Genomic DNA, 461,373 nt, shown 5'->3' with positions numbered 1-461,373 from the left:
CCTGATCGGCCGGCGTGTCCACGTACCGGAGCTCCAAGGTGTCCTCGCGGAGCAGCTGCTGGACCAGGTTGTCGAGCCGCCCCCGCAGCCCGGCGGTGAACTCCTCGAAATCGAGGGTCCCGTCCCCGGTCGTGTCCGCGGCCAGGAGCAGCGCCCTCGCCTCGTCGGCCCGCATCCCGAGGCCGGTGAGGTACGGCAGGAGCTCGTCCTCGCTGAGCTTGCGGTTGTTGTCGCGATCGATCTCCTCGAACCGGCGCAAGGCGAAGCGCTCGCTCGTCAGGCCGGCCCGGAAGCCGCGGGAGAGCGCGGCCGAGAGCTCGGCGCCGGAGCACGCGGCGGGGCCGCAGACGACGGGCGCCGGCGCGCCGGGCTGCTCGAGCGCTCGGATCGCCCTGCGGGCCACGTCGGCGGGCGCCACCCAGGGCAACGCGCCGCCGCCGAGCGGCAGCGGCAGCGCGCGACGGAGCCGGATGTCCTCGCGCCACAGGTGGAGCGCGCTGAGCAGCGGTCCGTGCCAGACCGTCGTCACCGCCTGGCCGGAGGCGCGCACGGACGCCTCAGCGTCGCGGATCTGCTGCCCCACCCGGCTCGAGGGAGGGAAGTACGGCGCCACCCAGAGGAGGTGCGACGCGCCCACCTCCTTCGCCGACGCGACGAAGGTCCTCGCGGCCACGAGGGGGTAGGCGAGATCCGCGGTGCTCATCACGAGCGCGACGGCCGGCGCCGCGGGCTCGATCGGCAGCGACTGGAGGAAGGAGGCGAGGTCGTTTCTGGGCTCGGAACAGACGATCTTGAGGAAGCTCATGGTGCTCGGCAAAGGCAGCCGCGGAGGAGCGCAATCGCCCTCGCGACCGCCGGTCGACATCGATGGCTGCGCGCAGGCGCGGAGCGGTCCGCGCCAGGATACGGCGCATCCCCCGGCGAGCCGAAACCCGAAAACGCCCCCCTCGACGCGGCGCACACCGCCGCACCCAAACCACCAAGGTGCGCGCGGTATCGGGAGCCTCCTTATTTTGCCTGGAGGAGATCCGTCCGCGCGTAACAATCTGCCCCATGGGGCACTTTGGTGCGCCGTCAGCGCTCGCGCCCTGTCGGGACACGGCGCCGACGCGGCGGCCGCTCGCCGGCCTGGCCCCGGGTAGCGGCCGAGCGCCGCCGATGGCCGCGCGCGCTCGCCTGATCATCCGGGCGGGCAGCCTCCGCCGGATTCACGAGAAATCGTGCTTGTAGAAGACGGGGCGGACGAGCGTGCAGGCGTCCGCCGCGCGCGCTCGAGCTCCGCCCTGCGCGTGTCCGCACATCTCGTGAGTGTGTACGACTGCGAACCGGACATACGGGCACGATCCTTGAATTCGCCTGCTCAGCGCAGCCATGAAGACCCTTACTTCGGATCGACCCCTGGCGATGAGGAGCGAGCAGACGCGGTCATTGGCCGCGTCCCCCGCGGCATCCACCACGCGTCATCCCGTCCTGCAGGGCGTGACGATGGCGCCCGCGAACGTCTCCGAGGCGCTCGTCGCGCTGGAGACGGTCGCCGCGCGGCTGCGCGAGAGGAACGACCCGCGGGCGGTGTTCCCCGACGTCTACGCCGTGATCACGCGCCGCGTGAAAGAGGCGGTCGTCGATGGCTCGGACGACCGGTTCCTCGAGCCGGCGTGGATCTCACGCCTGGCCGGCATCTTCTGCGAGTACTACCTGACGGCCCTCGCGGCGTCGCTCGACGGGCGGCCGACGGGCATCGAGGCGTGGGACATCGCGTTCCAGTGCACAAGCGCGGGCGGGCCCGCGGCGGCGGTCCACGGCCTGCTCGGCATCAACGCGCACATCAACTACGACCTGGCCCTCGGGCTCTACCGGAACATCGTCCAGCACGGCGCGGCGCAGGACGCCCGGCTTCTCCGCCGCTACCGTCATGACCACGACCTTGTGAATGAAATTCTCGCGGCGGCGATGCCGGAGATCTTCGCGATCCTGCGCGTTCGTTATGGTTGCCCGCTCGCCCGGATCGCGACCTTCACCGGGGACGTCGAGCGCTCCGTCTCGAGCGTCGTGCTCTTCCTGCTGAGGGCCTGGCGCGACAGGGTCTGGACCGACCTGCTCTCCTTGCTCGCGACGCTCGGGCGCAGCGGCGAGGCGGGCAAGCGCGCGGTGCTCGCCCGGATGAACCAGCGTTCGGGGAAGATCGCCCGCACGTTCGCGGCGGGACACGGGGCGCTCCGCGTCGGGGCCCCGCTCGCCCGCGGCGCCGCGCTCACGCTGGCGCTGGCTGCTTGATGCGGGCCATCCCCGCGAGCTGACCGCAGGCGCCGCCGACGTCGCGCCCCCGCGGCCGCCGCACCAGCGTGGTCACGCCGTGGCCGGACAGCCGCGCCACGAAGGCGTCGAGCCGCTCGGCGGTCGGCGGGCGCAGCGCCGGATCCGGGCCTGGATTGCAGGGGATGACGTTCACCCTGCACCGGATCCCGGCGACGTACGCCGCGAGGAGGTCCGCGTCCTCCGGGGCATCGTTGTAGCGATCGAAGAGCACGTACTCGAACAGCACGCGCCGACCCTGCGGCAGCGACCGCGCGAGCGCCTCCTTCAGCGCCGCCATCGAGAAGCGCGCGTTCACCGGCATGATCGCCTGCCTGCGGGCGTCGTCCGGGGCGTTGAGGCTGACGGCGAGCTCCGCCCTCGCCTCGCGGAAGAACGGCTCGATCTTGTCCGCCACCCCGACGGTGCTCACGGTGACGTGCGACGGCGCGAACCGGAAGGCCCGCGGATCGGTGAGCAGCCGGACGGCCTTCAGCACCTCACCGAGGTTATCGAACGGCTCCCCCATCCCCATGAAGACGAGGTTCCTGAGGGGCGCGCCGCCGCGCTCGGCCGCGAGCGCCCGCGCGATCCGGACCTGATCCACGATCTCGCCGGCGGCGAGCTGGCGCGCGAGCCCGAGGCGCCCCGTCTCGCAGAACGAGCAGGCCCTGGCGCAGCCGACCTGGCTCGAGACGCAGAGCGTCGTGCGGGCAGGCCCCGGGATGAGCACCGACTCGATGAGCGCGCCGTCGCGCGCGCGCAGGACGAGCCTCAGCGTGTCGTCCTGCGCCGGCGCCCGCTCGGCGATCTCGAGCGACGGCCCCGGATCGAGCGCGAGGAGCGCCTCGTGCGCCCAGGCCCCGACGCCCAGGGCGGCGAGCGCGCTCGCGTCCCACGCCGGCGCAGGTGTCGGCGCGCCCGGCTCGGCGCCGAAGGCGTGGCGCACCACCTTGCCGGCGACCGCGCGCGCCGCCGACGCCGTGCCGCCGGCCCGGCAGAGCAGCTCCGCGAGCGAGGCCGCGTCGTGGTCGGCGAGCCGGGCGCCGCCCCGCGCGCTCCTCCGGATCAGCGAGCGTCCTGCGGCCTCCGCCGGCGGGTCGCCGGCGCGGAGGGGCGACGCCGTCTCTTCAGGGATCTCCGGAACGCGCATGCGCACCCGCTAGCACGCCGCGCGCGGCGCCGCGCGGCCCAGCGACGCAGCGCCCACGCTCGGCGCGACCGCCTCGCCCGGACGGCCGCCGGAGGCGCCGCTCGCCGCGCGCTCCGGTCGACCTCCGGTGTCCGGATAGCCGCCGGAGGCGCCGCTCGCCGCGCGCTCCGGTCCAGCTCCGGCATCCGCCGCCTCGCCATTCAGGTCGTCGCGGGCTTGTCAATCGCGTGTCGATCGCCACCCGAAAGTCGAGCAAATACTCATGCGGCGCCCGCCATCTGAGACGAAATCTGCGCGTCGCCTGGGGCCATCAGGTGGCCAATCTGTGGACAAGCATGTGGACTGTCAAACGGGGCTCAGGAGCGTGATTTTTGGGTTGCAGATTGGTTCCGAAGGAGGGAGTTTAGCGCCCGGAAGTCGGGAGGCGCGTCGGGCCACGAAGCGCCAGAAATCGCAGAAAAATCGGTGACATCGGTGTGGGCGGCGCGTCCATGCCCGGGCTGGCTTCGGCCGGCGCCGGGGCTTGGAAGGGCTGCCGCCCCGCGAGCAGCGCAGGACCCGGCACCTCGGCGAAGGTGCCAGGGCGTCCTATGGGTATTCCACAAGCTGGGAACAACCTGTGGATTATTTGTCCCTGCTGCGCGCGGCGAGTGGCGGGGGTCGCTGAGCGGGGTTCCCGCACCGGAGCTTTTTGGCGCTCGCGACCACACCGGTGGGCTACGTTGCGGGCCGATGTCCGCGTGCAACGGCCCCCTTTCCCGCGCGCCGCGCGCGTTCCTCGCGATCGCCGCGGGGAGCCTCGCCGGGTGGCTCGTCGCGGGCGCCGCGGCCGCGCAGGCTCCGCCGCGGGATGCACAGGCGGAGGCGGTCCTGAAGGACGCGATGGGGACCGACTACTTCGAGACGCGGTTCGCGCACGCGGAGCGCAAGCTCAGGGCCGCGATCGACGCCTGCGGCGCGTCGGGCTGCTCGCCCGCGGTCAAGGCCAAGCTGCTCGTCGCGCTCGGCACCGTGCTCGCTCAGGGCAGGAAGGGGCTGGAGGACGCGCGCGACGCGTTCGCGGAGGCCCTCCGCGTCGATCCCTCGGCGAGGCTGGACCCGGATCTGACGACCCCGGAGCTCTCGCTCGCGTTCGAGCAGGCGCGCGCGGCCACCGGCGCCGGAGCGCCCGCGGCGGCCGGAGCGCCCGCGGCGGCCGGAGTGCCCGCGGCGGCCGGAGCGCCCGCGGCACCTGAAGCGCAGCTCCAGGTCGCGCCGCTGCCCGAGCAGCGCGTCCGCACGCCTGTCCCGCTCTACGTCGAGGTCCCTGCCGAGCTGCTGCCCAGCGTGAAGCAGGTGATCGTCTGGTACCTGGCGCCCGGCGAGCGCGAGTACCGCTCCCTCGTCATGAAGAAGCTGCGGGGCCAGGGGTTCGGCATCAACGTGCCGTGCGCCGCGGTGGGAAGGAAGGGGAAGCTCCAGGTTCACGTCGCTGCCGTCGACGAGGACGGCGCGATCCTCGCGAGCGCCGGCACGCGCGACGCCCCGCTGGTCACGCAGATCAGGGCGCGCATCACCTCGGCGCCGCCCCGCTGGCCGGGCCACGCTCCGCCGGAGGAGTGCGCAGCCCCGGAGCAGGAGCGGCCGCGGCAGTGCCTCGACGACCGGCAGTGCAACGGCGGGCTCGCCTGCGTCGGCGGCGCGTGTGTCGCGCGGGCCGCGGCGAAGGCTGCGCCGGACGTCCGGAGGAACTGGGTCGCCCTCACCTTCTCCCCCGACGTCGCGCTGCTCTCCGGCCGGGATGTGTGCGCCGTCGCGTCGCAGCAGGGCGACAATTTCGTGTGCCTGCGCGACGACGGGACCCGGTACGACGGCACGCCGACGAAGAACGTCGCGAACGACGTGAACCTCGGCTTCGCGCTCGCGACGTTGCGGGTGACGCTCGCCTACGATCGGCTGGTCCTCGACAACCTCACGGTCGGCGGCCGCGTCGGCTTCGCGACCGGCGGCACGACCGAGGGCGGCGCCTCGTTCCTGCCGCTCCACCTCGAGGCGCGCGCCCAGTATTTCCTCGCCGCGCGGCCGTTCGAGCGCACCGGCGCGCGCCCGTTCGTGCTCGCGGCCGCCGGGGTCGCGCAGGTCGACACCGAGGTCGACGTGGAGGTCCTCGAGGACGCGAGCGCTTGCGGAGCCGACCCTGACGACAACACGAGCCCGTGCACGAGGCCTGGCCGGAGCGGGAGGGTCGAGGCTCGGCAGCAGACGCTCGCCGCTACCCGGCAGGCGGGCCAGGGGTTCGCGTCGGTCGGCGCGGGCGTTGCTTATGCGCCGATCGAAGCCGTCTCGCTGAACCTCGCGCTCCGCGCGAGCCTCACCTTTCCCGTCGTAACCACCGTCCTCTCCCCGGAGGTCGGTCTTTCCCTGGGGTTCTGAATGGCCGACACCTCGGATCTGCGCCGGGGGGCGATTCCCCCGGGCGCGCTGCGCAACCCGAAGATCGATGCGGCGATCGAGCGCGCCGCGCAGCTCGGCGATCCTGCCGAGCTGCTCGCGCTGCTCGATCGCAGCTCCGGCCTGCCCGCCCGGCGCGGCGGGGTGCGCGCGCCCGGCCCCGACCTGGGCCCGAACGCCCCGTTGCCGCGCGTGAACATGGATCTCGCGCGGGCGGTCGGCGCGGCGATCGCGGACCGCGGCGCGCCGGCCGAGCGGCTCGTGCGGGCGCTCTGCTCGACCACCGAGGAGTACGCGCTCATCGTGGCGGCTCAGGCGCTCGCCTCGCTCGCGGTGCAGGGTGCGGCGCGGGCGAGCGGAGCGGGGCGCGCGCCACGCGCGGGCGGCGGGCGGGGTGGGTTCGATCCGCTCGAGGGGCTCGAGGAGCTGGCCGAAGATCCGCGGCGCGTCGTGCGCGACGGGGTCGTGGCGGCGCTCCGCGCCGTCATCGCGGCGCGCGGCGACGCGCTGGTCGGCGAGCTGTCGTCCTGGACCGACGGCTACCTGCAGGCGTACGTCGCGCTCGAGGCGCTCGCCGAGCGCACGCTGCTCGCCGGGCTCTCGGCGGGCGCGGAGCTCGTCGCCCGCCTCGAGGAGGCGTTCGTGCTCTCGGATCGCTCCGCGCGCGCCGACGAGCGGCTGCAGGGGCTGCGCCTCCTCCGGCAGGGCATGCCCGCGCAGATCGCGGCCTTCGCCGGCCGCTTCCCCGAGGTCGTGCGCTGGCTCGAGGAGAAGACGCGGGCGGAGCGCCCCGAGTCGCGCGCCGTCGTGTCAGAGGCGATCGCGGCGCTCCGGAAGGCGTCCTTCTCGATCGCGGAGGTCGACCGCCTGTCCGCGGCGCTCAGCGCGACCGCCCCGCCGGCGCGCGACGCGGCGCGGATCGTCCAGGGGACACGCAAGCGGAGCAAGGGGCGGCGGTAGGCGACGGCGGGCCCCGGCCGCCGTCGCGATGAGCCCCGGATCGCACGAGATCAGGCGGCCTGCTGCGCCCCCTCCGGCGCTCCGGCGCCGCCCTGCTGCTCCCGTTCGGCCTCGGTGAACAGGAACTGCAGCGCCGCCGGCGCGCGCCGGCGCCACGCGTCCTCGCAGTGGGCCCCGTCCTCATCCGGGCAGAACAGCAGGTTGTCCTCCCCGTAGCCCTGCTGGCGAAGGTGCTCCACGAGCCGCGCCGCGTCGCGCAGCACCGAGCCGCCGTCCTCCTGAGCGCCGGCGTCGACGTACAGCCGAGAGCTCGCCGGGGCGGCCCGGGACACGAGGACCTCGAAGATCTTCCGCTCGGCGAACCAGAGCGATGGCGACATGCAGAGCGCGGCCCCGAACACGTCGGGGCGGCGGAAATGGGCATAGAGCGCCGCGAGGCCCCCCATGGATGCGCCGCCGATCGCCGTGCTGGCCGGGTCCCGCCGCACCGGGAAGCGCTCCTGTACGGCCGGCACGATCTCGGAGGTGAGCCAGCCCAGAAAATCGTCGAGCTTTCCTTCGCTGCCGTCGCCCGGAAACGGCGACAGCTCCGTCAGCCGCTCGGCCCCGCCATGATCGATCCCCACGAGCACGGGCGCCTCGAGACCTCGTCCGGCGAGATCACGGACGGCCTCGTGAAGGTGCCACCCTCCGCTGTAGGAGGGGTCGTCGTGAAAGATGTTCTGCCCATCGAACAGGAAGAGCACAGGCGATGGCCCCCGATGCGCCCCCTCGTCGGGCAGGTAGACACGCACGTTGCGCTCCCCGTAGAAGCCAGGAATTCGGTAGGGACCGAGGAGATAGATGATATGTGTTTGCGCGGAGGTCTGCTGTTCCACAGTCCCCGTGTGAAGCAATCACCAGGCCGCCACTCGGCTGCTGCTCTCCCGCTGCGGCGCGCGGCGCGGCGCAGGCCATCTCGGATCCCGGGCCGCGCCGCGCCGCCGTGGCAGAACGCCTCGCGCGTGACACGCTGCTGCGAGCAGGCGGCTGCTGCCGCGCGTGCCGGCGCTAATTGCAGCTCGCCTCGGAGCTGCCGCCGAACACCGTGGTCCAGTAGGACCCGTAGGTCCCGCCCCCGGTCGCCCGCCCGATGCCGATGACCTTGTAGGCAGAGCCGAGCATGTTTTTGTTGTGGCCGTCCGAGTTCTTCCACTGAGTGAACGTCGCCTGCGCCGCCGCATTGCCAGCGGCGATGTTCTCGGCCATGGCGGTGCCCCCGCAGCCGAGCTCGTAGCAGGCGTTGCACATGCGGGTCCACGGCGTCCGGCCATCGAGGCTCGTATGCGAGAAGTAATTCTGATCGCGCATGTCCTCGCTGTGCCCCTGAGCGGCGCGGCTCATCGAGGTGCAGGCCGAGAGCGCGCCGAGGCCGTTCTCCGCGCGATACTGGTTGATGATGGCGAGGAACGCCTGCTCCTCGGTGTCGAGCGGCGTCGTGCTGGGCCCGGCGCCGCTGCACATCTGACAGGCGCCGCAGTCGCTCGAGCAGCTCGAGCAGTCCTCACCCGTGCCGCAAACGCCGTTCCCGCAAACCTCGCCGCTCGTCGAGCCGCCGCTGCCGCCCGCGCCGCCGCTGCCGCCCGCGCCGCCGCTGCCGCCCGCGCCGCCCGTGCCGCCGCTGCCGCCCGCGCCGCCGCTGCCGCCCGTGCCGCCGCTGCCGCCCGCGCCGCCGCTTCCGCCCGCGCCGCTGCCCGGCGTCGCGGGGCCGCACGCCGCCTGCACGTAGAGCCGCTTCGCGTTCCTCCTGCACGGATCGCCGGAGAAGGTCGCGTTGCTCGCCTGCACGGTACAGCTCGCCTTTCCGAGGCACGCGCGCTCCACCACGGCCTTCGACGTCGGCGCGTTGCACGACGTGGCGGCGTAGCCGCCGCAGACCCCGCGCGGCCTGCCGTAGCTCGCGAACTGGATCGCCGTGATGACCTCGCCGGCAGGACAGGAGAGCTCGACGTCCGACCCCTCCGGCGCGGTATCGCACACCGCCCCCACGAGCGGCGCGGACTTCTCCTCCGACAGCTCCGCCGGCGGCTCCTCGTCGACCTCGGTCGAGGCGAGGCAGCCGACAGCAGAACAGCCAGCGAGGAAGGCGAGGACAAGCGTCCTGTGCAAAGCGCTCATATGCATGCTCCTTGTTCTCTAAGCCTGTCTGAGCTCGGCCCGCCGCGACATCGCGGCTCGCGCCAGCACGTACGCCGGGGCACACGGCGCCGGGGCGGGCCACCCCAGTACAGCGTTGTTCAGGGGGCGGAGTAGCGCACGGCGCGATCCCACGCGGCGCAGCGCCTCCCTTCGTTTCGCTCACGACACGGTGTCACCGGACCGCTGGCATGTCCAGGTATGAAACACCCCAGCGCGCATGTTTTGCCGCCGGCTCACTGGATCTTTTCAAGATTCATGAAACCGATCTTCGCGAGCCTCGACGACACGGGATTTGTTCACGCAAAGGCGGTGTGAGATATGGAGCCAGCAGGGCACAACATCTCCCCTGGTCCGAAGGGTGGGTGTCCGTGCCCCGAGCGAAAACGCGCTCATCGGGCATGGCACAGCGACGACACCATTCCAGCCTCCGCCGGCCGGAATCGTGCATCGATGGGCTCCCGGGCGGCGGCAGGCGGCATGTCCGCAGCATGTCAATCGAACGCCCCCACGCTCCCCGCGACTCCCCTGCTCCTCGCACACCGCCACGTCCCATCTCACGTCCCATGGCCCGCCTGAGCGCCCTCGCTCGCTCACGTCCACAGCAGAGCTCGTCCTTGCGCCGCAGCCGCGCCGCGGGGCGTGGCCCTCCCGCAGGCCGCACGCGCAGCCTCACCGGCGCAGCGTGGCGGCTGTCGCGATCGCGAGGAGGCGCGCGTAAGGCGCCGCTAGGTGAGTAAGCCGAGTAAGCCGAGCAAGCCGGGTAAGCCGAGTAAGCCGGGTAGCTGCGCGGCGACCCCGCAGCACGGCCGCTCGACAGCGAACCGCGAGGCCGCACCCGCGGCGGCTCCTGTGCTATGACCGCCCTCCATGCGCCTCAAGGACCGCGTTGTCTTCATCACCGGAGCTTCCCGCGGCATCGGCCGGACCGTCGCCCTCGCCTGCGCGCGAGAAGGCGCGGATATCGTCGTCGCCGCGAAGACGGAGGTCGCCGAGAACCCGCGCCTCCCGGGCACGATCCACGACGTCGCCCGCGAGGTCGAGCAGCTCGGCCGCCGCGCGCTGCCCATCAAGCTCGATGTCCGCGACGACGAGGCCTGCAAGAGCGCCGTCGCCACGGCCGTCGAGCGCCTCGGGCGCATCGACGCGCTCGTCAACAACGCGGGCGCGCTCTGGTGGGCCGACGTCGTGGACACACCCATGAAGAAGTTCGACCTCATCATGGGCATCAACGTGCGCGCGTCGTTCGCCCTCTCGCAGGCCGTCCTCCCCCACATGATCGCGCAAAAATACGGCCACATCATCATGATGTCGCCCCCCGTCGACCCCGCGGCGTGCGCCCACCACGGGGCCTATGCGGTCTCGAAATTCGGCATGACGATGATCGCCGACGCCATCGCCGGCGAGTACGCCGAGCACAACGTCACCGCCCACGCCCTCTGGCCCTCGACCGCGATCGAGAGCTTCGCCACCATCAACTTCGGCCTCGGCGGCCCGGAGCTCTGGCGCAAGGCGGATATCCTCGCCGACGCGACGCTCGCCCTGCTCTCGCGCGAGCCGTCGGCCCGGCGCGGCAAGGCGTGGATCGACGAGGCCCTGCTCCGCGAGGAGGGCGTCACCGATTTCTCGAAGTACCAGTGCGTGCCCGGCGTGGAGCCGCCGCACTTCCCCTTCACCGCGATCCCCAAGGCGACGACCACGAAGCGATGAGGCGCACCCCGTGACCCGCGAGGAAGACAAGAAGGCGCGCCCCGCCGCGCTCGGCGGCATCGATCCCGGGCCGGAGCTCGCCGCGGTCTTCGACGACCTCGAGACGCTGCTCAAGAACGGCGACGTGATCGAGGCGCTCACGTCGCGCGGCATCAACGCGAGCCTCGCCCTGCTCGCCGCCGACGCGCTCCGGGCCTACCTTTCGGGCCGCAAGGCCGACGCGGCGGAGGACTTCGCGACCGCCGCGGAGGAGATCCGCGGCCGGCTCGCCGCGAGCGCAGAGGCGCCGGGGTCGGACGACGGATCGCCGGGGGAGCCGTCACGCTCGAACGGGAGGCGCTGAATGGGCACGGGCTTCGGAGCAGAGCAGACACCCGAGCCGGGCGATGGCGCGCGGCCGGAGCCCCCCTGGGGACCGGCCGCGGCCCTCTCCGGCGCCGACTACTCGGCCGTCGAGCTCGCGCAGGGCGACGACCGCGTGTTCCTCCTCGAGCAGCGCGATCTGCCCGAGCGCGAGCGCTACCTCACCGTGACCGACGCCGCCGGCGTCGCCGAGGCCATCCGGACCATGGTGGTCCGCGGCGCCCCGGCGATCGGCATCGCCGCAGCGTACGGGATGGCGCTCGCCGCGCGCGCCGGCCGCGACGAGGGCGCCTCCAGCTACGTCGCCGCCATGCGCGCGGCGGGGGAGCACCTCGCCGCCGCCCGGCCCACCGCCGTGAACCTCGGGTGGGCGGTGCGGCGCATGATCGCCACGGCCCTGCAGCACGCCGGGCGCCGCGGCGATGAGCGCGCGCGGGAGCTCGCCGAGCTCGCGCGCGAGATCCACCGGGAAGACGTCGCCGCGTGCCACCAGATGGGCCGCGCCGGCGCGGCGCGCCTGCCGGAGTCGGGCACGGTCCTCACCCACTGCAACGCCGGCGCGCTCGCGACGGGCGGCTACGGCACCGCGCTCGGCGTCATCCGCGCCGCCATCGAGGAGGGCAAGGCGCTCCGCGTGCTCGCGTGCGAGACCCGCCCGTACCTCCAGGGCGCCCGCCTCACGGCCTGGGAGCTCCAGCGGGACGGCATCCCCGTCGAGGTGATCTCCGACTCGATGGCCGCGTGGTTCATGCAGAAGGGCGAGATCGGCGCCGTCGTCGTCGGGGCCGACCGCATCGCGCGGAACGGCGACGTCGCGAACAAGATCGGGACCTACGGCCTCGCCTGCCTCGCGCGTCACCATGGCGTCCCGTTCTACGTGGCCGCCCCGTGGAGCACGATCGACCTCGCCACCGAGAGCGGCGCGTCGATCCCGATCGAGGAGCGGAGCCGCGACGAGCTGGCCGTCGTCGGCGGCCTCCGCGTCGTCCCGCCCGGCGTGCCCGTCCGGCACCCGGCCTTCGACGTCACCCCCGCGGAGCTCGTCACGGCCATCTTCACCGAGCGCGGCAAGCTGACGACGCGCGAGATCAGCCGCTCCGTGCCGCCGGCCGGCTGACGCGGGGCGCGAGCGGCTCCGGCGCGCGATCGTCCCGGAGCGCGTCACGGCGCGCGTCACGGAGCGCCGCGGAGCGGGCGCGCGCCCTCCCCCTCGCGCTCCCCCGCCGCATGGGCTAAGGACACCCCTGATGGCGCAGTTCTCCCCCAAACCTGAATGGCTCAAGGTCCGCGCTCCCGGGGGTGATACCTACCACCACCTCAAGGAGACGTTCCGCAAGCTCGATCTCCACACCGTCTGCGAGGAGGCGCGCTGCCCGAACGTCGGCGAGTGCTGGCGCGAGGGGACCGCGACGGTGATGCTCCTCGGCGACGTGTGCACGCGCGGCTGCCGCTTCTGCGCGGTCACGACCGGCGATCCCCGCGGCGCCGTCGACGTGCGCGAGCCGGAGCACGTGGCCCGCGCGATCGCCCGGCTCTCGCTCCAGTACGTCGTGATGACGATGGTCAACCGCGACGACCTGCTCGACGGCGGCGCCGAGCACGTCGCCCGCACGGTGAGCCGCCTGCACGCGCTCCGCCCCGACCTGCTCATCGAGACGCTGGTCGGCGACTTCCAGGGCCACATGAGCGGCGTCGACACGGTCGTCGACGCCGGGCCCGACGTCTTCGCCCACAACGTGGAGGTCGTCCGCCGCATCACGCGCGTCATCCGCGACGTCCGGTCGAGCTACGATCAGTCGCTCGCGGTGCTGCGGCGCGCGAAGGAGCGCCAGCGGCGGCTCGCCGCGGAGGCCGCCGAGGGAGGCGCGCCCCCGCCGCGGCGGCTCACGAAGAGCTCGATCATGGTCGGCATCGGCGAGACCGACGACGAGGTCCTGGAGGCGCTCCGCGACCTGCGCGAGGCCGGGGTCGACATCGTGACGATCGGCCAGTACCTCCGCCCCTCCTCGAAGCACGCGCCCGTGCACCGCTTCGTCGAGCCGGAGACGTTCGCCGCGTTCGAGCGCGCTGCGCTCGAGATGGGCTTCCTCTACGCCGCCAGCGCGCCGCTCGTGCGGTCGAGCTACAAGGCGGCCGAGGTCTTCGTCCGCAGCCTGATGGACCGAGGCGGCGCGGCGCCGCCCGCCGGCGCCGCCGCCCCCGGCGAGGATCCCGCGGGCGCGGCGTCCATCGAGGCGCTCCTCGAGGAGCGCCTCGCCGTGGCGCGCCGCGAGGCCGCCCGCCTCACCGCAGAGCTCGATCCGGACGAGCCCGGTCCGCTCGGCGCCCCGACGACGGCGTCGTCCAGCCCAGCGCGGCTCGTCCCGGCGGCCTCCCTCGTCCGCCGCTAGCGCGGCGCTCATCCGCACAGGAGACGGCCCCAGATCGCCGTTTTCGGCCCGCAAGCGCGCTCCCGTGTGCTGAGCACCGACGCGGCCTCCCTCCCCGGTCCGCCGCCAGAGCGGTGCTCATCCGCACAGGAGACGGGCCCAGATCGGCGTTTTCGGCGCGGAAGCGCACTCCGGTGCGCTGAGCACCGAAAACGCCGAGATGGGCCCGTATCCGAAGCGGATGGGCACCGCTCTTGACGCTTCACGGCGTTTGGCTGAGCGTTGTGCGCGGCAGGAGGGTCCAACACCACGATGTCCGCTCCCATCAACAGGCGCCCCGGCGGCATCGCTCCCGGCGTCCCGCGTCTCGGCTCGGAGAGACCCCGCGTGCGCGTGGCGTCGATCCTCGCCCAGGCGGCGAGGGCCTACAGCGCACGCCCTCCGATCGAAGACATCACGATGCCCACCGGCTTCGATCCCGCCGCGGTGGCGCTCTTCGAGACGATCATCGAGGCCGCGTTCCTCGTCGCGAACGCCGACGACCACTTCGACGACGAGGAGCGCGAGCGCTTCCAGGCGATCGTCGCGGGCGCCTGCCAGAACCTCGTCCACGAGAAGCAGCTCGAGGCGCTCATCGCCGATCTCGGCGAGATGCTGGCCGAGGACGGGCTGGAGAAGCGCATCACCATGGTCTCCCGCACGATCGCGCGGACCGAGCACCAGCGCGAGGTGCTCCGCGTGGCGGCCTCCATGGCGCACGCCTCCGGCGGCGTGAGCGCGCAGGAGCACGCCGTGCTCGAGCAGCTCGCGCGCGGGTTCAAGCTCGACGCGGCCGCCGTCGACGAGGCCCTCGCGCAGGCGGCCGAGCCCGTGAACGTCTAGCGTGGACGTCGGCGCCGCCGCGTACGGCGGGAAACGCGCATCAGGGCGCGCGCCGGTTCGAGCTCGCCGCGGCGAGTCAAACCCCGAGCGCGATCGCTGCGACGAGTCAACGTCACGTCAACGTCACGCGTAAATCGAATGAGCGGACGCCGCGTCTCGGCACTGGTCTCGGGCAGCGCCTTTGGTTAGTGTCCACGCGAGCCGATGAGCACCGCGACGTACTCCACCGACCGCCCGCCGAACGTCTCAGGGGCAAGCCTGGAGCCGCAGGCTGCCGTCGCCCGGCACCCGCTCGACACGTGTGCCGACGACGTGATCAAGGTCCTGCGCGACGACGGCTCGCTCGATCCCGCCAACGATCCGAAGCTCGACCCGTCGGAGGTGATCGCCCTCTACAAGACCATGGTGCGCGTGCGCCAGCTCGACGAGCGCCTCGTGGCGCTGCAGCGCCAAGGGCGCATCGGGTTCCACATCGGCTCGCTCGGCGAGGAGGCTGCGGTCCTCGGCAGCGTCTTCGCGACGCGGCCCCAGGACTGGGTGTTCCCCTGCTACCGCGAGTTCGGGGCGGCGCTCTGGCGAGGGCTGCCGCTCCAGCGGTACATCGACAACATGTTCGGCAACGCGAACGATACGGTGAAGGGGCGGCAGATGCCGGACCACTACACCTACCGCGAGGGGCACTTCGGCTCGGTCAGCTCGCCCATCGGCACGCAGATCACGCAGGCCGTCGGCTTCGCGTGGGCCGCGAAGCTGAAGCGCGACGAGCTGGCGTCGCTCGTCTACTTCGGCGACGGCGCGACGAGCTCGTCCGATTTCCACAGCGGCCTGAACTTCGCGGGCGTGTTCAAGGTGCCGGTCGTCTTCTTCTGCCGGAACAACGGTTGGGCGATCAGCGTGCCGACCGAGCGCCAGACGTCGAGCAACACGTTCGCGGCCAAGGGCGTCGCGTACGGCGTCCCCGGGGTGCGCGTCGACGGCAACGACGTGTTCGCCGTGGTGAAGGTGACGCGCGACGCGATCGCGCGCGCGGCGGCCGGCGAGGGCGCGACGCTCATCGAGGCGATGACGTACCGCCTGTCGGGCCACTCGACGAGCGACGACCCCAAGGCGTACCGCCCCGACGCCTGGCTGGATCCGTGGCGGCGGCTCGATCCGATCGCGCGGCTGCGGCAGCACCTCGAGCGCACCCAGGGCTGGACGGAGGCGCAGGATCGCGAGATCGAGGCGGCGCTCGACGCGGAGGTCAAGGCCTGCATCGCGGCCTCGGAGAAGGTCCCGCCGCCGCCGCTCGACTCGATGTTCGAGGACGTCTATGCGGAGCCGCCCTGGCACCTCGTGGAGCAGCGGGAGCAGCTCAAGGCGGGCCCCAGGCCCAAGGGCCACGGCCACTAGCTGGGACGCGTGGACGGCGGGGCCTGCGTGGCGGCTCGCCGGACGGCGGCGCGGCGGGGGTGGCGCCGCTGCCTGCGATCGGCGGGGACCCCAGGGGAGCCGGGGCGCCGGTGAGGTTGTACCCCCACCTTTAGGCCGAGAGACGGAGACAAAGCGCATGCCTCAGATGAACATGGTCCAAGCGATCAACGACGCCCTACGCCACGAGATGCGGCGGGACTCGCGGGTCGTCGTGCTCGGCGAGGATGTCGGCAAGGTCGGCGGCGTGTTCCGCGTGACCCAGGGCCTGTTCGACGAGTTCGGGGACGACCGGGTGATCGACACGCCGCTCTCGGAGTGCGGGATCGTGGGGACGGCGATCGGGATGGCGCTGTACGGCCTCGTGCCGGTCCCGGAGATCCAGTTCGCCGACTTCATCTACCCCGCGTACGACCAGATCGTGTCCGAGCTGGCGAAGTACCGCTACCGCTCGGGGGGCGAGTACCCGTCGAAGCTGGTCATCAGGACGCCGTTCGGCGGCGGCATCCGCGGCGGGCACTACCACTCGCAGTCGCCCGAGGCGCAGTTCGTCCACGTGGCGGGCCTGAAGGTCGTGTGCCCGTCGAACCCGGCCGACGCGAAGGGCCTCTTGCTCTCGTCGATCCGGGATCCGGATCCGGTGCTGTTCTTCGAGCCGAAGCGCATCTACCGCGCGGCGAAGGGCGACGTCCCCGACGGCGAGTACACGGTCCCGCTCGGCCAGGCGAAGGTGGTCCGGCCGGGCTGGCACGCGACGCTCGTGGTCTGGGGCGCGATGCTCTACGAGGCGCTCGACGCGGCGAACCAGGCGGCCGCGCAGGGCATCGAGTGCGAGGTGATCGACCTGCGCACGCTGTGGCCGCTCGACATCGACACGGTGATCGAGTCGGTGAAGCGGACGGGCCGGTTCATCGTGGTGCACGAGGCGCCGAAGAGCTGCGGCCTCGGGGCGGAGCTCGTCGCGCTGGTCAACGAGAAGGCGTTCCTCCACCTAGAGGCGCCGCCGCTCAGGGTGACGGGCTTCGACACCCCGTTCCCCTACACCCTCGAGAACGAGTACCTCCCGCTGTCGCATCGTATCCTTCCGGCGATCCTGGAGACGGCGAGGTACTGACGCATGGGCAAGTACGAGTTCAGGCTTCCGGACATCGGCGAGGGCGTCACGGAGGGGGAGATCGTGAGCTGGCTGGTGTCGCCGGGCGACGTGGTCGCCGAGGACCAGCCGATGGTCGAGGTGATGACCGACAAGGCGACGGTGACGATCACGTCGCCGCGCTCGGGCCGGATCGTGGAGACGCGGGGCAAGGTGGGCGGGATCGTCCCGGTCCACTCGGTGCTCGTCGTGTTCGACCTCGACGACCGGCCCGCGGCGCCGCCGCCTGCGTCGGGGTCGGGGATGCGCCAGGCGGCCGCGAAGGCCGGCCCCGGTGGGCCCTCGGCGGCCCCGAAGGCCGGCCCTGCGGAGCCCGCGGCGACGGCGGTCGGCGACATCCGGGAGGACCTCCCGGGGATGAACCTGGCGCCGCCGACGCGGTCTGCGTGGGCGAACGGCAGCCTGGGCGCGGGCGCGGCGGCCTACTTCAACGAGAAGCCGCTGGCGACGCCGGCGACGCGCAAGCTGGCGCGCGATCTCGGGGTCGATCTGCGGCGCGTGCCGCCGACCGGCCCGGCGGGCCGCGTGACGAAGGACGACGTGCGGGCGCTCGAGGCGCCCGAGGAGGCGGCGCCTGCGGCGGCCCCTGCGTTGCCCGAGGCGGCGCCGAGGCGGGTGGCGGACGCAGGGGAGCGCGCGGCGGCGAGGCCCGGCCTGCTGGACGAGGCGCGGGGGCACGGGGCGGACCGGCCCGAGGTGGAGCGCGGCCGGGGGTTGCCCTCGGCGCCTCGCGACGAGCGCATCCCGCTGCGCGGCGTGCGCAAGCGGACCTTCGAGGCGATGTCGCGGTCGAAGCACACGGCGGCGCACTTCACCTTCGTCGAGGAGTGCGACGTGTCGGCGCTGAAGGAGCGCCGCGCGCGCCTGCGCCCGCTGGCCGAGAAGGCGGGCGTCAAGCTGACCTTCCTGCCCTTCTTCGTGAAGGCCGTGGTCGCGGCGCTCAAGAAGCACCCGATGTTGAACAGCGCGTTCGACGAGGCCGCGCAGGAGATCGTCGTCAGGAAGAGCTATCATATCGGCATCGCGTCCGCGACCGAGGCCGGGCTCATCGTGCCGGTGGTGCGCGACGCGGATCGCCGGAGCGTGCTGGAGATCGCGCAGGAGATCGCGCGGCTCAGCGAGGACACGAAGTCGGGGCGGGTGAAGCCGGAGGATCTCGGCGGCTCGACGTTCACGATCACGTCGCTCGGCCAGCAAGGGGGGCTGTTCGCGACGCCGATATTGAACTTCCCGGAGGTCGCGATCCTCGGGATCCACCAGATGAAGCAGAAGCCGGTGGTGCGCGACGGGCAGATCGTGATCGGCGAGGTGATGCTGGTGTCGCTGTCGTTCGATCACCGGATCATCGATGGCCACGTGGGGGCGGCGTTCGCTTACGAGATCATCGGGTACCTGGAGGATCCGGATCGGCTGTTCCTGGAGATGAGCTGAGCACAGGCGCCGCGGAGATCGCCCACGCGCGGTCGGCCGCTGCCTCGGTATGTGGAGCACGCGTTTCGCAGATACCCGCGCTACGCCGTCTTCGCGCGCGGCTCTCTCCGGTTCCATCTGGATGAGCGCGATCAGGACCTCCTGGTCGCCCTCTCCCGCAGGGGGCGCGGCCTCCCTGAGCTCTGGTGCGCGGCGCACAGGTAGAGCACGGCGGCGCACCTCGTGCGCCCACCTCGTCGATCGCGTGCTGGCGGCGGCATCCGTGAGACACCGGGTGCTCTCTTTACCATTCGAGATCCGGCGCCTAGAGCACCAATCGCGTTGGAGTCGCGAGGAAATCAACAGAAGGGAAGAGCAACCGCAAGGGCGCGAGGGGCGCAAGGGGAAGGCAAGAAAATATCTCGTCTCTGGTCCCTGGCGCCCCTTGCGCCCTTGCGGTTGCTCTCCTTCCCGCATTCCTTGCCCTTGGAGCTTGCTTCCCGGCAGAACGGTTGGTCATCGCAACTTATTGAATTCATACAACTTTCAACCTGTTCGGCGCTCTGGCTGTGTCTCGCGCGGAGGTCGCGACGGCGATGGGGAGGACATTCGTCGAGGAGATCGCGAGCGTCCAGGACCAAGCGGCGGCGACGAACGGAGCCACGTTCCTGCTCGGGCGCGATCCGATCCTGGACGGCCTCGAGAGGGGGCCTCCGCCCGAGATGGCCCCGCCGAGCGACGCGAGCGTACCCGTTCGGACCGTGAGATTACGCCGCAGCGCTGCTCGTCGCGCCTCCGGCATACCAATCCAACACGGCTCGATGAACATGGTTGTCTTGGGCACGTCGATGCGAGAAATGCGCAGCGGCTGAGGACGCCGCGCACATCGGCACCAGACATCGACGTACTCCGCGGACGGCGCCGTCGGTCGCACCGGGGCACTTCTCCGCCGTCCATGACTTGATACGTGGTCGTGCCCCGACCGCGCCGGACGAGACAGCCGATGTGGTGACCACCGGCGCAGCGACACGGAGGCGCGAGTCACCTCGGCGAATCACGCGCGCCGAGGCTGCCGATCCCCCTGCATGTGTGCGGGACGGGCATTTTCCACCGTTCTCTGAACGCAAAAAGGATCCATGCGGCGGAGGAACCATCTCGATCACCCGCGGCTCCGGCGAGCCAGGGTTAGTTTATGGATTACGCAAAAGTCCCGACTCTGGCGGCTCCAACGAATGCCATCTCGCCAGCAACGCGCTGTTGTATGCGCGCGCGGGTAGCCCTCCAGCGCACAGAGGGGGACCGGCATACGACCTGCTCTACCGGTCATCGAGATGCCTTGAGCCACAGGCGACTGCAAGGCATCAGGGAGGACACATGCGACCGGTTCATAGCACCATGGTAACGATCATGTTCGTGGCGATCGCTCAGACGATGGGTTGCGCCGTCGACACGGGAGGAGACAACGACGGGATGACGGGAGAGGTCGCCCTCGACGAGGTGGACGAGGCGCTGGACCACGAGACGACGGCGAACGTGAGTGACAGCGATACGTCTGAGAGCCGCTCGGGGGTGACGCCGCGTGAGTTCGGCTTTGGCTGGAACGACGGATGGGACCGCAACAGGTTCCCGTGCGATCGCGACGACCGCTTCCACAGGTGTCCGTGCGATCGCGACGACTTCTTCAACAGGCACCCTTGCGATCGCGACGACTTCTTCTGCAGGCACCCTTGCGATCGCGACGACTTCTTCCGCAGGCCCCCCTGTGGCTTTCCCTGCTTCCCCTGCTTCCCCTGCTGTTCGGGGTTCGGCTTCTAGGACGCGGACCACGCGGTGAGCGGCACCGGGCTTCGAGCCTGACACTCACCCGCAGCGCCCCAGCGGCGCTGCGGGCGGCGTGGCGAGAGAGGCGCCTCGTGCGCCGAAGCTCCAGGAGGAGCCCCGTCGGAGCCATCGCAGCCTCGACCGTACGCCCGCAGCGGCGACGTGGAGCCCGGCTGGGTCCCGGGGTTCCTGCGCGTGAGGTTCGGGATTGGAAGACACGCCGAAGCATGTACTGGTGCTGCGGTCGGTGGGTGTCCCCCCCCGACCGCAGCACCAGTGCGACGTTAGACGATCTACCCCATGGCGCTGGACAGCGCTTGGACCTTGCTGCGCAGCGCCGATCCGTGAGACCTTTCGTAGGGGAGGTCACAGAAGGCAACCCTCTAGACAGACCTGCTCCGGCGGCTTCGGTCGACCCATCGATGGATAGTTAGGCGCATTCCATGACGACGATCCTCTTTTGTAGTCAGCCGTTCAGCCCTCGCGAGGTCGACGCCGATTTCGCCGAGGAGCACACCGCGGCCCACGGCGCGGGCTTCTCCACGGCCCTCATCGACCACACCAGGGCGTCGGAAGGCGACGCTCCCGGGGCGGTACGTCATGTGCCGACAGAGCCGTCGACAGCGGTCTACCGGGGCTGGATGATGCGTGTCCAGCAGTACGCAGCGTTCCATGCGGCGCTCGCCGCAAGGGGAACATCCCTGGTGAACGACCCGGACGCGTATCGGTTCTGCCACCACTTGCCGGAGAGCTACCCCGCGCTCGAGGGAGACACGCCGCGGACCACGTGGCTTCCGGTGCAAGGACCGGTGGAGCTCAGCCAAGTGTTCGAGCGGCTGCAGCCTTTCGGCTCGGGTCCGGTCATCGTCAAGGACTTTGTAAAGTCTCAGAAGCACTACTGGAACGAGGCCTGCTTTATCCCGAACGCCGAGGACCGACCCGCCGTCGAGAGGGTGGTCCGGCGGTTCATCGAGCTCCAGGGGGAAGACCTGAACGAGGGCCTCGTCTTCAGGGAGCACGTACCGCTCCGGATCGTCGGTCGTCACCCGCGGAGCGCGATGCCTCTGGCCGCCGAGGTGCGCACGTTCTGGTTCGATGGTGAGCTGCTCCTAACCCACCCCTACTGGGGCGACCTGGCCACGCCACCGGCGCCGCCCCCGAGCGACTGGATGCACCACATGGCGAGCCGCGTCCGGAGCCGCTTCTTCACCATGGATGTCGCCCTCCGCGAGGATGGTCGCTGGACGGTCATCGAGCTCGGCGATGGGCAGGTCGCCGGCCTACCCGCCATCGGCTTAGCAAAGCAGCTTTACGAACGGCTTCGCGGAGCGCTTCCATGAGGGCTGGGTTGCTCGCTCGGTTGTACCCCCGAAGGAGAAGGACATGGTGAGAGGACGAACGCAGCGGACCGCGGCCGTCGGGGTCGCCGAGCACGGAAACTCGGCGGTGCTCGTCACTGTCGCGCCGGACGGCGAGCTCCTCGATCGCCGGCGCATCGACCTCACCCAGCGCGGCATGCCGACGCACCCACATCACCACGAGGGGTCGTGGGCGGTGGGCCGTTACCTGAACACCCCCGGAGCGCGACAACTCTCGCTCGCTGACGCCGTGGCGCTCGTCGAGCGCGTGCGGGCGTCCGCTGCGCGCGGCGCGCGCGAGAGCCTCGAGGCGCTGGCCGCCGCGGTGCCCGTGCCGATCGCGAGCATCGCGATCCGCGTGTGCCCCACGCTTCCACCGACGATCGAGGAGCGGATCGCCGACAACCGCGCGCAGACCGTCGCCGACTCCGTCATGTATCGCGAGGCCCTCGCGACCGCGGCCGAGGCGCGCGGCTGGTCCGTGCATTGGTACGACCGCGAGCGCGTGTTTTGCGACGCTGCAACGGTGCTCGGCCGCGAGGACATAGACGCTTTTCTGCACGCGATGGGTCGATCGATCGGGCCGCCTTGGCAGGCCAAACACAAGCTTGCGGCGGCAGCGGCGCTCGCGGCCGCAGGGCATCCAGCGCGGCGGACAACCGCCGGATGACATGCAGTCCCGTTCCCCTCTCCTCTTGGCGGCCTTGGCGCCGTGGCGGTCGTCCTGCCGAATCGGGGCGGCGCCCCGAGGCGCGGACGCGTGCGCGAGGTGGCGCAGAAGTCAGCCGTGAGGCGCTCCAGCTTATCCTCCGGGCTCCCGTCCCTGGTCGCCGCGCCGTCCTGCGCTCAGTCGAGGACCGCGGTGGCCTCGACCTCGACCAGGTGCTCCGGGTCGGAGAGCGCGCTGATGCCCAGCAGCGTGCCCGGCGGGACCGGGACGACTCCCAGCTTCGCGGACGCCCGAGCGATCCCCTCCAGCAGCAGGGGCATCTTGTCGGGAGTCCAGCCGACGGCGTAGATGGTCAGCTTCGCCACGTCGTTGAAGGAGCCGCCGACCCCGGCCAGGGCGGTGGCGACGTTGAGGTAGCACTGCTCGACCTGAGCGGCGAAGTCGCCCACGCCGACCGTGCGCGCGTCGGCATCCCAGGCGACCTGGCCCGCGATGAACACGAGCTTCGACCCGGTGGCGATCGACACCTGTCGGTACGCCTCGATCTTCGGCAACCCGCTGGGGTTCACCAGGGTGATGGCCATGCTGTCTCCTTGTCGTAAGAGCCCGTGGGCTCGCGTTCCCCAAACAACCCGACCGTCGAGCCCCTCGTGGCGGCCACGCCGGTCAACCCGTCAACCAGCGGTGCTGCACGCAAGCGCCGCCCTGGTAAGCGCACGATCGTCCTCTCCCCGCGCGGGGCGGCGTGCCCCGCCGCGTGCAGCCTAGATGCGCCCGCCCGGCCGCGACCGGTAGGCCCACGGCGCGGAACGGGCCGATGAGCGCTGCTATACAATCGCGCCATGAACCGCGCGACGGACCGCTTCGAGGGTCTGACCGTCTTCCTCACCGTGGCGAGGCACCGGAGCTTCCGCGCCGCCGCCGCGGAGCTCGGCGTGACCACGGGCGCCGTGAGCCAGGCGATCCGCGCGCTCGAACGCCGCGTCGGCCTCCCGCTGTTCTCGCGCACGACCCGCCGTGTGGGGCTCACCGAGGCCGGCGAGCGGCTGCATGAGCGCATCGCGCCGGCGGCCGGTGAGATCGGCGCCGCGCTCGAGGCGCTCGACGAGCTCCGCGGCCGGCCCGCGGGTCTGCTCCGCCTCACGGTCCCTCGGACGGCCGTGCCCTTCGTGATCGAGCCGGTGCTCGCGCGCTTCCGCCGCACTTACCCCGACGTGGCCGTCGAGATCTCGGTGGACGACGCCTTGGTCGATCTCGCCGAGGCCGGCTTCGACGCCGGCGTGCGGCTCGGCGAGGACCTCGCCCAGGACATGACCGCCGTGCGCCTCACGCGGGATCTCCGCTGGCTCGTGGTCGGCGCGCCGGCGTATTTCGCGGCCCACGGCCGCCCGGAGGAACCCGAGGATCTGCTCGCGCACACGTGCATCCGCTACCGATTCCAGACCTCCGCGCTCTATCGCTGGGAGTTCGTGCGCGATCAGCGCGAGATCACCGTGCACGCTCCCGGCACGCTCACGGTGAACGACGCCAATCTGGCGGTGTCCCTCGCGCGCGACGGGCTCGGGCTCGCGTACATGTTCGATCTGGCCGTCGCGGCGGATCTGGCGAGCGGGGCGCTGGCGACAGCGCTCGAGCGCCATGCGCCGACGGGGCCCGGGTTCTTCCTCTACTTTCCCGCCCGCGCGCAGACGCAGGCGAAGCTGCGAGCGTTCATCGACACGGCGCTCACCGTGCTCATGCCGGAGGGCCGGCGAAAGGCGAATGAGGCGCTCGCCGCCTCGTGAGCCTCCTCGCGCTCCTCTTGAGACCCCTCGTCGGTCGACGCGCGCGCTGCCAGACGACGATCCGCGTCGCCGCCTCACGCACCTCCAGAGATCCTTTATCGGTCAACCCGCGCGCTGCCAGGCGACGATCCGCGTCACCGCCTCGTCGACCTGCTCGACCGGGGCCGCGAAGGACAGCCGGACGTACCGCGCGCCGCCTGCGCCGTCGAAGTCGGTGCCCGGCGTGAGCGCCACGCCCGTGTCGGCGAGCAGCCGCTCGCACCACGCGACGGAGTCGTCCGTGCCGACGTCGGCATACAGATAGAAGGCGCCGTCGGGCGGGGCGACCTTCCAGCCGAGCTCGGGCAGCCTCCGCAACAGCAGGTCGCGCGCGGCCGCGTAGCCCTCCACCAGCCGGTCCGCCTCGGCGTACGCCTCCGGGGTCAGGGCCGCGAGCGCCGCGTGCTGCGCCAGGGCGGGCGGGCACAGCGCAAGGTTCCCCGCCAGCGCGTCGACCGTCGGGACGAGATCCGGCGGGAGCACGAGCCACCCCAGGCGCCAGCCCGTCATGGCCCAGTACTTCGAGAAGCTCGAGACGACGATGGCGCCCGCGTCGCCGTAGCGCGCCGCCGTGGCCTGGCGCCCGGCCCACGCGCCGTACGTGAGGCCGTGGTAGATCTCGTCGCTCACAAGCCGGACGCCGTGCTCCGCGCACCAGCGCGCCATCGCGTCGAGCTCCGCGGCGTCGACCATCGTGCCCGTCGGGTTCGCCGGGCTCGCCAGGATCAGGCCGTCGAGCTTTCCGCCGTCGTGCGCGGCCATGAGCTGCGACGTCGTCGGCTGGAACCGGCTCGCCGGGCCGCACGGCAGCTCGACCACCTCCACGCCGAGGGAGCGAAGGATGTTCCGGTACGCCGGGTAGCCCGGGCGAGCGAGCGCCACGCGGTCCCCCGGCTCGAACGCCGCGAGGAACGCCAGCAGGAACCCGCCCGACGACCCGGTGGTGAGGGCGACGCTCGACGGGTCGAGGTCCACGCCGTACCAGCGGCCGTAGTGCTCCGCGAGCGCACGGCGCAGCGCCGGGATGCCGAGCGCCTCTGTGTACCCGAGGTCGCCCTCAGCGAGGAGCGCGGCCGCCCGCTCGCGCACGACGGCGGGCGCCCCTGAGCCCGGCTGGCCCGCGCACAGGCTGATGACCGATTCGCCCGCCGCGCGCCGCGCGTTGGCGGCGGCGAGCACCTCCATGACCGCGAAAGGCGGCACCTGCGAGCGGCGGCTGATCCTCACCCGGCCACCCTCCCCCCGCACCGACCACGTGCCGCGCCACCCCGGCCGGCGCCCGTCGGCACCGGCCCCCGCGCCGCCGGCACCACCACCGCCCCGCGCCGCGTCGCCTCCCCTCGCCCCCACCCACCGGGTCCGGGCCTGCTGGATCGGGTGAAGCTGCGGTGGGCCACGCTCCAGCAGGAAGCTGCACAGAAACTGCTCTTCATCGGGTCGAGCCCATGAGGGTGATTGCGGGAAGGCCCTGGGGACATCGCATCGAATCTCGGGGTGACGAGGTGAAAGCCATCATCCTGAACGGCTCATCGGGCATTTACAACACGGAAGCTTTGCTGTCAGCAGAGGAAATTCGATTGCTGAAACAGGACAAGCGTCGCGCGCGAAGCCCGCGCAGCGGCCGAGGCAGGGCGGTCTCGTGCCGCACGCCGCCGGTGCTCGTGATGAGGGCGCACCGGCCACCGAGGAGCGCCATCGGGCCGCCGGGCACCTTCGGTCCGACGGCGGTGGCGGCGCGCACATCGAGCTGGCGAACGGGCGCGGCGGCGGCGGGGCAGCCGTCGCCTGCCGCCGGGAGCTCGCGGGCCGCTCCCAGCGGGCGGAGCGCCGAGCGCCCGTGAGCGCTGGCCGCGCTGGTAACCGCGGCCACGACCAGCAGCGCCGGCCGATGTGGCAAGGGGCGCGCGCTCCTCAGCGCGGGAGGAAGAGCTGTTCAGGGAGCGCCGTGTTGCAGGGCTCCTGAACGATATGGGCATAGCCCGAGGTGCTGGCGCCCTCGACGCTCAGGCACTTCTCGCTGTTCACGTTCATGATCGACCGATAAGCGCCCACCGGCCGCAGGACGAACTTCTGGTTGGGGTTGCCCGTGCAGGTGTATTGAATGAGCTCGGCGCCGTCCTCGAGGCTAGAGTAATAGATATCGAAGCAGAGCCCGCTGTGCTTCGGCTTGATGAACACGCTCCCGTCCGGGTCTCCCGTCGGGATGAGCTCGAAGCTCTGGTTGGGGTTGCCGGTCGCAGGCCACTGGATGATCGGCGAGAGCGGCGTCGTCTCCGAATAGTAGACGTCCATGTTGAGGCCGCTGTTCTGGTTGGTGAAGGTCACCGCCGGGTTGGTGCTGCTCACGCTCCCGAAGTCCACGGTCGTGTCGAGCTTGGGGGAGACAGAGTAGCCTTGAGGGTGCGCCTGCACATAAAAGAAATTCCAGTCGACATAGATCCCTTGGAGCACCTGGGTATGCACGACGGAGAGCGGCACCTTGCCGTTGAACGCGCTCGGCGCGGAATAGACGGTTTGATACGTCGGCTGGAGGGTCGAGACCGCCAGGAACGGCAGCGTGTGGAGCGTCCCGGTCCACTGGTCGACGAGGTCTACGGGGTTCCAGTACGGATAGCCCTGCGCCGAGGTCATCCGGTAGCTCCAGGCCGACGTCAGCCCCGTGCTCTGATCGATCGCGGTGAAGTCGGACAAGGACACGGTGGCGCTGTCCTGGAAGCTGCACGAGAAGCTGGCGCTTGCCGCGTCGGTGCCCCCCTGCGCGCCGACGCTGCAGCCGACGGAGCGCGTGAACGAGCTTTGCCCGTTCGGGGAGCTCGGCACGTGGGCGTACGGGCTCAGCGCCGTGCTGCCAGGCACGACCCTGACGTCCAGCTGCTGCTGGTAATAGCCCCGATTGAAATTGCTGTTCGTGTTCAGCGGCCCCGGGTTTGCGCCCGCTCCCACGCCGGTGATGACCATGAATTTGTTGTTGGGCGTGGTCGAAGCGACGAGCTCGACCTCGTAGCTCAGATCCAAGGTCGCGACTTGCGAGGTGCCGGGGACGGTCCACCACGCGGAGCCGTTCACGATGAACTGGCGGTAGGTGCCTGGAGGGGCCGCGCTCGCGACGGAGAGGGCGAACGGCTGCACGACGGGCGCGGTCGCGAGCGCGCGGATGCGCGCCGCCACCTGCGCCGCGACGTCCTCGCGTGACGGACCGGCTGTGGGCGTGGCGCCGTCTGCGGCCTGTCCGGCGAGCTCACGGTCCGCCGCGCGCGCCGCCAGCTCCTCGGCGGGCAACGTAGCGGCGTCGTGGCTCACCTTGATCGTGGCGGAGGGGGACTTCACCACCTTCGTCTCGATGTTCCCGTAGAGCTTGATATCGAACTTCGTTCCCCCGCGCGATGGCTCCACGATCACCACGTCGCCCGCGACGCCGTAGCCGAACGCCGCGGCCATGCGCGCCGAGTCGCGGGCATTCTCGAAGACGAACGGGACCCCGGCCTCGCTCGCGGCCTCGACCAGCGACCGGTAGGTCGCGAGATCCGCCTCACCGAGCTCGTCCATGTCGGCGATCACCGCGCCCGTTCGGCGAAGGAGGTCGCTGCGCTCGGCGGCGCCGGCGCGGAGCGAGTCCAGAGCGCTCTGCGCCGACGTCGCCTGGAGCTCACCGGCGAGGTGATGGAGGACCGGGGTCCTGTCCGCGGAGATCGGGGTCATGGCGATGAAGCCGGTACGCGCGGCGGGCGCCACGGACGTCGACGAGCCTTCATCGAGCGGCTCGACGTCGACGCTCCCGCAACCTTGTTGCAAGAACCCGAGGGCGAGCGTCGAGAGCGAGAACACCAGGCCGACTCTGGAACGGATCATGGACTCCTCCCTTGCGGCTTCCTTCGCCCAAGCAGGCGATCGAGCCGTCAGGTCCGGTTACGGAGGACATCGGCATCGGTTTCGCAAATTTGCGCTGGCCAGAGATCACCTACTCGCGGCGGCTGCGGCCGGCCCGCGCCGGATCGGTCGCCGGCAGCTCCCCGAGGAGGTGGTCGACACACGTCCGGACGGCGGCCGTCAGGGCTCGATGCGAGCGATAGAGCAGGCTGACACCTCCGGCCTCGGCCTCGTAGCCCTTGAGGACGCGGACGAGGCGCTTCGCCGCCACGTCCTCGGCGCAGAACACCTCCGGAAGCATCGCGATGCCGACGCCCGCGAGCGTCGCGCGGTAGGCGGCGGAGGACTCGCTCACATAGAAGCGGGGCTCGAAGGTGACGCGTCGCCTCCGGCGCCCCTGCCCGAACGTCCACGTGGCCATTCCGTCCGTCGCGTGGATCGCGATGCAATCGTGATGCGCGAGGTCCTCGATGCGGTGGGGAACGCCCCGCGCCTCGAGGTAGAACGGGCTCGCGTACAGCAGCTTCCGCGTCGCCCGCCAGAGCTCTCGCGCCACGAAGTCGGTGGTGTCTTCCACGTGGCCCGGGACGATCGCAATGTCGAAGCTGCCGGCGAGGAGGTCGACCCGCCGCGAATCAATCTCGAGGTCGACCGACACGCGGGGATGCTTCGCGAGATAGCTGCAGACGACGCTCGCCACCGCGGCGCCGAGGGCGATCGGCGCCACGATCCGCACGCGCCCGCGCGGCTCACTCTGGAGCTCGCGAACCTGATGCGTGCCTCTCGAGAGGTCGTCGATCGCCCGCTCGGCGTGGCCGAAGTACGCGCGCCCGGCCTCGGTCAGCTGAAGCCGCCGCGTGGTCCGCTCGAGGAGCCGGACACCGAGCGCGGACTCGAGCCGCGCGATGCGCCGGCTCACCGTGGAGACCGGCACGCCGCGCTCGCGGGCGGCGGCCGAGAAGCTGCGCGTCCGGACCACACGCACGAGGAGCGCGGCGTCGTTCAGGTCCAGATCGATTCGTGCGTCCACGGCAACAGTTCCTTCCCGCCAGGCACACTAATGCGCTCGGGTGGCCGGCGCTAGGCTCGACGACGTGAAGAAGCCCGTCGTCAGCGGGCCACGCGGAGCACGGCGCGCCGTGTCCGCGCGATCCCTGGGATGATCGCGCAGGGTCGCTGCGCCGAGCGCAGCAGGAGGTTGTCATGATCATCGTCACTGGAGCCAACGGTCACCTCGGCCGAGCCATCATGGAGCGGCTCCTTCAGCGCGTACCCGCCGCCCGGATCGGCGTCAGCGTCCGCGACCCGGAGCAGGCCAGCGCGCTCGCCGAGCGCGGCGTCCGCGTGCGCCGGGGGACCTTCGAGGACGCCGCGAGCCTGCGCCATGCATTCGAGGGCGCCTCGCATGTCCTGATCGTCTCGGTCAACAGCGCAGGCGAGGCCGCTGTGCGCCAGCACGAAGCCGCGATCGAAGCGGCGCGCGCGGCCGGCGCCCGCCGCGTGCTCTACACGAGCCACATGGGCTCGAACCCGGCGTCCCGCTTCGCGCCCATGCGCGACCACGCTGCCACCGAGGCCTCGCTGCAAAGGTCGGGAGTCTCGTTCACCTCGCTTCGCAACGGGTTCTATGCGGCGTCCGCGCTCATGCTCCTCGAGCGGGCGCTCGAGACGGGCAAGCTCGTCGCGCCGGAAGACGGCCCGGTCTCGTGGACAGAGCACGGCGACCTGGCCGACGCGGCGGCGATCGCGCTGGCCGACGAGGCGCGCCTCGACGGGGTGACACCGCCGCTCACCGCCTCCGCGGCCCTCGATCTCACGGAGATCGCCGCGATCGCCTCGGAGCTCGTCGGGCGCTCGATCGCGCGGGTGACCGTCGGCGATCAGGCGTTCAGAGCGGAGATGGTGTCTCACGGCGTCCCCGAACAACGGGCGGACCTCTTCCTGGGCATGTTCACGGCGAGCCGGGAGCGCGAGTTCGCCGCCGTCGATTCGACCCTGGAGCGCCTGCTCGGCCGAGCGCCGGTGTCCATGCGTCACTACCTGACGGCGCGCCTGTCGCGCTGAGGCACGGGGCGCACCTCGAAGAGCAGGTCGTCTCGGGCCTGCTCCGAGCGGTCGTTTCGAGAGACGAGCGCCGCCTCGCGGCGCTGCGCGGGGCCGATTGCGGATGAGGGTCGGGCGCCGGAGCTCAGCGCACCATGGTGAAGAAGTTGAGCTTGTTGCCGTCCAGGTCGCGGAAATACCCTCCGTAGAAGCTCTGTCCGCGCGGCCCCGGCGCGCCCTCGTCCTTGCCGCCGAGCTCCAGGGCCTTCCTGTGGAGCGCGTCCACCTTGGCCGGGCTATCGACGACGAGCGCGACCATCACCCCGTTGCCGACCGTGGCCGGCTGGCGGTCGAAGGGCAGGGTGACGGCGAGCGCAGGCGCGTTCGGCTTCACCGCCCAGATGATCATCCGCTCGAGCTGCCAGAGCCGCGTCGCGCCCAGCTCGCCCAGCAAGGCGTCGTAGAAACGGGCGGCGCGCTCCAGATCGTTCGTGCCCAGCGTGACATATCCGATCATCGATCTCTCCGTTCGTTGAAATGATTCGTCTTCATTGCCTGATCAGGGTCGGGTGCCCCGAGCGCCATGCCGACCTGCCTCGATCGCGCGTGGCGCGCGCGAAATGCGACCCAGGCCTGCGGAGAGCCGTGTAGCATGGCCACTGCCCGCGAGGCGCGGTCCCCGCGCTCCGGCAGGGTGATCGTGTTCTTCCACGAGGTGGGTGCGGGGCGGCGATCGCAGGACTGGACGCGCCATGAGCATGACGACGACCACGACGACGATCCAGTTCCTCGACGATGGCGAGGCGAAGCCGCAATCGGTCGCCTTCATTCGACCTTCAGCTCTGACCACGGCGGCGGCAGGCCGGATGCGCACGGCTCTCTCCTAGAGCCCTCGGCGCGAGCGGTGCCCCAGGCGACATTACGCCGGCGCGGTGAATGAACCGGCGGGCCGAGCTCGGCCAGTCGCGCCGGCGGATCGAGCGTTGAGAGCCCCGTTCCTGCGGGATGGACGCCGTGGCGGGTACACACACCGAGCGCGCGCTCGCACACAGGGATCCATCGCTCCCCCCTGGACGACGGCGATCTTCGCAGGGTGATCTTTTGGTACCGTGGTCGCAGGCGCCTCGCCTGCCTGATGCGCGCTCGCTCGGTCGAGCAGGGCGCGCCGAGCCGGGCTTCGCACGCCTGATGGGGGTCGAGGGAGGGGCATGCGAACAAGGGCTTTCATCGAGAGAGCGATATCTCGTGCTGTCGCGCTGCTGGCGATCCCGGCGCTCGGCGCGTGCGGCGCGGAGACACCGCCGTACGACGACCTCCCGCTGCGCGACGCGCTGAGCGCCGCGCCGGAGGTCCTCGCCGCCTTGCCGGAAGAGATCCTGCGCGACGTGGCGGTGCGGCTGGAGGAGGCGCACGGCGAGCAGGGGGACGAGACGGCGATCGACGGCGCGGAGATCGCGAGCGTCCCCGCGCTGCTCCGCACCGCGGACGCGACGCGGGACGAGACGGGGAAGGACGCGATCGTCCTCGGCGCGCTCGAGCCGTCCGAGGACGGGTTCGTGCTCCGCTCGGTCACGCCCGTCGCGGCGGGGCGCGAGCCCGAGGGGCCGCGCGATCGACCCGCGCCGGCCCTCGCGGGGCCGCCTGCGTCGCCGGAGACCGCTCCGCTGGAGGACGCGGCGCTCGGCGGCCGGGCGGGCGAGATCCTGGCGGAGCTCACGCGGCGGGCGGACGCGCAGGCCCTCGTCCGCGTCACCGGCTTGCCCGCGGGCGTCGTCGCCCAGGATCGCACGCTGTACGTCAACGCCGCGTGGCTCGTCGCGCTGAGCGCCCTCTCGCCCGAGGACGCGCCCGCGCTCCCCACCCCCTCGGGCGGCGCCGCGATCCTCGCGTGGCCCCGGGGCGAGCCGAGATCCGTGCGCTTCAACCCCTATCACCTCCCCGCGTCCGTCGCGGAGTGCGCCGCCGAGGTGCGGGACGTGTGCACCTGCGCCGTGGCCGGACCGTGCGAGCACGACCGCACCGACCCGACGTTCGCGGACGCCCAGGCGGAGTGCTCCTGGGTCAACGCCGGGGCGCTGAACGCCGAGGCGCTCTGCGTCCTCGCGCTGCTGAGCATCGACGGGGTCAAGGAGTGCGTCCTCTCCGCGGGCAGCGGCGCGTGCGGCGCGCTGCCGATCGCGGGGCACGACGGCGCGCTCGCGTTCGCCGGGGACGAGGCCTGCATGGCCGTGCTCGATCGCTGCCTCCAGTACGGCAGCCCGACGGTCCCGGCCGTCACCCCGAGCGCGCCGAGCGGCACGTCGAGCGGTGACGGCTGCGGCAGCTGCGGCGGCTGCGACAGCTGCAACGAGGACGCCGCGGGTTGCAACCAGAACTGCAGCGATTGCAACCAGAACTGCCACGACTGCAACCAGAACTGCCGCGACTGCAACCAGAACTGCAAGGACGGCGATCCGTCCACCGGCAGCACCTCGAGCTGCAGGCTGAGCGCGGGCCGGCGCGAGCCCGGAGGGGGCGGTCCCGGTGCGCCCGTGCCCCTCGGCGCCGCGTTCTGGCTGCTCCTGCCCGCGGGTTACATGCTGCTGCAGATCCGGAGGCGGCCGTGAACCGGGCGGTGATGCTCTGGCTCGAGCGCCACGGCCTGCCGCCGTGGCTCGCGCCGACCTACGCGGTGATGGTCGCCGTCGCGGGGCTCCTCGGGGCGGCGGCGTTCTTCTGGCTCGTGCGCCGGGATCGGGGCGACGTGGCCGTGGAGGGCCGGGCGCTCCTCTCGGGCTACGTCGCGGCGCTCCTTGGCGGCTACGCCTTCGAGGCGCTGCGCGCCGCGCCCGAGGCGCTCGCGGCGGGCTCGTGGGGTCCGGTGCTCCACGCCGGCCGCGCCGCCTACGGGGGTCTCATCGCCGGCGTCGCCGTGGCCGGCCTGGTCCTGCGCCGCCGAGGCGCGGCGGTGCTCCCGTTCCTCGACCGGCTCGTGCCTGGGCTCGGGATCACCTACGCCTGCGTGCGCACCGGGTGTTTCCTTGCGGGGTGCGACTACGGCCGCGTCACCGGCGGCGCGCTGGGCGTCCGGTTCCCCGCCGGCGGCCTCGCGGCGGCGGACCACGCGGCCGCCGGCTGGGTGCCCCTCGGCGCGCCGAGCCTGCCCGTGCACCCCACGCAACTCTACGAGGCGGCGCTCGGGGCGCTGGCGAGCGCGATCGCCGCCTTCTGGCTCGTCCGTGGGCACCGGGACGGGCGAGCGTTCGGAACGTGGCTGGCGCTCTATGCGGTGGGCCGGTTCTCCATCGAGCTCGTCCGCGGGGACGTCGGGCGCGGCGTGTACGGAGGGCTCAGCACCGGCCAGCTCGTCTCGCTGGCGCTCCTGCTCGGGCTCGCGGCGGCCGTCGTGCGCGCGCACCGGGCCCGCGGCGCGCGGCGCGCCGCCACCGTGGCGCCCGCGCTGATGGCGCTCGCATCCCTGAGCCTCGCCGCAGGCGAGGCAACGGCCCAGCCGGCGCCGCCCGCGCCCTACCCCTACCCCTACCCCCCGCCCCCGCCTGGCGGCTACCCCGCGCCCTACCCCTATGCGCCGCCTCCGGCGGGCGGCTACCCCGCGCCCTACCCCTATGCGCCGCCTCCGGCGGGCGGCTACCCCGCGCCCTACCCCTATGCGCCGCCTCCGGCGGGCGGCTACCCCTACCCCCCGCCCCCGGCTGGCGGGTATCCCGCGCCCTCCCCCTATGCGCCGCCTCCGGCGGGCGGCTACCCCGCGCCCTACCCCTATGCGCCGCCCCCGGGCGGCTACCCCGCGTCCGCACCTCCCGCACCCGCGGCTGCCGCACCGCCGTCCAGGCGCGCGCCGGATGCCTCGCCGGAGCCCGCCGCGGAGAAGCCCGCGACGGGTTACCAGGCGGAGGCCAACGCGCGGCGGATGGCGCTCTCGCTCGGGGTCTCCGGCTACTTCGTTCCAGCGCGCTTCGCGGTCAAGGACGGCATGTCCGTGGATCTCGGCGTCGTCGCGCGGCTCCGCATGAGCGAGACGCGCCGCTTCGAGGTCGGCGCCGAGCTCAGGACCGTCTCGACCACCGACGTCGACCAGCTCGCGGCCGGCGTGCCGCTCCGGATCGTGATGGGGGTCGGATCGCACGTCGAGATGTCGGTCGGGATCACGCCGGGCTACTACCGCATCTTCTTCGACTCTCCCTATTTCGAGAGCGTGGGCGCATTCGGCGCTCGCTTCGGGTGGGGGATCCAGCTCCCGATCACCTCGCACCTGTTCATCGGCTTCTCTCCGCTGAGCTTCCTCGTGCTCGGGTCGGACGACGTGGACGCGCTCGTGGCGTACGAACCCGGGCTCTGGGCAGGCGCTGGATTGCTGTAATGGACGTCCCCGTCCGCTAGGCGCGACCGACCTTTGTCGCGAGGATCAGCCCCGACGACCAGCAGAGCTTGGTCAACACGAGATCTTCGCGCTGCTCGAGAGTGGCGATCAGCTCCGCCACCTTGGGGGCATGGCCATCAGGCCAGTTGGGCTGAGGGAGCATGTCGTCGATGACGTAGAGCCCGCCGGGTTCGATCAGGCTCAGCGCCTCGTCGAGCGCGTAGTATTTGCCCGGCCATGTATCCGCAAATACGAGCTCGAATCGCTGCCCCCGGACCGAGCGCAAGAAGGCTTCGCCATCCATGTTCTTGAGTGTGAGGCGCGGGTCGCCTCCGAGGTGCTGGCGCGCCACGGCCTGGACCTTCTCGTCCTGCTCCACGGAGACGAGCGTGGAGCTGGCATTCATGCCATCGAGGATCCAGGACGTCGAGATGCCCGTACCGGTCCCGAGCTCGAGCAAAGCGCCGGACTTGGTCGCCGCGAGCGTACGCAGCATCGAGCCCGTCTGCCTGTCGCTGGCCATGGTAAACCCCATCTCAACCGTGGCCCGCTCGATCTCCTCGAGCACCGCCGGCGGCTTCAAATTCTCAAAATCCTTCATGACCCGATCCTTCTTCACGCGGCCAAACGCGCGCCACTGTACAGCACCGATCTGGCGCCCCCCCGACAAAGAGCCAGCGGGGGAGGGCGTGCTGCGCGGGGGGGCGGCGGGGCAGGCCCCCACAAACCCCGAGCGCCGGCCCGCAGCGCAGCGGTTCGCCCCCCGATCTCGCCTTCCGCATAGGAGGCAATAGCCACCAAAAGGCGCGAGTTTGTGGGACAGCCCCGCCGCCCCCCCGCGCAGCACGCCCTCCCCCGCTGGCTCCGCTGCAGCCGGCTCGCCCTACCGCACCACCGAGATCTCGTCGAACCGCTCCGCCACCCGATGCCGGCTCTCCGGATCCCGCTTCGTCCCTGGCCGGAGCACCTGCACCGTCTCCATCCCTGCCGCCGCCGCCGCGTCGAGCTCGGCCACCACGTCGGACAGGAACAGCACCTCTCCCGGCAGCACCCGGAGCGCCTCCGCGATCCGCTCGTAGGCGCCCGCCTCGCGCTTCGGCCCGGTCGTCGTGTCGAAGAACGCCGCGAAGAGCCCTGTCAGATCCCCTGATGTCGTGTGCCGGAAGAGGAGCTCCTGCGCCTCGACCGACCCGGAGCTGAACACGGCGAGCGTCACCCCGAGGTCTCGCCATCTCCGCAGCGCCGGCTCCACGTCGGCATACACGTGGCTCCGGAGCCCCCCCGACTCGTAGGCGCTGCGCCAGATCTTGCCCTGGAGCGCCTTCAGCGTCGTCTCCTTGCGATCCTCGTCGATCCACGCGAGCAGCGCCGCCGAGAGCTCGCCGTCGCTCACGTCCCGCTCGCTCTCGCCCCGCTCGCGCGCCACCGCGCGCCGCGCTGCCTCGACCTCCGGGCGCCCGGCGTGCGCCGAGACGTACGCCGCCAGATCCCGGCGCGCCACCGAGAACAGCGTCTCGTGGACGAACCGCACGTCGGTCGTGGTCCCCTCGATGTCGACGAGCACCGCGCGCACAGGAAGCACCCCCACGCTCACGCCTCGAGCCGCGGGAAGCGCGACGCGATGTCCGACCCGGTGTGCTCGGCGACCCACCCCTTCGGGTCGGAGAACCACCGGATGCAGGTGAACGAGGGCGCAGGCCCCATGTCGAACCAGTGCCGCGTCCCGGCAGGCACGCTGATGAGATCGCCCTTCTCGACGAGGAACGCGAGCACGCGCTCGGCGTGATGGATGCAGAACAGCCCTCGCCCCTCGACGAACAAGCGCGCCTCGTCCTCGGTGTGGACGTGCTCGTCCAGGAACTTTCGCCGAAGATCGGCGTGGTTGGGGGTGCTCGGCGACACCGACACCACGTCCGCCGTCACGAACCCGCACGCCTCGGAGAGCCGCTTCACCGGCCCCGCGTACGCATCGAGCACCTGCTCCGGCCCCGTCCCCGGCGGCAGCGGGCGCTCCGCGGGCCAGCGCTCGAAGCGGATCTTCGCCTCGGCGGCGACGCGGGCGATGTCCTCGAGCGTCGTGTATTCGTCAGCCTTCGTCGGATCGCTCTCCCGGTAAACCCGCAACAGGCTCATGATAGGCCTCCTTCCAGCAGCGCGCAGTCGAGCATGAACTCGATCGCCTCGATGTGCCGGATCGTGCCGGCGATGTCCGATCCCCACGTGTACAGCCCGTGACCTGCGATGAGATAGCCGTACACGGGCGGGTGCGCCGACATGAACGCATCGACGTCCTCGGCCAGCTTCCGGATGTCCTGCGTGTTGACGAAGACGGGGAGGAGCACCGTGGCGTCGTGCGTCGTCATCCCGGAGAGCGCCTTCGCCACCTCGTAGCCCGAGAGGGTCACGTACCCCTCCTGAGCGCACCGGCGCGACAGCACCGTCGCGGCCCGCGAATGGGTGTGCGCGACCGCGCCTATCTCGCCGGAGTGCCGGTAAAGCTGGCAGTGCAGCGCCGTCTCGGCCGACGGGCGGGCCGCCGACGGCCCGGTCAGGCGGCCTTCCGCATTGACGACCACGATGTCCGACACGCCGAGCGCGCCCTTGGGCCGCCCGGACGCCGTGATCGCGACGGTGCCGTCGCCGAGCCGGGCTGAGAAATTGCCACTCGTGGCCGGCGTCCAGCCGCGCTCGTGGCAAAAGCGGGACAGCTCGATGAGCTCGGCCGCGACCGAGGAGAACGATGCAAACGACGTCCCGCGTGCGCTCACGGCGCAAACATACCAAAGCGAACGCGGGCGATCAACGCGCCGCGCCGCCGTTCGAGCCGCTGAGCCCGGAGAAAACCGCGCCGAGCGCGCTCACGGCGCCGGGAGGCGCTCGGCCTCGCGCCGGACGGCGCCGTCCCTCGCGCCGCGGATCAGGCCGGCCCAGAAGCCGAGCCCGTGCGCGGCGTGCAGCGCGGGAAAGATGGCGCAGAGGAGGGGGAAATCGCCCCGTGAGGCGCGCCGCGCGAGCCGGAGCGACTCCGCGATCACGAGCGCGGCATAGGCGAGCGACGCGAGCGCCAGCGCCGGCCGGACCGCCGGCACGAGCGCGGACGCGAGCGCGAGCAGCGCGAAGGCCGTCACCATGAAGAACGGCAGCGCCGGCCGGAGCGACAGGAACCTCCGGCGGCGCAGCAGCGTCCGCGCGCGCCCCTTGCCATAGGCGAAATACTGCCGCATGAGCGCGGCGAACGACGATCGAGGGTAGTAATAAGCGACGATCTCCCGGGACAGATACACCGCGCCGCCGGCCTCGATGATGCGCTGGTTCAGCTCGGCGTCCTCGTTGGTGATGGCGGCCGGGTCGTAGAGGCCGGCGATCTCGAACGCCTCGCGCCGGAACGCCCCGTTGAACACGGACTCGACGAACCCCTCGCGCGACGGGTCCCGGTACGCCGATCCGCCCACGCCGAGGGGGCTCGAGAGCGCGGCGCAGATCGCCCGCTGAAAGCCGTTCCGGTGGCGCGGCCGCGCCGCGCCGCCCGCGTTGAGCGCGCCGGTCCTCCGGAGCGCCGCGACCGACGCGGCCACGTAGTCGCCGGCGTAGTCGGCGTGGGCGTCCATGCGGACGATCACCTCCCCTCGCGATCGGCGAATGCCGATGTTCATCGCGGCGGCCTGGATCCGCGCGGGGTTGTGGAGGAGCGTCACCCGCGAGTCCTCCGCGGCGACGCCGCCCACGATCTCCCGTGTCCTGTCGGTCGAGCCGCCGTCGACGACGAAGACCTCGAGGAGCTCTGGAGGATACCGCTGCTGGAGGGCGCAGCAGAGGACGTCCTCGATGTAGCGCTCTTCGTTGTAACAGGGAATGACGATGCTGCACCGCGGCTGCTCGGCGAGCGGGCGCAGCGAGAGACGCGGGCCTCGAGGCGCGCTCGCTGTTCGATCCATGGACTCCCCCCGATCGTTCGCGGGTCGAGCCGACCCGCCGCAGGACTGCGAACGCGGCGAATACAATCGCGGGGCCAAGCGCTCTCGCGGCGTCTTCCGGAGCGAACTGCACTCCACGACGCGGCGTGGACAGCGCCGGGGCGGGTCGCTGGGCTCGGGCTGCACACCGGCGGGCTCATGCGAGCGGCGCGCGACGCGACGTGATCCGCCGGGCGCCCGGCCTCGTGCTGGCAGCGCAGCGCCTCGGAGCGCGCCCCCAGCTGGCGCGCGGGAGCCAGGGTTCCCGGATCGGGGGAGCGCGCGGTCCGCGGGGAGCTTATGCTCTCCGCCGCGGCCATGCCCCGCTCCTGCGGAGCTCCCACGATTCCGCAGGGTCCGCGGCAGAGCCTCCCGAGGAGGCGTGCGGATGGAGTTCGATCTCGTCATCTCGCGGGGAACGATCCTCGATGGGAGCGGCCAGCCTCGCTACCTGGCGGATTTGGGGCTCCAGAGGGGCAAGATCGCCGCGATCGCCGGGCCAGGCGCGCTCGCGGGCGGGCGGACGCTCGACGCCGGCGGGCTCGCCGTCGCGCCCGGCTTCATCGACGTTCACTCGCACATCGACTGGCTCCTCGCGCTGCCCGACCACGAGGCCGTCCTCGCGCCGATGGTCGCCCAGGGCATCACGACCGTTGTGGCGGGCAATTGCGGTCACTCCCCTGCCCCGGTCACCGAGGCATCCATTCCGCTGGTGGAGCACTCCGCGGAGATCCTGAAGGACGGAGCGCTCGCCTATCGGTGGCGCTCGATGGGCGAGCTGCTGAGCGCCCTCGAGGCCGGCGGGCTGCTCGTCAATGCGGCGCTGCTTGTCGGGCACGGCACGCTCCGCCAGGCGGTCATGGGCAACAGCGCCGCTCCCCCGGATCCGGAGCAGATGGACGCGCTCTGCGCGCTCGTGCGCGCGTCGCTCCGCGAGGGCGCGTTCGGGCTCTCGGCCGGGCTGGCCTACACGCCCGGGGTCTTCGCGCGCAGGCACGAGCTCCTGACGCTGCTCCGGACGGTGGCCGACGAAGGGGGCGTGTTCACGGTCCACGGCCGGGCCTACACGTGGGTATCGCCGTTTTACAAACCGCTGCTCCTCGGCCCGCCGCACAACCTCCGCTCCGTCCGCGAGCTGCTCGGCCTGGCCGAGGAGAGCCGCGCGAGGATCCAGCTCTCGCACCAGATCTTCATCGGCCGGCGCACGTGGCCCACGGTGCCGTGGGTGCTCCGCGCCATCGATCGGGCCGTGGACAGAGGGGTCGACGCCGCCTTCGACGCGTTCCCCTACACGGTCGGCAACACCACGGTGAACGCCCTCTTCCCCGCCTGGGTGCTCGACGACTTCCGCGCCCGCATCGATGACCCTGCCGTCCTCCGCAGGCTCCGGCGGGAGTTCGCGATGTTCCGGCAGCTCCTTGGGCTCGCGTACGCGGACATCCGGCTTCTCTGGGGCGGAGCGCCGGAGCTCGCGGAGCTCGAGGGGCTCGATTTCGAGGCGATCGCGGGGCGCCTCGGCAAGAGCGAGTTCGACGCTTACGCGCACGTCGCCCGCGTGAGCGACGGCAAGGCGCGCGTCCTCCTGAACACGTACTCCGGCGTCGACGCGCACGACGAGCCGCTCCGGACCGTGCTCTCGCACCCGCTCTGCGCGTTCGAGACCGACGCGATCCTCACCCGGCGCGGCCGGCACAACCCGGCGTCGTTCGGCGCCTTCCCGCGCGTCCTCGGTCACTACAGCCGCGACCTCGGCCTGTTCGGGCTCGAGGAGGCCGTGCGACGGATGACCTCGCTGCCCGCCGAGCGGATCGGGCTCCGCGACGTGGGGCGCATCCTGCCCGGGCGCTGGGCGGATCTCGTCGTCTTCGATCCGGCCACGGTGGCGGACAACACGACGCCGCGGCGATCGGACGCGCCCCCCTCGGGGATCCGCGCCGTCCTGATCACCGGCGAGGTGGTGGCGCAGGACGGCGCGCTGACGAGCAAGACCCGGCAGGGGCGCCTCCTGCGCAGGTAACTCAGGTAGACGGCGCGGCCGTGGCGCGCGACGCGAAGCGCCGCTCCGGCCTGTGCACCCGCGCGCTCCACAGCAGCACCGCCGCGACCGCCGGCGCCGCCACCGCCGTCCCCACGACCGCGACGTCGAACACCCCCCGCGCCCGCGACGCGTTGAACAGCAGCGCCTCCGCCAGCGTCAGCGCCGCGTCGCAGGTCACCAGCGCGGCCAGCGCCAGCGAGAGCCTCTGCCCGTACCGGCGGCTCAGCCGCAGCATGGCGGGCGCGAGGCACACGTCGAACGCCACCCACGCCCACTTCACGGCGGGCGACGGGAACCACCGCGCCGCGGGCGCGAGCGCGAGCAGCGCGGTCCACGGGATGAGCAGCCAGCCGAGCACCTCGAAGATCACGGCTGGCCCGCGCAGCAGCGTCGAGAGCCCGAAGCGCAGGAGCCCCCCGCCTGAGAACGCCGCGAGCGTGTCGTAGATGGCCACGAGGCCGTGGCCGCCCGGCGGAACCACGAGGTAGATCGGCGCCCAGCCGTCGGGCCGCAGCTTCGCCTTGAACGCGTAAAGCCCCTGGAAATCGTACAGGCGAGCCCCGAGCCGCCGCGCCGCGCGCAGCCCGCGCCGCACAGGCCCGGCGAGCGGCGCGAGGCCGAGCGTCACATACAGGCGTTCCTCGGCCGCGGCGGCGCGCATCGCCTGGTCGACGAGCAGCTCCGTGGTGCCGTTCGGCGCGGACGGGTCGCGCAGCAGGTCCTCCAGAAAGAGGCCGCGCCGCGCATACACGGGCACCGCTGCGAGGAAGCCGACAACGGCGCCTCCGGCCTCCGCCACGACATAACGCCGCTCCCCCGCGAACGAGAACGGCTCCAGCTGCACGAGAAAGCCCATGGGCGCCATCGGCCGCGACGAGGCCCAGCGCGCCATGAGGCGCTCCACCTCGCCCCGCAGCGGGCTCCCGGCGTCCTCGAGCTCGCCGCGGCTCACCGAGCGCGCGACCACGCCCTTCGCTCGCGCGCGGCGGAGCTGCTCGCGCAGGCTCCGGCTCGACCGGAGCACGCCGCTCCAGCGCGCCGGCTCCCACACCGGCTGCTCGCCGACGAGCATCGCGCTCCACGAGACCCGCTCGCAGAACCGCGCCTCGGCGCCGAAGAGGCACGCCCGCCGCCCCTCTGCCGCGGCCGCACCCACGAACGCCTGCGCGACCTCGGCCAGCCGCTCGGCCGCCGCGATCGGCGCGCCGGCGGCGACCCACGCGCCGCCTGTATCGACGTAGGCCACGCAGGCGTCGTCGCCGTGGAACCAGTAGCGAAAGTCGGACTCCAGGGTCTGGAACGAGGTCGCGTTCCATCCGTGGCGTTTGAGCAGTGCGAGGACGCGCTCGCGGTCGGAGCGCTGGTTCGGCGGCGGCACGGTCCGGCGGAGCATACCGCGTCCGAGCCCGACGCGATCCTCACCCGGCGCGGCCGGCGCACCCCGGCGCCGTTCGGCACGTCCCCGGGCGTCCTCGGTCACCACAGCCGCGACCTCGGCCCCGCTCTCGCCGATCGCCGCCACCTCCATATCCTACGCATGAGGCGAGAGGAGCTCGTAGAGCCAGGCGCTCTGGGTGCCCTCCTCCAGCGCCACCTGCTCGTCGCCGGCGATCGTCTTGCGGCGTTCCACAAGAGCTTGCCCGTTGCTCTCCAACCGCGCGCGTCCCCACCCGCCGGCCGCTCTCGCTGAGCACCGCGAAGGTCGTGCTGGTGCCATGGAGGACGCCCCTGCGCTGGACTGGCAAGACCCGCAGCTAAGCGCCGATCGGCCCCGTGCCCCTCGACCGGCACGCTCATGAGGCCAGAGCAGCCATGAGGTCGGGCCCCAATGAACGGACAACGATCCTGGCCCCGACGGCGCTCGATGTCACGTGACATGTCACGGTTCCGCCGTGACATGTCACGTGACATCGAGCGTGACATGTCACGGCTGGATCGTGACATGACCATGGCGAGCCCGCGGCGGCTCGCTTCGCGCAGGAAAAGCTCGCGCGACGCAGCGTGCCACTCAGTCCACTCTCCATTGGTGGGCTCGCGCGTGAACGCTCACATTCAGTGTACCCGCAACAGAGCGGCCCTATGAATTTTCGCCCACTTCGCTCATTGGTATTTGCACACAGTCTTCGCCTCGTGCAATGGTTCGCCCCACGCGGAGCGGCGAGGTGGTCCATGCCATTCCGCTGGCAAACAAATGCGTTCTTTTGCCTGGCGCGCGGCCGCTTCGCGCGACTTGAACGCAGGGGATAATGCGACATGAATAAGCACATCATTGGTTTCATGAGTCTGGTAGGAACGCTCGCGGCCGCTGCGCCAGCCAGCGCCGACTTTACGATCCGCAGCCTACTCACGGGAAAGTGCCTCGGCGTGGCGAGCGCGAGCACGGCCGACGGGGCGGACGTAGTCACCTTCACCTGCGACGGCACCCTGAACCAGACATGGGCAGCAGGGTCCTTTTGGCCCTCTCCCGACAACATGTTCACCCACATTCTCAACCGTGTGAATGGCGCTACCAGCACCAACAGGTGCTTGGCGCTGGAAGGGGCGAGCACCGATCAGGCAGACAACGAGTCCTGCAACAACAACTCCAGCGACAGCAACGACAAGGGCTGGTGGGTGGACTACGCTGGATACTTCGATGTTCCTGGCTTGGACGATCCGCAGTATTGCTACAGCTTCAAGAGCAAGGTGAACACGTCGACGGTCCTCACCACCATCAATGGCCAGAACAGCGAACGGCCCACGCGCAGCGCGGTGTCCGGTTCGCTCACCGATGGCCAGATCTGGTGCATCGTCGACATCTAGCGGCTGAGAGCAGGCCTCAAACCTGAGACCTGCGACCCCTCCAACGGTCGGGCGGCGAACACAACCCCGCCAATGCCAGGAGAAACGCCCGCCTCACTCCCGTGGGGCGGGCGTTTTCTGCGTATCCGCTCTGCGACGTCCGTCCCCGAAGAGGCATCCAGACGAGGCCGGCGCGCGGCGGGGCGCGCCCCAGCGTGACGGACGGCGACGCGAGCGCCTACGCCGGCTGCGGCGCGCTGGACGCCGCGTTCAATGGGCTGCTCGCTCTCGCTGTCGTGAATGGGCAGCCGTCCGTCATCGAGAAGTTGGCAGAGAGCCCCCCTCGGCGGCGCGCCCGCCCTGCCGAGCTCGGTCAGATCACAGGCCGAACCATGCTCCATCGAGCGAGGTGAAGCACTGCGCCGCCGACCAGGCGCCCGCCGGCGGGCTGACGAGAACCCTGCCGTTCGGGTAGATGTGCAGGCGCCCCTTCTGCGCACTGCACATGTCGACGGGAATGTACACCTCCGTGGCGGGCGAGTACTCGACCGGCAGCGTGAAGGCCCACGGGTCGGTGCCGCTGGTCTCGATGGCTCCGGCGAGCCGGACGATACCGCCGATGTTCTTCGCGACAGGAATGCTCGGCCCACCAAAGGCCGGTGTCCACCCGTTCTGGGGCCACATGCCGAGGGAGCTTCCGTCATTGTGGAACGACACGCCCTCGAGGGAGGTGATGCACTGCGCGTCCGTGAATGAGCCGAACGCCTGGATGAACACGACGCCGTTCGTTGCAATGATGAGCCGCCCCTTGGTCCCGCCGCAGAGATCGACCGGGATGTACGTCGTCTGCAGCGGCCAGGCCTCTTGGTCCAGGGTGAAGGGATACGGCGATGTCCCGTTCGCTATCGCGCCTCGCAGCCGGACGACGCCGTTCACCACACGGTACGCCGCGGAACGGGTGTTGAGTGGCGCGTTCGTCCAGTTGTTGACGAGCTGGATGGAGTTGAGCGGAGCGTTGTCGAGGACGAAGGACACGCCGTCCAGCGACGTAAAGCATTGCGCGTCGGACCAGCTACCACCGCTTTCGGTCTGGACCGTGACCACTCCCGCCGCCGTGATCCACAACCTGCCCTTCTTGGCGTTGCACAGGCTGGTGGGTACGTAGACGTCCGCCGAGGGCCTGAGGCCGGCGGGCAGCGTGAACGCTACCGGGTTATTGCCGGTCGCTCGGATCGCACCCCGCAGGTGCACGGCGTTCCCGACCGGCGCCGCGCCGGGGTCGTTGGTGCTGATGGGGTGAGCGATCCAGCCGGGTTCCAGGGCGAGCGGTCGGAACGTCGCCGTACTCGCGCCGCTGGGCCGGAGCGGCGCGGCGTCGATGTACTCCTTGAACTGGGTGGTCGAGCTGAAGCTCGCCGAGAGGATCTTGGTGATGGTCGACTTGCAGGTGTCCTTGTCGGTCTGATCCGCGCACACCCAGTCGCCGTACGAAACGATCCCCACCGTCTCACCGCCGAAGATGCAGGGGCCGCCGGAGTCGCCGGGCGCCGTGATCTGTGTGCCGGTGTTTGTCGCGGTCATGACGAGCAGGCCGTCCGAATACGAGCTGATGGCGCGGGTGAGCGATCGCCAGTTGCCACCAGCGGTGAGGCCGTCCGGCGTGTCGTAGGCGGTATAGCCCTGTCCGTAGCAGGTGACGTTCTGCCCGACCAGGGCCGACGGGGACCCAGGATACATCTCGCGCGTCACGTTTGGCCACTCCGAGCCGGGGTTGACCGGCGAGAGCTCGACGACCGTGATGTCCGTGGGCCCCACCCTGTCCGCCGCAACCGCGGAGCGGACCTCGAGGGTGCCGTCCGCTCGCGGTATAGCGAACCAGTTGGCCGTCGGTACCGAGAAGTCCAAACAATGGGTGGCGGTGAGCACCCAGTCGCGTGAGATGAGCGAGGCGGAGCAGCCTGAGGGGATCACGTCGACGAGACCCAGGTTGCGTCTGGTCGCCACGCTCACCGCGCTCCCGCCGATGATCTCCTGTGTCGCCTCGGCGATGTCCTCGTCCTCTGGCTGGTGCTCGCTGCATCCATGGGAAGCGGCGGCGAGGCCGGCGACAAGCAATTTCACGAGCGACCTGCGGGCTAGCAATGTGGATGTCTTCATCGAATAAGCTCCCTTGTTCGGACGAATCGCGGGTCCCCTGGCGTCGTTCACCGGAATCGTCGGGGGCGAGGAAGACCCCCGCTGGGTGTTGCTCCCGAGCGGCGCGACGTGGAACACCGCCGTGGGATCCTTGGCGGACGCTGATCTGCGAGATAGCTGGACTGGCGCGCCGCGGGCGGGTGCGATGCGCCGGAGGCAACAACCGATCCAACTGGCCATGTCCAGAAAATTCGGACGATTTCCGGCGCGGGGTCTACCTCTGGCATTCGATGTCGTGACATGTCACGTGACATGTCACATGACATGTCACGGATCTCGGAGGCACGCTGGATTCGTGAGCATGCCAAAGCGCCGGCGCGCAGCCGCGCCCCGTTCCCGAGTCGCGTGGCGCAGTGTGCTGTTGCAATGGACCCCTCCGCGAGGACTCCGGAAACCCGGGAACCTGCGATGAAGCTCCTCAACACCTATTGCATGGCCGCGTGCTATTCAGCCGATCCCGACGGCGCCGTGCGCCTGCCGATAGATACCGGTACGGGCGCGCTGATCCCGGAGGTCTGGGAGCGCTGGCTGGCCTGGGATCCGGTCCGGATGGCGCCCAGGCACGCGGACGCCCTGCGGCGCCTGAGGGCCATCTACATCGACGCGGGCACGCGCGACGAGCACTACCTCGATCTTGGCGCCGAGGCGTTCCGCCGAGCGCTCGCCGGCACCGGCGTGAACGAGGTGCGCTTCGAGCCGTTCGACGCGACGCACAAGAACATCGAGCACAGGTACCCGCTCGCCCTGGCCTACCTCGCCGAGCGGCTCTCGCCCTGACCCACCGGCCCCGAGATCGCCCGCGCGCAGCGGTCGCGTGCCGAAGCGCCCCGGAGGCGCGGCTTTGGAGCGTTGACAATGGGCAAGGCATGAACTACAAATGTAGTTATTGAGAGGGGGCGTTCCAAGGACCTCTCCTGATGCGGAGATGCGGGAGGGCTCTGTCACGAAGTGTGCGGTGAAAGAGGCGCTCGGCGGCGGCAGTTGCCGCGATCGCCACGCAGCTCTGAGCTCGCCCCGGACGGTTCGACTTAGAAGAGGAGTGCCATGGAGAAGAGCGTGTTCGATTGCAAGTTTCCCTCGACGTTGTTCGGGGGTGCGGCGTTGTTGCTTCTTCTGGTGAGCGCTTGTGCGACGCAACCGTCCCCGGCGCCTGTGTCCGCTGACTCGAAGCTCCCGCTGAACGCGCCGAAGGCGACGCCGGTCGCTCGAACGCAGGAAACCGAGGGCAGCGCGGCTCCAGCGCCGGCGGCCAGCGCCGACCAACTCGCCTCGCCTGCGGCCGGAGCGCCCCCGAACGCGCAAGCTTCGGCGACAACCGCGCCAAGCTCCGCGGTAAGCGCGGCGCGCGCCCAGGAACCGAAGACTGCCCAGGGGATCTCGCGCACGCTGCTCGATCAGTCGGATTTGCGAGATCTTCCCGGGTGGGAGACGCGGATGTACCTCATCGAGTATGCGCCCGGCGTCGCGGCGCCGCCGCACCACCACCCGGCGGCTGGCGTCGGGTACGTAGTGAGCGGCAGCTTCGAATCCGCCTTCGAGGGCGGCGAGACCAGCGAGGTCCGCGAAGGGCAGAGCTTTCGGGACTTGCCGAACGTTCCCCACGTGATGTTCAAGAACACGAGCGCTACGAAGCCGCTCAAGTTCGTCATATCTTACGTGGTCCGCAAGGGCGCTCCAGTGTTGGTCGTCCCGTGACCACGCTTGGCATCATCGACGCAACGGTCGGCTAGAGCACCGAACTGGTTGAAAGTCGCCTGAATTCAATGGGTTGCGACACCCAACCGATCTGCCAGGAAGCAAACTCCAAGGGCAAGGAATGCGGGAAGAAGAGAAACCGCAAGGACGCAAGGGGCGCAAGGGACCAGAGACGAGATATTTTCTTGCCTTCCCTTGCGCCCCATGCGCCCTTGCGGTTTCTCTTCCCTTCTGTTGATTTCCTCAGGATTTCAACGTGATCGGCACTCTAGTCCCCTACAGCAGCGATTTCCGCGAACCGTTGGCGGCGCTCGTGGCCGAGCTGAAGCGGGGCGCTCGTGAAGACCGTCACCGAGCAGCTCGAGCGCGACGCCCCGGACACCACAGACGAGGACAACGACGAGGAGGACGAGTAGACGGGCGCGAGGGACCCCGCGATGGCTTCCGTGGTAACGTCGGGCGCCGCGACCCGCCGCGCTCCACGCGGCGGCACACCGTCAATGGTTCGACCCTTGGGGCACGACCCCTGGGCAGAGAGAGAGACGATGATCGAGATCAGGTATGCCACCTGCGCCGAGCAGATAGAGCATGTCCGCGCGCTGTTTCTCGAGTACCGGGCCTCGCTCGACGTCGATCTCTGCTTCCAGGGGTTCGCCGAAGAGCTCGCTCGCCTGCCCGGCTCCTACGCGCCGCCGTCGGGTCGACTCCTGCTCTGCACGGTCGAGCAGGCCCCGCGTGGCTGCGTCGCGCTACAGGCCATCACCTCCAAGGACTGCGAGATGATGCGGCTGTACGTACAGCTGGGCCAGCGCGGCCTCGGGCTCGGTCGGCGGCTCGTGGCTCGGGTGCTCGATGAGGCTCGCGCGATAGGGTACCGGCGTATCTACCTCGACACGCTCCCGTCGATGGCCCGTGCGGCGGCGATGTACGAGGCGCTCGGCTTCAAGGACGTCCCTCCCTACCGACACAACCCGGTCGCCGGCACCCGCTACATGGCCCTCGCCTTGTGACGGGTTGTGACTGGCGAGAGCCCGCCAGAGCGCCGCCGCCTCATTCGGTGGTGCAGTCGGGCGCCGAGTTCGGGTCGGCCACCCACGCCGCGAGGCGCGCGGTGCCGGCGTCGCCCCACGCCTCGTGCGCGAGCTGATTGAGCCGGCACCACTCGTGGCGCGTCTGCTGGATCGCGAGCGACTTCGCCGCGAGGTGCTGCTCGACGCGATCGGTCAAGGAGGTCTTGTCCTTGCTGAGCTCGTCGTGGGTCATCGCCACCGGGGGCGGACAGTAGTCGCCTGGCTCGTAGTCGACCGTGCCCGAGACAAGGCCATAGGCGGTCGTCCGCCGCTGGCGGAAGGTCACGATCGCGTACTCCGGGTACGGCGCATCGTCGTCGCGAGTCACGGCCGTCCCCCTCGGCTTTTCGCCCTGCACGACGATGAAGCCCGTCGACGGCACCGCGGAGTACGGCGTGAGCGCGGGGAACGCAGTGAGCGACTGGTCCACGAGGACGTCGCCGCCGAGCTCGACCCAGTTCGTGTGTGCGTAGAAGTCCTGCGCCGCGTGGAGCGATCGGGAAAACGCCAGCAATGCCAGCGCATCGCCATCCAGCAGCGCGATGCCCGGGCCCAGCGCCCTCACCGCCTCGGCTTGCTTCTCGGCGATGAAGGCGGCTCCCCCGCTGAAGTTGCAGTCATCGAAGTGGGCAGCATTGCTGAAGTGGAGCTCGGCGTCCGTCGACACATTGCCGATCTTCAGGGCGCTGATCACCGCAGGCTTCAGGAACGACAGCGCGGTGCTGGTGATCTCTTCGTGGTTCGGCTCACCCGGCGCCGTTGAAAACGCATGGGCGCTCTCTCCGAGCGCCTCGGCCGTTCCAGGCTCGCCGGCGCAGCCGAGCGTCAGCGAGATACCCAGGACTCCCACGACGAACGCAGCGTGTGGATGGTTGTCTTGCAGCATGTCTTACATAAATGCAAAGCGCGGTCCAGGCGTGCGGGCTGAGCGTTCGTCGAGAGAAGCGCGCGGAAGGAGCTTGCGTGAACGCGCTTACGCCCGATGAGCGCGCCTCATCGCCTGTCGTTCCCTCCCACGCGCGAACCGCATCCGTGCCTCACCGCGGCATTCCGCCACGCTCTTCCGCGGAGAACGCGCGTTGGCTCAGGCACCTTCTGGGCAGTCTGGGCGGCGCTCCGGCGCCATGGCAAGGGAGATCCCCGGGGCGGGGCTCGGTACAGCGCGTACTCGCGCGCACCCGGGGAGTCGATGTCCGGACCGGTGCTCGATCAGGGCGGAGCGATGGTCACGTCGACGGACGGCCGCGGTTGCGCATGGCCCGAAGGCTCACACCATCGGGCCCTGGTGGGGGCCAGGGCGGGCAGCAGGCCGAGAAATTCGCTCGCGGCGACCTCCGGAATGCCCTGGTAGGGGGCGAGCTTCTCAATGAATCTCCGCCCCTTCACGATCGGAGCGCCGCCGGCGACGATCTGCCTGAATTCGCTCGACGCCGCCGTGGATGCGCGGCACGTTCACCGACGGTCGCTTCGGTCCGTCCTCCGGACCCCATGACCCTGAAAACGAGTGGCCCATGAGGGTGAGAACCGGCGAGCAACAGGCCGTGGACTGCTCGGGCTGCAACTCCGATCACGAGCGACCCGACGTCCCCGAAATCGAAGGAGATCTCATGAAGAGAGCGGCCAGTCGTCCTGCAGCAGGCCTCGGACCGAGCTTGCCGGGGGTGGTCTTGCTGAGCGCCCTCGTCGCAGGGTGCGGTGAGGGCGAGATAAAGCCCAGCGCCTCATCCGTGTCTTCAGGCACCGGAGGCAGCGGCGGGGGAGGCACGAGCGGCGGAAGCGGTGGTGGAGCAGGAGGCGGCGACGCGCCGAGCACCAAGGGCTACCCCGATCGCTTCACCGTCGGCGCACCCGGCGTGGGCACCTACGCCCAATCCGATCCCCAGCTCCCGGTGCCGCCCGGGTACACGGAAGTGTGGCCCAGCGACGACCAGAGCAAAGAGTGGGATCTGTACGATTGCGACGGCACGGTCAATCTGGACCACATGTATTTCCACGCGTTCATCTACATCGGCACCGGCTGCCACGGCACGGTCAACATCACCAACTCGATCATCGCGCCCCCGCCCGGCTCCACGAACCGCAGCATCCTGGTCAACGCCGACGAGTCCGCGCCGCTCACGTTGAACATCAGCGATACCATCATTCGCCCCGAGCCGGTCGGTCTCGGAGGTACGAACGCCGCCCTCACCGAGCATGCCGTGAACGCCTGTGCGACGTGCACCATCCGCCTGACCCGGGTGGACGTGGCCAATACCGGTGGCATGTGCCTCTGCGGCCAAAACACAATCATCGAGCAGAGCTGGTTGCACGACAACTACATTGCGCACTTGCCGGACCCCTCTCTCGCGCATACGGGCGGTGTCTTCCCGTACGGGGGCAGCGGGCCGCTCGAAATCAGCCATAACCGGCTCGAGCCGGGCGTCGACGCCGCCACGGGCAACGAAGTGCCCAATTATTGGCAAGCCATCACGGCCGTGCTCTTCACCCAGAGCGTCGATGGCTCGACGCTGCAGAACTACGATGTCCACGACAACTTCGTCTCGCTCGGCGCCTACGACTTCTACCCCGAGAACGGCGAGGACATGATCCTGCGCAACAACGTCTTCGGTCCGAGCCACTGGGGTTACACGACCTCGTGCGCGACGTGTACGTACGCTGACTGGTCCAACAACGTGGTCGGCGACATCGACGGCAACCCCACGAATGAGGTCGTCCCCCAGCCATGAGGCCGCGCTCCCGGCGGCGCCGAGGGGTCGCTCCAAGATGGCACTTGGACACCGCAGGGCGCTGGGGAGGTGTCACATGTCAACCATCGCGTGCAGCGTGGCTGTACGGTGGGACGGCCGCTTCGAGGAGCTTCGCTTTGAAGGCCTTAGCCATTCACAGCCTCAGGCTGCGACTGGAGCGTTTCGAGCGTAGTCCGCCATTTGGTCGCGCAAGGCCTTCTGGAAGGCCGGCCGCGCCTCACAGCGCTTGACGTAGGCGTCGAGCACGGGAAACCCGGTCACCAGGTCTGTGTGCCGAAGGAACCTCAGCACGGTCGTCATCAGGACGTCCGCCGCGGTGAAGCGACCGACCAGATGGTCGCGCCCGTCGAGCCAAGCGGAGAGCGCGCCCAGCCGAGCTTTCACCGCATCCACAGCCGCGGGACGCCGCAGCTTCGCCCACTGTTCTTCGCTGCGCTGCAGGTCCATCGCGAAGAGGTCCTGGATCGGCGGTTCAACCGTGTTGAGCGCGGCGAACATCCAGGCGACCGTGTTGGCGCGGTCGTGCCGATCGGGGGGCATCAGAGCCTCGGAGTCCGCAGCGATGTGGTGCACGATGGCGCCCGATTCAAACAGCCCCCGCCCCTCCGCCTCGAAGGCCGGCACCATTCCGAAGGGGTGCTTCTGACGGTAGGCGCGCGAGCTCCGCTCCCCGCCATCGATCAGCCTGACCTCATAGGGAAGCCCGGCCTCCTCCAGCGCCCAGCGCACGCGCAAATCGCGAACAAGCCCCTGCGCGAACGGCGGGGCCCAGGGCAATCCCGTGACGGTGATCTTGTCCATTTGAATTCTTTGCCTCTGTGGAGTTGTGTTGCTTGGAGATGGCGCCGATCCTCGGACGACCTTCGGCCATCCTTCGCTCGTGCTCTCGAGCGAATAATCATCCTTCGTCGTGCAGAAACCGGCATGCACCAGGCGAATCCGGGTGCCGTACCCAGGGAGTTCGTGCCGCTCCGCGGAGAGCGCGCCGCGTGCTCACGCGCCGTCCGCGGGCAACGAAAGGTTTAACGCAGGGGCCGCGCCCCTGGGAGCAACAAATCTGTCGCGAATCCGGTGCCGCGCGGGCGGTGAGGCCAGCGCGGGGCCCGCGGGCCGGCGGCAGGAGGGCTAGGCCGGGCGGAGTGCGCCTCCGCTGCGGCCGGGCGAGCGGGGAGCTGCTGCGCCGCCGCCGTGCTCGACCGCTTGCCGTCGATCTGCGTCGGGTACACTGCCGGCGCATCAGCGCCTCCACCCACTTCCCACTTCTTCACAGAAGGCTCGCCCCCATGAAGCACGCGTTCCTCGCGGCGCTCTCGCTGACCCTCAGCGCGTGCGCCGGACCGCTGGCGAAAGGACCGTCGGTCGATCTCCGCCTGCGGCACGTCGTCCTGTACCAGAACGGCCTCGGTTACTTCGAGCGCACCGGCGTCATGCCGGGCGAGCGGCTCACGCTCCGGTTCCGGGAGCGCGAGGTCGACGACGTGCTGAAGAGCATGGTGGTCGTCGAGCAAAACCTCGGGCCGAACGAGACCCCCTCCACCGTGAGCGCGCTCTTGCCGCGCTCCGGGCAGGCCAGCGGGCCCGAGGATCCCACCGAGATAGAGCTCGTCTTCTCGCCGGCCGCGAGGAGGCCCGTGTCGATCGCATACGCGGTGCCGACCGCCGCCTGGAAGGCGACCTACCGCGTGATCCTGCCGGCCAGGGGGCAGAAGGAGAAGCGGGCGCTCCTCCAGGCCTGGGCGCTCATCAGCAACATCGGCGACGAGGACTGGAGCGAGGTCAACGTGACGCTCGCGACGGGCGCGCCGCTCTCCTACGCCTCGAACCTGCGCGCGCCGGCGATGCTCGACAGGCCGGAGCTGAAGGGCGTCTACGACGGCGAGGGCGGCGCGCTCGCCCCGGTGCTCGCGGAGCGCTCGCCGCCCGGGTCCGACGCCGACCGCGATGGCGTGCTCGACCACGAGGACGCCTGCCCGCGCGAGCCCGGCTCGGCGAGCCCGCAACCCGGCCGGCACGGCTGCCCGCTGGCGGTCCGCGCCATCAGCAGCGAGATCCAGATCCTGACCCCCGTGCCCTTCGACAAGGGCTCGGACGTCATCCCGCCGCGCGCGAGGCCGCTCATCGAGGAGATCGCGCGCACGATCAAGAGCGTCCCGCACATCCGCTCGTTCGACGTCGAGGGGCACGCGTCGGCCGACGAGGCCGGCGCGGCGGATCTCGCGGCCCGGCGCGCCGCGGCCGTGCGCGCGGCGCTCCTCCAGCTCGGGGTCACGGCCGAGCTCGTGACGCGCTCGCACGGCGCCGAGGTGCCCCTCGTCGCCAGCGACACCGAGGAAGCCCGGCAGCGCAACCGCCGCGTCTTCCTGCGCGCCGCCGACGTCAGGCAGGCGCAGCCCCCCAGCAAGGAGCGCGAGGCGCCGGCCGTCACGCCCGAGGCGCTCGAGAAGGCGCCGGAGGGCGCGGCGAGCGTGGACGCCGTGGGCGGGGCCTTCCGGTACGCGATCGCGAACCCGGTGACGCTCCCGAAGAAGTCGTCGGCGCTGATCACGCTCATCAACCGCCCGGTCGCGGGCGAGGACGTCCTCCTGTTCCGCCCCGATCCCGCGGCGCCCGCGAGCGCGAGCCACCCCTTCCGCGCAGCGCAGATCGAGAACCGGAGCGCGCTCGGTCTCCAGCCCGGCTCCGTGTCGATCTTCTCCGGCGGGACCTTCGTGGGCGAGGGCGTGCTCACGCGCCTTTTGCCTGGGGAGAGCGCGACGATCCCGTACGCCATCGACAGCTCGACCGAGGTGCGCGCGACGAGCATGACCACGGATGTGCCGGTGCGGGTCGTGTCGCTGTTCCGCGGCGCGCTGCGCGTGGAGGATCGGTACCGGCGCGTGACGGTCTACGACGTGAGGCCCGGCCGGGACGTGCCGGAGACATTGCTCATCCGCCACGCGAGGGCGACGGGGTTCGAGCCGCAGGGCCTCCCGGGGTGCACGGACGCGACGCCGGACGCCTGCCTCGTCGAGAAGAAGCTCGCGCCCGGCGCGCCCCAGAAGGTCGTGGTCGAGGAGACGCGGCTGTCTCAGCGCGAGATCCCGCTCGTCCAGGCCGACAGCGAGCGGCTCTCGCTCTACCTGAAGGGCTCGAGCCTCCCGGCCGAGCTCCGCGCGAGGCTGGACCGCGCGCTCGCGCTCCGGCGCGCGCTCGACGCGGCGAACGACGAGCTCGACCCGCTGCGGCGGAGGCGCGCCGAGCTGATCGACCGCGCCGCCGAGCTGCGCGAGAGCCTGAGGACGATCGAGCGCACGCCCCAGGCCGGCAAGCTCCGCCAGACCTTGCTCGACCGGCTCGCCGAGGTGGCCCGACAGTCGGAGGAGATCGGCGCGAAGATCACCCAGCGCGTCGAGGACGTGGCCATGGCGCGCGCCGAGCTCGACGACACGCTCCGCGATCTGGTCATCGAAGGTCGGTGAGCGCCGGCGGACGATCCGGGCGAAGCGACGGTGTTCGCCAGCTCGGCAAACGCTGCCGGCCGTTCGCAGCGCTCAGGTACCGGATCGCGAGCGCCTACTGGCGCCGACGCCGAAGAACGAGCGCAGAAGCGACAAGCGAGAGAGCGGCGGCGAGCCCGCCGTTCCCGGTGCTCGCGCCCGTCCGGCAAGAGCACGAGCCGCCGGAGTCGTCGCCGGCCGCGTCGTTCTCACCGGAGGATCCGGCGCTGCCGCTGCTGCCCGAGCCAGCGGTGCCGGTCGTTACGCCGGTGCCTCCGGTGACCGAGCCGCCGGTGCCCGAGGTCGTGCCCCCGGTGCTCGCGCTGCCGCCGGTGCCCGAGGTCGTGTCCCCGGTGCCCGCGCTGCCGCCGGTGCCGCCCGCTCCCTGGTCCGAGCCGCCGACACCGCCTCCGCCGCCTCCGTCGCCCCCGTCCGGCATGGTGGGTCCGGTAAACCGCCACCAGTTGAACTTGAAGAGGTCGCCGTTCCCACCGACGAACTTCAGGAACAGGTCGTGTTTCCCGCTGCCCCCGCTGACAGCACAGGTCTTGGTGGTCCAGGACGTCGCGCCCGAGACGTCACACGTCCCGAGCAGCGTGCCGTTCTGACTGTCGAGGTGGAGCTCGATCTTCGCATTGCTGGCTGCGGACGATACCCGAGCCTCGAAGGAGGTCACGCCGTCGAGGAAATCGACGTCCTTCACCTTGATGTAGTCGCCGTTGCTGATGGACGTGACGTTCATGCCGGCGCCCGTGTCGGTGCACACCTCGGTCTTGAGCCCGGACGAGAAGGCGATGGTCTCGGCCTCGACTTGCTTGAACGGATCCAGCGTGGCGACGGCGGACGGTCCGTTCGTGGACATCGTGAGCTTCGGAATGCTGCCGTCGGCGCCGTACGTGAACTCCTCCACGCACACCGAGCGCTTATAGTTATTGCCGCCCGGCAATGCGCTGTTGTGATAGAAGAAGTACGAGTGCCCCTTGTAGTCGACGACGCCGGGGTGATTGGTGAAGGTGCGGCCAGCGTCCATGATGTCGCCGCGGATGTTCCAGGGCCCGGTCGGACTGTTGCTGGTCGCGTAGCTGATCTTCTCGCTCCCGGCGATGGCGGCGTAGACCATGTAGTACAGCGACCCTCGCTTGTGGAGCCACGGCCCCTCGGTGAAGCCGTTCAACGACACGTTGGTGATGTTCCCCGAGGTGCTGATCATGTCCGAGTTCAGCTTCACGTACCGGAGGGTGCCATTCCCCCAGTACATGTACGCCTGTCCATCGTCGTCGACGAACACCGTCGGGTCGATGTTGCCGCTGTCCTTCTGGGCCAGCGCCTTTCCCAGCGGGTCCATGAACGGGCCTGCCACATTGTCCGATACGCCCACGCCGATCTTCGCGCCGGTGTTGTTGTTCAGCGGGACGTACAGATAGTACTTGCCGTTCCTGGCGATCCCCTGCGGCGCCCACGCATCGCCGGTTCCCCAGCTGAAGGTCTTGTAGCCCGCGGGCGTGCCGTGGTCCGTCCAGTTGACCATGTCCGTGGTGGAGTACAACCTCCAGTCGTTCATGGTGTAGAAGTCCTTCACCGTCACGTCTTCATCGTGTGACGTGTAGAGGTACAACCGGCCTTCGTGCACCATGGGAGCGGGGTCGGCCGTGTAGGAGGTCTGCACGATCGGGTTGTCCGCCCGAGCGGGGGAGGGAATCGCGGCGGCGATGGCCAGCGCCATCGCCGACAGGGTCATTCTTCTTGCTCGGTACCACGTTGTGTTCAGGCGCACGTTGAATCCTCTTGCAAGCAAAATTGCCGGCGCCCCGCACCCCTGGTGCTGACTCGACACAGGCGCCATCAGATGAGAGGACAGCCCGCGCAAAGGCGCGCAGGGCGACCCACCCAGGGCAAAGCACAAGTATACCCCTTTCGAAATGTGAACGATCACATATCTGGTGTCAAACCCAATCGACCGGCCTGAGCGGATCCTCGAGCCCGAAGGCAGGACAGCGCTGGCGAGCTCGTCCGGAGCGCCGCGTCACGTGGGGCGGCCGCTGGATCGCGGTGATCGCCGGCCCGATGCGCTCGATGCCGGCCTGCGCACGGACGGCTGGCGCTCGATGCCGCAGGCGGCCGGCGCCCTGGGAATCGCCTCTTGTGCGCGGCGCCTCAGGAGCGCGCTCCGGCCAAGAGCTCGCCCCATCCTCGGCCGATTTGGATTGACGTCGCCATGTGAACGGTCACATGCCGCGCTGCGATGGAGTGGTCGAGCTTACCCTTCACCGGATCACGAGACGCCGGATGCTGAGTACAAGGCGAACCACCGTGACGCCGCCTTCCGAGGCGCGGCGCCCTGCTCTCGCCTTCTCCGCTCCTCGCGCAAGGCGCGCGCTCTCCTTCCAGCCCCTGGCCCTGCCCCTCGGGTCGATTCACGTCGAGCGTGGCAGAGAGGTTCGGTGTCGCGAGCGGCTCCTCATCTGCTCGCCTGTCAACAACGAAAGCTGAACTCGGAGGTGCCGTTCGGAGGTGCGCCGATCGCTAGGAGCTCGTGTGAGGGTCCGTTGCACGACACGCACCGATCGGACTTGCGCTTCTCTGTCGCGCAGACCCGCCGTCGCGACGCTCAGCGGAACGCGGCGAGGTGGTCCGAGACTGCCGAGGCGTCGCCTGCGTCGGAGATCAGCGCGACGTAGCCGTCGGGACGGATGAGCACGAGGGTGCGCTCCTTCGCGCCGTAGGCGTGGGCGAGATGGCCAGCGGTGTCGGCAACGTCGTCGGGGCCCGCGGGCTGTCCGACGACATGGAGCGTCCTCAGGTCGGAGGCCGCGGCGCCGAGCGCGGGCGCGGGCCCGAAGCTCAGCAACGTGAAGCGCCCGCCGCGCGTCAGCTCGAACAGCCGGCGTTCACCTTCCACCGTGGTCAGCTTCGTCGCATCGGGGGCGCGGTCGCCGGCGCGGAGCAGGGCCGCCTCGTCGCGGTCGTCGCGCGCCAGGGAGGAGCCGCGGTAGTGGAGGTCGAGCTGGGTGATGCTGGCATCGCGGCGGGTGGCGGCGTCCTTCCGCTCGAGCGCCTGCTGGAGGCGCGTGTTCGAGAGCGCGAGCACGCCGGCTGCGATCGGTCGCCGCTCGGCCTCGTAGCTGTCGAGCAATGCCGGCGAGGCGCCCTTCGCGACCGCCGAAAGCTTCCAGCCGAGGTTGTGCGCGTCCTGGATGCCTGTGTTCATTCCCTGACCGCCGGCGGGCGAGTGGATGTGCGCAGCGTCGCCGGCGAGGAACACCCGACCCTCGCGATATCTGTCGACGAGGCGGATGTTCGCGCGCCACAGCGACGACCACGTGGGCTCGTGGAGCCGGAGGTCGGTGCGGCCGCTCCGCCGCTCGAGGATCGCCCGCATGTTCGCGAGGCTGAGCTCGGGGTCCTGCCGCGGCGCGACGACGGCGTGATATTGGAAGACGTCTGTCGAGGGCAGCGGGCAGAGGCCGAGGACGCCCTCCTCATGCCACCAGATGCGCCAGGCGTCGCGGTCGAGGCCGTCGACCTCGACGTCGGCGACGATCATCCGCACTTCCTCGCGGGTCTCGCCCTCGAACGCGATGCCGGCCTGCTTGCGGACGACGCTGTGGCCGCCGTCGCAGCCGACGAGCCAACGCGCGGCGACCGCCTCCGTCTCACCGCCCTTGACGACGACCGCCGACACGCCTTCGTCGGACTGCTCGAAGCTCGCGAGCGCAGCACCGAACTCGACCGCGCCGCCGAGCTCCGCCAGCCGCAGCCGCAGCGCCTCCTCGGTGCGCCACTGGGGTGTGATCAGGCTCGCCGGATAGGGGATGTCGGAGCGACCCTTCAACGTCTCGGGGACGGCGCCGCCCAGCGTCACCCGGCCGTCGGGGGCCGTGGAGAGCATCGGCATCGCCATCCGGCCGTGGGCGAGCACGCGATCGACGATGCCGAGATCCTCGAAGACCTCGAGCGTGCGCGGCTGGACGCCCTTGCCGCGCGAGCCGGGCCTCGGGCCCGGGGCGGCCTCGATCAGGCGGAAGGACACGCCGCTGCGGGCGAGCTCGCAGGCCAGCGTGAGCCCGGTCGGGCCGGCCCCGACGATCAGCACTGCGCACCGTTCAGGATCCGCCATCGTCAGCCTCCGGTTGAAGAGAGCGATCCATCTCTTATCATCGACGGAGTTGATAAGAAATGAAAATCTCTCTAAACGATCAGGTCCATGACGACAGGAACGCGAACGCAAGTCCGCCGCAGACGGCGCGGCCAGCAGCTCGAGGCCGATCTGCTCGACGCGACCTGGGAGGAGCTGGTCCAGGTCGGCTTCGCGAACCTGACGATGGAATCGGTCGCCGCGCGCGCTCACACGGGGATCGCGGTCCTGTACCGTCGCTGGGCGAACAAGGACGAGCTCGTGTTCGCCGCCATCCAGCACCACCGGGACGCCAACCCTGTCGCGGCCCCCGACACCGGCGCCCTGCGCAGCGACCTGCTCGCCCACCTGACGGCCCTGAGCGACGCCCTCGCCGGCTTCTTCGCCATCGCCGCAGCCGCAGCCTTCTCGGGGTTACTGGCCGGCACCGGCCTGACCCCCTCGCAGGTGCGCGACAAGGTCATGGACACCCAGAAGCCGCGTGACCGCATCCCCTACCAGCGCGCCCACGACCGCGGTGAGGTCGACCTCGAGCGCATTCCCCCGGCCGTGCTCGCCCTGCCCTACGACCTCGTGCGACACGATCTGCTCATGGATCTCAGGCCGCTGAAGCCCGCGCGCATCCGGTCCATCGTGGACGAGCTCTTCCTGCCCCTCGTAGAGAGCTTTGGAGCGCGCGAAGGCAACCCGGCACGTCGCGCTGGACGTCGATGACGCACCGGTGGACTGGTCCATGAAAGCGCGGCGCGTGGAGGAGGGCCCGCGCAAAGCCATTTCGACCTGTCAAGAATTTCCCGCCGACCCGGCGGTCGACATGAGGTACAAAAAGCACGATCCACTGATCCGCCTACGAAAACCAACAGATCCAACGAGCTCACCCGGCCGTGTAACACTGGCTACACCACGCTGAATCATTCCCGGCCGACGAATACAGGAGAGGCTTGCTGCGATGAGCAAACTGACCATCTGGACCTACGACTGGGTGCCTGAAGGCCCCCGTGGCTTTGTGCGTGATCTGAGGCTGAGGTGGGCGTGTGAGGAAGCTGGTCTCAGCTACACGGTCCAAACGATCCCGTTCGATGATCGCGAGACCAACCACCTCGCGCGCCAGCCATTTGGCCAAGTTCCGTTCCTGAGCGACGGAGATCTGGAGATATTCGAAAGCGGCGCGGGGCTGCTGCACCTGGCCAGGAAGAGCGATGAGCTGATGCCGCGCGATCCGGCTGGAGAAGCGGAGACACTGCAATGGACGATCGCCGCGCTCAACTCGATCGAGATGGTCACCGTACCGTGGTGGTTTTTGAGAATATCCGGCGACAAGAACAACAAACTTACCGGATGGATGGGCAAGCGCCTCGACCAGCTCGAAGAGATACTGAGCGAGCGAGAATGGCTCGCGGCCGACCGCTTCACCGTCGCAGACCTGCTGATGGCGGACGTGCTACGGGTCGGGGAGGTCCGCTCCTTCGGCGATCGGCCGGCGACCGAGGCCTATGTAACCCGCGTAACCGCTCGCCCCTCGTTCAAGAAAGCCCAAGCCGACCAGATTGCTCTTTTCGAGGCGGCCGACGAGAAGAGAACAGGAAGAGGGTCAGGCTGACGAGCGCCCTGGCCTCTATCATTCCCGCTCGTCGTCCCAGGCAACCGCGCTGATCTTCCAGCCGGCGGGCGTCTTGACCAGCTGGATGGACTTCGCGCCCCTCGCCTCGAAGCGATGCCCCGAGAGCAGCCCGGACTTGCGATAACCACAGAAGCGCTGCGCGATGTTCCCGAAGATGTCCGTCCTCCCCCAGACCTCCTCCTCGGAGAAATCGACAAGCTCCCCGCTCGTCAAGAGCTTCTCCCGGGGCTCGATGAACGAGCGCAGGTCGTAGATCGTCGGTGTATCTCCGCAGGTCTTGATGATCACGCCCTCCTCGAGGAAGAGCGCGCGCAGCGCCTCGAGGTCCGGCCTTACCCCACCTTTGTTTCCAAAGGCCTGAAAGAACGCGTGCACGACGGCGTCGATCGCGCGCTCGTCCTCGCTGCGGGTCATGGCAGGCCGGCCTCCATCGAGGGGTCTTCAGAGGAAAAGGAGCCGTATCCTACGGCAGCTCCGCCAGGGGGCCCTTCCTGTACGCGGTGCCGTTGCCGAAGTGCGCGTCTTCCTGGCCGAAGGCGCGCAGGATCGACGTGTAGACGTTGTGCAAGGAGACGTCGGTCTCGTACTCGGACTGCGCGGGATCCGCGCTCGCGCGCTTGTTGTAGTTGACGTGCCGGCCGCCCGACCACCTGCCGCCTGCCTTGCCGGCGAGCAGGACGGGGACGTCGCGAGGCGAGTGTCCCCCGCCGCACCCGAACTCGCTCGTGAAGAGAACGACGCTGTTGTCGAGCATCGTGCCGTCGCCCTCCGGGGTGCTCTTCAGCCCGTCGAGCAGGCGCGCGAGCATCCCCATGCGCCAGGTGCGGTTCGCGACGATGGTCGCGCGCCAGTCCTCGAGCCGGTCGGGCTCCGCGCCGCTCGGACCGACGTCGAGGCCGGCGTGGCCGAGGCTGTGACCGAGATCGGTGGTGTAGGGTTGAGGCAGCCAGCTCGTCAGGACGTCGGCGATCTGGAAGGTGGCGACGTTCGTGAGGCCGCAGCGCAGCGCGTGCAGGAGGATGTCGACGAGGAGGGGAGCGGCCTCCTGGATGCCTGCCCCCGTGTAGGAGCCGTATCCCTGGTACACGGGCGCGCCGCCGACATCCGGCTTCGTGCAAGCCGCCAGGTTGGCGACGCCGTCGAGCTTCTTCTCCAGGCTCCGGATGTGCTCCGCGTGCGCGTCGAGCAGGTGCCTGTCGGCCGCGCTCACGCGCCCCTTCAGCGCCGCGAGGTGCTCGCTCACGCCGTCGAGCACGCTCGCGCGCTGGGCGCGGATGCGGAGCTGCTCGGGCGTCGGACCCGAGGAGGACTCCGCGACGTCCTTGAAGAGCCGGTCGAAGGCGCTCGTCGGGTCCTTCTCGGTGGAGACCTGCTCCCCCGCCGCGTTGTACAGCGGCTCTCCGTAGTTGTGCCCGTCGACCATGAGATCGATCGACGAGAACGGCGTCGGGCGCTCGCCGGCGAGCCGCTGGGCGATCACCTGATCGATCGAGGGGCCGAGCGCCCTGGCGTCGTCGCCTCCCGAGGTCGTGTCGGCGCACGTGAGCACGGTCGCGTTGGAGCAGCCGTGGTGCCCGCCGTAATCTCCCTGGACCATCCCGGCGGCGTCGTCGACGCCGCGAAGCAGGGTGAGGTCGCCCTTGAGGGCTTCGAGCGCGGCCATCTCCTCGCCGAGGACCTCGAGCGACTGGCCCTCGTCGCCGGGAGCCCAGAGGTCGAGCATGCTCCAGGCGCCCGGCTTCCACGGATCCCCCTTGGACCCTGAGTTGTGGCGAGACGTGATCGTGCCGCCGTGGCTGAAGAACACGATGAACCGCCTGGCCCTGCCGTCCGCGGCCCAGACGTCGCCGTGCGTCGCCTCGAGGAACGGAAGCGCGATGCACAGGCCAGTGGCGGTTCGAAGGAAATTCCTTCGGCTGAAAGGGGCGCGGCTCATAAGGTCACTCCTCGGGGTGGCGCAGGTGCAAGAAGGCGTTGCTCGTCGCGAGGGCGAGGATGAGGTCACGCATGCTGCCGCCGCTCTCGGGCGCCGGCGTGGCCGCCTCGATCGACGCGAGATCCTGATCGACAGGGACGCGGCGGAGCGCCGTCCGGAAGAGGTGCTTCGTGAGGCAAGCGCGCGCTGCAGCGCTCGCCGCGAGGGCCGCCGACACCTCGACGCCGCCGTCGACCTCCACGCCCTCCCCGTCCGGGCCGATCGCAGGGAGGCGCCCGCGCGCGTCGATGTCGAGCGTGTACGGGGCCTCCGCGTCTCCGCCCGTCTCCTGCGACTGCCACCGTCCGAGGGCGTCGTAATGCTCGAAGGCGAAGCCGATGGGGTTGATGGTCGCGTGGCAGCTCACGCAGTTGCCGCTGGACGTCTTGGCCTCGACATCCTGGCGGATCGTCCTGCGCACGAGCTCGCCGTTCTCCTCGACGACTCCGCCCTTGACCGGGACGTCGCTCGCGTTGGGAGGCGGCGGGCCGAGAGGGCGACAGAGCACCTCCTCCAGGACGTACGCGCCGCGGCGGATCGGCGATTTGACCTCGATGCTGCCGAACACGCTCAGAAAGGCGGCTCGCGTGAAGATCCCCGCGCGCTGGTCGGCAGGGAGGGAGACCCAGGAGAACGCGTCTTCGTCCGCGGGGCCCTCGACCCCGTAGAGCGCGGCGAGGGGCCCGTTCACGTACGCGTCCGTCGTCGTGAGCAGCGTCTCGAAGCGGCCATCCCCCTCGAAGAGCACGCGCTCCGCGAGGGCCTCGATCTCGGTGCGCATGGCGGCGCGCAACGCGGGTGAATCCTCGGGATAGATCTCGGAGCTCTTCGGCGCGTTCTCGAGCGACGCGTGCTTGTTCGTGCCGTCGAGCTCGATCCAGTCGGTGAAGAAGCGCCTCGCTGTAGGCCGGGCGCGGTCGTCCGAGAGGAGCCGCTCCGCCTGTGCGCGCACGCCCTCGGCCGTGTCGAGCGCGCCGGACTCCGCGGCGTCGAGCAGCGCGTCGTCCGGCGTCGTGTTCCAGAGAAAATACGAGAGGCGCGCCGCCCGCTCCCAGCCCGTCAGCGAACGAACGCCGGAGGCGAGCGCCTCGCCCCCGTCCCCTTCCCGGCCGAGCTCGACGAAGTAGTAGACGTTGGGCGACTGGATCATGGTCTTGAGCACGATGAGGAGGGCGTCGTCGAACGACTGCTCCTTTCGCGCCCGGGTGTACTGGCCTTTGAGCATCGCGACCTCGGCCTCGTCGAGCGTGTGCCGGAAGGCGCGACGACCGAACGTCCGTACGAAGTCGTCCACGCACACTTCATCATCAGGACCGCTCGTGTCGCACGGGAACACCTCTGTCCCCCACGACGGGCGCCGGGCGACGATCGCCTCCGCCGCGGCGTTGAGTTTGTCCACGGCGAGCAGCGAGGTGACCTCTCCCGTGTCCGCGTCCAGGTCGAGATCCAGCGCCGGATCGCCGAACAGATCGCGCATCGAATTCTTGAACTGCTCCGGCGTCATCCGGCGCATTCCCGCCGGAGCGACGTCCACGACGCCGCCCTGGCCCGGCGGCCCGTCGCCGTCGCCGTCGCCGGCGCCGGCGTGGCCGACGCAGCCCGCGGCCGCGCCGGACGCCGCGAGGGAGAGCGCCCCGAGGAGCGCCGTCGCCCGTCGCCCCGACGCGGTGAAGAAGCGGAGTACTTCGAGGGGTTTCACGCTGTTCGGCTCCGTCCGCTCCATGGCTTCAGTCCTCTCGCGGTCACAGGAAGAGCAAGGAGGCCGCTCCTCGCGACCAGCGGGTGATCATGGCTTCGGCCCTCGCGCCGTCGCGGGGAGATCAAGAAAGCCGCACCTCGCCAGCAGAGCAATGAAGCAAAGCAAAGCAAAGCTTCGCTCCTTGTCAATCGATTACATCCTGGGCAAGATAATACACTGTCGCGACGCGCCCGTGCCGTGTGTCGCAAACATCGGGCCCGCCGAAGACCGTTGTCGAGGGATCGCCGAGCCGACGCTGGTCTCCATCGTCGACAGGGTATCAGCTCACCGGTGCGACACCAACGCACAGAAGCCATGGCACTCATGCATCCTGTGCATGTGGCGGCGGGAGGCCGTCTTGGATCGGCGCGAGGATTCTACTCTAGCGTTGTAGGAAGACGAAAGCGCCCTTCTTGTTCGAGATGACGATGTCCGGCCGGCCGTCTCCGTCGCCGTCCGCGACCGTGAGCTGGGTGCCTACCCCCGAATCGTCATCGATGAGAACGGGCTGGAAGTCGATGCGTTCGGCCGCTCGCGCCTGCTCGAACCAGTAGAGCCGGGCCGGCGCGTCGAAGTCCGGCGTGCCGGCAGGCACATGACCCCAGAAGCGCTCGCCGCTCACGAGGTCCTGGAGCCGGTCACCGTCGATGTCGGCGTGAGCGAGCGCGTGCGGCTCGTGCATGAACACGCTCGACGCGGCATCGGGTGGGGTCCCCGGAACGACGCCGTGCTCCACGAACGCGGCGCCGGCCGCGCTCGGAACCTGCTCGAACCAGGAGAGCCCGTAGCCGTGAGCGGCCAGCGTGGTCGCTATGTCGGCGTCCCCGTCGCCGTCCACGTCGATCACCGGCATCTGCCCTCCCCCGGCGCCGAACGGCTGCTCGACGCGCGTGAACGGCAAGCCGTCGGGTGACCCTGGGCTCCGCGTGAAGTAGCCGCTCGCCTCGACCAAGTCGATTGCGCCGTCCCCGTTGACGTCGCCTGCACCGAGGCCGTGCGTGAACGCGCGGTACCCACGATCCTCTGTGAGCGCCCGGAAGACCCACGGCTCGGTCGGGTCCACGCCGGGCGACGACGTCCCGAGCGCGCCACCCGACATGTGCACGAGCTCGGGCACGCCGTCGCCGGTGATGTCGGCGAACAGCGGCGACTCGTTGTCGATCGGCCACGGCAGCGTGTCGTGACGAGCCCAGAGCGCGTCGCCGTCGCGCGGGTTCTGGTACCAGGCCGCGGGCTCACCCGGAAAGCCGACGACGAGGACGTCGGTGAACCCGTCGTGGTCGAAGTCGTAGGGGAACTCGAAAAAGCAATCCGAGTAGCCGTGCGGATCGAAGGCTTCCCTCGGCCACACGGGATGGCTCGTGCCATACCCGGGACCCTCGTACCAATCCGGGCCCGCGATGACATCCGTCACCCCGTCGTGATTGAAGTCCGCAAAGCTCGCCCCCTCGCAGTAGAACTGGCGGTGCAGCGTGATCTTCACGAAGCGTGCGTCGAGGGCGGCCTCACGCGGGAGCGGTGGGGGCGCGGTGACGGTGCCCGCGGGCGGCGCGTCGGCGCCCGCGTCGACGGGCGCGCGCGAGGATTCGGCCGCGCAGGCGACGACAAAGGCGAGCGGTGTGCAGCCCAATAACCCCGTTCTCGAAGCCATCTCCGAGCACTTAGCACGTCGTGGTAGAATCGGTGTCCATGCACCGGCCATCGCGCACGGTCCCGCTCGTCAGCCCCCTGAGCCGCGCCGTCGCCCTCGAGGATGAGGTGGCGGCCCGGGTCGTTCACGAGGCCGAGTGAGCCGGAGCGCGGTCGGCGGCCGGCCGTGAGGCGGGGCCGCCGGACCGCCGCTCACTGCGCCGGGCGATCGTCGCTGGCGAGCAGCGCGGCGGCGTTTCGCTCGATCTCCGCCGGCGTGAGCGCCTTCGCGTAGAGCGCCGCATAGTACAGCGCACCCGAGAAGCTCCGCTCGCCGATCTCGCGGTTGCCAAGGACGAGGTGCCGTCCGTCGGGGAAATCGAGCGTCGTGCCCAGCGGCGGCACGCTCGCGTGCATCGCGCAATAGCCGCTGACCGAGCTGCTCCGCCGGGCCGGAAGGCCGTTGATGTAGAGCCGGACCCGATCCTCCGCGGGCGCCTGGACGGTCGAATCGAACACGCCGTGCACCACGGCGCGCTCCGGGAGCTCGGCGTCCCACGCGCCGCCGCAGTAGTCGCCGTTCCACCAGAGCACGATCTGGCCCGCCGTCTCCGAGCGGAGCGTGAAGCGGCCAGCCTCCGAGCCCGTGCCTATATGAACGATGCGCGAGCCCCCACTGACCACCTCTGCGATGCGGAGCACGGCCTCGATCGTGCCCGCGATGGCGCCCTGGAATGCGCTCTGGACCTTGGTGCCGTCGATCAACGCGGAGGCCCGGCCATCGGCGCCGGCGGCCGTCCAGGAGAGCCCGCTGTGCGCCGCGCCGTCCGCCGCGAAGCTCATCTCCGGCCCGTAGGTCAGCGGGAGCGGCATCGGCGCCTCGGCGGCGTCCTCGACCTGCGCGGGCGCGCTCCCGGTCGTGGCCTCGTCGAGGAAATACCGAGCGATGAGGCCGTCGTCGGTGAGGCAGGACCGGTCGCGCGCGCAATCGACCTCTCCGCCGCCAGCGCCGCCAGCGCCGCCGCCGGCCCCGGCGCCAGCGGTCCCGCCGCCCGCTGCGCTGCTCGGCCCGCCACCGGCCTCCGAGCCGGCGCCGGCGGTCCCGCTGCCCTCTGCCCTGCTACCCCCACCGCCCGATCCAGGACCGGAGCCCGGGAGCTCACCGAGCCGCAACTCGGGGGCACACGCCGCGAGGAGCTGGAGCGAGACAATCAGCGGGGACGCCCTCATGTAGCCGCATCCTACCGCCGCGAGCTCACCGGGAGAAGGCGGCGCGCCCGTTGGCCGAGCCGCCGGCCAGCGGATCGATCCAGACCTCCACGGAGCCGCCCTGCCCACATCGGGTGTGAAGTTGACGGAACGTGGCGGATCCTTCTGATGGTGATCACGCCTGGTCGCCCGCAGGTTGTTCGGCAAGATGGGCGGCCGAATGCCGCGGAGCCGATAGCCGGCCCTGACTCGCCGACGGGTAGAACCTCGCCGGCCTGAAGAACATCCGCCCGAGCGCCCAGGCCCGTGCCCGGCCGGGCGCGAGGCCGCAGGTTCCCTCCGGGCTCGGCGCCACACCAAGGAGAGAGGACCGTGAAGAACGAGATAGCTGGCATCCGCATCCCTGACAGCCACCTGGCCGCGGAAGCGACCGAGCTCGCGCGGGAGATGTCGGCGCCCTTCCTCTTCAACCACGTCATGCGCACGTACATCTTCGGCGCGCTGCTCGCGAAGCGGCGCGGGCTCGATCTCGATCTCGAGCTGTTCTACCTCGGGGCGGCGCTCCATGACCTCGGCCTGGCCGAGAGGTTCCGAGGCCCGGAGCGGTACGAGGTCGAAGGCGCAAACGCGGCGAGCGAGTTCCTGAAGCAGCACGGCGTGCCCGAGGAGGCGATCGGCGTCGTGTGGGACGCAATCGCGCTGCACACCGTGAGGGGGGTCCCGCCCTACAAGCGGCCCGAGGTGGCGCTGCTCCACGTCGGAACCATCATGGACATCACTGGCAAGGACTTGAAGGAGCTCTCTGCGGACGAGGTGGATGAGGTGCTCCAGGCGTACCCGCGTCTCGATTTCAAGCGCGCATTTCCACAGGCAATCGCCGACATGCTCGCCAGCAAGCCGGAGACCGCCTACTACAACTTCACGGCCGATATCGCCGAGCGCCTCGTCCCGGGCTTCCATGCCCCCAATTTCTACGACGTTATCCTGGCGGCGCCGTTCAAGGAGTGACCGGACCCAGCGCGTTGAGATCTGTAGCCAGCCAATCACAGCGATGGCTCGCGAGGCGCGCTTCAGCGATCGGCGAGCGGCAAGGTAAACGAGAAGGTGCTCCCGTCGCCAACCCGGCTCTCCACCCAGATTCGCCCACCGTGCGCCTGGACGATCCCCCGCGCGATCGCCAGACCGAGGCCAGTGCCGCGCTGCCCATTGGTCGGCCGCGTCCAGTACGGGTCGAAGATGCGTGAGAGGTGTTCCGCCGCGATTCCGACACCGGAATCCCGGACGTGGATCCCCACCTCGCCGTCGAGCGCCTCGGCGCGCACGCAGATCGCCCCGCCGTCGGGCGTGAACTTGTGGGCATTCCAGAGCAGGTTGGAGAGGACCTGGACGATCCGGTCGCGATCGGCGAGCACCCGCGGCAGATCCGCTGGAACCTTCACGTGCACCGACAACGAGCGGCCGGTCGCGCCGAAGCGCGCCGTTTCCGTCGCATCCGCCACGAGATCGGAGACCTCGTGGGGAGCGGGCAGGATCGACAATCGGCGAGCGTCGATGCTCGCCACGTCGAGCAGGTCGGCGATAAGGCGGTTGCTGTGGCGCGCTGCGCGCTCGATCGTCCGTACGCCGTCCCGCAACTTCTCCTCGTCGACGCGGGACGCCAGCTCCCGCTTCAGCAGGGCGGCCCGGAGCATGATCGCGCTGAGGGGATTACGAAGATCGTGGGCCACGATGCCGAGCATCTGCTCGCGCTGCCGGACCGCATCCTGTGCCTCGGCACGGGCGCGCATCTCCGACTCGAAGAGGGAATTGCGCTCGACGGCCTGAGCGCACTGATCCGCCATCGTGGCGACCAGCCGGCGCATCGCCGGCTCGAGGCGGCACGGACCCTCGATGACGAATACGAGGCCGCCGAGATCCCGACCGTGGATCCGGAGCGGCAGCGCCACGAGGCGTGGCGAGGCCATCGCCGACATGGTGGGGCTCGGGGCGAAGCGCGTGGCGGCCCCCTCGACCTCGTCGGGGTCCGGCAGCATGACCAGCTCGCCGCGGCACAGGGCCAGGACGATCAGCTGCTCCGGATCGGACGGGATCGCCGGGAAGGGCGACGTCCCGTTGTCGCCGGTCGAGGCCACGAGGCGCAGCCCTCCTGGGTCGTCCGTTCGCAGGTAGGCCCGCGCGCCCTGGGCCCGCAGGATCGTGCCGATCGCGCGGATCGCGACGCAGGCGGACTCTCCGGCGGTGCTCGTGCGGGCGAGCGCGGCCGTGACGCCCTGCAGACGGGCGAGCTGCTCGTGCGCCTCCTCGGCCTGGATCCGGCTCGCCTCCTCGGCCTCGCGGCGGCGACTTTCCCATGACGCCTGCAGCTCGCGCTCAATGGTGTAGGCGATGTGCGCCACCAGCGCGAGCCGCTCGGGGCTGCCGGTCGCGACGGACGTGCTGACGTCGATCGCGCCGACGATCGTACCGTCGGGCGCGTGGATCGGCGCGCCGGTGCACGTGCAATCGTCGAATGCGCTCGCGAAGTGATCCGGCCCGACGATCGCGACCGGGCGATTTGCGGCAATGGCGGTGCCGGCGCCGTTGGTCCCCATCGCCCGCTCCGACCAGTCGAATCCGGGCAGGAGGCCGAATGTCTCCATCATCGGACGAGACGTGCCGACCGAGTGAAGGACGATGCCGTCCCCATCGACGATGTAGACGGCCGGCTCCGACGCCCGTAGCAGCGCGGCGGCCCAGTGCAGGTGAGGGATGGCGGCCCGAACCAGGTCGGCGCTCCGTTCCAGCCTCCTCGCGAGCTCCTCGTCGTCGATCCGCCGGAAGCGCGGACGAACGGGGTCGACCGCCGCCGCCCGACTGCGCTCCCACGAGTCGAGTACGAGACGGCGCAGCGGATCGCCGAGATCCAGCTCGCCGACGAAGTCGTTCCACTTGCGGAACCGTTCTTTCGCGACCGTGGCGCCCGGCGTTCCAGCATCCCCCATGGACATCGACTTCGTAACACGAGAGCTGCGCCAGAGCACGAGCCTGCTGACCCGGCGACTCGCCGTTCACGTCACCAGGCTGGGGAGCGTGGTCGGCGTCGTGCGGCCGCTTGGCCGCATGGTTGTGTTCTCTCGCATGGCTGCGGGGCGCGGGCCTCCACGTCAGGGAAGATGTCGCCTCCTCAGCCCGGCAGTCCGGCCGACAGCAGCGTCGCGTAGACCTCCGGCGGGGGCCGGTCGACTACGCGATACGGCAGGCCTCTTCGAAATCGAGGCGGGGGTTGCGCGGGTAGAGCTTCCCCGGATCGCCATGGCCCAGGTTGATGAGGAGGGTCGATTTCCACGGCACGTCGGCGAAGAACGCGGCGTCGACCTTCTGCCTGTCGAAGCCGCCCATCGGCCCGCAGTCGAGCCCGAGCGCGCGGGCCGCGAGGATCAGGTAGCCGGCCTGGAGCGAGGCGTTCTGGAGGAGAAAGAAGTCGCGCTGCTCCGGCGGCATCCCGGCGAGGGCCTCGCCCATCGTCGGGCGCGCCGGGAAGAGCTTCGGCATCTTCTCGTGAAAGCGCGTGTCGTAGGCGATGATCGCGGTGACGGGCGCGCTCATGGTCTTCTCGACGTTGCCGTCCGCGAGGCAGGGGCGCAGGCGCTCCTTGGCCTCAAGGCTCTTCACGAAGACGATCCGCGCCGGCACGCTGTTGGCGGCGGTCGGGCCGAGGCGCAGGGCCTCGTAGAGGCGGTGCAGGGTCGCGTCGTCGATGGGCTCGGCGAGCCAGCCGTTGTGGGTGCGGGCTTCGAGGAGGACTTGCTGGAGGAGTTGGTCGCTCATGATGTTTGCTCGGTGGTACGTGGGTGAGGTGGGGCGAGTCGTTCGTGAGATCCCGCCTCAGGTCGCGAGCGCGTGCTCGCCGACGCGGGCCTCGGTCTCGGCCTTCGGGGCGCTCGCGAGCCTGCGGCTCTCGGGGCGCAGCGCCCAGGAGGCGGCGGCGATGGCGACGAGGAAGAGGGGAGTGATCACCTTGCCGGCGCCGTCGCCCATGGCGGCGTGGGAGGCGGCGGCGCCGGTGAGATCGAAGAAGATGCCGGCGTACGCCCACTCCTTGAGGCGCGGGAAGCGCGGGGCGAAGAGGGCGACGGCGCCGAGCACCTTCCATACGCCGAGGATGGCGGCGAAGTAGGCCGGGTAGCCGAGGTGCGCCATGCCCTCGAGGACCTGGGGGGAGCCAGAGAGATCGGCGAACCCGCCTGCGGCGAAGGCGAAGCCGAGGAGGCTCGTCGCGATCCAGTAGCCGATGGTGCGTGCCTTGTCGTTCATGAGCGGGCATTCTGCGGCCTGGACACGCCTGTAACAATGCATCAACAGTTGGAAGCACCTGCCAGGATTTGATCCAGATGGCCGAACCCCTCGAGACCTCCGAGCTCCTCGCCTTCTCGAAGACCGTGGAGGCCCGATCCCTGTCCCGCGCCGCCGCCGAGCTCGGCGTCCCTCGCGCCACCATCAGCCGCCGCCTCGCGCGGCTGGAGGAGCGGCTCGGCGTGCGCTTGCTCCGCCGGACGACGCGCAGCCTCGCCCTTACCGACGCGGGCGAGGCGCTCTACCGCCACGCCCGCATCGTGCTCGACGCCGTCCACCACGCCGAGGCGAGCGTGCGCAAGGCCGACGGCGCCGTGCGCGGCGAGCTGCGCGTCTCGGTGCCGCCGATGGTGAACACGAGCTTCAACGCGATGATCTGCGATTTTGCGCGGCGCTACCCCGAGGTCCGCCTCCACGTCCACAGCACGACCCAGCACGTCGACCTCCAGCGCGGCGGCTACGACGTCGCGCTCCGCGCGAGCAGCGCGCTCGAGCCCGGCCTCGTCGCCCGGACGCTGGCGCGCATGCCGCTCCTCGCGGTCGCCTCGCCCGCGTACCTCGAGGCCCGCGGCACGCCGCGCACGCGCCGTGATCTGCGGAGCCACCGCTGCATGATGGGCTTCGCCCGGGGGGAGCTGCCGCAGACGCACTGGCCGTCCTCCGGCGGTAAGTTCCAGGTCGAGGGCGCGCTCTTCACGAACGACGTCCACCTGCTCTGCGACGCCGCGCTCCAGGGCCTCGGCATAGCGCTCTTGCCGCAGCAGGTCGTGCGCCCTCACCTCGAGAGCGGCGCGCTCCTGCACGTGCTGCCAGGCGCGATCCAGGCGGACTCGCACATCGCGGTGGTCTACGCGGAGCGGGAGTTCATGCCGCCGCAGCTCCGCGCCTTCATCGACGCGGTGATGGCGTGGGGAGGGGAGAACCTCCTCCCGCGGGCGGACGCGCCGAAGCCGAAGCAGGCGGCGAAGAGCGGCCTGCGCGCGCGCTCGAGATCGCCCGGCGGCGCCCGGCGCGCCTCCGGATAGCCTCGCCCCGCAGGCTGTGAGGGGAACGCGGTCTTCGATATAGCCCCTCACGACATCCGGGGTGAGCACGGAGCAGACCCCCTGCATGACGCCCCTCCCGACACCCGCCGAAGCTGCGCGGGTTGGCGCTCCTCGAGAGGCTGATGGCGGCCTGAACCGATCGAGCGGGCGGGCGACCCCGCGTCGCCCGTGCGCCGCCCTCCTCGTCGTCACAACGTGGGCGTGGCCCCTCCATCGATGCGAAAGGTCGTGCCCGTCATGAAGTCCATCAGCGGACTCGCGAGGAAGCACACCGCTGCAGCGATGTCGGCCGGCATGCCGAGGCGATCCACCGTCTGATGAACCGCGTTCTTCAACACCCACGCGCGTCCTTCGGCGGGATCGGTCACGCCTTGCTTGGCGGCGACCTCGCGGAACCACCCGTCGAGGCTGGGCGTGTAGATGAGCCCGGGCATGATGCCGTTCGACGTCACGCCGGTCCCGGCCAGGGCCTTCGACAAACTCAGCGTGAAGTTGTTGAGCGCCGCCTTCGATGCGCCGTAGGCACCGAACTGCGCGTGCGGTGAGATCGCGTTGCGCGACGAGATCTGGATGACGCGGCCCCACCGACGCTCCCGCATTCCCGGCACGAACGCCTGCACGAGCCGCACGGCAGGCATCGTGTTGCTCTTGTACTCGTCGAGCCACTCCTCGAGCGGCGCGTCGAACCACGACGCGTGGGCCACGTTCGTCGCGCCGCCCGCGTTGTTGACCAGGATGTCGATGCCGCGACAGGCGCGCTCGGCGGCGTCGATGACGCTGTTCAGACCATCGACGGTCGACAGGTCACCGATCGCGACGGCCGCGCGTCCTCCCGCCGTGGTGATCTCGTTCGCGACCGCCTGTGCGCGCTCGGCGTTGCGGCCGTGCACGACGACCTCGACGCCCTCGCGCGCCATGAGCCGCGCCGTCTCCGCGCCGATGCCCGAGCTCGATCCGGTGACGAGCGCGCGCTTGTCTTTCAGATGAAGTTCCATGGTGTCCTCGCTTTGCGCTCTCGTCAGTTGTGATGCAGCTTCAGCATCGCTCGCCCCACGTCGGTGTCGGCGAAGTCGGGTATGCCGTCGGCGTCGGTGCTCGCGCTGAGGGCCCGGTGGGCATCATCGCTGGCGCCGAGCTCTTGCAGCGTCAGCTTGGCGAGCACGTACGCGTCGCTCCCCAGCAGCAGGCGCCGCGGCTGCCTGTCCATCGACGCAAGCTCGAGCAGCGCCTTCGCGGCCTTCTCGGGCACGCCGCGCGCCGCGCCGGGGTTGCCCCGGAGCCGCTTGTTGGTCGCGCCCACGGTGGCCTCGTAGTCGAGCTGCGACGGGTAGATCGTCATCGAGCTGCCAGCCCAGTCGGTGCCAAAGCCGCCCGGCTCGACGATGGTGACCTGGATGCCGAGCGGCGCGACCTCGTTGAGGACGACCTCGCTGAAGCCCGCGACGGCGAACTTCGCCGCCTGGTACGCGCTCAGACCCGGCGTGCCGCCACGCCGTCCGCCGATGGAGCTGATCTGCAGGATACGCCCGCTGCGCTGCTCGCGCATCACGGGCAGCACCGCGCGCGTGACATGTACGACGCCGTAGAAATTGGCGTCGATCTGCGCGCGGAAATCGTCGAGCGGGATATCTTCAGCCGAGTCGACGTTCGCGTAGCCCGCGTTGTTGACGAGCACGTCGATGCGACCGAAGGCGTCGACCGCTTCCTTGACCGCGCTCACGGCCTGCTCGGGCTGCGTGACGTCGAGCGCCACTGTCTTCACGCGGTCGCCGTGCTGTTTCACGAGGTCATCGAGATCGGCGGGCTTGCGCGCCGAGGCGACGACGCGGTGCCCGGCGGCGAGCACGGCCAGGGCGAGGGCGCGGCCGAGCCCCCGCGAGCTTCCGGTGATGAACCATACTTGCGAGTTGTTCTCCGTCATGCACGAAACATCGTGCGCAAGGCGCCAGCGTTCAAATCCGATCGCGCCACAAATGAATCGAATCGCGCCAGCGGTTCGGGGTCGTCCCCTCCCAGGCTCGGAACGCCCGCGTGAAGGAGTTGACCTCGTCGAAGCCGAGCAGGAAGGCGATCTCGTTGACGTCGACGTCGTCGGTGCGCAGGAGGCGCAGCGCGGCGTGGTGCCGGACCTCGTCGAGCACGCGCTGATAGCTGACCCCCAGCTCGCCCAGGCGCCGCTGTAACGTGCGCGTGCTGAGCGACAGCTCGCGCGCCACCTTCTCGATGCTCGGCCGCTCGCCCGCCATGCGGCGAGCGACCACCGCGCGGACCTGCTCGACGAACGAACCATGCTCGAGGGGCGCGAGCTTCTGGTCGAGGCTGGGGACGAGCACCTGCAACAGGTCGGCGTTGTGCGTGATGAACGGCGTCGTCAGGAGGCGCTCCTCGAGGACGAGCGCGTCGCGCTTCGCGCGGAACCGCAGCGGACAGCCGAAGAAACGCAGCAGCATCGGCTCGTCGCTGCGCGCGCGAGAGAGATCGACGCGCTTCGGCGCGAGCGCGAGCCCGCTGCCTCGCTGCAAGAGCACGAGGAGCGAGGCGAGCGATGCGTCGACCAGACGCGGGGGCATGGGGCCTGGCGCGTGCAGGTAGGTCGTGTGGATCGCCACCTCTCTCCCCGTCGTGTCGATGGCCATGTCCTTCGGCCCGCAAAGCCGCTTGTAGCGGGCGAGCTTGGTCAAGGCGGTGCCGAGGTCGGGAGAGTGCAGCGCCGCGAGCGACGGGATGTCGTACTCGTGCACCTGCGTCTCCATCGCCAGACGAAGCCCGACGTCGTGCGGCGACGACGCGCCGAGCGCTTCCCAGAAGGTGAAAAACTGCGCGGTGCTCAGCTCGCCGCTGGACGGCGCCCGCGCGGCGGCGGTCGCGTGGGGCACGTTCGCGCCGAGGCGCGCGAGCCGAGCGCGCACCGCTGACGAGAGGCGGACGACGTCACCGTTCATCGCGAAGAACCTACCGAGGTCGAGCCGTCACGACCAGTCCGATCGCGCCAACCCGAGGGCGACGGCGCGGCTCAACCTGCCAAAGACATCTTTCATCGGCGACTCGCCGAGCGTCTGCGAGAGCTCGATCGTGCATCTTGATACCTTCGCATAGAAGGCAATTATTCTTTCATCGTGCCATCGAGGTCAAACAGGGAATCGACTTCGGCCTGCTCCTGGCCCCTGGCGTGGGCGAAGGAGACGATTACCAGCTGCGGCCGGATGGATAGAGTCCATCGAAAAGCACGCAAGAGCCCGCTCGGTGGCAAGCCGTCGAAGCAGCGCACCGGCGGCACACCGGTGCGCATCTCGCAAGAATCGACATTTTGCAAGAGCCGAGAACAGTCCACCTGAGCGGTACGCGCAGCGCACGAGCGTTACGAAAAGTAGCACAAAATCAGCTTGAAGACGACCGGCAAAGTGGGGAATAACTTCGGTGGCACTCGCGGGTCGGGCCCTCGTCCGCCATCCTATCGCCCGACCCCAGCGGGTTCCTGTTTCACGACCCCTCACGAGGAGCGCTCAACATGCGTCTGCGCACTGCACGTCCCACGATCTCTTTGGCCCTGTTCGCAGTGCTGCCCTGGATGCTCGCCGCCTGCGGCAGCGACGGCGGCTCGGAGGATCCCAGCGGTTCAGGCGGAAGCCCCGCAGCCAGCACGGGGGGCGTCGGCGGCAGCGGCACCGGAGGGACGCCGACGGGCACTGGTGGAGCGTCCTCTTCTTCGGGCGGTACCCCGACCGGGACGGGCGGCGACGTGACGACGGGTGAAGCCAGCACCGGTGGTGGGGGCCCGGCCGGAACGGGCGGAGCGCCGGGAACCGGTGGTACCGGGGGCGGTGGCGCCGGCGGCGACGCCGAGAGCGCCGAGTGGGGCGAGGTGGAAAACCCTGGAGCCGGGTGCACCGTCGGACCGATGCCGAGCGTCGCTTCGCTCACCGCGAACTCGAAGCTGCCGGACCCCTTCAAGAAGATGGACGGTAGCCGCATCGCGAGCAAGAGCGAGTGGGCCTGCCGGCGCGAAGAGATCCTCCAGCAAGCGTACAAGTTCATCTACGGCGACAAGCCCGTCCCGGCAAAGGCATCCGTGTCCGGTACCGTGAGCACCAGCAGGATCACGGTCGATGTCAAGGATGGCGGCGGCAGCGGCTCATTCAACCTCACCGTGAACATGAACGGGGCGACGGCGCCTGCCCCGGCCATCATCGGCTACGGCGGCCTGAGCGGCATGCCAGTTCCGAGCGGCGTCGCGACGATCACCTTCACCGCGATCGAGTCGACGGGCACCAGCGGCGCGAAGAACGGGCCCTTCTACAGCGTGTACGGCTCGGACCATCCCGCGGGTTACCTCACGGCACAGGCCTGGCAGATCAGCCGCGTCCTCGACGTCTTGGAGCAGAACCCCGGCGTCATCGATCCGCGCCGGGTGGGTGTGACGGGTTGCTCACGCTGGGGCAAGGGTGCCTTCGTCGCCGGCGTGCTCGACAACCGCATCGCCTTGACCATCCCGGTGGAGTCGGGTCTCGGGGGCACGGTCGGCCTGCGCCTCGTCGAGGCGATCGATAGCTACAGCGGCTCCGAATGGCCCTATCACGGCATCAGCTACGTCCGCTGGCTTTCGGAGGTGGCGCTCGGTCAGTTCACCACGGGCAACAACGCCGGGGCCGACAACACGAACAAGCTGCCCGTCGACATGCACGAGATGATGGGCCTCATCGCTCCACGCGGCCTCTACATCGTGGACAACCCGAGCACCATGTACAACGGGCTCGATCGGAACTCGGCGTGGGTCACCGCCAACGTCGGCAAGATGATCTTCGAGGCGCTCGGCGTCGGAGACCACATGGCCTACACGGGCGCAGGTGGGAGCCACTGCCAGTGGCGCTCGCAGTACACTGCATCCCTCAACGCCATGGTCGACAAGTTCCTGAAGGGCAACGACGCTACGGCGACGGGCACTTTCGCTACGGACCTGCCCAACAAGCCCAACCACCTGGACCACATCGACTGGACACCGCCGACGCTCACCGGCGAGCTTTGATCCAGCGCAGAGGTAGCCCATGAAGCACAGCTCGTTCCTCTCTCTCGGGGTCGCCCTGGCCCTGACGCTGGGCGCTTGCGGCCCTGGCCAAGACGGCGACGCCACGGGCGGCACCGGAAGTGGTGGAGCCTCGGGCGGCGCGGTGGGCTCGGGCGGCCAGAGCGCCGCAGGAGGCGCCGGCGGCACGCCGCAAGAGACCGGCGGCGCCTCATCGGGCGGCGGCAGCGGCGGCGGGACGCCGACCGGCGGGGCGGAGCCGAGCGGCGGCACAGCCAGCGGCGGTGGACCCGGAGCAGGCACCGGCGGAGCGCCGGGGTCGGGCGGCGCTCCGGGTGGCGCCTGCACGCGCGAGCTCTTGGATGGCCTCCTGGACGACTACTTCGCCGCTCTCGCCGTCGGGGATCCTTCCAGCCTGCCCCTGGCAGATGGCGTGAAGTTCACCGAAAACGCCGTGCAGGCCGAGATCGGCGCGACGGACTTCTGGAGGAACGCTGGCGAGGTGAAGTACTCGCAGCGCGCCCTGGATACCGAGGCGTGCAGCGCCGGCGCTCAGGCGGTGATTCCGGAAGGCGGGAGGGATCTTCCCGTCGCCCTCCGCATCAAGGTGGAAGGCTCGGAGATGACGGAGATCGAGACGATCGTCGTCCGCCCGGGCGACTACACGGCATCCTTCGCGGTCGCCTCGAATCCCGCCGCGATCATCGCCATCTCGGACGAGATCGGCTGGCACGACGAGGTCCCGGAGGCCGAGCGGGCCACCCGGGAAGAGCTGACGAGCTGGATCGACAAGTACTTTCGCGCGTTCCCCTCCGGCGTCTGCGACGTCACGGGAGCCTGCAAGCGCTTGGAGAACGGGGGCGGCAACTTCTCTTGCCGCACCGGAGCCTCCTGCAGCGCCGGCGATCCTGGGTCCGGCGGCACCTTCATCCCGCGCGTCATCCTGGCCGACGAGGTGCGCGGCATCGCCATCGGCCTCACCATGTTCGACTTCATGACGGACGGGCATCTGGACATGCACATGATCAAGATGTCCGGCGGTGAGGTGCACGCCGTCCACGCCATCCTGCGCGACACGAACGGCGTGTCCGGCTGGGAGTGACGGCGACCTCCCTCGCCGCTCGCGTCGAACCGCCATCGTTCGGGTGGAGGACGCGGAACATGTCCACGAATCCCGGAGGGGCAGGCACCGGCGCGGGTCGATAGGACAAGCAAACGCGTTCCGCAGAGTCATGATTCTCGGAGCCGTTCCTGACTCGTGCCGTCCGACTGTACGAGCTCGTTGACAGAACGGGCCTTACGCCATCAGGCAGGTTTTCCACGCCTGAAACGCCTAAGATTATCGCGACGTAGCACCAAGCGGAAGGCATCCTTCCGTATCGCTGTACCCTGCTGGCTCTACGTGCCCTGCCCCCGTTTTCTGCACACCCCTTGAGTACGCCCGCGCTGCACGGGTTTCAGCGAGCATCGTCCACGGCGGCACGCCGGGGATCCATGCTTGACGTCCGCCGCTCTCCTCCCAATGGACGCGTTGCCGAGCGCTCCCTCAAGGAGGTCCTGTTGAGCTCCACATTCGCGGAGGACGCATACCCTTCACCCGATGAGCGCGCTCGGTTGCGCGAGAGCCTCACACGATCGCTGCCCGAGATCCCGCCCGTCTACTTCTACGACGATCTCGGGAGCGAGCTGTTCGAGCAGATCACCCACCTCGGGGTCTACTACCCGACGCGCACGGAGATCGGCATCCTCGAGCAGCGCGCCGGAGACATCCTGCGCGCCGTCCGGCCGCGGCGCCTCGTCGAGCTGGGCAGCGGCGCGGGCCGCAAGATCCGCATCCTGCTCGACGCCTGGCGGTGGGTGGGCGGCGGCGAGACGTGCACGATGCTGGACGTGAACGGGCTCTTCCTGGAGACGTCGATCAGCCGCCTCCGCACCGACTACCCGGAGTACACGTTCCGCGGCGTGATCGGTGATTTCACCACCGACCTGCCGCGGCTCGGCCGGGGCGGGGGGCGCCTCGTGGTCTTCCTCGCGGGCACCATCGGCAACCTCTACCCCGACGAGCGGCGCGCCTTCTTCCGCGAGGTCGCGCGCGCCATGGAGCCGTCGGACGCGCTCCTCGTCGGCGCCGATCTGGTCAAGGACACGGCCCGGCTGGAGGCCGCGTACGACGATCCGGAGGGCGTGACGGCGGCCTTCAACCGCAACGCGCTCCGCGTGATCAACCGGCGCTTCGGGGCGAATTTCGCGCCCGACGCGTTCGCGCACCGCGCCTTCTACGACGCGGCGCGGGCGTGGATCGAGATGCGCCTCGTGGCCACGCGGCGGATGCGCGTGCAGATCCCGGCGCTCGATCTGCGGCTCGATCTCGAGCGCGGCGCCGAGATCCGCACCGAGGTGAGCTGCAAGTTCACGCGCGACTCGCTCCAGGCCTCGGCCCGGGCCGGAGGGCTCGTGGTGTCTTCGTGGCACACAGATCCCGACCAGCTCTTCGCGCTGGCCCTGCTCCGGCGGAACCACGCGTGACGGAGGCCTCGTTCGAGGCGCTCCTCGCCGCCGCGTGGCGCCGCAGCGACGATCTGTTCGCGCTCGTCCCCGAGGCGTCGATGGGGCGTCGGCCCATCGCGCTGCGACACCCCTTCTCGTTCTACCTGGGGCACCTGCCGGCCTTCGCGTGGAACCAGATCGGCCGAGGCGTCCTCGGGCTCGGGCCCATGCGGAGCGATTTCGACGTGCTGTTCGAGCGCGGGATCGATCCGGCCGACGAGGACGGCGCCCGCGCCGCGTCGAGGGACGCGTGGCCGGCGATCGCCGAGGTGATCGCGTACCGCGACGAGGTCCGCCGCGCCGTGCGGGCGCGCATCCCCGACGTGCTGGCGCGCGCCGAGGACGTGCTCGGCGCGCGGGGGCGGATCCTCCAGCTCGTGATCGAGCACGAGCGGATGCACCACGAGACCCTGATGTACATGCTCCAGGAGCACGGCGCCGCGCGGCGCCCCGACGGCGCGCCCGCGTTCGTGGGCGGCGGGGGGCGCGCCGCCGAGCCCCGGCACGTCCCGGCGGGCCGCGTGGTGATCGGCGCGGACTTCGAGGCGATCCCGTTCGGCTGGGACAACGAGTTCGGGCGCGCGGAGATCGATGTCCCGGGCTTCACCATCGACTCGTTGCCGGTGCGGAACGGCGATTACCTGGCCTTCCTCGAGGCGATGGAGGACGGCGCGCGGGCCGCGCTCACGCCCCGCACGTTCGTGCGCCGCGGAGGCGGGCTGGGGGTGAAGACGATCTTCGGGCCGGTCTCCTTCGAGGTCGCGTCGGGCTGGCCGGCGCAGGTCTCGGGCGAGCAGGCGCGCGCCTATGCAGTCTGGCGCGGCGGGCGCCTGGCGACCGAGGCCGAGCTGCGCCGCGCCGCGTTCGGCGAGCCGAGCGGCGGTGTGCGCGCGCGTCCGTGGGGGCACGCGCCGGGCGAGCCGCGTCATGGCCAATTCGGCTTTCGCGGATGGTCGCCGGTGCCGACGGGCAGCCACCCGGACGGCGCCAGCGCGTTCGGCGTCGAGGAGCTGGTGGGCAATGGCTGGGAGTGGACGTCCACGCCCTTCGCGCCCCTGCCCGGCTTCGTCGCGTACGCCCGCACGTACCCGGGGTACTCGGCGGATTTCTTCGACGGGGAGCACGACATCGTCTTCGGCGCCTCGTGGGCGACCGACGAGGGGTTCCTCCGGCCGAGCTTCCGCAACTGGTATCGCCGGGACTATCCCTATGTCTTTTCGAGCTTCCGGGTCGTACGCGAGGAGCCACGCTCTCGGCGGGGATGATCGAGCTCGATCAGGTGACCAAGCGCTACGATGGAATCGCCGCTGTCGACAGCGTCTCCCTGCGGGTCGAGCCGGGCGAGCTGGTGGTCCTGCTGGGCGGGTCGGGATCGGGGAAGACCACGACGCTGAAGATGACGAACCGGCTCATCGAGCCGAGCTCGGGTCGCATCCGCGTCGAGGGCGAGGACGTGACCACCGTGCCGCCGCACGCGCTCCGGCGCCGCATCGGCTACGTGTTCCAGCGGCTCGGGCTCTTCCCGCACCTGACGGTCGCCGAGAACGTGGGCATCACGCCGGCGCTCCTCGGCTGGGACGCGAGGCGCATCCGTGGTCGGGTGAACACGCTGCTGGAGCTGGTCGAGCTGGATCCAGCCGAGGTCCGCGATCGGCGGCCCGACGCGCTCTCCGGCGGCCAGGCGCAGCGCGTGGCCGTGGCGCGGGCGCTGGCGGCCGAGCCGGGCGTGCTGCTGCTCGACGAGCCGTTCGGCGCGCTCGATCCGATCACGCGCGAGCGCCTCCAGCGATCGTTCGCGCGGGTGCGCCGGAGCCTGGGGTTCTCGGCGATCTTCGTCACGCACGACGTCGTCGAGGCGCTGCTCCTCGGCGATCGCGTGGGCGTCATGCGCCGCGGGCGCCTCCTGCAGCTCGCGCCCGGCCGCGAGCTGGTGCGCGCGCCGGTCGACGACTACGTGGCCGATCTGGTGCGTGGCCCGCTCGAGCAGGCGCGCGCCGTCGAGTCGCTGATCGCGGGCGCGCCCGCGGCTGGAGGCGACGCTTCGTGAAGGAGCAGCTCGCCCTCCTCCCGCGCTACCTCGCCGCCCACCTCGGGCTCACGCTGGTCGCCCTGGCGCTGGGCGTGGCCGTGAGCGTCCCGCTGGGCGTGCTTGTCACGCGATCGCGCCGCCTGGAGGGGCCGGTGCTGGGCGTGGCGAGCGTCGTCCAGACCATCCCGAGCCTGGCGCTCCTGGCCTTCATGGTGCCCGTGCTCGCGGCCCTGGGCGCGCGCAGCATCGGTTACCTGCCGGCGCTGATCGGCCTCTTCCTCTACAGCCTCTTGCCGGTCCTCAGGAACACGGCGGCCGGCCTCTCGGGCCTCGATCCGGCGGTGATCGAGGCCGCGCGCGGCGTGGGGATGACGCCCCGCGAGCAGCTCCGCCGCGTCGAGCTGCCGCTGGCGCTCCCGGTGATCGTGGCCGGCGTGCGCACGGCGGCGGTGCTGACGGTGGGCACCGCCACGCTCGCCACGCCGGTCGGGGCGCCGAGCCTCGGCGACTACATCTTCAGCGGGCTGCAGACGCGCAACTACACGGCCGTGCTGATCGGCTGTGTGGCCTCGGCCGGGCTCGCGCTGGTGCTGGACGGCCTGGTGCGTGGCCTGCTCGCCGGCGTCACGCGCCACAGCCGGCGCCTCGTGCTGCTGTGTCTCGGCGGCTTCGCCGGGCTCGCGGTCTTCGCGGCCACCCCGGTCGTGCGCGCCCTCCTCGCGCGCGATCAGGTGTCCATCACCGTCGGCGCCAAGACCTTCACCGAGCAGTACATCCTCGCCGGCATCGTCGCCGGGAGGATCGAGCGCGCCGCCGGCGTGCCGGCGCGGACGCTGGGATCGCTCGGATCGACGGTGGTGTTCGACGCGCTGAAGAGCGGCGGGATCGACGTCTACGTCGACTACTCGGGCACCCTCTGGGCGAACGTCCTGAGACGGAGCACGGAGAGCGCGGACCGCGCGTCGGTGCTGGCCACGGTGGAGAGGGAGCTGCTCGATCGGTACAACGTCCACGTGGCCGCCGCGCTCGGGTTCGAGAACACCTACGCGCTCGCCATGCGGCGGGCCGAGGCCGAGCGGCTGGGGATCCGGCGCATCAGCGATCTCGGGGCGCGCGCGCGATCGCTGCGGGTGGGGGGCGACTACGAGATCTTCCAGCGGCCAGAGTGGCGCGCCGTCGAGCGCGTGTACGGCCTCGCGTTCCGCGAGGCGCGGAGCATGGATCCGTCGCTGCTCTACGAGGCGCTGCGGGCGGAGCAGGTGGACGTGATCACCGCCTTCTCGACCGACGGGCGGATCAGCGTCGACGATCTGGTGCTGCTGGAGGACGATCGCCGGGCCATCCCGCCGTACGACGCGCTCGTGCTGGTGAGCGATCGGCTCGCGCGCACCCGCCCGGAGGTGCTGGAGGCGCTGCGCGGGCTGTCGGGGACGATCGACGCGCAGAAGATGCGCCAGATGAACGCGGCCGTGGACGAGAAGGAGGGCTCGCCGGCCGCGGTGGCCGCCCGTTTCCTCGATGAACTGCGGCGCTGAATTCTTCTGCGCTGGGCCCCCCGCGGGCCGGCCGTCGGGGCTCGCACGTTTGGCGCGGCGCGATCGGCCTTGACGTGGAACGCGCGTTCCAAGGCCGTCGGCCCATGTCGAAGGGTATCGACGTCGTGGGTTGGCGCGGATGGCCAAGCAGACGGAGCTCGGGGCGGATAGGACGAGCAAACGCGTTCCACAAGGTCAAGATTCTCGGAGCCGAGCCGCAGCAGGACGGCCTGGTGCGGCGCTCGCTCAAGCGCGCCTTCGCTGACGGGACTGTCGCGGTGGAGAATCCCTGCAGCTGCACATCTTGCCAGAACGTCAGATTGGGCCTGTGCTTTGCGACTGCACGGACTCGAGCGTCTTGCGAGATGGCAAAGCCGAGAGCCTCGCGGTGCGCATTGCACTACCGGAGCATTGACCGATGCCTCGTTCCGAAGGAGACTCGCCGCGTGGGACTGCTGATCTTCGCCATGAACGTCACCCTGGACGGCTGCGTCGACCACCAGGAGGGGCTCGTCGACGACGAGACGCACGCCTTCTTCACCCGCCTCATGGACGAGAGCGGCGCGATGCTGTGGGGCCGCGTCACCTACGAGATGATGGAGAGCTACTGGCCGGCGGTCGCCCGCGGCGACGAGGAGGCGCCCCCGGCGATACGCGAGTGGGCGGTCAAGCTGGAGACCAAGCCGAAGTACGTGGTGTCGTCCACGCGCAGGGACTTCCCGTGGACCAACAGCCACCACATCGCCGGCGATCTGCGCATGGGCGTGCAGAAGCTCAAGGACGCGACCCCGGCCGGCGTGCTCCTCGGCAGCGGCAAGCTCGCGACCGAGCTGGATCGGCTGGATCTCATCGACGAGTACGAGTTCCTCGTCCACCCCATGCTCGCCGGCCACGGCCCGACCCTGTACCAGAGCGGGCTGCCCGCCACGCGGCGGCTCGAGCTGGTCTCGGCCAAGCCGCTCCGCTGCGGCGCGGTGGCGATGCACTACCGGCGCGCGCGCTGACTCAGAGGAGCCCTTCACCGCGGGCGACGCGGCGGAAGAGGGCGCCGCGTTGGGTCACACCGGAGCCGCCCTCGGCGGCGAAGCAGGCGGAAACCACGAAAATCGCTGCTGTTTCCAGCGACCACTCGCTATCGACCGGTGTTCCGCCGCTCGCGTGGACGCCGCTGCCGGAGCCTTGCCGCTCGCCAGCGCCCGCGGGCTCTGCTGAGATCGCCCGCGCGCAGTGGCTGCATGCCGATAAGCAGTCACCGGTCGGACTGCTGATCAGAGGCGTACTGCGCAGGCTTGAGCGGCCCAGCCCCGCAGGGCCCGGACTCCCTCGGTCGATCGCGCACGCGCCGGCCCCACCGGCGCGTGCGTTGCCCATGCCCGCTCTCAGACGCGGGCTGCAGAGGCGGCGTCCTGCTGCAAGCGGGCGATCAGCGTCACCAGCACATCGAACGACATCACGGCATTCGAGTGCATGGTGTGGAACACCCAGCCATCCACATCCAGAATCTGCGACCGCTCTGCCCAGAGGTTGGATGCGACGTCGGCAATGCGTTCGATCGCGATGGTCTTCCCCTCGATCGTGAGGTGGCCGCGGGTGAGCTCGATCCTCTGCATCGGATGGTCCATGTTGCGGGAGGCGAACAGGGTTTTGGACAACGCCACGCTGTCGGGCAGAGCCCGGAAGCCGACCGAGCGACCGGCCCGAAGCTCGCGGTAGAGCCGCTCCCCGCGCTGCTCTACATGGCGCATCCGCAACATCTGGCTCAGCTCGGCATAGCGCGAGGTGCGTGCTCCAATGAAGACCCACGGCGCCTGAGGTGTCGCTCGGTAGCCGATACCGCCGAAGTAAAACGTGTAGAGATCCTCGATGTCGGCGTAGAAGTCGGTCCGGGTGCCTCTGCGCTCCCGAGCCTGAATCGCGTTCTGGTGCAGCACGAACACGGGCTGCGAGCCCACGACCCACCACGTGCCAAGCGCGATCACGACGCCCAGCGCGATCGCCCCGTAGCCAGCGCGATACAGCACCGACACATCCCCCTCGAACCGCACCGAGCTGCCCGGCCCTGGTACCAGGGACAGCACCAGGGCGCCCGCACCGGCGAGCAGCGCTGCCAGAAACCATCCGGTAAAAAGAAGCGAACGACTCTTGCCGTAGGTGCCGATCACATCGCCTGGATTGTGCATGCTTCCATCCCTAGGTGTCGACGGTATCACCGTTGCCCCAGTCGCTCCCGAACACGGCGCGCGTGCCACTAGGGCTGGGCACGGTGTGCGGCTCGGCCCCTTCGAGGTGCCCTCCGCAATATCCCATGTCACGAGGAGCCCGATGGCGGCATTGCCGCCGGGACTGGGATCGTGGACAGCCCCGCTCCCTGTGCAGGGCAGGTGTCGTGACCGTTCACCATGCTCAGCGACGCGTGGCCGTACGGCTCCAGGCGCCGCCCGAGCAGAAGTCAAACGTCGTCACGACGTCCTTCGTCCCGGCGCCGACGTGGTAGCGGATGAGGTCCTTGCCGTCAACGTGGAACAGGACATCGGGATCAGATGTGTGCGAGTACACGCCACGCAGTTGGCCGGGGGACGCCGCCTCGTGCGTCCGCCGGAGAGGCGACCGTTGAGGGTTACTGCCGTCCGCGTCCCTCGGCAGGCGGGGTGCCGCGCAGCGCGTAGCCGATGTGGGCCATGTAGTCGGCTTTGCCGATCTGGACACCCTGGTTGCGCAGGATGTCGTAGGCCGTGACCAGGTGGAAATAGAAGTTGGGGAACGCAAAGTCGCGCAGGAACTGCTCGCCTGTGAACTCGACCGACAGGTCGCTCGCCAGCGGAAAGGCGATCGCGCGCGTCTCCGCCCCTCGGTAGCGGTCGGCCGCGACGGACTCGACGTAGGCGATGGTGCGCTCGATCCGGGCCTTGAAGCCGGCGAGGTCGGCGTCGGCGTCGGCCTCGGCCACCGCCGGCGGCTCCTCGCCCACGAGCCGCGCGACGCCGAAGCGGGCCTGGTCGCAGACGAAGCGCACCTGCATCGAGAGCGGCAGCATATCGGGGGCGAGCCGGATCTGGGCGAGCGCAGCACCGTCGTGGCCCTGCGCCGCTGCCTTGTCGAACAGGGCGGAGAGGTTGCGCAGGAAGGGTACGAAGGTCCCGGTCGTCAGGCTGTGCAGGGCGATGGTCATGGGCGTCTCCTTGGGTCTCGGTCGGTCGGCGGCCTCTCGGCCGCGCTCGCGTCGGCGTGCACGCAGGTCGTGAAGCCGAAGCCCGGCGGCGCCCAGAGTACCCTGTCCGGGAGCCCCCGGGGAGTTGCCCCGCCCCCTCCCCTAGGCGCGCTCCCGTCAGCCTTCCGGGTTCATTTCGGCTTCGCGGAGGAGCCCATCTTCCCTCCCACGCCTTCATCCCAGTACGGCGGCTTCCCGAAGGCGGTGACGAGATGGTCGGCGAGCGCGCGGAGCTTGGCCGAGGGGCGCCGCCCCTCCGTGTGCGCGATGAAGATGAACTCGGGCTCGGGCTGGGCGCCGACGTCGATGACGCGCAGCTCACCTGCCCTGAGCGCCGCGCCCACGATGAACATCGGCAGAAGAGCGACGCCGAGGCCGGCGACGGCGGCGTCCCGCATCATGTCGCCGTTGTTGACGCGGAGGCCGACGCGCGCCCTCACGAGCACGGCGCCGTCCGGCCCCGGGAAGCGCCAGTCGGCGATACCGCGGTTCGTGTAGAAGATGCCCCGATGCTTCTCCAGCTCGGCGATGGACGCCGGCACGCCGTGGCGCGCCAGGTAATCCGGCGAAGCGACGAGGACGCGCTGGCTCGGCGCAAGGCGCCAGACCACGAGGCGCGAGTCGACGATGGGCCCGTGCCGCACCACCGCGTCGTGGCCGGCGGCGGCAGCGTCCACGCGGCGGTCATCCAGATCGAGCGTCAGCTCGATCCTCGGGTGCTGCAAAAGGAAGGGGTAGAGCGCCGGGCCGAGGTGCATGCGCCCGAAGGTCACCGGCGCCGACAGCCGGAGGGGGCCCGCCAGGGTGCCGCGCCGCGCGGCGAGATCGGCGGTCGCGTCCTCGACCTCGCGGACGATTCGGACCGCCCGCTCCAGGAACGCCGCCCCATCTTCCGTGAGCGACAGCTTGCGCGTGGTGCGGTGGATGAGGCTCGCGCCCACGCTCTTCTCGAGCTCGGCCAGGCGCTCGCTGACGACGGACTTCGACAGGCGCAGGCGCCGCGCCGCCTCGCTGAGCGATCGCGCCTCGGCGACGGCCACGAACGTCGCGATGCCCTCGAGCTTCATCGTTCGGCGTTTCCGAAATCCAGTTCCACCGACGGGAGCCTACTGCGAACGCGCGCCGCGCTCTACCCTCTCGCCTGTCAGAGGGGCTGACGCGCTGGCTGGTGGCGGCGCCCTCTCCCCTCTTTCGAGCAGCAACGCTGACCGTCTGTCACTCGGCCCCTGGGACGCCGCGCGCCGGACAGGAGAGAAGGATCATGGGACGTTTGCAAGACAAGGTGGCTATCATCACGGGCGCAAGCGCTGGTATCGGCGAGGCCACCGCCAAGCTCTTCGCCGCCGAGGGGGCGAAGGTCATCCTCGGGGCGCGGCGCGAGAGCGAGCTCGCACGCCTGGTGAACGAGATCGAGAAGAGCGGCGGGCGCGCCGCCGCGCTGGCCGGCGACGTGCGCTCGGAAGACTACGCCAAGGCCCTCGTGGCGCGGGCGATAGAGAAGTTCGGCAAGCTCGATATCGCCTTCAACAACGCGGGCGCCCTGGGCGAGGGTGGCCCCAGCACCGGGGTCTCCGAGGCCGGCTTTCGCGACACCCTCGCCGTGAACCTCACCGGCGCGTTCCTCGGCGCCAAGCACCAGATCCCCGCGATGCTGAAGCACGGCGGAGGGTCGGTCATCTTCACCTCGACCTTCGTCGGCTACACCGTCGCGTTCCCGGGCACCGCCGCGTACGCCGCGAGCAAGTCCGGCCTGATCGGCTTGACGCAGGCCCTCGCCGCCGAGTTCGGGCCGCAAGGCGTGCGGGTCAACGCGATCCTACCGGGCGCCGTCGACACCGCGATGTACCACGAGGCGAACAGCACGAAGGAGTCGCAGGCGTTCATCACGAGCCTCCACGCCCTCAAGCGCGTCGCGACCCCGGAGGAGGTGGCCCGCTCCGTGCTCTACTTCGCCTCGGACGACGCCTCCTTCGTCACCGGGACGGCCGCGCTGGTCGACGGCGGTCTCTCCATCACGCGCACCTGACCCGAGGAGGAGAGGGGGAGTCGAGGCGAGGAGGCGAGGAAGGGAGTCGGGGCGAGCCCCGCCGGGCCGACGTGAAGAGAGGCGGCCGCGCGGGCTCCTGCGCGCTTGCGGACACAAGCTCGCGACGTGCACCACCGAGGGCTTCGTCACGGTGCTCTGGTACTACAGCCGCACGTCGGTGAGCGCCGAACGAGCTGGACTCCACCAGTGCGCGGACGAGCCAAGCGTCACGATCGCCCGCCCGCTCATCGAAATCCGCGAAGATTCCGCGACGTGCGGCTGTAGTACTAGGAAGATCGCAAGCCCCTGACTACCGCCGCTTCGGATGGGCATCGCCGGCGCCGCCATCGTAGCTCTTGAAATCGAACGGCAGCGTCAGCGCTCCGAAGTCCGGCATGCTGCCGACGGGGGCGGTCTGCCCCTCGTCGGTCGGTTCGTCAGGCTTTGCGTTCTGGTCCAGCGCGATGTCCTGATTGCGGATCACGTAGGCGCGCAGGGCGTCCTCGTACGCGGCGATGCCACCCACCAGATCATCCTCGTGCATGGCGAGCTCATTGGCCAGAACGTAAGCGCTGACCATCGCGACCGAGGTGGCCTGCCCCGTACCCAGAGAGACGGCGTAGCCAGCATCGCCGACCAGCACGATCCGCCCGCGTGACAAGCTGCTCATGCGGACCTGGCTCAGCGAGTAGAAATGGAAGTCGGTCGCGCGCAGCATGTGCTCCACGATCTGCGGAATGACCCAGACTGCGCCTGCGACGCGGTCGGCGAGCAATCGCTTCTGCGCGTCGATGTCGCGGAAGTCGTGGTCGATCCCCTTCGGCGCGTTGAAGCCGAGATACGTCCTCGCGTGAACATCCTTCCGCAGGCCCATGACCAGCGCGCCGACGGAGTCCGGCTGCCGGTACATGACCTGCCAGCGCTCGAGAGCGAGGAAGTTCGGCATGCCGAACGTCGCGACGTACAGGTCGCCGAAGGCGCGGATGAACTGCTCATCGGGGCCGAAGGCGATCCGCCGCACCCCCGAACCCAATCCGTCGGCGCCGACCACCAGCTCGAAGCGGCGAGGCGCAGCCTTGACGAACGTGACGTCGACGCCCGACTCGTCCTGGGTCAGCGACGTGATGGAATCGGCGAAGAGGTACTCGACCCGGGGGCCCACGGCTTCGTGAAGCACGTGACACAGGTCGTCGCGCAAGATCTCGACGTCGGGGCTGTCGAGCCGGCCGCCCGTCAAGGTGCTCTCCGTGCTCCGAAAGATCTCCTGACCGGCCGAGTCGACCACAGAGATGCCCGTCAGCCTCGTGCTTCGATCGCGAAGCGTGGTGAGGATGCCCATCCGCTCCGCGACCTCCAGGGCCGGCCCCCGAACGTCGAGCGCGTGCCCGCCCGGGCGTAGATGCGGCGCACGCTCGACCACCGTGACCGCGAAGCCGTGGCGGGCGAGCCAATAGGCGACGGTGAGACCGGAGACGCTGGCGCCGGAGACCAGCACCCGTGAGCGTGCTCGCGAAGTCTGAGGGGGTGCGGAGCACGAAGTTTGAGGGACGCGCGGCGTCATGGCCGTCACGGCCTTGGGCATGGCCGGGCCGCGACGCCAGGACGGACACGAGCACGAAGTTTGAGGGGCTTTGAGCGCGAAGATCGAGGGACGCGCGGCGTTATGAGCCGAGCGCGGGCGGGGGCGTCTCAAAACGGGATGTCGTCGCCGGGCCGCTCGTCGCCGAGCGCCCGCGAGTGATCCGCGGGGAGGAAGGCGCGGTAGCCGTCGAGCGCGGCGTGGAGCTCGCGGACGGCCTCGAAGATGCGGCGGGCCGCGCGCAGGCCCGGAGTGCGGGGCGCGGGCTCCTCGGGGGGCGCGAGTAGATCGGGGTGCTGCGCGAGCAGGACCTGGATGAGGAAAAGCAACGTGGCGTCGAGCAGCGCGAGGGGCTCGGGGATCGGCAGCGTGACGTTGGCGGTGCGTGGCATGGGCGCCTCCTGGTTCACCGTTTGCGGTTCGCGGACTTGGGCTTCGGGGCCGCGCCGAAGATCTCGAGAAAGAGCTTCTCGTCGAGCCGCGGCAGCTCGCGCTCGGCGGCGGCGGCGAGAAGCTCGTCGGCGAGGTTCATGAGCACGCGGTAGTTTCCGGCGGAGTGGTCGGCGAGCGTGGCCTTGAGCTCCGCGGTCATCAAGGAGGGGTTGCCGGCGGCGGCGAGCACGTGGTCGAGACACGCGAGCAGCTCGTCGCGAGAGGCGTAGTCGAGGACGAGCCGGCGGCGGATGCGCGAGCCGAGCGGCAAGAGCTCGGCAGTGCGGAGACGCTGGGGGAGGCGGGAGTCGCCGGCGAAGACCACGCAGAGCAGTTGCCTCGAATCGAAGTCCTTGCTGGAGAGGATGCGCAGCTCGTTGAGCACGGGCGTGCTCGCCTCCTGCGCCTCATCGAGGATCAGCACGGGTCGCCGAAGTGTCGTGGCGAAGTGCTCGGCCCAGCGCGAGCGAAGCGCCTTGAAGCCTGCCCAGCGGTTGCTGGACGAGAGCGGGACCCCGAAGAGATCACCGAGCTCGCGGTAGAAGTCGCCGGCCCTGCTCTGAGGATGCTCGATGGTGCCGACCACCACGTCGGTCAGGGCGCCGAGCCGCGCAGCGAGCAGGCGTAACGCGATGCTCTTGCCTGTTCCGGGATCGCCGGTGAGCATGGCGAAGCCGCCGTGGGCCAAACCGAGCTCGACGCGACGAAGGAAGGCGTCGACGGGCGGCGAGACGTAGAGGGCCTCCGCGGGCACATCGGCGCGGAAGGGAATGTACTTCAAACTGTAGAGAGACAGGAGTCGACTCATCATGGTCAATCGTCCTCCGTGTTCTTGGGCAGGTAGGCGGGCGGCAGGCCCGTGGCCGCGTACTCGGCCATCAGCTGGCGCAGGAGCGGCGCGATTCCGGGGGGCTTCCTCGACGGAGCCAGCGGCGCGGTGATCTCGGTGAGCGCGCGACGCGCCCGGTCCGCGTTCCGCTCCTTGTCGAGCGGAAAGAGCGTTGCAAGGTGCTCGCCCGAGCGCGGGTCGACGAGCTCTGCGCTGGAGAGATCCCAGCGCGCGACACGAATCCGGGGACGTTCGAGCACTCGGTAGGCCGAGGGGACCTCGAAGCGCACGCCCTCGATCGTGACCGTCCCGTCGCTCCGACGCTGGTGGCGCGAGATCTCCATGCGGAAGGCCCGGCGCAGCGCATCGGAGTCGGGGCTCGGGCGGCTCACGTCGGGGCCTTCGAGGTAGCGATCGAGCGGAGTCTTTTTGAGCTCGCTGTGGACGGTGCGGTGATACTCCTGCTCGACCCACGCCTGGGTCGCGGTGTTGAGCAAGTCGAGCGTGAGGTTCGGTTCGCCCTCGAGCATCGGCATGAGCCGCCCCTCGACGAGCGTCCAGAAGTGCTCTTGCTTGCCGTTCTGATGCGGGCTGTTCGGCAGCGTGAGATATTGCGCGATGCCGAGCCGCTCGAGCCCCTCCCGCATCTCGGCGGCCTTCATGGCACCTCCACGATCGCTGTAGGCGCCGCGCGGCAGCCCCCGCTTCTGGATCCCCTGGCTGAAGCCGTGCACGAGGTTCTCGGTGTTCTCGCAGTCGAGGTACCACTGCGCGTGGCAGCACACCCGCGAGCAGTCGTCGAGCAGGCCGAAGAGATAGGGTGTCTTCAGCTCCCCGCTGGCCGTGACGACCTTTCGCTTGCCCTCGTGGAAGTCGTAGTGCCAGAGCGCGTTGACATAGGCCAGCTCGTACGAGCGCGTCTCGCGCGGCACGAGCTCCGATTCGACCGCCCTGCCTTGGCGCCTCCTCTGGATGCGATACATGCCGTGGGCCTTCATGAAGCGGCGCACTGTGGTGTAGCTGGGCACCGGGTCGAGCGCGGGGGTTGTCTTTGCGAGCGCGACGAGGTTGTCGTGGTGGAGCTGCCAGGTCCAGCGCGGGTGATCGCGGTACTGACTCTCGATCGCGGACGCGACCGCTGTCGTGATTCTCGGCTGCGAGCCGGCGTGCTTCGGGACCTTGCGCGCGAGCACGCTGACCGGGTCATCCGCGCTGCGTGCCGCGTAGTACATGCGCTCGATGGTCTTGGGCGAGAGCCGGATCACCGAGCCCTTGGTCGGGTGTCGCCAGGACTTCGCGGCGAGCTCGGCGATCCGACTCGCGAGCTCGCCGGGCTCCGGCGGAGAGGCGAGCAGGTGGCTGATGATGGAGAAGCGCATCCGCGCCCAGCGCAGGCGCATGGGCGCCTGGTCGTCGTGGCTCATCGATTCCTCCTCCGGATCGAAAGGCGCAGACGGGCCCTTGGCGGGCGCGCGCGCGTCCGGTGCTCGTGGCTCATGAGGTCTCCTGCGCGGTCGGCGAACGGACCTACCGGGCGGGGAAACCCTATCTCACCGCGGAATCCACGCCGAATGACATCTTCTGCGTGGCGCCGTGGTCATGCGATGTCCCTCAGAAAACGTGATCCATCGAGGACCGAGCCCGTCGTGAGCGGCGCGAGCAGGTGGAGCATCGTGCGCATCTGCTCGTCGGCCGTGCCGGGGAGCCGCTCGATGATTGACCTTGGGATCCCGCCGACATCGACGCCGACGAGACGGACGCGGATCGCGAGCAGGACCTCCTTCGCGAGGAAGGGGCCACGCAACCAGGTGAGCCATCGGCGCGTCGTCCTCCGCGGAACGCCGGTCGGCTGCGCGCTGGCGGCGCCGAGCGCCTGCGCGACAAGGCTCGCCACGATCACGACGACGCCGAGGTACACGCGCCGGCCGAGGAATCGAAGCGACGGGGGCGTCGCGCGCCGGCGGCACCCCTCGCGGCCGCAGCAGAAGCTGAAGCGGACGAGGAACGCCTCGCCCTCCGGCGCGATGAGCGCGCCTCGCGGCTTGCGGGGGTAGTTGCCCGCGTGCAGCAGGCCCCCGCACGCCGGGCACCGGCTCGCCCCCACCCGCCGTGCGATCGCCCGGTCCAGGGCCTCCAACGTCGCGAAGAACTCGCCCTTGAGCGTGAACTGGTCGAACATGGGCTCCTCCGTTTCTGGCAACTCGGAGGCGAGCCCCCTCGGAGGACTTCGACAAGTTTTCTGAGGGGGCTTCGTTTGTCGCCCCTCAAAGAACGCGCTCAGGATGGCGCCCGGGGGCCGCCATCTTCCTGGCGCTGCTCACCCGGGAGGCGGCCTCCCCGACGCTGGGTCCGCGCCGTGGCTGCCCGTTCCGATGGCCTGGGCTTCCTCCTGCTCGATGCCCGGCTCGGAGGCGGGCGGGCTCGGATCCGCGCCGTACCGGTGGGTGCCCTCCGTCCGCGGCGTGCTCCCTTCCGTGCTCCTCCTTGTCCTGGCAATCTCGCTCCCGGAGATCCACCGCGGCCACTCTTTGCCGGCAAGGTCTTGCCCGCCGGCAAGGAGTTGCTGACCTATCGGGCGCGTGCACACGATCCCGGTGGGGTGAACTGCGCCAGCGCCCCGAGAGGCCCCTGGCACGATCGCTGCGATGGCTGCCCCGCGTCGCATCGATGAAATCGCTCGCCGATCCTGCCGGAGAGCGGGCCCTGCAACGTTGGGTAAACACGCAGGAGCGCTGGAGATTCACATGAAGATCGTTCGTTTTGCCTTCCTCGCGTCCGTGATGGCCTCCGCCGTGGCTTGCGCCGCTTCGACCGACAGCTCGGGCTCCCTCGAGGAGAGCGTGGGCGTGGACGATGTGGACAGCGAGCGCGAGGTGGCCGAAGCGTCGTTCGCGCTCGGCGTGGCCACCAGGGTCGTCGGCGATACCGCCTGTCCCACCGGCTATAGCCTGGCCACGGCGGCCGAGGCGCTCGCGAATCAGGCGGCCGTCTGCAGCAAGCTGGGCACCTGGGACATCGCGCGGCTCTCGGGCGGAGGGTCGATGGATGGCCCCGGCTACGGCTGCGGGATCCGCAGCACCGATACCCGCAGCCTCGGCCACTCGGTCTGCAAGAAGGCCGTGCAGTCCACGAGGGGGATCGGCGACGGCGTTTGCCCGAGCGGCTACACGGTCGCAAACTCGATGGTGGCGCGGGCGAATCAGTCGTCCATCTGCAGCACGCTGGGCACGTGGGACATCGCGCGGCTCGCGGGCGGAGGGTCGATGGATGGCCCCGGCTACGGCTGCGGGATCCGCGACGTCGACAGCCGCTCTCTCGGGAACACGGTCTGCGTGCAGCTCGATTTCGTGAGGCCAGTCGGCGACAAGCCGTGCCCGGCGGGCTCGGCCCTCATCTCGCCGAAGGAGGCGCGGGCGCGGCAGGCGGAGCTGTGCGGCAAGCTCGGCACGTGGGACATCGCGCGTCTGGACGGCGGCGGCTCGATGGACGGCCCCGGCTATGGCTGCGGGATCCGCGACTCGGATACGCGGACCCTGGGCAACGCGCTGTGCGGCGCCCTCTGAAAGGATCTCCGTTGTCCCAGCCGTCGCCGGCGCGGCTCGGGCCCGGTCTCAGACCTCCAGCGCCCTCGCGATCACGCGATGCACGAGGCCGTACGCCTGGGCCTCGCGCGCCGTCATCCACAGGTTGCGCTCTGTCTCCTGCGCGATCTTCGCGGGCTCCTGCCCGGTCGCCTCGGCGAAGAGGCGGTTGAGCCGCTCGCGCGTGGCCATGATCTGGGTCGCCTCGATCTCGATGTCCGATGCGGGGCCGCGCATGCCGCCGAGCGGCTGGTGCGAGAGAAAGCGCGTGTTCGGGAGCGCGAACCGGTTCTCCCTCCTCGCGGCGGCGAAGATCAACGCGCCGGCGCTGGCGACCCATCCGGTGCCGATCATCTTGACCTCGGGTCGGATGAAGCGAATCACATCGTGAATCGTGTCACCCGACTCGACGTGCCCTCCCGGGGAGTGGCTCAAGATCCGGATCGGCTGCTCGCCCTCGCTCGCGAGGGCGAGGAGCTCTGCAGCATCGGCTATATCTGCGTATTCGAAGTCCTAAACCCCGCGGCGCCGACCCTCGTCACGAAGAGCAACGTCATCGGGAACGTCGCGGGGAGTCAGTCCTCGAGCTCCGTGTTCGGGCTCGAGGGCCAGATCCTCTACGTGCCCTCGTACGGCAAGCTCTACGTCGTGGATTTCCAGAACCCCACGGCGCCCACCACGCTCGCGACGCTGACGGTGCCTGGGAGCTCAGGGACGGTCCTCATCGATGTCGCCGCGAGCAGGGTCCATCTCGCGAAGCCGTGCCTGACGGGGCAGGCGTGCTTCTACGTGGTCGACGTGTCAACGCCCGCTTCACCGAGCATCGTCGGCAACGCCTCGCACACGATCCACTTCCTGAAGGATCTCTACCCGGTTCTGAGCTCGAGCGCGCCGATCGACACGCTGCGCGTCATCCGGCGCGAGGCGCAGCTGGGGCGGAGGGCGCCCCGCTCGGCCACACCGGAGCCACCCTCAGCGTCAAAACAGGCGGAAACATAAAATCGCTGCTGTTTCCGGCGGCCGCTCGCTATCGCTCGGTTTCTCTGGCGGATCCCCTGGGATCTCGGAGGGGCATGAGTTCCCATCGAGCTGCTCCGTGAATGATAACGAGGGTTGTCGGCATGTCCCCGGCCGGAGGCGACCAAGGCGCCGGGGACATTTCGACACACAGGCCGGCGTTCGGTTCCGTCGATTCCGAGAGATCGCCGGCGCGCGTCCAGGCGAGCGGCGCGCTCCGCCGCGCCACCCCGACGACGGCCTCGGAGGGTAGCCGCGGGGGGCGGAGCGTGCGTGGTGTGGCGCGCGGCGCCCCGGCCGCGGCTGCTTGACTGCGCGACCGAGGTTCGAAAGAATCTCAACAGGTATGTATTCAGCCCTCTTTCGGAACGTGCTCCTCGAACCGCCCGGGCCAGACCCGCACGCCGGGTGGTGTGGCAGGGGACGCGAGGGATCGCCTCGGGCCCCTGTGCCGATTCTGGGGTCCCTTCGATCGGCGGGTTTGGAGGATCAATATGGCTGACGATCGAGCTCTCGCGTCATTCTTAGACACTTCTCCTGCGCCCGTGGCCGAGCCAGAGCCGAGCGAGGCCCTGCGCGGCGCGCTCACGTTCGGCACCTACCGAGTCAGCGGCGAGACGGCCGCGCGCTTGGTGACGAGCGCGCTCGAAGCGGGGGTGCGCAGCGTCGACACGGCCCACCTGTACAAGAACGAGCCGGCCGTATTCGCTGCGGTGCGCGCCTTCGAAGCCGCGCATCCCGAGCTGCCGCAGATTCGTGTTTGTACGAAGATCTTCAAGCATCTGCTGTTCGATCAAACGTTGCGGGCGGTCGAAGGCTCTGTCGTGCGGCTCGGTCGCGCGCTCGATCTGGTGCTGCTGCATCGCCCGCTGCCCGCCGCGATGTGGCGCGCGCTCGATGCCGCGGTCGCGCGCGGATTGGTGAATGAAATCGGGGTTTCGAACTATTCCGCTGCGCGTTTGAAGGAGCTGCTGATGCTCTGCGACGGCGTGACAGGCGAGCCTTGCCGTCGCCCCGCGGTGAATCAAGTGGAGCTCCACCCCTTTGTCGGACCCGTGCAGCCACTCTTGGCGCTGTGCCGCGCGGAGGGGATCCGCGTGCAAGGACACACGGTGCTTGCGCGCGGGCAATTCCTCGAGTTTCCGCCGCTCGTGCGCCTCGCGCGGTCGCTCGGGGTTTCGACCGCGGTGGTCATGCTGCGTTGGGCACAACAGCTCGGTGCCGAAGTCGTGTTTCACACGACCCAGGCGCAACATCTGCGTGAGGTGATCGACGCGACGCGCGCCGCCGAGCCGGTGCTCAGCGCGCTTCAGCTGGCCGAGATCAGCGGCTACTATGGTTTCGAAACGCGGCGCTTCTTTCCGGAGGCGGCCACACCCTCGCTCGACGCCGAGCTCGGCGAGGTGACCGACACCGGGACCTACGTCGAACGGGTGGCTACGCGCCTGGCCGAAGATCGCCGTGCCCTCGAAGCCGGGCTGCCCGTGTCCGACCTGGCGCTGAACCTGCCCGCGAACTCCAATCGCCAGCTCTCAACGGACCCCGTGGCCAACCAGCTCGCGCTGCGTCTCTTCCCAGTCGAGGGCGACAAGACCGCGGTATCCAGCTATGGGCGTTTTCGCGATCTCGTGCGCAAGCTGCGTTCGCGCGCGCAAGCACAAAAAGAAGCACAACTCAAAAGCAGGACACCGAGCTGCTCGCTCAAGCCGGGTCACCCGGCACTTCGTCCGCTGCGTTTCGTCGACGGCGAGCCGGTGTCCATGGCCGTGGCCTATCCCGAAGCCATGCCGGTAGAGGTCGCGCCCGCGCACGAGCTCGCTCCCTTCTTCGACTTTCTGCGGGATCCGGAGCGCCTCGGCTCCTCGCCGCCGGATCTCGGCGAGGCACCGCTCATCTTCCAGCGCGGCGCTTACTACGCGGACGAACGCATGGACCTGTGCAAGCAGGTCGTGGGGCCCGCTCACATCGCCGCGCTGTGCGAAGCCGTGGAGCGACCGTTCAGCGCGGCGCACGCGCCGCGCTGGGGCCGGGTGCGGCACTTCCTGCTCGGAAATAACATCGCGTGCCAGGGCGCGGGCGATGAAGGGGCGCGTGCGTTCGCGCGTCTGATGTCCAATCCCGAGGTGACGATCGAGACCTGGTACCTCGCAGGCAATCGCATCGACGCGGAGGACATGAGCATCATTGCCCAAGCGCTCGAAGACAATCGCCATGCGCGCGCGTTGTGGTTGAAGCGCAATCCGCTCGGCGCGGGAGGCGCAGCGCATCTCGGCCGTTTGTTGGCCAAGAACAGCACCCTGTCGCTCCTCGACGTGCACAACACGGGTCTATTCGACGAGGGCATCGAAGCCTTGGCGGACGCCTTCGAAGCCGCAGGTGGCGTTCTGCATCTCCGCCACCTGTACGCTGCTGCCAATGCGTTCTCACCGCGCAGCATCGCCGCGCTGCGCCGTCTGTTCACCAGACAGCTGCCAGAACCGAGCTCGCTCGTGTCGCTGTCATTGTCGCTCAATCGCTTGGGCAACCCGGGCTGCGATGCGTTCGTCGACCTGCTCGAGACCGGTGCGCTCGCCCGCCTCGAACGCCTGGATCTCGGCTCGATCGGCCTCGATCGACCGGATTTGACGCGGCTCGTGGACGGACTCATCGCCCACTGTCCGAAGCTTCGCAGCCTGAACCTGGGCACGTACCTGAGCACGCGCGACCTGGGCGAAAAGACCAATCTGCTTCGGCCGGAGGTCAGCGCGCTCGTTCGCTTGCTTCGCGAGCACGCGGCGCTCGAGCTGCTCGACGTTTCGATCTGCGGCTTACCCCAGGCCTCCATCGACGAGCTCGTCGCTGCCTGCGGCGCTCACCAATCGCTCCACGGCGTTGGCGGCCATGCGCTTCATCATACGGAGCTCGAACGGCGCTTCTTGAAGCACCCCGAGCGCGTGCTGCACATCGACTCGATCTATCGGGGACGGGCGTAAACCTGGCGGCCGCGGCGGTGCGCGTCGCGGGATCCACGAGCCACGGGCGCCTCGTGCTACGATCCCCTCGTGACGAAGGAGGCGGCTCCACGTGCTTCGGAACTCGTGCCACGCCGGAGGCGTGCGGAGCTGCCGGCCGGGCGGTGCCAGGGCGCGGTGGTGTCGTACCCGTGACGGTAGAAGACGTCGCTCACGGATCCCGCGCGCACCGGACCCCGATGCCGGCTGCGCGGTTCGTCGGAACCCGATGGTCGCGGGTGGAGAGGAGCAGCGCCTCCGGGACGCTGCGCCAGCCGCCGCCGCGCATCACCCGCTCCGTCCCGCCCGTCGTGACGGAGCAGTCCACGCAGTCGGGCGTATAATCCGCGTGCCAGTCCAGCGCCCACTCCCACACGCCCCCCGCCAGATCCGCTTGCTTGAACAGCCCGTCTCCCTGCGGTGACCTCGATCCGACCGGAAGGACGTCCTCGATCACGCACCCCGCCGCATCGCTACCATTGCAGGCATACACGGCGTGGTCCGGATCGATGGCCACATCGTCCGGCGAGGCGGACCACGGATATGGACGCTGCTCGGCGCCGCCGGCCGCCGCGTAGCCCAGCTCCGCGTCTGTCGGCAGCCGGCCGCCGTCCCACGCGCAGAACGCAAACGCCAGGTGCCAGCTCACGCAGTTCATCGCCAGGCGCTCGTTCGCGCCGGGCTCATCCGTCCACACCCACGCCGTGCCCTCCGAATCGCAGAGCAGCCCTTCCAGGAGCTTCGCTCTGTCCGCCGGCAGATGTTCGTCCCACGTCGCGTACCACCCGCTGCCCGCGATCCTCGGGTGAGCGCCCGCGTCCACGGCTGGCCGGCTCCCGGGATACGCGTCCACGAACGCGCGGAACCGCCCCAGCGTGACCTCGAACCGATCCAGCAGGAAGTCGCTCACGGTGGCCGGGAAAGCCGGGTCGTTGCTCCGGTTGAACGTGCCGCCGGTCACCAGCTCGCTCGCGCAGCAGCTCTCGTCTTCCGCCGGCCCGCACGTCGCAGGCAGCCCGACGCAGCGACTGCCGGTTTCCACGCTGCCGCCACCACCACCACGGCCGCCGCCGCCGTCGGCGCCGCCGCCACCGCCACCGCTGCCGCTGCCGCCGTGCTCCTCTACTGGATGGTAGGGCTTGTCCAGCCCGACGACCGTCGTGCACCCGACGCCCGGCAGGCACAGCGCCACCCAGGACCACCGCGCAGATCGCTTCCTCATGCTCGTATCTCTGTTATCGAGGCGAGAGCCAGGAATCAATAGAGCGCTGCTGGATGGTCGGAGGAGGGGCATCCTCGTGTGACGCGCGCGGGCGCGGCTCGGCCGCAGGACGCGCGAGGTGGATCAAGGGCCGACATCCACGGCCTCGAGGTCGTAGCGCCCGAATGAGCAGAGCGCGCGGTCGCCGGAGAGATGCCCTGAGGGGTGTTCCACGAACGAGTTGACGATACGCGCCGAGGACCGTAGCTTTCGCCGCCCAAATGGCACCAAGCGGTTATCTCGAGCGAATCCTGCGCGCCCGCGTCTACGACGTGGCCCAGGAAAGCCCCCTGGAGGATGCGCCGCGGCTCTCCGCGCGCCTGGGCAACCGCGTGCTGATCAAGCGCGAGGACCCGCAGCCCGTCTTCTCCTTCAAGCTGCGCGGCGCTTACAACAAGATCTCCTCGCTGAGCGCGGCCGAGAAGGCGCGCGGCGTGATCGCCGCCTCGGCGGGCAACCACGCGCAGGGGGTGGCCCTCGCCGCCCAGCGGCTCGGCATCCGCGCCTGCATTGTGATGCCGACCACGACTCCCCGGATCAAGGTCGACGCCGTGCGCGCGCTCGGCGCGGAGATCGAGCTGATCGGGGATTCTTACGATGAAGCCTACGCCCATGCCAAGACGCTCGAAGCGAGCGAGGGGCTGACCTTCGTGCACCCGTACGACGACCCGGACGTGATCGCGGGTCAGGGCACCATCGCCCTGGAGATCATGCGCCAGCATCGCGGGTCGCTGGACGCCATCTTCGTGCCCGTGGGCGGCGGCGGGCTGATCGCCGGTATCGGCGCGTATATCAAGCATCTGTACCCCGAGATCAAGCTCATCGGCGTGGAGCCGGACGACGCCGCGTGTCTGCGCGCGGCGCTCGACGCGGGCGAGCGCGTACGGCTGAGTCAGGTCGGGCTGTTCGCCGACGGCGTGGCGGTCCGTCAGGTGGGCGAGGAGCCGTTTCGCATCGCCCAGCGGTGCGTGGATGACGTGATCGTGGTGGACACCGACGCCATCTGTGCCGCCATCAAGGATATCTTCGACGACACGCGCTCGATCGCCGAGCCGTCAGGCGCGCTGGCGGTCGCGGGCCTCAAAGCGTACGTCGAACGCGAGGGCCTGGGCGGAAAGACGCTGGTGGCGATCCTCAGCGGTGCGAACATGAACTTCGACCGCCTGCGGCACGTGGTCGAGCGGGCAGAGCTCGGCGAACAGCGCGAGGCGCTGTTCGCGGTCACCATTCCGGAGCGACCGGGCGCGTTCCGCGAGTTCTGCCAGCTTCTCGGGCGCGCGACCATCACGGAGTTCAATTATCGTTTTGGGCGTGTGGACGAGGCGCAGATCTTCGTCGGCGTGGGCCTGTCCCACGGGCGCAAGCAGCGCGACGAAATTCTGGAGCGCCTCCACGACGCCAGGCTGCCGGTCATCGACCTCAGCATGGACGAGATGGCCAAGTTGCACGTGCGCTACATGGTCGGCGGGCGCGCCCCGACAGCGAACGAGCGGCTCCTACGTTTCGAGTTCCCGGAGCGCCCCGGGGCGCTGATGCAGTTCCTCACGCACATCGGCGGGCGCTGGAACATCAGCCTGTTCCACTACCGCAACCACGGCGCCGCGTTCGGGCGAGTCCTCGCCGCCTTGCAGGTCCCGGAGCCGGAATACGACGAGTTCGACCGTTTTCTCACCGACCTCGGTTATCCATTCATCGAAGAGACGAAGAATGCGGCCTATCATCTCTTCTTGAGATGATGAAACACCAGCACTCGCCGGTGGGGATGTACGTCACGTCCGTCACCCAGACTTGGTTGGGCGCTTGGTGGGCGTGCTCAGGTGAGCGTCGACTCTTGCCCGCGCGGACTCCGAGCGCTTGACCCACGCGTGCGCGTGTCGGAGATCCTGTCGGACGCTCCGAGGGCATGTGGCGGCGCCATGGCGGAGCGGCGGGCCGGGGGCCGGCGGCCGCGACGCTCGCTGCCGCGGCGGCGGAGGCGCTCGCCGAGCCCCCGGCTCACGCTCGATATGTCGGCGCGCGAGAACGCAGAGCGCGAGCGCGCAGCGTTGCAGGAGGAGATCATCCGGGTGCAGCAGAGTCGGCTAGCGGAGCTGTCCACACCCCGCCGGTGCCACCGGCAGCCCGAGCAGCTGACCGAGCGCCTCGTGCACGACCCGGGCTGCCTCCTCATCGCCGAGGGCGACGGCACGGCTTAGGGTGCCGGCGAGCGACGCAACCACGGCGGCTCGAGGCGATGGATCGACCGTCGCGAGCTCTCCGGACCCGAGTCCCCTCGGTTGGGCCGGGGTTGGGTCCATGCCGTCCGAGGGTCTGCGATCGGTCGTCGCTCCCCCCCGAAATCCCGCAAGAAGTAACGAACCGCGACGGTTCGCCACCGCGGCGGAATCCTGGCGGGACGATTCCGCGGGGGCGAACCGTCGCGATCCGTCGCATCCCCGGGCAATTAGGGAGTGCGTGACGACGGATCGCAGCCGCTCGGAAGGCGTGGGCCCAACCCGGGCCCAAGCGTCAAGCCTCAGGCCTGGGGAGCTCGCCGTGACCGATCTGTCGCCTCGGGCGGCCGTGGTCGCCTCGCTCGCCAGCACCCTGAGCCGCGCCGTCGCCCTCGGGGACGAGGTGGCGGCCCGGGTCGTTCACGAGACGATCGGTCGGCTGCTCGGGCTGCCGGTGGCACCGGAGGGGTGAGCAAGCTTGGGCCGAACGTCGAGCTCGCCGCTCGCGTCGACTCGCTGCCGGAGCCTTGCCGCTCGCCAGTGCCCGCAGGCTCTACTGGGATCGCCCGCGCGCTGCGGTTGCGCGGTTGCGTGCCGAAGCGCCCCGGAGGCAGCACCGTTCTGCGCCGCAAGGCGCCCGGTGACGCCGTATAGCGTCTCGCGACACGCCTCCCGGGCCAGACCAACGCCCGGACGGACACGTCTGCCCACGGCACGCCGATGCGCCCCGTAGCGCGCTCGGCGCCGCCCGGACCACGCTCTTTCGACCCAGGACCGAGCCATCACGACGCTCGCGGTCCCACCCTTTCGGCTTGCTGCGCTACACTTCTTCGCGCTGAGATCCGGCATCTGATGCCTGTGTGTTCGCGCTGGGCTGCGGAGCGCCGCTCGAGAACGATGTGGAGTCGGACGACGAGCTCATCTTCGACTCCGAAGCGGAGGCGTTGCGCTCCACGGAGCAATGCAACACGATCGCCGCGCACCGGACGACGACGGGGGAGCCCGGCTCGTTCACGACGCCCGGCAGCTACGATCCGGCGGGGTGCACCAGGGCCTATCTGATCGATGCCTTCGACTAGGAGGGAACCATCCCCCACGGAGCGCACAACTTCTGCCACGCGGTCACGCCGACCACCGCAGCCGCGTGTCAGAAGCAGCGCATGATGGCGTACGTCTGGAGGAAGAACTCCAATGGGACGACCACGTACCTCGGCTCATCGTCGATCTGGGGCACCTGGAACGCGGGGAACAGCTCGTGTTACAACTTGATCCAGACGCCGACCGTGTTCGGGATCAGTGGAGTCGGCGCTACCACCGACTATCGGTTCGCCCTGTCGGCGCGGACGTACACCACCGCCGGCAACTCGAGCAGCTCCTACACGGTGAATGCCATAAAGTCCGAGTGGCAGAGCCAGTGGTCGCCGCCGACACCTGGCGCGATGTGGAGCTCGTGCGTGACCGCTGGTGACCGCCAGAGCGTGGATACGCACGATGGATCGTCCGAGTCTCGAGGAACTCGAGTCTTCCTGCCATCCGCCGGTCCGTTTGCTTTTCCAGCCCCCCGAGGGTAGGATGAGCGCTATGCGGACAAGCGCCATCGTCGTCGCAGCCTTCCTGGGCCTCGCCTTCTCGCCGCAGCTCGTGACCGACGCCTGCGCGGACGGCGAGGTTCAGCCGAAGCCGAAGTCGAAGGCGACGAAGGCGTCGGTCCTCGCAGCGAAGCAGAAGCTGGAGAAGGCTCGGGACGCGATGCGCGCCCTGGCCGCGACGGCGGCGCCCGAGGGGCTGACCCCGGCGCAGAAGAAGGCGTTCGCGGCCGAGATGACGAAGCTCGCCGAGGACGCGGAGGCGGCCCATGCGGTCGTCAAGAAGATCGACGCGTCGCTCGATCAGGTGAAGGCCGATCTCGACGCGATGAGCGAGATGGGGGAGATGGAGTCCCTGCGGCTCCAGATGGCGATGGACCGCCTGTCCAAAATGATGTCGACGCTCAGCAACCTGCTGAAGAAGATCTCGGACACGGCGAACCAGATCACGCAGAACCTGAAGTAGCGACACGGCTCTGCGGGCGTCGAGGCGAGCGCGGCGATCGTCCTGCGGTCGACCTCCGACGGGCCCTATTGGATGTTGGGCGTGTGCCCGCGGGAGCTCACGGTCTCCCGATCGGCCACGTCAGCATTCCTCGAACTGCGGCAGAGCGTCCGTGATTGTGTACCAGGGCGCCTTGGAGCCGACGAACTGGTGGAACTTCGGCTCGATCCCCAGATCGCTTTCCAGGTTGCCGGCATGGAGTGGACGCGCTGGCGGGGATGGTTCGATGTGGGCTACGCTTCGCCATCGACCGATGGAGAGGCGAAACCTGTGCGGGGCATGCGTGTCGCGCGTTGGAGCCGTGCTGTGCGTCGCGGCCTCGGTGTGCGTGTCGTCCTGCCGTTGCCAGGGAATAGAAGGCGCTCCCGCGCAGGCGAGCAGCCGGGCGGCCGCGACCAGCTCGGGTCCGGCTGCGTCCAAGGAAGCCGAGGTCGCGCGTTCGGGGTGTGTCGAGCTGCCCGAGGGCAGCGTGACGCGGCCAACCCCGCCTGTGATGGGCGTAAGCTTCGAGCCTGACGGCGCGACGATTCGTGTGACGGAGAGCGGTCGCCTCGTGTTCTACGCCGCGACGTCGCTCGAGGAACGCCGCTCGCTCAGGTTTCCGGCAGGTTCTCGCTTCGTCGATCATGGCGAGACGTTTCTCGTCGGCGAGGACCGTCGCTATTGGATCGGGCATGTCGCCTCGGGCACGTTTTCCGATCCGATCGAGGCCACCAGCGCTGGGCAGATCCAGATGTCACCGAGCGGAGCGTGGCTGGCTGTCCGTCACGAGTCCGACGACAACCTCGAGCTGTCCGTCTACGAAGTGAAGACGCGGCGCTGGCGCCGCATCTCCGCCGCTGCGCCGGCCCTCGGCCCCATGAACTTCTGCGGGCTGTCCGAGCGCCAGGCGAGCTGGTGTCCCGTTCACGCTCCCGGCACCTTGTTCCAAGACCTGGTTTCGGGAGCGCTGACGGCGCCGGAGAGGTCGAGTGTCCCCGTCACCGCGTGGAGCGCGGTGCTTCTGCGCGGCACCGCGCGGGACGGCGGTCGGAGCAGGACGGCCGAGCTGGGGAAGAGCGAGATCCAGATCGTGGGGCCCGGGCCAGCACGTCGGGTGGACGACGCGGGGAATGGACCTGCGTCGATGGTGCTGACCTGTCAGGCAGCGAACCGCGCGCTGGTGCTCCGCGACACCACGCGGCAGATCGAGATGCGCACGCTGCCCGACTGGCGCCCGCTACGCGTCTGGTCGGGCGCGGCAGAGCTTGCGGCCTGCTCCGCGGATGGCAAGCGCGTGGCGTGGGTAACGTCGTGTGACGGGCAGTCGATGCTCGTCTCCGCTCGCGTTCCATGAGCGAAGCGTAGTCGTCGGAGCGTTGGTCGATGACGCCGGATCGCAAGGCGAGGAAGTGTGTTCGGCGTGCTGACCCGCATCTTCGTCGAGAGCGTGGAGCGGTTCTACGAAGAGCGCGCCGCGCGCCGAGGCGCGTGCGGCGCGGTCAAGAGCGGCGCGGTGACCGTCGTGCAACGCACGTCCGGCGACGTGCGGCTCACTCCGCATCTGCACGTGGTCTTGCTCGACGGGGCTTATCACGAAGATGGCACCGAGCTCGTGTGGAACGAGCTCGGCTCGATGGCTTCACCTTGCACGCAGCGACGCGCGCGGGTGCGCTCTCGTGCACGTACCAGCAGGAGTGCGGCACCGGGCGCTCGTGCACGTTCCGCTTCGACGAGGCCGCCTCCGACGCCGGCCGGTACGAGTTCCTGTGCGACGGCGACCGCGGCACGAAGGAGGCCGGCGAGCTCCTGTCCGACGGCGGCTCGGCGGCGGAGTGCAAGACGGCGAACGTGATCTGCCAGGGCGGCTCGTGCAGCGACGCGACGCTGCCCCGCAACTGCACGTGGCTGTGCCGGAACGACGGCGACTGCACGGCGGCGGCGCCGCACTGCCTCCCGCAGACGTTGGGCGCGACGACGATGAACGTGTGCAGGCGCTGAGGTTTCAGGCGCGCACGAGCAGCGCGTAGCCGAGCATCGTGCGCAAGGCCTCTTGCGCGCGGCGCGGCAGCAGCGCCTGGATCGGGCGGAACCAGATCGGCCACGGGACCTGGCGCCCGATGTTCTCGCCCTCGACGACGAGGTGGCGGGGCTCGGTCCAGCGCCAGCCGTGGGCCGCGTAGAACGCGGCGGGGTCCCGCGCGCCGTCGCGCATCGGCGCGTTCTTGAACTTCACGCCGCGCGCGCGCACGGCGCGGTTCAGGAACGGCGCGCTGAAGTCGACGATCCACGACTCGATCGCGGCCTGCGCGTGGACGTCGTCGGCGAGCTTCGCGACGTCCTCGAGCGGCAGGTACGTCAACACGCCCTCGGTGAGGACGATCGCGCGCCGCGCCCGGGCGACGCACTCCGCGAGCGCCGCGCGCCGCGCGTCGTCGACGGACAGGTCGGCGGCGATGCGCGCGAGGCGGCAGCGCGGCGTCTCGCCCGCGAGGCGGTCCTCCTTCAGCGCGACGATCTTCGGCATGTCGACCTCGACCCACGAGAGCGACGCCGGCAGCGTCATCCGGTACGGGCGCGTGTCGAGGCCCGCGCCGAGGTTCACGACGGTGTCCACCTCGCGCGCGATCGCCTCCTGCAGGTAGCGGTCGATCACGACGGTGCGCACTACCGTCATCCACTCGAACTGCTCGGCGCCCGTCATCTTCCGCGCGAGCTCGCGCCCGCGGTCGCCGGCGAGCCGGCCGGCGAGCGGGTCCTGGAAGAGCGCGCCGGCGCGCTCGGTCTCGCGCGCGCGGTAGGCGGCGATCCACAGCGCGGTGTCGGAGACGTCGGCGATCCCGGGATCCATGCGCGCAGGGTACGGCGTCAGCCGTTCACGGAGAAGCGCACGTCGACGACGTTCTCGAAGCCCCTGACCTTGCGCAGACGGCGCAAGAGCTCTTGCTTGCGCAGCGCGACCTCCTGCATCTCCGACGAGGACTTCACCAGTGACGAAAGTCCCTTCGGCGGCCCGTTGGGGTTCTCGATCGGCTCGCCGTCGCGCCCGCCGACCACGCCGTGAAGCGACGCCGGCAGGGTCGCGGCGTCGTTCACCACGAGGAGATCTCCCGGGCGGACGCCGCCGGGGCCCTCCAGAGCCGGCCCGCTCGAGCTGCAGGCGGCAGCGAGCAGACCAAGAACAATGGTGCGCGACAATGAAGGTCGAATGGGCATGATCGTCCCCATCAAGAGCAAATCGTGAGTGCGGGGCCGTGGGAAGAGGAGAGCGCGGTGCCGAGGATGCTGGTGGCGATGAAGGCCGCCAGTCGGCGGAGCGACGTTCTTTGCACGCGAATTTCAACCATGAAGCGCGAGCGGTGGCGCTGGAATTTGACGTTATTGTATGAGAAGCTCCCACTGTGACAGCTTCGTGCTGCGGGGCGGGGCAGCCTTGACATGGCGGATGGCGCGAACTCCTTCTGTGCGCATGGCAACTCATCGCAAAGACGGGATCGCGGGCGGCGCCGGGCGTCGAGGGGCTCCGGCGCACAGGTACCAGGGCCGCGCGGCCCGCATCGGGAGATCAGGCTGGTCCGGGCTGCTGAGGTGCATGGTCATGGCCGGCGCCCTGGCCGAGAGCGCGTGCAGCTCGGATCCGGACCCCGGGGGGGCCGGAGGAACCGGCGGCATGGCCTCGTCCAGCGGGAGCGCGGGAGGCGAGGGCGCAACCACGGCGACCGGCGCGGGGGGAACGGGGGGTGGAGGCGAGATCACGCCGGTCATGCCCGATATCCACCCCGAGGTGTTCGGCACGTTCGACACGTCGGAGCTGACGGTGTTCGCGTTCAGCCAGGTCGAGGTGAACGAGGCGGATCCCCAGGTGATCGAGCTCGCCCCGGACATGGTGCCGAGAGCGTGGCAGCGCTGGCGCGATACCGGGATCCAGGCCGACGACTATGACGCCGAGTACCTGGCGAGCTGCCACGAGCGCGGCACCCGCTTTGTCGCGGGCAGCACCGCATCCATCGTTTTCGAAGACGAGGTCGACAGCGAGGAGCAGTTCCAGGAGCAGACCACGCGCAACGCCGCGGGCGAGCTCGTCGCCCACGACCAGATCGTGCCAGGCGCCCACCGGTCGAGCATGGCGTCCCCGAGCTACCGGGCGCGGCTCATCGAGATCGGCAAGCTCCAGATCGACCTCGGCGTCGACGGGCTGAACTTCGACGAGATCAACGGCGGTTACGGGGGCGCGGAGTACGACGGCAACGAGGGGTTCGACGACCACCATGTCGCGGACTTCGGCAACTACCTCTGTCGCAAGCACGGCGGCCGTCCGGACGGCTGGCAGCAGGGGTTCGATCTCCTCCCGGAGGACGGGCTCGACTGCGCAGGAGCGCCCGAGACCGCCGGGAGAGGCTTCGATTTTCGCGGCTACCTCCAGCGCGTGAACGCCACGGCGAAGCCCTTCGACAGCGGGAACAAGCTGCTCGTCGAGGAGTGGGGTCGGACCGTGGGAAACCGTCCAGACCCGCAGCTCGGGACCTTCGTCGAGGTCTATCCGGCGCTCGTCTACTGGCAGGAGGTGGTGCTCGAGCTTCGCCGCTATGCGCGCGAGCAGCACGGCCGCGAGATCTTCATCTCGTCGAACGGCATCGTGCCGTTCGTCGACCTGCAGAGCGTGGGCCTGTACGACTGGAACATCGACGGCGATGGCCCGCGCGGCATGAACTGGGTGCCTGTCGTGGAGGGACACCTCGACGGGACCGTGTCGTTCCAGACAGCCCTGCGGGGGCTCAAGGCGCGCTCGAAGCGCGTTCAAGAGCTCGTCGGCGGCAAGGAGGTCCCCCTGATGCTGTTCCTGGACTGGCCCAATGACATGATGAACCGCTACTACGGGCTCTCGCTGGAGGAGCGGAAGGACTACTTCCGCGTCTTCGCCGCCGAGGCCTACGCGAACGGCCTGTACTTCGCCCTACCGCTGCACACGACAACGGACGAGAACACGGCGACCGCGCTCGAGATGATGGAGTTCTTCGCGCGCTTCCGCGACTTCTACAAGTCCCACGAGGAGCTGTACCACGGAGCGACCGACCTCCCAGGGCCTGCGACCCTCTCCTTCGAGGAGTGCGCGTCCGCCGAGCAGCCCGAGGCGTGCGCGGGCGAGAAGAAGATGAGCCACAACCTCGTGCGGCTCGCGGACGGCCGCACGGTGCTCCACGTGATCAACCACGAGTACAGCGCAGGCGTGGTGGAGCAAGAGGGGCTGACGGTGAGCTTCCCCATGGACGCGAGCCCGACGCAGGTCACTGTCGCGTCGATCGACTTCGAGGAAGATCGCGTGGTGCCCTTCTCGTACGAGGACGGCGTGGTCACGGCGGAGATCGGGGCGCTCCCGGCCTCCGTCGCGATCGTCGCCGAGTGAGCGGGGCAGCGCGTCGTCGGGAGCCTCCTCGCCGCGCAGCACCGCGGCGACGTTCGGGGTGATCGCGCCGCGGATGGCGCGGCCGGCGAGCGCGGCGTACAGGATCGGCGGGTCGCCGGCGAATGGCGAACCAGCCGCGCGGCGCGCGGCGCACCTCGGCGGGCACCACGAAGGCCGGCTCGGGACAGAGCGCGAGGGCGCGCAGCCGGGCGGTGAGCCGCTCGTCCTGCCGCACCGCCGGGTTGCCCAGGCCGACGTACTCGCAGAAGCGGTAGAACGCCTCCTCGAGGCACAGGCCGGCGCCGTGCTCGCGCCAGTCGAGGGCGGCGGGCGACTCGAGGAAACAGGCGGCCAGCGGCCTTCGGCCGCATCCAGACCCTAGCGTTCAGATCCGATAAGGTCGATTCCATGACCAAGGAGCCGCTCTGCGGATCCTCTCCGAGCTTGAGCTTGACGGCGTGTGCCAGGCGATCGAAGCCCTGGCGCATGTCGAGCGGCTCGGTGCACACGAAGATGCGAACGCCAGCCGCGATCATGAGGCCTCCAGAACGTCGAGCAGGCGCCGCAGGCCGTCGGCATCGAATGACGCTGGCACTCGGAGACAGCGGCCCCGGCCGAGCTCCAGCTCGAACCGCGCGTCCGCTGGCGCGGACTGGATCTCGATCAAGCCGGCGCGATCCCCAGCCACCGGCACCGCGGCAGCCAGCTGGGCCTGCTTCGACGCGCGCGCCCGCTTCGGCGACTGTCTGCGCTCGAGCGCAGGCGCAGAGGCCTTGTCGTCGCGCGCCAGCAGCCACTTCCAGTACATCAGCGTGCGTGGGTTGATGCCGAGCTCGCCGGCGAATTCGGCCGCCGTCAGCCCGCTGTCACGCCGACCCCGATCGGTGATGCCGCGGGCCCTTATCGGCGGGCGATGCGGCGGAAGAGGACGCCGCGTTGGGCCACACCGGAGCCGCCCTCGGCGGCGAAGCAGGCGGAAACTACGAAAATCGCTGCTGTTTCCAGCGACCACTCGCTATCGACCGGTTTCTCTGGCGGGACGATTTCGCGGGGGCGAACCGTCGCGATCCGTCGCATCCCCGGGGATTGGGGGAGGGCGTGACGACGGATCGCAGCCCGTCGGAAGGCGTGGGCCCAACCCGGGCCCAAGCGTCAAGCCTCGGGCCTGGGGAGCTCGCCGTGACCGAACCGTCGCGTCGGGCCGCGGTGGTCGCCTCGCTCGCCAGCACCCTGAGCCGCGCCGTCTCCCTTGGGGATGAGGTGGCGGCCCGGGTCGTTCACGAGGCGATCGGTCGCCTGCTCGGGCTGCCGGTGGCACCGAAGCGGTGAGCAAGCTTGGACGAACGTGGAGGTCGCCGCTCGCGTCGGCTCGCTACCGGAGCCTTACCGCTCGCCATCGCCCACGGGCTCTGCTGAGATCGCCCGCGTGCAGTGGTCGCAGCCGATAAGCAGTCACCGGTCGGACGGGCTGATCCGAGGGCGGCGGTGGCAGGCGCCGATCACTTTGCCGGTCTCGAGGTCGCGCGCAGCGAACAGCGACGTCTCTCCGTGGCGTTCATAGTCGTGGGTGCGCTGCTTTTACGTGCCCGGAGCGCATAGGAAGCAGCTCGAGCGCGCGCCCCGGGCACGCATCGAAAGATGCACTGTTCGCGCTCGTCTATCCAGGGATTGCGAATCCTAGGTTCGTGGCACGTCTGCCCAGCCTCGACGCGGAGCTCCCGAGCCACATGACCGACGAGGCCGCCAAGGCGTGGATCGCCAAGCTAAGGCAACAGATCACGTGGCTCACGGCGGACGACCTGGCGAGCACCATCGCCTTCACGGTCGGCCTCCTGCGGCACGTCAACCTGCCGCACATCACCATCATGCCGCCCCAGCAGGTGTGGCCGGCGCCGCCCGCGCGTTGCCCGTGCTCGCGGAGGCGGCCTCGTCCTCGATGCTGTTGCCCAGCGCGATGGCATGCCGCGCGCCATGCGGAACGCTCTCGAGCAGGCCGGGTGGCGAGATCCGCCCGCGAACCGCTCCCCGTGGTCGCGGTACACACGAGCCTCTTCTCACGATCCGGCGTGAGTTCGTGCAGGTCACCGCGCCCTGGCCAGCTTCAGCTCCTTGTTCTTGAGGGCGACCTGCGCGAGCAGAACCGGCCGTAGTACAGCTCCCAGACGTCATCGGCCGCTCTCCTCGCGCCCAAGGGCGACGGCGCGGCCGAGGGGGCCGGCGAGCGAGGCAACCGTGGCGGCCCGCAGTGACGGGGCCATCGGCGCCAGCTCTCCGGGTCCCCGGGGCTCGCCGGCTGGGCTGAGATCCTTGCCTCCTGGAGCCCTCGCTGAGATCATTCCGCCATGGCGCGCACGGCTCCTGTACCGAATATCCCTGCCATTCCAGGAATGAACCCCGGCGTGTTCGTCATGGGCGGCGGCGCGGGCGGCGGAGGAAGCGGGGGGAAGGGCGGTGGCGGGAAGGGCGGCGATCAGGGAGCCGGCGGCGGCAATGGGGGCAAGGGCGCCGGCGGCGGCGGAAAGGGCGCCCCGGACTACGAAAAGCACCCCGAATGCGGGTACGCATCGCATCCAGTCGACGTTGTCACCGGACGGGCGTTCACCTACCCGACCGTGGACGTGCATCTGCCAGGGCCCCTGCCGCTTCTCTTCCGGCGAATGTACTCCACGACCATGGCGGCGCGGGACACGGGCCTTGGCTTCGGCTGGGGTCACACCATCGGCTGGGAGGTCGAAGTGCGCCGGCGGAGCCTCGTCGTTTGGAACGAACAAGGCATGCCCGTCGAGTTCCCCATGATCCGGCCGGGAGACGAGGTCGTAGGCCCCTTTGGCTGGGCGCTCCGCCGAGAGGCCTGGGGGTTCGTGGTCGATGCAAATGACGACGTGTACCGCACTTTCTCCGAGCGCGACGAGCCCGGTCTCCGATATCGCCTCAGCGCGATCGAGGACCGGAACAAAAAATCGAATCACGATCACATATCAACAGGGCAAGATCGCGTCGATCATCGATAGCGCCGGGCGGAGCCTGCATGTCCGCACGACCCCTGAAGGGCGCATCGCCTCGATCGAGACGAAGAACGCCGTGTCCGGAGGCGCATGGCTCACCTTCGCGACATATCGGTATGACGGGTACGGGAACCTCGTGGAATGCAGGGATGCGGACGGCTTCTCCTCACATTACGAATACGACGAAGATCACTTGCTCACGAAGGACACGGATCGCGCCGGCCTGACGTTTTATTTCGTGTATGACGGGCACCGGCGCTGTATCGAGTCATGGGGCGAGTACCCCGGCCAGCGCGATCTGAGCCTGGCGGAGGGCCTGCCGCGGATGCTGGCGGACGGCCGGACACGGGTCAAGGGCATCAGTCATTGCAAGATGGAGTACCTCGACGACGGGTACAGCGAGGTCGCAGACTCGGCGCGCGTTCGACGGTTCTTCGGTAATGAGCACGGCCTACTCGACAAACGCGTAGAAGGGCCAGGCGTGATCAGTTGCACGTACAACGCCGCCGGTCACCTGACCAGCCGTAGGGACGAGCTCGGAGGAACGACGGTTTACGAGGTGGATGCCCGCGGTCGGCTCACGCGGCTCACGGATCCGAAGGCGCGCAGCACCTGCATCGTGCGCGGCGCTTACGGCCTGCCTGTCGAGATCGTTGATCCTGCGGGCGGCATCACGCGGATCGAGCGGGATCAGCGGGGCAACCCTGAGTTCGTCGTGGACCCCACGGGCGCGACGACGTCGTACCGTTACGACGAGCGTGGACTTATTAAGGAGATCATCAATTCACACGGACACTCCACGCGCTTCGACTACGACGCGCACGGCAACATGACTGCGGTCTTCGAGTCGAGCGGCGCAGTCACCCGGTTCGGCTACGACGCGCTGGGGCGCAGGACGTCGGTGATCGATCCGCTCGGCGCGGTCGTCCGCTTCGCCTATTCAGGCCGGGGCGATCATGTCGCGACCTACGACGAGCTGGGCGGTGTGACGCAATACGCCTACGATGGTGAAGCCAAGATGACGCAGGTCACTTGGCCCAGCGGGCGCGTCCGCTCGTGCCGGTGGGGAGGGTACAACAAACTCTGTGAGATCGTGGATGAGGCAGGCGGAGTCACGCGCATGCTCTACGATCTCGACGGGCTCGCGGTGGCGCTCGTCAATCCGAAGGGAGAGACGCACCACTACGAGCACGACGCGAGCGGCCGGCTCGTCGCGGAGGTAACCTTCGATGGCGTGCGGAGGAGGTATCGCCGCGATCTCGCGGGGCGGCTCGTCGCCGTCATCGGCGGGACGGGGGAGATCATGGAGTTCGTCCGCGATGCCTCCGGCATGGTCGTTGAGCGGCGCTACGCCGACGGTACGACAGAAGCGCTCGAGTACGATGAGTGCGGAGATCTCGTTCGGGCCGTCGGCGCGGACGTGGAGGTTCAGTTTCAGAGGGACGCCGCGGGGAGGATCCTGCGCGAAACGCAGCTGGTGCGCGGAGAGCCGCTCACGGTCGCGCGCGGGCGAGAAGGTCACGCGCACGTAACGATGACATCGCTCGGTCACGCGATCGCGATGACGGAAGGGCCAAATGCCTTTGTGCGCCGCTACCGCCTGGGTGAGGCACACGAGGTCGAGAGCCGCTCGGACGTTTACGGGCGCGAGGTAGAGCGGGTTTTACCCGGAGGGGGACGGCTGGAGAGCGTGTTTGACACGATGGGCCGCCTCGCAGAGCGGCGAGCGCGTAGCCCCTTCACGACCCCCGCCGTCGGGCCAGGCCACCCGGAGTGGGTCGGCTCGCGGGATGGTGGGCTCTCCGTGCGCCGAGTCCACCACTACGCGCTCGATGGCCACATGGGGGCGGACTGGGATCTGCGCCACGGGCAGACCCGGTACGAGGTGGATGCGCTCGGACAGCTCCTCTGCGCCGCTCGCGAGGGAGGCCGAGAGGATCGTTACGCGTACGATGCCACGGGCAACATCGTCCGCGCCGGGAGCTCGAACTCGGTTTTCGAGCGAGGCAACCGCCTCGTCGAGCACGGCAGGACACACTACCAGTACGACGACGTAGGTCAGCTGATCGAGAGGTCCGTCGTCGGCGATGACGGCGCGAAGCGGGCCTATCGATATACCTGGAACCCCGCCGGCCGTCTGAGCAGCGTCACCTGTCCGGATGGAGTGGTGGTGCAGTTCCTTTATGACCCCCTCGGCCGTCGCCTCGAGAAGCGTGTGTTCGAGGCACCGCCGCCGGGAGCGAGGGGCGCGTGCCGCTCGACCACCAGGTTCCTGTGGGATGGCGCGGCGGTCATACAGGAAATCAAGCGCTCGGCCGACGATCTGGGCAACCCAGTCGTCGACGATCGGAGGTACTGGGTAGCGGGAGATGGCCCCGTCGTGCTCGCTCACCGCGATGTGCGCTGGGACGCCCGCGGCGTGGCCGCTGGCGAGTGGGTGCACTACGTGAACGATCCGAACGGAGCGCCGACCCACCTCGTGGACGCTCGCGGCGCCGTCGTGGGTGAGCTCTCGCGATCCGCGCTGGGCAGGACGGTGCCCGCCCCCGGTTCCAAGGTACGCACAGCTGTTCGCTTCGCGGGTCAGTACGAGGACGAGGAGACGGGCCTCCACTACAATCATTTTCGCTATTACGATCCAGACACGGGCCGGTACCTGTCGCACGACCCCATCTCGCTGCGCGGCGGACACAACGTGTACCGCTATGTGCGAGATCCCAACACGATGACGGACCCGCACGGCCTCGTTCCCTGTCAGTGTGTCATGATAACCAAGAACGGGCCCCCCGAGCGGCTCGTGGGGCAGGACGCCAACGGCAGCAACCTGTACGCGTGGAGGCGCAACTCTGGCGGCAGCCCGCAGAACGTTCACCCGGACATCTCGAACCACATTCCCCCCGCGGGCCAGCTGCCCCAGGGCTCGACGGCGAGCCCTGATCAGCGAGGGAAATGCGCGGAGCCGGCAGCGCTCACCGATTATCGCAATTGGCTCGCGAAGCAGCCGAACCCCGGCAATGCGACGATGTTGAGCCGGGTCCAACAGGGGGTCGTCGCCGTTGTACCCATGAACAAGGGCGGCCCGACCTCGGGGAGCTACAAGGCACCGTGCGACTTCTGCGGTCCGACCCTGAACAACATGGGATTGTCGAACCAGGTCACGACGCCGCAGGCCGCCGCGCAGGCCATGCCCCAAATCGCCCCAATGTTCACAGTCCAGAACGTGCCCGTGTTCCGCTGACAGGCCACCTATGCAACCTTCCCTGCCCCTGCACCTGTTTTCCCCTCGCGCTCAGCAATTCCTCCTCTCCGCGGAGCGCGACGACAGCGGGCGCGATCCCGAGAGCGTCGCCCGCCGACTGGCCGAGTGCCATCGACCGCTGTTCGCTGCGGCTATCGACTTCGAGCACCTCTACGGCGGGCTGTCGTGGGGCGAGGACACGCTCGGGATCACCTATGACGAACCGATGCGCGACGAGAACGATCCGCTTGACCTCGATGGCACGATGGTGCCGATCGGCAGCGAGGGGGTCTGCGGCCTGTTCATGAACGAGGCGGGAGAGGTGATCACCCAGCCTAACGTCAAGAGCGCCTCGATTGAGAAGTTCATCGAGCAGCGCGCGTTGCTCTCGGCCGCGGAAGCGCATCGCGCATACCGGGTCAAGGTCCGCCCCGCAACGGGCGACGCCCTCGCGGCGTCGCTCGGTCTCACCGTCGTGTCCGAAGCGACCGACGCGTATCAGGCCTACTTCGCTTCTGGCGGCGTGCTCCTGCGCCACTACCTGCAGCCGGAGGTGTACGAGGCGCGTGCGGATCTCGTGTTCGCCCCCTCGCTCGAGCACGTCGCGGCGATCCTGGAGTCGGCTGCCCACGTGGTCGGATCGCCCCGCGTGAGCGTCCACCGCGTGGGGGCGAGGGTGGTTCCCGTGTCCGCCGATGAGGCGTCGAGCATCCCTCCTACGGGCTCGTGGAGCGCCGCCCCAGATTCCATCCGTTTTGATTACGGCGACGAGGACGACCACCACGATGGTACCGTCTGGCTTATCGGCGCGCGCGGCTCGCGACGGATCGAGCAGTACCAGATGACCGCCGAAGGACGGCTGCTCAGCTGGACCACCTACGAGGATGGGAAGGCGACCTTGCGGCTCCCGTCTGGGTCGCCGTGATCCCACCTCGGCTCGCGGCGGCCGAGCGGAAACCGTCACGGTTCCGCGCCCACCAATCCCGTCCCGTCGCGAGCCCTCCGGCCCCGCCACCCCGCGGCGTCTTCCACGGATCGTCCTAGTAGAGGGTTTTCGGATTCAGGAGCCGGTCCTGCATATCGGTAGAGGGCACCGCCATGCTCGACCCCGACATGGGTGGCACGATCTAGCTCCAGTCCGCGTAGACGGGCCGCTGGCGCTGCCGCCGCAGACTGTGGAGTGAACGCGACGCCTTTGACGACGCGGCGGCGGAGGGCGCCCCGTTGGGCCACACCGGAGCCGCCCTCGGCGGCGAAACAAGCGGAAGCTATCAAAATCGCTACTATTTCCGGCGACCGCTCGTCATCCACCGGTTTTTCTGGCGGGATTTCTGACCCCGGAACCTAGCGCCCCCGGCGCACGACCCGCGCGATCTTGCGAGACAGCGCGTCCGGCGCGACCGGATAACGCGCCACGTCCGCGGCGCCCGCCGCGACGAGCGCGTTCATCCGGTCCGAGGAGAGCCCCGCCGCGCACACGACGGCGCGCACGACGGGCGCCGCGCGGCCGAGCTCCTCGAGCAGCGCACACGCGGCGTCCACGTCGGCGCCGGCGTCGATCACCGCCACGCCGAGCCCCGCCTCGACAAGCGCGGCGGCGTCCGGCACCTCGGCGAGGTGGATCCCCTGCGCGTCGAGCCCGATCTCGCACGCCTCGCTGAGCCCCTGGCCCGCCGGCGCGAGCCGGAGCAGCGCGACGGCGCGCTCCGGCACGGGCGCGAGCTGCGCGGTCTCGCCGTCCGGCCAGGCCTGCGCGCGCTCCGTCCGGTCGCCGAGCGGCGCGTCCGCCTTGCGCGCGGGCAGCCGCCGAGCCTCGGCCTCCCGCGACATCGCCTCGTCGAGCCGCGATCGCGCCGCCGCGGCGCTCTCCGGGCGCTTCTCCGGCAGCTTCGCCAGGAGATCCAGCCGGAGCCGCTCCAGGAGCGGCGGGACCGGCGGAGCCCCCGGCGGCCGGAGGAGCGGCGGCGGGATCGAGAACATGTGCATCGCCATGAGCTCCACCGCGGGGAGACCGACGAACGGCGGCGTTCCCTGCAACAGCGCCGTGAGAATGCAGCCGCACGCGTACAGGTCGGTGCTCGGGCCCACCGCGAGCGAGCGGCACTGCTCGGGGCTCATGTACTCCGGCGTGCCCGCGACCATGTCCTTCGAGGTGAGCGTCGGCCCTGCGTCGAGCGGGTCGTCGAGGTGCGCCAGGCCGAAGTCGACGACCTTGGCGACGCGCTCCCCGTCCTGCTCGGTGAGCAGCACGTTCTCCGGCTTGAGGTCGCGGTGGACGACGCCGCACGCGTGCGCGGCGCCCACGCCGTCGAGGATGTCCGCGAAGAGGGCCGCCACCTCCGCGAGCGGCAGGAGCTCGCGCGACGCCCGGAGCCGCGCGCCGAGCGACTGGCCCTTGAGCAGCTCCATCACGAGGTAGATCAGCCCCTCGCCGCCTTCCTCGTCGCCCCCGAGGTCGAGCACCTTGACGACGTTCCGGTGCACGAGCCGCGACGCGGCGCGCGCCTCGCGAAAGAACCTCCGCCGGCTCTCCGGCAGGATCGCGATGTGCGGGTGCATCGTCTTCACCGCGACCGGAACGCCGAGGAGCACGTGCTCTGCCTCGTAGACCTCCCCCATCCCGCCCGCGCCGAGCAGCCGCACGAGGTTGTATTTCCCGCCAAGGACGCGCCCGACGCCCGTCCGCTGCGACGAGCCGGCGCCAGGCTCATCCGAGGGCATCGTCTCCGCGGCCACGAAGCGGTCGGCGGGCACGCGAGCAGCGGGCGCGGGTGCGTGTGCGTGTCGATCGCGCGCCCGCTCGCCCTTCATCACGGTGCGATCGGGGTCCCCGCCCGGCGGCCGGCCCTCGTCGTCGCCCGCGCTCACGGCGGCGCCTCGCGGAAGCCCAGCGCGACCTGCGCCGTCACCTGCCCTTCGCCCGCGTCGCGCCACGGGCTCACCCGCACCGACAGCGCCCCGAAGAGCGCGCCGCCCGCCTCCGCGCCCGCCGACAGCGCGCCGAGCACCTCGTCGGCCCTGCTCTCCCGGTGGACGAGGTGCAGATCCAGCGCGCCGTGCAGCCGGAGCCACGGCACCGGGTCCGCCGTCGCCCCCGCCAGCAGGAAGCCCTGCACCGCCGGCGTGGCCGGCTCACCGCCGCCCGCCGCGCCGCTGCCCGCGCCGTCGCCCCCCGCGGCCCCGTCGCCGCTGCCCGCGCCATCGCCCGAGAGCCGGATGCGGGCCCCGGTATCGACCACCCACGTGAGCCGGCCCACGGCGCCGCCGAGCGCGACCCCGGGCTCGACGCGGACGGGCGGGCTCCCGTCGGCCATGGGCACGCCCAGGCGGAGCGTGGGGCCGAGCTCGAGCTCCGAGCGCCCGAGCCGCAGGGCGCGCAGGCGCGCGCCGAACCAACCGGTGCTGCCCACGCCCACGCCATCGCCGGCCGGGTTCGATCGGAGCGCGACGTCGAGGCCCAGCGGGCCGACCGCGCCGCTCGCGCGCACCTGCCCCGCGGCGACCCAGCCGCCCCCGGAGCGCGTCGCGGCCGCGCCCACGGCGGCGACCGAGGGCGGCGTCGGCGCGAGCCAGAGCACGTCGGCCACGCCGGACATCGGGAGGAGCGGGAGGTACGCGCCCAGCACGGGCGCGGCCGGGGGCGCAGGCCGCGACGCCGCTGCGTGCGCCGCCGGCGCGGCGGGCAGCTCGGCGTCGCTCGTGCCCAGCACGCCGCCGCGGCTGTCGGCGACGTCGAGCCGGACGCGCAGCGGCTCGCCGGGGCGCACCGCCTCCCGGGGCAGCGGGATCCGCGCCGTCAGGGCGCCGCCGCCCTCGACGCCGGCGAGCTCGACCGCGCGCACCCCCCCCGGCAGGTGGGCGAAGAGCCGCGGCGCCACACGCCGCGCCACGTCGACCCCGGCGAGCCCTTCCAGCTCGACCCGGGCCTGGATCGCCAGCCCGCTCGGCGTCGCCGCACCCGCGGCCCGGATCGCGGCGCCCACCTTCGTGTACCGGACCGGGAGCGACGTCACCGCCTCGGGCGCGGCGCTGCCCCGCTCGCGCAGCCGGAGCGCGCGCGGGGCGCGCTGGAGCAGATCGATGCGCTCGGGGACGGGGCCGAACGGGCCGTCGTCGAGCGAGAGCTCGAGCGCGGCAGACGGCGTGAGCTCCACGATCCCGTACGGGTTCGCGGTGATCTCCTGCGCCGCCGGCACGACGCCCCCGGCGGCCCGCGCGGCGACGAGGTGAAACGTGCGCACCGCGCCCACCCCCAGGTACTCCTCGCGATCGATGACCCGGACCCGGAGGAAATAAGCGCCGGCCGGCATCTTCTCCGCGCGGAACGACACGATGTCCGGCTTCACCTCCTCGCGGGCGATGAGGTCGTTGAACTCCGCGTCTCGCGCGACCTCGACCCGGTAGCCGGCCGCGCCCGGCGCCGGCTTCCACGACGCCGACAGGAGGCCGAGCCCCTCCGGGGCGAGCGCGATCCGCGCGGCGTCCGCGGTCGCCCACTCGGGCGGCGGCGGCAGCGGGCGCGGGCGCGCGGGCGGCGACTTGCCCACGAACCGGGTGCCGTGGTCCTTCGGGACAACGACGGAGAGGCCGCCCGAGGTGACGCCCGCCTTGCCGTCGAACACAGCGACCGTCGTCCGCTCCCCGCGCCGCTGCACCACCGTGTCCCGCGACGCCGCGCTCACGCGGCCGCCCCCGCTCGTCTCGACCTCGACCGACTGGCCCCGCAGCGCGGCCAGCGCGGCCTTCACCTCGCCGTCCGCGAGCTCGACGGCCGCGGGCGGCGTCTTCGACACCCGCGCTCGGCTCGCCGTGCCGTAGATGACGACGAGCGTATTCGGCGCGAGGAGCACCCGAGTCCGATCCACAAACTCGATATCTGCCCGCCCCTCATCCAGCGTGTTGACGCTCGAGTTCGTGAGGAGGGGCATCCCCGGCGCCGCGGGCGACCAGGCGCCGCCGGACGGGCGCGCGCGCACGTCCGGGCGCATCGACCGGATCTTCGCGTCGGGGATCGACGTCACCTCGGCCGGGAGGACCAGCGTGAGCCCCTCGGCGAGCGTCGTGCCCGGGCCGCACGCGACGCGGTTGTACCGCTGGATCAGCGCTGCGTGCTTGGGCGAGCCGTAGACGACCGCCGCGATGTCGTCGCAGGTCTCTCCGCGCTGCACGCCCCATTGAATGACCGCCTCCGGATATCCGGGCGTCGGCTCTCTGGCGCTCGACACGCCGACGTATCCAACGTGGATCGCAACGTGGCTGGCACAGCCGAGGAGCACCGCGATAGCGACGGACTGGCCATTTGACGATGCCACGCCAGCGGCACGCTACCGGATCGAGATCGGCGTTGCAAGGGACCAGGCAATGGGATACGAGCAGACCGATGGCGTATTGGTCGGCGCGCGGCATCGCGCCCCTCCTGGCCTCCCCGCTGCTCGTCGCCGCGGTCCTGGCTTCCATGCCCGCCGCGGCGCAGGAGGCGACAGCGCTCGACAGGCTCGCTCCCGCGCCGGCAGGCGACGGGCTATCCACTGTCCCTTCTGCCGGCGTATCGGGGGAGCTCAGGACGGCGGTCGGACTTCTGCTCTCCTATTCTCATCAACCGCTCAGCTTGCGCGGGACAGCGCCTGCCGGATCGGTGACGTGGGTGGGCCGGCAGGCGATCCTCCACGCGCTCGCGAGCGTCGAGCTCGTGCGCCGGATCAAGCTCGATCTCGACGCGCCGTTCGTGCTGGATCAAGGCGGCGCGTCCGGCTCGCTCGGGGGCATCCGCGTCACGGCGCCGAGCGGCGGCGCCAAGATGGCCGATCTTCAAGCGGGAGGAAGGGTGACGCTCCTGCCCCAGGAGGGGCTCCGGCCGGCGGCGGCGCTCGGGCTCTCCGTCTGGCTGCCGACCGGCGACGACGCCGCGTTCGCCGGCGCGGGGGGCGTGCGTTATGCGCCGCGGGTGATCGTGGGGGCCGAGCAGCCGGGCTTCCTCTGGTCGGCCTCGGCGGGAGGCCGGTTCCAGGAGGCCTCGGCGGAGAGCCTGACGGGCAGCGAGGTCCTCATCACCGCGGGCGCGGCCGTCCGCAGGGGCCCGCTTCAGTTCGGGTCGGAGCTGTCCGTCTGGGCCGCCGCCGGCGAGGCGTCGGCGCTTGAGGTCCCGGGCCGCGCGGGGGCCGAGCTCCTGCTCACCGGGCGCTGGTCGCTCGGCCCGCTCACGCTCGACGCGGGCGCGGGCCCCGGCTTCGGGCGGCTGCCCGGCACGCCGAAGGCGCGCATCTTCGCGGCGCTCGGCGTCGCCGCGGACGTCGTTCCGTCGGCGCGTCCCGCCGCCCCCTCGGCCGTCGTCGGCGCGTCCACAAAGACGGAGGGCGGCCGCGGCGTCGCGCGGGCTGCGCCCCCGGCCGTCGCCGACTTCGACGGGGACTCGGTCCCCGACGCGGAGGACCTGTGCCCCCGGGTCATCGGCGAGGCGCGCCGCCCGGTCGCGGCAGCGGGCGCCCGGCCGGCGTTCCGGCGCGGCTGCCCGCCCGACCGCGACGACGACGGGATCTACGACGTCGACGATCGCTGCCCGGACGTGCCGGGGATCAGCAGCGCGGCCGCCGACGAGGGACCTGGGAACGCGGCGTCCCGCCCCTCGTCGGCAGCACCAGCGAACGCGGCGTCCCAACCCACGTCGAAACACGGGTGCCCCGCGGACACGGACGGCGACGGCATCCCCAACGCCGCGGACGCCTGCCCCTACGAGCGCGGCAAGCCGAGCGAGGATCGAGCGACGCACGGCTGCCCGTTCGCGGTGCGCATCGAGGGCTCGCAGATCGTCATCCTGCAGCAGGTCCAGTTCCCGACGGGCAGGGCCGAGATCGAGCCGGAGAGCTTCGAGCTGCTCACCGAGGTCGCGGCCGTCCTCGAGGAGCACCCCGAGATCGCCCGGGTCGCGGTCGACGGCCACACGGACAACCAGGGCTCCGCCCAGGCGAACCTGAGCCTCTCGCAGCGCCGCGCGCTCGCCGTCGTCGCGTGGCTGACCGCGCACGGCATCGACGCTCGCCGCCTCGAAGCGCGCGGCTTCGGCGCGCGTCGCCCCCTCGCCGACAACCGCACAAGCGACGGCCGGGCCAGGAACCGCCGGGTGGAGTTCCAGATCCGCAGGCGCACCGACGAGGGCGCGGCCGGCTGGAGGGACGGGCCCCTTGAGTGACGCATCGCGCGCAGAGGCCTCCGCGTGAGGGCGTTCTCGCTCAAGACGAAGGCGATCGCGCTCTTCGCGGCGATCGCGCTCGTCCCCGTGGCCGTCGCCGTGCCGCTCCTCGCCGACGTGAACCGGCGCGCCGTGCGGACCTCCGAGGAGATGTTGCAGGCGGCGATCCTCTCCGAGGTGGCCTCGGCCTCGATCCAGCTCGTCCGGGATGTCGAGAGCGATGCCGTCGCGGCGGCGGCCATCTTCGGCCACGCCGCGGGCGGCGCCATCCGGGACGAGGACGCGGTCGCGTCGGTGCGCGCCCTCATCGCGACGCGCGCGCTCATCGACGCGGTGCGGCTCGAGGTGCCCGACGCGGGGATCAGCACCGTGATCCGCAAGGCGTCGACCAGCGCGGATGTCCCCGCCGCGCCGGCCGCGCTGCGCCGTCTCGCCGACGAGCGCGGCGTCGGCTTCGGCGTGATCGGGCCGGCCCGGGGCCTCCTCGTGGCCCGCGTGCGTCCCGCCGGCGGCGCTGGCGCCGCGCCGGGCGCCGACGCTGGCGCCGCGCCGGGCGCCGACGCTGGCGCCGCGCCGGGCGCGGACGCCGGCGCCGCGCCGCCGCCTCCGCCGGGCGGCCCTGCCGGCTACGTGGTCGCCGAGGTGGCGCTCGACATGCTCGGGCGCGACCTCGAGGAGATCGCCGGGCGCCGCTTCGGCGGCCGCGTTGTGCGCCTGCTCATCGCGGGCCACGACCGCCAGGCGATCGCGGCGTTCGGGGTGCCGGGCGTCGCGCCGGGCGGCGACGTCTCGTCCTTGCCCATCTGGCGCAACCTCCCCCCGGGCGCGGGGTTGAACGACAGGATCAGCGTGCTCGCCCCGCACGACGACGGCGGCCAGCGGATGATCGGCGCCATCGAGACGGTGCCCGACCTCGGCTGGGCGGTCGCGATCTGGCGCCCGGAGCCGGAGGCCTTCGCCGCGCTCGACGAGATGCGGCGCCGCGGCCTCGCCGTCGCCGCGGGCGCGCTCGTCCTCGCGCTCGCCCTCGCGCTCGTCACCGCCCGCCACGTGACGCGCCCGATCCTCCACCTCGTCGCGCAGGCGCGCCTCATCGGCGCCCGGCGCTGGCGCGAGATCGCGCTCGGCGACGCGCTGCGCGGGCGGCGCGACGAGATCGGCGAGCTCACGACCTCGCTCGGCCGCATGGCCCAGGATCTCGAGCAGGGCGAGGCCGACATCGCCCGGGAGGCGAAGCTCCGCGGCGATCTCGGCCGGTTCATGGACAAGGCCGTCGTCGACGCGATCGTGCGGGGCGAGCACCCGCTCGCCCTCGGCGGCAAGCGGGCGACCGTATCGGTGCTCTTCGCCGACGTCGTCGGCTTCACGCCGCTCGCCGAGTCGCGCGACGCCGAGCGGATGGTCGCGCTCCTCAACGAGCTCTTCTCGATGCTCACCGAGATCGTGTTCCGGCACGGGGGCACGGTCGACAAGTTCATCGGCGACTGCGTCATGGCCGTCTGGGGCGCCCCGATCGCGCAGGAGGATCACGCGCGCCGCGCGCTCGCGGCCGCGGAGGACATGATGCGCTTCCTCGAGACGGCGAACGAGGAGTGGCGAGAGCGGTACGACATCGAGATCCGCCTCGGCGTGGGCGTGAACTCCGGCGAGGCGATCGTCGGCAACATCGGCTCCGACAAGCGGATGGAGTACACGGTGATCGGCGACGTGGTGAACGTGGCCTCGCGGCTCGAGGCGATCGCGGCGCCGAACCAGGTGCTGGTCTCCGAGGCGACCCGGGACCTCGCCGGCGACGCCTTCCCGCTGCGCGCGCTGGGCGAGCGCAACCTCACGGGGCGCAAGACGACAACGGCCGTGTACGCGCTCGATCCGGACTGAAGGGGGCACGGCGCGCCAACCCGGGGGTGGCAGGGAATTCCCCTGCCCTGCCGGAACGACGGAACCGCCGAGGCGCCAAGATCCTTGTGTTTTTATGGCGCCCTCGGCGCCTTGGCGGCTCCAACGTCGGCCCGGTACACGCCCCCATTTCCCCAGTGCATGTAGGCGCGGCCGTCGTCGACGAGGACCGTCGGGTCGAGGTTTCGCCATGAATGGTCTGCCGGACCGTCGGTATCGGCCATGTAGATGAGCGAGATCCCCCGTGCCTCCTTGAACGGCCCTTCCGGCTTCTCCGCGACCGCGACACCGATCGAGATCCCATCACCGGACTGGCCGCCCTCCACCAGCGTGTAGAAGTAGAACTATCGACGCCGCGCGGCAGACGCACCTCGCGCAATCGCGGTGGCCGGCGCCCGCCCTCTTGACGCGGCGCTCCGGAGGAGCTCGCCAGCCCTGTCCTCCCCCGGCCTGGCGGAGTTGCGCGGACCGGTCGATTGGGGTTGATCTCGGCCATGTGATCGTTCACATTTGGCTCAGGGGCCATCCTTCTGCTTCGCGCATGGGCGGGTCGCCCCGCGCGCTGCGGCCTTCGTCGTTCGATCGATTTTCGCCGATTCTTGCGCCGGCTTCATTCGCTCGCCCCCCCGCGGAAGCGATGGTTGAGCGATGGTGCTTGGCGTTCTTACCGAGGGTGAGCCACCAGAGGACACCACAGACCTCGCCGGTTCCATCGCCGTCGAGAAATTCTGGGGACGGTCCGTCGGCTCACCCCGTTGCCTCATCGGAGAGCAGAATGAAGAAGCCATCCTGGCACGAGCTCCGTTCCTCAAGAGAAGTCGCCGCCGTTTGCGCGCTCGCGTTCGTGGCCGCGTGTACTGGCGCGCTGGGTGATTCGACGGAGGGCGCTGGGTCATCCTCTGCCGGGGAAGGAGATGGGTCATCCTCTGCCGGGGGAGGAGATGAAACGCCGACGGGCTCGGACCCGCCGCCGTTCCAGCCCGCGGCCGGGATGCTGCGCCGTTTGACGAAAACGCAGTTCCGCAACGCCGTGCGCGACGTGTTCGGCGTCGAGGTCGACCTCCATGAGCTCGACGACGACAGCTGGAATGGAAACTTTGCGACCATCGGCGCCGCGACCGTCGTGACCTCGGAGCGAGGCGTCGAGCAGTACCACACGGCCATCGAGAGCGCCGTCGACGCGGTGTTCGCGGATTCCGCGAGGCGAGACCGGTTCATCGGCTGCACGCCCAGCGGCGCGGAGGGCGACGCTTGTGTGCGCGGCTTCCTCCAGGCGCTGGGGCTTCGAGCGTGGCGCCGTCCGCTCGAGGCCGCCGAGCTCGACCGGCTCGCGGCCGTCGCCACGAAGGCCGCGACCGAGCTCGAGAGCCCCGTCGAGGGGGCCCGCTGGGCGACGGTGGCCCTCTTCACGTCTCCGAACTTCCTGTATCGCCCCGAGCTCGGAGCCCCGAGCGCCGACGGGTCGCTTCGCTTGACGGGCTACGAGATGGCGTCCCGGCTGGCGTTCCTTGTGTGGAACAGCCTGCCAGACCAGGAGCTGCTCGATCAGGCCGCAAGCGGGGAGCTCGGGACGGTGGACGGGATCCGCGCCGCGGCGACGCGGCTGCTCGACGCGCCCGCCGGGCGCGAGGCGGTCGGCGCCTTCGCCGAGGAGTACATGCGGCTCGATCGGATCAGCACGCAGGCGAAGGACTCGAAGCTCTTTCCGGAGTACAGCCCCGCGCTGCAAGCGGCGATGGTCCGCGACATGCGAGGCACCTGGGAGGTGCTCGCGTTCGACGATCGAGCGAGCGCGCTCGACCTGTTCTCGACAACGAAGGCCGTCGTCAACAGCGACCTCGCCAAGCTCTACGGCCTCGACGCGGCCGGCCTCGGCTCGGGCGCCTTCGAGGTCCGCTCGTTGCCCGCGGACGGCCCGCGCATCGGGATCCTCAGCAAAGCGGGCTTCCTCTCGCAGTTCGCGAACCAGAAGGAGGGCTCTCCCACCTTGCGCGGCAAGTTCATGCGTGACGCCCTCATGTGCACGCCCATCCCGCCGCCCCCCGGCGACGTCGCGCTAGAGCTCCCGGAGCCGCCCGCGGACAAGCCCCTGACGAAACGCCAGCGGCTCGAGATCCACCGGACCGAGCCCGCCTGCGCCGGCTGCCATGGATACATGGATCCGCTGGGCCTACCGCTCGAGACCTTCGACGCGATCGGCCGCTTCCGCACGACAGACCACGGCCTGCCGATCGACCCGAGCGGCGAGTTCGACGGGCAGCCGGTCGCCGACGCGCGCGCGCTCGGCGTGACCCTCAGCGCGGACGCCTCGGTCGCGGAGTGCCTCGTCCGCAAGTACTACACGTACGCAGCGGGCCACGAGGAGAGAAAGGTGGATGAGCGCGTGGTGAACGCGCTGACCGCTGCGTTCGAAGGGTCGGGGTACAAGCTGCGCGAGCTGGTCCTCGACGTCGTGACGAACGACGCCTTCTCGTCCGTCGCCCCCCAACCCTGATCGCAGGTACCCCCAATGACGAACAAAGCTTTGAATCGACGAACTGTTCTCCGGGGCATGCTCGCGACGGGCGCCGCCGTCACCATCCCGCTCCCCTTGCTGGAGATCATGCTGAACGAGAGCGGCACGGCGCTCGCTCAGACGAAGTCCCCGGTCTCGCCGCTCTTCGTCACGTGGTTCTTCGGGAACGGCACGCTGCCCGGCCGCTGGAAGCCGTCGCGCACGGGCTCCGGTCAGGCCTGGGACCTCAGCCCCCAGCTCCAGCCGCTCGCGGACCTCAAGTCGTACCTCACGGTGATCAGCGGCCTCGAGAACAAGCTCGTTGTGTCCGGCGTCGAGCACCCCACGGGGTCGGCGGGGGCCACGACCGGCGCGCCGCTCAGCGGGAACGCCGTGCGGACCGCATCCATCGACCAGGTCGTCGCGAACGCCATCTCGGAGGGGGCGCCGTACCGCTCTCTCGAGCTGGGGGTGACGCCGGCGACGCCGAACGGCCCTCAGGACTCGCTGCACACCGTCTCGCACAGGGGGCCGAACTCGCGCAACAACCCGGAGTTCGATCCGAAGGCCGTGTTCAATCGACTGTTCATGAGCGGCTTGCCCGAGCCCAGCGACGACGGCGCGGCTCAGGCCGCGAAGCTCGCGAACGTCCGGAAGAGCGTGCTCGACTCCATCCAGCAGGACGGCGCGAGCCTGCAGCAGCGGCTCGGTGCGGCCGACAGGCAGCGCGTGGAGCAGCACCTCGAGTCGATCCGCGCCATCGAGCGTCGCCTCGAGACGACGGCCTCCGGCGGCGATCCGACGGCGGCGTGCAAGAGCCCGGCGGCGCCCACCGCCGGCAAGGATGCGCGGAGCGAAGCGCCCCCCGACGTGAACGCCGCCATGGTCGAGCTCTCGGCGCTCGCGCTCGCCTGCGAGCGGACCCGCGTGCTCTCGTTCATGTTCTCGCTGCCCGCCGCGCACGTCTACTACCGGCACCTCGCGCAGGACATGAACGACGACTTCCACGACACCATCTGTCACGGGGATGCCGGAGATCAATCGAGTCAGCCCCGCGTCGACAAGGGCGTGATCTACACGATGCGCTGCCTAAGCGAGTTCCTGACGAAGCTCAAGAACACGCCTCACGGCAGCTCGAACCTGCTCGACAGCTCGCTCGTGTACGTCACGTCCGACACCGCCTGGGGCAAGGTGCACACGAGGACGGAATGGCCGGTGCTCTTCGCGGGGAAAGCCGGAGGGCGGCTGCGCGGGGACGAGCACCACAACTTCCCTGGCGACAACCTGAGCAAGGCGCTTTTGACGGCCGCCCAGATCATGGGCTTGCCCGTGACGGAGATCGGCGCCGACGCGGGGCGGGTCACCTCGCCGCTCGCGGGCGTCCAGGTCTGAGCGCGCCAGCGCGCGCCGCGATCCCTCCGAGAATGAGTATCATGCACCACATGCTCTCTCGACACGCTCCCTTCCTGCACGCCACGCTGATCCTCCTCGCTTCTGCCGCCTTCCTCGCCTGCGGCGACGACCCCGAGAGCTCCTCGGCTGGCAGCGGCGGCACCGGCGCTTCCGGCGGCGGCACCGGCGCTTCCGGCGGCGGCACCGGCGCTTCCGGCGGCACCAGCACGGCCAGCAGCGGCGCCGGCGCTTCTGGCGGCGGCGCCGGCACGGCCAGCAGCGGTCAGGGCGGGTCCGGCGGCCATCCTCCCTCGAACCTCGTCGAGCCCGGCGATCCCGGGCCGGGGGACGTCACCTTCACCGTACGCGCCGATCGGGATGTGCGCCCCATCAGCCGGCTCATCTATGGCGCCAACTGGGCCGAAGACCTGGACGGCGAGCAGCGCGGCACCACCGTCGTGCGCATGGGCGGCAACCGCATGACCGCGTACAACTGGGAGAACAACGCCTCCAACGCCGGCTCGGACTACATGCACCAGAACGACGCGTACCTCGTCGGGAACAGCCAGAAAGGCGATGTCCCCGGGGAGGCGGTGCGCATGCACGCAGAGGGCGCGCTGGCGCACGGCGCCGCCTTCATCGCGACCGTCCCCATCTGCGGGTATGTCGCGGCGGACAAGGCCCCCGGCGGCGACGTCGCCCAGACCCAGAATTACCTCAAGACCCGCTTTCGCCCGACGATCGCGCGCAAGGGCGCGCCCTTCTCCTCGTCGCCCAACCTCGGCGACAACGCCGTGTACCAGGACGAGTTCGTCGCCTGGATGAAGCAGGCCTTCCCCCGCGCCTTCGAGGGCGACGTCGCGAGCGTCCTGTTCTCGCTCGACAACGAGCCCGACCTCTGGAATCACAGCCACGAGCGCATCCACCCGGAGCCGGTGCGCTACGCCGAGCTCGTCGACAAGAACATCGAGTTCGCGTCCGCGATCAAGGACGTCGCGCCCAACGCGCTCGTCACCGGCTTCGTCTCCTACGGGTATTCGGGCTATGTAAGCCTCCAGGACGCGCCCGACGCGGACGGCAACTTCATCGAGCACTGGCTCGACGCCATGAAGGCCGCCGAGATGAGCGAGGGGCGCCGCCTCGTCGACGTGCTCGACCTGCACTGGTACACCGAGATCTACGCGAACGGCGAGCGCATCATCGGCGCCGATGCGTCCCCCGCGTCGGTCGAGGCCCGCGTCCAGGCGCCGCGCTCGCTCTGGGATCCCTCCTTCGTCGAGGACAGCTGGATCGCGAAGGACGTCCTAAAAGGCCCGATCAAGCTCATCCCCTGGCTCCAGGGCCTCATCGACGCCCATTACCCGGGCACCCTCCTCGGCATCACCGAGTACAACTACGGGGGCGGCAACCACATCTCCGGCGCGATCGCGCAGGCCGACGCCCTGGGCGTCTTCGGCCGCGAGGGCGTGTTCCTCGCGACGATCTGGGATCCCGGCGAAGAGGTCTCGATGCTCCGGGCCGGCGTGCGCGCCTTCACGAGCTACGACGGGCAGGGCGCGCGCTTCGGCGACACGTCCGTCCAGGCCGAGACGAGCGACGTCGCCAAGGCCACCGTGTACGCGAGCATCGACGAGGCCGATCCGGGCCGCATGGTCCTCGTCGCCATCAACAAGACAACGGCCCCGCTCACGGCCGCGGTGACCCTCGCCGCCTACGAGAGCTACACGGCCATCGACGCGTGGCAACTCACGTCCGCCAAGGCCGATCTCGTGCCTGCGGCTCCTGTCGCTCCGGGCGCCACGAACGCCTTCACCTACGCCATGCCGGCCCTCAGCGTGTCGGTGCTGGTCCCCCGATAACCGCGTCCCCCACGTCCGGAGCGCCGTCGTGATGAGCCCCGTCGAGACACGCCGGGACGAGCGCGCCGCGGCGGTCCATCGGTCGCGGCGCCACGAAGCATAGAGTTTCCATCGACTTGCGCGCTGCGACACGGCCCGTGACGGGCCCTGCGGCTATCGTGATAGCCTCGCCGGATGGTGGAAGCGAATCGCTCCGAGCCTCCTGCAGAGCTCCCATCGACGCCGCAGCGCGGGGACACGGGGGACGCGGCGGCTCCGGAGAAGCGCGATATCTATCCCGCTGGCCCGGACGGGGCGCTGCCGTCGGTCCAGGCCACGCACGAGTACAGGCTGCGCGTCGTCCTGGTGCTCGTCTCGCTGCTCTCGTTCGTGGCGCTCTACCTGGCGCTGCTCGCCGCCTCGGGCTACCTCGTCTACCTCACCCTCGTCGAGATGAGGTGGCTGCCCGGCAAAGGGGTGATCCTCAATCTCGGCGCCATCGCCGGCAGCGGGATGCTGTTCCTCTTCCTGCTGAAGGGGCTCTTTCACAGCCGCCCGTTCTCGTCGAAGGGCCTCGTCGAGGTCACGGAGCACGACCAGCCGCGGCTCTTCGCCTTCCTGCGCCGGCTCTGCGAGGACGCGGGCAGCCGCCTCCCCGGCAAGGTCTACCTGTCGCACGACGTGAACGCGGCGGTCTCCTACCCTCAGTCGCTCCTCAGCCTGTTCTGGCCTGTCCGCAAGAACCTCGTCGTCGGGCTCGGCCTTGTGTCGGCCCTCGATCTCTCGGAGCTCAAGGCCGTGCTCGCCCACGAGTTCGGGCACTTCTCGCAGGCGAGCATGAAGCTCGGCCAGTATGTCTATATCGCGAACGGCGTCGTCGCGGACATCGTGTTCGGCCGCGACGCGTGGGACCGCGCGATTCAACAATGGCGGCGCGCGGACATCCGGCTGAGCTTCCCTGCCTGGATCCTGAGCGGCGTCGTGTGGGTCCTGCGCAAGCTGCTCGAGCTCGTCTTCCGGGCGATCAACCTCGCGAACCTGTCGCTCGCGCGGCAGATGGAGTTCAACGCCGATCTCCACGCCGTGCGCCTCGCGGGCAGCGACGCGATCGTCTCCGGGCTCTGGAAGGCCGAGCGCGCGGCGCTCGCCTACCGCGACGCGGTGGGCGGGCTCGCGAGCGTGGCCGAGCACGGCAAGTTCTCCGAGGACGTCTTCGTCCACGTGGAGCGATCGCTCACCCAGCTCGACACGCGGCTCGGCAAGGCGCCCGACGCCCGCGACCGCTTCGGGCCGATCCTTGCGCGGTACGAGCGGGGACCCGCGCTGCACTTCACGAGCCCGGCGGAGCGGGTGAGCTCCCTCTGGGCGAGCCACCCGCCGAACCACGAGCGGGAGGCGAACGCGAAGCGCGTGTACGTCGCCGCGCCGACGGACGGGCGGCCGGCGTTCGAGCTCTTCGTGAAGCGCAAGGCGCTGCGCAAGCGGATGTCGCGCGTCGTCTACGAGGCGCTCGGGTACGAGTCGCTCGGGCGGAAGGCCCGCGAGCTGCTCCCGGCCGAGGAGGTCGCCGCGCTCGTCGAGGAGGAGCGCGGCGAGATGCGCCAGGCGGAGCACTACCACGGCCTCTACGAGAACCGCGTGCTGGATCCGGGCGACATCGACGCCGGGGCGGCCGCGCTCGACGCCGACGCGGCGAGCGGCGCGCTCGATCGCGGCGCGCTGCGGGCCGCCGTGCTGCCGTTCACCGGCGAGGCGCTGAAGGAGCGCATGGCGCGCCTCGACAAGCTCCGCGGCGAGCGCGAGCTCATCGAGGCGCTGACGGACGATCGCGTCCGGCTGAAGGGCAAGACCGCCGACTTCCGGGGCGAGGCGCGCTCCCGGGACGGGATCGTCGCGCTCGCCGCGGAGGTCCAGCGCGAGCTCAAGGCGGAGCTGACCGCGCTCGCGGAGACCGATCAGGCGTTCTTCCGCCACTTCTACGCCTGCTCGGCGGACGACCCGGCGGCGCGGGCGGAGCTCCTCGAGCGCACCAGGTTCCTCGTCACGATCCAGAAGCTCGTCGTCCGCCACAACGCGCTGGAGGAGGCGCTCGAGAGCGTGTGCAGGCGGCTCGGGCACGGCGCCGAGCTGAACGAGCACGAGTTCCGCCGCCTCACCGGCGTCCTCGACGCGGCGCGGTCGGCGCTCGTGGAGACGGTCGACGCGCTGAAGCCGATCTCTCCGCCGAAGCTCGCGCTGCTCAAGCGCGGGACGCTCCTCCACCGCTTCGTGGTGCCCGATCGGGTCGTCGATCCGCTCCCGGAGGGCGGCATCTCGGGCGCGTGGATCAACGAGCTCCTCCAGCAGCACGCGGGCGCCCTCGGCCGGCTGAGGAAGCTGCACTTCAAGAACCTGGGGCAGCTCCTCGCGCTCACGGAGCGGCTCGATCCGGCGCTGTTCCCCGCGCAGGAGCCGCGCGAGGGGGGCATGGGCGCGGGGAACGGCAGCATTGAGACATCCTCGCCAACCAACGGGACAGACCCCGACGAAATCTAGAAAAATGGATCAGGTTTCTGGGTAAACGCAGGCTACATCCAGAGATTCATCTCTCCGATCCAGCTCATCACGGCCTACATCCAGAGAATCGATTCAAAAAAACTAGCCCAAATAACCCTGAATCCAGAAAAACAACGCAAAAATTGAGCTAATCCGGCTGGCGCTCACCCAAGGGTACCGACGAGAGGTTGCTTCGCTCGACCAGGCGCGAGCCACAGATGAGCCTCGCTCAAGGGGGGGCACGGTCCTCCCCCCCGGGTGCTGCAAGCAATAGCTGACCACGCACGTACTCTAACGAATGGACTCGGAGTCGCACGAGTTGATGTCGCAGACGCTGCGCTGATCGTTGAGGCAGCCCATGTACTCGTCGAACCGGCTCACGCATTCAGCCGCCTCGTTCTTTGCCTCCTATCTTCGCACAGGCTCGCGCAATCCTCGCTCGTCACTTGCCCCTGATCGGGGTCGAGCTGCTCTCGCTTCGCCCACTGTCGTCGTCATGGGTGCGCTCCTCGACGCTGCGGGGAACGAAGAGGAAGTCGACGAAGGAGCGGGGCGCTCCGTCGAGACCAAGGAAGCGCGCTGCGCGCCGGCGACTTCATTAGATAGACTAACGAAGGGGGCGTGGTACGAGCGCGCCCCGCCATCGCACCGAGCGCTCGTCCGGCGATGTGCGGCGCGCCGATCATCAGCGGCATCGCGCCCGACCGGCCGCGCAGGACGTCGATACCATCGTTCCGGACAACGGCCGCTCGATCAACGTTGGCACAGGCGCGCCCCTGCTCTACGAACGGACGTTCGCCTGGCTCGCCGAGCGAGAAATCCCACGCCGGTATGCTGACACCCGTCGAGCACAGATGGATACGGCGCCAACGTGACCAGGCCCGTACAGCGAGCAGCGCTTTCGCTTGCACGGTGTCTGCTCCCACATATACTCGCTTTCTAGTTAATGTCAGGCCGTCGTCATCCGCCATCCACGCCGACAACATAAGCGACGCGAACGACAGGGCATCTCGCATCCACGCCTCGTATACCGTGCGCTCTATCCTGGGTTGAGGCGGCCAGGCCCGGCGCTCCTTCGCGCCGGAACCAGCGTCGGGGCGGCGCTCGTCGCTCGTGTTGTCGGTGTCCAGAACGGGATCGAGGGCGGCGGCGGCAGGTTGCCGGCGGGCTCGACCCCGCCGTGAGATGCCGGGCGGCCGGGGCGCCCACGACGCGCGATCGCCGTCGCGACCGAGGTGCGCGCAGGACATCCGCGCTCGGCGTCGAGCGCTCTGTTGACTCTGGGGGGGTATCAGATGCCGTATCAGACACGAATCCTGTGCAGGAAGGCGGAGCTCGCCGATCTCGCGGACGACTGGGAGCGCTGCCGTCGCCGACGGGCGCAGCGCCACCTGTCTCATCGACTGGAGCACATCGCCATCGAGGCGGAGGAGATGGCCCGGACACGCTCGCCGGCGTGGACGGGGGATGAGGGCATGATGGTCGCGGCCCTCTTCGACCGAGATCACGGGACCCTCGTCGGCGCGGCGCCATTCCTGATCCAGGACTGGACCTGGCGCTGTCGCCTCGGTTACGCGTCCGTGGGCGCGTTCGCCGTCCGGCGGGCGCTGCTCTGCGGGACGGACTGGATCGCGCCGGACGCCCCGGCGCAGCAGGAGGCGCTCCTCCGGGCGGTCCTGTCCGCGGAGGTCCCCTACCATATGATCTCCATCGAGGGAGTACCGGTCGACTCGGATCTCCTGCGCCTCGTCCGGAGCTCCCCGTGGGTGCGCCGGGAGTTCTGGGTCGACACGCTGGCCGCGGTGACGCCGCGCCGCCTCGTCGACCTGCCGGGGAGCTTCGACGCCTACCTCGCGAAGTTCAGCGGCCGCACGCGCCGGACGTTGAAGTACAAGGCGAAGCGCCTCAAGGGCGCCATGACCCATGGCATGCAGTTCCAGCGCATCACGCGGAAGGAAGAGGTGCAGAGCTTCCTCGACCAGGCGGAGCTCATCTCGGCGCGCAGCTGGCAGGGCAGGTGTCTCGGGCAATCGGTCAATGGGGAGGCCACGCGGCGCAAGCTGGAGGCGTTCGCTGAGCGCGGCTGGCTGCGCTGCTACCTCCTGCTGGACGGCGACGCTCCTGTCGCCTTCGTGATCGGGAAGCTGGACGAGGGCACGTATTATTACGAGCTCCCGGGTTATGATCCCGCGTGGGCCTCATATCATCCCGGCAGCGTCCTGCTCCTCATGCTCCTCGAGGACCTGTGCGCGGACGGGGTCCCGAGGACGCTCGACTTCGGCTACGGAGAGAACGAGTACAAGCGGCTGTACGGCACGCGCTCCTACGATGAGGTGACCGTCCGGCTGGTCCGCAAGTCCGCCGCCATGGTCGTCCCGTACGTCACGCACGCCGCCTGCTGGTCCGGCTCTGCGCTCATCCGGAAGGGGCTCGATCGCTTCGCGCTGAGGGAGAAAGTGCGGCGGCTCCTGCGCGGGGAGCCGGCCCCGGGGGTTCAGGTCGAGACGCCGAGCGCAGCGGGCGACGAAGCGGAGGTCGCGCCCGGCAAGGCCGAGAGCTTCGCTCGCGCGGCGGCCCCATAGCGCTCGAACCTGCGACCCCGCGACAGGGCCGCCGGAGCTGCTGCGCCCGATCGAACGGCGGCTCTGCGCGCCCCGTCCCTCCGAGGCCGGGGCGGCGCACAGACAAGGCCAGCCGGATCGCCGCGCGACGCCCAGCCTCCCGGCCGCGGGCGGCCGTCGACCAGGTGTTGGTCGACGGGTTGAAGAGCGCGGTAAGCACCCAGCCGTTGAACCTGCACCCTGCTATCGCCGCTCGGGCGGCCGGTGTCTCAGGCGCGCTGGCACGGAGGAAGCAGCGCCCCTCCGTGCTCGCGGAGCTCCCGCGGAGCCACGCAGGTCATCATGGCGCCTGTCCCCCGCCCCGAGCTGCGATCAAAACACGATCGTCCAGCCAGGATTGCTCGCTTGCTTCTTCGTATAGGACACGCCGTCGACCTTCAGCCCGTCCGCGTTGAGCAGCGTGATGAGCCCGCCCTGGTTGGAGAGGACCAGCGGAGCCTGGACGACGAACGTCGTCACCCCACCAGGCTGAAGCTCTCCGGTGAGCGCCATCCTCGATTTGGCCTTGTCGAGCAGCGACCAGCCAGCGAGATCGATCTTCCGGTTCGACGCATTCAACAATGTAACCGTCTCCCGTTCGGGTGTACGCGTGTCGTTCACGAGCGCGGCGACGATCCGCACGATCCCGTCAGGCTGCTCTACCGTGGGGAGGCCACCGCCTCCGCCGGCCACGTCGGACGGCGGTCCGGACACCGGCACGTCGATCGTGTGCCCTGTCCGGTCATCCGTGTGCCACGCCTGCGTGTGAAACTTCAGGAAGATCGCGGCCCACTGGTCCTCACGCGGGAAGTGGATGAGGAGGCCGCCGTCCTGCCAGACGCCATCGTCGTCCTTGAAGCGGGCGTCGTTGCCCTGGTTCATGTGGATGTCGTGGACGCCGTTTCCGGGCAAGAAGCCGAAGATCTTGTCCTTTTTCCCGTCCTCCGGGCCCCAGCGCTCCCCGAAGGCGTACAGGAGCGCCTCCTCGTCGGACATCGCCCGCTGCACGTAGTGATCGAGCTTCTCGTTGAGGTCGTTGTCAGGGCCCGGGGCGGAGAACGGCAGCGGGACGAACTCGGTCCGATCCGCGACGTTCCCCCGGATATAGTCGAGCCCGAGCCCGCCCGGCTTCCTCTCCAGCGGGTGAAAGCCGCGCGTCAGCTCGCGGAGCTCTTGGAGCAGCGGGTGCGCGAACCGTGACTTGACGACGTATTCGACCTTGGAGCCGTCCTGCGACTGCACGTTCACCGCGATGCGATAGTCGATCGTGTCGTCCACGACGTGGATCTGATAGTGCGGGTTCGCCCCCGACGCAAAGCGTCGATCGATCACCGAGCCCTTCAATACTCCATAGCTCTTCAGCGGCATGTTTCCTCCCGTATCCATCGGCCGAGCACGGCCGGTGCTCGCCCGTGGAATCGCGTCAAGCTCCCATTTCAGCCATTCGAACGGCGACGGTTCATCCGGAACGCATCGGAGGCGGTCGCCATCAGGCTCCCTGCCGGAGGATCAATAGAAGAGCAGAAAACCGCAAGGACGCAAGGGGCGCAAGGGGAAGACAGAAAACTATCTCTCATCTCTCATCTCTCATCTCCCATCTCTCATCCCTTGCGCCCCTTGCGTCCTTGCGGTTTTTCTCTTTCCCGGATTCCCTCGGAGCTCGCTCCCCGGCGCACCGCTGGGTCTCTCAACCCATTGAATTCATAAAACTTTCAACGTGTCAGCATGCTAGGGTGGGCTCTGCCGGTGTTGGATGGCGTGCTCGGCCTCCATCGTGTACCGGCGGCTCTCGGCCTCGTCGGGTTCGAGCCCCAGCTCCCCATAGAGATACGCGATCGCCAGCGCCTGGAGCGCCGCGGGGTGCTCCCGCTCGCCAGCGCTCTCGTAGAGCTCCACGGCTCTCCTGTCGTTCCTTGGCACGCCCGCGCCCGTGCGATACGCGTTGGCGAGCAGGAACATCGCGTCCGGCGACCCTCCGCGCGCCGCGAGCTCGAACCAGCGCGCGGCCTCCGCGGGGTCCGCCCTCACTCCCTCGCCGTTCTGGCTCATCACACCGAGGAAATAGGCGGCGCTCGGGTGGTGCGAGGGGGCGGCTCGCAGCAGCCAGGCGCGGGCGCGCGCCGCGTCCCTCGGGACGGACGGAAGCCCCTTCAGGTAGATCCTTCCGAGCGAGATCTGCGCCTCGACGTCTCCCTGCTCGGCCGCCCGCGCGAGCGAATCCATCCCGGCGAGGACCTCCCCGGGATCCGCGAGCGTGAGCAGGCGAAAGCCGAGCGCCCGCGCGTCCGCGCCGCTCGGGGGCGGAGCCCCGGGTCGCGACGGCGGCGAGGGCGCGGCGGCGGCCGTGGGGCGACCCGCCTCGGGACGATCGCCCTCGCGCAGCCCTCCAAGGCAAAGGGCGCCGACGCCGCCGAGCACGAGGGCGCCGCCGATCAGCGCGGCGAGCCGCACGGGAGGCGGGACGCTCACCGGCTCAGGTCGATGGAGTAAACAGAGAGCATCTTGCCGCTCCCGTCATCCTGCGCGACGAGCGAGATGTTGTTCAGCCCGGCGGCCTCCGCCTTCGGGAGCGCGCTCTGCGCGGAGGTGAAGGTCACGGGGCCCATCGTCGTGACCCGGGTGAAGCGCCAGCTGCGGGCAGAGCCGTTCTCGGCCCGCGTGAGGCTCTCGAGCTCCTTGATGTACGCGATGAGCACGTCGCGGTTCGTGTCCGGCGCGGCGTAGATCGTCTTCGAGCCGTCGAGGCCAGGGAAGCCGCCGCCGCCGCTCGCGCGGTAGTTGTTCGTCGCAACGATGAACTCCGCGGCTGGATCCATGGGCTCCCCGTTCCACTGGAGGTTCCTGATCCGGCCGCTGGCCTTCATCCCCGTGGGCGGGAGCGGCTGCGTCACGTCGATCTCGTACGAGATCCTGCTGTCCGTGAACATGTCGAAGTTGTATCCGGGCATCGCGACGTTGATGAGCGGCTGCGGCTCCGTCACGCTCGGATCGATCCGATTGAAGCGCGTCGCGGCCCTCTCCAGCCAGTCGAGGATGTCCGCGCCGGTGACCTTCACGGCCTGGACCGTGTTCGCGTACAGGTAGAGATCGGCCGCGTTGTTGATCGCGATGCTCCCCGCGGGCACGTCGGTGTAGTCGTTGCCGCCCTGAAAGCCGGACTTGAACGGCGCGCTCACCGAGAGCACGGGGAGCGACGCGTACTGCGGCAGGTTCTCCTGGATGTAGCGGGCGACGTAGTCCGCCTGGGCCTGGTTGACGATCTGGATCGCGCTGGCGTCGCCCACGTCCGCGAACAGCGACGACATCTCGAAATCGGTCGTGCCGATGGGCGTCTTGACGTAGGCGATCGTCGCCTGGTGCTCGGCGTCGATGAGCGGTGCGATGGAAGCGTCGGCCGCGACGAGGACCTTCGTCTTGTCCGGCTGCGCGTCGCAGAGGGTCGCGAACGCGCAGGGCGCCCCCGTGCGCCAGCGCTCCGTCGCGTCGCACGCCTCGGGGAGCCCATTCTTGCAGGTCGTGACGATCGGCCGGGCCTCGACGATCGTCTTCGCCTTGTCGACCGTCCAGCCCTCGCCGTCGTGGGTGAGCCCCAGCATGATGACACCGAGGTGCTGGCCCCAGAAATTCCCCATGACCGCGGGGACGCCGTCGACCGTGCCCGCGTCCTTGTCGACCTTCGGCAGGCTGAACTGCGTCACGGTGCTGCTCGGGTTGGGGAAGATCTGGTGCGAGTGGCCCATGAGCATCGCGTCGATTCCGGGCACCTGGGCGAGGTGCCACGCCTGGTTCTCGAGGGTGGGTGAATAGGGCGAGTCGTCGAGGCCGCCGTGGACGATGGCGACGACAAGCTCGGCCCCCCTGGAGCGGAGATCGTCCACCAGCGGGGCGGCGACCTCCTTCACCCCCTTCGTGAAGACCTTGCCGTCGAGCCACTTCTTGTCCCAGCTCAGGATCGTCGGGGGCGTGACGTCGATGAAGCCGACCTTGACCGTGCTCTCGATGGCGCCGCCGCCCGGCGCCGTCGCCGAGAGGGTCTTCTCGACGACGACGGAGCTCGGGAAGAGCGTCTCGTTCGTCTTCAGGCTGAAGACGTTGGAGTTCACCAGCGGGAACCGAGGGCCCTCGCAGCCCGCCGATCCAGCGAGATCGAGCCCCTCGACGTCGAACGGGGTGCGGGTCACCTGCGAGAGGAAGGCGAGGCCGAAGTTGAACTCGTGATTGCCGATCCCGCCGACGTCGAACCCCAGGTGGTTCATCACCTTGTACATGGCCAGCGTCTCGCCGCACGGGATCGGCTCGACGAGCGCCTGATGGTCGGCGAGCACGGTGCCCTGGAGGGTGTCGCCGTTGTCGATCAGGAGGTTGTTCGAGAACTCGGCTCGCGCCTGCTTGACGAGGGTCGCGGTGCGCTCGAGGCCAATCGACGGCTCGGCGACCAGCTTGAAGTAATCGAAGCCGAGGATGTTTGTATGGAGATCGGTGGTCTCGAGCAGCGCGAGCTCGGCCGTGGCTCCCCTCGGCGTCGCGGGCGCTCCTCCCGCGCCGCCATCTCCCGCGCCGCCGCCGCCCTTGCCGCCGCCCCCCTCGCCGATTCCCCCTTCGCCGCCTCCCCCCGCGCTGCCGCCCCCCTTGCCGCCTCCTCCCTCGCCGCCTGAGCCGGAGGAGCTGGAGGTCGATGCGCCTGCGCCGTCCTGGTCATCGCCGCACGCGGTCAGCGCGATCATGGCCAGAATCACAGAGGAAACCGACGCTATCCGTCCGACTCGACAGATCATCGTGAGCACCTTTCCGAGCGCCGCTTCGGCCGATGCCTCTTCGCGCCCGTACAGCCATAATGAATCGTGGCGATCGAGTTTTCGCACCTATGCACGCCCAGATCAAGGGGCTCGATGAGCTGCCCGGCGTGTCGACAGCACCGGAGAGGCGAGACGGCAGAAGCACGCTTGATTGGCGCGCCCTTCGCTCGCCGCTGCGTCCGTCCGATGGACTTCCGGTGACAGCCTCGTCACCGCTCGCCGCTCGCGAAGGACCGCGCGGCACGGCGCCCTCTCGCGGCCTGTCGAGCGGAGGCGGCCCTTCGATCGATAGGCGCCTGGACCGGTCGAGCGCTCGCCGAGCGCCGAGCGAGGGGGCCCCCGTGTCAGAGGTACTTTGGCCGCCGGTGGGGTCATTCGAACCGCCAAGCACGCCAGGGACGCCCCCAACAATCTTGGCGTCTTAGGGTGTCATGGCGGTTCCATCATTCCGGCAGGGTGGCGTAGGTACACAACCACCTTCGCCCGAGCTCACCGCTGGGTGGTGTGGACCTCGCAAGGCAAGGAGACGCGATGACGGCGCCAGCTCGCAGCGCGGGAGAAGCCGCGCCTCGCGAGCTGAGCCCCGGGGTCTTGGGAGTCACGAGATGAGGGTGGGAAATCTACGGATCGGGGCGGCTATCACCCCGCAGCGCGCAGCTCGCCGGCAGCCAATTCGGAATCGGCTATTTAGCAGTGGTCCTCGTGGCCCGCCGGCTCCGCGTGACAGTAGCCCGGGCAGTTCTGAATGAGCTGCCCAGTACCGTTGTAGCAGTAGTAGAGCGCGTAAGGGCTCCCAGGAAATCCCCGGTTGCCGCCGCACCACACCCCGTTCCAGAATCCGGCGCAGGAGAACGTAAAGCCGGGGCCTGGAGGCGGAGGGGCATAGTACTGCCGGCCCCGGCTGTCGCCGTTCGCCAGCTCATCCATGTAGTCGCCGGAATACAGCTGGTCTGCGGCCGTGGAGCGCTCGACCGACTGCCCCTCATCTTCGTTCACGGCCAGCGTCTCTTGACCCACGCCGACGGCAGGCTCGATCTTTGCATCGTCTCCCATGTCCACAGGGTTGTCCTGCGACACACAGCTTACGCCGAGCAGCGCCGTCATGGCCGAGACGCTCAGCGTTGATGTGAGGATTCGCAACGAGCTCATATCTATCGCTCCTTCCAGGGCCCGCGCCAGGCCGCGGCGGACATCCACCGAGATTTGTGCGCCAGGCCCCTCTGTTCATTAAATGGTGGACCAAAGGCGAACGTCAACTCCACGACTCGAGCCCTCACACGCATGGCGAGAGATTGACTGTCACCTCCTCCGCGTTCGTCGCCTCATCGCAGTTTCACGAGCGATCGTCAGAACGGTACAAGCGCGTCGCGACCGCCGGGGGGCAACGTGGAGCGCCTGGATCGGATTCATGCAGCCCCCGAGCCGCCCAGGGAAGCGGGACAAGCAAGGCGCTTCGACGATATCGAGGGCGAATAGCACGCTCGACGCGAGCAAGGAGTTCAGAAGCGTTTCTACCGAACTTCGCTTACCTCCAGCTCTCGCTCCTTCGCCTTCTTCCCCGCTCGGCCTCTCTCCAGGACCAGCGTCCCGCCCTCGTTCTCCGCGAAGACCGTTACCCGTACCCGCGCCGAGGGGTGGGCCGGCGCGACCCCGCGCCCGGCATCGTCGACGCCGGCGAGAGCCGCAAGGCGCCGTGCCCACGGCGAGGGCCGGGTGGTTGCTCCGCGCCGAGAGCCGGGAGAAGCTGCGCCTCGCGAGCTGAAGCGCATCCCGCGCGCCTCGCGCCGCGCGCCTCGCGCCTCCAGCGAGCGTCTCCGAGGTCGCCGTTGATTCCTTGTCCTCGCCAGCCGCGGCCATCTAGGCTCGCCTGATGTCCGAATCGTCGTCCAAGAGCGAGAGCCAGGAGTTGACGGGCGCCGTCAGACCGGCAGCCATCATCGTCATATCGCTCTATATCGCGGCCCAGCTCATCAGCCAGATCGCAAGCCTCAAGATCGGCGTCGTCTTCTCGTTGGCCGTGGACATGGGGACGTTCATCTATCCCCTCACCTTCACCTTGCGGGACATGGTCCACAAGACCATCGGCAAGCGCGGCGCCCAGACGCTGATCTTCTGCGCCGGCGGGGTCAATCTCCTGATGGCCCTCTATCTCCTCTGGGCCGCACGAGTGCCTTCAGACCCGTCCTGGGGCCTCGGCGAACAATACTCGGCGATCCTGAGCCCGGTGTGGCGAATCGTGTTCGCGAGCATCGTCGCGGAGGTCGTGAGCGAGCTGCTGGACACCGAGATCTTCCACCGGGTCCGCGAGGCCTATCTGAGAAAGTCCGGACCCAGGCGCCAGTGGCTGGCGGTCCTTGCGAGCAACGCGGTCAGCGTCCCGATCGACAACCTGGTGTTCTGCCTCGGCGCCTTTGCCTTTGTACTGCCGTTCGAGGTCATCCGGCAGATCTTCGCCATCAACCTCGCGACCAAATTCGCCCTGACCCTGATCAGCCTGCCGGGCATCTATCTCGTGCCCGACAAGAGCAGCGAGAACGCCCCGGCACCGCAGGCGTAGCTCCGCCCTCGGCGCGCCACAGCCTCCTTCCCCACGAAGACATGTACATTGTCCGGGCAGAGCTCGCGCCCCGGGGAGGTCGCGCCGCGTGCGCCGAGACCGGCTGTGATCGCGGGCGCGGCCTGAGTCAACCCGGGCGGCGCTTCAGACCTCCCTGCTGTGCGCCGCCTCGGCAGCGAACGGCAGCGTGAAGCGGAACGCCGTCGTCGCGCCGGGGGAGCTCTCGACGGAGATCATGCCTCCGTGGGCCTCGACCAGACCCTTCGTGATGTAGAGCCCGAGGCCGACCCCGCGCACGCGGCGCGCCTCGCCCTCGGGCGTGCGCGTGAAGCGCTTGAACAAAAGCGGCAGCGACGCCGGCGGGATGCCCGGCCCCCAGTTTTTCACCTCGATCTGCGCCGCCCCCTCGGAGGCCCAGGCGGCGACGACGATCTCTCGCCCGCGCTCCCCGTATTTCGCGGCGTTCGAGAGCAGGTTCATGACGATCTGCTCGAGGCGGCCCGCGTCCGCCCACACGGGCAGGAGCTCGTCCTTGATCTCCACGCGCACGGCGTGGCCAGCCGTCATGCCGGCCGCCTTCTCGACGATCTCCACGAGCTGCGCGCGCAGAGCCACGGCGCGAGGCTCCAGCTTGAGCGCCCGCACCTCGATGCGCGACGCGTCCAGCAGATCCTCGGCCATCCGGTTCATGCGGTCGATGGACATCGCGATCCTCGCGAGTTGCTTCTCGCTTTCGGGGGGGACCTTACCGCCCATCCGGACGCGCAGCAGCTCGCTCGCCGTCGCGATGCTCTGGATGGGCTGGCGAAGGTCGTGCGCGATCACACCGGTCCACTCCTCACGCAGCCGCTGCATCTCCTTGAGCGACGTGATGTCCTGGAAGACGGCGACGGCGCCCTGGATCTCGCCGTCGTCCGACCGCACCGGTGCCGCGTTGACGAGCACCGGGACGAGCGCGCCATCGGCGCGCCGGAGCAGCGCCTCGACGCTCCTCACGATCTCGCCGCGGTGCTGGGCCCGGACGAGCGGCAGCTTGTCCCACGGCACCGGCTCGCCCGACGGACTCCGCACGTCGAGCGGAGCCCGGCAGCCGCGGGGGTCGAGCACCTCGGTCGACTCACAGTTGTAGTCAACTGCGAGCCGGTTGAGCATGGCGATCTGCGCCTTGGCGTCGGCCAGGATCACCGCCTCGGGCATCTGCTCGAGGACGGCCTGGAGCCGCCGCCGCTCGCTCGCCTCGGCGTTCCGGCGGCGCTGCTCCGCTTCATGAGCGCTCGCGAGCTCGGCCTCCATCGCCTTGCGCCGCGCGATGTCACGGCAAATCCTCGAGAAGCCGACGAGCCGATCCGCCTCGTCGAAAATCGAGGAGATCGTCATTTCGAGCTCGAGCCGCCTCCCGTCCTTGGCCCGGCCCACCGTCTCGAAATGCTCGCCGCGCTCGCCACGGCGGAGACGCGTGACGATCTCCTCCGCCTCGCCGGCTCGCTCGGGGGGTGAGAGCATCGCCACAGGCCGCCCGATCACCTCCTCGGCAGTATATCCATAGAGGCGCTCCGCGGCCGGGTTCCAGCTCTGAATCATCCCGTCAGGGCCGCCACCGATGATGGCGTCGGCCGAGGAGTGGGTGAGCGTCGCGAGGAAGGCGCGCGCCGCCTCTGCCCGACACCGCGCCGCGTCGAGCAGGTTCAGGCGCACCGCGCTCATCCAGACCACGGTCCCGAGGAGCAGCGTCGTGACGACCGAGACGAGCGAGAACGCCGCCGCCAGCGTGTAGGCACCCGTCGCCATGCCCGTCAGGAAGAGACGGCCGAGGACGAGGGGGAGGACGAGCACGCACGGCAGCAGGCGCCGCAACAGGATGCTGCCCGGCGCGCTCGACCTGAGCGTGGCCATCGCCCCGCGATCGGGCCGCGCCGCAAGGATCCCGGCGCACAGCGCGAGCATGGCGATCGCCCCGTGGAGCGCCATGCCCGTGAACGGAAACAGGAGCGGCAGCCCGTAATAATAGCCGTCGCCGAACAGGTACGCGGTCAGCGCGCTCAGCACGAGGGCCGCGGCCGGCAGCACGCACAGCTCAGGGATCGACCGGCCACGTCGCGTATCGGCGCGGAGCATCAAGAGTCCCGCGCTGATCAGGATGAAGCAGAGAAGGGTGTTCGGCGGGGGTCTCCCGGGAAACGGGACCGGGAAATCAACGGTGTTCGGGAAGAGCAGCGTGTCGATGCCGAGGTCCCAGCCGAAGGCGTACTCCGCGAGGACGCCGACGCAGAACGCGATGACAGCGGCGGCGCAGAGCTGACCTAACCGGCGCAGCAGCGCCGGACGCCCCTCCCCGCCTAGGATCCAGAGGGCGGCGCCGGAGAGGATGAAGGCGACCGCGGAATTCGGCACCATGCTCGGCAGACCTTCCCCGACCGAGACAAGCGGGGTCACGTGCATCGACCACCCCAGCAGAGCCGCGGAGCCGACCCCGACCGCGCAGGCGGCTGTCACGGTCACGCCGCGCGGCGCACCATGCCAGAGCTCCACCGCCGAGCGGTACCTCATCAGATTCTCCTATCACAGCGTCGCGCAGAGTCCGATGGTTCGCCTCGGATGACGCTGCTTCTGGCGAACCCACGACCCGTGTTGAGCTCGACTGCCCCGTCGCGTACCGGGGACGCACATCCCGGACGGCGATGCAGGGCTCGGACCGAGGGCCACGCGCGGCGGCGGATCTTGCGCAAGTCCGGCGAGGGGTCCCCCGGCGCGCTCACGCTTTGCGTCCGAAGTTGGCCGCGTTCGTCATGAGCACGTGCGCGTGGTGCGCTCGGAGGCGCGCGCGGCTGCTCCTCGAGCCGTTCGTCGACCGGAGCGGCGCGTGCGCTCAGCCGCGCACCGCGTTGATGATGCCGTCGAAGAACTCGGCGCAACCGATGCTGTCGAGCATACGCGCCCAGCCGCGCTCATCGAACGGCTGCGGCAGGCCGTGGTTGGTCAGGAGGACGCCGATGATCTCGAGATCCGGATCAACCCACATGAACGTTCCCGCCCCGCCTGCCTTGCCGTAGGCGCGCGGCGACAGGCGCATGCCGCCGTTCGAGAAGCACCGCGTCGACAACTCCCACCCGAGGCCCTTCGGGGTGAAGAGCAGGTTGCAGATGGGCGAGGTGTCGGTCGCCGCCGCCGTCACCTGGGGCGTGTTGTTCTTCTTCATCTGCCGGACCAGATCGGGCCGCAGGACCTCGGCGCGGCCGTACGCGCCGCCGTTCAAGATCATCTGGCAGAAGACGGCGACGTCGAGCGCCGTGGAGAACACGCCGTCACAGCCGGTGACACCGCCCAGCGCGAAGTCCTGCTCGTCCTGCACCTCGCCCCGCACAAGGCAGCCCCGGCGGGAGGAGTACCCGGTGGCCGCGACGCGCTCGATGAGCTCCGGGGGCGGGTTGTACATCGTGTCGTTCATGCCGAGAGGACGCCAGATGCGCTCTGTCGCGACGGCGTGCAGATCCTCCCCCGCGGCGGCCTCGATCATGCGGCCGAGGAGGCGGTACGTGAGGTCGCTGTAGAGCACCGAGCTGCCCGGCTGATACTCGAGCGGCGTCTCGGCCATGGTGCACCACGCGGTCTCGACGTCCTCGTCCAGGCACTGGTTGTCTATCGGCAGACCGGACGAATAACGGAGCATGTCGTAGACGGTGACCGCCCCCTTTCCGTTGGCGGCGAACTCGGGCAGGTACCTGGCGACCGGCGCGTCCAGCCGGATCACGCCCTGTTGAACCAGCGCGAGCGCCGCCGCCGCCGTCGAGATCACCTTGCTCATCGACTGGATGTCGAAGATCGTGTCGAGCGTCACGGGCTCGTCGGCGGCGCCGGCGACCTTGCTGCCGAAGGCCCGATGACCCACGATGACCCCGTGCCGCGCCACGAGCGCCGTGGCGCCGGGAAACAGGGCGTCGTTCACGCGGCGCTGGAGCCGCGCAAAGACGTGCTCCAGCCGCTCCGAGCTCATGCTCACGTCCTCGGGCCGCCCCGTGGTGAGCGTGGTCGAGCAGGCGCCTCTCCATGGGTCCGAAGCGAGCGCAGGCGCCGCGGCGGCCACCGCGGCGAGCTGAGTCATCCCTTGCAAGAACTGCCTGCGGTTGGCCGCTCGTCGTTGATCGATCATGACTCTTCCCAACCTTGTTTTCATGAAGAACGAACCATTCCACGCTGCTCGCCCCCGAAGGGTCGGTGGCGCATTCAGCGTGGGCGTCTGGCGTGAAGGCTCGCAATTTGTACGCCAGCGCGACCTGCCGTCTCCCCCTCGAGCTGCACCGCCAACAAACGCTGCGAACTGACCGCTGGTTTCAGCCGAGGGGTTCGGCGCGTCCCCTTCCATGGAGTTGGCACGACTGGAATCGAAGCGCAATCGATTGCGGGATGACGCAAGCAGATGCCATCCTGGACGACCGTGGACGACCGTGGACGAATGAACGCGCTGTTCGCGTTCCGCGCCGTTCCGTTCCGTTGCGCTCTGTTGCGCTCCGTTCCGACCTCGTTTGGGTGCGAGATCACCGATCACGGCCGCCGCGGGACCGACGCAGCCGGCTGTGGTGTCCTATCGACGCCAGAGCGACGATGCCTTATCGCGCGACGAGAGCGGCCATGGCCTCTGCGTGGCTCGACGTCTCCCTCGCTGCCATCCGTCGTGTTCCCCGCTGCCGCTCTCGTCGCCTCTCCGGTCGTCGCTCGCGCTCTCGCGCCCTCGCACGCCGGCGGACGTTACGGGGAGCCTTCCGCTCAGCGCCGAGCTCGGCAGACGGCACGCGACGCCGCCGGGATCAACGCGGCTCGCCCTGGTCGATCGTCACATCGCTGCCGACGCGTCGAGTCGATCGAAGGCCTGGATCCGCCGCGGGACCGATCGCTCACCGCTGGTATCGATCCTGCCTGCCGATCGGCAGCGCAGGCGCCTCGAGCGCCACCGCGCCCCGGAAATGTGTGCCGCCCAGCGCCAGAGCCATGCAGACAGCGACAGAATACCTCGCCGAAGCCGTGCTGGACGAAGGGCCGGATTTCGCGCTCTACCGGGCGCGCGAGCTGGGGGGACGCAGCGTCCTCGTCAAAGCCGTGAAGGCCGCTCACCCCTCGACGGTCGAGTACGAGGCGCTGCGGCGCGAGCTGGAGGCGACCCGGCTGGTCGGCGGCGACGTGGCCATGGAGGCGGTGCGGGTCTGCACGTTCCATGGCCACCCGGCGCTCGTGATCCAGGACGACGGAGCGACGCCGCTCGCTCGCCTCACGGGCTGCCCCATGGATCTCGGCCGGTTCCTGAAGCTCGCCATCCGCATCGCCGAGGCGCTGACGACGATTCACGGGCGGCAGATCGTCCACCTCGGCCTCACCCCCCATTGCGTGATGGTCATGCCCGGCGGCGGCATCAAGCTGACAGGGTTCGGGCCCCCCTCCCTCGCCCCGGGCCGGTGCTGCCCCCGATCAGGCCGGCCACCCCCCGGCATGTGGCCGTATCTGTCGCTCGAGCAGGGCGGGCGCCTCGGCGCGGCGATCGATCACCGGTCGGACCTGTACTCCCTCGGCGTGATCCTGTTCGAGCTCCTCACCGGGCGGCTGCCGTTCGCGGCGAGCGATCTGCTGGGCTGGATCTACTGCCACGCCGCGGTCGTTCCCCCGTCGCCGCTCGCGTCCGTGCCCGCGCTGCCCTCGCCCGTCGCCGAGCTCGTCCTGAAGCTCCTCGCGAAGCTCCCGGAGAACAGGTACCAGAGCGCCTCCGGCCTCCAGCACGATCTCGTGCGGTGCCGCGAGGCGCTCCGGGCCGAGGGGCGGATCGCGCCGTTCCAGCCGGGCCTCGCCGACGTGCCGCCCCCGCTGCGGCTGACCCCCGGGCTCTACGGCCGCGCCGGCGAGATGGCGCGGCTGGAGAGCGCGGTGGCGCGGGTCGGGAGCGATGGCCGGACGGAGCTCGTCCTGCTCTCCGGCCTGCCTGGCGTCGGCAAGACACGGCTGGTCCATCGCCTGGGCGAGTCCGTCGGCGCGCCCGCGGCGCGGTTCACGGCCGGCAGGTGCGAGGCGGCCCCGCGCCATGCCCCCTGCGAGGCGCTGCTCGAGGCGCTGGACGGCGCGCTCGTCCAGGCGCTCGAGCAGGGCGAGGCGTCGCGCGCGGAGATGCAGCGCAGCCTCGCGGAGGCCCTCGGCGCGAACGCGCCGCTGCTGGCCGGCATGCTCCCGGTGCTCGCCAGGATCCTCGGCCCGCAGAGCCCGCCGCCCGAGATCCCGCCCCCCGAAGCCGAGGCCCGGTTCCTGCTCGCGCTCAGCCAGCTCCTCGGCGCTCTCGCGCGGCCGGGGCGGCCGCTCATCGTCTTCCTCGACGATCTCCAGTGGGCGGACGTCGAGACGCTGACGGTCCTGGAGCGCTGGGCGACCGACGCCAACGTCCGCGACACGCTCCTCCTCGGCGCGTACCGGAGCAACGAGGTCTCCGATTCCCACGCGGTGCGCCAGATGATCCGCCGGCTCCGCGAGGACGACGTCGCGGTGACCGAGATCGCGGTCGCCCCGCTGTCCGCCGACGCCGTGACCTCGTGGGTGGCCGACTCGCTGCGCGCGCCCCGGGAGGAGGTCGCCCCGCTCGCCGTGAGCCTCCACGAAAAGACAGGGGGAAATCCGCTGTTCGTCGCGCAGCTCGCGAGCACGCTCTACCAGGAAGGGCGGATCCGCTTCTCGACCGCCGCCCGAGCATTCCGGTGGGACCTCGAGAAAATCCGGGCGAAGCGGTGCTCGGACGACGTCGCGGAGATCATCGCCGCGAACCTCCGCGGGCTCGACGCGGACACGCAGGACGCCCTGCGGCGGTTCGCCCTGTTCGGCGACGCCGCGGATCTGGCGACGCTGGCGATCCTCCTCGGCTGCCCCGAGGGCGCCGTCATCGAGCGCCTGCGAGCGGCCTTCGCCCTGCGCCTCATCGCCCGGATCGACGCCGAGATCCGCTTCCTGCACGACCGCATCCATCAGGTCGCCTACGAGCTGACCCCCGCCGAGCAGCGGCCCGACGCGCACCTCGCCGCGGCGCGCGCCCTTCTCGACGGCCTCCCTCCCGAGCGCATCGAGGCGCAGCTCTTCGAGATCGTGCGCCAGATCGCCCGCGGCGCGCCGCGGATCACGTGCTCGGAGGAGCGGACGCGGGCCGCCGAGCTCAACCTCCGGGCGGGCCGGAAGGCCCAGGCGGCGACCCACCACGCCACGGCGATCGGGTTCTTCCTGCTGGGCGCCGAGCTGCTCGGGGGCGAGCGCGCGGGCTCGCGCGCCGAGCTCGCGTTCGAGCTCGACTTCGCGCTGGCCCAGTGCCGGTTCGCGACCGGCGAGCTCGCGGCCGCGGAGGGCCTCTGCGCGTCGCTGTGCGAGCGCGCCCTCGGGCGGTGCGCGGCCGCGGCCGTGTACGCCCTGCTCGCCGAGATCCAGGTCGCGCAAGGCGCGATGGACGCCGCCGTCCAGAGCTGCGTCGCGGGCTTCGGCCACTGCGGGCTCCCCCTGCCGTGGCCCCCGGAGGCCGCCGCGGTGGACGCCGCCGTCGCGGCGGTCCTGCGTCGCCTGGAGGGCCGCGCCCTCGGCATCTCCGCCCTCCCGGATCTGCCGCCCATGAGCGACCCGCGCGCCCGGGCCGCCTGCGATCTCGCCGCCACGCTGTACCTGCCTGCCTACCACGCGAGCTGGGACCTCATGGCGCTCGCCGCCAGCGCCGCCGTGGAGCTCTCGCTGACGCACGGGAACACGAGCAGCTCCGCGGCCGCCTACGCGACCTTCGGGCTCGTCCTTGCCGAGCGCTGCGGGCGCGCCGCGGACGCGTTCGCCTTCGGCGAGGCGGGCTATCGCCTCGCCCAGCGCGAGGCGAACTCGCCCTACAGGCCCAGGGCGAGCTTCACGTTCGTCGCCTTGCTGGGCTACCTGAAGATGCCGGTCCGGCGCTGCATGGAGCTCATGCAGCGCGAGCTGGACGCGGCGATCGCCGCCGGCAACCACCCCTTCTCGTGCTACTTCGGCCATCAGCTCATCACATTCCGGTTATTCGCCGGCGACTCCCTCGACGACATCGCCGAGGAGGCGTCGCGGCGCCTCGCGTTCGCCGAGCGAACCAGCGGCCAGCTGGACCAGCAGCTCTTCCGCGACGCGCTGCAGCTGCTCGCGCGGCTGCGCGACCCCTCCGCGCCCGATCGCCCAGCGGACGGCTCCGCGGAGGAGATCGCGCTGAGATCGCCGATCAGGGGCTTCTATGGCCACCTCCTCCAGCTGCGAGCGCGCCTGCTCCTCGGCGATCTGGACGGGGCCGCCGGAGCGGCGGAGGGCGCTGGCGCCTTGCTGCGCAGCGCGCGCCGCTTCCTCGGGGCCGCGCAGTACCACTTCTACGCGGCGGTCGCGCGCTCCGCCAGCCACGCCCGCGCGCCCCCGCCAGCCTGCCTCGACGCCGTGCGCGCGCACCTCGCCCACCTGACGGCGCTGGCGGAGGCGTCGCCTGCGAACTTCGCACACCAGGTGGCCCTGGTCTCGGCCGAACTCGCGCGCCTCTCGGGCGATGAGCTCGCCGCGGAGCGCGCGTACGAGCAGGCCCTCAAGGCCGCGCGCTCCGGCGGGTTCATCGAGGTCGAGGGGCTCGCCAGCGAGCTCTGCGCGCGCTTCTACGCCCGGCGGGAGCTCGATACGGCGGCGAGCGCCTACCTCGCGCGCGCCCGCGACAGCTTCGAGTCCTGGGGCGCGCGGGCGAAGGTCCGCGCCCTGATCGAGCAGCACCCGGAGCTCGCGAGGCGGCCCGCGCCCGGGGTCGGCGACGGCCAATACCTCGATATGCTTGGCATTTTGAAGGCCTCGCAGGAGATCTCGAGCGCGCTCGTCCTGCCCCAGCTGCACGCTCGGCTCCTGGTCGTGGCCATGGAGCACGTGGGCGCGCAGCGCGGCTGCCTGCTCCTCTCGTCGCCGGAGGGCCTCGTCCTGGCGGAGGCGAGCGGCGACGGCGAGCGCGCCTTCGGCCTCACAGGCCGCCTCGCGGCGCCGTCGCAGGTGCCCCTGTCGCTCTGCGCGGCCGTCGTCCGCGCCCGCAAGCCCGTCGCGATCGCCGACGCGGCCGCGCCCCACCGGTTCGCCACGGATCCGTATTTCGACGGCGCGCCGTGCCCTCGGCGCTCGGTCCTCGGCGTGCCCATCGTGCGACAGGACGAGGCGGTGGGCCTGCTCTACCTGGAGAACAACCTGGTCCCGGGCGCCTTCTCGACGGCGGAGCTGGGCGTCCTCGATGTCCTCGCGTCGCAGGCGGCCATCTCGCTCGAGAACGCGCGGCTCTACGGAGAGCTCCAGCAGGAGAACGCGCAGCGGCGGCGCGCGGAGGCGTCCCTGCACGAGAGCAACGCGCTCCTGCAGGCCATCCTCGACAACACGACCGCCATCGTGTTCGTCAAGGCCGCGGACGGGCGTTATCTGCTGGTCAACCGCCGTTACGCCGAGGTCGTCCACGTGGACTGCAAGGACATCCTCGGCAAGACCGACCACCAGCTGTTCCCGGCCGACATCGCCGATGCGGTCCGCGCCAACGACATCGCCGCGCTGCGGGAGGACCACCCCATCGAGCGCGACGAGTACGTCCCGCTGCCCGACGGCATGCACGTGTTCATCTCCCTCAAGTTCCCGCTGCGCCATCCGGACGGGAGGTCGTATGCGCTGTGCGGGATCGCGACGGACGTCACCGAGCGCAAGCGCGCCGAGGAGCTGCTGCGCCACTCGCACGCGCTGCTCGAGGCCACGCTCGACTCGACGGCGGACGGCATCCTGGTCGTCGACGACGCGGGCCGCCCCGTGCGGCACAACCGCAGGTTCAGGGAGATGTGGGGGATCCCCGAGCACGAGCTCCTCTCGAAGGACGACCACCTGGCGCTCTGCCTCGATCAGCTCGCGGACTCGGAGCAACTCCTGCGAGAAACGGAGACGATAACGACGGCGACGGCGACGGGGAGCGCCCACGATCCTCGCGAGGCGAGCGGCATCGACACGCTGACGTTCGACGACGGCAGGGTCTTCGAGCGAACCTCGCAGCCTCAGCGCGTGAGCGGGCGCATCGTCGGGCGGGTCTGGAGCTTCCGCGACGTCACCACGCGCGTGCAGGCCGAGCAGCAGCGGGACCGCCTGCTGGCCGACGAGCAACGGGCGCGCGCCCGCGCGGAGGAGGCCGTCCGCGCGCGGGACGAGTTCCTCTCCGTCGCCTCGCACGAGCTCCGGACGCCGCTCACAAGCCTGCAGCTCGCCGTCCACTCGATGGAGAAGAAGCTCTCGCGCGGCGCGGACGGCCTCGAGCGGGCGCGCGCCTCGGTCGACCTCTCGCAGCGGCAGATCAAGCGCCTCGTCGCCCTCGTCGACATGCTCCTCGACGTCTCCCGCATCCAGGCGGGGCGCCTCGAGCTCGATCCGATCGAGATCGATCTCCGCGCGATCGTGGGAGAGGTCACCACGTACCTGGACGACCAGCTCGCGCGGGCGGGCTGCGCGCTCGAGGTGCGCGCCGCCGGGCCGGTCGTCGGCCGCTGGGACGCGCAGCGCATCGAGCAGGTCGTGACCAACCTGCTGAGCAATGCCATCAAGTTCGGCGGGGGCAAGCCGCTCGATCTCACCATCGCGTCGGACGGAGAGACGGCCCGGCTCTCGGTCACCGATCATGGCATCGGCATCCCCGCCGACGTGCAAGAGCAGGTATTCGAGCGGTATCGCCGGGGCGTCTCGTCGCGTCATTACGGCGGGCTGGGGCTGGGCCTCTACATCACGCGCACAATCGTCGAGGCCCACGGAGGGCGGGTGAGCGTGTCGAGCGAGATCGGCAAGGGCTCGACCTTCTCCGTCGAGCTGCCGCTCTCCCACGACGTCACGGTGCGCCGGTGAGCGTGAGCGGCCGGGGCCCGCCGCGGCGGCGCACGGAGGGAGTAGCGAGCAGCGACGAGCGCGGGCCGCCCGTCCTCATGGCTTGACAGCCGGGGCGCTGGCGCTACCCTGGGCACACCGGTCAGGAACAGGATCCGTCATTCCACCGACCGACGAGTCATGACGGGCCGCGCTTGCGCCAGGCGACGATGGACCTGAGAGTGTCCCTGATCCCCACATGGGATCTCGGGTGATGAGGTCGCGCCATGCGAAAGGCGGAGATTGAGGCCCTGGTGCGCGCGCACCGGGGCCGTGCCCGTCCCGTCGCGTTCTTTCACGTGCTCCGTCAGCCGTCGCTGGAGCCGGACGATCATGCCTTCTTGTCCGAGCACATCGACGAGCTCGGGACATCCGATCTCCTGCGCTGGCGAGCGCGCTGCGAGAGGGGCTTCAGCGGGCCGGTGATTCGGCAGCTCGCGCGGCTCGCGATAAGCGATCCTGCGCATTTCCAGCACGAGGTGCTGAGCGTGCCGCGCCTCGTGCTCGACGAGGAGGAGTGGATCGAGCTCTCGGATCTCGTGCGCGGGAAGGTCCCGGCCGCGATCTACGAGCGCGTGCTCGCGCGTTGCCGGCGCGAGCCTGTCCAGTGGGCCGGGGAGTTCGTCCTCGCGCCCAAGGTCCACAAGGGGCTGCCGCCGCTGCTCGACGGGGACGAGCTCGACGGCCTCGGCGCGGAGCGCCCCGCGCTGCGCGATCTGCCGGTCCCGAAGATCCTCGCGGCGAGGCGGGCCGGGGCGATCTCGCTCGACGACGCCGCGCTGGCCGCGCTGGCGATGGAGCGCGCGCGCCTCTCGGACGAGGACTGGAGCGTCGACATCCCCCGTTTCCCCGAGGTGCTGAGGGACGCGATCCTCGAGAAGGCGCGCCGGACGCCGCGGGGCGGGGAGCGGGCGAACCTGCTCGGCTGGCTCGAGGCGCACGGCGTGGCGCGGGCCGCGCTGATGGATATCGCGCTCGGGGCGATCCGGGCGGGCGGCGACGCGTATCCCCTGCTCTCCTGGCTCGCGCGCCAGCTGACAACGCGGGCGGCCTGGGACAAGCACGGCCTGGAGACGCTCTCCACGCTGATGTCGACGCGCGCCTTCTCGGAGATAGGCGAGCTCGTGACGCTCGCGTGGAGCGAGGCCAGCCAGGGCGGCAAGGACGTCTCCCGCGGCTTCCTGGAGGCGATCCAGGTCGCCTTCGCGCTTGTGCTCCTCGCGATGGCGCGGGAGGCGCTCGCGGCGGGCCGGGAGGCAGGCGCGACGGCGGCGCTGTCGGCGCTCGCGTGCCTCGACCCGCCGTCGCGCGTGAGCCGCGCGGTGCACGAGCTCCGGCGGGTCCCGGGCGCGAGCCCGGACGTGGCGGAGCTCATCGCGGTGAACGAGCGGCTGGTGAAGCACAGCGACGCGCGCGACGCCTCCCTGGAGGGCTTCGTGGCCGCCCTCCACGCGATCGCCGACGCGTCCTCGTGATCGCCGCCGGCGCGGCGGCGGCAGCGGCGACGCAGCTCGCCGCCGGCCGCGCGTGACGTAGCGCGGGGACCGCGGGGCAAGGCGCGCCGCGCGCCGCGCCGGGGCGAGCCGGGCGCGCGCCAGCACCGCGCGCGGCGCGGGGACTCGTGGGGGAGCGGCCGTCGCCTCCCCTCTCAGCGCGGGGTCGATCGCGACGACCGCTCCCAGCGCGGGAGAGGGGGTCGCCTTCGTTTCCAACGCGTCGGACGGGCGTTGCCATCGCTTTCGATGCGATGTCCCCCGTTCGGCTTCTTTTTCAATGCGGGGACCGGCCTTGCCTCCCCTCGAACGTCGACTCTGGAGGAGCACGCCGATGGCGTTCATCAACTATGCTAGCCGGGAGATCTACTGCAAGATCGTCTATTACGGCCCCGGTCTCTGCGGCAAGACGACGAACCTTCAGTACGTGTACGATCGGACGGTCCCGAGCGCCAAGGGGCGGCTCATCTCGCTCAAGACCGAGAGCGATCGCACGCTGTTCTTCGACTTCCTGCCGCTCGATCTCGGGGGCCTGTCGGGCTTCCGGACGCGGCTCCAGCTCTACACGGTGCCGGGTCAGATCTTCTACAGGGCGAGCCGGAAGCTGATCCTGAAGGGGCTGGATGGCGTCGTGTTCGTGGCGGACTCGCAGCGCGCGCGGCTCGACGCGAACGTCGAGTCGATGGCCGATCTCTGGGACAACCTCGCCGAGGAGGGCCGCTCGCCCGGTCGGCTGCCGCTCGTCATCCAGTACAACAAGCGGGATCTCGACGGGATCGCCGACGTCGCCGAGCTCCGCGGGCTCCTCAACCCGGGCGGAGCGCCCGAGTTCGAGGCCGCGGCGGCGAGCGGCCGCGGCGTGTTCGACACCCTGAGGTCGATCTCGAAGCTCGCCCTCAAGGAGGTGCAGCGCCACTACCGGTAGGCCTTCGCGAGCGCCGGCTCCTTGCGGCGCGCGCGCGCCGAGCTCACCCTGCCGGAGGGAGGACACGCCATGACACAGAGGCTCAGATACCACGTCATGCCGGACCCCGACGGCTGGGGCTGGGTGGTCGCGGCCGAGGGGTACGTCACCCGCTCGCTCCCGTACGGCACGGTCCAGGAAGCGATCGAGTCCACGGAGGAGCTCGTCCGCCAGCACCCGGGCAGCACGCTCGTCATCGACGAGCACCCGCCGCCGCTCACGCCGATCGAGATCGAGCACCGGCTGGCGGCCTGACCGAGGCCAGCGCCGCCCCGGAGGCACGGCCCGTGAGGGCGAGGCCGGCGCGCCCGGGCGGCGCCCCCGCGGCGGCGCAAAAAAGAAATGCTCCCCCGTGTCGATCCTGCGCCCCCTCGTTCGTCGCCCTGCTGAGCGCCGGGGTTCCTCCCGGTGACGACCCCGCAGGGAGAGCGTACAAGCAGAACAGCGTCAGGACCGGAGCGAGGGCACGAACGAGCAGGGCCGCAGCGCGAGCACGCCGGCGCGTGATGGCCACCGCTCCGGGAGACATCGAGAAGAGCGTCGCGCCGGACGACGGCAGCTCGTGAGCTCCCTGTCGGCCGATACGAAGGAGAATGTGGACATGCGTTTCATGATCATGCACAGGACCGACGCACAAACCGAAGCCGGCGCGATGCCGAGCCCCGAGTTCATCGAGCGTGTGGGGCAGATGATGGGGGACCTGGTGAAGACGGGGGTGCTGCGCGGCGGCGAAGGGCTCCGCCCCAGCTCCGAGGGCGTTCGCCTCCAGTTCGCCGGCGGCCGGCGCACCGTCACCCGAGGGCCCTTCGGCGGAGCGAAGGCGGTGCCCGGCGGCTTCGCGATCCTCCGCGTCACGTCGCTCGACGAGGCGATCGGCTGGGTGTCGCGGTTCGCGGCCCTGATCGGCGACGTCGACATCGACATCCGGCCTGTGACGGAGATGTGGGATCTCGGCGTGGCGCCGAAGCCCGAGGGGCTCACGACGACGCGGTACATGGCGGTCCACTGTCACGACGAGGCGGGAGGCGACGCGCCGCCCGCGCCGGAGCTGATGGCGGCGATGGGTCGCCTCATCGAGGAGATGACCCGGGCCGGCGTGCTGCTCGCGACCGAGGGAATGCAGCCGAGCGCGAAGGGCGCTCGTATCGTGTCGACCGGCGGTAAGCACAAGGTGACCGACGGGCCGTTCGCCGAAGCCAAGGAGCTGATCGGCGGGTACGTCATCGTCGATGTGCCGTCTCTGGAGGACGCCAAGGACATCGCGCTCCGCTACGCGGACGTCATGGGCGACATCACGATGGATATCCGCGCGCTGTCCTGACGTAGGTCGGTACCGGAATGGCGGCGCCCCCCAGGCCGGACATTTACGTGAAGTGACGTCGACGCCCTGAAGCAGCGCCTCGAATTCTTCGAGAGAAAAAATTAAACAGGGAGGCGGGGAGACGGGGAGACGGGGAGACGGGGAGACGGGGGGAGATTGATGGAATCTCACTCCCCGTTTCCCTGTCTCCTTGTTCGATTTCCCGCTAAAGATGCCAAGAAAAATGAGGGGATTTCGTCGGCCCCGTCACTTCCGGTACCGCGCGAGCGGCAGGCCGGCGTCCTCGGTGCCCTCGGCCACGAGGCCCGCCATGACGCGGGCGCCGGTCTCGTTGAAATGGGTGCCGTCGACCGACTTGTCCGCCCGGATGAGGAAGAAGTCCTCGCCCGACGCCACGCACCCGATCGAGTTCAGGTAGGCGAGCGTCTTCGCGTTGAGATCGATGACGGCCACGTTGAGCTCGTCCCCGAGCTCCCGCATCGCCTTCGCATAGGCGCTCAAGCCGTTGCCGAAATTGTGGCTGTCATCGGAGCACGATCGCCGCGGGGGCGGGGTGACAAGCACCGGCGTCGCGTCGCGCGCCTGCGCGCCCTCGATGTACCGCTCGAGGTACGATTTGAAGTCCGTCGCGGGGTCGAGGTAATAGGGGATGGTGTTGCCCTCGTGCTCGTACGTCGCGGTCTTGTTGCTGTCGTTCGTGCCGAACTGCACAAGGAAGTAATCCCCGCTCTGGATGTCCCCGAGGACGTCGTCGAGGCGGCCTTCGTCGATGTACCGGCGCGCGGTCCGGCCGCCGATGGCGCGGTTCTCGACGCGCACCCGCTCGTCGAAGAAATCGCCCAGAAACTGCCCCCAGCCCGCCTGGTGAATGGCGCTGTTCACGTAGGTCTGAACGGTCGAGTCGCCGGCGATGTACACCGTGACGTTCGGCAGCTCGGCGCTCCCGCTCCCGCCACCGCCTTCCGATCCGCCTGCAGCGCTCGTCGCCCCCCCGGCCGCGCCGCCACCGCCGCCGCTACCGCCACCCCCCTCTCCCGCGCCGCCGCCCCCCGTGGCGCTCGGGCCGGAAGCGCTGCTCGCGCCGCCCACGCCGCTGCTGCTGGCGCTGCCGCCGCCGCCGCCGCTGCCTGTGGCCTGCGCGGCGGGCTGTTCGTCAGGGTCTCCTGAGCTGCAACCACCTGACGCGAAGCCGATGCCGGCAACGAAAGAATGAAGCACGACGGACATGAAGATGGGCCGAATTCGCATGACGAGCTCCTGCGGGAAGACATTGCACGGTGAGCACGCGTCGGGTGCGCGCCCGGAAGGACCTACGTGGCAAGCGTGGGTGAAGAGAGCGCGAAGCGACGACATGGCACCGCTCTGTTCTCCCCCACGTGCGCCGAGGCGACCGCGATCAATCACCCGTCGTTCGATTTTCTCGCGGGTGCCCGGACCGTCGCGCCAACATGTAAATTTTCAATAAGCGACCGCGATTCGGCGCGCTCGCCGCCAGTCCGGCCCGATGCGGCGCCGTCAGAGCTCGACGCCGAGGAGCACGCCAGGCCGGAGACGGTACCGTGCGAGGACGGTCTCGGCCCCGTCCTCGAGCGCGAGATCGTAGCGGACGCGCGCGGGATCGAGCTCGACGAAGAGCTCCGTGAACAGCCGGACATCGCGGCTCAGCGGCAGCTTGGCGACGGCGCCGGCCACGAGCACGAGGGCGTTCGAGGCGCTCGCCCCGGCCGGGACGAACGACGGCGCGGCAGCGCTGCCTGGCCGCGGCGCCGCCTCCACATGATCGAGGCCCGCGCCGAGCCGCGCGCCGAGCTCGAGGGGCGCCGCCCCTGGCGTCAGGGCGTAGAGCCAGGAGGCGCCCGCGCGGAGCGCGATCGTGCTGAGATCGAGGCCGATGCGCGGCTCCTCGTAGCGGCGCTCGAACTGGTACTGGAAGCGCGCGTCGAGGGCGAGCCGCTGCCGCCCCGAGCTCTCGCCGAGCGCGACGCGCACGCCGGGGCCGTGCGTCCAGCCGACCTCGGCCGAATGCGCCGTGACGCCGTAGAAGGCCCCGAGCTCCAGCGCGCGGCGCGGGGCCGGCGCGCCGGCCGATGGCGCCGCCTGGCCCGGCGCGCCGGCCGATGGCGCCGCGTGGCCCGAGGCGCCGGCCGATGGGGCCTCATGGCCCGGCGCACCGCCAGACGTCGCCGCCTGGCCTGGCACGCCGGCAGGCCGCGCCGCCTGCCGGAGGACGAGCGCGCGCGCCTGCTCCCGATCGAGCGACGCGCGCGCGCCCCCGCGCAGCGACCGGAGCGAGAGCTCCACGACCTGGGCAACGGACTCGCGATCGAGCTCGTCGAAGCCGCCCGAGAGCTCGATCGAGCGCACAAGGAAGCGATCGGCCACGGGATCCGTGAAGTAGAGCGCGGCGCGGCGCGGGTCGCTCACGTCGATCCAGCAGGAGAGGGCCACGCCGGAGGAGGCCCGCACCGCGAAGAGCGCCGCGGCGTCGAACGCCGGCGCGACCCGGAAGCGGAGGGTGAACGCGGAGAGCGCCTGAGATGCGAGCGCCGCCCGGATCGCGCCGAGGTTCGAGGCGGGGCCCGTCAGCACGATCTCCACGACCGGCGCGCCGGGCGCCTCGGACACCTCGACCGACCCCTCCTCCATCGCCGGGGCGCGCGCCGCGGAGAGCGCGATCGCCGCGACGAACGCGAGCCAGATCGGCGCGCGCTCCGTGATCACCCTCCGAGCTCGGCGAGGCGGCGGCGGGCGTGATCGACGTACGGCGAGCCCGGGTGCTCCCGGAGCAGGCGCCGCCAGGTCTGCGCCTCGTCGCCGGTGCGCCCGAGCGCCCGCAAGGCGCGCCCGCGGCCGTAGAGCGCCTCGACCGCGAGCGGGCGCGCGCCGGCCGTGCCGAGGTACAGGTCGAACTGAGCGAGCGCCCCGGCTGCCGAGCCGGCGTTCAGGAGCAAGCCGCCCAGCGACACGAGGGAGAGCGTGGCCTCGGGCGACGTCGCGAAGCCCTTCTGAAGGGCGCGATAGAGCTCGATGGCGCGCCGGGAGCTGCCGGCGCGCCGCGCGTCGTTGGCCTCCCGGAAGAGCTGCTCCGCCGTCGACGCGGCGAGAGAGGGCGCAGCCGTCGAGACGGCGGGAGAGGACGCCGGCGCGCTCGGCCCGCGCTGGGCCTCGCGCGGCTTCGGCGCAGCCGACGCGAGCTCCCGCGCTGACGCTTCGGTGGGCGCCGGTGCGCCCCCGCCCTCGGACGGCGCGCCCCCAGGCAGCGCGCCCCCGCCCTCGGACGGCGCGCCCCCAGGCAGCGCGCGCGCGCCCGAGCGGGACACCGCCGCGCGCAGCGAGGGCTCGAGCAAGTGGGCGCGCGGCCCTACCTCCGCCGCCGGGTGCGGCTGGACGAGCGCCGTGGCCGCGGCCGCCGCCCCGGCGACGAGGACGGCCGCAGCGGCGCAGATCCTGGTGCTCCGCGTCCATCCAGCCCATCGCCGCCGCGCGACGACGGTCCCCGGTCGCGCATCGTCGTCTCCGCACCGGACGTCGTTGTCGGGCCGCACGGGCGCGCTCGCGAGCCACACGGAGGCGCCATCACCTCGCACGGGTGCGCCCCGCACGGGCGCTTCCTGGCCGCGCGCAAGCACCTCCTGGCCCCGCACAGATGCTTCCTGGCCTCGCGCCGGCGCCTCCTGGCCCCGCATAGGTGCTTCCTGGCCTCGCGCAAGCGCCTCCCGGCCCCGCACGGACGCGCCCTCGCGCTGCAGATCGATCACGGTCCCGCCGATCGCGGCGCTCGCGATGCGCGCGAGGAGCGCCGCGTCCCCGGGCTCCGCCGCGCCCGCGGCGTCGAAGTCCTGCGCAAGCACCCAGCTGATCCGGCACGACGCGCACGAGCCGAGGTGGGCGTCGAAGGCGAGCCGGTCCGGCTCGGTCGCCACGCCGCGGCGCACCCGCGTGAGGAGCTCGCTCCGGCAGTCGGTCGTCATGTGTCCCTCCCCCGGAAGAGCTCGGCCAGCTTCGCGTTGTTGGCGAGCGCGCGCCGCAGCGCCTCCTTGCCGAGCCGGAGACGGCTCCAGACCGTGTTCGGAGAGACGCCCGCGAGCGCCGCGATCTCGTCGACCGTGTAGCCGAGCACGAAATGGAGCGCGAGCGCCTCCGCCGTCGCCTCGGGCATCCTGTCGAGCACCTCGAGCACCATCTCACGCCGCCGGTTCGAGACCGCCTCGGCGAATGGCGACGCGCCGCTCTCGTCCGAGGCCACGTCGATCGGCGCGTCCGGCTCGTCGAAGCGCTCGCGCACGCGGAGGCGCCGGCGCGTGCCGAGCGCGGTCATCACGGCGATGCGGCTCGCGAAATGGAGCACTGTGCACTCCGCGCGGAAGGACGGCAGCGCCTGGAGCAACGCGAGCACGGCTTCCTGGGTCGCGTCCTCGACGTCGGGGTGATGAGGGCCGAGCACCTTCCTCACGCTCCGCAACATGGCGCCGCCGAGCTCCGTGACGAGCGTGCGGATCGCCGCCGGATCGCGCGCTGCGGCGGCCCGAGCGAGCCCGAGCAGATCGTCCGCCCGCGGCGGCGCTGCCTCCGGCGCGTGGAGCTCGGTCGCGGGCTTTCGCATGGTGGCGACGATGCACGAGGCCAGAAGTCCCGGTCAAGGCGCGCCTCCCGGAGCACGGCCGCGCGACTACGGCCCTCCGGAGCGCGGAAAGCCGTCGTTGTCCCACACAAGATCGGAGATCCGGAGCGTGGGGGCGCCGTTCGAGTCCGCGTCGTAGGCGTGATAGATGTTGTAGGCGCGATCGCCTGCGAACAACACGGCGTTGTGCCCAGGTCCTCGCCACCGGGAGCCACCTTCCACGAGGATGGTGCCGCCGCCGGACATCATCGGCGTTCCCTCCTCGTCGACGTACGGGCCGGTGATGCTCGTCGAACGACCGACGGCGATCTTGTAGGTGCTGTCCGCCCCACGGCAGCAGGCGTCGAATGAGACGAACAGGTAATAGAAGCCGCAGCGCCGCACGATGAACGGCGCCTCGAGCGCCCCGCGGGCATCGGGGCGCGCGGCGAGGGCGTGGAGCTCCTTGTCGGCCCGCTCCCCCGACGGGGTGAGCTTCACCATCTTGATACCGCTCCAGAAGCTCCCGAACACGAGCCATGGCGTGCCCTCCTCATCCATCGCGACGTTGGGATCGATCGCGTTCCAGTCGTCCCGCGCCGCGCCGTCGTTCGAGCAGATGGCGGCGCCGCGGTCGGTCCACGGACCTGCCGAGTCGAGCGAGGCCTTCGTCGCATGCCCGATGCACGAGCGGTTGCTGCCGAACGTCGAGGCGGAGTAGTAAAGATGATAGGTGTCCCCGAAGCGCGAGATATCGGGCGCCCACAGATCGCTCACGCCCGGGACCTTCTCCGCCAGCCAGGCCGGCTTCGCGTCGAACACCCGACCGGCGGCCTGCCACGCAAGGAGGTCCGAGGAGACCTTCATCGGGATCCTGTCCCCCGTATGAAACAGGTAATAGCGGTCGCCGGCCTGGATGACGGACGGGTCGTGGGTCCCGAGGTTCCCGGACAGGCGCAGCGCCTCGGGCGGGCTCGCCGGGTCGTAGAGGGCATCGGCGCACCTGTCGGCGCCCCCTCCGGCGCCGCCGCCCCCTCCGGCGCCGCCGCTTCCTCCCGCGCCGCCGCTCCCTCCGACGCCCTCGGCGCCGCCCCCTCCGGTCGTCGTGCCCGGGTGGCCTCCCGCGCCGCTGCTCGCCGTGGTGGCAGAAGCGGTGGTCGTGGCGCCAGCGCCGGTGGCGCCGCTGTCCTGCCCCCCTGAGCCGGAGCCCGGCGCCGAGCCCTCCGTGCTGCAATTCGCGAGCGTTGCGACGACGCCGATCAGGAGGCCCCATGTACGCGTAGACCCACATCGTCGCCACGGCCGGCAAAGCAAAGGATGCATCGAATCTCCTGGAGCTCTCTTGGTCCCGTTTTCCCAGGTGGACCGGAGCGCCCGCGATCAATCACGGGTCGCTCCAAGTTCCCGTGAAGTCAGGAGTTTTCGCGCCCAGTAAGACTTTTACACCAACACAGGATGCCGCAGATCCACGCGTCGTGAGCTTGCAGGAGGTGTCTTGTCGCCGCCTCGTCCGGCGCCGCGAGCGGGATCTGCGTCGCTCTCCGCGCCGCGCGAGATCAGGAGTCCGATCAAGGCGCAGCGCGGCGGGCCTCGTAGAGGTCGGCGACGCTGGTCCGCGTCGACGCGAAATACAGGACGGAGCCGTCCGGTGAGAGGTGCGGATCGGTGTCGCGCTCCCCGGGGAGGTTCACCGGCTCCTCGAGCGGCGCTGCCTCCTCGAACGCCGCTTCGGCGCTTGCCCGCCATGCCCAGAACAGGTCTCCCCCTCCCGCGCGGCTCGCTCGGAACAGGATCTGCTTGCCGTCGTCGAAAAGGAACGGGCCGCCCTCGTCGCCTGGGCCGTCCAGCCCGGCGAGGGGGGTGAGCGCGCTCCAGTCGTCCTCCGGGCGTTCGCGCGATGCGATCGCGAGGTACGTCTCCGCGTCCGCGGGCGTGACGCCGGCCACGACGTGGAGCCCCGGGGGATCGACGTGAGCGCCCATCACCGTGGCGCCCTCGACGGCGAGGGCGTCCACGTGCGCTGGCGTTCCCCACGGGTCGTCCCGGCTGGCGCGCTCGGCCAGCCAGGTGCCCTCCGGCTCGCGCGTGCTGTAGAACCAGATCCGGAGCCCATCCCCGGAGACGCAGGGGGTATCCTCGATGCTCTCGGCCAGGTTGATGTTCTCCACGGCGTGCGGCGGGTCCCAGGGCGAGCCCACCGCTGCCCGCCGCGACGTCCAGATGTCCCGGTTCCCCTCGCGATCGGACATGAAATAGATCTCGAGCAGATCGTCCGTGAGGGTCGGGTCCTCTTCCCTTTCGCTGCTGTTGAGCTCCGTCATCGCCGTCGGCGCCTCGAACCTCGGCCGCTCCGGCGCGCCCCCTCCCCCGCCCTGCCCGGGCGCGAGCAGGCCGATGACGAAGCGCTGGTCCTCGCACCCCGCCCCCCCGAGCGCGAGCCAGAGCGCCCACGCCGCCGTGATCCCCAGGGACCGCCGCCTCATCCACCCTGTTCCTACGCGCCAACGTGCGCTGGATCGAGCCCCGTCGCCGTCGACGCGGGCGGGGCGCCTCACCCGACGCCGGCCTCGCTCGGCGGCGCGACGGCCGCGTCTTCCCCGGCGGGCTGGAGCGGAAGGCGGGGGAACCACAGCGCCGCGATGAAGCCGGTGATCCCCATGGCAGCGATGATCCAGAACACCGTGGTGAGGCCGGACGTGAGCGCCTCCCCGAGGTGCTGGAGGATCGACGGATCGAGGCCGCGCGCCCCCTCCGCCGTCAGGAGCCGGCTCGCTGCGTCCGCGGGGATCGACGGATCCTTTGCGAGCTCGGCCGTCAGGACGCCGCCCATGATGCCCACCGCCACGACCCCGCCGAGCAGCCGGGAGAACATCGTGCTCGCGGTGGCGATCCCGCGCTGCTCCCACGCGACGCTGCTCTGCACCGCGATGAGCAGCGCGACGTTGGACAGCCCCATGCCCACGCCGAAGACCAGCGTCGTCGCTCGGAGCATCAGCGGCGTGTCGTGCGCCCCGCCGAGCGCGAGCGCGAGCCCCGCCGCCGCCGTGACGCCGAGGCCGATCCAGATGAGCGGGCGGAACCCGACCCGAGGGATGAGCCGACCGCCGATCGCGCTCGCGATCGGCCAGCCGATCAGCATCGGCGCGATGGCGCTGCCGGCGTCCGTGGGGGTGCCGCGCAGGACGCCCTGCACAAAGAGCGGCACGAACGTGATCGTCCCCATCATCGCGCCGCCGAGGATCGCGCCGGCCACGTTGGAGATGAACATCACCGGCCGCCGGAAGAGCGGCAGCGGGATCATCGGCTCGGGGGCCCGCCGCTCGACCGCGAAGAACACGGCGAACAGGGCCGCCGACGCGACCGCCGCGAACAGCGTCGTCCCCCCGCCCAGCCTCCCCGTGGCGAGCAGCAGCGCGACCACGCCGGCGGACAAGAGCCCCGCGCCGAGGAAGTCGAGCTCGTGAGGCCGCCTCTCGATGCGCTCGTGGAACGAGGTCGCCACGAGCGCGACGGACGCCACGCCGAACGGGATGTTGATGTAGAAGACCCAGCGCCAGGAGAAGTAGTGCACGATCAGCCCGCCCACCATCGGGCCGATGATGCCGAAAAGCCCCCAGGCGGCCCCGAAGACGCCCTGGATCCGCGCGCGCTCCTTCAGATCGAAGATGTCGCCCGAGATGGTCATCGCCATCGGCTGCATCGCCCCGGCGCCGGCCCCCTGGAGGGCGCGAAAGGCGATGAGCTGCGGCATCGATCGCGCCGCGCCGCTCGCGATCGAGCCGAGCAGGAAGACGGCGATGCCGAAGAGCATGATCGGCTTGCGACCGTAGATGTCCGACAGCTTGCCGCAGATGGGCACCAGCACCGACGAGGTGAGCAGGTAGGCGGTGGTGACCCAGGCGTACTGATGAATCCCGCCGAGATCGCCGATCACGGTGGGCATGGCGGTGGCCACGACGGTCGATTCAAGGGCGGCCATGGCGAGGGCCAGGATCAGCCCGGCGACGGTGAGGGCGCGGTGGGTCGTGCGTTCTGAGGCCATGCAGGTCGTGGGGATGTGGTGTGGATGAGCGCGCGCGGCAAGCGGGACGCCGCGCCACGGCAGCCTCGGAGGAGGGCGCTCGGCGACAAACCGCGGCCGTACGCGCCCAGGTTCGCCGTGCCGAACGACATCGACGCCGACCAGAAGGGCTGGCCGACCGCCTACCTTTCGACGTCGTCGCCGAGCTGCGGTGCGAGCACGTCTCCGGCGCGCGCGAACCTGCGCCGGGGTTGCGCCTCGACGCGCAGGCGGGCTACTGACCGCGAGATGCGATCCCACGTTGCGACTGCGGCCTTGGGGCTGGCGCTCCTCACAGCGGGCTTTTCCTTGAACGGCTGCTCGGACGACGAGCCGAACGACGCAGGCTCGGGCGGCGGAGGCTCGGGCGGTGGAGGCAACACCGTCGCTCAGGATCGGCTGCCCGAGCTGCGGGCGGAGGCGCCGCCTCCCTGCCGCCTCTGGTGCGACGAGCGCGTCGCGCGCTGCGGGAAGGACGAGGCGAGCTGCCTGTCCACGTGCACCTGGTCGTTCGATGAGATCCCGGAGAGCTGCGGGCCATCCGCGTCGAAGCTCATGGAGTGCGAGGCGGAGATCGACCCGTGCGGCGAGGGTGGGGAGGAGACATGCTTGACGGAGGCCGCGATTCACTCGGTGTGCCTCGAGACGGGCGACCCGTCGGGCTGCGGCCGCACGCCGCAGTACGATGAGCGCTGCATCGAGCTCGAGCAGCTTCCGCGGATGATCCGGTGCACGGCCGCCGTCGATCCGCCGTCCGGCTGCGTCCAGCCAGAGCTCACCATGCGCGTTGACGACGATGACCCGCGGACGCTCCTGTATTACTGCTGTCCTGAGCCGTGACGCTCACGGGGCGACCGCGCAGCCGCGGCCGCGCGCGTGCGGCCTGACCGCGCAGGCGAGCAGGGAGCGCGCCGCCGGACGGGCGAGGGCGTGCCCGGCTCACGGGCGGAGTGAGCTCGACGATGCGCCGCGAGCGGCCTATACCTGCACGGGCGTGCGCTGCCCCGCGCGGGAGCGACATCCAGCGCCGCACAGGTCTACCGATCGGGCGACAGATTCGTCATGAACGACGATATCCACCGTCCATCGCCGGCTCACGCTGCCGTGGCCGAGCGCGCGGCGTCGTGCCCATCGGGGGAGAGAAAGCAGCATGTCCGGAAAGGAAGCCTCCTCCAGGGAAGGTAGGCTGATGGCAACTCTCGGGCGCTTGCTCGAGTTGCCCGCGGCCGACCTGAGGCATTCGCTCAACCAGGCGAGTGATCTCCTCATCAGCGCTCTCGGCGCCGACAAGATCGACATCTTCCTCTTCGATCCCGACAGGAACACCCTGCACGCCCTGGGAACGAGCAGGACGCCCATGGGCCGGCTCCAGCGGTCGCTCGGCCTCGACATCCACCCGGTCGCCAACGGCGGCTCGATCTCCCGCGTCTTCACGAACGGCGATCCGTACATCACCGGGCGCTCGGACCAGGTGCCCGACGAGCTGCCCGGCCTGGTCCACGACCTCGGCGTGCGGTCCCACATCGCGGCCCGGCTCGTCGTCGACGGCGAGCGGCGCGGGGTCGTCTCTGCCCACTCCGCCACGCCGGACTTCTTTTCCGACGAGGATCTCCGCTTCCTCTGCACGGTCACGCACTGGATCGGCGCCCTGACGCACCGGGCGGAGCTCGTCGAGAAGGTCACCTCCGCTGCGCTCGCGCAAGGCAGGCGCCAGGCCGCCGAGGAGCTGATCACCGTGCTGGCGCACGATCTGCGAAACTACCTGACCCCGCTCATGAGCCGCCTTGGCCTGCTCCAGCTGCGCGCGGAGCGCGACGGCCGGGTCGACGATGTGCGCGACGCCGAACGGGCGACCGACTCGGTCTCCCGGCTCGGCCAGCTCATCTCGGATCTGCTGGACGTGGGGCGCATCGAGCAGGGGCTCTTCGACATCATGCCTGCGCCGATGGACCTTGTCTCGCTGGCGCGCGACATCGCCGATTCGCTCGGGACGCCCAGGGTCGAGATCCGCATCGAGGGCCCGCGGGAGCTCGTCGTCGCGGCGGACAGGGATCGCCTCCGCCAGGCCCTGGAGAACCTCGTCAGCAACGCGATCAAGCACTCGCCCGCGGGGGAGTGGGTCCTCATCCGGCTCAGCAGCGAGCTGATAGAGGGGTCAGAGTACGCTCACGTCGATGTGGTCGACCGCGGATCCGGCGTGCCGCCGGAGCTCCTTCCCCGCATCTTCGACCGCTTCGTCACCGACGGCCATGCGTCGGGGATCGGCCTCGGGCTGTACCTGGCGAGCAGGATCGCCGCCGCCCACGGCGCCATGCTGGCCGTGAGCTCCCATCCCGGCAGCGGCGCGACGTTCCGGCTGAGCTTACCTGCGAGTGGACCGCCCGTTCGTCGGGACGCGCTGTGATCACGCTCCTTGCGCGTCGGCGGGCGCCGCCGGCCCGGCTACACCGCGAGGGTGCTCCGCCGGCACCGCGTCGTGCGGCTCGAGGCGGCGGGCGATGACGCCTCGCCCTGTGCCGCCGGCAGGGCCACCTCTGGACGGCCACAAGCTCACGCGTAAGATGGCGCGCATGCCGCGCCCCCCCGCCACGCCCGACGACCCCGGCCCGCCGAGCCTCGCGGCCTCCACGGAGCCCCGCATGGCGAAGGGCGAGGTGCTCGCGGTGCCCCGGATCGAGCTCTGCGTCGAGCGCGAGGCGGGCAGGCCGGCGAGCCGGATCATGGTGCTCGACGGCGACTTCATCCGCATCGGCTCCCACCAGAGCAACGATCTCGTGCTCGCCGACCGCGCCGTGTCCCGCTTCCACTGCATCCTCGAGCGCGTGAAATCCACGTTCCGGCTGACGGACGTCGGCTCGCTCAACGGGACGACCATCGCCGGCGTCCGCGTGCGGGACGCCGACGCCATCCTGCCGGAGTGCCGCATCGAGCTCGGCGAGTCGGTCGTGCGCATCCGCGACGCCGACGCCGTCGCCGAGACCGAGCTCGCGCGCGCGGTCAGCTTCGGGGCGCTCCAGGGCGTGTCGGTCCCCATGCGGCGCCTCTTCCCCGTCCTCGAGCGCGTGGCGAAGAGCGCGCCCGACGTGCTCATCGAGGGCGAGAACGGCACGGGCAAGGAGGTCATCGCCACCGAGCTCGTCCAGCGCGGCGCCCGCGCCGACAAGCCGCTCGTCATCGTCGATTGCGGCGCCATCTCGCCGAGCCTCATCGAGAGCGAGCTGTTCGGCCACGTGCGCGGCTCCTTCACGGGCGCCACGCGCGACCGCGCCGGAGCCTTCGAGGAGGCCGACGGCGGCACCGTCTTCCTCGACGAGATCGGCGAGCTGCCGCTGGAGATGCAGCCGAAGCTCCTCCGCGCCCTCGCCTCACGCGAGGTGCGCAGGCTCGGCGAGAGCCGGGTGCGCAAGGTCGATATCCGGGTGATCGCCGCCACGAACCGGCGCCTCGAGCGCGAGGTGAACAGCGGCAGGTTCCGCGAGGACCTCTATTACCGCCTCTCGGTGCTCACCGTGCGCGTCCCGCCGCTCCGGGAGCGCAAGGAGGACATCGGCCTGCTCGTCCACTGCTTCCTGAACGAGCTCGGCGCCGTCGACAAGGTGCACCTCTTCTCCCCCGAGGTCATCGAGGACATGAAGCGTTACGACTGGCCCGGCAACGTGCGAGAGCTGAGGAACTATGTCGAGCGCCGCGTCGTGCTCGGCGAGGGCGCCGCCATGGGGGCGACGGCTGCGCCCGAGCGGGGCTCCGCGCCGCCCCCGGGCGCCGCGCCCGCCGGCGCCGCGCTCGACGAGCCCGCCGCGAACATCGAGATGCCCTTCAAGGAGGCGAAGGACGCCATCATCGACAGGTTCGAGCGGCGCTACCTCGCCGCCCTGCTCGAGTGGTCGAACGGCAACGTGAGCCGCGCCGCGCGCAAAGCAGGGCTCGACCGGATGTACCTCCACCGGCTCCTCCAGCGCCACGGGCTGCGCCGCGCCGCCGCGCTGGACTGAGCGCGCACATCGGCCGCGCCGGCCGCATCGGGCCCGCCCGAGGCAGCGACCCCTGCGATGAAACAGGGCGCCGCCGTGCTGTACATGTCACAGTCGCATCGCAATGGCGCGTCCTGTCCGTGTGCGCAACCTCGCAAAATCTCTGAATATTTCAGAAACCGATCTGCTCGTCTGGCTCGCGGAGCATGCGCCAGCGACGGAGCTCCGGCACCCCGCGGACTTCCTCCCGGCGGAGATCGCGGGGCAGGCGCAGCAGGCGCTCGGCCGGCCGCCGCCGCCGGCGCGGGCGGAGGAGCGGGTCGAGCGCCGCTGCGCCGAGTGCGCGAAGCTCCCCGCGAAGGCCGGGCTCCGCGTGGTCGAGGTCGGCACCGACGCCGTCTGCGACCTGTGCGGCAGCTCGGCGAACAAACGCGCAGCGCTCGCGATGATCGGGGCGTTCCACGCGCGCGGCCTGCGGAGGCTGCTCGTGGTCGGCGGGGGGCCAGGCACGTCCGAGGACCTGCGCCAGCTGCTCGCGGGCGAGGTCGACATCCGCATCGTGGACGGAGAGGGTCACCGCAACGCGACGAAGGCCGACGCCGATCTCCGCTGGGCCGACGTTGTCGCGGTCTGGAGCTCGACGATCCTCTCGCACAAGGTGTCGAAGCTGTACACCGACCAGCGCGCTTCGTTCCGCGACAAGCTCGTGACCGTGCCGAGGCGCGGCGTGGCCGCGCTCTGCATGGCCGTCACCGAGAAGGTGAGCACGCCGGCGGGATAGCCGGCCGCCGGCCCCCCTGCCCGCCTTCCGCGGGGCCGCGCCTTGCGGCGGCGCGGCCCGGGAAGGTCGATGGGCGAGCGGTCACGCGGGGCGGCTGCTCAGCCTGACGCGGCGGAAGGTGCGCCGCGCGTGGGGCACCCAGCCGTGGAAGTGCCAGCGCGCGGCCATGACCAGCCCGCGGACCCACTCGTCGGCGGCGTATGCGACCCAGACGCCCGCGAGCCCCCAGCCGAGGCGGACGCCGAGCAGCCAGGACAGCCCGACGGCCACGGCGAACATCGAGAAGACGCCGAAGCCGACAGGGAAGCGCGCGTCGCCGGTGGCGCGGAGCCCGTTGATGACGACGAGGTTGAGCGTGCGGCCCGGCTCGACGAGGAGGGTCAGCCAGAGCAGCCGCGAGCCGGTGGCGATCACCTCGGGATCGCGCGTGAACAGGCCGAGCAGGCGGGGGCCGAGCAGCGCGGTGGCGAGCACCAGGGTCACGCACACGCAGAACCCGATCGCCAGGCCGCCGCGCACCTGGCGATCGGCGCCCTGCAGATCGCCCGCTCCGATGCGGTGCCCGACCACGATCTCGGTCCCGAAGCCGACCGCCATGCCGAACAGGAGCAGGAAGTGAACGATCTGCATCGTGTACGTATGGGTGGTGAGCGCCATCTGCCCCATGTTGGCGACCATCGCGAGGATGATCATGAAGCTGATGCGATAGACCACGTTCTCGCCCGCCCCCGGCAGGCCGATGTGGAGCATCTCGCGGAGTCGATCGGGGCGAATGCGCCAGAAATCCTCGAAGGTCGAGCGGATCTTGAGGCGCGTGATCCACAGCTGCCGGTGCATCCAGAAGGACAACACCCGACCGACCACCGCGGCCAGCGCGAGCCCGTTCATGCCGAGCCCCGGGAGCCCGGCGATACCGAACATGAGCGGCAGGCTGAGCGCGAGCTGCACGACGTACATGACGACGATGAGGCGCAGCGTGTCGCGGGTGTAGGTGTGGGCGCGCAGCACCGAGCCCATCGAGAAGTTCACCGCGTCGAACGCCAGCATCACGCCGACCGCGATGAGATAAGGCTCCGCGATCGGGAACAGGGAGGGTGGCAGGCGCATCAGCTCGAGCAGCGGCCTCGCGCCGATCGCGATGACGGCGAAGCTGAAGACGCCGAGCCAGAGATTGGCCGCGAGCGACGCCCGCGCGACCTGCTCGGCGCCGGCGCGATCCCGCGCGCCGAGATACTGAGTGACCACAACGCTCGCGCCGACGCTGACGAAGCGAAAGGTGATCATGAAGGTCAACATGATCTGGTTGGCCAGCCCGTACGCGGCGGCGGCCTCGTCCGAGAGGCGGCTGACCAGCCATACGCCGAACACGCCGACGAGCATGTGCAGCAGGTTTTCGCTGAAGATGGGCCAGGTGATCTCCAGCAAACGCGGGCGAGGGAGAGACGGAGCAGGTAGGACCGATTGCAAAGCGCCGCATCCTACTCTGCCGAGGGCCACCTCGCCACGAGGGAGCACGGCCCTGCGAGCTCCGTCGCCGTGTTCCGCCGTGTTCCGCCGTGTTCCGCCGTGTTCCGCCGTGTTCCGCCGCATTTCGCGATGTTTCGCGATGTTTCGCGATGTTTCACGCTGGCCGCGCGGCGCGGCGGTCCGCGCGACGGTGGCTGGGGCCGCTGTCGCCTATCTCCTCACGGCCCGCCCGGGCGCGCGGCGACGTGGCGTGACCGCGCGTGACCGCGCGCAACCGTGCATAACCGAGCATGACGGAGCGGAACCGCGCGGGAGGTGCCGGACGGCTCCACGCCGCCCTCTACCGAGCAGACGGCGAGGCGGGCTGGCGACAACGCGCGCAAAGCGTATTCTTGCTCTCTTCGCTGCATGGTTGTCCCTTCCCGGATCCCGTCGTATCGATTACCCTCGGAATGGGCGGATCAGGGCAGCCTCGCCTCTCCGCGCCTGGAGGATCCAATGGGGAGAGTGCACAGCAGCGCCCGATGGCTCCTGGCCGCGGCGGCCATGACGCCAGCTGTCGCCGCCGGATGCTCCTGCGGCGATGCCAGCGGGACGCTCGGCGCCACGTCCGGCGGCGGCGCCCACTCCGGCGGCGGCGGCGCCCGCTCCGGCGGCGGCGCCGACCAAGGCGAGGGGAGCGGCTTCGGGGGAATCCCCTTCCTGGCGGGGAGCGGCGGATCGGGGGTCGGGAGCGGCGCTTGCGAGGGGCTCGAGTGCCAGCAGGTCACCTGTCCAGGCGGTGGCACGACCACCGTGAGCGGCACGGTCTACGAGCCCGCGGGCAAACTGCCGCTGTTCAACGTCACGGTGTACGTCCCGAACAGGAAGCTTGAGCCCATCACCGACGGGGCGACCTGCGACCGGTGCGACGTGAGGCTCTCCGGCGATCCGATCGCGACCGCGCTGACGGACACGAACGGGCGCTTCGTGCTGGAGAACGTGCCGGTGGGCGAGGACATCCCGCTGGTCGTCCAGCTCGGCAAATGGCGGCGCCAGATCACGCTGCCGAAGGTCGAGGGGTGCGTCGACAACCCGACCGTCGACAAGACGGTCCGTCTGCCGCGCAACAAGGCGGAGGGCGATATCCCGAAGATCGCGCTGACGACCGGCGGCTCGGACGTGCTCGAGTGCCTCCTGTACAAGATGGGAATCGACGCGTCGGAGTTCACGCCGGAGGCGGGCGACGGGCGGGTGAACCTGTTCGCCGGGCGCGCGATCGAGGGAGACGGCGCGACGAGCAGGTACCGAGACGGCCTGAACGGCGGCGCGGTGTTCTCCCCTGCGCGGGATTTCTGGCGCTCGCTCGACAACCTGCAGCGGTACGACATGGTGATCCTGTCGTGTGAAGGATCCGAGTTCGTGGGAGACAAGCCGAAGGCCGCGCTGAAGGCGATGTTCGACTACGCCTCTGCAGGAGGCCGCGTGTTCGCCTCGCACTGGCACAACACCTGGCTCCGGCTCGGGCCGGAGCGGTTCCCGGAGACGGCCACCTGGGACGAGGAGAGCGACCCCGACGACGGGCTCCCCGTGATGGTCGACACCACGTTCCCGAAGGGCCTTGCGCTCCGGGACTGGCTCGTCAACGTGGGGGCGTCCACCGTTCCCGGGCAGATCGAGATCAACGATCCGCAGCACTGGGTCGACTCGGTGAACGAAGAGATCGCCACGCGGTGGCTCTTCAACGAGGCGACCCCGGATTTCGATGCGCCCGCGGGGGTCAAATACTTCACGTTCAACACGCCCATCGGCGCGCCGGAAGAGGAGCAGTGCGGCCGGTTCGTGTACACGGACATCCACGTGGCGGCGAGCGACGTCGCCGGGGCGCCGTTCCCGAGCGGCTGTGAAGGCCGCGACGGGACGCTGCACGAGCTGACCGCCCAGGAGAAGGCGCTGCTCTTCATGCTGTTCGACCTGTCGGCCTGCATCACGCCGGACGACGAGCCGCCGCCGGTGCCCGTGCCGAGGTGACGGGCCTCGCGACGGCGGAAGTGGCCTGAGGCGGCCTTGGTGGTCCTCGGCGCAAAGGCACCGGCCGCCGGGCAGGCCGGACGAGGACGGCACACGCCGACACGAACCGGCGAGGCGCTCGATGCTTGACAGCGCGACGCCCCGCCGGCGCTCGCTCGCAATTTCCTGAGCGATATTGACGTCCTGCACATGGATACGCGGTTGACCAGGGTGGTCACCCGACCACCAAGGGAAGCGCCGTAGCCTGCGCCGCCCCACGCGACACAGACCCACACGCCGACCACAGACGCAGCGCAGCAGCGTCCGCCTCGCGGCCCCCGCCAACTGGCATATTTCTTGCGGAAATTTCAGTTGCCTGCACACCACAGCTCAATTCTATCGGCGCCCGTGAAGGCTTCGCCTCACGCTCCCGCTGGAGCCCACCGCCCCTGGTTGGGATCTGCACGCACTAGCACTGTATTCTGACACACAAAATCAGCGCGGAGTTCGTCTCTTCATATCCGGGCGCGCACAGGGCTTGCCATGGCGCTGAGCTGCCCTTTAAATGCCGCGCCATCCGGATACTTTCCTTGGAGGACATGATGAAAAGCGTTTCGCTTCGTGGTGTGCTTGGCAGGTCGAAGTGGTCATTCGGCCTCGTCGTGGTTGGGTTGCAAGCAAGCGTGCTGATCGGCTGCGGTGACGCGTCGACGAACGACGGCGCGGGCGGCGCGGGCGGCGCGGGCGGCGGCGGGGTGACGACGGGCACCTCGGAGACCTCGTCGACCTCGGAGGGCTCCGCGGCCTCGACGACCTCGAGCGCCTCGACGACCTCCGCGGCCTCGACGACCTCCGCGGCCTCGACGACCGCAGCGACGACGGGGGCCTCGTCCACGACGAGCGCGAGCACCGGGGGGGTGGTGCCCACGGACGGCACGCCGGTCGAGCGTCACGGCCAGCTCCGGGTCAACAACGGCAACATCGTCGGTGAGCACGGGTCCCCGGTCCAGCTCAAAGGCATGAGCCTGTTCTGGAGCCAGTGGAGCAACTACTACAACGCCAATGTCGTCAACTCGATCGCGGACAACTGGGAGGCGACCGTCGTCCGCGCCGCCATGGGCATCGAGGGCGAAGACGGGTATCTCCAGGACGCGGGCGCCCAGAAGGCCAAGGCGAAGACGATCGCCGACGCCGCGATCGCGAAGGGCATCTACGTCATCCTCGACTGGCACGATCACAACGCGCACAACCACCTGGACCAGGCGAGGAGCTACTTCCGCGAGGTGGCGCAGGCCTACAAGAACGTGCCCAACGTCATCTTCGAGGTCTTCAACGAGCCGCTCAACACAAACACCTGGCCCGCGGTGAAGAGCTACGCCGAGGCGGTGATCTCCGAGATCCGCGGCCAGGGCGCGAACAACCTGGTCATCGTCGGCTCGCCGAACTGGTCTCAGGACGTCGACATCGCCGCGGACAATCCCCTCAGCGATAAGAACGTGGCGTACACCCTCCACTTCTACGCCAACACGCACAAGGCGTCGCTCCGCGAGAAGGCCCAGAAAGCCATCGACAAGAAGCTGGCGCTCTTCGTGACCGAGTGGGGGACCTGCTCCGCCGACGGCAACGGCCAGCTCAACCTCGGCGAGTCGCAGACCTGGCTCGACTTCCTGGACGCCCACAACATCAGCTGGGCCAACTGGTCGCTGGGCGACAAGGCCGAGGCGTGCTCCGCGCTCAGGCCCAACGCAAACCCGATGGGCAACTGGACGGATGACAACCTCACCGAGTCCGGCAAGTGGGTGAAGTCGAAGATGCCGGAGTGATCCACGCGCGGGTCGCCGGCCGCTCGCGCCGGTGACCCGGCCCCGATCAAGCCACCCGGGGTTTGCTCTCCACGGACAGGGGCCGCCCGGCACAGAAGGGACACTGGTCGTCCGAGCTCCAGTCGTCGTCCTCGAGGCCGAGCGCCCGGAGCTGCTCCAGCTCCCACGCGCGCGCCTCGGGCGAAAGCGGGGCGGGACAGGTCGACTTGTGGTCTCTCGGACTGCTCAACATGGACGGTCCCGTTCGGTTGTGCTCCGGAGAGCGATTCCGGGATCTATCGCGCACAGCCCTGCAGCGCTCGCGAAATCGGCCGAACCGCAGCGCATCTGTCCATCGTTGAGACGAACGGAAAACACCGCTGGGGGACGGTCCCCCGGCAACCCAGCAGTTCCCCCCTCACCGCGCTGCACCGCGTCCCACCGCAGGCCCCCGTGGAGGGAGCTCGTCGCGCGGCGCGGGGACGGGCAGTTGTCTGAGCGCAATTGACGTCCTGTGTCCGGCGTGCTCCGCACGACGGGCACAGGACGTCTCCCGCGAGCTCTGCCCGTCCCCGCGCCGCGCGACGAGCTCCCTCCACGGGGGCCGGGCCTCAGCGAAGCGCCCCCGCGCGCAGCCGCTCGCCAACCTCTCGCCGCCGCAGCTTGCCGCTCGTCGTCTTGGGCAGCTCCCCCGGCGGGACAAGGACGACCTGATCGACGGTGACGCCGTTCGCCCGCAGCGCCTCCCGCACGCGCTCCGCGAGGCCCGCGTGCTCCGAGGCATCGGCGCGCGTCTCGGCCACCACGTAGACCGACTCGGTCTGACGCTCCTCGACGAACAGCCCGACCGCGACCACACACCCGGCCCGGATGCCGTCGACCCGGGACGCAATCTCCTCGATCACGGCAGGGATCATCGTGTGACCGCCCTTGATGATCACCTCCTTCTTCCTGCCGGTGACGAACAGCGTCCCGCGATCGATGAACCCGAGATCCCCCGTGCGCAGCCACCCGTCCACGAGCGCCTCGGCCGTCGCTTCGGGCTCGTTGAAATAGCCCTCCATCACCGTCTCCGAACGCACCTCGATCTCCCCCACCGTGCGCTCCGGGACAGGGCTGCGCAGGGCGTCCACGATCCGGATCTCCGTGTGCGGGATCGGCCTGCCGACGCCGGCGAGCTCCAGCGAGAGCGGACCTGGCGCGGCCTCCTCGACGCGGCCTTCGCGCTCGAGCAGGCCGCGATCCACCGTGATGGCGCGCGGCTCGGCGTAGAGGTCGGGGAAGGTCACGGCCACCGTCGCCTCGGCCAGCCCGTAGACGGGGAAGAACGCCTCGATGCGGAAGCCGCAGGGCGCGAACGCGTCGGCGAAGCGGCGGAGCAGGCCGGGGGAGATCGGCTCGGCGCCGATCATCGCGCACCGCCACGCGCCGAGATCGAGGCCCGCCTCGACGGCGCGGCGCGCGAGCCCGATGCAGATGGAATAGGCGCTCGGCGGCCCGAGCGAGATGGCGCCCCGGATGCTCGACATCTCCGCGAGCCACGAGAACGGACGCGTCCGGAACTCGAGCGGCGAGAGCATGTGAACGGGGAAGTCGTTGAACAGCGGGAAGAGCAGCCCGCCGACGAGCCCCATGTCGTGGTGGAGCGGCAGCCACGACACACCCCCCGCGCCCTCGCCGCGGATCGGGAGCCGCTGGCTCATCGCGTCGAGGTGCAACATCAGCCGCTCGTGCGGGATCACCACGCCGCGCGGGTGCCCGGTGCTGCCGCTCGTGAGCTGGATGAGCGCGGGCCCGGGCGCGCGCTCCGGATCGGGCAGCGCGCCCGCAACGGGCGCGTCGAGCAGCGGCTCGGCGGCGAGCTGGAGGAGGTCGTCCGCCCCCTCCTCGCCCTGCGCGAAGCCGAGCAGCGCGGACGAGACCACGAGCGCGCGCGCGCCGACGCGGGCGGCCGTCCGCCGGAGCTCGCCGAGGAACGCCGCCACGTCCGTGAGCCGGTACGGCACCCCGACCTGGATCGGCACCGCCCCGAGCACCCAGACGCCGAAGAGGCACGGCACTGCCACCTCCACGTCCGTCACGAGCAGCAGCACGCGGTCGCCCGGACGGACGCCCGCCGCGAGCAGGCCCGAGGCCGCGGCGCACGCGCATCGCCAGTATTCCGCCCACGACCAGCCGACGAACTCGCCCTGCTGCTTGTGGTAGAACCCGAACCGCTCCGGCGTCGCCTCGGCGCGCGCCCTGAGCAGGCCCGCGACCGTCCGCGCAGAGAGCCCGCGGCTCACGGCGCGCGCCTCGGCTCGGGCGAGGGCGCCACGCCGAGGCGCTCGCGGCCGCCGCCCTTCGTCGCCACGATCATGTACTCCAGCGCGGTGCGGCGCGCGAAGGAGAGCCGGCCCACGGTCATGTACGTCTGGAGCAGCCGCGAAAAGCCGGGCGCGCGGGCGTCGATCTGGGCGCGGTTCGCGCGCACGTTGTCGATCCACCGGGCGACCGTGTGCACGTACGAGCTCGTGAGATCCTCGACGCGCCGGATATCGAGGCCAGCCTGCTCGATCATCCCGAGCTCCTCGGCCAGCGAGATGAGACGGCAATAACCGAGCGCCTCGACGAAGATGTATTGCGTGGCGGAGCTCTCGCGGTCGCCGCGGGAGCGCGCCGGGAAATAGCAGTCGGAGATGAGCAGCCTGCCGCCCGGGCGCAGCGCAGCGGCGATCTTCTGGTGGATCCGCTCGCGGTTGTGCATGTGCACGATGCTGCCCACGAAGAGCACGGCGTCGAGCGACTCGGGCGCGAGGTCGATGTCCTCGATATGAGCCAGATCGATGCGGACCCGCGAGGCGACCCCTGCCCGGTCGGCGCGGCGGAGCGCCTCCTGCCGCTGCTTGTCGCTCAGCGTGACGCCCTGGAACGTCCCGCCGGTGTGCTGGGCGAGATAGATGAGGTTCGAGCCCCAGCCGCACCCCACGTCGAGGACGCGCTCTCCGGGCTGGATGTCGAGCTCGCGGCGGACCCAATCGTACTTCCGCTCTTGCGCCGTCTCGAGGCTCTCGGCGGGATCGAGGAAGATGCCCGTCGCGTAGGCCAGGCGGCTGTCGAGGACCATGGAGAAGATCTCCGGGTCGTTCTGGTAATGGGCGGCGACCTCCCGTCGCTCGTGCTCCCGCTGCTCCTCGGGTGTCCGGACGGCGGCCTCGCGCTCGGCGCGCGTGCGCGGGGCGGTCAAGGCGCCCCTCCCCGGCCGCCCCGCGCCGCGATCTGCGCCTCGACGAAGGCGATGACGTCGCCGACCGTGCTGATCTGCGCCTGATCGGGCGCCGCGAAATCGGGCGCCACGATCTGGAATCGCTCCTCGAGTGCGACGTTGACCTCGATGAGCGCCAGTGAGTCCACGCCGAGGCCGCTCTCGAGCGACAGGTCGGGAGTCACGGCATCGACGCTCATCCCACATCGCTCTGCAATGATGGTGCGGACCTGACGGGCGATCTCCGGATCTCCCCCGCCCGCCACCTGCGGCTGCTTCTGAAGCGCCGCCTCGCTCTTGTTCATCGCGCTCTCCAGTCCAGGGTTCGGCGCGCGCGACCTTCAGCACGCCAGCGCGAGAGATGCTCCGTGCCGGCGCCGGTCACGGCCGTAGCGCGACGTACCATGATCGCCAGTCGTCGTCCATGGCCGGACGAGCCCGCTCGCCCGCGAGGCCCCGGCGCGGCGCCTCGCCGCGAAACGGCGCTCAGACGCGGCGGGCCGCGCGCGCCTCTGCCAGCGCGAGCGGCTCAATCGCCGAAATCGCCGTCGAACCCGCCGCCGTCATCAAACCCGTCGCCGTCATCGAGCCCGCCGCCGTCATCGGCGCCGTCGCCTTCATCGCCCCACGGATCGCCGTCATCGGCCCCGTCCCCCTCATCGCCCGACGAAAGCTCGCCGCCGCCGCGATCGGCGTCGTTCAACAGCTCAGGGTTCTCCGCGACCTCCGGCGCCGTACCGAGCATCGTGCCCGCCGGGTTCACGAAGAGGACGTGTGGAGGCGTGAGCATGTGCATGAACGATGTGATGAGCATCACGTCCAGCATCATCCCGAGCGGGCTGGGTGGGTAATAGACGACGAACGGATCATAGGCGGGGTGCGTGGGGTTCACGGGAGGCTGCTCGGCGCCCGCGCCGTCGCCCGCTGTCGTGTGCACGACGCGCGCGTCGGCGTGCTGCTGCACCACGCGCGCCTCGGGAATCGAGGCCTTGAGGGCGTCCTCGAGCCGCCCGACGAACGACTCGAACTGCAGCCGCGCCGCCTCGAACAGCGCCGGGTCCTTCGCGAGGGGCTCGACGCGGCGGCGGTAGTCCTCCGCGGACTCGCCGGCTCGCGGCTCCAGATCGCGCAGGCGCCCGCCGATGGAGACGATCCCCGCCGGCTCGTCGTCGGCGTGCTCTGTGCGCGCCCGCGTCTCGATGACGAGGTGCAGCCCCGCCTCCTCGTGCTCGGCGGCGAACCTGAGCTCGCTGAAGCCGCGCCCGAACACGGCGGAATGCTCGGACAGCGCGAGCACGAGATCGGGAAGATCGTCCGGCTTCCCGTCGGTGTCCTGGAAGATGACGGTGTCGTCGATCACGAGCGAGAGGGCGTTCGTGACCCCGAGCTGGACGAGCGCCCGCCGCACCTGATCGACGACGGCGGTGGCCTCGAGCTCGATGCGCACGCGATCCGTGTCGAGATCCACCGTGGCGCCGAAGCTGCGCTTCAGCTTCTCCCACATGGTGGGGTTGCGCTGGATGATGCTGCCCTTGAGCGAAACGTGGATCTGTCCGATGAGCCGCATACGCGCTACTTAGCACCGCTGCGGCGCCGCAGGCCCCGCGAGCGACGAGGGCGGCGGAGGCGCTGGCGCGCGCCGGACAGTGAACGACCGGGCGCGCGGCGGCGCAGGAGCCCGGCCGCCCCTGCCCGACGGCGCTAGCCGAAGGTGAACCGCTGCGCCACGCGCTTGTACGCCTGCTCGACGACGCGGCGGGCGTGGTGGATCGGGTTGGAGTGAGGGAACTGCAGCGAGGGCGCCGCGCCCTCATCGACGCCGCGCGCGCCGTGCGTGGAAGACGCCGCGTCCGAGAGCCGGCGCGCGAGGGCGCCCACGGTGTCGACCTCGAAATCCTTCGAGTTCTCGTCGAGGAAGCGGCAGAGCCCGCGGAGCCGCTCGACGTTGAGCCGGTTCGGGTACCCGCGGCGCGCCTCCGCCGAGTCGAGGAAGTAGAACTCGAACGAGTGGGTCACCAGCGTGACCTCCTTGACCCCGAGGGCCCGGTAGCGAAGCAGGCAGTGCTTGATCTCGTCCAGCGTCACCGCCGTGATCTGAAGGTGCCTGAAGCGCTTCGTGGGCTCGATGAAGTTCGTGACCGGGAGCTCGTACACGCCCGGTTCGGGCGTCTCGAAGAGACCGAGCCGCGCGCCCGGATACTGCATCTTGCAGTTCTTGGTGAAGTAGCAGGGGTTGTAGTTGCTGCTCAGCACGAGCCCCGCCCGCTTCATCGCCTGCCAGGTGTCGTTGTTCGCGCCGAAGTTGCCGGCGCGGTAGCCGAGCAGCTCGCTCGCCGGGATGCCCGCGCGCACGAGCAGGTCGCGCCCCTCGAGGAGGAGGCGCGTCTGCTCCTCGACCGGGTAGTCGGCGATGTCATCCGAGACGCGGGGCTCACCCCGGGTGTGCCAGTCCGCGCGCCGCTGCACGGGGTGGACGTGCAGCTGCACGTCGTGGCCGCGGCTGTGGAGCGCCTGGCACACGCTCGTCAGTCCGTCCATCCCGAAGCTGTACGAGCCGATCGCCTCGACGAAGAACGTGCCGCGCTGACCGTACGCCTCGAGCTCGCGCATGATGAGCTCGATGCCGAGGGGCTCGCGCTGGTTGACGAAGCGGCCCCAGATCCGGAGATCGTAGCCCATCGCGGGAGACTTGATATCGCCCATGATGCGCTCCTCGGCGCACTCTACGTCCACGGTGATGTAGACCCGCGTCCTCCCGTCAGCCATCGCCTGCTCCTCCCTCACCACGCTTCTGCAGAACCATCGTGATCGTCGGGGACAAGAAGCCCACGTGCATCCCGAGCGGGCCGAGCAGCCGATTCGCCGCCGAGAAGGCCATGAGCCGCGGCCCGGACAGGCCCATCTTGGCCTTCAGGTCGACGATCAGCCGGCCCCGATCCTGCTGCGAGATGTCCGCATAGTCGCCGAACCCGCGCCGGAGCTGCCAGGGAAATACGCTGTAGATCGACCTGCCCGGGAACAGCGGGCGCAGCGCCTGAGGTACGTAGTTGATCAGCGCGCGGCCGCTGTGGAGCTCGACCGGCCAGAGGCGGTTGCTCGTGCCCAGGATGACGATGAACCCCCACGGCGCGAGCACCCGGTCGATCTCGCGCTGGACGGCCGGCAAGCGCTCCGGCGGGATGTACTCGAGCACGCTGTTGCAGGAGACGAGCTCGAACTCCCCGTCGGCGAACGGCATCGCGGTGGTGTCGGGGACGTGATGAACGTGGATCCTGTCCGACAGCCCGTGGCGCTCGGCGTTCAGCTGCGCCAGCTCGACGTACATGGGGTCGACATCGAGCGCGGTCACGTGGGCGCCCAGGGCCGCGAGCACGATCGACGTCCCGCCGAAGTGGCAGCCGAACTCGAGCACCCGCTTGCCTCGGACCGACGTGAACAGGTCGTCGTAAGCGTGGCGGGCGCGCCGCCACTCCCACTCGACATAGCCCCCGACCCACGGGTCGTCGGGATCCCAGCCGTGGCGCCGCGCGCACTCGCGGAAGCGGCGATCGGCGTCCATGTCGCGGACAGCCGGCGGGGTGACGGCGCTCTGGCTCGGCTCGTTCATCGGGGACAGCATCAAGCGTCGGGTGCCCCCGCGGGCGGCAGCAGGGGCTTCCTGTAGATGGCGAACAGGAAGGGCGAGAACCAGGGGTTCGTATCGCCAGGGACGACCCGGCGCGCGACCGCCTTGAGGGGCCCGACGACCTTCCGGACGACACGCCGCGCCAGGAGCGGCGCCTCGTCGTCCAGCCAGAAATCGAAATGGCCGCCCGTGTAACGGGCCTGGACGATCTCGGCGCCGTTGCGGCGCGCGGCCGCCTCGAGGAACGGCAGGTTCATGATGCGGGTGTTGTGGCCGTTCAGGTTCTTGCGATCGAGCAGCCAGTGGAGCGCCTTCTGTCCGCCGGCGAAGTTCGGCATGCCGACCACCACGGTGCCGCCCGGCTTCGCCATCTCGAAGTGCCGATCCATCACCGCCGCCGCGTCATCGAAGTGCTCGATGAACCCGAAGGAGGCTACGACATCGAACTTCTGCTGCGGCTTCCAGCTGAAGAAGTCTCCCTTCTCGATCTTGCCGACCTTGATGCCGCGCTTCCGGAGCTCCTCCTCGACGACCTCCGGGTCGCACGCGTAGTCGAGGCCGTACGCGGTGAACCCCAAGCGCCCGCAGAAGTCGACGAGGATGCGACCTGGCGCACAGCCGATCTCGAAGAACGACAGCCCCTTCCCGCGCGGCAGGAAGGGAGCGACGTCGTCGTAGATCTCGCAGCCGCCACCCAGATCGTCGGTGCCGACGTAGCCCTTCCAGTGGTTCTCCCAGTACTCCTGTGACGTGAGCTTCAACGTCTCCTCCTCGATGCCATCGCGAAAAGGGCGGCTCCGCGAGGAGCCCCCCGGAGAACCGCATTCGACCACGCGGGGTGCGGGCGTTCGAATGCTGCCCGAGATTCGTCCAGGTTGACGAATCCTAGAAGACCGAGAGGCTCCCATGCAAGCCGGCCCTCCGCCTTCTTCCCGCACCTCCGTTCCTCACCACGGAACCACGGACGCACGCAGACATCCGCAGGCGCGCCTGCGGGGCGCGGCGGCGGCGCGCGACGCGCCCGGGCCCGGCCCCCGGGGGCTTCGCCGCGCGCGCCACGCGCCGAGCGCCGCCAGCGCTAGGAGGCGACCCCCTTCTGGAGGCGCTCGCGGAGCAGGACCTCGAGCGAGGCGAGCGCCTTCGCGAAGCCGTCGATGCCCTCGCTGAGCTTGTCGCTCGCCATGCGGTCGGCGGTGTGCATCGCGCGGAACGCCGCCTCGTTCATCGGGATCTTCTCGATCTGCATGGCGCGCGCCGCGTCGGGATCGAGCTTCCTCGGCAGCTCGCCGGGCGCGGAGGCCAGCTCCGAGAGCAGCTTCGGCGAGATCGTCAGGAGGTCGCAGCCGGCGAGCTCCTTGATCTCGTCGATGTTGCGGAAGCTCGCGCCCATCACCTCGGTCCTGTAGCCGTGCTTCTTGTAGTAGTTGTAGATCCTCGTGACCGAGACGACGCCCGGGTCCTCGGCCGGCGCGTAGCTCGTGCGGCCGGTGTCCTTCAGGTACCAGTCGAGGATGCGCCCGACGAACGGCGAGATGAGCGTCACGCCCGCCTCGGCGCACGCGATCGCCTGGTGCAGCCCGAAGAGCAGCGTGAGGTTGCAGTGGATGCCCTCCTTCTCGAGGACCTCCGCCGCGCGGATGCCCTCCCACGTCGAGGCGATCTTGATGAGGACGCGCTCGCGCGAGACGCCGGCCTCCTCGTAGAGGCGCACGATGCTCCGGCCCTTCTCGATGGTGCTCTCGGTGTCGTAGGAGAGGCGCGCGTCGACCTCGGTCGAGACGCGGCCGGGGATGATCTTCAGGATGCGCAGGCCGAAGTCGACGGCGAGCCTGTCGAACGCGAGGCCCACGACGTCGCCCGGCCCCTTGCCCCGGCCCGCCTCCTTCTGGCCCCAGGCGAGCGCGCCGCTCACGATGTCGGCGTACTCGGGCATCTGGGCCGCCGCGGTGATGAGCGACGGGTTCGTCGTCGCGTCCTGGGGGCGAAATTTCTCGATCGAGTTGATGTCGCCGGTGTCCGCGACGACGACGGTGTACGCCTTGAGGCGCTCCAGCAGGTTCTGGTCCATGGCGCCATTGTACGAGCAGCCAGGCAGGACGCTTCAAAGCTTTCGTGGTCTTCGTGTGAGGACCCCCCCTCAGGCTGGATGCACGGCCGGCGGTGGCCTATGGAGAGGGCCCCGTGGAGCCGCCCCCCAACGCCGTCGCGCAGCGCGTCCTGTCCGCCTACGATGACCGCCTGTCGGTCCTGCGCGCCGAGGCCAGCGTGCTCGATCGCCGGTCGAGGACGTTCTCGCTGCTGCGCGGGCTCTCGTTCGCGGCCGCGGCCGTGGCCGGGGGGTACGCGCTCTTCGGCCACGTGCCGCGGTGGGTCACGTACGCGGCCGTGTCGGTGACCTTGGTGTTCCTCGGTCTGCTCGTGGCTCACGCGCGCCTCGTCACCCGGATGACGGAGCTCGAGCAGCGCATCGGCCTCTACGTGCGCGGCAAGCGGCGCGTCGCCGGCGATTTCGCCGATTTCCCTGAGCGGGGCGATCGCTTCGCCGCGCCGGACCACGATTACGCGGGCGATCTCGACGTGTTCGGGCAGGCGTCGCTGTTCCAGCTGCTCAGCGTGGCCCAGACGGGCGAGGGCGAGGCCACGCTCGCGGCCTTCCTCGCGGAGCCCGCCCCGGCCTCCGTCGTGGCGGCGCGGCAGGAGGCGGTGCGCGAGCTCGCCGACCTCGGGGCGTTCCGGGAGGATCTCGCGGTGGTGGGCATGCAGGCGGGGGCGCGCGGGCGCGAGGCCGGCCCGCTCATCGCGTGGGCCGAGGCGCCCCCGTCGCTGCTCGGCGCGGACGCGCGCGCCAGCGGCCTGCCGGTGAGCGCGCTCCTGACCGCGGCGAAGGTGCTCGTGCCGCTGACGCTGGCGCTGCTCGCGGCGCCGCGGTTCGTCCCCGCGGAGCAGCTCGGGCTCCTCCGGCACGCCTTCCTCCTGCCGCTGGCCGCCCAGATCCTCGTGCTGGTCCTGCTGAAGCCCGCGATCGAGCCGATCCTCGCCGCGGCCTCGTCGCGCGAGGCGCCGTTCGCCCGGTACCGGCCGATCCTCGCCCGCATCGAGGATCAGGCGTTCTCGTCGGCGCTGCTCCGCGAGCTCAAGGCCGAGCTCGCGGGGCCCTCGGGCGTGCTCGCCTCGCGGGAGATGACGGCGCTGGAGACCCGGGTCGGCTACTCGGACCTGCGCCACAGCGGGCTCGTCCATATCGTCGCCGACCTCTTCCTGCTCTGGGACGTGTGGTGCGCGCTCGCCCTGGAGCGGTGGAAGCTGCGCGCGGGCCGGCACGTGAAGGCGTGGATGCGGACGCTCGGGCAGGTCGAGGCGCTCGCGAGCCTCGCGACGTTCGCGCACGAGAACCCGGACTACGCGTACCCCGAGGTGAAGGACGGCGAGCCGCGCTTCACGGCGGCGGAGCTCGGCCACCCGCTCCTCCCGCGCGGGCGGCGGGTGGCGAACGACGTCTCGCTGGAGGGCGCGGGCGCCGCGCTGCTCGTGACGGGCTCGAACATGTCGGGCAAGAGCACGCTGCTGCGCGCCGTCGGGGTGAACGCCGTCCTCGCCCTCGCGGGCGCGCCGGCCTGCGCGTCGTCGCTGTCGCTGTCGCCGGTCCGCGTGCGGACGAGCATGCGGATCAAGGACTCGCTCGAGCACGGCGTCTCGCACTTCTACGCGGAGCTCACCCGCCTGAAGCGCGTCGTCGACGGCGCGAACGGCGGCGAGCGGGTCCTGTTCCTGCTCGACGAGATCCTCCACGGCACGAACGCGCGGGAGCGCCAGATCGGGGCGAGGGCGGTCGTGCGGCACCTCGTCGCGCAGGGGGCCATCGGCGCGGTGTCGTCCCACGACATGGGGATCGCCGTGCTGGAGCAGGAGACCTCGGGCCGAGTGCGCAACATGCACTTCGAGGAGCTCGTTGTCGATGACAGGATGACCTTCGACTACAAGCTGAAGCCCGGCGTGGTGACGAGCGCGAACGCGCTGCGGCTCATGAAGATCGTCGGGATCGACGTCGACTTCTCGGAGGGCGAGCGGACGGCGACGGCAGCGGCGGCGACGACGACCGCGGAGGCGCGGGAATGAGCGCGGCACACGGCGGCGTTGAGGGCGCCATGACTTCTCCGCTCCCGCTGTGCCTCCCGCGGCGTGCCCTCACCTCGGCGCGTCCCCTGCTCTCCTGCGCGCTCCTCGCGATCTTCACGGCAGCGAGCGCCTGCGCCACGGCGCCGCCGCCACCGCCGGCGCCGTCGCCACCTCCCCCGCCGGCGAGCGGCGGATCGACCCCGCCGGCCGCGGAGCAGGGCGCAGGCGCGCCGGCCGCGGCGCCGGGCGCGCCGGCCGCGGCGCCGGGCGCGCCGGCCGCGGCGCGGACCGAGATCGACGAGGGCGGGGCCGCGCTCCTCCGCGCGGAGGGCCTCGACGGCGCGTTCGTCCTGTTCGACGCCGCGCGGGGCGTCACCCACGTCGTGAACCCCGACCGCGCGGCGGCGCGGTACGTGCCCGCCTCGACCTTCAAGATCCCGAACACGATCATCGGCCTGGAGACGGGGGTCATCCCGGACGAGCGCTTCACGCTGCGGTGGGACGGGGTGAAGCGCAGCGTGCCCGACTGGAACCGTGATCACGACCTCGCGTCGGCGATGAAGCACTCGGTCGTCTGGTTCTACCAGGAGGTCGCGCGCCGGATCGGGCCCGAGCGCATGCAGGCGCACCTCGACGCGCTCGGCTACGGCAACCGCGACATCTCGGGGGGCATCGACAGGTTCTGGCTGACCGGGGGGCTGCGCATCTCCCCGCACGAGCAGATCGATTTCCTGCGGCGGCTCCACGCCGGCGCGCTGCCCTGCTCTGCGCGGAGCCTGGACATCGTGAAGCGGATCCTCGTGCTGGAGCAGACGCCTGCCTTCACGCTGCGCGGCAAGACGGGGCTGGAGATCGACGAGCGATCGACCACCGGCTGGCTGGTCGGCTACGTCGAGCGCGGGGCGGACACCTACTTCTTCGCGACCGTGCTCCTCGGCAACGGCAGCGACGGCAAGCGCATCATGCCGCTGCGCAAAAGCCTGACCCGCGCCCTGCTCAAGCGGCACGGCGCGCTCCCCGAGGACGCCTAAGAGGACGCCTGACGCGGGCGCCTCACCCGACGCCGGGCGGCGAAGCGCCGGCGCCCGCACCTCGCCCAGCTACGCCGGCGCTGCTCCCGGTGACCCCGGCGCCACGCTCGATGAGGGTGGCGTCGCGCTCGATGAGGGAGGTGCCGCCCCCGGTGACGGCGGTGCCGCCGCCGGGGATGCCGTCGCGCGCGCCGCCCACGCGAACGCGGCGATCCGCTCGGCGAAGCGGCGCGGGTCGTCGACCTGCGGGCAGTGCCCGATCCCTTCGGGCTCCTCGATCTCCGCGTGCGGAGGCAGGTGCCGCCGGTAGTACTCGAGGTTGGCGCTCGGCATCAGGCGGTCCGAGCGGCCCCAGATCAGCAGGATCGGCATCGAGAGGGCGCCCAGCTGCTCGGGCGTGAACGCGTGGTCGCACCGGGCCGAGCGCGTGAAGGAGAGGATGGTCTCGCGCGAGAACGTCCGCACGACGTCGCCGGCGATGAGGGGGGTGAACCACGGGACGCGGTGGTAGAGGCGCGCGAAGAACGCGTGCGCGTCGGCGCGCGACCGCAGGTTGAACACCGAGAGCAGCTGGGCGAGCTCGGCCTGCTCCATGCCGGCGCCGGCCGGCGACGCGAGCACCAGCGCGCGCACGCGGTCCGGGGAGCTCAGGGCGTAGCTCACCGCGACCGCGCCGCCGAGGGAGTTGCCGACGACGATCGCCGGCTCGTCGAGCTCGCGGTCGAGCAGCTCGTGCATGGCGGTGGCGAGGCACTCGGGCGTGAACGCCGACGCCGGCGCCGCGCTCCACCCGTGCCCCGGCGACTCCGCGGCGATGACGCGGCGGGCGCGCCGCCGTAGGCGTTGCAGCACCGGCGCGTACGGGAGCGCCGAGGAGCCGATGCCGTGGAGCAGGACCACCGTCGGGAGCGGGCCCGTGCCCGGAGCATCGTAGAGGTGCAGCCGGCAGACCGACGTGTCGACCCAGCGGCTCTGCACCCCGGACCTGTTCAGCGCCCCCTTGGCGAGGCGCTCTGCGAGCGGGAGGATGCCCATGCGCCGGGCATAGCAGATGGAGCGGCGTCCCGCGGGGGCGGAAGCGCAGGCGGCCAGCGCGCGCGGCGTGCGATCCGCGCTACGCGGGCCGCGGACGAGGCCGTGGGCGCGCCCGATTTCCGTTGAGCTCCATGGAGATCCGCGCAACATCTCCGGCCGTGCGATCGCCCCTCCTCGCCGCCGCCGTCACCCTGGTCGCGTGCTCGCGCCCCGAGCCGCCGACGCTCAAGCCCGAGCTCGCGACGGTGACCGCCGTCACCGTCCAGGGCATCGATCTGCGGGTCCAGATCCAGGCGTACAACCCGAACAGCATCGATCTCTCGACGCGCTCGATGAAGGCGAGCGTGGTGCTCGACGGCAAGTACGACGTCGGCACGGTCACCGCGCTCACGCCGCTCGAGCTGCCCGCGAAGAAGTGGACCCGGATCGAGGCGCCGCTCTCGGTGAAGTGGCAGGACCTCACGAGCATCGCCGCGCTGGCGACGCAGAGCCGCGGTATCCCGTACCAGGTGAGCGGCACCGTCGCGATCGGCGGGGAGACGCTCAACGTGGATGTGCCGTTCCGCCTCGCGGGGACGATCACGCACGAGCAGCTCGTCACGGCGATCGGCAACTCGCTGCCGGGCCTGCCCCTCCCCGGCCTGCGCTGAGGAGGCTTACCGCTGCTTCCCCGGGGGAGGCCTCGCGTGACCGCCGAAGCCGCCCGATCGAACCGACCTCGTGTGAGTGGACCTCACGTGAGCGGTCCGAAGCGCTTCTCGTAAGCTGCAAGCTTCTCCGCGAGCGCCTGGGACCGCTCCTCCGCCGCTCGGGCCTGCTCCTCCGCCGCTCGGGCCTGCTCCTCCGCCGTCGGAAGCACGCGTCCCTCGGCGTCGAGCCACCGGAGCCATCTCCCTTTGCTGCCCAGGTACAAGCCATCCCGCACACCGAGGCGCACACCGAGCTGCTGGCTTGTCAGCTCACCATCCGCGTTCGAGGCCATCGGCTCGTAGGCGCGAGAGGCGATGTCGAGCAGATACCCTTCCAGGATGTTCTTTATCGGATCGAACAGAAAGTACTCCGGCACGCGCAGCACCTTCGCATAGATGCGCATCTTCTCGCCGCGATCGACCGACTCCGTGCTCTCCGAGAGGAGCTCGATGACCACATCCGGCGTCCTGCCGTTCTCTTGCCATACGACCCAGGACTTCCTGTCTCGGCGTACCGTGTCGAGCACCACGAAGACGTCCGGCCCACGGAAGTCGTTCTTCATGGTCTGGAGCTCGCTGAAATAAATCGCCATGTTGCCGCTGACGTAAACGTCGTCGCGTTCCTTCCAGAAGAGGTCCAGCGACTCGATCAGCAGCAGCATTTGCTTGCGGTGGCGATCGCTCTCCATGGGCTCACCGTCGTCGTGGGGGAGTTCGTCCTCTCCGGGCGGCGGGATCGGGACGAGCGAGGTCTCGCTGGCGTACGGCATGGGCTTCCTCGAGGCGATCTTACCAGGTTCCCGCGAGGCCGCAGCCGTGAAGGCGGACAGCGCGCTCGCGCGCGGCGGGCCGCAGCAGAGGGGAGCGCTCGGCTTACGCGGCTCGCTCGGCTTGCGTGGGACGACGCGCCGCCGTGCCGGAGATCGTGACGAGGGCCCGGCGCGCCCTGCGGTCTCCAGCGTTGTGTCGAGCCCACAAAGCTTGCAGAATCGCGGCGGAGGAGACGTCCGTGCCCGTCCACGAGGAGCCCCCCGTTCGCGCGCGTCGGCGGTCGTCGATGCGCCCGTCTCCCCCGCCGGAGGGCGCAGCCCGATGTCCGGCGGCCTGATCTTCCACGACGGCGGCGGCGGGGCCGTCGCTCGCTGCGCGCGCTGCGGCGCCGAGGCGGCGGGGCCGTGCGCGCGCTGCCGCGCCCCCGTGTGCGGCGACTGCTGCGTGCTCACCGAGGGCGGCGCGCGCGTCTGGGCGATCTGCCTCGGGTGCGAGGATCGCGGCGGCCGCTCCCTCCGCCGCGGCTGGACGACCGTCCTCGGGTGGATCGCGCTGCCCATCGCGGCGCTCGCGCTGGTCGTCGGGCTGCTCGAGTGGTTGCATGGATGAAGGAGAGACCGGAGGCGTCATGTTCAGCGTGAAGCAAATCGAAGGCGCGATCCCCACGGTGGAGCTCATCGATGGCGGCTCCGCGAGCCGCGCCGTGGTGGCGCCGGCGCGCGGCGGCATCATGACGGAGCTCGCCCTCGGCGGGCGCGAGCTGCTCTACCTCGATCGCGCCACCTTCGAGGATCGCAGCGCCAACGTGCGCGGCGGCAACCCCGTGCTCTTCCCCTCTCCCGGCAAGCTCGCCGGCGACGCCTGGTCCGCCTCCGGCGCAGCCGGGCAGATGCGGCAGCACGGCTTCGCCCGCGCCCTGCCCTGGTCGCTCGACGATCACGGGGCCGCCGCGCCGGGGGGCGCCTACGCGCGGCTCACGCTGCGATCGAGCGAGGCGACGCGCGCGCAGTACCCGTGGGATTTCCGCGCCGAGCTCACCTACACGCTCCTCGGCAGGGCGCTCCGGATCGATCTCCGCGTGACAAACGAGACCGGCGGAGGCGCCCCGCCGATGCCCTTCGGGGCCGGCTTTCACCCGTATTTCGCCGTCTCCCAGGCGGACAAGGCCCGCGCCTCGATCGAGACGCGGGCGACGCGCGCGTTCGACAACACCACGAAGCGGGAAGCACCCTTCGACGGCTTCGACCTGACCCGGCCCGAGGTCGACCTCCACCTGCTCGACCACGGCTCGACCGAGAGCTCGCTCTCGATCGAGGGCGCCCGCATCGCCGTCCGCGGCTCGCCCGAGTTCACGCACTGGGTCGTGTGGACCTTGCAAGGCAAGGACTTCGTCTGCCTCGAGCCCTGGACCTGCCCGGGGAACGCCCTCAACACCGGAGAGCGCCTCATCCACCTGCCGTCGCGCGAGACTCGGGCGCTGTGGATCGAGATCTCCGCCTGAAGCGATGGCGGCCGCGCGCTCCCGCGCGGAGCGCTGAAGAGCGCGCTGGAGAACGCGCTGAAGAAACAGAGATGCCGCACCGCGCCGCCGGAGAGGCGCGGCTTCTCGGTTGACTGCGGGCGGGAAAACGCGTCGAATCCCGCCATGACTTCTACAGATCTCCTTACCGCACATCGATCCCTGCTCGCCCGCAGCCGAACGCTCCTCGGGCGGCGACCTCGCCTCTCGCTCTTCGCCCTGGCGGCCGCCGCGCTGGCGACGACCGTCACCGCGGGCGCCTCCGCGGCGCCGGCCTGGACGGGAGACTTCGAGACCGGAAATCTGAACCAGTGGAACACGACCCTGAACGGCGAGCACATCTCCGTGGTGACGTCGCCTGTCCTTCAGGGCACGAAGGCCGGGAAGATCCAGCTCACCAACGACGCGAGGTGGTCGAACGGCATCAAGCGCGTCGAGCTGAACCACAAGCCGGCCGCCGGGCGCACGGCCGAGGGCGCCGAGCTCTACTTCGCCTGGAGCTTCTATCTCCCCGAGGCGCTCGCGGCGGACCCGCCGACGCAGATCGGATACTGGGAGTCCGACCAGACCTACAACCAGATGATGTCGTTCGAGGTCGTGGGACAGCACATCAGCTTCGCCACCCGCAAGCCCAACAACAAGGTGCACTGGGAGGCGGACGGCGCGGTGACGCCCGGCGTGTGGCACCGCATCGCGCTGCACATCCGGTGGTCGACGAACCCGAGCCAGGGCTCCGTCGACGTGTGGTTCGACGGCAAGCAGGTCGTCACCAAGGGCATGGCGCAGACGCTCGCCGACAACAACCCGCTCTTCACGCAGCTCGGCCTGCTGCGCAACCCGGCCGAATTCACGGACAGCCCCGTCATCATCATCGATGACGCCGTGGAGGGGAACACGCTCGAGGACGTCCGCCCCGCGCTGCCCTCTTCCGGGGAAGGGGGCGCTGGCGGGGCTGGCGGGACTGGCGGGGCCGAGAACGCCGGGGGCGCGGGCGGCGACGCCGCAGGCGGCAGCGACGCCGCGGGCGGCAGCGACGCCGCGGGCGGCAGCGACGGAGCGGGCGGCGATGCAGCGCCCGGCCCCAGCGCGTCGAGCTCCTCCTCCGGCGCTTCCGGCGGCGGCTCCCCCGGCTCGGGGACCGGCGGCACGGACGAGGTCGAGGTCGGCGAGGGCGACGACGGCGGCTGCAGCTGCAGCACCGCCGGCTCGCCCGCGGCCCCGGCGCCCATGGCCCTCGCTGGCCTGGGCCTCGCCGCAGCGCTCGCGTTCGCACGGCGGCGCGAGCGGCGCTGAGCCGCCGCGCGCGGCGCGAGCCGCAGCGCCCAGGCACGAGCGAGGCCGCCCTGAACCCATGACGAGGGCGGCCCTTCAACAAAATTGATTTTCAGATCAATTTTTATCAGCCCAACATTGACAAACTTGGCACCGGCGACGATATTTCGTTCATCCCGTGGCAAGATTTGTCGTTCGATGCCCCAGCTGTGACGGGGAGCTGCGCGCGACGCGGCTCGGCTGCCAGAGCTGCGGAACCCACCTCGACGGTCAGTTCGAGATCCCCGCGCTGCTCCAGCTGTCGCCGGACGATCTCGCCTTCGTGACCGCGTTCGTGCGCTCGTCGGGGAGCCTGAAGGCGATGGCTCAGCTCCTTCAGATCAGCTACCCGACGGTGCGAAACCGGCTCGACGAGATCATCGGCCGGCTCGATGCGATCGAGAAGGGGGCAGAGCGGCGGCGGCACGAGATCCTGGATGCGCTCGAGAAGGGGCGGCTCTCCGCGAAGGAGGCCGAGGAGGCTCTGCGCAAGGTGGGACTATGGTGATGACCACGCCCGACGAGAGAGTGCGCGCGCTCGTGCGCGACAACGTCATCAAGCCCGCGGAAGGCGAGCGGCTGCTCGCCACGATGTCGCCGCGGCCCCCCCGGCGCGGGTGGCGGCTCGCGCTGAATCCATTCGAGCGCTTCGGCGGGGGGACCGCCGCCGCGGCAGGGCTCGCCGTCGCCGCGCTGAGCGTCGCCGTCACGAGGCTCGGCGTTCGCTTCGACGGCTTCCTCGACCTGCACGTGGCGCCTGCCGTCATCCCGTACAGGACGGCGCTCCTCGAGCAGATCGTCGTGTGGCCGTTGCCCGCCCTGCTCTTCTGGGCCTACGCGCGGCTCCTGGGGCGCCGCGTCCGGATCATCGATTTTCTCGGCGTGATCGGGCTGTCGCGCGCGCCGCTCGCGCTCGCGGCCATCGCGCTCGGCCTGCTCGCCCCGCCGCTGCCGCCGGGCATACCCACGCTCACGCCCGAGCTGGCGGTCATCGCCGTCCTCGCGGCGCTGGGTCTCGTGTGGTCCTTGACGCTCCTCGTTCAGGGCATCAAGAACGCCTCCGGTCTGCGCGGCGCTCCTCTGATCGCAGGGCTCATCGGACTCGTGCTCGCCTCGGAGATCCTCTCGAAGGTCGCGCTCGCGTACCTCGGCTGAGGCGTCGATTTCCCGGTTCCCGGCGCGCCGCCGGCTTGCGCGGCGCGCGCTGCGGTGCCCGCACGGCCGCGAGGGCGCGCCTGCGCGCCCCGGGCGGAGCTGCACTTATCTCTCATCCTCGGAGGGCTCGTCATGTCATTGCGATCGTGTCTCGTGGTCCCGGCGCGCCGCCGCGCGCTCGCCGTCTCGTGTGCCGCCGCGCTCGCGGTGTCGCCCCTCGGCGCGGGTTGCCGCTCCGGAGAGCCCGCGTCGTCCGCCGGCGGGAACGGCGCTCCCCCGGGCGACACGGAGGTGCCTGACGCGGAGGTGCCTCCACCGCCGGACGCGCCGGCGTGTCCGGAGGCGGCCAGCGCCGAGATCACTGTCGAGAACGCGCGCGGCGCGCTGTCTGGCACGCTCGAGGTGCCGGCCGGGTGCGGGCCGTTCCCTGCAGTCGTGATCATCCCCGGGTCGGGGCCGACGGACCGGGACGGCAATCAGGCCGCCGCGGGCATCCGCGCGGACACGTACAAGCTCCTCGCGGAAGGGCTCCGTGACAGGGGCGTCGCGTCGATTCGCTACGACAAGGCCGGCATCGGCGCGAGCGTCTCCGCGGCACCCCGGTCGGAGCAGGAGCTGCGCTTCGAGATGGGCGCCGACGACGCCGGCCTGTGGGTGAAGAAGCTCCGCGACGATGGGCGCTTCGCGACGGTCACGGTGGTGGGCCACAGCGAGGGCTCGCTGCTCGGTATGCTGGTCGCCCAGGAGACCGAGATCGACGGCTATGTCTCGATCGCCGGCGCGGGCCGGCCCATCGGCGACGTGCTGCGCGAGCAGCTCGCCAGCCTCCCGGCCGAGGATCGCGAGAGGGCTTACGCGATCCTCGGCCAGCTCGAGGCCGGGGAGCTCGTCGCGGACGTCCCGCAAACACAGCTGTTCATGAGCATGTTTCGGCCGAGCGTGCAGCCGTACATCATCTCCTGGATGAAGCACGATCCCGCGGTGGAGATAGCGGCCGTCACGGCGCCCACCCTCCTCCTGCAGGGGACGACAGACATCCAGACCAAGGTCGAGGACGCGGAGCGGCTCGCCGGCGCGCGGCCGGACGCGGCGCTCGTCATCATCGAAGGGATGAACCACACGCTGAAGGAGGCGACGCTGTCGAACGCATCGCAGAACGCCGCGTACGCCGATCCGAGCCTGCCTGTCGTGCCGCGCGTCTTCGAGGCGATCGAGGCGTTGATTCGGCAGGAGTGACGCACGGGCTTCTCCATGGCCTCGTTCCAGGTGTACCCTCCTCGAGGACCATGGGATCGTGCAAGGGCTGCGGGTGGATGCTTCGCGCCGCCGAACGCGTGTGCCCCGCCTGCGCCTGGTCGCGCGCTGGTGCGCGCGCTCGCTCCGCACGTCTCTGACGCCGCCGCCGCGCTGGCGGCGCAGTGCGGCCACCTGCCGCTCACGCTCTGCGTGGCCGCGGGCGCGCTCGCCGCGGAGGAGGGCCTGGATCCGGCCGACTACCCAGCGCACGCGACCACGCCCGCGCGCGCCGCAAGGCCGATGAGCGCAGGCGGCGAGGCGGATAGCGCGTCTCCGTATCCACGGCAGGGGTCCTTTCTAGCGCCAGACCATGCGGCGACGGAGAGCGCGACGACGGATCGCACCCCTTCGGGAGGCATGGCCCCAACCCGGGCTCAACGAATAGGCGTTTGCGGGACTTGCGTGCCGAAGCGCCCCGGAGGCCTCCGGCAAAGTGCTGTCGGCAAGCAGCAGGCCTGTGCCGGGGAGGCAAGCGAAGAAGACGGCTTCATTTACAGGAAGAACTCGATCCTCCCCCACCGCGCCGAGGTCACGATGACGACGACGTTGCCGCCGCCCGACTTCAGCGTGCGTGCTTTCGCGGTCGTGCCGAGCTCGATGGGGGTGGGCTTCGTCGACGGGGCGCTGCTCGGCGTGTGGGGCCACGGGTTCTCGACGTTGGTCACGTTGATGTGCGCCTGCCGCTTCGTGACCGGGGTCTTGCTGTCGGGCGCGGTGACCCTCTTGGAGAGCTGCGCCATCGCCTCGTTCAGGGCCTTGTCCACGTCACCCTGCTTCTCGGTGGTGATGTTCTTCGTCTCGATGGCGATGGTCGAGTGCGGCGTGAAGAGGCTCACGTCGGGGTGGCGCTTCGTGTCGTGGCCCAGTTCGGCGGAGATCTTACCCATCCCGAACAGGACGGGGTTGATGGCCTTCTTCAGCTCCAAGAAGGACGCATGGCACTTGTTCCAGTGGTTGTAGGCCCATGCGCGCAGCCCCTCGGCTTGAGGTGAGTCGGGCGCCAGGCTGGAGGTATACCGCGCGAGCTCCTCGCCACACGCGTGCGTCTCCTCAAGGACTTGCGTCCAGTATTGGCCCGCCACGTCCAGCTTTGAGGGCGCTGCGACGGCGGCGGATCGCTGCACGATCCGCTCCGAGTCCGCGCGGGGAGATGGCGTCCGGGACACGCGCTGCGGGGCGACCGCTGCGGGGTGAGGCGCGGGCCCCCGCGGGAGCATCGCCGGGTGTGCGGGCCTCTGCTGCACGATCATGGCCTCGTGCGGCACGCGCGGGCGCGCCACGGTGGCCGGATGGGGAGGCCGCTTGAGCTGGGTCATGGCTCCGGCACCATCGGGCATCGGATTGAGCCAGGCCAACTAATCGGCTCGGGAGCTTCGGCCCGCCACAATCGATCTTCGTCTTCAGACCTAGCCCCAGGTGCCTTTCCGAGGGCGCGGCGGAAGCGAGCCGGCGGCGCCGCGTCGCGCCTGTGTTACACGGCGCGGTCGTCTCGTGGGGAGGCGGCCCGATATCAACCCTGTCCGTTCACAGCTTCGGCTTGTCAGGTCCTTTGACCATCGTATTGTCATAAGGACGAGCGGTCGGCTGAACCAGCGGTGTCAACGCGCGAAAGGCGCTGCTCGCTCGTGCAGGCCAGCGCGGGCGTGTCGATCGGTTTGGAGACGTATCCGTCGCAGCCGGCCGCGCGGCCTCCCAGCCAAAACCGTCGTCCCGGTCCCCCTTGTCGTACGCACCCCAGGAGAAATCGATCCACGGCTGCGTGCACCAGAACCTGGTCATCGCCCCGGGATCGGTCCCCCTCACCGTCGCCGTGTCCTCCGGCGCGTCCTTCTCGGCGATGCCCAGGCACCTGCTGGAATGCTACGGGCGCGACCGGAGGCCATGCCCTGAAGGGGCCAGCCTCCCTGTGTGGAGGCCATGCCCCTCCGGAACGGCGCGCCCACTGCGCCGCCCGCGATCACGGGCCCGCCCGCAACCCGCCATTTCGGCCCTCCCGCCGCCGAGGCGTGCTAGAAGGCGACGCACATGAGCAGGGTCTCCGAACGCGCGTTTGCCGAGATGGTCGAGGCGGGGTGTCCCGCATGTGGTGGACGGCGGCTCAACCTGCGCTCGTATGTCGACGGGCTCGTGCCGCTCATGGAGGGTGAGCCCGTCGGGCCGATCAAGTGGGTTTACAAGGGCGAGATGTTCGTCGACGGGCTGTACGAGATCGCGTGCGGCGCGTGCCAGCACCTCCTGTTCACGGACGACCGCTGCCCGCGGTGCCACGCCGAGGGCGGCCTCGAGCGCGGGCTCACGACCACCAACACGTACGCCGCGCCGGAGCGGTGCTCGCGGTGCGAGCACATCGAGGTGCGCTTCATCGCGTTCGTGCCAATCCGCGTGAAGTACGAAGGAAAGCGCGCGGACAGGGCGCAGACGAGCGTCGAGCTGCTCGACCCCGGCTTTCACGGCTATCGCGTCGACTGCAAGGACTGCGGCAAGATCGCCGAGCGCGCGGACGCGTGCCCGATCTGCGAGAGCCCGGCGCCGATCCGGGCACGCTTCAGCAGCTGATCGAGCGGCCGCGGGAGGCCCGCTGCGTCAGGCGTGGCTCGCGATGAAGCTGGCCGTCGCCTCGGGCGACGAGAGGATCGCCCACTGGCGATCCGGGTACGAGAAGTTCCTGGCGAACGCGTCGGCCACCGGCTGGCTGCGCGAGGCCGCCGCGAGGAGCGCCAGCGCGTGATCCGGCGGCGGCAGGAGGAAGGCGTTCGTCCACTCCGTGGCCGGCCGGAGCGCGTCCCAGAGGCGCTCCTCGAGGTCCGCGCAGAACGCCTCGTCGAACGCGGCGCCGGCGGACGCCTGCCCGGTGATCCGCTCGGCGGCGAGCCACGCCGCCAGCGTGGCCATGTTCGCGCCCTGGCCCGTGATCGGATCGTGGGTGATGTGGAGATCGCCCAGCGCGAGCGCGAACCTGCCGCCGCCGAGGGGCGCGTACGCGCGCCGCACCACCGGCGTCACGGCGCCGATCAGGTAGTCGCGCGGGCCGGCCAGGCCGAAGCTCGCCCGATCGACGCGCTCGGCCGTGAGCGGCGCGTGCGTGAGCACCGCGTCGAGCAGCGCCGCGTCGAACCGCGCCGGATCGTCCTCGTAACGCATCCGCGTGATCGGCTCGAGCGCGCCGCCGGGGATCGCCTCGATGAGCAGCGAGGGCACGACGCCGCCGAGCGTGAGGTACTGGTTCTCGAAGATCTCGCCGTGCCCCGGGGAGAGCTGGAACATGAACTTCAACGGTGGCCCGGGGGGCATGCGGAGCCCGCGGACGATGCCCGCGAAGAGCCGCCGCTGGGGCGCGGCGTGCGGGCTTCGCTCGGCGACCCTCGGGAAGAGGTCCGTGAGGCCCGCCCGGCCCGTGGCGACGACCACGAGGTCGTGCTCGGCGGCGAGGCCGCGGACGCCGGCCGCGTCGATCGAGGCCTTCACCACGCGGCCGCCCCGCGCGGCGAAGTCCTCGAACAGCCGGGGGAGATAGACGCGCATGTCGATGAAGAGCGCTTGATCCGCGAGGTGGCCGACGAAGCCGAGCGGCGGCTCCGTCGCCACGCGGATCTGGAAGGTGCTTGTGGCAACCTCGGGCCCCTCCCAGTGCGCGACGCCGAGCGCCCGCTGGCGCGCGCGGGTCGGCGCGGAGAGCCCGACGGTGCTGGGCAGGCGCCCCGCCCGGATCTCGTCCGGCGTGCGCTCCTCGTAGAGGCTCACGTCGAGGCCCTCCTTCTGGAGGTGCAGCGCGAGGTGCAGGCCGGCCATGCCGGCGCCGACGATTGCAATGGTGGGCATCCTTGTCCTCCTCGTTTCTTCTCACCTGTGCGTGCGAGCTTCACGACGAGGTCCGCCAGGCGCTCGCCGCCCCCGGCGGCGGCGACGCCGCGGGAGCGGATCGCTGCGGCGAACACCCCTCGCGCGGCGGCGCTGTCCCGGCGGATCCCTCGTCGCAACCATCACCCTGCGTGGCTCTGGCCAACGTAGAGGAAGTACGAGGACGAGTCGCGGCTTCGAGCGCGGCACCGTGACCGGCCTCACTGCGGCGCCGACGGCCTTCATCCCGTCCAGATCTTCACGACCAAACCGCCCCGGCGCGCGGCAGGCCGGAGAACTCCCCTTGTACCCATCGGTTCCGGTGTAGGGAGCGTCGGCGTAAACGATGAAGCTCTCGCACCCTGGCTCCCGGCGAGAGCCTCTCCGGGTGGTTCAAGGCGGGGCGCGATTTTTCCGATGCGCGTTGACTCGAGGGGAAGTGCGTGGAGCGAGCGAGCCATGTAGAAGAGAAGGAGCGTGAGAAAGTCATTCACACATTCCTGGAGCTGGACCGGTCCGCTCGCGATGTCCGCTGCGCTGCTCGCCGCCTGCGGCGACGCCGCGGAGGATCCCCGGCCGGACGGCAGCAGCGTGGGCAGCTCAGGCACTGGCGGCAACGGCGGCTCCGGCGGCAACGGTGGCAACGGTGGCGACGCAAGCGCCGCCGGCTCCGGCGGCCTGGGCGGCGCGGGCGGGGGGGCGCCGCTGCCCCCCGATCCCGCAGCGCCGCTCTTCGCCGGAACGAGCATCCCGCGGTTCGAGATCACGCTGTCGCAGGCGTCGATTGAAGAGCTCAACGCCACGCCCGACGAGTACGTCCCCGGGGAGCTCACGGTGACGCTGGACGGCGAGGTGATCGAGCTCGCCGACGTCGGCGTGCGGCTCAAGGGCGTCCACGGCTCGTTCCGTACCCTGGACGCCAAGGCCGCGTTCTTGCTCAAATTCGACGAGTTCACCGACGACCAGACCCTGCTCGGGGTGGAGAAGCTCGCGCTCAACAACATGGTCCAGGACCAGAGCATGATCCACGAGCCCCTGGCCTACGCGCTGTTCCGCGCGATGGACGTGCCCGCGGCGCGCTCGGCCCACGCGACGGTATGGCTGAACGGCTCGCCCTACGGCCTGTATGCCACCGTCGAGGCAGCGGACAACCCTCGCTTGCTGGATCGATGGCTCGGCGGCCACGAGGGCAGCCTGTACGAGGGGGCTTACGGGAGCGATCTCGAGCGCTCGAGCATCGAGACCTTCGACCAGGACAACGGCGATGACGTCGCGTTCGCCGATCTGGCGGATCTCGTGGACGCGCTCGACGGCATGACGAGCCCGGACACGTTCCTCGCCGAGGCGTCGCAGTACATCGACATGGATCGCTACCTCGCGTTCGCGGCCACGGAGACCTTCATCGGCCACTGGGACGGTTATGCCTGGTATCGCAACAACTACTTCATCGCGCGGCGCCCGGACGACGGCCGCTGGACCTTCCTCCCGTGGGGCCTCGACCAGACCTTCTCGGACGATCTCTATCCCTTCGGCGGCGAGGCCCGCCTCCAGCAGATGTGCACCGCCTCGCCGCCCTGCCTGCAGGCGCTCGCAGCGGCGTTCGAGCGCGTCCTCGAGCGCGCGTCGGAGCTCGACCTGGCGAGCGACGCCGAGGCCGCGCGCTCCCTGATCTGGGACGACGTGCTCGAGGACCCGCGCCGGGAAGCGAGCTCCGATGTCGTCGACGCGGAGATCGACGCCACCATCGCTTTCCTGAACGACCGTCCTGCGGGCGTGCGGGCGGGCCTCGCCTGCGCGGACCCCTCGGGGCTCGACGCGGACGGCGACGGATCGTCCGGCTGCGGCGAAGACTGCGACGACGGCGATGCCTCGGTGTACCCGGGCGCGCCCGAGCTGTGCGACCTGACCGACAACGACTGCGACGGGCTCGTGGACAACGATCCATCGTGCCCGCACTGCGCCCCGCACCCGCTTCCGGAGGGCGGCTCTCTGGCGCTCTGCTTCGCGCCCGCGACGTGGGCGGACGCGGAGCTCGACTGCATCGCGCAGGGCGGGCACCTCGTGTCCATCCACGACACGGAGACGCAGGATCTCGTGGTCTCGAGCGCCGACGAGGTCCAGCCGGGCGATTGGTGGATCGGGCTCACCGACGCGGCGTCCGAGGGGGACTTCGCGTGGACCGACGGCACGCCGTACGACGCCGAGCGCTGGGCGGGCGGCGAGCCGAACAACGCCGGCGACGGAGAGAATTGCGTGGAGCTGGCGAGCTGGGCCAACGGGCAGTGGAACGACATGCCCTGCGACGCCGAGATGCCCTACGTGTGCAGGCTGCCTTGATGAGCCCACGCCCGGGAGCTTCGACGCGCCTGTGACATGTCACGTGACATGTCACGCATGTCCCGTGACATGTCACGCATGCACCGTGACATGTCACGATGCGTAGATACGGTAAACATACACAACCATTCCAGCCGGACGGCACCGGGGTCTTCCACGGTGCGTACGTCGTCGTTGCATTCTGTATGTCTCCGCGCTACGGGAGCCGGGCTCGGTGCTTCTACAGGTGCATGAGTGTGAGGGGGGACTGAACTGGTATGCCTGCTGCATCATAGCGGAGCGCAGGTTCGTGTAATCCGGGCCTGGTCGTTTGAGAAGGCGAGTGAGGCGTACGATATTACGCCGCGGCGAGCCGAACGACGCGGCCGTGCCCGTAGCGCACGAAGATGCGTCCCGCCGAGGCAGCAAACCGCAGATTTCGAGCCGCCAAAGACGCCGAGACGATGCTCCGCGCTTGGCGCCTTGGCGGCCCATTTCCACGTTCGATCAACGTGATTGGCTGCTCGCCCGAGTCTCTCCGCCGGGATCCACATCAGGGCAAGAGAGCGAACCGGCAACGCCGAGCGTTTCTCCGCTCGATGACACCGTAAGGCGCGACCGCAGCGAGGGAGGGGCACGCCGTCTATCGAGCCTGGCGAGCGAGTCCATCTCCAATGTCCGAACCATGAAAGACAAAAGAAGAATGAAGACCGATTCCATCGTGACCGCTTCGACCCTCCGTCGCCTCGCCTGCGCCACCTCCGCGTTGCTCCTGGGCGCTCTCTCGACCGGATGCATCGCCGGTCCGGGGAGCGACGCAGGGGACGAGGAGACGGTGGGCTACGCCGCAGACGCGCTGAGCGGCTACTACCAATGGATACGACGGACCACGACCAACACGGCTGGTTACGACATGGGGTTGACGTCGGCTGGCACCTGCGTCCTCAGCGGTGTCGCAGGGAAGCTCGACATGGGTTTTCAATGGTACACGAGCGACAGGGAGTCGCGGGCCGCCGTGGAGCGAAGCGGAGGGCATAACTGGCTCTTCGCCTACGGGGGCGCCTACCACTCCAACTCCGCGCCGTACCATCTCTACAACCCTGTCCTGGCGCAAGCCACGTGCTTCCCCGACACCACGAACGTGCAGCTCGGGACCTGGGAGGCCTCGACCAGCAGCACGACCCTGGCAGCCCCCGTCAAGATCGCCGATCTGGATCCCAACCACCTCCGGCAATGCTTCCTCAGCGAGATCCGCAGCGTCCAGGAGGCATTCGACCAGATCACGGAGTTTGGGCGCGTGAAGGAGTACACGACGACGGACACCTGGCACCCGACGACTGGATGGTATCTGGAAGGCAGTCTCTACGCGAGCAGCTGGGACTCATCGACCCCGAACCTCGGGGCCACGTGCATCGACTTCCCTTCAGGGTCGGTGATCACCACCGGCTACGTTGGCACCCTCGGGGACACGGTCACCGAGACGATCACCTCGGGCACGGGGATCAAGGCGTGCGGGCTCACCCACGTCGGCGGCACGTTCACAGACTACGACTGGGACGATGGTGTGTTCATCGACATGCCCGCCACGCTGGATGGCCAGTGGACGATGACCGTCATGACCGGCAAGGGCGGCCATTGGGCTTGCGTGAAGTGACCCTCGGGTCGTGATTCGCCCGGCCGATGCTCGGCGAGCGGCGGATCCAGGGACGGACCCCGGGAACGCCGTACCGGGCTATATCCGCGCCGTCTCCTCGAGCTCCTTGCCCCGCGTCTCCGGCAAGAGCCACAGGATGAGCGCGAGCGCGACCAGCGGGAAGAGCGCCGTCGCGGACACCGCCGGTCCCCAGCCGATCTCCTCCGCGGCGAAGCCCACCGCGATCGGAGAGAGCATGTAGCCGATCCGGCCGAGCAGGTTGTTCGACCAGGCGATCGCGTCGCTCCGGAGGTGCGTCGGGAAGAGCTCGGTCATGTAGGCGTTCAGCACGGGGAGCACCCCGCTCGCGCCGAAGATGGCGAACACCAGCGCGGCCGTGAGCCCGCCCCGGGAGCCCAGGGAGTACGCGCCGAGCACGCCGGCCGACGCCAGCACATAGATGATCACCGCGCCCAAGCGGCGGCCCACCACGTCGATCAGCTTGCCCGAGGCGAAGATGAGCGGCATCGAGACCAGCGCGGCGAACGTGATGCTGCCGCCCACCTCGCCGTCGCTGAGCCCGCGCTCCCGGAGCGCGAACGTCTTCCAGAACGTCACCGCGTTCTGGGTGCAAACGTACGTGAGCCCCCAGATCAAGGCGAGCTGCAGCATCCGCCCGCGGTACGGCGTGCGCAGGATGCGCGTGAGCGGCGGCGCCGCCTCCCCCTCCCGCTCGGCCGCCGCCCGCTCGAACCGCGCCGTCTCGCGCAGGCCGCGCCGCGCCACGGCGATGAGCACGAGCGGGATCCCGCCGACGAGGTACACGCTGCGCCACCCGTACGGCGTCGCGAGGAGCAGCGGCACGACCCCGGCGCACACGATGGATCCCAGGCTCGAGAACGCCTGGATGACGCCGATCACCATCCCGCGCCGATCGCTCGGGTACTCCTCGGCCGCGTACACCATGCTGACCGCCCACTCGCCGAGGAGGAAGATGCGCGCGAGGAGCTGCAAGACGGCAAACACGTAGACGTTCGGCGAGAACGCCGTCAGCACGGAGAAGATCGTATACCCCGCGATGGTGACCGATAGCACCCGGCGCCGGCCCCACTGGTCCGCCTTGCGCACGAGCAGGTACGCGATCATCGTCCCCGAGTTGATGACCCCGACGAGGAGCCCCTCGTGGCGGGCCGAGAGGCCCATCTGCGCGCCGAAGTTCGGCAATATCTGCGTGAGCGCCAGGAAGTCGTAGCCCTCGAAGAACGAGGCCACGCTCAGGAACCAGAACAGCCGCCGCTGGTACGGCGTGAACGGCGTCTTCTCTTGCGGGGCGGCTGTCGTCATATCACCTGTTCCCTCCGAGCGGGCGCTCATAGACGCGATAACGCCGGTACGGCACGCACCCGGCCGACTCCACGATATGGCGCATCGCCGCGTTGTCCTCGTGGATCAAGGAGGCCTCGAGCCGCTCGTACCCCGCCGCGAAGAGGCCGTCGATCACGTGCCGCACGAGGAGCGCGTGGAGGCCTGTCGACCGGAACGCCGGCACGACGCCGATCAGCTTGAAGCTCGCCGTCCGGACGCGGCGGAGCGCCCCGAGGACGCGCGCCCAGCCGAGCGGCAAGAGCCGACCGCGCGCCGCCGCGAACGCCTCGTTCAGCTCGGGGAAGCACGCCGCGAACGCCGCGGGCTCGCCGCGCACCGTCGCGATCTGCAAGAGGCGCGGGCTCGCCAGCGCGACGAACGCGCGCCCCAGGTTCACGAACTCCGCGCGCGACATCGGGACGACCTCGGGCACGCCGCGGTAGGCCTCGGTGAAGACCGCGTGGGCGATCTCCATGTCGCGCGAGACGCGGTGAACCGCGACGCGCCGCACCTCGAGGCCGGGGAGGCTCACGGCGTCGGCCTTCCGGCGCAGCGCCTCGGGGAGCTCGCGGCGGCGCCCCGCCGCGTCGACGAGCGGCGTGTCGTAGGCGAGCATGTCGTACCGCTTCGAGAACCCCTCGGCCTCGACGAGCTCGCGGTAATACGGAGGGTGATGGCCCGCGAGCATCGGCGGCCGCGAGCCGTACCCCTCGACCAAAAGCCCGATGTCCTCCACCCGCGTCACGTTGCGCGGGCCCCGCAGCGACGTGGCGCCCTGCGCCCGCGCGCGCTCGCTCACCGCGCCGAAGAGCGCCCGCGCCGCCTCCGGATCGCGCTCGCACTCGAAGAAGCCGAAGAACGCCGTGCGCTCGCCGCTGTGGCGATCGTGGCGCCCGTCGAGGAGGAGCGAGATCGTGCCGACCGTCTCGCGCCCGCGCCGCGCCCGGAACAGGCGCAGGCGCGCGTCACGGAAGAAGGGGTTTCGCGGGTCGAGCCGCCGCAGGACGAGCGGGCGGAGCGGCGCCACGTAGCCAGGATCGGCGGCGTGGAGGCGCAGCGGCAGGTCGAGGATCTCGGTGAGATCCGCGCCGGCCTTCGCCTCCTCGACGGTGATCGACATCGAGGCGCTCAGTATCCTGCGAGCCGCTTCAGCCGGAAATACAGCGGCGTGGGGCTGCCCTCGTGCTTCTCTTTGCGCGGTCCGCTCATGAGCGGGAGGTACATGACGCGCCGCTGGCTCGCGTCGCCCGTGGCCGTGGCCTGCGCGACGCGGTGCCAGATGCGGCCGTCGTGGATCGTGAGATCCCCCGCCGAGGCCTCGAGCGCGTACTCGTCCGGGTCGGGCCGGTGGTCGAGGAAATAGGCCTTTCGCGTCATCATCTCGAAGAGGCCTTGTCGGTGCGACGACGGGATCAGCCTTACGCCGCCCTTCGACAGGGGGGAGTCGTCGAGATAGAAGCCGACGTTGAGGTAACGGCGCGGCTTCTCGAGATAGAAGATGTCGCGCAGGCTGTCGGTGTGCCAGCCGAGGCGCTGGTACGTCGACCCCTCCTCGTGACGGTAATGGTTGACCACGAGCCCGTCGCGCTCCCGCTCGGCGATCCGGTAGCCGGGCCCGGCCACATCGAGGATGGCGCCGAGGCGAGGGTCGCGCAGGAAGGCGCTGAGGCGCTCGCCGAAGAGCGACGCGAACACCATACGCTGGATGTAACGCGAGCCGTCCTTCCGCGTGCCGAGGAGGAGCGGGACGCCGTTGATGTGCGTCCTGCCCTCCCCGACGAGCCGGCGGTCCACGGCCTCGACCTCCTCGACGAGCGCGCGCACGGCGCCGCGATCGGCAAACCCGCGGAAGCGGATGAAGCCGTGGGCGTCGAGGAAGTCCCGCTGCTCGGCCGTGAGCGCGCCGCCGAGCTCGAAATCCGGCAGCCGGATACGGTGGTTCGCCGGAGGCGGCCCGGCGCTCGCGGGCGGGGCGGCGGCTGGCTGCGTGTCGCGCGGGGCGTTCACGTGACGTCTCCTGGCAAGCTTCTACCGCATACGGGCCACGGCGGGAACAGCCGCCGCGGGGAGCGCCCTCCAGCGCGGAATCTGCACCGCCGCGCACGCCTTGCGGCCCCGTGCGCCTCCCCGCCGCAGCGCCCCGCGTCCGGGCCTCCCCGCGGGTCGGGCCGCCCCGCCGCCGAAGCGTCGATCACCGCGCTCGCCGAGGCGAAGTGGCACCTGCCTTGCACAGCGCGCCGGACGCGCAGTAGACGCGAGTAGCGATTGGGGAACCGGTGCAGCGAGCGCTGACAGACGAGCAAGATCCCATGACGGAAGGGCAACGGCGAGGTGAACCGCCGGAGCCCCCGGCGCGCGAGCGAGCGCGCGGCGGGCGCGGCGCCACATGGGGATTGCTCCTCGCGCTCTGCGTCGCGCTCGGCGTGGCCGTCGGGCTCGGCGGGTACACCTTCGTCTATGCAAAGGGCGCCTCGTACCTGACAAATGATCCGGCGGCGTGCGCCAACTGCCACATCATGAACGAGCAGTTCGCCGGGTGGCAGCGCTCCAGCCACCGGGCCGTGGCCGGGTGCAACGACTGTCACGCGCCACACACGTTCCTGGGGAAATATGCCACGAAGGCGTCGAATGGGTTCTGGCACTCCTTCGCCTTCACCTCGGGCCGCTTCCCGGACCCGATCCGGATCAAGCCCAGCAATCTACGCATCACGGAGGAGGCCTGTCGCGGGTGTCACGGCGACGTCGTGGACGCGATCGACAGCGAGCACCACGGCGCGCCCCGGCTCTCGTGCGTGCGCTGCCATGAATCGGTGGGCCACCTGCACTGAGGGGCGCCCGCCGCGCGAGGGATGGAACCGATGACGGAGCCGAAGGACGAACGATCCACGACCACGAGCGCGCGCCCCCGCAGACCGCCGGCGCGCCGGCGCTACCTGCCGCTCGCGGCGCTCGCCGCCGCGGCGGCGACCGCGGGGATCGCCGCGCTGCTCGTGAACATCTTCGAGCACAAGCAGGAGGCGAAGAGCCCGTTCTATCGCGTTGTCGAGCTTGACGACACGATAGACGACCCGGCGGTCTGGGGGAAGAACTTCCCCCTCCAGTACGACGGCTACCGGCGCACGGTCGACCAGAAGCGCACGCGCTTCGGCGGGAGCGAGGCGGTGCCGCGCACGCCGACGGCGGCCGATCCGCGCAGCGTGGTCGCGCAATCGAAGCTCGAGGAGGACGGGCGTCTGAAGACGATGTGGGCTGGATACGCCTTCGCGCGCGATTTCCGGGAGGAGCGCGGGCACGCCCACATGCTCGAGGATCAGGTGTACACCGAGCGGCAGATCGCGACGAAGCAGCCGGGCACGTGCCTCCACTGCCACGCGTCCGTGTACGTACCGTACAAGAAGCTCGGCGGCGGCGACCTGATGCGCGGGTGGGAGGCGATGAACCAGATGCCCTTCTCCGAGGCGCGCAAGCTCGTGACGCACCCGGTCTCGTGCATCGATTGCCACGACCCGGAGTCGATGCAGCTCCGGGTGACGCGGCCCGGGTTCATCGAGGGGATCCGCGCGCTCAAGGCGTCGATGGGCGAGGCCGATTACGACGTCAACACGAAGGCGACCCGCCAGGAGATGCGCTCGTACGTCTGCGGCCAGTGCCACGTGGAGTATTACTTCAAGGGCCCGGAGAAGCGGCTCGTGTACCCGTGGGCGAAGGGCATCAAGGTCGACGAGATCTACGCCTACTACGAGGAGAACGGCCACTCGGACTGGACGCACGCGGAGTCGGGCGCGAAGGTGCTGAAGGCGCAGCACCCCGAGTTCGAGATGTGGAATCAGGGCGTCCACGCCCGCTCCGGCGTGGCCTGCGCGGACTGCCACATGCCGTACCAGCGGGTGGGCGCGACGAAGATCAGCGATCACCACGTGCAGAGCCCGCTCCTCAACGTGAACCGCGCGTGCCAGACGTGCCACAAGTGGCCCGAGGACGAGCTCCGGCAGCGCGTGGAGACGATCCAGGAGCGCCATTTCGAGGCGCGCAACCGCGCGATGGACGCCGTGACGGCGCTCATCGGCGACATCCGCCGGGCGAAGGAGGCCGGGATGTCCGACGAGGCGCTCGCGGGCCCGCGCGCGGCGCAGCGGAAGTGCCAGTTCTTCGTCGACTTCGCCGAGGCCGAGAACTCGTCGGGGTTCCACGCGCCCCAGGAGGCGATGCGCATCCTCGCGTCCGCCATCGACACCTGCCGTCGCGGCCAGCTCTCGCTCCGCGACGGCACCCCGCCCGAGCAGTGACTCCGTCTCTCCCCCGGCCCCGCGCGACCGTCGTTCACTCCCGCTCTCCTGGGCGAGCCGACGCGCCCCCTCATTTGTTGGCATTTTAGAGGAGATTGAGCAGGGAGGCGAGGAGACAGGGAGATGGGTGAGATTTCACTCCCCTTCTCCCCGCCTCCCTGTGAATCTTCCCGGAGTTTACCTGGCCTGCTGGCCGGGATCGTGCCGCCCGCGCGAACAGGCCAAGCGGCCTCGTCCTCGACGCCTGCACGACCTGACGAGCTGGACCGTGACTCCATAGCTCCGGCGGAGCGCCACTGTGTCCCTCATTGCATTTGACGCGATTCATCCGGATCTGGGCTCATCGCGAGATAGTTCTTGGATAATTCGTTTGAGATCCGTACGGTGTCGCCGAAAGGGGAAGACGCCATGGCAATCTGCCGCAATCGTTCGAGCGCTGTCGCCGCGCTGTGTGCCGCCTTTGCGCTGGTCTCGACGTCGTGCGCGTCCGGAGATCCGGGCGCGCCGGCGGCCGAAGAAATCCACGTCTCGCACGTGGGCAAGGACACGGTCAGCGCGTTCCTGAACCGCCTCGCGACAGAGACTGGCCAGGTCGTCGTGACCCGCGCCAGCATCGATGACGCCTGGCAGAGCGTCACCCTGAAAGAAGAGCGCGGGGCCTCGCTCTACCTCGTGGAGGGGCCGCTGCCCAGCGCGGCGCTCCCGGGCGAGCGAGCGCGCGTCGGCGGGATCGCGGTCGTCGCCGTCCCGGCGGGCCGCGACGCCCATGACTGGCTCGGATCGGTCCGCCATCACGCGGAGCCGATCGGAGAGCGCGAGCTCTTCGTGTCACGCGCGCCCGGACGGCAGGGGACCCGCGCTCCGGCCGGGGAGCGCGCGCGGTTCGACGGCGACGCCGCCGAGATCCCCGCTATCCACATCGACGCCGAGTTCCTCGAGGCGCGGCTCAAGGAGCTCTCCGGCGCCGCGCCCGTCACCATCGACGGCCGCAGGGCGGTCATCCGCGAGCGCGGCTCCGATAACGGGCGCTCCCTGGCCCGCGCCTGGATGCGCCAGCAATACGAGGCGCTCGGGTTCACCGTCGAGGAGCACGCCTATCAAAGCGGCTGGAGCCAGGGCGTCAACCTGACGGCTGACAAGGCCGGCGCCGATCCGTCGCGCGTCCTCATCCTCTCGGCGCACTACGACTCGATGAGCAACGCCGGCGCCGACGACGACGGCTCCGGCATCGTGTCGTCGCTCGCCATCGCCCGCGCGCTGAAGGACGCGAAGCTGAGCATCGGGCTCCGCGTCGTCGCCTTCGATCAAGAAGAGGACGGCCTCCTCGGCTCGCGGGCCTACGCGAGCCAGCTCTCCCGGAGCGGGCAGCTGGATCAGGTGGTCGGCGTCCTGGATCTCGAGATGACGGGCTACGACTCCAACGACGACGGGCAGTATCACGTCATCCACTGCAACGAGAACACGTCGTCCGATCTGGCCGCCTTGGTCGAGGGGGCCGCGGCGAGCGGCAAGCTCGGGCTGACCCGGGTGGACGCCTGCACGAACCGCAGCGATCACTCGGCGTTCTGGCGCTATGGAACGCCGGCCGTGGCCGTATCGCAGAACTTCTTCGGCGACGACGGCAACCCCTGTTACCACCAGAGCTGCGACCGGGTCGATCAGCTCAACTGGGACTACATGCGGCGGCTGACCGAGGCCGTCGCGCGCGCGGCGGCCAAGCTCCTGACCGAATAATCGACAGGGGCTCGGCGCGCCCGGCCGCGCTACTCTGCCCGCCTCGACTTCGTCTTCTTCTCTGGCCTGGTCAGCTCGCTGATGGCGGCGGCCAGCGACTGGAAGATGGATATGCCGTGCAGCTCGATCCCGAGGCCGACCATGCCCTGCGCCATCCTGGGGCCGACGCCGACGAGGCACACACGCGCGCCGAGCAGCCGGGTCGCCTGCGCCGTCTGCACGAGCGCCGCCGCGATCGCCTCGTCGACGAACGGCACGCCGGTGACGTCGAGCAGCACCCACCGGGCCCCCTCCCGCGCGACGCCCGTGAGCGCGGCCGCCGTGATCTGCTGCGCCCGCGCGGCGTCGATCGCGCCGATCAGCGAGATGAGCAGCACCCCGGGCAGCAGCGGGATGACGGGACAGCCGAGCTCCCGCACCGTGCTCGCCAGCGCGCGCTCGCGCTCGTAGGCGGCGGCCAGCATGTCGCGCTCCGCCTGCAGCGCGACCGCCATCTCATGCTGCTCGAACGCGGCGATCAGGAGCGACACCCACATGGACAGCGGGTGGAGGTTGTCCGCGAAGCTCTCCGTGTGCAGCCCTCCCATCACCAGGGTCCCCCAGTCGCGCTGCGAGCCCACGATCGGGACAATCACGAGAAAGCCGCTCGGCTCGTCCGGCAACGCGGCCGCGCGCAGGGCGGGCGGCGGAAAGAGGCCGGCCGGATACCGTCGCCCCACGAGCGCGGCCACGTCCGGATCGCAGGTGTGCACGCTCTCGATGACGGCCTCCGGCCCGTCCGCGCCCGGATCGTCCGCCCAGCGCGCGACGCACGCGACGCGCACGGTGGTGTGCGCCAGCCACGCCAGGCGCTCGTCGGTCCATACCTGCTTCGAGACAAGGAGCCTGCTCATGTTCACGTTGGCGCGAACCAGCCGCTCGAGGCTCCTCACGCTATATCGCTCCGCCGCCACGAGGGCCCGCTGCTGCGAGAGGCGCACGCGGTCGAGGAACTTCTCCAGCCGGCGCCCGGCGTCCGGATCCGAGGCGCCGGCGAGCTGCCGCGCGGCGGTCTCCTCGATATGCTTCACCACCGCGAGGAGGACGTCGATCCTGTTGTTGCGCGCGACCGCTGCGCCGAAGGCGCGATCGAGCGTCTCCACGTCCGGCAGCTCCGCCCCGCTGAGCGCCGCGCCGAGGCCCCGCACGATGACCTCGGCCTCGGGCCAGGCGAGGGGCGCCTCGGCGGGCTGCGAGCACCTCGGCCCCTCGATGAGGCCGCTCAGCTGCCGGGGCAGCTCGCGCTCCCAGTCGCAGAGCGGCGCGTCGAGCTCCGGCGCGAACGGCTCCGCTTCCCACGCAGCGCTGCCGCACGAGCGCCGCACCACGAGCTCGGCGGGGACGCGGGTCACGAGCGGCGGAGGGGGGCGGCCGTCGAGGAGATCGATGAGGCGCTCGACAGCCGTGCTCCCGAGGAGCACCGGGTCCTGCCGTATCGTGGTGAGCGGCGGCTCGCAGTGCTGAGCGGCGCTGATGTCGTCGAACCCCACCACGGCGATGTCCTCGGGCACGCGGTATCCGCGCGCCCGGAACGCGTTGATGGCGCCTATGGCCATCTCGTCGTTGCCTGCCACGAGCGCGGTGCAGAACTTGCCGTCGCGCTCGATGAGCGCCCGCACGCGCTGCTCGGTGTACAGGATGTTGCACTCCTGGAACTCGGAGAGCAGGTTGAGGCCGGTCTCGAGGCCGCGCGCGCGCAGCGCCTCATCGAACGCGCTGGCCCGCTCGATGAAGTCGTCCGACGTCGCCTTGCCGATGTAGGCGATCCGGCGATGACCGAGGCGGGCGAGGTGGTCGACGAGCTGGCGAATCGTACCGTGGTTCTCCGCGCGAACGACCGGGCAGCGCGCGCCGAGCGCGGGCGCGCAGAAGATCACGCCGGGCTTCCCATCGGAGAGCAGCTCCTCCAGGCCGTCGATGGTGTACATCGTTATCCAGCCGGCCACGTGGTGAAGCGCCATCCCGCGAGCGAGGACGTCCCGAGGCGTCGCGCGGATCAGGAGGAGCTCGTAGCCGCGCGCGCGCGCCGCGCGGTGCATGCCGCCAAAGGCCGCGGCGTTGAAGGAGTTGTCCAGGAAGACCGCCGCGACGCCGATCACCTTCGACGTGCGCAGTTCGACAGGCCCACTCTTCATCCCGGTCGCGTCCTCCCCCGCGTCGCACAGGCGAGCCTATCACCGTCCTCGACGAAACAACTGGAGAACTTCCGAGCAACCGGCTGGTCATCGATGCGGAGCGCGCTTCGGGTGCGCGCATGTAATCAATCCTGCACGGCCGGGCCGCAGCGACCGCTTCTACAGCAGCTTTCGCGCGGCGCGGGCCGAGCGGGCCAGCCGTGAATCGATGTTGTGGGGAGCCATACGCAGGAGGCGAGGGCGGAGATGGGGGGCGCTTCAGGGCGCGGCGGGCTCGCCCTGCTGCGCGCGCGGGGCGGCCGCGCGAGCACCTTTCTCAGGGCGGATGACCGCGGGCGCGGTCACTTGCCTTGAGCGCGCCCGACGGGGAGCTCCGGGCCGACGCAGCCGCAGCCGCACTCGTCGGAGAATTGCGCCTCTCCCGGCGCGCAGATGAAGTCGACGAGGTGGCAGTACTCCGGATCGTGAGAGACGTAGCGCACGTCCGGATCGGCGGCGTCAGGGCAGGTCTCCGGCGCGGGGCCGAGGCAGCCGCAGCCGCACTCGTTGGAGAAGAGCTTCTCGGGCGGCGAGCAATCGAAGTCGATGAGGGCGCACTCCGCCGGCTCGTAAGAGACGTAGCGGACGCCCGGATCGCCCGGGTCCGGGCACGCGGGCTCCTCGTCGATGCAGCCGCAGCCGCACCCGGGCTCGGTCATCAGCCGCTGTCCCTCGGCGCAGACGAAGTCGATGAGCGCGCACTCGTCCGGATCTTGAGAGACGTAGTGGACGCCCGGATCGCCCGGATCCGGGCACGCGGGGGGAGGCGACTCCTCGTCGATGCAGCCGCAGCCGCACCCGGGCTCGGTCATCAGCCTCTGGCCCTCGGCGCAGACGAAGTCGATGAGCGCGCACTCGTCCGGATCTTGAGAGACGTAGTGGACGCCCGGATCGCTCGGATCCGGGCACGCCCCGCCGCCGCCCGTGGGAGGGTCGCAGCCGAGCAGTCCTACGATCGAAGAGGCCGCAAGAAGCAATAAGGCACAGGTTCGCATGTTGGTCTCGTATCTTTCTCGTGTGGGTTGGGAGATGCACCTCCCCCGGAGGCCCGCCTCGAGCCTCCCGGAGGAGCGGAGAGCTGGAATCGGCTCAGGGCGCGCCGGTCACGAAGAGCGTCACCGCCCGCCGGAAGACCTCCGGAGACGACACCTCGATCAGCGCCACTTCCTCGCGGGTGGCGGCCTCGGCCGGCCGGTACACAACGCGGAGCTCCGCGACGCTGCCGGCGTCGAGGACCACGGGCGCCGCCGTCCCCTCGAGGCTGTACTCGGGCGCCGGGGCGCGCAGCGCGATGCTGTCGATCGCGAGCGGCGCGCCGCAGGTGTGCACCAGCGCGAGGGTGCCGATGGACATCGCGCCGACGTCCGTCTCGGGCAAGGCGAGCTCCTGCTCGACCCGGAAGCAGCCGGCGAGCGGGCGTGGCGACGGCTCGAGGACGCCGGCCCCCGCGAGGAGATCCATCGGCGCGGAGCGCCGCGCGCCGCGCCGCGCTTGGAGGCGCAGCTCGTTCCCCCGGACGCCGTCGATCTGGAGCGCGAAGCTCCCGTCGTCCGCGACCGGCGCGACCACCGGCGGCGCGGTCCCGTCGAGGTTCACCGCCCAGACAACGTCGGCGTCCGTCACGCTCCCGGGCCCGCCGGCGAGCTCCAGCGGGGCGCCGTCGCACTCGTCGCACACGGCGCCGACGACGTCGCCGGCGAGCGCCGGCGGCCGCTCGAAGGGCGGCTCGGGGATGGGGTTCACCCCGCACCCGGCGGCGCAAGCGACGAGAAGGACCGCAAGCCAGCGCATCACGCCTCCCTTCTTTTCAAGAGTCGCGCCAGCGCGATGGGCGGCGTTCCGCGGAAATCGTGGCCTGTTGTTGTACCATTATGTACCATATTGTACCGATGGTACACCACGGCATTGCGCCAGGGTCCGTGGTCGACGGCCGTTACGAGGTCGTGCGCGCGCTCGGGCGCGGCGGGCTCGCCTCGGTCTACGAGGCGCGCGACCGGCTCTTCGATCGCGACGTCGCGCTGAAATCGCTGAGCTTCGGCTCCGCGGGCGCGGTCGAGGCGTTCCGGCGGGAGTTCTCGCTGCTCTCGGCCTGCGCTCACCCGCGCCTCCCGCGCGCGTACGATTTCGCGCGGACGACGTCCGGCGGCTCGCGGGGCCAGCCGCTCACGTACGCCACGACGGAGCTCATCCGGGGTCGGACGCTGGCCGAGCACGCGCGGGGGCGCGCCTTCCGCGCGACCCTGCCCGTCCTGCTCGACGCGCTCGACGCGCTCGGGTGGCTCCACGGCGCCGGCATCGTCCACGGCGACTTCAAGCCCGAGAACGTCCTCGTGCGGGACGACGGCGCGGGTGTGCTCATCGACCTCAGCGCGGCGCGGAGGATGCGCGCGGAGGCGGGGGACCTCTCGGGCACGGCGCGGTTCTTCGCGCCAGAGCTGCTCCGGGGGGCCCCGCCGAGCGCGCGCTCGGATCTCTTCGCGGTGGGGCGGACGCTCGAGGCCCTGTTCACGCTCCTCGCCGGGGCGCCGCCCGCCGCCCTGCGCCGCCTCGCCGAGCGGCTCACCGCGGAGGATCCGGCCGGCCGCCCCTCCGGGGTCGAGGAGGTCCTCGAGGCCCTCTCCGCCGGCGGCGCGCCGCGGCGCGCGCCCGCCGTCGTGAGCGAGCCGGGCGAGATCGTCGGCCGGGAGCGCGAGGTCGAGGCGTTCGGCGCGGCGCTCGAGGCGCTGCTCCGGGGCGAGCGCGGGCCGCGCGTGCTGATCCTCACGGGCGAGGAAGGCGCCGGCAAATCGCGGCTGTTCCGCGAGCTCAAGTGGCGCGCGCAGCTCAGCGCGCAGGTCGTCGAGGGCGCGCCCCGCGGCGACGATCCGCTGCGGGCGCTGCTGGTCCGGGCGCTGGGCGGCGCGTCGCTCCCGGCCGGCGTGGACGCGCTGCTCGGGGCGCGCGGCGAGCTCGCGGGGGCGCGCGGGCGCGCGGGCGACGCGGCGCACGGCTCGGGCGAGCCGCGCGGAGCAGACGGATCCCGCGGATCACAAGGGTTGCCCGCTCCGCACCGGCCGCGCGTGCTCGCGATCGACGATGCCCACAGGCTGGGCGCGCACGACCGGGCGCTGCTCGAGGCGCTCGTGCGGTCGGCCGAGCCGACCGACGCCCTCCTCTGGCTGATCGCCTCCGCGGAGCGGCTCGACGTGGGCGGCGGCGCGGTCGTCGAGCTCCCGCTGGGCCCGCTGGGGGAGGACGCGGTCCGGGTGTGGACGGCGCCCCTGGCCACGGCGGCGCGCCCGTCGGAGCTCTTGCGCGCGAGCGGCGGCCGCCCGCGCGCGCTCAAGGAGCTCTGCGCCGCGCTGGCGCAGCGCAGCCTGAGCGAGGCGGAGCTCGACAGGTTCGTCCACACGACGGGCACCCCGGCGCTGTGGCGCCGGCGCGTGGCCGCGCTCGCCCGCGGCGAGGCGCGCGCCCTCGCCGCGCTCGCGGTCGCGGACCCGCTCGGGCCCGAGGCCGCCGCCGCGCTCGGCGTGGGGCGCGCGGCGCTCGACGCGCTCGAGGCCGCGGGGCTCGCGCGGCTCGACGGCGAGGGGTTCCGCCTCGGCCAGCCCGGCCAAGCGAGGGCGCTCCTGCCGTGGCTCGACGCGGGCGTCGTGCGCGAGGTCGCGGCCGCGATGGCGGCCCACCTCGCCGGCGCCGACGAGGCGGCCCTCGCCCCGTCGATCCGCAGCCAGCGCGCGGCGGACCGGGCGAGGGCGCTCGTGCTCGCGGGCGACCACGAGGCGGCGCGGCGGGCGCTCGCCGCGTCCGAGCCGATGCTCGAGTGGGCGCCGCGCGCCTGGGTGCGCGCGGCGGACGCCGCCTGCGAGGTCCTGCCGGCGCCGCGGACGCTCGTGGCCGCGGCGTCCGCGCTCGAGGCGGCCGGCGATCCGCGGCGCGCGCTCTCGCTGCTCGCGCGGGCGAGGCGCGCGGGGCCGCCCGCCGACGTCGGCGCGGAGCTCTCGTACCGGGCGGCGCGCTGCTACGAGAAGCTCGGCAAGGTCGAGCGGGCGCTCTCCCAGCTCGGGCGCGCGCGGGCCCTCTCGCCCGGGCCCTGGGGCGGGCGGCTCGCGAGCCTCTCCGCGCGCTGCCTGCTGCGCCTCGGCCGCTACGACGAGGCCCGGCGCGAGGCGGAGGGCGCGCTCGCGGCGCTCGCGGCGTCCGGATGGCGCGAGGCCGATGGCGCGCTCGCGAACGGCGAGGCGCGCGAGATCGATGGCGCGCTCGCGAGCGGCGAGGCGCGCGAGGCCGCCGCGGAGCTCGCCGAGACGCTGGGCCTCGCGCTCGGGTACCTGAGCGACCAGGCCGGGGCGCTCCGGAGCCTCGCGCGCGCCGTCGCGCTGCGGCCGGCGTCGGGCTCGCCCCGCGCCCGCGCCCGCACGCTCAGCTACCACGCGCTCCACGCCTACCGCGCCGGCGATGCGGCCCTCGCGGCGCGCGGCTTCGAGGAGGCGCTCGACCTGGCCGAGGCCGAGGGCCTCGGCGACCTGCTCGCGACGGCCGCGCTCAACCTGGGGACGGCGAGGCACCAGCTCGGCGACTGGGGCGCGGCGCTGCGCTGCTACGAGCGCGGGCTCCGGGCGGCGATCGCCTTCGCCAAGGAGCGGACCGAGGCGACCCTGCGCTTCAACCTCGCCAAGATCCACGCGGACGTCGGCCTCCTCGAGCGCGCCGAGCTCGCCGTCGCGCGGATGCGAGCGCCCGAGGGCCCGAGGGCCCCCGAGGAGATCGCCGTCGCGGCGCTCGGGCTCGCCGCGGAGATCGCCGCCGCGCGCGGCGCGCTCGGCGAGGCGGCGCGGCTGCTCGAGGAGGCCCGCGCGGGCCACGCGGCGCGCGGCTCGAAGCGCGAGGCGTGCGAGGCGGTGATCCACGCAGCGGAGGTCGCGCTGGCGGCGCGGGACAGGGCCGCGGCGGGCGCGCGGCTGGTCGAGGCGGCGGCGCTGCTGCGGGAGACCGACGCGGCGGACCTCGCGCTGCGCCACGCGACGGCGGGCGCGGAGCTCGCGCTGGCCCGCGGCGACGCGGACGCGGCGCTCGCTTCGGTGCAGCGGGGCGCGGAGCTCGTGGCGAGGGTCGCGCAGCTCGAGCTCCACGCGAAGCACGAGGAGGTGTCGGCCGAGGTGCTCCGCCTCCGGTCGGCGACGGCGCTGGCGGAGCGGCACCGCACGGCCGCGCTCGAGTGCTGGGAGCGCATCGGGAGCACGCTCCCGGCCGAGCTCGCCGAGGTGTTCTGGCGGCACCCCCGGCGGGCCGCGCTCCGCGGCGGGCCCGCGCCGCCGGGGGCCCGCATGGAGCTCGTGCTGAAGCTGCTCGAGGTGAACCGGCGCCTGAGCTCGACGCTCGACGCGGAGGAGGTGCTCCGCCTCGCCATGGACGCGGCCATCGAGCTGACGGGCGCCGAGCGGGGGTTCGTGATCCTGACGTCGCCGGAGGGGCAGGCGAAGGGCAGGCTCGAGGTCGCGGTCGCGCGGAACCTCGATCGCGAGCGCGTCGGCAAGAGCCAGCTCAAGTTCAGCCACGGGATCGCGAAGCGGGTGGTCGAGCGCGGGGAGGCGGTGCTCACGGTCGACGCGCTGGCCGACGCGCGGTTCCACGGGAACGCGTCCGTGCACGGCCTTCGGCTGCGGTCGATCGTGTGCGTGCCGATCCGCGCGCACGGCGCGGTGCTCGGGGCCGTCTACCTCGACAACCGGTTCCAGCGCGGCAAGTTCGCGGAGGGCGACGCGGATCTGCTCGGCGCGTTCGCGGACCAGATCGCGGTCGCGCTGCACAACGGCAGGCTGATGTCCGAGCTCAGGGACCGCACGCGGGCCCTGGAGGAGGAGCAGCGGCGGGTCGCGGAGCTCATGCGCTCGCAGGCCGACGAGATCGAGCGGCTCTCGCACGAGCTCGAGCGGACCCGGGCGGACGCGCGCCGCGACTTCCCGGAGATCGCGGGCAGGAGCGCGCCGATGCGCGCCGTGCTCGCGCTCTGCGAGCGCGTCGCGGAGAGCGACGTGACGGTGACGGTGACCGGCGAGAGCGGCACGGGCAAGGAGCTCGTCGCGCGCGCGATCCACGCGGGCGGGCCGCGGCGGGACGGGCCGTTCGTGGCGGTCAACTGCGCGGCGCTGCCCGAGGCGCTGCTCGAGTCGGAGCTCTTCGGCCACGTGAAGGGCGCGTTCACCGGCGCGGTCCGCGATCACGGCGGGCTGTTCGTCTCGGCGCGGGGCGGGACGCTGTTCCTCGACGAGCTCGGGGAGGTGCCGCTCGGCGTGCAGGCGAAGCTGCTCCGCGCGCTCCAGGAGCGCTCGATCCGCCCGGTGGGGTCGGACCGGAGCGTCTCGGTGGCCGACGCGCGGGTCGTCTGCGCGACGAACCGGGATCTGCGGGAGGAGGTCGCCCGGGGGCGCTTCCGGGAGGATCTCTACTACCGGGTCAGCGTCATCGAGATCCGCTTGCCGCCGCTGCGCGACCGGCCGGACGACATCCCGGCGATCGCGCAGGCGATCGTCGAGAAGCTCGCGGCGCGCCAGGGCCGCCCGGCGTTCCGGCTGTCCCGGGGCGCGCTCCGGCGGCTCTCGTCGTACGGCTGGCCGGGCAACGTGAGGCAGCTCGAGAACGTGCTCGCGCGCGCGTGCGTGCTCTCGCCGGGCCCGGAGATCGGCCCCGCCGACATCCAGCTGCCGGCGGCCGCGCCCGCGCCGCGGGGCCGGTCGCGCGCCGAGTACCAGGGCGCCGAGGAGGAGCGGATCCGCGCCGCGCTCGAGCTCTCCCGCTGGAACGTGTGCGAGGTGTCGAGGAGCCTCGGGATCCCGAGGATGACGCTCTACCGGAAGCTCGCCCGCTACGGGCTCGTGCGGAAGGAGTGAGGGTCAGGCCAGCGTGAGCGGGGCGCCCTCGACCCTCCGCCCCACGCCGAGCGATGGGGCTAATCCCAGACGCGCACGACCATGAGCCCCAGGTTCGACCGCTTCCCCACGGCCACGATGCGGCCGTCGCGCTGGACGGCGACGGCATAGAGGTAGTTCTGGTCCGGATGGTCGTCGAGCACGACGGCGCCGGAGGCGCCGAACCCGGCGTCCATGGTGCCGTCCGGCAGGAGCCGGAGGATCGAGGCCGTGATGCCCGAGGCCCCGGTGCCCCCCGCGACCGCGCCGAGGATCTTGCCATCGGCCTGGAGGGCGACGCCATAGCCCCGCACATAGGGCTTCTCCTCGCCGCTAGCGTTCACCATGCCGGTCCCGCCGAACGTCGTGTCCGCCGAGCCGTCCGCGTTGAAGCGCGCAAACGCATAGTGGTTCACGCCGTCGAGCGCGTATCCCACGAGGACCGGCTTGCCGTCGCTCCCGAGGGCGAGGTCGTTGTCGTTGTAGGGCGTCTGCGAGAGGTAGGCGATGCCGCCCGCTCCGAAGCCGGGATCGGGCACCCCATCGCGATCGAGCCGCACCGCGAGGAAGGTGGGGCCCGCGTCCCGCTCGGTCCCTCCGGCGACGATGTGGTCGTCCTCGCCGAGCGCGACGGAGTGCAGCGGCCGCTCGTCCAACGAGAAGAGGCCCGAGCCGCCGAAGGCGCGATCGAGGTCGCCCGCGGAGGAGAACCGCACGACGATGCCGCGGGTGCCCGGCTTCCCGGTGCCAGCGGCGATGATCCCGCCGCCGCTCTGGATGGCGACGCCGTAGCCCGCCGAGCCGCTGATCGAGGCCGGATCGAGCCTCGCGACGCCGCTCGCCCCGAAGGCCTGATCGATCCCGCCGTTCGGGTTGAACCGGACGACCGCGAGTTGTTCGTTCCGCGTCCCCACCGCCAGGATGCGGCCGTCCGGCTGGAGGGCCAGCGACTCGACCGATCCCGCCTGACCGACGACGAGGCCCCCTGCGCCGAACTCCGGATCGAGCGCGCCGCTCGGCAGGAAGCGCGCGATCCCCCAGGTATCTCCGTCGACGCCGGCGACGAGGATCCTGCCGTCCTCCTGGACGACGATGGCGCGCGCCTCGTGGGGCGTGCCGCTGGTCGCGATCCCATCGCCATCGAACGACTGATCGAGCGTCCCCGGCGGGTCGGCGACGAGCAGCGAGATCGGCAGCACCCGGTCCTCCAGCGCGGGCGCGCTGGCCACGAGCGAGGGGGCTGCGCCGCCGACCGCCGCGAGCGGCGCCGCGGTCAGCGTGAGCACGCCGGTGGCCTCGTCGCCCGGGACCACGACCGGGGTCGCCGAGACGCCGCTCGGCAGGCCCGACAGCGAGAGCTCGACGTCGCCCGCGAAGCCGTCCGAGCGGGTGACGGCGACCGTGAGCGCCGCCGAGCCGCCGCGCACCACGCGCGCCGCCGCCGGGTCGAGCGCGATCGAGAAGCCCGCCTGGGGCGCCCCTCCCCCGCTGCCTTGCGCGGACGCGTCGCCGCCGCCGCCTCCGCCCGACGCGGCGGCGCCGTCGTCGCCGCCGTCACCGCCAGCGCCGTCGCGCGAGACGTCGTGAATGCCGAGGATGCCCTGGCAGCCGAGCGCGAGGCAGGCCGCGGCCGCCCCGGCGAGGCAGGCCGCGCGCGCGAGCCGGACACCGCGGGCTGATCGTATCCTCTGCGCGAGCGGCGCGAGCGGGAGGATCATGACTGCAGGCTACCACGTCGGCCCCCCGACGGACGCAGCGCCACGACGGCGCCGGGGTCACGCGCTCGGAGACGAGGCGCTCTCCACCTGCTGCGCGAGCTCGTTCCAGTCGGGGTACGCAAACCGATACGGCTCGACGGAGAGGCCCTTCAGGAACCGGAGAACCGACCGCGCCACTACGTCCACCCCGTGGCGCGGCGCCATCGGGTGAGAGCGCCATGCACGGAACCGCTCGACCACCTCCCGAGGCTCGAAGGGAAGACACCGCGAGTTCGGGCTTGGATCGGGATCCGGATAGGAGCTCAGCGTCTCGATCTCCTGCCGCAGGAGGTCGAGCGCCCCGCGCGGATCGGCCTGCTCCAGGAGGCGCGCGACCTCCCGGTACGGGGTGTGGTGCGACGGGCTCAGCCGCAGCGCCCTCTCGTAGTAGAACCGCGCCCGATCCGGATTGCCCAGCCGATCGCGGTACAGGTTCCCGAGCCTGCCGTACGCCTCGACCGTCCCTGGATAGAACCGCTTTGTATCGTAGTAGTCCGGGTGGCAGGCGTACGAGTTCCTCGGGGAGAAATCGGGCTCGAGCTCGGCGAAGCGCGCGTAGTGCTGCGCGGCCTGCTCATGAGCGCCCCGGCGCTCGTAGAGCTCTCCCAGGTAGAAATGATTGACCGTGTAGAGGCGCGGATCGTGGTAGGCCCGCGAGACGTTGTCCAGATACCGCTCCTTCAGGGGCGCGCGCGGCATGACGGGCGCCGCTCCGCCCCGCCCCCTCGTCACGAGCGTCTCCGCCAGGTGGAGGGAGCGGAGGAGATGGCGCTCCGCCTGATCCCATCCGTGATAATGCCATAGGAACTGGCTGCTGATGATATAGGCCCCCAGCGGGTGGATGCTGTCCCCGTCCATGAACGGATCCGAGTGTTCATAGGGGGCCTCGGACTGGAACGAAGGCGCGATCTCGTCCCACCAGCGCTCGAGCTTCTGCAGCGACGCGAGCGCGCGCTCCAGCGACATGTTCAGGCTCCGCTCGGAGTACCAATGGTAGATATCGTACGGCATGCGCAGGAAGTCGACGGCTTGCTCGAGCGACGTGAGCTCCTCGCCGGACAGCGCTCGCCGCCTGGTCACGTCGTACTCGACGCGAGCGAGCCCCGGGTGCGCCCACCGGATCCGCTCCTCTTCCTCGTCCCGGAGCTCGGTCTGCAGAAGGTCGATCACGACGTCGATGTTCTCTCGGTTCGACTCGTCGTCCTCGGCCTCTCGGGCCGCCTGCAGGACCTTAATGAACCGGGCCCAGCAAGCTCTGGTCTCGTACACACACCAGGCCGCATGAAACCTGACCAGCGAACACGGAGACCGCAGCGCGCGCTCGTAGAGCGACGCGATCCGGTCGTCGAGCGCGGCTTCGTGGCGCGACGCCTCCGCGAGGAACACGAGCGGGTCCGCCGTTCGGGCCAGCTCGCGGTCAGCCAGATCGATCAGCTCGTCGCGGGTATACTGTGAGAGCGCCTCCCGGCCGAGCCGCGTGACCGCATCCTGAGCCATGAGCCATGGATTCAACCACAGAGGACACGGCGGACACAGGCGCTTCCCCCGTCCGCCATGCCCGGGCGCCCGCCAATCCCGGACGGCGCACCCCGCCTCGAGCACCAGGAACAACTGTACATCCGTTCAATGATCTGCTAGCCGACGGGCATGCGCTCCCGCAAGGCCGCCGCCGTCGTCGTCGAAGAGCTGCCGCCCGCCGAGGAACCCATCGACGCGATCCCGCCGGACGACGCCGCGGCGGACGAGCCGAGCTCCGCCGTCCGGGAGCCGCTCGCGCTCGAGCGGATCTGCATCGACTGCGGCAGCAGCGGCGCCGCCCACGACGGCTGCGCGCACCGCGAGCGCGCTCGCTTCCATGCGCCCCCGCGGGCGGCGCTCGAGCTGGTCGCGCGCCTGCGCCGGGCCGCCGCCGAGCACCGCGCCGCCGCCCGCGCCCTCCGCTCCCTTGTCACCGCCGAGCACGCGCGCGGTCGCGCCGAGATCGAGCGGGCCGATCCGGTCGAGCCATCGCAGCCCGAGGCGGCGCCGGAGCCGCCCCGGCCCGCCGCAGCGCCGGCGCCCGAGGAGCCGACGCCGGCCGCCTGCCCGCGCTGCGCCGAGCGGGCCGAGGTCGAGCCGGCCGATGCGGGGACGCCAGCGCGCCGGCCGAAGCGCAAGGGGCGGGTGGCCCTCGAGCAGCAGGCGCTCCCCTTTTCGAGCGATTCCGAGCAGCGCTCGCCGCACGGGGCGTGAGCCTCGGCCGAGGCGCTGCGGAAGGAATCGGGGCGACGGGATCGGCGTTACGCTGCGCCGATGTCGCCGAGCCCACCCCGAGCCTCCCGGCTGCGCGCCGGAGGCGGCGCCCTGGGCGCCGCGCTGCTATGGCAACTCGCCTGCACGGGTGGCGCTCCGCCGACGAGCGGCGCTCCACCCATCACCGGAAGCGGAGCGCGCCGGTCGCTCGCGCCGACACCGCAGGAAGGCCCAGCACCGCCGCGCCCATTGCCCGCAGAGCGCCAGGGGACGCCTTCACCGCAGCCAGGGCCATCCCCGGGCGAGGCGCCGCCTCCGCCCGATGTGGCAGCCGTGGTGCAGGCGCTCGCCGCGCTCGACACAAGCGCTGGAGGCATCGGGCTGAGCGCGCCCCCGGCGGGAGCCCCCGCGCTGCTCCGCGCCTTGAAGGCCGAGCTCCGGGGCGTCGTCGGGCGCGCGCTCGATGCGGCCCCGGGCGCGCCGGCCGCCGCACGCTCGAGCGCGATGGCGGAGCTGGAGCGGCTCGGCGTCCGCCCCGCCGGCGAGGAAGGGCGGTGGGGCAGCCTGATCGACCTCCGCATCGAGCAGCCCGCGGCGCACCCCGAGCTCCGGGTCGCGCTCGTCACGCTCGCGGTCCCGTGCGGCGAGGACGCGTCTCTCTACGTCTTCGAGCGGGGCCCGGCGGGCTTTCGCCTCGCGCTCGCCCACGAGAGCGATCTGTCCGAGCGGACGTCGGAGGGAAACCAGCTGTCTTACGGCTTCCTGCCAGGCCGACCGAAGGGGCGCTGGGCGCTGGCCGTCTCGAGCGCGGAGTCGTCCTGTGTCTCGCTCTGGAGGACGCTGACCACGAGGGTGCTGCTGGAGGGAACAGACCCGCTGCGCCCGCGTGCGGCCTTTGCGAGCAGCCTCCGATTCCACATGCCGGCGGGCTATACGCTGGCTGTGTCGGCCAAGGGCTTCACGCTGCGCTGGACAGGCGACCCGAGCTTCCTCCCCTGGTACCCGCGCTGGGACGCCCTCGCCGCACACTACGCGGTCGAAGGCGACAGCGCGCGTCGAGCGCCGCCCCTCGCCCCTGACGCAGAGTCGTTCGCGCTCGCCTGGCTCGGGCTCGAGTGGGAAGACGCCGAGCGATGGCTCTGTCGAGGGGTGTCGCCGTACGCAGGCGAGCGCTGGCACCGGGAGCTGCGCGCAGCGCTGCCAGGGCTCGGGGCGAGCCCGCAGCTCGACGCGTGCACGGGCCCTGACGGCAAGGAGCGCAAGCAGTGCGAGGACCTGGAGCTGATGCTGACACGCCCTGGACTCCCCCGGACAATCGCAACCACCCATGTCCTCCTGGCACGGCGGGGCGCGGACCGCTGTGTCGAGAGCGTGGCGTCGAGGGCGCAGCGATGAGCGATCCCGGCAGCGCCTCGGCCGACGGCGCGGCGCGCGCGGGAGCGTCCGCGCGGCCGTCGAGGCGGGGCCTCGGCCGCCTGGCCTCCTCTTGCGTGGCTTGCCTGCCGCTCGCGCTCACGGCGTGCGCGGCGCCCGCGCCCGCGGCGAGACCGCCGGTGGCGGCGCGGCCGGCGGCGCCGCCCTTGAAGCAGAGCGCGCCCCCAGCCCCTCCCGCAGACGACGCCACGGATCTCGTGAGAGACGCGCTCGCGCCGTTCTTCGCCGCACCGCGATCGGGCGCGATCGGCGATCAGGACCTGTGGCTGACGCCGCGGGTGAGCGTGGAGGCGCTGCCGGCAGACTGCTGGGAGCTGACGCCCGAGCCAGACGCAGCCGGGCTGGCGATCGTCGCGCTGCACCGGCGAGAGCGCGGCCCCATCCATTGCGCTCCGTTCGGCGAGCGCGGCGCGCCGCTCGCCACGTTCGCCCTCGACCGGCGCGCTGGCACGGTGCGCTGGTGGGACAGGGCCGTTCCCCGGCCGATGCGCGAGTTCTTCGCCGCACGCGAGGAGTCGCCGAGAGCAGCCGTCTCCGCGCTGGAGGAGCGCTTCATCGACGACGCCATCGACTGGGGAGGTGCCGTCGAGCTGCGCGTCGACGGCGAGACGGCCACGCACCTCCACGTGTCCGTGCTCTCGTCCGATGGCCGTAAACGGCTCGCGCGCTTCCGCGTCGACGGGCGCACGCACGAGCCCTCATGGGACGACGACGGCGAGGTCCGCGAGTACGGGGCGTTCCAGGCGAGCTGGTACAGGGACCATCACCCGGCGGTCACCGCGCTCCGCCAGGTGCTCGAGTGGAAATGGGGCGGCGTCGACGCGCTCGCGCTGGAGGCCCCCCACGGCCACGTCTTCGATCTCATCGCGCGAGCCGACGAGACATGCTCCCGGGCGAGCACCCTGTGCGCCACGGAGCGATTCCGCGTCGATATGCGGCGCGGCGCGGCGATGTGGCACGACGGCAAGTCCTACGTACCCATCGAGCGCTTTCTCCAGGACCTCGAGCAGAAGGCGCAGAGAGCCGTCCTCCTGGCCAGGGCCTGGGCGCTGAAGCAACGAGGGCCCGCCGGTGCTTCCTGTATCGCCTTCCGGCCCGAGAGCGTCGACAGGGCGAGCGCGCACGTCCGGATGCACATCGCCCCGCCGTGCAACACCTCCCCGATGCTGATGACGCTCGCCTGGTACTTCGTGGATCTGCGCACAGGCGAGGTCTGCTCGTTCGAGGACGAGAAGTGCGCGCCGGAGGCCGGAACCGGAACCGGAACCGGAACCGGAACCGGAACCGGAACCGGAACCGGAACCGGAACCGTAAAGGAGAGGCCATGACATCGCCCAGCCGGGCTCCGGCCCTGTGAGGGCGCCTGCCGAGGTGCCCTCACCGCCCGACGAACGGTGCTGACAAGCGAAGCCATCCGTCCGATACTCGCGCCGCTTGCCGCACAGCACCGCTATCAGCAAACGACCGGGGACCGGACGTGAGGGCGCGGTAACGCGGGAGACGACGAGGGCGCGCTCCCGCCGCGAGCGCGCCGCGTGGCGGCATGGCCGCACGTGGGCCCCGTGCTACCCATCTCCGCTTGTGATCGCGGCACGACGGAACGCTGGAGCTGAGGACCACCGAGGATGCTGCCACCATGTCGCTCGATAGAGCCATCGGCATCATGTGCCCCGACATCTGGGGTAGATATGTCTGCGAGCTTCTCGGCGGTATCCAGTCGGCCGCACGACGCGCCGGATATCGGGTGCTCGCCATCAGGGCCTCCCCGCGAGACGTGTACAGGCTGCGGCTCGCGCGAGACCAGGTCGACGGGTGGATCGCGCTCATCGACGCGACGGAACTCGAGCCCTTCCTCGACGACGGACGGCCGGTCGTGACCCTCAGCGCGCGCGCGAACGACGACGCGCGCTGCCCCTACGTCCTGCCCGACAACCACGGTGGCGCCCTCTCGGCCATACGCCACCTGATCGAGCACGGCCACAAGCAGATCGTCTTCGCGGGTCACATGGCGCACGAGGACATCCGGCAGCGCTTCCAGGCCTACCGGGACGCGCTCGACGAGCGCGGCATCCCGTTCGATCCCAGCCTCGTCTTCGATCTCCCGAACAACGAGAGGGTGAGCGGGCGGCTCGCCGTGCAACGCCTCCTGGAAGGGGACATCTCCTGCACCGCGATGTTCATGGCGGCCGATCAGGTGGCGCTCGGGGCCCTCGACGCGTTCGCCGAGGCGGGCATCCGCGTCCCCGAGGACCTCGCGCTCGTCGGGTTCGACGACATCGAGGCGGCCCGGTACGCCTCGCCGCCGCTGACGACGGTCCGCCAGCGGTTCGACTGGCTCGGCAGCAAGGCCGCAGAGCTGCTCCTCGACCTCCTCGCCCGACGGGAGCTCCCCTGCGCGGGGCACATCGCGCCGACGACCCTCGTCCTGCGCCGCTCCTGCGGCTGCTCGCCCGCCGCCCCGGCGCAGCGCGACGCGCCCCTCTCCGCCCGCAGCGCCGCTGCGCCGGCCCACGCGCTCGCTCGGGAGCTCGCCGCGCTCGCGACCTCCCAGGCGGCCCTCGAGCCGAGCCCGCCGCCGGAGGTGGCCTGGTCCGGGGTGATGGATGTGGTCCTCGGGCTCGAGGCGGCCGCCCATGGCAGGCCCGGCCCCGCCGCCGCCTCGCTGGAGAGGGCCTGGCGAGAGGCCGCGGAGCAGATGCCCGACATCGACCGGCTCCTCGAGATGGTCGACCGGCTGGAGCGAGCGGGCCAGACGATCCTCCGCGGCGCCGGGGACGCCGCAGCCGAGCGGCGCGTCGCGGCGTACATCCGGGCGGCCCGGCGCGCCATGATGGAGGGTCGGGTGGCGATCGAGGCAGCCCGCGCCGAGTACCTGAACGGCCTGCTCGACATCAACCTCGTCATCCGGGAGACGCTCCTGACCGACGCGGGCGGCGGCGGGAGCAAGCTGAGCTGGCTCTCCGCGGTGCAGATGAGCTGGGGCTGCCTCGCCGCGTGGGAAGCGCCCGGGGACACAGGCCCCCTGCTGCGGATCGTCGAGAGCTGCTCCCCCGACGCGGCGGCCGCCTCGCCGGAGGCGGGCGCGCGCGTCGCGCCCGAGGCGTTCCCGCGCGGCGATTGGTTACCTGCCGGCGCCCGGCGCGACGACCACGTCCTCCGGCTCATCCCGCTCCGCAGCGAGGGCGAGGAGCGCGGCGTCCTGGCCGTCTGCGCCCCTGTGAGCAGCCCGCTCGGGCTGGATCACCGGGACATGGAGATGTGGGTGGCGATGCTCACCGCGGCGTTCGAGCGCGCGTCGCTGATCGAGTCGCTGATCGAGCAGGAGCAGCAGGCGCGCGCCGCCTACGAGCGCGAGCGCGCCCTCGCCGACGCCGTGCGCCGGCTCGGGTGCCCGGTCATCCCGCTCGAGCAGGGCGTGCTGCTCGTGCCGCTCGTCGGCGCCATCGACGTGGAGCGCGCGCACCACGTGCTCGAGGTGGTGCTCGCGGAGCTCAGCCAGAAGGAAGCCGAGGTGCTGCTGATGGATATCACCGGCGTGCCCTCCGCCGACATGCAGGTCGCGGCGTCGCTGATGAAGACGACGCGCGCCGCCCTCCTGCTCGGCGCCGAGGTCATCGTCGTCGGGATGCGGCCGCAGGTCGCGCACGGGTTCACCCGCCTCGGCGTCGACCTCCAGGGGATGACGCTCCACCAGACCCTCGGCAGCGCGCTCTCGGCGCTGCGCCGCAAGCGGCAGCCGCTCGACGCGCCGCGGAGCCCCCGCGCCTGAGCCGCGGCCCGCGGGGCCGGCGCGCACCAGGCCGCCCCGCTGCACCGCGGCGCGCGCCGCGCGACGGCTCCGCTATTCCGCTGCGTCTCGCCCCGCCGCGGCGGCCCCGCGGGCCCGGCGGCCGCGCTCGCCTTCGCCCGGCGCGCTCCGCGCAGCGCGCGGCTTGCCCTTGTTGACGCCGACCCGACGCACGAACGACAGGAACTGCCCGAGCGTCGGCGAGGCGTCGTCGGCGCGCCACGCGACGAGGAGGTCCGTCGACGGCGCGCCCACGATCGGCCGCAGCGCGAGCCCCTTGCGCCCGACATTCTTGATGGATTCCGGCAGGATAGAGACGCCGAAGCCCGCCGCCACGAGGCTCAGGATGTCGAGGTGCAGCGCCTCCTGCGCGATGCGCGGGGAGAAGCCCGCCTCGCGGCAGAGCCCCATCACCAGGTCGAAGAAGGCCGACCCGCGCTGGCGCGGGAACACGACGAACGGCTCGCGCGACAGGAGCTCGAGCGGGATGCGCTTCCGCGCGGCGAGCGGGTGGTCGGCCGGCAGGGCGACGAGGAGCGGCTCGCGCCGGACGCACTCGGACGCGAGCCGGGCGTCGTGCAGCGGCGCCCTCACGAAGCCGACGTCGATGCGCCCGTCCTTGAGCGCCTCGATCTGCTCCTGCGGCGGCATCTCGCGCAGCGCGAGCTCCACCGCGGGCAGCTCCCCGCGAAAGGTGCGGACAAGCTCGGTGATGCCGCTGTAGGCGAGCGACGAGAGGTACCCGACCACGAGGCGCCCCGTCTCGCCCACGCTCGCGCGCCGGGCCTCGTGCACCGCGAGATCGAGCGCGTCGAAGACCCGCCGGACGTGGGCGAGGAGGACCGCCCCCGCGGGCGTCAGCTCCACGCGCCGCCGCGAGCGATCGAAGAGCGAGAAGCCGAGCTCGGACTCGAGATCCTGGATCTGCCGGCTCAGCGGCGGCTGGGCGATGCCGAGCCGCTGCGCCGCGCGGCCGAAGTGCCGCTCCTCGGCGACGGCCGTGAAGTACCGGAGGTGACGCAGATCCATACCTTGAAGGTATCGTGTGATACGAAAGAATAGATTGGACGAACGTCAAGGGCACCCTAAATGCGGAGCCTGCCCTCGGGCGCCGCCCCTGGCCGGGGTGCTCCAGAGGGGGACGGGAATTGGCCCATGTGGCTCGTCCGGATCGCGCTTCAACGCACGTACACGTTCATCGTGATGTCGATGCTGATCGTCATCCTGGGCGTGTTCACCGTCGCCCGGATGCCGACGGACATCTTCCCGGACATCGACATCCCGGTCCTGTCCGTCATTTTCAACTACGGCGGCCTCCCTCCCGAGGAGATGGAGAAGCGCATCGTCAACAACTACGAGCGCTTCCTCACCACGACCGTCAACGACATCGATCACATCGAGAGCCAGTCGCTCACCGGCATCGCGATCATCAAGATCTTCCTTCAGCCCGGCGCCAGCATCGAGGCCGCCACCGCGCAGGTCACGGCGATCTCGCAGACCGCCATCCGCCAGATGCCGCAAGGCATCAGCCCGCCGCTCATCATCCGTTACAGCGCCTCGAACGTGCCGATCCTCCAGGCCGCGCTGGAGAGCGAGTCGCTGAGCGAGCAGCAGCTCTTCGACTACGCGGTCAACTTCATCCGCGCCGACATCGCGACGATCCGGGGCACGCAGATCCCGTACCCTTACGGCGGCAAGCAGCGCCAGATCATGGTCGACATCGACCCGCAGCGCCTCTTCGCCTGGGGGCTGTCGCCGCGCGACGTGAACGCCGCGCTCGGGCTGCAGAACGTCATCCTGCCCTCCGGCACGGCGAAGATGGGGGAGAACGAGTACCCCGTCATCCTGAACAGCAGCCCCGCGGCCTTCGAGGAGCTCGGCAAGCTGCCGCTCAAGACCGTCAACGGCAGGACCATTACCCTCCGCGACGTCGCCAGCGTGCGCGACGGCAACGCGCCGCAGACGAACATGGTGCACGTCGAGGGCAAGCGCAGCGTGCTCCTGAGCATCCTCAAGAACGGGAGCGCGAGCACGCTCGACGTCGCCTCGCGCATCCACGCCATGCTGCCGGCCACGCTGGAGAAGCTCCCGAAGGAGCTCAAGGTCTCGCTGCTCTTCGATCAGTCGGTGTTCGTCCGCGCCGCGGTCTCCGGCGTCGTGCACGAGGCGCTGATCGCCGCGGGCCTCACGGCGCTCATGATCGTGCTGTTCCTCGGGAGCTGGCGCAGCACGCTCATCGTCGTCACCAGCATCCCGCTCTCGATCCTCGTCTCGATCATCGCCCTGAACGCCCTCGGCCACACGCTCAACGTGATGACGCTCGGCGGGATGGCGCTCGCGGTCGGCATCCTCGTCGACGACGCGACCGTGGCCATCGAGAACATCCACAGGAACCTCGGGCAGCGGAAGCCGTTCGTCCGCGCCATCGTCGACGGGGCGCAGGAGATCGCCGTCCCGGCGCTCGTCTCCACGCTCTGCATCTGCATCGTCTTCGTGCCGGTCGCCTTCATCACCGGCGCCGCGCGGTCGCTCTTCGTGCCGATGGCCATGGCGGTCGTCTTCGCCATGCTCACGTCGTACTTCCTGTCGCGGACGCTCGTCCCGACCCTCGTGCGCCTGCTCCTCGAGCGCGAGGCGGCGGAGCACGCCCACGGCCATGCCGCTCCGGCGAGCCTCTTCGGGCGCGTCTTCGCGTCGTTCAACCGCGCCTTCGACCGGCTGCGGGCGGCGTACGGCGGGTGGCTCGCGTGGGCGCTCGCGCACCGCGCCCTGTTCGTCGGAGCTTTCCTTGCGCTCGTCGCCGCCTCGGTCGCGCTGATCCCGCTCCTCGGCCGCGACTTCTTCCCGACCGTCGACGCGGGGCTCATCAAGCTCCACGTGCGCGGCCCGCCGGGCACGCGCCTCGAGGAGAGCGAGCGGCACTTCGCCCGGATCGAGGAGACCATCCGCGGGGTGATCCCGCCGGGCGAGATCCGCACGATGCTCGACAGCATCGGGATCCCGGCGAGCGGCATCAACCTGTCGCTCAGCGAGGGCGCCCAGATCTCGTCGGCCGACGGCCAGATCTTCATCGCGCTCGCCGAGCACCACCGCCCGACCGCCGACCATGTCCGGCTGCTCCGCGCGAAGCTCAACGCGGCGTACCCCGACACGACGTTCTTCTTCCTCGCCCCCGACATCTCGACGCAGGTGCTGAACTTCGGCCTCGCGGCGCCCATCAACGTCCAGGTCGTCGGCCCGATCGGCAAGGAGGACGAGACCTACGCCGTCGCGCTGAAGATCGCCGATCGCATGGAGAGGATCCCCGGCGCGGTGGACGTCCACCTCGCGCAGGTGCCGGCGAGGCCGCAGCTCCGCATCGACGTCGACCGCACCATGGCCGACCAGATGGGGCTCAGCCAGCGCGACGTGGCGAGCGACGTGCTTGTCTCGCTCTCGTCGAGCGGGCAGACGTCGCCGACCTACTGGCTGGACAAGCGCGGCGTGCAGTACCTCGTCGCCGTGCAGACGCCCCAGTACGCGATGGGGTCCATCGACGACGTGAACGCCACGCCGCTGTCGACCGGCGACGGCCGCCCCCAGCTCCTGTCCAACGTCGCGTCGATGTCGCGCACGACCGGGCCGGCGAACATCACCCATTACAACGTCGCGAGGACGTTCGACGTCCAGGCGAACGTTGACGGCGCCGATCTCGGCTCGGTCGCGGGCGCCGTCTCGCGCGTGGTCGACGAGCTCAGGCCCGAGCTGCCGCGCGGGACGAAGGTGACCATCAAGGGGCAGGCCGAGAGCATGGACACCTCGTTCACGGGGCTCGGCTACGGGCTCCTCTTCGCGGTCGTGCTCGTCTACCTGCTGATGGTCGTGAACTTCCAGTCGTGGCTCGACCCGCTCATCATCCTGATGGCGCTCCCGGGCGCGGTCGCGGGCATCGCGTGGGTGCTCTTCGTGACGCACACGACGCTGAGCGTGCCCGCGCTCATGGGATCGATCATGTGCGTCGGCGTCGCCACGGCGAACAGCATCCTCGTCGTGACGTTCGCGAACGACCAGCGCAAGCTGGGCCGCGACGCGGGCACCGCGGCCCTCGCCGCGGGCATGACGCGCCTCAGGCCGGTGCTCATGACCGCGCTCGCGATGATCTTCGGCATGCTGCCCATGTCGCTCGGCCTGGGCGAGGGCGGCGAGCAGAACGCCCCGCTGGGGCGCGCGGTCATCGGCGGCCTGCTCGTCGCGACGCTGAGCACGCTCTTCTTCGTGCCCGTGATGTACAGCCTGCTCCGGAACAAGGCCCCGGCCAGAGACCCGCTCGCAGAGGACCTATGAGCTCCACCGCCCCTCGCTCCCCTGCCTCCCCTGCCCCTTCTTCCCCTCCTCCGTCTACGGGTGCGGGCCGCCCGGCCAACGATCTCGGGTTCGATCTGCCGCCGCCCGCCGTGCTGACGAGGACCCGCGGCCTCGCCCTCGGCGTGGGCCTCGTCGTCGCGCTCGGGGCGGCGTTCGCCACGGCCTACCTGCCCCGCCGGAACGCCCGCGCCGCGCTCGAGCAGGGCGTGCGGGCCGCCGAGGGCGCGGCCCCGCGCGTGGGGGTCGTCGCGCCGCAGCCGGTGTCGAGCGACCGGGCGCTCGTCCTGCCGGGGAGCATCCAGCCCCTCGAGGAGACGGTCGTCTACCCGCGCGTGAGCGGCTACGTGCGGAAGTGGACGGCGGACATCGGCGACAAGGTGGCGGAGGGGCAGATCCTCGCCGAGATCGACACGCCCGAGCTCGATCAGGAGCTCGCGCAGGCCCGCGCGCAGCTCGTGCAGGCGAGCGCCGGCCTGGTGCAGGCCGAGGCCAACCGCGACCTGTCGAGGTCGAGCGTGAAGCGCTACGAGCAGCTCGTCCCCGCGGGCGTGGCGCCGCAGGAGGAGCTCGAGCAGCGGCAGGGGCAGGCGCACGTCGCCGAGGCGAGCGTCACCGTGGCGCGGGCGGCGATCGCCGCGCAGCAGGCGAACGTCCAGCGCATCCTGGACCAGAAGAAGTTCGCGAAGGTCGCCGCGCCGTTCGCGGGGACGGTCACCGCGCGCGCGATCGAGCGCGGGGCGCTGGTCACGGCCGGCAACGGGACGCCGCTCTTCACCATCTCGGCGACCGACCCCGCGCGCGTCTTCGTGGGCGTCCCGCAGGACGTCGCGCCCAGCGTGCGCGTCGACGCGCCCGCGAAGGTCACGGTGCGCGAGTTCGCGGGGCAGCCGTTCCAGGGCACGATCGCGCGCACGGCCGGCGCGCTCGACGCGGCGACGCGGACGATGAACACCGAGGTGCGGGTGCCGAACCCCGACGGGCGCCTGCTCGCGGGCATGTACGCCGAGGTCGCGCTGACCTTGCCCACGCCGCACCGCGTGCTCGAGATCCCGGCGACGGCGCTCTACAACGACGCCAAGGGGCTGCGCGTGGCCGTCGTCGACGCCGGGGGCAAGCTCCGCTTCGCGCCGATCACCGTCGAGCGCGACACGGGCGCGACGATCCATGTGTCGACCGGGCTCGACGGGAGCGAGCGGATCGTGAAGCTCGCGAGCGCGGAGCTGAATGAGGGGATGGCGGTCGAGGTCATTCCGTGACGGGCCGCCGAGCGGCGTTCGACGGGCTCACGTCGGATGTCACGGTGTCACGGTGTCACGATGTCACGATGTCACGATGTTACGCCTCCGCGGGCGTGCCTTCGTGCGGCGCTGCAGCGCGCTGAGCCTCTCCCCTCCCCCCCGTGACCGGCGCGGGCGTCGCAAGCTCGCAAGTCCTTGAACCACAAAGCATTTCCGCGCCCCGAGGCGGCGCCGCGACCGTGGACTAGGGGCGCCCGGCCGCCGCCACCGTGACGGCGAGGCGCGCACCGCGCGGGGTGCGCTGCTCGCCGGAATCCTGCTCGGTCCGCTGGCACGAAGGGTGGATATGCCCCAGACGGCCCGCGGGCCAGGACGCGCTCCGAGACCGCAGCCGATGACCCCGACGCCCCTCGCGCCGCTCGGCGGCGCGCGGAGGCTGCAACACCTTTCAAGGAAGGAATCGCGAACATGAGAGCCAGTAGCTTGATCTTCTGTGGAGCCGTGACCGCCGCCCTCGTCGGCATGGCGCCGTCGGCTCACGCCCAGCACACGTACCCTGTGTCGGGGACATCGTACTCCCTCAGCACTGACACACCGGCATCGGTGAGTCTGTCCAGCCTCATCCTCGGCCAGGCGGTCGACGAGCTGGAGGAAGCGGTCGACGACGGGGATATCAAGGGCGCGGTCCTCCTTGTCGCCCGCCGGGGCCGGATCGTGCTCCACACCGCCGTGGGGACGAGAGATGGCCTGAACGAGGACAATCCGAGCATGGCATCGGTGCCGATGCCGCTCGACGGGATCTTCGATCTCGAGTCCATGACCAAGCCGTTCACCGTCTTTCTCGCGATGAAAATGCAAGAGTCCGGGAATTACCCGGGGTTCAGCGTCTACAACACGGTCGCGACGTATTTCTCGGAGTTCGCCGTCTCCTCGGTCAACAACAAGAGCTCCGTCACGATCAGGGAGCTGATGAACTATATATCGGGGGAGGATCTCGACTACTTCGACGACAGCAACCCGAACGGCATCTTCGACGACGCCGACCCCTGGCACACCCTGCTCGACGCGCCGCTGGCCCACCAGCGGGCGACGAAGGCCGTCTACAGCGATCTCGGCTTCCGGATCCTGGGCCACGTGCTGGAGACGGTCGGCGGCGACTCGCTCCAGAACCTGATGAAGACCTACATCTTCGACCCGCTGCAGATGACGGACACGGGCTTTCAGCCGTGGCTCAACATGCCGGGGAAGCAGGACCGCTTCGTCGGCACGGCGTGGTCCGCGACGCGCGGGCGTTATCTCCGGGGCGAGGTGCAGGACGAGACCGACCACTTCCTCGCAGGGGAGGGCCCGGACCCGGCCGAGCACCTCACGGGGTGCGACGGCCTGTTCTCGACCGCGAGCGATCTGGCGAAGTTCTCCCAGATGATGTTGAACCGGGGCAAGCGCGTCTACAGTTGCAACTCCCCCCCTTTCAACACCTGCGTAAACACCCTGCTCCCTGAGCAGACCGTGCACGACATGACCACGATCCAGACAGGCTCGCTCCATCTCCTCAGGCCGGCCTGGTCGTACGACGAGAACCTGTTCTACTCGCGCAAGGGGTACGGCTGGGAGATGTGGGACGGAGGCATGTGGCCTGGCGGGGAGTCTGCCTCGAGCGTCGCGTACAGCAAGACGGGCGGCGCCGGGACGCTCATGGTGCTCGATCCTGAGCCGAACCGCGAGATGTTCGCGATCCTGCTGACGAACCACGGGCTGCCGAAGTACGACAACTTCACCGTCGACACGATGACGGGCAAGATGTCCTGGCCGGAGTTCAACTGGATGATCAATGACATCCGGGCCCTCGAGGTCATGAACAAGGTCTTCGGCTCCATCCAATGGTGACCCGGCCCGCGGAGGCGACGCGCAGGCCGAGCCGCGCCCCGGCGCGCATAGCCTAGGCCGACGTCCTCGCGCGGCGCCGCGCGAGGGCGGGCGCCGTCACTGCGCCTGGGTCGCCGCGAACGGGTTGAGCTCGTTCGTGAACAGGTCCTCGGCCTTGAGCTGCCCCGGCTTGAGCTCGCCGTCCTTCACCAGCCAGTCGATCCAGATCTGGTATTCCCCCGCCGACAGGAGCCCCCCTTTGCCGGCGACGCCCATGCTGGTCCAGTACTTCACAACCGACGCGTCCTCGTTGCGCCCCCGCCGCTCGATGATGCGCTGAAGGCGGGCCACCACCTCCTCGCGCGGGGCGCCCCGGGCCCACTCGATGGCGCGCGCCAGGGCCTCGACGAACTTGCGGGCGCTGTTCGGGCTCTCCTTCAAGAATCGCTTGCTCAGCACGTAGCTGCCGGCGGTGAGCTTGCCGAACAGCTCGTGATCCGAGAACAGCGCCCGGACGCCGCCGCGCTCCAGCGCCTTGTCGCGCAGGATGTCGCCGAGGACCGCGACGTCGACCTGCCCCTGCCGGAGCGCCTGCTCCGCGCTCACCGGCGGCAGCACCACCAGCGTGACCTGCGCGATCTCGGCGCTCGTGAGCCCCTGGCGCGACAGGTACTCCTTCAGCATGAGCTCGTGGTGCGCGCCCAGCGTGTTCATCGCGACCTTCTTGCCGAGCAGGTCCCGCGCCGCCTTGATGGGGCTGTCCTCGGTCACGTAGAAGCCGCTCCACCGCTTCTCGTCGATCCCGTAGCCGCCCACCACCGCCCGGAGCGGCGCCCCCGCGGCGATCAGCTTGATCACCGCGCCGTTGAACGCCTGCCCGAAATCGGTGTCTCCGGTGACAACGGTCTGGATGTCCTGCGGCCCGCTGATCGTGTTGCCGACGTAGCTCAGCTTGATCGGGGCGAGGTACCCCAGGTCCTCCGCCAGCTCGGGCACGGAGACCACGCCCGAGAACCCCTGATAGCGCAGCTCCAGCACCTCGTAGTCGCCGGCGGCGCCCTCGCCGTTGCCGGGGCCGCCGCCGGGGTCGGCCTTCGAGCAGGCCGCGAGCGCGAGCGCGGCAATGAGGGCCGCCGCGAGCCTCCGGCGGGTGGTGGTGAGCGGAGATGGCTTGTCGAGCACTCGCATGGTGAACGTCTCTCCTCGGCCGCTACTCGGCGGCCGCGGGCTCGGCGGGCGCGGGGCTCGCGGCCGCCACCGCGCTCGACGTCCTGCGCGCCACGGCGAGGAGCAGGCCGAAGAGCACGGACAGGACGAGGAACATCGACTGGAGCCCGAGGCTCCGACCCAGGAGCCCGCCCACGGCGCTGCCGAACAGGCCACCTGATGGCCCCACGAGCGCCTGCAGGCCGGCGACCTTGCCCCGCCCCGCCCGCGCGCCGATCCGGGCGAGCCGGGTGAGGTTCGCGATCTGCAAGACCCCGAGCCCGAGGCCGAGCAGCAGGCCGCCGGCCCGCAGCGGGAGCAGGTCGCGCGAGAGGCCGAGCACGAGGAGCGCGCTCGGGACGAGGACGAAGCTCGCGAGGTAGACGCGCTCGTGCCCCACCCGACCCACGAGTCCTCCCAGCGAGAACAGCGCGAAGATGAAGGTCACGCCCTGCCAGGCCAGGAGCCCCGAGGCCTCTGCCGCCGTCAGGTGCGCGACCGTCACGCCGATCGGAATGATGAAGAACATGAAGAACGAGTTGATCGACTGGGCCGCGAACTCGATCAGGCACACGCTCCGCAGCTCGACGTCCTGCGCGAGCAAGGCAAGGTCGGACCGGACGCCGGAGAGGCGGAGCGCGCGAGGGGGCGCGGACCGCGCCGTAGTGCGGCCAAAGACGATCGGCGACATGAGCACGGTGATCAGGAACGAGAGCCCGATGAGCCGGTACGTGCCCGAGAACCCCAGCGCCTTCGTGAGGCTGGCCGCGAGCACGGGGCCGAGCAGGAACATGCCGACCATATGCGTGCCGCGGTACCAGCCGGCCTTGCCCTCGCCCACCGTCTCGAGCTGCTGCATGAACACGGTGCTCAGCGAGACGAAGCGCATCGGCATGAAGAAGCTGATCGCCGTCGTGAAGGCCAGCAGGAACACCGGCGACGGGACCGCCGGCAACGCCATGTAGAGGGACCCTGCCACGAGGCTCCCCAGCACGAACAGCCGCGAGGGCCCGAGGTGATCGACGAGGAGCCCGATGGGGATGCTCATGAGCAGCACCCCGACGCTCTGCGATCCGGAGATCAGCCCGAGCAGCGCCTCGTTCGCCCCGAGCTCCAGCGCGTAAAGCGTCGTGCTCACCTTGGCCACGCCGACGCTGAGGCCCATCACCGAGGACAGCGCCGCGAACATCAGCAGAAAGCGGTTCTTGTCGATGAAGGAGCGCAGTTGGACCTCGGGGCGCGGCGTGGATCAGGCCTGTTGATCCGCGCCGGCGAACACCCGCCATCAGCAACCCTCGTGCCGCGCCATGGCGGGCGGGAACGCGAGGCCGCCCGCTTCCGCGCTGCTGCCCTGGAAGCAGCGGGTGATGATCCGCTGCTCCGGCGCGAGCAGGCGCGCACCGCGCGTGCGACCTCGCGACCGCGCAGCGGTACGGCCGCGCGCCCACGCGCCCACGCGCCCACGCGCCCACGCAACCGCGCGCCCCCCAACGCTGCGCCCGCGCGCCGCCCGTAGCAGGTTTTACGCGGAGGCGCCCGCGCTTTGTTGTTGCCCTCGTCATTTACAGGGTGGTACTGGTGCAAGGCATGAAATCCTCTGCAATTCATGCACTGATCGCCGCGTGCGCGCTCTGTTCCACGGCCGCGTGCTCGTGGCAGCCGTATGGCGAGGTTCGCGTCGTGAGGCGGACGAAGGTCGGCGGTGAGCTCGCGATCCTCGGCGATCGCGACGTGGCCATGCAGAAGGCGAGCCAGACGATGGCCACGACCTGCGGCGGCCCCCAGAGCTACGAGATCGTCGAAGAGGGCGAGACCGTGGTCGGGGAAGAGTCCGTGTCCGAGTCCGACGAGCGCCGCGAGAAGGACTTCTTCGGGCCGAAGAAGCGGAAGCAGGAGAGCACGCAGACGGTGCAGAAGACCGAGTGGCGCGTGAAGTACGAGTGCAAGAAGGACGATCCGGCGGCCGCCGCGGAGGGGCCGCCCGCGGGCGACGCCGCGCCGGCGGAGGCCACCGAGGGCAAGACCGAGGGGCGCCGCATCCACGAGGTGATCATCCGGTTCTGAAGCGCGTCCCCGCGGGCGCCGCGCGCGCGGCGCGGGGCGCGGCGCTCCATCCGCTGGTGCGCTGTCGAGCCGAGCCCAGGATGCCTCTCCGTCGCGCCGGCTTCGCCATCGTGCTCGTGGCCCGTCCACGGTAACATCCAGAGCAGCATGGACGTTCTCCAGTTGATCGAGCGCGCGGCGGCCGCGCCCTCGTTGCTGCTTGCGACGGATTTCGACGGGACCATCTCGGAGATCACCTCGGTCGCGGGCGGGGCGGTGGCGGCGCCGGCCGCCCTCGAGGCGCTGAAGGCGCTCTCGCGGGCGCCCGGCACGACCGTGGCGATCGTCACGGGCAGGACGCTCCGCGACATCGCGGCGCGCACGGCGGCGCTCGGCGCGGTGTGGCGGGTGGGCGAGCACGGGGCGGAGATCGCGGCGCCGAGCGGAGAGCTCGTGTACCGGGCGGCGGCGCCGGCCGAGGCGCTCGACGCGCTGGAGCGCGAGGCGGACGAGGTGGTGCGGCGGATCCCCGCGCTGTGGGTCGAGCGCAAGCGTTGCTCGCTCGCGCTCCACTGGCGGCTCGTCCCGCCGGGGGATCGGCCGGCGGCGTTCGACGCGCTCGGGGGGTGGGCGGACGCGGCGTCGCGGCGGGGACTCGTGGTCATGCGGGGACGCAGCATCCACGAGGCCCGGGACGCCGCGCACGACAAGGGCCGCGCCCTCGCGTTCCTGCTGGCGCGGCTGCCGCCGGGAACGCTGGTTGTCTATGCGGGCGACGACACGACGGACGAGCCGGCGATCGCCCATGCCCGTGCGAGCAGCGGAGTGGGCGTCTACATCGCCTCGTCCGAGAGGCCGGACACCGCGGTCGAGCCCGACCTGACGCTCGGCGGACCCGAGGCGTGGATCGCGGTGCTCGAGGAGCTCGCGGCGCGGCGCGGCCGCCTGACCGGCGAGGCGCTGCGCCCGGCGTGAGGGCCCCGTAGCGGGGTGCAGCGTCGTGCGCTACGCGCTCGGCCGCCAGGCCAGCGAGTGAGGCGCACGAAAGAACGCCGCAGCGAGCTTCACCCTGCGGATGAGCCCGTAGCGCACGAAGATGCGCCCCGCTCTAATCAAGTTCTCCTGCCTTGTGCATCAGGGAGAAAGATCAGGAGAGCAGGGCAGTGTGCACGAAGCCCGGGGCAGCTTTTTCGCGTATCAGAGAGAAAGATCGGCAAAAGCAGGGCAGTGTGCACGAAGCGCGCGACACGGGTGCGCGGCGGGCAGATGCGATGGGGTGGTGAGCCGGACGGCGGTGGCTCGCCTGGAACGGAGCTTGAGCGACCTGCGCTATCCGCCGCCGGTAAATCGAGCGCGCCGTTCGTCCATGGTCACTCGAAAGGCGAAAGCTGATTAGCGGGTGAGCTGGGCCGACAGTAAAGTTCGGTGCATGTGGACATTTCACATCTCAGCGTTTCCGATCCCCTGCACGAGCCGGGTGCAAGCGACGTCTGTGCCTCTGTGCCTCGTCGTCGCGCTGGCGGGCTGTTCGCCGAAGGCCCGCAGCTTCCAGGGCGCAGGCGCCGGCAGCGACGGCGATCACGGGGTCGGGGCGTTTGAGCCCGGCGCTGGCTGGGACGGAGAGACCCCTGCGTGCGCGGCCGAGACGCAAGCCATCGACTGCGATGATGACAATCCATGCACCGCGGACGCGTGCGCCACAGGCGCGTGCGTCAACGTCCCGCTCGACGGCATACCGGCCCCCCCGTCCGTGCAGATCGCGGGCGACTGCCAGGTCCTCACCTGTGCTGCAGGGCGACTGTCGGCTGCGCCGGACGACGCCGACGCCGACGACGATGGCGACCCGTGCACGAGCGACGCGTGTCGGGGCGGAGTCACAACGCACGTCGTGACCGCAGGTTCGACGTGCGGGCAGGACGGCGTCTGCGACGCCACGGGCGCGTGCAGGGCCGCGGACGGTCAGGCGTGCGCTGCCCCGGAGGACTGCGCCAGCGGGAGCTGCGCCGACGGGGTCTGCTGCGACACCGCCTGCGACGAGACCTGCATGGCCTGCAACGTCGAGCGGTCGGTCGGCGCGTGCTCGCCCCTCGGCCCCGGAGCCGAGGATGCGCCGGACTGCGCGCAGGAGGACAAGGTCTGCGACGGCACGGGCGCCTGCAAGCTGGCGCCCGGCCGGCGGTGCCATCGAGACGAGAACTGCGCGAGCGGCGTCTGCCGCGGAAACCGCCGGTGCGGCGAGTTTGGCGCGGAATGAGCTGCCTCGGCGCGGGGGGCGAGGCGACGGGGGCTCCCAGGGGGAACGCCGTCGGCCGCGATCGATCGCTCGCTGCGCAGGTTTCGCGTGGGTGAGGTACCACGAGCGACGTGGAGGAGCGGCAGGGAGAAGGGCCCGGCCGTGCCGCCCCCCTCGACGCGCCCGAGCACGGCACGGATGCTCGGCGTCATGGGCAAGGGCCCCTGTCGGCCCTCCGTCGCTCGGCCTCCGGAGCTCGCGTCCGGCTTCTGCGGATCCACATGGCCCGCTACACCTACCTCACCCGCACCTACCCCACGAGATTGGATAGGGACGAATATTGGCCTTCCAGGAGCCGCAGATCCCTGTAGAATTATCCCATGGGGGCAGATCAGGGGGTCCGGCCGTGGCGCGCAGGCAGGCTGGGCGTCAGGCAGATCAGCTACGGTGGTGGTAAGCAGGCTGCCCTTCCGGGGGAACAGACTTCGATCGAGCGGGCTCGCCAGGGCACTTCGTCGGCGGTCACGCGCCGACCGCTCCCGCCTCGAAGCGGCACCGTAGGCGCGAACTCCACGCCATCCGCGCCAGCCCGTAAGCCACCCCCCGCGAGGACGCTTCTGCGCTCGAAGTTTGTGTAACGAATCCAACAGCAAGGAACGAGCTTGATGTGCGCGAGACGACCACATGAATCTCGACCTTCGGCGTCACGCCGATGGGGTCGAGTCCTTCTGATGGCAAGTGCCTTTATCTCTCCGTTCATTGGTTGCGTCTACGATGGCGATCAGCCCTGTGGACCTGGCCAAACGCTGAGGGCCGATTCCGAGTACTTCGAGTCCTGCGTCTGCGCCGAGGGCTATGCTGCAACGAAGACGGGCTGCGTGCGCTGCGGCGAGAACGAAGAGGTCGGGGCGAGCGGCTGCGCCTGCAAAGCCGGGTACGGCCGCGCTGACGCCACGTCACCGTGCGAGGCCTGCGGCGAGAACGAGGTGACCGGGGCGACGGGGGCGTGCGAGTGCGCGGCCGGGTTCAGCAGGGCGTCCGCCGAGGCGCCGTGCACGGCCACCCCCGCCGGCCTGAATACGGCGTGCGACACCGCGACGATGCCTTGTTCCAACGCCACGTACAGTCACTGTCACGCCATCTCGGGGACGACCGGCTACTGCACCAATCAAGGGTGCGGCAGCTCCGCCGACTGCGCGGATGGATACATGTGCGATCTCACGGTCACCCCATCCTACTGTCGCCGACCGCCGGTCGGCGCGGGGAAAACCTGCGCCAGCGACGCGGACTGTGCAGGAACCGAGGCCACGTACTGCAATATCTTCGACACGCAGAAGTGTCAAGTTCAAGGCTGCACGCTCTCGCCGGACAATTGCTTCACCGGCACCGTATGCTGCGATTTTACTGACTATGGAGTCGCACAGTACCAGTGCGTCGCGGAAGGGAGCTGCACCAATTGAGAACGGGATCCGTTGCATTCCCCGGCGTGCCCATTCACGTTGTCTCAGCCATATCCTCCGCGCTGCTGCTCGGGTCGTCGTTCGCGGCGGCACAGCCAGCTCCGACCCCCGCGGAGGCCGCTGGTTCAGCGGCCCCCTCCGAGCCGGCTCCGGCTCCGGCGCCGGGCGCCTCGGGCGCGATCGTCCCCTCGGAGCCGGCCTCTCCGGCTCAACCTGGCGCGGGCGCGCAGCCGGGTGCAGCAGACGCACCTCCGCAGGCGGCCAGCCCGGCCTCGAGCGCCGCGGCACCTCAACCACACGCAGGGGCTACCGGCAACGTCGACGCCAGCGCGACACCGGCAGCCGGCGGAGAAGTAGACGTCGACGCGCTGGCCGGCACGGCGCTCGCGGAGGAGCTCACCTCCGAGGCGACGAAGATCAGCGTCTACGGCTTCGCTGATTTTACCTTCTCCGCGCTGCTCAGTGACAAGAAGACAGGGGGGGCCTCGACCGGGGTGGGCCCGAACCCCACTTTCTACGTCGGGAATCTGAACGTCTATCTCGACTCGAACCTGGGCAAGAATTTCAGATCCTTGATCGAGCTCCGATTCACTTACCTGCCCGACGGGGCGATCACGACCGATCCGACGACGTTCCAGAACACCCGCGTCAGCGCCGCCTATCAAGACTACACCGACTTCTCTCGGCCGAAGAAGGTGGGAGGGGTGATCATCGAGCGGGCGTGGCTCGAATACGCTGCGCATCCTCTCTTCAACATCCGGCTCGGACAGTGGCTCACCCCGTATGGGATCTGGAACGTGGACCACGGATCCCCCGTCATCCTGAGCAACACGCGCCCCTACATCATCGGCTCCGAGTGGTTTCCGCAGCGACAAACCGGCATCGAGGTGCATGGCAGCCATGGCATCGGCGACACGCAGGTGGGCTACCACCTCACGCTGTCCAATGGCCGCGGCCCGGTCGATAGCTACATGGATCTGGACAAGAACAAGGCGGTCGGCTGGCGTCTCTGGCTACAGCAGGACACTCCATTCGGCAACTTCGCCGTCGGCACATCGGGCTACAAGGGCCGCTACACCGACGCCGGGCAGGTCGCAGCGCTGGAAAACGGCTCGCTCGTCACCAATTTCCCGGTCACCGCGAGCTACGACGAGCTCAGCCTGGCCGCGGATCTCAAGTACACCTGGGGCGAGTTCTTGTTCCAGGCCGAGTACGTCATGCACGACGTAGGCTTCGACGACAAATATCGTCCTGCTGGGTTCACGCCTGGAACATGGGTTCCTGACAACCGCGCCTGGGGAGCCTACTTTCAGACGGGTTACCGATTGCCCTGGTACGGCATCATGCCCTGGTTCGGCTTCGAATACGACCGCTTCGGCAAATCCAGCTTCTTGTACGAAGGGTGCGATATCGTCGGCGGCCTGAACATACGCCCCACGGAGAACGTCGTGTTCAAGCTCGTCGGTGTGCACGTGTGGATGCCGTACCTGAAAGAGAAGAGCTACGACATGGATCAATTTGTCACGCAAGTCGCGTGGAGCTTCTAGGATGATCCCTCGAAGAACGCTCTTGACATCGTGCGTGTTTCTACTCGGGGCTGTTACCGCGGTAACGCCGGATGAGTCGTACGGCGCGGGAGGCGTGGGACCTCTGGTGCTCGTCGTCTCGAAGAGCTTCCCCGCGGACGGGATCTCCTTTGGAGATCTGAAGCGCGCCTACATGGGCAGCCGAGTCACGACGAACGGAAAGCAGCTGATCCCGGTTACCTATCCCAAGGGTTCTCCGGAGCGCATCGCGTTCGACGAGGCGGTCCTCGGCATGGGACCCGAGCAAGTTGGTCTCTACTGGATCGATCGCAAAATTCGTGGACAGTCCGGCCCGCCGAAAGACGTCCCGAATGCGGCCACGGTCGTTTGGATCGTGGGCAAGGTGGACGGGGCCATCGGTTTCGTCCGCGCCTCTGCAGTTGGAGATGACGTCAAAGTTCTTCGCGTCGACGGCAAGCTGCCAAGCGATCCGGGGTATCGTCTCTAGCACCGCGTCGCCTGAGTTTGTCGCTGGTTGCGGGCGAGACGAGAGGCTTCGACGAGCTGCCCGCCCCCTCCCCGAGGGCCTGCGAGGATCCCGGAGCCAGGGACGAGCTCAGGCGATGCGGCCGCGCGCGCCGGCGCTGGCTCAGAGCGTCGTCCCGAGCTTCTCCAGCAGCTTGGGCCACCCGGGCTTCATGCCTTCGAACGCGGACTTGCCGCTCGCCGAGTCGAGGTTGAAGCCCTCCTGCGTGAACGTGAGGAGCGTGCCCGTCCCTTCGGGCGTGAGCCGCCAGGTGATGACGGTGTCGAGCGTGCCGATGGCGAAGCGGTACGAGAAGAGCCGCTCCGCTTCGACGGCGAGCACCTCGCAAGCCTGCTTGCCCCAGGGCCCCATATCGAGCTCGAACCTGTGTCCGACGACGGCTTTGACGTCGCCACGGGCCCACCAGCGCGCGTGCCATTCCGGATCCGTGAGCGCCCGCCAGACGGAGGACGGAGGCGCTGCGTAACGATGTTCGAGGTGGATGGCTGCGGTGTTCATTTTTTCCCTTCTTCGTTGAGGAGATCTTCGAGCGCGGCGAGGCGCTGCTTCCAGTACTGAGTGAACGTGCTGAGCCACTCGTCGACCTCGCTCAGCGGGCGCGGATCCAGGTGGTAGTAGCGCTCGCGTCCGCGCGGCTCCTCGCGCACGAGCCGCGCTTTGCGGAGCACCTGCAGGTGCTCGGACACCGCGGGGCGGCCCACGCCGAAGCCGCTCGCGAGGTCGTTCACGGCGCGAGGCCCCTTGCGGAGCTGCATCAGGATCTCGCGCCGCACCGGGTTCGCCAGCGCCGAGAAGACGTCGACTTCGGTCATGCCCTCAATATGTCGGAATTCTCCGACGCGTCAACAAAATCCGACGCGTCGGCCGCGCGGCTCGCGCCAGGCGACGACGGCGGGGCCGTGGGCCACCGGCGAAGACGCGCGCTCAGCGCCCGCCGGTCAGGAAGGCTCGGTAGAAGTGGGCGCTGTCCTTCGGCGTGCGCGCGAGCGTGGCGCAGTCGGCGTGCATCAGGCCATAACGTACGTCGGAGGAAAGGCCGGTGTCGCGGATCGACCGCGTTCGGAGCGTGCCGCCGTCGGCGTCGTCTGCGAGACCAACAGGTGATGCGCAGCGCGGAGCGCTCCGGCAAAGTCGGTGTGACCCGGCGCGAACGGCCCGGTCTCGTAGCCGAGGAACGCCTGGCACCACGGCTCGTTGTGCGTGAGCCAGAGCGCCACACGATCGCCGAAGCGCGCTCCGACGTGCGAAGCGTAATCTGCGAAGGCGTCCACCGTGTCGCGCGAGAGCCAACCGCCGGGCAACGCGTCTGGCAGGTCCCTGGTTACAGCGACAAACGGGTTGAAACAACGAGGAAAAGCAGGAGTTTCACAGGGAGGCGGGGAGGCGGGGAGCGAGAGACGGCAAGAGGGAAAAACTCATTTTCTTTCTTCCTCCCCGCCTCCCCGCCTCCCTGTGAAAATTACTTCATCCAGCGGCCGGGGCGGGGCAACGCGGCGGCTCGGCGGGCGCGTCTGCCGCTGCCCGAGCCGCCGCGTCGGCGGGGCGCGAGGTCAGAATTGCGTGAAGAAGTTCCAGATGGCCGAACCCGCGAAGCTCGGCGTCTGGTGGTCACCGGCGAACTCGCAGCGGTGCACCGGGTATCCCTCCCGGCACCCTTGATAGGCGACGCACGAGTTGGGGGCCACGGGGCTCGTCTCGGTGCTGCAGCCGTTCTTGCGCACGAAGACGTCGAGCGCCGCCCTGCCGTCCGAGATGGAGACGACGCTGTCGGACAGGCCGTGCGACATCCAGACGGCGACGGGCTGGATGTTGGATTTGTTGCAGCCGCTGTAGAGGGCGCCGGACATCGGCGCGATGGCTCGGAAGATGTCGGGCGCATCACAGCCGAGCGCGTTCGACATCATCCCTCCGTAGCTCCACCCGGTCGAGAAGACCCGGCTCGTGTCGACGCACAGGTTGGCTTTGAGGGAGTCGACCATGGCGCGGGCGAAGGCGACGTCGCGCCCGCCCGTGTTGGCCCAGCCGTTGTCGATGCCGTTCGGCGAGACGAAGATGGCGCTGTCGTTCGCCAGCGCCTTGAGCCCATAGTACCCGTTCCTCACGACGTCGTTGGCCGTTCCGCCGCGCCAGTGCCAGCCGAACACCAGCCGATAAGCCCTGTTCGGGTCGTAGTTCGCCGGAATGTCAAGCACGTACTGGCGCGTGGTGCCGTTGACGTTGATGGTGCGGTTACCGCTGGTGAGGGAGGTGGGAATGCCGCAGCCGGCGCTGCGCGTGCCGCCGGTGCCGCCACCGGAGCCGCCGGTGCCGCCACCGGAGCCGCCGGTGCCGCCACCGGAGCCGCCGGTGCCGCCACCGGAGCCGCCGGTGCCGCCGGTGCCGCCGGTGCCGCCGGTGCCGCCGGTGCCGCCCCCGCTGCCGGTGCCGCCGGTTCCCGAGCCCGCGGGCGTGAGTCGGAATTGCTGATTGGTGCCGCCGTTCGACGCCCATTGAATCACGGCGGTGCCGTCCGCGGTGCCGCGGCCGTAGACGTCCAGCGACTTGCCGCTGTGGCGCGCGGTGAGGCGCACGACGCCGCCGGCGACGTCCGTGAACGACCACTGCTGGTTTGCCCCGGTCCAGCAGGAATATTGCTGGATGGCGGCGCCGTCGCTGGTGGAGGCGCCCGCGACGTCCATGCAACGGTTGCTGTTGACGTTGCGGATGCGATAGTAGCCGCCGCCTGCAGATTCGATGCGGAACTGTTGCCGCGTCGAGCCGTTGCAGCTGGCGATCTGCATGGCCGCTCCATCCGCGGTGCTGCCTCCAGCCACCTGCACGCATTTTCCACTCTGGACGCCGACGATCGTGTAGACCGCGCTCGTGTCGATCGTGATGGCGCCCTCCAGCGAGCCTTTCTCCTCGAGCTCGGCGTCGTACGCGTCCTCGGGGCCGATGACGCACGACACGGCGAGGATGCCCGTCGCCGCCGCTAGCAAGCTCTGCTTCGTTCCGAATCTCATCTTGTCCTCCTCGTCCTGTCAAGTAAGTGAAACTGCTATCTTCTCACTGCTCAACGCTGCCCTTGCGTAGGTCGGGGTCGCTCGCCGCGCGCTGAAGGCTCCCGAGCGGGCCGCCGTGCCGGCCAACTCCGCGGCGGGTGATCGTCGAGATGCGCACAGGGTGGATAGGTTCGCCCTGCGTGCGCCAGGGTCGGTCAAACCGCCCTGCTCCTCGGAGCAAGGCGGTTTGAGAGCGAGCCACCCTAGGGCAGATTGGCAGAAGAGACCTGCCAGGTTCTGTCGGTGCAGAAGCGGCAGCTCGGGCCGACGAGCATGCCCTTGCCGGTGGCCGATTCGTCGCCCTTGAGCCACCAGTTGAGCCACGCCAGGTTGACCTGAGTGAACTCGCCGCCGTTCCGGGCCCACAGATCGCCCCCATGATCCGCGCCGACCTTGGCGAACATCATGACCGGAATATCACCCAAGGCCACGATGTTCGCGAAGTCTCTCGCGCCGTTCGCGTTCGCACCCAGGCTATCCGCGGTGCCGGTGACGATCAATACGGGTGTGTGAATCGAGTTGTAGAAGGCTGGATTCGCTGAGAAAGAGCCGCTGCTCGTGTGTCCCCAGGTCGTCATTCTGGGATCTGCGGCAGTTCCCGCCGCCATCAAGCCGCCGCAGGAGAAGCCGTTCGCGGCGACCTTCGTGGTTTCGATGCGATGGTAGTAAGCGCTGCAAGGCTTCTCGTTCTGGGCGATCACCCAGTCGACGTAGGCGAGCAGCACGCCGCCTCCGCCCCCGATGTCGCGGTTCGGCGCGCTGTTTACCGGCGTCCCGTCCGCCACCACGAAGTAGCCGTGCGACGCAATTTCGGCCATGGCCGCCTGATTCGCGAGCCCGTCTCGCGAGCACCCGCCCTGCCCCCAGACGAAGATCGGATACTTGGCATCTCCACCGAGATCCGCCGGACGAAAGATAGTGCCCTGGTTGATGCCCGGGTCCGAATTCGTCTCGACTACCACCCTATGAGGGCCGCTCCCCGACACGTTTCGACCAGTCGGTTGTGACGCGGTGCACGTGCCGCCGGTGCCGCCGGTGCCGCCGGTGCCGCCGGTGCCGCCGGTGCCGCCGGTGCCGCCGGTGCCGCCAGTGCCGCCCCCGCCGCCGGTGCCGCCGGTTCCCGAGCCCCCGGGCGTCAGTCGGAATTGCTGGTTGGTGCCGCCGTTCGACGCCCATTGAATCACGGCGGTGCCGTCCGCGGTGCCGCGGCCGTAGACGTCCAGGGACTTGCCGCTGTGCCGCGCGGTGAGGCGCACGACACCGCCGGCGACGTCCGTGAACGACCACTGCTGGTTTTGCCCGGTCCAGCAGGAATATTGCTGGACGGCGGCGCCGTCGCTGGTGGAGGCGCCCGCGACGTCCATGCAACGGTTGCTGTTGACGTTGCGGATGCGATAGTACCCGCCGCCTGCAGATTCGATGCGGAACTGTTGCCGCGTCGAGCCGTTGCAGCCGGCGATCTGCATGGCCGCTCCATCAGCGGTGCTGCCTCCAGCCACCTGCACGCATTTTCCACTCTGGACGCCCACGATCGTGTAGACCGCGCTCGTATCGATCGTGATGGCGCCCTCCAGCGAGCCTTTCTCCTCGAGCTCGGCGTCGTACGCGTCCTCGGGGCCGATGACGCACGACACGGCGAGGATGCCCGTCGCCGCCGCAAGCAGGCTCTGCTTCGTTCCGAATCTCATCTTGTTCTCCCCGTCATATTAAGTAAGTAAAACTGGAGTCTTCCCGCTGCTCAACGCTGCCCTTGCGCAGGTCGGGGCCGCTCGCAGCGCGCTCGAGGCTCCCGAGCGCGCCGCCGCGCTGGCCATTGCCGCTTCGGACGAGTGTCGAGGTGCGCGCAGAGTGGATAAGTTTATTCGCGCACGTCAGGCAGCGCGATGAGGGTATCTATTGTTCCGGGCTGGCAGGTCCGTCAAGCCGATTGCGCATCGCGAGCGGACCTGATCCTCATGAAGGTGGGATAAGCTCAGATGCGGAGTCACGATGGTGACTTGACGCCGACATGGGGTCGAGCCCTCTACGGGCGCGATCACCCGGCGCGCCGGGCGCGCGAATCTCGCCGAAAACCGCCTGCGACCAGCGGGCCGCGCTCGGCATGCGAGCGCGCTCGAGAAGCTCGATTGAGATGGACGAGGTGCCGGGGGCCAGGAGATCCAAACGCGGAAATCAAGCCCCTCGTGGCGGCCGTCCCATCGTACAGCCATGCTGCACGTTGGTCGGCATATAGAACCTTATTCGATCCACCTCACTCCTGGAAAAGTGATGCTGTATCAAATTGATTTATGCATCGAACGGGCCCCCTTCACGCCACAGCCTGCAGGCTTTGACTGGGACAATGAAGCGCATGAGCAGTAGCCACCCCATCATCGAGCGGCTGGCGTTGCCGTACAACACAACCAGAATGTTCATCGTGCAGCCCCCCGGAGAGGCCTGCTGCTGGGATACGTCGGGTCGCTTCCAGGGTTCCCGCCGCCGCCAGCTGCACCGGGGTCCCACCGCCGCCGGGATCGTTGCTGCAGCCACGGTCGCCGCTGGCCAGGACCTCGATCCCGGCCGCGAGCAACATGACCAATCGCTACTTCATGACCGTCTCCTGGATGCGCATGAAGGCCCATCCGGAGGAAGCAAAAGCATGACGAGCGGTCGACAGTGTGAGCGTTCACATGTCCGGTGTCAACTTCGATCGACCAGCCTGCCGCTCGGCGAGCGAGGTGCGCGCTGCTGTGGGCATTCATAATTTCACCCAGCCAGCGCGCTCGCGTGCTGAGCCGCGGCACGCCATTCAGCTCGCCCCTGCTTACGCGCTCAGCGTGGGCCCGAGCCACTGGGGACGACCCCTAGCGCGACAAGGGACGACCTTGGGCGCCGCAGCGCTACGGCTCTCCGCCGCCAGCGCTCTCCCGGCCCTGCCGGACCGCCCGCGCCCGCCGCTCGCGGTTCCTCGCCACGCGCGCCGCCCGGCTCGCCAGGAGCTCCAGCTGTCTGGCTCGAAGACCGCGACGACAGATGCTGGAAGAGCAGACGACCTCTGCTGGAAGAGCAGACGACCTCATCGACGCTGATCTCCGGACCGAGCTGCTCGGGAATTTGCCTACGCTCGGATGCCCGCTCGCCGGGCGCGATCGGCGCCCCGCCGGCGGGGATCGGGGCGTCGCGCGTCACTCCGACGACGGCGGGGCGGGATCGTGTACGCTCGCGGGCATGCCGATCACGCGACTCACAAAGCCTGACTCGAAGTTTCGCCTCGATGATGTCTCGACCGATCCGCCCCGCGACGCGGCGAAGCAGCAGGCCGCGGAGCGGCTCAAGGAGCTCGGCGACGAGCTGCTCGAGCTGCAGGAGCTCATGTGGGGCGCGAGGACACACAGCGTGCTCATCGTCCTCCAGGGCCGCGACGCGGCCGGCAAGGACGGGGCGATCAAGAACGTCGTCGGCGCGCTGAACCCGCGCGGCGTCGCGGTCAGCTCCTTTGGCGTGCCCACCAAGGAGGAGCGGGAGCACGACTTCTTGTGGCGCATCCACCGGCAGGCGCCGCGCGCAGGGGAGTTCGCCATCTTCAACCGCTCTCACTACGAGGACGTGCTCGTCGTGCGCGTTCACGACCTCGCGCCCAAGTCGCTGTGGGGCGAGCGCTACGATCACATCAACGACTTCGAAGAGCTGCTCGCCGAGCACGGGACCATCGTGATCAAGTTCTTCCTGCACATCAGCAAGAAGGAGCAGGAGGAGCGGCTGCTGGAGCGCGAGGAGAACCCGTCGACCGCGTGGAAGCTCAACGTGAACGACTGGCGGGAGCGGGAGCTCTGGGACGAGTACACCGAGGCCTACGACGAGGTCTTCCGGCGCTGCGCGTCCAAGCACGCGCCCTGGTGCATCGTGCCGGCGGACGCGAAATGGTACCGCAACCTCGTCGTCGCCGAGACCGTGGCCGAGACGATGCGGGAATACCGCGACGGCTGGCTGAAGACGCTCGAGCGGAACGGGAAGGCGGGCCGCGAGGAGCTCGACGAGTACCGGCGATCGAGGGGCGGGCGGAACAAGGGATGAGCGGGCGGGCGATGCGATGATAACGCGGTGCCGTCGCACGGCCCCTTGATGAATCCCCCGCCCTCGCCGCGCGCGGCACGCCCTGCAGAGGGCACGTCGTCGCGTACGACGCCTCCGTCTCCCGTTGTGCCATGGCCCTCCTGGCAGCAGCGGCCGCGCTCGACGCTCGCGCGGTCGGGTTCGGCTGACGCACGCATGCGCGCGTCTCCCTGATCACGACGGCGGCCACGCACAGCAGGCCTTCCTGAGCAAGGCTTTGCCTTCCTCCAGAGGGGCTTTGCCTTCTTCCGCAAGATGTTGCGCTCCTCAGCAAGGCTCGAATGGGCTCGAACGAGCGAGCGGGTCGCAGCGGCCCCGTCGCACCGGCCCCGCCGCCCGTCATGCGAAGTCAACCGGTGAAACCAGCGGATCCAAGCCGTTCCCCGGCCATTTCACCGCCACACCGCCGCGCGTGAGCCACCGAGCAGGGCGGCACCTCCGCGGCTCTGCATGCACGCCCGGTAGGCCGATCGCGGGAGCGGCACGACTCCTGCGATGGCTCCTGTGCGGACGGAACGTTGGTGGGTGCACCGCGGCGGGCTTCACCGCACGAGGCGCATGCCGACATGTCCCTGACCGAGCAGACCCACCTGCCTCGGATGAAGGAGAAATAGCATGAGTACCGAGAAGAGCGAGTTCGATTTCGAGATGATCACCCCTGAGGACCCCACCGAGCTGGAGGTGAGGGAGGTCGCGCTGCATTGTCATTGCTGCGGATGCGGCTGCGTGAACGACGAGTGACATAGTCGGCGGGGGGGCGCGCCCCCTGCCGCAGGCGCCCAGGCAGCGCTCGCTGCGCTGCCTGGGCGCCTCTTCTTACCCGCGCGCAAGGAGCTGCTCATGTGTGTGAAGCCGAGGTTCGATCTGCCGCGCATCGGCGTTGGGCTCGCCTACCGGCCCTGGTTCGTGCGCGGGATCGAACAACACCGCGATCGTATCGACTGCATCGAGATCTGCGCGGATCATTACATCTACCGGACGGAGGGGCGGCTCGGGCGTGCCGTCGAGCTGAGCCAGCGTCTGCCCGTAGCGCCTCACGGTCTCGAGCTGTCCATCGGCACCGACGCGCCGCTCGACATGAATTATTGCCGTGATATCGCGCGCCTCGCGAAGGCGGTCCGCGCCCCCTGGTACAGCGATCACCTCTGCTTCACGCAGGTCTCCCAGATCGAGCTCGGCCAGCTCACCCCGATCGCGTTCACCGAGCATACCGCGTCGCGCTGCGCGGCCAAGGCCCGGCAGTTCCAGGACATGCTGGGGATCCCGCTGCTCCTCGAGAACATCGCCTATTACCTGGCGATCCCCGGAGGCACCATGACAGAAGCGGATTTCATCAGCAAGGTCGTCAACGACGCCGACTGCGGCATCTTGCTCGATCTCACGAACCTGTACGTCAACGCCCAGAATCTCCGCTATGATCCGTATGAATTCATCGACCGCATCCCGCTCGAACGCGTCGTACAGGTCCACCTTGCGGGCGGAGCTTACGAGAACGAGATGTGGATCGACACGCACGACCACCCGATCGACGGGCATCCCGAGGTCTGGGACCTGCTCGACCATCTCTGCAAGAGAGCGCCCGTGCGCGGCATCCTCATCGAGCGCGACGAGAATCCGCCGGACGACTTCGGCGAGATGCTGAAAGAGGTCGAGCACGCGAGGGCTATCTGGGCGTAAGGCGTTCTTCGCGCAGCCGCAGGCTGGAGGATGGAACGTGTCATGAGTCTCATAGCAAAAGGGCGGACGATGGATAGCGCAGCGGAGGGGCGGACGATGGGTACGGATACGTCAGCGTTTCAGACGGCGTTCGCGCGGCTGCTCACCGATCCTCAGGCGTTCGAGCGCTTTTACGACGACCCGGCGCGCTTCGCCGAGGAGAACGCGCTGACCGCCGGACAGATGTCCGCGCTCCGGTCCCTCGACAAGGACCGGCTGCGCTGGATCTCGGGCTCGCTGAGCGTCAAGCGCTTCTACCTCGTCGAGACGTACTTCCCCGCCACGTTCGCGCTGCTCCGGCGCCACAAGACGCTGTCGAAGGTGGGGCGGAGCTTCATCGCGACATACCGCCCCATCAAGTCCGAACGCCTGATCCGCGCGTTTCGCGACGCCCACTGGTTCGCCGAGCTCATCGAGCGGCATGTCGACCAAGGGGCGCTCGACGTCCCCTGCCTCATCGACGTGATGCGCTGTGAGCGCACCGAGTTCATGTTGTGGTCCGACGCCGCGAGCATCGAGAGCGCGGACGATTTCAAGTCGCGGAACGCGTCGAGGCCGAGCGTCACCGAGGAGGAGCTGCTCGACGGCGCCGTGCGCGCCGGCCGGCACGTCGCGCTGCACGAGTTCTCGTGGGATGTCTTGTCCTTCATCCAGGCGCTCGTCGACGGCGAGGCGCCGCTCGATCCGGAGCCCGCACCGACGCTGATCTTGTTCGGAAGGATCGCGGTGACCGATCGCGTCCAGAAGGCGCGCGTGGGGCGAATGATAAGGTCGTTCCTTACCCGCGCCGACGGCGGAAAGCCTGCCCGGGAGATCCTCGCGGAGATGCTCGGACCGCAGACCGAGCGCGCCGCGCGGGACGCCGCCGAACGAGATTGCGGCCGAGTGCTGCAGAAGCTCTACGCGCTGAACCTCGTGACGATCGACGAAGGCATCGGGTCGAGCGCGCGCGGCGAGGGCGCGGGGCCGCGGAGGGCGGCATGAGGGGGGCTGCGCGATGTCTTCCTGTCGCCCCTGCAGCCATGTCCGCTCGCTCGAAGGACCCAGTGAACGGAGCCTCTCCGTCCTCCGCCCGGATCAGCTCGGCCTTCGGGCACCTCGCGGCGGCGCTGGGCGACGGCGCGGTCCTCGGCCCGGGCTCGGATCTGTCGGCGTACGAGGACCCTTATGCGTTCCACGGCGCCGCGGATTTCCGGTGCTCGGGGGCGGTGCTGCCGAGGTCGGTAGAGGAGGTGCAGGCTGTCCTGGCGGTCGCCAATCAATACGGCATTCCGCTCTGGACCGTATCCACCGGGCGGAACCTTGGGTACGGGGGCGCGGCGCCGCGGGTGAACGGAGCCATCGTGCTGGACATGCAGCGGATGAACCGGATCCTGGAGGTCGACGAGGAGCACGGGTACGCGCTGGTCGAGCCCGGGGTGAGGTTCGTGGACCTCTACGGGTACCTCCGCGAGCATCGGCTGAAGCTGTGGATGTCCGCGCCATCGCTGGGCTGGGGCAGCGTCCTCGGCAATGCCCTGGAGCGGGGCATCGGTTACACCCCTTACGGGGATCACGCCGCTCAGATCTGCGGGCTGGAGGTGGTCCTGGCGAACGGCGACGTCGTGCGCACCGGCATGGGTGCGTTGCCGGGCGCCAACACCTGGCAGATGTACAAGGGCGGGTATGGCCCGTCGCTGGACGGGTTGTTCCTGCAGTCGAACTTCGGGATCGTGACCAAGCTGGGGCTCTGGTTGATGCCCCAGCCGGACGGAATGATGTCGTGCACGGTGCACTTTCAGAGGGAGTCCGACCTGGAGGCGGCCATCGATGTGCTCGCTTCGCTGCGCCGCCGGGAGATCATCCAGAGCAATGCCCAGCTGGGCAATGTCGTGCGCGAGGTGGCGCACCGATATCCGCGCTCGCGCTGGTACGACGGCCCCGGCGCCATGCCCGATGAGGTGATCGAGAAGATCCGCCAGGATTTGGGCATCGGATGGTGGTGGATCCTGCGCTTCGGCCTCTATGGCGACAAGGAATTGCTGGAGGCTCGTTTCAGGATCGTCCAGCGAGCATTCTCAACGATCCCCGGCGCCGAGATCACGGGCCGCGAGCACCTCGCCTCGGGCTCGGACGGCCTCTACGCGTGCGAGGTCGAGGGGCCGGTCGGCCGCCTGGCGGGCGTCCCGGGGTTCTTCGCGTTGAATGCGCTGAAGTTCCGCGGCGACGACTGTGGACACCTCGACTTTTCGCCGATCGTAGCGTCCAGCGGGCGCGATGCGGTGAGGGTTTACGACCACGTGAAGGCGCGGGCCCGCGAGCACGGGATCGACTACTTGGCCGGCTTCACGGCCAGCGAGCGCCACCTGAACCACGTCTTCCCGATCCTCTACGAGAAGCGCGACGCGGAGCAGACGAGCAACGCCGCGGCGCTGCTCGACACCTTGATCAGGGAGCTGGGGAAGCAAGGGATCGGCGAGTGCCGGGCGCACCTGGCTTTCATGGACCTGATCGGCGATCAGTACGGCTTCAACCAGCACGCGCTCCGTCGCCTGAACGAGACGCTGAAGGATGCGCTCGACCCGAACGGTGTCCTGTCGCCAGGCAAGCAGGGCATCTGGCCCGCGGCGTCGCGAAGGCAGCGCGCAGGAACGCGGTGATCTGCGCGTCCACGTCACCGCACGATGCTCGAAGCGCTCGGCAGATTACGGCATCGTGCGCTCCGCCGTCTCGGCGCGCGTCGCGACGCGATCCACGGCGCACTTGAGTTCACAGGGACTCTCGTCCTTACAGCGGATCGTGGCGCCCGCACCCAGGAAGAACTTGCAAGCTCGTCCTGCACATCCTAGAGAAGGAGCAGGAGGAGCGGCTGCTGGAGCGCGAGCAGAGCCCGTCGACCGCATGCAAGCTCGACGTATACCATTGCTGAGCGGCGCGCGCTGGCGCGCAGGTGGGCTTGTCGGCGCGGCCGCTCTCGTGGCATCGCAGCTCCTCGCCTGTCGGTCCTCGCCCGAGCGGGACCGCGTCACCGCAGAGCCGGCGCCGTCCGCTTCAGCGGTTGCGTCGCTCGCCTCGTCCGCCCGCGCCCCCGCGCCGTCCGGGCCCCTCGCCTCGGCGCTGCCGAAGATCGAGGCGCCTGCCGCCCCGAGCGCCGAGCCCGGGACCACGCCACAGAGGCGCGGAGCGAGCATTGGCGGCGACGGCCGCATCGAGATCGAGCAGGGCGGGAGCGTGCGCCGACTCGAGGGTCCGTGCCAGTACACCTACGAGTTGGCTGATCCCATGCCAGGCCCCTACGCGGAGGTCCTCGATCCCGACGCGAAGGCGCCGCGGTTCATCGTCGACTCTTGCGGCGCAGGAGGCACGCACTTCGACATCGTCGCCACCGGCCTCAAGCTGCCGGGAGAGCTCGAGGTCATCCGGGTGCGCTTCCTGGATCCGAAGACAGGGTCGGAGTGGACCTCGGATACCGCGAAGCTCAGGGTCACCGAGTTCACGAGCGTCGGAGCGCCCGTGAAGGGCACCTTCGAGGCCACCATGAGCGCGCGCCTGAACCGCCCGACCGAGCGGATCCGCGGCACCTTCTCGCTCCCCCGCGCGCCCGACCGATATCCACCCTAGAGCCCGACGCCACGAGGCGCTGGCCCGGAGCGCGGCTCCTGGGATCCGGCCCATCAAAACGGCGAAGGGGATCGATGTGCCAGGGGACGACGGCGCCATGGCACACTCGGGTGCTGCGCGTGGGGCGAGCGCCGCGTGATGAGGAGAGCCCGGCGCGGGAGATGACGAGCGCTCCGACGCCGAAGGTACATCGCCGTGCGAGGCCTGGAGACCCGCCGTCGCATGAGCGTCGAGGCGCAGCGCGCGAGGCGCGCCTGAGTGCCGACGCATTCGTCCCGGCAGCCGATGTGGACACCCGTTCCTATCGCGTCTACACTCGTCCATATGTCGACCCCTCACGATCCGCGGTCCATGCGCGAGCGGATGCTCGCTGGCGACCTCTACATCGCCGACGATCCCGAGATCGCCGAGCAGAGCGCCGCGGCGCTCGATCTCATGGCGGCCTACAACGCGACGTCGCCACGGCAGCGCCCGCTGCGCCGCCGCTTGCTGGAGCAGCTGCTCGGCGCGATCGGCGAGGGCACCGAGATCCGCCCGCCGTTCCATGTGGACTACGGCTCGCGCATCACCATCGGGGCGCGCTGCTTCGCGAACTTCGGGCTTGTCGCGCTCGACGTCGCGCCGATCACGATCGGCGATGACGTGCAGATCGGCCCGAACGTGCAGCTGCTCACGCCGACGCACCCGGTGGAGCCCGAGCCCCGGCGGCAGAAATGGGAGGCCGCGAAGCCCATCACGATCGGGAACAACGTGTGGCTCGGGGGCGGCGCCATCGTGCTTCCTGGGGTGACGATCGGCGACAACACCGTGGTCGGCGCGGGCTCCGTCGTGACGCGCGACCTGCCGGCCAACGTTGTCGCGGTCGGTAACCCCGCCCGCGTGCTCCGCGCCCTCGACGCCGGGGCCGCCGCGCCGGCGCCGGGCGAGGCGCGAGGGTGACGGAGGCGCGATGAGCGCTGCCAGGGCGAGGCGCGCCGCCCCCGCGCGGCGGGCCCGCCGCCACGACCCAGGGCGCCGGGAGCGGCTCCTGGCGACCGCGCTCGACGTGATCGCCGAGCACGGGGTCGCCGGCGCGTCCCACCGCTCGATCGCCCGGGCGGCCGACGTGCCGCTCGGCTCGACCACGTACCACTTCGCCTCGATCGACGCGCTGCTCGCCGCGGCGTTCACCCGGCACGCCGACGACGTGGCGGCCCGCTTCGAGGCGCAGATGCGCGCCGCGTGCGACCGCGAGGCCGCGGTCGAGCTCCTCGTCGAGCACCTCACCACGGCCCTGCTCGGCTCGGAGCGCGACCTGGTGCTCAGCGTCGAGCTCTACGTCGCCGCCGCCCGGAGGCCAGCGCTGCGGGCCGTCACCCAGGCGTGGATGCTGCGGAGCCGGCGCGCGCTGGAGATCCACTTCGACCCGGTGACCGCGCGGGAGCTCGACGCGCTGATCGAAGGCCTCGTGCTGCACAGCGCGCTATCGACGGATCCCATGGCGGCCGAGCAGATCCGGCACGCCATCCGCCGCTTCACCCGCTGAGCTCCCGAAGGGGATCGCTCCTCAGCAGTCCTTGCCGACGGCGTTGTCGGCCTCGTCATGCAGAGCGTCGCGTCACGTCCCCTCGGCCGCCTGCCGCACAGCGCCACGAGCAGCGACGAGCGCCCGCTCGTCACCGAAGCACGACGCGGATGAGGGCGAACTCCGATCCGAACCAGCCGCTCGTCGGCCGCGAGTACGTGATGTACTGCACCCGGCCGCCGTCCTCCTCGTACTCCGCGTGATGGACCGCGTCGTACGGCGCGTGCTCCTCGGGGGCCGTATACAGGGTGGCCTCGTCCGACCAAGGGCCGCTGGGGGCCGGGGCGGTGCGCGCCACGATCCGGTGGTCGAACGGGGGCGCGTAGACCACGAGCCACGCCCCGAGGTGCTCGCAGTACGACACGGACATGATGGGCGCGCCGTCGAACAGCTCGGCGGCATCCGAGGCGTCGCCGCTCCAGCCGTCGCCGTCGAAGTAGCGGAAGGCGCCTCGGTCGAGGGGCGTCTCGAGCGGCACGCGCGCGAGGCGGCACGGCTTGGACAGGCCGCCGTCGCACGCGAAGGTGTAGAGGTCGTCGCCGTGGGTGAACACCGCGGCACCCCAGCCTGGCTCGCCTTCCCGGAAGAGCAGGTCGGGGTGCTCCGTGCTCGCGTCCACGATCGGCCGCACCGGCGCCTCGTCGAGGCCCTCCCAGATCGCGAACGACTGGCCCACGCCGCGGAAGTTGAAATCGCCCGGCTCCGCGTAGATGAGGCCATAAGGGATCAAGGCCCGGTCGCGCGCCGCATCGAACACCGGCGCCCCGGGCCACACCGCCCAGCGCGCGCCGCACGGCGCCTCGGCGCAGTCCTCGCCGGCGTGAGCGTCGTTGAACGCCTGCTCCGCCGCGGTGGGCGTGATGAGATACCCAGGCGCCCCGACGCCGTCGGCCGGCGATGAGAAGCCCCCGATCCCGTCGGACGCGTCGAGGTCGTCCGAGATGCCAAACGAGTTGTGGTGCCAGTTGGTCCCTGCCTCGTCGGCCTGCGTGAGGACGGTATCGCCGTAGACCCAGACCGACTTGCCCCACGCGACAGCGCTGTCCCCGCCATCGCGCCCGTCGATCCACGAGCTCTTCTCGACGACGCCGAGCTCCTCGGCAGACTCGACGCCTGGGCCCGGCTCCCCGCCACACGCCGCAATGACAAGGTGGGCGAAGACGATGGGGACAGAACGGGAGAGCTTGATCCATCGGCGCGCGGAGCTCATGACGCCATCATCTCACGACAGCGGACGGCGCAGCTCGTCGGAGCAAATTTCTGCCTTCGAGGGCTCGACTTGCCTCGTGCGCCCGAGAGCCCTCTCGTGGTGCCCCGCGCGCTGTCTGAATAGGCCTCTTCAAGGGATCGACGGCTTGTAGTGATGTGGCCTCAGCATCGACGGCGGCTCCACGTGCTCGATGGGCAGCTCGACGACGAAGGTCGAGCCCATGGCGAGCGCGCTCTCGACCCGGATCGAGCCGCCGTGGGCCTCGACGATCTGCCTGGCGACGAAGAGACCGATGCCCACCCCGGCGTAGTCGCGCGACGAGACGGCGCGCTCGAACCGCTCGAAGATCCGCGCCGTGTTCTCGGGGGCGATGCCGATTCCATGATCGCGCACCGCGATCACGGCCGTGTCTCCGCGCCGCCGTACGCTGATCTCGACGGGGGCATTCGCGCCATACTTCAGCGCATTGGACACGAGGTTCGTCACGACCTGCTCGATCCGCAGCGCATCCCAGTTACCGAGGATCTCCCGCTCGGCGCGCAGAGACAGCGAGCAGCCCGCCTGCGCCAGCACCACCCGGAGGGGCTCGACCGCCTGACGCACCACCTCGACGAGGTTGACCCTCTCAGGGTCGAGCTTGAGACGACCCGCCTTGATGCGCGACAGATCGAGCAGCTGATCGACCAGCCGAGTGAGCCGCGCGACCTGGTGAAGGCTCCCCTCCAGCGCTCGGGCGGCGCGGTCGTGCCCGAGGGTCGCCGCCTCGCCGCCGCCGAGCTTGCGCTGCAGCGCCTGCAGCGTGAGCTGGAGCGCGGCGATCGGCGTCCGGAGCTCATGGGACGCGATGGAGAGGAACTCGTCTCGCTCTCGGACGGCAGCCTGGGCGGCCTCCTCACGGAGCGCCAGTCGGCTGCGATCTTCTACGGCCCTGCCCCGATCGCGGTCGACGCACTCCAACACGGCAGCGCTCTTCCAAATGTGGCGCACCATGAAGACGATGCCGCCGACGATGAGGAGCGACGACTCGAACGCCGAATCGTAGAGGCCGAGCTTCCGACCCTCTACGATCACCCAGCCGAGGATGAACGGCGCGCCGAACGCGGCGACGAGCACGCGGCGCGCCATCACGCCGCCGGCGCCCGCGCTCATCAACAGCTCCACGCCGCTCAGCTCGGGTCGCGCGCACAGAACGCCGGCAGACATCACCAGGAAGAGCAGCGCCGTATGCACCGCCATCTCGGTCGTCGCTCCGATGCCATAAAGATACCCGACCCCGAGCACATATCCGAGCACCGCCAGCTGCCCGAACAACGCGATCAGCACGACCAGCGCGAGGAACAGCCGGCGCACGCGCCGCGTCTTCGCGTCGAGGAGCCACAGGGCCGAGCCGACGAGGACCAAGCAGATGGCCGTCGTGATAGCCATTCTTCCGAGGTGAGGGGTGCCGACGGCGCCCGGCCCTTCCCGAAAGAGAATTTGATCGATAGGGAGCGGCCGATTCAGCGCGTATTCCAGGAGCGTGAGCAACCCGATGACAGCGACTCCGCCGGCGCACGCCCGCGAGAGGCGGCGCGCCCACGAGCTCGATCCCGCGCGGCAGGAGAGCCACAGCGACGCGCCGGCGGCGAGGAAGGCCAGCGCCGTGTTCGCCTTCATGGTCACGAATGTCGGGTGAACACTCTTGAGGATCTGAACATCGAGCCACCAGCCCACCAGGACGGCCGCGGCGGTCACGACGGTGATGGCGCCAGCGACTCGTGGGATGATCCCAATCCAGCCGAGCGGCGGTGAACCACGTTGTTCGCGCGGGCAGCCAAGCCCGTCCAGTGCGCTCCCGCGCCCGCCCGCTTTCGACGTCATCGCTCAGGGTAGAGTGGCTCCGAACACCGGGATGCGCAACGTGGGCAACGTGGGCAACGTGGGCAACGTGGGCAACGTGGGCAACGTGGGCAAATAGAGGCGCGAGGCCCTCTCGTCACGCCTCCCAGCGCCGCGCTCTACGGGTTTTTTGGCATCTTCGGGTCTTCGATCTGTACACAGGGGTAGCCTCAGGCCATCCGCCGGACCATCCTCGTGTGCGGGATCCCCGCCTCGTCGAAGATCGGCCCCTCCTCGACGAAGCCGAGCTTGCGATAGAACGCCGCGGCGGTGACCTGGGCGTTCAGGACCAGCGCGCGCGCGCCCTCCGCTCCGGCGACGCGGATCGCCTCCTCCATCAGCCGTCGCCCCAGGCCCGCGCCGCGAAGGTCCTTCCTGACGGCCACACGGCCCACCTTGAGCGCGCCGTCGTACGGCACGATCCGCATCGTCGCGACGACCTCGCCGCCATCGAGGACCACGAAGTGCTGCGCGATGGCGTCGAGCTCGTCGACCTCGACGTCCTCGGGCACCGCCTGCTCGACGACGAAGACCTCGTGCCGGAGGCGGAGCGCGCCGGCGTAGAGCGGCGAATCGCTGCGGATCGGGAGCACCTCGCCGGCCATTCCCGCTTCGTGCTCCGCCTCGGGCGCCGCGTCCACCGGATTCGGGGCGACGTTTGCGCGGTTCGAGCGCCGCCTCGGGCGTCGCGTCCACCGGATTCGACGCGCCGATTGGATGCTTCGCGCGGCCCACCCGGCCTCGGACGAGCTAGCCTGATCGGACCGTGAAGATCATGACCTTCAACATCCTCTTCGGCGGCGAGGATCGGTTCGAGGCGATCCTCGCGATCGTCGCCGCCGCGCGCCCGGACCTGCTCGTCCTCCAGGAGTGCGTGGGCTGGGAGGACGGGCTCCGGCTCCGGGCCGTCGCGGAGGCGATCGGCGCGCCCGCCGGCGAGCGGCACGCCGTCCTGGGCAACGCCAACCCGCGGCCGAACGGGCGGCGCAACCACGTCGCCGTCGTCAGCAGGGCGCCGCTCGCCGGCGCGCGCGTGCACGCGCCCGAGGCGCTCGCCCACTGCCTCGTCGAGGTCGAGCTCTCCCTCGACGGCGAGCCGCTCGTGGTGCTCGGCACCCACCTCAACGCCGGCAGCGAGGACCGCCGGCTCACCGAGGCCCGCTGGCTGCTCTCCCTCGTGCCGCCCGCGCGGTTCGCCGCGGGCCTCTGGGCGCTCGCCGGCGACCTCAACGCGCTGTCGCGCCGCGACCCCTACCCCGCCGACCTCGGCGCGCGCCTCGCCGCGGCCGGCATCGAGAAGTACGGCAGCCCGCCGCGGTTCGACACGATGGATTCGATCGAGGCGTTCGGCTGGGCCGACGCCCTGCTCCAGAAGCCGCGCTCCTCGCGCTGGTTCACCGCGCTTCGCGGGCGCAACGGCGCGCAGGTGGAGACGCGGACCGACTACGTGCTCCTGTCGCCGCGGCTCGCCGCCCGGCTCGCGCTCGCGGACGTCATCGACGTCGGCGCCGCGTCCGACCACCACGCCGTCGTCGCCGAGCTCTCCTGACGCCCGCGGATCATCGCGCCCACGTCCGCCCCGCCAGCAACAGCGAAGCACGGTTCGAGCAGCCCCGCGCGCAGCGACGCTCGATTACCGATCAGCAAACCGGGCACCGATGCGACCAGGTCAAATCATGACGACACCACTGGAACGACGCGGCTCGCTCGGTATCTTCGGTTCGCCAGCGGCGCCCGAAATGCTTGAATCGTGTTGACCGCGCAGGACGCGCGCGGCGAGCTCCGGTCAGCGAAGCGCTTTGGCCCGCGCCATGGATTCACATTACGGTCTGCAAGCTGGCAGCATCATCGGCGGTGACTTCGAGGTCGTGCGCCCGCTCGGCTCGGGCGGCATGGGCAGCGTCTATCTCTGCCGTCAGCACAGCACCGCACGCCAGCGCGCCGTGAAGGTCATGCACCCGGTGCGCGCCGACGACCCCGACGGTCGCCGGCGCTTCGAGCGAGAGGCGCGCGCCCCTGGGCTCATCGGATCGCCGCACATCGTCGAGGTGCTGATCGCCGGCATCGACGGCGCGTCGGGCCTGCCCTACCTCGCGATGGAGCTCCTCCATGGCGAGACCCTCTCGGCCTGCGTCGAGCGGACAGGCCCGCTCCCGCTCGCGGCGGCGCGCCGCGTCCTCGGGCAGCTCGCGCGCGCGCTCGAGGACGCGCACGGCGCGGGCATCGTCCACCGCGATCTCAAGCCCGAGAACGTGTTCCTGGAGGAAGCCGGCGGCGGCGCCGCGCCGCGGGTCAAGCTGCTCGATTTCGGCATCGCCAAGATCATCGCCGACGCGCGCGCCTCGATGACGGCCGCCGTCGGCACACCCCTCTGGATGGCCCCCGAGCAAGCGCAGGAGAGCCAGGGAGCGCTCCCCCAGAGCGACGTCTGGGCCTATGGGCTCCTCGCGTTCTTCGTCCTCACGGGCAAGCCCTTCTGGCATGGCCGAGAGCTCCCTGTGCTGCTCCGGGAGATCCTGTTCGACCCCATTCCCATCGCGAGCCGGCGCGCGGGCGAGCTCGGGCTGCCGCCCTTCTTTGCCGGGTTCGACGCCTGGTTCTCTCGCTGCGTCGAGCGCGACCCCTCCGCCCGCTTCACCAGCGCGTCCACCATGTGGCCAGCCCTGGAGCGCCTCCTCGACGCCGCCGCGCTTCCGGCGCCGGCCGGCCCGGCGTCCCCGGGCGCCGCGGCGGCGCGTCGCCGCAGCTCGCTCCCGCCCCCCGAGCCGTCCCCCGGCGCCGCGGCGGCGCGTCGCCGCAGCTCGCTCCCGCCAGCCGAGCCGCCCCCCGGCGCCGCGGCGGCGCGCCTCCGCAGCTCGCTCCCGCCGCCCGAGCCGCCCCTCGCCGCCACGGACACGATGAGCGCGCCCGCGCCGGTCGTCGCCTACTGCAGCGCCACGATCACGGCCCCGCCCCTCCGCGACCACGACGATCCCGCGCCGCCCGCGAGCCGCGCGCTGCCGGACGGCCAGGCGGGAGGCGAGGCGACAGGGCCCCTCATCCACACGATCGATGAAGATCACTGCGTCGCTACCTGGAAGGGCATCCTCTTCCAGATTTGGAGCCGGACCACCACGGGAGCGGCGGTGGGCGGGGTCCGGAGCGTCCTGCGCGAGCACGGCAGCGAGCTCCAGGCGACGCTGGTCATCCTCGAGGAGAACGCCGTCCCGGCGAGGAAGGAAGTCCGGAGCTCGCTGGCGGAGCTCTCCAGGGAGCTCGCGGCCAACGGGATGTGCGCCGCGCTCGTGTTCGAGGGCCACGGCTTCGAGGCGTCGCTCGTGCGCAACGTGGCCATCGAGTTCATCCTGCTGAGCCGCTCGCGGCTTCGTTACGACGTGTTCAGCACCATGAACGACGCCGTCGCCTGGCTGATGCGCAACCGCCCGAAGCGGGACTGGCTGAGGGAGCTGCCAGGGGTCGCGGAGGCCCTCCGCCGCGAGGCGGCGGCGCGCGCGGCGCGGACGGCGCCCACGTCCCCGCGATGAGCCGAGCGCGCCGGCCGGGGCGAGCGCGGCAGCTCGCCGGGCGCGCTCCGCGGCCCTGAAGGCGCCGCCTTTCGGCTACGCTCGCCGTGAGACGCCTCGCGAGAGCGCGACGTCTCGCAGGAGGAGAAGAGAGCTTGGTGGATCTGCCGATGATGGACCGTGCGCCCGAGGACGACGCGGCGGCTCGACGCGACCGCCTGCTCGCCGCCCTGCTCCGCGGGCCGGACGGCCTCGTGCTGCTCCGCTGCGACGCGGGCCTGGCGATCCTCGTCGGCAAGGCGGCGCCCCTCCAGATCGCGCTCGTCACGGCCCCCGGCGCCCCCTCGGCCGACGAGATCCGCGCCCGGATCGAGCCGCTCGTGAAGGCGGTGCAGCCCGGCGGGCCGCCCACGCACTTCGTGCTGGTGGGCGGCGCCGCTGCCGACGGCGAGGCCGCGCTCGCCAAGGTCGCGCCGTTCGTGCAGCCCGTGCCGATGGGCTTCCACCACCTCGACGCGGCGGGCGAGCTCGCGCGCGTGAAGGGGCAGGCGCTGCCGGCCCTCGATCGGGCCTTCGAGCGCCTCGCCGAGGTGGGCCCGATCGAGCCCGCCGCGATCGCCGAGGCGCTCGCGGAGGGGGAGGCGCTGGCGCGGCAGGAGCGCGCGATCGTCGACCGGCTGAGGGGAAGCCGCCGCGTCACGGTGACGCTCGTGATCGCGTGCGCCGTGCTCCTCGCCGTGAGCTACGCGTTCGGCTCGGGCACCCACGAGGCGGCGCTGTGGCGCATGGGCGCCAACAGCGGCGAGGCGGTGCGCAGCGGGGAGCTCTACCGGCTCCTCGCCTCGGCGTTCCTGCACGCCGATCCGGTCCACCTCTTCGTCAACATGCTGGCGCTCTGGTCGTTCGGCCCGATGCTCGAGGCGCTCCTCGGCCCGCGGCGCTTTATCCTGCTCTACGGGGCCTCGGCGCTGGGCGGGGCGCTCGCGAGCACGATGCTGGAGGACCGGTGGAGCGTCGGCGCGTCGGGCGCGATCTGGGGCCTCATGACGGCCGGCATCGGCGTCGCGCTCCGGCCGCACGGGCTCCTGCCCCCCGCGATGATCGCGCAGATGCGCAGCCGCGCGTGGCTGCCGCTCGGGCTCAACCTCGTCTACAGCTTTCAGCCTGGCGTCGATCTGCTCGCGCACCTGGGCGGCGGCGTCGTCGGCTTCGCGCTCGTCGTCACGGTCCTCCCCCGGGGCCTCACGCCCGTGGAGCAGCGCAGGAGCGCGGCGGACGCCGAGCCGAGGCCGCGCCCCCTCCTCACCGCGGCGGCCGCCCTCACGGCCGCGGCGATGGCGCTGTCCGTGGCGGCGGCGCTCGCCGCCGGCCGCCCGTGGGAGCTCCTCGCGCCGCCGGCGCTCACGCGCACCGCGGTCGCGGACACGGGCCTCACCCTGGACCTGCCGGAGGCGCTCGCGAGCACCGCGTCCGTGGAGGACATCGCCGGCGTCCGCTTCCACACGTACGGGCAGCGGCCCCGGACGCCCGTCGTGTTCCAGGTCGCCGTCTTCCCGCTCGAGGGCGAGGTGCCGCCCGATCAGCTGGACGCTTTCGTCGAGCAGGAACGCAGGGTGCTCGACGAGCAACGGCCGGCGAGCACCGTCACGAAGGGCCCGGCGACGCGCGTCACGCTGGGCGGGCGGCCGGCGGCGAGCGTCAGGAACGGGCTCAAGAACGGGGTGCAGATGGTGAGCTACGTCGTCGTGCTCGGGAACCGGGAGGTGATGCTCCAGGCCTACTCGACGGCGGATCGGCCGGCGACCTGGGAGGGGATCGAGGAGAAGGTGGCGGCGTCGATCCGGGCGCAGTAACACGCGGCGGGCGGCGCCCGCGGCCGGCGCCGCGCGCGAACGATCTTGCGGAGCTCGCGATCCCATGGAGCACATGAATCCTCTGATGCAGCCGATCGGCCACCCCCTCCCCGGCTGGACGCCGCGGCCGCTGCCGCCGCGCGAGATCCTGCTCGGGCGCACGTGCCGACTCGAGCCGCTCGACCCCGAGAGACACGCGGCGGATCTCCATGCGGCCAACCTCGCGGACGCGGAGGGGCGAGGCTGGACCTACCTGCCCTATGGGCCCTTCGCGACCCTCTCGGACTACCGCGCCTGGATGGACGCCACGTGCCTTGGCGGCGATCCGCTGTTCCATGCGATCGTCGACGCGGCGACCGGGCGGGCGATGGGCGTCGCGGCCTACCTGCGGATCGACCCCAAGAGCGGCGTCATCGAGGTCGGGCACCTCAAGTACTCGCCGCTCCTTCAGAGGACGCCGGCGGCGACGGAGGCGATGTACCTGATGATGCGGCGGGCGTTCGACGAGCTCGGCTACCGGCGCTACGAGTGGAAGTGCGACGCGCTCAACGCGGCGTCGCGGGCGGCGGCGGCGAGGCTCGGGTTCCGCTTCGAAGGCGTGTTCCGGCAGGCCACCGTGGTCAAGGGGCGCAACCGCGACACCGCGTGGCACGCGATCATCGACAAGGAGTGGCCGGCGGCGAAGGCGGCCTTCGAGCGCTGGCTCGATCCATCGAACTTCGACGGCGCGGGCCGCCAGCGGCAGAGCCTCTCCGCGCTGATGGGCGCCGAGGTGCGGGGATAGCCGAACGACGGCGCGCGGAAGCCGAGCGACGGCGAGGCGGCGCCGAACGCGCCTGGCCGGAGGCGCCGCGCGGCCCTACCCTGACCGCCATGAAAAAGCTCCGTGTCGATGTCTGGTCCGACATCGCGTGCCCGTGGTGCTACGTCGGCAAGCGCCGGCTCGAGGCCGCGCTCGCCAGGTTCCCGCACCGGGACGCCGTCGAGGTCGTCTGGCGCGCGTTCGAGCTCGACCCCTCGGCGAAGCGCGTCCTCGACACCGACGTCTCGCAGGCCGAGCGCCTCGCGAGGAAGTACGGCATGCCCGTCGCCAAGGCCGAGGCGATGATCCGGCAGATGACCGAGCTGGCCGCGGCGGACGGCCTCGATCTCCGCTTCGACAAGGTCCGGTCCGGCAACACCTTCGACGCGCACCGCGTGCTCCACCTCGCGGCCGAGCGCGGCGTGCAGGACGCGGTGAAGGAGCGGCTGCTCCGCGGCTACATGACCGACGGCGAGGCGATCGGCGAGCCGGAGGTGCTCGCGCGCCTCGCCGGCGAGGCGGGGCTCGACCCGGAGGAGGTCCGCGCCGCGCTCGCGGGCGACGCCTACGCGCGCGAGGTGCGGGCCGACGAGGCCGAGGCGCGCGCGATCGGCATCACGGGCGTCCCCTTCTTCGCGTTCGGCGGGCGGTACGGCGTCTCCGGCGCGCAGCCGGCGGAGGCCCTCCTCGGCGTGCTCCAGAAGGCATGGGACGAGGCGGCCGACGCGCCTGAGCAGGCGTTCGCCGAGGGGGCGGCCTGCGGCCCGGACGGGTGCGCATGAGCCGCCGGGCGTGATAGGGGTTCGCGGCGGATGTCGATTCAATGGTACCCAGGCCACATGACAAAGGCTCGGCGCACGATCGCCGAGTCGATGCCGTCGCAGGACGTCGTCATCGAGGTGCTCGACGCCCGCATGCCGCTGGCCAGCGAGAACCCCGTCCTGGCCGAGCTGCGCGGTCAGAAGCCGTGCATCAAGGTGCTGAACAAGAGCGATCTGGCGGACCCGGCCGTCACGACGGCGTGGCTCCGCCACTTCGAGGCGGAGCGCGCTGCCCCTCCTGACGAGGCGCAGCGCGACGCCTCGCCGGGGGGCAAGGTGCTCGCGATCGCGATCTCCGCGAGCCAGTCGTCCGAGGCGCGGCGCCGCATCCCGGAGCTCTGCAAGCGCCTCGCGCCCCCCAAGGCCGGCCCCGGCAAGGTGGTGCGGGCCATGATCGTGGGGATCCCCAACGTCGGCAAATCCACGCTCATCAACGCGCTCATGGAGCGCAAGGTGGCCAAGGTCGGCGATGAGCCCGCGGTCACGAAGAGCCAGCAGCTCGTCACCTTGAAGACCGGCATGGCCATCTCCGACAACCCGGGGATCCTGTGGCCCAAGATCGACGATGAGGCGGCCTCGTTCCGCCTGGCCGTGGGCGGGGCGATCCCCGACACGGCCATCGACTACCAGAGCGTGGCCCTGTTCGCGGCGGGGTACTTCCTGCGGCGCTACCCCGAGCTCCTCGTCGCCCGCTACAAGCTGAAGGAGCTGCCGGAGACGGCCGCCGCGCTCATCGAGGAGATCGGCCGCCGCCGCGGCTGCCTGCGCAGCGGCGGGTCGGTGGACCTGCACAAGGCGTCGGACATCCTGGTCCACGACTTCCGCGCCGGGAGGCTCGGGCGCATCAGCCTGGAAGAGCCGCCGGGGCTGGAGTCACCGTCGGGGATCGAAGAGAGCGCCTGACCCGCGCCGCGGCGGGCCAGCGTCGACGGGCGTCGACGACCCGGCCGGCCGATCGACGCGGCCATCCAGGATCTTCGACCCGTCCGCCGCCGACGCCCGCTACCATGCCCGCAGCGACGGCTGCCCGCACGGCGCCGCCCGCGACGTTCACCAGGCGACACTCGCCACTCGCCCCCCCATTCACCCGACGAGGACCTCACTCCATGGCCGGAAGCAGCCTGCTCGCCCTGATCGACGACATCGCCACCGTGCTGGACGACGTTGCCGTGCTGACCAAGGTGGCCGCGAAGAAGACCGCCGGCGTGCTGGGCGACGATCTGGCGCTGAACGCCCAGCAGGTGACGGGCGTCAACGCCGATCGCGAGCTGCCGGTCGTGCTGGCCGTGGCCAAGGGCTCGCTGATCAACAAGGCCATCCTGGTGCCGGCGGCGCTCGCGATCAGCGCCCTCGCGCCCTGGGCCGTCACCCCGCTGCTCATGGTCGGCGGCGCCTTCCTCTGTTACGAGGGCTTCGAGAAGGTCGCCCACAAGGTGCTGCACAGCGAGCACGACGACGAGGCCCGCCGCGCCGAGCGCGTGCAGGCGCTCTCCGACCCGAAGATCGACCTCGTCGAGTTCGAGAGGGCGAAGATCAAGGGCGCGGTGCGCACCGACTTCATCCTGTCGGCGGAGATCATCGCGATCACGCTGGGCACCGTGGCGATGTCGCCGTTCGCCACGCAGGTCGCCGTGCTGAGCGGCATCGCCGTGCTGATGACGGTGGGCGTCTACGGCCTCGTCGCCGGAATCGTGAAGCTCGACGACGCCGGCCTCTACCTGAGCCGCCAGAGCAGCGATCTGCAGCGGTCGCTGGGCGCCAACATCCTGAAGGCGGCGCCCTGGCTGATGAAGGGCCTGTCGGTCGCCGGCACGGCGGCGATGTTCCTGGTCGGCGGCGGCATCCTCACGCACGGCGTGCCGTGGCTGCACCACCACATCGAGGACATCACCCAGGGCGCCGGCCCCGTGCTCGGCGCGGTGGTGCCGTCGCTCGCCAACATGGTCGTCGGCGTCGCGGCCGGCGCGGTGGTGCTGGGCGTCGTGACCGCGCTGAAGCAGGCGATAGCGCAAGCGAAGGACGGCGGCTGACCCGGAGCCGCGGGCTCGCGCCGCGCCGATCAGCCCTGTCCGGACCGCCCTGGCCTCACCAGCGTCGCGAGCAGCCGGTCGAGCGCCGCGGCCGGGTCGGCGCCGAGGCCCGCGTGGACGCGCGAGGGCTGGACGACGGTGCTGGCCGGGGACACGACCCAGCCGAAGCGCTCGGCCTGAGGGAGCTCGGCGACGTACCCGCACGCCCGATCGCCGGCGCACACGCGGCGGACGAAATCGAGGTGGTCACGGACCGCCTCGAGGTCGAGGTCGGGCCAGAGGGCGAGCAGGCGCCGCTCGTCGGGCTCGAAGCGCGCGTCGAGGAAGCCCCGGGCGCGGCAGAAGAGGACCACCCCGACGTTGACGCGCTCGCCGCGCTCCACGCGCGGGACCACGCGCAGCACGGCGTAATCGAACGGGTCGGCCGCCGCGGGCGAGCGCGGAGGGCTACCGCCGGGCGCGGGCTGCATCGAGCGCCTCCTCGACGAAGCCCCGCGGGGACGCGAGGCGATGGCTCAGGTAGGCGGCATACGCCGCGCGCCGCGCCGCGATCGGCGCGGCGTCCGGCGGAGGCGCCTCTGCCGCGTCGGGCGAGAACGCAGACCGCCGCTCGCCCGACGGCCGGGCCCGGGCATCCTGGTCGGCCAACCACGCGTCCGGGATCGCGGCGACGATCTCCGCGATGCGCTCGGGGGTGAGCCGGGCGCTCAGCGCGGCGTCGGCCGCGGCGAGATCGCCCGCGAACGGGAGCAGGACATGGCTTTTGACGAGCGGGAAGCGGTCGTCGGCGTCGGCGCGCGGATCGGTCGCGTCGGTCCACGCGTGGTGGACGTAGAGCGCCGCGCCGTGGTCGATCAGCCAGAGGCGGCGGTGCCACAGGAGCAGGTTGGGGTTCTTGGGCGTCCGGTCCACGTTGCTCACGAAGGCGTCGAACCAGACGACGGCCGCCGCAAGCCCGGGGTCGATGGCCGGGCCGGCGAGCGGCTGGAAGGCGAGCGACCCGGGCAGGTAGTCGAGGGCGAGGTTCAGGCCGGCGCTCGCCGAGAGCAGATCGGAGAGCTCCGGGTCCGGCTCGGCGCGCCCGAAGGCAGGGTCGAGATCCATGAAGACGATCTCGGGCACCGGCAGCCCGAGCGCGCGCCCGATCTCCCCAGCGACGAGCTCCGCGATGAGCGCCTTGGGCCCCTGGCCGGCGCCGCGGAGCTTGAGCACATAGAGCCCGTCGTCGTCGGCCTCGACGAGGGCCGGCAGCGACCCGCCCTCGCGGAGCGGGGTGACGTAGCGGGTCGTGCGGACGGTCCGGATCATGCCGCAGCCACCTCGGTCCACTCTGGGACGCTGTCGATCTTGAGGCATACGAACCGGCCGACGTTCGCCGAGCTCCGTTCCGCGCCGTGGTGCACGAACACCTTCACACCACCGGAGGAGCCAGCGCAGGTCGTCACACGAACCGTGAGGGTGGCTCGACCGAACCGCCCTTTTGCGAGGCGAGGCGAGGCGGGCCGGGCGCTCGCTCCGCGCAGCCGCGCGGGAGCGAGCGCCGCAGGCCTTCCTTGTTCACTCGCCGAGGTGATCCAGCCGCGAGCCTGGCACGGTCTGGTAGTCGCCGAGCAGGAACTTCTGCAGCCCGTCCGTGAACTCGAACGGGCCGACCACGTGGGTCACCTCGCCGCTCGCGCCGCCGGCGCCGCCCTCGCCGCCGGCGCCACCCTCGCCGCCGCTCGCGCCGCCGGCGCCGCCCTCGCCGCCGGCGCCACCCTCGCCGCCGCTCGTGCCGCCGGCGCCGCCCTCGCCGCCGCTCATGCCGCCGGCGCCGCCCTCACCGCCGGCGCCGCCCTCGCCGCCGCTCATGCCGCCGGCGCCGCCCTCGCCGCCGCTCATGCCGCCCGCGCCGCCCTCGCCGCCCGCACCGCTCGTCGTGCTGCTGCTGGGCCTCGTGACGGTGATGGAGTCGATATAGACGATGGTCGGGTTGGCCCAGGGCCCCTCGGCACCTGCGTCGATCTTGACGCCGATACGCCTCACCTTGGTCGCCTCGAAATTCCCGTTAGCAGCGGCATCGGCCGCATCAGCGGCATCGACGTCGATGGTGAGGTCGGTCCACTCTTTCAGGTCGCCGAAGCTCGTCCGCGCCCAGGGGACGCCCGACCAGTTCTGGTCCTGTCCGTTCTGCACGAAGACCTGCAGAGCACCGCCGGTGGCGGCCTGAGCCTTCACGCGGAACGTGACGGTGGCGCCGGTCAGGTCGACCAGCGGCGAGAAGTCGAACTGGAACAGCGTCCCCGTGCCGGCCTCGGTGAGCGGCACAGCCAGGCGGGCGCAACCCGTGCAGCTCTCTTCCGGACCGGGACCGATGTCGGGGGCGCTGCCTCCGCCACCTTCGGCCGCGCCGCCCGCGCCGCCCGCGCCGCCTTCGCCCGCGCCGCCTTCTCCCGCGCCGCCGCCGCCGTCTTCGCCCCCGCCCGCGCCGCCAGTGCCAGCGCTGGTCGAGTTGCTTGTGGTGCTCGACGACGTGGTGGTGGAGGTCGTCCCCTCCCCGCCCGCCCCGCCGCTGCCGGTGGAGTCGTCGTCACCGCAACCCGTCATGGCGAACGCGCCAACAAGCATCCCGCACATCGCCAAAGAAAGAACTGATCTCATCCTGACCTTCTCCTGCTATGCACCACGAGGCTGCGCAGCCGTGGCCGCCGCTCGCCGTGGCGGTTTCCACCGCACCCGGGCTCCTCCGAGCCAGCCGCGTGCGGCAAGCTAGCCTGGGCAGAAATTTTTCTCAACAGGCCAAAACCGTAAGCCTGGCAACCAGCTCAGCCTCGCCGAGGAGCGGCGCTTGGCGCTCGCCCGACGACGGCGCCGCGGCGGGCTGGAGCGGCGCGTTATCGCCGCGGGCGGCCCCTCACGCCGCGCCCGCGCGCTTCACGTCGTACCGGAGGAGCGAGACGCCGTTCGCGTACGACGTCGCGCTGAGGAGCGCCAGCTCGACCTTCCTGGTGCTGTCGCCGAAGAGCCGGATCCCGTGTCCGAAGACGATGGGATTGACCTTGAGGACGAGCCGATCGACGAGATCGTGCTCGAGCAGGAAGCCGGCGAAGGCGCCGCCCCCGCAGAGATAGATGTCCGGCCCCTCGCCCTCCTTCAGCCGCTGGAGGACGGCGATTTCGTCACCGCCCACGACCTCTACCTCGGCGCCTTCGCCGAAGCGGAGGGTCTTCGAGAAGATATAGTGCGCCATGTGCGGATAGGCTCGCTTCCCGGGGACGAGCCCGAAGGGATAGCCCCACTCGTACGTCTTTCGCCCCATCACGACGGCCCCGTAGCCCTTCAGGCGCTCGGCGTAATCGGCGACGTGCTCTCCCTGCATCAAGAAGCCGTCCACCGAGCCGTCCTCGTGCGAGATGAAGCCGTCGACGGTCACCGCGACGTCATAGACGACCTTCCTCATTCGAACCCTCCCTGAAGCGCTGTCCTGAGCTCGCCGCGGGTCGGTCGCTGGAGAGCGCCCAACCATGCCGCGTCGCGGCCATTCTTATCGAGCAGCTCGCGCCGGTGCAACCAGAGAAGGCCGAACGGCGTTCTCGGACGAAGCTACCCCAAGCCTCCGGGTTGAGCTGCAGCTCTCCCGGGAGGCTCTCGATACCCTCCAGCTTGAGATGAATCTCTCCCGGGAGGCTCTCGACACCCTCCCGCTTGAGCTGCAGCTCTCCCGGGAAGCTCTCGACACCCTCCCGCTTGAGATGTATCTCTCCCGGGAGGCTCTCGACACCCTCCCGCTTGAGCTGCAGCTCTCCCGGGAAGCTCTCGACACCCTCCCGCTTGAGATGAATCTCTCCCGGGAGGCTCTCGGCACCCTCCGGCTTGAGCTGCAGCTCTCCCGGGAGGCTCTCGACACCCTCCGGCTGGGGTTGTCACGAGATCAGGCTATTCGATGCTCTGGCGCGCCTCGCGCGCTCCGCTGGGTGAGGGGCTGCGTGCTCCGCCGCTGGTCCGGGCTCACTCGGCGATGTGGGTCACCGCCGAGCCGGCCACCGGCTGGTAGTTGTTGACCACCATCGGCGCCACGCCGGTCGTGAACTCGTACGGACCGACCACGTGGATCACCTCTCCGCTGGAGCCGCCGCCTTCGCCACCCGCGCCGCCGACCCCGGCCGAGCCGCCTTCGCCGCCAGCGCCACCGTCGCCGCTCGTGCCACCGGCGCCGCCCACGCCGCTCTCACCGCCGGCGCCGCCGTCACCGCTCGTGCCGCCAGCGCCGCCGTCACCGCTCGTGCCGCCCGCGCCGCCCTCACCGCCGGCGCCGCCGTCACCGCTCGTGCCGCCAGCGCCGCCCACGCCGCTCTCGCCGCCGGCGCCGCCATCGCCGCTCATGCCGCCGGCGCCGCCCTCACCGCCGGCGCCGCCTTCGCCGCGCTCGCTGCTCGGGCCTCCGCTTCGCGCGGCGCTCGGACTGCCGGGTTTCGTGACGGTGATGGAGTCGACGTAGACCACGGTCGGGTTGGCCCAGGGGCCGGTGCCGCCCGCCGTGAGCTGAAGTCCGATCATCTTCACCCGCGTGCGTTGGAAGCTGGGTTTCGACGGGGCCAAGGCGTCGACATCCACCGTGATCTCCTTCCAGTCTCCCAGGCCGGAGATCGGAGTCCACGAATAACCGATGTTCGCATAGCCCAGCTCCCCCCCGTTTTGCACGAACGGCTGCACGCCGCCGCTCGTGCCGGCGTGGGTCCTCACGCGGTACGTGACCGTGCTCCCCGTCAGGTCGACGGGCGCGGCGAACTCGATGAGGAACTGAGTCGCTGTATTCGCGGTCGTGAACGGCACCGACAGCCGCGCACAACCGGAGCAACGCTCCTCCGGGCCCGAGCTGCCGCCACCGTCTCCAGAGCTGCCGCCTCCATCGCCCGAGCTGCCGCCGCCGTCTCCGGAGCTACCACCGCCGTCGCTCGAACCGCCGCCGTCGCTCGAACCGCCGCCGTCGCTCGAACCGCCGCCGTCGCTCGAAGCGCCGCCGTCGCTCGAACCGCCGCCCTCGGCGTTCGAACCTCCATCACTCGAGCCGCCGTCGCCGCCAGAGCTCGCGCTGGTCGAGCTCGACGATGGGCCGGAGCTCGATGAGCTCCCACCCCCCGCACCGCCCGCCCCGCCGCTGCCGGTGGAGTCGTCGTCACCGCAACCCGTCATGGCGAACGCGCCAACCAGCAACCCGTACACCGCAAAAGAAAGAACCGATCTCATCGTGACCCCTCCTGCATAAATCCCCGCGAGGCTGCGCGGCCGAAGCCGCCGTTCGCCGGAGCGGCTCCCTTTGCGCTCGATCTCTGCCGAGCCAGCCCCGCACGCAGCGACATTATCCTGGACAGATGACTTTCTCAACAGTCCGGACATGCGAATCCGTCACCACAGGTCAACGCGCTTGACGTGATTCGGCACACACGCCGCTGCATGCGCAGCAGCCACATGAGACCACCTATGGAGTCGAGCCGAGCGCGGCGCGGCAGCCACATGAGACCACCTGCGGAGTCGAGCCCGAGCGCGCCGCAGCATCCCGAGAGAGCAAATCAGCGCTCTCCGATATACAGATCGCTCCACCAGCGATCGCTGCCGCGACGACGCCACCGACAGCGCACCTCGTTCATCGAAGGCATCTCCGGACGCGGGAGCGATCTCGGCTCGTCGGGCGCGCCGCGCCCCTCGCCGTCACGTCCAGAATCGTCGTCAGATCAGTGCGGATTGATGCTTCAGCGCGTCTCGTGGACCACCCTGCCGGGGTACAGCGGGCGCCGCGGGCTGGCCACGGATCACTGGGCGACGTGCGTCACCGTCGAGCCTTCCACGGGCTGGTAAGTGTTGACCACCATCGGCTCCTCGCTCGTCGTGAACTCGTACGGACCCATCACATGAATCACATCGACGCTGGAGCCGCCGCCTTCGCCGCCTCCGCCACCTTCGCCGCCTCCGCCGCCCGTGCTGCTGCTGCTGCTCGCGCTGGTGCTGCTCGCGCTGGTGCTGCTCGCGCTGGTGCTGCTCGCGCTGGTGCTGCTCGCGCTGGTGCTGCTCGCGCTGGTGCTGCTCGCGCTGGTGCTGCTCGCGCTGGTGCTGCTCACGCTGCCGCCGCCTTCGCCGCCCGCGCCTCCTGCACCGCCCGCGCCTCCTGCACCGCTCATACCCCCGGCGCCGCCATCGCCGCTGGTGCCGCCCGCGCCTCCTGCGCCTCCCTGACCCCCGGCGCCGCCATCGCCCCCGGCGCCGCCATCGCCGCGCTCCCCGCTAGGGCCAAAGGAGAAGCGCTGGCTGCTCGGAGCCCCTGCGCCCGTGCCGGGTCTCGTGACCGTGACGTAGTCGACGTCGACGACGGTCGGATTGGCCCAGGGCCCCGTGTTGCCCGCCGTGAGCTGAATCCCGATCATCTCCACCAGGGTGCGGTCGAAAATTGTATTTGACGCAGCCAGCGCATCGACATCGATCTTGAGCTCCGTCCACTCTCTCAGGTCGGCAAGCGCATTCCATGAGTAGCCGATGTTCACATAGCCAAGAGCTTGCCCGTTCTGCACGAACGGCTGCACGCCGCCGCTGGTGCCGGCGCGGGTCCTCACGCGGAACGTGACGGTCGCGCCGGTCAGGTCGACCTTCTCGTTGAAGAAGATCATGAACTGCGTCGCCTGCGTCGCCCTCATGAACGGTACGGAGAGCCGCGCGCAGCCAGGGCAGTGGTCGCCCGGATCGACGCCACTTCCACCCACGCCGCCACCACCGTTACCACCTGCGCCGCCATCGCCGGTCGATCCTGAGCTGTTCGTGCTGCCGTTCGCGCCCGTCCAGCCTGTCGACGTGCTCGGGGGAAAGGGGAAGTCCCCGCCAGTGCCGCCCTTGATCTCCCGGTTGTCCGTGCAACCCATCACCGCGAACGCGCCGACCAGCAACCCACACCCCGCCGTAGAACGAACTGTTCTCATCCTAGCCCCTCCTGAATCCGCCCCGCGAGGCCCCGCGGCAGATGCCGCCGTTCGCCTTCAGCGGCGCCCACCGCGCCAGAGCTCCTCCGAGCCACACCGCACCGGGCGAGATTATCCTGGACAGAGCGACTTCACAACAAGCGGGACGTGAGGATCCGTCATTACAGTGCAACGGATTTGGCACTCATCGATGCTGGCGCCAATGCGAGCAAAGAAGCGACATCAGCCCACCTGCGTCAGTCCCGAGCGCGGGCGCCTCAGGGCTCAACGCCCGCCCAACGACGGCACTGCGGTGGGGGCGAGTAGCATCATGGCAATGGCGATCACATAAAACGAGAGGCCCGCCAGCAGAAACGCGATGGCGACACGGTAGATCGTGGTCTTGCGATCACGGTAAGCGAGCGAGGCGAGCAGCCAGCCGCGCAGGTCGTCGCCCGGTTGCTGGGTGAGCCAGCGGATGTGCTGCACCCCCCAGACGATCAGGGTCGCAGCGAGCAGGACGGTCGCCACGCCGGCGATGATCAGCTCCTGCGCGTAGCGGCTGGTGCCGGCGATGAGGCGGCCCGAGAACCCGGTCGTGGTGATGACGATGCCGCACAGGCCGATGAGCACCTGGGCGCGGTTGTGGAGGACGGCGAACTGCCGCTCCAGGATCCCGTGCACGGCGTCCCAGGACCCGGCGCTGACGAGGTCGATGAGCCGGTCCACTTCTTTCTCTCTCGGGATCTTTTTCATGGTAGGCGGCCTAGCACTCCGGCGCCGGCGCCTCATCGCGTCGCGCGGTGCGCGCGAGGAACAGGCCGTACGCCGCGATCGTCAGCGCCACGAGGAGCGCGCCCGAGGCCCACAGCACGGGGCGGTGCCCGTAGCGATCGACGCCGATCCCCACGACGGGCCCGAGCAGCACGAAGGCGAAGCGGAAGAGGAAGCTGCGGAGCGAGACGCAGCTCGCGCGATCGCCGTCGGGCGCGAGCCGCTGCTCCTCGTGGTGGAGCAGCGGCATGTGCAGCCCGCGCACGAGCGTGAGCAGGAAATAGAACGCGACCCCGAGCACGTGGCGCGAGAGCGCGAGGCCGACGTACCCGGCCGCCACCAGGGCGACGCACGCGAGCAGCGTCCCCGTCATGCCGAGGCGGCGACCGGCGCCCTCGCTCAGCATCGAGCCGAGCGCCGTGGTGAAGCTCGCGACAGCCCACATGGGGCCTATCCACGCGACCGGGACGCCGGCCTCGGTCGCGTACAGCGCGATGAGCCACGTCGGCAGGTACGAGGCGAGCGCGAGCACGACGCCGAGCAGCAGCACCGCGCGGAAGTCGGCGCGCTCGAACAGCGCGTCGCGCACGATCGCGCGCATGCGGCCAAGGTGATCCTCGACCTTCGGCTCGGCGCGGCGGGTCTCGCCGAACCGGAGGGCGATCCCCGCCGCGAGCACCCAGGCGGCGGCCTCCATCGCGAACGGCAGGCGAGACCAGCGCGCGTACAGGAAGCCGGCGGCGAGCGCGCCGCCCCCCGAGGCGATCTGCGCGATCGAGCGCATGCGGCCGTACCATCGGGCGAACTCGTGCTCTCTGCCCTGCTCGCGCAGCGAGTCGAAGAGGAGCGCGGAGTCCGCCCCCGAGACGAGCGAGAAGCCGACGCCGAGCACGAGCTCCGCGAGCAGCACCGACGAGAGCCCGCGCGCGAGCGCATAGAGGATCCAGCCGAGCAGGACGCAGAAGGAGGCGATCACGAGCGCGCGGCGGTGGCCCAGGCGATCGGCGACGTAGCCGGACGGGAACTCGAAGAGGGCGATGCTCAGGCTGAACGCGCCCTGCACGCTCATCATGGTGGCCACGCTCATGCCGATGTCCTGTGTCCAGAACAGCGGGAAGATGGCCGCAGGGAACATCAGCGATTGAGCGCCGTGGTAGGCGCAGATGAGCCAGGGGTTCTGCTGGACGGAGGACATGGCAGGGGATCCGGGAGCTCACGCGGGCGCGGGCGCGCCGGACGCCTAGAACTCGGTCCCGATCATGTACCTGAGCTGCCCCGTCTTCAGCGAGAACACGTAGAGCGCCGTCCAGCTGGCGAAGAAGACGTCGTTCGACGAGATCGTGATCCCGGACGAGACCTGCGACTTCTTGTGGACCTGCACGTCCCACAGCCGCTTGCCGGTGCCAGCTTCGAAGCAGGCGAGGCGCGTGCCGTCCTTGTGATCCTTCATGTCATAAGGGATGACCAGGAACCCGCCTTCATAGGCCCCCGCCTCCACCCCCGTTGTCCTCGTGGTGAGCGGGTCGACGCCGGGCACCACCGTCGTCCAGAGGACCTTCTTCTTGTCCACCGCGGCCACCATGCCGACCTGGGTGCCCTTGCTGCGGCGGCCGAGCATGAACCGCGGCCCAGGCCCGCTCGGGACCAGCGCGCGGTCCACCGACATGCCCTCCACTTCATGCGACCCGGGAAGCCCGAATTCGTCGAACTCGTGCCAGTGGGCGAGCCGATAGCCGGGCGCCTCCTCCTGGTTCGAGCTCGGCACCGGCTTGCAGGCCGCGCCCTTCGCGAGCTCGCGCCGCTTCCCGGTCGCGGGGTCGAGCCCGTGCTTCGCGTCGTCGACCGTCTCCACGACGATCACGCCGTCGCCCTGGCACACCCGGCGCGCCTTCTCGCCGAGCAACGTCGACCACGACGGCGTCCCGGTGCGCAGATCATAGGCCTGCGCCTTGCCCAGCGCGTCGATCGAGATCACCCGGTCGAGGGCGACCGCGCGCCGCGCCTCGTGGTTGGCCGCGTCCTTGGTGAGCGCCGCCGTCTTCCAGATCGGCTTCCCGTCGCGCCCGTCGTAGGCCGCGATCCACTCCTCGCGGCCGGGGAAGTTGCTCTTGCCGATCACGTCCGGCGCGCCGTCGCCGTTCACGTCGGCGAGCATCGGCCGATCGCTGAAGTACATGTTCGGCCCGACGCCGAGGATCGGCTTCGACCCGCTGCTGGACGGCCCCGACGCGCGCATCACGAAGGCGCCGGCGGCCCCGCCGACCACGACCATGGCCACGACGACCGACATCACGATGATCCCCGCCGCGCTGCTGGACGGCGGGGCGACCCGGACGACGTGCATGCCCTGCGGGATCGGCGCGGTGGTCGGCTTCCTGCCGCGATCGACGAGCGATCGCGCGCCGCAGTACTGGCAGGTGACTGCATCCAGCCCCGGCTGAATCGGCAGCGGGGCGCCGCAGCGCGGGCACCTGGTATCGACGATCCGTGCCATCGTCCCACTCTACACGAGCTCGCGACCGTCTATTTCTTCTTATCGCGCTCGCTCGGGACGGCGCGCGACGTCGCGCGGCCCGAGGGCGCGGGTTCCAGCAGCGCCGCGCGGGTGAGCCCCTTGCCGCCGAAGCGCTCGGCCACCTCCGCCACGACGCCCTCGAGGCGACGGCGTCGCTCGGAGGCGACCGGGAACAGGCTCAGCGTCGGGCCGGCGCTCTGGCTCGTGAGGTCGCCGGCGGCGACGCCGACGAGCCGCACCGGTCGCGAGAGATCGAAGCGCGGGAGCAGCCCCTTCGCGCAGGCATAGATCGAGTCGGTGTCGCAGACCGGATCGGACAGCCTCGTCTGGCGCGTCCGCAGCGTGAAGTCCGAGTACTTGAGCTTCACCGAGACCGCGCGGCAGGACAGGCCCGCCTTGAGCAGGCGCCGCGCGACGCGGCCCGACAGCTCGAGCAGCCAGCGCTCGATCGGCTCCCTGCCCCGGAGGTCCTCCTCCACGGTCTCCTCCGCGCCGATCGACTCCGCCGCGCGGCCCGGGACGACCGCGCGCTCGTCGACGCCCGCGGAGAGGAGCCGCACGTGCTCGCCCCACGCGGGGCCGAGCAAGTCGTGGAGGCGCGGCGCGGGGCAGCGCGCGAGATCGCCGATGGTCGCGAGCCCCGCCCCGCGGAGGCGCTCGGCCGCGCGCGGGCCCACGCCCCACATGCGCTCGAGCGGCAGCGGCGCGAGGAACGCGGCGACGTCGTCGGGGACCACGACGAGGCCGTCGGGCTTCCGCAGATCGCTCGCGATCTTCGCGGCGAACTTGCAGGGCGCGACGCCGGCAGAGGCGGTGAGCCCGATCTCGTCGCGGATCGCGCGCTTGATCTGCGCCGCGATCGCCTCGCCGTCGCCGAAGAGCGCGCGGCTCGCGGTCACGTCGAGGAACGCCTCGTCGAGCGACAGCCCCTCCACGAGCGGCGTGAAGCGGCGGAAGATCGCGAAGACCTGCGCGCTCACCTCGGCGTAGCGGGCGTGCCGCACCGGCACGACGATCGCCTGCGGGCAGCGGCGGATCGCCTCGGCCATCGGCATCGCCGAGCGGGCGCCCGAGGCGCGCGCCTCGTACGACGCGGCCGCGACGACGCCCCGCCGCGAGGCGCCGCCGACCAGGACGGGGCGGCCTCGCAGCGACGCGTCGTCGAGCTGCTCGACCGACGCGAAGAACGCGTCCATGTCGACGTGGAGGATCTGGCGCATCGGTACGTTCTCTCCCACCCACCTCACCGGCGCCAGAGGCTCGCCGCGCTCGACGGCCCGCCATCGCTCACCTGCTGCCGCCGGCCGCCCGGGTCGGGTCAGTCGCCGGGGGGGCCCAGGATCACCGGCCCTGGCGAGAGGATGTGGGTGCCGTTCATCAACCACACGGCCATCTGGCTCGTCCCCACGCGCTGCCAGATGAGATCCGACATCAGATCACCGTTGACGTCGCCGGCGGCGGCCGCTCTCCAGCCACCGCCGATCGGCCCGGGGATCACCGGCCCCGCGTCGAGGAGCTCGACGCCATTCATCAGCCACACGGCTGCGAGGCCCTTCTTCTCGTTGGCCCAGAGGACGTCCGCCATGCCGTCAGCGTTGAAATCGCTCGCCCAGAGGACGTCCCATCCCTCGCCGGCCGGCCCGGGGATCACCGGCCCCCGCGCGAGGACCTCGGTGTTGCTCATCAGCCACACCGTCATCAGGTTGTGCACGTCGTCGTTCCAGATCACGTCCGCGATGCGATCGAAGTTGAAGTCGGGCACGGGGCCGATATCCCAGTCGCCGCCCGGCCCCGGGATGAACGGGCCCGGCGCGAGCAGCTGGCCGCCATCCAGCAGCCACACGGTCATCAGGTTCTTATCCTCGTTGTAAAAGAGCACATCCGAGGCGACGTTGCGGTTGAAGTCGTTCGGCCGGATCACCCAGCCTCTGCCGCGCGGCCCGGGGAGCGGCGGTTCCTGCGCGAACGGCCGGCCTCCGTCCATGAACCAGATGTTGATCAGGTTCCGGTCATCGTGACGCCAGATCACGTCCGACATGCCGTCGAAGTTGAAGTCGTGCCCGATGGCGATCCAGCCGTCGCCGGCCGGCCCACGAAGGATCGGGCCCGGCGCGAGCAGCTGGGCTCCGTCCATGAACCAGACGGCCATGCGGCTGCGAGCGGGGTCGACCCAGAGCACATCCTGCCTTCCGTCGAAATTGAAGTCGATCGCCTCGATGATCTTCCAACCGTAGGTGCTGGACCGCTGTTCCGCGACCCCGAGGCTGGGTGTCGCAGGATCCATGGGTCCCCCCTCGTCGAGCGGATCGGCGCCGTCCGCGCAGCCGATCACGAAGTGGATCGCAGCGACGGCACACAGATACTTCATCACGACCACAGGACTCGTCACGCTCGCCTCTCTCGCGCAGCGCGCGCGGCGGGCCGCCGATCCTGGGGGGATGCACGACCTCGCCCGTGGGCACGCCGCTCACGCGCCTGTCGGCGCGGCAAGCGTCAGTCCATCCGAGACCGGTATTCGCGCCGGGGGCTTCGCGCTCTGGACGCCTCGGCGTCGCGCGGAGGAGCGCGCTCCACTCCACGCTTCTTGCATGCAGCGTCGTCCCGTAGAACTTCTATGCTCATCGAGTTGGTCTCATCGAGGACTCCCGAGCTCATAACGTTCAGGGGCTGGCTGCGGGACGCAGGCCGCCGCCCTCTCGGGGTCGGAAGAGGAGGCCTCCCGGTAGACCGGGACACGGAGGGCGACGATCGGCCCCTCGGCGCTCTCCGCGCCTGAGCGGCTCTGTCTCTTCGCTGCTTTGATGGCAACCCAGGGGAGTGCACATGTTTGTTCCTGACGTGAAGCTCATGCTCGGCACGGCGATGATGCTGGTTCCATCCGTCACGTGCGTGGGACCACGCGAGGCGCCCGAGCTGCCCGAGCGGGCGGGCGGCGGCGTACGAGCCGAGGTTGGCGAGGCCCGGCAGACCTTGTGTTCTGGCCTGACGATCACGAATGTGCTCGTTCTACCGGAGACGTTCCACTGGGAGGATGCCGCCCACCTGCTCCGTGTCGCGGAGGGGTTCGGCCCGCGGACGCTCAGCGTCTCCGTATCGACGAGCGTCACGCCGGCGGTGCGCCTGGTGACCACCGCCACGCCCATCCAGCCCGCGGCGAGCGCGACGGGCAGCCGCGCCCTCAACAACTTCTGGCCCTTCCCGGCGATACCGGCTGACGACACGTTCGGGGATTTCCGGCCCTCGCCGGGCATGCCGGGCAGCGGCTCTCCCTGGGGTTCCCAGCCCCCCTCGGGCATGCCGGGCAGCGGCTCTCCCTGGGGTTCCCAGCCCCCCTCGGGCATGCCGGGCAGCGGCTCTCCCTGGGGCTCCCAGCCCTCCTCGGGCATGCCGGGCAGCGGCTCTCCCTGGGGCTCCCAGCCCTCCTCGGGCATGCCGGGCAGCGGCTCTCCCTGGGGCTCCCAGCCCTCCTCGGGCATGCCGGGCAGCGGCTCTCCCTGGGGCTCCCAGCCCTCCTCGGGCATGGGGGGCGACAACACGGCCCCAGGCGCCCAACCCGCATCGGGCCCGCTGAACGACTGCGTGCCCTCGAACGAGCAAATCACCAAGGCGGTCGGGTTCGACGTGAGCGCGACCGTCGGGCTCGATGCGAACACGGTCTTCTTCGTCCCCACGGCCGCGCTCGCTCGGGTCTCGGCCTATCCGGTGTACCAGCAATACACCTGGGATATCGTCAGCACCGTCGGCTGGAGCTGGGACAACAACGCGGCAGAGACCGCCGTCGTGGGCTCCGGCATCGCCTACAGACCGATCGGTGTCTATTTCGATACCGACCTCATCTATGATCTGGCGGCCATCGGCGGCGGCCTCATCGACCCGGGCCCGTACGTGGACCCCGGCAGCGGCGGGGGCGGCGCGGGCAATGGATCCACCCCCGGCGCCGACGGGGGCGGCGGCGCGGGCGGCAACACAGGCGGCGGCGGCGCCGGTGCGACCGGCGGCGCGGGCGGCGCCAGCGCTGGTACCACCGGCAGCGGCGCTGGCGGCGCGGATGACACCGGCGGCACAGGCGGCGCGGGCGGTCCCTGGATCATCGATCCGTAGACCGACCCGCTGGCGGCGTCGGCGCTTCCGGCGCCGGTGGCCAGCGAGGCCCTCGATCCAGAGACATGCGCCGCTCCGGCGACCACAGCGATTGCCGGAGGGCTCGCCGGCCGGATGTCCCGTGACATCTCACGCGATGTCCCGTGACATCTCACGCGATGTCCCGTGACATCCGGCCGGTGCACCGCGACACTCGCCCGGTCCACCGTGATGATGCGCCGGCTCCTCGCTGGCTTGCGCTCCGACACCGCCGGAGGCCCCGCGCCAGCCGCGGCACGGCTGTTGCCTTCTGGAGCCACTGAAGCCAAGCCGGGTTGAATGGAGACTATCCACCATGCGAGGCACCGTCCGCCGGCGCCGGTTCCTCGTTCGTGCCACGACGGCTCGCTCCCCGGTCTCCATGGGCCAGCCGCTCGTCGCGCCGTGCTCGCCGAGCAGCCTCGATCGCGCCAGGCGCAGGCCGTGGAGCGCCTGCGCCCGCGTCGGGGGGATCCACGAAGCGATCGCGCGGCGTCGATCCGACGACCCTTCTCCAGACCTCTTCTCGCTCGTTCACCTTGCGGTATCCAGATGAACCTTATCAAAGGACGAAAGAACGCATGCTCTCCACCCAACGGATCGTGAAGACCTCGACAGGGGCCGTGCTCGCGCTCGTATTCGCCCCGGCCACGGCCAGCGCCTCGTGGGGTTATGAACCTCCCACGAGCGAGAGCAGCGACTTCACCGCTCTCTGCGGCTCCGAGGGCCCCGATGCGCCCTACACCGAACCGCCCTATACGGCGAGCTCCACCGACCTGGACGCTTGCCCCACGTCGATAGCGCCGTCGACCTGCACGGGACCTTTTTGCGTCAGCGGCCACTGCGCGGGGATCAACCCGCTGCACGAGGCTCTGAACAGCTGCACGGGGAGCGCCTGCTGCTTGTCGGGGTCCGTCGTCGACGGCGTTGTCGATGTCTCGCCCTACCTGAACAGGCCGTCGGGATGGGCGCTCTCCGCCGACACCTCCGTCGACGGGAGCACCAATGTCGACGACAGCCCTGGTATCGCGCAGGCCATCGAGTGCGCAGCATCGCTGACGACCACCCGGCGCACCGTGGCCTTCCCCGCCGGGCGTTACGTGATGCGCACGCCGCTCAGACCTCATTACGACGACCTGACCCTGGAGGGGCCGGAGGTATATCCGGATACCGAGCCTGGTGATCCCGACACCGCGACCCTGGTGGCGCTCCCCTGCAACCCGGAGCAGTATCCCGGGGTGATCCAGGTCAGCAGGCCGGACGAGAGCGTGGTCCCCGCGATCGATGGGCTCTGGATCCGCAATTTTCAGATCGAGCTCACGGACGGGCCACGGGCGACGGCCAACGGTGGCATCCAGCTCAACCACTGCGAGAACTGCGAGGTGGAGAACGTCATCCTGCGGTACGCGCCCCCCTCGTCCCAGGTGCCAGCGTGCAAGCCTTCCAACCTGGAAGGGATCACCTTCGCCGTCGGAGCCTGGGGCACGATCCGGAACGTGATCGTGGACGGCACGCCGAAGGGCGGTATCTACCTCGCCACGGTCCCCGAGCTCAATCCCACGCTCGGCGCCACCGTCGTGGAGAACTGCGAGATCAAGAACATCACCGGCCCGGTCGGAGCCGCCGGGATCAAGATCCTCACCGCCAACGTCGTCGTGCGGAACTGCGAGGTCCACCATAACCTCCTCCATGGCTCGACAGCGTATGGCGGGCACGGTCTGTGGATCGCCGGCCAGGCCTCCGATGGGCCCGGTTACACCGGCGCTGTGCCCGAGAACGTCGTGATCGAGGACAGCTACTTTCACCACAACGGCGGCTCTGGCGTCATGCTGGTGAGCAACCTCGCGTCGCTCCGCCCGTCGGACATCTCGCTCGTGGGCGTCAAGTCCGCGTACAACGGGAACTACGGGGTGCACGTCCAGGCCGGCACCGACGTGACCTTCCAGGACCTCTGGTCCTGGGGCAACGGATATTACGGGGTGTACCTGCAGTCGCGGACGACCTCGTTTCCCTCGACCGCGCTCCGGGTCGACAACGTGACCCTGGAGAACCCGGTCGTCTTCAACAACCTGCTGCGCCTCACGTCGGGCTCCTATCCCGGTATCTTGATCGAGGCCAGCGACATCACGATCGACGGCGGCGCGTTCGCGCGGTGCGGCACCGACAGCTCGCGCGGGAGGCAATACAAATCCATTCAGCAGAAGTGCTGGAAGTCGGGCCTGACGGGCGCGGAGGTGCTGTTCTATCCCGAGGACAACGTCATCTCGGGCGTGAGCACGTCTGGCAACACCGCGCCGGAGGTGGCGACGTGCACCCTGTGAAGGAGCGACGCCCGTCCGCGCCGATGTGAAGCTCACGCCGGCCCGGAGCGCGCCCCTGTGGACGGCCCCGGGGGGGCACCTCGGCGGCGCGCGTCGTCTACGAGGCAGACGCCGCGCATCCGCAGGACGAGGCGGATGAGGTCCGCGCTCCGGGACCTCGATCTGCTCGATGAGGGCCGCGTCGTGTCCTCGATCACGGTCGGTAGAGCTCGAGGTACCACTGCTGCCGGATCATCAGCGGAAAGTGGTGGTCCAGAACGTCATAAGAGAGCGCTTTGAACGCCTGGCGCCGATAGAAGAGCTTCCTCAGGGCGGTTCGCCAGGCCGTCGCGACGGCGCGGCCGTCTCCCGCACGGATTGCCGCTCGGATCGCCTTCACGTGGTGGCTGACGAGATCGGACACATGGTCTCCGTAGTCCGTCACGAGCGCGGGGCGATCGAGCTTGAGGACCTGGATCGTCCTCTTGCCCCTGCGGCTCCCGCCGCGAGCCACGGGGATCCACTTCTCTTTCTTCCCAGCCTGGCGGAATGGCACGAACTGGATGTGTTCGATCGGATCGTCCTCGCCTGAAGGATCGATGAGGACGGCTCGCTCGGGCCCCGGTGGACCGTGACCCACCGGTAGGAGGCGGCTCCCTCGGGCGAGGGGAAATTTGTTCTTCTTGTGCCTTCGATTGCAGCTGGGACAGGCGAAGAGGAGATTCTCCCATGTCCACGCCAGCCACCAGTAGCCGTGCGTGGGACGTCCCCGGCCGCGGTAGGCGCGGGTCTTGGGCCGGAAGTGCTCGACATCGTTGTAGAGGCGGTCGATGCGGCGCTCGCAGTAGCAGCACGTCCGCCCCTGCACTTTCCAGAGATCGCGGCGGACGATGTTGTATTTGGTGCCGAAGTCCGTCGCCTTCGGTGGCGCCTCCCGTACAAGGGTCGCGAGCCGCTTCACCTCCACCTTTCGGACGCCCTCCAGCCCTTCCGGCTTCGGGCCTCGGTCCACGCGGATCACCGGCTTCGCGCCTTCTTCGCTGGCCGCTCCTCGCTCGTCCTGGTGCGGGGCACGGGCTCCCACTCGGGCTCGACCTCGGCGGCGCGGAGCTTCTTCCGCAACGCGACCATCTCCTGCTCCTCTGCGTCCGAGCGACCGGGATCGTTCGCGAGCAGGCCGTAGCGCTGCGCGGCCTCGCCGAGATCGGTCGGAAAGAGGCGATCGATCCCGAAGAACTCCTCGTACAGCTCGCTGCCGGTCATGAGCGCAGGCGACTCGCCGGTCTTCCGGGCGATCACGTCGCCGTCCCGGTTCCGGCCGAGCCGGACGATCTCGTCCTTCGCGAAGCCGGGGAGGACCAGGGGCGAGTGGGTGGTCACCACGAACTGCATCCGTGGGAACACCTTCCTCAGCTTCGGCACAAGCTCGGCTTGCCAGCTCGGGTGCAGGTGGAGGTCGATCTCGTCGATGAGCACGAGACCGCTCATCTCCGCGGGATCCACCAGGGCGGTGGACATCGATGTGTCGGCCAGGATCTGACCGATGAGGTCCGCAACCCAGGAGATCAGCCCCTGGTAGCCATGGGATAGCCACGTCGCGGGCAGCTTGAACGTGGAAGATCCCGAGCGCAGCTCGAAGCGGTGCGCTTCCACGAGATCGGCGGCGCTCTTCACCCCGCCGCGGCCCCGGAGCTCCAGCCCGCGCACGCGCGGGAGGAGGCGGGAGCGGCGAAAGAGGGCGTCGGACAGCATCTCGGCGTAGCGGGCCGGGTCGATGCCGAGGTCCTGGAGGATGTCGGCGAACCCGGTGCCGAGGATGGGGGCGCCGTCGAAGAGGGAATCGAGCCGGCTCAGCGTCGGGTCGTCCGGGCGCGCGGCGCCGTGTGGCTTGGGCAGGCGCCGGTTGACGCCGTACCCGGCCACGAACCACCACGGCGCACCGACGGCGCGGGCTTCGCGCAGCGGACCCGGGTCGGCGCTACGCGCCGGATCGAGGTGTTCCTGAGGGTGCGCCGGGGAATCCTCGTAGTCGGACGAGCCCACGAAGACCTTCCAGCCGGGCGAAAGGCCCAGCCGGCTCTGCAAGGACCTCGGCGGCTGGGCCGGCTTGCCGCCCCAGCGCGGATACGAGCGCGAGCGCCCCTCGGGCAAGGGGCCGAACGCGAAGCCGGCCGCGATGTCGAGCGGCTCGTCCGGGTGCCGCCGGTCCGGCATCGACGGGATATCGGCGAGCTGGTTGGCCCGGTCGGGGCCGCTGGCCGCGAGGGCGATCGCTTGCAGGATCGAGGTCTTGCAGAGGCCGTTCTCGCCGACGATCGCGGTCCACATCCGCGGCTCGCCGGAGGAGGTGGTGAACGACAGCCGCAGATCGCGGAGCAGCTTGAGGTTCCGGATGTGGATCTCGCGGAGGTACACGGCGGCATCCTAGCGCAACGGGAGCGGGGGTAGAGAAAGTCACGTTCACACGATCCATCGGGATACATCATTGCGATATGTCGCTGAACACAAAACTCTCGAGTGACATGAACCAGGACAGGAGGACCATGAGCACGGGCTCGTCCGCAGCCGCACTGGGGCTAGGCATACCGCCGGCGGGAGAGCAGCATCACCGCCGACGGAGGCCTCGGGCCCACGTTCCGCAACCATGAGCCGCTGGAAATCCAGCACGACCGCCACACGGGCTCATCGTCGCTCAGCGCCTCACCGCGCCTCCCGCGCGATCTCGTCGGCCGCCCGCGCCCTCTCCTCCGCCGCCTTCGCGAGCGGCCCCGTCAGCAGCGCCTGCGCCTCGCGGAAGCGCGCCGCCACGTCGGACCAGTAGCTCGCCTCCGCGCCGTGCGGGGCGGCGAGCTGCTTGATGAGGGCCGCGTCGTACGCCGCGATGCCCGCGTACGCCGAGGCGGGCTTCGCGCGGGCCACCCAGTCGAGCGCGGCGATATCACCCAGGCCGAGCGCCGTGAGCGGCGCGCGCCGCATCATGAGCGCCGCGTCCTCGGGGCCGTTGCGCAGGCCGAGCGCGATCGCGAGCAGCGCCGTCGCCTCGGCGGGGCGCGGGGTCTCCTTGGGCCACGCCGCGAGCAGCGCGGTCGCCTGATCGAAGTCCACGGCCCGCCAGTACAGCCGGCCGAGATCGAGCCGCGCCCTCGCGTAGAGGAGCCTCGACTCGGGCGAGAGCTGCGCGGTGCGCAGCGCCGCGCGGTGCTGGAGCGGGACGCCCCGGCCGAGCAGGGCGCGCAGGAGCTCGGGCCGCGCCGCCGCCTCGGGCGCGATCAGCCGGCCCGCGTAGTACGTCGGCAGCCTGGCCGCGAGCCGCTCGCCGATCGACGCTGGAGGGGTGACCGCCGGGAGCGGCGGCAGCTCGAGCGCGTCCAGCGCGTCGACGCGCCGGCCGCCGTAGAGGCGGGAGAGCATGTCGCGCGCGCTGTCGACGCGGGCGTCGTGGAGCACGCCGACCGCCGCGAGCTCGCGCAGGCCGACGAGCGCGGCGTCACGGCCGCGGGCCTTCCAGGGATCGAGCAGCTGATCGAGCTCGCCGTAGTAGACGTTGGCGAGCTCCGCGTCCTTCCGCATGGCGTCCGGCAGCGGCGCGGCGCGGAACGCCTCGACGAGCCGCATGTCGGCCCGCCCCGCCTCCACGGCGACGATGCCCTTCGCGTAGAACGGGAGCTCGACGCCGAGCCGCCCGAGATCCTCGATCGCCCGGGCCTGCTCCGTCACCCACGCGAAGAGCGGCCCCTTGGTGAACGCGAGGACGCGCTGGACATCGTAGGGCGGCCGCAGCGCGGGCGGCTCGGTCGCGGTGCGCGCGAGCCGGGCGGAGAGCGTAAGGCCGAGCAGCACCTGGTAGATGTCGCCCCGGAGCGCTGCGGGCGGCGCTTCGAGGAGCGGCGCGGCGATGGCGTCGCCGCAGGCGATGGGCGCGAGCTCGGCCCGGAGCGCGCGCGTGAGGCCCGCCTCCAGGCCCGCGCACGCCTCGACGCCCGCGAGCCGCGCGTCGCGCTTCGCGGCGTCGTCCTCCGCGAGCGCGGCGTCGAGCGCCGCGAGCGCGCCCTGCGCGTCGCCGCAGGGCTGCGCGGGCGCGACGGCCGCGCGCCGCGCGAACGCCTCGCAGGCGCGCGGCGCGGCGGGCACGCCGGCCGGCGCCGGGGGGACGAGCGCGGCCTTCGGGTCGAACGGGGCCGGCTTCAGTATCGGGAGCCACTCGTCCTTGAGCGTGCCGTGGACGGCGAAGGCCTCTTCCTCCGGGAGCGGCGCCGGCGGCCGGGGCGCCGGGCGGCCGTCGCCCGACGCAACCGGCGCGTTCGGCGCGGGCGGAGGCGCCACGGCGCAGGCCGCCAGGGAGAGCCCCATCGCGGCGGCGAGGGCGTTGAAGGCGAAGATCGAGCGAGCGTTCGAGGGCATCACGTCTCCTTGGACACGGGCGGTCCGCAAAGGTTTCGCCGATGAGCGCCGGCGTCCATCAAGATCCGAGCGAGGGGACGCGACCTAGGCGCCGGCCACGACACGACCCCGCGGCCATCGCCCGACCTGGGGTCCATCTCTCCCGGTCACGCTCCCACGCAGCCCGACAGCCGCGTTGAACGGACACCGATCGCTGAAAGCAAAGAGCGAACCCGGTGGTGCGCATTGCACCCATGACCCTTGACAGCTCCGTCCTCAATGCGATGTCATCATCGCGAAGGACAATCATGTACCCTGGGATGCCTACCGTTCTGGACTGCCTCCGTCGAGCGGGCATGTGGCTCGGCGCTCGCGGTCGACGCATGCGCTGTATGGAGACCGGGCTGCTTGTGGGACTCGCGTCCCTGCTCTCGGCGTCATGTTCATCGACGGCGCCCGATGACCCCGAGAATGCCATCACCATCGGGGCTCTCCTCCCCTTCTCCGGGAGCGAGTCCGCCATCGGCCGCAACCTCGAGCAGGCCATGCTGCTCGCGATCGAGGACGTGAACGCGGCGGGCGGGCTCGGCGGGAGGCCGTTCGACCTCGTGAGCCGAGACAGCAATTCGGGCTCGGAGCGCGGGCTCGACCAGCTGCTCTCGCTGATCTACACGGATGACGTCCGCTACCTGGTAGGGCCCGAAGAGAACGATCTCGCCCGCACCATCGCGATCGAGGTGAAGAAGGAGGACATCCTCCACATGCTGCCGGGCTATGCCGCGCCCTCCATCGCGCGCCGTGAGGACGTGGGCGGAAGGATACGGCTCGCCCCTTCCCCGTTCGCCATCGGCTGCGCGCTCGCGAGATATGCCACTGGCGCGGGCGTCACCACCGCAAATAGCCTCTCGGCGCGGGACGACTACAACTCCGGCGTCAGCACCGAGTTCACGACCCATTTCGCGGCGCTCAATGGCAGGATCCTCCCCTCGGTGACGTTCGCGTCCGGCCAGCTCACGTACACGAGCAAGATCGAGTCCGCCTTCAAACCGGATGCCGGCCGCACGCTGCTGGCCGCCTATCCCGCGGCTGCCTCGACCATCGTGACCGAATGGACCGTCCGCGGACGCCCGGGCACATGGCTCCTCGGCCCTGCGTTGCACACAGAGGTGTTCCTCGCCAACATCCCTCAGGGCGCCCTCGATGGATCCTACGGGGTATCGCCCTCGCTCAGCCTGCGAAGCGAGTGCGAGCAGGTCGATGAAACCGGGGAGAAGCTCCGGTGCACGAACTGGAACTCCATCGGCTTCAACCGTCACTTCTCCAACCGGTGGAGCGGCGATACGCCGTTCCCCGCGGCACACTTCTATTACGACGGGATCGTCCTCATCGCGATGGGCCTCGTGTACGGCCAAGCGAAGAACGAGGGAAGGATCATCACGTCCGGACATGAGCTGCGGGAGATGATCCTCGAGCTCAACAACAAGGAGAATGATGTGGCCGTGTGGTGGGATCTGAAAGGGGCCATGGAGAAGCTCCGCAAGGGGATCCCTCTCCGGTACATCGGGGCAGCCACCGAATATGAATTCGATGGATACGGGGCGAGCCAGAATCACATCATGCAGATGTGGACCATCGCCGGCGACCGCTTCGACGATGGCGATCACTTCGACGCCAAATGTGTGGTCCAGCAATGATCCCGCGCCGAGCTCGTCCTCGACGGGCTCGGCGCAGCTCAGTAGCGGTGCCGTAGCTCGAGGTAGATCTCCCGCGGCGAGAGCGGGTACTCGAACCCCGAGAACCCGGGATCCGGGCCGGTAGAGCCGAGGATGTTCTTGGCGCGAACGGCCACGGTCGTCTCGTGCCCCGGGATGATCCACAGGTTGCGCGCGACCAGGCTGGCGTTCCACTTGAGGTACGTGGGCAGGCGGAAAGCCGAGCCGGCCTCCAGGGTGCTCGCCTCCGCGGACAGCCGGGGCCCGACGAGGATCCCTTGCGTCGAGAGCTCCAGCGGCAAGAAGCTCGGCGACGGCAGCTTTACATAGGCGCCACCTCGGACGATCCAGCTCGGGTAGGCGACCATCGATGAACCGACCAGATCCGCCTGGTACCCCACCTGGCCGGACTCCCGGGCGGAGCGCACGGTCTCGAACGATCCGTAACCCCCGACGGCATCGCCGCGATGCACGTCGGCGCGTACCGTCCAGATCAAGGACTCCTGGCTGGCCACGTTCTGGGCCGTCTGGTTGATGCCACGCGGGACGAACTCCGCCTTGTCGTTCAGGCGGCTGTACGACAACCCCGTGGTCGCCGAGACCCAGGCAGCAGGCCTCAGCGTCAGCTCCGCGTCCACGGTGTGGATGAGCTGAGGCGAGAGGAACTCGTTCCCGATCACGTCGCCCGGCACGAGGGGCTGGGCATAGAGCAAATAGGGGGACGGCGCCTTGAAGGCGCTCCCGTAGAGCAGCTTGGCCACGACCGATTTGCCCAGGTGCGAGGTCGCCCCGAATCGACCGGTCAGCTGATTGCCGTATTTGCTGTGGTGATCGTAGCGGAGCCCCCCCGTGAGCTTCAGCCAAGGGTCGAGCACCTTGAGGTTGGCGCTAAGGAGCGCCCCGAGGTCGACCAGCTCGGCCGATTCCTGCTCCCGCTCCGGCGAGCCGAAGGACTGCCCCGTCAGCTTGCTGACCCGACGGAAGGAGGGCATGTCTTCCTTGTCGTAGACGGATTCCAGATTCAATATCACATTGAACCTGTCCCACGGCATCCACCGGGCCTCGACGCTCGCGTCCACGCCGCGATACGCCATCCGCCGCTCGATGTAGTACCAGCCGCCGGCGACATCCACGCGGTCGTCCGGCAGGACGCCGCCCTGGAAGTACATCCCCTGCACCGCGAACGCGAGCTCCCGGTTGAGCTGGAAGAGCCCATCGACCGCCACGCGACGCTGCTGAAGGCTGACCACGGTGCCGGCCTCACGCCCGAAGGAGTCCGTCCCGCCGGTGAGCTGCGCCCATTGCGCGAAATCGCCGCCGCGCCGGATGCCCGACCAGTAGGCGCTGACGACGAGGTGGTGCCCCCGCTCCGGATGACGGAAGCCAAGACGCGCCCCGACGACCCCCGACCGGCGCTCGAGGTTCTGGGCCAGGCGTCCCGAGTGATACGGCGGGATGCGGGGAGCGGGCGACTCGTCAGGCAGCTTCAGGCCGCTTCGATCATCGAGCTCGCCCGCGGCCGTGAGCATCATCTCGAAGCGGTCGGTGAACATGCCTCCGACCACGTCGACGCGGCCGCTCGGGTGGTCCTGCGTCACGCCGACCTGCACCGTGCCGTCGGCGAACGGAATGTCCTCCGGGTCCAGCGTGATGATATTGACGACGCCGAGGAACGCGTCCGCGCCATAGAGCGCCGACGCGGGGCCGCGGACGACCTCGATCTGCTTGATGACCGACAGCGGGATCAGCTCCGTGCCCAGCCAGTTGCCGCTGGTGGTCCTGAACGCCGCCGAGCGCCCGTTGATCATCACCTTGATCACGCCGCTCTCGGCGCCCAGCCCGCCCGTCATCCCCTGCACGCCGGCGTTCGGCAGGATGTGGTCGTCGATTAGGTAGAACCCGACGACGTGCTCCAGCACCTCGCCGACGCTCTGGTACCCCCAGCGCCGGATCTCGTCCGCGGTGATCGCCGTCATGATGGCGGGCGCGTCATCCAGCGTCTCCAGCGTCTTTGTGGCAGTGGACACCTCGACGTCGAGCAACCTCAGCAGGTCGACGTCCTCGAGGGCGTCGTTGCGCCGCTCACTCCCCGCGGCCTTCGGCGCTCCCGGCGCCGTCGCGGTCGTCGGCTGGGCCCATGCGAGACCGGGGATCGAGGCGATCACCAGCGCAGCCATCCACCTGGTTTCGAGCGAGGGAAGCTTCATGCGGGTACAGTGGGCTCCAGACCTTCGTCCATGGTCGATTCGGCGCGATCGTCACGTCGCCTTGGCGGTCGCGGCGAGCTCCTCCTTCAAGGCAATGCTGACGGAGTCGAACTCGTCACGTATCCGCGCGAGGTCGCTCGTATCCGGCAGCTCGCCCTGAGCGGCGGCGTGCTGCATCTTCTCCGCGAGCTCCGCGACGCGTGAGGCGCCGATCGAGAGCATACTGCCCTTCAGCTTGTGAGCGCTCGCCTTGATCTCGGCGGCCACGGCGCTCCTGATGACCCCCTCCAGGCCATCGAGCTGCACCGGGACGTTCTTGAGCACGAGCTCGATCAGCTTCCGCGAGCGCGGGACCTCCGGGTCGAGCACGGGCCCGGACGAGGGCGCCATGTCGGCGCCGCGGCGCGAAGGGGCCGACCCGGGCTCCTCCCGGTTCAGGACGACGTGCCGCCACAAGGTCTTCTGCAGAGATTGAGGGCGCACCGGCTTGGCCAGATAGTCATCCATCCCCGCGGCGAGCACCCGGTCGCGCTCGCCGACGAGCGCGTGCGCCGTCAGCGCGATGATCACCGTGTGGCGATTCCTCGATCGCTCCCAGGCGCGGATCTCCTGGGTGGCGGTGTACCCGTCCATCACGGGCATCTGGCAATCCATGAGCACGGCGACATACTGCTTTCGCTTGACGCACTCGAGAGCCTCCTGGCCGTTGCACGCGGTCTCCACGCGCAGCCCCAGCTGCTCCACCTGCTCCATCGCCACGTAGCGGTTGATCTCGTTGTCGTCGACGACCAGCACGGGGAGCTTGCTCGCGATCTTGCCCGGCTCCGCGCCGGGCTTGCTGGGCGGCGGGGTCGAGGCGCCCGTGAGCGCGCTCTGCAGCGTGTTGTACAGCTCGGAGACGCGGAGCGGCTTGGGGAGCTGCGTGACCATGCTGGAGTCCATCCCGCTCAGCGTCACGCTCGATCCCATGTGGTAGAGCGCCACGATCGGCAGCGTCTGCAACGCCGGGACCGACTGGATGGTCCTGAGGAACTCCTCGAGGCCGAGATCGTCCATCTGGACACCGACAACGGCGGCGCTGAACGGCCGCTTCTCCAGGATCGCGAGCTCCAGCCGGTTGATGGCGTCTCTCCCGGAAGTCGCGGACTCGGCGTCGAAGCCCCAGGCCACGAGGTGCTCCACCACGACGTCTCGCCAGCTCCTGCTGTGCTCCACCACGAGCGCGCGGCGCCCGCCCGCCCACTCGGCGGACCGGATCTGCTCGCCTCCGGCCGTGACGCCGACCCTGATCGTGAACCAGAACCGGCTGCCCTGCCCCGGCGTGCTGTCGAGGCCGACCTCGCCGCCCATGACCTCGACGAGGCGCTTGCTGATCGCGAGCCCCAGCCCGGTGCCGCCGTGCTTGCGCACAAGCGAGCCGTCCACCTGCGAGAAGGCCGCGAACAGCTTCTTCTGGTCGTCGGGCGCGATGCCGGGGCCGGTGTCCACCACCGCGATCTTGATGAGCGCCGAGGTCTTGTCCTGCTGCGACGCCGCGGCGTCGATCAGCACCTCCCCGCGCTCGGTGAACTTGATCGCGTTGCCGACAAGGTTGGTGAGCACCTGGCGGAACCGGTCGGGGTCGCCCACGACGCCGGTGGGGACGCGGCGCTCCACGCGGTACACGAGCTCGAGCCCCTTCTCGTGCGCCTGGCTCGCCATCAGCTCCGCGACCTCCTGGATGACGAGCCGCAGATCGTAGGAGACGTGCTGCGCCACGTACTTGCCGGCCTCGAGCTTCGAGAAATCGAGGACGTCGTTGATGATCGACATCAACGTGTTCGCGGAGGCGTCGACGGTCTCCACGTAGCGCCGCATCTTGCCGTCGAGCGACTGGTTCTGCATGAGCCGGATGACCCCGAGGATCCCGTTCATGGGCGTCCGGATCTCGTGGCTCATGTTGGCGAGGAACTCGCTCTTCATCCGGGACGCCTCGAGGGCCTGCTCGGTCTTCACGCGCAGCTCCTCGAACGCCTGCTCGTTCGCCTCGACCATGCTGTTGAACGCCGCGCCGAGCAGCTCGAGCTCGTCGCCGCTCGTGATCTGCACGCGCTCCCACTTCTTCCGATCGGCGACGGGCGATTCGGTCGGCGGCGCGCTCGAGCGGAGCCCGGAGGCGATGGCGCCCGCCGCCGTGCGCAGCGCGAGCAGCGGCTCCGTGATGTGGACGGTGAGCCGCTTGACGAGGAAATAGCTCGCCGCCCCGCTGCCGAGGATGAGCACCACGATCAGGCCGAGCGTGGTCACGAGCCGGCTCGAGGCGAGGTCCCGCGCCTGGACCATGTGATCGACGACGCCCTGCGTGCTGATGCCGTAAATCACGGTCCCGGCATGGGTGCCCTCCGAGACGACGGGCGCCGCCACCTCGAGGACGTCATCGCCGCCCAGGGGGTTCTGGCGCCGCCTCAGCACGAGCCCGCCCTGGTGCGCGGTGCTGATCCCGAGGGCCTCCAGGTCCGTCGCGGTGAAGTTGGGCGGCGCCACGCCAGGCGCCTGCTTCGCGGCGTTCGCCCGGGTCAGGCCGCTCGCCGCCCAGACCCGGTTCTCCGCGTCGAAGAACACCCCGTAGGCGATGTCGTTGTTCTCCGAGACGGTCTGGTGGATGAGCGCCTTGACGTCCCCGAAGAGGTTGTCCGCCACCAGGCTGCGCAGCGCCAGCGCCTGATTGAAGCCGAGCAGGCGAGCCTTCTCTTCCAGGCCGTTCAGGAGCTCCTGCTCACGCTTGGCCTGGACGGCGCGATCCGTCGAATAGATGAGCGCGCCGCTCGCGAACAGCGTGGTGCCCCCGAGCAACAACAGAGCGCCCAGAATCAGGCGGAGCAGCTTGATGCGGAGCGATCCGTGGGTGTTCGGGGTAGCCATGCACTCTACTTTGGGCGCCTGATCGATGACGGCGGGTTGGAGGAGGAAGGCGGCACGGAGGAAGTCGCACCGGCCTTCCCGGCGCGCGAGGCCACCGCGCGCTCGACCGCCGGCGCCAGGGCGACGTGCAGCTTCGATTTCGAGACGATGCCGTCGGCGCCGACCTTGTCGCCGATCGCGCTGAGCTTGTCGATATCACAACTGGAGACGAGGACGATGCCCAGGTTCGAGAGCTGGGCGTTGTCCCGGAGCAGCTTTGCCAGCTTGTCGCCGTTGATGGTCGGCATGTTGATGTCGAGCGCGACCACGGCGATCTTGTCTCGCTTGATGACGGCCGTCGCGCCGATGGGCGTGGCCAGCTCGAACACGTCGAAGCCAGCCCTGACCAGGATGGCGCGCATCGCCTCGCGAGCGATGTCGTCGTCATCGATCACGAGCACCCGGATCATGGCGACGTGCTCCAGGGACGGCAGCCAGGTGTGCGACGCTCACGGCGCGGCGAGCAGAGGGCACGCGAGCCCGGGAGCTCCATGGATCGAGCTGGGCCGTCGCTTCGTGACCATGTGCCCGGTTGGAAAGGTACTCGCACGGCGCCTCCATTCCCCCCGATAAGCCCTCACCGACCGATGAGAAAGTCAACCTGGCCGAACTGACTGGAATTGAGACCGAAGCGTCGCGCGAGCCTCACGTCGACCAGGCGCTTCACAGAGATCGGCAGGCGGACGCCCGACGAGCGGAGCTTCCAGTCGGCGTCCGAGAGCTCGTAGAGGAGATCGGCCGCCTGCACCGCGAGCGCCTGGGTGTCGGGGATGGCCGCGAACGTCCCGAACTCCGCGTGCTCGTTCACGAGCGAACGCACCGCGACGACGACCGGCGCGCCGAGCCGGTCCACATAAGGCAACCAGACGTTGGTCAAGAACCTCGGGCTCAGGAGGCCGTTGTCGTTCGGCAGCCAGAGCGCGTCGACCTTCTCCCGCTGGAGGTTCACGAGCGCGGCGCGGAGGTCCTGCACGCGTGGCTTGTTCGAGAGCTCTTGCTTGACGAAGGTCAGCTTCTCGACCTGCATGAGCGCTTCTTGCCGCGCGATGTGATCGGCGAAGCCCTGGCGGTACACGACGCCGACCCGATGAGCGTCGAGGCCCAGCGTGCGCAGCCCTACCATGGCCGTGACCGCCGGGATCTCGTAGGAGATCGCGACCGAGTTGGGGACGGTGCGCTGGAGCTCCTCGGCGAAGGACGCCATCAGGATCAGCGACACCGGCGGGGACGGGACGGAGCGCGCCCAGTCGCGATACAGGAGCACGGTCGAGTTGTTGACCAGGACCACCGCCTGAGGGCGATCGCGCGCCACGATCCGCGCCACCTGATCGGGGCTCGAGTCCTCGCTGCGCAGCAGCGAAATGGTGACGTTGTGCTCCTCGGACAGCTCGACGCGGAGCGATTTCAGCATGTCGGCGAGCTGCGGATCCGACGGAGCGATGACGGAGATGACCGGCTTCGCGTCCGGCGGCGACACCTTGAGCGGCGGCCCCGGATCGCTGGCGACCTGCGGAGCCGGGCCCGACGAGCAGCTCAACGACAGCGCGAGCGCCGAGAGCGCCGTGAGCGCGGAGGCTCGCAAGAGCGAGCGCCGAAATCGGGGATGTGTCGACCTTACTTCCATTCGTCCACTCCCAGATCGGCCAGCACGTGTTTCGGGAGCCTTCGGATCGCGCTCTCCACAGGTTGACGATCGCTCAGGAAGGTGACCGCCACCAGCCCGACCTTCGCCGTCGAGAGGCTGAGGATCGTGAACGACATCTTGCTTCTGGACTCGAAATCGGAGCGAAACCGCTCCGGCAGGAGCACTGCGTCAGCCGTCTGGAACTGGAGCAGCTGCAGCAGATCTTCGATCTTCGTGACGCGCTGAACCTCCGGCGCAGTGCTCACACCGAGGAGACCAGCGACGAACTTAGGGAGCGATTTTCGTTCGACCAGATCGACGATCCCGTACTTGAGACCCGACAGCATCTCCTTCGTCAGCCCCCTCGTCGAGACCAGTAGGTATTGCTCCGCGTCGCTCCCCGCCTTCAGGCCCTGGATGTCGGCGGTCCGGTTGAGCGAAGCCAGGACCGGCTTCGGCGAGAGCGCCGCGTCGGGCGGCGTCGACTCGATCGCCGCCTTGAAATCGCTCAATTTTCCGAACACGGTGACATCGACGCCGGGCATCGCCTCCTCGATTTTCTGCTCGAGGGCGCGAGCGCGAAGCGGTGTCACCGCATACACGTAGAGCGTAGCCACGGGCCCAGCCGTGATCGGCGGGCTGAGCAGCAACAGACAGCACCCGAGGAGCAGAGCCACCCCGAGCAGGACCACAGGCGCGCGCGTGGACCGGAGCCCCCGGCGAGGCGGGTATCCGGTCCTGTCGGGCCATGCGCGCTCGACGAGAGTCCTGAGGATGGAGCGAAATACCTCGTGCCGGACAGGAGGAACCTTGCGGTTATTTCGTGACAAGCACGATAACACCCAGCGGGATGCGACTCGCGCTCGATATGCGAGGTTCCCCGCGGCCCGCTCGACCGCTGACCGCCGTGCCCGCGTGAAGCGCCTGCAGCTCGTTTCCACCCCGCTCACGTCCTCCCAGTCATCATGGGTAGCAGCGTAGCCGATAGTTAACCCTCGTTGTCAAGCGCCCCTTGGAGGCGCCCCTGCGTTCTCACCGAGCTTGGCGAAATGAGGACGTCGGAAAGGGCGACGCCCCCCGACGGCCGCGGCTCCACCGCCAGCAGGCCAGCATGGCCGCGCCGGTGCTGCCGCATACGCCGAGCGCCGGTGCGAGCGCTCGACATGCTCGTCATGCACCTCCGTCTCAGGGCCCGATCTGAAGCCCCGAGGGCGCCGCGCCCCGCGCCCAGCAGAAGAAGGAGATGGGGACCCGGACTCCCGCGACACATCATGCCTCGTCGACCTACATGTAGAGCGATGGTGCATCGTTATGCCCGGTAATCTGGCTTTATCATGCACAAGCAGCGGAATCATGGATGCACCTGTGCTCCCTGCCACGAAGCTCGAATCCTCGAGCCTCGCGCTCGCTCTACCGCTTGGCGCTCGCTCTACCGCTTGGCGCTCGCTCTACCGCTTGGCGCTCGCTCTACCGCTGGGTCCGGATGATCGCGGCGTTGGCTCTCCGATGCGGCATCCCGCCAGTGATCGCTCCGACGACCGATTGTAGTCCATTCGGTCGCCGTACAGCAACCCTCGCGCGACCGCCACCGCAGGGCTGGGGTGTCGCCGATCACAGCGGATGCTGCGTCACAGAGGCGCTGACGCCGCCGCGCTGCGGTGAAGTGAGACCGAGCGTCCCTTGCGCCCCTGCATGGTTGCGGAGCACCCGGTCACCTGGAGGACAAAGGTTCCATTCAATGTGGTACAGCGAGCGACCGGGCGAGCTGCTGCCGGCGCTCGACGCCTACGCGAGGGGTCGTTCGCCGCACGACACGACGCGGCGCGCTGAAATGCGCCGCGATGTCAATACCACTCGCTGCCGAGGCCGAGCGTGAAGGTGAACGTCGGCCCCTCCGGCAGGAACACCGGGTGGAGATCCGCGCTGATGGCGAAACCGCTCCGCCGCGGGCCGCTCCCGGCAAGGCCGCCGAGGATCAGGGCGCCGCGCGCGTGAGCGCCTAAGTACCAGGCCGACGTGCTCTCGCAGCCGGCGCTCGGGAGCGGGATGCCGCCCTCCGGGACCTCCGCGCCACAGCTCGCGACGGCCACGTAATCCATGGAGGGCCCCGCGGCGAGATCGAGGAAGTGGAACAGCGTGAAGCCCAGGAGCAGTGAGTTGTAGTCGATGAACCCCGCCTCGAATCCAGCGCTGTTCTCGGTGCTCTCGGGGGTGAGCGTCACCATCGGTGTGTTCTGGTAGTATATCCCGAAGAGGTGGTTGACCTGGACACCGAGCCGGCCCGAAAGCGCGAAGACCGCCCCCGCGCCCGTGGGTGACTCGATAATCCCGCCGCCGAGGGTGGTACCGAAACGAAAGCGCATCCCGTCCTGCTCGCCCTCCTCGGGCTCCTTCGGTTTCTCCTCGGAAGCGGGCGGGGTCGGCGCAGGCGCAGGAGTGGACCGCTGTGCTGTCGGCGGCGCAGGCGCGGGCTCCGCGAGCGCGGGCCGCGACGCGGGCGCGGGCGGCGCGGGCCGCGGCGCGGGCGTGGGCTGCACCGGCGCGGGCGCGGGCGGCACCGGCGCGGGCGCGGGCCGCGGCGCGGGCGCGGGCGCGGGCGGCACCGGCGCGGGCGCCGGCCGCGGCGCGGGCGCGGGCTGCACCGGCGCGGGCGCGGGCCGCGGCGCGGGCGCAGGCGGCACCGGTGTGGGAGATGGCGGCGGAAACGGCGCAGGTGCAGGTGCAGGTGCGGGCTGCACCGGTGTGGGCGCGGGCGCAGGTGCGGGTGCGGGTGCGGGCTGCACCGGTGTGGGCGCGGGCGCGGGCTGCACCGGCGCGGGCGCAGGCGCAGGTGTGGGTTGCACCGGCGTGGGCGCAGGGGACGGCGGCGGTGCCGGAGACGGCGGTGGGGGCGCTGGCGCTGGCGGCGGCGCTGGTTGCACGGAGGCAGACGGGAGCGGCTCCGGAGGAGGAGGCGGCGGGAGGGGAGCGTCGTCCTGGGCCAGGGCCGTCGCCGAGACCGCAAATGGAACGGTGAGCGCCGCAAGCGCGGCGAGCCAGCGAGGGGGTGTCATCCGATCTTCCTCGGTGCGCTCCTCGCGGCCGTCAAGCGCGCGGAAGTGCGCGCTGTCGGCCACGGTGCGCCGCAGCGGATGATCCGCCGTCGAGCCATGGAGCGCCAGCCCCTCGACGACCGCCCGCTGAAGGCCTCATCGCCATCCTTCACTTTTCGTCACGGAACGAGGCGGCTCCGGTCACCAGCCCCTCGATCCATGCGTCGAGCTCCCCAAGCCCTTCTCTGCGGCATCGGCCTCCTGCTCGGGATCCTCTCCTCGGCCGCCTGCGGGGAGGGAAATCTTCACCCAGGCACGACTGGAGGCGGCGACGCTGGAAATGTCCAGAGTACATCCGGTGGAGGTGATGGCGGCGCCGGCCTCGTGGGCCAAGGCAGCACCGGGGGCGAGGCGGGGCACAGCACGGGCGTCGGGGCCGGCAGCAGCGCTGCTGCCGGTGGCAGCGCTGGCAACGGCGGCGGCGCTGCTGCTGGCGGCGGCGCTGGCGACGGCGGCGGCGCTGCTGCTGGCGGCGGCGCCGGCGACGGCGGCAGCGCTGGCGACGGCGGTGGAGCAGCCGCGGGGCGCGCGTGCAAGCGCGGTGTCGCGTACGGCTACCACTCTGTCGCCGATCTCTCGGCCCTCTCGGCCAGCGTCGGCTGGTGGTACAACTGGGCGAGCCTGCCCGACGAGCAGCTCCGGGGAGGCGACTACGTCGATCTGGGCGTCGAGTTCGTACCGATGGTCTGGGGCGGCCGCTTCGACGCCGACAAGATCAAGGCGGAGATCCCGGACGGGGCGAGGTACCTGCTCGCGTTCAACGAGCCGAACTTCTTCTCTCAAGCCAACCTCTCCGCCGCAGAGGCGGCGGCGCTGTGGCCGCGCATCGAGGAGATCGCGGACGAGAAGGGGCTCCAGCTCGTGTCGCCGGCCGTGAACTTCTGCGGCGGCGGCTGCCACGAGGCCGATCCGTTCGCGTACCTCGACGCCTTCTTCACGGCATGCGAAGGCTGCCGCGTCGATTTCATCGCGGCGCACTGGTACGCTTGCGACAGGCCGGCGCTCGAGTGGTACCTCGGCGAGCTCAAGCGCTACGGGCGCCCCATCTGGCTGACCGAGTTCTCGTGCGGCGACGGCGCGGATCGGTCGCTCGAAGCGCAGGCAGCGTACATGCGAGAAGCGGTGCCCCTCCTCGAATCGGACCCCGACGTCTTCCGGTACGCCTGGTTCTCGGGGCGCACGGACGCGATCCCCAACGTGGACCTGCTCGGCGCGAGCGGAGAGCTCACCGAGCTCGGCGAGCTCTACGTCTCGCTGCCCCACGCGGAGGGGTGCAGCCCGTGACCGCGCGCGCGGCGGTCGCTCCGTCGACACCTCCGCCTGCCGGCGCGGTCCCCGCCGTCCCCGCGACCGGCGTGCAGGCCGCGCCGCTCGACTTCTCCGAGGTGTACGAGCAGATGTTCCCCTTCGTCTGGCGGACCGTGCGCCGGCTCGGCGTCGACGCCTCGGCGCACGAGGACGTGTGCCAGGAGGTGTTCGTCGTCGTGCACCGGCGGCTGCCGGAGTTCCGGGGCCGCTCGTCGCTGAAGACGTGGGTCTTCGGCATCGTCGTCAACGTCGTGCAGGCGCACCGGAGATCGCTGCGCCGCAAGAGCCCCGCCCACCGCGGGACCGGAGAGATCGTGGATCCCGAGCTGCTGGCGGGGCCGAGCAACCTCAGCCCCTACGAGGCCATGACGAGGGCGGAGGCCGCGCGCGTGGCGCACGAGCTGCTCTCGTCGCTCGACGAGGAGAAGCGCGTGGTGCTCCTCCTCGCCGAGCTGGAAGAGATGCCGGCGGCGGAGATCGCGCGGGGCATCGGGGTGAACGTCAACACCGTGTATGCGCGGCTGAGGGCCGCTCGACAGGCGTTTTCCGACGCGGTGCACCGCCACCACGCCAGGATCCGAGGAGGCCGCAATGGATGAGCTGGGGGCCGGGGAGCGAGCGCTCCTGAACGCCCTTCGTGAAGAGGACGAGCCGACCGACGACGACAGGCGGCGGATGCGCGCGGCGGTGTGGGCGAGGCTCGGCCTCGCCGGGACAGCGGCCGCGGCCGTGAGCGCGAGCGCCGAGAGCGCCGCAGGAGCCGGGACCGTCGGCTCCGCGAGCGCCGGGGCCGCTGCGCACGCGGTCGGTCCCGCCGCCGCGAGCGTGGCCGCGAGCGCGAGCGCCACGGTCGCAAAAGGAGCGGCCATCACGCTGCTCGGCGCGCCGATGAAGATCGGGCTCGCGGCGCTGGTCGTGGGCCTCGCGACGGGGGCCGCGCTCTACTTGCCGACATCACCGACGCCGGGCGAGGCGCCCGAGGCGCAACGCGCGCTGGAAGCAGCGACAGGCGAGGCCCCGGCGCCCCGAGCGGCGCACGCCGCCGCGCCCTCCAGCGCTTCGGGCGACGGGACGCCTGCGCCCGCCGAGGCGAGCGTCTCCGCGAAGGCCGACGACCCCGGGGAGGCCAGCGCCCCCGCCGAGGCCAGCGCCACGCCCGCGGCGGCCCCTGCAGCGCGCGCGAGCGCGCCGCGCACCCCCCGGACGGCGACCGCCGCGAGGCAGGGCTCCGAGGGGCTCGACGCGGAGATCGCGCTGCTCCGCGACGCGCAGCAGGCGCTGCAGGCGGGCCAGTTCGCGCAGGCGCTCTCGAAGCTCGACGAGCACGCCAGCCTGTACCCGAGGGGCGTGCTCTCGACCGAGCGCGAGGCGTCGCGCGCGATCGCGCTCTGCCGCTCCGGCCGCGCGGCGTCCGGCAGGGCGATCGCGGCGAGGCTGCTCGCGAAGAGCCCGGGCTCGCCGCTCGCGACGCGCGTGCGCGCCGCGTGCGGGCAGGAGGAGTAGAGTGCGCGGGTGCACGTCTCAAGGTGGGCGGTTGCCCCATCGATCCTGCAGGCGCTGATCGTCGCGGCAGGGCTCCTGCCCGCGCGCGCGCTCGCGGCGCCCGCCGAGCCGCGCACCATCGATCTCCGCTGGAAAGCGCCGGATGGGTGCCCGCCGATCGACGAGGTCCGGAGCGAGATCGCACGGCTGCTGGGAACGTCGGAGCAGCGCCAGCCGATCGAGGTCGAGATCACGATCGCTCGCGAACGCGACAGGCGCTACCGGCTCGACCTGCACATCCGCGCGCCGGCGCCGGGCGAGCGGGTGATCCACGGCGACGACTGCGCGTCCATGTCGAGGGCGGCGGCGCTGATCGTCGCGATGTCGATCGATCCCGACGCGGTCGCGCGGAACGTCGCCGCGCAGCCCGCGCCACCCCAGGCGGTCGCCGCCTCCGCCGCCAGCGCGCCGCGCCCGCCGCCTCCCGCGCGGGATCGCCCGCCGCGCCGCGCACCTCCCGCGGCAGCGCGGCCGTCCGCCGCGAACGAGCGCGATGTGCAGGGAGCGCTCTGGGTGAGCGCGCAGATCGAGCAGGCGCTCGTCCCGACGATCGGCGTCGGGCTCGCCGCAGGCGGCGGGATCCGCAGCGGCTGGTTCCGCGCGGACGGGGCGGCCGGCGTGGTGCCTTCGAGCTCGAGCCACATCGCGGGGCTCGATGCAGGCGCCGAGTTCCGGCTCTGGTTCCTCGAGCTCGATGCGTGCGCGCGCCCTCTCGCGCGCCCCATCGGCGTGTACGTCTGCGCGCTCGGCCGCCAGCACTGGCTCCTCGCCACGGGGCGAGAGGTCGATGAAGCCTTCACCCACACGACGCCGATCTTCGCGGCGGGCCTCGGTGCGCTGCTCGAATGGCGCATCGCCGCTCCCGTGAGCGTCGAGGGCGCGCTGCACGCCATCGTCCCGCTGAGGCGGCCCCGCTTCATCGTCGAGAACCTCGACGGGACCGTCTACCGCCCTCCGGCGGTAGGCCTCAGCGCCCGCCTCGGCCTCGCGCTGGCCTTCTGAGCCAGCTTCAGGGCCGATCCGGGCCGGCGCGCCACGCGGCCTCGATCGCGCAGCCGGCCAGCGCCTCGTGATAGAGGCGCAGCTCGTCGTAACGCCCTCCGAAGTACGGGTCCTGATCGAAATGGGATCGCCCGAGCCAGTTGTTCGCGTCCTGGATCGCCGAGAGCGGAAAGCCGACCGGCGTGCTGCCGAGGAGCGCACCATCCAGATAAAGGGCCAGGGTCGCCGCTGCGCCGTCGAAGACCACGGCGATCATATGGATCTCGGCGTCATCGAGCGTGGGCTCGGTGGTGACCTGCACCTGCCCCGCGGCGCCGCTGTCGCTCGCGAGCGCAGCGATCCCCGGCGGGTCGAAGCCCGTCGAGGGGGTGATGACCAGGTAGGACCGCCCCACGCTCGCGTCGCCTTCGACGGGATTCTCCCCTGTGCTGCCGATGCCGAAGTCGACGACGCGCAGGTACGCCCCCCCGCCGTTGCGGGCGACCCAGACGATCACGGTGACATCGCGCAACCCCGCGAGGAGACCCGCGGGCAGATCGACGTAGTCGTCCTCTCCGTCGAGGGTGAGCGCGCCTCCGCCGTCGAGGCTCGCGCCGCCGAAGATCTCGCCATCGGCACCTCCGATGGTATCGGCGATGACGGCCCCCACCCCGTCGAACGAGTACTGATGAGCCGGCGACGGCAGCACATCGCAGGGGGCCGCGCCGCTGCCCCCATCCCCGCCGCTGCCCCCCTCCCCGCCGCTCCCCGCTTCACCGCCGCTCAGCGCCCCACCACCGCCGAGCGCCCCGCCGCCACGACCACCTTCCCCGCCGCCGCCCACAACCGACGTCGGCGTCATCCGACCTACCGCGATCTCCACATCTGCCCCACATCCGGATAGCCCGAGGAGCAGCGCCATCATCGTAGTCTTCCGCGCGCACGACACGGACCGATCCTAGCGCGGCCGTGCGGTCGATTGGATCACGAAAGCCGCGCGCACCGGTCACGAGGGGGTGAATGCTGATTCCACACGCGGGAGCCGACCATGATGCGCCGACTTGACCGAGTGTTCTTGAGTCCCTGGCTCGCCGCCGGGGGATGTCTCCTGAGCATTTCATGCACTGGCATCCTCGGAGGTGATGACGCTCCGGGAAGGGAACCGGGGGAGGGAGAGGAAGCCGCCGCGCAAGGCGGGATGCCTTTGCACCACATGACAGCATCGGAGTACAACAACACGGTCGCCCACCTCCTGGGCACGCGCCTGCGGCCGGCGGACGGATTCCCGGCCTCCGGCGCGAAGGGCTTCGACGCGAACGTCAGCGCGCTCTCGAGCCTCTCGCAGGTGCTCGTCCAGGGGTATTACGACGCCGCCAAGACGCTGGCCGCGGATGCGTTCTCGAACGAGGCGCAGCGCGCCCAGATCCTCGTGTGCGACCCGGCAGAGGGCGCGGGCGACGGGTGCGCGCGCGAGATCATCGAGCGCTTCGGGCTGCGCGCGTTCCGGCGCCCGCTCGAGGCGACGGAGGTCGACCGGTACGCGGCGCAGTACGAAGACGCGCGGACCACCCTGGGGATGTCCCCCGTCGAAGCGGTGCAGCACGTCGTCCGGACCCTGCTCACGTCGCCGAACTTCCTTCTGCGGATCGAGGTCGGCCCCGACTCGAAGCGATCGCCGGGCGCCCTCGGCGGCCACGAGATCGCGTCGCGCCTCTCGTACCTCCTCTGGAGCTCGCTCCCGGACGAGGAGCTCTTCGACGCTGCCGAGCGCGACGAGCTGGCCACCGAGGACGAGCTCCGGCAGCAGGTGGACCGCATGCTGGACGACCCGAAGAGCGCCGCGTTCTTCCAGAACTTCTTCGGGCAGTGGCTCGGGACCCGCACGCTCCCGAGCCACAGCGTCGACGCGGCGCTGTTCCCGGGCTGGAACGACGAGGTGAAGGGGGCGATGATCGATCAGGCGAACGCCTATTTCACCGGCTTCACGACCGGCGAGCGACCGTGGTCCGAGTTCCTCACGGCGCCCCACCCGGAGAATCCGGTGCTCGCGCCGCTCTACGCGAAAGACCCCGAGGGCGGGCGCGGCGGGTTCCTCACGCTCCCCGCGTTCCTCACGCTGTCTTCGCGCGCCGATCGGACGTCTCCCACGTCCCGCGCGAAGACGATCCTCGCGCAGCTCTTCTGCGCCGACTTGGCCCCTCCCGCCGGCGTGGATATCCCGGAGCTCGAGGCCGCGGGAGGCGACTCGGGCCCCGTCGACAACGTCCGCAAGAAGCTCGAGAAGCACCGCGAGTCGCCCGACTGCGCGGGGTGCCACGACGTCCTCGACCCCATCGGGCTGAGCCTGGAGAACTTCGACGCGATAGGCGCCTACCGGACCGAGTACTCGAACGGCGACGCGGTCGACGCGACAGGCGAATATGGGGACGCGGAGTTCCAGGACATCACGGGCCTCGTCCCGGAGCTCCAGAAGGACCCCCAGCTCGGCATCTGCCCCTCCGAGCAGCTCTTCACCTATGCGTTGCGCCGGCGCCCGATCGGCGACGACAGGGACACGCTCAAGGCGATCGCCGCGCGCTGGGAGAGCGGGACGATCGCGGACCTGGTGAAGCAGGTGGTGACCAGCGAGGCGTTCCGCCTCCGCGCAGCGAAGGTCGGGGCGAAGTGAAGCCGCAAGCGTTGTTTCCACACAGGACCAGGCACGAAGGAGCGATGCGCACATGAAACGCGGGATGACACGCAGGAACCTGTTGCGCGGCGCGGGCGTCTGTCTGGCGCTGCCGTTTCTCGAGAGCCTCGCGCCGCGCAGGGCGCGCGCGGGGGAGCCGGGCACGCCGAAGCGCTTCTTGCTCTGCACCTTCCCGAACGGGGCGCCCCACCACTGGTGGGAGACGGCGCCCGCGTTCGGCAAGACGCTGAAGGGCGCCGACTTCAAGCTGCCTAGGGTGCTCGAGCACTTCGCGCCGGTGAAGTCGAAGATGCTCATGATAAGCCGCCTCGGCAACTACACGTGGAGCAAGGAGCAGAACGCGTTCCTCGAGCCGTCCCACTCGCGCTGCACCGCCGCGCTGTCGACCTGCGTCGACGCCGATGAGCTGGGGAGGGCCGCGGGGCAGGATCTCGGCGAGTGGGTGGGCAACGGCGTCTCGGTCGACCAGCTCATCGTCCAGAAGGCAGGGCCGGAGCAGGCGACCCGCATCCCGTCGCTGCAGACGGGGCTCGGTGTGAAGCCCGGCTTCTTCGACGGGCGCAGCTACGCCTACAATCAGGCCGTCTCCTGGAAGAGCCCGCGCGAGCCGCTGAAGCGCTCGGTCAACCCGAAGGCGGTGTTCGACGCGCTCATCAACGCGGGCGCGGCGAGCGCGCCCCCGGTGCCGGGGCAGACCGACGAGCAGGCCAGGATCGAGGCGGAACGCCGCGCGGCGACCGAGAAGAGCGTCATCGACGCGGTGCTCGCGGACGCGAACTCGCTCATGGGCCGGGTCGGCTCCGACGATCGCAAGATCGTCCAGCAGTACCTCGACGCCCTGCGAGAGACCGAGAAGAACGTGACCCGCGTCCAGTCGACGATGACGCCGTCGAGCCTTGGCTGCAGCCCGATCGGCGTGCCCGGAGCCGTCCCCGAGCCGCCGGGACAGCAGGAGGGGCTCAACGAGAACGACAGCACGGAAGCGGGCGAGTACAAACACGACGATCACGCGAACGTCATGATCGACCTCATCGTCATGGCCATTCAATGCGACGTGACGCGCGTGATCACCCACATGCTCGACGACGCGCGCTCCGAGTTCGAGTACCGGTGCATCCCGGCCGACGTCCGCGCGAAGGTGGGCCTCGAGTACAGGGAAGGCAGCAGCCTTCATTATCACGCCTGCCAGCACGGCCCCGGCAACCTGGGCACCACGGACGAGGGCGGCCGGTATGCAATCGTCGAGGAGAGCAACCTCGATTTCGCCGCGATCAACTGCTGGCTCGGCCAGAAGACAGCGCAGCTCGCGCAGCGGCTCGACGCGATCCCCGAGGGCGACGGGACGGTGCTCGATCACTCCGTGATGGTCTACATGAGCGAGATGCGCACGCACGACCACGACGCGTACGATCTGCCCATCGTCCTCCTGGGCGGCGACGGCGTGTTCCTGAACGACGCGCACGTCGCCTACGGCGCCCTCGGCGACGATCGCCAGCTCCGCGATCTGTGGTTCACCATCATGAACCAGTACTACGGCCTCGGCGTCGCGTCGTTCGGCGAAGATCGCCGCGGCATACCGAACGCGCTGCTCGAGGAGATCCTGCGGTAGCTCGGCGGATCACGGTCTCGATGGATGGGCTCACACCGGAGGTCGAAACACGATGTTCGTAAGCCGCTCACGTCGGTTGGTGTCCGGGGGTCTCCATGTCGCGCTCGGGCTGCTCGTGACCTGCGCAGCAGAGCTCGGGTGCTCGAGCGAGCCGTCGCCTGCGTCTCTCCCGCCGGGGTCGACCCCGCCGGAGTCCCCCCCGCCGGGCGACGGGGGCGGTCCCCCGGGCGCGCCGCCCTGCGGGGAGACGAGCGATGGGCCGGCGCTGCCTCAGGCGTTCGCGCTGAACTGCGGCGGGTGCCATAGCGCCCACGGCAAGCCGAGCGGAGGGTTTCCCGATCTGTTCGCCTTCGACGGCACCCTGGAGCAGTTCACGGCGCAGGTGCGCACGGGGAAGGCGCGCATGCCGGCCTTCGGCGAGCAGCAGATCGCGACGGGCGACATCGAGGCGATCTACGCTTATTTCTCTGCGGGAGCGCCGCCCGCGCCGGCCTGCGACGGAGGAGAGGTCTCTCCCGGCGCGTGCTCGGGCGTGGACGGCGACATCTCCCCCCTGTTCCCCTCGGCCACCGAGGGCAGGCCGATCACCACGACGGCCGCGGACGGGACGATCACGCTCGAGGCGGCAGGGCGCGTGCGCGGCCGCCACGAGAAAGAGAGAGAGTTCAGCCCGTACCAGCCGCGCTATTTCGAGAACCGAAGCTACAAGTTCATCGTCGAGGACACGATCCCGGCGGGCGGCAGCACCGTCAAGTTCACCTGGCTCCCGGTCGCGAGCGCGTCGAACGACCAGACCATCAACTTTCGCTGCTGGTACTCGGGCGAAGGCAACGTGTTCGACTCGAACAACGGCATGGACCGCATCACGAACACCCACTGGGAGTTCGTCGTGGATCGCAACGCGAGGGAAGGCAGGGAGATCCGCGAGGGCGATCTGCTCGAGTTCGAGTTCGGGGTGTTCCTCGACGCAGGGACCGTGGAGGGGAGGACCAGCTATTACAGCGACACGTTCCGCTACCGGGTCGGCGGCGGCGAGCTGACGCCGTTCAACGAGCCGAACGAGGTTGCCCTGTCGGGCGGCGACGGGACGATACCGTACATCTACGAGGAGCCTCACCTCTATTACGAGCAGATGGCGCTCAACATCCAGGAGAGCTCCATCCAGCCCTTCCTCGAGGGGCGCCGCCTGTTCCATACGGACTTTGCCACCGGCGAGCACAGCGAGGGCGGCAACCCCGTCTTCGACGAGCACGCCGGCAAGGCGGGGCCGCTCTCGAACCAGGCAGCGTGCGTGGGCTGCCACATCAACAACGGTCGCGGCGCCCCGCCCGAGCCGGGCGAGGCGATGGAGACGGCCGTCGTGAAGCTGTTCGGCGCCGGAGCGAGAGCGGACGGCGGGCCCACGGCAGACCCGAGCTACGGCCGGCAGCTCCAGGACAAGGCGCAGGGCGGGAGCGCCGGCGAGGGCACGGCCACCGTGGACTACATGGAGGAGCCCGGGGAGTTCCCCGATGGCACACCGTATGTCCTGCGCAAACCTACGTTCCGCTTCAGCGGGCTCTCCGCGGGGCCGATCACGAGCTACTCGGTCCGTGTCGCCCGCCCGATCGTTGGCATGGGCCTCATCGAGGCGATCGCAGAGGAGGCGGTGCTCGAGCGCGCAGACGGGCTGGACTGCAACAAGGATGGGATCTCGGGCCGTCCTAACCTGATCCCGGATCCGGCCTCGGGGGCGCTGCGGATAGGGCGCTTCGGCTGGAAGGCGAGCAAGGTGAGCGTGCCCCACCAGGTCGCCGACGCGCTGGTGGCGGACATGGGCGTGACGACGAGCCTGTTCCCGGTCGAGGAGTGCGGTGAGGCGCAGTCGGGCTGCCAGGCCGGCACGCGCGGAGATCCGGAGCTCTCCGACGAGGATCTCGACAGGCTCTCGGCCTACATGCGCATGCTCGGCGTGCCGCCGCGCCGCGATACGGCGGACCCGGCCGTCCAGCGCGGCGAGGCGCTGTTCAGCCAGGCGGGGTGCGCGAGCTGCCATGTCCCCTCGATGAAGACGGGGAGCCGCCACCCGCTCGTCGAGCTGCGGGATCAGCTCATCCAGCCCTTCAGCGATCTGCTCCTGCACGACATGGGAGAAGAGCTCGCGGACACGTCGTCGAGCGAGCACCTCGCGGGGCCGCGCGAGTGGCGGACGCCGCCGCTGTGGGGCATCGGGCTGCTCGAGGCCGTGAACGGCCACACCCAGCTGCTGCACGACGGCCGCGCGCGGGACGTCGTCGAGGCGATCCTGTGGCACGGCGGCGAGGCGGACGCCGCGAAGCAGCGCTTCATGGCGCTCCCCGCGGGAGATCGCGACGCGGTTGTCGCCTTCCTGCGCTCGCTCTGAGCGCCCACCTCGCGGAGCTCGCTCCGAGCGCCCTCTCCCCGACCCCGTCTTCCCTCCGGCTTGCTCGGGAGCTCGACCCGCTGGGCGTCCCCGGCGCGGAATGGCGCGCGTCGCTCAGAACCCCGAGCGGCGCGCCATCCGCTTCGAGATCCAGCGCATGGGGCCAGGCGCCACGCGGGCGGCGAGGCTCGCGGTCTTCACGAACAGGCTCGTCTCCAGGACGTCGCGGTCCGCCTCGACGGCGCGCACGATCATCTCGGCGACCTCGTCCGGGCTCTGCTTCTTGTGGCCCGGCGGGCGGTAGCCGACGTTGTCGTCGGTCACCACGGCGTGCGCATGGAACGGGGTCTCGACAGGCCCTGGCCGCACGACGAGCACGCGCACGCCGCGCGACGAGAGCTCCGCGCGGAGCGACATCGCGAGCGCCTCCAGCGCGAACTTCGATGAGGCGTACGGGCCCATCCGCGGGGCGGCGACGAGCCCCGCGATGGAGGAGACCATGACGATGGTGCCCTTCGCGGCCGCGAGGGGCTCGATCGCGAGCTGCGCGAGGCGCACGGGGGCGACGACGTTCAGCCGGTAGATCGCCTCGAGCTCGGCGGGGTCGACCTCGATCGAAGGCGCGTAGTAGCCGCGCCCCGCGTTGTTCACCAGCACGTCCAGCCGGCCATACGCGCCGAGCGCCCGCTCGCAGAGCGCCTTGCGATCCTCCTCGACGGTCACGTCGCCGGCCACGGCGAGGGCGTCGCCCCCCGCCGCGCGCACCTCCGAGGCGACGCGCTCCAGCTCGTCTCGCCCGCGCGCGCTCAGCACCACGCGCGCGCCGCGCTTCGCCCAGGAGAAAGCGAGCGATCGACCAATTCCGCTGGATGCACCGGTGATGACGACGACGGGAGCCATGTCGGCGAGAGTACACGCTCCGCGGGTGAGCCGAGGGAAATACGCTGTTCGCGCCCAGCCGACGAGCGGCAGCCCGGGCGCGCCAGGCACCGAGAGATGGCCGCAGAGGCCGGGTCGGAATCTTGCCTGGCTGCGCGTTCGAGCTGCTTTCGACCGGCCGCGCGCCTACGATGCGGGTCTTGCTTCGCTGTGCGCAGCGGCGACGCGACACCGCTCGATTCACGCCGCTCGTCGATTCCTCGTCTCCCGGTGAACATGAAGAAGCTTGTCGGAACGCTGTTGATAAGCTCCCTCCTGGCGGCCGCCGCCTGCGGGGACGGCGGGCCGTCCGAGCCGCCCTCGGGCGCCGTCGGTGGCGGCAGCTCGGGAGACGGCGGGAGCGGCGGTTCCGGCAACGGCGGCGCGCCAGGGAGCGTCCGTTGCCCAGGCTCGGACATCGTGTGTCCCCGAGGCGCGCGGTGCCAGATCGGCGCCGAGGGAGAGCCGTCGGGCTGCACCGACGCGTGCGACGAGGCGCGCGCCTGCGGCGACACGGCGTGCTGCAGCCCCGGCGCCACGTGTTTGCACGGCGGCTGCGAGGCGGCGGACCTCGTGCTCGGGCTCCCGGAGCGAGGAGAGCCCGTCACGTTCGCGACGGTCCGCGTCGGCGAGGACGCGTGCGAGCTGCTGCACGGCTGCGTCGGCGCGAGCGGCCGGCGGGCGCTCATGCGGTTCCACGTCTCGCTCGAGAACGCCGGCGACGCGCCGCTCGACCTCGGCACGCCCTCCGAAAGCGACGTCTTCGAGCCGAATTTCTGCGAGGACAGCTACGTCGTCCCGCGCTTCTTCCGCGCGCGCCTCCAGCAGGGCGGCGCGGTGGTCGCCGAGGCCGAGCTCGACGCGCGCTGCGTCGCGATGCCAGGCGGCCAGTACGGCTGCGACGCCCAGGGCCTCGGCCCAGGAGAGCGCGTCGAGCAGCCCGGCACCGTGGCGTGCGACGCCCTCGACGTGACCGGCGTCCCGGCCGGGTCCTACGAGCTCGAGATCACCGTGAACCCGAACAGGACCGTCGCCGAGGCGCGCTTCGACAACAACACGATCGTCCTCCCGGTCGACTACACCGCCTGCGACGGCACGATCTGCGGCGGCGCGTGCTGTCCGAGCGGCCACGCGTGCAACGACGGCGTCTGCATCGTGCCCGACCTGCGCCCGGACGAGCAGCGCATCGTCGACACGATCCGGTTCTCGTACCAGACGTTCCCCAGAGACGCCTGCGAGCTCATGGAAAGGTGCATCGGAGGCCCCGGCCGGCGGCACCTCCTCGAGTTCGAAGGGCGCATCGAGAACGCAGGGCCCGGCCACCTCGACCCCGGCCCCGAGTTCAACAGCCCGCTCTTCGAGTACGCGCAGTGCCACCAGCACTTCCATTTCCTGGACTTCACCGATTACCGGCTCGTGGGCGCGGACGGCGAGGTCGTCTCCCAGGGGCACAAGCAGGCGTTTTGCCTTGTCGACATGGAGCCTCTCGATCCGGCGTCTCCCGCGCCGCGGGGCTACCCGACCTCGGGAGGCATGGGGTGCAACTTCCTGAGCGCGGGGTGGGCCGACACCTACGACGTCGGCACGCCGTGCCAGTGGGTCGACGTGACGGACGTGCCCGAGGGGGATTACACCCTCCGCGTCACCGTCAACCCGATCGGCGCGATCGCCGAGCAATCGATCGAGAACAACGTGGTCGAGGTGCCCGTCCACGTCCCGGCGTTCACGCCCTGCGTGCCCGAGCCGGAGATCTGCGGGGACCGGGTGGACCAGGACTGTGATGGGCTCCCCGACGACGGCTGCGAGGGCGAGGGGTGCGCCTCCCCGGTGCCGGAGGTGTGCGGCAACGCGGTCGACGAGAACTGCAACGGCGTCCCGGACGACGGCTGCACGCCGATCCCGGGCGCCGACCGCTGCGAGACGCCGGGAGAGCTGACGAGCTCGATGGATTACGCGGCGGAGATCACGGCAGAGAACACCTCCGATGTCCGGCTGCCGTGCGGCGGCGACGGCGGCGAGGTGTTCTTCCGGTTCACGCTCCCGTCCGACGAGGTCGTGTACCTCGGCACCCTGGCGTCGGACGTCGACACGGCGCTCGCGGTGCTCGAGGGCGACGGGTGCAGCGGCGCCCCCGTCGGCTGCGCGGCCCACAGCTGCGGCGACCTCGTGCCGGGCGCGCACTTCGCGGCGAGGCTCCGCGCCGGGACCTACACCGTGGTGGTCAAGGCCGCGCACCCGGAGGCGGTCGGCACGGTTCGCCTCAGGTTCCAGCGCGCGTCGTGCCTCGGCGAGAGGGCCGAGGTCATCACGGGCCGCGGGCTCGTCAGCGGCGACACCACCGGGGCGCCGATCCCGCCGAGATCCGTGTGCGGCGCGAGCAGCCCTGAGCAGGCGTTCTATGTCCCCGTTTGCCCGGAGATGTCCACCGTCGTGTCCTCGTGTGGGCTGACCGACTTCCCGATGACGATCAAGACCACGGACGACGCGTGCAATCCGATCGACGTCGAGTGCTTCGGCCCGCTCAGCGCGTGCGCGGGCGAGGTGGAGGGCGTGAACTCCCGGATATACGGGGCACGACCGGGAGGGAGCCTCGGCGCCATCACCGTGAAGGGACGTACTCCAGTGGATTTCGGGCCGTACCAGCTCTTCGTCACGCAATTCCAGTGAGAGAGCGCCGCCTGGCGTGGACCGCGCGGCGCCGCGCCTCTCCCCACGAGCGAAGTTTGCGCTCGACCTCGGGCGATCTGCGCTAAAACCGCGCCCATGCGAGCCCACCATCGGTCCGAACGGACGCGCCTCCTGGCGCTCTCGTCCCTTTCCAGCGCGCTCGTCGCCGCGCTCGGCCTGACGTTGCCCGCCTACGCCGCGCCCCCGGCCGCAGCGCCGACGCAGCCTGCTGCGGCTCGACCTGCGGCGCAGCCCGCGACGACGGCGCAGCCCGCGACGACGGCGCAGCCTGCTGCTGCGGCGCAGCCTGCTGCTGCGGCGACCAGCGTGGGCGTCGCGATCCCGATCGAGAAGTACACGCTCGAGAACGGGCTCGAGGTGATCCTGCACGAGGATCACCGCACGCCCGTCGTCGCGGTCAACGTCTGGTATCACGTCGGGTCCAAGGACGAGCCTCGGGGGAAGAACGGCTTCGCGCACCTGTTCGAGCACGTCATGTTCCAGGGCTCGAAGCACGTGGGCGAGGACATGTTCTTCAAGTACCTGGAGCGGGCCGGCGCGAGCGACCGCAACGGGACGACGAACACCGACCGCACGAACTACTTCGAGACCGTCCCTGCCAACGAGCTCGCGCTGGTGCTCTGGCTGGAGAGCGACCGGATGGGGTGGCTGCTCAACCACGCGAACGAAGAGACGTTCACGAGCCAGCGCAACGTCGTGAAGAACGAGCGCCGCCAGAACTACGAGAACGCGCCCCACGGCCTCGTGCCGCAGTTCCTCCGCGCAGCCAGCTTCCCGGAGAATCACCCCTACCGCCTGCTGACCATCGGTACGCCCGAGGACCTCGACGCCGCGCAGATGGACGATGTGAGGGCCTTCTTCCGGACGTTCTACGTGCCCAACAACGCGACCCTCGTCGTGGCGGGCGACATCGAGCGGAGCAGGGCGAAGGAGCTCATCCAGAAGTACTTCGGCCCCATCACGAAGGGCGCCCCGCCGCCCGTCGCGACGAAGCCCGATCCGGGCGACCTCGCGACCGAGAAGCGCCTCGAGATCGAGGCGGACGTGGAGCTGCCCCGCGTGACGATCAGCTGGGTGACGCCGCCGAGCTTCGCGCCCGGCGACGCCGAGCTCGACCTCGTCGCCAACGTGCTCACCTCGGGCAAGACGAGCCGGCTCTACAAGAAGCTCGTGTACGATCTCCAGATCGCGCAGGACGTCTTCGCGGTCCAGCAATCGAGCCAGCTCGCCAGCACCTTCCAGATCACCGCTACCCTGAAGAAGGGCAAGTCCCCCGAACAGGCGCTGAAGCTCATCGATGCGGAGCTCGATCGGCTGCGCAAGGCGCCGCCGACGCGGGACGAGCACGACCGGGCCCAGGCCAAGCTGCTCTCGGATCTGGTCTTCAGCATGGAGGAGGTGACGGCCCGCGCGAACGCCATCAACAACTACAACCAGCTCACCGGGGATCCAGGGTACTTCCCGAAAGACGTGGCCAGGTACGAGAGGGCCACGGCCGCCGACCTGCAGAAGGTGACGGCGGATTTCCTGCCCCAAGGCAAGCGAGTGATCGCCCTCGTCACGCCGAAGCCAGGCGCTCCGAAGGCCGGGCGCCTCGTGAAGCAGACCGAGACGGCGGCGCCCGCGGCCGTGGCGAGCGCGAAGCCCGCGGCCACGGCGGCAGGCGCGAAGCCCGCCGCCGCGGCGCCCGCAACGGCAGCAGACGCGAAGCCCGCCGCCGCGGCGCCCGCGGCGGTACCGGCAGCGCCGGCAGCCGACGAACCGGCGACCGCGCCGGCCATCATGAAGCCCGCTGGCACGAAGCCCGCGGTCGACAGGCCTGCGGCCGGCCCGGCCGCGCCGAAGGGGGGTTGAGCCATGCGCATGAAACGAACCGTCTCCGCCTCGCTCGCAGCCATGGCGCTCGCCGCCTGCGCTCCGGTCACGTCAACGCCTCCCCCCGCGCCTCCCAGCGCGCAGCCCCCCGCCGCGGCGCCGCCCGCCGCCGCGGCGGTGGATGACTTCCGCAAATCGCCGCCTGCCCCGGGGCCGGAGGTGGTCTTCCAGCCGCCGCGGATCGAGGAGGCGAAGCTCGCGAACGGGATCCGCGTCCTCGTCGTCGAGCGGCACGAGCTGCCGATCGTGGCCGTGAACGTGACCACTGTCCGCGGCGCCGACCAGGCCGAGCCGGCCGTGGGCGCGTTCGCCGGCGCGATGCTCATGCAGGGCACAAGGACCCGCAGCGCGCTTTCGCTCAGCGACGCGCTCGGCAAGCTCGGCGCGAGCGCCTCGTCTGTCGTCCACTTCGACTACGGCGGCGTGGAGGGCCAGAGCGTGACGCCGAGGTTCGGCGAGATGCTCACGCTGCTCGGCGACGCGTACATGAACCCGGCCTTCGCGCCGGCAGAGATCGAGCGCGAGCGGTCGCGCCGCATCACCCAGCTCGCCGAGATGAACGATCGCCCCGCGTCGCTCCTCACCATCGCCCAGGGCCAGGTCCTCTACCCTAAGGGCCACCCGTACAGCGCGCCGCTCATCGGCACCGAGGCGGCGCTGAAGAAGATCACGGCGGGCGCCCTGGCGAAGTTCCACGCCGCGCAGTTCCGGCCGGAGCTGACGACCGTCGCCATCGCCGGGGACATCACCAAGGCCGACGCGGTGAAGGAGGTCGAGCGGGTCTTCGGGGCCTGGAAGGGCGCCGCCTCCGCGCCGCCCGTCGCGAAGGCGGAGGTCCCCGCCGATCCGCCGGCGGTCGCGGCGGGCACGCCGCGCATCGTGGTCGTCGACCGGCCAGGGCTCACGCAGTCGACCGTGACGGTGACGATGCCGGGCGTGCCGCGCGCGACGAAGGACTACGACGCGCTGCTCGTGATGAACACCCTCCTCGGCGGGCAGTTCTCGAGCCGGCTCAACCTGAACCTGCGCGAGAAGCACGCCTACACCTACGGCGCGCGCTCCAGCTTCGAGATGCGCCACGGAGCGGGCCCGTTCTCCGCGGGCGGCGCCATCGTGCGCGAGAACACGGGCCCCGCCGTGCGGGAGATCTTCGCGGAGATCGACCGGATGCGGAGGGAGCCCGTCACCAACGAGGAGCTCGCTGACGCCAAGGCGAACCTCATCCGCCAGCTGCCGGCGCGCTTCGAGACGGCGGACGCGACCGCATCGACGATGGCGGGCCTCGCGATCTACGATCTGCCGCTCGACGAGTACGCGACGCGACCGGCGAGGCTCCAGCGGATCACGCCCGCGGACGTGCAGCGGGTCGCGCAGACGTACCTCGTGCCCGAGCAGCTCCGGGTCATCCTGGTGGGCGACGCCAGCGCCATCGGAGAGCAGCTCTCGGCGTTGCAGCTCGGTGAGGTCATCGTGCAGAAGGCGAAAGGCGTGACGCTCGATCCGCCGGCGGCCAGCAAGCCGGTGGCGGCCACGGCGCCCCTGGCCGCAAAGCCGGCGGCGCCCGTTCAGCCCGCGGCGCCCGGAGCGACGCCCGCCGCAGCGAAGAAGCCGTGAGGTACGCCGCGCCGCTCGCCTGCGTGTGCGCGCTGGCGTGGAGCGCGCCCGCCGCCGCGCAGGCGGGGCCGGCGGCCCCGGACTGGGCGTTCGGTGCGCCGGGCGGCGAGGCGGCCCTCGCCGCGGCGTGCACCGCCTCGCTCGCGACGTACCTGCTCCCGCAGCGCCGCTCGGGATGGGGCGCCGCCTCCAGCGAGGAGCGCAACGACGCGATCGGCCTCGCCAGCGACATCACCGGCGCCGCGGTGGGCACGCTGCTCCTCCTCGGCAGCGGGTACGCCCTCGAGGGCAGCTACCTCGGGGGCGCCGGCGTCCCCCGCCCCTTCTCGCGGGCGCTCAGGACGTCGCTCATCGAGGTCGAGGCGGCGGCGCTGTCGACCGGCCTCTCGAACGTGATCAAGCGCCTGTCGGGCCGGTGCCGGCCGCGCTCGTGGCGGACCGATCGGTGCGGCGAGACCGACCTCGATTTCGACGCCTTCCCCTCGGGTCACACGACCCCGGTCGCGGCCATCGCGGGCGCGCGCCTGAACCTCGCGCTGCGCACGACCGGCGACGCCGCGCCGCGCCTCGGCGCGCTCGCCCTCGCCGAGGCGGCCACGGTGGTGACGATGGCGCTGCGGATCGGCGCCGGCGCGCACTCGTGGCAGGACGTCGGCGCCGGCATGATCGTGGGCCACGTGACGGGCTTCGCGATCGCGGCCATCCATCCCATCGAGCCGAGCGAGGCGCGGTACGCGGCCGGCGCGCTGCCCGATCCGCCCTCGGAGCCCGCCGCGGTCACCTGGTCGTGGACGTTCTGAGCGTGCCGGCGAGGGGCCGCCGGGGCTCGGCGGCCGTGCGCGCGCATCCTCACCCTTCCCTGGCCGATCGGCCAGGAGCGGTGGCAGGGCGCGCGTGTGCTTCTCGAAGAGGGGCGGGGCGCGATCCATGCTCGCGCATGCCCATCTTCGAGAAGCGCACGCGCATCGCCGCGCCCCCCGAGCGGGTCTTCGCCTTCCATGAGGAGCCGGACGCGCTCGAGCGCCTCACGCCCCCCTGGGAGCGCATGCGCGTCGTGGAGAAGACCGGCGGCATCCTCGTCGGCGCGCGCGTGGTCGTGGAGACGCGCGTCGGCCCCGTCCCGCTGCGCTGGGTCGCGGAGCACACGCAGTACGAGCGGGGCCGGATGTTCCAGGACACGCAGCGCAGCGGGCCGTTCAAGCGCTGGGTCCACACCCACCGCACGGACCCCGACGGCTCGGGCGGCTGCTACCTCACCGATCACGTGGAGTACGAGCTCCCTCTCGGCGCGCTCGGTCGGCTCGGCGGCGGTCGCTTCGTTCGGCGCAAGCTGGAGCGGATGTTCGACTACCGCCACGAGGTGACGCGACGAGCCTGCGAAGCCCCGCCGCGGTAGCCCGCTGGGCCGAGCGCGTGGCGTGCGTGCAGACGCGCCTCGGGACCGTGCTCCAGCTCAAGCCGGTCGTGCTCCACCTCGGCCATGCCGAGGGTCAGGCGTTGCTCGACGAGCGCCACCCTGAGCTCGCGCTCTTCGCGGCCTGGGCCATGCAGCACCGCCATGGCCCTGGAGCGCGCGCCCTCGTCGAGCGGGCGTTCGAGTTGACCGAGCGGCTACCGCGCGCGTTGCGACGGGCCCAGCAGCGTGCGATCCTCTCGGTGCTCAGCGAGCGGATGCTGGAGCTCCTTAGGGAGGCCTCGATGAACCCCGACAAGATCCCGGAGACACCCGCTGCCCGGAAGCTCCGCCTCTTCCTCGAAGCGCAGGGGCGGAAGAAGGGCCGGGCCGAGGGCGAGGCCAAGGGCCGGGCCGAAGGCGAGGCCAAGGGCCGGGCCGAGGGCGAGGCCAAGGGCCGGGCCGAGGGCGAGGCCCGAGGCCGTCAAGACGCGCTGCTCACGCTGCTGCGGGCGCGCGGGCTCCCTCCCTCGCAGGACGACGAGGCGCGCATCCGGGCCTGCGCCGACGCAGCGAAGCTCGATCGGTGGATCGCGAAGGCGGCCACGGCCACGACGGTGCGGGAGGCCCTCGGGACGAGGACACCGCGCGCGAGGGCCCGCCCCCGCACGCCGGGCCGCTCCCGGCCGGCCTCCCCGTCGCGCCCCTAGCCGGCCTCGCCGCGCCGGCGCCCCCCGCACAGCCGAGCTGACGCGCTCAGGTCGTCCCCGGGGCGCGCGGCGCGGAGCTCGCCTCCCCTCGCCCGAACGCCGTGGCCGCCGCGCCGCCGCGCGACGCGCGATAGCGCGCCAGCTCCCCGAACTGCGCGAGGCGCGCGCGCACGATGTTCCTGCTGATGCCGAGCAGCCTCGCCGTCTGGAGCTGGTTGCGATCGCAATAGCGGTACGCCGTCCGGATGATCGTCTCCTCGATCTGCTCGTGCAGGTTCGGCAGGTTCTGCTCGAACAGCGCCAGCAGCGCGCCCTCCAGCGCCGTCGCCTGCGGCGTCGGCCTGACCTGCGACACGACGTCCGTCGCGCCCTGCTCCGGCGGAGGAACGCTCGCCCCCGCCTTCGGCTGGAGCGCCGTGAGGCGCAGATCCCCCGGGGTGACCTCCTGCCCTTTGCAGACAAGGAGGGCGTGGTGCATCGCGTTCTCGAGCTCCCGGATGTTCCCGGGCCACGGGTGCCCGAGGAGCCGCGCCGTCGCCTCCGCCGTGAGCACCGCCGGCCCCGAGCCGAGCCGGTGCGCATAGAGCTCGAGGAAGTAGCGCGCCAGCGGGAGGATGTCGCCCGGCCGCTCGCGCAGCGGCGGGAGCGCCAGCGTCGCCACGTTGAGCCGGTAGAAGAGATCCTCGCGGAACTTCCGCGCGATCACGGCCTCCTCCAGGTTCACGTTGGTCGCCGCGATGAGCCGCACGTCGATCGGGATCGGCTGGCGCGAGCCGAGCCGCACCACCTCGCGCTCCTGCAGCACGCGCAGCAGCTTCACCTGGAGCGGCAGCGACAGATCCCCGATCTCGTCGAGGAACAGCGTGCCGCCGTCCGCGGCCTCGAACCAGCCGGCCTTCGAGGTCGTCGCCCCTGTAAAGGCGCCCTTCTCGTGGCCGAACAGCTCGCTCTCGACAAGCGACTCCGACCAGGCGCCGCAATTGACCGCCACGAAGGGCCGCCCCCGCCGGTGGCTGAGCGCGTGGATGTGACGGGCTACAATCTCTTTGCCCGTGCCGGTCTCCCCCGTCACGAGCAACGTCGCGTCGCTCGGCGAGAGCTGCCGGATCCGGTCGAGGATCGCCTGCGATCGCGGATCCTCGAACACAAGCGCCTTGGCGCGCACAGAAAGGGCCAGCGAGCTCGTATTGGGAAGCGTGAGCAAGGGCATTGTCATCGGGCTTTACTCACCATGATAACGGATGGTTCGTCCATTATAACGGATGACCCTGGCGTGCGCCAGCGATCTTTCTCTGGCGCGGCCCCACCGGTTGCCCCGGATGGCTTCGGGCCTTCCGTCACGCTGCGCCTCGATCGGTCACGTCACGCCTCGAGGAGGTAGCCGCGCACCTCGTCGACGAGGGCCTTGATGTCGTGATCGGTGCGGGACCGCGGGCGCGGCGCCCCGACGGGGACGATGTGCTTGATCCTCCCGGGCCGCGGCTCGAGCACGACGACGCGGTCGCCGAGGAACACGGCCTCTTCGACGTCGTGCGTGACAAGGATCATGGTGATCCGCTCCTCCTGCCAGATGCGCTGGAGCTCCTGCTGCAGCTTCGCGCGGGTCAGCGCGTCGAGCGCGCCGAACGGCTCGTCCAGCAGCAGGATGCCCGGCCGGTTGACCAGCCCGCGCGCGATCGCCGCCCGCTGGGCCATCCCGCCGGAGAGCTGGTGCGGGTAGGCCCGCTTGAACCCCGACAGCCCCACGAGCTCGAGGTGCTCGTCCACCGCGCGGGCCTTCTCGGCCTGCGTCCACGTCGAGCTCTCGAGCCCGAGCGCGACGTTCTGCTCGATGGTCAGCCAGGGGAAGAGCCGGTGCTCCTGGAAGACGATGCCCCGATCGAGGCTCGTCCCCTCGACGCGCGCGCCGCCGACGAGGATGTCGCCCTCGTAGTCGCCGTCCAGCCCGACCAGGAGCCGGAGGAGCGTCGACTTGCCGCAACCGCTCGTGCCCACGACGCTGATGAACTCGCCGGGGTGGATGGTCAGGCCGATCCCCCGGAGGACCTCCAGGGACTCGTCCTTGACCACGTACTTCTTGCTGACATCGCGAATGTTGATGACTCCAGGCGAGCTCATGACTTCCTCCTCGAAGCAGACGAAAGCGGACGAAGCAGACGGAAGCAGACGGAAGCAGACGTTGACGACGTTCACACGCCGCGGACGCGCCATCGCAGCAGGCGGTCTTCCGCGGCCTTGGCCAGCGCGTTCAGGCCGAAGCCCACGAGGCCGGACACGATCAGCCCGACCAGCACGACATCCATCGCGAAGCGCTCGCGCCCGTCCACCATCAGGCTGCCGATGCCGGGGGCGGGCTCGAGCAGGTACTCGGCCCCGAGCGTGCCGAGCCACGCGTAGATGAGCCCCTGGTGCACGCCCGCGAAGAGCGAAGGCGCGGCGGACGGCAGGATGGCCTTGCGGAGCACCTTCCACCGCGAGAAGCGGAGCACCCGCGCCACCTCGATGTGCTCGACACCGACGCTCCGCACGCCTTCATAGGTGTTCACGACGACCGGGTAGAAGGCGGAGAGCGCGATGAAGGCGACCTTGGCCTGCTCGCCCACCCCGAGCCACACCGACATGAGCGGGATCCACGCGAACAGCGCGACCTGCTTCGCGGCGTGGAAGCTCGGCGACAGCAGCCTGTCGGCGGTGCGAGAGACGGCGAGCAGGCCGCCGACGGCGCCGCCTGCCAGGACACCGAGCGAGAGCCCAAGGAGATCCCGGACGAGGCTGGCGCGCAGGTGGCCCCAGAGCTCGCCGCTCTCGTGCAGCGCTGTCGCGGCCTTCCAGACCGCGAGCGGCGGGACCAGGATGCGGGTGTTGGTGAGCTCGTAACGGCAGACCACGAGCCACGCGACGAACAGCAGGACGGGCAGGACCAGGCCGCGCCGCAGCCGCGGCTGGATCAGAGCATGGGTGATGGCGCTCATCGTTCGATTCCAGGTGAGGAGTTACAGCGCGGCGCGCCGCCAGCGGAGGAGGCGGGCTTCGATCGCCTCGAGCCCCTTGTCGAGCAGGAGCCCGACGATCCCCACGACGAGGATCGCCGCGAGCACCACGTCGAGCTGGAACAGCTGCCGTCCCCAGACGATCAGGAACCCGACGCCCTCGGAGGAGGCCAGGAGCTCGACCGTGACGAGCGACAGCCACGCTTGCGTAAGGCCGTACCGAATGCCGACGGCGATGGACGGCACGGCGGAGGGGAGCACGACCTTCCGGAGCAGCTGAGCATGGCTGAACCGGAAGACCCGGGCCACCTCGATGTACGATCTCGGCACGTTCTTGATGCCCTGGAACGTATTGAGCGCCACCGGGATGAGGCTCGCCTGCGCGATGAGGATCAGCTTGAGCGGCTCGCCGATGCCCGCCACCATCATCACCAGCGGCAGCCACGCGAGCACGGGGACCTGCGCGAGCGCCTTGAAGAGCGGGTGGACGTGCTCCTCGATCCGTCGCGAGAGCCCCATGGCGATGCCGAGCGCGAGGCCCGCCGCGCCGCCCGCGGCGAAGCCGCCGAGCACGCGCCCGAGGCTGATGGCGATGTTCGTGTGCAGATCGCCCGAGCTCGCGAGCTCGGTGAGCGTCTGCACGACGAGCCCCGGGGCCGGCAGGATCTGCGCCGGGATCAGCTCCCGCTGCGAGGCGTAGCTCCACGCGAGGAGGAGCGCCGCCGGGAAGACGAGCCCCACGGCGACGTTGCCCACCCGCCGCGACAGGAGCCTGGAGGCGCCGCCCGCGGGCAGCGCCACGGCGGGCGCCGCGAGCTTGTAGGCGGCCTGGGTCTGGCTTTCTTGAATTCCCTGCTGCGTCATCTTTGTTGCCTTTCTCTCGTAGCCTTCCGCCCTGCCCTGCGCTGGGCCCCTTCGCCGCGCGCTGCTCTCATTGCCTCCCGGGGTGTTTGATCTTCCCGTTGGCGTCGAACTCGGGCCAGTAGCCCTCGAGGTTCAGCTCCTTCAGCGCCGCGTTCAGGAACCGCAGATCGATCCAGGAGTCGACGTCGAAGGTGCTCCTGATCAGGCCGAACCGCTTCGCGTCGGCGACGGCCGCCTTGTAGCGGGAGATCAGGTATTCATCGAACAGGGGGCTCGCGCGCACCTTGAGCGAGTCGCCCGTCTGGTCCGCCTTGAAGTTCGAGTACGGCACCCCGGACTTGGACCAGAGCTGGTAGATCGGCGCCGGGTTGGCCTCGCTCTGCGCGATCCAGTGGGCGGCCTGCACGACGACCTTGACGACGCGCTTCGTGATGTCGGGGTACTTGCTCGCGAAATCCTCGGTGACGATCAGGTGGGCGTGCCGCAGGTAGGCCGGCGAGTCGTTCTTCGTCGAGTAGACGATCTTGGCGACCCCTTGGTCCTGGAGCGTGAGGAGGTCATATCCGCCGAACGCCGCGTCGATGTCCCTCGTGGCGAGCGCCGCCTTGGCGGTCGCCCCATCCATGTTGAGGATCCGGAGATCCCGCTCCGACAGCCCGCTCCCCGCGAGGATCTTCGCGACAGCCAGCTGGAGGTTCGTCCCCTTGAAGAGGGCGACCTTCTTCCCCTTGAGATCCGCGAGCGACGAGATCGACGAGTCCGCCGGGACGGCCAGGTAGGTGTGCTGCCTCGTCGACACCCCCGCGAGGAGCTTCGTCTTGAGCCCTCCTGCCCGACCGATGCTCGACGGCAGGTCTCCCTGAAGCGCGAAATCGAGGAGGCGGTTCGCGTACGCCTCGTTCACCGCGGGCCCGGCGCCCTTGAAGAAGGACCACTCGATCTTGATATTGTCCTTCTTGAACTCCTCCTCCAGGAGCCCGCGCGCATGCACCACGCTGAGGCTGCTACCGCCCACAAAGGGTCGATTGCCGATCCCCACCCCCGCGAACGCGATGCGAATCACGCTAGGCGCCTCCGCCCGCGCCACATGCGCAGAAAACGTCAGGAGCGCCGCGACCAGTATCTGCACCAAAATCAACACTCGTCTCATGAACCTCTTCTCCCAATTCGCTGCATAAGTCGTCCCACCGCCGCCCGAGCGATGCTCACCCGCACAGGAGACGGGCCCAGATCGGCGTTTTCGGCGCGCAGGCGTACTCCAGTACGCCGAGCACCGAAAACGTCGAGATGGGCCCGTATCCGCAGCGGGTGAGCATCGCTCAGAAGCCGCCTTGGAGTTGGGCTAGGACCTCGTGCTTGGCCCCCTCCGTGCTCGTGCGGTCGTCTCGGCGGTTGATGTTGAGCTGGAACTTCGTCGTCTCCGCGAAGAAGACGTTGAAGCCGAGCGTGTAGACGTCGACCCGGTTCTCTTTCACCTCGGTGCTGGGGTCGAAGAGATCGACGCGGATGAACGGCTGGTAGGTCTTCGGCCACCAGTCGTCGTAGCGGCCCTGGTTGCGGTAGCCCCTCAGGAACTGCTCGCCCCAGTTGTAGAAGAAGGTCGCCACGTGCGACAGGCTGGTTTGCCTCGTCTTCCGAGGGTCCTCCGCCGTCGTCCCGAGCGTCACGTCGTCCTGGCCGTAGATGAACTCGTAGGTGACGCCGATCGGATAGTGGTTGTAGTAGATATCGCCGCCGAAGCGGCGCTTGGCGCCCTTCCCGGACAGCGTCTTCTTCTCGTCCTTGAGGAACGTGTTCTGCCAGCCGATGTACGCGCTCCCGCCGAGCGTGATCTGGCGGAGGAGGGAGTTGTAGTCGGACGGCACGGTGAACGCGAGGCGGCCGATGATGTCCTTCTCGCTGTTGTCGTCGGGCGTGTTCGGCCCGCTCCCGTTGACGATGCCAATCGCGTAGGCGAGGATGGGCGCCCGGTAGTTGTAGCCGTAGTCGACCTGCGGCAGGATGTCGCCGCGGACGATGAGCCCGAGGTCGCGCCGGTTCAGCCCGAGCTTCGTCGTGAACTGCGCGTTGGTGATCACCGGCTTCAGCTCCTCGCTCGCGGGGACCTCCAGCCCGAAGGGCAGGAGCTGCTGACCCAGGGTGACCTGCAGGACCCAGTCCTCGGGGGCGAGGGTCGGGAGCACGGAGTACGCCAGCTGGGCGTCCAGCAGGTTGAGGAAGCTGTTGTTGCTCGCCTGCTGGGGCGAGGCGCCGAAGCGCACCGAGTAGGTCAGGTTGCGGCCTTCCTCGTAGTCCTTGTAGAGGATGCCATTGAACGTGAGGTTCGCGGCGCCCGTGTCGAACGTCACCTTGCGATCGTTCGAGGTCGCCGTGTTCACCGGCTGCTCCGTCCAGCCGATGCGCGCCTGGACGACGCCGCCGACGAGGAGGGATCGGGTCGAGAGGGCAGTGTGGAGATCGCGCTCTCGCTGCCACTGGAACTTGAAGTTCTCGAGGTCGGTGACCAGCCCTTGCAGATCGTCGCGCGTGACGGCGTTGGGATCGGGCTCGACGAAGGTCTCCGCGGCGGCGTCGCCGGCGGGCGGGGCGCCGGGTGCGACCGGGGCGGCGGCAGCAGCGCCCGGCGCGGCGGGGGCCGCGCCAGCGGGCGCCACAGCCGCGCCAGCAGGCGCAGCAGCCGCGCCAGCGGGCGTCGGGGCCGCGCCGGCAGGCGCAGGGGCCGCAGGGGCCGCGCCAGCAGGCGCAGGGGCCGCGGGGGCCGCACCGGGAGGCGTACGGGCCGCGCCAGCAGGCGCAGGGGCCGCACCGGCAGGCGCAGGCGTGGGGCGCTCACCCTGCGGTCTGGCGGGCGGGTTCTGCGCGCTCGCCTGCGTCACGCAAAGGACGAGGGTCGTCGCGAGGGTCGTTGAAATAACTGTTCTTGAGCGGTCGAGCAAACGCATGAATGGATCCAGAAAGGTTCGTTGATTCACAGCTACCGCCGGGCGGGGCCGCTTCCGTCGCCCCGCCCGGCGTTCGTCGATCAGGCCGCCTTGCTCTTCCGCAGCTTCTGTTCGACCGCGGTCCCGGCGAAGAAGCCGGGGTTCTTGCCGGCAAAGAAGTTGTACGGATGGGTGAACACGAGATCGCGGAAGTTCGCCTCCGTGAGCGCCCCGCGCTCCACGAGGCTCCAGGTGTCCGCGAGGACCTCGGTCAGATCGGGCACGTCCCAGTGGCCGCTGTCCGACGCCCAGAAGGCGTTGAGCTGCACGCCGAGCGGGTTGACCTTCGTGTTGAACGCGTACGCGATCGTCGGGTCGTCCGCCTCCGAGCCGAAGTAGAAGTTCGGCACGTACCGGTCGCGGATGTCCTCGATCCGCTCGATGCCCGCAACCGCGAAGTCGTCGAGCGCCGCCGGGTCCTGAGGCTGCCTGCGCGAGTTGTTCGACACGCCGAGCGCCCCGCCGAGGACGGCGTGGATGTCGCCGAGCCGCGCCTCGACCTCTTTTCCGCCGTACTGCTGGTACAGCGCGTAGAGCAGCTTCGCGTCGATGAGATCGGGGTTGTAGTTCTGGACCGCCGTGCCGTTGCGCTTCTCCCAGTGCCCCACCAGATCGGCGAACAGCGTCGCGCCCCAGGCCGCCCCTCCCTCGAGGAAGCCGACGCGGAGATCGGGGAACCGGCGGGTCACGCCGCTGAAGAAGAGCGACTTCGCGAGCGCCTCGGAGGCGGAGGCGAAGTGGCCGATGTGGTTGTACATGTAGCTCGAGACCGAGCTGCGGCTCGTCCACCCCATCCCGGCGGAGTGGGTGGTCAGCACCGTCCTGAGGTCGACCGCCTTGGCCCAGAACGGGTCGTAGTTGTATTCGCTATCGACGCCGAACGTATCGAGCCAGTTCGCGTGCCGCGCGACGTCCGGGTGGTGCCGCGACGGGTACTTCTCGGCCACCGCGCGGATCGGCCGCCGCAGGTTGCCCGGGATGAGCGCGACCTTGAGGCCGAGCTCGCGCACGGCGAACTCGAGCTCTTCCACGCCCTCTTGCGGCGTGTGCAGCGGGATGGCGGCGACCGGCGTGAGTCGGTCGGCGTACGGCCGGTACACGTCGGCGTGATACGCGTTGACCGCGCGGATGAGCACCCGGCGCAGATCCTCCTTGCCGACGTGGGTGGCGAACGTGGAGACGTTCGGGAACAGGACCGCGTAATCCGTCCCCGACTCGCCGAGGCGCTCGTGCAGCAGGCTGGGTAGCGACACCGTGGCGAGATCGAGGGTGTTCTTCGTCGGCAGCGCCCACCACGGCGGGCGGACGGAGCGCTGCGCCGCGCGCTGCTCGGGCGTGAGCTCGTACCACTCGTTGCTCAGGTAGCCGAAGCCCCGGTTGATCGCGTCGCGGAACTCGTCGACGGACTTCGCGCCGCCGTACTTCGCGATGTAGTCCTCGAGGATCGGTGCGAACTCGATCGTGTGCAGATCTGTGTCGATGACCGGGTAATCGAGCTTGTCGCGCACGAGCCGCGAGCGTGAGGTCTTCTTGCCGTCTTTCAGCGAGAGGTGAGATGATGAGATGCTCATGACGATGTCTCCATGGTGCGATCGCGCGGTCGCGCGGCGGCCATCGGCGCCGGGCAGCCGCGCCCTGGGCGCACGAGGCAGCGCGCCGACGAGGCGCCCGCTCCTGTGCTGAGAACGTGAGAGGCCTTCGAGCTAGAGCGCCGCGAGCGCGGCGCTCGTACAGCGCGTGGCGGTCCACCGCGCAACGTCGGCGCCGAGCCGGCGGGGCGCGCGCCGGGGAAGAGCTGCAGAGCGCGCCTGCGCGCAGAGCGCAAGGGTCGCCGCGACGCGGCGCCGCACGACGGCCGGCGCGCCCAGGAGGGCGTTCGTCACGGTCGTGCTCGCGAGGATGGATGAGATCGCGCCGAGCGCGATCACGGGATCTTTCATGGTTGTCTTCAGGTCAACTATCGCCCTGACGCATTGCACTGCGCGGACCAAGCCTTTGCCATGGCCAGCAGGGCAGGCCGGGCGGAAGCACCGCAGATGCGCTCGGCTTCGTGACCGCGTCCGCTCTCTCCAGCGCGACATCCCGGGGGAGAAGTCGGAAGGGACTCGAAGGCCCCGACACCTCCCGGAGGCGAAGGAAACTCAGCCGCGGCGACACACGTCGCGCACTCTGTCAGGAAAGCCAATCGGCGATCGTTGCGCCGCTGCGGCTTACGTTGTGCATGGGGCGTACCAGGCTTATGTCCGCTCCAAAAGACACGGATCCGTTATATCGGACGACCCCGTGCTGCTGGAGCAGCAGGCGCGTGCTGCGACGGTGCTGCTACAGCAGCAGCCGTCGAGCAGGGTGCGTCACGGCTGGGGCCGCGGCGCTGGTGCCAGGCTCATCCCGGTCGCGAACGAGATGGCGCTCTGCAGATCGCGGCGGGTCACGATGCCGGCGAGGTCGATGTCGAGGCTGACGATGGCCTGGGACACCTCTGGCCGGATGCCCGTCAGGACGACCTGCGCCCCGAGCAGCCGGACCGCCCGCGCCACCTGCAGGAGGGCGCTCGCAGAGGCCGTGTCGATGTTCGGCACGCCGGTGACGTCGATGATCGCCACCCGCGCCTGCCGCTCGACCACCTTGCTCAGCAGGTTCTCCATCATCTGCTGCGCCCGCGCCGCGTCCAGCACGCCCACCAGCGGCAACACGAGGACCCCTTGGCTGATGGGCACGATGGGCGTCGACAGCTCCAGGAGCGTCTTCGCCTGCAGCCGGAGCGTATCCTCGAGCCGCTTCCGGTCGGTGATCACCTCCGTGAACAGCATGATCCCGCCGATCTCACCGGCCGACTTGTACCATGGGAAGATCTTCCAGCGCACCCAGTCGACGCTCCCGTCGGCCCGCGGGAAGGCCTCCTCATCATTCGATTCTATGGCTCCTGCGAGGCAGCGCCGGTGGATCGCCCTCCAGTGCTCGGGGATCTCGGGGAAGAGGTCGTAATGGCACCGGCCGATGATGTCCGCCTCCTTCATGCCGAAATCTTCCCGCCAGCGATGGCTGACCATGAGGTAGCGCATGTCGTTATCGAACATGGCCACCGCGGCCGGGCTGTAGGTGACAAAGACGCGCGCGTTCTCCTCGCTCTGGCGCAGCGCCGCCTGGAGGCGATCCCGTGCCTCCTCGGCTTGCTCCAACTCCCGGATGCGCTGCCTCAGCTGCTGGTTCTCCGCAACGACAGCCGTGTAGTCCGCTTCACAGTTCATCCGTTCCCCTCGGTTCCGTCCGGGTCTATATATCAAAGAAGCGCGGAGCGTGGCGCTCGACCGGCACAGCGCGCGCGCCCCTGAGGAGCGGAGGAGCGGGACAAGGTTGCAGGCGTCGAGGCCGACGGCTCGGGTTCGCGCGGGAGGATCAGCAGGCGCCCGCAGCGGCGCGCCCTGCGCCGGCGTTCGGCGCGCTTCGTGTGCGGCCTTGAGACCGGCGCCGTTCAGCTTCAGCGTCTTCAGCACCGCCTCGGAGACGCGGCGCGCCTTCTGGGGGTCGGGATCAGTCGGCAGGTCGCCGAGCACGGCCGGCACGATCTGCCAGGACACGCCGCACCTACGGCGTGATCTCGTGGACCTAGGCGGTCGCCTTGCGCTCCTCTCCCATCGAGTCGAAGAGGACGGCGAACCCGCCCCAGATCATGCGCTTGGGGTCGAACGGCATGTCCTCCGTCATCTGCATGCGCGGGTCGTCCTTCGCCTTCACGCTCGCCTCGTCGCGCACCTCCTTCGATGGCCACACGATCCAGGAGAACACGATGGTCTCGCCTGCCTCGGCCTTCACCGCGCCCTTGAAGTCGGTGATCTTGCCGTCGGGGACGTCGTCGCCCCAACACTCGACGACGCGCGTCGCACCATACTCCTGGAAGACCTGCGCGGCCTTCGCGCAGAGCTCGCGATAAACTTCCTTTTTGCCCGTAGGCACCGGAGTGACAAATCCGTCGATGTAGCTCATAGCGCGATTATGAGGACCTGCCGCTCACGACGTCAAGCGCGGCTCCTCCACAAATGGCAAGCTCTGCCATCGGCGCGAATCCCGTCGGCCCCTGGGCAGGCTCAGCAAATCGCGGCAAACAGGCCCCGGCGCAGGCAATGACTCGGAGAGAGAGAAATCGAGATGCGGACTGTACGGCTGTCGTGCTGCACAGGTACCGGTCGCGTCCCAACTGGCAACGTCACGCTGCCCGTCGAGCTCGCCGGGGCAGCATCGAGGCGGGTCGCGCTCGTCGTCGGCGGCTCACGCCCCATGCCTTCAGCGTGACGTCATGGCCAGCCGCGCAGGACGTCGAGCGCTCGGGCTTCCTGTCGCGCCTCGCGCAGGAGGGCCGCGGCGACGCCGCCGGGGTGCGTGCGCTCCGGCGCGGCGCCGAACGCGGCGAGGACCTCCGCGAGCGAGCGGGACGCGTCGTCTTCAGGAGGCGGCCCGCCGAGGCGCGCTGCCCCGAAGAAGAAGCTGGCCGCGTAGAAGGCGAGGGCGATGGCGCGCCCGAGGCGCGCCCGCGCGCGCTCGTCGTCGTTCGCGGGCCTCCCGAGGTACGCCTCGAGCAGCGCCTCGCGCTGCTCGGGCCGCGGATACGCAAAGACACCGAGCTGCCCGAGATCGACGAACGGATCTCCCGCGCCTGCGGTGGTCCAGTCGACGAAGTACACGCGGTCGGCCGTCACGAGCACGTTGTTCGGGTTGAGGTCGCGATGGCACGCGGCCGAGTGCGCGTGCGGCGCGCTCACCCGCTCGAGCTCGGCGACGGCGCGCGCGAGCTCGTCTGGCAGGCCCACGCCTGCGAGCGCCGCGCACTGGGCGTCGAGGAAGCGCAGGAAGTCCATGCGCGACGGGCCGCGTGGAAACGGCGGACCGTCGTGGAGCCGCCGCAGCGCCGTCGCGACCCGCTCGAGCTGCGTCGGATCGCTCGTCGGGCGGAGCGGCGTCCCCGCGATGCGGTCCATGATCGTCACGCCCGTCCGCGCGTCCGCGTGGCGAAGGCGCGGCGCGACGCCGCGCTCGGACGCGATGCGCATGCACGCGATCTCGCGGGCGGCGCGCTCCGGATCGCTCGGATCGACCGCGAAGCGCTTCGCGACGTACGGCGCGCCGTCGACGACGAACGCGATCAGCGCCGCGCCGGAGAACCCGCCGGAGAGCGAGATCACGTCCTCTACCGGGCGCCCGGGGAACCCAGCCTCGAGCGCGGCGGTGAGGTCCGGGTGCATCTCCGGGGCGCTCATGCCAGCCCCCGCGTCGCGGCGAGCCGCTTTGCGTAGAGGCGGCTCCGCGCGGCGAGATCGGCAGGACGTGCCCAGTCCCACCCGATCGCCTGCCAGTCCGGATCGTCGGGATCGAGCCCGAGCGACGCGATGAACGCGCGATCGGCGATGAAGAAATGGAGGTTGTACGCGAGGAGATAGCCGCGCGACGCCTCCGGCAGCGCCTCGACGTGGGCGCGCGCCTCATCGTAGGTCGCGAACCAGTGGTGCAGCACGCCGCCATCCCGCCCGTAGAGCAGCGTCCCGAGCTCGGGCGCGCCGGGCTCTCCCGCGAGGGCGAGGCGCGCGCGCTCCCAGCTCGAGAAGCCGCACTCGCGCGCGACCACCGCGAGGCAGTGCTTCCGGCGGATGCCGGAAGCGGCCGCGGCGAGCGCGGCCTCGTCGGCGCGGGAGAGCTCGGGCAGCGCGCGCAGGCGCAAGAGCGCCTCGGCGTCGTTCGACGCGAGCTGCTTGTGCAGCAGCTCGGCGCGGATCTTCAGCTCGCGAACGGGATCCATCATGGACGTCTCCTCTCGAATCGGCCGCTACCCGCTCCCTCGGCCCGAGGATGTCGACGTGGTCATGACGGTGCGAGGTGAATCGCGATCGTCGCGTCGCAGGGTGAAAGGCTTCTTTCCGGCGGGAAGGGCGCCCCTGCGCACCCTGGCCAGACGCTAGCGCTTCGCGTCGGGGCGCGCCAGGCCGAATCCAGGAGCGTACGGGCGCTGAACGCGCGAACGGGCGTCGGCGCTCCACCTTCTCCGCCTCATCCGAGCCGAAGGTGTGAGCGCGCCACCGCGGCCTCACGCGGGCCCGCACCAGGACTCGAGCGCGCTCCTCAGATCGGCGAGGCGCGTCGCCCGCCGGGCGGCTTCGCTCGCCCACGCGACGTGCCCGTCCGGCCTCACCAGGACCGCATCGACGGCGGCGAGATCGCTCTCCGGGGCGGCTGTCGCGCGGACGACGTCGACGCGATCGCCCCACGCCGCGCCTGCCTCCCGGAGCGGAAGCCCCTTCCGACTCGGGTGCACCGTGAGCGCGCGCGACTGCTCGGTGCGCGTCCGCCGCTGCTCCAGCACACGGACTCGAACCTTCGGGTGTTCGCGGGGACCTACGTCGCGCAGGACAACACGCTGCGGGTCTCGGAGGTGCTGCTCGGCACGCTGAGCGACGCCGGTCTCTCCCCGCGCGCCGCGGCGTGGGGGTGCTGGTCGATCGTGTATTACGTGATCGGCTTCACCCTCGAGGAGCAGGCCCTGGTGGTCCGCCCGGGAGCGGACCCCGGCAAGGCCGATCCAGCGCGCTTCCGCGAGGCGGTGGAACGAGGGGCCTACCCGCACCTCGCGGCGGCGCTCCCGCACCTCCTGAGCACCGACACGGAGGCGCGGTTCCGGTATGGACTGGGGCTCATCCTCAAGGGACTTGAAGCGGAGCTCGAAGGGGCGCCGCGACCGAGGGAGTCCAGGAGCTCGCCGCACGTCGGAGCCAAGAAGCGGGCGCCCCGCCGGAGCGGCTGACCGCCGGCGCGTCGAGCAAAGCATCCTCGACCCTGCTCGGGCCGATCTCGCGGGCTCGCTCGATGATCGAGCGACCTTCTTCGGCCGTCACGTCGCCCCTCCGCTAGCATGCCGCCAAGCCGCCCCAGAGCCGAGGCGACTCTTCACTCCGACAAAGAGAACCTATCCTCGGATCGGTCGTATGGCGAAGAATAGCGCATCACGCAATCGCACTGCAATTCTACATACTATCCTGCTCGTGTCAGCTACGGGCAACGCGCTCGCCCAGCCTGCGAACGCGCCCGCGCCTCCCCCCGATCCTGACTCGCCCACGCCCGTCCCTCCTGCTGCCGTCGAGGACCAATCCAGCGCGAGAGCCGAGGCGGAGGCACGTTTCTATAGAGGAAAGAAGCTCGCCGACGACGGCGCATGGAACGCGGCGCTCGCGGAATTCCTCGCATCCAGAGAGCTCTACCCTGGCAGCAGCGCGACGATCGGGGCCGCTGTGTGCTTGAAGCACCTCCAGCGGTTCGACGAGGCGCTCGATCTCTTCGAGATTCTGCTGCGCGACTTCTCGGACAGCCTGTCGGCCGATGTCAAAGCCAGTGCTCAGCGTGAGGCCGCCGAGCTGAGAAGCCTTATCGGCACGATCGTCATCCAGCGCGTCGCGCGTGGCGCAGCGATCACGCTCAACGGCCGGAGCCGTGGCGTCCATCCCTCGAACTCCTCGTTCCGCGTCCCGGCGGGCAGTCATATCTTACGCGTTGACAAGGAGGGCTTCGAGCCATTCGAGACCCGCGTCACCGTCGCCGGCGGGCAGACGGTGCGCGTCGACGTGCTCCTGACACCGCTCGCGATTCGGCTGCGCCGTCAGCAGGACGAAGACGACGCGGAGCTCGCCGCTCCCCATCGCCCCGCAGCAACTGCTCCAGGCGAGAAGGCCGGAACGTTCTCGGTGGAAGCGGCCGCCGGCTACGCCTTCGCCTCGTCGCTCGAGAGCGACGCCGAGCGGAGCTGCGGCAGCTTCAGCTGCTCGGGCATCTCGCGCCCGTCCGGCGTCCTCGCCGGCGTGCGCGGCAGCTACGAGTTCCCGATCGGCGCCGCCATCGAGCTCACGGCCGGGTATCTGAGGCTCCACACGTCGCTCGATCGTTCCCTCGATGCGACATACGCCGCTCCGGACGGAAGCGACGAAAGGCTCCCTATCCGGTACAGCTTTCACGACGACATCCTCATGGCCGGCGTGACGGTGATCGTCGGCGGCAGCTATCATTATGGGCTGTCATCATGGCTCGACGTCGGCGGCGCGCTCGGGCTCGGCGTGGTGCTGGCCGAGACGCGCGACGAGGTGACCGGCACGGCGTCCGACGCGCAGAGGACCGTCAGCGTGGCGGTGCAGAGCGCGGGCGTGGCCGTGCGCTCCGCCGCCGCATTCGCGATACCCGAGCTGAGGCTCCGGCTGAGGCTCGGGCACTTCAGCGCCAGCGCGGGCCTCGGCGTCGGCTTCTTCCTTGTCGACGGCCCGCCGCTCCAGACGGGCAACACCTACGTGGTCGGGGCCGAGTGCGACGAGGCGCACCCCACGGTCGACTGCGCGCCGGGCAAGAAGGTCGTGTTTCAGGAGCTGGCCCACGGCTCGTTCACGATGTTCTTGCCGAACGTCACCGCAGGATACCGATTCTGACGACGGTTCTCGGTTTCCGAGGCGCACACCGGCGCTGCGAAGACGCATGGCGAGGGCTGGCGAGAGCGCTTCAGACGGGCCGATCGAGCAGCGCCGCGCTGGCCTCCTCGTCGCTCCCCGCCCTCCTCTCCGGGTTGCTCTCCTGCACGCGACGTCAGGATGGTGCGCCGGCGCGAGGCCGGTGCAAGAATCAGCGCACGCGGCCCGCACCATGGCCGGCCAGGAGGGGCTCGATGCGAACGTTGATCTCGATGGTTATCCTGCTCGCCGCGCTCTCGGCGGGCTGCGCGGCGGAGCAGGCCGCAGCGCGGAGCGACACGCCCGGAGGCGCGGGCGCAAGCGACATCCGCCTGCCCGTGGGCGCGCGGCTCGTCGACCTGACCTATCCCTTCGACGACAAGACCATTTACTGGCCCACGGCGACGACCGGATTCACCCACGAGACGGTGCACTACGGCAAGACCGAGGGCGGCTACTTCTACTCGGCGTACACGCTCTGCGCGCCGGAGCACGGCGGCACGCACCTCGACGCGCCCATCCACTTCGCCGAGGGCAAATCGACCGCGGACGCCGTGCCCCTGTCGCGCCTCGTGGGCTCCGCGGTGGTGGTGGACGTGTCGGCCGCCGCGTCCAGGGACAGCGACTACCTCGTGACCCGGGCGGACATCGAGGCGTTCGAGCGGGCGCACGGCGCCATCGAGCCTCTCACCATCGTGATATTCCGGACGGGCTGGGGCGCGCGCTGGCCTGACAAGAAGCGCTATCTCGGCGACGATCGACCTGGCCACGCCGAGGCGCTGCATTTCCCTGGCATCGGCGAGGACGCCGCGCGGGCGCTCGTCGCGCGGAGCGTGGGGGCGGTGGGCATCGACACGGCGAGCATCGATCACGGCCCGTCGAAGAGTTTCATCGCGCACCAGGTGCTGCTCGGGGCGGATATTCCGGCGTTCGAGAACGTCGCCTCGCTCGAGTCGCTGCCCCCGCGAGGCGCGCTCGTCATCGCGCTCCCGATGAAGATTCGCGCCGGTTCCGGCGGGCCGCTGCGCATCGTGGCCGCGCTGCCGCGCTGACCGTCGCCTCCGAGCGGGCTCGGCGGCATTCCCTTGCCCCTCGCCTCCTCGCAGACGCGCAAGACCACAACATCGCCGCGGTCGCCCGAGGCGACCGACGCTAGAGGTTGACCTTGTAGTTCAGCTTGACCTCGTCGCCGTGCATCCCGCGGAACCCCCAGTCGTGGGGCGGCGACTCCGAGATACAGATCTCGATGTCCTGGTGCTCGATCCCCACCTCGTCCCGGATCTTGTCGAACAGGAGCCGCACGAGCTTCTTCTTCGTCTCGACGCTGCGCCCGGTCATCATCATGATCTCGATGATCGTGTAGGCGTCGGTCCGCACCCCCGGCGCCAGCATGTCCTCGCGATCCATCGGGAAGAAGCGGTGCGCCCGCTTGTCCTGCGGCATCTGCAGCGCCTCCATGACGCAGGCGTGGATCACCCTCGACAGGGCCTCCTTCACCGGGTTGAGCTTCTCCTTGATTCCGTAGACCTTCACTTGAGCCATCGGGGGTTCTCCTGGAACAGCGTCAATTCGTTCAACCGAACTGCTCTCGTCTCTCGTACGGGCTCCGGGCTCGGTCCGCCCGCGCTCTGACGCCCCGCTCGGCGAGGCGAGGCGACCCCGGGCCGCAGCCGCGCCCCGCGGCGACGCCACCTCGTCTGCACGCGCTGTCTTCAGTCGTCCGCGTCCTCGCCGTCGCCCTTCGGCCGGGACTGCCCTGCGGCCTCTTCGCCCTCCTCCTCGGAGAGCCCCGCGTCCGCCGCGCCCGGCGCCTCGGCGGCGAGCGCCATCCGCTCGGCCAAGGGCCGCTCGGGCAGCGTGAGCAGCGGGCCGTCGCCGAGCTCGCCGATCATGTTGAGGTACGCGTTCATCGCGTGGCACACCGAGTCGGTGCGCACGTAGCGATCCCTGACGCTCCAGAACACCCCGCCGGCGGCCGCCTTCGGGTTCTTCACCACGAACGAGCTGTCCGGCCCGTAAGTGTATTGCAAGAGCAACCGGATCGCGGCGACCACCGCGTCCTTGTACCGATCGCAGCCCGCCGTGCCCTTCTTCCGGCAGTGGTGGTACACCTCCGACATCACCTCTGCGAGCCACCCGGTCCCGCTGCTCGACAGCGACCGCTGCCAGCGGCCGTAGCGATAGGCGTCCTCGGGCCTGCGCCACTGCCGCTTCACGAGGTCGTCGGCGCAGCGGAAGACGGTCTGCTCGACGCGCTGGTCGCCGCCGGCCTTCGCGAAGTCGAGCAGCGACTGCACCGCCCACGAGCTCGAGATGGGGTTGGGCTTCCTGTAATCGTCGCCGAGGAAACACCCCTTCTCCGCGATCCTGGCGAGCAGGAAGTCCGCCGTCCTGGCCGCGGCGTCGAGGTACTTCTTGTTGTTCGTGGCCCGGTAGGTGCGCGACAGCGCGGAGAGGACCTGCCCCGTGTAGAGCGTCGACTCCTTGCCCTGGACCTTCCACGTGCCGCCCTCCTGCCCGATCAGGGCCGAGCGCACGCTTCCGTCGGGCCGCTGCATCGAGATCAGCCAGTCGGCCGCGAGCACCGCCGATTCGAGGTATTTCTTGTCCTTGGTGACGCCGTAGAGCTCGATGAGCGTGAAAATCGACTTCGACGCCGTACCGACGACGAGCCGGCGCTCGGGCCGCTCGCGCTCCAGGTCGAACGCATAGAAGAAGCCGCCGGCCGTGCGATCGCGCGCCTCGCGGCTCTGCATCCCGATCATGAAGCCGGCGGCCTCCGTCGCCAGGCGGAGCAGCCGCTCGTCGGGCTTGTAGGCGTGCAGCTTCAGCAGCGTCAGCGCCGTGGACGCGGTGTAGATCGTGTGCAGCTCGCGCTCGAACCGGTCGGCGGGAGCGTGGTAGTACTTGTGAACCCCCTTGTGCCGCGGATCGATGACGCGCAAGAGATAGCCCTTGCCGTCCTCGATGCGGCGCGTGAGGAGGGCCTTGTCGAGGGCCCGGACGGGCACGAGCCCCTCGACGAGCTCGACGCCCTTCCCCGGGCGCTCGGCGCTCTCGACCATCGACTCGCGATGATCCGGCAGCTCCACGACCAGCCGCGCGCCCGCGAGCGCGCTCGTCATCGCCGCCGCGCCGCCCGCCGCGGCCACGGCCCGGCGCGCGGCGTCCTTCAGCGCGACGCAGAGCCCCGCGTCCGACGCCTCCCCGCGGGCGATCTGCTTCCCTTCCTGAAAGCCGATCACCACGGCGCGGAAGGGGCGTTTGGACGAGAGGGCGAGATCACACGTCACCTTGTCACCGCCCGCTGCCACCTGGCGGACGAAGGCGATGGCGCGATCACGGAAGGCGCCATTGTCGAGCTCGGCGCCCGCGCCGCCGCCCTCCGGAGCCTGGATCACCGGGTCGGGCACCCGAGGCAGGTTCGCCGCGATCTGGGCGGCGAAGCGGTCGTCGCCCGGAGGCGGGGCGCGCATCCGACCTTCCGCATCTGCCGGGGCGCTGGCGGTCGCGGCCGGTGCGGCGGAGGGCTTCGCGGCCGCCGGGTCCTCGCTCGGCTTGCGGCCGTCGCAACCGCTCGTGAGCGCCGACGACAGGGCGGCGAGGGCCGCCAGGGTTGCGATGGAGAGCGCGCGAGCAGACGGCATGAACAAGGACCCAGGAAGCAGCGATTTCGACGCGTACCAAGAACCCCGTGGTCCCGCAAGGCCGAACGGAGCAGCAGCGCGCGGCTCGCTCGCCCGCGCCGCGGGCGATTCACCCGCACGCGCCGCGAGCGATTCACCCGCACGCGCCGCGCGCTATTCTGCCCGCATGGGACCCGCGCAGATCCAAGGCAAGAACGTCGACATCAAGCTGTGGACCCGGCCGGACGAGGTCGAGGCGATCGCGCTGGAGCAGCTGCGGAACATCAGCGCCCTGCCCTGGGTGTTTCACCACGTCGCCGCCATGCCCGACGTCCACTTCGGAAAGGGCGCGACCGTCGGCTCGGTCATCGCGATGCGGGACGCGGTCGCGCCTGCCGCCGTCGGCGTCGACATCGGCTGCGGGATGGGCGCGCTCCGCACGAACCTCACCGCGGCCGATCTGCCCGACGATCTCCGGCGGATCCGCGGCGACATCGAGCGGGCGATCCCCGTCGGGTTCGCCGCGCACGACGCCCCGCCGAAGGGGTTCGAGCGCCTCTCGCTCTGGGACGAGTTCGCGAGCCTGAGCCCGAAGGTCCAGGGGCTGTTCACGCGGGCGCGCTGCCAGCTCGGCACGCTGGGGGGCGGCAACCACTTCATCGAGCTCTGCCTCGACACGGACGGCGGCGTGTGGCTGATGCTCCACTCCGGCTCTCGCAACATCGGCAAGGAGCTCGCCGAGATCCACATCGCCACGGCGAAGAAGCTCGCCCACAACCGCGATCTGCCCGATCGCGATCTCGCGGTGTTCCTCGCCGGCACCCCGGAGATGAAGGCCTACCGGCACGACCTCTTCTGGGCTCAGCGGTATGCGCGCGCGAACCGCGAGGCCATGTTCCACCTCGCCGAGGGCGTCCTCCGCCGGCACTTCCCCGAGCTCGCGATCCAGGAAGCCATCTATTGCCACCACAATTACGTGGCAGAAGAGTGTCATTTCGGCGAAGAGGTGCTGGTGACGCGCAAGGGCGCGATCCGCGCTGGCAAGGGCGAGCTCGGCATCATCCCCGGCTCGATGGGCACGCGCTCGTACATCGTCCGCGGCCTCGGCAACCCCGAGGCGTTCGAGAGCGCCTCGCACGGCGCGGGGCGAAAGATGAGCCGCGGCGAGGCGAAGCGGCGCTTCACGGTCGACGACCTGGCCGCGCAGACGGCCGGCGTCGAGTGCCGCAAGGACGGCGGCGTCCTCGACGAGATCCCCTCGGCGTACAAACCGATCGAGCGCGTCATGGAGGACCAGCGCGATCTCGTGGAGATCGTCGCCGAGCTCCGGCAGGTCCTGTGCGTGAAGGGGTGAGCCGCCGGCGCGGGCGCGGATCCGGGGCTTTTCGCGGCGCGCCCCGGATTCGCGGCCCCTCCCCGCCCCGCTCTCGGCTACGATGCGCGTCGCTTTCACAGCGCGCGCCGCCTGCCTGCCGCGGCGCGCGCGGCCGCGCGGAGACGCCATGAAGTCGGACTGGATCGATCTGGGCCCCCTCTCCGAGTTTCCGGCGGAGGAGCCCGTGCTGCGCAAGGACGACGCGGGGCGTCGCTTCGCGTGCGTGCTCCGGGGCGGCGAGGTCCACGCGCTCGACGATCGCTGCCCGCACCAGGGCTACCCGCTCTCGCAGGGCACGCTGCGCGGCGGCGTGCTGACCTGCGCGTGGCACAACTGGAAGTTCGAGCTCGCCTCGGGCGCCTGCTCGTTCGGCGGCGAGCCCGTGCGGCGCTACGCCACCCGCGTCGACGGCGGGCGCGTGCTGCTCAACCGGGCCGTCGACACCGCGGCCGAGGTGCGGCGCCTCGTGGCCGGCCTGCGCGAGGCGATCCTGCGCGACGAGCCGGCGCGCGCCCTGCGCGAGGGCCTCCGGCTGGGCGCGCTCGGGCTCCACCGGGGGGAGACCGGCCTCGGCAGCCTGCACCTCGCGTTCGAGGTGCTCGCCAAGGACGGCGCGGAGCGCGCCGAGTACGGCTTCGATCACGGCCTCGCCCTGCTCGCCGACCTCTGCTCGTGGGTCGAGCGCGGCTGGGTCCCCGCCGAGGAGGCGTTCGTCGTCGCCGCCCACGCGATCGGCGAGGCGTCGGCCCGGCTCGGCCCCCGCGGCAAGGGCGCCGGCAAGGTGGGCGCCGGCTCGCCGCTCGCGCGCATCGCCGACTTCGAGCTCGACGAGCCGGCGAAGGTGAGCGAGGCGCTCGCGGCGGAGCGCCGCGACGAGGCCGAGGCGCGGATGCGCGAGCTCGTCGAGATCCGCGGCGCGGCCGGCGCGCGCCGCGCGCTCCTGCCCTTCGTCTCGCAACACCTGTACGACTACGGGCACGGCGCCATCTTCCTCTCGAAGGCGCTCGAGCTGGCCGCGCGGTTCTCCTCCGCCGCCGACGAGGTCCTCGCCGCCTCCACGGTGCAGCTCGCCTGGGCCACCGCCGACACGAGCCTGCCCCCCTTCGCCGCCACGCGCGCCGCGCTCGCGCGCCTCGCCGACGTGCCCCTGCCCGTCCCCGACGGCGCCGGGGGGGCCGCGCGCTCGGACGCCGCGGGGCCACGGGAGGCGGGGCCCGGCGCCGCGGGCGCTCCGCCGCTCGATCGCGCGGAGCGCGCCGCCTTCGAGGCGGACGTGCTCGCAGGAGAGCAGCCGGCCGTCGAGGCGACCGTGCGCTGGCTCGCGCGCGGCGCCGGTCCGCTCGCGCTGCTCGGCGCGATCGGCCACGCCGCGGCCGTCCGCCTCGCGCGCTTCGACTCGGCCTGGGAAGCGCGCCTCGACGCCGAGGTCGGGGTGCTCGACGTCACCCACGCCGTCACCTTCGCGGAGGCGGCGGCGGCGCTCGGACGCGAGGCCCTCCCGCGCGAGGCCGCGCAGCTCGCCGTGCTCGCGGCCGGCTTCGTCGGCAAGCTCCGCAAGGCGGACGCCGCGGCGCCGCGACCGCCGCAACCACCGCAACCACCCAGAGAGCGCGCGCCCGGCGGCGGGCTGCTCCAGGCGGTGGAGGCGCGCAACCTCGGCGCGGCGCTCGCGATCGCGCGGGAGCTCGACGCCGCGGGTCGCCGGCGCGCGTTCGCCGAGCTCGCCCCCTTCGCCGCGTTCGACGCCGCGGTGAGGCCCATCTTCACGGCGCACGCCGTGAAGACGCTCGAGGCCCTGGAGCGGCTCGAGTCGTCCGATCCTCAGCCCGACGGCGCGTACCTCGCGGCGCTGCTCACCCACGTCGTCCCCGTCCGGCGGGAGGTCTCTGCGCGCCGGATCGCGGCTGTGGCGAGGAAGTTCATGTCCGATGGGCGGCCACCCGAGGGGCTGTATTGAGCCGCGCGGCGTGCAGGTCCGAGCCTTGCCCCCACGCCCGAGGCGCGGCGCCGGCCGGTCGCTGGGCGGCGCGCGCGGCGCGCGACGAGCGCCGCGGGGGAGCGGGCTTACGCGCCTACGTCGGTGTCAAATCAATGTCACCCGAGCGCTCCGCCGCCCGGCTGCTCGTCAGGTGGCCAGAAGAGAGACGTGCACTGGAACGAGCATCCTTCATACTGACCGTCTATGCGGCTTGAGCCTGGATCCCACGTAGCGCCGCACCTGACGCTCGACACCCTGCTCCGGATGGGGGGCGTCGGCAGCATCTGGACGGCGCATCACCGCGGGCTCGGCAAGGACGTCGCCGTCAAGTTCATCTCAGCGTCGCTCGCGACCGATCCGACCGCGGTCGCCCGGTTCCACCGGGAGGGCGCGCTGATGACGAGGATCAAGAGCCCTCACGTGGCCGAGGTGTACGAGCACGGCGTCGCCGACAACGGACTCTCGTACATCGTGATGGAGCTGCTGCGGGGCGAAGAGCTGTCCGACCGGCTCGCGCGCGCCGGGCGCCTCCCCCTGCCGGAGGCGGTCGCCCTCGTCACGCAGCTCTGCACGGGGCTCACCGCGGCCCACAAGCTCGGCATCATTCACCGGGACATCACGCCGGAGCACGTCTTCCTCGCCGACATCGGCGGAGGCACCTGCGTCAAGCTGCTCGATTTCGGGGTGGCCAGGGGGGATGTCGACCCTGACGGGACCACGCTGACGAACACGGGCGCGGTGGTCGGAAGCCTCGTCTATATGAGCCCGGAGCAGTTCTTCAACCCGAAGCTCGTCGACGGCCGCTCGGATCTCTGGTCCGTGGCCGTCATGGCGTACCACACGCTCACCGGCGCACCGCCGTTCGAGCAGAAGGGGATAGAGGCCCTCCTCGGCGCCATCCGGATCGGCACGTTCTCGCCTCCGAGCCAGCGTTGCGCCGAGATCACGCCTCCCCTCGACACGTGGTTCGTCAAGGCGCTTGCCCGTGATCCGTCCGGCCGCTTCGGCTCGGCCGAGGAGATGTCCGAGGCGCTGCGCCGGGCGGTCGACGGGCCGCCCGGGCCGCCGGGTCCCGGGAGCGCGCCTCCCGAGGCGGGTTGACCGGCATGGCGCGCACCCGCACCCCGAGCCGTTCCAACCATGAGCTCGTGTTTCGCAGCGCCCGCAAGGGCGAGGAGGGCACCCTCGCGACGGTCGCCTACCGCGCGTTCCAGGCGGGTGATCCGGAGGCGTGGCTGCGGTATTTCACCGAGCACGCGCACCTCGCCCTCGACAACGTGATCGTCGCGGAGACCGACGGCCAGCTCGTCGGATACGTCGCCTCGCTCGACCTGACGATGAGCTTCGCGGGCGCGGACGTGCCGTTCCAGGGCCTCTCGTCCGTCGCGGTGCTCCCGGAGTTCCGCCGCCGGGGCATCGCGGATCGGCTCGTGCGCGAGAGCCTCCGCCGCATGCGCCGCCGCGGCGAGGCGCTCGCCCTGCTCCACCCGTTCCGACTCTCGTTCTACCGCAGGTTCGGCTTCGGCGTCTGCGAGCTCCGGGACGTCGTGCGCACCTCTCCCGATCGGCTCCCGGACTCGGTGCTGCGCCGCCACGTGAGGGCCTTCTCCCGCCCGCGGGACGAGCCGCTCATCAAGCAGGCCTACGACGCCGCGCGGGCCGACACGACCGGGCAGCTGAAGCGGAGCGACTACTGGTGGGACGTGCGCGTCTTCAAGCGCTCCCCGAGCGGCGCGGTCTACGTGGATCCTGGCTCCAAGGCGATCGCCGGCTACCTGTTCTTCGACGTCCCGGAGGGCGGCGCGTACGGCGCCCAGCAGCTGATCGTCCGGGAGCTCCGCGCGCCTACGCCGGGCGCGCACCGCGGGCTCATCGGCTTCCTCGGCGCGCTCGGCGACCAGTACGAGATCGTGGAGCTGACGCTCCCGCGCGGCCACGGCGCGCCGCTGCTCGACGAGCCCGGCATCCGCGAGGAGCCGATCGTGTACGAGACGGCGGCCCGGCACCCCGGCCTGTGCCCGCCCGCGCACGCGGCGCACCGCCGCAGCGTCCTCGGCCTGACGGCGGCCGGCGCGATGGGGCGCATCGTCGACGTCGCCGCCGCGCTCGCGCTGCACCCGTCGCCGCGGAAACACGCCGTCCGCGGCGCCATCGGGGTCGACGTGGAGGACCCCGTGTTCACGGACGCGCCGCGCGCCTTCGACGTCACCTTCGCGGCGCGCGGCGTCCAGACGACGCCCGGCAGCACGGCGGGAGACCGCCTCTCGCTCTCCATCGAGCGGCTCACGCAGATCTATTTCGGCGCCGCCTCGGCGCGCGATCTCCTCAGCCAGGGCTTCGTGGTGGGCAGCGCCAAGGCGGCCGCGCTCCTCGACGCCGCGTTCGCCGGCCCCCCGCTCTTCCTCGGCGCCTTCAACGGGTTCTGAGCGCCCCGCTCCACCGCGGTCTCCGCCCACCTCTGCTACATGCGCCGGCTACGGAGGAAGAGCTTGAGCGAGCGCGACGTCAGCGCCGTCTCTTCCCCGCCCTTCCGCGCCTCGACGGCGGCGTCGTCCTGGGTGTCGATGAGGAGCTGCCACGGCCTGGGATCGTCGGCGAAGGGGAGGAGGAAGCCCAGGTCGCACGGCGACGCGTTCAGCAGCAGGACGAAGTCGTCGTCGACCAGCCGATCGCCCTCCTCGTCCACGTCGTCGAGCCCCTCTCCCGACAGGAACACGCCGAGGCACTGCGTGAACGGGTTCGACCAGTCCTCGTCGGTCATGAGCTCCCCGTCCGGGCGATACCACTGGATATCGTAGGTCTTGCCGCCGCGGATCGGGCGCCCCTTGAAGAAGATCGAGCGCCTGAGCGCGGGGTGCTCGTGGCGGATGCGGATGCATTTGCGCGTGAACTCCAGGAGCGCCCGCGACGGCTCGTCCCAGCTCCACGGCTGCCACGTGAGCGGGCTGTCCTGGCAGTACCCGTTGTTGTTCCCCTCCTGCGTGCGCCCCCGCTCGTCCCCGTGGAGGATCATCGGCGTCCCCTGCGAGAACAGGAGAGACGCCATGATGTTCCGCACCTGCCGCGACCGCAGCTTCAGGATCTCGGGATCGTCGGTCGGCCCCTCGACGCCGCAGTTCCATGAGCGGTTGTCGTCGGCGCCGTCGCAGCCGCCCTCCCCGTTCGCCTCGTTGTGCTTCTCGTTGTACGAGACGAGATCCGCCAGGGTGAAGCCGTCGTGGGCCGTGACGAAGTTGATGCTCGTGTACGGCTTGCGCCCGCTGTTCTCGTAGAGATCGCTGCTCCCCGTGAGCCGGAACCCGAGATCGGACGCGATGCCGCCGGAGCCGCGCCAGAAGTCGCGCAGCGTGTCCCGATAACGGCCGTTCCATTCGGCCCAGCGCACCGGAAAATTGCCCACCTGGTAGCCGCCCGGGCCCACGTCCCAGGGCTCGGCGATGAGCTTCACCTGGCTGAGCACCGGGTCCTGGTGGATGATCGTGAAGAAGCTCGAGAGCTGGTCGACGTCGTGGAGGCCGCGCGCCAGCGCCGCCGCGAGGTCGAAGCGGAACCCGTCCACGTGCATGTCGAGCACCCAGTACCGCAGGGAGTCCATGATCAGCTGGAGCGTCTGCGGATGACGCACGTTGAGGGTGTTCCCGGTACCCGTATAATCGAAATAGTAGCGCTCGTTGCCGGGGACGAGCCGGTAGTACGTCGGGTTGTCGATGCCGCGGAGGCTCAGCGTCGGGCCCAGGTGGTTGCCCTCCGCCGTGTGGTTGTAGACGACATCGAGGATGACCTCGATCCCGGCGGCGTGGAGCGCCTTCACCATCTCCTTGAACTGCCGCACCTCCGACGCCACCTCGGCGCCGGCGCGGTACCCGACGTCCGGCGCGAAGAAGCCTATCGAGTGGTATCCCCAGTAGTTCCGGAGCCCCTTGTCGAGCAGGAATTTCTCGTGCACGAAGGCGTGCACGGGCAGGAGCTCGATGGCCGTGATGCCGAGATACCGCAGGTATCCGATGATGGCCGGGTGGGCGATGCCAAGGTACGTCCCGCGGAGGTGCTCAGGGACCTCGGGGTGCAGCATCGTCAGGCCGCGGACGTGCGCCTCGTAGATGACGCTTCGGTGGAACGGCACATACGGGCGCCGGTCTCCGCTCCAGTCGAAGGACGGGTCGATGACGACGCCGAGCGGGGCGCCGAGCGCCTCGCCCTCGGCCATGGCGAGATCGCCGTCGGGCTCGCCGCTCCGGTGGGCGAACGCGCCCGCGTCCCACTGGACCCGCGAGGCGAGCGCCTTCGCGTACGGATCGAGCAGGCGCACCCGAGGGTTGAAGCGCAACCCCCGCTCCGGAGCCCACGGGCCGTGCACGCGATAGGCGTATTTCTGCCCCGGCCCTACCTCCGGCACGTAGACGTGCCACACGAGGGAGGTGCGGTGACGCATCGGCAGGCGTTGCTCGTTCCCCTCGTCGTCGACGAGGCACAGATCCACAGCCTCGGCGTTCTCGGAGAAGAGCGCGAACTGCGTTCCGATGCCGTCCCATGTCGCGCCGAGCGGGTACGGATCCCCAGGTCGCAATCCTTTGCGCTTGTGATTCATGATGGTCTCGGTCTGGAGCTCTACGCCTGGGGCGCGGCCCCCCCTCGCTGACGCTGCCGCCCCGGTCGGCGCGCTCGCACGGCTAGGCGACGTGGGCGCGCCGGCTGCGCAGGACGTCGGTCACGACATCCGCGACGTTGCGTGCCATCCCCTCTGCGAGGCGGAGCGCCTGGGCCTGATCGCCCTCCGGGGCGCACATCCTGAGGTGCTCGATCACGTCGACGAGCCGCCGGGCTAGCTCGCACGCCTCCGTCATGGAAGCTGGTGACTCAAACGGGGTCCTCCGCGGCGGGAGGGAGCCCATCTCTTCGCTCGACGTCCTCGTGCTTGAAATCATGCCTGGCTCCTTGAATCGGTGATGGCTGCGGTCCGCACCCCCAGAGCAGGCCTCGTGCCAGCACGGCTCCCCGTGCGGGTGCTCACCGCAGACACAACGGTAGGTGGCGGGAAGACAGGATGGGCGGCACAAATCGCCACATGTGGGGCGATTTGTCCCCCCACAGGCACCGTCCTCGGTACGTCAGGGCGGCACGCACCGGACAGCCAGACGCAAAAATTGAAAGCACGATGCGCACCGCAAGGCAGCGCACGATGAAGGCTGTCCGGGACGGCCGCACAGGCTCTGCTGGAGTGTGCGCGAGTTTCCATGGCTGCTGTGCGCTCCTCGGTGCGGGGTGGGCGGGCGTGCCGCGCGCGCTCGCGGCTTGCGTGGGCGAAGACGGTGTCGCGCGCGCGTCGCGGGCGGGATGACGAACGTGGCGAGCGACATCGCGGCGCGGGCCCTGCGTCGCGCGCGCCTTTCGGGGCAGGCGGCCTCGCGCCGCGCGTGGTGGTCTCGATCGCAGCGCGGCCCCGAGGCGGCTATGGCAGCGCCCGGGGGGGCCAGGTTAGTATCCGGTCGGCCGCGGCGGCCGCCGGTCCAACGCGTCGCGGTCGAGAGAGCTCATGATCGGAACACTCCAGGCGAAGATCCAGTATCTCAAGAGCAAGAACCTTCACAACTGGCTCGGCGGCTACGCCCGGCAGAGGATCGAGAACGCCCGTGCTCCGCGCCCGCTCGGCCCGCGGCACGTGCTCTTCGCGGTCTGCGACCACTGGGAGCCAGGGTGGGAGAACGCCACACCGGAGGTCGGCGACGCGCGGGTGAGGACGTGGTCGGAGCGGTATCCCGAGATGGCCGGCGCCTACCGCGACGCGGACGGGCGGCACCCGCGCCACAGCTTCTTCTTTCCCGGGGAGCAGTACACGCCCGGGTGGCTCGACGCCCTGGCGGACCTCACCCGCCGCGGCTTCGGCGAGGTGGAGCTGCACTTGCACCACCACAACGACACGGAGGAGAACCTGCGCGCGGACATCCTCAGGTACCTGGACATCCTGGGGAAGCACGGGCATTTCTCGCGCGACCCGGACGGGCGCATGCGTTACGGGTTCATCCACGGCAACTGGTGTCTGGCGAACTCCGGGCGGGACTCGCGGAACTGCGGAGTCGACGCGGAGCTCCCGCTCCTCTTCGAGACGGGCTGCTATGCCGACTACACGTTCCCGTCGGCCCCCGACGAATCGCAGCACTCCATCGTGAACCAGATCTACTGGCCGACAGGCAACCTGGCGCGCCGGAAGGCCCACGCCGTGGGGGCGCGGGCCAAGGTCGGCGAGGTGCTGGAGGACCGGATCCTGATGATCGAGGGCCCGCTCGCGCTCGCGGTGACGCGCCGGGGAAACCGGGTGCGGATGCGGATGGAGTACGGCGCGCTCCAGGCGATCGACCCGCCGACGCCGGACCGGGTGAAGACGTGGGTGGATCAGAACATCCACGTCGCCGGGAGGCCCGAGTGGGTGTTCGTCAAGGTCTACACGCACGGCGCGCCCGAGGACCAGGCGGAGTCGCTGCTCGGCGCCGGGGGCCACGCGCTGCACCGGGAGCTCACCACCCGGTACAACGATGGCAAGGAGTGGGTGCTCCACTACGTGACCGCGCGGGAGATGTACAACATCGCGATCGCCGCGCTCGAGGGGAAGGCGGGCAATCCAGGTGACTACAGGGATTACCGCCTGAAGCCTCCGCCCTGCGCGAGCTGACCGTTCATCCCTGAGACATCCCCTCGAATTCTTCGGGGAATTCACAGGGAAGCGGGGAGACGGGGAGTGAGATTTTCGGAATACTCCCTGTCTCCCGCCTCCCTGCTCAATTTCCCCGCTGAATCAGCCCGCCGCGCTGCCCCGCCGCTCGCCGAGGACCTCCTCCAGGAGGGCGTGATAACGCGCCCCCACGACGTCCCAGGACAGCGCCCCCACGCTGCCCCGCAGCGCCTCCGGATCCCACCCCATGTCCAGCGCCCGCGTCAGCGCGGCCCCGAGCGCCCCGGGATCGCCCGCGGGGACGAGGAGGCCGTTGCCCCCGTGACCTTCGCGGACGAGCTCCGGCACGCCGCCGACCCGGGTCCCCACGACGGGGCGGCCGGAGGCGAGCGCCTCCAGGACGACGTTCGGGCAGCCCTCGCGGCGGCTCGGCAGGCAGAACACGTCGCACGCGGCCATGTAGTCCGGGATCTCGGCGGGCAGCGCCCAGCCGAACAGCCGCACGCGGTCGCCCAGGCCGAGCGCGCTCACCTTCGCGCGCAGCGGCTCGAGCAGCTCGCCGCCGCCCACCATCATCAGGTGCACGTCGCGGCGGCCCGCCTGGTCGAGGCGCGCCATCGCGTCCACGAGGACGTCCACGCCCTTCTCGGGCACATGATAACCAGCGTAGAGCACGACCTTCGCGTCCGCCGGGACGCCGAAGCGCCGCCGCGGCTCGGCCCGGTCCCGGATCGCGAACCGCGCGCCGTCGACCGCGTTGAGCTGCACGACGACGCGCTCCCGCGGCACCCCGAGCTCCACAAGGCGCTCCCCGAGCGCCCCGCTCACCGCCACCACCCGGGCGCAGCGCTGGAGCGCCGGCGCGATCTGCACCCGCAGCGCGGCGTTCCTCGGCTGCTCGTTGATGTCGCTGCCGAGCACCGTCGTGACGACCGGCACCCCCGCCGCCCGCGCGAACGCCTCCGCGGCGACCGTGTCGGGATAGGCCCACGCGGCCAGGATCGCGTCGTACGGGAACTCGCGCCGCAGCTCCGCCATCGTGCCCCGCAGCGACGCGTGGAGCGCCCGCGCGTGCAGGCTCGGCAGCCCCGGGATCGACCAGTAGGTGGGGAACAGCGCGTCGATGCCGGTGTGCGCCTCGCGCGCGCCGCCGAGGAGCTCCCGGGGCGCGCTCCGCGCGCGCGTCCACCAGGGCGTCGGGGCCACGAGCCGCAGCTCGCAGCGGCGCGCGAGCGCCCTGTACGTGTGATAGCTGTACGGCGCCATCGTGGGCAGCCGCGTGGAAGGGTAATGATGGGTGAAGACGAGTACCTTCATCGCGCGCTCGCCTGTCACGTGAGGCTGAAATAGAGCTGCTCGTATTTGCGCGTCATCTTCTCGAAAGAGAAGTCGTCTCGCACCCGCACGTGCCCCGCCTCGCCGAGCCGCCGCCCCAGCGCCGGATCGCGCGCGAGCCGCTCGATCGCGTCCGCGAGCGCGTCGTGGCCGTCCACCGGGACGAGCAGGCCGTGCTCCTCGTTCCGCACCACCTCCGGGACCCCGCCGACCGGCGTCACGACGACAGGCAGGCTGCGCGCCATGGCCTCGAGGACGGCGAGCGGCAGCCCCTCGTCGCGCGAGGGCAGCACGAAGAAATCGGCGGCGACGAGCAGATCGGGCACGTCCTTGCGAAAGCCGAGGAAGCGGGCCTCGGCGCCGTGGACCCCGAGCTCCCGCGCGAGCCCGTGGATCCGGTCGCGCTCGTCGCCGTCGCCGACGACGAGCACCGTGACCGCGACGCCCCGCTCCCGGAGCCGCGCGAGCGCCCGGAGCAGCACGTCGTGCGCCTTCACCGGATGGAACGCGGCGGGCATGATCCCGACGAACACGCCCGCGTCGAGGCCCAGCTCGGCGCGCACCTCGTCGCGCGTCCGCCGCGCCGGGGTGATGTCGACCCCGTTGTGGATGACAGAGACGTTGCTGGCCACGCCCACGGCGCCGCTCTTGTTGGCCGTGTCCTGCGAACAGCCGACGACCGCGTCCGTCTCACGCCACTCGAAGCGCGACGGAACGCGGATGATCCCGCGCGTCTGGGCGTGATCGGTGAAGACGAGCCGCGCCCGCGTAAGGAGCTTGCCGATCGTGGCGTAGTGGAGCGCGGTGGGGTTGTGCGCATGGACGACGTGCGGCCGGGAACGCGCGAAGGAGAGGGCCGCGTGCGCGAGCCGCGCGGGGAGGCGCCCGCCGAGCACCGTGGTGGGCAGCGCCCGCTGCCGCGCCAGCTCCGAGAGCGGCCCGCCGCGCAGCGCGAGGATGGAGGCGTCGTGGCCGTGCCGCCGCTGTGCCTCGGCGAGGCGCAGCACGAAGTGCTCCATACCTCCGCCGTTCAGGCTGCTCACGACATGGACGATCCGCAGCGTCGAAGTCCCCATGAATGCTTGTGCTACCCGAATCGGGTCCCCTGTTGAAGCGCAAACCGCACCCCGCGGTCCCAGCGCCTCCCCCGCACGCCGGCGATCGTGGCGTTTGATGGACGCCCACGCATGTTGGCGCGTGTCGACCGTCGTCGACGTTCGTCGACGTTGGGTGGCGCTCGCACCCAAGGTCGCTGGATCAGCGTACCACCTCGCCTCGCCGTCACCTCACCTTTTGATTTGCCGGACGGAAGCGGCTACTAGACGGGCATGAATCCTGAGCTTCGGCGCGCCCTGGACGAAGGCATGCGCCGCGTGCCCGGCATGGATGCCGCGACGAGGCTGCTCGCCGTGCGGCTCGAGACGGTGAGGGCGCTCCTTGCGCGCCGGCTCGCCGAGAATCCGCTCCCCGTGCCCGACGCCGTGACCCCGAGCGAGATCCCGTCGGTCGCCGAGCTCGGCCCGGGGGACAGGGTGCTCGCGGAGCTCGATCAAGACGGATTTGCCTTCGCGCTCCACCCGGCCGACGTCGCATTCTTCAACCGGCGGAGCGAGAAGATGCCGCGCCTGCGCTACAGCCTGCACATCGTGCTGCGCGGCGGCTACGTGTGCGTCCGCAAGCGCTTCGTCGGCCAGCCGCGGAACGCGCCCATCGAGGCGCACGTCTTCGCCCTGCTCGGCCTCTTCTTCTACAACGAAGCGGCCGCGCTCTTCCGCCTGCGCGACCTCCCGAGCGTCCCGAGGATCCGCGATATCAACCTTGTCACGCGCACCCTTTACCTCGACTACGTGCGCGGACAGACGCTGCAACATCAGGTCGCCGAGCGCGGGCAGAAGGTCCTCGACATCGACCTCGCGCCGCTCGGGCAGCTGTTCGATCCGGAGCGCGACAAGCGGGAGATCGAGGCGTTCACGAGCGGCGGCGGCGAGACCTACCGCGGCCGGATCGAGGAGATCGTCCGGGCGATGAACACGCGCGGCGTCGCGCCGCTCGACGTCAAGCTCGGCAACGTGCTCATCGGCGAGAAGACGGGCGCCCTGTACTGGATCGATTTCGAGCGGGCCGCGCTCGAAGGCACCCCCCGCTACCGCGATCGCCTCGAGGAGCACCATGACCTGGTGAACCGGTGGTTCGGGCTCGCGCTCCCCGGCGACGGCGGGGCGTGAGGCGCGCGCCGCGGCGATCGACGAGCGGCTCCGGCGATCGAGGGTACGATCGATGACGAGAGATGAAGGCGCGGCGCCGCGAGGCGCCATCGAGCGGATCGGGGAAAAGACGGGGCGATCGTGGCCGAACATCGAGGCGGCCGCTCGGCTCTCGGCGGAGACCCGGGCGCGGCTCGCGGCGCTGCTCCGCGAGCAGATCCCGTGCGACACGAGCGTCGTGGTCTTCGGCTCGCTGGCGCGGGGCGAATACACGACCGGGAGCGATCTCGACTGGACGCTGCTCATCGACGGTCAGGCCGACGAGGGGCACTTCAGCCAGGTCCAGGCCATCACCAAGATCCTGAGGGAGGCGAAGTTCCATGAGCCGGGGCCGACGGGCGTGTTCGGCAACGTGGCCTTCAGCCACCCGATCCTCCACCAGATCGGCGGGCAGGAGGACACGAACAAGAACACGACCCAGCGCATCCTGCTGCTCCTCGAGTCGCTCGCCATCGGCAAGCCGGACGCCCACGAGCGGGTGATCAGGCTCGTGCTCTCGCGCTACGTGGAGGACGACCGCGGGCTGCGCTACGGCAGCAAGCGCGAGATCCTCCCGATGTTCCTCTTGAACGACATCGTCCGGTACTGGCGCACGGTCGCGGTCGATTTCGTCTACAAGCAGCGGGAGCGCAGCTCGGGCTGGGCGCTCCGCAACGCGAAGCTCAGGATGTCGCGGAAGCTCATCTTCGTGAGCGGGCTCATCACCTGCTTCGGCTTCGAGCTGTTCTGCAAGGACCGGACGACGTTGACCGACGACGGCGAGCGGCTCTCGACGCCGGCGCTCGTGCGCTTCTTGCGGGAGCGCATCCGGATGACGCCCCTGGAGAGCCTGGCGGAGGTGCTGCTCCGGCCCTCGATCTCCGCGGAGACGGCGCGCACGCTGTTCGACAGCTACGACGCGTTCCTGGAGCTCCTGTCGAACGAGGACGAGCGCGGCCGGCTGAAGCAGCTGCCGCTCGACGACCAGCTGGGCAGCGACCCGACCTTCAAGCGGGTGCGGGACATCGGGCGAGAGTTCCAGGGCGGGCTCAACCGGCTTTTCTTCAAGGAAGACGAGGAGCTCTGCAAGCTCATCCAGACCTACGGGGTGTTCTGATGCGACCGGTGGGCTACTCGACAGGGGCGCTCGCCCTCAGCGACGTCGAGCGGGCGCTCTCGATGCTCGAAGGGAGCTCGGCGACCGCCGTGGAGCTCTCCGCGCTGCGGATCTCGGAGCTCAGGCCGCTGCTCCGGCTCCTCGGCTCGCTCGATCTGTCGCGGTACCGCTACGTCTCGTTCCACGCCCCGAGCCGCTTCGACGCGGCGGAGGAGCGCGCCGTCGCCGACGCCATGGCAGAGGTGGCCGCGCTTGGATGGCTGATCGTCCTCCACCCCGACACCCTCCATGATCTCGGCGCCTTCCGGCAGCTCGGCGGCCTCCTCGCGCTCGAGAACATGGATAAGCGAAAGCGGACGGGGCGCACCGTGGAGGAGCTCGGCTCCTTCTTCGACGCGCTGCCGGACGCGTCGTTCTGCTTCGATATCGGCCATGCGCACCAGGTCGATCGCACGATGACCGAGGCCCATTTCCTCGTGCGGGAGCACAGGACACGGCTGAAGCAGCTCCACGTGAGCGAGGTGAACGCGGGGAGCCGCCACGGCGCCCTCAGCCGCAGCGCGGCGCACGCGTTCCAGCGGATCGCCGCCCACGTCCCCGAGGACGCGGCGCTGATCCTGGAGACCCCCGCGTCGCCCGAGGATCTCGAGCGGCAGATGACCATCGCGCGGGCGGCGCTGTCGATCCCGGAGGGGCTGGAGAAGGCGCACGCCTGAGGGCGCGCGCGGCGCCGCATCGCTCCGGCTGCGCCCGAGCTCGGCGGCGTCGCTGGACCGATCCGGGAACTCTGGATCGCCCAGCGGGCGGGCCGCGCGCGCTCGAGGCGCTACGCTTCCGCTCGTTCCCGGCGCGACCTGAGCCGGAACCGGGGGACGACGATGAAGCTGAAGACGCTCGCGGCGGCGAGCACCGCGTGGCTCGCCGCCCTCGCGCTGCTGACGGCGAGCGGGTTCACGCTCAGCACCACGTACATCAGCCGAGAGGTCGGGGGCCTCTTCAACATCGTTCGAGAGGTGCGGTCGATCACGCAGCTGGAAATCCACCTCCTCTCCCACGAGCGTGAGAGCGCCCGCATCGCGCTGACCCACCTCCCCGAGCACGTCCGCGCGCGAGACGCCGCCAGGCGCGAGCTCTCCCGATGGCTCGAGGACGCCCGCGAGCGGCCGGCCACCGCGGACAGCGCCGGCGTCTTCGAGGAAGCCGAGCGGGAGATCGAGCGCTACCTCGCCACGCACACGGAGACGCACGAGCACCGGCAGGGCGGGGCGGACGCGATGGTGTCCCACGATGAAGTCGACCGGACGTTCGCCGCGCTCGAGCGGCTGCTCGCCGGAAGGCTCGCCGAGGCGCGGATCGCCCGGGGGCGCGTCGACGAGGTGAACAGGCTCTCGGAGATGGTGAGCGTCGGAGCCGCCGGGATGCTGCTCGCCGGCGTCCTGCTCGCGCTCTGGCAGCTGCGCAGGTGCGTCTATCGCCCGCTCCTCTCGATCCGCGCCGCGATCGACCGCTACGGGGCCGGCTCGCACGACGCCCGCGCGCCGCAGGGCGGGCTCGACGAGCTGCGCGAGATCGCCGTCGCGTTCAACGAGATGGCCGCCGCGCTGGCCGAGCAGCGCAAGAGGCAGCTCGGGATCCTCGCGAGCGTCGCGCACGATCTGCGCAACCCGCTCGCCGCGCTGAAGCTCACCGTCGACCGCCTCCGGCCGGATCGGCCCCTCCCTCGCGAGGAGCAGCTCCGGCCGATGCTCGCCCGCATCGGGAACGAGGCGGCGCGCTGCGATCGGATGCTCACGGATCTCATGGAGATCGCGCGGATCGAGGGCGGCGAGATCGAGCTTCGCCTCGAGACCCGGGACGCGTGCGAGCTCGCCCGCGACGTCGTGGAGCTCTACCGCCCTGCCGCGACCGCGCACGAGCTCGAGCTGTCGCTCCCCGACGAGCCCGTGCCGCTGTGCTGCGACCCGATCCGGATCGAGCAGGTGCTCAACAACCTGGTCGCGAACGCCATCAAGTACTCGCCGAAGGGCGGCGCCGTGCAGGTGACCGTCGCGAGCGTGGGCGCCGAGGTCGCCATCGCGGTCTCGGACCGCGGGGTGGGGATCGCGACCGACGATCAGCGACGGCTGTTCGAGCGCTACTTCCGCGCGCCGTCGTCGAGCCGCGTGGCCCCGGGCGTCGGCCTCGGCCTGTGGGCCGCGCGCCGCATCGCCGAGGCGCACGGCGGGCGCATCGAGGTGACGAGCGCCGCGGGCAAGGGCTCGACCTTCACCCTGCGCCTGCCGTCCGCGTCGGGCGCGCCGCGCGCGTAGGACCTCGTCGCCCGAGGTCTCCCTGGAATGAGCGAGAGGTCTCTCCGGGCTCCCGGGGGGGCCTCCGCGGGCACACAACCCGGACGCGCGCAACAAGAAACGGACCTGGACGCCGGTGATGCCTCATCGCTGAGCGAGCGCGAGGTCGACCGCTCTGGCAAAGGCGGTCTCCGGCGGGCCCGGCGGGCTGATCTTGCTCGCGGCCTTCCGGGCAGTGTCCCGGCCGTGCGCCATCGCGACAGAGAAGCCCGCCCAGGCGAGGAGCTCAGCGTCGTTGTTGCCGTCTCCGAACGCGATGATGTCCCGGCGCTCGACCCGGAGCTTGCTCGCGAGGCTCTCCGCCGCGAGGGCTTTGTTCGCGCTCGGCGAGGCGAACTCGAGATACTCCGGATCGGTCACGACGACGTAGAGACGTCCGCCGTAGGCGCCCTTCATCTCCGGGAAGAGCTCCGCGATCTTGCCGGCGGACTCGCAGAGGATCAACTTCTGCACGCCGGAGGCGGCCAGTCCAGAGAGATCCGCGGTCTCGGGGCTCCAGCCCGTCCTGCTGGCGTACAGGCGAGTCCACTCGGATTCCGCCTCCATGAAGACCCCATCGCGGTGATAGACGAGCAGGGTGAGCCCCGCGCGGCGACCGAGCTCGTAGAGGGCCAGCGCCTCTGCTTCCGGCACGGTGAACTCTTGCAGGAGCTCGTTCGTCCCGGCGTGGCGCACGACGGCTCCCTGCGAGGAGATCGTCCAGCTCATCGCTCCGACATGATCTTTGAAGCGCAGGATGTTCTTGTGATGCCTTCCGGAGGCGATGACGATATCAAACCCGGAAGCGCGCAGCCGCTCGAGCGCCTCCTTGTTGTCGGGGCTGATCTGCTTGTCCGGGCCGAGCAGGGTGTCGTCCAGATCGATGATGGCCAATCGCGTGTTCATCAGACTGCGGTCTCCTTGATGCGGCGCGGGCGGCGGCCCGCATGGCCGCCGCTCTAGGGCTCGATCTCCCAGCCGAAGAGCCCCGGGGTGCGCGCGCGGTGCCCGCCGAGCGCGTCGCCGGGCAGCCAGGGGCCGTCGGCGGCCCAGCGGGCGGCGAAGGCGTCCCGCAGCACGAGCTCCGCGAGCTTGCCCCTCGGCGAGAAGCCCCACTCGGCCTCCTGCGAGACGTCGTCCGGATCGGCGTAGAGCCGCCAGACGAAGAAGCCGGCGCACGTGCGCGCGTCGAGGAACGGCGCGATCACCGCGGCGTAGGCCTCGGCCTGCGAGCGCTGATCGACCACCACGTCCTTCATGCGGTCGGGCCACTCCCACGGGCGCACGGCGGGATCGCGCCGCGTGGTGTAGCCGATCTCCGTGAGCAGGACCGGCTTGCCCCACGCGCGCGCCACGGTGTCCACCCCGGCCGCCACCTTGCGCCCCCCGCGCAGCAGCTCCTCGAACGACGCGCCCTCGCGCTCCGCGAGCGGGTAGAACGCGTTGATGCCGATGAGGTCCAGCGCGTCGAAGATCAGCGTGTCCTCGACGTCGTCCCAGTTCGCCGAGTAGGTGAGCAGCCCCGGATACACGCGGCGCACCTCCTCGATGATCGGCAGGAAGCTCGCCGCCCGCGGCGTCGTCACCCAGCTCCGCAGCTCGACGCCCACGCTGAGCATCTCGGCGCCGCCCTCGCGCGCGACCGCGGCCCACGTGAGCAGGAACCGGCGGTACGACTCGGCCCAGCGCGCCCAGCCGGCGTCGTCCCCGGGATCGATCAGGGCCCGCCACTCGCCGCTCTCGACCCAGAGGTGCGGGACGAGCAGCACCTTGAGCCCGCGCGCGTGCGCCTGCGCGATCGCCGCGAGCACGTTGCGCCGGTTCTCCTCGAACGGCGCCTCGAAGACGAGATCGACGCCCGTGCCCTTGCCGTCCCACACGCGGCCGAACGGCGTCAGGCTGACCCACGTCGCGCCCATGGCCGCCGCCTCGTCCATCGCCCGCCCGCTCGCCGCGGTGCCGTAGCCGCGGCCCGGGTGCCGCAGGTTCTCGATCGGCCCGATCGTCACGCCGCGCACGCCGCCCCAGCCCGACACGGCCCACCCCGCCGCGCCGTACGGCAGGCGCTCCGGCGCGATCCGCGGCGCCTGCGGCGCGATCCGCGGCGCGGCGCTCGCGGGACGCGCAGGAGCACCGACAGCCGCCACCGACACGGCGAGCACGGCGCCCGCTGCGCGGGCGAGCGCGCAACCTCCTCGACTCATCCCTGGCACGGGCCGCCTTATACCAGGCAGGCGACCCACGGGGCCGCGGACGTCACCCGCCGTCGCTCGCCGGGGGCCGCTGCGCGCCGTCGCCCTCCCCGGGCTGCTGCGGCTCGCGCGCGCCCTGCTCGGGCTGCGACGGCTCGCGCGCGCCCTGCTCGGGCCGCGACGGCTGGCGCCGAGATGCGTCGCGCTCCTGCCGCGCGCGGGTGGTCTCCTCGCGCCATGCCCGCTCGCGCTCGAGCTTCTCGCGCCGCCGCCGCCGCTCGCGCTCGACCTCCTCGTAGATCACCTCGGGGCGCCGCGCGTCCACCCGGGCCCTCCCCGACTGAGCCACCCGCGGCGCCTCGCCCTCGGAGCTCGCGGCGCTCTCGGGAGCCGGCTCGGCCGCCGGGAGCTCGGCTGCCAGGGGCTCCGGCGAAGGCTCGGGCGCCGCAGGAGCGGCCGCGCTCTGTCGCACCGCCGCCACCGACGAGCGCGCCTGGTCCGCGCGCTTCGCCAGCGCCTTCGCCGCGGGCGCGGTGCTGCCGCCGCCGTCGAGCGAGCGCATCTGCACGAGCCACACGCCGCCGAGGCCCGCGAGCATCCCGAAGAGCGCAAGCGCGATCGCGAGCCGCCGCGGCCACGGCGACGGACCCCGGCGCACCACCGTGAGCCGCTCCGCGTCGTCCTCCCCCGGAGCGCGCGCCTCGAGCGCCGGCGTGACGCGAGGCGCCGCGCCCGCGCTGACGCGGTGCACGACCTTGCGGCCGAGCGGAACGGGCGTGTCCTCGGCTGTGGGCGGCCGTCCTGGCACGCTCGCCCACGGCTCGGCGGAGCGCTCCGGCGGGCTCACCATCACGACCGGCGGGGGCGGAGTCCGGCTCGCCCGGAGCTGCTCGCCGCCGTCCCACGACGCGCCCGCGTGGGACACCAGCGTGATGTCGGACAGAGCGCCGCCTCCAGGGGCATTCCACTTGGCCGTCTTCTCGAGGTCGCTCATGAGATCGTCGGGCGACATCCTCGGCAGGTCGGCCAGCGTGTCGGCCTCCCACTCGTCCGCGACGGGCCCGGGAGCGGGCGTCGCCATGCGGACGGTCTCGTCCGCCCGGAGCGCCTCCCACACGCGCTCGGCCGCGTCCTCCGCGCCCTCGCCCCCGAAGCGCGCGAGCGCGAACGCGAGCTTCGCGACGTCCGGAGGGCGCGCCTGCGGGTCCTTGTCGAGGCAGCGGAGCAGGAGCGCCCGGAGCTCCGGGGGCTCGACCCACGCCGGGAAGGGCGCGGGCGGCTCGGTCAGGACCTTTGTGCAGATCTCGAGCTCGGTCGGCGCGTCGAACGGGCTCGCCCCGCAGAGCAGCGCGTAGGCGATCGCGCCGATCGACCAGATGTCGGCGCGCTCGTCGATGCCGCCCGCCGACCTCATCTGCTCCGGCGCCATGAAGAGCAGCGATGTCCGCATGGCGCCCGACGCGGCGTTCGGCCCCTCGCTCTCGACGCCGCACGCGACGGCCGACACACCGAAGTCGAGGACCTTCACGCTCGGGGCGCCGTCGCCGAAGCTGAGAAAGAGGTTCTCGGGCTTGATGTCCCGGTGGAGGATCCCGATGCCGTGGGCCTCCACGACCGCCTCGCAGATCTGCAGGAGGTACTTCACCGCCTCCCTGACCCGGAGCGCCCCGCGGCGCCGCAGATAGCTCGTGAGATCGGAGCCTTCCAGGTACTCGCTGACCACGAACGGCGCGCCGCCCTCGACCCCGACGTCGAGGATCCGCGCGACGTACCTGCCCTTGATCGCCTGCGCGGCGCGGGCGCCCCGGAGCAGCCGCTCGACGGCGTGCCTGTTCTCGGCGATCCTCGGATCGACGCGCTTGAGCGCGACGCGCTGGCCCGACGCGCGATCGGTCGCGAGCTGGACGACGCCCAGGCCGCCGGCGCCGATCCGGGTCTCCACCGCGTACCTGCCGGCGACGATCTCTTGCCTCCGCGGGCCGCCCTCGGCCGCCCACGGCGCATGTTCAGCGTCGGTCCGCTCCCGTGCGGCCGCGCGATCCTCTCTTCTGGGCTTCAGCGACGTCAACGCACTGCCTCGGTGTGTGTCCGCGAGCGCCGCGGACAGAGTCAAAGCCTGTGCCATGAATAGCAGCTTCAAAGTGCTGCTATCGCGTCCATGACGTGTCGTCTAGTGACTCTCTGATACGAAAATGTCCGTTCTGCGCGCATTTGGGCGCAGTTGCTGGCCGGCCAGCTGGCCGGCCGGCCGGCCTGCAGCCCTCTCATGAGCGGCTGCGGTGATGCGCCATCGGCCATCCGCCATCGACGCGCTGTCCAGGTGCTGTCCACGCACCACCCACGCGCCACGCGCGTTACGGGGGCAGCCCCAATGCGAGCGCCACCAGAGAATCGACGCCGCTCAGGATCAGGACGAGCGCTGCGGCGGACCCGGCGCCGAGCCCGAGCGCTTTCAAGGCGCGGAATCGTGCTGTTCCGCGTGTTCCGCGCGACCCCGGCCGCCCGTGCTGGACGCCGCGCGTGACCCAGCACCACCCGAGCATGGACAGCGGGCCGAACGCATAGAGCGCCGCGCCCCAGGTCGCTCCGTTCCAGCAAGCGCGGCGCTGCTCGGGCGTGAGCCGCCGTTTGTCCCAGCGCTGCAGCGCGAACGGCAGCGCGATACCGAGGACCATCTGGAGCACGAGGCGGAGAGTGCTCATGTCGCGCGCCGACATCCAGGACGAGCGCGCCACTCAGGCAGCGCCGGACAAGCGCTGATCGCCAGCGCACGCCGCAGCGCGTCGCGGCAGAGCTCGGGTGAGCGACTCGCCACGCGGCTCCGCCGACCTCCTGCGTCGAGGAAAGTGCGGCAAAAATCGCGTACCGGCCTTCTCGATCTCGACGGGGATTGGTACGAACGAGGAATGACAACGACTGAGGCAGGGGACATCAGGAACGTTGCAATCATCGGGCACAAGGGGGCTGGGAAGACATCGCTTGCCGAGGCCATGCTGTACGTCGCCAAGGCGACGGCCAAGCTCGGCAAGGTGGACGACAAGTCGAGTATCCTCGACGATACCGCCGAGGAAAAAGAGCACGTTTGCTCGTTCGAGGCGAGCGTCGCGCACCTCTCCTGGGGAGGGAAGAAAGTGAACCTCGTCGACACGCCGGGCGAGGGGAGCTTCCTCGCCGAGACGCGGCTCGCCCTCGCGGCGGTCGACGCGGCCATCCTCGTCGTGAGCGGCAAGGACGGCGTGCAGCCGATCACCGAGCGCGTCTTCGGCTGGGTGAGGGAGGCGAAGCTGCCGTGCATGATCGTCGTCACGAAGGTCGACGCCGAGAACGCCCGGCCCGACGAGGTGCTCGCCGAGGTCCGCGCGCGCCTCAAGGCGCCGCTCGCGGTGATGGAAGAGCGCGTCGGCGAGGGGCTCCAGCACCGGGGGGTCGTCGCGATCCGGACGAAGAAGGCCTGGCTCGACAAGCCCGAGGCGCCCGCCACGGCCGCGGGCTCTCCCGTGCCGGCCGACGCCGCGGGCGCCGTCGAGAAGGCCCGGGGCAAGCTCGTCGATGACGTCGCCGGCAGCGACGACGAGCTCACCGAGCGGTACCTGACCGAGGGCGATCTCACGCAGGAGGAGCTCGATCAGGGGCTCCGCGCCGCGGTCGGCCGGGGGGCGCTGATCCCGGTCTATTTCGCCTCCGGGGTCCGCCCGAGCGGCGTCGCCGCGCTGCTCGACGGCATCGTCGAGCTCGTCCCGCCGCCGACCGAGCGCTCGGCCTGGAGCGGCGTCGTCCCGAGCGGCAAGCCCGGCGCCGCGCCCCAGGCCGCGGAGCGGCCGTCGTCGGCGGAGGCTCCCCCGGCGGCATTCGTCTTCAAGACCTCGATCGATCCGCACGCCGGCCGCACCTCGTTCGTGCGCGTGCTCTCCGGCGTGCTCCGGCCCGACGCCACGATGCTCAACGCGAGCACCGGCGGCGCGGAGCGCCTCGGCAAGATCCACAGCGTCGTCGGCAAGGATCACAAGCAGGTGGACGAGGCGCGCGCCGGGGACATCGTGGCGCTGCACAAGCTCAAGGCCACGCTGAGCGGGCACACGCTCTCCGACGAGAAGCACCCCTTCCTGTTCAGCGCGCCGGAGCTGCCGCCGGCCCTCTTCTCGCGCGGCGTGCGGTTCGACGCGAAGGGCGGCGAGGACAAGGTGGGCAACGCGCTCTACCGGCTGACCGAGGAGGACCCTGGGCTCAGCGTGCACCAGGACGCGGCGACCCGCGAGCTCGTCGTCTCGGGCCTCGGCGCCCTGCACCTGGAGATCACGGTGGAGCGCATCCGCCGGCGCGTCGGGGTCGACTGCCGGCTCGGCCCGCCGCACATCGCCTACAAGGAGACGATCTCGAAGAAGGCCACGAACGTCGAGGGCAAGCACAAGAAGCAGACCGGCGGACATGGCCAGTTCGGCGTCTGTTACATCGACATGGAGCCATTGCCGCGCGGCGGCGGCTTCGTCTTCGAGGACGCGGTCGTGGGCGGCGCCGTTCCGCGGCAGTTCATCCCCTCGGTCGAGAAGGGCATCGTCAAGTCGATGTCGAAGGGCGTCCTGGCGGGCTTCCCGATGATCGACGTCAAGGTGCGGCTCTTCGACGGCAAGTACCACGACGTCGACTCGTCGGACGCGGCCTTCCAGATGGCGGGCAGCAAGGCGTTCAAGGCCGCCGCCGCGCAGTGCGCGCCGGTGCTGCTCGAGCCCATCGTGCGGCTCTCGGTGACGGTGCCGAGCGTCGCGATGGGCGACATCATCGGCGACATCAACAGCCGCCGCGGGAGGATCATCGGCACCGACTCGGTCGAGAGCCAGACGATCGTGAACGCGTTCGTCCCGCTCTCCGAGGTGCTCGAGTACGAGTCGAAGCTGAAGAGCATGACCCAGGGCAAAGGCACGTTCACGATGAACGTCGAGCACCTGGAGGTCTGCCCGCCGATGGTGCAGGACAAGGTGATCAAGGAGAGCGGCTTCAAGGCCGAAGCCGACGAGGACTGACCGCGCCCCCCGAGCCCCTTCACTACCGTAGGCCCTGGGGGAGGGAGCTCGCCGCGTGGCGCTGTGCGGGGGACGGGCCGATGTCCGAGCCCGCCTAGGGATGGATGTGGACGATGGTCCCTTCCCCCGTGGCCTTCCCCGTGCTGACCCCGTGCCACCCCTCGGGCACCGGCGGATCGGTCCAGAGGAACACCAGGCGCGCGTCGATCGGCGACAGGTTGATGCAGCCGTGGCTCCGCGGCTTGCCGTAGTCGTCGTGCCACGGCGCCGCGTGGATCGCGTAGCCGGCCTCGAAGTACTGCACCCACGGCACGTCGCGGAGCTCGAACTTGTTGTCGACCTCGTGCGCGTCCATGGTCGTCGTGACGTGTTTGTCGCGGATCCGGAACGTCCCGCGCACGGTCGAGAAGGTCTTCTTGGGGTCGCCGAGCCCGTCACGGCCCGTCGCCGCCGCGGTGGCGAAGACGGGCTTCCTGCCCTCGTAGAGGATGAGCGTCTGGCTCAGGATCGAGATGTCGATCCACTTCACGGTCCCCTGCGCGAACGACGGCAGCTCCGAGGGCTTCACCGCGATGGCGACGTCGGAGTCGCGCACCCACGTCCCGTCCTTCGCCTCGACGAGGCGGGCGCCGCCGACCTTCTTCGAGCGCCCCGTGAGCTGCACGGCGGAGTGCCACGGCAGCTCGCCCGCCTTCTCCATCTCGCCGCCGGAGATGTCGTAGCGCCTCGCGTCCTGCCGGTGCACGAACGCGAGGGGCAGCTCCCATCCCTTGGTCATGTCCACGCCGTGGAACGTCGAGCCGCGGGCCGGCTTGAGCTTCGAGGTCGGCACGAGCCGCGCGTCGGTGGTCATGGCGAAGCGCCGCCCGCCGTCGCCCATGAAGGTGTCGATGAGGGCGAGCCCTGCCTTGCGGGCGATCCGGTTGGTGATGATCGCGTAGCCCGGGACCTTGAACGACGAGATGTTCGGGAGCTGCCGTCCGCCCTTGAAGAACCAGGGGATCTCGTCGCTGCCGTTGCCGCCGAAGAGCTCGCTGTCGCCGAGCTCGGGCGGATCCGCGGGCGGGTCGCCGACGACGTTGCCCGCCGCGTCGAGCGGCACGTCGTTGGCGCCGACCTTGATCTCGTCCCACTTCTTCTTGAGCTTCTTGTAGCTGCGGAGGTGCCGCTCCAGGCTCATCTCGTACTGGAGCTGCTCCTTCGTGGACGGCATCCGGTAGTAGTTCGGCGCGATGGCCCGGACGAAGGCGTACGGGTACGGCATCGGCTTGGACAGGTCGGGCCGCCGCGTGAGCGCCCGGAGGATCGGGTGCTGCATGTCGATCGTGGCGTCCCCGTCCGCGCACATGTACCCGGCGGGCAGCACGCGGTAGTAGCCGCCCTGGCAGTCGTCGAACGCCGCGGGCTTCTCCCCGCGGGGCGCCGTCCCGCCCGCGCGGAGGTAGCCGAGCTTGGCGGAGCGGCGGTCCGCCTTCTCGTAGATGGGCGCGACCATCTGCACGGCGCCGATGCGAGGCCCGTCCGGGCGCGGGAGGGTGGCGGGGTCGTTCTCGGCCGTCTTCTGGGCCGCGCCAGCGGAGAGGCTGATGATGCCCTCCGGCGTGGCGTTCTCTCCGCCCTTGCAGGCCGGCGCGACCGGCAAGGCGAGGGCGGCGACGGCCAGGGCGAGCGGGAGGGGTCCGCGCGCGGGGGCCGGGATCGCGGAGCTTCGCTGTCGGGCATCCATGCCCCGGGAATGCCGGACAGACGGGCCGGTGGCCAAATTTTGGCCAGAGGCGCGCCGCCCTCGCGGGCGGGCGGCGGCGGCGCCACGGCCGGCGCGGGCCCTCGGCGAGCGGCGGGTGACGGGACGGGCGGGATCGCGGCGGCGCGCAAAAGGTGCAGGAAAGGGGTTGCGCGGGAGCCAGGTCTTGGGTAGGTTCCGGGCCCTCGCGAAACCCGCGAGAGTGCGCCACTAGCTCAGCTGGATAGAGCGTCGGCCTCCGGAGCCGAAGGCCAGTGGTTCGAATCCACTGTGGCGCGCCAGCGGAATCATTGACTAATTCGTCGAGGGCAACTTCGGCCGAGATAGGCCTGGCGCATGTTGAAAGGCCAGGATGACCGGCCTTGATGTTACCTCACGGTCATCGCCGTGCATGCCTGGCTAGAGGTGCGCACTCCGCTGTGTCATACGGAGAACCTCGTTGCCGAGGGCTTTCCTGTCCTCTTCGATGCCTCACGCGCGACCTTGCGCTCCGGCGAGGAGTGACGGCGGGCAGTCGTGGCGGCTCGAGTGCCGGTGGACGGCGCATCCGTCGTGGCGTACCACGAGGTCGGCTATCCCGCCGATCTTGAGATGTCGCTTCGCGTCCTTCTTGGTTGGCTTGCTCCATCGATGCGGCCGCTTGCCGTTGCGGCGCCTGGTTGGCCACGAACCAACTGGATCCGGTCGCGTCCATCCTTCTCGACGCGCCACTTCACAAGGATGACGAGCCACTCCATGGCCGCTTCCACCGCGGTCCCGGACAGCTACGCGTGCCGCGTCATGCCGCTCTTCGGCGGCTCCCCGGGCTCACTCCAGCGCACCAAGGCGTAAGGTGCTCCTCGCCCTTGCTGTGGACGCCGCGCGGAAGGCGATGGCGAGGAGAAGCAGGAACGGAAGACAAAGCGGCCAAGAAAGAAGGGCGGAGAGGGGCAGGAGGCTCTCTTTGGGCAGGCGGCCGGCGTAAGGATCTGCGCTGCTCAATCGTGAGCGCGGCAACGCCGACCGTTTGACGCACGCAGCGCAGCCCGCGACAATACGAGGAGAGACGAACGATGCAGGGAAGACCACAGCTCATCGAGCAAGTCGTCGGAGCTGTCCACGCACGTAAGCCGGACGTCCCCGTCCGCCGGCTGCTGCGCGTGGCGCCGGGGGGCGAAGGGAGATGGTTCGTCCAGATGCTCACGGCCGCGTTGGAGAACGTCGGACGCCGGGTGATCCCGTTCGACCTGCCTGCGTACGACATCGACGCAATGGAGCACGTCCTCGGTCAGCTCTGCCAGGCGCTCGGCCTCGAGAGGCTACCCGTGCGCACCTGGAGCCGACATCTCACCATTCACGAACGCGTGGCAAGCGTGATGGGTGAGCTTGCCCAGCGCGGGCAGGACGCCCCAATGATTGTCCTGTACATCCCGCGAAGCTGGTTCCGGCACCCCGAAGATCCAAGGCGTACCTTGCCGGACAACCCGAAATCAGTGCTGAAGGCGCTCCTCAAAGAGAGCCTGGATGCCATTGTAGCTTCCGCTCATACGCCCCCATGGCTCCAGCAGCAGGCATGCGCGGTTGCTGAGGATCTCCCGATGCCCGAAGCCGGCGAGGATTACCTCTTCGATGGGAGCAAATGGGACTGGCTGGGATGGGGCGATATGCGAAGCGAGGCCAAGCGGCTCGCGGGCATCGGTGGCTCCGGGGCCGTCGGGCGGCCTCCGCTCGTGCTGCGCCTTGGCGTGGCTTGCCTTTCGGTCGGCCATTCCGAGCAGGCGATCCATCAGGTCTTCCAAAAGCCCGACCCCTACTCCGATCTCGTCCTGATGCTTCAGGAAACATTGAAGGCTCATCGCGAATGGAGGCACGCGCTGAGCCGGCTCTCGCTTCCTAGGTTCCCTGTTCCAGGGGCGGTCCTCCACGAGATCGCCGGCGACATGGTCGATGCACAACGCGCACTGGCGACATGCCTGCTCCGAGACGAGGAGCTTGGGGCCAGGGCGGACGAGGCGCTCCGTGACATCATCGGCGGGGCACGATCGCCAGCTCCCCTGGAGAACGAGCGGCTAATGAGGCACTACCGCGAGTCAGATGGGGCATCGACGCCGAGGGAAGCGGTCAAGAAAGGGACCATGCGCTCGTGGCTGGAAGTCCTACATCACGGCGCTCACCTGGGTCCAGAAGCGCCGCTCGACACGGAACCGCTCTCGCGCCTTATTCATTACGAGCGCGCATGGTCACTGAGCGTCGACTTCAAGGAGTACGAGGCGGCCGCTTCGGTATATCGCTCCATTCTGGAAGACGATCCCCAAGACGCCTACAGCCATCACTACCTGGCCTGGAACCTAGATCAGGCGGGAAAGGATGGCCGTACCGCGCGGGACGAATACCAGCAGGCGATCGCCCGCGACGACGACAATCCATGGTACAATAGCCGATATATCACGTTTTTGCGGGCCAACGGCTTCAGGCGTGACGCGCACGAGGCATGGGAGCGCGCAGCTGCCCGCGTGCTCTCAGGCAAATGGGCCACGCGGGTAAAGCTCCCCGCCCATTTCCATTACTGGATCGCGCGCACTGCCCTCGATGTCGGTGATCTGGAGCTATCGCGAAAAGTGATGAACACGTTGACGCCACAGGATTTCAAGGACTACCCGAAGCTCGGAAAGTTGCGCGAGGAGCTCGCGCAATACGACGAGATCGAGCGCTTGGGTGAGCCGATATATCCTTCGAGCGTCGCCGTCGCGAAGCGCTGGAACGAGCCGCTGCTCTTGCCGCCATTGATCATGGTGGAAGCGCCTCGTGGCAGGGCGTCGCAGCTTCGCGAGGCTCGGCTGCTCGATTGGTATCCAGGGCGCGTGGAGTCAATCGAGGATGGCAAGGTCACCCTGATCCTCGCAGAGCCGAACAATCGGACGCTATTCACGGTCGAGGTGGACGAGCAGAGACTCGTGGGCATGGCAAGCGGAGAGCCCCCGCAGATCGGGCGCTTCCTCGAGTACGGCGGCTACGAAGGACAGGTGGCACGCGTGCGCTACCATGCACCGCGGCGTCCACTGACAGAGGCCGAGCGCGAGGAGATCGAGCACGGGCTGCGCTATCTGCGCGATGAGACGACAGCGAGAGGCGCTTGATGCTCCCCGGACGCGACGCTCTGGATCGCACGAGGCTCAACTTCTTCATCGCCGGCCCCGGTCCGGGGGAGGGCCTGGCGATCGCGCTGCCCCGCCCGGCGGGGGGATGGATTTTCGTCGACGGCTGCAAGGCCGGCACTGGGCGGTACCCGCTGCACGAGATATGGAAGCGCTACCGGATCGACGACGAGCCCGCCGAGGGCATCGTGCTCACGCACCCGCACAAGGATCACTACGAAGGCATGGTCGAGCTCATCGACCTTACCTCACCTCGCTGGCTCGCCTGCGTTGCCACCCATCATCGAAGCGAGGTAAAAGCGCTGCGCGATGATCCGATCGTCGAGGACTATCCGGGCCTGCTCGCGGGGCCCGTGAAGGATGTGCTGTCCCGCATTCAACATGAGTGGGACTGGAACGGGACCGGGCGGGTCGAGCTACGCGCCGGCGAGCGGCTCCCGCTCGCACGTACCGACCTGACGATCGACGTCGTCGCCCCGGATCGGGATGGTTCGCGCGCGTTCTTCCGACCCGCCGGACTCGCCAAGCGACTCTGCACGCGCGCGAACGAGCTCTCCGCCGTGCTCCACGTGCGCTACGGGAGCACACGCCTCGTGCTGGGCGGCGATCTTCCCGAGCACGATCACGGCGTCGGCCCGCGCACTGGCTGGACGAAGGTCCTTCAATCGTACCCAGAACTGCCTGGGAGCCTGATCTTGAAGATCCCGCATCACGGCTCGGACGGCGCCAGGCACGACCAGATGGTCGGTCCCTCCGTGGCACCGAAAGGCGCCCGCTGGACGTTGACTCCCTTCCAGGGAGGACCAAGACGCCCGCTGCCAAGGCTTGACAGAGGCGAGGGGGTCGAGGCGCTTCTCGAGGGCATCGACCAGGTTCACCTGACCTCGTTGCCAACAGGATGGAACACAACGGCGCCGCTGACCTCACCGGTGGCGCTGGATGCGATCGTGCCACCGAGCCCGACCCCGGTGACGGGGGCCAACTTCAAGGCGCGCGTCGGTCTCGCTCCGTGCGACGTGCTCGACGCCGTGTGGCTCATGTCGGTCGATGACGCGAGCAATTGCGTCGCGGAGTATCGCGGTGATCGGGCGCTCGTGATTACCCCTCGGCGTGCAGCAACGCCGCGCCCTCGGCGGCGCGCGCCGACAGCGACGACGACGCGGCGGCGGTGAGGCACGGCATCTTGGCGTCCGCCCATGCGCGCCCGCTTCCACATGCCGGTCGCGGCATGGCGCCCCCTCTAAGCAGTAGAAGACTGCGCCTCGCTGCAAGCGAGCGCGCCGCGCCCGTGGCAAGTCTCGAGTACGTCTGCAGTACAGAGATCGCTGTCCTCGTCGCTGAAGCGTCCGCCCGCACGGTCACCCCCTGACGAGCTGCATCTCCGTCGACGTGAACGGCCGCGGCGGCAGCTTCGCGCGGTCGCGGAACCCGAACCGCGCGTAGAACGCGTGCGCGTCCTGCGTGCCGAGGTGGACGTGGCTCGCGCCGCGGACCGCCGGGTGCCCGAGCAGCAGCCGCACCACCGCCTCGCCCACCCCGCGGCCCCGCAGCGAGGGCGCGACCATCACGTCGTAGATCCACGCGCGCCTGCTCCCGTCGCTGATCGCCCGCGCCGTCGCCACGAGCCGCCCCGATGCGTCGCGCGCGCCCACCCACGCCGACGAGCCGAGCTGCGCCCGCGCGATGGCCTCGCGCGTCACGCCCTGGTTCCAGTAGCCGCCCTCCAGCAGATCGACGGCCGCTTCCGCGTCGCGCGGGCCCAGCGCGCACGCGAGCACGCAGCCCGCCGGCGCCCGCAGGAGCTCGGGCACCGGCGTGTCCGGGCACGCGCCGCGCAGGAGCTCGATCGCCGCAGGATCGCCCGGCGCCCCCCGCTCCCAGAGCTTCGTGAGGATCCGCGCCCGCTCCTCGGGCGTGCGGTTCTGCGCGAGCTTCGCCTTGCCGTCGAGCCGCGAGAGCGGGACCGCGAGCACGAGGATGCCCGCGATCGCCTTGCGATAGAGCGGGCTCGACGCGTCGAGCGGCGCGTACCCGCCCTCGGGCTGGTACTTCTGCATCAGCGCCTCCAGCACCTCGGCCTTGTGGTCCGGATCGTCCACGCGCTCGATCACCCCGTGCGCCTGCGCGCTCCGGTAGAGCGTCGTCGCCGGGCACGCCCGCTCCGGATCGGTGAAGTAGCTCGGGATCGACGCGACGACCTGCTCGCACGACACCACCGCGGGCCGGCCGACGGCCTCGGTCTTCTCGCCCGCGGGTGCGCCGTGGAACGCGATCGCACCGCGGACCACGACGCCGTGCACCGCCCGCAGCAACGGCTCGCCCTCGGCCGTCGTCGACGCCACGTGAACCACCTTCGCGAGCCCGAGGAGCGCCTCGGCCTCCGCCCGTTCCATGCGGAATATCTCCCTGCGCATGCGCTGACACTGGCGCGCACCTGGTACTCCCGAAAGATCCGGTTCGCCGATTTCTGCTAGACCAGTCCGCATGCCCTGGGAGCTCGCCCTCGCCGTCGATCCCGCCGCGCCGCAGCCGATCTTCCTGCAGATCGCCCGCGCCATCGCCGACGACATCCGCCGCGGCCGGCTCCGCGCCGGCGCCGAGCTGCCGGGCAGCCGCGCGCTCGCGCACTCCCTGTCGGTCCATCGCAACACCGTCCTCGCCGCGTACCGCGAGCTCACCGCCGAGGGCTGGATCGAGGCCAGCGCCGCGCGCGGCACCTTCGTCTCGGCGGAGCTTCCGGCGCCGGCGCCCCGCGGCTTCGCCCGGCGCGCCGCCGCGCGGACGGAGGTGCCGGCGCGGCTCGGCTTCGACCTCGGCGCGACCCCGCTCCGGCACGTGCCCCTCATCCCGCCCGGCACGCTCCGCATGAGCGGCGGCCTCCCCGACATGCGCCTCGTCCCGACCGCGGCGCTCGCGCGCGCCTACCGCCGCGCGCTGCACACCGGATCGAAGCGGCTGCTCGACTACGCCGATCCGCGCGGCGACGAGCGCCTCCGCGCCGCCCTCGCCGCGATGCTCTCGACGGTGCGCGGCCTCGCCGCCGGGCCGGAGTCGGTCCTCGTCACGCGCGGCAGCCAGATGGCGCTCGACCTCGCCGCGCGCGCGCTGATCGCGCCGGGCGACGCGGTCGCCGTCGAGTCGTACGGCTACCGCCCCGCGTGGGAGGCGCTGCGCCTCGCCGGCGCGCGGCTCGTCCCGCTGCCGGTCGACGCAGCGGGCCTCTCGATCGAGGCGCTCTCGGAGCTCGCCGATCGCGAGCGCGTTCGCGCCGTCTACGTCACCCCGCACCACCAGTACCCCACGACCGCGGTGCTCGCGCCCGGCAGGCGCATCGCGCTCCTCGAGCTCTGCCGGGCCCGCCGGATCGCGATCCTCGAGGACGACTACGATCACGAGTTCCACTACGACGGCCGCCCGGTGCTGCCGCTCGCCAGCGCGGACACGGCCGGCGTCGTCGTCTACATCGGCACCCTGTCGAAGATCCTCGCGCCCGGGATCCGGATCGGCTTCGTCGTCGCCCCCGAGCCGCTCATCGAGCGGCTCTCCCTCCACCGCACCTTCGTCGACCGGCAGGGCGATCACGCCGTGGAGCGCGCCGTCGCCGAGCTCCTCGAGGACGGCGAGGTGCAGCGCCACGCGCAGCGGGCGCGCCGCGTCTACCTGGCGCGGCGCGATCTGCTCGTCGCGTCGCTGCGCGCGCGGCTGCCCGACGCGCTCGACTTCGCCGTGCCAGCCGGCGGGATGGCCCTGTGGGCCAAGGTGGACGCCGCGATCGACGCGGACGCGTGGGCCGAGCGCGCGCTCGCGCGGAAGGTGGCGTTCTCGGCGGGGCGACGGTTCGCGTTCGACGGCAAGAAGCGCCCCTTCCTGCGGCTCGGCTTCGCGGCGCTGGACGAGCGGGAGATCAGCGATGCGGTGGAGAGGATGGTCGAGGCGCTGTGAGCGCCCAGGCAGGCGGACCAGCTGAGCGCCGCGATCTCCTTTCTTCCTCAGGTGCTGCGCACCCTGCGCACGCGCGACACACGGTCGATCTCCGTCGGCATGTACGCGGCGTTCGTCACCGGCGTGGGCTTGTGGCTCATTTACGGCCTGCTCACGCAGGACGTGCCCATCGTCATCGCGAACGCGATCACCTTGGTGCTCTCAGGCACGGTGTTCCTCCTCAAGCTCCGATACGGCTGAACTCTCCTCCTCCCACGCGGGCGCTGTCTCCGACAGACCGCGGTCGTCCCGCGGCCCCGCCGCCATCGAAGCGCGCTGCGCCCGCGGTGGATGAAGGAATGGATCCGACGCGGCAAAAGCCCCGCTGGCTTGACCTCGCCCGCGCCCCCTCTCACGATGCGACGTAAGGGGGAATACAATGAATGGCGCGGTGCTCTACGACCTCGCGATGCGGCTGCCGCTCGCCGTCCTCATGCTCTATAACGCCCTGTTCGTCGGGCGCGATATCTATGCTCACCTGTTTCTCTGGAGTGGCCCCAGGGGGCTCACGTACGGGACGACGGTGGCCTCGCTCGTGGCCACCGAGGCCTACCTGCTGCTCGTCGCGGCGCTCACGCTCGTTCGCCTCCGCCCTGTACGCAAGCTGAGCGGCATCGTACCTCGCATCACCGCGCTCGCCGCCGGCCTGCTGCCGGCGAGCATCGCATGGCTGCCCAAGGTCCCGCCGATGCCCGGCCGCCAGGTGGTGGGCACATTGCTCGTCGTCGCTGGGTTGGCGCTCGCCGTGGTCAGCATCGGGTGGCTGGGCAAGTCGTTCAGCATCATGCCCGAGGCGCGGCGCCTCATCACCGGCGGCCCATACAGGCTCGTGCGCCACCCGGTCTATCTCGCCACCCTGATCCAGGGGACGGGCATCATCTTGCTCTATCCGTCCATCGCCGCGCTCCTGATCTACACCGTCGAGACGGTCCTGCAGATCATCCGCATGGGATACGAGGAGCGCGTGCTGCGCGACACCTTCCCGGAATACGACGACTACGCGCGCAGGACGTCCGCGCGGCTCGTCCCTCGCCTCTACTGACGAGGGCTCGCGCGGCGCGCGTCGCGCCAGGGACGCGGCGCCATGGGACAGGATGCCACACCTGTCGCATGGCGCCTCGCGCTCCCCGGGCCCGGCGCTCTTACCTGGATGGGTCGGCCACGCGGCCGATGAACAAGATCGCGCTGGTCGCGTGATCCCGGATGAAGAAGAGGAACGGGCGGTCGAAGCGGATGGTGGCGGGCTCAGGAGCCGACGTCTCGCCGATGACCACTGCAGTCGCCGCCGCCGCCTCGGTGCCCGCCTCGTTCACGGAGACGAACGCCTTCTGGAGCACGTCCGTAATGAACAGGCCGCCCTGCCCGTTGATCCCCGAAAAATCCGCGCGATCGGAGAAGGCGATGGGCATGCCCAGATCCTCGAGCGGCGGGACGAGGGGCAGCGTCGAGGCGAACTTGAACCTCGGCAGCGTCATCGTGACGCTCCGCGACCCGAGGGAGGCGAGGACGCCATCGAGCCGCGCGGCGTCGAGCCCCGCCTCGAAGCCCCCGAGCTCCGACGGGAGCACGAGCACCATCGACAGCTCGCCGCCGTCGTAGGGCATCTCCAGCGCCTCGTAGCCGTCGCCCTCGCCATAGCGGATCTGCGCGTGGTTCGTCATCATCGGCACCGAGACCGTGGAGCCGTCCGCCAGCGTGAAGTCGCCCGGAGCCGTCTCTCCCTCCTTGAACGGAAACTGCCATGCTGCATTGAAGTAGATGGCGTTGGTCAGCACGAGCCGGGTCGAGGGCCCGAGGGCGCCTTCAGGCAGGAGGTCCTTGATTCGGTCTTCGGTGCGCTCGGCCACCCAGCCGTTGATGATCCCCCGCGCCTCGTCCGGCGCCTGGACGAAGTCGACGACGTGCAGCCCGGCCCCGTAGCTCTCCGCCAGCACGTCGAGGAACGACGGCACGAACGAGGAGCCGACCTGCCCCCAGATCGCGTTGGCCACGTGGAGCCGGAACCCCCCGCCGTCCTGCCCCTCCGCGCCCTCTCCGCGGCGCGCGAGCGCCAGATCGAGCGCGTTGAACGCCGGGTGGAGCCGCGCTTGCGGCAGCGTGAAGCGCAGCGCGCGCGCCATCTGGTCCGCCGTTTCCCCGCGCGCGCCCGCGTACGTCATCGCCAGCGCGCTCGACGCGCTGTACGGCGAGCAGAAGAGGTTGCCCGGCGCGGCGCCGATCCGGCGGTAGAGCTCGAGCGCGAACGCCGTGTTGCCGGCGGCGAGCTCCCTGGCGTCGGCCTCCGGCACCCGAGGCGCGCGGACCCGCTGCTTCTCCGAGGCGATCACGCAGCCCGCGGTGCCCGGATCGGTGCACCCGGACGGCGCGGGCTGTGGCCCCGGCTCTGCGCCGCCAGCGGAGCAGCCGGCGCAGAGGAGGAAAAATGGCAACAGGACCACGGGGATCGGAGACCTACGCATGCGCCCGGCGCAGCAGGGGGCGTGCCGAACCGACCATGATAGGATGGATCCCACCATGCGGAGAGCGCGAGAGACAGCCCTCGGAGAGGAGCAACGCCCGTGATCGTGCTCCTGATGGGCGTGAGCGGCGCCGGGAAGACGACGGTCGGGGCGCTCCTTGCGCGCGAGCTCGGATGGGAGCTCGTCGACGCCGACGACCTCCACCCCGCCGCCAACATCGAGAAGATGCGCTCCGGCAAGCCGCTCGACGATCGGGATCGCGCGCCGTGGATCGCCGCGATCGCGGCGCGCACCCGCCGGCTCCTCGACGAGGGGCGCGGCGCCGTGATCGCCTGCTCGGCGCTCAAGGCGGCGTACCGCGCGCAGCTTCTCGTCGACCCCGCGCGGATGCGCCTCGTGCACCTGACCGGCGATCCCGCGCTGATCGCCGCGCGCCTCTCGGCGCGCAAGGATCACTTCATGCCCGCCGGCCTCCTCTCGACGCAGCTCGCCGCGCTGGAGCCGCCCGAAGACGCGATCCGCGTCGACATCGGTGGCACCCCCGAGGAGATCGTCGCCGCCATCCGCCGCGCGCTCGGCGTGTGAACCGGCGCCGCGCCGGCCGGCCCGAAGCCAGGTGAGCCGGCGCCACACCGGCCGGCCCGAAGCCAGGCTCGTTCAGTCGATCTTCCGGGAGGACCGGGGCGCCTGCACGGTCAGCCCGGGTCCGACAGGCGAGTCAGGAAGAGCGCGCCCTGCTCGCTGGAGAGGCGGCCGCGCCCGAGCGCCGTCGTGCCCTGGAAGGACCCGGCCAGCATCGGGTGCTCCCACGGATCCATCTCCAGCCCGGAGACGTGAACGTCCGAGCCGATGCGCCGGGTCCACTGCTCCTCTCCACTGGAGCTGAGCCCGGTCGCCCACGCGCCGCACGACGCGGGCTTGTCCGCCGCCTCGCACGGCGCATCGCCGGCCAGCACCACGCTCTCGCCGCTCGCCGTGACCCGCAGGGGGCTCCGCGCGTCGAAGCGCTTGACCCAGATCACGCGGCCGTCCGGGCCGATCTTGGCGACGAACGGCCGCGGGCCGCCCGGCAGCTCGGGCTCGCCGAAGACGCCGCTGCCGGAGAGCAGCGCGGCGCCTTCCGGATCCACGGCGAGGTCGTACGCCGCCTCGAGCTGCTCCGAAGAGCCGCGGAACCGCTTGTGCCACACGAGCGCTCCGTTCCGGTCCAGCTTGGTCACGAACGTGGCCGTGCCCCGCGCGTCCTGGCTCGCGAGGATCGCGTTCCCTTCGCGGTCGACCTCGATGCCGATCTCCTCGCTGTCGGAGCCGCTCGGCGGCAGGCTGACCCATGCGAAGCGACCCGCGGCGTCGAGCCGGGCGACGAAGGCGCCGATCGCCCGCCGCTCGATCCGCGCGCCGGCGATCTTCGCGGCCCCCTCGAGCGTGCCGAGCACGAGCGCGCCGCCACGGCCGTCGGCCGCGAGCGCCGTGCCGCTCAGGATGGAGTCCTTCTCCGCGGAGATCTGCGCCGCCCAGCTCACAGCGCCGCTCGGGCCGAGCTTCGAGACGAACAGATCCGCGCCCGAGGGCGACGCCGCCTCGAGCCGCCGTGCGCCAAAGAGGACCGTGCCGGAGAAATCGCCGAGCACGAGCGAGTCGCCCCCGCTGCCCGCGGCCACATCGATGGCGCTCTGCGCCGCGCCGTCGCCGAACCGCTCGCTCCAGACGGGAGCGCCGCACGCATCGAGCTTGGCCACGAAGACGTCCGCCGCGCCCGCGCTCCGCAGCCGGGTGCTGCCGAAGGTCAGCTCCCCTTCGAACGAGCCGACGAGCAGCGCGCGGCCGGCGCTGTCGATCGTGAAGCCGCGCAGGGTCGCGCCCTTGCTGGGATACTGCCGGCTAAACGAGCTCCGCCGGCACGCTGGCTCGGCCCGCTCGCCGCTGGCAAGCCCGGCCGCGCCGGCTCGTCCCCTGCTCGCTGCGACCGCGGCGCCCGGACACACGCCCCCGGAGCCGACTGCCCCCGTCCCGCACATCCCGGGAGGCGCGCCGTGCTCCGCGTTCGCCTCCTCCGCACCGCCGCTGTCGACCCCCGGCTCCCCCTCCGCCACGGCGTCCACAGCCTCGGAGAACGTACACCCGGCTCCACAGCAGATGACGCCACAGACAGCGCTCAGTGCTCTCAAGACAGACCACATACGGCATCTCCTCTCCCGCCTCGACGCGGGCACATTGGAGACATTGCAGGATGCGGACCATGGCCCGCGCCTTTCAAGCTTCTCGCGAAGTTGAAAAATCCAAATTTTTCTCGATGATGCGGGCTCATCCGGGGCAAGACAGCGCGCTCACACAGCGTCGACTCATGCCCTCTTCACACTGCCGTTCGGCGGCGAGCCGACGGCGCGGCCCCGGCCGCGCGACCGTTCGAGTCACGCACTCGCCAGCTCGCACCGACAGAGGTCAACAGCTCATTCCATAGAAGTCGACAGCTCATCCCCACCCCGGACATCGCTTGTTCCGAATCCGGATCATCGATGTACGCTATCTGGCCGAGCGGCTCGTCCCTGCCGTCGAGGCGCGGGCGACTGGCATCTTCAACGCCGCCGGCCCCGGCGAGCCGCGGTCGGATGGGCGGGCCGGCTCGACGCGCAAGGTCGTGCCGCCGGCGCGGCCGGCGGAGCCGGGGGCCGCCGGCGGGCCCCCCGCCCGAACGTCAGGCCGCTCTCCTCTGCGCGCCGAGGGCGCCTCGCGGCGCGCGGAGACCGAAGAGACGGGAGCCTGCCACTGTAGCGCACCCGCGCCCACTTAAGGTAGGATGCTCTCACACGACTCCGGCGGACGTATCGCCGCTGGTGGAGCCCGCTGCCGCGGGCGACGGCCCCTCCATGACCCCCCACCCATCTACGATCACGACGGCGCTCCCCGCGAGCGAAGGCGCCACGGCGCGGCCCCCCGCGCTGGCCCCGCCCTCGCCGCCGGCGCCCCCGCGATCGCCTCGGAGATGGCGATGAAGCTGCTCTGCGAGCCCGCTGACGAGCGCACCCCACGTGCGCAGGTGCTGAAGGTCGACGTCGAGGCCTACGCCGCGCTCCCTGACGCGGAGCGCCGCGCGGTTCACCTGCGCCTCGGGCGCATGGCCGAGGCGCGATCGCAGCGCGAGCGCTCGGACGAGGCGCTCTTCGAGGCCGCGCACCACCTGAACCTCGGCGCGCCCTTGATCGTCGAGCCGCGCGAGCGGGCAGCGCTCGCCGCGATGAACCTCGCTGCAGGCCGCAAGGCGAGGGAGCGGGGCGCGACCCCCGCGGCCGCCGATCTCTTCGAGGCAGGGATCGCGGCGCTGCCGGACGGGAGCTTCAAGTGGAACCACGAGATCGCCTTCTCCCTGCACGCTGAGGCAGCGGAGTGCGCGCACCTCGGCGGCCGGCTCGATCGGGCGGAGTCGCTGCTCGACGTGCTCGCGGCGGAGGCGCGCTCGGACCTCGAGCGCGCCAGGGCGCACGAGCTGCGCATCGCCGTGTACACCACCCAGGGCCGGCTCGACGAGGCGCTGGCGCTCGGAAACAGGGCCCTCGCGATGCTCGGCGTCCCCCTCCCCGAGGAGGGGCCGGCGCGGAAGACGGCCGCGGACGCCGAGCTCGCGGCCGCGCGCACCGCGCTAGGCACGCGCCGGCTCAAGGATCTGCTCGACGAGCCCGAGGCGTCGGACGCCCGGACCCGCGCGGCGCTCCGGCTCCTCATGGCCCTCATGGTGCCCTCCGCGATGGTCAGCCCGTCGCTCTGCACGTTCATCGCGGCCAGGCAGGTCAACCTGTCGCTGGAGCACGGCAACGGCGGGGTTTCCCCGTACGGCTACGCGGCCTACGCCTGGATCGCCGCGCGGGTGCTCCGCCGCTACGACGAGGCCTACGAGCTCGGCCATCTCGCGCTCGAGATGAACGAGAGGTCCGGACAGCACGAGCTCTCCTGCCGGCTGCGCGTCGTGCTCGGAGCCCACGTCAGCATCTTCACCGATCACCTCCTCTCGAGCCTCGATCTCTTCCAGGCCGCCCTCGAGGCGGGGCTCAGGACGGGCGATCTCACCTACCTGTCCCAGGCGTGCGTCCACACCGCCCTCGTTCGATTCGGGCTAGGCGACGAGTGCGAGGCGGTGCGGGCCGAGGTCGACGGGTTCCTCTCGCTCGTGCGGCGCGCCAGGGAAGAGCTCGCCGTCCTCGCGCTGACCGGGGTGCGCCGCGCGCTCGACGACCTGATGGACACGACGCGCGCCGGCGCATCGCGCGCGCCCGATCGCGGCGACCTCGACGACGCGGGCCACGGCGGGAAGATCTCGGCGCCCGCGTACAGCGCCGTCGCGCGCGTCCACTACGCGCTGCGGCAGCAGCTCTGCTTTCTGAACGAGGACTACGAGGGGGCGCTGCGGATGGGCTCGCTGGCCGAGGCGAGGATGCAGGGCGGCGTCGACGATCACCTCGCGACCGAGGTGTTCTTCTACACCTGCCTCACGCTGCTCTCGCCCGCGCTGGCGCGCGGCCGGCAGCTGACCACCGTCTCGGTGCCCAGCTACCGTGACCGCTTCTCGGAGTGGGCCGAGCGGTGCCCGGACAATTACCGTCACAAGCACCTCCTCCTCCGCGCGGAGTGCGCGCGCGCCGCCGGCGAGGAGCTCGCGGCGATGAAGCTCTACGATCAGGCGATCGAGTCGGCGAAGGTGAACGGGTTCGTCCGGGACGAGGCGCTCGCCAGCGAGCTCTGCGCAAAGTTCCACCTGGCGAGCGGCAGGGAGCGGATCGCCCACGTCTACATGGCCGACGCCCACGAGGGCTACCTGCGGTGGGGCGCGACGGCCAAAGCGCGACAGCTGTCGCGAAAGTACCCGCACCTCGTGGCGCGCGCCTCGCTCCTCGGATCGCAGAGCCGTCCGCCGGAGTCCGCGCTCCCGGCGAGCACGGAGCGCCCCACGTCGTTCGACGCGTTCGCCCTCCTCCGCGCCTCGCGCGCGATGTGCGGGGAGCTCGTCCTGGAGCGGCTCTTCGAGCGGCTCCTCCGGACCCTGATCGAGAGCTCGGGCGCGCAGCGCGCCGTGTTGATCCTGGCGCGCGACGGCGCGCTGACCGTCGAGGCCGAGCTCGACGGCGACCGCGGAGGGGTCCGCGTCGGGCCTTCGACGCCGCTCGAGTCCGCCACCGAGCTCGCCGGGAGCGTCGTTCACCACGTCGCCCAGACGCAGCAGCCGATCGCCCTCGCCAGCACGGCCATGGACGAGCGGTTCGCGGACGACCCTTACCTGCTGGAGGGCGGCCTGCGACCGATCTTGTGTCTCGCCATGACGCACCAGGGCCGCCTCACGGGCGTGCTCTATGCGGAGAACGGCGCGACCGCTGGAGCGTTCCGCGCTTGCCAGGTCGAGCTCTGCGGTCTCCTCGCATCGCAGGCGGCCGTGGCCGTGCACAACGCGCTGCGCTACCGCGACGCGCAGAGCACCTCGCGCGAGCTCCGTCGCTGCAACGAGGCCCTCGTCGAAGAGGTCGCCCGCCTCACCGTGGAGCTCCGCGCCTGCAACCGCGACGCGAGCCCCGCGAGCGAGATGCGGCGCTGCAACGACGCGCGCTAGTCCCCGCTGCAGCGGGGTACAGGCTCGTGCGATACGGGCTCAGCGGCCTTTTGCCAAGCGCTGTGGGCGGATGCTGTCACCGCGGCTCGAACATCCCCTCTGGAAAATCCATGACGCCGGCATCAGAGCGGCCGCAAATCATGCATAGCGCGGCCGAGGTCGCGCCAGAGCTCCGCCCGAGATGCGCGGGAGCGCGAAGGGGGAGCGCAGCCGTGCGAACGAGCCACGCTACAGCGCAAAACGCGTGTGGCAGCGAGGTAGAGGCGCGCGACAGCAGCGCAGAGTCCGTCCGGCGCACAGCCTTCCTGCCCCGGGGGTGAAGCGGTGCCGATAGGCACATGCTCCGAATGAAAAGCTCGGGATCTCACGGGGAGAAGGGGAGACGCAAAGCATCTTCCGTCTTCACTCCTCCCGTGATTCCCGAGCCTAGAGCGATGAACAAAACCGGACCGAGCCATGCAGCCGCGCGGGCGCATGGCGACGGAGGTGATGAGTGGCGCTCTAACAGCCTATCCCCCGCCCACCGTACCGCGGGCTCGGCGAGGGATGGGCTCTATCGTCGCGCTCGTCTCAGGCGCCGCCCGCGCCGCCCTCGCCCGCGCCGCCGGTGCCGCCACCCGCGCCGCCCTCGCCCGCGCCGCCGGTGCCGCCACCCGCGCCGCCCTCGCCCGCGCCGCCGGTGCCGCCACCCGCGCCGCCCTCGCCCGCGCCGCCGGTGCCGCCACCCTCGCCGCCGGTGCCGGTCGTCGCCGCGCTCGTCGTCGTCGAGGAGGAGGTGGTGGTGGTCTCTTCGTCATCGCCGCATCCGGCGCCGATCATCATCATGGTCGCGCCAAGCAGCAGCGCGCTTGCAAAGATGCTCTTCGAAGCGTTCATGGTTCGTTCTCTCCGTTGGGTTGTCCCCCCCAAAGAATGACTCGATGGAATCCCGCACCGATCACCGCTCCACACCGCCAGGCGACTCAAATCGCGCGAAGAATCACGCAAAACAAAACGCGCCCGAAGGCGCCATGAGCACGCCGCGTGCGATGGCCCGGTGTCGACTCCGTGGTGATTCCGTTATGATGGACGATAGGCCACCATACTGGATTACGCAAGCTTTTTGTCTCAGTGCATCATCGTTGCATGTGGGTGGCCCACCGTGAGCGCCCACCGGTCAAGCACATTCGCCTACGCGGGCGGGGGCGAACGTGGCGCGTGAAGAACGACTGCGCCTGACAAAACATCCGCCATAACGGATTAACCTCCAGAGGTGAGAGCCCCATGAGCCAAAGCCTGCTCGCGTGAGCGGCCTGGAGGAGCAGCGCCGGCGCCGCGCGGCGCGCGACGGAGCCCGAGTGCAGCGCGGACGCGCCTCGTCGGGCCCCCGATGGGGGGTCGGCTCCCGGTCTGGTCATGAGGACACGTTGCGCGGCATGAGCTGCAAGTCCCAGGCCCAAAGCTCGTCGGCCTCGGCCCTCGTGCCTGCTCATGAGCGCAGGCGTCCGAAGGAGACACCCGATATCGCGAGCGGGCCGGTCGCGGGCGAGCTCTGGTGTGATGTGCGAGCGAGAGAGAAGGCGAGCGCGCTCCCGGCGAAGAGAGCTCAAAGACGCTCGTTCACCGGACTGGCCCTCGTCTCCGCGCGATCCTCACGGGTTGAGCTCCTCGCTCGATCCTCGATCCCGGGCGCAGGGGAGCTCGCCGGCGCGGGCCCGGGCCGCGAGGCTGGCCACGGCGGCCACGAGGGCGGCGGGCTCGATCGGCTTCGTGGCGTGCATGTGGAAGCCGGCCTCCAGCGCGCGCTTCTGGTCCTCTTTGCGCGCATAGGCCGTCAGCGCCAGCGCGGGCAGATCGCCGCCGGCCTGCGGCGGGCGCTGCCGGATGGCGCGGATGAGCTCATAGCCGTCCTCGCCGGGCATGGCGATATCGCTCACGAGCACGTGCGGGCTCGCAGCGCAGAACGCCGCGAGCGCCTCGTGGGCCGAGGCCACGGCCGTCACCTCGGCGTGGTGCTGCGACAGCACCTCCTGAAGGAGCTCCCTGGCGTCCGCGTCGTCCTCGACGAGCAGGACACGGAGCCCGCCGAGGTTGGACGCAGGCTCCGAGCACGCGAGCGAGCGCGACCGGCCTTCCCGCGGCAGGGGCGGCCGCGAGCTGCGCTCGACCCCGAGGAGCGGGAGCCGGACCACGAACGTCGACCCCTTCTGCAACCCAGGGCTCTCGGCCACGACCGAGCCGCCGTGGATCTCGACGATGTGGCGCACAAGGGACAGCCCGATGCCGAGGCCCGCGTGCGTCCTGCGGCTCGTGCTGTCGGCCTGGCGGAAACGCTCGAAGACGAGCGGGAGGAACTCGGGCGAGATCCCCTCCCCCGTGTCGCGCACCGTGAGCTCCGCTGTCGCGCCGGCCCGCCGGAGGGAGACGAGGATATGGTCTCCGGGACGCGTGAACTTGAGCGCGTTGGAGGTGAGGTTCGAGACCACCTGCTGCAGCCGATCCGCGTCGCCGTTCACCTCGATGTCGGGATCGAGCGAGACGTCGATCGTGAGCCCCTTCGCCTCGGCGGCCGGGCGGATCGCGTCGACGGCGATCTCCACGACGGGCGCGAGCGCCATCGGCGCGGCGCTGATGCTCAGCTTGCCCGTCGTGACCCGCGAGACGTCGAGGAGATCCTCGATGAGCTTCGTCTGAGCGGCCACGTTGCGCTCGATCACCTCGAGGCCATGGGACACCCGCTGCACGTCGAACGGCTCGGAGCGCAGGAGGTGCGTCCAGCCGAGGATCGCGTTGAGCGGGCTGCGCAGCTCGTGGGAGAGCGTGGCGAGGAACTCGTCCTTCAGGCGGTTCGCCTCGCGCGCCTCGGCGTGCACGCAGTTCTGGATGGCGATGGAAGCGAGCTGCGCCAGCTGCACAAGGACGGTCTCGTCGTCGTCGGAGAACTCGCCGTCGTGCCGATCCGAGAGCTGGATGGTCCCGATGTTCTGGCCGTCGGCCGCGGAGAGGGGCACCGCGAGGTACCCCCGCGGCGGCGGCTTTTGCCCGCGGTCGTCCAGCCACTCCGGGTGCAGCGAGAGCTCTCGCTGCGTCATCCGGAGCGGCCGGTTCATTTCGCACACGAGGGCGCACAGCTTGCCGGCGATGGGGAGAGGCGCCTCTTTTTGAAACGTCGTGTACCGCTCCGAGAGCGACACCGCGGTCCGCGCCCGCTCGCCGGGCCGCTCCAGCTTCACGAGCGTCATCGCCTGGTGGGCGCCGCCGACGTCGCGGGCCGCGTCCGTGATCGCCGCGACCATGGCGTCGAGCGACAGGGCCGAGTTGATCGCGAGCGCGGCGCGGTTGAGCCGCTGGAGCTGCTCCGCGTGCACGCGCAGCGACTCCGCCTGGAGCTTGATCTTCTGTGTCTTCTTGAATAGGTCGACGAAGACTGACACCTTGGTGCGGAGGACTTCCGGCGCGAAGGGGGTCATGATGTAATCGACCGCCCCGAGCGAATAACTGCGCTCGACATACACGCGCTCGGTGTGCGCGGTCAGGAAGATGATCGGCGTGTGCAGCGTGCTCCTCCGCTTGCGGATGAGCGTCGCCGTCTCGAACCCATCAATCTCCGGCATCTTGATGTCGAGGAGGATGACCGCGAACTCCTCCTGAAGGAGGTGGCGAAGCGCTTCCCTCCCGGACGCCGCCTTGACGATGTTTTCGCCGAGCGGCGCGAGGACTGCCTCCAGGGAGAGGAGCTGCTCAGGCCTGTCGTCAACGATCAGGATGTTGACTCTGCCCACTTCTGCCCTCATCCCGCGTCTCCTTGCCCGTCGTCAGCGCCGCGGCCAGCCTCGCAGCATCCTCAGGAATGGGGCTGTGTCCACCGCTTTCGGGTAGCGCCTGCCGCGTCCGCTCGGGTCCGCTTCAACATTCCGCGCGAGGAGGCGCGGGGCGCCGCGGTCACCGGGCGAGCGCAGCGCGCACCCGCGACGAAGGGTGCGCCCGCCCGCCCGCCCGCCGGGACGGCTTCCAGGGCGCCGGAGGGCGTCTCCATGGGCGGTCTTCCGCGCGGGCGCCGCGGGCGCCGACGCGCAGACCTCATCATACCGGCCTCGCCCAAACCCGGAACGCTCGGCCCTCTGAGCATGGCCGCTCCGCTGATCCATTCCAGCCCTCCCTGCGCTGCGCCGACGAGCCCGTATCGTAGTCGAGGCGCTCTCTTACCTGCGACCCAGGGCTCGCCTGCAGTATCCACAAGGGGGTCCCTGACCCCGCTGCATGATCCCCGCACGCAAACCCTACACCGGAGCACGCCGGGGTGGAAAGAGGATTCATGGCGCGATCGGGCGCCGCCTCTCGGAACGGCCGTGAGAGATCGCGAGAATCATAGAGAGCGCGAAGAAAGCCGAGGCGAGAGGAGGAGAGCGACGTAATGACACGCTCCTGACGCGCAGTCGACTCGCACACGCACACGCACACGCACACACGCACGCCTGCGCGCTCGACGCTCTCCGCGTGCCTCGTGTTCCCCTGGCGAGGGATCGCTCGCGGCGCGCGCGGTCCGGACGCTAGACGGCGGAGCGCCGCTCCTGGAGGGAGCGCGAGTGCCGGAGGATCACCTCGAAGACCTCGGCGACGCCGTCGGGATCGAGCCCGAGCTCGACGGCGCAGCGGCGGCGCGACTCCATCAGCCGCGCCTCGCGCACCGGATCCCGGACCGCCGCGCCGATCGTGGCCTTGGCGCGCCCGGCGCGCTGGACGAGCTCGGCCCTCCTCGCGAGCAGGCCGACGAGCTCCAGATCCAGGTCGTCGATGAGCTCCCGCGTCTCGCGGAGCTCGGGGGAGAGCGCGCCGAGATCGGGGATCGCGAGCGCGGCGAGGTCCTCGGGCGCGGCGTCCTTGGCCGGGACGTCGAGGCTCCGATCGACGGCGACGAGCGCGTCGATGAGGCGGCGGCGCGCCTCGCCGGCGAAGGGGTTCTCGCGGTGCAGCGCGGCGAACAGGTGCCCCGCGTCCACGCGCACCGTCTCGATCGTGTGCGCGATGCCCTGGAACGAGGGCGGCGCGTAGGGCGCGCCGGCGGGCACGCCCGCGTCCATCATGCCCTTCGCGATGAAGAACGCGAGCGCGTGCGTGAAGGCCATGACGCGGTCGTGCTCCTCCGGGGCCTGCTCCAGCACCTGACAGCCGATCCGCTCGAACAGCGCGACGACGCGGCGCACCGCGTCGGGGTGCGCAGGGTTCGGGCAGACGACGGCGCGCAGCGGGCGCTCGCCGCGGGCGAGGCTCGCCGGACCGAACAGCGGGTGCGTCGCCACCCAGGGCCGGCCTTCGCCGAGCACCTCGGCCATGGCGCTCGCCGGCACGGTCTTCACGCTGCCCACGTCGGCCACGATCTGCCCCTGCGCCAGGTGCGGCCGCAGCGACAGCAGGGCCTCGCGCACCGCCGGCACCGGGACGGCGACGATGACGAGGTCCGCGCCGTCCACGAGCTCCGGGAGCGAAGCGGCCCGCACGGCGCCGCGGATCTCCGCGGAAGGGTCGAACGCGCGCACCGCGATCCCCGCGTCGCGGAGCAGCGACCCGAGCGCCGCGCCGAAGCGGCCGTACCCGAGGAATGCGACCTTGCCGATGCGCGCGGGCGGAGCGAGAGGGCCCCCGGAATGTGGGAGAGAATGCGGCATGCGGCGGATACTACGACAGCCGGTCTACGCCGATGTCACGTTTTCTCGGCACAACCACGAGGAGCTGCGCGCGCGTCCGCAGCAGACAGGGCGGCTCTCCGGCTTCTCCAAGCCCGCCTCGCTCACGGCGACGATGTACCTTCGCCGAGGCCGGACACGGCGCCGCTGCCCCGGGGGCGGCTCGAGCGGCGCCGGCTCACCTGAGCTGCGCCGCGGCCACGCAGAGGATCGCGAGCAGCGACGCGACGGCCGCGATCAGCGCGAGGCGCGCCTTGTTGCGCCCCGTGTCCTGCGCGCCGCGCCGCAAGGTCGCCGGGCCCGCCTGCGACGCCGGGCCTGCCTGCGAGCTCGGCTCCGCGCTGTCGAGCGGGCGCGGCCGCACGCTGAGCCCGAGCCCGATCGTCGGCAGCGAGTCGCGGGGGCGCGGAGGGAGCGTCGCGCCGAGGAGGCGGGCGGCCCGCTCCACGTGATCCTGGCCGGCCGCCGACGCGTGGGGGGCGAGCGCGATCGCCAGCTCGACCACGCTCGTGGGCCGCCGCGCCGGGTCCTTCTCGAGACAGCAGAGGAGCATGCGCTCCACGGCCGGGGGGATATCGGGCTGCAGCGCGCTCGGCAGCGCCGGCGCCGCGTTCTCGACGCGCAGCGCGAGATCGGCGAGCGAGCTCGCCTCGAACGGCGGCCGCCCGGTCAGGAGCCGGTACAGGATCGCGCCGAGCGACCAGACGTCGGCGCGGGCGTCGACCGCGACCGACGACCGCATCCGCTCCGGCGACATGTAGAGCGGCGCGCCGAGCGCCTCCCGCGTCTGCGCCGCCGCGCTGCCGTCGCTCGTGCCGGACGGCTCCCTGGACGCGCCGAAGCCGAGCACCTTGAGGAGCGTCGCGCCGCCGGGGGTCGTCGCGAGGAACAGGCGCGCCGGCTCGAGGCCGCGGTGCACGATCCCCGCGGCGTGCGCCTCGGCCACCGCCACGCAGGCCTGAAGCATCCAATCGATGGCCTCCGAGAGCTCGAGCCGGCCGCGGCCGCGCAGCAGCTCGGCGAGATCCTGCCCGTCGAGGTGCTCGGTGACGATGTACAGGACACCCGAGTCGAGCTGGCCCACGTCGAGCACCCGCGCGATGTGCTCCCCCTTGAGCCCCACCGCCGCGCGTGCCTCCCGGAGCGAGCGCTCCACGAGCTGCGGGCTGCCGTCGCCGAGCAGGAGCTCGATCGCGACCCTCTGCGGAAGGACGACGTGGCTCGCGAAGGCCACCGTCCCCACCCCGCCGCTGCCCGAGATCCGGTCGACCCGGTACTTCTCGGCGATCACGTCCCCTGCGACGACAGGTGCGTTCATCGAAGCTCCCCGCAGCGCGCACCGGCGCAGGGGCGGCCGCCCCCCCGTACATGCGCTGATTCATCCTAGCACCTTCGCTCACCGGATTGGCGGCCGTCGCGGGCCCTCGCGCAGATCGAGGGCGGCGCCTGGCCGCCTTTCGCCTTGCCCGCGCGGCCGGGCGCGCGGGCAAGGGACGGCTGGACGAGCGCCTCGCGATGGAGGGAGGTCGCGCAGCGCACAGATCGTCGCGCCGATGAATGAGGCGCCGACGTCGCGCAATCGCACGAAGCGCACAACCCGACGTCTCTCCCATATCACGAGACCCAGGACTTCCCGGCTCGCACCTACACTCATCCTGCTTTATATTCTCCCGGCATCGCGCGAGGGGGGACGCGTATGACTCGGGCGGAAGCGACTGAGGTCCACCGCTGCGGCCGATTTCTGCTCCGCAGAATCGGGCTCTCCGGAAGGATCGTGGTGCAGAAGACCTTGCGGGGGCGTCATCCAGCCCCGGGCGCGGCAGCTCTCCTGTGGCGCGAGCACGCCTTCCTGCGCCGGCTGGACGTTCCGGGGGTCGTGCGGCCGCTCGCGCTCGAGGGCCCGGAGAGCACGCCGGCGCTGCTCCTCGAGGACGCGGGCCCCGAGGACCTCGAGCGGCGGCTCGCCCGGGGGCCGCTCGCGCTGGACGAGTTCTTCGACATCGCCATCGCGCTCGCCGACACGTGCGCGCGCATCCACGGGCGCGGCGTCGTCCACCGCGCCATCGCCCCGGGCCGCGTGGTCCTCGGCGAGAACGGGCAGGTCACCCTTGTCCATTTCTCGGACGCGGCCGAGCTGACAAGCGTGCCCCGAGCCGTGGAGCACGAGAAGTTCGACGCGCTCCCCTTCCTGTCCCCCGAGCAGCTCGGGCGCACCTGCTGGTTCATCGACGCGCGCTCGGACCTGTACGCGCTGGGAGCGACCTTCTACGCCATGCTCACCGGCGCGCCGCCCTTCAAGGACCTCGATCCGCTCGCGCTCGTGCACGCCCACGTGGCGAGGAGCCCCGTGCCCGCGCACGTCGTGAACCCCAATGTCCCGGCGGCGCTCTCCGAGCTCGTGCAGCGGCTCCTCGCCAAGATGCCGGACCTGCGATACCAGAGCGCCGAGTGCCTCGCCCAGGACCTCCACGAGGCGAGGAGGCGGTGGCGCTCCGGAGGCACCGTCCCGCGGTTCGAGCTCGGCCGCATGGACCTTGCGCGGCGGCTCCCGCTGCCCGATCGCCTGATCGACCGCGAGCACGAGCTCGCCGCGCTGTGCGGCGCGCTCGCCCGCGTGTCGAACGGCGCGACGGAGCTCGTGATGGTGACCGGGGAAGCAGGCGTCGGGAAGACCGCCCTCGTCGAGGCGCTGCAGGCCGCCGTCGCCGAGCGGGGCGGGCGGTTCATCGAAGGCAAGTTCGACCTGCGCGCGGCGAACGTGCCCTATGCGTCCCTGGCAGAGGCGCTCCGCGCCCTCGCCGCCGCGCTCCGCGCCGAGCCGGAGGAGAGCCGCGCGCAGCTCAGGGAGGCGGTCAGCGAGCGGTGCCGCGCCCTCGGCGAGCTCTGCCCGGAGCTCATCGAGCTCCTCGGGGACGAGCCCGCGCTGCCGGCCGCGGATCCGGTGCGCGCGGAGAACTGCTTCCTGCTCGCGATCCAGGACCTCGTGCGCGCGGTGGCCAGCCAGCGGCCGCCGCTCGCGATCTTCCTCGACGACCTCCAGTGGACGGACGCCGCGTCGCTCCGCGTCCTCCGCGCCCTCGCCGCGGATCCGGGCAGCAAGCACGTGCTCCTGCTCGGCGCGTACCGATCGAGGGAAGTCGGCGCCACACACCCGCTCCACCAGACCTTCGAGGAGCTCCGGCGCGCGCAGGTCGCCCCGATCACGCACCTCTCGCTCGGCCCGCTCGGCGTCGAGCCGGTCGTCACGCTGCTCGCCGAGGCGCTCCGATGCGAGCCGGAGCGGGCGCGCCCGCTCGCCACGCTCCTCCTTACCAAGACGGCGGGCAACCCCTTCTTCATCCGCCAGCTCCTCCGGTCGCTCCAGGAGAAAGGCCTGCTCTGCTTCGACGCGATCCGCTCGACATGGACGTGGGATCTCGGCCGGCTCGAGCGGGTCGGGGTCACCGACAACGTGGTCCAGCTGATGTCGGAGTCCGTCCGGAGGCTGCCCGAAGCGGCGCAGGAGCTCCTGCAGGTCGCCGCGTGCATCGGCAGGCGCGCGGAGCTCCGGCTCATCGCGGCGGTGCTCGGCCGATCCGTCGACGAGACGACCGCATCGCTCGTCCAGCCGCTCCGTGAGGGGCTCGTCGTGCCCGACGGCACGTGCGAGCGCGAGGCGGGGCTCGCGATCCGGTTCGTCCACGATCGGGTCCAGCAGACGGCCTACGAGCTCGGACCGGAGCAGCTGCGGATGCAGCTGCACCTGGAGATCGGCCGCTTCCTCGAGGCCACCTGCACCAACGGGACGGACGCCGCGCTGTTCGACGCCGCGGACCAGATGAACCTCGGCGCCGCGTTGCTCGACGCGGAGCAGCGGGAGCACCTCGCGCAGCTCAACCACCGCGCCGGCGTCAAGGCGCGCCGCGCCGCGGCCTTCGGCCCCGCGCTCGCCTACTTCCGCAGCGGTCTCCGCCTGCTGCCGGAAGGCGCCTTCCGCTCGCGCTACGAGCTCTGGTTCTCCCTCCACCGCGACGCGGCGGAGTGCGCCGCGCTGACCGATCAGCACGCGGCGGCCCGCGCGCTCGTGGAGGAGGGGCTCCGCCACGCGGCGTCGATCCCGGAGAAGGTCGACCTGGAGGCGCTCCGCATCATGAGCGCGACGATCACCGGCGATCACGATCTGGCGCTCGCCTGGGGGCGCGACGCGCTGCGCGCGCACTTCGGGGTCGAGCTGTCGGCGGCGGACCTCGACGCGGAGATGGCGACGCAGCGGCGGGCCATCGCCAGCCACCTCGCGGCGCGCTCGCCCGAGTCGCTCGTCGATCTCCCCCGCTTGACCAGCCCAGAAGAGCGGGCCCGCATGAGGCTCCTCGCCGAGATGGTGGCCCCCGCCTGGTTCGCGGACCGGAAGCAGCTGATGCTCCTCACCTCCCTCGGCGTCCGCTTCGCGCTGGAGCACGGCAACTCGAGCGAGTCGATCCTCTCCTACGCAGGGCACGCGATGCTCCTGGCGGCCGAGGGCGAGCTCTCGGCCGCCCAGGGCTTCGGCCGGCTCGCGGTGGAGCTCGCGCGGAGGTTCGAGGATCGCGCCCAGGAGACGATCGCCCGGTACATGTACGCCGAGTTCGTTCACCCGTGGGTCGCGCCGCTCGCCTCGGGCGGGGCGTCGTTCCGCGAGATCGTGGCCCTGGGCGTATCGTCCGGCGAGCTCCGCTTCTCCTCGTACGCGCGCACGGGGCTCGTGGGACACGCGTTCGCCGCAGGGGTGGAGCTCGATCGCGTGCTTGTCGATCTGAACGACGGGTTCGCGTTCAGCCAGCAGACCGGCAACAAGTCGACGCGCCTCTACCAGCTCTCCTACCGGCAGATGATCCGGTGCCTCAAGGGGCTGACGAGGGGCCGGAACGTGCCTGACGACGCCGATTTCGACGAGCGGGCCTTCCTCGAGGCGGCGCAGGGGGAGGCGCCGGCGAGGTGCGTGTATCACATCCTGCGCCTCCAGTGCTCGTACCTGTTCCGGGACATGGCCCAGGCCATCGCGCACGCCGACGCGGCGCTCTCGGGCATTCACTTCCTCGGCGGCTACATCCCCGAGTGCGGGTGCGCGCTGTACACCGCGCTCACGCTGCTGTGGCGGTGCGATGAGGCCGACGAGCAGGAGAGGGCCGCGCTGCTCGCGCGCGTGGACGATCTGCGGCGCTCGCTGCGGAGGTGGGACGCGGGCTGCGCGGAGAACTTCGGCCCGCGGCGCCTCCTCGTCGAGGCGGAGCTCGCCCGCGTAGAGCGCAGGTTCGAGCTCGCCAGCGCGCGGTACGACGAGGCCATCGAGGCTTCGACGCGCGGGGGGTTCCTCCACATCGCGGCGATCGGCAACGAGCTGGCCGGGCGCTTCTACCACGGGCTAGGGCGGGCGCGGATCGCGGCCATGTACCTGCGCGCCGCGCGGCAGGGGTTCGCCCGCTGGGGGGCGTCGGAGAAGGCCCGCGCGCTCGCTGAGGAGTTCGGGCTCGGCGGGTCCGGCGACGAGCCGGAGCTCGCCGAGGAGCGGCTGCCGACGGCCGCGCTCGACGCGCTCAGCCTGCTCAAGGCCGCGGAGACCCTCTCGGGCGAGATCGTGCTCGATCGGCTGCTCGAGAAGCTCCTGGGCGTCTGCCTGGAGGCCGCCGGCGCGCAGCGCGGGGCGCTCGTGCTCGAGGAAGAGGGGGAGCTCTTCGTGCGGGCCCAGGGGTCCGTCGCCACCCCGGTCTCCATCGAGCGCACGCCGCTCTCCCGGTCGCGCGATGTCCCGCGGCGGATCGTCGAGCACGCGCACGGCGCGCGGGAGATCGTCGTGCTCGGCGACGCGGCCAGCGAGCTGGAGCGCAAGCGCGATCCTCGCTTCGCCGAGGGCGGCTCGCGGTCGGTCCTGGTCCTGCCCATCCAGCGGAAGGAGGCGCGGCTCGGGGTGGTCTACCTCGAGAACAACCTCACCACGTACGCCTTCACGCGCGATCGCGTCCACGTGCTGGAGCTCCTCTCCGGCCAGATCGCGATCGCCCTCGAGAACGCCCGCCTCTACCGCGAGGCGCAGCACGCGGTGCGCGTCCGCGACGAGTTCCTCAGCGTCGCGTCGCACGAGCTCAGGACGCCCGTCACCTCCCTGCGCCTCGGCCTCCAGGCGCTGCTCCGCCGGGGCGACCACGCGTCCGACGAGCGCCTCGCGCGCGCCCTGCAAAGGATGGATCGGCAGGTGCACCGGCTCGTCCGGCTGATCGACGACCTGCTCGACGTATCGCAGCTCCACACCGGCCGGCTGGAGCTGCACGTCGAGCCGGTCGATCTCGCGGAGGTCGTGGACGACGTCCTGGAGCGGCTCACCGAGCGCATCGCGCAGTCCGGCTCCTCCGTGAGCGTGCGCGCCGAGCCGTCCGTCGTGGGGTCGTGGGACAGGAGCAGGCTGGAGCAGGTGGTCTCGAACCTGCTCGACAACGCCCTGAAGTTCGGCGGGGGCAAGCCGATCGACATCTCCGTCGCCCGGAACGACGACACGGCGGAGCTCGTGGTGCAGGATCAGGGCATCGGGATCCCGGCCGCGCGGCTCCCGCACGTGTTCGACCGGTTCGAGCGCGCGGTGTCGAGCCGCCATTTCGGCGGGCTGGGGCTCGGGCTCCACGTCGTGAAGAGCATCGTCGAGGCGCTCGGCGGCGCGGTGCGCGTGGTCAGCCGCCCAGACGAGGGAGCGCGGTTCACGGTGGAGCTGCCCTGCGAGCGGCCGGCGGCGAGCCACGCGGCGTCGGCGACGCTCGGCGGCCTGCACGCCTGACGGGAGCGGGAGCCGACGCGAGCCGACCGCTACTTTTTCCTGCTCTCAGGCTGCTGGGGGACCATGAGGATGTACGGCGTCGTGGGCTCCTCGCCGGCCGGCACCGCCTCGGGCGCGCGGACGCCCTTCTCTCCGAGGCTCCGGATGAAGCGGTACATCGCTACGAGGTCGCGATCGTGCAGGGTCGTGTAGTTGAGCCATGGCATCGGCGGGCGGCCGGCGGCCGCGCGGAACATCCGCACCCAGGCGTCCTCGCCGAGGTTCTGGACGGAGTTCCGGAGGTTCGCCGCATAACTCGTCCCCCACGGGCCTCGGTAGCCGACGTCGCTGCCCGTCAGCCACTCCGAGGTCGGAAGCCTGCCGCTCGATCTGTCCCAGCCGGGCGTATGGCAATCGTTGCACCCGCCCACGAGGATCAGGTACCGGCCGGCCTCCTCGGGGCTCCCCGCCGTGATGTGCGGCGACACAGGCGACCGGGCGACGGCTGCACAGCCGATCAACGCCAGAAGCGCCGCACCCGGCAACCACTGCACGGTCCGGCGCGCCGCGCGCGCCCGGTCCGCGGCGGACGATCTCGATCCGGTGCGCGTTTCGCGCTGCATTCCAACCATTCCATCCCTCGTGCAGCGCGCGTGCCGGGCTGCGGCGCGGCGCGCGGACGAGCGCTCTACGAGCCGCCGGCGCGGGCCTTCTTGCGCGGCGCCGCCATGAGCGGACGGAGTCCGTTCACGCAGGCGAGGACCGCGGAGCCGTTGTTCATGAGCGTCGCCGCGACCGGGTTGAGGAGCCCGGGGATCGACAGCGCGTACGCGACCGCGTTCACGGCGAGGATCATCGAGAAGTTCTGGTGGATGAGGCGCATCGCGGCGCGCGAGACGTCGATCGCCTCGATGAGCTTCGACAGATCGTCCTCCACGAGGACGACGCCGGCCGTCTCCCGGGCGATCTCCGCGCCCGCGGACACGCTGATGCCGATGTCGGCGTACGACAGCGCCGGGGAGTCGTTGATGCCGTCCCCGACGACCGCGACCGTGCGGCCCTCCTGCGTCAGCCGGCGCGTGATCTCCGCCTTGTCCTCGGGCAGCATCTCCGCGAAATACCGGGTGATGCCGAGCTCGAGCGCGACCTGCCGGGCCACCTCGCGGCTGTCGCCGGTCAACATGACGATATCGTCGATCCCGCGCGCGCGCAGGCTGCGGATCGTCGCGCGGCTCTCGGCCCGGATCGCGTCCCGGCACGCGAGCGTGGCGACGTGCCGCCCGTCGACGGCGAGGAAGAGGAGCGATTTCGCCGCCGCCTCGAGCGCCCTCCTCGCGCCGGCGTCGGCGCGGCAGGTGATGCCGAGCTCGTCGAGGAAGCGGGGGCTGCCGAGCTGCACGACATTGCCGAAGACCTTGGCCTGCACGCCCCGGCCGACGAGGTAGCGGGACTCTTCCCGGTCCGGGATCGAGAGCCGCCACGCCTCCGCGAGCCGGAGCACGGCCTGCGACACGGGGTGCGTCTGCCGCGCGGACACCGAGGCGGCGAGCGTCGCCGCCTCGCGCTCGGACAGGGCGTCGTGGACGAGGACGTCCGTCACCTCGGGCGTGCCGGAGGTCAGCGTGCCCGTCTTGTCGAACACCACGGTCGACACCTTCGCGAGCTTCTCGATGTAGGCGCCGCCCTTGATGAGGATCCCGCGCCGCGCCGCGGCGTTCATCGAGGCGAGCACCGTCGTCGGGGCCGAGACGCGCGGACCGGTGCCGAAGTCGATCGTCAGGATGGCGGACACGCGGCCGAGATCCCTCGTCGCCGCGAGCACGGCCGCCGAGCAGGCGAGCGCCGGCGGGACGAGCCGGTTCGCCACGAGCTCCGCGTAGTTCTGCGCGCGCGTCTCCAGCGCGGGCGCGCTCTCGATGAGCCGCGCCGTGCTCGCGGCGGTCGTGTCGCCGCCGACCCGCTCGGCGCGGATGTACAGCTTGCCGTCCTTGATGACGGTCGCCGCGAAGCAGCGGTCGCCGGGGCTCTTGAGCACGGGCATCGACTCGCCGGTCAGCGTCTGCTGATCGACGAGCCCCTCGCCGTCCGTGACCGTCCCGTCGACCGGGATCACCGATCCGGTGTAGACGACAAGGAGATCTCCCACGGCGAGCTCGGCCACCGGGATCTGCACCTTCGCATCGCCGCGGACCACCCACGCGAGGTCCTGCTGGTACTCGAGGAGGCCGTGGATCGCGCGCCGGGCGCGCGCCTGGGTGAGATCGCGGATGTGGTCGCCGAGCGTGACCAGCCAGATGATGCCGGCCGCGTTGATGGCGTCTCCGGTCGCCACGGCCGAGGCGATCGCCAGGCTGTCGAGCAGATCGACGTTGAGCTTGCGGTCCCGCACCACCGAGTCCCACGCCCTCTTGAAGATGGGCGCGGACGTCGCGGCGATGAACGGGTACGCGAGCAGCGGCGAGACGAAGCCGCCGAGCGAGAGGATCATGCCGGCGCTCGACAGGTAGAGCGGGCGCTTCGCGAGGGCGGCCGCGCGGCGCGCCTTCCGGGCGGCGCGCGCCGTGCGCAGCGCCCCCCGCGGGGCCGGCGCGGCGGAGGCCGAGGCGGCTGCGCGCACGATCGCGTCGACGTCGACCTGCCGCGGATCGTGCTCGACGACGGCGCTCGACGCGCCCTCGGCGATGCGCACGGACACGACCCCCGGCACGGCGGTGAGCCCCGCCTCGAGCAGCGGGCCGAAGGCCGCGTCCCTCCCGAGGCGCGGGAGCCGCAGGCGGACCCTGCCCGGGATCGCGTGGACCACCGAGACCGGCTCGGTCCCGATCGACAGGAGCGATGCCATCTTCACCCTGCCTCGCCGCCGGCGGGTGCGCCCACGCCCGCGCTCGCCAAGAAGCCCTGGATGCGGCCGTGGTTCAGCACCACGAAGAAGTCGATCCCGTACTTGATGAGCGTGATCCAGTGGGGCATGCCCGGGGAGCGCCGCGTCAGCACCTGGAGCGCCCCGGTGCCGACAAGGAGCGCAGGGATCAGGAGCTTGAGGTCGACGTGCGGCGGCGGGACGCCCTGCGACGCCGCGTTCAGCCGGTCCGCGGCCTGGACCACGAGGCGCACCGTCCGGCCAGGGCTCGGCGGCTCGGCGGGCGCCGCGCAGGGCGACGGCGCGGGACCCGCGATCGGGCGACAGGCGCAGCCCGAGAGCTCGGGGATCTGCGCGAGCTCGGAGAAGACGTCCTCCAGCGGGACATCGGGCTCGTGCTCGACCGTGAGGCTCCCGGCCCACGCGCTCGCCCGCGCGTCGACGACGCTCGGGCAGGCGCGCGCCGTCTCCGCGATCTCCTCCGCCCTCGCGCGGTCCCTTCGCAGCGCGGGGACGGCGAGGCGCACGCGCCCTGGGACCCAGTGGATGATGACGACCCCTCGATCGCTCGGCATGGCTCACCTCCCGGCCTGCGAGGCCGGGTCACCGGAACACCCCTCTTGTCAGCTCCCGGGCGGATCCATCTCGGCGCGCCGCCACCCCTCAGCGCCGTCCGAGCCGGCGCGCTGCTCCTGGCGAGCCATCTCCTCCCTCACCTCGGCGACGAGGTCGGCGAGCCTCTCCCTGCCTTCGCCGAGCGCACCTCGAATCGCGTCGACGGCGACGAAGCCGAGCGTCATGGCCCTCTTGACGGTCGGACGGGTGATCCTCGTCAAGCTGGCGAGCCCCATACCGATGATGATGCCGAGCCCGAGGCGTTCCATCCCCACTCCTCTCTCGAAATCCATGCCCCCGACGAGCGAAGGCGCGACGGATGAAAACAGCGCGCAAAAGCGCGCCGGATGTAAAGACCGAGAATCTGGATCACATGGGCGCTGGGCGCGCGGAGAGGTGGATAGCGACAGAGGATGTCAGCTGTCCCTCCGTGCTCCCATGGCCGATTTCACCGGGCGCGAGCCGTTCCGGGTGCTCTCGCCGCGCGGCGCCGCGCGGCCACGACCTGGACGGGCGTCGCCGCGGGGGCGTCGGCGCCGAGCCCGGGGATGCGAGAGGGCAGACTCGAACGAAAGCCCTTATGTCTCCGGCTTCCGCGAGACCACCCACACGTGTTTTGTAACACCCTAGTCGCGCGCTCGCCATGTGCTTTTCATGTCCGTTCGACACCTGACTCGCGTGCTGGAGGGGCGTTCCGCGCGGGCGTCCGATGCGCGCGGAGCGCACGTCTCCAAGGCGCGCCGGCGCGGGCCGCCCACGGGAGAGCGCGGCCCGCGCCGGCGCGCGGGCGCCGGTGTATCCGTCGCTTCCAGCCGGCGAGCGATCGTGGTAAATTCCGGACATGCAAGCGGGGCAGCAAGAAGAGCCGGTGATGGGGAGCAATGGCTCTCTCCTCGCGGAGCTCCTGGCGGAGACGGGGGTCGCCCCGACCAACGGCGCCTACCAGGACGTGAAGCGGGGCGTGGAGGCCGTGGTCGGCAAGGTGGCCGGCCGTCCGGAGGCCGGCGCGGGGCTGGACAGCGCCCTCATCGACCTGTGGATCGCGGAGATCGACCAGCGGCTGGCGCGGCAGATCGACGAGATCCTGCACCACCCCGTGTTCCAGCGGCTCGAGGCCGCGTGGCGCGGCCTCAAGTTCGCCATCGATCACATCGACTTCCGCGAGAACATCCGGGTCGAGATCCTCAACTGCTCGAAGGACGACCTGCTCGCGGATTTCGAGGACTCGGTCGAGGTCGTGAAGAGCGGTCTCTACAAGATCGCCTATTCGTCGGAGTTCGGCAATTTCGGCGGCAAGCCGTTCGGCGCCGTCATCTCGAACTACGAGTTTGGCCCCGTGCCCCAGGACATCGCGCTCCTCCAGAAGTGCGCGGCGGTGGCGACGATGGCGCACGCGCCCTTCCTGGCCGTCGCGGGCCCGCAGTTCTTCGGGCTCACGGACTACAGCAAGGTGCCGCACCTCGGCGACATCAAGGCGCTCTTCGAGGGGCCGCAGTACGTGAAGTACACCGCGTTCCGCGAGTCCGAGGACGCGCGCTACGTCGGCCTGCTCCTCCCCCGCTTCCTCCTACGCCCGCCCTACGGGGCGAGCACCTCCCCCGTCAGGGCGTTCTCCTACGAGGAGGACGTCGTGGGCAACCACGCGGCGTACTGCTGGGGAGCCCCGACCTACGCGATGGCGACCCGGCTCGCCGAGAGCTTCGCGCGCCACCGGTGGTGTCTTCACATCATCGGGCCGCAGTCAGGCGGCACGGTCGAGGGGCTCACGCTCCACGAGTACGAGGCGCTGGGCGCCATCCAGACGAAGATACCGACCGAGATCATGCTGACCGAGCGCCGCGAGTTCGAGCTCAGCGAGGAGGGCTTCATCGGGCTCACCTTCCGCAAGGACACGGACAACGCCTGCTTCTTCTCCGCGAACTCGGCGCAAAAGCCCAAATATTTCGGCCAGAGCGACGAGGGGCGCGCCGCCGAGATCAACTATCGGCTCGGCACGCAGCTGCCGTACGTCTTCCTCGTCAGCCGGCTCGCCCACTACCTCAAGGTGATGCAGCGCGAGCAGATCGGCACCTGGAAGGAGCGCGGCGACCTCGAGCGCGAGCTGAACAGCTGGCTCAGCCAGTATGTCGCGGACATGGATGTCGTGTCGCCCGCCGTGCGCTCGCGCAGGCCGCTCCGCAAGGCGCGGAGCACGGTGACCGAGGTCGAGGGGAGCGCGGGCTGGTACCGGGTCCACCTCGAGATACGCCCGCACCTCAAGTACATGGGCGCCTACTTCACCCTGAGCCTGATGGGCAAGCTCGACCGGGAGTGACGGGAGTGAGGCCGGCCCGCTCCGGGCGGACGCCGGCGCGACCGCGCGGGATCCCGTGATGGGCGGTCCGCGCCGGCGCAGCGGCCGGTCTGTGGTAGAGCGCAGCATGCGCACGCACCGACAGCCTGTCGCTCCCCTCGCGCTCCTCCTGGCCCTCTCCGCGCTTCCGGCCTGCGGCCCCGCTGCGGGCCCGCCGCCGGCGCCCCCGCCCCCCGCCGCGCTGGTGCCGCCGGCGCCGCAGGGCCTCCCCGTCGTCGAGACGAAGCTCGAGATCGTCGGGCTCGACGAGTCGGCGCTCGATCGCTCGGCGAACCCCTGCGAGGACTTCTACCAGTTCGCGTGCGGCGGATGGCTGGCGAAGACCGAGATCCCGGGCGACGAGTCCTACTGGATGCGGAGCTTCAACGAGATCGACAAGCGCAACGAGGCGGAGCTCCGGCGCATCCTCGAGGACGCCGCGAGCGCCGGCGACCGAGATCCGGTGACAAAGAAGATCGGCGCCTATTACGGGTCTTGCATGGATGAGGCCGCGGTCGAGGCCGCTTCCGTGAAGCCGATCGCGGACCTCCTCGCGAAGACGCGGCGGGTGCGCGATCCGAAGGGCCTCGGGGCGCTCGTCACCGAGCTCCATGGCCGCCGCGTCTGGGCGCTGTTCGACATCACCTCCGCGCAGGACATGAAGGACGCGACGCGCGTCATCGCGCAGCTCGACCAGAGCGGGCTCGGCCTGCCGGACCGCGACTACTACCTCAACGAGGACGACAAATCGAAGGCGCTCCGCAAGACCTACGAGGAGCACGTCGCGCGGATGATGCGGCTCGCCGGGGCGCAGGAGGCGGCGGCGAAGGCGGCGGCGCTCGACGTGCTGCAGATCGAGACCGAGCTCGCGAAGATCTCGAAGACGCGGGTCGAGCGGCGGGACCCGACGGGCCTTTACAACAAGCTCGACCGATCGGCGCTCGCGAAGGCCGCGCCGGCCTTCCCGTGGGACGCGTATTTCCAGGGGCTCGGCCTCCAGGACGTCAAGGAGGTGAACGTGACCTCCGTGCGGTTCTTCGAGGGGCTCTCCCGGCTGCTCGCGTCGGTGAAGCCCGCGGCGTGGCAGAACTACCTGGCGTGGCACGTGGTGCGCTCCATGGCGCCCGCGCTGCCCAAGGCGTTCGTCGACGAGAGCTTCACGCTGCAGGCGGCGCTCACCGGGCAAACGGAGGTGCGGCCGCGCTGGAAGCGCTGCGTGGACGCGACCGACAACGCGCTCGGCGAGCTGCTCGGGCAGCCGTTCGTCAAGACGAGCTTCCCCGGCGAGAGCAAGCCCGCGGCCGAGGCGATGGTGCACCAGATCAGCGACGCGTTCGCGCGCAATGTCCGCGCGCTCGACTGGATGGATGAGGGCACGCGGCAGCGCGCGCTCGCCAAGCTCGCCGCGATGGCGTACCTCATCGGATATCCCGACAAGTGGAGGACCTACGACTTCGAGGTCGATCCCAAATCGTACGGGAAGAACGCGCTCGCGGCGCGCGCCTTCCAGACGCGGTGGGACCTCGGGAAGATCGACAAGCCGCTCAATCGGGACGAGTGGCAGATGAGCCCGCCCACCGTGAACGCCTATTACGATCCGCAGCGCAACCACATGGTCTTCCCGGCCGGCATCCTGCAGCCGCCGTTCTACAGCGTGAGCTCGGCCGCGGCGGTGAACCTCGGCGGCATCGGCATGGTGGTCGGGCACGAGCTCACGCACGGGTTCGACGACGAGGGCTCGCAGTTCGACCAGAAGGGCAACCTGGAGGACTGGTGGTCGAAGGAGGTCGGGGCGGCGTTCAAGGCGAAGACAGCGTGCGTCGAGGCGCAGTACTCGGCCTTCGAGGCGCTGCCGGGGCTGAAGCTGAACGGCAAGCTGACGCTGGGCGAGAACATCGCGGATCTCGGGGGCGTGAAGCTCGCGTTCATGGCGTACCGCGCGATGCGCAAGGGCGCGGCGGAGCAGACGGTCGCGGGCGGCTTCACGGAAGATCAGCAGTTCTTCCTCGCGCACGGGCAGTCCTGGTGCGGCAAGCTGCGCGAAGAGGCGCTCCGGCTCATGGTCCAGGTGAACCCGCACTCCCCGCCGCGGTTCCGCGTGAACGGGCCGCTCGCGAACCTCCCGGAGTTCGGCGAGGCCTTCAAGTGCGCGCCGGGCACGCCGATGCGGCCGACAAAGACGTGCACGGTCTGGTAGCCGCGCGCGGCGCGCTCGGTTGAACGAGCCGCCACGATCCTGATTGGCCCTCGGCCGGTGCTCGAGCGGCAGTTGATCTCCCGCGTCGCGATCCTTGCGCCTTCCAGACATCGAACTCGCCGAATAGAATTCGAGCAGAGTTGAGTCTGATCTCGACGATGGCGTGCTCCCCGCCGCCCCGATCGGTCAGCTCACTGCCCTTGGTGCCGCCAGGGGAGCGACCCTTCAGATTATTTTGCGTGGCCTCCCGGACCCGTTCGCCTGCCTGCCCCCCTCGGCGACCCCGGGGACCAAGGTAAGATTCAGACAGCTTGGCGCGGCGGCGGTCCGGCACGGGCTGCCGCGGCGTCTGCGTGTCATGCTGGCCCAGACACCGCGCCAAGGCGCGCTCCCACTTGCCGGTCGTGCCCTGGCCCACGCTGCCGCGAAAGGAGCTGCGAACCCTACCTCGCTTGACGACGTGCTGTTCCAGCCGCCGCGTCGCGCGACGACACCGCCGCGGTGGCTCGCTTCCATCCTACCAAGGAGCGTTCGTGCAACTGTCATTATCTTCGGCACATTGCGTCCTCGCCTTGGTCACCGGGCTCACGGGCATGCTCGGGTGTTCGGACGACCCTGGTCCCGGCAGCAGCGCGCCCGACGCGGGCGCGCCCAGCGATCCCGACGCGGGCGCGCTCGACGGCAGCCCGCCCTCCTCCCCGACGTTCGGTCCACTCGGCGATCGGCCGGATTTGCCCGTTGACGGGCGGCTCACCATCGACGGCCTGCTCTCTGCCGTCGATGTCGTCCAGGACAGGGACGGTAGGCCCCATATCTATGCGGAAAACATCGTGGACGCGATGCGCGTCGAAGGGTATCTGACGGCGCGCGACCGCGCGCTTCAGCTCGAGATCTTGCGGCGCACCGCCCAGGGGAGGCTCGCAGAGCTCTTCGGCGACCTCGATCCCACCACCATCGATCAGGACATCGCTCTCCGCCATGTCGGGCTCGGTCGGATCGCCAGGGCCCAGTACGACGCGCTCCCCGCGGGGGAGCTCCGCCAGATGCTCGACGCGTACGCGGACGGGGTGACCCAGGTGTTCAGGAAGATCCGCTCCGGGGACATCCTCCTCCCCGAAGGCGCGACGGGGATAGCCGCCAAGGCGTTCACCGACTGGAGCGGCGTCGACTCGCTCGTGATCAGCCGCTTCCAGAGCTACCTCCTGTCGTTCGACGCCGAGCTGGACATCACCACGCAGCAGCTCCTCGACGCCGCCCGGACGACGTTCGCGTCGAGCAGCGCCGATCCGCTCGCGCAGAAGCGCGCCGGCTTCGAGCGGGACTTCCTGAGGTTCGCCCCCTCCGAGCCCGCGGTGACCAGCAGCGGCTATCCGGCATCCCCGGCGCGGGAGAAGGCGCAGAAGGCGGAGGACAAGGCGGCGAAGAGAGCGTCTCGCGCGCGACGACCGGGCCGCGCCGCGCCGGGCCGCGCGAAGCTCATTTCGTCGCTGACCGGCTACCTGAGCGCGGTCCAGCGCGCCAGGAGCAAGGTCGCCCCGGAGGGCTTCGGCTCGAACAACTGGGCCATCCACGCGAGCCGGAGCGCGACGGGGCACGCGCTCGTGGCCAGCGATCCCCACCTGTCGCTGAGCGCGCCGGCCGTCTGGTATGCCGTCTCGATCCATGTCACCGCGCCCGAGGGCAAGGACGCGAGCCGCGATGTTCACGCCGGGGGCGTCACCTTCCCCGGGATTCCGGGGATCATCCTGGGCCACAACGAGCACGTCGGGTGGGGAGCGACGGTCGCGATGTACGATGTCACCGATGTCTATGCCGAGAAGCTCACGCCCGACGGCAAGGCGGTGCTCTTCAAGGGCAATCCAGTGCCCCTCCAGACGGTCGAGGAGGTCATCGCGATCGCTGGCAGGGAGCCCTATACCTACCGTGTCCCGATCGTGCCCCATCACGGCCCGCTCCTGCCGACCATCGTCGACCACGCGGTGGTGGATCCGGACCCGGCCGTGGGGGCGCTCAGCGTCCGCTGGACGGGGCTGGAGCCGACGAAGGAGCTGGAGGCCATCCTCGGCCTGCTGCGCGCTCGCTCGGTCGATGATGCGCAGGAGTCGCTCTCGAAATTCAGCGTCGGCGCGCAGAACTGGGTGATGGGCGACGCCGCTGGCGACATCCTCTGGACGACGCACGCGGCGATCCCGACGCGGTCTCCTGAGGCGTTCGCCTGGGACGCGGCCACCTATACGGGCGTCCTCCCCTGCATGGTGCTCCCCGGCGACGGGACCGCGGAGTGGACCGGGACGCTCCCCGAGCACCTCATCCCCCGGGCGAAGAACCCGCCGGCGGGATACATCGCCACGGCGAACAACGACCCCATCGGAGACTCCCTGGACAACGATCCATCGAACGGCGCGCTCCCCGACGGCACCCCCATGTACCTGGGTTGCAGCTTCGACATCGGGTTTCGCGAGGGTCGCATCCAGGAGCGGATCGATGCCCACGAGGGACCTCTGTCGCCGGAGGATTGTGCGGCGATCCAGGGCGACATCAAGTCGGCGCTCGGCGCGAGGCTCGTGCCTCACCTCCTCCGCGCCATGGACCGCGCCGCCGAGGAGCGCTCGACGCCCGGTACTCACCCCGATCTGAGCGCGATCGTCGCGGACGCCGCATACGACCCGCAGCGCCTCGCCGCCCTGCGGGCGCTCCTCGACGGCTGGGGCAAGGAGGCGGACTACAAGGCGGCCGCCGGCATCGATCTCGATACCGCCATGCCACTCGCGGACGAGGGCGATGGCCCCGGCGCGATCGACGCCCGCGCCTCGGAGGCGACCTTGGTCTTCAACCTCTGGCTCGTCCGGGTGGTGCGCCGGGTGCTGGGCGACGAGCTCGGCCAGATGGGCTTCTCGTCGTTCTCCCGGGAGCTGTCGGCGAAGGCGCTCCTCCACCTGTTCTCCGCCGATCGGGAGCAACTCGCCACCTTCGATCCGGCCGTGCAGGACAGCACGCTGTGGGACGACATGGGCACGCCAGCGGTCGAGTCCAGGGACGAGCGCGTGCTGCGCGCCCTGCTCGACGCCCTCGCCTGGCTCGATCAACAGGGCGGCGCCGGGGCTGCGGCGCCCCGCTGGGGCGCCTTTCACACGGTCACCTTCGACGCGCTCGTCCCCCTCTTCAGCAGCCTCAGCATCCCTCCGCCGAGCGATCCCCTCTGGAGCGGCGGCTTTCCGCGGGGCGGCGACGAGTTCGCGGTGGACTCCTCGGATTACCGCCTCTCGTGGGCGCTCGACGAGTCACCGGATTTCCGGTACGTCCACGGCCCGTCGCAACGGCTCGTCGTGGAGCTCGACCCGGCGGGACCGAAGGCGTGGAACGCCATTCCCGGAGGCAATGGCTGGGACGCCGAGAGCCCACATTTCCGCGATCAGGCGGAGCTCTGGCGAAAGAACCAGACGCACCTGGTGCCGTTCCTGCTCCCCGACGTGATCCAGGCGAAGGAGTCGCGCACGGTGGTCGAGGCGCCGTAGCCGGCGCGTCCTCCGAGGCCCACCCCGGGCCGGCATCTGTCACGTTTATCTCGCGCTCTCGCACGAGGTCCTCTGGGTCCGGGTTTACGGCTTTACGACCGAAGGCGCTCCGGACGCCTCCTTCATGCTTTGCGCCTGCTGCTCGATCGACTGGCGATCTGAGGGGTGAGCATCTCCAGCGCTGTCACCAGGGTGGTTCCTCGCGACGCTCGTCCTTGCGGCGTCGCGCAGGCTTGCCGCGACAAACGACACCGGTTACCATTGATGAAATGAGCTTGGCAGCCTCCCTGTTGCAGGTCGATCCCCGAGATGATGTGGCTGTCGCCGTCCGCGGCCTGGCCGCCGGCGATTCGGTTGCCGACGCGATCACCGCCCGCGTCGAAATCCCGGCCGGACACAAGGTGGCGCTGCGCGCGATGGCCGCTGGCGAGCTGGTGCGGAAGTACGGCTGGCCGATCGGGCGGGCGACCATAAACATCCAGCCGGGCGACCACGTTCACACGCACAACCTGGCCACCGCGCTCTCCGGCCTCGACACCTACGCTTACGAGCCCACGACCCCGGAGCCCCTCCCCGCCATCGAAGACCGCACCTTCATGGGCTACCGGCGGAAGAACGGGCGGGTGGGCACCCGCAACGAGATCTGGATCCTATCGACGGTGGGCTGCGTCGCGCGCACCGCCCAGAAGGTGGCCACCGAGGCGGACAAACGCTTCAAGGGCCGGGTGGACGGGGTCTACGCCCTTACCCACCCCTTCGGCTGCTCCCAGCTGGGGGGCGACCTCGAGGCCACCCGCCGCATGACCGTGGCCCTGGCCGGTCACCCGAACGCGGGCGGCGTGCTGATCATCGGCCTGGGCTGCGAGAACAACCAGCTCGGCCGGCTCCTCGAGAGCGCCCTGCACCTCGACCCTGATCGCCTGCGGTCCTTCACCGCCCAGACGGCCGAGGACGAGCTCGAGGCGGGCCTCGAGGCCGTCGAGGAGCTGGTGAGGATCGCCGAGCGGGACCGTCGCGAGCCCTGCCCCGTCTCCGACCTGGTGATCGGCCTCAAGTGCGGCGGCTCGGACGGCTTCTCGGGGCTGACCGCGAACCCGCTGGTGGGCCGCATCGCTGATAAGGTCTGCGCCGCCGGTGGCTCGGCCATCCTGACCGAGATCCCGGAGATCTTCGGCGCCGAGCGCCTGCTCATGACCCGCGCCGAGAGCGAGGCGGTCTATGAGGACATCGTCGGTGTCGTGAACAACTTCAAGAGCTACTTCATCGCCCACGGCGAGCCGGTGTCGGAGAACCCCTCGCCCGGCAACATCGCCGGCGGCATCACGACGCTGGAGGAGAAGTCCCTGGGCGCCGTGCAGAAGGCCGGCCGCGCCCCGGTGACCGAGGTGGTCCACTACGGCGGGCAGATCCGCGGCACGCCGGGCGTGGCTCTGCTGGAGGCTCCCGGCAACGACGCGGTCTCGTCCACAGCGCTCGCAGCCGCCGGCGCGACGGTCATCCTCTTCACCACCGGCCGGGGCACGCCCCTCGGTTTCCCCGCGCCGACCCTCAAGCTCGCCACCAACTCCAGCCTGGCTCAGCGCAAGCAGCGCTGGATCGACTTCGACGCCGGCCGCATCGCTTCGGGCGAATCCATGGACGCGGCCGCCGACGCCCTGATGGACCTGGTGTTGGCCACCGCCTCCGGCCATCCGACCCGCGCCGAGGAGAACGGCGAGCGCGAGATCGCGCTCTGGAAGCGGGGCGTCACCCTTTGAGCCGAAAGCGCCTGTCGGAGGCCACGCTCGGCCTCGTTCCGCCGCACGTCGAACGGCCCGCCTAGCCTCCTCCGGTTACCGAGCCGGATGGACGGCCTCATGTCGCGCTATTAGGCGAACTATCTCCGTCGATATCCAGGCTGGGGTGCCTCCCGTCGATCGGCGCCGACCTGACCTGGAGCGGCTCGATCTTGCCGACGATGACGAGGTAGCTGAATGCGCCGAGCAGGCAGAAGCCGCCCGCCACGACGAGCGGGATCGTGAACGATCCTTTGGTCAGCGAGAGCATCACGCCGGTGAACGTCGTGATGACGATGCCGGCCAGATTCGACGCAAAGTTCTGGATGCCGCTGATCGAAGCCACATGGCGCGGCGTGGGCGCGACGTCGCCGGGAAGGGACCAGACGCTCGCGCCGGCGAACGCGAGGCTCGCGTAGGATATGCCGAAGAAGGCGAGCATCAGATAGATGTTGGACGTCAATGCCGACAGCGTGATCGCCGACGATACCAGCATGCCGCCGACCATGCAGGTCTTGCGCGCGGCGGTGAGGCTCCAGCCGCGGCGATAGAGCGCGTCGGAGACGAAGCCGCCGATCCAGCCGCCCGGGATCGCCATCAGCGCGGGGATCATGCCGAGCGTGCCGAGCGACTTGAGCGAGAAGCCGCGCGTTTGCACGAGGTAGCTCGGGAACCACGTGATGAAGAAGTAGTTGGTGAAGTTGAGGCAGAAGAAGCCGAGCATCATGCCCCAGAGCGTGCGGTGGCGGAAGAGCGACGCCCACGTGACGTTGTTTTGCGCGCCCTCGGCGGGCGCTGCGTGGACGACGTCCTGCGCGCCCGTCATGTCGCCGTGCGCGGGGCTGCGGTAGATGACGACCCAGCCGAGGATCCACACCGCGCCGAACAGGCCCGTGATGATGAAGGCCGCCTTCCATCCGAACGAGTCGATGATGAGCGCGACGAGGGGGATCGACAGCGCCGAGCCGACGCGCGCACCGCTATCGAAGATGCCCGTCGCGAGCGCGCGCTCGCGCGGCTTGAACCATTGGCTCACAAGCTTGGCGCAGGCCGGGTAGGCGCCGGCCTCCCCTACGCCGAGCAGCAATCGACAGCCGAACATGGCCGCGACGCTCGACACGCCGGCGGTCGCCGCGGTGAAGAGCGACCACCAGCCGACGGCGATCGGCAGCGCGATGCGCGCACCCACACGGTCGACGAACCAGCCGAACGGCATCTGCATGAGCGCGTAGGTCCAGAAAAAGCCGCTCATGATGAACCCCATCTGGGCGGGGCCGATCCCGAGCTCCTTCTCGATCTGGGGCGCCGCGACCGCCAGATTGGCGCGATCGATGTAGTTGACGGCGACGGCGAGAAAGCACAGGAAGAGCACGACCCAACGCATCTTTCTCATCTGCATCCCTCCTTTGGGCAGCCTCACAGGCTCATGCGGGCACGGCCGTGCGGAGCGCCGCGTGCAGCCGGGGCTGATCGAGGTTCAGGCCGAGCTCGCGCGCGAGCTCGATCACGGGCCCGAAGCGGCGCCGCTTCTTTTCACCATGGTTGCGCGCGATGTCGGAGAGCCGGTGATCGAGGAACGGGTTCTGGAAGCGCTGGCGCACCTCGTCGAGGTAGGCGCGCGCGGCAGAACCCTTGCCGAGCGCGTCGAATACGGGCACCACCTCGTCGCGCCAGAGCGCTTCGAGATCGGCGCGCAAGGCCGGATCGTGCATCGCGTGCAGCGTGTTCTCGTCGGCGGGGCGCCCGTCGAGCTGCCAGCGCTCGGCGAGGTAGGTGTGCCCGAGGTTCAGCAGCAGCAGCTTCAAGCGTTCGTAATGGAGCAGGTCGTCCGTCACGATCATCGCTTCATGCTGGCACGGCAGCACCATTCCCTCGCGCCGCTCGATCGCCCAGAGCGCGTAGGGCTCGGCGATCGCGCCGATCGGGCGGATCGGCTCGGAGACGATCCGGTCGACGAGCGAGTTCACCCAGATGCACGTGTGCTCGATGTAGCGCAGGAAGGCGGCATCGGCGCCCCACTGGCGCGCGACGCCGGCGACGAGCGCACGCAGCGTGTCACCGTTGTTCGAGACGAGCTCGCAAGGCAGCAGCGTGAGCGGCGCGGCGCCCGCCTCGAAGCGCGCGCGCAGCAGCACGACGAGCTTCGCGGCGAACCCGCGCGGCACGCCCGCGCCGGGCGCGAGCAATGTCGCCGTGTCCTCGGGCAAGCAGACGTATCCGCTGTCGCTCGTGTTCGAGATCACGACGCGGGCATCGTTCGCGAAGCGCTCGCGCACGAGCGACCAGTCGGTGTTCGCGTCGAGCGCTTCCGTGATCGACGTGCATTCGATCGTCGTATCGACGACCTCTCCGCGGCGCAGCCCGCGAATCCGCACGGGGTAACGCCCCTGCGCGCGCAGCGCGTCGATGCGCGCGCGGCTCTCTGGGTTCGACGTGGTCTGCACCACGGTGATGGTCCCGAGCGCGCGGCCTGCGCCAAGCGCTTCCGAGACGAAAAAGTCCGCGTGAGCCTGCAGGAAACGGCTCGTGCCGAACTGAAGAATCGGATTGCCCATGTCAGTGCTCCGGCGGTTCAGCAGGCGCGTGCCCACGCGAGGCTCGTGTGCGCGAGGCTCCGGGTCGCGCTCGGCAACACGATCGACCCGGGGTCATGCTTTGAGAGCGGGTTCTTCATCCGCAGAAACTGATGGTTCGTCTTCATCCGAGATCCGTTCAATGAAGGCGCCGAATCGCGCGCGCTCACGACATGCCCACCATGATCTTGGACGTTCGGCCGGGGTGGGCAGCCCAGTCGGCGAGCGCCTCGGGCACGCCTTCGATGGGGATCGATCTCGAAATCAGGATGTTCGGATCGAACGTGCGTCGCTCGAAGAAGGCGATCACGTCCGAGAACTCGCTCAGGCAGTTGCGCGAGCCGAGGATGTCGAGCTCCTTCATCACGAACAGCTTGGTCTCGTAGCTCACGGGCTCTTTGCCGTACCCGATGTACACGACTCGGCCGCAAAACTTCACCCACTCCACGGCGTTGCGGTACGTCGCGGTCGCGCCCACGGCTTCGATCACGACATCCGGCCCGTCGCCGTTCGTCAGGTCCATCACGCGTTGGCGTGCATCGGCGTTCGCGAGCACCGCCTCCCGGGCGCCGAGCGCCTTGGCGAGCGCGAGCTTTTCGTCCTGCGTGTCGAGCGCGATCACGCGCGCGCCGCGGCTCACTGCGCCGGCGATGGCTCCGAGCCCCACGCCGCCGCAGCCCATCACCAGCACGGTCTCCTCGGCCTCGACGCGCCCTCGCGCCGCCGCGTGAAAGCCTACCGAGAACGGCTCGACGAGCGCGAGCTCCGTGAGGTTCAACTTCCGTGACGTGAAGAGCTTCTGGTACGGCACGGCCACGAGCTCGGTCAGCGCGCCGTCGCGCTGTACGCCCATGGTCTTGTTGTCGCGGCAGGCGTTGCGCCGCCCCGCGCGGCACGAGGGACACCCGCCGCACGCCGTGTACGGCGTGAACGTGACGTCGGTATCGACGCGCCAGTCCGCCTCGACGCCGGAGCCGAGCTCCACGATCGTGCCGGCCACCTCGTGCCCCAGCACCCGAGGGTACGTCACCATCGGGTTCTTGCCCAAGAACGTGTTCAAGTCGGAGCCGCACAAACCGACCCGTCGCACGCGGATCAACACCTCATCGTGCGCCGGTTTGGGCTCGTTGATCTGGCTCACCTGCGCAACCGACGGACCCGTGATCGTCAGGGCTTTCATGCTGTCATTGCCTCGCTGAGCGACTTCGTTCACTCGCGGCTTTCACGGCGCGCTCCGCAGCCGGGGCCGCTTCGTTCTGCCAAAGAACACGGCGCCATGTCGATTGGCCGGAGCCGAAGCGACGTGGCGTTGCTTTACGATCCGTGAGCGGGGCGGCGGGCGCCGCCTTCGCCGTGGCGCTCGGGACGCCGCTGTTCAGGGGTGACGCGCGTAGAATTTCTGCGCGTTCTTGTACATGACCTTGTCCCGTGCTTCCTGACCAAACTCCTTGAGGTAGCGCTCGGCGATCTCGATCTCCGAAGCGAGGCTGCCACCCATGTCGACAACGGGCCAGTTGCTGCCCCAGATCAGCCGGTCTTCGCCGAAGGCCTTCATCAGCACGTCGAAATGCGCTCTGTACGCGGCGAGGTCGGTCGGCGCCTTCCAGGGATCGTCCTCGGTGGCGGCCGGGTTGTACATGTCGAAGAACGACGAGAACTTGACGTAGATGTTCGGGTGCTTGGCCAGCCGCTGCACCGCGTCGACCCAAGCCGGATCCGGCGTCGGCCCTTTCGCGCCCGCCAGGTGGTCGATGATGATACGGAGCTTGGGCACCGCGGTCGCGAGCGCCTCGACCTTATCCTTCGGGTTCAGGGCGCCGCGGCTGATGATGTCGAGCGTCATGCCCTTGGCCGCGAGCTCCTCCAGCGAGGCGAGCTGCTTGGCGTCGAGCGTCAGCTTCGGGCTCCAGAGGAAGCCGCGAATGCCGACCACGCGCGGGTCCGCCGCGAGGCGCGCCAGATCGGCGCTGAAGCTCGGCGAGCCGATCTCGAGCTGCGCGACGAGGAACTTGAAGAAGCCGTTGCCCTTCGTCATCTCGAGGACCTTGTGGTTGTCGTCGACGACGGGGCTGGCTTCGACGATGCCGGTGCCGATGATGCCATTCTGCTTCGCGATGGCTTCATACTCCGGGGGCAACACGTCGCGGTAAATCGGCTTCTGCTTGGCTTCCGGCCAAACGACGCCGCCCGGACGTGTGACCTCGTAGAGATGGATGTGCGTGTCGAGGATCGGACCACGCTGCTCCGCCGGCACGGCCAGCGGGGCCGCCGCTTTGCTCGTGTCGCCCGCCGTCCCGGGTGGCGCCCCGGTGGTCGCGGAAGACGACGCACACGCCGCGAGCGGCGAGAGCGTCATCATCAGGCACAACTTGGCGAAAGCCCTCGGAATACTCGTGAGTATTTTCATGGTGGAGTTTTCTGGAGTCGGTGCCGAGCTCGCTCCCGATAACGAAGGTGTCGCTGCGCGTGACGACCCCCTCAGGGCGCAGCCGAACAACGACAATGTGAACGTTCACATTCTCGATGTCAACACCAATCCGGTCATGCGGCCAAGCGCGGATTCGGGTGGCGGGCAAGCCTCGTTCGGAGCGGCGCGGCAAGAGAGGCGGGCACCGGGCCGCGGTCATGTTTGATGTGGATTCCATTTTCCAATCCGCTCGCCCCCGGCCAAGGGCGCCGAACAGAACCGGACCGAGCCAGGCGACCGAGGGTGGGTGCAGCGCCAGGCGCAACGAGGAGCCCTACTGATGTAGGGCGACGAGGAGCAACGTCGCGACGCGCCCGCCCTCGGTCGCCTGGCGACCGGAGGTCTTGAGAGGCGCGCTAGGGCCTGTCCCAGCAGAAAGCATCTGGGATCTGGGGAGACGTACATCGCTCTGCGGACGGGCTGCCAATGAGGAGCGCTCGATGCGTCCGGCCTCTGCAGCCGCTCCGCAGCGATCTGCGTCATGGGCGCCGCGACCGGCCGCCGCTCCGCACCCATCGGGATCGAGGATAGCCTCGCGCCGATCCATTTTGGTTGACACCCGTTATGTGAACGCTCACAATTCGTCCCTGGGATCGGGCTCGATCTCTGCACCGACTCCGTTCGCCCGGTTGTCGTGGGCGCGAGCAACGGCGCGGTCGCGGGGGCATTGCCCGCGCTGGGTGCGAAGTCTCACTTGCGACCCGCAAGCACGTGCTCGAGCAAGGGTCGGGCAAGATCGTCAACATCGCCTCGCCGCTCTCGTTCCAGGGCGGGATCCTGGCGTCGCCCTACGGGCGAAGTCAGCGACGTCGCGGGAGCAGCGCTCTTCCTGTGCGCAGAGGCGAGCAAGTACATCCACGGCCAGTTGCTGGCCGTCGACGGCGGCTGGATGAGCCGTCGAGGAGAAGAAGATGCAGATTCGCAGCGCAAAAGGTTGCCAGTGGGACCAGGTGAGCCTCGGCGAGGTGATGCTGCGCCTCGACCCGGGTGAGCGCCGCGTCCACACGGCGCGGACGTTCGACGTCGGGGAGGGCGGGGGCGAGTACAACGTGGCTCGGGGGCTCCGGCGCTGCTTCGGGCTCCGCACCGCCATCGTCACGGCGCTCGCCGACAACACCGTCGGGCGGCTCATCGAGGACCTGATGCTCCAGGGCGGGGTCGACACATCCTTCCTGCGCTGGGTCGACTACGACGGCGTGGGCCGGGACGTGCGCAACGGCCTCAACTTCACCGAGCGCGGCTTCGGGCCCCGCGCCGCCGCCGGCTGCTCGGACCGCGGCCACAGCGCGACGTCCAAGCTCAGGCCCGGCGATCTGCCGTGGGAGACCATCTTCGGCGAGCGCGGCGCGCGCTGGTTCCATACCGGCGGCATCTTCTGCGCTCTGTCGGAGACCACGGCCGGCGTGGCGCACGAGGCCATGGAGGTCGCGCGCGCGCATGACGTGCGGATCTCCTACGACCTCAACTACCGGCCCTCGCTGTGGAAGAACTTCGGCGGCGAGCCGCGGGCGCGCGAGGTCAATCGCGCCCTCATGCCGTACGTCGACTGCGTGTTCGGCAACGAGGAGGATTTCGTCGCGAGCCTCGGCTTCGAGGTGTCCGGCGTGGACAGCAGCTACAGCCAGCTCGACACGCGCGGCTTCCGCCGGATGATCTCCGAGGTCGTCGCGGCGTACCCCAACATCTCGGTCGTCGCCACGAGCCTCCGGACGGCCAAGACTGCCAGCGTGAACGGCTGGGGCGGCATCCTGTACTACAAGGGCGAGTTCCACGAGGTCCCGCAGCGAGACATCGAGATCCTGGACCGCGTGGGCGGCGGCGACTCCTTCGCTTCGGGGATCATCTATGGCCTCTTGACCGGGCAGAGCCCGCAGTGGGCGCTCGAGTGCGGCGTCGCGCACGGCGCGCTGGCGATGTCGACTCCGGGGGACACCTCGATGGCGTCGCTCGCCGAGGTGCGGAGGGCCATGAGCGGAGCCGGCGCGAGGATCGAGCGATGAATCAGGCGATGGACCGCGAGCAAGTCGTCCGCCGCATCGAGGAGATCGGCGTCGTCCCCGTCGTGCGCGCGCCGAGCGGTGAGCTCGCCGTGCGGGCCGCTCGCGCGCTGTGCGCGGGCGGCATCGAGGTCGTCGAGATCACGATGACCGTCCCCGACGCCCTGTCCGTCATGCGCGAGATCGCCTCGCGGATGGGGGACCGCGTCGTCGTCGGCGCGGGCACCGTGCTCACCGCGGACGCGGCCCGCAGGTGCATCGATGCCGGCGCCGAGTTCATCGTGAGCCCGGGGCTCGACCTGGAGGTCATCCGCGCGGCGCACGATCTCGGGAAGGCGGTCTTCCCGGGGGCGCTCACGCCGACCGAGGTGATCGCCGCGTGGAGCGCCGGCGCCGACACGGTGAAGCTGTTCCCGTGCTCCGCGATGGGGGGCGCGAAGTACCTGCGCGCCCTGCGCGCGCCGCTCCCGGACGTGAAGATGATGCCGACCGGCGGGGTCAACCTGACGACGGCCAGGGATTTCATCGAGGCCGGCGCCGTGGCGCTCGGGGTCGGCGGCGAGCTCGTGGACGCCGCGGCGCTCGCGGCGGGCAAGGATGAGGTCCTCACGGAGCGCGCGCGTGAGTTCATGTCCGTGGTCAGCGCCGCGCGCGCAGAGCTCAAGGTGTGCACGGTCTGGTAGCCGCCCGCGGCAGGCTCGGTTAGACGAGGAGCCATGATCCTGATTGGCCAGTACGACTCTCCCTTCGTGCGCCGCGTCGCCGTGGCGCTCCAGCAGTACGGGCTCGCGTACGAGCACCGCCCGTGGTCGGTGTGGGCCGACGCGGACTCCATCGCGAGGTACAACCCGCTCCGGCGCGTTCCGGTGCTCGTGACGGACGACGGGGAGCCGCTCGTGGAGAGCGCGGCGATCCTCGACGCCCTCGACGACCAGGTGGGGCCGGAGCGCGCGCTCCTGCCGCGCTCCGGCGAGGCGCGCCGCGCCGGGCTGCGGGTCTGCGCGCTCGCCACGGGGCTCGCGGACAAGGCCGTGAGCCTGCTCTACGAGCACGTGCTGCGCACGGGCGACCGCCAGAGCCCTGTCTGGGTGGAGCGCTGCACCGCGCAGATCGGCGAGACGCTCGATCTGCTGGAGCGGGAGCGCGCCGCGCGGCGCGGCGACGGCTGGTGGCTGGGCGCCTTCAGCCACGCCGACATCGCGGTCGGCTGCGCGCTCCGCTTCGTCGGCGAGGCGCACCCGGCCCTCGTCGACGCCGCGAGGCGGCCGGCGCTGGCCGCGCACGCGGCGCGCTGCGAGGCGCTCCCGGTCTTCGCGGCGGTGGTGCAGCCCCTCCACGTGGCCGTGTAGCTCACGTGTCGGCGGCATGGACTATGCCGCCCGAGCGTTTACGCAAGGAAAGGAGAGCATCAGCCAATGGAGCGTACACGCGCGGCTCGCCGCCCACTCCGAAGATGGCCAGGGGCCCTCGCGATCATGACCGTGATGCTGGTGGGTTGCTCGGGCGCGCCGCCCGTGACGGCGCCTCCGCCGCCGGCGGCTGCGTCCCAGGGAGCCCGGCCGTCGGCGCCACAGGCGACCGCGCCGGCGGCTCCTGCGGCGCGGGGCGAATCCGCCGCCGCCCCGGAGGAGCCGCCGCGCGCAGCGGCGCACGTCGCCGCGCAGCTCACCGTCGACAAGGCGATCGTCATCGGCAAGTGGCCTGAAGGGGTCGCGGTGGTCGGCGACACGGCGTGGGTCGCCGAGAGCGGCAACCGGCGGGTCGCGCGCGTCGACCTGAAGCGCGGAGAGGTGACGGCGCGCGTGACGGTTGGCCGGCTCCCGGTGCAGGTGGTCGCGTCACCCGCGGGGGCGGTCTACACGCTGACCCACACCGATCAGACGGTCTGGGCCATCGACGGGCAGACGGCGCGTGCCCGCGCGCTGGCGCGCTTGCCCGATTCTCCCGAGGACATGGTGTATGCGGACGGAGCGCTCTGGGTGCTGCTCTGGAGCAAGGGGAGCTCGACGGGCTCCTCGGTCGTGCGGATCGATCCCGCCACAGGAGATCAACGCCGCTCGCCCGAGCTCGGCCGGGACGCGTTCGCGCTCGCCGTCGGGCACGGCCGGGTCTGGGTGGCGCACGGCGATGGAGACGTGAGCGTCGTTGACCAGAGATCGCTGAAGCCGCTCGACGATCTCCACATCGGCGACTCCCACCGACGCATCGCCGCTGGCCCGGGCGCGGTGTTCACGGACGTTCGATCCGGGGTCATCCGCCTGGATCCGGTGAGCGGCAGAGCCACGCACGAGGTCGCGCTCGGCGAGCTCGTCGCTGTGCTCCGGCAGATGGGCGACGAGGTCATCGCCGTGGGCCAATCGGGCCGCACATGGCTGCTCGATCCGGACGACCTGACCATCCGCGCGATCCTCGCCCCGCCCGACGGGGTGAGGACGCCGCACGGCGCCTGGCGCTACGGAGAGGCGCTGCTCCTCACCGAGTTCGACGACGCTGGCGCAGCCGGGAAGGACGACGGCCGCCTGCTCATCCTGCGATCTTCGCCTCGCTGACGCGGAGCCATGCCCCACGCGAGCCTCCCGAGCTCCTGAGCCGCCGGCCGCATTCGTTGCCCGTGGAGCTTGCTTCCCGGAAGCTTGGACGCCGGCCAGGTCCGGCCGGTGTCGCGGCAATCCCCGAGCTCGAAGCGCTGATCCCTAGTTGCCTCGGGGCGGGGTGTAATCTTCGTCATCGTCTCGTTGGAAGCCGATGTCCTCGGCTTCGAGCACGATGAGGTCACTGGGCTGGATTCGGTGTCGGACGACCAAGGCGCCTCGGTCGTCGTCGCGATCCCGTCGTTCGCGGAAGCGCGGATCGCGCCGTATAGCGAAGACGATGGGAAGGTCCAGCGGCCCTTGGGCGCTGTCCTCGAGCACCCGGTAGTAGAAGCGCGCGAGGCCCACGTTGTTCGAGTAGTGAACGACGTTCCGCGAGTTGTCGATGAACTGCTGCTCTCCGACTGCCTCGCTCGCGCCGCCCCGTCCTCCGCGCAACGGGTCGAGGCCCCCCGCCAGGATGCTCAGGAAGTGACGGATGCGGGTGACGTGAAAGCGCAACTTCTTCCGTTCCCGCGCCTTCTTGATGTGCTTGAGATCGAAGGGCGGTGGTCGCGGCGGCTTCTTGCCCCCGCCTCCACCTCCCACACGGGGCCCCGAGGGACCGCCCCTGGCAACGAGCGAGGGCTGAAGGACGGCGCGCGCGTGCCAGCGCTCCTCGGCGACGCGAATCAGCGCATGGGGTTCGAGGTGCGGGAGCGCCTTGCTCGCCGGGAGCGCGGCCGACGTTGCGAGGGCGGCAGCGGGCCCGCTGCTCCCGCCAGCCGCCTCCCGCGCGGTGACGGGCTCGGAGGAAAGGCTTGTCGCCGCGCGTGCGGTCGCCGCCTGCGCCGGCCGGGTCTGCGCGGCGGTTGCCGGGTGCGCAGGTCGCGCGGGCGCGACAGCGGCGGCGTGCGCTGGCCGCTGCTGGACGACCGTTGCCGGGTGCGCAGGTCGCGCAGGCGCGACGGTGGCGGCGTGCGCTGGCCGCTGCTGGACGACCGTCGCCGGGTGCGCAGGTCGCGCGGGCGCGACAGCGGCGGCGTGCGCCGGCCGCGGCTGGACGACCGTTGCGGGGTGCGCGGGGCGGGCCTGCGCGACGTTCGCCGGGTGTGCGGGTAGCCGTGCCTGAGGAGGATCTCCATCGCGGAATTCCAGCTTCGAGCTCGCCATGGTTGCATCCTCGAACGGGAGCGTGTGCTCGGCCAAATTTAGGTTTCGGCAACCGGTCAAGGCTCGCCGGCCGAGCGCGAATCAGGACGCGGCTACATCGACGGGTTCGCCGCCATCGGCCTGCCCGTGTACGTCACCGAGTACGCTATCGACCTCGCGGACGACGACGCGCAGCGCGGGGTGATGGAGGGCAGTTTACGAGGCTCTACAATCACAGCGAGAGCAGCGGATGCGCTCACGGTCCGCGAGACGCCTCTCGCGGTTGCTCGCCAGCTGCAAGCACCAGTCAGGCCGGCTCCCCTGCGGCCGCGTCACCCATGCGCTTCCACGCGAGGTCGGTGAAGACAGAGCGGTCGAGGTGCGCGATCGACAACTCGGCGAACGTCCGTATTCCGGCGATGTAGGGCGAAACGCGACCGACGCGGCCATCCATCGATCGGAGGACGAACCAGTTCATGCCAGCGTTGTAGTCGACAGCTTTGATTTCGTCCCACGCAAACCGGAACGGCCGGTGAAAGACGCTGCGGCAAGTAATTCCGGCGAGGTCGACGCTGTGGCGAACAAGGAAGGCATCAAGAAACACGAAGATCATCGAGCACCCGATCGGGCCGGAGAACAGCAAGAGGAGCAGCGGATGCGGGCCGAAGGACGGCGACCCTCGAGGACGCAGAACCACAGGCCAGATCAACATGAAGGCTCCCAAGGCAAGCCCAAGAACGCCGAGCACCTTCATGGGGACACCATACCGGAGCTCCACGGAAGTCCGACCAGGCACGTGATCCGACACAGCGCTCCGGCTCAGCGCGCGCATGGCGATGGGCACGACGATCGGAACGAGAAGCGCGGTGAGCAGGGGCCCGAGGTTCTTCATCGTCGTCCGACCCAACGCCTGAATAAGCCGTGCCGCGACCTCCCCCCGCGGAGAGTCTCATGGATCGGCTCTGCGCCGCAAGGCCCCGATGCTGTCCGCACAACTGGGGTATCCGGCTCGACGGGGGCGCCGCGGCTCCGGAAGAAATAGATCGCCGCCTTGAACGATCCTCCCGCCGCCGGGCACTCCTTCGGAGCTCGCCCCAACCGGATGGAGCACGAGCGCCATCCGATGAAGGTGCAGACCATGGACGCGAACAGGAGGAAGGTCCACATGGATACGATCCACGGCAACGCGGCGATGAGAACACGTCGCCGCCGAGCCAGTGCTGCTCTTTGGCCTACGATGATGGCGCTCCTCTTGTCGGCGGCCGCCTGCAGCGACGAGGCAAACGACCCGGAGGACAGCGGCGATCTCGGCGAGGTCCCGGCCACGCTGACGCCGGCGTTCCTGAGCCAGGACGAGGCACGTGAGGAAATCGGCCGCCGGGACGAGTTCGTCTCGGCCATGAGCACGTTCGATCTGGAGAGCAGGACGGGCGCTCCGCGGCCCGTCGCGGTCGAGGACTACCTGCGCGTCGTGCGGGAGCATGCCCTCGCGTTCTCCGAGGACGAGAAGGAGAACGTCGGAGAACAGGTGAACACCGTCCTCGACCGGATGGCGGAGCGCGGCCTGCGTCCTCCGGCGGATCCCCCGGAGGTCCGCTTCGTCCGCACGGATGGCGAGGAAGAAGGAGGGCCGGCTGCCTACACACGGAGCGGAACGGTATTCCTCTGCGATCTGTTCTTCGACCTGGATCCCGCCTTGCAGATCCATACCGTGGCGCACGAGCTGTTTCATATCTGGAGCCGCGCGAACCCCGACGTCGTCCGCTGGCCGGCGCATGAGGCGCTCGGCTTCTCCCGCGTCCAGGACCTGACCCTCCCGCCGGGCCTGGCGGACAGGAAAATCACGAACCCTGATGATCCGCTCCTCGAGGAGGTCATCCGCGTCTCATTCGATGGCGCGCCGGTCGACGTGGCGCTCGCCACCATCGCGCGCTCGGACTACGAAGGTGGATCGTTCTTCGACTATCTGGACCTGTGGCTGGTGGAGCCCGAGAGCGGCGCGCTCCACTCCATCGAGTCCGCGGAGGGTCTGTTCGAGCAGCTCGGCACGACGACCGAGTACATCCTGTCCGCCGAAGAGATCTCCGCGGAGCACTTCGCCCTCGGTCTCCTTCAGGACGCAGAGATCCGTGATCCTGAGCTCATCGAGGCGGTCCTTCTGCCGTTCGAGCCGTGATGTGGGAGCTCGTTCGGCGGAGCGCCCTGGTTCGCCTGATTCTCGAGGTTGCCTAGAACACCGACCACATTACAGTCTCGGGGAAATCAAGAGAAGAGAAGCAAAACCGCAAGGGCGCGAGGGGCGCAAGGGGAAGACTGGAAACTATCTCATCTCTCATCTGTTGCGCCCCTTGCGTCCTTGCGGTTTTGCTCATTCCCTTGTCCTTGGAGCTTGCTCTCCGGGGGATCGTCAGGTTTGGCAACCCATTGAATTTATACGAATTGCAACCTGTTCGTCGCTCTAGGCAGGCGAGTGAGGCGTACGAAAGTACGCCGCAGCGAGCCGAACGACGCGAGTGGGCCCGTAGCGCACGAACCTGCTCCCCGCTATAGGACGGGTTCACCTCATCGGCGCAGATCGGCGCCTGGTCCGCGGCTCGCCGTCGGGCCCCGGGAAGGTCGAAGGTGCACATTGCAACGACCGTACCGGCGTTCGCGGCCGAGCGGACCGCTGGGATGTCGAGCCGGTCCTTGCCACAAGCCGGCAATCGAGGTAGTGGTTCGACAGGTCATGAGCGCCAGCGCGTAGCCCCGGCTCGCTGGCCGACAACCCTCCGAGCCGCGGCGGGGTGTCCCGGGTGACGACCTGGCCTGCCGCATGTGCGGCCGGCAAGCGCGGACTCTGGTCGCCCGGAGTCCCCTGGACTCGCGAGGTGGTATGTCGATCCCTTCCATCGTCGATTCGCGCCCTGACGCGGGCGCGCCGGCGCCGTGCGCCTTCAGCGCGCTCCCTTTGCCCGTCGTCGGGGCGGACCTCTCCGTGCCGCTCGTCACCGGCGAGCACGTGGGCTACGTGAACCTCGATTACGCGGCCAGCGCCCCGTGCCTGCGCTCGGTGCTCGACGCGGTCGCGGCGCTGTTGCCCTGGTACAGCAGCGTGCACCGCGGCGCGGGGTTCGCGTCCACGGTGACGACGGAGCTCTATGCCGCCGCTCGCCAGCAGGTGGGCGACTTCGTCGGAGCGCGCGCCGAGGACACGGTTGTGTTCACCAGGAACACCACCGACGCGCTCAACCTGCTCGCCTCGGCGCTGCCCGAGGACACGGCGGTGGTGACGTTCGCCTCGGAGCACCACGCGAACCAGCTGCCGTGGCGGCGCGGTCGGTCCGTCGTCCTCCCGGTGCCCGCGAGCGCGGAGGAGGCGATCGCGCGGGCCGACGACGCGCTGCGCGGCGTGTCCTCGCGCCATCGGCTGCTCGCCGTGACGGGGGCGAGCAACGTCACCGGCGAGCTGTGGCCGCTCCCGGAGCTCGCCGCGGTCGCCCATCGCCGCGGCGCGCGGCTCGCCGTGGACGCGGCCCAGCTCGCGCCCCACCGCGCGATCGATATCGCGGGGATCGGGGCCGATTACGTCGCGCTGTCCGGTCACAAGCTGTATGCCCCCTTCGGCGGTGGCGTGCTCGTCGGCCGCGGCGACTGGCTCGACGCCGCGCGCCCCTACCTCGCCGGCGGAGGCGCCGTCCGGCGCGTCACGCGCGACGGCGTCGAATGGGCGAGCGGGGCGCACCGCCACGAGGCCGGCACGCCCAACGTGGTCGGCGCGGTGTCGCTCGCGGCGGCGTGCCGCGCGCTGTCCGAGGTGGGCATGTCCGCCGTGGCGGCGCACGAGGCGAGCCTGCTCGACCGCGTCACACGCGGCCTCTGCGCCCTGCCCGGGGTCGAGCGCCTCGCGATGTGGGGCCCGCAGAGCCCGCGGATCGGCGTCGTGACGTTCAATGTGCGGGGCCTCCATCCCGGCGCGCTCGCCGCGGCCCTGAGCGCCGAGCACGGCATCGGCGTCCGGGACGGCTCGTTCTGCGCGCACCCGCTCATGACGGCGCTCGCCGGGGATCGCGCGCAGGACGCGGACGACGGCGCGGCGGTGCCCCTCGCGGTGCGGGTGAGCTTCGGCGTCGGCACCAGCGCGGCGGACATCGACAGATTCCTCCTCGCGATCGCCGATCTCGTCGCCCGGGGGCCCCGCTGGCGTTATCGCCTCGACGGAGGGCGGTACGTCCCCGATCCGGATCCTCGCCCCCGCCCTGCGCTGGCCGGCCTCCCCGCCGGAGGCGCGGCCGGCGCGGCGCTCGGGCCCCTGGCGAGCCAGCTCGCGCCCTGCCAGGCGCCGCACTGAGGCGGATCAGCCCTCGGGCGCGCGGCCCAGGGCGAGCGCGCGCCGCGCGAGCGCGCTCAGGTCGGCGAGCGTCGCCCCCTCCAGCGGCGAGGCCTCGGCGTCGAGGGGCGCCTCGCCCCTGCCGAGCGCATCGAGGAGCCAGCGCGCCGTGAGGACGTCGCCGCCGACCCAGACGCGCCCTGGCGCGTCGCCGAGCGCCGCGGCCTCGATCCACCCGATGGGCACACGCGCCAGCGCCGCGGCGGAGGCGCCCGGCGGCGCCGGGTCGCCGGGCGCCGTGATCGGCCGGAAGCGCTCGGCCGCGAGCTCCGGCGCCTCGCCGCCGTCGATCAGCGGGAGCGCGGCGCGCGTGGCGACCCCCTCGACGACGGTGCGCGCGAGCGCCTCGAGCGAGAGGCGCGCCGGGAGGACGTCGGAGAGCGCGGCCGGGGCCTTGCCCAGCCAGCGGTCGATGACGCGCTCGTCGGGCGCCGCGAGTTCCGGGGGGATCGCGAGCGCCGCGTCGTGGCCCGCGAAGACCTCGATGAGGACCGCGCCGTCCGGCGCGGCGTCGAGGCCGAGCAGCGCGGCGGGGCGGTGCTGCAGCGAGATCCACTCGCGCCCGAAGTAATGGGCGGGCGCGCCGGCGCGGGAGAAGCCCTTGAGAAAGCCCCGTACGTTGCGGTTGAGGAGGGTCCGGGCCGTGGCGTCGGGCGCGAGCGAGGCGACGTGCGGCAATGCGAGCGTCCACACGACGCCGCGCCCGCCGAGGAAGGCGGCGGTGCCGGTCGTGGCGCGCCGCAGGACCTTCGCGCCGCGCGCGGCGCAGGCCGCCAGATCGACGACGCGCGCCGCGCGCTGCGCCGCGCCCAGCACCACGGCGGGCCCCTCGACGAGGCTGGCGGCGAGCCACGGCGCCGCCTCTGCCGAGCGGGCGCGCGCGAGCAACGCAGGGCCGAGCGCGAGCGCGTCCTCGAGAGGGCGATGAGCCGGCGGGAGCGAGTGGATGGCGGGCATCGAGGGAGTCTCCTTGGCGCGAAGCGCGGCGCGCGGCGATGCGGCGGTCGCTAGGATGAGCGCGGTCCTCGCGAGACGAGGCCCCGCGCGAAGGCGCCGGTGGTAACATCGCTCCATGGTGACCGAAGAGGAGCTGGCAGAGCAGCGCGTCGGCACGCGGATCGGCCCATGGGCGGTGGAGCGCGTCCTCGGGGTCGGCGGTATGGCGAGCGTCTTCTTTTGCCGCCGGGCCGACGGGTGCGTGGCGGCGGTCAAGGTCCTTCACGCCGAGCTCGCGGAGATCGAGGCGGTGCGAAAGCGGTTCCTGCGCGAGGGGCCGATCGGGAGCGCGCTGGCGGCCGTGGCGCCGCTCTGCGAGGGGCTCCCCCAGGTGCTCGAGGCCGCGGCCACGGACGACGGCCTCGTCTACATGGCCATGGAGGTGCTCGAGGGAGAGACCGTGTTCGACCGCATGGCCCGGCACGGGACGCTCCCTGTCGGCCAGGTGATCGCGCTCGCCGAGCGGGTCCTCGACGTGCTGATCGTGGCGCACGAGCACGGCGTCGTTCACCGCGATCTCAAGCCCGAGAACCTCCACATCGGCAACGACGGGCACGTGCGGGTGCTCGATTTCGGCCTCGCGCGCGTCCTCGACCCGCTGCTCGAGGACGTCGCGGGGGTGCCGGAGATGACGAAGACCGCGACGGGCGTGTCGATCGGCACCGACGATTACATGGCACCCGAGCAGGCCCTGGGCCTCATCCGCGATATCGACGGCCGGACCGACATCTTCGGCCTCGGAGCGACGATGTTCCGGCTGCTCGCGGGCCGCACGATCCACGGCAACCTGGAGGAAGCGCGCCTGCTCATCGCGGTCGCCACGGAGAAGGCGCCGCCCCTCGCGCACTACGCCCCGACGGCGCCGCCCGGCCTGTGCGCCGTCGTCGACCGCGCCCTCGCCTTCCTCAAGCAAGAGCGCTACCCCGACGCGAGGACGATGCGCACCGATCTCGGCTTCGTGCGCGCCGGCCGCGAGCCGCCTTATGCGACGGCCGCCGCGCGGGGGCGCGCGTAGGAGCCGCTGCGGCGAGGTCGCCCGAGGCGACGGGGGCGTGGGGACCTGGGGCAGGCAGCGCTCCAAGTGGACCAGACGACGGGAAGGCCGGAAGAAAGATCAAGGATCTCCGCATCTTCGCGGAGACCCTCTCCGGGCCGAAGGTGAGCACTGCCCGGCGGCATCGAGGCGTGCCCGCCAGCAAACGGGACAAATCGTCGACAGATCCAGAAACAAAGCTCAAAAATCAAGGTAAACACAGGCAAGATCCAGAAAATAATCTCTCGGATTCGGCTAATCAGAGCCAACATCGAGAGAATCATCTCTAACAGCCGGCTAATCAGAGCCAACATTGAGAGAATCATCTCTAACAGCCGGCTAAAATCACCCTGGATCCAGAAAAATCGTTCAGAGCTCAAGCGAACCGGGCCGTTCCCAGCCACGGATCCCGGGAGAGCGTTCAACGCAAAGGCGCAGCCGCTGGCACCGGGGGATGCGCAAGGTTTGGGCCGGACGTCGAGCGCGCCGCTCGCGTGGACTCGCTGCTGGACGCTTGCCGGCGCCCGCGGGCTCGGCGAGATCGCCTGCGCGCGGCGATGTCGATGGGCGCCGCCGCGTCCCCACGACGAAACGGACAGGAGATCACGATGAAATTCCGCGTGCTCGCACTCCCCCTCTTCATGTTCACGAGCGCCGCTTTGGCCGACACCCCGCCTCCGAATTTCTCGCAGCAGGTCTATCTGTGCAACAGCCATCTACAAGCGAAGGTCGACATCACCTTCGGCCGGACCACCAGCACCGCGACCGTCCAGACCCAGTCCGGGCAGGTCAAGGACAATCCGTTCGTGCCAGGCAACGAAACCGGGATGCAGTACGCCGTGTTCGCCGCCTCCTCGGTCAAGCCCAGCTCGACCGCGTCCTGGTCGACGCTGAGCACGCAGCAGGAGGGCCTGGTCGGCACGCCGCAGTCCCCCATCGCCACCGGCAACAGCACGTTCGTGAATTCGTCATCGTGCCAGATCAAGGGCACGGTGATCCTTTCGACCGGCTGCCCCAGCGCCAGCGGAATGACCCAGGACTACAAGACCATCGAGCGCACCTGGGTCGGCTGCGGCCAGTGATCGCAGGGGCTCGACGCGATTTCTTACGGCCGCGGCGTTCTATCGCTGGTGGTCGCGCATGCCCTGGAGCCACCCCAGGATCTCCGGGTCAAAGATCGTATAGATGGCGCCGAAGGCGCACCTGGGCTCGGAGTCGCTGAGGTTGATGGCGCCGGACAGGACGCCATAAACGGAGAGCCCGCTGTCCGTCCGCCTGAGGAGAGGGCTGCCCGAGTCGCCCTTGCAGGGCTGCGCGCCGTCATCCCCGCCGCTCAACCACGCCTGATGGCCCGCGAGCAGCGTCTCTTTGCAGACGTGATCCTTCGCCCCCACTTCCCCGTCGATGATTTCTCTTGCCACGGCGCCGGGCATCCACGATTGATGGCGCAGCTCTCGAGTGAGCATCGACCAGTCCTGGTTCTCGAATGCGGCAATGCACCTATCGGGCGTAGGGAACGCCTCCTCGAGGAACCGGCCCTCGAGAGCGCGGAGCTCGAGCTCGGCAACCTTGAGCGTGTCGTCCCGGGTCGCTCCGTTCCCCTGGAAGTCGTACCCAGCGGCAGTGAAGGACTCGCCTATCGCGATCTCGTCCTCGTCGAGACCGCGGACGTCGAGAGAGGTGACGCGCTCATCGGCGTCGTCCTTGAGCACCATGACGGCGACATCGCTGCCCACGCCCATGTACCCGCCCGTAGGACGAAACTCGTAGCTGTCAGACCCGGCAACCGCGATGGGAGAGCCCAAGTCTCCCTCGATGGGGCCCGGACGGAACCGAACCTCGCTGCCTTCGCTCTCTTCCACACAATGAAACGCGGTGAGCACCGTCCTGGTGCTGATGAGCGCGCCAGTGCAGAACGGCTTCCACGCCGCAGCGCCTTTTTTTTGTTCGAGGATGCCCACGGCGGAGAGGTTTCGAGCGTCAACGGGGCTCGGCGGGGGTGGCTCAGGGCAATCGGTCGTCAGCGGCTCGCACCGCTGCTGCTGCCCCTTGTCGGCGCCCGAGCACCCGGAGAGCCCCGCAAAGGCCGCCGCGGACAGGGCCACGGCGGCGATGGTTCGATGGTGCACCTTGAAATCAGGTCGAGAGGTCATGGTCCATCTCCAGTCGTTGAATCGACGAATCGATCTGCGCCCGGCGCTCCGGCCTATCGTGGGCAGCAACGGTCGCCGCGACACCCGCACGCGCGCCCGTCCCGCAGGCCCGGAGCGCCGATCGGGCTGCTACCCCGTCCCCTGTCATGCCGCTCGCTCCGCGCCGCAGCGTCGCCCGCGGAGGGTCAACCCGTCACTCGGCCTGCTCGCTCGACGAATTGAAGAGGAGCGCCGTACCGGGAGGCACCAGCGCCTGGGCCTCTTCCGGAGATCCGCACATCGGGATCCTGTCGCGGCATGCTCGTTTCAAGAGCTTCGGCCAGCGCGGATGATGCATGCAGACCGCGCCATCCTGCGTCCAGGCAGCCTCGAAGCGCCGTCCGTCCTGCGGATCGCGCTCCTCCACATGCGCGCTGTCCCAGACGTCGACACGCGTGCCGTCCTGGGTCGCCGAATCGCCGTCTCCGCAGTAGTCTGCGATCACCATCCTCGTGCAGGCACCGTACAGCGCCGGGATGTCCGGGTTCTGTTCGGCGTAGCCCGGGTTGTATTTCATCGCTCCCGCGCATTTTGCCGCGGCGGTGTCAGGGCATGCGAAGCTGAATAGACCATTCTCGTTCCTCTGGCGCCCCTGCTTGTCCCAGGCGCCAGGTACCACGAGGGCCGGCTTGCCACCCTTACAGAGCGGGACGAAGGCTGGCTTCGCGCCCGGCTCCCTCGGCTCCGGCTCCTGGATCTCCACCTGATACTCCCACGCGCCGCGGAGCTCCTCGTGGGCCGTCGCGGAGACGATCCGCGCGGAGACGTCGAACGTCATCTCCGTGTCCCGCGTGCAGCCGTCGAAGACCCCGTGCAGCTTGACGCCTGCCCAGCTCCCCCCTTGGAGATACGTGCCATCTCGGCCCTGGAACGCCGGAGACGCCGCGCCGCGGACGAGCGCACCACGCTCGATCCTCGCGTCCTCGATCGGACGATCGTCCGCGTCGAACACCGAGCTCAGGGAAAAGTGCACATGGTTGGCGATCTTGCGCCCTTGCCGGTGCACGCCGAGCAGATCGGCGAACGGGACGTTCGCTGGGACGCATCGATGCCAGCGCGACGTCGTCGCGTCTTCCGGCTGCGACAGCCGATCCGCCTCAGGGTGCTGCAGGGTCGCCGGCGCTGACTCGGAACACGCAGACGCACAAACGAGGAGCGCAGACAGGAAGGCGAGCCTCGCGAGCGAAAGCGCCTTCATCGGCCGGAAAAGCTCACCCGCATCGACGCAGGTGCGCGAGGTGGATGGCAGCGATCGGTGACGATGAGTCAACTTGCGATGAGTCATGGTGAGTCCTCCGCTGTATCGCGCGCGCGTGAGCGCATCTCATGGCGATCGCGGCGTGGCGCAGATGCGGATGCCGGTGAACACGTCCCGACGCTCCCGCGTGTCGAGCGACCGGTTCTCCGACCTCATGCTGATGCCCTGCATGAAGAAGCACCCGCCGCGCGCGACGGGTACGCCTGCGCCCTCCGCTGCCGAGGTCCACTCCCAGGCATTGCCAGCCAGGTCGTGGACTCCGAACACGCTGTCGGAAGCAGGGTATGTGCCAACCTCATCAGGGCCGAAGCCGAAGAGGTTCCGGCCATAGGTCAGGTCGTGATTCGCCAGGTCGGCCTCCAGGCGCTCGCCCCAGGGGAACGGGCGGCCATCGGCGCCGCGCGCAGCGCGCTCCCATTCCCGCTCGTCACAAAGGCGCGCGCCGGGAACCCGGCCCGACCGGTCAAGCCAGGAGGCATAGGCGAGCGCATCGTCGAACGAGGCGCCGAGCACAGGGACGCGCAGCCACTCCTGGGTGGGCCGACGGTCGCGGCCCGGATACCGGATCGGCTCTCCGCTCGGAGCGACGATCGGGCGCGCCTCCGGCCCGAAGGCGAGCTGGTAGCCGCCGTCTGGCAGCTCCGATAGCGAGACGGTCATCCCGCCGCCGCGCGCCTCCGGCAACCGCTTTCGCCGCTCTTCCGGCGGCAGGGCGCGCAGGAAATCGATCCACTCGCCGAACGTGGTCTCGTTCTGCGCGATGAGGTAGGCGCCCGTCTCGACCGGGTGCCGCGGCTGGCTGAGGTAAAAGTCCCGCTGATCGACGCTGCCGTAAAGGAAGCGGCCCGGCGGCACGTAGGCGAAGCCGCGCGGAATGGCCGCCTCGGCCGGCAGGTCGAGCGCCACCCGCTGCACCTCGCCGCGACCGAGCACCATCGGCAGCCGGACCCGGGCCCGGCCAGGCGCCGCGAACGTGAAGACGACCGAGCCCGGGGCGATCCTCCGATCGGCGATCGGCGCCGCCCCCATCCGCTCGCCCCCGCCCGGCGCGTCGCGCCGCGCGCCATCGAGCACGGCGCGCTCCAGCGAGACCTCGGCGCCCGGCGGCGACGTCTCGATCGAGACCTGCGCAGGAGCATCCCAGCAGCCCTCGCGCCGGCGCTCATGGAGCCTGATCTGCCGCACGAGCTCGTCCCGCTCGACGATGCGCCCATCCTGGTCGGCCAGCGCGGCGCGCTCGCAGAGGGCGTCGGCGAGCAGGTCGCGCGCGTCCCTCCGGTCGCCGTCCTGCAGCACCACGAGCTCGAGGCGCCCCGAGGCGTCCGCGTAGGAGCGCTCCACCGCCGCGCCGCGGCGGCGCGCCTGCTCCCACGCCTGCTCCGCAGGTTCGCTCTGGCCGGCGTCGAATCGCGCGAACGCGCTGCGCCTCGCGGCGTCGAGCTCCGCGCGGGCTGCGCGCGCCTGCTCCAGCGAGCGCCGCGCCTCGTCGACGTGCCGGGTGAGATCGCGCTGCGCGGTGAGCCGCACGCCGAGGAACGTGAGCCCGATGAATGCCGGCAGGGCGAGCGCCGCTCCCCAGCGGGCGAGGCGCCGGCGCCGATCCGCCCGGCGCGACGCGGCCAGAAACGCCGCTTCGCGCCCCGGGAGCGAGGCCTCCTCGACCCCGGCCGCCGCCGAGAGAAGCCGCTCGCTCCAGAGGACGTCCGCGGCCCGCCCCGCCCGCTCCCACTCGGCGGCGGCGCGCTCGAGCTGCTGACGCAGCGCTCGCCCCTCGATGTCGCGCCCGATCCAGCCGCGCAGCGTGTCCCAGCCGGAGAGCAGCGCCTCGTGCGCGATGCCGTAGACCGAGCCCGCGCCCTCCTCGGCCTCGCGGGCGACGAGGAGCCGCCCCCGCACCAGGGCCGAGAGCGCCGCGCGCGCTCCCGGTGAAGCGCCGGCGGCGGAGAGCAGCTCCGCCTCGACGCGCCAGGCCCGCGCCCCCTCCGCCGTGACGAGCGCGAGGAGCATCGCCTGCGCGGCCGCGCGCTCGGGTGACGGCAGGCGCGCGAGCACCCCGTCCGCGTGCCGCGCGAGCGCGCCGCTCACGCCGCCGATGGCGTCGAGCACCGAGGCCGGGATCACCCCCCGCGCCTGGTCGCGGGCCTCCCAGAGCTCTCCCAGGGCGAACTGGAGCAGCGGCAGCCCGCCCTCGGCGTGCAGCGCCGCCTGCACCAGCGCCTCGACCACCGCCTCGGACTCGAAGGAGACGCCGTTCGCGGCGGCGGGGCCCGTCACGGCCTCTCGAAGTCGCTCGGCGGTGAGCGGGCGGAGCAGGTACAGCGCCCGCGAGATCGCCTCGCTGAGCCCAGGCAGCGCGGACAGCCGCGTGAGGAAGTCGCTGCGCGCCGTGGCCAGCACGCGCAGGCCGCCCGCCCCGTCGGCGAGCGCGCCGAGCGCCTCGGCCGTCGCCGCGGCCTCGCCCGGCGGCGCGTACGTGCAGAGCTCCTCGAGCTGGTCGATGAACAGCAGCACCTCGCCGTGGCGCCGCTGGAGCGCGCGCGCGAGCGCTCCCGGCTCGGCGCGGAGTCGCGCCGCGAGCGTGCCCACGTCCGTGATCGCGTCGCCCTCGAGCAGCGGCAGGAGCGCGGCGGCGAGGCTGTCGAGCGGATGCCGGCCCGGGGTCGCGGTGACGGCGGCGACGCGGGGCCCAAGCGCGCCATCGGCGATCGCGGGCAGCACGCCGGCGCGACAGAGCGACGACTTGCCCGTCCCCGAGTCGCCGGCGACGAGGAGGAAGGGCTCGGCCCGCAGCCGGTCGAGGATGGCGCGGACCTCGGCGCCGCGGCCGAAGAACAGGCGCCGGTGCGCGGCCTCGAACGCGAGGAGGCCGCGGTAGGGGTTGCCCTCGGGGAGGGGCGCCGGGCCGGCCTCGAGGGCGGCGAGCTGCTCGAGCGCCTCGCGGAGCGCGTCGCCGTCGGCGAAGCGCCGGGCAGGGTCTCGCGCGAGGCATCGATCCACGATGGCGGCGAGCCGGGGATCGACGCCGGGCGCGGCCTGCGCGAGCGGCGGAGCGTCGTTCTGGAGCGTCGCGCGGACGAGCGCGTGCGTCTCCAGGATCCCGTGAGGCGCCGCGCCGGCGCAGAGCTCGTAGATCACGATGCCCAGCGCGTAGACGTCGGCGCGCGGCGTCGGGACCTCGCCGCGCCAGATCTCGGGGGCCATGTAGAGCGGCGTCCCGACGATGTGCCGGCGGGGGGCGCCGAAATCCGTCGCCGTGCGCGTCGCGGTCGGGGGGCCGATGGCCGCCGGCGCTTCGACGGTGGCCGCTTGCGTCTTTGCGTGCGACAGCGGCGCGTCGGCGGTCGACCCCAGCGCGCCGCCACGGGCGCGCGGAGGCGGAGAGGGCGCGCCGCCGTCCGCCGTGGCCCCCGGGTCGGCGCTCGGGGCTCCGGGGCGCGCCGCGGCCCCCTCCGCCTCGGGCCCTGGCACGCCGGCAGGAGGGGGATCGTCCTCGGGCAGGAGCTCTGCCAGCCCGAAGTCGAGCACCTTCACCATGCCCTCTTCGGAGATCACCGCGTTGGCCGGCTTGATGTCGCGATGGAGCACGCCCCGGCGGTGCGCGGCCGCGACCCCGCGGGCGAGGTCGATCGCGATCGCCAGCGCTCGGCGAGGCGGCACCGGCTTCTCGATCGTGTCGAGGCTCTCCCCGCGGACGTACTCGGAGACAAGGAACGGCTGCCGCTGCACCTCGCTGACGCGGTGGATCGCGACGACGTTGGGGTGCGACAGCCGCGCGACGGCCCGCGCCTCGACGAAGAAGCGCGCGCGCGCCTCCACCGAGGGCGACTCCGCCGCGATGAACTTGATGGCCACGAGGCGGGTGAGCAGGCGATCTTCGGCGAGGTACACCTGGCCCATCGCGCCCTGCCCGAGGCGGCGGATGAGCCGGTATTCTTCGAACGCCTCCGGTGGTGACCACTCCCCGGAGCGCCGCTTCACGGCTGGCCCTTCACCCTGCGCGGGTCGATGCCGTACTGCTTGAGCTTCGAGGAGAAGGTCCGGATCGGCATGCTGATGAGGTCCGCCGCGCGCGTCTGCACCCCGCCGGCGGCGTCGAGCGCCTCCTGGATCCGCTGGCGCTCCAGGTCCTTGACCTCGTCGGCGAGCGGCCGGAACCGCGGGAGCGCGGCGGACGGCGGCACGGCGGCGGGCGGCGGGGCGCCCCCGGAGATCGGCGGCGGGGCCGACGCCCTCTCCGTCACGCGCTCTGGCAGGTCCCTCGGCTCGACCGCGTCGGTCTCCGCGGTGACGCTCGCGTATTCCATGGCGTTCTTGAGCTCGCGCACGTTGCCCGGGAACGGGTAGGCGACGAGCGTGCGCAGCGCGGCGTCGGAGAGGTGCAGCGGACGCCGCCCGGCCCGGGCGCACGCCTGATCGAGGAACAGGCGGGCCAGGATGGGGATCTCGCGCGGGCGGTGCCGGAGCGGCGGCAGCCGGACGACGCCCGCGCTCAGGCGGAAGAGCAGGTCCTGGCGAAAGCGGGCCGCGGCGCTCTCGGCCTCGAGATCGCGGTTTGTCGCGGCGACGATCCGCAGGTCGACCTCGCGCTCGCGCACGTCGCCGAGGCGCGTGAACCGCCGCGCCTCGATGGCGCGCAGCAGCTTGGCCTGCACCGCGAGCGGGAGCTCGCCCACCTCGTCGAGGAACAGCGTGCCGCCGTCGGCCCGCTCGAGCAGGCCGGGCTTGGCCGCCTTGGCGTCCGAGAAGGCGCCCTTCTCGTAGCCGAACAGCTCGCTCTCGACGAGCGACTCGGGGACGGCCGCGCAGTTCAGCGTGACGAGCGGCTTGCCCGCCCGCGCGGACCAGTAGTGGAGCGCGGCCGCGGCGTTCTCCTTGCCGGCGCCCGTCTCCCCGAGGACGAGCACGCTCAGATCGCTCGCCGCGAGGCGGCGGATCAGCTCGAACAGGCGGTTCATCGCGGGATCGGCGACGACGATGCGGGCGCTGCCGACGCTGTGCTCGATGGCGCTCTCGGCGGCGAGGGCGATCGCGCCGGGGCCTGCGATCGTGGCGGAGGCGCGCGCACCGCAGAGGAGCGTGTCGGCGTCGCACCCGTCCGCCGGATAGGCGGCGAGCCCCCCGCGCACGTCGCCCGCCACCGGCGCGAGCGCCGCGACGAGCTCGAGCGCCGCCGCGCGCGCCGCCTCGCCGCCGAGCTCGGGGAGCACGGCGACGAGCGCCGCGTCGCCGTTCCATGCGAAGACGTCGATGAGCCGGAGCGCCGCCGCGGCCTTGGCCTCGACGATCGAGCGACCGGGGATGGGGCCCAGCGCCACGACCAGCACGGCGAGAGGGCGCCCGTAGTCGCTGGCGCGCTGGAGCTCCTCGCCGAGCCGCTGACGGAGCCGGCCCGGCTCGACGGCGGCGTTGCTGACGGCGTGGGGCTCGCGCCAGAGCGTGAGGATGGTCTCGCCCACCATCACCACGTCGCCGGAGCAGAGCACGCGCGAGCCAGCGAGGCGGTCGCCGTTGACGAGCGTCCCATTGTGGCTGTTCTGGTCGGCGATGTGGACCTCGCCGTTCGAGACGACGATCCGCGCGTGCAGCCGGGAGACGCCGCGCGTTTCGATGCGGATGTCCGCCTCGGGCGAGCGGCCCACGAGCAGGACGCCGTCGCGCGGCAGATCGAGCCGGCGCGACGAGGCGCTGTCGATGACCAGCAGGTAGCGGGGAGCGCTGTCGTCGCCGCCAGCCTGATGTTCGATGATATCGACGGTCGTCGTACTCGCGGGCTTCGCGGTCGGTGGGCTCACGGCGGAGCTCCATCATAGAGCGTCGTGAGCTGCAAGAGCATCCAAGGCGGGCGCGCCGCGCCGGGAGGGTCGTCAGGGGGAGATCGGCGAATGGATTGGCAAAAGCGAGCGGGGCCGCCACGCGTCGGCGGCGGACGCGCGGCCATCGATGGCCACGACGCACCGGGAAGCGCGCCTTCGAGGATCCACGGCCTGCGGCCTGGCCATGTCGGCCGAGTCAGCGGTCTCTGCCGCGAGCGTGGCCGAGCTGGCCGGCAACTTCTGCCGCGACGCTGCTCCCGCCGGTCGGCGCAACGAGGGCGGCCCCCTTCGGTGTACAGATGATCGGTCGCGCAGTGTTGTTTTCGCACGAGGACGGAACGCAAGGGCGCGATTCGACAACGAGCGCGCGCAGCTTGCGGATCCCGTCGGAGCTCTCTGGTCCCTCGAAGCTCGGGGTCGGATGGAGGGGAGCCGTGTGATTCGAGGAGCCCTCCCGGCAGACGACCGATGCGTCGACCCACGATGTCCCGTGGCAGGCTGAAGATCTCGAGGGACGTGTCCTGACGATATCGACGCCGATGTAAAAAAACTCACAGTGCTCAATCGCTGGCTGCGTTCGGAGCTGGCGATCGGGCCTGCCTGAATGCGTTGAGCATGCGGGTGTCCCGGACGCGGAGGCTGCTGAGCGTGTTGACGTAGCCGGTTGCGCGGCCGGGAGGTGGCACCTGGGGCAGGCTGGACGACGGTTGCGCCCGGCAGCCCGCCTCCTTTACGCTGTCCGGCCCTGGGTCGAGCCGGATCCAGCCTCGCTGGAGCTCGCGCCGGAGAAACCCCGCGACGTGCCGCCTGCCGAACCGAAGGGGCCGCCACGCCCAAAGACGTCGATAGGTGAGAAGGGGCCGCCGCGCCTGAAGGCAGCAGGAGCGCCAAGCGCGACTGCGCAGCCGCCCCCGCCAAAGACCGACCCTCCGCACGACACAACCCTCTTTGAGTGGATCAAGTAAGCGCGCTCGGGCACGCGCGGTGCGCTGAAGCCTGCCTGGGCGCATCGAGTTGGCGGGGCCCCCGACGCGGAGGCTGCAGGACGAGTTGACGTCGCTGGTAGCGCGGCCAGGAGGTGGTACCTGTGGGGCAGGCCGGATGGCGGTTGCGTCCAGTCGCTCGTCTCCTTTACGCTATCGACACCTTGGTTGGAGAGCATTTCGGTCAAAAATACCGGGTTGTCCGCTTGCTCGGACAAGGGGGGATGGGCGCGGTCTACGAGGCCGAGCACGTCGAGACCGGGGAGCGCGTCGCGCTGAAGTGCATCGACGGAACCCTCGTCGTTCCGGGCAAGAACGGCCTCCAGCGCTTCCAGCGCGAGGTGAAGGCGATGAGCGCGATCGACACCGAGCACATGGTGCAGGTGCTCGACGCCGGGATGGATCCGGAGCGCAAGATCCCGTACATGGCGATGGAGCTCCTGGAGGGAGAGGACCTGCAGCACCTGCTCGATCGGGTCGAGTACCTCGAGCCCGACACCGCCCTTCGGATCGCGGCGCAGGTCTGTCTCGGCCTCGAGAAGGCGCACGAGGCGCGCATCGTTCACCGCGACATCAAGCCCGCCAACCTGTTCCTCAGCCGGCGCGGAGACGGCGAGATCGTCGTCAAGATCCTGGATTTCGGCATCGCCAAGATCAAGCCGGAGCCGAGCCAGGGCGGCCCGACCACGGGCCTCACGCGCACCGGAGGCATTCTCGGCTCGCCGCTTTACATGTCGCCCGAGCAGGCGCGGGGCCTCAGCGACATCGACTACCGCACCGACATCTGGTCGCTCGGCATGGTGCTCTATGCCGCGCTCGCGGGGGCGCTCCCGCATGGGCACATCGCCGCCTTCGGCGACCTGATCATGGCGATCTGCACGCAGGCGCCGCGCTCGGTCCAGGTGTTCGCGCCCTGGGTAGAGCCTCAGGTGGCCGCCGTGGTGCACCGCGCTCTGGGGCTCGACGCCAGCGATCGGTTCCCCACCGCCGCGGCGATGCTCGACGCGATCCGCCCGCTGCTGCCCGGCGGCTTTGCCCTGCGGGACGAGCTCCTCGTCCCCGCCAGCCCGGAGACCCGCGGCAGGGTCGCGGCGAGGCTATCGCTGATGCACGCTGCGGACGACGCGCACCGGCGGATCGCGCGCATCGTCGTGCAAGGAGGGATCGGCAGCGGGGACGACACGGTGACCGTGGAGGCCCCTGGGTCCGAGAGAGTCCCCGGGGCGGCGCGCGGGCCGGCCGACCGTGCGATGAACACGACGACGGCGGAGGCGAACACCAGCACGAGCACCACCGGTGACGGCGAGGCGAGCCCGCAGGCGCGGGACACGAGCGCTCCTGCAGCGCGCAGGTCACGGAAGGCGTCCACGGCGGTGGGGCTCGTGGCGGCCGCCGGAATCGCCGCCTTCGTGCTGGGCAGGTCGTGGCGCCAGGAGGAGAGCGCGCGCCTCAGCGATCTTGAGAAGAGCGCGGTCGGTGCGGTCGCGCCCGCGCCGCAGGCGCCGCCCGCGAGCGCACCGCCGCCGGCCGTCCAGCGGGGGAAGCTGCGCGTCGTACCAGCCGATGTGTCGGTCGAGATCGACAGGAGGCCGGCGGAGGTCCACGGCGGAGAGGTGGTGGTGGAGGGCGCGCCCGGGAGCAGGCTCCATATCCGGCTTGTCAAGGGGAAGGACGAGCTCACGGAAGAGGTGATCATGACGGATACCGGCCCAGCTCCCGCCTCGCTGCAGCTCGCGCCGGAGAAGCCGGGCCCCGCGGCGCCTCTGAGCACGAAGGCGCCCCCGCGCGCGAAGGCAGCGGGAGCGCCGAGAGCGACGGAGCGGCCGGCGCCCCCGACGACGGCCGCTCCGGAAGACACGTTGATCCCTGACAAGTTCAAATAGACCGCTCAGACACGCGGCCCGGAACGTGCAATGACCGTCGCGAGGAAGCCCCACGATGCGCGTTAGCAGGGCAGCAACGCTGGCGATGCTGATCGTTCCGGTGCTCCTCTCGCGGGCGATCGCGCTCGCCCAGCCTGTGCCGACTGCCAGCGAGAGCGCAGAGGACAGGAAGAGCGAGGCGGAGGCTCGCTTCTACAAGGCCAGAGAGCTCTACGCCGAGGGTGCCTTCAGCGCGGCGCTCGCGGAGTTCAAGGCATCGAGGGCGCTCCACCCCGGCGAGAGCGCCACGATGGGCGCGGCCACGTGCCTCAAGCGTCTCCATCGCTTCGACGAGGCGCTCGACCTGTTCGAGGCCGCGCTGCGCGACTTTTCAGACACCATGGAGGCCAAGACCAGGGCCGCTGTCCAGCGCGAGGTGGTCGAGCTGCGCGGCCTCGTCGGCACCGTCGACATCGAGGGCGCCGAGCCCGGCGCAGCGATCACCGTCGATGGGCAAAGCCGGGGTGAGTTCCCGCTGCTCGCGCCGCTCCGGGTCGCGGCGGGCAGCCACGGCGTGCGCGTTTACAAGGAGGGCTTCGAGCCGTTCGAGGCGCGCGTCGATGTCGCCGGCGGGCAGACCGCGCGCGTCTCGGCGCGCCTGCGCCGGCTGCGGCAGACGGGGACGCTCCAGGTCACCGAGGCGCACGGCTGGGAGCTGGAGGTGGTGGTCGACGGGATCGGCGTGGGCAACACCTCCGCGGCGCCGCTATCGCTACAGCTCGCGCACGGCAGGCACGTGGTGCTCCTGCGCGGCAAGGGGCGCCTGGGCACCGCGCCGGCGAACGTGATCGTTCGGCTGAACGAGGTCGAACCCCTGCGGCTCGAGGCCGAGGAGCTCGACGCTGAGCTGCGCATCGCGCCCGTGCCCGTGGACGCGCTGGTGTCGCTCGATGGCGTGGCCCTCGGCCGGGGCGCGTGGGAAGGCCAGATCCGCGCGGGCACGCACACCGTCGAGGTCGAGGCCGAGGGGTTCCTGCCCGAGCGGCGCGAGGTTTCGCTCGGGTTCTACGAGCGCGAAGTGCTGTCCGTGCTGCTCTCGAGCGACCCGGAGTCGCCCCTCTCGCCCTTCTGGCGCAAGCCGCCGCCGCCGCCGCCGCCGCAGCAGCAGCAGCAGCAGCAGCAGCAGCAGCCTTTCCTCGTGGAGATGGGCACGGCGGCGCTGATCGTGGAGAGCTTCGGGAGCGACTGCTATGGGACGTGCCGCCGTGGCGTCGGCGCCGGATGGTACGGCGCGCTGCGCGGCGGGTACGAGCGGAGCTCCGGACTGAGCTTCGGCATCTCGATCGGCGCGCTCTCGGCGACGCAGAAGATCAGCAACCGGAGCACCCCGCTGAACTTTGTCGGCGTACCTTCAAGAGACATCGATGCCGACGACGTGCTCATGCTCGATGGTCTCTTCCTGGGCACGTGGATCGGCTATGCGGTCGACGCGGGTCTTCCGATCCGCTTCCGGCTCGGCGCCGGCGGCCTGTTCGGGTCGATGTCGGATGAGCGGCGAGGCGACTTCTCCGCGAGCAATGGGGAGCGCTACGGGATAGGCACCTATGCGCAGACCCAGCCTGCCCGCTTCGTCTTCGTCACGCCCGAGCTGCGCGTGGGCCTGCCGCTCAGCCGGCACGTCGAGCTGAACGCCGGTCTGGAGCTGCCCGTGTTCTTCGCCGTGGCGCGGCCGAGGTGGCGTGAGGCGGAATGGGTCCACGCCGGGTCCGACGGCTATGGGCGGTTCAACGCCGATCCGCTGGTGAGCGGCGTTTTCGTCACCGTGGCGCCGACGGTGGGCGTTCGCTTCGAGCTCGGATGTTTGTAGGGAGGGATCATGCATTCACGGTGCTTGTCGAGGGAGGTGATGCTCGTCTCGTTCGTGCTGCTGCTGCTCGGCGCGCTTGCCGGATGCAGCGCCTGGGGCGAGTCGGCGCCGGGTTCGAGCGAGGCGCTGCGCGCTCGCTTCCCCGAGCAGGTGGCGCAGGTGCTCGAGGTGGGGGCGGGGTTCGTCGCCACCGGCGATGGGTTTGTCGGCCAGTCGCGGGGGGCGTTCGGCGGTTTCCGGCCCGCTAGCGAGCGGATCGAGGCGGTGCTGCCCGCGAAAGGCGAGGAGGGGCTGCGCTTCCGGGGGCCGAGGGGGTTTGAGATCACGGTGCGCGAGCTCGGCGCGGCGGGCGATGGGGCGATCGTGGGCGGCGCGCTGACGTACGCGCGGGCGGGAGGCGGGTCGTAACTGGACGGCGAACGCGGGCGGGGGCGCCGAGGAGTGATTGCTGCTGGAGGCGGGGGCGGTGTCGAGCGATGGGCCCGTCACCGTGTGGGAGGCGCAAGGGGCAGCGTTGCGGCAGCAGAGCGAGGCGGTGGAGGTGGTCGACCCATCCGGCAGGGCACGGCTCCGCGTGACCGCGCCACGGGCCTATGCAGAAGGGGGACGGCCCATGGCAATCCCCCGGAGCGAGCCCATGGGGACCTTGCTCGCAGATGGGACTGCGCTCGTGCTCGGCGGCCTCTGAGAAGGCGACATTCCCCTCGAGACCGCCGAGCGGTTCGAGCTCCTCGACAACGGCACGCTGTGCAGCCACGCGGCCGACTGCCAGAGCGGCTTCTGCGTCGACGGCGTCTGCTGCGACACAGCCTGCGACGCCGGCCCCTGCGATGTCTGCTCGGTCCGCACGGACATCACCTTCCCCTTCGGCGCCGAACAGCCCGGTAGGTGCGAGCTCTTGACGGGTCCGACGTGCGATGACGGCAATGCGTGCACCCGGACGGACTCCTGCCTGGCAGGGGTCTGCACCGGCGAGAACCCGGTCGTATGCCCTGCGGGGGACGCGTGCCGGGAAGCGAGCCAGTGCGATCAGCTCAGCGGGAACTGCCTTGCCAGAACGAACAAGGTAGACACCACCTCATGCGACGATGGCAATGACTGCACCGAGGAGGACTCCTGCACGGCGGGTGTCTGCGCGGGAGAGAAGGAGGTCAACTGCGCTTATCCTGAGTGCGCGCCTTACGTCTGCTTTGGGGCCTCGACGTCCTGCAGGACGACATGCGACTCGGTCAACGACTGCGCATCCGGGTACGTCTGCAATCGGGACCACGCCTGCGTCGATCCGCCTCCCGACTCGTACAACCTGGACAACACCGATTGCGCCCTCGCCTCACCCGGTGGCTCGGGAGGCTCGCCCTGGCCTCCTGCGGGGCTCTCGCTGCTCGCCCTTGGCGCGCTCGGCATCCGGCGCCGCAGCTCGCGGCCCCGCGCTCGCCGGAGCGTAGCGCGGACGAAGATCGAGCACGTCGCTGCAAAATCGGCCGCCTGACCGCCACACACGACAGCCCCCCGCCCCAGCCCATGGGCCTCCGGCCCCCGCCGACCGAGACGCCCCCCAAAACCCGCTCCCGCTTCAGCCCGCGCGAGCGCCCCGCCCCGGAAGCCCCACCTCGACAACCTGGCTCTCAGGCTCCCTTGCCTCGCCCTCCAGCTCCGCGGCCGCCGCCTCGCCGGCGCCCTCTTCACCCTCGCCCATGCGCCCCTCGTCCTCGGGCAGCTCGGCCCACGGCTGCGTGACCTGCGCTGGCCGCACCAGCGGCACCCACGGCCTCGGCCCCGCCGCCGCCATGCGCCCTTCCTCGGCCGCGATCTCCATCAGGCTCTCGCGGCTGATGCTCACCAGCTCGAGGCGCACCGCCTCCGGCATCGATCCCGCCCGCGCCGGCTCCGGCATCTCCGCCCCGATCGCCGCCAGGCTGTCCTCCCCCTCCCCCGCCGACCCCGCCCCCGCCCGGATCTCCGGCACCGACGGCACCGCCCCGCCGAGCTCTCGCCCGATGGCGTCGAGGCTCTCGCGCCCGAGCGTCGCCTCGCCGATCCGGATGTCCGGCAGGGACCCCGCAGGCCGCGCCGAGGCCACAGGCAACGGCGGCGCCTCACGCAGCAGCACCGGGTCCACCGGGCGCGCGAGCGACCGGGGCGGCCCCCCATTGGCGAGGAGGACCAGCCCCGCGACCGCGCTCCGCTTGCGGCCCGGCTGCGCCGGCGGCGGCGGGCGCCTCGAGGCCAGCGCCGGCGCCTCGCACACGACCGTGGCCCCGCCGATGGCCGCCGACACCTCGCGCACCTCGGCGACCGGCCGGCGCGCCGACAGAGGCGCCGCCTCCCCGCGCGGGCGCGACCGGGTGCGCCGCGGCGCGGCCCGGACCTGCCGCGACGCCGCCGGGGTCCCCTCGTCGATCTCGCGCAGGCCGCGCTCGATCGCGGACGCTACGTCCCGCCGGTCCGCCCACGTGGGCATCACCACGCAGAGGATCGACTCGGCGGCGACGCCGAAGTACACGTCGACGGGCGCCGCGCCCCCGTACGGCACCAGATCCTCGCGCCGCAGCTCCACGCACCCGAGCCGGCCCTGCTCCCCGAGGCCCAGCGCCGCCTCGACGATCTGGCTGCGGCCCTCCCTGGGCATGTCGTGCGGCACGCGCCGGGTCATGACCCGCCCCCGCCGGGTGATCACGAACGCGAAGTCCGCCCCCGCAGCCACGTAGGTTCGGTCCGAGATCGCATCGAGATCTACCACGCTCCCATCCTACCCGATCCAGGGCGCGATCGTCTCGGGATCATGCCTGTCCGCGCCTCGCCGCCCCCTCTCCGCCGCGGCGGAGGTGTTGTGTTGTGCGAGAGATCGACAGAGCCTCTGTTATTATACAGCGCTGCTATCAACCCAACCCGCGCGTCGCAAGCCCCCGCGTCCTGCTTCGTTCGCGCGCTTCGCCGCCTTCCCCGCGCGGCCGCCTCTCACGGCACGACGTGCAGCATCCCCATCATGCCCGCGTCGGCGTGATCGAGGATGTGGCAGTGGAACATCCACATCCCAGGCCGGTTGTCGTAACGCACCGCGAAGCGCGCCGCGCCGTCGACAGGCACGTTCACCGTGTCCTTCCACGCGAGCGGCCTCACCGGCCGACCATCGGCGCCGAGCACCTGGAAGAAGAAGCCGTGCAGGTGGAACGGGTGATCGAACTCCATCGTGTTCTCGACCGTCCACACCGCGGTCTCGCCCACCGCCGCCACGAGCGGCTCCGCCTCCCAGGAGGGCACGCCGTTGATGCCCATCACGAGGTCGCCCGGGCCGTCCTCCCGCGTGAGCTGCAGATCCACGCGCCTCGCCCCCGCCGTGTCGAGCGCCTCGATGCTCCGCCCGATCTCGGGGAGCGGAACGCCCTCGGCCAGGGGCTCGTCCGCGAGGCGCAGCCGGAAGGCCTCGACCTCGGGCCTCCCGAACGTCGCGCCATAGCCGCGATCGTAAGGCACCCAGCGCACCGACAGCGCCGATCCCGGCGCGCCGCGCGGCGTCACGAGCACGTCGGCGCGCTCGCCGGGGGTGAGCAGGATCCTGTCCTCCTCGACCGGGTGCTCCAGGAGCCCGCCGTCGCCGCCGATGCGGGTGAAGTGGTGATCCGTGATCAGGAGCTGGTAATAGCGGGACTTGGCCGCGTTGACGATGCGCCACCGCTGCCGGAGCCCGGCGCGCGCCCCGATCACCGGGTCGACGCGCCCGTTCACGAGCAGGATGTCGCCCTCACGCCCGAACAGCGTGCCGAGATTGCCGCCCGACTCCGGATCCTCGAGCGAGCCGTCGTCGCGCAGGCTGATGTCGCTCAGCACGAGGACGAGCTCGTCGCCGAGATCCGCGGGCTCGTCCGGATCCTCGACGAGCAGCGGACCGTAGAGGCCATTGCCCTCCTGCACCGCGGAGTCGACGTGCGGGTGGTACCAGTAGAGCCCCGCGTCCGGCACCACGAAGTCGTACGTGAAGCCGCCGCCCGGCGGCGTCTCGGGCTGGCTGTGCCCGGGCGCGCCATCCATCTCCGCCGGCAAGCGCACGCCGTGCCAGTGGACCGTCGTGGGCGCCGCCAGCTCGTTGCGGAGGTGCACGATCACGCGATCTCCCACCCGGGCGCGGATCAGCGGGCCGGGGAGACCGCCGTTGTACGTCCAGGTGGGCGTCTTCTTGCCGGCCACGATCTCCACGTCCTCGACGCGCGCCGTCAGATCGACCTCGACCACCCCCGGCCTCGCGTCGAGATCGCGCGCCGGCATCAGCGCCACCGCGCTGTCCCACCCCTCGGGCTGTGACGGAGGCTCGGCCGCACACCCGATCACGGCGACGGCGAGCCAGAGGCTCACGAAAGGACAAGCAGAGCGCTCGAGCGGCATATCGCGGGAGCGGATCTTACCACCGTCCAGCGGAGAAACCCCGTGCTTTCGCGGGCTTCGCGGCAGGTCAGCGAGATCAGCTCACGCGCGGCGCGGCCTCGGGCGGGTCCTCGATGGCGGGCGCCGCCGCCTCCTCGCGGCGCAGGTGGCTCTCGCCGCGGCGCGCGGCGAACGCCGCGGAGAAGACCTCGTCGACCTCCGGGCGCTCGGGCGCGTCGTACAGGAACCACGCGCCCTGCACGCGCTCCGGCGTCACGTCGAGGACCGCGTACCCGCGGCGCCACAGGTCGACGTACTTGACGTGCGGGTTCGCGAGGAACAGCGGCTCGGCCGTCCGAGCCTGCTCCTCGGTGAGCAACGGCGAGGTGATCCCCGGCACCGCGATCTCGACCGCCAGCGCGCCCCTGCCCGTCGCGGCGTCGTACCGCGCCGGATCGAGCGGCGCCGGCGCGAGATCGATCGCCCACGACGCGTGTGTATCGCCGCTGAGCACGACGACGTCGCACACGCGCTCCTCGGCGAGGAGATCGAAGAAGCGCTGGCGCGCCGCCGGGTAGCCGTCCCACGCGTCCGTGTTCAGGTCCTGCGGGAGCTGGGCCATCAGGACCTGCTGACCGATGATCTTCCACGCCGCCGTCGACCCCGCGAGCTCCGCGCGCAGCCACGCCTCCTGATCGCGCCCGAGGATCGTCCGCGCCGGCGCCTCGATCGCCCCGCGGTCGCTCGGGTCGGCCTGCAGGTCGCGCCCCCAGCAGCGCGTGTCGAGCAGGAACAGGTCGACGAGATCGCCGTAGCGCAGCGCGCGCCAGATCCGCCCGGCGTCGCCCGGGTGCTCCCGGATCGGCATCCACTCCGCGTAGGCGCGCTGCGCGACCGCCCTGCGCTCCTCCCACGCCCCCTCGATGGCCGGCGTGTGGTTTACGGCGCCGCCCTTCCAGGTGTTGTTCGCCAGCTCATGGTCGTCCCAGACCGTGATGAACGGGTGCTGCTGGTGAGCCGCCTGGAGATCCCCGTCGCGCCGGTACTGGGCATAACGCGCGCGGTAGTCGGCCAGCGTCACGATCTCGTGCGCGGGCTCGCAATGCCGCGCGCTCCCGTACTGGCCATCACCGAATTCGTAGATGTAATCGCCGAGGTGGATCACCGCGTCGAGATCGAGGCGCGCGGCGATGTGCCGGTACCCGTGGAACAGCCCGTGCGCGTAGCTCGAGCACGACGCGACGGCGAAGCGCAGCCGCCCCGCGCGGCCGCGCGGGGCCGTCCTCGTGCGCCCGACAGGCGACGATCCGCCGAGGGCGATGAACCGGTAATAATAGGTCTTCCCCGCGTCGAGCCCGCCGGCGTCGACCTTGACCGTGTAATCGCGCTCCTCGTCCGTCAGGAGCGCTCCGGAGCCCACGATCCGGGTGAAGGCGGCGTCGAGCGCGATCTGCCATGTCACCGCCGCCGCCCCCGCCGCCGCGGGCGTCACGCGCGTCCAGAGGATGACGGCGTCCGGCAGCGGATCCCCGCTCGCCACGCCATGACGGAATACCGCCTTCGACAGCTCGCTGGCGGGCGACGGGACATCCCCCGACGCCGGCAGCGGTCCGTCGCCGTCCGGCGCGGCGCCCCAGCCGCCCGACAGCCCGGGGAGCGCGGCGAGGCTGAACATGGAGACGCTGCAAAGGAGTTTTCGCCGGGCCATCGACATGCTCTCGCCCCCTGTCGACCGCGTGCAGTGTGCTGCGTATGACGCACGCACCGCACGCCCGGCAAGCGGAAACGAGCGCTGTAACGCGGGCGTCGCGCCGCGCCCTCAGCGACGTTCGTTTCGGGCGGCCCGGCGCCGACTCAGATGTTGCGCCCGACCACGTCGAGCAACGCGACGAGATCGACAGGCTTCTTCAAGATGTCGACAGATCCGAGCTCGGTGACCCGCGGCGCCGCCCCCGCCGTCAGCACGACAACGGGGACGTCGGAGATCTCGGGCGTGCGCAGCTGCTCTGCGCGGAACGCGTATCCGTCCATCCCCGGCATCATCAGATCGAGCACGATGACCGCCGGCGTCGGCACCTCGCGGAGCCTGGCCAGCGCTTCCGCGCCGTCCGCGGACGTCATCACCTCGTATCCCTCGTCGCGCAGGACGGTCACGAGCGCGTCGCAGACGCCTGGGTCGTCCTCGATGATGAAGACCGTCTTCCGTCGCGCGGGGACCTGCTCCGCCAGCCTCCGCCCCATCGCGCCCGGAGGCGTGCTCGGCGGATCGCCCCGCTCGGCGCCGCTCCCCGCCACGGGAGCGCACGGGACGTCGACGCCATCGCCCCCGCGCAATCCGCTCCGGCCCATCAAGGAACCCATAAAACGTGGAGCCGCGGCGCGCAATTTGAATCGCGCCGCGCGCCATGCGTCGGCGTCGGCGTCATTGATGATTGCAGAGCCTGCCAGCGCGTTGGACAGGCCCTTCTTGGCGATGCCTCGACGGTGCGCACGGCGAGCTCGTCCGGCACGCGCGCCATGTGGAGGAGCGTTCCGGCCGTGATCACGGCGGTATGAGGGCTGCATGCGTGCTCAGCATGAAGGTTGCCGTGATCTTCTATTCTCTCTATGGCGGCACCGCCGCGCTCGCGGCCGCGGTCGCGCAGGGCGCCGAGCAGGCCGGGGCGCTCGTGCGGCTCCGGCGCGTCGCCGATCTGGGGGCGACCGAGGATCGGTGGAGGGCGGCGAATGAGCGGATCCGTGCCGCCCGGGAACACCTCACCTCCGTCCCGCTGGCCCAGAAAGACGACCTCTTCTGGGCGGACCGCATCGCCATCGGCTCGCCCGCGCGTTATGGCGCGATGTGCGCGGAGATCCGGCGCTTCCTCGACGGATCGAGGCAGCCCGCGGGAGATCTCGCCGGCAAGGTGGTCTCCGTGTTCTGCTCGCCGTCGGCGGTCCATGGAGCGCAGCGCGCGGCGCTCCAGGCAACGCTCGCCTCCCTCGTCGGCCATGGAGTCCTGGTCCAGGCCCCGGCCTGCATGGATCTGGCGCAGGCGAGCAAGACGGCGCGGCGCGACGGCCCGCCTCGGGCGAGCCCGGACGACGCGCCGGCGGAGCTCGATCTCGGGCCGGCGCGCGCCCTCGGCCGCAGGCTCGCGCTGTTCGAGAGCAGGACCCACGGGTAGGCGCGGAGAGCCGGCCGCACCGTCGGGCTGTGCCGTTGACAGCGCCGGCGCGGCCGGCCCTGGAGTCCCGGACAACCGCGCAGCAAATCAGCAAACGTCAGCCTCTACTTCGGCGCTCGCGTACAGCGCGTCCGCGATCGGCTGTTACACCTGCGGTGATACCTCGCTACTGGTCATCACCGATGGATCGTCAGGCAGGGCCCGAGCCGGGTCGCCGACGGCCACCTCAGCCGTAGACAGGAGAGAGCTCAGCGAACCATGAGCGCACATGCTCACCGCAAGAACTACCATCCTTCGCCGCGGCGCGAAGGTAGGATCAGGAGCTGGAGGCATTCTCCGAGGACGACCGCGCAGCTGACACCCGCGCACGCGGCGCCCAGCCGGCCGACCTGCGCGGAGCGGCTCCGGTTCTTCCTTCGTGTAGGCACCTATTTCAAGGGTGAGTGGGCGCGCCTCGGCGCGCTCGCCGTGCTGGTCTGCGTCTCCATCGCGATCAGCCTGCTCCAGGTCTGGCCCGTCGCCGTGATCGTGGATCTCATCTCGACAGGGCCGCGCCAGGGAGACTTCGTCCATCGCATCCTGCTCGCCCCGCTCCCGGACAGCCTGCTCGGCCGCGTCCTCGGGCTCGCGGCGATCACGCTCGTCCTCCGCGTGGCGCAGGAGTTCGTGGGCATGGGCCGCACCCTGCTCAACTTCCGCATCGGCTACGGCGGGCTCACCCGCGTGCGGCGCGACGTGTACCGGAAGCTCCAGGCCCTCCATATCGGCTACCACCGGGCCCAGCCGCAGGGGGACGCCCTCTACCGGCTCAACCAGGACGCGTCCGGGTTCCACGGCATCCTCAACGTGGCGGTCGCGGTGATGGGGAGCGCGCTGACGCTCGCCGTGATGATCTGCATCATGGCCTCGCGCAGCCCGGAGCTCACGCTCCTCGCGCTGGCGGTCGTGCCGCCGCTGCTCCTCACGAACGCCAAGTTCGGGCGCGTGCTGCACAAGAAGTGCACCGAGGCGAAGGAGGTCGAGAGCAAGTTCGCGACGTCCGTGCAGCGCTCGATGGCGTCGATCGGCCTCGTCCAGGCGTTCGGCCGCGAGGCGGACGAGGAGGCGCGCTTCCACACGACGCTGCGGAACAGCGTGAAGGCGTGGCTCCGGCTCCACCACGACGAGCTCCTCCACACGCTCTCCATGGGCTCGATCCTCGGGCTCGGCGGCGCGCTCGTGCTCGGCTACGGCGGCTACCTCATCGTCCAGGCCAAGGCGGGCGGCGGCGAGGCCGGCATGACGCTGGGCGCGCTGACGGCGTTCCTCGGCTACCTGGGGATGCTCTACGACCCGCTCTGCAAGCTGACCGGCGCCGGCGCCGCGGTGCAAGGCGGCGTCGCGGGCGCGCAGCGCGTCTTCGAGGTGCTGGACCGCGATCAGGCGGTCGTCGACGAGCACGACGCGGCCGCCCTCCCGCCGCAGCCGCGCGCGCTCTCGCTCGATGGCGTCGGCTTCGAGTACCGCCAGGGGCACCCGGTGCTGCGCGGGGTCGACGCGACGATCCGGCCGGGCGAGATGGTCGCGTTCGTGGGCTCGGTCGGCGCCGGCAAGACGACGCTGCTCGGCCTGCTGCCGCGCTTCCACAACCCGACGCAGGGCGCGCTGCGCCTCGACGGCATCGACACGCGCGCGGTCCGCGTGGCCGACCTGCGCCGGCACATCGCGCTCGTCCTCCAGGACAGCATCCTCCTGCCCGCGACGATCGCGGAGAACATCGCCTACGGCCGCCCCTCCGCGACCGACGCCGAGATCCGGAGGGCGGCCGAGATGGCGGGGGCGGCCGGCTTCATCGAGGCGCTGCCGGACGGCTACGCGACGGAGATCGTCGACGGCGGGCTCAACCTGTCGACCGGCCAGCGGCAGCGCATCGCTATCGCGCGCGCGCTGCTGACGGACGCGCCCATCCTTGTGATCGACGAGCCGACCGACGGGCTCGACGCCGAGCACGAGCGGACCATCGGCGAGGCGCTGCGGGCGCTCAAGGGAAAGCGGACGATCGTCCTCTTGAGCCACCGCCTGAGCACGGTCGTCGACTGCGACCAGATCTTCGTGATGGAGCGCGGCCGCATCGTCGAGCACGGCGCGCACGCGGAGCTCCTGCGGCGGGGCGGCGTCTACACAAAGATGGCGCGCTGGCAGCACCTCCACACCGGCTACCCCGCCGCGACAAAGAGCAGCCCGCGCCGCGTGCAGCCGGCGCCGTCGCCCGACGCGTATCGCAGCGAGGACGACAGCTGGGCCGAGGGGCTGATGGGCTGAGCAGAACGTAAGCCCGACGTGAACCCGACGTGAACCCGACGTGAAACGTGAACCCGACGTGAGCTGAACGTACGCAGAACGTTCGCAGAGCACGGCGGCGGCGGAGGCGGAGCCGCCCGGACGGCGGCGCGCGCGGCGGACGCCAGCGCGCGCCGCCGTCGCGCTTTTGGGCGTCGTCTGCCGCCACGAGGCGGCGGGGACGTGATAGAGCACAGGGGGCGCGCGCGCCGCGCCTTCGCCGGATCGCCATCGATGCTGCGGGCCACGAACATCGACAGCTTGAGCCGGGAGACGTTCGACGTCCTCGTCCTCGGCGCCGGGATCAACGGCGCCGTCGCGGCGGCGGCGCTCGCCGCGCGGGGCGCGAGGGTCGCGCTGATCGACCGCGGCGACTTCGCCGGATTCACCAGCCAGGAGTCGTCGAACCTCGCCTGGGGCGGCATCAAGTACATGGAGAGCTTCGAGTTCCCGCTCGTGCGGAAGCTCTGCACGTCGAGGAACCTCCTCCTCAGGAGCTACCCGTCATCGGTGCAGGAGATCCGGTTCTACACCGCGCACGAGCGGGGCTTCCGCCACGGGCTCTTCAAGCTCTTCCTCGGCACCTGGCTCTACTGGATCATCGGCAGCTTCTTCACGCGGATCCCTCGCCTGCTCTCCCGCCGGACGATCGCCCGGGAGGAGCCGATCATCCATCTGGACGGCTGCGACGGAGGATTCGAGTACTCCGACGCGTACCTCGTCGACAACGACGCGCGGTTCGTCTGGGGCTTCGTGCGCGCGGCGCTCGATCAGGGCGCGCGGGCGGCCAACTACGTCGAGTCGCTCGGCGCGCGGCGCGAGGGGGGCGCGTGGATCACGCGCGCCCGCGACGTCCTGTCGGGCAGGGAGCTCGTCATCCGGTCGCGCGTGCTCGTGAACGCCTGCGGGCCGTTCGTGGACGCGCACAACGAGCTGACGGGCCAGCGGACGAGCCACCGCCACATCTTCTCGAAGGGCATCCACCTCATCGTGGACCGGCTCACCCCGAGCCGGCGGGTGCTGACGTTCTTCGCGGACGACGGCCGGCTGTTCTTCGTGATCCCGATGGGCCAGAGGACGTGCATCGGCACGACCGATACCCGCGTGGAGGGCCCGCGCACGGCGGTGACGCCCGAAGATCGCCGCTTCGTGCTCTCCAACATCAACAAGCGCCTCAACCTGCCCCGCCCCCTGACCGAGGCGGACATCATCGCGGAGCGCTGCGGGGTGCGCCCCCTGGCGGTCGAGGGCGGCGGAGGCGGCGAGGACTGGCTGCAGCTCTCGCGCAAGCACGCCCTCGAGGCGGACCGGGAGCAGGGCCACGTGAGCATCTTCGGCGGCAAGCTCACAGACTGCATCAACGTGGGCGACGAGGTCTGCGCCGCCGTGCAGCGGCTCGGCGTCGCGCTGCCCCGCCCCGCGCAGCGCTGGTATGGCGAGCCGGGCGAGGAGGTTCGTCAAGAGTTCTTCCACAAGGCGCGCCAGCTCGATCTCGACGCGCTGACGCAGCCGCGCGCCTCGGAGAAGCTCAGCACGCGCCTGTGGCGTCGCTATGGCGCCCAGGCGCTCGGGCTCCTGGAGGACATCCGGCGCGACCCGAGGATGGCCAACCCGCTCATCGAGGGGGCGGACGACCTGCGCTGCGAGATCGCGTATGCCGCAAGGCACGAGATGATCGCGAGGCTCGAGGATTTCCTGCGGCGTCGCACGAAGATCGCGCTCTTGCTCCGCCGGGAGGCGCTCGCGAGGTCGCCCGGCCTCCGCGAGGCGTGCGGGCTCCTCTTCGGCGACGAGGCCGACAGGCGGCTGGAGGAGTACTTCCAGGAGCACGGCGCCGGGCGCCTCGCGGAGGGGCGTTTGCCCGCCGCGGCGCTGCCGGTCAGGTAGGGGCGCGCCCCGGCAGCGGATCAGGGCCACCGAGCCGCCCCGGCGCCGCCCCGGCCCCGGCGCGCGCCGCCCGGCTCATCGCGCCGGCTCGCCGCAGATGCGGTGGACCAGCTCGAGCAAAGGCTCGATCTGGAGCGGCTTCTTCAGCAGGCCCGCGACGCGCAGCCGCGACGCCTCCTGCTCGACCCGCACGTCCGCGGACACGATCACCACCGGGATCGACGCGAGCTCCGGGTCGCGCTGGAGCTCGGCGCGCAGCTGCCATCCATCCATGACCGGCATCATCAGATCGAGCAGGATCAGCGCTGGCGGGCCGTCTCGCCGCAGCAGCGCGAGCGCCTCGGCGCCGTCCGCCGCCTCCTCGACGTCGTACCCCTCGAACATGAGGAGCTGCGTCAAGATGCTCCTGATGTCCAGATCGTCCTCGACGACCAGGATGCGGCCCGTTTTCTCGATCATGATCGAACCTCACGACCGGACTGCGCCGCGCGGCGCGCTTCCTCTGCCGAGCAGCCCAGCTGCGGCCCTGACCGATCGAGTGTTCATGGGGCCGGTGAGACAACTTGAGGGAACGCTGCGGCCCTGGCAAGCGGCCGGTCCCGCGGCGCGGCCCCGCAGCCCGCCGGAGCACGGACGGCGCGCTGCCCGCCCAGAGCCCGTACGCCGGGGACGGGAAGCCGCGCGGCGCGGGTCACACGCCGCCGCGCCTACTGAGCGGCCTCCTCGGGAAGCTCGTCGGCGGCCCCGCCCGGGGCCGCGTCGCGCTCCTCCCCGGCCCGCGCGCCATGGACGGGCAAGAGCACGCGGAAGCACGCGCCCTTGCCGACCTCGCTCTCCACGCCGATCTCGCCCCGGAAGCTCGTCACGATGCCGTGGCAGATCGCGAGCCCGAGCCCCGTCCCCTCCCCGATGGGCTTCGTCGTGAAGAACGGGTCGAAGATGCGGCTTTGCAGCTCCGGCGCGATCCCCGGCCCGGTGTCGCGCACCTCGATGCGCACGCGGCCGGGCGGCGCGGGGGCGGTCGTGATCCGGATCTCGTTCTCCGACACCTTCCCGTCCGGCAGGGCCTGCGCGGCGTTCACGAGCAGGTTCAGGATCACCTGGCCGAGCTGCGCCTCGTTCGCGTGGACGGGCGGCACCGGGCTGAGCTCCAGGACGAGCCGCGCCTTGCTCTGGATCTGCTGCTGCGCCATCCGCAGGACGAGCTGGATCACGGGGTCGACGTCGACGGGGCCGAGCTCGCCGCCGTCGGCGCGCGAGAACGTCTTCAGGCCGCCCACGATGTGCCGGACGCGCGAGCCGCCCTCCGCGGCCTCGTCGAGCGCCGAGAGGAGCGCGTCGAGGCGCGCGCCGGCGCCCTTCGCGCGGAGCTCCTTGCGCGCGAAATCGACGTTCGCGACCATGTAGGCGAGGGGGTTGTTGATCTCGTGCGCCACGCCGGCCGCGAGCGTGCCGAGCGAGGCCATGCGATCGGCGAGCTGGAGCCGCGTCTCCATTTGCCGGCGCTCGGTGACGTCGGACACGGCCCCGAGCATCCGGTACGCCTTGCCGGTCGCGTCGCGCAGCACGATGCCCCGGTCGTGGACGTCGGCGTAGCTGCCGTCCGCGAGCAGGCACCGGTACCAGAGCTCGAACGTGCTCTCGTCGCCCTCCATCGCGCGCCGAAGCCCGTTCATCACGCGATCGCGATCCTCGGGGTGGACCCGCTCGAACCACCAGACAGCGTCCTCCTCGATGTCGGCGCCGCCCGTGCCATAGAAGCTCCGCATGCGCTCGCTCCCGGTGACGCGCCCCGACGAGAGATCCCAGTCCCAGAAGGCGTCGCTCGTGGCGCGCACGACGAGCCGCATGCGCTCCTCGCTCGTCCGGAGCGCGTCCTCGGCGGCCTTGCGCGCCTTCATGTCGAAGGTGAAGCAGACGCCGCGATCGTGCGCCCCCTCGACCAGGGCAGGCGCGATGAGGACGGGCACGCGCCGCCCGTCGCGGGCCAAGAACTCCTTCTCGAACGGCGGGCAGATGCCGTTCTCGAGGACCTCCGAGAGCGCGCGCCGGTCCGCGGCGGCGTACTCTGGCGGCGTGATCGCCATCCAGTTGAGGCGCCCCGCCTCGACGTCCTCGCGCGCGTAACCCACCATGCGGAGGAAGGCGTCGTTCGCGTCGAGGACGCCCCCCGCCGCGTCCCAGACGAGGAGCCCGATCACCTCCGCGGACGCGTCGCGGAACGAGCGAGAGGCGCGCTCGAGCAGCGCGCGCTCCGCGGGCGCCCGGTCGGCCACGTGCGCCGACGGCCGCCGCACCCACCACACCGCAGCGTCGAGCTGGATGGCGATCGAGGGCTCGCTCGCCGCCGCCACGACGGTCGCGCCCGCCTCGAGCAGCGCCGTGGTCGCGCCCGCGCTCCCGGTGATGGCGACGACGGCCACGCGATCGCCCCCGGGCGCCGCGCGCAGCCGACGGCAGAGCGCGAGCGTGGCGTCGAGCGGCCCCTCGTCGGCCAGCACGGCCACGTCGAACGGCTGAGTCGCCAGGAGATCCAGCCCGGCCTCGACATCCCGCGCCAGGACCGCGACGTGGCCGCGCGCGGCGGCGAGCGCCTGAGCAGCGCTCGCGGGGCCGCCTGGGAAGATCAAGATCCTGGGTGCCTGTGCTCCGGCCACGCGGGCAACATCCCGCGCGCGGCGCGCAGACGCAATACCGACGCAGCGGTCATCTACGTTCTCGCACGTCCCCGCACGTCCCCGCGCGCGCCTGCCTACCCCCGCCTCACCCGACCCCGGCCCTCCGGTCGTCGAACCATTGCCATGCGTTCGCGAACCCCACGCGCTGGGATGATTTCTTGTAGCAGAGGAAGTAGAGCCTTCCGCCCTGAACACCGCACTCCGTGCGGTCTTTCCAGCAGGTGAGGAGATCCGGGTCCACGTCCGGATTGCTCGAGACCACCGCCCCCTCCTCGAGCTCCTGCGTCCCGGCGGCGTCCGGGCAGGCCGACGGGCCGGAGGTCGGCGGAATGCCCATCGCGCGCGGTTCAACGGCCGTGTTGAAGAGCGCCTCCGCCACCCGGCGCACGGCGGCGGCGCGATCTGGACCGCAGAGAGAGAGGATATCGAGGCTCGCGCGATCGACCTGGACGAGCATGAAGTTGCGCCCCTCGGTGACGGTGAGCCCGAGCCCGCCCGCGGTGTACTCGTGGCGGAGCAGGTCGGGTGTATCGTCCGTGGCGGCGTGGAACGCGTGGCGCGCCTTCACGGCCTCGCCATGCGGGTTGAGCTCGCTCCTGAAGATGGAGTCGCACCAGTAGAACGACTCTGCCCGCGCCTGGGCCGGCACGTCTTCGAACCGCTCCACGGGCGAGAAGCCCTCCGGGGCGACGCGCGCCACGGCCGCGAGCCACCCCGCCACCTTCGCGTCGACGTCCTGCTTGAGAAATGCATGCGCGCTCATCCCCAGCCTCCTCGATAGGTCGCCACGATCTGCTCGACGCGGTACCCGTCGTTCGGCGCCGAGCTGAACCAGATGAGCCCCCAGAACACGCCCAGGATCGGCTCCACGGAATCGAACACCCCGGCGCCCCCAGCGTAGTACCTCGTCACGCCGCCGTGCGAGAACTCGAGGGCCGCCTCGTACCGGTTGAGCCCCGGGCTGAGCGACCCGTCGGGGAGACGTGTATGGGACGCCGGATAAGTCCTCCCCACCTCCACCGGCCCGTCGACGAGCGCCGCGCGCCACACACGGCCGCCCTCGACCTTCGCCGCGTCGAGCCCCGCCCACGGCTTCTGCTCGGCGTCGGCCGCCAGCGTCCTGCGCCCGCCGCCCACGTTGGGGTCGCCCCAGACCACGATCATGCGCGTCCGCCCCGGGATCCCGAGCTGACGCAGCATGCCGCGGAGGAGCCGGACGATCGCCTGGCACTCGCCGCTCTCCTCCACGTAATCGGTCATCGCCCAGGCGCCGCCCTCGTCGTTCAGGAACGTCGGGTGATGGTACTTCCGTGGCACCCTGGGGCTCGGCAGGAGCGTGTATGTCGGGAACCTTCCCATGATCCCGCTCACGATCTCGTGCGGGTCGATGGTGTCGAGCGGCGAGACCCAGGAGACCGCCCTGTCCATCCGCTTCAAGGTCACCCCATCTTCCTGCCAGGCATCCTGCCTGTCGGTCTGGGGCCTGCCCATCGTGACATAGACGACGTTCGAGGTCTGGGCGGGCGACACCATGGCTCCCGCGCCTGCCGACCAGCTCAGGGCGAGGTTGAGCTTCTGGATCCTCCTCTCGAGCCTCCGCGTGGAGAAGAGATCGTGCGGCGCGCTGATCGCCGCGCGGCTGCGGCGGCTCTCGAGGACGATGCCCTCTGGCCCCACCGCGCGGATCTCGGCCGCCGCCGCGCTCGCGGCGTCACCCGGCGAGAGCCCGAGCCGGACGACGATGTTCCGGCCCATCGAGATCGAGAGAGGTACGGCGCCCCGCTGCGTCCACTCCGGCGCGGGGCACACGGGCCCTGCGTTCCTCCACCCGTTCTCCCCCTTGCAGTCCTTCATGAGACCGTGATCGGACCTGAACTCGATGGAATGCAGCGCGATGGGCCGCTCGGCATCGGGCTGCGGGCTCTCCGTTGTCGGATCCGCCATATCGACCTTCCTCGCTCACGGCGCTTCTACGCTCGACGTTCGCCGAGCCACACGCCGGGTTACGACGATCGTAGTGCGCGAGCCGGCCGGGCCAAGTCAGGAGTCCTCGCAGGGGACGACGGCGCTCTGCCGGCGCCCCCCCCGGTCCGCCCCGTCACCTGCGCCGCGCCCCGCCCGGAGACGGCGCGCTCGGCCGAGCCCGCGCGGCCTGCGCGCTCTCTCCACGGGAGGGGGGCCGGCCGCCGCGCGAGCCGGGTTCCTAGCGCCGCGCGCACGAGCTAGATTGCGCGCATGTCCAACAGCCTGTTCGTCGTGCATGTCCATGTACATGTCCGACCCGAGTTCGCCGACGCATTCCGGAGTGCGACGATCGAGAACGCACGCGAGAGCGTCAAGGAGCCGGGGATCGCCCGGTTCGATGTCGTCCAGGACACCGAGGATCCCGCGCGCTTCGTGCTCGTCGAGGTCTACAGGACCAAGGAGGCGCCGGCGGCGCACAAGGAAACGGCGCATTACCAGCGGTGGCGGGACACCGTCGCGGAGATGATGGCCGAGCCGCGGACCAGCCGGAAATACGTCAATGTCTTCCCTGATGACGCGGGGTATTGACATGGCGTCTCCCGGCAACCAGCCCGCCTTCGAGTTCGCCACGGCGACGCGCGTCGTCTTCGGCGCGGGCAAGCTCGCCGAGGTGCCCGCGGCCGTGCGGGGCCTCGGCGGGACGCGGGCGCTCGTCGTCACCGGGCAGGATCCCGGACGCGCCGCGCCGCTCCTCGCCGCGCTCGCGGAGGCGGGCGTCTCCGCGGTTCGCTTCGCCGTCGCGGGCGAGCCCACGGTGGACATCGCCCGCGAGGGGACGTCGCGGGCCGCGTCCGAGCGGTGCGACGTCGTGGTGGCGCTCGGCGGCGGCAGCGCGATCGACGCCGGCAAGGCGATCGCCGCGCTCGTCGCGAACGGCGGCGACCCGCTCGACTACCTGGAGGTCATCGGCAAGGGGGGAGCGCTCTCCAGGCCGTCCGCGCCGTTCGTGGCGATCCCCACGACCGCGGGCACCGGCGCGGAGGTGACGCGCAACGCGGTGCTCGCCTCGCGGGAGGCCGGCGTGAAGGCGAGCCTGCGCAGCCCGCACATGCTGCCGCGCCTGGCGGTTGTCGACCCGGACCTGCTCGCGGGCGCCCCGCCCGGCGTGCTCGCCTCGAGCGGGCTCGACGCGCTCTCGCAGCTCATCGAGCCGTTCCTGTCGAGCCGCAGCAACCCGCTCACGGACGGCCTCGCGCGCGAGGGCATCCGGCGCTCGGCGCGCTCGCTCCGGCGCGCGGTCCTGGAGGGCGCCGACGCGCCGGCCCGGGACGACCTCGCGATCGCCAGCCTGCTCGGCGGCCTCTGCCTCGCGAACGCGGGCCTCGGGGCCGTCCACGGCTTCGCGGCGCCCGTGGGGGGCATGTTCGACGCGCCGCACGGCGCGGTGTGCGCCGCGCTCTTGCCGGCCGTCCTCGAGGTCAACCTGCGGGCGCTCCGAGCGCGCAGCCCGGCCCACCCGGCGCTGCCGCGCTTCGACGAGCTCGCCGCGCTCGTCACGGGGCGCGCCGGGGCCAGCGCCGAGGAAGGGATCGCGTGGGTCCGCGAGCTCTGCCGCGACCTCGCGATCCCGGGGCTCCGGCGCTACGGCATGGACGAGGCGGCCCTCCCGGCGCTCGTCGTGAAGGCCAAGGCGGCGAGCAGCATGAAGGCGAACCCGCTGCCGCTCACCGACGAGGAGCTGTTCGACATCGCGGCGGCGTCCTTGTGATCGCGGCGCCGGTGGTATCATCGTGGGGTGGCAAGCCCGTACCGCACGAGACCGCCCACTCCGCCGCGCGTCCGGTCGATCGACAAGCGGCGGCGGCTCGGCGTGGCGAGCCTCGTGTTCGGCCTGTTCTGCGGCGTGACGGGGATTTCGCTCGCCGACGAGGGTCGGGCAGAGTGCGCGCTGCTGTTCGTGGGCGTCTGCGGCTTCGTCTTGCTCCTCCCGCGCTAGGGTGCACGCTAGCCTTCCCCCATTTCCCGATGACCGGAGCTCGATGAAGAACGATCCCGCCCCGAATCCCACCCTCGACGCCATGCTCGCCGCCCAGCGCATCGCGTTTGCGCCCGTCATGTTCCAGGTGGCGCGGGTCATGCGAAACCGCGGCGTTCTCAAGGCGCTCCAGCGCGCTGGCAAGGGCGGCAGGACGGCGGCGGAGGTGGCCCAGGACACGGGCCTCTCCGCCTATGCGGCCAAGACCTTGCTGGAGGCGAGCCTGAGCTTCGGCCTTGTGGAGTGCGCCGGCGCCGCAAGCGCCGCAAACGTCCACGGAGCGCCGCGAGAGCGTGGCGAGCGCTACACGATCACGCGGGTCGGGCTCATCGTCGAGAACGACAGGATGACCCGCATCAACATGGATTTCATCCATGACGTTTGTTACGAGGGCATGCGCTTTCTCGACGAGGCCATCGACGAAGGCAAGCCGGCTGGCCTGAAGGTCTTTGGCGAGTGGCCGACGGTCTATGAGGCGCTCCCGTCGCTCCCGCCGAAGGTGCGGGAGAGCTGGTTCGCGTTCGATCACCTCTACTCCGACTCCGCGTTCCCCGAGGCGCTGCCCCTCGTGTTCGAGCGGAGGCCCAAGACGCTCCTCGACATCGGCGGCAACACCGGGCGGTGGGCCATCCAGTGCTGCACGCACGACCCCGACGTGCGCGTCACGCTGCTCGACCTGCCGGGCCAGCTGGAGGACGCGCGCGTCAACGTCGAGCGGCACGGCCTGCTCGGCCGGATCATGGGCACGCCCATCGACTTCCTGGATCACGGCCAGGCATTCCCGACGGGCTTCGACGCCATCTGGATGAGCCAGTTCCTCGTGTGCTTCTCCGAGGCGGACATCCTCCAGATCCTCCGGCGGGCCGCGGCGGCCATGGGGAACGAGACGGTGCTCTGGATCCTCGACACGTTCTGGGATCGGCAGACGAACGAGGTGGCGGTCCACTGTCTTCACGGCTCTTCCCTGTATTTCACGTGCCTCGCGAACGGGAACAGCCGCATGTACAGCGCCGCCGACATCCGGCGTTGCATCGACGAGGCGGGGCTCGTCGTCGAGGCGGAGATCGACCACCTCGGCCTCGCCCACACGCTGCTCCGGTGCCGCCGGCGCGACGCGCCCGCGGGCAAGCGCGCGTGAGCGCCCGGGAGAAGCGACGCGCGTGAACGCCCGGCCGAGGCGGCGCGCAGCAGCCTGGACGATCCGGCCCCGAGGCGAGCGGCGAGACCACGGATGAGGCGGCTCGGGGCGGCGCGCCCCGTCCGTCGTCGCCGCGGTGTGGCCTGCGTTGCGCCGCGGCGATGGGCGAGCAGGGCGCGCTCGAACGGCTTTCGCTTGCGACCCCCGCGTAGCAT

At 70.7% G+C, this 461,373-nt stretch carries 348 protein-coding genes, 1 tRNA gene, 3 pseudogenes and 1 riboswitch (1 of these 353 running past the window's edge); of the genes and pseudogenes, 181 read left to right on the top strand and 171 right to left on the bottom strand.

Going from position 1 to position 461,373, the window contains the following annotated elements; translation table 11 throughout:
* Positions 1 to 805, bottom strand: the 5' end (the start) of a protein-coding gene (locus tag WME90_RS08630; RefSeq protein WP_437280604.1) for a nitric oxide synthase oxygenase. Its footprint begins 2,660 nt before the window's first position; the window shows 805 of its 3,465 coding nt (coding positions 1–805); its start codon is at positions 803 to 805; the stop codon falls past the left edge of the window.
* Positions 806 to 1,485: 680 nt separating this feature from the next.
* Between WME90_RS08630 and WME90_RS08625 the strand changes: the two genes are divergently transcribed.
* Entirely contained in the window at positions 1,486 to 2,274 is a 789-nt protein-coding gene (locus WME90_RS08625; protein ID WP_437280603.1) for a DUF5995 family protein, read from the top strand.
* Here the strand turns inward: WME90_RS08625 and rlmN are convergent.
* Positions 2,252 to 3,445, bottom strand: coding sequence for a 23S rRNA (adenine(2503)-C(2))-methyltransferase RlmN (gene rlmN, locus WME90_RS08620; RefSeq protein ID WP_437280602.1), 1,194 nt, complete (start codon positions 3,443 to 3,445; stop codon positions 2,252 to 2,254). The two genes, WME90_RS08625 and rlmN, sit on opposite strands and share 23 nt — an antisense overlap.
* Positions 3,446 to 4,177: 732 nt before the next feature.
* Here rlmN and WME90_RS08615 point away from each other — a divergent pair.
* Together WME90_RS08615 and WME90_RS08610 are read left to right on the top strand one after the other, a co-directional pair.
* Positions 4,178 to 5,857: a hypothetical protein gene (locus WME90_RS08615; RefSeq protein ID WP_437280601.1), complete on the top strand. Its 1,680-nt coding sequence runs from the start codon at positions 4,178 to 4,180 to the stop codon at positions 5,855 to 5,857.
* Positions 5,858 to 6,835: a hypothetical protein gene (locus WME90_RS08610; protein WP_437280600.1), complete on the top strand. Its 978-nt coding sequence runs from the start codon at positions 5,858 to 5,860 to the stop codon at positions 6,833 to 6,835.
* A 50-nt stretch (positions 6,836 to 6,885) separates the two neighbouring features.
* Here WME90_RS08610 and WME90_RS08605 read toward each other — a convergent pair whose 3' ends face one another.
* Both WME90_RS08605 and WME90_RS08600 read right to left on the bottom strand, forming a co-directional pair.
* Positions 6,886 to 7,629 carry an alpha/beta hydrolase gene (locus WME90_RS08605; protein ID WP_437280599.1) on the bottom strand — a complete coding sequence of 248 codons (744 nt, stop codon included), beginning with the start codon at positions 7,627 to 7,629 and terminating at the stop codon, positions 6,886 to 6,888.
* A 256-nt stretch (positions 7,630 to 7,885) separates the two neighbouring features.
* Positions 7,886 to 8,992, bottom strand: a complete 1,107-nt coding sequence (locus WME90_RS08600) for a CAP domain-containing protein (RefSeq protein ID WP_437280598.1) — start codon at positions 8,990 to 8,992, stop codon at positions 7,886 to 7,888.
* Between the two features lie 888 nt (positions 8,993 to 9,880).
* Between WME90_RS08600 and WME90_RS08595 the strand changes: the two genes are divergently transcribed.
* From WME90_RS08595 to WME90_RS08545, 11 genes are all read left to right on the top strand, one after another.
* Complete coding sequence (locus WME90_RS08595; protein ID WP_437280597.1) at positions 9,881 to 10,720, top strand: SDR family oxidoreductase; 840 nt, start codon at positions 9,881 to 9,883, stop codon at positions 10,718 to 10,720.
* Between the two features lie 10 nt (positions 10,721 to 10,730).
* Positions 10,731 to 11,063, top strand: a complete 333-nt coding sequence (locus WME90_RS08590; RefSeq protein WP_437280596.1) for a hypothetical protein — start codon at positions 10,731 to 10,733, stop codon at positions 11,061 to 11,063.
* Positions 11,064 to 12,200: an S-methyl-5-thioribose-1-phosphate isomerase gene (gene mtnA / locus WME90_RS08585; protein ID WP_437280595.1), complete on the top strand. Its 1,137-nt coding sequence runs from the start codon at positions 11,064 to 11,066 to the stop codon at positions 12,198 to 12,200.
* Positions 12,201 to 12,330: 130 nt separating this feature from the next.
* The gene (gene lipA / locus WME90_RS08580) at positions 12,331 to 13,473 is read left to right on the top strand and encodes a lipoyl synthase (protein WP_437280594.1); all 1,143 of its coding nucleotides are present in this window, start codon (positions 12,331 to 12,333) and stop codon (positions 13,471 to 13,473) included.
* A 291-nt stretch (positions 13,474 to 13,764) separates the two neighbouring features.
* A complete protein-coding gene (locus tag WME90_RS08575) occupies positions 13,765 to 14,334 on the top strand; it encodes a tellurite resistance TerB family protein (protein ID WP_437280593.1) in 570 nt (189 codons plus the stop codon).
* Positions 14,335 to 14,538: 204 nt separating this feature from the next.
* Positions 14,539 to 15,726, top strand: a complete 1,188-nt coding sequence (locus tag WME90_RS08570) for a thiamine pyrophosphate-dependent dehydrogenase E1 component subunit alpha (RefSeq protein WP_437280592.1) — start codon at positions 14,539 to 14,541, stop codon at positions 15,724 to 15,726.
* A gap of 157 nt (positions 15,727 to 15,883) precedes the next feature.
* Positions 15,884 to 16,858, top strand: a complete 975-nt coding sequence (locus tag WME90_RS08565) for an alpha-ketoacid dehydrogenase subunit beta (RefSeq protein WP_437280591.1) — start codon at positions 15,884 to 15,886, stop codon at positions 16,856 to 16,858.
* A gap of 3 nt (positions 16,859 to 16,861) precedes the next feature.
* On the top strand, positions 16,862 to 18,328 hold the full coding sequence (locus WME90_RS08560; RefSeq protein WP_437280590.1) for a dihydrolipoamide acetyltransferase family protein: 1,467 nt from the start codon (positions 16,862 to 16,864) through the stop codon (positions 18,326 to 18,328).
* Between the two features lie 1,374 nt (positions 18,329 to 19,702).
* Positions 19,703 to 20,122: a hypothetical protein gene (locus WME90_RS08555; protein WP_437280589.1), complete on the top strand. Its 420-nt coding sequence runs from the start codon at positions 19,703 to 19,705 to the stop codon at positions 20,120 to 20,122.
* Between the two features lie 449 nt (positions 20,123 to 20,571).
* Positions 20,572 to 21,468, top strand: a complete 897-nt coding sequence (locus WME90_RS08550; RefSeq protein ID WP_437280588.1) for an ATP-grasp domain-containing protein — start codon at positions 20,572 to 20,574, stop codon at positions 21,466 to 21,468.
* Positions 21,469 to 21,682: 214 nt separating this feature from the next.
* On the top strand, positions 21,683 to 22,156 hold the full coding sequence (locus tag WME90_RS08545) for a hypothetical protein (protein ID WP_437280587.1): 474 nt from the start codon (positions 21,683 to 21,685) through the stop codon (positions 22,154 to 22,156).
* Positions 22,157 to 22,332: 176 nt separating this feature from the next.
* Here the strand turns inward: WME90_RS08545 and WME90_RS08540 are convergent, their stop codons facing one another.
* Positions 22,333 to 22,740: a RidA family protein gene (locus WME90_RS08540; protein WP_437280586.1), complete on the bottom strand. Its 408-nt coding sequence runs from the start codon at positions 22,738 to 22,740 to the stop codon at positions 22,333 to 22,335.
* A gap of 258 nt (positions 22,741 to 22,998) precedes the next feature.
* On the opposite strand from WME90_RS08540, the gene WME90_RS08535 reads away from it, so the two are divergent.
* Positions 22,999 to 23,940 carry a LysR substrate-binding domain-containing protein gene (locus tag WME90_RS08535; protein ID WP_437280585.1) on the top strand — a complete coding sequence of 314 codons (942 nt, stop codon included), beginning with the start codon at positions 22,999 to 23,001 and terminating at the stop codon, positions 23,938 to 23,940.
* A 102-nt stretch (positions 23,941 to 24,042) separates the two neighbouring features.
* Here WME90_RS08535 and WME90_RS08530 read toward each other — a convergent pair whose 3' ends face one another.
* From WME90_RS08530 to WME90_RS08520, 3 genes are all read right to left on the bottom strand, one after another.
* Entirely contained in the window at positions 24,043 to 25,206 is a 1,164-nt protein-coding gene (locus tag WME90_RS08530; RefSeq protein WP_437280584.1) for a pyridoxal phosphate-dependent aminotransferase, read from the bottom strand.
* Between the two features lie 684 nt (positions 25,207 to 25,890).
* A complete protein-coding gene (locus WME90_RS08525) occupies positions 25,891 to 27,828 on the bottom strand; it encodes an RICIN domain-containing protein (protein WP_437280583.1) in 1,938 nt (645 codons plus the stop codon).
* 109 nt (positions 27,829 to 27,937) lie between these two features.
* The gene (locus WME90_RS08520) at positions 27,938 to 28,876 is read right to left on the bottom strand and encodes a LysR substrate-binding domain-containing protein (RefSeq protein WP_437280582.1); all 939 of its coding nucleotides are present in this window, start codon (positions 28,874 to 28,876) and stop codon (positions 27,938 to 27,940) included.
* A gap of 173 nt (positions 28,877 to 29,049) precedes the next feature.
* On the opposite strand from WME90_RS08520, the gene WME90_RS08515 reads away from it, so the two are divergent.
* Complete coding sequence (locus WME90_RS08515; RefSeq protein WP_437280581.1) at positions 29,050 to 29,910, top strand: NmrA family NAD(P)-binding protein; 861 nt, start codon at positions 29,050 to 29,052, stop codon at positions 29,908 to 29,910.
* Between the two features lie 124 nt (positions 29,911 to 30,034).
* On the opposite strand, the gene WME90_RS08510 is transcribed toward WME90_RS08515, so the two are convergent.
* Positions 30,035 to 30,406: a VOC family protein gene (locus WME90_RS08510; protein ID WP_437280580.1), complete on the bottom strand. Its 372-nt coding sequence runs from the start codon at positions 30,404 to 30,406 to the stop codon at positions 30,035 to 30,037.
* A gap of 235 nt (positions 30,407 to 30,641) precedes the next feature.
* Between WME90_RS08510 and WME90_RS08505 the strand changes: the two genes are divergently transcribed.
* The 3 genes from WME90_RS08505 to WME90_RS08495 all read left to right on the top strand — a co-directional run bounded on the left by WME90_RS08505 (position 30,642) and on the right by WME90_RS08495 (position 34,249).
* A complete protein-coding gene (locus WME90_RS08505; RefSeq protein WP_437280579.1) occupies positions 30,642 to 30,776 on the top strand; it encodes a hypothetical protein in 135 nt (44 codons plus the stop codon).
* 321 nt (positions 30,777 to 31,097) lie between these two features.
* Positions 31,098 to 32,495 (top strand): hypothetical protein, encoded by a 1,398-nt coding sequence (locus WME90_RS08500; RefSeq protein ID WP_437280578.1) that lies wholly within the window; start codon positions 31,098 to 31,100, stop codon positions 32,493 to 32,495.
* Positions 32,492 to 34,249: a prolipoprotein diacylglyceryl transferase gene (locus WME90_RS08495; RefSeq protein WP_437280577.1), complete on the top strand. Its 1,758-nt coding sequence runs from the start codon at positions 32,492 to 32,494 to the stop codon at positions 34,247 to 34,249. Before WME90_RS08500 ends, WME90_RS08495 begins: the two co-directional genes overlap by 4 nt.
* Positions 34,250 to 34,265: 16 nt before the next feature.
* Here WME90_RS08495 and WME90_RS08490 read toward each other — a convergent pair whose 3' ends face one another.
* The 5 genes from WME90_RS08490 to WME90_RS08470 all read right to left on the bottom strand — a co-directional run bounded on the left by WME90_RS08490 (position 34,266) and on the right by WME90_RS08470 (position 38,184).
* Positions 34,266 to 34,868: an O-methyltransferase gene (locus WME90_RS08490; RefSeq protein ID WP_437280576.1), complete on the bottom strand. Its 603-nt coding sequence runs from the start codon at positions 34,866 to 34,868 to the stop codon at positions 34,266 to 34,268.
* Between the two features lie 264 nt (positions 34,869 to 35,132).
* Positions 35,133 to 35,837: an acireductone synthase gene (gene mtnC, locus WME90_RS08485; RefSeq protein WP_437280575.1), complete on the bottom strand. Its 705-nt coding sequence runs from the start codon at positions 35,835 to 35,837 to the stop codon at positions 35,133 to 35,135.
* A 2-nt stretch (positions 35,838 to 35,839) separates the two neighbouring features.
* Positions 35,840 to 36,382 carry a 1,2-dihydroxy-3-keto-5-methylthiopentene dioxygenase gene (locus WME90_RS08480; RefSeq protein WP_437280574.1) on the bottom strand — a complete coding sequence of 181 codons (543 nt, stop codon included), beginning with the start codon at positions 36,380 to 36,382 and terminating at the stop codon, positions 35,840 to 35,842.
* Positions 36,379 to 37,017, bottom strand: coding sequence for a methylthioribulose 1-phosphate dehydratase (locus tag WME90_RS08475; RefSeq protein ID WP_437280573.1), 639 nt, complete (start codon positions 37,015 to 37,017; stop codon positions 36,379 to 36,381). Before WME90_RS08475 ends, WME90_RS08480 begins: the two co-directional genes overlap by 4 nt.
* Positions 37,018 to 37,107: 90 nt before the next feature.
* Positions 37,108 to 38,184, bottom strand: a complete 1,077-nt coding sequence (locus tag WME90_RS08470; protein ID WP_437280572.1) for a glycosyltransferase family 2 protein — start codon at positions 38,182 to 38,184, stop codon at positions 37,108 to 37,110.
* A 406-nt stretch (positions 38,185 to 38,590) separates the two neighbouring features.
* Here WME90_RS08470 and WME90_RS08465 point away from each other — a divergent pair, with 406 nt between their 5' ends.
* The gene (locus WME90_RS08465; protein ID WP_437280571.1) at positions 38,591 to 40,219 is read left to right on the top strand and encodes an N-acyl-D-amino-acid deacylase family protein; all 1,629 of its coding nucleotides are present in this window, start codon (positions 38,591 to 38,593) and stop codon (positions 40,217 to 40,219) included.
* Position 40,220: 1 nt separating this feature from the next.
* Here WME90_RS08465 and WME90_RS08460 read toward each other — a convergent pair whose 3' ends face one another.
* Positions 40,221 to 41,762 (bottom strand): phosphatidylglycerol lysyltransferase domain-containing protein, encoded by a 1,542-nt coding sequence (locus tag WME90_RS08460; RefSeq protein WP_437280570.1) that lies wholly within the window; start codon positions 41,760 to 41,762, stop codon positions 40,221 to 40,223.
* Positions 41,763 to 42,493: 731 nt separating this feature from the next.
* Between WME90_RS08460 and WME90_RS08455 the strand changes: the two genes are divergently transcribed.
* Entirely contained in the window at positions 42,494 to 43,042 is a 549-nt protein-coding gene (locus WME90_RS08455) for an RICIN domain-containing protein (protein ID WP_437280569.1), read from the top strand.
* 357 nt (positions 43,043 to 43,399) lie between these two features.
* Here the strand turns inward: WME90_RS08455 and WME90_RS08450 are convergent, their stop codons facing one another.
* Positions 43,400 to 45,178 carry a trypsin-like serine protease gene (locus tag WME90_RS08450; RefSeq protein ID WP_437280568.1) on the bottom strand — a complete coding sequence of 593 codons (1,779 nt, stop codon included), beginning with the start codon at positions 45,176 to 45,178 and terminating at the stop codon, positions 43,400 to 43,402.
* Between the two features lie 447 nt (positions 45,179 to 45,625).
* Here WME90_RS08450 and WME90_RS08445 point away from each other — a divergent pair, with 447 nt between their 5' ends.
* The 3 genes from WME90_RS08445 (at position 45,626) to WME90_RS08435 (ending at position 47,922) form a co-directional block, all read left to right on the top strand.
* Positions 45,626 to 45,994 (top strand): hypothetical protein, encoded by a 369-nt coding sequence (locus tag WME90_RS08445; protein ID WP_437280567.1) that lies wholly within the window; start codon positions 45,626 to 45,628, stop codon positions 45,992 to 45,994.
* Between the two features lie 657 nt (positions 45,995 to 46,651).
* On the top strand, positions 46,652 to 46,912 hold the full coding sequence (locus tag WME90_RS08440; RefSeq protein WP_437280566.1) for a cupin domain-containing protein: 261 nt from the start codon (positions 46,652 to 46,654) through the stop codon (positions 46,910 to 46,912).
* 545 nt (positions 46,913 to 47,457) lie between these two features.
* Positions 47,458 to 47,922 carry a GNAT family N-acetyltransferase gene (locus WME90_RS08435; protein ID WP_437280565.1) on the top strand — a complete coding sequence of 155 codons (465 nt, stop codon included), beginning with the start codon at positions 47,458 to 47,460 and terminating at the stop codon, positions 47,920 to 47,922.
* Positions 47,923 to 47,962: 40 nt separating this feature from the next.
* On the opposite strand, the gene WME90_RS08430 is transcribed toward WME90_RS08435, so the two are convergent.
* Entirely contained in the window at positions 47,963 to 48,868 is a 906-nt protein-coding gene (locus WME90_RS08430; protein ID WP_437280564.1) for a hypothetical protein, read from the bottom strand.
* Between the two features lie 625 nt (positions 48,869 to 49,493).
* On the opposite strand from WME90_RS08430, the gene WME90_RS08425 reads away from it, so the two are divergent.
* Positions 49,494 to 50,708 (top strand): hypothetical protein, encoded by a 1,215-nt coding sequence (locus tag WME90_RS08425; protein ID WP_437280563.1) that lies wholly within the window; start codon positions 49,494 to 49,496, stop codon positions 50,706 to 50,708.
* Between the two features lie 162 nt (positions 50,709 to 50,870).
* Here WME90_RS08425 and WME90_RS08420 read toward each other — a convergent pair whose 3' ends face one another.
* Positions 50,871 to 51,530, bottom strand: a complete 660-nt coding sequence (locus tag WME90_RS08420) for a glutathione S-transferase family protein (protein WP_437280562.1) — start codon at positions 51,528 to 51,530, stop codon at positions 50,871 to 50,873.
* A gap of 482 nt (positions 51,531 to 52,012) precedes the next feature.
* Between WME90_RS08420 and WME90_RS08415 the strand changes: the two genes are divergently transcribed.
* Entirely contained in the window at positions 52,013 to 54,187 is a 2,175-nt protein-coding gene (locus WME90_RS08415; RefSeq protein WP_437280561.1) for an OmpA family protein, read from the top strand.
* A gap of 94 nt (positions 54,188 to 54,281) precedes the next feature.
* On the opposite strand, the gene WME90_RS08410 is transcribed toward WME90_RS08415, so the two are convergent.
* Entirely contained in the window at positions 54,282 to 55,943 is a 1,662-nt protein-coding gene (locus WME90_RS08410; protein WP_437280560.1) for a glycoside hydrolase family 43 protein, read from the bottom strand.
* 870 nt (positions 55,944 to 56,813) lie between these two features.
* Positions 56,814 to 58,322 carry an FAD-dependent oxidoreductase gene (locus WME90_RS08405; protein WP_437283579.1) on the bottom strand — a complete coding sequence of 503 codons (1,509 nt, stop codon included), beginning with the start codon at positions 58,320 to 58,322 and terminating at the stop codon, positions 56,814 to 56,816.
* A gap of 87 nt (positions 58,323 to 58,409) precedes the next feature.
* On the opposite strand from WME90_RS08405, the gene WME90_RS08400 reads away from it, so the two are divergent.
* Positions 58,410 to 59,054: a TetR/AcrR family transcriptional regulator gene (locus tag WME90_RS08400; RefSeq protein ID WP_437280559.1), complete on the top strand. Its 645-nt coding sequence runs from the start codon at positions 58,410 to 58,412 to the stop codon at positions 59,052 to 59,054.
* A 235-nt stretch (positions 59,055 to 59,289) separates the two neighbouring features.
* Entirely contained in the window at positions 59,290 to 59,940 is a 651-nt protein-coding gene (locus tag WME90_RS08395; RefSeq protein ID WP_437280558.1) for a glutathione S-transferase family protein, read from the top strand.
* Between the two features lie 18 nt (positions 59,941 to 59,958).
* Here the strand turns inward: WME90_RS08395 and WME90_RS08390 are convergent, their stop codons facing one another.
* From WME90_RS08390 to WME90_RS08370, 5 genes are all read right to left on the bottom strand, one after another.
* Positions 59,959 to 60,375, bottom strand: coding sequence for a DUF4440 domain-containing protein (locus tag WME90_RS08390; RefSeq protein WP_437280557.1), 417 nt, complete (start codon positions 60,373 to 60,375; stop codon positions 59,959 to 59,961).
* Between the two features lie 49 nt (positions 60,376 to 60,424).
* The gene (locus WME90_RS08385; RefSeq protein WP_437280556.1) at positions 60,425 to 61,897 is read right to left on the bottom strand and encodes a DUF1552 domain-containing protein; all 1,473 of its coding nucleotides are present in this window, start codon (positions 61,895 to 61,897) and stop codon (positions 60,425 to 60,427) included.
* Positions 61,898 to 61,901: 4 nt separating this feature from the next.
* The gene (locus WME90_RS08380; RefSeq protein ID WP_437280555.1) at positions 61,902 to 63,635 is read right to left on the bottom strand and encodes a DUF1592 domain-containing protein; all 1,734 of its coding nucleotides are present in this window, start codon (positions 63,633 to 63,635) and stop codon (positions 61,902 to 61,904) included.
* Positions 63,636 to 64,056: 421 nt separating this feature from the next.
* Positions 64,057 to 65,325, bottom strand: a complete 1,269-nt coding sequence (locus WME90_RS08375; protein ID WP_437280554.1) for an FG-GAP repeat domain-containing protein — start codon at positions 65,323 to 65,325, stop codon at positions 64,057 to 64,059.
* Between the two features lie 191 nt (positions 65,326 to 65,516).
* Positions 65,517 to 66,533, bottom strand: a complete 1,017-nt coding sequence (locus WME90_RS08370; protein WP_437280553.1) for a LamG-like jellyroll fold domain-containing protein — start codon at positions 66,531 to 66,533, stop codon at positions 65,517 to 65,519.
* A gap of 351 nt (positions 66,534 to 66,884) precedes the next feature.
* On the opposite strand from WME90_RS08370, the gene WME90_RS08365 reads away from it, so the two are divergent.
* Positions 66,885 to 67,520 (top strand): HD domain-containing protein, encoded by a 636-nt coding sequence (locus WME90_RS08365; RefSeq protein WP_437280552.1) that lies wholly within the window; start codon positions 66,885 to 66,887, stop codon positions 67,518 to 67,520.
* 62 nt (positions 67,521 to 67,582) lie between these two features.
* On the opposite strand, the gene WME90_RS08360 is transcribed toward WME90_RS08365, so the two are convergent.
* The 3 genes from WME90_RS08360 to WME90_RS08350 form a co-directional block, all read right to left on the bottom strand.
* The gene (locus tag WME90_RS08360; RefSeq protein WP_437280551.1) at positions 67,583 to 69,493 is read right to left on the bottom strand and encodes an ATP-binding protein; all 1,911 of its coding nucleotides are present in this window, start codon (positions 69,491 to 69,493) and stop codon (positions 67,583 to 67,585) included.
* Between the two features lie 241 nt (positions 69,494 to 69,734).
* Positions 69,735 to 70,319 carry a malonic semialdehyde reductase gene (locus WME90_RS08355; RefSeq protein ID WP_437280550.1) on the bottom strand — a complete coding sequence of 195 codons (585 nt, stop codon included), beginning with the start codon at positions 70,317 to 70,319 and terminating at the stop codon, positions 69,735 to 69,737.
* Positions 70,320 to 70,376: 57 nt separating this feature from the next.
* Entirely contained in the window at positions 70,377 to 70,805 is a 429-nt protein-coding gene (locus tag WME90_RS08350; protein WP_437280549.1) for a DoxX family protein, read from the bottom strand.
* A 77-nt stretch (positions 70,806 to 70,882) separates the two neighbouring features.
* Here WME90_RS08350 and WME90_RS08345 point away from each other — a divergent pair, with 77 nt between their 5' ends.
* Entirely contained in the window at positions 70,883 to 71,869 is a 987-nt protein-coding gene (locus tag WME90_RS08345; protein WP_437280548.1) for a LysR family transcriptional regulator, read from the top strand.
* A 209-nt stretch (positions 71,870 to 72,078) separates the two neighbouring features.
* On the opposite strand, the gene WME90_RS08340 is transcribed toward WME90_RS08345, so the two are convergent.
* From WME90_RS08340 to WME90_RS08330, 3 genes are read right to left on the bottom strand one after another with little or no spacing between them, the layout of a single operon-like run.
* Positions 72,079 to 72,885 (bottom strand): SDR family NAD(P)-dependent oxidoreductase, encoded by an 807-nt coding sequence (locus WME90_RS08340; RefSeq protein WP_437280547.1) that lies wholly within the window; start codon positions 72,883 to 72,885, stop codon positions 72,079 to 72,081.
* A gap of 23 nt (positions 72,886 to 72,908) precedes the next feature.
* Entirely contained in the window at positions 72,909 to 73,811 is a 903-nt protein-coding gene (locus WME90_RS08335; protein WP_437280546.1) for an SDR family NAD(P)-dependent oxidoreductase, read from the bottom strand.
* 31 nt (positions 73,812 to 73,842) lie between these two features.
* Positions 73,843 to 74,832: an AraC family transcriptional regulator ligand-binding domain-containing protein gene (locus WME90_RS08330; RefSeq protein WP_437280545.1), complete on the bottom strand. Its 990-nt coding sequence runs from the start codon at positions 74,830 to 74,832 to the stop codon at positions 73,843 to 73,845.
* A gap of 566 nt (positions 74,833 to 75,398) precedes the next feature.
* On the opposite strand from WME90_RS08330, the gene WME90_RS08325 reads away from it, so the two are divergent.
* From WME90_RS08325 to WME90_RS08295, 7 genes are all read left to right on the top strand, one after another.
* Positions 75,399 to 76,913: a glucuronyl esterase domain-containing protein gene (locus tag WME90_RS08325; protein ID WP_437280544.1), complete on the top strand. Its 1,515-nt coding sequence runs from the start codon at positions 75,399 to 75,401 to the stop codon at positions 76,911 to 76,913.
* A 19-nt stretch (positions 76,914 to 76,932) separates the two neighbouring features.
* On the top strand, positions 76,933 to 78,012 hold the full coding sequence (locus WME90_RS08320) for a hypothetical protein (protein WP_437280543.1): 1,080 nt from the start codon (positions 76,933 to 76,935) through the stop codon (positions 78,010 to 78,012).
* 458 nt (positions 78,013 to 78,470) lie between these two features.
* Positions 78,471 to 79,436, top strand: a complete 966-nt coding sequence (gene egtD / locus WME90_RS08315) for an L-histidine N(alpha)-methyltransferase (RefSeq protein ID WP_437280542.1) — start codon at positions 78,471 to 78,473, stop codon at positions 79,434 to 79,436.
* Positions 79,433 to 80,722: an SUMF1/EgtB/PvdO family nonheme iron enzyme gene (locus tag WME90_RS08310; protein WP_437280541.1), complete on the top strand. Its 1,290-nt coding sequence runs from the start codon at positions 79,433 to 79,435 to the stop codon at positions 80,720 to 80,722. The genes egtD and WME90_RS08310 overlap by 4 nt, the downstream gene beginning before the upstream one ends.
* Positions 80,719 to 81,504, top strand: coding sequence for an ATP-binding cassette domain-containing protein (locus tag WME90_RS08305; RefSeq protein ID WP_437280540.1), 786 nt, complete (start codon positions 80,719 to 80,721; stop codon positions 81,502 to 81,504). Before WME90_RS08310 ends, WME90_RS08305 begins: the two co-directional genes overlap by 4 nt.
* The gene (locus WME90_RS08300; protein WP_437280539.1) at positions 81,501 to 83,021 is read left to right on the top strand and encodes a glycine betaine ABC transporter substrate-binding protein; all 1,521 of its coding nucleotides are present in this window, start codon (positions 81,501 to 81,503) and stop codon (positions 83,019 to 83,021) included. The genes WME90_RS08305 and WME90_RS08300 overlap by 4 nt, the downstream gene beginning before the upstream one ends.
* A 446-nt stretch (positions 83,022 to 83,467) precedes the next feature.
* Positions 83,468 to 84,025, top strand: a complete 558-nt coding sequence (locus tag WME90_RS08295; protein ID WP_437280538.1) for a dihydrofolate reductase family protein — start codon at positions 83,468 to 83,470, stop codon at positions 84,023 to 84,025.
* Positions 84,026 to 84,400: 375 nt separating this feature from the next.
* Here the strand turns inward: WME90_RS08295 and WME90_RS08290 are convergent, their stop codons facing one another.
* The 4 genes from WME90_RS08290 to WME90_RS08275 all read right to left on the bottom strand — a co-directional run bounded on the left by WME90_RS08290 (position 84,401) and on the right by WME90_RS08275 (position 87,296).
* Entirely contained in the window at positions 84,401 to 85,201 is an 801-nt protein-coding gene (locus tag WME90_RS08290; RefSeq protein WP_437280537.1) for a hypothetical protein, read from the bottom strand.
* 223 nt (positions 85,202 to 85,424) lie between these two features.
* Positions 85,425 to 85,577, bottom strand: coding sequence for a hypothetical protein (locus WME90_RS08285; RefSeq protein ID WP_437280536.1), 153 nt, complete (start codon positions 85,575 to 85,577; stop codon positions 85,425 to 85,427).
* 61 nt (positions 85,578 to 85,638) lie between these two features.
* Positions 85,639 to 86,190: a DUF1993 domain-containing protein gene (locus WME90_RS08280; RefSeq protein WP_437280535.1), complete on the bottom strand. Its 552-nt coding sequence runs from the start codon at positions 86,188 to 86,190 to the stop codon at positions 85,639 to 85,641.
* A gap of 170 nt (positions 86,191 to 86,360) precedes the next feature.
* Positions 86,361 to 87,296, bottom strand: coding sequence for a LysR family transcriptional regulator (locus tag WME90_RS08275; protein ID WP_437280534.1), 936 nt, complete (start codon positions 87,294 to 87,296; stop codon positions 86,361 to 86,363).
* A gap of 194 nt (positions 87,297 to 87,490) precedes the next feature.
* Here WME90_RS08275 and WME90_RS08270 point away from each other — a divergent pair, with 194 nt between their 5' ends.
* Entirely contained in the window at positions 87,491 to 88,255 is a 765-nt protein-coding gene (locus WME90_RS08270; RefSeq protein ID WP_437280533.1) for an SDR family oxidoreductase, read from the top strand.
* A gap of 310 nt (positions 88,256 to 88,565) precedes the next feature.
* On the opposite strand, the gene WME90_RS08265 is transcribed toward WME90_RS08270, so the two are convergent.
* From WME90_RS08265 to WME90_RS08245, 5 genes are all read right to left on the bottom strand, one after another.
* Positions 88,566 to 89,816: an FAD-dependent monooxygenase gene (locus WME90_RS08265; protein ID WP_437283578.1), complete on the bottom strand. Its 1,251-nt coding sequence runs from the start codon at positions 89,814 to 89,816 to the stop codon at positions 88,566 to 88,568.
* A gap of 128 nt (positions 89,817 to 89,944) precedes the next feature.
* Positions 89,945 to 90,226 (bottom strand): hypothetical protein, encoded by a 282-nt coding sequence (locus WME90_RS08260; protein WP_437277946.1) that lies wholly within the window; start codon positions 90,224 to 90,226, stop codon positions 89,945 to 89,947.
* Between the two features lie 14 nt (positions 90,227 to 90,240).
* Complete coding sequence (locus tag WME90_RS08255) at positions 90,241 to 91,077, bottom strand: ExeA family protein (RefSeq protein WP_437277945.1); 837 nt, start codon at positions 91,075 to 91,077, stop codon at positions 90,241 to 90,243.
* A 2-nt stretch (positions 91,078 to 91,079) separates the two neighbouring features.
* A complete protein-coding gene (locus WME90_RS08250; protein WP_437277944.1) occupies positions 91,080 to 92,519 on the bottom strand; it encodes an IS481 family transposase in 1,440 nt (479 codons plus the stop codon).
* A 173-nt stretch (positions 92,520 to 92,692) separates the two neighbouring features.
* Complete coding sequence (locus tag WME90_RS08245) at positions 92,693 to 93,274, bottom strand: hypothetical protein (RefSeq protein WP_437277943.1); 582 nt, start codon at positions 93,272 to 93,274, stop codon at positions 92,693 to 92,695.
* Between the two features lie 565 nt (positions 93,275 to 93,839).
* On the opposite strand from WME90_RS08245, the gene WME90_RS08240 reads away from it, so the two are divergent.
* Entirely contained in the window at positions 93,840 to 94,658 is an 819-nt protein-coding gene (locus tag WME90_RS08240) for a hypothetical protein (RefSeq protein ID WP_437280532.1), read from the top strand.
* 48 nt (positions 94,659 to 94,706) lie between these two features.
* Here WME90_RS08240 and WME90_RS08235 read toward each other — a convergent pair.
* Positions 94,707 to 95,153 (bottom strand): annotated as a pseudogene (locus tag WME90_RS08235) (ATP-dependent Clp protease proteolytic subunit); the annotation flags it as partial.
* Between WME90_RS08235 and WME90_RS08230 the strand changes: the two are divergent.
* Positions 95,103 to 95,675, top strand: coding sequence for a hypothetical protein (locus WME90_RS08230; protein WP_437280531.1), 573 nt, complete (start codon positions 95,103 to 95,105; stop codon positions 95,673 to 95,675). The pseudogene WME90_RS08235 and the gene WME90_RS08230 sit on opposite strands and share 51 nt — an antisense overlap.
* Positions 95,676 to 96,238: 563 nt before the next feature.
* Positions 96,239 to 98,665 carry an aldo/keto reductase gene (locus WME90_RS08225; protein WP_437280530.1) on the top strand — a complete coding sequence of 809 codons (2,427 nt, stop codon included), beginning with the start codon at positions 96,239 to 96,241 and terminating at the stop codon, positions 98,663 to 98,665.
* Between the two features lie 190 nt (positions 98,666 to 98,855).
* On the opposite strand, the gene WME90_RS08220 is transcribed toward WME90_RS08225, so the two are convergent.
* On the bottom strand, positions 98,856 to 99,905 hold the full coding sequence (locus tag WME90_RS08220) for a formylglycine-generating enzyme family protein (RefSeq protein WP_437280529.1): 1,050 nt from the start codon (positions 99,903 to 99,905) through the stop codon (positions 98,856 to 98,858).
* Positions 99,906 to 100,162: 257 nt separating this feature from the next.
* Between WME90_RS08220 and ilvA the strand changes: the two are divergent.
* The 8 genes and pseudogenes from ilvA to WME90_RS08180 form a co-directional block, all read left to right on the top strand.
* Positions 100,163 to 101,680, top strand: a pseudogene (gene ilvA, locus WME90_RS08215) (threonine ammonia-lyase, biosynthetic); the annotation flags it as partial.
* 180 nt (positions 101,681 to 101,860) lie between these two features.
* Positions 101,861 to 102,139 carry a hypothetical protein gene (locus tag WME90_RS08210; RefSeq protein ID WP_437280528.1) on the top strand — a complete coding sequence of 93 codons (279 nt, stop codon included), beginning with the start codon at positions 101,861 to 101,863 and terminating at the stop codon, positions 102,137 to 102,139.
* A gap of 340 nt (positions 102,140 to 102,479) precedes the next feature.
* Positions 102,480 to 102,629: a hypothetical protein gene (locus tag WME90_RS08205; protein ID WP_437280527.1), complete on the top strand. Its 150-nt coding sequence runs from the start codon at positions 102,480 to 102,482 to the stop codon at positions 102,627 to 102,629.
* A gap of 388 nt (positions 102,630 to 103,017) precedes the next feature.
* Complete coding sequence (locus WME90_RS08200) at positions 103,018 to 103,236, top strand: hypothetical protein (protein ID WP_437280526.1); 219 nt, start codon at positions 103,018 to 103,020, stop codon at positions 103,234 to 103,236.
* 81 nt (positions 103,237 to 103,317) lie between these two features.
* Positions 103,318 to 103,728: a hypothetical protein gene (locus WME90_RS08195; protein WP_437280525.1), complete on the top strand. Its 411-nt coding sequence runs from the start codon at positions 103,318 to 103,320 to the stop codon at positions 103,726 to 103,728.
* Between the two features lie 10 nt (positions 103,729 to 103,738).
* Positions 103,739 to 104,209, top strand: a complete 471-nt coding sequence (locus tag WME90_RS08190; RefSeq protein WP_437280524.1) for a hypothetical protein — start codon at positions 103,739 to 103,741, stop codon at positions 104,207 to 104,209.
* Positions 104,210 to 104,381: 172 nt separating this feature from the next.
* Entirely contained in the window at positions 104,382 to 105,584 is a 1,203-nt protein-coding gene (locus tag WME90_RS08185) for a hypothetical protein (protein WP_437280523.1), read from the top strand.
* A 260-nt stretch (positions 105,585 to 105,844) separates the two neighbouring features.
* Positions 105,845 to 106,228 (top strand): hypothetical protein, encoded by a 384-nt coding sequence (locus WME90_RS08180; protein WP_437280522.1) that lies wholly within the window; start codon positions 105,845 to 105,847, stop codon positions 106,226 to 106,228.
* Between the two features lie 4 nt (positions 106,229 to 106,232).
* On the opposite strand, the gene WME90_RS08175 is transcribed toward WME90_RS08180, so the two are convergent.
* Positions 106,233 to 107,078 (bottom strand): class I SAM-dependent methyltransferase, encoded by an 846-nt coding sequence (locus tag WME90_RS08175; RefSeq protein ID WP_437280521.1) that lies wholly within the window; start codon positions 107,076 to 107,078, stop codon positions 106,233 to 106,235.
* A 17-nt stretch (positions 107,079 to 107,095) separates the two neighbouring features.
* Positions 107,096 to 107,443, bottom strand: a complete 348-nt coding sequence (locus WME90_RS08170; protein WP_437280520.1) for a hypothetical protein — start codon at positions 107,441 to 107,443, stop codon at positions 107,096 to 107,098.
* A 382-nt stretch (positions 107,444 to 107,825) separates the two neighbouring features.
* Here WME90_RS08170 and WME90_RS08165 point away from each other — a divergent pair, with 382 nt between their 5' ends.
* Positions 107,826 to 109,631, top strand: coding sequence for a hypothetical protein (locus tag WME90_RS08165; protein ID WP_437280519.1), 1,806 nt, complete (start codon positions 107,826 to 107,828; stop codon positions 109,629 to 109,631).
* Positions 109,632 to 110,163: 532 nt separating this feature from the next.
* Here the strand turns inward: WME90_RS08165 and WME90_RS08160 are convergent.
* The gene (locus WME90_RS08160; protein WP_437280518.1) at positions 110,164 to 110,643 is read right to left on the bottom strand and encodes a hypothetical protein; all 480 of its coding nucleotides are present in this window, start codon (positions 110,641 to 110,643) and stop codon (positions 110,164 to 110,166) included.
* 167 nt (positions 110,644 to 110,810) lie between these two features.
* Between WME90_RS08160 and WME90_RS08155 the strand changes: the two genes are divergently transcribed.
* The 4 genes from WME90_RS08155 to WME90_RS08140 all read left to right on the top strand — a co-directional run bounded on the left by WME90_RS08155 (position 110,811) and on the right by WME90_RS08140 (position 116,799).
* Positions 110,811 to 110,960 (top strand): hypothetical protein, encoded by a 150-nt coding sequence (locus WME90_RS08155; protein WP_437280517.1) that lies wholly within the window; start codon positions 110,811 to 110,813, stop codon positions 110,958 to 110,960.
* 1,058 nt (positions 110,961 to 112,018) lie between these two features.
* Positions 112,019 to 112,642, top strand: a complete 624-nt coding sequence (locus WME90_RS08150; protein ID WP_437280516.1) for a DUF6531 domain-containing protein — start codon at positions 112,019 to 112,021, stop codon at positions 112,640 to 112,642.
* Between the two features lie 319 nt (positions 112,643 to 112,961).
* A complete protein-coding gene (locus tag WME90_RS08145; RefSeq protein WP_437283577.1) occupies positions 112,962 to 115,874 on the top strand; it encodes an RHS repeat-associated core domain-containing protein in 2,913 nt (970 codons plus the stop codon).
* 10 nt (positions 115,875 to 115,884) lie between these two features.
* Positions 115,885 to 116,799 (top strand): hypothetical protein, encoded by a 915-nt coding sequence (locus tag WME90_RS08140; protein ID WP_437280515.1) that lies wholly within the window; start codon positions 115,885 to 115,887, stop codon positions 116,797 to 116,799.
* A 419-nt stretch (positions 116,800 to 117,218) separates the two neighbouring features.
* Here the strand turns inward: WME90_RS08140 and WME90_RS08135 are convergent, their stop codons facing one another.
* Together WME90_RS08135 and WME90_RS08130 are read right to left on the bottom strand one after the other, a co-directional pair.
* Complete coding sequence (locus WME90_RS08135) at positions 117,219 to 118,742, bottom strand: serine/threonine-protein kinase (RefSeq protein WP_437280514.1); 1,524 nt, start codon at positions 118,740 to 118,742, stop codon at positions 117,219 to 117,221.
* Complete coding sequence (locus tag WME90_RS08130; RefSeq protein ID WP_437280513.1) at positions 118,739 to 121,099, bottom strand: FecR domain-containing protein; 2,361 nt, start codon at positions 121,097 to 121,099, stop codon at positions 118,739 to 118,741. The genes WME90_RS08135 and WME90_RS08130 overlap by 4 nt, the downstream gene beginning before the upstream one ends.
* A gap of 155 nt (positions 121,100 to 121,254) precedes the next feature.
* Here WME90_RS08130 and WME90_RS08125 point away from each other — a divergent pair, with 155 nt between their 5' ends.
* Together WME90_RS08125 and WME90_RS08120 are read left to right on the top strand one after the other, a co-directional pair.
* Positions 121,255 to 123,060: an OmpA family protein gene (locus tag WME90_RS08125; protein WP_437280512.1), complete on the top strand. Its 1,806-nt coding sequence runs from the start codon at positions 121,255 to 121,257 to the stop codon at positions 123,058 to 123,060.
* A gap of 24 nt (positions 123,061 to 123,084) precedes the next feature.
* On the top strand, positions 123,085 to 124,938 hold the full coding sequence (locus WME90_RS08120; protein WP_437280511.1) for an adenylate/guanylate cyclase domain-containing protein: 1,854 nt from the start codon (positions 123,085 to 123,087) through the stop codon (positions 124,936 to 124,938).
* A 92-nt stretch (positions 124,939 to 125,030) separates the two neighbouring features.
* Here WME90_RS08120 and WME90_RS08115 read toward each other — a convergent pair.
* A pseudogene (locus WME90_RS08115) lies at positions 125,031 to 125,288 on the bottom strand (hypothetical protein); the annotation flags it as partial.
* 671 nt (positions 125,289 to 125,959) lie between these two features.
* Here WME90_RS08115 and WME90_RS08110 point away from each other — a divergent pair.
* The 5 genes from WME90_RS08110 (at position 125,960) to WME90_RS08090 (ending at position 135,797) form a co-directional block, all read left to right on the top strand.
* Positions 125,960 to 127,450 carry a DUF1592 domain-containing protein gene (locus WME90_RS08110; RefSeq protein WP_437280510.1) on the top strand — a complete coding sequence of 497 codons (1,491 nt, stop codon included), beginning with the start codon at positions 125,960 to 125,962 and terminating at the stop codon, positions 127,448 to 127,450.
* A gap of 15 nt (positions 127,451 to 127,465) precedes the next feature.
* On the top strand, positions 127,466 to 128,842 hold the full coding sequence (locus WME90_RS08105; RefSeq protein WP_437280509.1) for a DUF1552 domain-containing protein: 1,377 nt from the start codon (positions 127,466 to 127,468) through the stop codon (positions 128,840 to 128,842).
* A gap of 50 nt (positions 128,843 to 128,892) precedes the next feature.
* On the top strand, positions 128,893 to 130,701 hold the full coding sequence (locus WME90_RS08100; protein ID WP_437280508.1) for a glycoside hydrolase family 44 protein: 1,809 nt from the start codon (positions 128,893 to 128,895) through the stop codon (positions 130,699 to 130,701).
* A gap of 174 nt (positions 130,702 to 130,875) precedes the next feature.
* On the top strand, positions 130,876 to 133,215 hold the full coding sequence (locus WME90_RS08095) for a M48 family metalloprotease (protein ID WP_437280507.1): 2,340 nt from the start codon (positions 130,876 to 130,878) through the stop codon (positions 133,213 to 133,215).
* Between the two features lie 1,295 nt (positions 133,216 to 134,510).
* Positions 134,511 to 135,797 carry a GNAT family N-acetyltransferase gene (locus tag WME90_RS08090; RefSeq protein WP_437280506.1) on the top strand — a complete coding sequence of 429 codons (1,287 nt, stop codon included), beginning with the start codon at positions 134,511 to 134,513 and terminating at the stop codon, positions 135,795 to 135,797.
* Between the two features lie 351 nt (positions 135,798 to 136,148).
* On the opposite strand, the gene WME90_RS08085 is transcribed toward WME90_RS08090, so the two are convergent.
* The 4 genes from WME90_RS08085 to WME90_RS08070 all read right to left on the bottom strand — a co-directional run bounded on the left by WME90_RS08085 (position 136,149) and on the right by WME90_RS08070 (position 141,760).
* Positions 136,149 to 137,183 (bottom strand): DUF2278 family protein, encoded by a 1,035-nt coding sequence (locus tag WME90_RS08085; protein WP_437280505.1) that lies wholly within the window; start codon positions 137,181 to 137,183, stop codon positions 136,149 to 136,151.
* 360 nt (positions 137,184 to 137,543) lie between these two features.
* A complete protein-coding gene (locus tag WME90_RS08080) occupies positions 137,544 to 138,284 on the bottom strand; it encodes a tetratricopeptide repeat protein (protein WP_437280504.1) in 741 nt (246 codons plus the stop codon).
* Positions 138,281 to 140,539 (bottom strand): 5'-nucleotidase C-terminal domain-containing protein, encoded by a 2,259-nt coding sequence (locus WME90_RS08075; RefSeq protein WP_437280503.1) that lies wholly within the window; start codon positions 140,537 to 140,539, stop codon positions 138,281 to 138,283. Before WME90_RS08075 ends, WME90_RS08080 begins: the two co-directional genes overlap by 4 nt.
* A gap of 759 nt (positions 140,540 to 141,298) precedes the next feature.
* Positions 141,299 to 141,760 carry a hypothetical protein gene (locus tag WME90_RS08070; RefSeq protein ID WP_437280502.1) on the bottom strand — a complete coding sequence of 154 codons (462 nt, stop codon included), beginning with the start codon at positions 141,758 to 141,760 and terminating at the stop codon, positions 141,299 to 141,301.
* A 721-nt stretch (positions 141,761 to 142,481) separates the two neighbouring features.
* Between WME90_RS08070 and WME90_RS08065 the strand changes: the two genes are divergently transcribed.
* Positions 142,482 to 143,168, top strand: a complete 687-nt coding sequence (locus tag WME90_RS08065) for a queuosine precursor transporter (protein WP_437280501.1) — start codon at positions 142,482 to 142,484, stop codon at positions 143,166 to 143,168.
* Between the two features lie 144 nt (positions 143,169 to 143,312).
* Here the strand turns inward: WME90_RS08065 and WME90_RS08060 are convergent, their stop codons facing one another.
* Together WME90_RS08060 and WME90_RS08055 are read right to left on the bottom strand one after the other, a co-directional pair.
* Positions 143,313 to 145,715 carry a PAS domain-containing sensor histidine kinase gene (locus WME90_RS08060; protein ID WP_437280500.1) on the bottom strand — a complete coding sequence of 801 codons (2,403 nt, stop codon included), beginning with the start codon at positions 145,713 to 145,715 and terminating at the stop codon, positions 143,313 to 143,315.
* Between the two features lie 319 nt (positions 145,716 to 146,034).
* Positions 146,035 to 147,315, bottom strand: coding sequence for a serine hydrolase domain-containing protein (locus WME90_RS08055; RefSeq protein ID WP_437280499.1), 1,281 nt, complete (start codon positions 147,313 to 147,315; stop codon positions 146,035 to 146,037).
* An 836-nt stretch (positions 147,316 to 148,151) separates the two neighbouring features.
* On the opposite strand from WME90_RS08055, the gene WME90_RS08050 reads away from it, so the two are divergent.
* The 5 genes from WME90_RS08050 (at position 148,152) to WME90_RS08030 (ending at position 157,854) form a co-directional block, all read left to right on the top strand.
* Positions 148,152 to 154,058 carry an ATP-binding protein gene (locus WME90_RS08050; protein WP_437280498.1) on the top strand — a complete coding sequence of 1,969 codons (5,907 nt, stop codon included), beginning with the start codon at positions 148,152 to 148,154 and terminating at the stop codon, positions 154,056 to 154,058.
* 245 nt (positions 154,059 to 154,303) lie between these two features.
* Positions 154,304 to 155,551 carry a hypothetical protein gene (locus tag WME90_RS08045; RefSeq protein ID WP_437280497.1) on the top strand — a complete coding sequence of 416 codons (1,248 nt, stop codon included), beginning with the start codon at positions 154,304 to 154,306 and terminating at the stop codon, positions 155,549 to 155,551.
* Positions 155,552 to 155,903: 352 nt separating this feature from the next.
* A complete protein-coding gene (locus WME90_RS08040) occupies positions 155,904 to 156,494 on the top strand; it encodes a GTP-binding protein (protein WP_437280496.1) in 591 nt (196 codons plus the stop codon).
* Positions 156,495 to 156,563: 69 nt separating this feature from the next.
* Positions 156,564 to 156,788, top strand: a complete 225-nt coding sequence (locus WME90_RS08035) for a DUF2188 domain-containing protein (protein ID WP_437280495.1) — start codon at positions 156,564 to 156,566, stop codon at positions 156,786 to 156,788.
* Positions 156,789 to 157,134: 346 nt separating this feature from the next.
* A complete protein-coding gene (locus WME90_RS08030) occupies positions 157,135 to 157,854 on the top strand; it encodes a YciI family protein (RefSeq protein WP_437280494.1) in 720 nt (239 codons plus the stop codon).
* A gap of 246 nt (positions 157,855 to 158,100) precedes the next feature.
* On the opposite strand, the gene WME90_RS08025 is transcribed toward WME90_RS08030, so the two are convergent.
* The 7 genes from WME90_RS08025 to WME90_RS07995 form a co-directional block, all read right to left on the bottom strand.
* Positions 158,101 to 159,102 carry a rhamnogalacturonan acetylesterase gene (locus tag WME90_RS08025; protein WP_437280493.1) on the bottom strand — a complete coding sequence of 334 codons (1,002 nt, stop codon included), beginning with the start codon at positions 159,100 to 159,102 and terminating at the stop codon, positions 158,101 to 158,103.
* Between the two features lie 267 nt (positions 159,103 to 159,369).
* On the bottom strand, positions 159,370 to 160,575 hold the full coding sequence (locus tag WME90_RS08020; RefSeq protein WP_437280492.1) for a hypothetical protein: 1,206 nt from the start codon (positions 160,573 to 160,575) through the stop codon (positions 159,370 to 159,372).
* Complete coding sequence (locus tag WME90_RS08015; RefSeq protein ID WP_437280491.1) at positions 160,572 to 161,825, bottom strand: tetratricopeptide repeat protein; 1,254 nt, start codon at positions 161,823 to 161,825, stop codon at positions 160,572 to 160,574. Before WME90_RS08015 ends, WME90_RS08020 begins: the two co-directional genes overlap by 4 nt.
* Positions 161,822 to 162,457, bottom strand: coding sequence for an RNA polymerase sigma factor (locus WME90_RS08010; protein ID WP_437280490.1), 636 nt, complete (start codon positions 162,455 to 162,457; stop codon positions 161,822 to 161,824). Before WME90_RS08010 ends, WME90_RS08015 begins: the two co-directional genes overlap by 4 nt.
* Positions 162,458 to 162,523: 66 nt before the next feature.
* The gene (locus WME90_RS08005) at positions 162,524 to 163,777 is read right to left on the bottom strand and encodes an arabinan endo-1,5-alpha-L-arabinosidase (RefSeq protein ID WP_437280489.1); all 1,254 of its coding nucleotides are present in this window, start codon (positions 163,775 to 163,777) and stop codon (positions 162,524 to 162,526) included.
* A gap of 245 nt (positions 163,778 to 164,022) precedes the next feature.
* Complete coding sequence (locus WME90_RS08000) at positions 164,023 to 164,937, bottom strand: hypothetical protein (protein WP_437280488.1); 915 nt, start codon at positions 164,935 to 164,937, stop codon at positions 164,023 to 164,025.
* A 68-nt stretch (positions 164,938 to 165,005) separates the two neighbouring features.
* Positions 165,006 to 166,496 (bottom strand): MDR family MFS transporter, encoded by a 1,491-nt coding sequence (locus tag WME90_RS07995; protein ID WP_437280487.1) that lies wholly within the window; start codon positions 166,494 to 166,496, stop codon positions 165,006 to 165,008.
* A gap of 327 nt (positions 166,497 to 166,823) precedes the next feature.
* Between WME90_RS07995 and WME90_RS07990 the strand changes: the two genes are divergently transcribed.
* The 4 genes from WME90_RS07990 to WME90_RS07975 all read left to right on the top strand — a co-directional run bounded on the left by WME90_RS07990 (position 166,824) and on the right by WME90_RS07975 (position 171,266).
* Complete coding sequence (locus tag WME90_RS07990; RefSeq protein ID WP_437280486.1) at positions 166,824 to 167,354, top strand: hypothetical protein; 531 nt, start codon at positions 166,824 to 166,826, stop codon at positions 167,352 to 167,354.
* 349 nt (positions 167,355 to 167,703) lie between these two features.
* On the top strand, positions 167,704 to 168,918 hold the full coding sequence (locus tag WME90_RS07985; protein ID WP_437280485.1) for a GAF domain-containing sensor histidine kinase: 1,215 nt from the start codon (positions 167,704 to 167,706) through the stop codon (positions 168,916 to 168,918).
* Positions 168,919 to 169,084: 166 nt separating this feature from the next.
* Positions 169,085 to 170,506 carry a sigma 54-interacting transcriptional regulator gene (locus WME90_RS07980; RefSeq protein WP_437280484.1) on the top strand — a complete coding sequence of 474 codons (1,422 nt, stop codon included), beginning with the start codon at positions 169,085 to 169,087 and terminating at the stop codon, positions 170,504 to 170,506.
* 121 nt (positions 170,507 to 170,627) lie between these two features.
* Complete coding sequence (locus tag WME90_RS07975; protein WP_437280483.1) at positions 170,628 to 171,266, top strand: hypothetical protein; 639 nt, start codon at positions 170,628 to 170,630, stop codon at positions 171,264 to 171,266.
* 81 nt (positions 171,267 to 171,347) lie between these two features.
* Here WME90_RS07975 and WME90_RS07970 read toward each other — a convergent pair whose 3' ends face one another.
* Positions 171,348 to 172,733: an MATE family efflux transporter gene (locus tag WME90_RS07970; RefSeq protein WP_437280482.1), complete on the bottom strand. Its 1,386-nt coding sequence runs from the start codon at positions 172,731 to 172,733 to the stop codon at positions 171,348 to 171,350.
* A gap of 498 nt (positions 172,734 to 173,231) precedes the next feature.
* Here WME90_RS07970 and WME90_RS07965 point away from each other — a divergent pair, with 498 nt between their 5' ends.
* Positions 173,232 to 174,743 (top strand): carboxypeptidase regulatory-like domain-containing protein, encoded by a 1,512-nt coding sequence (locus WME90_RS07965; protein WP_437280481.1) that lies wholly within the window; start codon positions 173,232 to 173,234, stop codon positions 174,741 to 174,743.
* Positions 174,744 to 175,191: 448 nt separating this feature from the next.
* On the opposite strand, the gene WME90_RS07960 is transcribed toward WME90_RS07965, so the two are convergent.
* Complete coding sequence (locus WME90_RS07960; RefSeq protein WP_437280480.1) at positions 175,192 to 175,650, bottom strand: hypothetical protein; 459 nt, start codon at positions 175,648 to 175,650, stop codon at positions 175,192 to 175,194.
* Between WME90_RS07960 and WME90_RS07955 the strand changes: the two genes are divergently transcribed.
* Complete coding sequence (locus WME90_RS07955; protein ID WP_437280479.1) at positions 175,640 to 176,545, top strand: glycoside hydrolase family 5 protein; 906 nt, start codon at positions 175,640 to 175,642, stop codon at positions 176,543 to 176,545. The genes WME90_RS07960 and WME90_RS07955 overlap by 11 nt on opposite strands.
* Before the next feature lie 46 nt (positions 176,546 to 176,591).
* Here the strand turns inward: WME90_RS07955 and WME90_RS07950 are convergent, their stop codons facing one another.
* The 9 genes from WME90_RS07950 to WME90_RS07910 all read right to left on the bottom strand — a co-directional run bounded on the left by WME90_RS07950 (position 176,592) and on the right by WME90_RS07910 (position 185,461).
* Complete coding sequence (locus tag WME90_RS07950) at positions 176,592 to 176,777, bottom strand: hypothetical protein (RefSeq protein WP_437280478.1); 186 nt, start codon at positions 176,775 to 176,777, stop codon at positions 176,592 to 176,594.
* A 358-nt stretch (positions 176,778 to 177,135) separates the two neighbouring features.
* Positions 177,136 to 178,809 (bottom strand): AMP-binding protein, encoded by a 1,674-nt coding sequence (locus WME90_RS07945; protein ID WP_437280477.1) that lies wholly within the window; start codon positions 178,807 to 178,809, stop codon positions 177,136 to 177,138.
* On the bottom strand, positions 178,806 to 179,750 hold the full coding sequence (locus WME90_RS07940; protein WP_437280476.1) for an SAM-dependent methyltransferase: 945 nt from the start codon (positions 179,748 to 179,750) through the stop codon (positions 178,806 to 178,808). The genes WME90_RS07945 and WME90_RS07940 overlap by 4 nt, the downstream gene beginning before the upstream one ends.
* Positions 179,747 to 180,073, bottom strand: coding sequence for an acyl carrier protein (locus WME90_RS07935; RefSeq protein ID WP_437280475.1), 327 nt, complete (start codon positions 180,071 to 180,073; stop codon positions 179,747 to 179,749). Before WME90_RS07935 ends, WME90_RS07940 begins: the two co-directional genes overlap by 4 nt.
* A 224-nt stretch (positions 180,074 to 180,297) precedes the next feature.
* Entirely contained in the window at positions 180,298 to 181,335 is a 1,038-nt protein-coding gene (locus WME90_RS07930; protein ID WP_437280474.1) for a hypothetical protein, read from the bottom strand.
* Between the two features lie 134 nt (positions 181,336 to 181,469).
* Entirely contained in the window at positions 181,470 to 182,534 is a 1,065-nt protein-coding gene (locus tag WME90_RS07925; protein ID WP_437280473.1) for a polysaccharide deacetylase family protein, read from the bottom strand.
* A complete protein-coding gene (locus tag WME90_RS07920) occupies positions 182,527 to 183,375 on the bottom strand; it encodes a class I SAM-dependent methyltransferase (RefSeq protein WP_437280472.1) in 849 nt (282 codons plus the stop codon). The genes WME90_RS07925 and WME90_RS07920 overlap by 8 nt, the downstream gene beginning before the upstream one ends.
* 11 nt (positions 183,376 to 183,386) lie before the next feature.
* Positions 183,387 to 184,154 carry a class I SAM-dependent methyltransferase gene (locus tag WME90_RS07915; protein ID WP_437280471.1) on the bottom strand — a complete coding sequence of 256 codons (768 nt, stop codon included), beginning with the start codon at positions 184,152 to 184,154 and terminating at the stop codon, positions 183,387 to 183,389.
* A gap of 317 nt (positions 184,155 to 184,471) precedes the next feature.
* Positions 184,472 to 185,461 (bottom strand): transaldolase, encoded by a 990-nt coding sequence (locus WME90_RS07910; RefSeq protein ID WP_437280470.1) that lies wholly within the window; start codon positions 185,459 to 185,461, stop codon positions 184,472 to 184,474.
* Positions 185,462 to 185,574: 113 nt separating this feature from the next.
* Here WME90_RS07910 and WME90_RS07905 point away from each other — a divergent pair, with 113 nt between their 5' ends.
* Both WME90_RS07905 and WME90_RS07900 read left to right on the top strand, forming a co-directional pair.
* The gene (locus WME90_RS07905; RefSeq protein WP_437280469.1) at positions 185,575 to 187,509 is read left to right on the top strand and encodes a MutS-related protein; all 1,935 of its coding nucleotides are present in this window, start codon (positions 185,575 to 185,577) and stop codon (positions 187,507 to 187,509) included.
* 29 nt (positions 187,510 to 187,538) lie between these two features.
* Positions 187,539 to 188,540 carry a penicillin-binding transpeptidase domain-containing protein gene (locus WME90_RS07900; protein WP_437280468.1) on the top strand — a complete coding sequence of 334 codons (1,002 nt, stop codon included), beginning with the start codon at positions 187,539 to 187,541 and terminating at the stop codon, positions 188,538 to 188,540.
* Between the two features lie 69 nt (positions 188,541 to 188,609).
* Here WME90_RS07900 and WME90_RS07895 read toward each other — a convergent pair whose 3' ends face one another.
* A complete protein-coding gene (locus WME90_RS07895; protein WP_437280467.1) occupies positions 188,610 to 189,575 on the bottom strand; it encodes an alpha/beta fold hydrolase in 966 nt (321 codons plus the stop codon).
* A 158-nt stretch (positions 189,576 to 189,733) separates the two neighbouring features.
* Between WME90_RS07895 and WME90_RS07890 the strand changes: the two genes are divergently transcribed.
* Positions 189,734 to 190,225 carry an LEA type 2 family protein gene (locus tag WME90_RS07890; RefSeq protein ID WP_437280466.1) on the top strand — a complete coding sequence of 164 codons (492 nt, stop codon included), beginning with the start codon at positions 189,734 to 189,736 and terminating at the stop codon, positions 190,223 to 190,225.
* A gap of 83 nt (positions 190,226 to 190,308) precedes the next feature.
* Here WME90_RS07890 and WME90_RS07885 read toward each other — a convergent pair whose 3' ends face one another.
* On the bottom strand, positions 190,309 to 191,034 hold the full coding sequence (locus WME90_RS07885; protein WP_437280465.1) for a Uma2 family endonuclease: 726 nt from the start codon (positions 191,032 to 191,034) through the stop codon (positions 190,309 to 190,311).
* A gap of 322 nt (positions 191,035 to 191,356) precedes the next feature.
* Between WME90_RS07885 and WME90_RS07880 the strand changes: the two genes are divergently transcribed.
* The 6 genes from WME90_RS07880 (at position 191,357) to WME90_RS07855 (ending at position 196,256) form a co-directional block, all read left to right on the top strand.
* Positions 191,357 to 191,644 (top strand): hypothetical protein, encoded by a 288-nt coding sequence (locus WME90_RS07880; RefSeq protein WP_437280464.1) that lies wholly within the window; start codon positions 191,357 to 191,359, stop codon positions 191,642 to 191,644.
* Positions 191,637 to 192,536, top strand: coding sequence for a galactose mutarotase (locus tag WME90_RS07875; RefSeq protein WP_437280463.1), 900 nt, complete (start codon positions 191,637 to 191,639; stop codon positions 192,534 to 192,536). The genes WME90_RS07880 and WME90_RS07875 overlap by 8 nt, the downstream gene beginning before the upstream one ends.
* Positions 192,537 to 192,680: 144 nt before the next feature.
* On the top strand, positions 192,681 to 193,847 hold the full coding sequence (locus WME90_RS07870) for a polysaccharide lyase (protein ID WP_437280462.1): 1,167 nt from the start codon (positions 192,681 to 192,683) through the stop codon (positions 193,845 to 193,847).
* 157 nt (positions 193,848 to 194,004) lie between these two features.
* Positions 194,005 to 194,373 (top strand): DUF2089 domain-containing protein, encoded by a 369-nt coding sequence (locus WME90_RS07865; RefSeq protein WP_437280461.1) that lies wholly within the window; start codon positions 194,005 to 194,007, stop codon positions 194,371 to 194,373.
* A complete protein-coding gene (locus WME90_RS07860) occupies positions 194,373 to 195,020 on the top strand; it encodes a YIP1 family protein (RefSeq protein WP_437280460.1) in 648 nt (215 codons plus the stop codon). Before WME90_RS07865 ends, WME90_RS07860 begins: the two co-directional genes overlap by 1 nt.
* Positions 195,021 to 195,152: 132 nt before the next feature.
* Positions 195,153 to 196,256, top strand: coding sequence for an alpha/beta hydrolase (locus WME90_RS07855; protein ID WP_437280459.1), 1,104 nt, complete (start codon positions 195,153 to 195,155; stop codon positions 196,254 to 196,256).
* 551 nt (positions 196,257 to 196,807) lie between these two features.
* Here the strand turns inward: WME90_RS07855 and WME90_RS07850 are convergent.
* The gene (locus WME90_RS07850; protein ID WP_437280458.1) at positions 196,808 to 197,632 is read right to left on the bottom strand and encodes a hypothetical protein; all 825 of its coding nucleotides are present in this window, start codon (positions 197,630 to 197,632) and stop codon (positions 196,808 to 196,810) included.
* 709 nt (positions 197,633 to 198,341) lie between these two features.
* On the opposite strand from WME90_RS07850, the gene WME90_RS07845 reads away from it, so the two are divergent.
* Positions 198,342 to 198,872 carry a hypothetical protein gene (locus WME90_RS07845; RefSeq protein ID WP_437280457.1) on the top strand — a complete coding sequence of 177 codons (531 nt, stop codon included), beginning with the start codon at positions 198,342 to 198,344 and terminating at the stop codon, positions 198,870 to 198,872.
* A gap of 27 nt (positions 198,873 to 198,899) precedes the next feature.
* Here the strand turns inward: WME90_RS07845 and WME90_RS07840 are convergent, their stop codons facing one another.
* Positions 198,900 to 200,135: a styrene monooxygenase/indole monooxygenase family protein gene (locus WME90_RS07840; RefSeq protein WP_437280456.1), complete on the bottom strand. Its 1,236-nt coding sequence runs from the start codon at positions 200,133 to 200,135 to the stop codon at positions 198,900 to 198,902.
* A 495-nt stretch (positions 200,136 to 200,630) separates the two neighbouring features.
* Here WME90_RS07840 and WME90_RS07835 point away from each other — a divergent pair, with 495 nt between their 5' ends.
* On the top strand, positions 200,631 to 202,490 hold the full coding sequence (locus WME90_RS07835) for a CotH kinase family protein (RefSeq protein WP_437280455.1): 1,860 nt from the start codon (positions 200,631 to 200,633) through the stop codon (positions 202,488 to 202,490).
* Between the two features lie 682 nt (positions 202,491 to 203,172).
* A complete protein-coding gene (locus WME90_RS07830; protein ID WP_437280454.1) occupies positions 203,173 to 204,123 on the top strand; it encodes a hypothetical protein in 951 nt (316 codons plus the stop codon).
* Between the two features lie 78 nt (positions 204,124 to 204,201).
* Here the strand turns inward: WME90_RS07830 and WME90_RS07825 are convergent, their stop codons facing one another.
* The 3 genes from WME90_RS07825 to WME90_RS07815 are packed head-to-tail and all read right to left on the bottom strand — an operon-like array spanning position 204,202 to position 207,474.
* Positions 204,202 to 205,446, bottom strand: a complete 1,245-nt coding sequence (locus WME90_RS07825; RefSeq protein ID WP_437280453.1) for an MFS transporter — start codon at positions 205,444 to 205,446, stop codon at positions 204,202 to 204,204.
* A 1-nt stretch (position 205,447) separates the two neighbouring features.
* A complete protein-coding gene (locus tag WME90_RS07820; protein ID WP_437280452.1) occupies positions 205,448 to 206,587 on the bottom strand; it encodes a hypothetical protein in 1,140 nt (379 codons plus the stop codon).
* An 8-nt stretch (positions 206,588 to 206,595) separates the two neighbouring features.
* Positions 206,596 to 207,474 carry a phytanoyl-CoA dioxygenase family protein gene (locus WME90_RS07815; protein WP_437280451.1) on the bottom strand — a complete coding sequence of 293 codons (879 nt, stop codon included), beginning with the start codon at positions 207,472 to 207,474 and terminating at the stop codon, positions 206,596 to 206,598.
* A 302-nt stretch (positions 207,475 to 207,776) separates the two neighbouring features.
* Between WME90_RS07815 and nrfH the strand changes: the two genes are divergently transcribed.
* From nrfH to WME90_RS07800, 3 genes are all read left to right on the top strand, one after another.
* Positions 207,777 to 208,295, top strand: a complete 519-nt coding sequence (gene nrfH, locus WME90_RS07810; RefSeq protein ID WP_437280450.1) for a cytochrome c nitrite reductase small subunit — start codon at positions 207,777 to 207,779, stop codon at positions 208,293 to 208,295.
* A 30-nt stretch (positions 208,296 to 208,325) separates the two neighbouring features.
* Complete coding sequence (locus tag WME90_RS07805; RefSeq protein ID WP_437280449.1) at positions 208,326 to 209,753, top strand: ammonia-forming cytochrome c nitrite reductase subunit c552; 1,428 nt, start codon at positions 208,326 to 208,328, stop codon at positions 209,751 to 209,753.
* 408 nt (positions 209,754 to 210,161) lie between these two features.
* A complete protein-coding gene (locus WME90_RS07800; RefSeq protein ID WP_437280448.1) occupies positions 210,162 to 211,487 on the top strand; it encodes a M28 family metallopeptidase in 1,326 nt (441 codons plus the stop codon).
* Positions 211,488 to 211,516: 29 nt separating this feature from the next.
* Here the strand turns inward: WME90_RS07800 and WME90_RS07795 are convergent, their stop codons facing one another.
* From WME90_RS07795 to WME90_RS07785, 3 genes are all read right to left on the bottom strand, one after another.
* Positions 211,517 to 213,661, bottom strand: a complete 2,145-nt coding sequence (locus WME90_RS07795) for a substrate-binding domain-containing protein (protein WP_437280447.1) — start codon at positions 213,659 to 213,661, stop codon at positions 211,517 to 211,519.
* 341 nt (positions 213,662 to 214,002) lie between these two features.
* Positions 214,003 to 214,695, bottom strand: a complete 693-nt coding sequence (locus tag WME90_RS07790) for a hypothetical protein (RefSeq protein ID WP_437280446.1) — start codon at positions 214,693 to 214,695, stop codon at positions 214,003 to 214,005.
* A gap of 94 nt (positions 214,696 to 214,789) precedes the next feature.
* Complete coding sequence (locus WME90_RS07785) at positions 214,790 to 215,491, bottom strand: hypothetical protein (protein WP_437283576.1); 702 nt, start codon at positions 215,489 to 215,491, stop codon at positions 214,790 to 214,792.
* Positions 215,492 to 215,619: 128 nt separating this feature from the next.
* Here WME90_RS07785 and WME90_RS07780 point away from each other — a divergent pair, with 128 nt between their 5' ends.
* Positions 215,620 to 220,572 (top strand): sigma 54-interacting transcriptional regulator, encoded by a 4,953-nt coding sequence (locus tag WME90_RS07780; protein ID WP_437280445.1) that lies wholly within the window; start codon positions 215,620 to 215,622, stop codon positions 220,570 to 220,572.
* Positions 220,573 to 220,631: 59 nt separating this feature from the next.
* On the opposite strand, the gene WME90_RS07775 is transcribed toward WME90_RS07780, so the two are convergent.
* Together WME90_RS07775 and WME90_RS07770 are read right to left on the bottom strand one after the other, a co-directional pair.
* Entirely contained in the window at positions 220,632 to 222,308 is a 1,677-nt protein-coding gene (locus WME90_RS07775) for a hypothetical protein (protein ID WP_437280444.1), read from the bottom strand.
* A 57-nt stretch (positions 222,309 to 222,365) separates the two neighbouring features.
* Entirely contained in the window at positions 222,366 to 223,844 is a 1,479-nt protein-coding gene (locus tag WME90_RS07770) for a hypothetical protein (protein ID WP_437280443.1), read from the bottom strand.
* Positions 223,845 to 223,994: 150 nt separating this feature from the next.
* Here WME90_RS07770 and WME90_RS07765 point away from each other — a divergent pair, with 150 nt between their 5' ends.
* From WME90_RS07765 to WME90_RS07750, 4 genes are all read left to right on the top strand, one after another.
* Positions 223,995 to 224,579 (top strand): hypothetical protein, encoded by a 585-nt coding sequence (locus tag WME90_RS07765; protein WP_437280442.1) that lies wholly within the window; start codon positions 223,995 to 223,997, stop codon positions 224,577 to 224,579.
* Between the two features lie 333 nt (positions 224,580 to 224,912).
* Positions 224,913 to 225,974, top strand: a complete 1,062-nt coding sequence (locus WME90_RS07760) for a hypothetical protein (protein WP_437280441.1) — start codon at positions 224,913 to 224,915, stop codon at positions 225,972 to 225,974.
* Positions 225,971 to 227,341, top strand: coding sequence for a hypothetical protein (locus tag WME90_RS07755; protein ID WP_437280440.1), 1,371 nt, complete (start codon positions 225,971 to 225,973; stop codon positions 227,339 to 227,341). The genes WME90_RS07760 and WME90_RS07755 overlap by 4 nt, the downstream gene beginning before the upstream one ends.
* A gap of 308 nt (positions 227,342 to 227,649) precedes the next feature.
* The gene (locus WME90_RS07750) at positions 227,650 to 229,782 is read left to right on the top strand and encodes a substrate-binding domain-containing protein (RefSeq protein WP_437280439.1); all 2,133 of its coding nucleotides are present in this window, start codon (positions 227,650 to 227,652) and stop codon (positions 229,780 to 229,782) included.
* 72 nt (positions 229,783 to 229,854) lie between these two features.
* Here WME90_RS07750 and WME90_RS07745 read toward each other — a convergent pair whose 3' ends face one another.
* Positions 229,855 to 230,829, bottom strand: a complete 975-nt coding sequence (locus WME90_RS07745; protein ID WP_437280438.1) for a LysR substrate-binding domain-containing protein — start codon at positions 230,827 to 230,829, stop codon at positions 229,855 to 229,857.
* A 126-nt stretch (positions 230,830 to 230,955) separates the two neighbouring features.
* Here WME90_RS07745 and WME90_RS07740 point away from each other — a divergent pair, with 126 nt between their 5' ends.
* The 3 genes from WME90_RS07740 (at position 230,956) to WME90_RS07730 (ending at position 237,269) form a co-directional block, all read left to right on the top strand.
* The gene (locus WME90_RS07740; protein WP_437280437.1) at positions 230,956 to 234,123 is read left to right on the top strand and encodes an efflux RND transporter permease subunit; all 3,168 of its coding nucleotides are present in this window, start codon (positions 230,956 to 230,958) and stop codon (positions 234,121 to 234,123) included.
* A complete protein-coding gene (locus WME90_RS07735) occupies positions 234,120 to 235,400 on the top strand; it encodes an efflux RND transporter periplasmic adaptor subunit (protein ID WP_437280436.1) in 1,281 nt (426 codons plus the stop codon). Before WME90_RS07740 ends, WME90_RS07735 begins: the two co-directional genes overlap by 4 nt.
* 585 nt (positions 235,401 to 235,985) lie before the next feature.
* Positions 235,986 to 237,269, top strand: a complete 1,284-nt coding sequence (locus WME90_RS07730; protein WP_437280435.1) for a serine hydrolase domain-containing protein — start codon at positions 235,986 to 235,988, stop codon at positions 237,267 to 237,269.
* 96 nt (positions 237,270 to 237,365) lie between these two features.
* Here WME90_RS07730 and WME90_RS07725 read toward each other — a convergent pair whose 3' ends face one another.
* Together WME90_RS07725 and WME90_RS07720 are read right to left on the bottom strand one after the other, a co-directional pair.
* Positions 237,366 to 238,436, bottom strand: a complete 1,071-nt coding sequence (locus tag WME90_RS07725) for an ABC transporter substrate-binding protein (protein WP_437280434.1) — start codon at positions 238,434 to 238,436, stop codon at positions 237,366 to 237,368.
* Positions 238,437 to 238,458: 22 nt separating this feature from the next.
* Positions 238,459 to 239,643 carry an MFS transporter gene (locus WME90_RS07720; protein ID WP_437280433.1) on the bottom strand — a complete coding sequence of 395 codons (1,185 nt, stop codon included), beginning with the start codon at positions 239,641 to 239,643 and terminating at the stop codon, positions 238,459 to 238,461.
* A gap of 491 nt (positions 239,644 to 240,134) precedes the next feature.
* Between WME90_RS07720 and WME90_RS07715 the strand changes: the two genes are divergently transcribed.
* The 6 genes from WME90_RS07715 to WME90_RS07690 all read left to right on the top strand — a co-directional run bounded on the left by WME90_RS07715 (position 240,135) and on the right by WME90_RS07690 (position 246,224).
* The gene (locus WME90_RS07715) at positions 240,135 to 240,518 is read left to right on the top strand and encodes a hypothetical protein (protein WP_437280432.1); all 384 of its coding nucleotides are present in this window, start codon (positions 240,135 to 240,137) and stop codon (positions 240,516 to 240,518) included.
* Between the two features lie 147 nt (positions 240,519 to 240,665).
* Positions 240,666 to 241,472, top strand: coding sequence for a trehalose-phosphatase (gene otsB / locus WME90_RS07710; RefSeq protein WP_437280431.1), 807 nt, complete (start codon positions 240,666 to 240,668; stop codon positions 241,470 to 241,472).
* A gap of 502 nt (positions 241,473 to 241,974) precedes the next feature.
* Complete coding sequence (locus tag WME90_RS07705; RefSeq protein WP_437280430.1) at positions 241,975 to 242,751, top strand: hypothetical protein; 777 nt, start codon at positions 241,975 to 241,977, stop codon at positions 242,749 to 242,751.
* 710 nt (positions 242,752 to 243,461) lie between these two features.
* Positions 243,462 to 244,190 carry a hypothetical protein gene (locus tag WME90_RS07700; protein ID WP_437280429.1) on the top strand — a complete coding sequence of 243 codons (729 nt, stop codon included), beginning with the start codon at positions 243,462 to 243,464 and terminating at the stop codon, positions 244,188 to 244,190.
* Between the two features lie 26 nt (positions 244,191 to 244,216).
* Complete coding sequence (locus WME90_RS07695) at positions 244,217 to 245,737, top strand: hypothetical protein (RefSeq protein ID WP_437280428.1); 1,521 nt, start codon at positions 244,217 to 244,219, stop codon at positions 245,735 to 245,737.
* Positions 245,738 to 245,843: 106 nt separating this feature from the next.
* Positions 245,844 to 246,224 carry a hypothetical protein gene (locus tag WME90_RS07690; protein WP_437280427.1) on the top strand — a complete coding sequence of 127 codons (381 nt, stop codon included), beginning with the start codon at positions 245,844 to 245,846 and terminating at the stop codon, positions 246,222 to 246,224.
* Between the two features lie 141 nt (positions 246,225 to 246,365).
* Here WME90_RS07690 and WME90_RS07685 read toward each other — a convergent pair whose 3' ends face one another.
* The 5 genes from WME90_RS07685 to WME90_RS07665 form a co-directional block, all read right to left on the bottom strand.
* Entirely contained in the window at positions 246,366 to 246,761 is a 396-nt protein-coding gene (locus WME90_RS07685; protein WP_437280426.1) for an SRPBCC family protein, read from the bottom strand.
* On the bottom strand, positions 246,758 to 247,075 hold the full coding sequence (locus WME90_RS07680) for an ArsR/SmtB family transcription factor (protein WP_437280425.1): 318 nt from the start codon (positions 247,073 to 247,075) through the stop codon (positions 246,758 to 246,760). Before WME90_RS07680 ends, WME90_RS07685 begins: the two co-directional genes overlap by 4 nt.
* Before the next feature lie 195 nt (positions 247,076 to 247,270).
* The gene (locus tag WME90_RS07675; protein ID WP_437283575.1) at positions 247,271 to 247,576 is read right to left on the bottom strand and encodes a family 1 glycosylhydrolase; all 306 of its coding nucleotides are present in this window, start codon (positions 247,574 to 247,576) and stop codon (positions 247,271 to 247,273) included.
* A 237-nt stretch (positions 247,577 to 247,813) separates the two neighbouring features.
* Positions 247,814 to 249,265 carry an RICIN domain-containing protein gene (locus WME90_RS07670; protein WP_437280424.1) on the bottom strand — a complete coding sequence of 484 codons (1,452 nt, stop codon included), beginning with the start codon at positions 249,263 to 249,265 and terminating at the stop codon, positions 247,814 to 247,816.
* Between the two features lie 242 nt (positions 249,266 to 249,507).
* The gene (locus WME90_RS07665; RefSeq protein ID WP_437280423.1) at positions 249,508 to 250,992 is read right to left on the bottom strand and encodes an RICIN domain-containing protein; all 1,485 of its coding nucleotides are present in this window, start codon (positions 250,990 to 250,992) and stop codon (positions 249,508 to 249,510) included.
* A 1,519-nt stretch (positions 250,993 to 252,511) separates the two neighbouring features.
* On the opposite strand from WME90_RS07665, the gene WME90_RS07660 reads away from it, so the two are divergent.
* The 8 genes from WME90_RS07660 to WME90_RS07625 all read left to right on the top strand — a co-directional run bounded on the left by WME90_RS07660 (position 252,512) and on the right by WME90_RS07625 (position 260,237).
* Positions 252,512 to 253,357 (top strand): PPK2 family polyphosphate kinase, encoded by an 846-nt coding sequence (locus tag WME90_RS07660; RefSeq protein ID WP_437280422.1) that lies wholly within the window; start codon positions 252,512 to 252,514, stop codon positions 253,355 to 253,357.
* Positions 253,358 to 254,011: 654 nt separating this feature from the next.
* Positions 254,012 to 254,137, top strand: coding sequence for a hypothetical protein (locus WME90_RS07655; protein WP_437280421.1), 126 nt, complete (start codon positions 254,012 to 254,014; stop codon positions 254,135 to 254,137).
* Between the two features lie 99 nt (positions 254,138 to 254,236).
* Positions 254,237 to 255,073 carry a DUF692 domain-containing protein gene (locus WME90_RS07650; protein ID WP_437280420.1) on the top strand — a complete coding sequence of 279 codons (837 nt, stop codon included), beginning with the start codon at positions 254,237 to 254,239 and terminating at the stop codon, positions 255,071 to 255,073.
* 42 nt (positions 255,074 to 255,115) lie between these two features.
* On the top strand, positions 255,116 to 256,096 hold the full coding sequence (locus WME90_RS07645; protein WP_437280419.1) for a hypothetical protein: 981 nt from the start codon (positions 255,116 to 255,118) through the stop codon (positions 256,094 to 256,096).
* 62 nt (positions 256,097 to 256,158) lie between these two features.
* Positions 256,159 to 257,751 carry an FAD-binding oxidoreductase gene (locus WME90_RS07640; RefSeq protein ID WP_437280418.1) on the top strand — a complete coding sequence of 531 codons (1,593 nt, stop codon included), beginning with the start codon at positions 256,159 to 256,161 and terminating at the stop codon, positions 257,749 to 257,751.
* A gap of 316 nt (positions 257,752 to 258,067) precedes the next feature.
* A complete protein-coding gene (locus tag WME90_RS07635; protein ID WP_437280417.1) occupies positions 258,068 to 258,712 on the top strand; it encodes a hypothetical protein in 645 nt (214 codons plus the stop codon).
* Positions 258,713 to 259,036: 324 nt separating this feature from the next.
* The gene (locus WME90_RS07630; RefSeq protein ID WP_437280416.1) at positions 259,037 to 259,651 is read left to right on the top strand and encodes a sugar O-acetyltransferase; all 615 of its coding nucleotides are present in this window, start codon (positions 259,037 to 259,039) and stop codon (positions 259,649 to 259,651) included.
* Between the two features lie 10 nt (positions 259,652 to 259,661).
* The gene (locus WME90_RS07625; protein WP_437280415.1) at positions 259,662 to 260,237 is read left to right on the top strand and encodes a TetR/AcrR family transcriptional regulator; all 576 of its coding nucleotides are present in this window, start codon (positions 259,662 to 259,664) and stop codon (positions 260,235 to 260,237) included.
* Positions 260,238 to 260,367: 130 nt separating this feature from the next.
* On the opposite strand, the gene WME90_RS07620 is transcribed toward WME90_RS07625, so the two are convergent.
* Positions 260,368 to 261,486: a DUF4185 domain-containing protein gene (locus WME90_RS07620; protein WP_437280414.1), complete on the bottom strand. Its 1,119-nt coding sequence runs from the start codon at positions 261,484 to 261,486 to the stop codon at positions 260,368 to 260,370.
* A gap of 129 nt (positions 261,487 to 261,615) precedes the next feature.
* Complete coding sequence (locus tag WME90_RS07615; protein ID WP_437280413.1) at positions 261,616 to 262,911, bottom strand: sensor histidine kinase; 1,296 nt, start codon at positions 262,909 to 262,911, stop codon at positions 261,616 to 261,618.
* Positions 262,912 to 263,017: 106 nt separating this feature from the next.
* Here WME90_RS07615 and WME90_RS07610 point away from each other — a divergent pair, with 106 nt between their 5' ends.
* The gene (locus WME90_RS07610) at positions 263,018 to 263,161 is read left to right on the top strand and encodes a hypothetical protein (protein ID WP_437280412.1); all 144 of its coding nucleotides are present in this window, start codon (positions 263,018 to 263,020) and stop codon (positions 263,159 to 263,161) included.
* A gap of 373 nt (positions 263,162 to 263,534) precedes the next feature.
* On the opposite strand, the gene WME90_RS07605 is transcribed toward WME90_RS07610, so the two are convergent.
* Positions 263,535 to 263,969 carry a GNAT family N-acetyltransferase gene (locus WME90_RS07605; RefSeq protein ID WP_437280411.1) on the bottom strand — a complete coding sequence of 145 codons (435 nt, stop codon included), beginning with the start codon at positions 263,967 to 263,969 and terminating at the stop codon, positions 263,535 to 263,537.
* Between the two features lie 170 nt (positions 263,970 to 264,139).
* Here WME90_RS07605 and WME90_RS07600 point away from each other — a divergent pair, with 170 nt between their 5' ends.
* The 7 genes from WME90_RS07600 to WME90_RS07570 all read left to right on the top strand — a co-directional run bounded on the left by WME90_RS07600 (position 264,140) and on the right by WME90_RS07570 (position 272,373).
* Positions 264,140 to 264,913: an endonuclease/exonuclease/phosphatase family protein gene (locus tag WME90_RS07600; RefSeq protein WP_437283574.1), complete on the top strand. Its 774-nt coding sequence runs from the start codon at positions 264,140 to 264,142 to the stop codon at positions 264,911 to 264,913.
* A 262-nt stretch (positions 264,914 to 265,175) separates the two neighbouring features.
* Positions 265,176 to 266,888: a serine/threonine protein kinase gene (locus WME90_RS07595; protein ID WP_437280410.1), complete on the top strand. Its 1,713-nt coding sequence runs from the start codon at positions 265,176 to 265,178 to the stop codon at positions 266,886 to 266,888.
* Positions 266,889 to 267,037: 149 nt separating this feature from the next.
* A complete protein-coding gene (locus tag WME90_RS07590) occupies positions 267,038 to 268,720 on the top strand; it encodes a rhomboid family intramembrane serine protease (protein WP_437280409.1) in 1,683 nt (560 codons plus the stop codon).
* 64 nt (positions 268,721 to 268,784) lie between these two features.
* Positions 268,785 to 269,504: a GNAT family N-acetyltransferase gene (locus tag WME90_RS07585; protein WP_437280408.1), complete on the top strand. Its 720-nt coding sequence runs from the start codon at positions 268,785 to 268,787 to the stop codon at positions 269,502 to 269,504.
* Positions 269,505 to 269,593: 89 nt separating this feature from the next.
* On the top strand, positions 269,594 to 270,304 hold the full coding sequence (locus WME90_RS07580) for a DsbA family oxidoreductase (RefSeq protein ID WP_437280407.1): 711 nt from the start codon (positions 269,594 to 269,596) through the stop codon (positions 270,302 to 270,304).
* Positions 270,305 to 270,334: 30 nt separating this feature from the next.
* Positions 270,335 to 271,246 carry a ribosome biogenesis GTPase YlqF gene (gene ylqF, locus WME90_RS07575; protein ID WP_437280406.1) on the top strand — a complete coding sequence of 304 codons (912 nt, stop codon included), beginning with the start codon at positions 270,335 to 270,337 and terminating at the stop codon, positions 271,244 to 271,246.
* Between the two features lie 203 nt (positions 271,247 to 271,449).
* A complete protein-coding gene (locus WME90_RS07570) occupies positions 271,450 to 272,373 on the top strand; it encodes a DUF808 domain-containing protein (RefSeq protein ID WP_437280405.1) in 924 nt (307 codons plus the stop codon).
* Positions 272,374 to 272,402: 29 nt separating this feature from the next.
* Here WME90_RS07570 and WME90_RS07565 read toward each other — a convergent pair whose 3' ends face one another.
* The 11 genes from WME90_RS07565 to WME90_RS07515 form a co-directional block, all read right to left on the bottom strand.
* Positions 272,403 to 272,843: a DUF3037 domain-containing protein gene (locus WME90_RS07565; protein WP_437280404.1), complete on the bottom strand. Its 441-nt coding sequence runs from the start codon at positions 272,841 to 272,843 to the stop codon at positions 272,403 to 272,405.
* Entirely contained in the window at positions 272,821 to 273,681 is an 861-nt protein-coding gene (locus WME90_RS07560; protein ID WP_437280403.1) for a HipA family kinase, read from the bottom strand. The genes WME90_RS07565 and WME90_RS07560 overlap by 23 nt, the downstream gene beginning before the upstream one ends.
* A 249-nt stretch (positions 273,682 to 273,930) precedes the next feature.
* Positions 273,931 to 274,959, bottom strand: a complete 1,029-nt coding sequence (locus tag WME90_RS07555; RefSeq protein ID WP_437280402.1) for a hypothetical protein — start codon at positions 274,957 to 274,959, stop codon at positions 273,931 to 273,933.
* Between the two features lie 307 nt (positions 274,960 to 275,266).
* Positions 275,267 to 275,812, bottom strand: a complete 546-nt coding sequence (locus tag WME90_RS07550) for a dihydrofolate reductase family protein (protein ID WP_437280401.1) — start codon at positions 275,810 to 275,812, stop codon at positions 275,267 to 275,269.
* Positions 275,813 to 276,360: 548 nt separating this feature from the next.
* Entirely contained in the window at positions 276,361 to 277,599 is a 1,239-nt protein-coding gene (locus WME90_RS07545; protein WP_437280400.1) for a hypothetical protein, read from the bottom strand.
* A 563-nt stretch (positions 277,600 to 278,162) separates the two neighbouring features.
* Positions 278,163 to 279,317: a hypothetical protein gene (locus tag WME90_RS07540; RefSeq protein WP_437280399.1), complete on the bottom strand. Its 1,155-nt coding sequence runs from the start codon at positions 279,315 to 279,317 to the stop codon at positions 278,163 to 278,165.
* Between the two features lie 264 nt (positions 279,318 to 279,581).
* Positions 279,582 to 280,052: a hypothetical protein gene (locus WME90_RS07535; protein WP_437280398.1), complete on the bottom strand. Its 471-nt coding sequence runs from the start codon at positions 280,050 to 280,052 to the stop codon at positions 279,582 to 279,584.
* 10 nt (positions 280,053 to 280,062) lie between these two features.
* Complete coding sequence (locus WME90_RS07530) at positions 280,063 to 281,265, bottom strand: MFS transporter (RefSeq protein ID WP_437280397.1); 1,203 nt, start codon at positions 281,263 to 281,265, stop codon at positions 280,063 to 280,065.
* A gap of 45 nt (positions 281,266 to 281,310) precedes the next feature.
* A complete protein-coding gene (locus WME90_RS07525; protein ID WP_437280396.1) occupies positions 281,311 to 282,564 on the bottom strand; it encodes an outer membrane protein assembly factor BamB family protein in 1,254 nt (417 codons plus the stop codon).
* Between the two features lie 29 nt (positions 282,565 to 282,593).
* A complete protein-coding gene (dinB, locus tag WME90_RS07520; protein ID WP_437280395.1) occupies positions 282,594 to 283,805 on the bottom strand; it encodes a DNA polymerase IV in 1,212 nt (403 codons plus the stop codon).
* 98 nt (positions 283,806 to 283,903) lie between these two features.
* Positions 283,904 to 284,953 carry an FG-GAP repeat domain-containing protein gene (locus tag WME90_RS07515; RefSeq protein WP_437280394.1) on the bottom strand — a complete coding sequence of 350 codons (1,050 nt, stop codon included), beginning with the start codon at positions 284,951 to 284,953 and terminating at the stop codon, positions 283,904 to 283,906.
* Positions 284,954 to 285,408: 455 nt separating this feature from the next.
* On the opposite strand from WME90_RS07515, the gene WME90_RS07510 reads away from it, so the two are divergent.
* The gene (locus tag WME90_RS07510) at positions 285,409 to 286,686 is read left to right on the top strand and encodes a hypothetical protein (RefSeq protein WP_437280393.1); all 1,278 of its coding nucleotides are present in this window, start codon (positions 285,409 to 285,411) and stop codon (positions 286,684 to 286,686) included.
* Positions 286,687 to 287,285: 599 nt separating this feature from the next.
* On the top strand, positions 287,286 to 289,025 hold the full coding sequence (locus WME90_RS07505; RefSeq protein ID WP_437280392.1) for a right-handed parallel beta-helix repeat-containing protein: 1,740 nt from the start codon (positions 287,286 to 287,288) through the stop codon (positions 289,023 to 289,025).
* A 193-nt stretch (positions 289,026 to 289,218) separates the two neighbouring features.
* Here WME90_RS07505 and WME90_RS07500 read toward each other — a convergent pair whose 3' ends face one another.
* The 3 genes from WME90_RS07500 to WME90_RS07490 all read right to left on the bottom strand — a co-directional run bounded on the left by WME90_RS07500 (position 289,219) and on the right by WME90_RS07490 (position 293,405).
* On the bottom strand, positions 289,219 to 290,025 hold the full coding sequence (locus WME90_RS07500) for a hypothetical protein (protein ID WP_437280391.1): 807 nt from the start codon (positions 290,023 to 290,025) through the stop codon (positions 289,219 to 289,221).
* On the bottom strand, positions 290,022 to 291,419 hold the full coding sequence (locus tag WME90_RS07495) for an AAA family ATPase (RefSeq protein WP_437280390.1): 1,398 nt from the start codon (positions 291,417 to 291,419) through the stop codon (positions 290,022 to 290,024). Before WME90_RS07495 ends, WME90_RS07500 begins: the two co-directional genes overlap by 4 nt.
* Positions 291,420 to 291,704: 285 nt before the next feature.
* Entirely contained in the window at positions 291,705 to 293,405 is a 1,701-nt protein-coding gene (locus tag WME90_RS07490; RefSeq protein WP_437280389.1) for a hypothetical protein, read from the bottom strand.
* A 389-nt stretch (positions 293,406 to 293,794) separates the two neighbouring features.
* Here WME90_RS07490 and WME90_RS07485 point away from each other — a divergent pair, with 389 nt between their 5' ends.
* The gene (locus WME90_RS07485; protein WP_437280388.1) at positions 293,795 to 295,078 is read left to right on the top strand and encodes an ABC transporter substrate-binding protein; all 1,284 of its coding nucleotides are present in this window, start codon (positions 293,795 to 293,797) and stop codon (positions 295,076 to 295,078) included.
* A 38-nt stretch (positions 295,079 to 295,116) separates the two neighbouring features.
* Here the strand turns inward: WME90_RS07485 and WME90_RS07480 are convergent, their stop codons facing one another.
* The 6 genes from WME90_RS07480 to WME90_RS07455 form a co-directional block, all read right to left on the bottom strand.
* Complete coding sequence (locus tag WME90_RS07480) at positions 295,117 to 297,273, bottom strand: TonB-dependent receptor plug domain-containing protein (RefSeq protein WP_437280387.1); 2,157 nt, start codon at positions 297,271 to 297,273, stop codon at positions 295,117 to 295,119.
* A gap of 81 nt (positions 297,274 to 297,354) precedes the next feature.
* Positions 297,355 to 300,204 (bottom strand): response regulator, encoded by a 2,850-nt coding sequence (locus tag WME90_RS07475; RefSeq protein WP_437280386.1) that lies wholly within the window; start codon positions 300,202 to 300,204, stop codon positions 297,355 to 297,357.
* Between the two features lie 5 nt (positions 300,205 to 300,209).
* Complete coding sequence (locus tag WME90_RS07470; protein ID WP_437280385.1) at positions 300,210 to 300,653, bottom strand: response regulator; 444 nt, start codon at positions 300,651 to 300,653, stop codon at positions 300,210 to 300,212.
* A 167-nt stretch (positions 300,654 to 300,820) separates the two neighbouring features.
* Entirely contained in the window at positions 300,821 to 301,825 is a 1,005-nt protein-coding gene (locus tag WME90_RS07465) for a hypothetical protein (protein WP_437280384.1), read from the bottom strand.
* A 32-nt stretch (positions 301,826 to 301,857) separates the two neighbouring features.
* Positions 301,858 to 302,484 (bottom strand): hypothetical protein, encoded by a 627-nt coding sequence (locus WME90_RS07460; protein WP_437280383.1) that lies wholly within the window; start codon positions 302,482 to 302,484, stop codon positions 301,858 to 301,860.
* A 1,227-nt stretch (positions 302,485 to 303,711) separates the two neighbouring features.
* Positions 303,712 to 304,230, bottom strand: coding sequence for a hypothetical protein (locus WME90_RS07455; RefSeq protein ID WP_437280382.1), 519 nt, complete (start codon positions 304,228 to 304,230; stop codon positions 303,712 to 303,714).
* A 73-nt stretch (positions 304,231 to 304,303) separates the two neighbouring features.
* On the opposite strand from WME90_RS07455, the gene WME90_RS07450 reads away from it, so the two are divergent.
* From WME90_RS07450 to WME90_RS07430, 5 genes are all read left to right on the top strand, one after another.
* Positions 304,304 to 305,002, top strand: a complete 699-nt coding sequence (locus tag WME90_RS07450; protein ID WP_437280381.1) for a hypothetical protein — start codon at positions 304,304 to 304,306, stop codon at positions 305,000 to 305,002.
* A gap of 116 nt (positions 305,003 to 305,118) precedes the next feature.
* Positions 305,119 to 306,243 carry a glycoside hydrolase family protein gene (locus tag WME90_RS07445; protein WP_437280380.1) on the top strand — a complete coding sequence of 375 codons (1,125 nt, stop codon included), beginning with the start codon at positions 305,119 to 305,121 and terminating at the stop codon, positions 306,241 to 306,243.
* Entirely contained in the window at positions 306,240 to 306,866 is a 627-nt protein-coding gene (locus WME90_RS07440; protein WP_437280379.1) for an RNA polymerase sigma factor, read from the top strand. Before WME90_RS07445 ends, WME90_RS07440 begins: the two co-directional genes overlap by 4 nt.
* The gene (locus tag WME90_RS07435) at positions 306,859 to 307,770 is read left to right on the top strand and encodes a hypothetical protein (RefSeq protein WP_437280378.1); all 912 of its coding nucleotides are present in this window, start codon (positions 306,859 to 306,861) and stop codon (positions 307,768 to 307,770) included. The genes WME90_RS07440 and WME90_RS07435 overlap by 8 nt, the downstream gene beginning before the upstream one ends.
* A 9-nt stretch (positions 307,771 to 307,779) precedes the next feature.
* Positions 307,780 to 308,811: a hypothetical protein gene (locus tag WME90_RS07430; protein WP_437280377.1), complete on the top strand. Its 1,032-nt coding sequence runs from the start codon at positions 307,780 to 307,782 to the stop codon at positions 308,809 to 308,811.
* 7 nt (positions 308,812 to 308,818) lie between these two features.
* Here the strand turns inward: WME90_RS07430 and WME90_RS07425 are convergent, their stop codons facing one another.
* Entirely contained in the window at positions 308,819 to 309,652 is an 834-nt protein-coding gene (locus WME90_RS07425; protein WP_437280376.1) for a LamG domain-containing protein, read from the bottom strand.
* Between the two features lie 351 nt (positions 309,653 to 310,003).
* On the opposite strand from WME90_RS07425, the gene WME90_RS07420 reads away from it, so the two are divergent.
* The 3 genes from WME90_RS07420 to WME90_RS07410 all read left to right on the top strand — a co-directional run bounded on the left by WME90_RS07420 (position 310,004) and on the right by WME90_RS07410 (position 315,471).
* Complete coding sequence (locus WME90_RS07420; RefSeq protein WP_437280375.1) at positions 310,004 to 311,458, top strand: DUF1592 domain-containing protein; 1,455 nt, start codon at positions 310,004 to 310,006, stop codon at positions 311,456 to 311,458.
* A 52-nt stretch (positions 311,459 to 311,510) separates the two neighbouring features.
* The gene (locus WME90_RS07415; RefSeq protein ID WP_437280374.1) at positions 311,511 to 313,088 is read left to right on the top strand and encodes a DUF1552 domain-containing protein; all 1,578 of its coding nucleotides are present in this window, start codon (positions 311,511 to 311,513) and stop codon (positions 313,086 to 313,088) included.
* Positions 313,089 to 313,167: 79 nt separating this feature from the next.
* Positions 313,168 to 315,471, top strand: a complete 2,304-nt coding sequence (locus WME90_RS07410) for a di-heme oxidoredictase family protein (protein ID WP_437280373.1) — start codon at positions 313,168 to 313,170, stop codon at positions 315,469 to 315,471.
* Positions 315,472 to 315,585: 114 nt separating this feature from the next.
* Here the strand turns inward: WME90_RS07410 and WME90_RS07405 are convergent, their stop codons facing one another.
* Positions 315,586 to 316,371, bottom strand: a complete 786-nt coding sequence (locus WME90_RS07405) for an SDR family NAD(P)-dependent oxidoreductase (protein WP_437280372.1) — start codon at positions 316,369 to 316,371, stop codon at positions 315,586 to 315,588.
* A 255-nt stretch (positions 316,372 to 316,626) separates the two neighbouring features.
* Between WME90_RS07405 and WME90_RS07400 the strand changes: the two genes are divergently transcribed.
* The 6 genes from WME90_RS07400 to WME90_RS07375 all read left to right on the top strand — a co-directional run bounded on the left by WME90_RS07400 (position 316,627) and on the right by WME90_RS07375 (position 324,669).
* Positions 316,627 to 319,056 (top strand): lysyl oxidase family protein, encoded by a 2,430-nt coding sequence (locus WME90_RS07400; protein ID WP_437280371.1) that lies wholly within the window; start codon positions 316,627 to 316,629, stop codon positions 319,054 to 319,056.
* 96 nt (positions 319,057 to 319,152) lie between these two features.
* Entirely contained in the window at positions 319,153 to 320,931 is a 1,779-nt protein-coding gene (locus tag WME90_RS07395; RefSeq protein WP_437280370.1) for a M16 family metallopeptidase, read from the top strand.
* A gap of 9 nt (positions 320,932 to 320,940) precedes the next feature.
* Complete coding sequence (locus tag WME90_RS07390) at positions 320,941 to 322,566, top strand: M16 family metallopeptidase (protein WP_437280369.1); 1,626 nt, start codon at positions 320,941 to 320,943, stop codon at positions 322,564 to 322,566.
* Positions 322,563 to 323,366, top strand: a complete 804-nt coding sequence (locus tag WME90_RS07385; protein ID WP_437280368.1) for a phosphatase PAP2 family protein — start codon at positions 322,563 to 322,565, stop codon at positions 323,364 to 323,366. The genes WME90_RS07390 and WME90_RS07385 overlap by 4 nt, the downstream gene beginning before the upstream one ends.
* 137 nt (positions 323,367 to 323,503) lie before the next feature.
* On the top strand, positions 323,504 to 323,962 hold the full coding sequence (locus tag WME90_RS07380; RefSeq protein ID WP_437280367.1) for an SRPBCC family protein: 459 nt from the start codon (positions 323,504 to 323,506) through the stop codon (positions 323,960 to 323,962).
* 26 nt (positions 323,963 to 323,988) lie between these two features.
* Positions 323,989 to 324,669 (top strand): hypothetical protein, encoded by a 681-nt coding sequence (locus WME90_RS07375; protein WP_437280366.1) that lies wholly within the window; start codon positions 323,989 to 323,991, stop codon positions 324,667 to 324,669.
* Between the two features lie 46 nt (positions 324,670 to 324,715).
* Here the strand turns inward: WME90_RS07375 and WME90_RS07370 are convergent, their stop codons facing one another.
* From WME90_RS07370 to WME90_RS07310, 13 genes are all read right to left on the bottom strand, one after another.
* On the bottom strand, positions 324,716 to 325,879 hold the full coding sequence (locus WME90_RS07370; RefSeq protein WP_437283573.1) for a sigma-54 interaction domain-containing protein: 1,164 nt from the start codon (positions 325,877 to 325,879) through the stop codon (positions 324,716 to 324,718).
* 152 nt (positions 325,880 to 326,031) lie between these two features.
* Complete coding sequence (locus tag WME90_RS07365; RefSeq protein WP_437280365.1) at positions 326,032 to 326,787, bottom strand: ABC transporter ATP-binding protein; 756 nt, start codon at positions 326,785 to 326,787, stop codon at positions 326,032 to 326,034.
* A gap of 71 nt (positions 326,788 to 326,858) precedes the next feature.
* On the bottom strand, positions 326,859 to 327,641 hold the full coding sequence (locus WME90_RS07360; RefSeq protein ID WP_437280364.1) for an ABC transporter permease: 783 nt from the start codon (positions 327,639 to 327,641) through the stop codon (positions 326,859 to 326,861).
* A 21-nt stretch (positions 327,642 to 327,662) separates the two neighbouring features.
* Positions 327,663 to 328,523, bottom strand: a complete 861-nt coding sequence (locus WME90_RS07355; RefSeq protein WP_437280363.1) for an ABC transporter permease — start codon at positions 328,521 to 328,523, stop codon at positions 327,663 to 327,665.
* Between the two features lie 67 nt (positions 328,524 to 328,590).
* Positions 328,591 to 329,673: an ABC transporter substrate-binding protein gene (locus WME90_RS07350; RefSeq protein WP_437280362.1), complete on the bottom strand. Its 1,083-nt coding sequence runs from the start codon at positions 329,671 to 329,673 to the stop codon at positions 328,591 to 328,593.
* Positions 329,674 to 329,842: 169 nt separating this feature from the next.
* The gene (locus WME90_RS07345; protein WP_437280361.1) at positions 329,843 to 331,177 is read right to left on the bottom strand and encodes a hypothetical protein; all 1,335 of its coding nucleotides are present in this window, start codon (positions 331,175 to 331,177) and stop codon (positions 329,843 to 329,845) included.
* Between the two features lie 368 nt (positions 331,178 to 331,545).
* Complete coding sequence (locus WME90_RS07340) at positions 331,546 to 333,075, bottom strand: amidohydrolase family protein (RefSeq protein WP_437280360.1); 1,530 nt, start codon at positions 333,073 to 333,075, stop codon at positions 331,546 to 331,548.
* A gap of 132 nt (positions 333,076 to 333,207) precedes the next feature.
* A complete protein-coding gene (locus WME90_RS07335) occupies positions 333,208 to 333,444 on the bottom strand; it encodes a hypothetical protein (RefSeq protein WP_437280359.1) in 237 nt (78 codons plus the stop codon).
* A gap of 411 nt (positions 333,445 to 333,855) precedes the next feature.
* Positions 333,856 to 335,082 carry an STAS domain-containing protein gene (locus WME90_RS07330; RefSeq protein ID WP_437280358.1) on the bottom strand — a complete coding sequence of 409 codons (1,227 nt, stop codon included), beginning with the start codon at positions 335,080 to 335,082 and terminating at the stop codon, positions 333,856 to 333,858.
* Between the two features lie 28 nt (positions 335,083 to 335,110).
* Entirely contained in the window at positions 335,111 to 335,488 is a 378-nt protein-coding gene (locus WME90_RS07325; RefSeq protein ID WP_437280357.1) for a DUF1428 domain-containing protein, read from the bottom strand.
* Between the two features lie 308 nt (positions 335,489 to 335,796).
* The gene (locus WME90_RS07320; RefSeq protein WP_437280356.1) at positions 335,797 to 336,756 is read right to left on the bottom strand and encodes a phosphotransferase; all 960 of its coding nucleotides are present in this window, start codon (positions 336,754 to 336,756) and stop codon (positions 335,797 to 335,799) included.
* The gene (locus tag WME90_RS07315) at positions 336,753 to 337,295 is read right to left on the bottom strand and encodes a hypothetical protein (protein ID WP_437280355.1); all 543 of its coding nucleotides are present in this window, start codon (positions 337,293 to 337,295) and stop codon (positions 336,753 to 336,755) included. Before WME90_RS07315 ends, WME90_RS07320 begins: the two co-directional genes overlap by 4 nt.
* A gap of 282 nt (positions 337,296 to 337,577) precedes the next feature.
* On the bottom strand, positions 337,578 to 337,853 hold the full coding sequence (locus WME90_RS07310) for a hypothetical protein (protein WP_437280354.1): 276 nt from the start codon (positions 337,851 to 337,853) through the stop codon (positions 337,578 to 337,580).
* 18 nt (positions 337,854 to 337,871) lie between these two features.
* Here WME90_RS07310 and WME90_RS07305 point away from each other — a divergent pair, with 18 nt between their 5' ends.
* The 3 genes from WME90_RS07305 to WME90_RS07295 all read left to right on the top strand — a co-directional run bounded on the left by WME90_RS07305 (position 337,872) and on the right by WME90_RS07295 (position 341,024).
* Positions 337,872 to 338,291, top strand: coding sequence for a TetR/AcrR family transcriptional regulator C-terminal domain-containing protein (locus WME90_RS07305; RefSeq protein ID WP_437280353.1), 420 nt, complete (start codon positions 337,872 to 337,874; stop codon positions 338,289 to 338,291).
* Between the two features lie 181 nt (positions 338,292 to 338,472).
* A complete protein-coding gene (locus tag WME90_RS07300; protein WP_437280352.1) occupies positions 338,473 to 339,954 on the top strand; it encodes a PEGA domain-containing protein in 1,482 nt (493 codons plus the stop codon).
* Positions 339,955 to 340,187: 233 nt separating this feature from the next.
* Positions 340,188 to 341,024, top strand: a complete 837-nt coding sequence (locus WME90_RS07295; protein WP_437280351.1) for a cyclase family protein — start codon at positions 340,188 to 340,190, stop codon at positions 341,022 to 341,024.
* A gap of 100 nt (positions 341,025 to 341,124) precedes the next feature.
* Here WME90_RS07295 and WME90_RS07290 read toward each other — a convergent pair whose 3' ends face one another.
* Both WME90_RS07290 and WME90_RS07285 read right to left on the bottom strand, forming a co-directional pair.
* On the bottom strand, positions 341,125 to 341,514 hold the full coding sequence (locus WME90_RS07290) for a tautomerase family protein (protein ID WP_437280350.1): 390 nt from the start codon (positions 341,512 to 341,514) through the stop codon (positions 341,125 to 341,127).
* Positions 341,515 to 341,684: 170 nt separating this feature from the next.
* Positions 341,685 to 343,619, bottom strand: coding sequence for a D-glucuronyl C5-epimerase family protein (locus tag WME90_RS07285; protein ID WP_437280349.1), 1,935 nt, complete (start codon positions 343,617 to 343,619; stop codon positions 341,685 to 341,687).
* 166 nt (positions 343,620 to 343,785) lie between these two features.
* Between WME90_RS07285 and WME90_RS07280 the strand changes: the two genes are divergently transcribed.
* From WME90_RS07280 to WME90_RS07265, 4 genes are all read left to right on the top strand, one after another.
* Complete coding sequence (locus WME90_RS07280) at positions 343,786 to 344,952, top strand: RtcB family protein (RefSeq protein WP_437280348.1); 1,167 nt, start codon at positions 343,786 to 343,788, stop codon at positions 344,950 to 344,952.
* A gap of 148 nt (positions 344,953 to 345,100) precedes the next feature.
* Positions 345,101 to 346,930 (top strand): Rieske 2Fe-2S domain-containing protein, encoded by a 1,830-nt coding sequence (locus WME90_RS07275; RefSeq protein ID WP_437280347.1) that lies wholly within the window; start codon positions 345,101 to 345,103, stop codon positions 346,928 to 346,930.
* Between the two features lie 225 nt (positions 346,931 to 347,155).
* Positions 347,156 to 348,052 carry a serine/threonine-protein kinase gene (locus WME90_RS07270; RefSeq protein ID WP_437280346.1) on the top strand — a complete coding sequence of 299 codons (897 nt, stop codon included), beginning with the start codon at positions 347,156 to 347,158 and terminating at the stop codon, positions 348,050 to 348,052.
* Positions 348,053 to 348,099: 47 nt separating this feature from the next.
* A complete protein-coding gene (locus WME90_RS07265; RefSeq protein WP_437280345.1) occupies positions 348,100 to 349,377 on the top strand; it encodes a GNAT family N-acetyltransferase in 1,278 nt (425 codons plus the stop codon).
* 35 nt (positions 349,378 to 349,412) lie between these two features.
* Here WME90_RS07265 and glgX read toward each other — a convergent pair whose 3' ends face one another.
* Both glgX and WME90_RS07255 read right to left on the bottom strand, forming a co-directional pair.
* Positions 349,413 to 351,539 carry a glycogen debranching protein GlgX gene (gene glgX / locus WME90_RS07260; RefSeq protein ID WP_437280344.1) on the bottom strand — a complete coding sequence of 709 codons (2,127 nt, stop codon included), beginning with the start codon at positions 351,537 to 351,539 and terminating at the stop codon, positions 349,413 to 349,415.
* Between the two features lie 82 nt (positions 351,540 to 351,621).
* Complete coding sequence (locus tag WME90_RS07255; RefSeq protein WP_437280343.1) at positions 351,622 to 351,795, bottom strand: hypothetical protein; 174 nt, start codon at positions 351,793 to 351,795, stop codon at positions 351,622 to 351,624.
* A 689-nt stretch (positions 351,796 to 352,484) separates the two neighbouring features.
* On the opposite strand from WME90_RS07255, the gene WME90_RS07250 reads away from it, so the two are divergent.
* Complete coding sequence (locus tag WME90_RS07250) at positions 352,485 to 353,618, top strand: hypothetical protein (RefSeq protein ID WP_437280342.1); 1,134 nt, start codon at positions 352,485 to 352,487, stop codon at positions 353,616 to 353,618.
* Positions 353,619 to 353,741: 123 nt separating this feature from the next.
* On the opposite strand, the gene WME90_RS07245 is transcribed toward WME90_RS07250, so the two are convergent.
* Both WME90_RS07245 and WME90_RS07240 read right to left on the bottom strand, forming a co-directional pair.
* Positions 353,742 to 354,935, bottom strand: a complete 1,194-nt coding sequence (locus WME90_RS07245; protein ID WP_437280341.1) for a glycosyltransferase family 4 protein — start codon at positions 354,933 to 354,935, stop codon at positions 353,742 to 353,744.
* Positions 354,936 to 354,949: 14 nt separating this feature from the next.
* On the bottom strand, positions 354,950 to 356,029 hold the full coding sequence (locus tag WME90_RS07240; protein WP_437280340.1) for a glycosyltransferase family 4 protein: 1,080 nt from the start codon (positions 356,027 to 356,029) through the stop codon (positions 354,950 to 354,952).
* 252 nt (positions 356,030 to 356,281) lie between these two features.
* Between WME90_RS07240 and WME90_RS07235 the strand changes: the two genes are divergently transcribed.
* From WME90_RS07235 to WME90_RS07220, 4 genes are all read left to right on the top strand, one after another.
* Positions 356,282 to 357,178, top strand: coding sequence for a hypothetical protein (locus WME90_RS07235; protein WP_437280339.1), 897 nt, complete (start codon positions 356,282 to 356,284; stop codon positions 357,176 to 357,178).
* A gap of 52 nt (positions 357,179 to 357,230) precedes the next feature.
* Positions 357,231 to 358,313: a nucleotidyltransferase domain-containing protein gene (locus WME90_RS07230; RefSeq protein ID WP_437280338.1), complete on the top strand. Its 1,083-nt coding sequence runs from the start codon at positions 357,231 to 357,233 to the stop codon at positions 358,311 to 358,313.
* A gap of 8 nt (positions 358,314 to 358,321) precedes the next feature.
* Positions 358,322 to 359,029 (top strand): hypothetical protein, encoded by a 708-nt coding sequence (locus WME90_RS07225; RefSeq protein WP_437280337.1) that lies wholly within the window; start codon positions 358,322 to 358,324, stop codon positions 359,027 to 359,029.
* 162 nt (positions 359,030 to 359,191) lie between these two features.
* The gene (locus WME90_RS07220) at positions 359,192 to 360,622 is read left to right on the top strand and encodes an ATP-binding protein (protein ID WP_437280336.1); all 1,431 of its coding nucleotides are present in this window, start codon (positions 359,192 to 359,194) and stop codon (positions 360,620 to 360,622) included.
* Positions 360,623 to 360,745: 123 nt separating this feature from the next.
* Here the strand turns inward: WME90_RS07220 and WME90_RS07215 are convergent, their stop codons facing one another.
* The 4 genes from WME90_RS07215 to WME90_RS07200 all read right to left on the bottom strand — a co-directional run bounded on the left by WME90_RS07215 (position 360,746) and on the right by WME90_RS07200 (position 365,534).
* Positions 360,746 to 361,546: a Cof-type HAD-IIB family hydrolase gene (locus WME90_RS07215; protein ID WP_437280335.1), complete on the bottom strand. Its 801-nt coding sequence runs from the start codon at positions 361,544 to 361,546 to the stop codon at positions 360,746 to 360,748.
* Positions 361,547 to 361,599: 53 nt separating this feature from the next.
* The gene (locus WME90_RS07210) at positions 361,600 to 362,844 is read right to left on the bottom strand and encodes a glycoside hydrolase family 113 (RefSeq protein ID WP_437280334.1); all 1,245 of its coding nucleotides are present in this window, start codon (positions 362,842 to 362,844) and stop codon (positions 361,600 to 361,602) included.
* A gap of 52 nt (positions 362,845 to 362,896) precedes the next feature.
* A complete protein-coding gene (locus WME90_RS07205) occupies positions 362,897 to 364,900 on the bottom strand; it encodes a protein kinase domain-containing protein (RefSeq protein ID WP_437280333.1) in 2,004 nt (667 codons plus the stop codon).
* Between the two features lie 286 nt (positions 364,901 to 365,186).
* Complete coding sequence (locus WME90_RS07200) at positions 365,187 to 365,534, bottom strand: transcriptional regulator (RefSeq protein ID WP_437280332.1); 348 nt, start codon at positions 365,532 to 365,534, stop codon at positions 365,187 to 365,189.
* Between the two features lie 204 nt (positions 365,535 to 365,738).
* Here WME90_RS07200 and fusA point away from each other — a divergent pair, with 204 nt between their 5' ends.
* Positions 365,739 to 367,850 (top strand): elongation factor G, encoded by a 2,112-nt coding sequence (gene fusA / locus WME90_RS07195; RefSeq protein ID WP_437280331.1) that lies wholly within the window; start codon positions 365,739 to 365,741, stop codon positions 367,848 to 367,850.
* A gap of 94 nt (positions 367,851 to 367,944) precedes the next feature.
* Here the strand turns inward: fusA and WME90_RS07190 are convergent, their stop codons facing one another.
* Positions 367,945 to 369,576: a L,D-transpeptidase gene (locus WME90_RS07190; RefSeq protein ID WP_437280330.1), complete on the bottom strand. Its 1,632-nt coding sequence runs from the start codon at positions 369,574 to 369,576 to the stop codon at positions 367,945 to 367,947.
* 222 nt (positions 369,577 to 369,798) lie between these two features.
* On the opposite strand from WME90_RS07190, the gene WME90_RS07185 reads away from it, so the two are divergent.
* The 3 genes from WME90_RS07185 (at position 369,799) to WME90_RS07175 (ending at position 373,900) form a co-directional block, all read left to right on the top strand.
* Positions 369,799 to 369,875, top strand: a tRNA-Arg gene (locus WME90_RS07185).
* Between the two features lie 771 nt (positions 369,876 to 370,646).
* The gene (locus WME90_RS07180; protein ID WP_437280329.1) at positions 370,647 to 372,710 is read left to right on the top strand and encodes a tetratricopeptide repeat protein; all 2,064 of its coding nucleotides are present in this window, start codon (positions 370,647 to 370,649) and stop codon (positions 372,708 to 372,710) included.
* A 242-nt stretch (positions 372,711 to 372,952) separates the two neighbouring features.
* Complete coding sequence (locus tag WME90_RS07175) at positions 372,953 to 373,900, top strand: hypothetical protein (RefSeq protein ID WP_437280328.1); 948 nt, start codon at positions 372,953 to 372,955, stop codon at positions 373,898 to 373,900.
* A 186-nt stretch (positions 373,901 to 374,086) separates the two neighbouring features.
* Here WME90_RS07175 and WME90_RS07170 read toward each other — a convergent pair whose 3' ends face one another.
* Positions 374,087 to 375,121, bottom strand: coding sequence for a GNAT family N-acetyltransferase (locus WME90_RS07170; protein ID WP_437280327.1), 1,035 nt, complete (start codon positions 375,119 to 375,121; stop codon positions 374,087 to 374,089).
* Positions 375,122 to 375,212: 91 nt separating this feature from the next.
* Between WME90_RS07170 and WME90_RS07165 the strand changes: the two genes are divergently transcribed.
* From WME90_RS07165 to WME90_RS07155, 3 genes are all read left to right on the top strand, one after another.
* Entirely contained in the window at positions 375,213 to 376,670 is a 1,458-nt protein-coding gene (locus tag WME90_RS07165; RefSeq protein ID WP_437280326.1) for a PLP-dependent aminotransferase family protein, read from the top strand.
* 21 nt (positions 376,671 to 376,691) lie between these two features.
* Positions 376,692 to 376,910: a SemiSWEET transporter gene (locus WME90_RS07160; protein WP_437283572.1), complete on the top strand. Its 219-nt coding sequence runs from the start codon at positions 376,692 to 376,694 to the stop codon at positions 376,908 to 376,910.
* Between the two features lie 178 nt (positions 376,911 to 377,088).
* Positions 377,089 to 377,751: a methyltransferase family protein gene (locus tag WME90_RS07155; protein ID WP_437280325.1), complete on the top strand. Its 663-nt coding sequence runs from the start codon at positions 377,089 to 377,091 to the stop codon at positions 377,749 to 377,751.
* Between the two features lie 100 nt (positions 377,752 to 377,851).
* On the opposite strand, the gene WME90_RS07150 is transcribed toward WME90_RS07155, so the two are convergent.
* Positions 377,852 to 379,168 (bottom strand): serpin family protein, encoded by a 1,317-nt coding sequence (locus WME90_RS07150; RefSeq protein ID WP_437280324.1) that lies wholly within the window; start codon positions 379,166 to 379,168, stop codon positions 377,852 to 377,854.
* 99 nt (positions 379,169 to 379,267) lie between these two features.
* On the opposite strand from WME90_RS07150, the gene WME90_RS07145 reads away from it, so the two are divergent.
* The gene (locus tag WME90_RS07145; protein ID WP_437280323.1) at positions 379,268 to 379,753 is read left to right on the top strand and encodes a gluconokinase; all 486 of its coding nucleotides are present in this window, start codon (positions 379,268 to 379,270) and stop codon (positions 379,751 to 379,753) included.
* 110 nt (positions 379,754 to 379,863) lie between these two features.
* Here the strand turns inward: WME90_RS07145 and WME90_RS07140 are convergent, their stop codons facing one another.
* Complete coding sequence (locus WME90_RS07140; protein ID WP_437280322.1) at positions 379,864 to 381,261, bottom strand: hypothetical protein; 1,398 nt, start codon at positions 381,259 to 381,261, stop codon at positions 379,864 to 379,866.
* Between the two features lie 896 nt (positions 381,262 to 382,157).
* Here WME90_RS07140 and WME90_RS07135 point away from each other — a divergent pair.
* Entirely contained in the window at positions 382,158 to 384,761 is a 2,604-nt protein-coding gene (locus WME90_RS07135; RefSeq protein WP_437280321.1) for a GAF domain-containing protein, read from the top strand.
* Between the two features lie 570 nt (positions 384,762 to 385,331).
* On the opposite strand, the gene WME90_RS07130 is transcribed toward WME90_RS07135, so the two are convergent.
* The 4 genes from WME90_RS07130 to WME90_RS07115 all read right to left on the bottom strand — a co-directional run bounded on the left by WME90_RS07130 (position 385,332) and on the right by WME90_RS07115 (position 391,742).
* Entirely contained in the window at positions 385,332 to 385,637 is a 306-nt protein-coding gene (locus tag WME90_RS07130) for a hypothetical protein (protein WP_437280320.1), read from the bottom strand.
* 755 nt (positions 385,638 to 386,392) lie between these two features.
* Positions 386,393 to 388,534: a response regulator gene (locus tag WME90_RS07125; RefSeq protein ID WP_437280319.1), complete on the bottom strand. Its 2,142-nt coding sequence runs from the start codon at positions 388,532 to 388,534 to the stop codon at positions 386,393 to 386,395.
* Between the two features lie 756 nt (positions 388,535 to 389,290).
* A complete protein-coding gene (locus WME90_RS07120; protein WP_437280318.1) occupies positions 389,291 to 390,406 on the bottom strand; it encodes a prephenate dehydrogenase/arogenate dehydrogenase family protein in 1,116 nt (371 codons plus the stop codon).
* 196 nt (positions 390,407 to 390,602) lie between these two features.
* Positions 390,603 to 391,742: a serine/threonine-protein kinase gene (locus WME90_RS07115; RefSeq protein ID WP_437280317.1), complete on the bottom strand. Its 1,140-nt coding sequence runs from the start codon at positions 391,740 to 391,742 to the stop codon at positions 390,603 to 390,605.
* 378 nt (positions 391,743 to 392,120) lie between these two features.
* On the opposite strand from WME90_RS07115, the gene WME90_RS07110 reads away from it, so the two are divergent.
* Complete coding sequence (locus WME90_RS07110) at positions 392,121 to 397,205, top strand: AAA family ATPase (RefSeq protein ID WP_437280316.1); 5,085 nt, start codon at positions 392,121 to 392,123, stop codon at positions 397,203 to 397,205.
* 29 nt (positions 397,206 to 397,234) lie between these two features.
* Here the strand turns inward: WME90_RS07110 and WME90_RS07105 are convergent, their stop codons facing one another.
* The 4 genes from WME90_RS07105 to WME90_RS07090 form a co-directional block, all read right to left on the bottom strand.
* The gene (locus WME90_RS07105; RefSeq protein ID WP_437280315.1) at positions 397,235 to 397,807 is read right to left on the bottom strand and encodes a cytochrome C; all 573 of its coding nucleotides are present in this window, start codon (positions 397,805 to 397,807) and stop codon (positions 397,235 to 397,237) included.
* A 65-nt stretch (positions 397,808 to 397,872) separates the two neighbouring features.
* Entirely contained in the window at positions 397,873 to 400,026 is a 2,154-nt protein-coding gene (locus WME90_RS07100; RefSeq protein WP_437280314.1) for a heavy metal translocating P-type ATPase, read from the bottom strand.
* 2 nt (positions 400,027 to 400,028) lie between these two features.
* Positions 400,029 to 400,619 (bottom strand): hypothetical protein, encoded by a 591-nt coding sequence (locus WME90_RS07095; RefSeq protein WP_437280313.1) that lies wholly within the window; start codon positions 400,617 to 400,619, stop codon positions 400,029 to 400,031.
* Between the two features lie 48 nt (positions 400,620 to 400,667).
* Positions 400,668 to 400,928: a hypothetical protein gene (locus WME90_RS07090; protein ID WP_437280312.1), complete on the bottom strand. Its 261-nt coding sequence runs from the start codon at positions 400,926 to 400,928 to the stop codon at positions 400,668 to 400,670.
* 572 nt (positions 400,929 to 401,500) lie between these two features.
* Here WME90_RS07090 and tssC point away from each other — a divergent pair.
* From tssC to WME90_RS07070, 4 genes are all read left to right on the top strand, one after another.
* Positions 401,501 to 402,973: a type VI secretion system contractile sheath large subunit gene (gene tssC / locus WME90_RS07085; RefSeq protein ID WP_437280311.1), complete on the top strand. Its 1,473-nt coding sequence runs from the start codon at positions 401,501 to 401,503 to the stop codon at positions 402,971 to 402,973.
* A gap of 106 nt (positions 402,974 to 403,079) precedes the next feature.
* Complete coding sequence (locus tag WME90_RS07080) at positions 403,080 to 405,188, top strand: M13 family metallopeptidase (RefSeq protein WP_437280310.1); 2,109 nt, start codon at positions 403,080 to 403,082, stop codon at positions 405,186 to 405,188.
* A gap of 533 nt (positions 405,189 to 405,721) precedes the next feature.
* Entirely contained in the window at positions 405,722 to 408,703 is a 2,982-nt protein-coding gene (locus tag WME90_RS07075; RefSeq protein ID WP_437280309.1) for a penicillin acylase family protein, read from the top strand.
* 269 nt (positions 408,704 to 408,972) lie between these two features.
* Positions 408,973 to 410,460 (top strand): UxaA family hydrolase, encoded by a 1,488-nt coding sequence (locus WME90_RS07070; protein WP_437280308.1) that lies wholly within the window; start codon positions 408,973 to 408,975, stop codon positions 410,458 to 410,460.
* A gap of 97 nt (positions 410,461 to 410,557) precedes the next feature.
* Here WME90_RS07070 and WME90_RS07065 read toward each other — a convergent pair whose 3' ends face one another.
* The 4 genes from WME90_RS07065 to WME90_RS07050 form a co-directional block, all read right to left on the bottom strand.
* A complete protein-coding gene (locus tag WME90_RS07065) occupies positions 410,558 to 411,871 on the bottom strand; it encodes an MFS transporter (protein ID WP_437280307.1) in 1,314 nt (437 codons plus the stop codon).
* 31 nt (positions 411,872 to 411,902) lie between these two features.
* A complete protein-coding gene (locus WME90_RS07060) occupies positions 411,903 to 413,033 on the bottom strand; it encodes a mannitol dehydrogenase family protein (protein ID WP_437280306.1) in 1,131 nt (376 codons plus the stop codon).
* A gap of 184 nt (positions 413,034 to 413,217) precedes the next feature.
* Positions 413,218 to 414,231, bottom strand: a complete 1,014-nt coding sequence (locus WME90_RS07055) for a zinc-binding alcohol dehydrogenase family protein (RefSeq protein WP_437280305.1) — start codon at positions 414,229 to 414,231, stop codon at positions 413,218 to 413,220.
* 195 nt (positions 414,232 to 414,426) lie between these two features.
* Positions 414,427 to 415,554: an amidohydrolase family protein gene (locus WME90_RS07050; RefSeq protein ID WP_437280304.1), complete on the bottom strand. Its 1,128-nt coding sequence runs from the start codon at positions 415,552 to 415,554 to the stop codon at positions 414,427 to 414,429.
* A 598-nt stretch (positions 415,555 to 416,152) separates the two neighbouring features.
* Between WME90_RS07050 and WME90_RS07045 the strand changes: the two genes are divergently transcribed.
* From WME90_RS07045 to WME90_RS07025, 5 genes are all read left to right on the top strand, one after another.
* Positions 416,153 to 416,509, top strand: a complete 357-nt coding sequence (locus WME90_RS07045) for an SDR family oxidoreductase (protein WP_437280303.1) — start codon at positions 416,153 to 416,155, stop codon at positions 416,507 to 416,509.
* Positions 416,430 to 417,518 (top strand): PfkB family carbohydrate kinase, encoded by a 1,089-nt coding sequence (locus WME90_RS07040; protein WP_437280302.1) that lies wholly within the window; start codon positions 416,430 to 416,432, stop codon positions 417,516 to 417,518. The genes WME90_RS07045 and WME90_RS07040 overlap by 80 nt, the downstream gene beginning before the upstream one ends.
* Positions 417,515 to 418,198 (top strand): bifunctional 4-hydroxy-2-oxoglutarate aldolase/2-dehydro-3-deoxy-phosphogluconate aldolase, encoded by a 684-nt coding sequence (locus tag WME90_RS07035; protein WP_437280301.1) that lies wholly within the window; start codon positions 417,515 to 417,517, stop codon positions 418,196 to 418,198. Before WME90_RS07040 ends, WME90_RS07035 begins: the two co-directional genes overlap by 4 nt.
* Before the next feature lie 33 nt (positions 418,199 to 418,231).
* Positions 418,232 to 418,864: a glutathione S-transferase family protein gene (locus WME90_RS07030; RefSeq protein ID WP_437280300.1), complete on the top strand. Its 633-nt coding sequence runs from the start codon at positions 418,232 to 418,234 to the stop codon at positions 418,862 to 418,864.
* A 126-nt stretch (positions 418,865 to 418,990) separates the two neighbouring features.
* Complete coding sequence (locus WME90_RS07025; protein ID WP_437280299.1) at positions 418,991 to 420,064, top strand: YncE family protein; 1,074 nt, start codon at positions 418,991 to 418,993, stop codon at positions 420,062 to 420,064.
* A 144-nt stretch (positions 420,065 to 420,208) separates the two neighbouring features.
* Here the strand turns inward: WME90_RS07025 and WME90_RS07020 are convergent, their stop codons facing one another.
* Together WME90_RS07020 and WME90_RS07015 are read right to left on the bottom strand one after the other, a co-directional pair.
* Positions 420,209 to 421,258: a hypothetical protein gene (locus tag WME90_RS07020; protein ID WP_437280298.1), complete on the bottom strand. Its 1,050-nt coding sequence runs from the start codon at positions 421,256 to 421,258 to the stop codon at positions 420,209 to 420,211.
* 286 nt (positions 421,259 to 421,544) lie between these two features.
* Positions 421,545 to 422,129 (bottom strand): hypothetical protein, encoded by a 585-nt coding sequence (locus tag WME90_RS07015; protein ID WP_437280297.1) that lies wholly within the window; start codon positions 422,127 to 422,129, stop codon positions 421,545 to 421,547.
* 159 nt (positions 422,130 to 422,288) lie between these two features.
* Between WME90_RS07015 and WME90_RS07010 the strand changes: the two genes are divergently transcribed.
* A complete protein-coding gene (locus WME90_RS07010) occupies positions 422,289 to 423,413 on the top strand; it encodes a hypothetical protein (protein WP_437280296.1) in 1,125 nt (374 codons plus the stop codon).
* A gap of 548 nt (positions 423,414 to 423,961) precedes the next feature.
* Positions 423,962 to 424,076: riboswitch (SAM riboswitch) on the top strand.
* A gap of 36 nt (positions 424,077 to 424,112) precedes the next feature.
* On the top strand, positions 424,113 to 425,567 hold the full coding sequence (locus WME90_RS07005) for an aminotransferase class V-fold PLP-dependent enzyme (RefSeq protein ID WP_437280295.1): 1,455 nt from the start codon (positions 424,113 to 424,115) through the stop codon (positions 425,565 to 425,567).
* Positions 425,568 to 425,573: 6 nt separating this feature from the next.
* Here the strand turns inward: WME90_RS07005 and WME90_RS07000 are convergent, their stop codons facing one another.
* Positions 425,574 to 426,563, bottom strand: a complete 990-nt coding sequence (locus tag WME90_RS07000; protein WP_437280294.1) for a lipoyl protein ligase domain-containing protein — start codon at positions 426,561 to 426,563, stop codon at positions 425,574 to 425,576.
* A 115-nt stretch (positions 426,564 to 426,678) separates the two neighbouring features.
* Between WME90_RS07000 and WME90_RS06995 the strand changes: the two genes are divergently transcribed.
* Both WME90_RS06995 and WME90_RS06990 read left to right on the top strand, forming a co-directional pair.
* Entirely contained in the window at positions 426,679 to 427,617 is a 939-nt protein-coding gene (locus tag WME90_RS06995; protein ID WP_437280293.1) for a serine/threonine-protein kinase, read from the top strand.
* Between the two features lie 626 nt (positions 427,618 to 428,243).
* Complete coding sequence (locus WME90_RS06990) at positions 428,244 to 428,717, top strand: hypothetical protein (protein ID WP_437280292.1); 474 nt, start codon at positions 428,244 to 428,246, stop codon at positions 428,715 to 428,717.
* Between the two features lie 39 nt (positions 428,718 to 428,756).
* On the opposite strand, the gene WME90_RS06985 is transcribed toward WME90_RS06990, so the two are convergent.
* The 4 genes from WME90_RS06985 to WME90_RS06970 all read right to left on the bottom strand — a co-directional run bounded on the left by WME90_RS06985 (position 428,757) and on the right by WME90_RS06970 (position 436,877).
* Positions 428,757 to 429,788 carry a trypsin-like serine protease gene (locus tag WME90_RS06985; RefSeq protein ID WP_437280291.1) on the bottom strand — a complete coding sequence of 344 codons (1,032 nt, stop codon included), beginning with the start codon at positions 429,786 to 429,788 and terminating at the stop codon, positions 428,757 to 428,759.
* Positions 429,789 to 429,981: 193 nt separating this feature from the next.
* Positions 429,982 to 431,025, bottom strand: coding sequence for an ADYC domain-containing protein (locus tag WME90_RS06980; protein ID WP_437280290.1), 1,044 nt, complete (start codon positions 431,023 to 431,025; stop codon positions 429,982 to 429,984).
* A 126-nt stretch (positions 431,026 to 431,151) separates the two neighbouring features.
* Positions 431,152 to 435,063, bottom strand: coding sequence for an nSTAND1 domain-containing NTPase (locus tag WME90_RS06975; RefSeq protein ID WP_437280289.1), 3,912 nt, complete (start codon positions 435,061 to 435,063; stop codon positions 431,152 to 431,154).
* Complete coding sequence (locus tag WME90_RS06970; protein ID WP_437280288.1) at positions 435,060 to 436,877, bottom strand: sigma 54-interacting transcriptional regulator; 1,818 nt, start codon at positions 436,875 to 436,877, stop codon at positions 435,060 to 435,062. The genes WME90_RS06975 and WME90_RS06970 overlap by 4 nt, the downstream gene beginning before the upstream one ends.
* Positions 436,878 to 437,976: 1,099 nt before the next feature.
* Here WME90_RS06970 and WME90_RS06965 point away from each other — a divergent pair.
* The 4 genes from WME90_RS06965 (at position 437,977) to WME90_RS06950 (ending at position 443,099) form a co-directional block, all read left to right on the top strand.
* Entirely contained in the window at positions 437,977 to 439,764 is a 1,788-nt protein-coding gene (locus WME90_RS06965; protein WP_437280287.1) for a protein kinase domain-containing protein, read from the top strand.
* A 55-nt stretch (positions 439,765 to 439,819) separates the two neighbouring features.
* Entirely contained in the window at positions 439,820 to 441,610 is a 1,791-nt protein-coding gene (locus WME90_RS06960) for a PEGA domain-containing protein (RefSeq protein ID WP_437280286.1), read from the top strand.
* A 39-nt stretch (positions 441,611 to 441,649) separates the two neighbouring features.
* Positions 441,650 to 442,018 (top strand): hypothetical protein, encoded by a 369-nt coding sequence (locus tag WME90_RS06955; RefSeq protein ID WP_437280285.1) that lies wholly within the window; start codon positions 441,650 to 441,652, stop codon positions 442,016 to 442,018.
* A 490-nt stretch (positions 442,019 to 442,508) separates the two neighbouring features.
* On the top strand, positions 442,509 to 443,099 hold the full coding sequence (locus tag WME90_RS06950; RefSeq protein WP_437280284.1) for a hypothetical protein: 591 nt from the start codon (positions 442,509 to 442,511) through the stop codon (positions 443,097 to 443,099).
* Between the two features lie 84 nt (positions 443,100 to 443,183).
* On the opposite strand, the gene WME90_RS06945 is transcribed toward WME90_RS06950, so the two are convergent.
* The 4 genes from WME90_RS06945 to WME90_RS06930 form a co-directional block, all read right to left on the bottom strand.
* On the bottom strand, positions 443,184 to 444,350 hold the full coding sequence (locus tag WME90_RS06945) for a hypothetical protein (protein ID WP_437280283.1): 1,167 nt from the start codon (positions 444,348 to 444,350) through the stop codon (positions 443,184 to 443,186).
* Positions 444,351 to 444,568: 218 nt separating this feature from the next.
* Entirely contained in the window at positions 444,569 to 445,960 is a 1,392-nt protein-coding gene (locus WME90_RS06940) for a multicopper oxidase family protein (RefSeq protein ID WP_437280282.1), read from the bottom strand.
* Between the two features lie 106 nt (positions 445,961 to 446,066).
* Positions 446,067 to 447,644, bottom strand: a complete 1,578-nt coding sequence (locus tag WME90_RS06935) for an alkaline phosphatase D family protein (protein WP_437280281.1) — start codon at positions 447,642 to 447,644, stop codon at positions 446,067 to 446,069.
* A gap of 179 nt (positions 447,645 to 447,823) precedes the next feature.
* Positions 447,824 to 448,318, bottom strand: a complete 495-nt coding sequence (locus WME90_RS06930; RefSeq protein WP_437280280.1) for a response regulator — start codon at positions 448,316 to 448,318, stop codon at positions 447,824 to 447,826.
* A gap of 239 nt (positions 448,319 to 448,557) precedes the next feature.
* Between WME90_RS06930 and WME90_RS06925 the strand changes: the two genes are divergently transcribed.
* From WME90_RS06925 to WME90_RS06915, 3 genes are all read left to right on the top strand, one after another.
* A complete protein-coding gene (locus tag WME90_RS06925) occupies positions 448,558 to 449,136 on the top strand; it encodes an NAD(P)H-dependent oxidoreductase (protein WP_437280279.1) in 579 nt (192 codons plus the stop codon).
* A 258-nt stretch (positions 449,137 to 449,394) separates the two neighbouring features.
* A complete protein-coding gene (locus WME90_RS06920) occupies positions 449,395 to 451,437 on the top strand; it encodes an ABC transporter ATP-binding protein (protein ID WP_437280278.1) in 2,043 nt (680 codons plus the stop codon).
* Positions 451,438 to 451,689: 252 nt separating this feature from the next.
* On the top strand, positions 451,690 to 453,342 hold the full coding sequence (locus WME90_RS06915) for a glycerol-3-phosphate dehydrogenase/oxidase (protein ID WP_437283571.1): 1,653 nt from the start codon (positions 451,690 to 451,692) through the stop codon (positions 453,340 to 453,342).
* A gap of 75 nt (positions 453,343 to 453,417) precedes the next feature.
* Here WME90_RS06915 and WME90_RS06910 read toward each other — a convergent pair whose 3' ends face one another.
* The 4 genes from WME90_RS06910 to WME90_RS06895 form a co-directional block, all read right to left on the bottom strand.
* Complete coding sequence (locus WME90_RS06910) at positions 453,418 to 453,801, bottom strand: response regulator (protein ID WP_437280277.1); 384 nt, start codon at positions 453,799 to 453,801, stop codon at positions 453,418 to 453,420.
* 248 nt (positions 453,802 to 454,049) lie between these two features.
* Positions 454,050 to 455,972 carry an ATP-binding protein gene (locus WME90_RS06905; RefSeq protein ID WP_437280276.1) on the bottom strand — a complete coding sequence of 641 codons (1,923 nt, stop codon included), beginning with the start codon at positions 455,970 to 455,972 and terminating at the stop codon, positions 454,050 to 454,052.
* Positions 455,973 to 456,105: 133 nt separating this feature from the next.
* Positions 456,106 to 456,783 carry a hypothetical protein gene (locus tag WME90_RS06900; protein ID WP_437280275.1) on the bottom strand — a complete coding sequence of 226 codons (678 nt, stop codon included), beginning with the start codon at positions 456,781 to 456,783 and terminating at the stop codon, positions 456,106 to 456,108.
* Positions 456,780 to 457,964: a hypothetical protein gene (locus WME90_RS06895; RefSeq protein ID WP_437280274.1), complete on the bottom strand. Its 1,185-nt coding sequence runs from the start codon at positions 457,962 to 457,964 to the stop codon at positions 456,780 to 456,782. The genes WME90_RS06900 and WME90_RS06895 overlap by 4 nt, the downstream gene beginning before the upstream one ends.
* Before the next feature lie 291 nt (positions 457,965 to 458,255).
* Between WME90_RS06895 and WME90_RS06890 the strand changes: the two genes are divergently transcribed.
* The 4 genes from WME90_RS06890 to WME90_RS06875 are packed head-to-tail and all read left to right on the top strand — an operon-like array spanning position 458,256 to position 461,158.
* Positions 458,256 to 458,573 carry a putative quinol monooxygenase gene (locus WME90_RS06890; protein WP_437280273.1) on the top strand — a complete coding sequence of 106 codons (318 nt, stop codon included), beginning with the start codon at positions 458,256 to 458,258 and terminating at the stop codon, positions 458,571 to 458,573.
* On the top strand, positions 458,557 to 459,753 hold the full coding sequence (locus WME90_RS06885; RefSeq protein WP_437280272.1) for an iron-containing alcohol dehydrogenase: 1,197 nt from the start codon (positions 458,557 to 458,559) through the stop codon (positions 459,751 to 459,753). Before WME90_RS06890 ends, WME90_RS06885 begins: the two co-directional genes overlap by 17 nt.
* Positions 459,754 to 459,780: 27 nt before the next feature.
* Positions 459,781 to 459,981, top strand: coding sequence for a hypothetical protein (locus WME90_RS06880; RefSeq protein WP_437280271.1), 201 nt, complete (start codon positions 459,781 to 459,783; stop codon positions 459,979 to 459,981).
* A 43-nt stretch (positions 459,982 to 460,024) separates the two neighbouring features.
* Positions 460,025 to 461,158, top strand: coding sequence for a class I SAM-dependent methyltransferase (locus WME90_RS06875; protein WP_437280270.1), 1,134 nt, complete (start codon positions 460,025 to 460,027; stop codon positions 461,156 to 461,158).
* Positions 461,159 to 461,373: the final 215 nt, after the last annotated feature.

It is taken from the genome of Sorangium sp. So ce375 (assembly GCF_051473855.1).
GTDB lineage: Bacteria > Myxococcota_A > Polyangia > Polyangiales > Polyangiaceae > Sorangium.
This window is presented reverse-complemented; position numbering and strand designations above follow the sequence as displayed.

Coding starts and splice junctions, on each gene's coding strand:
- WME90_RS08625 (WP_437280603.1), top strand. CDS start 1,486: ATGGCGCCCGCGAACGTCTCCGAGGCGCTCGTCGCGCTGGAGACGGTC.
- rlmN (WP_437280602.1), bottom strand. CDS start 3,445: ATGCGCGTTCCGGAGATCCCTGAAGAGACGGCGTCGCCCCTCCGCGCC.
- WME90_RS08615 (WP_437280601.1), top strand. CDS start 4,178: ATGTCCGCGTGCAACGGCCCCCTTTCCCGCGCGCCGCGCGCGTTCCTC.
- WME90_RS08610 (WP_437280600.1), top strand. CDS start 5,858: ATGGCCGACACCTCGGATCTGCGCCGGGGGGCGATTCCCCCGGGCGCG.
- WME90_RS08600 (WP_437280598.1), bottom strand. CDS start 8,992: ATGAGCGCTTTGCACAGGACGCTTGTCCTCGCCTTCCTCGCTGGCTGT.
- WME90_RS08595 (WP_437280597.1), top strand. CDS start 9,881: ATGCGCCTCAAGGACCGCGTTGTCTTCATCACCGGAGCTTCCCGCGGC.
- mtnA (WP_437280595.1), top strand. CDS start 11,064: ATGGGCACGGGCTTCGGAGCAGAGCAGACACCCGAGCCGGGCGATGGC.
- lipA (WP_437280594.1), top strand. CDS start 12,331: ATGGCGCAGTTCTCCCCCAAACCTGAATGGCTCAAGGTCCGCGCTCCC.
- WME90_RS08575 (WP_437280593.1), top strand. CDS start 13,765: ATGTCCGCTCCCATCAACAGGCGCCCCGGCGGCATCGCTCCCGGCGTC.
- WME90_RS08570 (WP_437280592.1), top strand. CDS start 14,539: ATGAGCACCGCGACGTACTCCACCGACCGCCCGCCGAACGTCTCAGGG.
- WME90_RS08565 (WP_437280591.1), top strand. CDS start 15,884: ATGCCTCAGATGAACATGGTCCAAGCGATCAACGACGCCCTACGCCAC.
- WME90_RS08560 (WP_437280590.1), top strand. CDS start 16,862: ATGGGCAAGTACGAGTTCAGGCTTCCGGACATCGGCGAGGGCGTCACG.
- WME90_RS08555 (WP_437280589.1), top strand. CDS start 19,703: ATGGTAACGATCATGTTCGTGGCGATCGCTCAGACGATGGGTTGCGCC.
- WME90_RS08550 (WP_437280588.1), top strand. CDS start 20,572: ATGACGACGATCCTCTTTTGTAGTCAGCCGTTCAGCCCTCGCGAGGTC.
- WME90_RS08540 (WP_437280586.1), bottom strand. CDS start 22,740: ATGGCCATCACCCTGGTGAACCCCAGCGGGTTGCCGAAGATCGAGGCG.
- WME90_RS08535 (WP_437280585.1), top strand. CDS start 22,999: ATGAACCGCGCGACGGACCGCTTCGAGGGTCTGACCGTCTTCCTCACC.
- WME90_RS08525 (WP_437280583.1), bottom strand. CDS start 27,828: ATGATCCGTTCCAGAGTCGGCCTGGTGTTCTCGCTCTCGACGCTCGCC.
- WME90_RS08515 (WP_437280581.1), top strand. CDS start 29,050: ATGATCATCGTCACTGGAGCCAACGGTCACCTCGGCCGAGCCATCATG.
- WME90_RS08510 (WP_437280580.1), bottom strand. CDS start 30,406: ATGATCGGATATGTCACGCTGGGCACGAACGATCTGGAGCGCGCCGCC.
- WME90_RS08505 (WP_437280579.1), top strand. CDS start 30,642: ATGAGCATGACGACGACCACGACGACGATCCAGTTCCTCGACGATGGC.
- WME90_RS08500 (WP_437280578.1), top strand. CDS start 31,098: ATGCGAACAAGGGCTTTCATCGAGAGAGCGATATCTCGTGCTGTCGCG.
- WME90_RS08480 (WP_437280574.1), bottom strand. CDS start 36,382: ATGAGCCTGTTGCGGGTTTACCGGGAGAGCGATCCGACGAAGGCTGAC.
- WME90_RS08470 (WP_437280572.1), bottom strand. CDS start 38,184: ATGGATCGAACAGCGAGCGCGCCTCGAGGCCCGCGTCTCTCGCTGCGC.
- WME90_RS08465 (WP_437280571.1), top strand. CDS start 38,591: ATGGAGTTCGATCTCGTCATCTCGCGGGGAACGATCCTCGATGGGAGC.
- WME90_RS08455 (WP_437280569.1), top strand. CDS start 42,494: ATGAATAAGCACATCATTGGTTTCATGAGTCTGGTAGGAACGCTCGCG.
- WME90_RS08450 (WP_437280568.1), bottom strand. CDS start 45,178: ATGAAGACATCCACATTGCTAGCCCGCAGGTCGCTCGTGAAATTGCTT.
- WME90_RS08445 (WP_437280567.1), top strand. CDS start 45,626: ATGAAGCTCCTCAACACCTATTGCATGGCCGCGTGCTATTCAGCCGAT.
- WME90_RS08440 (WP_437280566.1), top strand. CDS start 46,652: ATGTACCTCATCGAGTATGCGCCCGGCGTCGCGGCGCCGCCGCACCAC.
- WME90_RS08435 (WP_437280565.1), top strand. CDS start 47,458: ATGATCGAGATCAGGTATGCCACCTGCGCCGAGCAGATAGAGCATGTC.
- WME90_RS08430 (WP_437280564.1), bottom strand. CDS start 48,868: ATGCTGCAAGACAACCATCCACACGCTGCGTTCGTCGTGGGAGTCCTG.
- WME90_RS08425 (WP_437280563.1), top strand. CDS start 49,494: ATGAGGGTGAGAACCGGCGAGCAACAGGCCGTGGACTGCTCGGGCTGC.
- WME90_RS08420 (WP_437280562.1), bottom strand. CDS start 51,530: ATGGACAAGATCACCGTCACGGGATTGCCCTGGGCCCCGCCGTTCGCG.
- WME90_RS08415 (WP_437280561.1), top strand. CDS start 52,013: ATGAAGCACGCGTTCCTCGCGGCGCTCTCGCTGACCCTCAGCGCGTGC.
- WME90_RS08410 (WP_437280560.1), bottom strand. CDS start 55,943: ATGACCCTGTCGGCGATGGCGCTGGCCATCGCCGCCGCGATTCCCTCC.
- WME90_RS08405 (WP_437283579.1), bottom strand. CDS start 58,322: ATGGCGGATCCTGAACGGTGCGCAGTGCTGATCGTCGGGGCCGGCCCG.
- WME90_RS08400 (WP_437280559.1), top strand. CDS start 58,410: ATGACGACAGGAACGCGAACGCAAGTCCGCCGCAGACGGCGCGGCCAG.
- WME90_RS08395 (WP_437280558.1), top strand. CDS start 59,290: ATGAGCAAACTGACCATCTGGACCTACGACTGGGTGCCTGAAGGCCCC.
- WME90_RS08390 (WP_437280557.1), bottom strand. CDS start 60,375: ATGACCCGCAGCGAGGACGAGCGCGCGATCGACGCCGTCGTGCACGCG.
- WME90_RS08385 (WP_437280556.1), bottom strand. CDS start 61,897: ATGAGCCGCGCCCCTTTCAGCCGAAGGAATTTCCTTCGAACCGCCACT.
- WME90_RS08375 (WP_437280554.1), bottom strand. CDS start 65,325: ATGGCTTCGAGAACGGGGTTATTGGGCTGCACACCGCTCGCCTTTGTC.
- WME90_RS08370 (WP_437280553.1), bottom strand. CDS start 66,533: ATGAGGGCGTCCCCGCTGATTGTCTCGCTCCAGCTCCTCGCGGCGTGT.
- WME90_RS08360 (WP_437280551.1), bottom strand. CDS start 69,493: ATGGGGGATGCTGGAACGCCGGGCGCCACGGTCGCGAAAGAACGGTTC.
- WME90_RS08355 (WP_437280550.1), bottom strand. CDS start 70,319: ATGAGCGACCAACTCCTCCAGCAAGTCCTCCTCGAAGCCCGCACCCAC.
- WME90_RS08350 (WP_437280549.1), bottom strand. CDS start 70,805: ATGAACGACAAGGCACGCACCATCGGCTACTGGATCGCGACGAGCCTC.
- WME90_RS08345 (WP_437280548.1), top strand. CDS start 70,883: ATGGCCGAACCCCTCGAGACCTCCGAGCTCCTCGCCTTCTCGAAGACC.
- WME90_RS08340 (WP_437280547.1), bottom strand. CDS start 72,885: ATGGAACTTCATCTGAAAGACAAGCGCGCGCTCGTCACCGGATCGAGC.
- WME90_RS08335 (WP_437280546.1), bottom strand. CDS start 73,811: ATGACGGAGAACAACTCGCAAGTATGGTTCATCACCGGAAGCTCGCGG.
- WME90_RS08330 (WP_437280545.1), bottom strand. CDS start 74,832: ATGAACGGTGACGTCGTCCGCCTCTCGTCAGCGGTGCGCGCTCGGCTC.
- WME90_RS08325 (WP_437280544.1), top strand. CDS start 75,399: ATGCGTCTGCGCACTGCACGTCCCACGATCTCTTTGGCCCTGTTCGCA.
- WME90_RS08320 (WP_437280543.1), top strand. CDS start 76,933: ATGAAGCACAGCTCGTTCCTCTCTCTCGGGGTCGCCCTGGCCCTGACG.
- WME90_RS08305 (WP_437280540.1), top strand. CDS start 80,719: ATGATCGAGCTCGATCAGGTGACCAAGCGCTACGATGGAATCGCCGCT.
- WME90_RS08290 (WP_437280537.1), bottom strand. CDS start 85,201: ATGCACAATCCAGGCGATGTGATCGGCACCTACGGCAAGAGTCGTTCG.
- WME90_RS08280 (WP_437280535.1), bottom strand. CDS start 86,190: ATGACCATCGCCCTGCACAGCCTGACGACCGGGACCTTCGTACCCTTC.
- WME90_RS08275 (WP_437280534.1), bottom strand. CDS start 87,296: ATGAAGCTCGAGGGCATCGCGACGTTCGTGGCCGTCGCCGAGGCGCGA.
- WME90_RS08270 (WP_437280533.1), top strand. CDS start 87,491: ATGGGACGTTTGCAAGACAAGGTGGCTATCATCACGGGCGCAAGCGCT.
- WME90_RS08265 (WP_437283578.1), bottom strand. CDS start 89,816: ATGACGCCGCGCGTCCCTCAAACTTCGTGCTCCGCACCCCCTCAGACT.
- WME90_RS08260 (WP_437277946.1), bottom strand. CDS start 90,226: ATGCCACGCACCGCCAACGTCACGCTGCCGATCCCCGAGCCCCTCGCG.
- WME90_RS08255 (WP_437277945.1), bottom strand. CDS start 91,077: ATGATGAGTCGACTCCTGTCTCTCTACAGTTTGAAGTACATTCCCTTC.
- WME90_RS08250 (WP_437277944.1), bottom strand. CDS start 92,519: ATGAGCCACGACGACCAGGCGCCCATGCGCCTGCGCTGGGCGCGGATG.
- WME90_RS08245 (WP_437277943.1), bottom strand. CDS start 93,274: ATGTTCGACCAGTTCACGCTCAAGGGCGAGTTCTTCGCGACGTTGGAG.
- WME90_RS08240 (WP_437280532.1), top strand. CDS start 93,840: ATGAAGATCGTTCGTTTTGCCTTCCTCGCGTCCGTGATGGCCTCCGCC.
- WME90_RS08220 (WP_437280529.1), bottom strand. CDS start 99,905: ATGAGGAAGCGATCTGCGCGGTGGTCCTGGGTGGCGCTGTGCCTGCCG.
- WME90_RS08210 (WP_437280528.1), top strand. CDS start 101,861: ATGGCGGAGCGGCGGGCCGGGGGCCGGCGGCCGCGACGCTCGCTGCCG.
- WME90_RS08195 (WP_437280525.1), top strand. CDS start 103,318: ATGATGGCGTACGTCTGGAGGAAGAACTCCAATGGGACGACCACGTAC.
- WME90_RS08190 (WP_437280524.1), top strand. CDS start 103,739: ATGCGGACAAGCGCCATCGTCGTCGCAGCCTTCCTGGGCCTCGCCTTC.
- WME90_RS08175 (WP_437280521.1), bottom strand. CDS start 107,078: ATGGATCCCGGGATCGCCGACGTCTCCGACACCGCGCTGTGGATCGCC.
- WME90_RS08170 (WP_437280520.1), bottom strand. CDS start 107,443: ATGCCCATTCGACCTTCATTGTCGCGCACCATTGTTCTTGGTCTGCTC.
- WME90_RS08165 (WP_437280519.1), top strand. CDS start 107,826: ATGGCCGGCGCCCTGGCCGAGAGCGCGTGCAGCTCGGATCCGGACCCC.
- WME90_RS08150 (WP_437280516.1), top strand. CDS start 112,019: ATGAACCCCGGCGTGTTCGTCATGGGCGGCGGCGCGGGCGGCGGAGGA.
- WME90_RS08145 (WP_437283577.1), top strand. CDS start 112,962: ATGCTGGCGGACGGCCGGACACGGGTCAAGGGCATCAGTCATTGCAAG.
- WME90_RS08140 (WP_437280515.1), top strand. CDS start 115,885: ATGCAACCTTCCCTGCCCCTGCACCTGTTTTCCCCTCGCGCTCAGCAA.
- WME90_RS08125 (WP_437280512.1), top strand. CDS start 121,255: ATGGCGTATTGGTCGGCGCGCGGCATCGCGCCCCTCCTGGCCTCCCCG.
- WME90_RS08105 (WP_437280509.1), top strand. CDS start 127,466: ATGACGAACAAAGCTTTGAATCGACGAACTGTTCTCCGGGGCATGCTC.
- WME90_RS08100 (WP_437280508.1), top strand. CDS start 128,893: ATGCTCTCTCGACACGCTCCCTTCCTGCACGCCACGCTGATCCTCCTC.
- WME90_RS08095 (WP_437280507.1), top strand. CDS start 130,876: ATGGTGGAAGCGAATCGCTCCGAGCCTCCTGCAGAGCTCCCATCGACG.
- WME90_RS08090 (WP_437280506.1), top strand. CDS start 134,511: ATGCCGTATCAGACACGAATCCTGTGCAGGAAGGCGGAGCTCGCCGAT.
- WME90_RS08085 (WP_437280505.1), bottom strand. CDS start 137,183: ATGCCGCTGAAGAGCTATGGAGTATTGAAGGGCTCGGTGATCGATCGA.
- WME90_RS08075 (WP_437280503.1), bottom strand. CDS start 140,539: ATGATCGCGCTGACCGCGTGCGGCGATGACCAGGACGGCGCAGGCGCA.
- WME90_RS08070 (WP_437280502.1), bottom strand. CDS start 141,760: ATGAGCTCGTTGCGAATCCTCACATCAACGCTGAGCGTCTCGGCCATG.
- WME90_RS08065 (WP_437280501.1), top strand. CDS start 142,482: ATGTCCGAATCGTCGTCCAAGAGCGAGAGCCAGGAGTTGACGGGCGCC.
- WME90_RS08060 (WP_437280500.1), bottom strand. CDS start 145,715: ATGAGGTACCGCTCGGCGGTGGAGCTCTGGCATGGTGCGCCGCGCGGC.
- WME90_RS08055 (WP_437280499.1), bottom strand. CDS start 147,315: ATGATCGATCAACGACGAGCGGCCAACCGCAGGCAGTTCTTGCAAGGG.
- WME90_RS08050 (WP_437280498.1), top strand. CDS start 148,152: ATGCAGACAGCGACAGAATACCTCGCCGAAGCCGTGCTGGACGAAGGG.
- WME90_RS08045 (WP_437280497.1), top strand. CDS start 154,304: ATGCGAAAGGCGGAGATTGAGGCCCTGGTGCGCGCGCACCGGGGCCGT.
- WME90_RS08040 (WP_437280496.1), top strand. CDS start 155,904: ATGGCGTTCATCAACTATGCTAGCCGGGAGATCTACTGCAAGATCGTC.
- WME90_RS08035 (WP_437280495.1), top strand. CDS start 156,564: ATGACACAGAGGCTCAGATACCACGTCATGCCGGACCCCGACGGCTGG.
- WME90_RS08030 (WP_437280494.1), top strand. CDS start 157,135: ATGCGTTTCATGATCATGCACAGGACCGACGCACAAACCGAAGCCGGC.
- WME90_RS08025 (WP_437280493.1), bottom strand. CDS start 159,102: ATGCGAATTCGGCCCATCTTCATGTCCGTCGTGCTTCATTCTTTCGTT.
- WME90_RS08015 (WP_437280491.1), bottom strand. CDS start 161,825: ATGACGACCGACTGCCGGAGCGAGCTCCTCACGCGGGTGCGCCGCGGC.
- WME90_RS08010 (WP_437280490.1), bottom strand. CDS start 162,457: ATGCGAAAGCCCGCGACCGAGCTCCACGCGCCGGAGGCAGCGCCGCCG.
- WME90_RS08005 (WP_437280489.1), bottom strand. CDS start 163,777: ATGCATCCTTTGCTTTGCCGGCCGTGGCGACGATGTGGGTCTACGCGT.
- WME90_RS08000 (WP_437280488.1), bottom strand. CDS start 164,937: ATGAGGCGGCGGTCCCTGGGGATCACGGCGGCGTGGGCGCTCTGGCTC.
- WME90_RS07995 (WP_437280487.1), bottom strand. CDS start 166,496: ATGGCCTCAGAACGCACGACCCACCGCGCCCTCACCGTCGCCGGGCTG.
- WME90_RS07985 (WP_437280485.1), top strand. CDS start 167,704: ATGGCAACTCTCGGGCGCTTGCTCGAGTTGCCCGCGGCCGACCTGAGG.
- WME90_RS07980 (WP_437280484.1), top strand. CDS start 169,085: ATGCCGCGCCCCCCCGCCACGCCCGACGACCCCGGCCCGCCGAGCCTC.
- WME90_RS07965 (WP_437280481.1), top strand. CDS start 173,232: ATGGGGAGAGTGCACAGCAGCGCCCGATGGCTCCTGGCCGCGGCGGCC.
- WME90_RS07950 (WP_437280478.1), bottom strand. CDS start 176,777: ATGTTGAGCAGTCCGAGAGACCACAAGTCGACCTGTCCCGCCCCGCTT.
- WME90_RS07935 (WP_437280475.1), bottom strand. CDS start 180,073: ATGAACAAGAGCGAGGCGGCGCTTCAGAAGCAGCCGCAGGTGGCGGGC.
- WME90_RS07930 (WP_437280474.1), bottom strand. CDS start 181,335: ATGCGGCTCATCGGACAGATCCACGTTTCGCTCAAGGGCAGCATCATC.
- WME90_RS07925 (WP_437280473.1), bottom strand. CDS start 182,534: ATGGCTGACGGGAGGACGCGGGTCTACATCACCGTGGACGTAGAGTGC.
- WME90_RS07920 (WP_437280472.1), bottom strand. CDS start 183,375: ATGAACGAGCCGAGCCAGAGCGCCGTCACCCCGCCGGCTGTCCGCGAC.
- WME90_RS07910 (WP_437280470.1), bottom strand. CDS start 185,461: ATGGACCAGAACCTGCTGGAGCGCCTCAAGGCGTACACCGTCGTCGTC.
- WME90_RS07900 (WP_437280468.1), top strand. CDS start 187,539: ATGACTTCTCCGCTCCCGCTGTGCCTCCCGCGGCGTGCCCTCACCTCG.
- WME90_RS07895 (WP_437280467.1), bottom strand. CDS start 189,575: ATGGGCATCCTCCCGCTCGCAGAGCGCCTCGCCAAGGGGGCGCTGAAC.
- WME90_RS07885 (WP_437280465.1), bottom strand. CDS start 191,034: ATGCCGTACGCCAGCGAGACCTCGCTCGTCCCGATCCCGCCGCCCGGA.
- WME90_RS07880 (WP_437280464.1), top strand. CDS start 191,357: ATGTCCGGCGGCCTGATCTTCCACGACGGCGGCGGCGGGGCCGTCGCT.
- WME90_RS07875 (WP_437280463.1), top strand. CDS start 191,637: ATGGATGAAGGAGAGACCGGAGGCGTCATGTTCAGCGTGAAGCAAATC.
- WME90_RS07870 (WP_437280462.1), top strand. CDS start 192,681: ATGACTTCTACAGATCTCCTTACCGCACATCGATCCCTGCTCGCCCGC.
- WME90_RS07860 (WP_437280460.1), top strand. CDS start 194,373: ATGACCACGCCCGACGAGAGAGTGCGCGCGCTCGTGCGCGACAACGTC.
- WME90_RS07855 (WP_437280459.1), top strand. CDS start 195,153: ATGTCATTGCGATCGTGTCTCGTGGTCCCGGCGCGCCGCCGCGCGCTC.
- WME90_RS07850 (WP_437280458.1), bottom strand. CDS start 197,632: ATGACCCAGCTCAAGCGGCCTCCCCATCCGGCCACCGTGGCGCGCCCG.
- WME90_RS07845 (WP_437280457.1), top strand. CDS start 198,342: ATGAGCAGGGTCTCCGAACGCGCGTTTGCCGAGATGGTCGAGGCGGGG.
- WME90_RS07840 (WP_437280456.1), bottom strand. CDS start 200,135: ATGCCCACCATTGCAATCGTCGGCGCCGGCATGGCCGGCCTGCACCTC.
- WME90_RS07830 (WP_437280454.1), top strand. CDS start 203,173: ATGAAGACCGATTCCATCGTGACCGCTTCGACCCTCCGTCGCCTCGCC.
- WME90_RS07825 (WP_437280453.1), bottom strand. CDS start 205,446: ATGACGACAGCCGCCCCGCAAGAGAAGACGCCGTTCACGCCGTACCAG.
- WME90_RS07820 (WP_437280452.1), bottom strand. CDS start 206,587: ATGTCGATCACCGTCGAGGAGGCGAAGGCCGGCGCGGATCTCACCGAG.
- nrfH (WP_437280450.1), top strand. CDS start 207,777: ATGACGGAAGGGCAACGGCGAGGTGAACCGCCGGAGCCCCCGGCGCGC.
- WME90_RS07805 (WP_437280449.1), top strand. CDS start 208,326: ATGACGGAGCCGAAGGACGAACGATCCACGACCACGAGCGCGCGCCCC.
- WME90_RS07800 (WP_437280448.1), top strand. CDS start 210,162: ATGGCAATCTGCCGCAATCGTTCGAGCGCTGTCGCCGCGCTGTGTGCC.
- WME90_RS07795 (WP_437280447.1), bottom strand. CDS start 213,661: ATGAAGAGTGGGCCTGTCGAACTGCGCACGTCGAAGGTGATCGGCGTC.
- WME90_RS07790 (WP_437280446.1), bottom strand. CDS start 214,695: ATGCGAACCTGTGCCTTATTGCTTCTTGCGGCCTCTTCGATCGTAGGA.
- WME90_RS07785 (WP_437283576.1), bottom strand. CDS start 215,491: ATGCGCTGGCTTGCGGTCCTTCTCGTCGCTTGCGCCGCCGGGTGCGGG.
- WME90_RS07775 (WP_437280444.1), bottom strand. CDS start 222,308: ATGATCCTCCCGCTCGCGCCGCTCGCGCAGAGGATACGATCAGCCCGC.
- WME90_RS07770 (WP_437280443.1), bottom strand. CDS start 223,844: ATGGCTCAGGATGCGGTCACGCGGCTCGGCCGGGAGGCGCTCTCACAG.
- WME90_RS07765 (WP_437280442.1), top strand. CDS start 223,995: ATGCGCTCCCGCAAGGCCGCCGCCGTCGTCGTCGAAGAGCTGCCGCCC.
- WME90_RS07755 (WP_437280440.1), top strand. CDS start 225,971: ATGAGCGATCCCGGCAGCGCCTCGGCCGACGGCGCGGCGCGCGCGGGA.
- WME90_RS07750 (WP_437280439.1), top strand. CDS start 227,650: ATGTCGCTCGATAGAGCCATCGGCATCATGTGCCCCGACATCTGGGGT.
- WME90_RS07745 (WP_437280438.1), bottom strand. CDS start 230,829: ATGGATCTGCGTCACCTCCGGTACTTCACGGCCGTCGCCGAGGAGCGG.
- WME90_RS07740 (WP_437280437.1), top strand. CDS start 230,956: ATGTGGCTCGTCCGGATCGCGCTTCAACGCACGTACACGTTCATCGTG.
- WME90_RS07735 (WP_437280436.1), top strand. CDS start 234,120: ATGAGCTCCACCGCCCCTCGCTCCCCTGCCTCCCCTGCCCCTTCTTCC.
- WME90_RS07725 (WP_437280434.1), bottom strand. CDS start 238,436: ATGCGAGTGCTCGACAAGCCATCTCCGCTCACCACCACCCGCCGGAGG.
- WME90_RS07720 (WP_437280433.1), bottom strand. CDS start 239,643: ATGTTCGCGGCGCTGTCCTCGGTGATGGGCCTCAGCGTCGGCGTGGCC.
- otsB (WP_437280431.1), top strand. CDS start 240,666: ATGGACGTTCTCCAGTTGATCGAGCGCGCGGCGGCCGCGCCCTCGTTG.
- WME90_RS07700 (WP_437280429.1), top strand. CDS start 243,462: ATGGCAAGTGCCTTTATCTCTCCGTTCATTGGTTGCGTCTACGATGGC.
- WME90_RS07685 (WP_437280426.1), bottom strand. CDS start 246,761: ATGAACACCGCAGCCATCCACCTCGAACATCGTTACGCAGCGCCTCCG.
- WME90_RS07680 (WP_437280425.1), bottom strand. CDS start 247,075: ATGACCGAAGTCGACGTCTTCTCGGCGCTGGCGAACCCGGTGCGGCGC.
- WME90_RS07670 (WP_437280424.1), bottom strand. CDS start 249,265: ATGAGATTCGGAACGAAGCAGAGCTTGCTAGCGGCGGCGACGGGCATC.
- WME90_RS07665 (WP_437280423.1), bottom strand. CDS start 250,992: ATGAGATTCGGAACGAAGCAGAGCCTGCTTGCGGCGGCGACGGGCATC.
- WME90_RS07660 (WP_437280422.1), top strand. CDS start 252,512: ATGCCGATCACGCGACTCACAAAGCCTGACTCGAAGTTTCGCCTCGAT.
- WME90_RS07655 (WP_437280421.1), top strand. CDS start 254,012: ATGAGTACCGAGAAGAGCGAGTTCGATTTCGAGATGATCACCCCTGAG.
- WME90_RS07650 (WP_437280420.1), top strand. CDS start 254,237: ATGTGTGTGAAGCCGAGGTTCGATCTGCCGCGCATCGGCGTTGGGCTC.
- WME90_RS07645 (WP_437280419.1), top strand. CDS start 255,116: ATGAGTCTCATAGCAAAAGGGCGGACGATGGATAGCGCAGCGGAGGGG.
- WME90_RS07630 (WP_437280416.1), top strand. CDS start 259,037: ATGTCGACCCCTCACGATCCGCGGTCCATGCGCGAGCGGATGCTCGCT.
- WME90_RS07625 (WP_437280415.1), top strand. CDS start 259,662: ATGAGCGCTGCCAGGGCGAGGCGCGCCGCCCCCGCGCGGCGGGCCCGC.
- WME90_RS07620 (WP_437280414.1), bottom strand. CDS start 261,486: ATGAGCTCCGCGCGCCGATGGATCAAGCTCTCCCGTTCTGTCCCCATC.
- WME90_RS07615 (WP_437280413.1), bottom strand. CDS start 262,911: ATGGCTATCACGACGGCCATCTGCTTGGTCCTCGTCGGCTCGGCCCTG.
- WME90_RS07610 (WP_437280412.1), top strand. CDS start 263,018: ATGACAGCGACTCCGCCGGCGCACGCCCGCGAGAGGCGGCGCGCCCAC.
- WME90_RS07605 (WP_437280411.1), bottom strand. CDS start 263,969: ATGGCCGGCGAGGTGCTCCCGATCCGCAGCGATTCGCCGCTCTACGCC.
- WME90_RS07600 (WP_437283574.1), top strand. CDS start 264,140: ATGACCTTCAACATCCTCTTCGGCGGCGAGGATCGGTTCGAGGCGATC.
- WME90_RS07595 (WP_437280410.1), top strand. CDS start 265,176: ATGGATTCACATTACGGTCTGCAAGCTGGCAGCATCATCGGCGGTGAC.
- WME90_RS07590 (WP_437280409.1), top strand. CDS start 267,038: ATGATGGACCGTGCGCCCGAGGACGACGCGGCGGCTCGACGCGACCGC.
- WME90_RS07585 (WP_437280408.1), top strand. CDS start 268,785: ATGGAGCACATGAATCCTCTGATGCAGCCGATCGGCCACCCCCTCCCC.
- WME90_RS07580 (WP_437280407.1), top strand. CDS start 269,594: ATGAAAAAGCTCCGTGTCGATGTCTGGTCCGACATCGCGTGCCCGTGG.
- ylqF (WP_437280406.1), top strand. CDS start 270,335: ATGTCGATTCAATGGTACCCAGGCCACATGACAAAGGCTCGGCGCACG.
- WME90_RS07570 (WP_437280405.1), top strand. CDS start 271,450: ATGGCCGGAAGCAGCCTGCTCGCCCTGATCGACGACATCGCCACCGTG.
- WME90_RS07565 (WP_437280404.1), bottom strand. CDS start 272,843: ATGCAGCCCGCGCCCGGCGGTAGCCCTCCGCGCTCGCCCGCGGCGGCC.
- WME90_RS07560 (WP_437280403.1), bottom strand. CDS start 273,681: ATGATCCGGACCGTCCGCACGACCCGCTACGTCACCCCGCTCCGCGAG.
- WME90_RS07555 (WP_437280402.1), bottom strand. CDS start 274,959: ATGACGGGTTGCGGTGACGACGACTCCACCGGCAGCGGCGGGGCGGGC.
- WME90_RS07550 (WP_437280401.1), bottom strand. CDS start 275,812: ATGAGGAAGGTCGTCTATGACGTCGCGGTGACCGTCGACGGCTTCATC.
- WME90_RS07545 (WP_437280400.1), bottom strand. CDS start 277,599: ATGAGATCGGTTCTTTCTTTTGCGGTGTACGGGTTGCTGGTTGGCGCG.
- WME90_RS07540 (WP_437280399.1), bottom strand. CDS start 279,317: ATGAGAACAGTTCGTTCTACGGCGGGGTGTGGGTTGCTGGTCGGCGCG.
- WME90_RS07535 (WP_437280398.1), bottom strand. CDS start 280,052: ATGAAAAAGATCCCGAGAGAGAAAGAAGTGGACCGGCTCATCGACCTC.
- WME90_RS07530 (WP_437280397.1), bottom strand. CDS start 281,265: ATGTCCTCCGTCCAGCAGAACCCCTGGCTCATCTGCGCCTACCACGGC.
- WME90_RS07525 (WP_437280396.1), bottom strand. CDS start 282,564: ATGGCACGGATCGTCGATACCAGGTGCCCGCGCTGCGGCGCCCCGCTG.
- dinB (WP_437280395.1), bottom strand. CDS start 283,805: ATGCGCCAGATCCTCCACGTCGACATGGACGCGTTCTTCGCGTCGGTC.
- WME90_RS07515 (WP_437280394.1), bottom strand. CDS start 284,953: ATGAAGTATCTGTGTGCCGTCGCTGCGATCCACTTCGTGATCGGCTGC.
- WME90_RS07510 (WP_437280393.1), top strand. CDS start 285,409: ATGTTTGTTCCTGACGTGAAGCTCATGCTCGGCACGGCGATGATGCTG.
- WME90_RS07505 (WP_437280392.1), top strand. CDS start 287,286: ATGCTCTCCACCCAACGGATCGTGAAGACCTCGACAGGGGCCGTGCTC.
- WME90_RS07490 (WP_437280389.1), bottom strand. CDS start 293,405: ATGCCCTCGAACGCTCGCTCGATCTTCGCCTTCAACGCCCTCGCCGCC.
- WME90_RS07480 (WP_437280387.1), bottom strand. CDS start 297,273: ATGGCTGCGCTGGTGATCGCCTCGATCCCCGGTCTCGCATGGGCCCAG.
- WME90_RS07475 (WP_437280386.1), bottom strand. CDS start 300,204: ATGGCTACCCCGAACACCCACGGATCGCTCCGCATCAAGCTGCTCCGC.
- WME90_RS07470 (WP_437280385.1), bottom strand. CDS start 300,653: ATGATCCGGGTGCTCGTGATCGATGACGACGACATCGCTCGCGAGGCG.
- WME90_RS07455 (WP_437280382.1), bottom strand. CDS start 304,230: ATGCGCTTTCGTTTCGGTACCACCCTCGGCGGCGGGATTATCGAGTCA.
- WME90_RS07445 (WP_437280380.1), top strand. CDS start 305,119: ATGCGTCGAGCTCCCCAAGCCCTTCTCTGCGGCATCGGCCTCCTGCTC.
- WME90_RS07435 (WP_437280378.1), top strand. CDS start 306,859: ATGGATGAGCTGGGGGCCGGGGAGCGAGCGCTCCTGAACGCCCTTCGT.
- WME90_RS07425 (WP_437280376.1), bottom strand. CDS start 309,652: ATGACGCCGACGTCGGTTGTGGGCGGCGGCGGGGAAGGTGGTCGTGGC.
- WME90_RS07420 (WP_437280375.1), top strand. CDS start 310,004: ATGACAGCATCGGAGTACAACAACACGGTCGCCCACCTCCTGGGCACG.
- WME90_RS07415 (WP_437280374.1), top strand. CDS start 311,511: ATGAAACGCGGGATGACACGCAGGAACCTGTTGCGCGGCGCGGGCGTC.
- WME90_RS07405 (WP_437280372.1), bottom strand. CDS start 316,371: ATGGCTCCCGTCGTCGTCATCACCGGTGCATCCAGCGGAATTGGTCGA.
- WME90_RS07400 (WP_437280371.1), top strand. CDS start 316,627: ATGAAGAAGCTTGTCGGAACGCTGTTGATAAGCTCCCTCCTGGCGGCC.
- WME90_RS07395 (WP_437280370.1), top strand. CDS start 319,153: ATGCGAGCCCACCATCGGTCCGAACGGACGCGCCTCCTGGCGCTCTCG.
- WME90_RS07390 (WP_437280369.1), top strand. CDS start 320,941: ATGAAACGAACCGTCTCCGCCTCGCTCGCAGCCATGGCGCTCGCCGCC.
- WME90_RS07380 (WP_437280367.1), top strand. CDS start 323,504: ATGCCCATCTTCGAGAAGCGCACGCGCATCGCCGCGCCCCCCGAGCGG.
- WME90_RS07370 (WP_437283573.1), bottom strand. CDS start 325,879: ATGCCCTTGCTCACGCTTCCCAATACGAGCTCGCTGGCCCTTTCTGTG.
- WME90_RS07365 (WP_437280365.1), bottom strand. CDS start 326,787: ATGAGCTCGCCTGGAGTCATCAACATTCGCGATGTCAGCAAGAAGTAC.
- WME90_RS07360 (WP_437280364.1), bottom strand. CDS start 327,641: ATGAGCGCCATCACCCATGCTCTGATCCAGCCGCGGCTGCGGCGCGGC.
- WME90_RS07355 (WP_437280363.1), bottom strand. CDS start 328,523: ATGACGCAGCAGGGAATTCAAGAAAGCCAGACCCAGGCCGCCTACAAG.
- WME90_RS07350 (WP_437280362.1), bottom strand. CDS start 329,673: ATGAGACGAGTGTTGATTTTGGTGCAGATACTGGTCGCGGCGCTCCTG.
- WME90_RS07340 (WP_437280360.1), bottom strand. CDS start 333,075: ATGAGCATCTCATCATCTCACCTCTCGCTGAAAGACGGCAAGAAGACC.
- WME90_RS07335 (WP_437280359.1), bottom strand. CDS start 333,444: ATGAAAGATCCCGTGATCGCGCTCGGCGCGATCTCATCCATCCTCGCG.
- WME90_RS07325 (WP_437280357.1), bottom strand. CDS start 335,488: ATGAGCTACATCGACGGATTTGTCACTCCGGTGCCTACGGGCAAAAAG.
- WME90_RS07320 (WP_437280356.1), bottom strand. CDS start 336,756: ATGAGCGCCCCGGAGATGCACCCGGACCTCACCGCCGCGCTCGAGGCT.
- WME90_RS07315 (WP_437280355.1), bottom strand. CDS start 337,295: ATGATGGATCCCGTTCGCGAGCTGAAGATCCGCGCCGAGCTGCTGCAC.
- WME90_RS07300 (WP_437280352.1), top strand. CDS start 338,473: ATGGCGAAGAATAGCGCATCACGCAATCGCACTGCAATTCTACATACT.
- WME90_RS07295 (WP_437280351.1), top strand. CDS start 340,188: ATGCGAACGTTGATCTCGATGGTTATCCTGCTCGCCGCGCTCTCGGCG.
- WME90_RS07290 (WP_437280350.1), bottom strand. CDS start 341,514: ATGGCTCAAGTGAAGGTCTACGGAATCAAGGAGAAGCTCAACCCGGTG.
- WME90_RS07285 (WP_437280349.1), bottom strand. CDS start 343,619: ATGCCGTCTGCTCGCGCGCTCTCCATCGCAACCCTGGCGGCCCTCGCC.
- WME90_RS07280 (WP_437280348.1), top strand. CDS start 343,786: ATGGGACCCGCGCAGATCCAAGGCAAGAACGTCGACATCAAGCTGTGG.
- WME90_RS07275 (WP_437280347.1), top strand. CDS start 345,101: ATGAAGTCGGACTGGATCGATCTGGGCCCCCTCTCCGAGTTTCCGGCG.
- WME90_RS07270 (WP_437280346.1), top strand. CDS start 347,156: ATGCGGCTTGAGCCTGGATCCCACGTAGCGCCGCACCTGACGCTCGAC.
- glgX (WP_437280344.1), bottom strand. CDS start 351,539: ATGAATCACAAGCGCAAAGGATTGCGACCTGGGGATCCGTACCCGCTC.
- WME90_RS07255 (WP_437280343.1), bottom strand. CDS start 351,795: ATGACGGAGGCGTGCGAGCTAGCCCGGCGGCTCGTCGACGTGATCGAG.
- WME90_RS07250 (WP_437280342.1), top strand. CDS start 352,485: ATGATCGGAACACTCCAGGCGAAGATCCAGTATCTCAAGAGCAAGAAC.
- WME90_RS07245 (WP_437280341.1), bottom strand. CDS start 354,935: ATGAAGGTACTCGTCTTCACCCATCATTACCCTTCCACGCGGCTGCCC.
- WME90_RS07240 (WP_437280340.1), bottom strand. CDS start 356,029: ATGGGGACTTCGACGCTGCGGATCGTCCATGTCGTGAGCAGCCTGAAC.
- WME90_RS07235 (WP_437280339.1), top strand. CDS start 356,282: ATGAATCCTGAGCTTCGGCGCGCCCTGGACGAAGGCATGCGCCGCGTG.
- WME90_RS07230 (WP_437280338.1), top strand. CDS start 357,231: ATGACGAGAGATGAAGGCGCGGCGCCGCGAGGCGCCATCGAGCGGATC.
- WME90_RS07220 (WP_437280336.1), top strand. CDS start 359,192: ATGAAGCTGAAGACGCTCGCGGCGGCGAGCACCGCGTGGCTCGCCGCC.
- WME90_RS07215 (WP_437280335.1), bottom strand. CDS start 361,546: ATGAACACGCGATTGGCCATCATCGATCTGGACGACACCCTGCTCGGC.
- WME90_RS07210 (WP_437280334.1), bottom strand. CDS start 362,844: ATGAGTCGAGGAGGTTGCGCGCTCGCCCGCGCAGCGGGCGCCGTGCTC.
- WME90_RS07200 (WP_437280332.1), bottom strand. CDS start 365,534: ATGAGCACTCTCCGCCTCGTGCTCCAGATGGTCCTCGGTATCGCGCTG.
- fusA (WP_437280331.1), top strand. CDS start 365,739: ATGACAACGACTGAGGCAGGGGACATCAGGAACGTTGCAATCATCGGG.
- WME90_RS07190 (WP_437280330.1), bottom strand. CDS start 369,576: ATGGATGCCCGACAGCGAAGCTCCGCGATCCCGGCCCCCGCGCGCGGA.
- WME90_RS07180 (WP_437280329.1), top strand. CDS start 370,647: ATGCAGGGAAGACCACAGCTCATCGAGCAAGTCGTCGGAGCTGTCCAC.
- WME90_RS07175 (WP_437280328.1), top strand. CDS start 372,953: ATGGTCGAGCTCATCGACCTTACCTCACCTCGCTGGCTCGCCTGCGTT.
- WME90_RS07170 (WP_437280327.1), bottom strand. CDS start 375,121: ATGGAACGGGCGGAGGCCGAGGCGCTCCTCGGGCTCGCGAAGGTGGTT.
- WME90_RS07165 (WP_437280326.1), top strand. CDS start 375,213: ATGCCCTGGGAGCTCGCCCTCGCCGTCGATCCCGCCGCGCCGCAGCCG.
- WME90_RS07155 (WP_437280325.1), top strand. CDS start 377,089: ATGAATGGCGCGGTGCTCTACGACCTCGCGATGCGGCTGCCGCTCGCC.
- WME90_RS07150 (WP_437280324.1), bottom strand. CDS start 379,168: ATGCGTAGGTCTCCGATCCCCGTGGTCCTGTTGCCATTTTTCCTCCTC.
- WME90_RS07135 (WP_437280321.1), top strand. CDS start 382,158: ATGAAGCTGCTCTGCGAGCCCGCTGACGAGCGCACCCCACGTGCGCAG.
- WME90_RS07130 (WP_437280320.1), bottom strand. CDS start 385,637: ATGAACGCTTCGAAGAGCATCTTTGCAAGCGCGCTGCTGCTTGGCGCG.
- WME90_RS07125 (WP_437280319.1), bottom strand. CDS start 388,534: ATGAGGGCAGAAGTGGGCAGAGTCAACATCCTGATCGTTGACGACAGG.
- WME90_RS07120 (WP_437280318.1), bottom strand. CDS start 390,406: ATGCCGCATTCTCTCCCACATTCCGGGGGCCCTCTCGCTCCGCCCGCG.
- WME90_RS07115 (WP_437280317.1), bottom strand. CDS start 391,742: ATGAACGCACCTGTCGTCGCAGGGGACGTGATCGCCGAGAAGTACCGG.
- WME90_RS07110 (WP_437280316.1), top strand. CDS start 392,121: ATGACTCGGGCGGAAGCGACTGAGGTCCACCGCTGCGGCCGATTTCTG.
- WME90_RS07105 (WP_437280315.1), bottom strand. CDS start 397,807: ATGCAGCGCGAAACGCGCACCGGATCGAGATCGTCCGCCGCGGACCGG.
- WME90_RS07100 (WP_437280314.1), bottom strand. CDS start 400,026: ATGGCATCGCTCCTGTCGATCGGGACCGAGCCGGTCTCGGTGGTCCAC.
- WME90_RS07095 (WP_437280313.1), bottom strand. CDS start 400,619: ATGCCGAGCGATCGAGGGGTCGTCATCATCCACTGGGTCCCAGGGCGC.
- WME90_RS07090 (WP_437280312.1), bottom strand. CDS start 400,928: ATGGAACGCCTCGGGCTCGGCATCATCATCGGTATGGGGCTCGCCAGC.
- tssC (WP_437280311.1), top strand. CDS start 401,501: ATGCAAGCGGGGCAGCAAGAAGAGCCGGTGATGGGGAGCAATGGCTCT.
- WME90_RS07080 (WP_437280310.1), top strand. CDS start 403,080: ATGCGCACGCACCGACAGCCTGTCGCTCCCCTCGCGCTCCTCCTGGCC.
- WME90_RS07070 (WP_437280308.1), top strand. CDS start 408,973: ATGAGCTTGGCAGCCTCCCTGTTGCAGGTCGATCCCCGAGATGATGTG.
- WME90_RS07065 (WP_437280307.1), bottom strand. CDS start 411,871: ATGAGAAAGATGCGTTGGGTCGTGCTCTTCCTGTGCTTTCTCGCCGTC.
- WME90_RS07060 (WP_437280306.1), bottom strand. CDS start 413,033: ATGGGCAATCCGATTCTTCAGTTCGGCACGAGCCGTTTCCTGCAGGCT.
- WME90_RS07055 (WP_437280305.1), bottom strand. CDS start 414,231: ATGAAAGCCCTGACGATCACGGGTCCGTCGGTTGCGCAGGTGAGCCAG.
- WME90_RS07040 (WP_437280302.1), top strand. CDS start 416,430: ATGCAGATTCGCAGCGCAAAAGGTTGCCAGTGGGACCAGGTGAGCCTC.
- WME90_RS07035 (WP_437280301.1), top strand. CDS start 417,515: ATGAATCAGGCGATGGACCGCGAGCAAGTCGTCCGCCGCATCGAGGAG.
- WME90_RS07030 (WP_437280300.1), top strand. CDS start 418,232: ATGATCCTGATTGGCCAGTACGACTCTCCCTTCGTGCGCCGCGTCGCC.
- WME90_RS07025 (WP_437280299.1), top strand. CDS start 418,991: ATGACCGTGATGCTGGTGGGTTGCTCGGGCGCGCCGCCCGTGACGGCG.
- WME90_RS07020 (WP_437280298.1), bottom strand. CDS start 421,258: ATGGCGAGCTCGAAGCTGGAATTCCGCGATGGAGATCCTCCTCAGGCA.
- WME90_RS07015 (WP_437280297.1), bottom strand. CDS start 422,129: ATGAAGAACCTCGGGCCCCTGCTCACCGCGCTTCTCGTTCCGATCGTC.
- WME90_RS07005 (WP_437280295.1), top strand. CDS start 424,113: ATGTCGATCCCTTCCATCGTCGATTCGCGCCCTGACGCGGGCGCGCCG.
- WME90_RS07000 (WP_437280294.1), bottom strand. CDS start 426,563: ATGCCCGCCATCCACTCGCTCCCGCCGGCTCATCGCCCTCTCGAGGAC.
- WME90_RS06995 (WP_437280293.1), top strand. CDS start 426,679: ATGGTGACCGAAGAGGAGCTGGCAGAGCAGCGCGTCGGCACGCGGATC.
- WME90_RS06990 (WP_437280292.1), top strand. CDS start 428,244: ATGAAATTCCGCGTGCTCGCACTCCCCCTCTTCATGTTCACGAGCGCC.
- WME90_RS06985 (WP_437280291.1), bottom strand. CDS start 429,788: ATGACCTCTCGACCTGATTTCAAGGTGCACCATCGAACCATCGCCGCC.
- WME90_RS06980 (WP_437280290.1), bottom strand. CDS start 431,025: ATGAAGGCGCTTTCGCTCGCGAGGCTCGCCTTCCTGTCTGCGCTCCTC.
- WME90_RS06960 (WP_437280286.1), top strand. CDS start 439,820: ATGCGCGTTAGCAGGGCAGCAACGCTGGCGATGCTGATCGTTCCGGTG.
- WME90_RS06955 (WP_437280285.1), top strand. CDS start 441,650: ATGCTCGTCTCGTTCGTGCTGCTGCTGCTCGGCGCGCTTGCCGGATGC.
- WME90_RS06935 (WP_437280281.1), bottom strand. CDS start 447,644: ATGTTCAGCCTCGCCGCGCTCCCCGGGCTGTCGGGCGGCTGGGGCGCC.
- WME90_RS06930 (WP_437280280.1), bottom strand. CDS start 448,318: ATGGGCCGGAGCGGATTGCGCGGGGGCGATGGCGTCGACGTCCCGTGC.
- WME90_RS06920 (WP_437280278.1), top strand. CDS start 449,395: ATGAGCGCACATGCTCACCGCAAGAACTACCATCCTTCGCCGCGGCGC.
- WME90_RS06915 (WP_437283571.1), top strand. CDS start 451,690: ATGCTGCGGGCCACGAACATCGACAGCTTGAGCCGGGAGACGTTCGAC.
- WME90_RS06910 (WP_437280277.1), bottom strand. CDS start 453,801: ATGATCGAGAAAACGGGCCGCATCCTGGTCGTCGAGGACGATCTGGAC.
- WME90_RS06900 (WP_437280275.1), bottom strand. CDS start 456,783: ATGAGCGCGCATGCATTTCTCAAGCAGGACGTCGACGCGAAGGTGGCG.
- WME90_RS06895 (WP_437280274.1), bottom strand. CDS start 457,964: ATGGCGGATCCGACAACGGAGAGCCCGCAGCCCGATGCCGAGCGGCCC.
- WME90_RS06890 (WP_437280273.1), top strand. CDS start 458,256: ATGTCCAACAGCCTGTTCGTCGTGCATGTCCATGTACATGTCCGACCC.
- WME90_RS06885 (WP_437280272.1), top strand. CDS start 458,557: ATGACGCGGGGTATTGACATGGCGTCTCCCGGCAACCAGCCCGCCTTC.
- WME90_RS06875 (WP_437280270.1), top strand. CDS start 460,025: ATGAAGAACGATCCCGCCCCGAATCCCACCCTCGACGCCATGCTCGCC.